A 461,373-nucleotide genomic window follows, 5' to 3' on the forward strand; every position below is an offset into this window, starting at 1 on the left:
CTCGAAAGCTATTTAGGTAGCGCCTCATGTATCACTGTAGGGGGTAGAGCACTGTTTCGGCTAGGGGGTCATCCCGACTTACCAAACCGATGCAAACTCCGAATACCTACAAGTGCCGAGCATGGGAGACACACGGCGGGTGCTAACGTCCGTCGTGAAAAGGGAAACAACCCAGACCGTCAGCTAAGGTCCCAAAGTTATGGTTAAGTGGGAAACGATGTGGGAAGGCTTAGACAGCTAGGAGGTTGGCTTAGAAGCAGCCACCCTTTAAAGAAAGCGTAATAGCTCACTAGTCGAGTCGGCCTGCGCGGAAGATGTAACGGGGCTCAAACCATACACCGAAGCTACGGGTATCATCTTCGGATGATGCGGTAGAGGAGCGTTCTGTAAGCCTGTGAAGGTGAGTTGAGAAGCTTGCTGGAGGTATCAGAAGTGCGAATGCTGACATGAGTAACGACAATGGGTGTGAAAAACACCCACGCCGAAAGACCAAGGTTTCCTGCGCAACGTTAATCGACGCAGGGTTAGTCGGTCCCTAAGGCGAGGCTGAAAAGCGTAGTCGATGGAAAACAGGTTAATATTCCTGTACTTCTGGTTATTGCGATGGAGGGACGGAGAAGGCTAGGCCAGCTTGGCGTTGGTTGTCCAAGTTTAAGGTGGTAGGCTGGAATCTTAGGTAAATCCGGGATTCTAAGGCCGAGAGCTGATGACGAGTGTTCTTTTAGAACACGAAGTGGTTGATGCCATGCTTCCAAGAAAAGCTTCTAAGCTTCAGGTAACCAGGAACCGTACCCCAAACCGACACAGGTGGTTGGGTAGAGAATACCAAGGCGCTTGAGAGAACTCGGGTGAAGGAACTAGGCAAAATGGCACCGTAACTTCGGGAGAAGGTGCGCCGGTGAGGGTGAAGGACTTGCTCCGTAAGCCCACGCCGGTCGAAGATACCAGGCCGCTGCGACTGTTTATTAAAAACACAGCACTCTGCAAACACGAAAGTGGACGTATAGGGTGTGACGCCTGCCCGGTGCCGGAAGGTTAATTGATGGGGTTAGCTAACGCGAAGCTCTTGATCGAAGCCCCGGTAAACGGCGGCCGTAACTATAACGGTCCTAAGGTAGCGAAATTCCTTGTCGGGTAAGTTCCGACCTGCACGAATGGCGTAACGATGGCGGCGCTGTCTCCACCCGAGACTCAGTGAAATTGAAATCGCTGTGAAGATGCAGTGTATCCGCGGCTAGACGGAAAGACCCCGTGAACCTTTACTATAGCTTTGCACTGGACTTTGAATTTGCTTGTGTAGGATAGGTGGGAGGCTTTGAAGCGTGGACGCCAGTTCGCGTGGAGCCAACCTTGAAATACCACCCTGGCAACTTTGAGGTTCTAACTCAGGTCCGTTATCCGGATCGAGGACAGTGTATGGTGGGTAGTTTGACTGGGGCGGTCTCCTCCTAAAGAGTAACGGAGGAGTACGAAGGTGCGCTCAGACCGGTCGGAAATCGGTCGTAGAGTATAAAGGCAAAAGCGCGCTTGACTGCGAGACAGACACGTCGAGCAGGTACGAAAGTAGGTCTTAGTGATCCGGTGGTTCTGTATGGAAGGGCCATCGCTCAACGGATAAAAGGTACTCCGGGGATAACAGGCTGATACCGCCCAAGAGTTCATATCGACGGCGGTGTTTGGCACCTCGATGTCGGCTCATCACATCCTGGGGCTGAAGCCGGTCCCAAGGGTATGGCTGTTCGCCATTTAAAGTGGTACGCGAGCTGGGTTTAGAACGTCGTGAGACAGTTCGGTCCCTATCTGCCGTGGACGTTTGAGATTTGAGAGGGGCTGCTCCTAGTACGAGAGGACCGGAGTGGACGAACCTCTGGTGTTCCGGTTGTCACGCCAGTGGCATTGCCGGGTAGCTATGTTCGGAATAGATAACCGCTGAAAGCATCTAAGCGGGAAACTAGCCTCAAGATGAGATCTCACTGGGACCTTGAGTCCCCTGAAGGGCCGTCGAAGACTACGACGTTGATAGGTTGGGTGTGTAAGCGCTGTGAGGCGTTGAGCTAACCAATACTAATTGCCCGTGAGGCTTGACCATATAACACCCAAGCAATTTGCGTCGAAAGGCCAGATTGCGGTGTGTGAAGACGAAAGAACCGAAAGTTCGTGATACTCACAAAACACCAAGCTGTCACATACCCAATTTGCTGAAGCGAGGCCAACTGGCCACGACTCAGTACCCGAATTTCTTGACGACCATAGAGCGTTGGAACCACCTGATCCCATCCCGAACTCAGCAGTGAAACGATGCATCGCCGATGGTAGTGTGGGGTTTCCCCATGTGAGAGTAGGTCATCGTCAAGATTAAATTCGAAACCCCAATTGCGAAAGCAGTTGGGGTTTTGTCTTTAAAGTAGAAACATCAAGAATTCGCTGGCACGTCGCTACAGACGGACTGGCACACAGAATTTCTTGACGACAATAGAGCGTTGGAACCACCTGATCCCATCCCGAACTCAGCAGTGAAACGATGCATCGCCGATGGTAGTGTGGGGTTTCCCCATGTGAGAGTAGGTCATCGTCAAGATTCAATTCCAAAACCCCTGTCTGCTAACGCAGACAGGGGTTTTGTCGTTTCAGGGGTACTGAAAAGCCTGGATTTTGCTCAGGGCTCAGGGCTCAGGGCTGTTGAGGTAGCGGGTAATGACCTCTACCCCACGATTGAGGTGATGCTCGAGCAGCTTGACGGAGAGTTCGACGTCGCGGTCCTGGGCAGCCCGCAAAAGGGCCAGGTGGTCGTCCTGGGACAGTTTGCCCAGGCCCATGGCTTCCAGGTTGAAACGCAGGAAGCGTTCTTCCTCGTTCAGGCCGTCTTCGACCAGTCTCAACAGCCGACGGTTGGGCGCCCGGCTATAAAGCGCCATGTGAAACAGGCGATTGAGCCGGCCGATTTCGGTGTAGTCGTTTTGCGTTTCAAGTTCGTCGATGTAACGGGCGGCCTGTTCGAGATCTTCGTCCTCGAGCAATGGCACCGAGAGACGCAGGGCTTCGGATTCCAGCAGGATGCGCAGCGCGTAGGTTTCCACGGCGTCGCCCTGGACCAGAGGCGCGACGATGGCGCCCTTGTGGGCAATCACGGTGAGCAACGCCTGTGCTTCGAGTTGGCGCAGCGCTTCGCGTACAGGCATGCGGCTGACGCCGAACAGGTCGGCGAGATCTTGCTGGCGCAAGGCCGCACCGCAAGGTATGCGCCCGTCGAGTATGGCCGCGCGCAGGGTTTCTTCGATCACCGAGCGTGCCAGATGTGCGGGAATCGGCCCGTTGACCTTGATACTGCTGAGAGGGTTGGGCTTTTGTGTCACTAAACGCACCCTGAATGTTGAAAATTTTTTGGATCCAAATGACACTAGTGATTGCCTGACGCCTTGTCAAACAAGCGACGAGTGCCTTTTCTGCAGTTTAGCGCGCCGCCAATGATCTCACCGTGCCATTGTCTTTTTCCGGTCTAACCTTCACCATTTGAACGACTCCCTCCTGCCCATCCAGGATGCCTCGCATTGGCGGCATGTTTAACGATCCCCCGGATTTTACGCTGGCTGTGTAGCGCATTGCTGCTGGCTGGCGTGATGCTGGGCAGCTTGAGTGCAGATTGGGATTTTTCCCTGATCAGCCGGCGGGCGCAGGCATTGTACGGGCCTTTGGGAGAAGGTCAGCAACGCATTAATGATTGGCAATACTTGTTGGCCAGTCAGAAGCAGATCGGCGAGTCGGAACAGCTCAATGTGGTCAATCGCTTCTTCAACAAACAACTGCGATACGTTGAAGACATCGATCTGTGGCATGAAGTCGACTACTGGGAAACCCCGATCGAAGCACTCTGGAAGGGCGCCGGCGATTGTGAGGACTACGCTATTGCCAAGTACTTCAGCCTGCGTCACCTCGGTGTAGCCAGTGAAAAGCTGCGTATTACCTACGTCAAGGCACTGACTCAGAACCGCGCGCACATGGTGCTGACCTACTATTCGAGTCCGGAGGCCGAGCCCCTGGTGCTCGACAGTCTGATTGATGCAATCAAGCCGGCCAGCCAACGAAAGGATTTGCTGCCGGTCTACTCTTTCAATGCAGAAGGGTTGTGGTTGCCGGGTGCCAAGGGCAACAAAAAGGTCGGCGATACCAAGCGTCTGTCACGCTGGCAGGATGTGTTGAAGAAAATGCAGGCCGAAGGATTCCCGGTCGAGACGACTAACTAGGAGCACACGCTCAGATGTCTTTGTTCAAACAGCTGTTGATTGCTATCTGTCTGTTCCTGGTGGTCGCCTTCACCGGCAGTTTCATGGTCAGCCTGGAGAGCTCACGCACTCAGTACGTCAATCAGTTGCGCTCCCACGCCCAGGACGCGGCGACGGCGCTGGCGCTGTCCCTGACCCCGAACATCGACGACCCGGCGATGGTCGAGTTGCTGGTCAGCTCGATCTTCGACAGCGGTTACTACGCGAGCATTCGGGTGGTCGATCTGAAGACCGACCAGGCCCTGGTTGAGCGCACGGGCATTCCGGCGGTCAACAACGTGCCGGACTGGTTCGTCAAACTGATCGGCCTGGAGCCTGCCGGTGGTGACGCGATCGTCAGCCGCGGCTGGGAGCAGGCCGCCCGGGTAGAGGTGGTCAGCCATCCGATGTTCGCGCTGGCCAAGTTGTGGCAGAGCGCTTTGGGCAGCCTCGGCTGGTTGCTGCTGTGCGGCGCGGTCAGTGCGGTGCTCGGCGCGCTGTTGCTGCGTCAGCAATTGCGACCGCTGGATTACATGGTCCAACAATCCCACGCCATTGCCCGGCGAGAATTCCTCAGCCTGCCGGAGCTGCCGCGCACCCCCGAACTTCGTCGGGTCGTGCAGGCCATGAACCAGATGGTCGAAAAGCTCAAGGCGCTGTTTCAGGAGCAGGCCGAGCGCAGTGAAAAGCTGCGGGTCGAGTCTTATCAGGACTCGTTGACCGGGTTGGCCAACCGGCGTTATTTCGAGATGCAGCTCAATGCGCGGGTGAGCAACCCGGAGCAGGCCAGTTCCGGGTACTTGCTGCTATTGCGGGTCAAGGATCTGGCCGGTCTCAACCAGCGTCTCGGTGGCCAACGCACCGATGAAGTGCTCAAGGCCGTCGGTGAGCAATTGTCTCGCGAGTGCGCCAAATACCCGGAAACCCAGAATCTGGTCACCCGTATCCGTGGTGGCGAATTTGCCGTGCTGGCACCGGGGCTGGTGCGCGAAGAAGCGCTGCAACTGGCGCAAAACCTCGACAGCGCCCTGGCCAGCCTGCACGCTACCGGCGCCACTGATGTGCCTGCCGTGGCGTCTATCGGCCTGGCGCCTTTTGCTCACGGCGACTCGCCGCAAACCGTGCTCAGCCTTGGTGATCAGGCGCTGGCGCAGGCCGAAGGCCAGGGTGAGCAGAACTGGGCCTGTATCGACCACAGCCTCTCGGCCACTGTCGGTGATGATCACCACGCCTGGCATCGCATGCTCGACCAGGCGCTGACACAGCGGCGCTTCGAGCTGTATTTCCAGCCGGTAGTGGCCGCCCAGGACACGCAACTGGTCCTGCATTACAAAGTGTTGTCGCGATTGCTCGACGAACACGGCCAGACCATTCCCGCCGGACGCTTTCTGCCATGGCTGGAGCGCTTCGGCTGGACCGCGCGCCTGGACCGGCTGATGCTCGAGCGAGTGTTGGAGCAAATGAGCGAGCATGAGGAGTCGCTGGCGCTGAACCTGTCGTCGGCTACCTTGAGCGATCCGCAGGCGCAGAACAAAATCTTCGAGATACTGCGTGCGCACTCCAACCTCGGCCCGCGCCTGACCCTGGAAATCGGCGAAGAGCAACTGCCTGACCAGGCGGTGCTGGAGCAGTTGACCCGGCGTCTGCGTGAACTCGGCTTCTCCCTGAGCCTGCAACGGTTTGGCGGACGCTTCAGCATGATCGGCAACCTGGCACGCCTGGGGCTGGCGTACCTGAAGATCGATGGCAGTTACATTCGCTCGATCGATCTGGAGAGTGACAAGCGCCTGTTCATCGAGGCGATCCAGCGAGCGGCGCACAGCATTGATTTGCCGCTGATTGCCGAGCGGGTCGAGACTGAAGGCGAGTTGTCGGTGATTCGCGAGATGGGGCTATACGGTGTGCAGGGGCAGTTGTTCGGCGAGCCCAAGCCGTGGAGCTGATCTGATTGCTCCCACGCAACGCGCGGGAATGATCGCGGGGTGCGTCAGATCAAGCCGGTCTCTTCGTCATCGATCAATTGGCTCAGGCCACCCAGGGCTTCACGGGCCTGGTTACGGTCCATGAGTTTGGCCTGGGCCGCCGTCGGCAGGTCGGTGACGCGGATCACGCCTTTCTGGGTCAGCACCTGAATCAGGTCATCGAGTACCCGAATCATTTCAAAGTCGCTCTGCTTGAGCTGTTTGAGGCTGTTCTCTACCGCCGCGTTGGCAAACCAGGTCTGGATTTCATGATTGTCGGCCGGCAGCGTTTCCGTGGCCTCGGCATAGGCGGCGGGTTCTACACGTACCAACAGGCCCTGCGCATCGCGTTGCACGTAAAACATTGAGAATCCCTCAGAATTGAACCAGCGTCATGCTGTCAGCAGCATAGGTCAACTGCACGCCAGTATGTGGCGCAGCGACGAAATCGTCACCGGGCAGTCGGTGCAAACGTGACGGCCGCCCCATAAGGAGCGGCCGCTTTCACGCATCAGCTGTTGTTGTGATCGATCTTGATGGTCGGGTCGCTACCGGCAATCAGGTTGTGCAGGTTGGCGCTGGACCAGTTGTTGCCTTCGAGCTTGATCGTCACATCCGGTGTGGCGGCTGCGGCGTTGCCCGAGTTGAACTGGCCGGTCGTGCTGACCTGCAGCGACGACACGCCATCGACCGTGGTGATCTTCAGGAAGTTGTCGATGGTGCTGCCGGTTTCGCCCTGCAACAGATCGCGCAGGTCGATCCGGTCGCCTTCGCTGGCCTTGAAGTCCTTGATCACGTCGCTGCCGGTGTCGCCTGCTTTCCAGACGAAGGTGTCACCACCGGAACCGCCAGTCAGGATGTCATTGCCCTTGCCGCCCAGGAGAAGGTCATTGCCGTCGCCACCGTCCAGCAAGTCGTTGCCGGTCCCGCCAAGCAGGATGTCATTGCCGGCGCCGCCGTAGAGTTTGTCGTCGCCGCCCTGGCCAAAGATGATGTCATTGCCGGCATTGCCCAGCAGTGTATCGGCACCGTCTTGAGCGCCAGACACATCGAACACGGTGTAGTGCTCGGTGATGTACTGGTGCACGTTGCTTGATGTGACCTGGTTGGTTTCGACCCCGGTTTGCAGCCCGACAAAAGCCTGCAGTGAGGCGTAACCCTCGCCGGTGACGCTGTTGAAGCTCACCAGGTCGCCGAAGATGATGTCATTGCCATCACCGCTGTTGACGGTGTCTTTGCCCGGTAGCGTGGCCTCGCTGTGGCCGAGGATCGCGTTGGCCAGATCCGCAGGATTGATATTGGCCAGCGGTTTTCCGTCGGTGGTGTTGTAGGGGGCCAGATCGCTTTCCTTGACCTCGTTGTTCAGGCCGATGGCCTGCACCGTCGAGTTGGCAGCCGCCAGCAGGGCAAATGCCGCTGCGGCATTGTTGGCACTGGTTCTGTCGACGTAACCATCGCCATCGTTGGCCGACAGCTCATAAGTGCCGTCACCTTGCGCATGAAGTGTTACGCCATTGATCTTGGAAGAGGTCCAGTTGTTCTTGGTGTCCACAGTCCATTTGTAAACGGCGCCACTGGCATCGACCAACAAGCGGGAGACACCGTCGATCACTTTGGAGAACGCAAAGCCAGGCTTGTAGTCACCCACCTTCAATAGGCTGTCCAGACTCAGGTCCGTGCCGCTGCTTGACTTGTAGTCGACGACAACCGGGTTGGTCTGCTCACTGCTGGTGTAAGCGGTTGGTTCACCGTCGGTAATGAAGTAGGTGAGATTGATCGCGTTCGGGTTGCTCTTCGCCTCAGTGCTGTAGAACCAGTTGGCGGTGGTCTTGAACACGTCCTCGTAGTTGGTGTAGCCACCCGATTTCATGCCGTCCAGAACCGACTTCAAGTTCGCCAGGGCATCCTTGCTGGACAGGTCGATCGAAATCGATGATTTGACCGTCGTGTCGAAGTCGACGAGGAACACCTTCACAACGCCCGGGTTCGCGTCTTTCGAAGTCGCACTGGCGATCAGCGAAGTGAACACCGCCTCCAGAGACTTCTTCGCCGCCGCCATGGAGCTGTCGCCCATACTGCCCGAGCTGTCGACCATGAAGGCGATGTTGTAGTTCTGGCCTGGTGAGACCGTCAGCCCGCCGATATCCGACACGATGATGTCATTGCCACTGGTGCCGGTGACTGTGTCGTTGCCTGAGGTGGCAGTGAGCGGGTTGTAGACCGCCGGATTGATCGTGATCGGAATCTGCGTCGTATTGCTGGCCGAATCACCCTGGCTCTCGGTCGAGACCGCCGTGACGGTCAGCGTGTTGGTGCCGGTGGCGTACGGTGCCGGGGTGTAGCTCAACTTGCTGACATCCCACCCGCTGAGGTCGACGACGCCGTTACCGGCGGTGCCGGTAAAAGTGTGCGTGCCATCGGTCAGGGTCGCGCCCGCGGGAATGCCGGCGATCGAAGTAATGGTCTGGGTTTCAGAGCCATCAGTGTCCGCCGACGTTACCTTCAAGCCCAACGCAATGCTGCTGTTCTCGGCCACCTGAGTCGCGGTGGAGGTCACGATCGGTGTATCCGCGACCGCAGTCACACTGATGTCCAGCGTGGTGCTCGAGCCGGTGTTGGTGGTGTAGGTCACAGTCGGAACCTTGCCACTCCAATTGTCGGCCGGGGTAAAGCTGTATTCGCCGTTGGCGCCCAGAGTCAGCTTGCCCACGTTCGCGATGGTGGCAGTGCCCCCTGCGGTGTACTCGGTGCCCCCGATCGTGAACTTGGTCACGGTGAGGGCGTTATCCACGTCGCGGTCGTTGGTCAGTACGTTACCGGTGGCGACCTTGTCCTCGAGGGAGGTTTTGAGGTCGGCAGCCAGCACACTCGGGTCGTCGACCGGGGTGACGCTGATGTTCAGGGTCGAGGTGACGTTGGGTCCCAGACCGTCGGTGACGGTGTAGGTGACGGTCGGCACCGTGCCGTTGTAGTTGGCGGTCGGCGTGAAGGTGTAGGCGCCGTTCGCCGCGATCAGCAGGGTGCCGACGTTGGTGATGGTCGCCGTGCTGCCGGCGGTGTAGGTGGTCCCATTGACGGTGAAATTGACCACGCTGACCGGGCCGTCGACGCTGCTCGTGCCAGTGAGGACGCTGCCGCTGAGGGCGGTGTCTTCCAGGGTCGAGACCGTTTCGCTGACGTCGGTGAAGTTGTCGTTGACCGGTGTGACACTGATGTTCAGGGTCGAAGTGTCGTCCGTGCCGGAACCGTCGGTGACGGTGTAGGTGACAGTCGGCACCGTGCCGTTGTAGTTGGCGGCCGGGGTAAAGGTGTAGGCGCCGTTGGCTGCGATCACCAGGGTACCGACGTTGGCGATGGTCGCCGTGCTGCCGGCCGTGTAAGTGGTCGTACCGATGGTGAAATTGACCACGCTGACCGGACCGTCAACGCTGCTCGTGCCACTGAGGACGCTGCCGGTCAGGGCGGTGTCTTCCAGGGTGGAGAGCGTTTCATTGGCGTCGGTGAAGCTGTCGTCGACCGGCGTGACGCTGATGTTCAGGGTCGAGGTGTCGTCTGTACCGGAGCCGTCGGTGAGGGTGTAGGTGACGGTCGGCACCGTGCCGTTGTAGTTGGCGGCCGGGGTGAAGGTGTAGGCGCCGTTCGCTGCGATCAGCAGGGTGCCGACGTTGGCGATGGTCGCCGTGGTGCCAGCCGTGTAAGTGGTCGCACCGATGGTGAAGTTGACCACGCTGACCGGACCGTCGACGCTGCTCGTGCCGGAGAGGACGCTGCCGGTGAGGGCGGTGTCTTCCAGGGTCGACACTGTTTCGTTGGCGTCGCTGAAGCTGTCGTCGACCGGCGTTACGCTGATGTTCAGGGTCGAGGTGTCGTTGGGTCCCGAACCGTCGGTGACGGTGTAGGTAACAGTCGGCACCGTGCCGTTGTAGTTGGCGGCAGGCGTGAAGGTGTAAGCCCCGTTCGCCGCGATCACCAGGGTGCCGACGTTGGCGATGGTCGCCGTGCTGCCGGCCGTGTAAGTGGTCGCACCGATGGTGAAGTTGACCACGCTGACCGGGCCATCGACGCTGCTTGTGCCGGAGAGGACGCTACCGCTGAGGGCCGAATCTTCCGGGGTCGACACCGTTTCGTTGGCGTCGCTGAAGCTGTCGTCGACCGGGGTGACGCTGATGTTCAGGGTCGAGGTGTCGTTGGGACCCGAACCGTCGGTGACGGTGTAGGTGACCGTTGGCACTGTGCCGTTGTAGTTGGCGGCAGGCGTGAAGGTGTAGGCGCCGTTCGCCGCGATCAGCAGGGTACCGACGTTGGCGATGGTCGCGGTCTGGCCGGCGTTGAACGTGCCGGTCACACCTTCGATAGTGAAGTTGACCACGCTGACCGGGCCATCGACGCTGCTCGTGCCAGTGAGGACGCTGCCGGTCAGGGCGGTGTCTTCCAGGGTGGAGAGCGTTTCATTGGCGTCGGTGAAGCTGTCGTCGACCGGCGTGACGCTGATGTTCAGGGTCGAGGTGTCGTTAGGTCCCGAACCGTCGGTGACGGTATAGGTGACGGTCGGCACCGTGCCGTTGTAGTTGGCGGCAGGCGTGAAGGTGTAAGCCCCGTTGGCTGCGATCACCAGGGTGCCGACGTTGGCGATGGTCGCCGTGGTACCGGCCGTGTAAGTGGTCGCACCGATGGTGAAATTGACCACGCTGACCGGGCCATCGACGCTGCTCGTGTCGGTCAGGACGCTGCCGGTGAGGGCAGTATCTTCCAGGGTCGACACCGTTTCGTTGGCGTCGCTGAAGTTATCGTTGACCGGCGTAACGCTGATGTTCAGGGTCGAAGTGTCGTCCGTGCCGGAACCGTCGGTGACGGTGTAGGTGACGGTCGGCACCGTGCCGTTGTAGTTGGCGGCCGGGGTGAAGGTGTAGGCGCCGTTTGCTGCGATCACCAGGGTACCGACATTGGCGATGGTCGCCGTAGTGCCGGCGGTGTAAGAGGTCGCACCGACGGTGAAGTTGACCACGCTGACCGGGCCATCGACGCTGCTTGTGCCGGAGAGGACGCTACCGCTGAGGGCCGTATCTTCCAGGGTCGACACTGTTTCATTGGCGTCGGTGAAGCTGTCGTCGACCGGCGTGACGCTGATGTTCAGGGTCGAGGTGTCGTTGGGACCCGAACCGTCGGTGACGGTGTAGGTGACCGTTGGCACCGTGCCGTTGTAGTTGGCGGCAGGCGTGAAGGTGTAGGCCCCGTTCGCCGCGATCACCAGGGTGCCGACGTTGGCGATGGTCGCGGTCTGGCCGGCGTTGAACGTGCCGGTCACACCTTCGATAGTGAAGTTGACCACGCTGACTGGACCGTCAACGCTGCTCGTGCCAGTGAGGACGCTGCCGCTGAGGGGGTTGTCTTCCAGGGTCGATAGCGTTTCGCTGGCGTCGGCGAAGTTGTCGTTGACCGGCGTGACGCTGATGTTCAGGGTCGAGGTGTCGTCCGTGCCGGAACCGTCGGTGACGGTGTAGGTGACCGTTGGCACCGTGCCGTTGTAGTTGGCGGCAGGGGTGAAGGTGTAGGCCCCGTTCGCCGCGATCACCAGGGTACCGACGTTGGCGATGGTCGCCGTGGTACCGGCGGTGTAAGTGGTCCCGCTGACGGTGAAGTTGACCACGCTGACCGGGCCATCGACGCTGCTCGTGCCGGTGAGGACGCTGCCGCTGAGGGCAGTATCCTCCAGGGTCGATACCGTTTCGTTGGCGTCGCTGAAGTTATCGTTGACCGGCGTAACGCTGATATCCAGGGTCGAAGTGTCGTTGGTTCCCGAACCATCGGTGACGGTGTAGCTGACGGTCGGCACTGTGCCGTTGTAGTTGGCGGCCGGGGTGAAGGTGTAAGCGCCGTTGGCTGCGATCACCAGGGTGCCGACGTTGGCGATGGTCGCGGTCTGGCCGGCGTTGAAAGTGCCAGTCACACCTTCGATGGTGAAGTTGACCACCGTGACCGGACCGTCAACGCTGCTCGTGCCGCTGAGGACGCTGCCGGTGAGGGCGGTGTCTTCCAGGGTCGATACTGTTTCGCTGGCATCGGTGAAGCTGTCATCAACCGGGGTGACGCTGATGTTCAGGGTCGAGGTGTCGTTAGGTCCCGATCCGTCAGTGACGGTATAGGTGACAGTTGGCACCGTGCCGTTGTAATTGGCGGCCGGAGTGAAGGTGTAGGCGCCGTTCGCCGCGATCACCAGGGTACCGACGTTGGCGATGGTCGCCGTGGTGCCCGCGGTGTAAGTGGTCGCACCGATGGTGAAGTTGACCACGCTGACCGGACCGTCGACGCTGCTCGTGCCAGTGAGGACGCTGCCGCTGAGGGCCGTGTCTTCCAGGGTCGAGACCGTTTCGCTGATGTCGGTAAAGTTGTCGTTGACCGGCGTAACGCTGATGTTCAGGGTCGAGGTGTCGTTGGGTCCCGAACCGTCGGTGACGGTGTAGGTAACAGTCGGCACGGTGCCGTTGTAGTTGGCGGCCGGGGTGAAGGTGTAGGCCCCGTTCGCCGCGATCACCAGGGTGCCGACGTTGGTAATGGTTGCCGTGCTGCCGGCGGCGTAGGTGGTATCACCAATGGTGAAGTTGACCACGCTGACCGGGCCATCGACGCTGCTCGTGCCGGTAAGGACGCTGCCGCTCAAGGCGGTGTCTTCCAGGGTGGAGGGCGTTTCGTTGGCGTCGGTGAAGTTGTCGTTGACCGGCGTGACGCTGATGTTCAGCGAACTGCTCGAGCCGGTATTGGTGGTGTATGTCACCTGTGGAACATCGCCATTCCAGTCGGCAGCCGGCTTGAAGGTGTAGTCGCCGTTGCTGGCAATGATCAGCGTACCGACACCCGCGATGGTCGCGGTCTGGCCAGCGCTGAAAGTGCCGGACACTCCGTTCACGCTAAAGCTTGCGACGCTCAGGGCATTATCGACATCGTGGTCGTTGGTCAGCACGTTGCCGACCGCGTTGTGATCTTCTTCGACGGTGATCCTGTCCGCCTGCAGCACGCTGGCGTCATCGACGGGAGCAACGTGCACCACCAGTGGCAGCGAGGTGCTTGCGCTCGGGGCATCGCCGTCTTTGGCGGTGGCCGTCACGGTCAGGGGGATGTCGCCATTGAAGTTCGTCGGCGGTGTCAGCTTGAGCGTGGACAGGTTCCAACCGGTAATGTCCACCGACGTCGAGCCGTCGGCAGCATTGAAGGTGTGGGTGCCATCGGTGAGCCTGGCGCCCGCTGGCAAGCCGCTCAGTGTAAGAGTGAGCGATTCCGAACCGTCGACGTCATTGGTGTGGGCCTGGATGGTGGACAACAGGATCGCGTTGTCTTCAAGGCCCGAGTTGAGCACCTGAGTGACATTGATGTTGTCCAGCACGCCGCCCAGGCTGTTGCTGTCCCCGGCGCGGAACTCGAGTTTCTGGTTGCCATCGGCAGTGACCGGAATGTCGAAGCTGTAGTGCTGCATGCCCGGGGTCGAAGTGTTCAGGGTGCCAATGAGCTGGCTGCCCCAGTACACGTTGATCAGCGAATTATCTACGCCGGCGCGCGGTGCATAGTCGAGCGACACGTTGTACGTGGTGCCGGCCTTCGCATCGATAGTGGTGTAGAGGTTGCTCGCATCACCGGTATTACGCTCAAGTTCGATGACCTGGTTATTGCCGCCGGCACCGTAGACGCTGGCTTTGCCGATTTCGACCGCGCCCCCGCGGTTGTCGGTGTGCCAGACGCCGTTGCCGAGCCTGCTGACATCGAGGTCGAGGGTCGAACCGCTCACAGCGACTTCCTGCAAGTCGGTCGAGGCAACCATGCCGCCACCGGTCAGCGACAGGCTCGGGGTATCGGTGACTGGCGCAACGACGATGGTGCCGGTCGCCGAAGTAGCGGAAGGCATGCCGCCGTTGTCGGTCGAGTTGTAGGTGAAGTTGGTGGTGCCACTCCAGTCGCCGGTGGGTTTGAAGTAAACCGTCGCGCCATTGGCTGTCGCGGAGATCACGCTGCTGCTGGTGAGCTCGATGGTCCCGGCGGCGTCTGCGTAAAACTTGCCGTTGGCCGGCAGGCTGGTCAGGGTGAAGTGGTTGACGCTGCCGTCAATGTCACTGCCGCCAAGCTGCACGGCGATCACATGATCTTCATCACCACTGGCCGAGGTGGAGTTAACGGTTGGAGCGTCGTTGACCGGGTTGACCGTGATGTTCAGCGTGCTGGTGGAGTTGGTGTTGGTGGTGTAGCTGACCTGTGGAACCGCGCCGTTCCAGTTCGCGGCAGGGGTGAAACTGTAATCGCCGTTGGTGGCAATCGTCACAGTGCCGACGCCTGCAATAGTCGCGGCTTGACCCGCGGTAAAGGCGCCGGGGACGCCCTGAATAGTGAATGTCGCGACACTCAGAGCGTTGTCGACATCGATGTCATTGCCAAGCACGTTGCCCGTTGCAACGTGGTCTTCATCGACGGTCTTGGTATCTGCGATCAGGACACTCGGGTCATCGACCGGGGTGACGTTGATGTTCAAGGTCGAGGTGACGTTGCTGCCGGAACCGTCGGTGACGGTGTAGCTGACGGTCGGCACCGTGCCGTTGTAATTGGCGGCCGGGGTGAAGGTGTAAGCGCCGTTTGATGCGATCACCAGGGTGCCGACGTTGGTGATGGTTGCGGTGCTGCCGGCGGCGTAGGCGGTGTCACCGATGGTGAAGTTGACCACGCTGACCGGGCCATCGACGCTGCTCGTGCCGGTGAGGACGCTGCCGGTCACCGGTGCGTCTTCAGCAGTGGTCACGCGTTCGCTTAGGTCGGTGAAGCTGTCGTCCACCGGGGTGACGCTGATGTTCAGGGTCGAGGTGACGTTGCTGCCGGAACCGTCGGTGACGGTGTAGCTGACGGTCGGCACGGTGCCGTTGTAGTTGGCATCCGGGGTGAAGGTGTAAGCGCCGGTGGCGCCGATCACCAGGGTGCCGACGTTGGTGATGGTTGCGGTCTGGCCGGCGTTGAACGTGCCAGTCACACCGTCGATGGTGAAGCTGAGCACACTGACCGGGCCGTCGACGCTCGAAGTGCCGGTGAGGACGCTGCCGCTCACCGGTGCGTCTTCAGCAGTGGTCACGCGTTCGCTTAGGTCGGTGAAGCTGTCATCGACCGGCGTGACGCTGATGTTCAGGGTCGAGGTAACGTTGCTGCCGGAACCGTCGGTGACGGTGTAGCTCACGGTCGGCACCGTGCCGTTGTAGTTGGCATCCGGGGTGAAGGTGTAAGCGCCGGTGGCGCCGATCACCAGGGTGCCGACGTTGGTAATGGTCGCGGTCTGGCCGGCGTTGAAAGTGCCAGTCACACCGTCGATGGTGAAGCTGAGCACGCTAACCGGGCCGTCGACGCTCGAAGTGCCGGTGAGGACGCTGCCGGTGACGGCGGTGTCTTCCAGAGTCGAAACCGTTTCGCTGAGGTCGGTGAAGCTGTCGTCGACCGGGGTGACGTTGATGTTCAAGGTCGAGGTGACGTTGCTACCGGAGCCGTCCGTGACGGTGTAGCTCACCGTCGGTACGCTGCCGTTGTAATTCTCGGCTGGCGTGAAGTTGTAGGCGCCGTTGGCGCCGATGACCAGGGTACCGACGTTGGTAATGGTCGCGGTCTGGCCGGCGTTGAAAGTGCCAGTCACACCGTCGATGGTGAAGCTGAGCACGCTAACCGGGCCGTCGACGCTCGAAGTGCCGGTGAGGACGCTGCCGGTGACGGCGGTGTCTTCCAGAGTCGAAACCGTTTCGCTGAGGTCGGTGAAGCTGTCGTCGACCGGGGTGACGTTGATGTTCAAGGTCGAGGTGACGTTGCTACCGGAGCCGTCCGTGACGGTGTAGCTCACCGTCGGTACGCTGCCGTTGTAATTCTCGGCTGGCGTGAAGTTGTAGGCGCCGTTGGCGCCGATGACCAGGGTACCGACGTTGGTGATGGTTGCGGTCTGGCCGGCATTGAAGGTGCCAGTCACACCTTCGATGGTGAAGCTGAGCACGCTGACCGGGCCGTCGACGCTCGAAGTGCCGGTGAGGACGCTGCCGGTTACGGCGGTGTCTTCCAGAGTCGAAACCGTTTCGCTGAGGTCGGTGAAGCTGTCGTCGACCGGGGTGACGTTGATGTTCAAGGTCGAGGTGACGTTGCTACCGGAGCCGTCCGTGACGGTGTAGCTGACGGTCGGAACGCTGCCGTTGTAATTCTCTGCTGGCGTGAAGGTGTAGGCGCCGTTCGCCCCGATCACCAGGGTACCGACGTTGGTAATGGTCGCGGCTTGGCCAGCATTGAAAGTGCCAGTCACACCGTCGATGGTGAAGCTGAGCACGCTGACCGGGCCGTCGACGCTGCTTGTGCCGGTGAGGACGCTGCCGCTCACCGGTGCGTCTTCAGCAGTGGTCACGCGTTCGCTTAGGTCGGTGAAGCTGTCGTCGACCGGGGTGACACTGATGTTTAGGGTCGAGGTGACGTTGCTGCCCGAACCGTCGGTGACGGTGTAGCTCACGGTCGGCACGCTGCCGTTGTAATTCTCTGCTGGCGTGAAGGTGTAGGCGCCGTTCGCCCCGATCACCAGGGTACCGACGTTGGTAATGGTCGCGGCTTGGCCAGCATTGAAAGTGCCAGTCACACCGTCGATGGTGAAGCTGAGCACGCTGACCGGGCCGTCGACGCTGCTTGTGCCGGTGAGGACGCTGCCGCTCACCGGTGCGTCTTCAGCAGTGGTCACGCGTTCGCTTAGGTCGGTGAAGCTGTCGTCGACCGGGGTGACACTGATGTTTAGGGTCGAGGTGACGTTGCTGCCCGAACCGTCGGTGACGGTGTAGCTCACGGTCGGCACGCTGCCGTTGTAATTCTCGGCTGGCGTGAAGGTGTAGGCCCCGTTCGCCCCGATCACCAGGGTGCCGACATTGGTAATGGTTGCGGTCTGGCCCGCTGTGAAAGTGCCAGTCACACCGTCGATGGTGAAATTGACCACGCTGACTGGACCATCGACGCTCGAAGTATCGGTGAGGACGCTGCCGGTTACGGCTGTGTCTTCAGCAGTGGTCACGCTTTCGCTGACATCGACAAAGCTGTCATCAACCGGCGTAACGTCGATGTTCAAGGTCGAAGTGACATTGCTGCCGGAGCCGTCAGTGACGGTGTAGCTGACGGTTGGCACTGTGCCGTTGTAGTTGGCATCCGGGGTGAAGGTGTAAGCACCGGTGGCGCCAATGACCAGGGTACCGACGTTGGTAATGGTCGCGGCTTGGCCAGCATTGAAAGTGCCAGTCACACCGTCGATGGTGAAGCTGAGCACGCTGACCGGGCCGTCGACGCTGCTTGTGCCGGTGAGGACGCTGCCGCTCACCGGTGCGTCTTCAGCAGTGGTCACGCGTTCGCTTAGGTCGGTGAAGCTGTCGTCGACCGGGGTGACACTGATGTTTAGGGTCGAGGTGACGTTGCTGCCCGAACCGTCGGTGACGGTGTAGCTCACGGTCGGCACGCTGCCGTTGTAATTCTCGGCTGGCGTGAAGGTGTAGGCCCCGTTCGCCCCGATCACCAGGGTGCCGACATTGGTAATGGTTGCGGTCTGGCCCGCTGTGAAAGTGCCAGTCACACCGTCGATGGTGAAATTGACCACGCTGACTGGACCATCGACGCTCGAAGTATCGGTGAGGACGCTGCCGGTTACGGCTGTGTCTTCAGCAGTGGTCACGCTTTCGCTGACATCGACAAAGCTGTCATCAACCGGCGTAACGTCGATGTTCAAGGTCGAAGTGACATTGCTGCCGGAGCCGTCAGTGACGGTGTAGCTGACGGTTGGCACTGTGCCGTTGTAGTTGGCATCCGGGGTGAAGGTGTAAGCACCGGTGGCGCCAATGACCAGGGTACCGACGTTGGTGATGGTTGCGGTCTGGCCGGCATTGAAAGTGCCAGTCACACCTTCGATGGTGAAGCTGAGCACGCTGACCGGGCCGTCGACGCTCGAAGTGCCGGTGAGGACGCTGCCAGTGACGGCCGTGTCTTCCAGAGTCGAAACCGTTTCGCTGAGGTCGGTGAAGCTATCGTCGACCGGGGTGACGTTGATGTTCAAGGTCGAAGTGACATTGCTGCCCGATCCGTCGGTCACGGTGTAGCTGACCGTCGGCACCGTGCCGTTGTAGTTGGCGTCTGGCGTGAAGGTGTAAGCGCCGTTCGCCCCGATCACCAGGGTACCGACGTTGGTAATGGTCGCGGCTTGGCCAGCATTGAAAGTGCCAGTCACACCTTCGATGCTGAAGCTGAGCACGCTAACCGGGCCATCGACGCTGCTTGTGCCGGTGAGGACGCTGCCGGTGACGGCGGTGTCTTCAGCGGTGGTCACACTTTCGCTGAGGTCGGTGAAGCTGTCGTCGACCGGCGTGACACTGATGTTCAGGGTCGAGGTGACGTTGCTGCCCGAGCCGTCAGTGACGGTGTAGCTGACGGTTGGCACTGTGCCGTTGTAGTTGGCATCCGGGGTGAAGGTGTAAGCACCGGTGGCGCCAATGACCAGAGTGCCGACGTTGGTGATGGTTGCGGTCTGGCCGGCATTGAAAGTGCCAGTCACGCCGTCGACGGTAAAATTAACCACGCTAACCGGGCCGTCGACGCTCGAAGTGCCGGTGAGGACGCTGCCAGTGACGGCCGTGTCTTCCAGAGTCGAAACCGTTTCGCTGAGGTCGGTGAAGCTATCGTCGACCGGGGTGACGTTGATGTTCAAGGTCGAAGTGACATTGCTGCCCGATCCGTCGGTCACGGTGTAGCTGACCGTCGGCACCGTGCCGTTGTAGTTGGCGTCTGGCGTGAAGGTGTAAGCGCCGTTCGCCCCGATCACCAGGGTACCGACGTTGGTAATGGTCGCGGCTTGGCCAGCATTGAAAGTGCCAGTCACACCTTCGATGCTGAAGCTGAGCACGCTAACCGGGCCATCGACGCTGCTTGTGCCGGTGAGGACGCTGCCGGTGACGGCGGTGTCTTCAGCGGTGGTCACACTTTCGCTGAGGTCGGTGAAGCTGTCGTCGACCGGCGTGACACTGATGTTCAGGGTCGAGGTGACGTTGCTGCCCGAGCCGTCAGTGACGGTGTAGCTGACGGTTGGCACTGTGCCGTTGTAGTTGGCATCCGGGGTGAAGGTGTAAGCGCCGGTGGCGCCAATGACCAGAGTGCCGACGTTGGCGATGGTCGCGGTTTGGCCGGCGTTGAACGTACCAGTCACACCTTCGATGCTGAAGCTGAGCACGCTGACCGGGCCATCGACGCTGCTCGTGCCGGTGAGGACGCTGCCGCTCACCGGTGCGTCTTCAGCAGTGGTCACGTTTTCGCTGAGGTCGGTGAAGCTGTCATCGACCGGCGTGACGCTGATGTTCAGGGTCGAGGTGACGTTGCTGCCGGAACCGTCGGTGACGGTGTAGCTGACGGTCGGAACGCTGCCGTTGTAATTCTCTGCTGGCGTGAAGGTGTAGGCGCCGTTGGCGCCGATCACCAAGGTGCCGATGTTGGTGATGGTCGCGGTCTGGCCGGCATTGAAAGTGCCAGTCACACCGTCGATGGTGAAATTGAGCACGCTGACCGGACCGTCGACGCTGCTTGTGCCGGTGAGGACGCTGCCGCTCACCGGTGCGTCTTCAGCGGTGGTCACGTTTTCGCTGAGGTCGGTGAAGCTGTCATCGACCGGCGTGACGCTGATGTTCAGGGTCGAGGTAACGTTGCTGCCGGAACCGTCGGTGACGGTGTAGCTGACGGTTGGCACCGTGCCGTTGTAATTGGCGTCCGGCGTGAAGGTGTAAGCGCCGCTGGCGCCAATGACCAAGGTACCGACATTGGCGATGGTCGCGGTGCTGCCAGCAGCGTAGGTGGTGTCACCGATGGTGAAATTAACCACGCTGACCGGGCCATCGACGCTGCTCGTGCCGGTGAGCACGCTGCCACTCACCGGCGCGTCTTCAGCGGTAGACACGCTTTCGCTGAGGTCGGTGAAGCTGTCATCGACCGGGGTGACACTGATGTTCAAGGTCGAGGTGACATTATTGCCCGAGCCGTCGGTCACGGTGTAGCTGACCGTTGGTACCGAGCCGTTGTAATTGGCGTCCGGCGTGAAGGTGTATGCGCCGTTGGCGCCGATCACCAGGGTGCCGACGTTGGCGATGGTTGCCGTGCTGCCGGCGGCGTAGGTGGTGTCACCGATGGTGAAGTTGACCACGCTGACCGGGCCATCGACGCTCGAAGTGCCGGTGAGGACGCTGCCACTCATCGGGGCATCTTCGGCGGTGGTCACGTTTTCGCTCAAGTCGGTGAAGCTGTCATCGACTGGCGTGACACTGATATTCAGGGTCGAGGTGACGTTGCTGCCGGAGCCGTCGGTGACGGTGTAGCTGACGGTTGGTACCGTGCCGTTGTAATTGGCGTCCGGAGTAAAGGTGTAAGCCCCATTAGCTCCGATCACCAGGGTGCCGACATTGGCAATGGTCGTCGTGCTGCCAGCCGCGTAGGTGGTATCACCGATGGTGAAGTTGATCACGCTGACCGGGCCATCGACGCTCGAAGTGCCGGTAAGGACGCTGCCGCTCACCGGTGCGTCTTCAGCGGTGGTCACGTTTTCGCTGAGGTCGGTGAAGTTGTCATCGACCGGCGTGACGCTGATGTTCAAGGTCGAGGTGACATTACTGCCCGAGCCGTCGGTCACGGTGTAGCTGACCGTTGGTACCGAGCCGTTGTAATTGGCGTCCGGCGTGAAGGTGTATGCGCCGTTGGCGCCGATCACCAGGGTGCCGACGTTGGCGATGGTCGCCGTGCTGCCAGCCGCGTAGGTGGTGTCACCGATGGTGAAATTCACCACGTTGACCGGGCCGTCGACGCTGCTCGTGCCGGTGAGCACGCTGCCGCTAACAGGGGCGTCTTCAGCGGTAGACACGCTTTCGCTGAGGTCGGTGAAGCTGTCGTCGACCGGCGTGACACTGATATTCAGGGTCGAGGTGACGTTGCTGCCGGAACCGTCAGTGACGGTGTAGCTGACGGTCGGCACGCTGCCGTTGTAGTTGGCGTCCGGGGTGAAGGTGTAAGCGCCGTTGGCGCCGATAACCAGGGTGCCAACGTTGGCGATGGTCGCGGTCTGACCGGCGTTGAACGTTCCAGTCACACCTTCGATGCTGAAATTAACCACGCTGACCGGGCCATCGACGCTCGAAGTGCCAGTAAGGACGCTGCCACTCACCGGGGCATCTTCGGCGGTGGTCACGTTTTCGCTGGCATCGACAAAGCTGTCGTCGACCGGCGTGACACTGATATTCAGGGTCGAGGTGACGTTGCTGCCGGAACCGTCGGTGACGGTGTAGCTCACGGTCGGCACCGAGCCGTTGTAATTGGCGTCCGGCGTAAAGGTGTAAGCCCCGTTAGCGCCGATCACCAGGGTGCCGACGTTTGCAATGGTCGCGGTGCTGCCAGCCGCGTAGGTGGTTTCACCGATTGTGAAATTCACCACGCTGACAGGGCCATCGACGCTGCTCGTGCCAGTAAGGACGCTGCCACTCACCGGGGCATCTTCGGCGGTGGTCACGTTTTCGCTTGCATCGACAAAGCTGTCGTCGACCGGCGTGACACTGATGTTCAAGGTCGAGGTGACGTTGCTGCCGGAGCCGTCGGTGACGGTGTAGCTCACGGTCGGCAACGCGCCGTTGTAATTGGCGTCCGGCGTGAAGGTGTAAGCCCCGCTAGCCCCGATCACCAGGGTACCGACATTGGCAATGGTCGCCGTGCTGCCGGCGGCGTAGGTGGTGTCACCGATGGTGAAATTCACCACGCTGACTGGGCCGTCGACGCTGCTCGTACCAGTAAGGACGCTGCCGCTCACCGGGGCGTCTTCAGCGGTGGTCACGCGTTCGCTGGCATCGACAAAGCTGTCATCGACCGGCGTAACGTCGATATTCAAGGTCGAAGTGACATTGCTGCCGGAACCGTCGGTGACGGTGTAGCTCACGGTCGGTACCGTGCCGTTGTAGTTGGCGTCCGGGGTGAAGGTGTAAGCGCCATTCGCCCCAATTACCAGGGTGCCGACGTTGGTGATGGTCGCGGTGCTGCCGGCGGCGTAGGTAGTGTCACCGATGGTGAAGTTAACCACGCTGACGGGACCATCGACGCTCGAAGTGCCGGTGAGGACGCTACCGCTAACAGGGGCGTCTTCAGCGGTGGTCACGCGTTCGCTGGCATCGACAAAGCTGTCATCGACCGGCGTAACGCTGATGTTCAGGGTCGAGATGACGTTGCTGCCGGAACCGTCGGTGACGGTGTAGCTGACCGTCGGCACCGTGCCGTTGTAGTTGGCATCCGGGGTGAAGGTGTAAGCGCCGTTGGCGCCAATGACCAAGGTGCCGACATTGGCGATGGTAGCCGTATTACCGGCCGCGTAGGTGGTATCACCGATGGTGAAGTTGACCACGCTGACCGGACCATCGACGCTCGAAGTACCAGTAAGGACGCTGCCACTCACCGGTGCGTCTTCAGTGGTGGTCACGTTTTCGCTCAGGTCGGTGAAGCTGTCGTCGACCGGGGTGACGCTGATGTTCAGGGTCGAGGTGACATTGCTGCCGGAGCCATCGGTGACGGTGTAGCTGACCGTCGGCACCGTGCCGTTGTAGTTGGCATCCGGGGTGAAGGTGTAAGCGCCGTTGGCGCCAATGACCAAGGTGCCGACATTGGCGATGGTAGCCGTATTACCGGCCGCGTAGGTGGTATCACCGATGGTGAAGTTGACCACGCTGACCGGACCATCGACGCTCGAAGTACCAGTAAGGACGCTGCCACTCACCGGTGCGTCTTCAGTGGTGGTCACGTTTTCGCTCAGGTCGGTGAAGCTGTCGTCGACCGGGGTGACGCTGATGTTCAGGGTCGAGGTGACATTGCTGCCGGAGCCATCGGTGACGGTGTAGCTGACGGTTGGCACCGTGCCGTTGTAGTTGGCGTCCGGAGTAAAGGTGTAAGCACCGTTGGTGCCGATCACCAGGGTACCGACATTGGCAATGGTCGCCGTGCTTCCGGCGGCGTAGGTGGTGTCACCGATGGTGAAATTAACCACGCTGACGGGACCGTCGACGCTCGAAGTACCGGTGAGCACGCTGCCGCTCACCGGTGCGTCTTCAGCAGTGGTCACGCGTTCGCTGGCATCGACAAAGCTGTCATCGACCGGCGTGACACTGATGTTCAAGGTCGAAGTGACATTGCTGCCGGAACCGTCGGTGACGGTGTAGCTCACGGTCGGCACCGAGCCGTTGTAATTGGCGTCCGGCGTAAAGGTGTAAGCGCCGTTGGCGCCGATCACCAGGGTACCGACATTGGCAATGGTCGCCGTGCTTCCGGCGGCGTAGGTGGTGTCACCGATGGTGAAATTAACCACGCTGACCGGGCCATCGACGCTCGAAGTGCCAGTAAGGACGCTGCCACTCACCGGGGCATCTTCGGCGGTGGTCACGTTTTCGCTTGCATCGACAAAGCTGTCGTCGACCGGCGTAACACTGATGTTCAAGGTCGAAGTGACATTGCTGCCGGAACCATCGGTGACGGTGTAGCTCACGGTCGGCACTGCACCGTTGTAGTTGGCATCCGGAGTAAAGGTGTAAGCGCCATTCGCCCCAATGACCAAGGTACCGACATTGGCGATGGTCGCCGTGTTGCCGGCCGCGTAGGTGGTGTCACCGATGGTGAAATTAACCACGCTGACCGGGCCATCGACGCTGCTCGTGCCGGTGAGCACGCTGCCACTCACCGGCGCGTCTTCAGCGGTAGACACGCTTTCGCTGAGGTCGGTGAAGCTGTCATCGACCGGGGTGACACTGATGTTCAAGAACGAGGTGACGTTGCTGCCGGAACCGTCGGTGACGGTGTAGCTGACGGTCGGAACGCTGCCGTTGTAATTCTCGGCTGGCGTGAAGGTGTAAGCGCCGTTGGCGCCGATCACCAAGGTGCCGACGTTGGCGATGGTCGCCGTGCTGCCAGCGGCGTAGGTGGTGTCACCGATGGTGAAATTCACCACGCTGACCGGGCCATCGACGCTGCTCGTGCCGGTGAGGACGCTGCCGCTCACCGGTGCGTCTTCAGCAGTGGTCACGTTTTCGCTCAAGTCGGTGAAGCTGTCATCGACTGGCGTGACACTGATGTTCAAGGTCGAGCTGACGTTGCTGCCGGAGCCGTCGGTGACGGTGTAGCTGACGGTTGGTACCGTGCCGTTGTAATTGGCGTCCGGAGTAAAGGTGTAAGCCCCATTAGCTCCGATCACCAGGGTGCCGACATTGGCAATGGTCGCCGTGCTGCCAGCCGCGTAGGTGGTGTCACCGATGGTGAAGTTGACCACGCTGACCGGGCCATCGACGCTCGAAGTGCCAGTAAGGACGCTGCCACTCACCGGGGCATCTTCAGCGGTCGTCACGCTTTCGCTGAGGTCGGTGAAGCTGTCGTCGACCGGCGTGACACTGATATTCAGGGTCGAGGTGACATTGCTGTCGGAGCCGTCGGTGACGGTGTAGCTGACGGTTGGTACCGTTCCGTTGTAATTGGCGTCCGGAGTAAAGGTGTAGGCGCCGTTGGCGCCGATCACCAGGGTGCCGACATTGGCGATGGTCGCCGTGCTGCCAGCCGCGTAGGTGGTGTCACCGATGGTGAAATTCACCACGCTGACCGGGCCGTCGACGCTGCTCGTGCCGGTGAGGACGCTGCCGCTCACCGGTGCGTCTTCAGCGGTGGTCACGCTTTCGCTCAAGTCGGTGAAGCTGTCATCAACCGGCGTAACGCTTATGTTCAAGGTCGAAGTGACATTGCTGCCGGAACCATCGGTGACGGTGTAGCTCACGGTCGGCACTGCACCGTTGTAATTGGCATCCGGAGTAAAGGTGTAAGCGCCATTAGCCCCGATCACCAGGGTACCAACATTGGCAATGGTCGCCGTGCTACCTGCCGCATAGGTGGTGTCACCGATGGTGAAACCAACCACGCTGACCGGCCCATCGACGCTCGAAGTACCAGTAAGAACGCTGCCGCTCACCGGTGCGTCTTCAGCAGTGGTCACGCTTTCGCTGGCATCGACAAAGCTGTCATCGACCGGCGTAACGTCGATGTTCAGCGTCGAGGTGGAGCCGTCAGTCACGGTGTAGTTCACCGTTGGCACCGTGCCGTTGTAGTTCTCGGCCGGGGTAAAGGTGTAGGCGCCATTGGCCCCGATCACCAGGGTGCCAACGTTGGCGATGGTCGCCGTCTGGCCAGCATTGAAAGTGCCAGTGACGCCGTCGATGGAGAAGGTGACCACGCTCAGGGCGTTGTCGATGTCGCTGTCGTTGCTCAGCACGTTGCCGGTTGCGGTGGTGTCTTCGGCAATGGTCTGGCTGTCGGCAGTCAAGATGCTCGGGTCATCGACCGCTGTCACGGTGAGATCCAGCGTGCTGCTCGAGCCGGTGTTGGTGGTGTACGTGACTTGCGGTACGGCACCGTTGTAGTTGGCGTCCGGCGTAAAGGTGTAGTTGCCGTTGGCGCCGATGGTCAATGTGCCGACGCCGACGATGGTCGCTGTCTGGCCCGCGGTGAAGCTGCCGGTCACGCCGGCGATGGTGAAGCCGGTGACGCTGAGCGGCGTGCTGGCATCGCTATCGTTGTTCAGTACATTGCCCGTCGCGACGCTGTCTTCGGCCAGCGTGCCAGTATCCGCAGTCAGTACGCTCGCAACGGTGCCGGTCGTGAGGGTCGTGATGGTCTGGTTGCCGATATCGAGGGTCGTGGGGGTGACAGTGGCAGCAGGGCCGTCGGTCGGGAAGCCAATGGTCGGGTCGACGCGGCCAGCGGTGGCGTCGAGCATCACGAAGCTGTGACCGCCCCCGGCGGCACCGCCAGCAGAACCCGCTGCCGTCGGGCCTGCAGCGGTGGCTTCGAGGTCTTTGGTCGGGTCGGCACCGGCGGCAATGGCTTGCTGCAGCTCTTCAACGGACGGCGCGGCTTGCGCGGTGGCGGCTGCCAGGTCAGCGCTGGAGTCCGGGGTGTCGGCACTCCATTGGGTGTCACGGCCCAGATCGAGGGTGCGGCCATCGGCCAGTTCCAGGGACACGGCGCCGGAAAGGCCGGTGTCGATCTGATCCCCGGCGGACAATTTGTCGCCTTCAACGAGAACGCGGCGGATGCCCTCTGGGGACACCACGAAAACTTGACCGACAATGCTTTTGACGATGGCAACAACACTGCTCATTGAAGACTCTCCGGGGTGTCACGTTCAGTTGACTTCCATAGACCTGATGGCGCTTTGCGCCGACCAGTCTGGACGTTCATTGCAAAATAGATGCACAAGTTTGACGCTTTGATTCGTCAATATTTTGGCTATATTTTTTCGCTATTAACTTTATGCCAAACTATTGACCTTCTTGGAGCCATCCTAAACAATCGTCCCAGTAATGTCACATTGATATTTGAGCTGTGACCTGTCCTCGGTATGTGATCCAGTTCCGCTTTTTGAACTTTCCGACATACGGTCATTTCGCTTGCCATCTTCCGACACGGCGCGTTGTTCAGCCGTGATTCAAGACAAGAAGTCCCGGGAAATTCCTACAATGCGTTCGCCTTTGTTCATGGCTCTACCTTTCGCCCTCGCCGCGTCTTTCGTCCAGGCGCAATCCTTACCAGAAGCCATGCAACAAGCGCTGGATGTCCATCCGGAGGTCCAGGCCGGCGTCAACAGCCGGTTGGCTGCCGATTATCAGTTGAAGGCTGCGAAGGGTGGGTACTTGCCACGGGTCGACCTGCTGGGCGGTTATGGTCGTGAAGGTACCGATAGCGTGACAACGCGGGACGGCAGCAACAACCACTACGAAACCCTGAACCGCAGCGAATCAAGCCTGCGACTGACCCAGATGGTCTTTGACGGTTTTGCGACGTCCAGCGAAGTCGGGCGTCAACAAGCCACCGTCAACTCCCGCGCCTATTCGCTGCTGAGCACTTCCGAGCGCACCGGGCTGACCGTGGCCCAGGTCTATCTCGACGTGCTGACCCGCCGCGAATTCGTGCGTCTGGCCGAGGACAACCTCAAGAGCCACCAACGCATTTACGACCAGATCCAGCTGCGCACCCAGCGTGGCGTCGGCAGCGGCGCCGACCTCGATCAGGCCGAGGCGCGCATGGCCCAGGCCCGCAACAACCTGATCACCGAGCAGACCAACCTGGCTGACGCCGAGACCAACTACCTGTCCGCCGTTGGCCAGATGCCCGATCAACTGGAGCGCCCGGCCAGTTTCCTGGCGCTGATGCCGGCCAATCTGAATGAAGCCCGCGCGCAGATGCTGGAAAACAGCCCGATCCTGCGTTCGGCCGAATCCGACATCGCCGCTGCCGAGAAGCAGTACGACACCGCCAAGTCGACGTTCTACCCACGTTTCGATGCTGAGTTGGGTCGCACCGCCGACAACGACATCGATGGCCAGAACGGCCACAACAATGAATGGCAAGCCATGCTGCGCATGCGCTTCAACCTGTATGCCGGTGGCAGCAACAAGGCCGACCTGGAATCCAAGTCCTACCTGTCGAACCAGGCGCTGGACATCCGCAACAACGCCCTGCGTCAATTGAACGAAGAGCTGGGCCTGGCCTGGAACGCCTTGAACAACGCCAACGCGCAGGTGCCGATCGCCCAGCAATACGTCGATCACAGCACCGCCGTACGTACCGCTTACCAGCGTCAGTTCAGCCTCGGCGAGCGCACCCTGCTCGATTTGCTCGACAGTGAGAACGAACTGTTCAGCTCTTCTCGCCGCCTGGCGGAGATCAAGAACATTCAGTTATTTACTCAGTACCGAATCAAGGCGACCATGGGCGAGTTGCTCAAGAGCCAGGGAGTGGTCGCACCATTGGCATCCGTTGTGCAGAACGACGTGAAGCCCAAGGTCCAATTGCCCGGTATGAATTGAGCAGGACCTTTCAATTGTTAGCCAAGAGTGCCGAGCGTGGAATCAGAAGTCAGTCGGGTTCAACTCATCCATGATCCGCGCGCGTTGCATGACGATCCGTTGCTGGATGGCCTGCTCGCTCTTTGCATGCTGCACCAGAAGCCTGCCAGCGCGGCCATGCTCACCACCGGCCTGCCGCTGCCCGAGCAGCGCCTGAGTGTCGACTTGCTGCCGCGCGCGGCAGCTCGCGCGGGGTTGCAGGGTCGGGTGCTGCAACGCAAGCTGCAGGACATTCCGGCGATTGCCATGCCGGCATTGTTGCTGCTCAAGGACGGTCGCAGTGCCGTCCTGCTTGGCTGGCAAGGCGAAGACCAGGTACGGGTGCTGCTCAGCGAAAGCGATGGCGGTGAGTCCCTGGTCAGCCGTGAACTGCTGGCCGACGACTACACCGGCAAGGTCTTTTTCGCCCAGCCCCAGCACAAGTTCGACGTCAATCACGGCACGCTGATCCCGCGTGCGCGCTCCTGGTTCCGCGACACCCTCAAGCGTTCGCGCTGGCTGTACGCCGACGCCATCGCCGCCAGTTTCCTGATCAACATCATTGCCATGGCTGCGCCATTGTTCGTGATGAACGTCTACGACCGCGTCGTGCCGAACCAGGCGGAAGCGACGTTGTGGGTGCTGGCGCTCGGCATCTCTGGTGCCTATCTCTTCGACCTGATCCTGAAAAGCCTGCGCAGCCTGTGCCTGGATCTGGCCGGCAAGAAAACCGACCTGATCATCTCGGCCACGCTGTTCGAGCGTATCGTCGGCATGGCCATGAAGTATCGGCCGGCGCGGGTCGGCAGCTTTGCCCAGAACATCCATGAGTTCCAGAGCCTGCGCGATTTCCTCGCCTCGCTGACGCTCACCAGCCTGATCGACCTGCCGTTCACCCTCCTGATTTTCCTCGTCATCGCGATCCTCGGCGGGCATCTGGTGTGGATACCGGTGCTGGCATTCCCGCTGGCCCTGGCCATCGGCTATGCCTTGCAGAAACCCCTGGTGGCGACCATGGAACGGACCATGGCGCTGGGCGCCGAGCGTCAGTCGAGCCTGATCGAAACGCTGGCCGGGCTGGACGCAGTGAAGGTCAACAACGCCGAAAGCGAACGCCAGTATCAGTGGGAACAGACCATCGGCACCCTCAGCCGCCTTGAGTTGCGGGTGAAAATGCTGTCCGGCCTGGCGATGAACATCACCCTGCTGATTCAGCAACTGGCCGGGGTGATCATGATCGTCTTCGGCGTCTACCAGATCATCGACGGTCACCTGAGCATGGGCGGCCTGATTGCCTGCTACATGCTCAGTGGCCGTGCGCTCAGCCCGCTGGCGTCACTGTCCGGGCTGCTGACCCGCTATCAGCAGGCACGGGTGACCATGACCTCCGTCGATCAAATGATGGAGCTGCCCCAGGAGCGCAATTTCGAAGAGCGCCCGCTCAGCCGCAAGGTGCTGCAGGGCGGTATCGAGTGCCGTCAGCTCAACTTCACCTACCCGCAACAGCAGAACCCGGCGCTGAAGAACATCAGCCTGTCGATTCGTCCCGGCGAGAAAGTCGGGATCATTGGCCGAAGCGGCTCGGGCAAGAGCTCACTGGCGAAATTGCTGGTGGGGCTGTATCAGCCGGATGACGGCGCGCTGTTGGTCGATGGTGTGGACATCCGTCAGATCGACGTCAGCGAGTTGCGCTACAACATCGGCTATGTGCCCCAGGACATTCAGTTGCTCGCCGGCACCTTGCGCGACAACCTGGTTTCCGGCGCGCGCTATGTAGAGGACGAGCTGGTGCTGCAAGCGGCAGAGCTGGCCGGCGTCCACGAATATGCGCGCCTGCATCCGCAGGGTTATGAACTGCAAGTCGGCGAACGCGGGCAGAACCTCTCCGGCGGTCAACGGCAAAACGTCGCCCTGGCCCGGGCATTGTTGCTCAACCCGCCGATCCTGTTGCTCGACGAACCGACCAGTGCCATGGATAACACCGGCGAAGAGCGCCTCAAGCAGCGCCTGGCAGCGGTGATCGAAAACAAGACCATGGTGCTGGTAACGCACCGGGCATCGCTATTGTCGCTGGTGGACCGATTGATCGTGATCGACCGCGGGCAGATTCTCGCCGACGGCCCGAAAGCCGCGGTGATGGAAGCGTTGAAGAAGGGGCAGATCAGTGTTGCTTAAGTCGGGTAAGGGTTCGATCCTTCGCTACTTCAAAGGCTCTGCTTCGCTTCAGGGGCAGCCGCTGCCAGAGGTCAACAAGGCGCTGATCGAGGATGCGCCGCGGGTGGTGCGGCTGACGATCTGGGCGATCATCGCGTTCTTCGTATTCCTGATGCTCTGGGCCAACTTCGCGGTCATCGACGAAGTGACCAAGGGCGACGGCAAGGCGATTCCATCGTCGAAGATCCAGAAAATCCAGAACCTTGAAGGCGGTATCGTTACCGAGCTGTTCGTCAAGGAAGGCCAGATCGTCGAAGCCGGCGCGCCGCTGCTGCGGCTGGACGACACGCGATTTGCTTCGAACGTCGGTGAAACCGAGGCCGATCGGTTATCGATGGTGTTGCGCGTCGAGCGCCTGAGCGCCGAGGTCGACGATCGCCCGCTGAATTTCCCCGAGGATGTGCTCAAGGACGTGCCGGGCCAGGCCAAGAGCGAAGAGTCGCTCTATATCAGCCGCCGCCAGCAGTTGCACGACGAGATTGGCGGCTTGCAGGAGCAGTTGATCCAGCGTCAGCAGGAACTGCGTGAGTTCATCTCCAAGCAGGCGCAGTACCGTCAGCAATTGGGCTTCCAGCGTCAGGAAATCAGCATGTCCGAGCCGTTGGTGGCTCAGGGCGCGGTATCGCCGGTGGAGGTTTTGCGCCTCAGGCGTGCCGAAGCGGAGACCCGTGGCCAACTCGATGCCACCACTTTGGCTATTCCGCGAGCGGAATCGGCGATCAAGGAAGTACAACGCAAGATCGACGAAACCCGCGGCAAGTTCCGCAGCGAAGCACTGACTCAGCTCAATGAGGCACGCACCGATCTGAACAAGGCCCAGGCCACCGGCAAGGCTCTGGAAGACCGGGTCAGCCGCACGCTGGTCACTTCGCCGGTGCGCGGTATCGTCAACAAATTGCTGGTCAATACCATCGGCGGGGTTATTCAGCCAGGCAGCGACCTGGTGGAAATCGTGCCACTGGACGACACCTTGCTGGTCGAAGCGAAGATCCGTCCCCAGGACATCGCGTTCCTGCACCCGGGGCAGGAAGCGACGGTGAAATTTACCGCCTATGACTACACCATCTACGGCGGAATGAAGGCCAAGCTGGAGCAGATCGGCGCCGACACCATTACCGACGAAGACAAGAAGACCACCTACTACATCATCAGGTTGCGCACCGACCGCAGCCACCTGGGCACCGATGAAAAGCCGTTGCTGATCATTCCGGGGATGGTGGCTTCCGTGGATATCATCACCGGCAAGAAGACCATACTCAGCTATCTGCTCAAGCCGATCATCCGGGCACGGGCCGAGGCGTTGCACGAGCGCTAGATCTTTTGTGGATTCACTGACGCCATCGCGGGCAAGCCCGCTCCCACAGGTTTTTGTGTCGAACACATGATCGTGCTTCAACAAAGAACCCTGTGGGAGCGGGCTTGCCCGCGATGGCGTCAGTCAAAACACCACAACCCCGTCAGAAAGTGACAAATAACGTCACACCACAATTCACCCAAGCCCAAAGCAATTGCCATATCGTTATTCATTAACGGTATTTAAATTTCAATTCTTATACCTATAAAGTTAGTTCCCTGCGTACCTGCCGACCAATCGGCGCGCCGCACGACACGAACCAACACGGGATCTCCGTGAGTTTCTGATCGACGCGCGCGCCCTTGAGCGTGCCGTGCGTGGGAGTGATTTATGTCTGCAGTTTCAGCTTCGCCAAGCATCGCGCCACAGTTTTTTGAGATCCGTCCGTTCAGCGGAGCGGTCGGCGCCGAAATCATCGGCCTCGACCTGTCTCGCCCGATCAATGACCAGGATTTCGCCCGCATTCACCGTGCGCACCTGGATCACCACGTGGTGGTGTTCCGCGACCAACGCATCACCCCCGAACAGCACATCGAGTTCAGCCGTCGTTTTGGCGTGTTGCAGATCCACGTGCTCAAGCAGTTCCTGCTGACAAATCACCCGGAAATCCTCATCGTTTCCAACATCGTCGAGAACGGCCAGAACATCGGCCTGGGCGATGCCGGCAAGTTCTGGCATTCCGATCTTTCCTATAAAGAACTGCCGAGCCTGGGCTCGATGCTGCATGCCCAGGAGCTGCCATCGGAGGGCGGCGACACGCTGTTCGCCGACATGCACAAAGCCTGGGACAGCCTGCCCGAGGCGCTGCGCACAGCGGTGGAAGGCCGCTCGGCGGCGCATTCCTACACGGCGCGTTACAGCGAAACCAAATTCGAAGGCAACTGGCGCCCAACCCTCACCCCCGAGCAATTGGCCCAGGTTGCGGAAGTGGTGCACCCGGTCGTGCGCACCCACCCGGAAAACGGCCGCAAGGCCCTGTTCGTCAGCGAAGGGTTCACCACCCGTATCGTTGGCCTGCCGGAAGACGAGAGCCAGCAACTGCTGACCGAGCTCTATGCCCACAGCGTGCTGCCGAAAAACATCTACCGCCATCAATGGCAGCCCCATGACCTGGTGTTCTGGGACAACCGTTCGCTGATCCATCTTGCTGCCGGCTGCCCCAGCCATCTGCGCCGCAAGCTGTATCGCACCACCATTCAGGGCGACGCGCCTTTCTGATTTGTCGGAGATCTGATCATGTCCAAACGTCTTCCATTCGCACCGCTGGCCGCCGCCATCGGCCTGGGTTTCAGCCTGATCGCCGGCAGCCTGGTGGCGCCGACCGTGGCCCACGCCGAAGGTGAAATCCGCATCGCCGAACAGTTCGGCATCGTTTACCTGCTATTGAACGTGGTGCGCGATCAGAACCTGATCGAGAAGTACGGCAAGCAGGAAGGTATCGACATCAAGGTCGACTGGACCCAGCTCTCTGGCGGGGCAGCGGTCAACGATGCGCTGCTGTCCGGCTCGATCGACATTGCCGGTGCCGGCGTCGGCCCGTTGCTGACCATCTGGGACCGTACCCACGGCAAGCAGAACGTCAAGGCCGTGGCTTCCCTCGGCAACTTCCCGTACTACCTGGTGAGCAATAACCCCAAGGTCAAGACCATCGCCGACTTCACCGAAAAGGACCGTATCGCGGTGCCGGCCGTGGGGGTTTCGGTGCAGTCACGCTTCCTGCAGTACGCAGCCGCCAAACAGTGGGGTGACAAGGACTTCAATCGCCTCGACAAGTACACCATCGCTGTTCCGCACCCCGACGCGACAGCCGCGCTGTTGGCCGGTGGCACCGAGCTGAGCGGACACTTTTCCAACCCGCCGTTCCAGGATCAGGAACTGGCCAATCCCAACGTGCACGTGGTGCTGAACACCTACGACCTGCTCGGCCCGAACTCGCCGACCGTGCTGTTCGCTACCGAGAAATTCCGCAATGAAAACCCGAAAACCTACAAAGCCTTTATCGAAGCCCTGACCGAAGCGGCGCAATTTGCGCAGAACGACAAGGGCGCGGCAGCCGACACTTACATCCGTGTCACCAAGGCCAAGATCGACCGCGCCGCGCTGCTGAAAATCATCGACAACCCGCAGTTCGAATTCAGTGTCACGCCGAAAAACACTTACCCGTTGGCCGAGTTCCTCTACCGCGTCGGCGCGATCAAAAACAAACCGGATTCATGGAAGGACTACTTCTTCCAGGACGCCAAGCCGCTGCAAGGGAGCTGACCGAAATGAATGCCCCTTTGCAAGGCCACACGGTCAGCAAACCGATCGCGGCAGCCCAGGCGCTGCTGTCGGTCGATAACGTCAGCCTCGAATACCGCACGCCGCAGCGTGTGGTGCGGGCGACCCATCAAGTCAGTTTCGAGATCGACCCGGCGGACCGTTTTGTCCTGCTCGGGCCGTCCGGGTGCGGCAAGTCGACGTTGCTCAAGGCCGTCGCTGGATTCATCCAGCCTGTGGAAGGCGAGATCCGCCTGCAAGGCCAGCGCGTCGATGCGCCGGGGCCGGACCGGATCGTGGTGTTCCAGGAGTTCGATCAACTGCCGCCGTGGAAAACCGTCAAACAGAACGTGATGTTTCCGCTGCTGGCCTCGAAAACCCTCAAGCGCAAAGAGGCCGAAGAGCGAGCGCTGCATTACCTGGAAAAAGTCGGTCTGGCGGCGTTTGCCGATGCTTATCCGCACACCCTGTCAGGCGGGATGAAGGCGCGGGTTGCGATTGCCCGGGCGTTGGCGATGCAGCCGAAAATCCTTTTGATGGACGAACCCTTCGCCGCCCTCGATGCGCTGACCCGACGCAAGATGCAGGAGGAATTGCTGTTGCTCTGGGAGGAGGTTCGCTTCACGCTGCTGTTCGTCACGCACTCCATCGAAGAGGCGCTGGTGGTGGGCAATCGCATCCTGTTGCTGTCACCGCATCCGGGGCGGGTGCGGGCGGAAGTGCACAGCCATCAATACGATTTGCACAGCCTCGGTGGCGTGGCGTTTCAGGCGTCGGCGCGGCGCATTCACCGGTTGTTGTTCGATGAAGGTGATGTGGCGAACGCCTCGCATGAGCTGGATTTCGCCGACATCCGCATCGCTTATTGAGCCAGTTGAGAGGAGGGCCCGATGAGCCATTTATCATCCCCGCGTGAAGAGTTCGAAACGGTTTTGCAGCCACTGACCAGCGTGCCGCTGGAGCGTGAGTTACCCCTCGGTCAACGCTTGTGGCAGCAAGGTTGGCTGCGCAAAAGCCTGATCCTGATTTTGCTCGCGGTGCTGTGGGAGGCCGTTGCCCGGTATCAGAATAACGACCTGCTGCTGCCGAGTTTTCTTCAGACCACTCACGCCCTGTACGACGGCCTGCTCAGCGGCGAATTGCTCGGCAAGGTGTGGATTTCCCTGGTTGTGCTACTCAAGGGTTACCTGATCGGCATCGTCCTGGCGTTTGCGCTGACCACGCTGGCAGTGTCGACGCAGTTCGGGCGCGATCTGCTCAGCACCCTGACCTCGATGTTCAACCCGTTGCCGGCGATTGCCCTGCTGCCGTTGGCGTTGCTGTGGTTCGGCCTGGGCCAGAACAGCCTGATTTTCGTACTGGTGCATTCGGTGCTCTGGGCCTTGGCGCTGAACACTTACGCGGGGTTTCTCGGGGTCTCGGAAACCCTGCGCATGGCCGGGCGCAATTATGGCCTCAAGGGCATGCGTTTCGTGCTGTTCATCCTGATCCCGGCGGCATTGCCGTCGATCCTCGCCGGCCTGAAGATCGGCTGGGCGTTTGCCTGGCGCACGTTGATTGCTGCCGAGCTGGTGTTCGGAGCCACCAGCGGGAAGGGCGGGCTGGGCTGGTACATCTTTCAGAATCGCAATGAGCTGTACACGGACAAGGTGTTCGCCGGGTTGGCGGTGGTGATTCTGATCGGGTTGCTGGTGGAGAACCTGGTGTTTGATTCGTTGGAGCGGGTGACGGTGAAACGCTGGGGGATGGTGCGGTAGCATTGCGCTTGAATCAATCCTGATCAGCCATGAGTGCTTACCATGCAACTCCCGGACATGAACCTGTTGGTCGCCCTCGACGCCTTGCTCGATGAGGGCAGTGTGGTGGGCGCCGCGCGGCGGATGAACCTGAGCCCGGCGGCCATGAGCCGGACGTTGACGCGCATCCGTGAGGCCATTGGTGATCCGATCCTGGTGCGCGCCGGTCGTGGCCTGGTGCCGACGCCCAGGGCGCTGGCGTTGCGCGAGCAAGTGCGCAGTGTGGTGGAGCAGGCCGGGCTGCTGTTTCGTTCGGCCGATGCGGTGGAACTGAGTTCGCTGCGGCGGCGCTTCAGCATTCGGGCCAATGACTTTTTTGTCGGCGTCTACGGCGGCAAGCTCTTCGACACCCTTGACCGACAGGCGCCGCACTGCGAATTGCGCTTTGTCCCCGAAGGCGATGGCGATGATGAGGCGCTGCGCGAAGGACGGATCGACCTGAGCATCAGCAATACCCGGCCGTTGACCCCGGAAGTGAAGATTCAGAACCTGTTTTCCACCCACTTCGTTGGTCTGGTGCGTGAAGATCACCCGCTGCTGGACGAAGAGATCACGGCTGAGCGCTATGCCGGTTATTCCCATATCAGCATGTCCCGGCGTGGCATTGCCCGAGGACCGATCGATACCGCGCTCAATGCCCTGGGGCTGGAGCGGCGGGTGGCGGTGATTGCGCCAAGCTTTCATGCGGCGATGTTTGCCTTGCCCGATTCCGACCTGATTCTGCCGGTGCCCAAGGAAGCCTTGCTGAGTGTGCGGCGGCTGGGCTTGAAACTGCGCTCGTTCGATCTGCCGATTCCTCTGCCGACCCTGATGCTGACCCAGGCCTGGCATCCGCGCTTCGACAAGGACCCGGCCCACCGCTGGCTGCGTGAAACGCTGAAGTCCTGCTGCGATGAGACGTGGCTGGCCGCTCAACCTGAAGGTCACCGCTAACCCTCCCTTGTGGGAGCGAGCTTGCTCGCGATAGCGGCAGGTCAGCCAACTGATATGTTGAGGCTGCCGGCCTCATCGCGAGCAGGCTCGCTCCCACAGGGGGCTGGGGTTTGTATCGTTGCGTCTGGCGCATTTATAACCTGCCAATAAGTTGATTTTCGTCAGGTATCCCGCTTCTTAGAATGCTTCGGTCCTTCCACGCCGGAGCTTGCAGTACATGACTTCCCTTACGGCCACCGCACCTGTTGCGGCAGCCGCTCCGCCCGTCTTCGGCCCACGGATCATCATCGGCCTGACAGGCGTGCTGCTGGCGGTGCTGGTGTCGGGCCTGAACGAGATGGTGACCAAAGTCGCCCTGGCCGACATTCGCGGTGCGTTGGCCATCGGCTACGACGAAGGCACCTGGCTGGTCGCCTGTTACACGGCGACTTCGGTGGCGGCCATGGCTTTTGCGCCGTGGTGTGCGGTGACGTTCTCTTTGCGGCGTTTCACCCTGTGCGCCATCAGCCTGTTCACCCTGCTGGGTGTGTTGTGCCCCTTCGCCCCGAACTACGAAAGCCTGCTGTTGCTGCGCACCTTGCAAGGCCTCGCGGGCGGTGCATTGCCACCCATGCTGATGACCGTGGCCCTGCGGTTTCTGCCCGCCAACGTGAAGTTGTATGGCCTGGCCGGTTATGCCCTGACGGCGACGTTCGGCCCGGGCCTGGGTACACCGCTGGCCGGGTTGTGGACCGAGTATGTCGGCTGGCAATGGACCTTCTGGCAAATCGTCGCGCCATGCCTGATCGCCATGGCTGCGGTGGCGTACGGCTTGCCCCGGGACCCGCTGCGCCTGGAACGCTTCAAGTCCTTCAACTGGCGCGGGGTGCTGTTGGGTTTTCCAGCTATTTGCATGCTGGTAATCGGCATTTTGCAGGGCAATCGCCTGGACTGGTTCGAGTCCAGCCTGATCTGCGGATTGCTCGGAGGCGGGCTGGTGCTGCTGGTGCTGTTTTTGGCCGGCGAGTGGTCGCAGCCAATACCGTTTTTCAAGATGCAGATGCTCGGCATCCGTAACCTGTCTTTCGCCCTGATGACCCTCGCGGGGGTGCTGGTGGTGTTGCAGGCGGTGATCATCATTCCGTCCAGCTACCTGGCGCAGGTTCAGGGTTATCGCCCGGTGCAGACCGCGCCGATCATGCTGCTGGCGGCGTTGCCGCAATTGGTTGCGCTGCCGTTGGTGGCGGCGCTGTGCAATTTTCGCTGGGTCGATTGCCGCTGGGTCCTGGGCATCGGCCTGGGCATGCTGGCGCTGTCGTGCGTCGGCGGTTCGCAACTGACGTCCGCGTGGATTCGTGACGATTTCTATGTGCTGCAATGGCTGCAGATTTTCGGGCAACCCATGGCGGTGTTGCCGCTGCTGATGCTGTCCACCGGCAGCATCAACCCGATGGAAGGGCCGTTTGCATCGGCGTGGTTCAACACCGTCAAAGGCCTGTCGGCGGTCATCGCCACCGGGGTGATCGAGGCGTTGACCACGGCACGTCTGCATTTTCACTCGACCATGCTGGTCGATCGCCTCGGCAACTCGCCGCTGGCCGAGCGCGACAGCGCAGGCCTCGCCCATCGTCTGCATGAGCAGGCGCTGGTGCTCACTTCCTCGGATCTCTACCTGTGCATGGCCGGTATCGCCGTGACCTTGATCCTGCTGATTTTCTGGCTGCCGACGCGGATCTTTCCGCCGCGCGCGCCGACCTGACTGCTCCACTGAAACAGAAGGTTTTTATGAACACTCAAGCGAAGCAAAAAATCGCGGTGGCCGTGGCCGTCGCATTGGCAGTCGGTGTGTTGCTGTACCTGGCGGTGCCCGGTCTGTTCGGCAAGCGCACCCAGCAGAGCACCAACGACGCGTATGTCTCGGCGGACTTCACCCTGGTCGTGCCGCGGGTCGCCGGGTTTATCCAGCAAGTGCTGGTCGAGGACAACCAGCAGGTCAAGGCCGGGCAGTTGCTGGCGCTGATCGATGACCGGGATCTGCGTGCAGCGGCCCAGGCCGCCGATGCCGAGACGCTGGTGGCCAGGGCGCAACTGCAAAACGCCCGCGCGACCCTGGAGCGCCAGGCGTCGGTGATTGCCCAGGCGCAATCCTCGGTGGTCTCGGCCAAGGCGGAAACGGCCTTTGCCGAGCACGAGTTGAACCGCTACAACCACCTCGCTGGCGTGGGTGCCGGTACGGTGCAAAATGCGCAGCAGGCGCAAACGCGCATCGACCAGGCCTCTGCGCGGTTGGCCAACGCCACGGCGGTGCTGGCGGCGGAGCGCAAGCAGGTGGAGATCCTCACGGCTCAGCGCGATGCGGCCGAAGGGGGGCTGAAGCGGGCGCAGGCGAAGCTGGAAATGGCCAGCTACGAGCTGTCCTATACGCGGATCGTCGCACCCCAGGACGGCATGGTCGGCGAACGCGCGGTGCGAGTCGGCGCCTACGTCACCCCGGGCAGCAAGATCCTCGCGGTGGTGCCGCTGGCACAGGCGTATGTGATGGCCAACTTTCAGGAAACCCAGCTGACGGATGTGCAGCCGGGGCAGGCTGTGCAGGTGCGTGTCGACAGTCTGGGCGGTGCGGCACTCAGCGGTCGTGTCGAAAGCATCGCACCGGCAACGGGGGTGACGTTCGCCGCGATCAAACCGGACAACGCCACCGGCAACTTCACCAAGGTGGTGCAGCGGATACCGGTGAAAATCGTGCTCGAGCCGGGGCAGTCGCTGGCCGAGCGCTTGCGGGTGGGGATGTCGGTGGAGGCGAGCATTGATACCGGCAGTCATGCAGCGTCTGTGCGTGAGGTGACTCAGCGATGAAAACCTGTGTTGATGGTGCGGACGCCATCGCGAGCAAGCTCGCTCCCACAAGGGTTATGCGGGATGTACAAGATCTTCCCATCACAGAAAGTCCATTGTGGGAGCGAGCCTGCTCGCGATGGGGCCAGCTGTCGCAACTCACCTTGAGTGCCTTGCTCGCAATGAGCCTCAGCGCCTGCACCGTCGGCCCCGATTTCCAAAAGCCCGAAGCTACCGAAATCGCCGAATGGTCAAAACCCTCAAAGGCAGCCGCCAGCCAGGCCATCGCCGAAACACTGGACGAGCGTTGGTGGGAAGTGTTCCACGACCCGAAACTCTCGGCCCTGAGCCAGCGCGCCGTGACCGACAACCTCGACCTGAAACTGGCCGGCAGCCGCTTGCAGCAAAGTCGTGCAGTGCGCCAGGTCGTCACCGCCGACCGCTACCCCAACACGGCTGCCAGCGGCAGTTACGGGCGCAATCGCAACAGTGGTGAAGGGCTGAGCGACCCGTCGGGTCACAATGGCCAATCGGCCTTCAACCTGTGGAATGCCGGCTTCTCCGCTGCCTGGGAGCTGGATTTCTGGGGGCGCGTGCGACGGGAGACCGAAGCCGCCGACGCGACGCTCGAAGTCGCCGAAAACGACCGGCGCAGCGTGCTGCTATCGGTGCTGGCCGAAACCGCCCAGGACTACATTCAACTGCGCGGTGTGCAGAACACCCGTCTCGTCACCGAACAGAACCTCGACGTCGCCCGCCATAGCCTGAAGCTTTCGCAACTGCGCCTGGCCGACGGCGTCGCGACGGATCTGGATGTCGCCGAAGCCGCCGCACAAGTGGCGGCCATCGAATCGCGCCTGCCCGCGCTGGAGCAGCGCCAGTGGCAACTGATCAACGCCTTGAGCCTGTTGATGGGCGAACCGCCGCAGGCATTGGCGACGGAGTTATCCACAGATGCACCGGTGCCGCAAACGCCACGCCAGGTCGCCATCGGCTTGCCCTCGCAACTGGCTGAACGGCGGCCGGACATCCGTCAGGCCGAAGCACGGCTGCATGCCGCCACGGCCAGCATTGGCGTGGCCAAGGGCGATTTCTACCCACGCATCACCCTGTCGGGGAGCATCGGTTCCCAGGCCATGCAATTGAGCGATTTCGGCTCGTGGGGTTCGCGCGCTTTCGGGATCGGTCCGCAATTCACTTTGCCGTTGTTCGACGGCGGCCGCTTGCGCGGCGTGCTCGATTTGCGCGAAGCACAACAACAGGAAGCGGCTATCGCCTATCAGCAAACCGTACTGCGCGCCTGGCATGAAATCGATGACCAACTGGCGGCCTATAATGCCAGCCAACTGCGCCGCGACAGCCTGGCCGAAGCCGTGCGCCAGAACCGCATCGCGCTGCACACCGCACAACAGCAGTACGTCGAGGGCGTGGTGGATTTCGTCACCGTACTCACCGTGCAAGGCGCGTTGCTGGCCACGCAGGAACAGTGGGTCGAGAGTTCGACCGGCGTGTCGCTGGCGGCCGTCGGGTTGTACAAGGCGTTGGGTGGAGGTTGGGAGTCGGTATACCCCTTGGCCGAGACAGCGCAACGTTAATACGCAGGCAATGATGGCCATCTGCTTGACGCTAATCGCCGCTGCCGTAGACTCCCTTGATCCGAAAGGGAGTACGGTCATGCGGCGTTTCTGTGTGTTGGGGTTGGGTTTTTTCTTCGCCGCGAGCGTTGTCCAGGCGCAAACGCCCGGGGCAGACGACCCGCTGGCGCAAATGGATGCAGGCGCCAGTGCTGCGACCAGCGCCGAGGCCCGTGGTGTATTGCGCGCCCGGGACCAGGCCGTGCTGGCCAGTGAAGTGCCCGGGCGGATTGTCGAATTGCCGTTCAGCGAGGGCGAGTCGTTCAAGAAGGGCGATACCCTGGCGCGTTTCGATTGCTCGGCCTATCAGGCGCAGCTCAATGCCGCTCAAGCGGCCAGCCGTGGCGCGGGTGAAGAACTGGCGCACAACCGGCAACTGGCCGCGCTGAATTCGGTCGGGCGTTTCGAAGTGGCACGTGCCGAGGCCAAAGTCAGCGAAACCCAGGCGCAGTCCCAGGTGTACCAAGTACAGGTCAAGCGTTGCAGCGTGGTTGCGCCGTTCGATGGCCAGGTCGTCGAGCGCAAGGTGCAGCGCTATGAAAGCGTCCCTGCCGGCGCGCCATTGCTGGATGTGGTCGATAATCGCACCCTGGAAATCCATCTGCTGGTGCCCTCGCGCTGGATGGCCCGCCTCAAGCCCGGCCAGACCTTCAGTTTTGTTCCCGATGAAACCGGCAAGCCGCTGAACGCGACGGTCAAGCGCCTGGGCGCGCGAATCGATGAAGGCAGCCAGACCCTGCTGCTGGTGGCCAGCGTGCCCGACGCCAGCGGGTTGCTGGCAGGCATGAGCGGCACGGCGCATTTCGCGGAGTCCAAGTGAACGCGCCGGTGAGCGGCGGCACCGAGCAGGTGTTCGCCCGCTTTCTTGATCTTGAGCGCCAGACCCGCGCCGCCCAGACACCCGCGCAATTGGCCTACAGCCTGGTCAATGATGGCCAGGCGCTGTTCGGTTTTCGCCACGCGGCACTGTTGATCGCCGGGAAAGTGCAGGCCGTAACCGGTGTCAGCGCGGTGGAGCCGAATGCACCGTTTGTAGCCTTCGTCGAGCAGGCAGTGGCGCAACTGTTCAAGCGCGCACAGTTGCAGCAGGCACGGGTCATTGCCGCCGATACCCTTGACGAATCGTTGCAGGCGCAATGGCAAAGCCTGTCGGCAGCGCAGGTGTTCTGGCTGCCGCTGATCGATCGCCAGGGCGAGGTGTTTGGCGGGTTATGGCTGGCCCGTGACCTTCCATGGAACCCTGCCGAACAAGTGCTGCTGGCGCAGCTTGGTGATACCTACAGCCACGCCTGGCAGGCGTTGCAACCGCGCAAGCCCTGGCGCCTGCGCTGGACGCGCAAACGCCAGGCGCTGCTGGTGGCAGTGCTATTGCTCGGCTTGTTGATCCCGGTGCGCCAGTCCGTATTGGCCCCGGCCGAAGTGGTGCCGCTGGGCGGTCGGGTGGTGGCGGCGCCGTTGGACGGTGTGATTGCCGAGTTTCTGGTCAAGCCCAACCAGACAGTGAAGGCCGGCGAATTGCTGCTGCGCTTCGAAAGCACCACGCTCAAGGCTCAGGCCGATGTCGCCGAACGCGCCCTCGGGGTTGCCGAGGCGGAGCTCAAGGCCAACTCCCAGCGTTCGTTTGCCGATGCCGAATCCAGCTCGAAACTGGATTTGCTGGCCGCCCGGGTTGAACAGAAACGTGCCGAGCGAGACTACGCCCGTGAACTGCTCAAGCGCAGCGAAGTGCGCGCCGAGCGCGATGGCATCGCGGTGTTCGCCGATGCCGAGCGCTGGACCGGCAAGCCCGTGCAGACGGGCGAGCGGCTGATGGAAATCGCCGATCCGGCTCAGGCGCAATTGCGTATCGAACTGGCCGTGGGGGACGCGATTTCCCCGGAGCCCGGCGCCGAGGTCGCATTGTTCCTCGACAGTGACCCGCTGCAACGGCATTTGGCCCGACTCGAACGTTCGGCTTATGAAGCGCAGCCCACGGCGGGCGGGCAATTGGCCTATCGCCTGGATGCGAATTTCGACGCGACGCCACCGCGCATCGGTTTGCGCGGCACGGCAAAAATCTTCGGTGACCGCGCGCCACTGGCCCTGTATCTGTTGCGTCGACCGTTGGCCGGTTTGCGTCAGAGCGTAGGCCTGTAAATGAGCCTGCCCGGCCTGCGTGCCGACCTGCAATTGTCCCCGGCAGCGCCGGCGCTGGACGGTGCACCCTGCTGGACGCTGGCCGATCCGGTGCGGGGGCGCTACTTCAAGCTCGGTACCACGGCGATGCGGTTGTTGCGTCACTGGTCGCTGGGTGAGCCTGAACAAGTCCTGCAAGCGGCCAATCGTGAACCGGGACTGGCGCTGGACGGAGGGGATCTGGAGCAGTTGCTGGCGTTCTTGCGCAGTCACGACCTGATTACCGCCCTCGATCCCCAGCAGCGTGCCAGTTACGACTTTAAAGCGGCTGCCCGGCGCCAGGGCCTGTGGCAAGTGTTGCTGCATCAGTACCTGTTTTTTCGTATTCCGCTGTGGCGTCCGGAGCGTTTTCTCAACCGTGCCTGGCCGTGGCTTGAGCGCTTTGGCCCGCGAGCGCTGCGCTACGGGTTGCCCGCTGTGCTGGGGTTGGGGGTGTTTCTGGTGTCGCGGGACTGGCAGCGGTTTATCGCCACGTTTCCGCACTTGTTCAGCCTGGGCGGCGCACTGGCGTTTGGCGTGGCGCTGTTCTTCGCCAAACTTTGCCACGAGTTCGGTCACGCGTTCATGGCCAAGCGCGCCGGGTGCCAGGTACAGAGCATGGGTGTGGCATTCATGGTGCTGCTGCCGATGTTCTATACCGATGTCAGCGATGCCTGGCGGGTCAATGACCGCAAGGCCAGGTTGCTGATTGGCGCGGGCGGCGTGCTGGCCGAGCTGCTGTTGGCGTGCATGGCCTTGCTGGCGTGGTCGTTGTTGCCCGACGGGCCGGCCCGTACTGCGGCGTTCATGCTCGCCAGTGCGACGTGGATCACCACATTGGTGGTCAATCTCAACCCGTTCATGCGTTTTGACGGTTATTTTCTGCTCAGCGATTTCTGGCAGGTCGATAACCTGCAAGGTCGGGCGTTTGCCTTGTGTCGCTGGCGCTTGCGCGAGTTTTTGTTCGGCTACGGTGCCGCGGCACCCGAGCCTTGGTCGCCGATAATGCAACGGCGTTTGCTGATCTGGGGGTATGGCTCGTGGTTATGGCGCGCGGTATTGTTTTTCGGGATCGCTCTGGCGGTCTATCACCTGTTCTTCAAGGTGTTGGGGATCTTCCTGATGCTGGTGGAGCTGGTCTGGTTCATCTTTCTGCCCATCATGAGTGAATGGCGCCAGTGGTGGAGCCGCCGCGAGCAGGCACATGGCCCGCGGGTGCTGCTCAGCAGCCTGGCGTTGCTCGGGTTGTTGCTGGTGCTGATCGTGCCGTGGCGCAGTGCCGTCGAGGTGCCGGCCATGCTCGAAGCGGGCCGGGTCAGCACCTTGCATGCGCCGGTGGCGGCACGGATCAAGGCGGTGAATGTGCATGACGGGCAGTCGGTGGCGCAGGGTGATGTGCTGATCGAACTGGAGTCCCCGGATCTCGATTCGCGCCAGGCCATCGCGCGCCGGGAAATCGAGATTCAGCAGCTGCAGATGCGCCGTCAGGCCAGCCGCAGCGAAACGGCTTCCGATGCCGGCATCGTCGAGCAGCGCCTGGCCGAAGCGGTCGCCGAATACCGGGGGCTGGCGGCCCAGCGCGAGCGACTGCTGTTGCGCGCGCCCCATGCCGGCACTGTGCGCGATCTGCTGCCGCAATGGGCGGTGGGGCGCTGGCTGTCGACTCGGGAACCGCTGGCCCGGGTGGTCGAGCAGGGCGTGCGCTTGCGCGGCTACCTGGCCGAGGCAGAACTCTGGCGCGTGGCACCTGGCGCTACAGGGCGGTTTATCGCCGATGACCCTATGCACCCGGCGATTGCGGTGCAACTGAGTGAAATCGACACCAACGGTGCAGCGTTTGTCGATCAAGAGGCGCTGACTTCCGATCACCACGGACCGATTGCCGTGCGTCGCGATCAGCAGCAACGGGCCGAGCCGGTACAGGCACAGTACGGCGCGCGGTTGACCACCCTTGATCAGGCCTCGACGCCGGCGCAGCCATTACGCGGCGTGGCGGTGTTGCAAGGTCGTGGTGAGTCGGTGCTGGGCGTTGCCTGGCGACGGATGGCGGCGCTGGGTGTCAGGGAAAGCGGTTTTTAAAACGGCGAGCCCTTGTCATGGACCCAGGGAATCCGGGCTTAAACGTTTCATCCGTTTAATGGCGGTTAAAAAGCCGATTTTCGCGGGTGTTGACTCCGAATTGATATCAAAACACCACTAGGCGCAGACTTTCCCTTCGGTTACGCTTTGTCCTACAAAAGGGACTTGCGGCGAAGGGTGAAGGGATTGCATCAGTTTCATTTTATCTCCGGCTTGCCGCGCTCAGGCTCCACCCTGCTTTCTGCCATTCTTTTGCAGAATCCGCGTTTCCATGCCGGAATGACCAGCCCCGTCGGTTCCCTGTTCTCCGGTGTCCTGGAGCAGTGCAGCGCCGGCAGCGAGTTCGGCGCGGTGATCGGCACCGACATGCGCCGCCGCCTGTTGCGTGGCCTGTTTGATTCCTTCTATGCCGATAAAGCCGACAAGCCGGTGGTGTTCGACACCAATCGTCTCTGGAGCGCCCGGCTGCCGGCCATCAACGATCTGTTTCCCAAGGCCAAGGTGATTGCCTGTGTGCGCAACGTCGCCTGGATCATGGACAGCATCGAGCGTCTTTACCGCGCCAATCCCTATGAAAACACCAAGCTCTTCGGCGATGCCGTCGAGCGCAACACCGTCTACAGCCGTTGCGAAACCCTCGCGCAGCGCAATCGCCTGGTGGGTTTTGCCTGGGCGGCGCTCAAGGAAGCCTACTATGGTGAACATGCCGATTCCTTGCTGATCATCGACTATGACTTGCTGACCCAGGCGCCGGAGCGGGTGTTGCGGCTGGTCTACGACTTCATCGGCGAACCCTGGTTCGAGCACGACTTCGAGCACCTGGCGTACGACGCCCCGGAATTCGATCAGGCACTCGGGGTCACCGGCCTGCACAAGGTCAGGCCCAAGGTTGCCGTAGAGGCCCGGCGCACCATTCTGCCGCCGGATCTGTTCAAGCAATATTCAGACTTGTCCTTTTGGCTCGATGGCTCTGCCAGCGCCGCCAATGTCATTCGTATGAAGTCCGACGCCGCGAACATCTGATCGCGGCGTTTTTCATTGATGCGTTACGTATTTTCGTTCGAATTCGGGTGAGCAGCATGTGGTGGAGCATTTTTGGCGGGGCAAAGGCAAAGTCACGGGTAACTGAAGCCCAGCGGACGCCGGCGGCGCCCATGATCATGTCGCTTGAACCGCGCATGCTGTTCGACGGTGCCGTCGCCGCCACGGTGGCCGATACCGCCGCCCAGGCCGACAGCCATTCCACCGCCGATGCCGCCAAGGCGCCGACTGCCGATCAGCCGACGGCCAGCAAGGACACCCATGGCCAGGCCGATGCCACGCCTGCCGCCAGCCCCGTGGCCGTGCCCGGGCAAAGCGTGGTGTTCGTCGACTCGCGGGTCAAAGATGCCGACAGCCTGCTGCAAGGCGTCGCCCCCGGGACCCAGGTGGTGAAACTGGACGCGGGCAAGGACGGGCTGCAACAGATTGCCGATTACCTCGACCAGCACCAGGGCGTCAGCTCGGTGCAGATCATCGCCCACGGCAACGCCGGCGACCTGTGGCTGGGCGACAGCTATCTGTCGGCCGACAACGTCGCCGCCCGCAGCGCGGTGCTGGCGGAAATCGGCAAGGACATGAACGCCGGCGGCGACATCCTGATCTACGGCTGCTACACCGCCGAAGGCGAGCGCGGCCTGAGTTTTGTCGACTCGCTGGCGCAAATGACCGGCCGCGATGTAGCCGCTTCGATCAACCGTACCGGCGTGGGCGGCGACTGGGATCTGGAAATCTCCACCGGCAACATCGAAAGCGCCAGCGTGCTGTCGGCGCAAGCCATGAGCGATTACCAGTGGGGCCTGGCCAGTTGGTCGGCCACCAACAACCTCGATTCTGGCGGAGGTTCGTTGCGCGCGCAGCTGGCTTCGGCGCAGAACGGCGACCTCGTCACCTTCGACGCCGCTCTGGCCGGCACGACCATTGGTTTGAACACTGAGTTGTTGATCAACAAGAACGTCACCGTCGATGGCGACCTGAACAACGACGGCGTGGCCGACATCACCCTCAGCGGCCAATACAAGACCCGTGTGATCGAGGTTGCGTCGGGCAGCACCGTGCAGCTCGACGGCTTGGTCATCACCAAGGGCCTGGCCGCCGGCAACGGCGGCAACGGAGGTTTCGAGGGCGAAAGCGCCTTGGGTGGCGGCATCTTGAACGCCGGCAACCTGACCCTGAAAAACGTCAGTGTGACCGCCAACGCTGCGTCTGGCGGTGGTGGCGGTGGCGGCGTGACGCCGACTTATGCAGGTGGCGGCGGTGGCGGTGGCGGTGGCGTCGGCGGTGCGGGAGGCGGCTCTGGCGGCAGCGCGCATTCGAACTACGCGGTACCCACCTATGCCGGTGGCGCAGGCGGTTCAGGCGTGGGCGGGGCGGGCGGTAGTTATAACGGCGTCACCCTCAATGGCCGGGGTGGCAACCTTGACGGCAGTGGCGGTGCCGGCAGCGTTGCTACACCTATTTCGGGTTACAGCACCGGTGGTGCAGGCGGTTCGGCGAGCAATGGCACGATTGCTGTCGGGGGCGGCGGCGGCGGCTCCGGTTTTGACAAGGTCGGCGGTATTGGCGGTTCGGCCGCCGGCGGTATCTACAACACCGGCACCCTGACGGTCATCGGCACTTCGCAGATCTCCGGCAATATTGCCGCCGGCGGTGGCGGTGGCGGTGGTGGCGGGGACGGCAGCGTTGGCGGCAGTGCGGATAATGGCGGTGCTGCGGGTCAGGGCATCGGCGGCATCTGGAACAAAGGCACGCTGGTGATGACGGCGGCGAATTTCGCAGCCTTGAGCGGCAACGTCGGTGCCAGCGGTACAGCCGGCAACGCGGCGGGTGGTGGCATCACGGGCAGCTCGCCGACAGCCGTCACCAACCTGCGCAACGACAGCATTCTCATCAACAATTACGTCGAACCACCCACCGCCACCATCGTGGTCGCCGACACTGCACTGACCATCGGTGAGACCTCGCTGGTGACCATTACCTTCAGTGCCGCGGTGACCGGCTTCAGCAATGCCGACCTGGCCATTGCCAATGGCAGTTTAAGTGCAGTGACCAGCAGTGACGGAGTCACCTGGACTGCGACGTTCACGCCAAGTGCATCCATCAGCGACACCACCAACATCATCACCCTGGACAATACCGGCGTACAGACTGTCACGGGCAGCGTAGCGGGCGTCGGCACCACCGACTCCAATAACTATGCGGTCGACACCGTACGCCCGACGGCCATCATCGTGTTTGCCGATACGGCCCTCAAAGTCGGCGAGACCTCGCTGGTGACCATCACCTTCAGCGAAGCGGTCACGGGTCTCACCAACGCGGACCTGACCATAGCCAACGGCACGCTGACAACCGTCAGCAGCAGCGATGGCGGCATCACCTGGACGGGGACCTTCACTCCGACCGGCAGCATCACCGACGCGACCAATCTGATCACCCTGGACAACACCGGGGTCAATGACCTGGCGGGCAACGCCGGCAGTGGCACCACCGATTCCGGCAACTACGCCATCGATACCGTGCGACCGACGGCGACTATTGTGGTCGCCGACACGGCCCTGAACGTCGGCGAAACCTCGCTGGTGACGATCACGTTCAATGAAGCGGTGACGGGGCTCACGATCGCTGACCTGACCTCGGCTAACGGCACGTTGAGCGGCTTGAACAGCAGCGACGGCGGGATCACCTGGACGGCAACGTTTACGCCGACGGCGTCGGTTTCCGACACCACCAATGTCTTGACCCTGGCCAATAGCGGCGTGGCAGATCTGGCGGGCAATGCCGGCACTGGTACGACCAATTCGAACAACTATGTGATCGATACGCTGCGTCCGACCGCCACTATCGTGGTGGCGGACACGGCATTGAGAATCGGCGAAACCTCGCTGGTGACGATCACCTTCAGTGAGGCGGTCAGCGGCTTCACCAACGCCGACCTGACCATTACCAACGGCACGTTGACCTCGGTGAGCAGCAGCGACGGCGGCATCACCTGGACGGCAACCTTTACGCCAACCGCCAGCATCACTGATACGACCAACCTGATCACCCTGGACAACACCGACGTGGCTGATCTGGCGGGCAACGCCGGCAGCGGCACCACCGACTCCAACAACTACGCTATTGACACCGTGCGGCCAACGGCAACTATCGTGATGACGGACACCTTGCTGGGAATCGGCGGAACCTCGCTGGTGACGATCACCTTCAGTGAGGCGGTCAGCGGTTTCACCAACGCCGACCTGACCATTACCAACGGCACGCTGACAGCCGTCAGCAGCAACGATGGCGGCATCACCTGGACGGCAACCTTCACGCCTTTCGCGAGTATCAACGATACGACCAACCTGATCACCCTGGACAACACCGGGGTCAGCGATCTGGCGGGCAACGCCGGCAGCGGCACCACCGACTCGAACAACTATGCCGTCGACACTGTTCGTCCGACCGCCACGATCGTGCTGGCCGATACGACATTGAGCGCCGGCGAAACCTCGCTGGTGACCATCACCTTCAGCGAGGCGGTGAACGGTTTCAGCAACGCTGACCTGTCCGTTCCCAACGGCACGTTGAGCGCGGTGAGCAGCAGCGACGGCGGCATCACCTGGACGGCGACCTTCACGCCGAACGTCGCGGTCAACGACACGAGCAACCTGATCGTCCTGGACAACACTGGCATCGCCGATCTTGCGGGCAACGCCGGCACCGGCACGACCAATTCCGCCAACTACACCATCGACACCGTATTGCCGACCGCCACCATCGTGGTGGCCGACACTGCCCTGAGCGTCGGCGAAAACTCGCTGGTGACCATCACCTTCAGTGAAGCGGTGAGCGGTTTCAGCAATGCCGACCTGACCATCGCCAACGGTACGCTCACTGCGGTGAGCAGCAGCGATGGCGGCATCACCTGGACGGCGACCTTTACACCCACCGCAACCATCACCGACGCCACCAACCTGATCACCCTGGACAACAGTGGTGTGCAGAATGCTTCCGGCAATGCGGGCAGCGGTACCACCGACTCGAACAATTACGCCATCGACACCCAGCGTCCGACCGCGACCATCGTGGTCACCGACCCGGCACTGGCCGTGGGCCAGACAACCACGATCACCATCACCTTCAGCGAAGCAGTGACCGGGTTCACCCTGGCCGACATGACAGTGGCCAACGGCACGCTCAGTGGGCTGGCCACGTCGGACAACATCACCTATACCGCGACATTTACTCCGACGGCCGGCATCACCGACACAAGCAACCTGATCACCCTGGCCAATACCGGTGTGACCGATGTGGCGGGCAACAGCGGCAGCGGCACCACGGATTCGAATAACTACGTCATCGACAGCCAGCGCCCGACCGCGACCATTGTCATGGCCGATCCGACCCTGAGTGCCGGTGAAACCTCGCTGGTGACCATCACCTTCAGCGAGGCGGTGAGCGGTTTCAGCAACGCTGAGCTGTCCGTTCCCAACGGCACCTTGACCTCGGTGAACAGCAGCGACGGGGGCATTACCTGGACCGCCACGTTCACCCCGAACGCGAGCACCAATGACACGACCAACCTGATCACCCTGAACAACGCCGGGATCGCCGACCTCGCGGGCAACGCCGGCACCGGCACGACCAACTCCGCCAATTTCACCATCGACACCGTGCTGCCGACCGCCACCATCGTGGTTGCCGACACTGCCCTGAACGTCGGCGAAACCTCGCTGGTGACCATCACCTTCAGCGAAGCGGTAAGTGGTTTCAGCAATGCCGACCTGACCATCGCCAACGGCACCCTGAGCGCAGTGAGCAGCAGCGATGGCGGCGTCACCTGGACGGCGACTTTCACACCTGGCGTCGACATCACCGACGCCACCAACCTGATCAGCCTGGACAACAGCGGCGTAGTGAACAGCTCCGGCAACGCGGGCAGCGGCACCACTGATTCGAACAACTACGCCATCGACACCGCGCGCCCGAGCGCGACCATCGTCGTGGCCGACAACTCGCTGGCCATCGGTGAAACCTCGCTGGTGACGATCACATTCGATGAAGCGGTGACGGGGCTCACGACAGCAGACCTGACCGTGGCCAACGGCACTTTGAGCGGTTTGAGCAGCAGCGACGGCGGTATCACCTGGACAGCGACCTTCACACCGAGTGCCAGCATCACTGACACGACGAATGTGGTGACCCTGGACAACACCGGGGTTACTGACCACGCGGGCAACGCCGGCAGCGGTACCACCGATTCGAACAACTACTCGATCGACACCCAGCGCCCGACCGCGACCATTGTGCTGTCCGACCCGACACTGAGTGCCGGTGAAACAACCCAGGTGACTATCACCTTCAGTGAAACCGTGAGCGGTCTCACCAACGCTGACCTGTCCGTCCCCAACGGCACCTTGAGTGCGGTCAGCAGCAGCGATGGCGGCATCACCTGGACGGCGACTTTCACGCCGAACGTCGCGGTCAACGACACGAGCAACCTGATCATCCTGGACAACACCGGGATCGCCGACTTCGCGGGCAACGCCGGCACTGGCACGACCAATTCGGCCAATTTCACCATCGACACCGTGTTGCCGACCGCCACCATCGTGGTGGCCGACACTGCCCTGAACGTCGGTGAAAGCTCGCTGGTGACCATTACCTTCAGCGAAGCGGTGAGCGGTTTCAGCAACGCTGACCTGAGCATCGCCACCGGAACCCTGAGCGCAGTGAGTTCCAGCGATGGCGGCATCACCTGGACGGCTACCTTTACACCTACCGCCGACATCGCCGACGCCAGCAACCTGATCACCCTGGACAACAGTGGTGTGCAGAACGCCTCCGGCAACGCGGGCAGCGGCACCACCGACTCCAACAACTACGCCATCGACACCCAGCGCCCGACCGCGACTATTGTGGTCGCCGACACGGCCCTGAACGTCGGCGAAACCTCGCTGGTGACGATCACGTTCAATGAAGCGGTGACGGGGCTCACGACCGCCGACCTGACCGTGGCCAACGGCACATTGAGCGGTTTGAGCAGCAGCGACGGCGGCGTCACCTGGACGGCGACCTTCACTCCGTCCACTGGCATCTCCGATACCACCAACGTGGTGACTTTGGACAACACCGGCATTGCCGATCTGTCGGGCAACGCCGGCAGCGGCGTCACGGACTCGAACAATTACGCGATCGACACTCAGCTTCCGACCGCGACGATCGTGCTGGCCGACCCGACGCTGAGTGCCGGTGAAACCTCGCTGGTGACCATCACCTTCTCCGAGGCAGTCAGCGGTTTCAGCAACGCTGACCTGTCCGTCCCCAACGGCACCTTGAGTGCGGTCAGCAGCAGCGACGGCGGCATCACCTGGACGGCGACCTTCACGCCGAACGTCGCGGTCAACGACACGAGCAACCTGATCACCCTCGACAACACTGGCATCGCCGACCTCGCGGGCAACGCCGGCACCGGCACGACCAACTCCGCCAATTTCACCATCGACACCGTGCTGCCGACCGCCACCATCGTGGTTGCCGACAATGCCCTGAACGTCGGCGAAACCTCGCTGGTGACCATCACCTTCAGCGAAGCGGTAAGCGGTTTCAGCAACGCCGACCTGACCATCGCCAACGGCACCCTGAGTGCGGTGAGCAGCAGCGATGGCGGCATCACCTGGACGGCGACTTTCACGCCGACCACCGACATCACCGACGCCAGCAACCTGATCACCCTGGACAACAGCGGCGTGCAGAATGCCTCTGGCAACGCAGGCAGCGGCACCACCGATTCCAACAACTACGCTATCGACACCGCGCGCCCGAGCGCCGCCATCGTGGTTGCCGACAATGCCTTGAATGTCGGCGAAACCACGCTAGTGACGATTACGTTCAGTGAAGCGGTGACTGGCCTCACGACCGCCGACCTGGCCGTAACCAACGGCACTTTGAGCGCCTTGAGCAGCAGCGACGGCGGCATCACCTGGACAGCGACCTTCACGCCGACCTCCAGCATCACCGATACCAGCAGCGTCATCACTCTGGACAACAGCGGGATCGCTGACCTGGCGGGCAACGCCGGCAGCGGTACCACCGACTCGAACAACTATGCCGTCGATACCTTGCGTCCGACTGCGACCATTGTCCTGGCCGCCCCGACCCTGAGCGCCGGTGAAACGACCCTGGTGACCATCACCTTCAGCGAGCCGGTGAGCGGTTTCAGCAACGCTGACCTGTCCGTTCCCAACGGCACCCTGAGTGCGGTGAGTAGCAGTGACGGCGGCATTACCTGGACGGCGATCTTCACACCGAACAGCTCGGTCAACGACACGAGCAACCTGATCACCATGGACAACACCGGGATCGCCGACCTCGCGGGCAACGCCGGCACCGGCACGACCAATTCCGCCAACTTCACCATCGACACCGTGCTGCCGACGGCCACCATCGTGGTCGCCGACAATGCCCTGAAAGTTGGTGAAACTTCGTTGGTGACCATCACCTTCTCCGAAGCCGTGACCGGCTTCACCAACGCCGACCTGACCATCGACAATGGCACCCTGAGTGCGCTGAGCAGCAGCGACGGCGGCATCACCTGGACTGCCACCCTGACACCGCTGGTGGCGATCACCGACACCAGCAACCTCATCCGCCTCGATAACAGCGGTGTTCAGGATGCGGCGGGCAATGCCGGGAGCGGCACTACCGATTCGAACAATTACGCGATCGACAGCCAGCGCCCGACCGCCACCATCGTCATGGCCGACACCGACCTGCGGCCCGGCGAAACGACCCTGGTGACCATCACCTTCAGCGAAGCGGTCAGTGGTCTGGACAGTGCTGACCTGAGCGTCGCCAACGGCACCTTGAGCGGGTTGAGCAGCAGCGACGGGGGCCTTACCTGGACCGCGACTTTCACCCCGACGGCCGCGATCACCGACACCTCCAATCTGATCAGCCTGAACAACGCCGGTGTCACCGACGCGGCAGGCAACGCCGGAAGCGGAGTGACCGACTCGGCGAATTACCTGGTGCAAACCAGTGTGCCGAGCGCCAGCATCGTGATCGCCGACACCGCGCTCAAGGCCGGCGAAACAACCCTGGTGACCATCACCTTCAGTGAGGCGGTCAACGGTTTCAGCAATGCCGACCTGACCATCGCCAACGGTACGTTGAGCAACGTCAGCAGCAGCGACGGCGGCATCACCTGGACGGCGGTCTTTACGCCAGGCTCGAACGTTACCGACGCCAGCAACCTGATCACCCTCGACAACAGCGGCGTGGCCAATTTGTCGGGCAACACGGGGGCAGGCACCACCGACTCGAACAATTTTGCCATCGACACCGCGCTGCCGACCGCGACCATCGTGGTTGCCGACACGCAGCTCGGTATCGGCCAAACCACCACCGTGACCATCACCTTCAGCGAGGCGGTGAGCGGTCTCGATGTGTCGGACATCAGCGTTGCCAATGGCGCGCTGTCGAACCTGAGCAGCCGCGATGGCGGCGTGACCTGGACCGCGACATTCACACCGACTGCCAATGTCAGCGACGCAACCAACCTGATCGTGCTCGACACCGGGCGCGTGCAGGACGTTGCCGGCAACTTTGGCGCAAGCATCGCCGTCTCCGACAACTACGCGCTCGATGCGACCCGGCCTACGGTGACCATCGTGGTAACCAACCCGAACCTCGGTATCGGCCAGACCACCACGGTGACCTTCACCTTCAGTGAGGCGGTCAGCCACTTCGACCAGTCCGACCTGAGCGTGACCAACGGCGAGCTGAGCAATCTCGGCAGCAGCGATGGCGGCAAGACCTGGACGGCGACCTTCACGCCGACGGCCAATGTCACCGACCCAAGCAACTTCATCGCGCTGGACACCCGCAACGTCACCGATCTGGTGGGCAACACTGGCAACACGGTGGCGGTGTCGAACAATTACACCCTCGACAGCGAGCTGCCGAGCGCCACTGTCGTGGTCGCCAATCCGAACCTGGGCGTGGGCCAGACCTCGCAGGTGACCATCACCTTCAGCGAAGCGGTCAGCGGCTTTGACTTGTCCGACATCAGCATTGCCAACGGCACCTTGTCCGACCTGCGCAGCAGCGACGGCGGCAAGACCTGGACGGCGACGCTGACACCGACGGCCAATATCAACTTCGCCCGCAACGCCATCAGCATCAACCGCGCCGGTATCAGCGACATGGCCGGCAACAGTGGCAGCGGCGTGAGCCAGTCCGACAACTTTGTGATCAACACGGTACCGACCTCATCGGTTGTCGTCGTAACGGTAGACCCCGAGTTCCAAAGCAGTACCCCGGTGACGTTGCCCGATGTACCCAACGTGCCGCTGCAACCGTTCGTTTTCACGCCACCGGTGGGCAATCTCGCTTCACCGTTGACCTTCCAGCCGTTGTTCGAACAGCGGGTGATCGGCAATGGCATCCGGCCGTTGGGCGATATTTTCATGAACCACGGCGCATTGACCCCGAGCTTCATCGCCCAGGTGTTCAGCAGCGATGACAGCGGTGGCGATGGTTCGGGGCATGGTTTCCTCGGTTTCGGTGGCGGCGACGGCGGAGTGTTCAGCACCAGCACGCTGTCGAGCCTGTTCAATCAGGACAACAGTGCCGAGCGCGATTCGTTGAACGCCTTCGGCAGTCAGTCGATCAAGTCCGGCGATGTTTCCCAGGGCCTGCGCGGGGTGTTTGGCGCGCCGACCCTGGGTCAGCAATTGCAACAGCTCAAAGACAACGAGCAGCAGCAGGTCGACAGCCTGGCCGCCGCTTTGAAACTGGCCGGCATCAGCGAAATGCAGGCCTGATGAAAACCTTCACTTTTGATGCGGTACCCAGGGGCAATGCAAGGATGAAAACAAGTCATAAGTTGTTCGGCGCCAGCCTGCTGGCACTGGCGATCAGCGGATGCGCAGTCACCAGTGAGCCGATCGAGCGCAGCGTCAGTGAGCAGCGGGCCAAAAGTGACCTGCAGAGCATGTACCAGGGGCAGGAGCCTCTTGGCGGCCCGTTGACCCTGCACCAGGCCATGGCCCGTGCGGTGAAGTACAACCTTGAAGGCCGGTTGAAAATCATGGAGGAGGCCCTGGCCAAGCGTCAGCTCGACCTCGCCAGTTTCGACATGCTGCCGCGCATGGCGCTGGACGCCGGGTACGTGGGCCGCAACAACGTCAACGCCTCCAGCAGCCAGAGTGTGCGCACCGGCACGCAGTCCCTGGAACCTTCGACCTCCCAGGACCGCGACCGTGATGTAGCGGACCTGACCATGGTCTGGAACGTGCTCGATTTCGGTGTCAGTTACATCAGCGCCAAGCAGCAGGGCGACCAGCGCCTGATCGTGCAGGAGCGTCGCCGCAAGGTGATCAACACCATCGTCCAGGACGTGCGTTCGGCGTACTGGCGGGCGATGGCTGCCGAGCGCCTGCTCAAGCAGATCGATAGCTTGATGGCGCGTGTTGAAACCGCGCGCAACGACAGCCAGAGCATGAGCCAGCAACGCATTGGCGACCCGGTCCAGGCCCTCGGTTATCAGCGTTCGCTGATTGAAGCGACACGCCAGCTGGAAGAGCAGCGTCGTGCGTTGTCGCTGGCCAAGACCGAACTGGCGACCCTGATCAACCTGCCGATGGGCACCGAGCTGACCCTGGCGACCGATAGCGGTTATGAGATTCCCGAGCTCAAGGTCGATCTGGCCAGCCTCGAACAGGAAGCCCTGACCAGCCGCCCGGAACTGCGCGAACAGGATTATCAGACCCGCATCAGCGCGGCCGAGACGCGCAAGGCCATGTTGCGCCTGCTGCCAGGCCTGGAGTTCTCCGCTGGCGGACACTACGACAGCAACTCGTTCCTGGTCGAGCAAGGCTGGGCCGACTACGGCGTCAAAGTCACCTGGAACCTGTTCAACGTGATCTCGGCTCCTGCGGCCATCAACGTGGCCAAGGCCGGTGAAGAAGTCGCCACTGCGCGCCGTCAGGCCATGTCGATTGCCGTGCTGGCGCAGCTGTATGTGGCCAACGCCAACTACCGCGAGGCCTTGCGCCAGTTCAAGACCAATCAGCAATTGTCGGACATCGACGGGCAAATCGTCGGTCAGTTGCGCAACCGCCACCAGGCGGACGGCATTGGTGAGCTGGATCTGATCCAGGGTGAACTCAATACCTTGCAGGCCGACCTGCGTCGTGACCTGTCCTACGCCGACCTGCGCAATGCCTATGGCCAAATCTTCGCCAGCGCCGGCCTCGACCCGCTGCCGGATCAGGTGCAGTCGACGCAGGTCCAGTCCATCGCCACGGCCCTGGCCAACCGCGAAGCGGCCTGGGCGGCAGGTGATATTACGGAGCCGGTGACGCATGCCCCCGTGCGTTGACGTGAAGGCCCCGAGCGCCAGCGTCAGCCGGACCCAGCGCGAGCGGCGCAACGGCCATCGCGGCGCGGCGATCCTGCTGACCGGCCTGCCGGCGGCGGGCAAGTCGACCCTCGCGCAAGCGCTGCACGCCGAGTTGTTTGCCCGCGGCCTGCAGAGCGTGGTGCTCGATGGTGACGGGCTGCGGGTGGGGCTCAATCGGGACCTGGGCTTTGGCGACAGCGATCGTCAGGAGAACATCCGCCGCGCCAGTGAGCTGGCGTCGTTGCTGGTGGAGAACGGACAAATCGTGATCCTGGCGATGATTGCGCCGTTGGTGGAACTGCGCGATGTGTTCGCCCGGCGGCTCGGTGACGACTATCGGGAAGTCTGGTGCAACGCGCCCCTGGCGGTATGCGAGCAGCGTGATCCGAAAGGTCACTATGCCCGCGCCCGACGCGGTGAGTTGGCCGGGTTTACCGGGGTGTCTGCGCCGTATCAGGCGCCGGTCGATGCGGCGCTGGTCCTCGATACCGGGATGCAAACGGTCGAGGCCTGCCTTGATCGACTGTTGACCTGGCTGGCTGAATCCGAAGTCCTGCCCGGGACCTGAGCCGGACGGCGTTCAAGGTTTCGAGGACAAGTCCGCCATGCCCTTGAGCAACTCGATCGGCAGCGGAAAGACGATGGTCGAGCTCTTGTCGCCGGCAATCGAACTCAGGGTCTGCATGTAGCGCAACTGCATGGCCCCCGGTTGGCGGCCAAGCATTTCGGCGGCCTGCATGAGTTTTTCCGAGGCCTGCAACTCGCCTTCGGCGTGGATCACCTTGGCTCGCCGTTCCCGTTCGGCTTCGGCCTGCTTGGCGATGGCGCGGATCATCGATTCGTTGAGGTCCACGTGCTTGATCTCGACGTTGGCGACCTTGATGCCCCAGGCGTCGGTCTGGGCGTCGAGCACTTGCTGGATGTCCAGGTTCAAGCGTTCGCGCTCGGCCAGCAGTTCGTCCAGTTCATGTTTACCCAGCACCGCCCGCAGCGTGGTTTGCGCCAACTGGCTGGTGGCGGCGAGGAAGTCCTCGACCTGGATGATTGCCTTCTGCGGATCAAGTACGCGGAAATACAGCACCGCGTTGACCTTGACCGATACGTTATCGCGGGTGATCACGTCTTGCGGCGGCACGTCCAGCACCACGGTGCGCAAATCGACCCGGACCATCTGCTGGACCACCGGAATCAGCAGGATCAGGCCGGGGCCCTTTACCTGCCAGAAGCGCCCGAGCTGGAACACCACGCCGCGCTCGTATTCGCGCAGGATGCGGAACGTCGACCCCGCCAGTGCGATGAGCAACAGCAGCAGCGCGACAAGACCCAATTGCAAACCCATGACTATTCTCCGCCCGGCACCGCGTCAGCCGCGGCCACTTGCAGCAGCAAGCCCTTGCGCCCCACCACCCGCACCCGTTGCCCGGGTTGCAGTGGCGTCGCACTGAGCACTTGCCATTGTTCTCCTTGCAGATGCACCCAGCCGCCACAGGCGTTGCCGGCCTGCAAGGACGTCACCGCCGTCACGCTGCCGAGCAGCCCGGCATCACCACTGACGATTTGGCGCGGTCGCGTTTTCAGGGCGTGAATCACCAGGTAGATCAGCAGCAGCGCGCTGACCAGTCCCAGGCCGATCATCAGCGGCACGGGCACATCGGTATTGGTCAGGATCACCGCGCCGATCACGAACATCACGATGCCGCCCAAACCGATCACGCCGTAATTGGGCAGGGCGGCTTCGGCGATCAGAAACGCGATGCCGAAGGTGATCAGCCAGATGCCGACGGGTTTGGGCATCAGCACCACGACCGTGTCGGCGGCGCAGGCCGATCCGCTCAACGCCATCAGCAACGCAACTGCCCAGCAACGCGTGTTCACTTGACCCTCCGGGAGAGTCTTGAGGTGGCTCTGTAGACAGTTTAGTTGAGCCGCGGGTTGTATGAATTTTGCTCAATTGTCGACGACGCCCGATGGGCGGATTTCCCGCCGGAACCCGTCGGCGGGCCTAGACTTTCACTACGCAAGCAAAGCGTTAACCATCGTCCGCCAGCGGTCATGACGGACACCGAGGTGCATCATGCGTATGGCAAGAACCGTGCAGCGAAGCCTGGAAAAGGCTCAATGCAACTACGACATCGTCAGCCACCCACACTCGGCCAGCAGCCTTGAAACGGCGCGGGTCGCAGGTATTCCTGCCGAGCGGGTGGCCAAATCGGTGATCCTCGACGATCACCATGGGCATTACCTGATGGCCGTGCTGCCCGCCAGCCGCCACCTTGACCTGAGCAAGGTCCGCAGCAGCGGGGAGTGGCAGGTTTCCCGCGAAAGCAACCTGGCGCACCTGTTCGACGATTGCGAACGCGGCGCCGTACCGGCGCTGGGTGAGTCCTATGGGCTGGAAGTGGTCATCGACCCGCTGCTGACCCGGCAAAAAGACATCTATCTGGAGGCCGGCAACCACGTGAACCTGGTGCGCATGGACATGCCCGAGTTCCTCAAAATGGTGCCGCATGCGGAGGTGCGGGAGTTGAGTCATTGAGATTTGTTTCGTCAATGCTGCCGTCATCGTCGGAACGCCGCCCGGAGCAAGCCCGCTCCCACAGGTTAATCGCAGTCCCTGTGGGAGCGGGCTTGCCCGCGATGACCGCGCAGCGGTCCCTAAAACGGTTCACAGGAGCCAGACATGGAAAACCCAACCCACAACCTTCCATCCCTGTTCAAGCAACTCGGCCTGCCGGACGACGCCGAAAGCATCGATAAATTCATCGCCACCCATTCACCACTCAAGCCGGAACTGCACCTTGCGGATGCATTTTTCTGGAACCCGAGTCAGGCCGAGCTACTGCGTGAGGAGATACTCGATGACGCGGATTGGGCCGAGGTGGTGGATCAGCTGGATGTGATGTTGAGGAAGGGGCGGGGGGTGTAAAAACTGATAGGCGGTGATCTGCAACGGTTGCTCTGATCAAAACAATTGACCAGAATTAAGATCTTATTTGAGGTCTTAATTATGCAAAGTGTTTTGGCTGATATGGCTGTCAGCGTGTCTGAACTAAAGAAAAATCCCTCTGCCGTTTTGAATGGCGCCCATGGAGGGCCCGTCGCAGTGCTCAATCACAATCGCGTCATGGGCTACATGGTTCCTGCCGATGTGTTCGAAGCCATGATGGAGCGCCTTGATGATCTGGAATTGGCGGAAATCGTGCGTTCTCGTCGTCATGAAACGCCGATCCCGGTAACCCTGGATGACATATAAGCTCGAGTTTCTGCCGTCCGCACGCAAAGAATGGGACAAGTTGGGGCATACGGTACGGGTGCAATTCAAAAAGAAGTTGGCCGAACGGCTCGAGCTGCCTCGAATCCCGTCTGACTCACTCCATGGCATGCCCGACTGCTACAAAATCAAACTGAAATCATCTGGATACCGACTCGTCTACGAGGTGATAGATGAGCGTGTCGTCGTTTCTGTCGTTGCAGTAGGCAAGCGCGAGCGCAGCGAAGTGTATGAGCGCGCCAAGAAACGTTGATCGCTCTCGACAGGTCCCGATTACGTAATTGTTTCAAAACTTGACGGAAAATCTCCTCCAATGCAATATTGATAGTTAGCAAACTAACAGTGTGTGTTTTCCCTCGTGCCGAACAACCTCGACCTTCTCCAGATGAACATCAGCAGTGCCATGGTGGTGGCCGCCAGGCATTGGCGCAAAATCTGCCAGACCACGCTGGCCAACTATGGAATCTCCGAAGCCTGCGCCGTTCCGCTGTTGATGATCGGGCGGCTGGGCGAGGGTGTGCGTCAGGTGACGGTGGCCCAGGCGGCAGGGATGGAGAGCCCGTCGCTGGTCCGCTTGCTCGATCAGTTGTGCCATGGCGGCTACGTTTGCCGCACCGAAGATGCACAGGATCGCCGCGCCAAATGCCTGAGCCTGACCGAAACCGGTCGTGAGCTGGTGCAGGCGGTCGAAGTGGAACTGGTGCGCTTGCGCCACGAAGTACTTGAAGGCATTGACCAGAGTGATCTGGAAGCTACGCTGCGGGTACTGAGAGCTTTTGAAGCGGCCACGCCGCCATCGGTGGCCAACTCTTGAACGGATTTTTCTCTGGCATGCCCCCGGCACGGGACTGGTTCTACGGCGTGCGCACTTTCGCCGCATCGATGATCGCGCTGTACATCGCCCTGCTCATGCAAATGCCGCGTCCTTACTGGGCGATGGCCACGGTGTATATCGTTTCCAACCCGTTTCTCGGGCCGACCACTTCCAAGGCGCTGTACCGGGCGGTCGGCACCTTTATCGGCGCCGCCGCCGCCGTGCTGTTCGTGCCGATGTTCGTGCAGAGCCCCTACGTGCTGGTGGTGGTGATTGCGCTGTGGACCGGCACGCTGCTGTTTCTGTCCCTGCATTTGCGCACGGCCAACAACTACGCCTTGATGCTCGCTGGCTACACCTTGCCGTTGATTGCCCTGCCGGTGGTGAACAACCCGCTCGGGGTGTGGGACGTGGCCGAAGCGCGGACCGAAGAAATCTTCCTGGGCATCGCCGTGGCGGCGGTGGTTGGCGCGATGTTCTGGCCCCGGCGCCTGGCCCCGGTGTTCAATGATTCGGTGAGCAAATGGTTTGCCGATGCCTCGACCTACAGCCAGCGCTTCCTCAGCCGCAACGTGCAGCCCGAAGAAGTCAGCGGGTTGCGCGCAGCGATGGTCGCCACGTTCAACTCCCTGGAGTTGATGATCGGCCAGTTGCCCCACGAAGGCTCACGCCCGCAGACGGTGCGCAACACCAAGGAATTGCGTGGGCGGATGATTCACCTGCTGCCGGTCATCGATGCCCTCGACGATGCGCTTTACGCATTGGAGCGGCGCACCCCCGAGCTTGTGGACAAGTTTGCGCCGTTGCTGGTCGCCACCACCGAATGGCTCGAGCACAAGGATGCCGATCTCGAGCGCTGGCAAGCCCTGAAGGATCAACTCGAGGCCCTGCAGCCCGCGCCCGACGCGCTTGACGACCGCAAGCAATTGCTGTTCTCCAACGCCATTTACCGTCTCGGCGAGTGGATCGATTTGTGGCAGGACTGCCGCAGCCTGCAATACGCCATCCAGTGCGAAAGCCAGGACAGCTGGCGTGCCGTGTATCGGCACTGGCGTCTGGGACGGCTGACACCCTTTCTGGATCGCGGCCTGATGTTCTATTCCGCCGCATCGACCGTCACGGCAATCATTGTCGCCTCGGTATTGTGGATTTTGCTCGGCTGGACCGATGGCGGCAGCGCAGTGATCCTGGCGGCGGTGGCGTGCAGCTTCTTCGCCTCGATGGACGACCCGGCGCCGCAGATCTACCGGTTCTTTTTCTGGACTGCGATGTCGGTGGTGTTCGCCAGCCTTTATCTGTTTCTGGTGCTGCCCAACCTGCATGACTTTCCGATGCTGGTGCTGGCGTTTGCCGTGCCGTTCATCGTCGTCGGCACCCTCACGGTCAAGCCGCAGTTTTACCTGGGCATGCTGCTGACGCTGGTCAACACCTCGTCCTTCATCAGCATTCAGGGTGCCTACGACGCGGACTTCCTCAGTTTCGCCAACTCCAACCTCGCCGGGCCCATGGGGCTGCTGTTCGCGTTCATCTGGACCCTGATTGCCCGGCCGTTCGGTGCTGAACTGGCAGCCAAGCGCCTGACCCGTTTCAGCTGGCGTGACATTGTCAGCCTCGCCGAGCCGGCCACGTTGTCCGAGCATCGGCTTCTGGGCATACGGATGCTCGATCGGCTGATGCAGCATCTGCCGCGCCTGGCCATGACCGGCCAGGACTCCGGCGTGGCGCTGCGCGAAGTGCGTGTGGCGCTGAACCTGTTGGACCTGCTCGCGTATACGCCGCGCATCCTCGGATTGCCGCAAGTGCTGCTGCGCCAGGTGGTGGCCGAGGTGGGCGAGTATTTCAAGGCTTGCCTCAAGGCCGGCGAACGCTTGCCGGCACCGAGCCCGCTGCTGATGACCCTAGACCGCACCCGTCGCGCCCTCAGCGGTGCCGGCGATGATGAAACCCGTCGGCATTTGCTGCACGCCCTGAGCGGCCTGCGCCTGGCGCTGTTGCCCGGTGTCGAATTCGTCGGTTCGGCCGAGCTCGAAGAACCGCTTCCCCATGGCATTGACGGAGCGCCTTTATGATCGGTGATCTGGATGTCAGCGGGGTGTTCCTGCCCACGCTGCTGGTGCTGATGGGCATTACGTATGTGTTGTACCTGTTGGTGCACGGGGTGCTGACGCGCCTGCACTTTTACCGTCTGGTCTGGCACCGGGCATTGTTCAACGTGGCTCTCTACGCCCTGCTGCTTGGCGTCGTGGATTCACTCAGTCGATACCTGATGACATGAAAAAACCGTTTCTAACCCTCGGTCGCGTGGTGCTGACCCTGCTGATCGTGACCTTCGCCGTTGTCGTGGTCTGGCGCATGGTGATGTATTACATGTTCGCGCCCTGGACCCGCGACGGGCACATCCGTGCCGACATCGTGCAGATCGCCCCGGATGTCTCCGGGCTGATCCAGCAAGTGGAAGTGCGCGACAACCAGTTGGTCAAGCGCGGCCAGGTGCTGTTCAGCATCGATCCGGACCGTTTCAAGCTGGCACTGCGCCAGGCGAAAGCGGCCGTTGCCGACCGTGAAGAAACCCTGGCCCAGGCCCAGCGCGAGGCCAAGCGTAACAAGGGTCTTGGCAACCTGGTGCCGGGTGAGCAACTGGAAGAAAGCCAGTCGAAAGTGGCCCGCGCCCAAGTGGCGTTGATGGAAGCCCAAGTGGCGGTGGACAGCGCACAGCTCAACCTCGACCGCTCGGTGATCCGCAGCCCGGTGGACGGCTACGTCAACGACCGTGCGCCACGGGCGCAAGAGTTCGTCAGCGCCGGGCGTCCGGTGTTGTCGGTGGTCGACAGCAATTCCTTCCACATCGACGGCTATTTCGAAGAAACCAAGCTGAACGGCATCCATATCGGCCAGAGCGTCGACATCCGCGTGATCGGCGACAATGCGCGCCTGCGCGGGCATGTGGAAAGCATCGTCGCCGGTATCGAAGACCGCGACCGCACCAGCGGCAACAACCTGCTGCCCAACGTCAACCCGGCCTTCAGCTGGGTGCGGCTGGCCCAGCGGATTCCGGTACGGATTGCCTTCGACGACGTACCGGCGGATTTCCGCATGATCGCCGGGCGTACCGCCACCGTTTCGATCATCGACGACAAAAAACGGGAGCCGGTGCAATGAGCAAGGCCTCGGGTTTGGCGGTCGCCGGATTAGGCTTACTGCTGTCGGCGTGTCAGATGGTCGGGCCGGACTATCATTTGCCCGAAGAGGCGGCTGTGCATCGTGCGGACTTGCAGGGTGATCTGGCGGTAGACGGTAAAACGGTGGTTTCCGCACCGGTGCCGGCCGACTGGTGGCGCCTGTACAAGGATCCGCGACTCGACCAGTTGGTGCAGCAGGCCATGGCCTCCAACACCGATTTGCGAGTGGCAGCGGCCAGCCTGTCGCGGTCTCGCGCCCAGATCGACGAGGCCGAAGCGGCGGGCGGCTGGAGCGGCGGCGTGCAGATGGGCGCCCAGCGTTTGCAGGAGTCCGGCCAGGCCTTCCTGCTGCCGGAAAAAGTGCCGGTGGCCAACATCGGCGATATCGGCATCAGCGCGTCGTACCAGTTCGATCTGTTCGGCACCTTGCAGCGCGGCATCGAAGCGGCCAAGGCCAATGCCGATGCCACGCAGGCCGCCGCCGATACCGCGCGCATCACCGTGGTGGCCGACGTGGTCCGGGCCTACACCCAGGTGTGCGCGGCCAATGAAGAGCGGGAAATTGCCCAGCACTCCCTCGACCTGCAAGCCCAGAGCACCACGCTGATCCAGCGCCTGCGCGATGCCGGGCGTGGCGACGAAACCCAGGTCACCCGCTCGCAGACCCAATTCAAATCCCTGCGCGCCGACATGCCGCGTTATGAAGCGGCACGTCAGGCCGGGCTGTACCGCTTGTCGATGTTGCTGGCCAAGCCGGTGGACCAATTGCCGGCCGGCACCGCTACCTGCGACGAGTTGCCGAAAATCGCGCAATTGGTTCCGGTGGGCGATGGCGCCGCGTTGCTCAAGCGTCGTCCCGATGTACGGCAGGCCGAGCGGCGCCTGGCGGCGGCGACGGCCGGTATCGGCGTCGCCACGGGCGAGCTGTACCCGAACATCAGCATCGGCGCGACCATCGGTACCGTCGGTATCCTCGACGATCTCGGCGACCCGTCCACCAATCGCTGGGGCTTCGGCCCGTCGCTGACCTGGAAAGTGCCGACCAACGGCGCCCGGGCGCGCATCCGCGAAGCCGAAGCGGTGACCCAGGCGACGCTGGCGCATTTCGACGGGGTGGTGCTCAACGCCATTCGTGAAACCCAGACCGGCCTCGCCCAATACACCGCGCTGCTGCAACGTCGCGATGCCCTGGCGGACGCCGAGCAATCGGCCAGACTGGCGGCCGACCAGACGCACCGCTTCTTCCAGGCCGGCCGCGCCTCGTTCCTGGCCGACCTGCAAGCCACCCGCACCTACATCGATGTCACCGCGCAACTGGCGGCCGCGAACACCCAGGTTGCCGCCAGCCAGATTGATTTGTTCCTCGCGCTCGGCGGCGGTTGGGAAAGCGGACGAACGCAAGCGTCGAACCCCGGCAAACCCTGAGGCCGTTGCTATGCTTTGAAGTGTTGGAAGGGCGCCCCGTGCAAAGCGCCCTTTCTTCGCACAAGGCTCGCGCAGGTCAGGGGGAAACCAATAATGAAAAACCCTTATGCTCTCGGCTTCTGGTGCGCCATCGCGGCATTGGTGCTGCTATCGGCCACCTATTTCTACGGCATCATGCTGGCCCACCAGATCGACAAGGCTCTGGTGTTCCTCGACAGTGCCGTCGCGCTGATTGCGGTGATGTCCGTTGCGGTGGTGGCCTGGGCCTCGGTCCAGAATCAACGCATCAAGAAAAGACAACTCGAACAAGGCAAGACCCTGGTCCTGATCTGGGACACCAAGGTGGCGCTGCGTCGTGTCGAAACGGTGTTCGACCGTTATTTCTGGGGCAGTTACTGGCAACCGGGGCGCACGTTTCAGGAAGTCATGGGCGAATTGACCGGCACGCCGCTGGAAAAAAGCCTCGAAAACCTGAAAAAACAGTGCCTGGCGCTGGACCGGCAGGTGGCGGACGACGGTCGACACTGGCTCAGCAATGCCCGGGAACTGGCCGATGTCGCCACGGCCATGGCCCGTGAACGTTATCAACTGGACGTCTGCGACCCGCGCGCGGAGGTGACGGGCGGGGCGGTGATCAACCGCGACTTCGAAGTGCTGGTTTACACCTGGACTGCGCGGCTCAAAAGCTTTGACCATCAACTGGATGAGATCGAAGTCCAGTATTCCTGATTTTGTGGTGGCTGTTCTGCCGCCATCGCTGGCAAGCCAGCTCCCACAGGTATGGCGTGATCCCTGTGGGAGATTCTATGGTTGAGGGGAAGCCCTCAACTGGCTTTTGGTTGGTATTCGCTCTGCCCCTTCAGTAGGGCGAATACGATCCGAGCAAGCTTGCGAGCCAGTATCACCAGTGCCTGAGTGGTGCTGAAGCCTCGAGCTCTTTGCTCTTCGTAAAAGCCTTTCCAGGCTGACGTTCGGCTGGCCGACATCGCCGCGTTGTGCAAAAGCCGGCGGGCTTCCGGGTCACCTCGCTTAGTCAAACTCCGGCGACCGTCTTTTTGTCCTGACTTCGACACTCGTAAATCCATCCCCAGAAAGGCGATAAACGCATCCGCGCTTCTGAACTCGCCCCGCTGAAACGTCGTGAGCAAACGGGCTCCGGTCAGAAATCCAATGCCTTCAACTTTCAGGCAACGCTTCAACTGACCGAGCAAACCAGCTTCTTTGAGACGATCGTTAATCGTCTTTTCGACCAGCGTTTCAAGCTTTTGCATGGACTTCACTTGCTCGGCGAAAGCAGATTTCAGCAGCGGCTCATTCGCCCAGCTTTGCACCAGCCCGACCCGCGCCTGAACCAAGGCTGCGCGACGACGAAAAAGGCTCAAGAGCTGGCGGTACAGCGGTGATGGCGGGGTCCAAGGGTGAAGATCATCACCTTCGTTCTTCAGATAGCGAGCGAGCAGTCTGGCATCCAGCGCATCGGTTTTGGCGCGGATATTCACCCCTTTGCGGTAATGGCTGAGTTCATAGCCACCCACCATATAAATCACGCAGCCGGCCTCATAGGCCAGATCGGCAAACTCCAGGTGATAGATATTGGTCGACTCAATGGCTACAGCAACAGTCCCCGACAGGACCTTCAACCAATGCTTGATGGCTGTTTTGTTGTTGGGGATCTCTTCGAGCAGGTCAAGTTCGGCGTGATAGATCACCAGTTCGTTCTTGGCGACATCCACGCCTACGATCGGCTTTTTGACAGAAACCGGCATTGCCATTGGATTTCCTCCGGGATATGGTTTTGAGCACTTGAAGGGCTCACCCAGAGGCGCAGGCTTGTTCCTATCGTCGGTCTAGCCAGATGCATTCTTTATCGGCGCTTGGGTGAAAGGAGGAGGGGCGAAATCTCCCACGGATCTGTACTGCGTCAACAGTCAGAATCGGGCTTTGTCCCTCCTCCTCCCTTCAAGTCCTACCATACAAGCGGGCTTGGTCCGGGCGGCGTTCCGACGATGGCGGTCTAATGTGCACCAATTTTATAACCTGCCCATGACACTCTTTCACCTTTAAACATTGGGCCGTTCGTCGCGCCCGGTGCTAATCTGCATACCAATTTCAGCGCAGTCGAGCTGCAACCCGCCATGGGTTCAGGGAAGACGACCTCACTTTCAACAACGGACATTGAACGGGTCATACATGAATAAATCAGCAGGCGTGCTACTGGGAATTGTTGTCGCAATCGGTGCCATCAGCGCAGGCGGAGCCTGGTTCACCGGCACCAAAATCGAAGGTGTGCTCAACACCTCGATTGCCGATGGCAACAAGGAATTGCAGGCGGCCATGGTCGGTTCCAACGGCACCGCGTCGCTGGAGTTGGTGTCGCTGGAGCGTCATATATTCAGCAGCACCGCGCACTACCGCCTCAAGGGCGAAGGTGAAATGTTCGGCGAAACGCCGGTCGAGCTACTGTTTGTCGATCACATCGAACACGGCCCGTTGCCGTTCTCGCGGTTGATGTCGCTGAAGTTGCTGCCGGTCATGGCGACCAGTCACTACGAACTGGAAAAGACCCCGCTGACCGAGAAGTGGTTTGCCGCCGCGAAGGACAAATCCCCGCTGACCGGCGTGGTCAATATCGGCTACGACAACGCCACCAATGGCACCCTCGAACTGCAGCCGCTGGAAATGGCGCTGGATGACAAGTCGAGCCTGAAATTCTCCGGCCTGAGCATGGACGTCGACGCCAGCGCCAAGGCGCAGAAGGTCAAGGCCAACGGCTACATGGACAGCCTGAAAGTGACCACCGTGTCCGAAGACCAGGCGCCGGTGCAGGTTGAGTTGAACGGCCTGACCCTGGCCAGCAACCTGACCAAAAGCACCTACGGTTTCTACACCGGCGAGAACGTCCTTGAGTTGGCCAGCGGAAAATCGACCTTTGGTATCAAGCAGTCGGTGCTGGACTTCAAGAAATTCGAGATGAAAAACCTGACCGAAGAAAAGGGCAGCAACGCCTCCGGGCGTGCCGATTACAAGGTCGGTGAAGTGTCCCTGAACGGCAAGACCATCGGCTCCGGTGCGCTGGCCCTGAGCCTGAAGAACCTCGACATTCCGGCCACCCTGTCGTTGATGCAGGTTTACCAGAGCAAACTGCAGCCGTATGAGCGTGCAGCGGCCGAAGCCACCGCGGCTGGCCTGCCTGCGCCGGAGCTGAAACTGACCGAAGCCGAAGAGGCTCTGCTCAAGTCCAGCCTGGAAAAACTGCTGGCGGCCGGTCCGCAGGTGGCCCTGGAAAACCTGTCGTTCAACACAGCCAATGGTGAGAGCCGCGCCAACATGGTGCTCGACCTGACCAAGCCACAAGCCATCGATCTGCCGACCGATCAATTGGTCAGACAGCTGATCGCGCTGCTGGACTTCAAGCTGCAGGTGTCCAAAGCCATGCTGGTCGATGTGCTCACCGTGCAATCGCAAATCGACGGTCAGACCGACGCCAAGCTGATTGCCGACCAGGCCACCGCCACCGCCGACATGTTCAGCAGCATGGCGGTCGGCAGCCAACTGGCAAAACTGGACGGCAACAACATCGTCACCAACTTGCATTACGCCAACAACCAGGTGGACTTCAACGGCCAGAAAATGACCGTCGAAGAGTTTGCCGGTTTCGTGATGAGCAAGTTCTCGGGTGCTGAAGCCACCGAATAACGGCGGCCCTTTAACCGATAACGCCCGGCCTCTGCATCGCGCAGGCGCCGGGCGTTTTGCTGTCCGGAATTCTTTATCGCAAGGTTCAGCCAATTCCCCCTGCCAAGGCGTGAACGCTCCGGCTATAGTTTGCACGCCGACGACGGCCCAACACGCACAAGGTGCTCCGGTATGCCCCGATTGACCTCAATGAACCCTTGGCTCGCGGCCCTGGCAGTCGCCCTTTGCGTGCAATTCCCGGCGCAGGCCCAGGAACGCTTCACCCTGAACATTCCCGGTGTCTCCGACGACCGCTTGTTCACGTCGGCCGCCGCCAGCGATGCCGCTGGCTGCGGCGGACACAACATTTCCCCTGCGTTGAACTGGAACACCGGCCCGGCGGCCACCCAAAGCTACGCCATCGTCATGCACGACCCGGACGGCCAGAAAGGCCAGGGCCTCGATCAGTGGGTGCATTACGGCATCAAGGCCGCCACCCACCAGATCCCGGCCGGCGCCGGGAGCAAACCCGGCCTTGAGGGTGTCGGCGGAACCAACAGCAAAAACACCACAGGCTACATCGGCCCTTGCCCACCCGTTGGCGACAGCGCGCACCATTACATCATCCAGATCTACGCCCTGGACCTGGCCCCTGACGCCTTGCCCGCCGGCCTGACCCGTGCGCAGTTGCTGGAAAAAATCAAAGGTCATGTGCTGAAAAACAGCAGCGTGGTACGGCGCTATCACCGCTGAAGAATTTTTCATCAGTTAACGCAGCCATTTGTCATCCCGGCCCGAAAGCGCGCAATATCGGGACATAGCCGATGCGTTGGAGGATGCCGTGGCAAAAAAAATCGACCGCATCGCCCAAATGCTCAACTGCCCGCAAAAGGGCGAGGAACTGCGGCGAGCGATTACCGAGAGTCGCAAGGATTTTCTGCTGAACCAGCCGGAAGAGGCGACTGTTGAAGACGACGACCTTGAAGAGGCGTTTTTCGAGGACGACGAGGATGATGAATACGACGAGTTCGACTGGACGACAGAATGAAAAAACCGCTTCGGCGGTTTTTTTGTGCGTGGATCTCTTTAATTCCCGATACGGTGAATACAATTATACTAATTTATTCTTGATGATTGTTTTTTGTTGCTATTTTGGAATAAAAAATGAATAGATTCCTGAAATATAAAGATTTTATGTAGTTTTATCGGAAAATATAACGAGTTGAAATTCCTTTTCTAGGGAAATAATCTATACCCAGTGGCATTTACTGTGCTGTGTTTACGGCTTTATTCAGTACCTTGCGAATAAGGTCTCGATGATTAATTCCCCGAAGTAGGAAATAACGTGAAAAAAATCCCTATCGGCGTCATTGGTGCTGGCCTCATCGGCAAGACACACATCGAACGCGCCATGGCGGCGGATAACGTGGAACTGGTGGGCATTGCCGATCCTTCGCCGGCGGCGCAGGCGTTGGCGGCTTCGTTGGGGGTGCCGTGGTTCGAGCACTACAGCGCGATGTTGCAGGTGGCCAAGCCGCGCGGTGTCGTGGTGGCGACACCCAACGTGACCCACGCCGATGTTGCCGTCGACTGCCTCACGCAAAAAGTCGCGGTGCTGGTGGAAAAACCGATTGCCGATACCTTGGAAAACGCTCGGCGAATCTGTGCTGCCGCTGCTGCCAATGGCGTACCGGCGCTTGTCGGTCACCAGCGGCGTTATAACCCGATCATGCGCCAGGCCAAGTCCATCGTTGATGCCGGCCTGCTGGGTCGGCCGGTCAGCGTGACTGCGCTCTGTACCTGGCTCAAGCCTGAGGAGTATTTCGAAACCTCCTGGCGGCGGCAGGTTGGTGGCGGGCCGGTGCTTATCAACCTGATCCACGATATCGACCTGTTGCGCTTTCTCTTCGGTGAGATCGAGAGTCTGCAAGCGATCACCTCCAACCGTATTCGTCACTTTGAAGTGGAAGACACTGCGGCGGTGATGCTGCGATTCCGCAACGGCGCGCTGGGCACCGTGTCGGTCTCGGATACCACGGCGGCACCCTGGAACTGGGACTTGTCGGCCGGTGAGGCAGAGCGCTTTGCGCGTCAGGACGACGTCAACTCGCATTTCTTTTCCGGCACGGAGGGCTCGCTTACGCTGCCGCGCCTGGAGCTCTGGCGCTATCGCGACAATCCCGGTTGGCACGACGCAATCACGGTTGAGCGCTCGGTGCCGCATATCGGCTGCCCCTACGCCGAGCAGATGCGCCACTTCTGTGCGGTGATCGAAGGGCTTGAGCAGCCTGTGTGCTCTGCCGAAGACGGCCTGCGCACACTCGAAGCAACGCTGGCGGTCCATGCGGCATCTCGCTCCGGCGGCTCGGTGCAGCTGGGGGGGGACTCGTCATGGGCCGCCTGATCGGCCTGGCGCCGCTCTCGCACCTGGAGCTGTCGCCCGTGGCAATGATTGAGTGCGCGGCGTTGACCGGTTTCGACTGCGTCGGTTTACGGCTGATTCCAGCGACTCCCGACGAGCCGCGCCACAACAGCGTCGGCAATACGCCGCTGATTCGCGAGGTTGCCCGGCGTTTGCGTGATACCGGGGTGAAAGTGTCGGACATCGAGCTGTTTCGGTTGCAGTCGACCACGCAGCTCGATGGTTTTCGCGGTGCGCTGGAGACCGGCGCTCTGCTGGGCGCGCGCAATGCCGTGGTGTCGGGCCAGGTGGAAGACTTCTCACAGATGACGGATTTGTTCGCCGGTTTTTGCGAGCTGGCGGGTGAGTTCGGCATCAGTGCCAATCTGGAGCCGACACCTTGGGTGGCGATCGACAATCTCGGCGCGGCGGTGCGGCTGATCGAAGCGGCGGGCTGTGCGAATGCCGGCATTCTGGTCGACCCGATCCACTTCGACCGTGCGGGCGATCGCGTCGACGCATTGGCCGGACTCCCTGCGCAGTACTTCCGATTGATGCAGCTTTGCGATGCTCCGGCGGAACGCCCCGACAAGCTCGACACTTTGCTATATCAGGCCCGCAACGAACGCCTGATGCCGGGTGACGGCGGCCTGGATCTGTGTGGTTTGTTGAGGGCGATGCCCTCCCATATCCCGCTTAGCCTGGAAGTGCCGATGCGTCGCCTTGCAAGTGAATTGCCGGCGGTGGAGCGGGCGCGACGCATGCTGGAGAAAACCCGGGTGCTGCTTGCCAGCCTGGAGACTGACGCCTTCGCCGAGCTCGCCGAAACGTCGACCTTCTATCACTGAGCCGAAAGAGAAGTCAGGCGCGGGATCATTATTGAGGAGGGTTTCATCGACTGACCTGACGATCAACACAGTCGTTTGCCGGATCGCGGCTGGCTGGACTCAACAACAAAAACAATAAGGCATCCAGGGTACGGGCAATCCCCGTATCCCCATGGGCGGCCGTAAAGCGGTATCGGAGGTAGCATGAACACCCAGGCAACAGAGCATAAAAAAACGCCGGGCAAAGCTGCAATTGCGGGCTGGATCGGTAGTGCAATGGAGTATTACGACTTTTTCATCTACGGCACGGCGGCGGCGCTGGTCTTCGGCAAGGTTTTCTTTCCGGCTTCCGCACCGGCCACCGGCATATTGCTGGCGTTGGCCACCTTTGGCGTCGGTTACATTGCGCGACCTGTCGGTGCGTTGTTTCTCGGGCACCTTGGCGACAAGTTCGGACGCAAGCGGGTGCTGGTATTGACCCTGCTGCTGATGGGCGTTTCGACATTTCTGGTTGGCTGTCTGCCGAGCTACGACAGTATCGGCATTGCCGCGCCGATCATGCTGGTGATACTGCGCTTGTGTCAGGGGTTTTCCGCTTCCGGCGAGCAGGCTGGCGCGAACTCGATGACGCTTGAGCATGCGCCTTCGAAGCAGCGCGCCTTCTTCTCCAGCTTCACCTTGAGCGGTACCCAGGCGGGGCTGATTCTGGCGACGCTGGTATTTCTGCCGATCTCCAGCCTGCCCGAGGAGCAACTGTTGTCGTGGGGCTGGCGAATTCCGTTCTGGCTGAGTGTGGTGGTGTTGATTGTCGGTTACCTGATTCGACGCAATATCGAAGAGACACCGGTGTTCCAGGAAGAGCGTGAGCGCAATCAGACCGCACGGATGCCGCTGGCGACGCTGTTTGCCGACTACAAGAGCGATGTCGTGCGTGTCGCATTGGCGGCGATGGTGTCCACGGTCAGTACGGTGTTCGGCATTTTCTCGCTGTCGTATGCGGTGAACATCGTCGGTGTCGAGCGCAGCACCATGCTCTGGCTGACCATCACGACCAACGTCGTGGCACTGTTCGCCATTCCGCTGTGGGCGAAGCTGTCCGATCGCATTGGACGCCGACCGGTGTATCTGTTCGGTGTGCTGGCCAGCGGCGCAATGATGTTTCCGTACCTGTGGTCGCTCGAGCAGCACAACCTGCCGCTTGCCTTTGTGCTGGGGATATTGATGTCGGGCATCTTTTTCAGTGCGGCAAACGGCATCTGGCCGGCGTTCTTTGGCGAAATGTTCAGCACCCGGGTGCGCTTGTCGGGCATGGCCATCGGCACCCAGGTTGGCTTTGCGCTGTCGGGGTTCGCGCCGATCATCGCTGCCGCTTTCATGACCAATAGCACCCGGCCCTGGCTGCCTGCGGCCTGTCTGACTCTGCTGGCCTGCGCCATTGCGGCATATGCGACCTGGACGGCGCGGGAAACCTACAACGTCGAAATGGAGGATCTGGGCAGGGACGTCCCCACTGAAACGCCCCAGGTACAGCCTGGCGGCGTGTATCGGGCGAGCACTGACTGAGTAATGTGGTGGAGGTTGGGGAACTGGCCTCCACCGCAGTCGCTGACTTCGGGTATTCTGCGAAACCTCAGTCATCAGGATCCCGGCCACTTTCCAGCTCATGACCGACTCAATCAACGAAGCAACCCAAGGCAAGCGCACGCGCAACGCCAGGCGTACGCAGCAAACGATCCTTGTGGCCGCCCGTTCGGTGTTCGCCGAGCAAGGGCTCGAAGGTGCCCGCCTCGAAGACATCGCCGAGCGTGCCGGTGTCGACAAGCGTCTCATCTATTACTACTACGCCAGCAAGGAAGAGCTTTTTCTTTGCGTGCTGGAAGAGGGCTACCTGGAGCTTCGTCAGGCCGAGCGCGAGCTGGATCTTGAAGGCCAGCAGCCGATGGATGCCATTCGCCGGATCATCGAGTTCTCGTGGCGCTTCTACAACGAACACCCCGATTTCATGGCGCTGGTGAATAACGAAAACCTGCACCGTGCCCGCTACCTGGCGACGTCTGCCCGTTTGCCGGAGTTTCGCTCATCGCTGGTGGATAGCCTGGGTCGGATTCTGGAGCAGGGCCGAGTCGACGGCGTGTTTCGTGGTGGGGTCGATCCGGTACAGCTGTATTTCACCCTGGTGGGCCTGACCTACTTTTACCTGGCAAACCAGCACACCTTGTCGACCATTCATGGTCGTGACCTGGTGACGCCCAAGGCGCTCAATGAGCGACTGTCCCATGTGACAGAGGTGATTTTGGGGTATCTGGTGCGGTGAGATGCATCGGTTTCACAGCCAACAAAAAAGCCCCGGGCCTGCAAGGCCTGGGGCTTTCTTGTTTCTGCGTATGGTGCACCAGGCGGGATTCGAACCCACGACCCCTGCCTTCGGAGGGCAGTACTCTATCCAGCTGAGCTACTGGTGCAGCGGGCGCCATGATACGCATATGCATTGCGGGCGTCCATGCTGCTGAATCGCCTGCGTTTTTTTAAAGCTGTAATGCTCGTTCGCTACGTTGATCAGAAAAAATAGGCAAAAGCGTCGTTTTCGTTCTTTTTTTCGAACAGGCTATTGTCCTTTACCCCCTTTGATCCTAGGATTCGTTTGAGATTTCAAACGCTCTTGTCTGGGTGCTGAGCCGCACGATTTGAATCAGTGCGCTTTTTATGTGCTTCAGCCCGGTGAATGATTTCCCTGACGGCAGCCTATCGAGGCGCCTTTCTACAATCATAATTCGCTCCGCATCTTTATGCGGTGCTGTTAAGGAAAGCCGACATGCAGCTTAAAGACACCCAGTTGTTCCGCCAGCAAGCCTTCATCGATGGCGCGTGGGTTGATGCGGACAATGGTCAGACGATCAAGGTCAACAACCCGGCAACGGGCGAAATTCTGGGCACCGTGCCGAAAATGGGCGCTGCCGAAACCCGCCGTGCAATCGAAGCCGCTGACAAAGCGCTGCCGGCCTGGCGTGCACTGACCGCCAAAGAGCGTGCGAACAAGCTGCGTCGCTGGTACGAGCTGATCATCGAGAACCAGGACGACCTGGCTCGCCTGATGACCCTGGAACAAGGCAAGCCATTGGCCGAAGCCAAGGGCGAAATCGTTTACGCCGCTTCCTTCATCGAATGGTTCGCCGAAGAAGCCAAGCGCATCTACGGTGACGTGATTCCGGGCCACCAGCCAGACAAGCGCCTGATCGTGATCAAGCAGCCGATCGGCGTGACCGCTGCAATCACCCCGTGGAACTTCCCGGCTGCCATGATCACCCGTAAAGCCGGCCCGGCCCTGGCCGCCGGTTGCACCATGGTGCTCAAGCCTGCTTCGCAAACTCCGTTTTCCGCCTTCGCCCTGGCTGAACTGGCCCAGCGTGCCGGCATCCCGGCTGGCGTGTTCAGCGTGGTTTCCGGCAGCGCCGGCGACATCGGCAGCGAGCTGACCAGCAACCCGATCGTGCGCAAGCTGTCCTTCACCGGTTCGACCGAAATCGGTCGTCAACTGATGTCGGAATGCGCCAAGGACATCAAGAAAGTGTCCCTGGAACTGGGCGGCAACGCGCCGTTCATCGTGTTCGACGACGCCGACCTGGATAAGGCCGTCGAAGGCGCGATCATTTCCAAATACCGCAACAACGGCCAGACCTGCGTCTGCGCCAACCGCCTGTACATTCAGGATTCGGTCTACGACGCGTTCGCCGAGAAGCTGAAAGTGGCTGTGGCCAAGCTCAAGATCGGCAACGGTCTGGAAGACGGCACCACCACTGGCCCGCTGATCGACGAAAAAGCCGTGGCCAAGGTTCAGGAGCACATCGCTGACGCCATTTCCAAAGGCGCCACCGTGTTGTCCGGCGGCAAGCCGATGGAAGGCAACTTCTTCGAGCCGACCATCCTGACCAATGTGCCGAACAACGCTGCCGTGGCCAAGGAAGAAACCTTCGGCCCACTGGCTCCACTGTTCCGCTTCAAAGACGAAGCCGACGTGATCGCGATGTCCAACGACACCGAGTTCGGTCTGGCCTCGTACTTCTATGCCCGCGACCTGGGTCGTGTGTTCCGTGTGGCTGAAGCTCTGGAATACGGCATGGTCGGCGTCAACACCGGGTTGATCTCCAACGAAGTCGCGCCGTTCGGTGGCATCAAGGCCTCGGGCCTGGGCCGTGAAGGCTCCAAGTACGGCATCGAAGATTACCTGGAAATCAAATACCTCTGCCTGGGCATCTAAGCCCGGCACGGCATTGCTTCAAGCGCAAAGGGCACGAGAGCGCTGTCCCTTTGCGCCGCTTCAAACCGGAATATTCTCGGTGACCGGGAACGCTGTGGCAGTCGATCATCGCATGCTGCCGCCGTTGATCCCCGTCGCTTTATCCTTGAACCACGCCGACCGATGAGCGGCGAATGAGGAATGTAATGAGCAAGACTAACGCTGATTTGATGGCCCGCCGTACCAACGCAGTTCCACGTGGTGTTGGCCAGATTCACCCGATCTTCGCCGAGTCCGCGAAGAACGCTACCGTGACCGACGTTGAAGGTCGCGAGTTCATCGACTTCGCCGGCGGTATTGCCGTGCTGAACACCGGCCACGTGCACCCGAAAATCATCGCCGCCGTGACCGAGCAGCTGAACAAGCTGACCCACACTTGCTTCCAGGTTCTGGCCTACGAACCGTACGTAGAAGTGTGCGAAAAAATCAACGCCAAGGTGCCAGGTGATTTCGCCAAGAAAACCCTGCTGGTCACCACCGGTTCCGAAGCCGTGGAAAACGCCGTGAAAATCGCCCGTGCCGCCACTGGCCGTGCCGGTGTAATCGCGTTCACCGGCGCTTACCACGGTCGCACCATGATGACCCTGGGCCTGACCGGTAAAGTCGTGCCTTACTCGGCCGGCATGGGCCTGATGCCAGGCGGCGTGTTCCGCGCGCTGTACCCGAACGAGCTGCACGGTGTGAGCATCGACGATTCGATCGCCTCCATCGAACGCATCTTCAAGAACGATGCCGAGCCGCGTGACATCGCTGCAATCATCATCGAGCCGGTTCAGGGCGAAGGTGGTTTCTACGTCGCGCCTCCAGCGTTCATGAAACGTCTGCGTGCCCTGTGCGACCAGCACGGCATCCTGCTGATCGCTGACGAAGTACAGACTGGCGCTGGCCGTACCGGCACCTTCTTCGCCATGGAACAGATGGGCGTTGCTGCCGACCTGACCACCTTCGCCAAATCCATCGCTGGCGGCTTCCCGCTGGCCGGTGTGTGCGGCAAGGCCGAATACATGGACGCCATCGCTCCAGGCGGCCTGGGCGGCACCTACGCCGGTAGCCCGATCGCTTGCGCCGCGGCCCTGGCCGTGATGGAAGTGTTCGAAGAAGAGAACCTGCTGGACCGCTGCAAGGCAGTCGGCGAGCGTCTGGTAACCGGCCTGAAGGCCATCCAGGCCAAGTACCCGGTGATCGGCGAAGTCCGTGCCCTGGGCGCGATGATCGCGGTCGAGCTGTTCGAAAACGGCGACAGCCACAAGCCGAACGCTGCAGCCGTGGCATCCGTTGTCGCCAAGGCTCGCGACAAGGGCCTGATCCTGCTGTCCTGCGGCACCTACGGCAACGTTCTGCGCGTCCTGGTACCGCTGACCTCGCCGGACGAGCAACTGGACAAAGGTCTGGCGATCATCGAAGAGTGCTTCTCCGAGCTGTGATCCCCGGTGTGACCTGATCCACAAAAAACCCGCTTCGGCGGGTTTTTTCATGCCTCTTGAAACGTATCCCGCGCATTAGCGCTGTATCGAATGGCCAGCATTGGCTAAGGTTCTTGCATTGCCAGGGAGAGCTGTATGACAACCGTCATTTTACCCGCGGTTCCGAGAGTGCTGATCGCCGAGGCCGACCCCTGGTCCCGGGATCTGCTCAAGGAAGTGTTGTTGAACGTACGCTGCGATGCGCGACTGGATTTGTGCGCCGATGGTCAGCAGGCGCTGGAGCTGCTGGCTGCCAACCCCTATGACCTGGTCATCGCCGACTGGGAGTTGCCGGGCGTCGATGGCCTGAATGTGCTGCGCAGCATCCGCCAGCGCAAACGTAATCCACCCCTGCCGTTCATTCTAATGAGCAGCCGCAACGACAGTGCCAGCGTGCGCGAGGCTTTACCCCTGGCGCCGGCCGCGTATCTGACCAAGCCCCTGAACATGGAAAGCCTGACCCATCGGTTGCAGGGGTTGCTGCTGCACGCCGGCGAAGAAGTCGCGTGCGAAGTGCCGTCGCTGGCGCCGGGCATGACGTTGACGGTGTATCTGGAGCGTCGACGGGAATTGGCCGAGGGCGCGCCGCTGATGACCGACGTGCAAGTGGCGGTCAAACGCAGCCTCAACCCCAATGGCCTCGACCTGACGGTGCTGGAAGACGAAATTCGCACCGATCCGCAGGTGACGGCCGTGCTGATCGCGGCTGCCAACAGTGCGGCCCAGCACCGCGGCGTCGCTGTGCAAACCCTGTCCCAGGCGCTGCATTGCCTGGGCACCGGGCAGAGCATGAACCTGATTCTCGGGCTGGCGCTCAAGCGCAGTGCCCGGCTCAGCGATCCGCAATTGGCCGACTATGCCGAGCGCTACTGGAACCTGTCACTGCACACCGCCGAATATGCGCGAACCCTGGCGCGCTTGCTCGATCTGGATCAGGAGCGTTGTTATTGCGCTGGCATGTTGCATCGTCTTGGCGATCTGGCGTTGCTGCGCTGTTTGCAGGAATGGCAACAGGCCGGCGGCGAGCTGGACGAGTTGGAGGAAGTGGGTGAAGCGCTGGTTGAATATGGCGCCGCCTACGGTTCGGCCCTGCGCACGCGCTGGCGTCTGCCACTGGAGCTGCGGGAGCTGATTGCGGCGGCCTACCAGCTCGGTGGCGGGGTTTATTCCCGCGAAGCGCTGGTGATGAACATGGCGGCGCAGATGGCGCGCCTGACCGAGCATGAGGGCATCGAGGAGCTGGCGAAGAGCCGGACGGCGCGGTTGCTCAAGATCGGCTTGCCGGAGTTGATGCGCCTGCGCAAAAAATAGGTTTTCACGCGATTCCCTGTGGGAGCGGGCTTGCCCGCGATGGGGTCGTCCCATCCAGCATCTTAGTCGCCTGATGCTCCGCAATCGCTGGCAAGCCAGCTCCTACAGGGGGGCTTGATCAGGCAGTAACAATCCGGTTCTTGCCCTCGCGCTTGGCCTGATACATCGCGGCATCCGCCCGGGAAAACAGGTCCTCCACGTTTTTGTCCGCGGCGCTCAGGCTGGTCAGGCCCTGGCTGACGGTGATGCCGTACGTCTGGCCTTCATGATTGAAGCGCATTTGCTGGATCTGCCGTTGCAGGCGTTCAGCCACTTGCAGGGCCATCTGTGGCGTGCACCCGGGGAACACCGCAGCAAATTCCTCACCGCCAATGCGCCCGAACAGGTCGCGACGGCGCAACGCGGCGCGTCCGCTTTCGGCAATGCGTTGCAACACGTTGTCGCCTTCCTGGTGGCCGTAGGTGTCATTGATCGTTTTGAAGTCATCAATATCCAGCATCAGAAACGACAGCGGCTCGCCCTGTTGCCGTGCGTGTGCGAACGCGCGGTGAGCGCATTCGAAGAAATGATGGCGGTTGCTGCTCTGGGTCAGCGCGTCGGTGGTGGCCAGGCGATGCAGTTCGGTTTCCATCTGCTTCTTGTCAGTGATGTCTTCGGCGAGGCCGACGATGATCACCGGCTGACCGGGCTCGGCCTGACGGTTGATGAAGCATTTGTCGCTGAGCCAGCGCACCTGGCCGTCGGCGGCGATGATTCGATACTCGCGGTCTTCGACGGCGCCTTTGTCCAGCACCTCGGCCAGGCTGCGTTCGGCGTAGTCGAGGTCGTCAGGGTAAATGCTGTCGCGCCATTGATTGCAGTCGGCCAGTAGCCGATCGGCCGAGCGGCCAAAGATCCGTTCATAGGCCGGGCTGACGTAAAGCACCCGACGGGTTTCCCAATCGAATGCCCACAGCACGGCGTTGATGCTGGCCAGCAAGGTGCAGAACAGCTGTTCGCGTTCGCTCAAGCGTGCGACTTCGCCCTGGGCGTGCATCAGCGCCATCAGGGTCTGCGCGGCCTCGGGCCAATCGGACGGAGATGAGTCTTGCAGGTTTTTCTGGGCCATCGACACAAATCTCAAAGGGCATGCCGCGTGATCGATCACGGTGACACCGGGCCCGCCGGGGATGGCGAAGTGTCTTTGAGATAAGGCTTTTCAGATGAAGTTCCCGCCTTTTGTGGCGAGGGAGCTTGCTCCCGCCGGGCGGTACGGTCACTTCGGGATAACGCGGGCCGGTAGGAGTCCGGCTTGCCGGCGATGGCGTCTTTCAGGGCGCTATCGCCAGCAAGCCGGCTCCTACAGGTCAGGCGGCGGTTGGACGCAGGGAGTAGGTTTTCAACTGATCGGCGAAGTCGCGCAGGGATTGAATCCCGCTGGCTTCGGCTTCGTGTACCCAGTCCTTGATGGCCGCCAGCATGTCGTGGCCATTTGAGCTGGTCTTGACCCAGATCTGCTGCAGGGCCAGGCGTTTCTCGTAAATTACCTTCAGCGCCTGACTGTGCTCGAGCATGTTCTGGATGCGCACGTGGTGTTTGTCATCCAGCAGGCTTGTCTCCCGCGAGAGCAGGCGTTTGGCCCGGTGGAACTGGTGACGGACCGAGTGATCGACCTTTTCCAGCTCTTGCTTGACCAGCGGGCCGATCACCAGCTTGCGGTACTGGGCCATGATCTGGAAGCGGTTGTTGAGGATCGCCATGGCGGTATCCATGTCCAGGCTGCCCTTGCCTTCGACGCGATGGGCGATCGGCGCAACCCGCTGAACCTTGGCCAGGCGCAGGAAACTGAAGACTTTAATCCATGCCCAGCCCAGGTCGAATTCCCACTTCTTCACCGACAGTTTTGCCGAGTTAGGGTAGGTGTGATGGTTGTTATGCAGTTCTTCGCCGCCAATCAGGATGCCCCACGGCACCAGGTTGGTCGCCGCATCGCGGCATTCGAAGTTGCGGTAGCCGACGGCGTGGCCCAGGCCATTGACCACACCGGCGGCCCACACCGGGATCCACATCATCTGGATGGCCCAGATGGTGATGCCGATGGTGCCGAACAGCAGCAGGTCGATAACGCCCATGATCGCGATGCCAAGCAGCGGGAAACGGCTGTAGAGGTTGCGCTCGATCCAGTCTTCGGGGCAGTTCTTGCCGTAGATGCGCAAGGTCTCGGGGTTCTCCGCTTCGGCGCGGTACAGCTCGGCGCCTTTGCGCAGCACCGTGGACAAGCCCTTGACGACCGGGCTGTGCGGATCATCGACGGTTTCGCATTTGGCGTGATGCTTGCGGTGAATGGCGGTCCACTCGCGGGTGTTCTGCGCCGTGGTCAGCCACAGCCAGAAACGGAAGAAATGCTTGAGGCCCCCATTCAGCTCCAGGGAGCGATGGGCCGAGTAACGATGCAGATAGACCGTGACGGCGATGATCGTGACGTGGGTCATCAGCAGGGTGACTGCCACCAGTGACCAGGCGGACAAGCCAAGAAAACCTTCGTACCACATAGGCTGTAGGGCCCTCGATAAAGAAAAAAACAGCCGTTGCATTATCACTAAGCCAACACAGAAAACCAGTCACCCTTTCAGATAAGAGTGGCTGGATGTGTCTTTAAACTATAATTCCAACCTTTTTGTAAGGACATGGATCGTCGGATGTCTCCCACCTATCGCGATGCCTTGCGTGCAGCGCTGCTCTATCTGTTGCTTTCTGTGGTTTGGCTGCAGATCAGTGGCTATTTATTGAACAGTTTCTTCGATAGCTCCGCCGAGCGACTGCGATGGCAACTGATCAACGGTTATGTCTGGGTGTTGTTCAGCGCCGGGTTGATCTTCATTGCCCGCGCGCGGCTGCTGCGCTGCCTGGGGATCGGCGCCACATTGCGTGAGCGCAACATCAACCGCGAGCGTCTGCGTCAGGCAACGGCGGTGTTCGATTGCACCCGCGAAGGCGTGCTGGTCACCAATCGCGAAGGCGTGATCGTCCATGTGAACCGGGCCTTTATGGAAATCACCGGTTACGGTTCTGAGGATGTACTGGGGCAGCGGCCCAACATGTTCAAGTCGGGGCGCCATCCAGCGCAATTCTATCAAGCGATGTTCGCCGCGCTCGCAAGCGCCGGGGAATGGAGCGGGGAAATCTGGAACCGGCGCAAAAGCGGTGAAATTTACCCGCAATGGCAGACGATCCGCCTGATCCGCGATGACTACGGTCAGCCGAGCCAGTACGTGGCGGTGTTTTCCGATATCAGTGCCATCAAAAACTCCGAACACGAGTTGATGCACCTGGCGCACCACGATCCGCTGACCGACCTGCCGAACCGCCTGCTGTTCACCGACCGCGCCGAGCAGGCCCTGGCTTCGGCGCAGGTGCACAAGCGCGGCTGCGCGCTGCTGATGATCGATCTCGATCACTTCAAGATGATCAACGACAGCCTCGGGCACACCATCGGCGATCAGTTGCTCAAGGCGGTGGCCGAGCGCCTGGGCGCCATGTTCGGCCCGGGCTTCACCCTGGCGCGGTTGGGCGGGGATGAGTTCGCCATACTCGCCGAAAGCTGTCCGCAACTGGTTCAGGCCGCTGCCTTGGCCCAGCGGATCATCGATGGCCTTAAGGAGCCGTTCCTCATTGGCGGGCACCAGCTGTTCATCAACACCAGCATCGGCATCAGCCTGTTTCCCGGCGATGCCTTGAGCGTCGAGCAATTGCTGCGCAATGCCGATTCGGCGCTGTTCAAGGCCAAGAGCACGGGGCGCAATGACTATGCCCTGTACACCGAAGAGCTGACGGCCCACGCCCAGCAACGGGTCGAGATCGCCTTTGAACTACGTCGCGCCCTGGACCAGCAAGAGCTGCGGGTTTATTACCAGCCGGTTCACGACCTCAAGACCAGTCGCCTGATTGGCGTCGAGGCGCTGGTACGTTGGCAGCATCCGCAGCGGGGCCTGGTGTCGCCGGCGGAATTCATCCCGGTTGCCGAACGCACCGGTCTGATTGCCGAAATCGATGCCTGGGTCATGGCGCAGGCGTGCCGGCAGATGTGTCAGTGGCAGCAGGATGGCGTGGTGCTGTCGTTCGTTGCGGTCAACATCTCCTCGCGCCTGTTCGCCCGTCGTGAGCTGTACCGGCAGGTGGCGCAGGTGTTGCGTGACACCGGGTTGGAGCCGGCCTGCCTGGAGCTGGAAGTGACCGAAAGCGCGGTGATGGATGATCCAGAAGTCGCGCTGGAGCAGATGCATCGCCTGCGCGAGCTGGGCGTGCGCCTGGCCATCGACGACTTCGGCACGGGTTACTCATCGCTGCTGCGGCTCAAGCGTCTGCCGGTGCAAAAACTGAAAATCGACCAGGGCTTCGTCGCCGGATTGCCCTGGGATGAGGATGATGCGGCGATCTCGCGGGTGATCATCGCGCTGGCCCAAAGCATGGGCATGCAGGTGCATGCCGAGGGGATCGAGCAGGCCGAGCAGGCGGCTTTTCTACTTGAGCACGATTGCGATCTGGGTCAGGGCTACTGGTTCGGGCGGCCGGTGCCGGCGGAGCAGCTCGACTGGGCCCGGGCTCAATCCCTGTAGGAGCCGGCTTGCCGGCGATGGGGCCATCAAACCTTGCATCGCATTCAAGGCCGCTATCGCCGGCAAGCCGGCTCCTTGGTTTTTTATGGGGCTTAAAGCGGGCGATTCGCCTCAAGCCCTTGTCCTTTCAAGTAATCTCTTCTGGTTATATAAACATTCTTAAATAGTCTTTTTAAGAATATCAACATCTCTCTAGTATTGCTCCCAAGCCGCAAGCAGTGCCGACACTGCGAGGCAACCTCTCAGTTGAAGGAGCAGCAACATGAGCGCATCCCTGCGTAGCGTCGACGGTCAAGACGAAGCCACCATCCTGCGTGAAATCCAGAGTGCCCTGCGCGACCTGCGCTTCGGTGCCGTGGAAATCACCGTGCACAACGCCCAGGTGGTGCAGATCGAACGCAAAGAAAAATTCCGTTTGCAGCAGCCGGGCAACAAGCCGGGCTGAGGCGAAACAGGCATCGCGGTTCCCGTTATCCATAAGAAAAAGCCAACACACCAAGAATTCCAGGAGCTTTCATCATGTCGTCGATTCGCCACTTCGCCTTGGCCGCCCTGGCCAGCGCCCTTTTTGCCGGTTCCGCAGTTGCCAAGGACTACGAACTGCTCAACGTGTCGTACGACCCGACCCGCGAGCTGTATCAGGACTACAACGCTGAATTCATCAAGTTCTGGCAGAAGGATCATGCCGGCGACACCGTGAAAGTCCAGCAATCCCACGGCGGCTCGGGCAAGCAAGGCCGGGCGGTGATCGATGGCCTGCGTGCCGACGTCGTGACCCTGGCCCTGGCTGGTGATATCGACGAAATCGCCAAGCTCGGCAAGACCCTGCCGGCGGACTGGCAGAAGCGCCTGCCGGAAGCGAGTACTCCCTACACCTCGACCATCGTGTTCCTGGTGCGCAAGGGCAACCCTAAAGGCATCAAGGACTGGGGCGACCTGGTCAAGAATGACGTCTCGGTGATCACGCCGAACCCGAAAACCTCCGGCGGTGCCCGCTGGAACTTCCTCGCCGCCTGGGCCTATGGTCTGAAAGCCAATGGCGGTGACGAAGCCAAGGCCAAGGAATATGTGCAAACCCTGTTCAAGCACGTGCCAGTGCTGGACACCGGCGCTCGCGGCTCGACCATTACCTTCGTCAACAACGGTCAGGGCGACGTATTGCTGGCCTGGGAAAACGAAGCTTTCCTGGCGCTGAAAGAAGAAGGCGGCGCCGACAAGTTCGAGATCGTTGTGCCTTCGCTGTCGATCCTCGCCGAGCCACCGGTGGCGGTGGTCGACAAGAACGCCGAGAAAAAGGGCAACGAGCAGATCGCCGAAGCCTACCTCGAGCACCTGTACAGCCCGGCTGGCCAGGAGATCGCAGCGAAGAACTTCTATCGCCCGCGTGACAAGGACGTGGCCGCCAAGTACGCCCAGCAGTTCCCGAAACTGGAGCTGGTGAGCATCGACAAGGACTTCGGCGGCTGGAAAACCGCACAGCCGAAATTCTTCAATGATGGTGGCGTGTTCGACCAGATCTACCAGGCACAGTAATCTTAAATAGCCATCAACGAGCCCCGGGTTTACCTTCGGGGCTTTGTGCGTTCTCAACCAAGGACTTTTATGTCGCGTCGTATCTCCCCCGTCATACCCGGCTTCGGGCTGACGCTGGGCTACACCTTGGTGTACCTCAGCCTGATTGTGCTCATACCACTGGCGGCGATGTTCGTGCATGCCGCTCAACTTACCTGGGATCAGTTCTGGGCAATCATCTCGGCGCCACGGGTGCTGGCGGCGTTGAAGCTCAGCTTCGGCACCGCCCTGTGTGCCGCGATCATCAACGGCATCATCGGCACGCTGCTGGCCTGGGTATTGGTGCGCTATACCTTCCCTGGACGAAAAGTGATCGATGCAATGATCGACTTGCCGTTCGCATTGCCCACGGCGGTGGCCGGTATTGCCCTGACCGCGCTGTACACCCCTACCGGCCTGGTCGGTCAATTTGCAGCGGATCTGGGTTTCAAGATTGCCTACACCCCTCTGGGCATCACCCTTGCCCTCACTTTTGTGACACTTCCATTCGTAGTACGTACCGTACAGCCAGTATTGGCAGACATACCGCGTGAGGTCGAAGAAGCGGCCGCGTGCCTGGGTGCGAAACCCTTGCAGGTTTTCCGCCATATCCTGCTGCCCGCGCTGTTGCCGGCATGGCTGACCGGCTTTGCGCTGGCCTTTGCCCGCGGGGTCGGCGAGTACGGTTCGGTGATTTTCATCGCCGGCAACATGCCGATGAAAACCGAGATTCTGCCGCTGCTGATCATGGTCAAGCTCGACCAATACGATTACACCGGCGCCACGTCCATTGGTGTACTGATGCTGGTGGTTTCCTTCGTCCTGTTGCTGCTGATCAACTTGTTGCAGCGGCGCATCGAAACCCCATAAGGAGGCGCACCCATGTCCCAATCGTCTATTGCTGCCGCTTCCTCCAACGCTGCCCGTCGAGGCAGTGCGACGTCGCGGCGAGTCCTGATCGGCCTTGGCTGGCTGATTTTTGCCCTGTTCCTGTTGCTGCCGTTGTTCATCGTGGTGTCCCAGGGCCTGAAACTCGGTCTCGGGGCGTTTTTCACCGCGATCTTTGAGCCGGACGCGCTGTCGGCACTGAAGCTCACGGTCATCGCCGTACTGATTTCGGTGCCGCTGAACCTGGTGTTCGGCGTCAGCGCCGCCTGGTGCGTGAGCAAGTACTCGTTCCGCGGCAAGAGCATGCTGGTGACGCTGATCGACCTGCCGTTCTCGGTGTCGCCGGTGATCGCCGGTCTGGTCTATGTGCTGATGTTCGGCGCCCAGGGCCTGTTCGGGCCGTGGTTGCAGGACCACGACATCCAGATCGTCTTCGCCCTGCCGGGCATCGTGCTGGCGACGATCTTCGTCACCGTGCCGTTCGTGGCCCGTGAGCTGATCCCGCTGATGCAGGAGCAAGGCACCCAGGAAGAGGAGGCCGCGCGCCTGCTCGGGGCCAATGGCTGGCAGATGTTCTGGCACGTCACCGTCCCCAACATCAAATGGGGCCTGATCTATGGCGTGGTGTTGTGTACTGCGCGGGCCATGGGTGAATTCGGTGCGGTGTCGGTGGTTTCCGGGCACATTCGCGGGGTGACCAACACTCTGCCGCTGCACGTCGAGATCCTCTACAACGAATACAACCACGTGGCCGCGTTCGCCGTGGCGAGCCTGTTGCTGATCCTGGCGCTCTTCATCCTGCTGCTCAAGCAGTGGAGCGAAAACCGTATTAACCGCCTGCGCGCCAGCGCCGCGGAGGAATAATTCATGTCGATCGAAGTGCGTAACGTCAGCAAGAATTTCAACGCGTTCAAGGCGCTGGACAACATCAGCCTGGACATCCACAGCGGCGAACTCGTGGCACTGCTCGGCCCGTCCGGCTGCGGCAAGACCACGCTGCTGCGGATCATCGCCGGTCTGGAAACGCCCGACAAAGGCAACATCGTGTTCCACGGAGAAGACGTTTCCGGCCACGACGTACGGGACCGCAACGTCGGTTTCGTGTTCCAGCACTACGCTTTGTTCCGCCACATGACGGTGTTCGACAACGTCGCGTTCGGCCTGCGCATGAAACCGAAAAACCAGCGCCCGAGCGAAAGCCAGATCGCCACCAAAGTCCATGAACTGCTGAACATGGTGCAACTGGACTGGCTGTCGGACCGCTACCCGGAACAACTCTCCGGTGGTCAGCGTCAACGCATTGCGTTGGCCCGCGCGCTGGCGGTGGAACCGAAAGTGTTGCTGCTCGACGAACCCTTCGGCGCCCTCGACGCCAAGGTCCGTAAAGAACTGCGCCGGTGGCTGGCGCGTCTGCACGAAGACATCAACCTGACCTCGGTGTTCGTGACCCACGACCAGGAAGAAGCGATGGAAGTCGCCGACCGCATCGTGGTGATGAACAAGGGTGTGATCGAGCAGATCGGCTCACCGGGCGACGTCTACGAAAACCCGGCCAGCGATTTCGTCTATCACTTCCTCGGTGATTCGAACCGTCTGCACCTGGGCGAAGACAAGCACGTGCTGTTCCGCCCGCACGAGGTGTCGCTGTCGCGTCATGAACTGGAAGACCATCACGCGGCTGAAGTGCGCGATATTCGTCCGCTTGGCGCGACCACACGGGTGACGTTGAAGGTCGAAGGGCAGAGCGATCTGATCGAGGCTGAAGTGGTCAAGGATCACGACAGCCTGGTTGGTTTGGCGAAGGGTGAGACGCTGTTCTTCAAGCCGAAGGTCTGGCAGAAGGTTGCCAACATCTAAAGCAACAGCTTCGCGAGCAGGCTCGCTCCCACAGGGTTCCATGTACACCATAGATCCACTGTGGGAGCGAGCTTGCTCGCGATTGCTCTCTAAACAGCAGCACGTTTCGGATTGACCCGCACCCCACCCGCCCGTGCCTCAATCTGCTCTTTGAGGTCATGGCGCATCCCCAGCATGAACGCCAGCTCGGCCACCACGAACAACGGCCCGACAATCAGCCCGGTCACGTCGTCGACAAACGCCGGCTTGCGCCCTTCGTAGTGATGGCCGACAAACTGGATCGCCCAACCGATCACAAACATCGCCACGCCGCTGCTCAGCCAGACCAGCGTGCTTTGCTGCGCCAGCGCATGACCGGCCCAGACACTCAGCCCGAGCAACACGGTCATCAACACGCCCAAGCGCAACTCCAGGCGCAGGTAAAACCACGCCGATGCCAGCGAAACGAGCACCGCCGGTGACAGCCACACGCCGCCCAGCGACCATTGCGGCCGGGACAGCAACACCGCGACGGCCACCACGATCAGCGGAATGCCGATAAAGTGCGATGCGATGTTGCGCGGGTCACGGTGGTAGGCGGCGTATTGACTGAGGTGGTCGACGAGGCTTTTCATTGTTGTTCTCCTGTGGGGTAGTTGATCATGCCCCGGGGCCACTTAACGCTCTGTCAGCCAGGCGACAATCTCTAGGAGTTTTCATGGATATGCAGGTCTGGCGTCCACGCCTGATGAGCGGTCAGTGGTTCAGCCATTTGCCTGTTTCCCTACAGGATAGCCTGCTGTCGGTGGCCAGGCTGCGGCGCTTGACCCCGGGCCAGCGGCTGTTCAAACGCGGCGATCCGCCCTGTGGCCTGTACGCGGTACTGGAAGGCGCGGTGCGCGTCGGTGCCGTGAGCGAGCAGGGCAAGGAAGCGTTGCTGAGCCTGGTGGAGCCGCCGCACTGGTTCGGCGAAATCTGCCTGTTCGACGGTCAGCCGCGCACCCACGATGCCTACGGCGTGGGCCAGTGCACACTGCTGCACATTCCCCAGAACACCTTGCTGGCGCTGCTCGACGAGCATCCGCAGCACTGGCGGCAACTGGCGTTGCTGATGAGCCAGAAACTGCGCATGACCTTCATCAACCTCGAACAGTTGAGCCTGTTACCGGCCCCGGCACGGCTGGCGCACCGCTTGTTGATGATCGCCGAAGGCTACGGCGAACTTGAAGAACCACGCCGCATCCTGCAACTGCCCCAGGAGCAGCTTGCGGCAATGCTGTCGCTGTCGCGCCAGACCACCAACCAGATCCTTAAGGATTTGCAGGGGCAGGGGATCATCGGGCTGAGTTACGGCGAAATTGAAATCCTCGATGCCGAGCGGTTGCGGGAACTGGCCCTGGTTTGATGCTAGATAGGGGCGTCAGCAAATGAAGCTGGACTTCTATCAACTTCTGCATTAAATACAATGCATACTCGTCAAATCGACGATATATGCACTGTATACGATGCATGGTGATCAATGGAAAACCTTGGCGAACTGATCCGAACCTTGCGCAAGGAGAGAAAACTCTCTCAGCAAGACGTGGCACAGAAGTACGGAATGAGCCGGGCAACGATCTCCGGCATCGAAAACAACACCATTTCCGAAATTGGTCTGCGCAAGGTCGAGGCGATACTCAACGGCTTCGGTTATGAGCTGACCGCCGTGCCGCGACAGTCGAAGCGGCCGACGCTGGACGCCCTGAAAAAGGTGGATTTCCATGGATGAGCCGCAGGGTCGACTGGCGATCAGCGTTTCCAACAGTGCAATCGGAACCCTTGGCCGTGGCCAGTCTCCCATCGATACCGTGTTTGCCTACGCCGAAAACGCGTCCGAACAAGACGCTGTCTCATTGACCATGCCGGTGCGTTTGGAGAGTTACGCGTGGGAACCCGGTGTTCCACCGATTTTTGAAATGAATCTGCCTGAGGGCGCTCTGCGCGATGAATTGACTCGTCGCTTCAGCAAGGCCGTTCGAGGGTTTGATGATTTTTCGATGCTTGCCATCGTCGGTCCGCACCAGCTCGGAAGAGTCGGTATTACAAAGGCCCAGGGTCCAGTCGACCAGCCGCCTGAAACCAGCTTGGCGGACCTTCTTGTACATGATGGCGCGCAAGGTCTGTTCGAGGATCTCTTGCAGACCTATGGTCAGTATTCCGGCGTTTCCGGTGTACAGCCGAAGGTACTGGTGCGTGACAGCGCGTCAACCATCGATCGGCTCTCCCATCGGGGGGCGACGCACCTGGTCAAAACCTTTCGTCCAGAGCAATACCCGGAGCTCGCTGCCAATGAATACTTCTGCATGCGGGCGGCGTTGCATTCGGGTCTTGAGGTGCCGAAGCTTGAACTCAGTGAGCACGGCAAGTTTTTGATCGTTGAACGCTTCGACCTGAATGAAAAAGGTTACCTGGGGTTCGAGGACTTCTGCGTGCTCAATGCCTGGCCATCAAAAGCCAAATACGATGGTTCGTACGAAGGTGCGGCCAAGCAGATCAAGGCCTTTGTTTCTCCGCCTTTGCTCAATCAGGCACTGGAGTCGTTTTTCAAAATCGTCGCGCTGTCATCGGGGTTGAAAAATGGCGACGCGCACCTCAAGAATTTTGGCGTTCTGTACGAAGATTGTGGTGTCGATGCGCCAATCAGCCTGGCACCTGCCTACGACATCATCACCACGTCGGTCTACATCAAGACCGATAGCATGGCGTTGTTACTGGGCGGATCGAAGGCGTGGCCCAAGTACAAAATGCTGATGCGGTTTGGCCGTTCCGCCTGCAATTTGACTGAAGGCCGCTGCAACGAGTTGCTGCAACAAGTCATCCATGGGATGGCAGTGGCGATGGGCGAGATGGGTCAATACATAAAGGCAAACAGTGCCTTTGCCGAAATTGGCGGGGCAATGCTGGAGCAATGGCGCGAGGGCATGGCGCGCAGCCTGGTCAAAGGCTAGATCAGCGCAACCCATCCCGAAACTGCCCCGGCGTCATCCCCGTCCAGCGCTTGAACGCACGGCTGAAGCTGCTGGTGTCGGCAAAGCCGAGCAGATAACTGATTTCGCTCAGCGACACCTGCGGGTCACGCAGGTGCAGCAACGCGAGGTTTTCGCGGCTTTCGTTGAGCAGCGTGTCGAACCGGCAGCCTTCATCGGCCAGGTGCCGTTGCAGGCTGCGCAGGCTCAGGTGCAGGGCCTTGGCGATGTGTTCGGCGCTGGGTTCGCCTTCGGGCAGTTGTTCCTCGATGGCGTCGCGGACCTTGCGCTCCCAGGTCAACGGCTTGAGTTGCGCCAGGGTGCGCTTGAGCACCGTCTCATTGTGCTCGGCCAGTTCCGGGTTGGCGTCATCCAGGTGACTGTCGAAGTCGACGAGGGAAAATTCCAGTCGGTCTTCGTCGGCGCCGAAGTGCACGGGCGAGCGAAAGACTTTATGCCATTGGTGCGCGTCGGCCGGCTCCGGGCGGCGCAGGTAGGTCGCCAGCGGCGCGTAGTCGCGGCCCAGGCGATTGCGGCAGGTGCGCACGTAAATCGCCATGAACGCATCGATGGCTTCGAACGCCGGAGCCGGGTTGCCGGCAGGGATATTCAGTCGGAAACGGTAGCGGTCTTCAGCGCGGGTCAGTTCCAGTTCCAGGGCATCGCTGACGACCTGGTGATAGCGCACGATACGTTCGAACACCTCCCGCAAACTGCCGCTGGCCACCAGCGCATAACCCAGCGCATGGAAGGTGGTCGGGCTGACGAAGCGCGACACCCGCAAACCGATCGCCGGGTCGCCGCTGGCCAGTACCGCCAATTGCCACAGCTGCGTGGTGCGCGACAGCGGATAGCGCGCGTTCGGGTCGTCCATCAGGTTGGGGTCGAGCCCGGCTTGCTGGCACAGGGCAGTGCTGTCGATACCGAGGGCATCGAGTTGCTTGCGCAGGGCGCGGGTCCAGCTGGCGAGGGAGGTCGGTTCAGTCATGCTGATTGGCGCTTCCGGTCATCAGGTTGGCGTTCTCGGCTACCGCGTTGCGAGGCTCCGCAAGGCAGGATGCAACCATCAATAACCAGAGGATGGAAGCATGAGCGGTACTTCTGCAAGCCCCCAGCGACTGAATGCAGCACAACGATCTGCGCATATCCGTGAAGTGGTACTGGCCAAAGGCGTCGAGTTGCGCGCGCAATACCCGATTCTCATGCATCAGGACGCCCTCGGCGCGGGCATTCTGGCCTTCGCCCTGGCGGGCATGGTCGGTTCGGCGGCGCTCTACATCACCGGGCACATGGCCTGGTGGGCGTGCCTGCTGCTCAATGCATTTTTCGCTTCGCTGACCCATGAGCTGGAACACGACCTGATCCACAGCATGTACTTCCGCAAGCAGAAGGTGCCGCACAACCTGATGATGGGCCTGGTGTGGCTGGCGCGGCCAAGCACCATCAACCCATGGATTCGCCGCCATCTGCACCTCAATCACCATAAGGTGTCGGGTTCTGAAACCGATATGGAAGAACGCGCCATCACCAACGGCGAGCCATGGGGCATCGCGCGATTCTTGATGATTGGCGACAACATGATGTCGTCGTTCATCCGCATGCTGCGAGCCAAGACCTGGGCGCAAAAGATCAGCATCGTCCAGCGCACCCTGAAGGTGTATGCGCCGCTGGCGCTGGTGCATTGGGGCGCGTGGTACGTGTTTCTCGGTTTCCACGCAGCGAACGGTGTTGCATATCTGATGGGCGCACCGATCGAGTGGTCGGCGACGACGTTGTCGGTGATGCAGGTGATCGACATCGCGGCAGTCGTGATCATCGGCCCGAACGTGTTGCGCACGTTCTGCCTGCACTTCATCAGCTCGAACATGCACTACTACGGTGACGTGGAACCGGGCAACGTGATGCAGCAGACCCAGGTGCTCAACGCGTGGTGGCTGTGGCCGTTGCAGGCGTTCTGCTTCAATTTCGGCAGTAGCCACGGGATTCATCACTTTGTGGTGAAGGAACCGTTCTACATCCGCCAGTTGACCGTGCCGGTGGGGCACAAGGTGATGCGGGAGATGGGTGTGCGGTTCAATGATTTCGGCACGTTTGCGCGGGCGAATCGGTTTGAGCGCAAGGACGAAGTGGTTGGGGAGAAGGTGCGTACGGCGCAGGCTTAGTAGTGTTTGAAAGGGCCCTTTCGCGGGCAAGCCCGCTCCCACAGGTTTCTGTGGCGAATGCGAAGTTTGCGTTCAGCACAAATCCCTGTGGGAGCGGGCTTGCCCGCGAAGGGGCCGGATCAGGCAACATCAATCCGGCTGAAACGGCGACTCACTCAAGATCACCCCGGTCTCATCCACATACTTTTGCCAATGCTCGATCAAGGCATTCAGCTTCTGCGGTTGGCTCAACGCCAGGTCGTGAATCTCCCCCGGATCACTGCCCAGGTCATACAGCTGCCAGGTCGCCGGCCCTACCGGCCCGGGGATGTACACCGCCTTCCATTGACCTTGTCGAATCGCCCGCCGCCCGAACAACTCCCAACCGGTGACGGTGTGCTCGTCATGCACCTGCGCGGTCTCGCCCGACAGAAACCCCAGCCACGATTTGCCGCGAACTTCTGCCACGGGTTTGCCGTGCCATTGCTTGCCCGGATGGCGCACGCCGGCGAGGTCGAGAATGGTCGGCGTGATGTCCATCACTGTGCCGAAACCGTGGCTGATCTGCCCCTTGAGCGGCAGCTGCGGGTAATGCACCAGTGCCGGAACGCGAATGCCGCCTTCGGTGGTGAAGGCCTTGAACAACCGCGACGGCGCGGTCGCCACTTGCGCCCAGTTCGGCCCGTACCAGACGTAGGAATTGGCGCGGCCGATGTTGTCCAGGCTGTTGTCGTAATGCTGGTTGAGATAGGTCAGCAGCTGCGGGCCGAATTTCGGGAAGGCTTCGAGCAGCGCCCCTTCGGCGCCGTTGTCGGACATGAACAGGATGAAGGTGTTGTCCAGTTGCCCTTGCTGGCGCAGGTAGTCGACGACACGGCCGATGTTCCAGTCCATGCGCTCGACCATCGCCGCATACACCTCCATGGCCCGTGCGGAAATCTGCCGCTGTTCGTCGCTCAGGGCATCCCATTGTGCGCTCAGCTGGATCAGTGGATGGGGCTCGACATCGGCTTCGATCAAGCCGAGTTGCTTGAGCTTTTCCAGGCGCTCAAGTCGCAGCACCTCCGGGCCTGCGTCATAGCGGCCACGGTATTTTTCGACCACATCGGCGGGCGCCTGCAACGGCCAGTGCGGTGCGGAAAACGGCAGGTAGGCAAAGAACGGCCGGGTCTGGTCACGCTCCTTGAGGTATTGCAGCAGCTTGTCGCCAAAGGCATCGGAGGAATAGAAATCCTTGGGCAGTTCATCGATGAATTGGTCGTCTTCGATGTACAGCGCCGGGGTGGACTTGAGCAGCCTTGGCGTCGTTTCATCGTAGGTCGGCTCGAAGCCGTAATGGTTGGCCGCGCCCGGCAGCAGCGAAAACGAACGCTCGAAACCCCGGGCGTGGGGCGCCAGTTCTGCGGTCAGGCCCAGGTGCCATTTGCCGCTCATCAAGGTCTGATAACCGGCCTCGCGCAGCAGCTCGGGCAGGGCGACCACGCGGTCGTTCAAGTGCCCTTCGTAACCCGGTTTGCCGATCAGGTCCGGTGTCAGCGCTTCGGCCATGGTGCCGATGCCGGCGATGTGGTGGTCGGTACCGGTGAGCAGCATCGAACGAGTCGGCGAGCAGGTCGGCGCGGTGTGAAAGTCGGTCAGGCGCAGGCCATTGTTGGCCAAGGCATCGAGGTTCGGCGTATTGATTTCGCCACCGAAGGCGCCGAGGTCGGAAAAGCCCAGATCGTCGGCCAGGATCACAAGAAAGTTGGGACGTTGTGGCATCAATGATTTCCTTTTTCAGTAGGCAATGAAGGACAGCGGCAGATCGCGGACCTGCACCGGCACGGGGGGCTGGTAGTGATCGTCGCTGGTGAGTTCGTGAAGCAGTTCTTCGCGCAGCTGGTGGAAGTCGAAACTGCTGCGCTGGCGAGGATGCGGCAGGGCAATGTCGACCACCTGCTTGATCCGTCCCGGACGCGGTTCCATCACGACCACGCGGTCGGCGAGGAAGATCGCCTCCTCGACATCGTGGGTGACCAGGATGGTGGTGATTTTTGCCCGCGCGCGGATCGCCAGGAGTTCGTCCTGCATCTGCTGGCGGGTCAGCGCATCGAGGGCGCCGAAGGGTTCGTCCAGCAGCAGAATCCGTGGGCTGGCCACCAGGCCGCGAGCAATGGCCACGCGCTGCGCCATGCCGCCGGAGAGTTGGTGTGGATAGGCGCGGGCGAAATCACCGAGGCCCACCAGTTCGATGAAGTCATGGATGCGCTTGTGCCTTTGCGCAGCGCTCAACGGCTCGTTGACCAGGCCCAGGCCGATGTTGTCGGCCACGCTCAGCCACGGGAACAAGCGATGCTCCTGAAAGACGATGCCGCGCTCGTCGCCGATGCCGGTGACGGCTTTGCCGTCCACGCTGATCTGCCCGCGAAATTGTCTATCGAGGCCTACCAGCAGTCGCAGCAAGGTGGATTTGCCGCAACCGCTGGAGCCGACGATGGCGACGAACTCGCCCTCGGCGATGTCCAGGTTGAATTCGCGAATGGCTTCCAGTTCGAAGCCGTCGACGTCGAAGGTTTTGCCCACGTGATTGAAGCTGACAATCGGTGCGTTCATGCGTGTCTCCAGCGGGTGGCGCGGATTTCCAGGCGTTGGCCAATGAGGTTGAGCAGGGCGCCGGTCAGGCCTACCAGCAACATGCCGGCCATGATCAGGTCCATGCGCAGCAGCTGCTGGGCGCCGATCATCTGGCTGCCGATGCCGCCGTTGGACGGCATGAAGTATTCGGCGCCGATGGTGCCGAGCCAGGCGTAGATCAGGCTCAGGCGAAGTCCTGCAAAAATTCCCGGCGCAGCGCCCGGCAACACCAGTCGAGCGAGACGCTGGCGCACATTCAGGCGCAACACTTGTGCGGCCTCGTTCAATTGCGGCGACAGATTGGCAACGCTGCGTTGGGTGGCGATGAACAGCGGGAAAAAGGCGGCGAGGGCAACGAATACCCACTTGGCCAGTTCACCCAGGCCGAACCACGCAGTGAGCAGCGGCACCCAGGCAAAAATGGCGATCTGGCGGACGGCGGCGAGGGTTGGGCCGAGCACGCGTTCACTGGTGCGCGACAAACCCAGCAGCAGCCCCAGGGCAAACCCAAGCCCGCCACCGAGCAGCAATCCGCCAAGGGTACGGCCCAGACTCAGGGCCATGCCGCCGAGCAGTGTGCCGTCGAGCAGACCATCCCGAGTTGTCTGCAGGACGGCCAGCGGGCTGACCAGAATGTTCGGGTCAATCCACTGTAGGTCCGAGGCCAGTTGCCACAACGCCAGCAGCGCCAACGGCAGCAGCCACGGTTGCACGCGCTGCCAACCTTGATAACGCGCCCCGCGACGGATTTCGGCGGTGGCCGGGTGCGGCCAGTGCACCAGTTTCCTGTCCAGCAGACCGATGCCGCGATCCATCGCCACGCCGATCAAGCCGATCACCACGATGCACACGAACACGATGTCGAGCATGAACAGCTGCCGCGCCCAGACCATCAGGTAACCAATGCCTTCACTCGACGCGAGCAGCTCCACAGCCAGCAGCGAGGTCCAGCCGGCGGCCAGCGCGAGGCGCACCCCGGCCATGAATGCCGGCAGTGCGGCAGGCAGCACCAGACGGCGGATCAACAGGTGCGTGGGCAGGCGCAACACGGCGGCGGCTTCACGCAGCCTGGGTTGCGCATCGCGCACACCGACCAGCGTGTGCAGGGTCACCGGCACCACGATGGCTTTGATCAGCACCACCAGTTTCAGCACTTCGCCGATGCCGAAAAACACCATGAACAAGGGGATCCAGGCCAGGGTCGGGACTTGCGCCAACCCGGTAAAGGTCGGAAACACCAGGCGCTCCAGGCGCCGACTGAAGCCCAGCGCAGCACCCAGGACAGCACCTGCGCTGACCCCGGCCAGCAGCCCCCAGAACAAGCGCTGCAGGCTGATCCACAAATGGCTCCACAACTCGCCCTGGGACAATTCAATGGCGCTGTTCCAGACCAGGGATGGCGCCGGCAGGATCTGCTCGCTCATCCAGTGATTACGGCTGGCCAGCCACCAGAGGGTGAAAAGGGCAGTGGGCAACAACCAGGGCAACAAACGTTGACTCAGGCTTGGCCAACGTTGCCTGTTTTTAAGTGACGGCGCGGCCAGCGGCAGGCTGAGAAGGGAAACACGGGCCATGAACGACCTCCGTTGTCGGGTTGCAATAAAGACCTGCTTTTTTGTGGGAGCGAGCTCGCTCCCACAGGGTTCAAGGTGTATGCAAAATTGATCTATAAAAACTGAAATCAATACTATTGAGAGATAAGCGAGACCATTTAAGGCCTCCATCTACCGCTGCATCCAATGCATTCGAAGAATATTTTCGATGCCGTTGCTGCATACCCGGCCAAGAGGCCCGCCAGTGTTGATATAGATCCTAATGATCTAAAAATGTGAATTTATAGTATTTAAGTGTTGGTTCTACTTCGGCCTACTTTCGGTTCATCAACGCCCGTTGCCCCAAGGAGCCGCACCCATGAACCTTCCCTTCAAACGTGTTTTCAGCCTGTTCGCCGCACCGGCCCTGGCGGGGCTGCTGGCCTTCGCGGCCAACGCCGGCGAGCTCAAGGAAATCCGCATCGCCGTGCCGGACCTGAGTGCCGGTACCCAGCACAGCGGGGGAGGTGTGGTGGATGTGTTGCGCGATCAACAGATCTTCGAAAAGGCCTTTGCCGATCAAGGCATCAATATCCAATGGAGCTTCTTCAAGGGTGCAGGCCCGGTGATCAACGAGGCGTTTGCCAACGGTCAGGTGGACCTGGCTTACCTCGGCGACCTGGCCGCCATCATCGGCAAGTCCAATGGCCTGGATACGCGCTTGCTCAGCGCCTCGGCGCGTGGGGTGAAGCATTACCTCGGCGTGGTGCCGGGCTCGGGGATCAAGACCCTGCAAGACCTCAAGGGCAAACGCGTGGCGATCTTCCGTGGCACCGCCAGCCAGTTGTCCTTCGATGCAGCGCTGGCCAGCCAGGGGTTGAGCGAGAAGGACGTGAAAGTCATCAACCTGGACTTTAACGCGGCGGTCGCGGCGCTGGCGGCGAAGCAGATCGATGCCTCGTGGGGCGGTTCCGGGCTCACCGCACTACAAGCCAAGGGGCTGGCCGAGTTGCCGCTGACCACCAAGGACCTGGGCGGCGCCGGCAGTGTGCAGGCGGTGCTGGTGGGGACCGGGAAGTTCGTCGACGAGCACCCCGAGGCGGTCGCCACGTTGCTCAAGGCTCAACAGCAAGCGGTGACGTGGCTGACCCAGGACAGCAACAAGGACGCCTACATTCAGCTGGTGTCGGGGCTGGCGAGTTATCCGCCGGTGATCCTCAAGCAGGATCTGCAGGATCAGAAACTGAGCGAGGTGTTCCCCTCGACGCTTGACCCGGTGTTCCTGGGTAAATTGCAGGATGCCGTAGACCTGGCTTCGCAGCAGAAGCTGATTCGCAAGTCGTTCAAGGTCAGTGATTGGGTGGCGCCGGAGTTGGCTGCGGCGAAGCTTTGAGTTTTCAGTAAGCTCACTGGCCCCATCGCGAGCAAGCTCGCTCCCACACCGACCGTGTAAACACCGGAGATCTCCTGTGGGAGCGAGCTTGCTCGCGATGAGGCCCTAAACCGCGACGGCAATCTGCTGCCTGTCCACCGCCACCAACGTCTCGATCATCGCCCGCGCCGCGGGTGACAAGCGGAACCCGGTGCGGCTGACGATCCCGCAGCGTGCATTCATGCTCTCGATGTTCTGCGGCAAATTACGCCAGTGCAGCAGCACCAGCGATCCCTGGGCGACGTCCTCGATGAACGCCTCCTCCGTGCCCACGCCGATCGCGTTGGATTGCAGCACCACTTTCACCAGCGCCGGGAAATGTTCGGTCTGGATGGTCGGCGAAAAATCCACCCGTCCACTCAGGTTCGCCAGCAGTTTGCGAATGCCCGGCGGGATCATCGTGGTTGCCAGCGGGTAATCGAACATGTCGTTGGTCGACAGACTCTCCTTGACCAGCAGCGGATGTCCGGGACGGCAGAAAAACACGCCACGCTTGGGCGTCAGGGCCTGGGTCTGGAAGTTCGGATCGGACTCGAAATGGCGGATGTCGGCGATGAAGAATTCGATCTCTTCACGGCTCAGGGCGCGGCTGAGTTTTTCCCAGTTATCCACCTCGAAGCAGGTGCGCACTTTCGGGTGCGCGTTGATGAATTGCGCCACCGCATCCGGCACCAGTTTCACCGCCGGTGCCGGGCCGCAGCCGAAGCGCAGTTCGCCGGCATCGAGCTTGGTCATCTGCGTCACTTCGCTGCTGAGCAGCGCCGCACCCTGCACCAGGCTGCGGGCATGTTGCAGCACCACCAGGCCTTCGGGTGTGGGGCGCAAATCCTTGTTGCCACGGTCCACCAGGACGCAGCCGAATTCGTGTTCCAGCCCCTGAATACTGCGGCTGAAAGCCGGCTGGGTAATGCCCATGGCCTCGGCCGCGCGCACGAAACTGCGGTGTTCGTCGAGGGCGATGAAGTAACGCAACTGGCGAAGATCCATATGCTTTTCCGGCATCCTAAAAATAGCTCGAAGGCATTTGCGACGAGGGTTGACTGAGGTTTTAAATGCAACCTCTTATTCCGTCAACGAAGCATGTAGATATCTATTAGATCAAAAAAGAATATAGATAGAGCAGTGTTTCGAGGCCGGTCAACCGCAAGCAGTCTGATGAGGGTCTACCCATGAGCAACGCCGCTTTCGCAGTACAACCCGCTGTTCACGCGCTTGAAATCCACCCGGTGGCCGGTCGCATCGGTGCCGAAATTCGTGGCGTAGAGCTTTCCGGCGAGCTGGATGCCGCCACCGTCGAAGCCATCCAACAGGCGCTGCTGCAATACAAGGTGATCTTCTTCCGCGAGCAGACCCAGCTCGACGATCAGCGCCAGGAAGCGTTCGCTCACCTGCTCGGCGAACCGGTGGCGCACCCGACCGTGCCAGTGCGCGAAGGCACGCGTTTTCTGCTGGAACTGGACGGTGCCGAAGGTCAGCGCGCGAGCTCCTGGCACACCGACGTGACCTTCGTCGAGGCCTACCCGAAAGCCTCGATCCTGCGCTCGGTGGTGGCCCCGGCTTTCGGCGGCGACACCCTGTGGGCCAACACCGCCACCGCCTACAGCGGCTTGTCTGAGGAGCTGCGCGAGCTGGCCGACAAACTGGTCGCGGTGCACAGCAACGAATACGACTACGCCGGCACCAGGCCTGACGTCTCGGCGGAAAAGCTGGAGCGCTATCGCAAGATCTTCACCTCGACCGTCTACGAGACCGAACACCCGGTGGTCCGCGTGCACCCGATCAGCGGTGAGAAGAGCTTGCTGCTGGGGCATTTCGTCAAGCGCATCAAGGGCTATTCCCAGGCTGATTCGGCGCACCTGTTCGGGTTGTTGCAGAGCCATGTGATCCGCCAGGAAAACATCGTGCGCTGGCGCTGGAAGGCTGGCGATGTGGCGATCTGGGACAACCGCTCCACCCAGCATTACGCGGTGGATGACTACGGCACCCAGGACCGGATCGTGCGCCGTGTGACGCTCAAGGGCGAGGTGGCGGTGGGTGTGAACGGGCAGGTCAGCCAGACCGTGAAAGGGCCGGATATCGGCGGCGTCTGACCTGACGCCATCGCGGGCAAGCCCGCTCCCACAGGGGATCTGTAGGAGCGGGCTTGCCCGCGATGGCGGCCTATCAAGCAATAAAGAATCACTTTCTGATCGGGAACCCCGCCTTATGAGTCCGTTGCACCTCGCCCCAACCTCTTCACCCCAACGGCTCAAACGCCTTCCTCTCGCTCTGTTGCTGGCCGGCAGCGCCAGTTGGACTCAGGGTTATGCGGCCGACAGTGCCACCCCTGAAACCACCCCGGCAAAAACCGCCACGGCCGACAATACGCAACTGCAAACCGTGACCGTAACCACTCGCCGCCGCGAGGAAAGTTCGCAGGACGTACCGACCCCCATGAGCGTGGTCAGCGGCCAGACCCTGGAAACCCAGCGGGTCTATCGCATTCAGGATTTGCAGCAACTGGTGCCCAGCGTCAACGTCGCCTACATGCATGCGCGCCAGTCCAGCGTGTCGATTCGAGGCCTGGGCAACAACCCGGCCAGCGATGGTCTGGAAGGCAGTGTCGGGCTGTACATCGACAACGTTTACCTCGGGCGGCCGGGCATGGCGGTGTTCGACCTGATGGACATCGAGCAGCTCGAAGTGCTGCGCGGTCCGCAAGGCACGTTGTTCGGTAAAAACACCACCGCCGGTGTGATCAACATCAGCACCCGTGCGCCAACGTTCACTCCGGAGCGCAGCATTGAATCTTCGGTGGGCGAGGACGGTTATTTCCAGACCAAGGGCACGATTTCCGGTCCGTTGAATGACGAACTGGCCGGACGCTTTTCTGCCTACCGCACCCGCAGCGACGGCGATATCAAGAACGAATTCGACGGCCATGACTTGAACGGCGGCTCTCGCGATGGCTTCCGTGGCCAGTTGCTGTTCAAGCCCAACGAGTCATTCAACCTGCGCTGGATCGGCGACTACAACGAGGAAGACTCCAGCGCCGGCACCCGTGTGCTGTACAACACCGGGCCGACCATCAATGGCACCAACCTTTACCAGGCTCGGGCCAATGCCGCGGGCGCGACCCTGGTTGACGGCACCCACCGCAAGGTCAACCTGAACAACGATCAGCACGTCACCGTGCATCAGGGCGGCACATCGGTGGAGGCCAACTGGACGCTGCCGAGCGACTTCACCCTGACCTCCATCAGCTCCTATCGCTGGTGGAATTTCACCCCGCGCAATGATGACGGCCTGAACGCAACCGCCTTCTACAACGCCGGCGTTTCGGTGGAGGACAAACAGTATTCCCAGGAGTTTCGCCTGGCGTCGCCTACCGGCGGATTCTTCGATTACGTTCTGGGCGCCTACTACTTCGGTTCCAACCTGGACAACAAGTCCTTCACCTTTTACGGCCCGCAGGCGGACATCTGGAGCGGCACGCCGACCGGTGCGCTGAACAACATCGACAGTGTCGGCAACGGTCATATCGAAACCAACAGTTTCGCGCTGTTCGCCCAAGGCACCTGGCACCTGACCGAGCGCCTGGACTTCACCGCCGGCCTGCGCGGCACCTATGAAGAGAAAAACGCCTGGGTCACCCGTGACGCACCCGCCGGTGGTACCGCGGTCACCGGCGCGGCGGCCGCGTCACGACGCGCTCGCGCGGGGGCCTACGATTCCGGCGATCTGAACCAGTACAGCTCGAGTCCATCGGGGCTGTTGAACCTCAGCTATCGCCTCACCGACGACCTGCTCACCTACGCCACGTTGTCCCATGGCGAAAAATCCGGTGGGGTCAACCTGGCCGTCGGCACCGCGCCGGTGGCGGGAGCCGACTCGCTGCTGATCGGCACCGAGCGCGCCAACAACGCCGAACTCGGCTTCAAGAGCACCCTGTGGGACCGTCGCCTGCAATTGAACGCCAACCTGTTCTGGACCCAGGTCAACGGCTATCAGACCAACGCCTACGACGACGCCAACCGCGTGCAGTACCTGACCAACGCCGGCTCCGTGCGCTCGCGCGGCGTGGAATTCGAAAGCACCCTGATCCCGTTGCGCGGCCTGACGTTGAACATCAACGGCTCGTACAACGACGTCAGCTACCTCTCGTACAAGGATGCACCGTGCCCGCCGGAAGTCAGCCTGGCGCCTGGTGCTCCGGCGTCCTGCGACCTCAGCGGCCATCAGGTGGTCGGCGCCTCGAAATGGATCGGCAACGCCAACGGCGAATACAAGTGGAACCTGAGCAACGGCTTCGAAGAGTACGTCACCGCCAGCTATGCGTTCCGTTCCAAAGCGGTGGGCACCGTGGAAGATTCCGACTTCGGCCAGATCCCCAGCTATGCCGTGGTCAACCTGTCCACCGGCCTGCGCGGCGACTTCAACCAGGGGCAGTGGGACGTTTCTCTGTGGCTGAAAAACGCCTTCGACAAGACCTACTACACGACGCTGTGGACGGCCGCCAACGGCGGTTATGAAGGCCTGCTCGGCACGCCACGGACGTTGGGCGTGACCGGTCGATACGACTTCTGACGGCGAAAACGCATGCCTCGAATGAATACTTTCCATGCAGCAAAGGCATCGTCTTTTTCCTTTGAGCCAGAGCCCTTGATCGGCGGGCTCTGGCGCTGGATTGATGATAATTGTTATTCGTTTCGGGTCTAAACATAAGTTTAAACATTACTTTCGGAACTAAGCGTTCCAGCCAATGATTGCTCCACCGGGACGTCGTCGGGGGATGTTCAGCACGACGTTCCGGTCATCCGCAAAGAGACCGCAGGGAGTTAAACAATGGGCAATGTCCAGATCGCCGCCGGTGCACATGAGGTGCTGTGGCGCCAGGCACCCGGTGGCGAATTGGTCGACCTCGGCCGACCGCACCGCGTGCCCTTGGGGCAGTTGCGTTTGCAGCGAGCGCCCAAGGGCGTCCTGCGCCGACGGGAAGCGATTGTGCTGGGTGTGCTGGCGTTGCTGGTGCATGGCGCGGTGATCTATTGGGTCAATCAGCAACCGACCCCGGTGCTGCCGATCGTGCCGCCGGAAGTCCCACCGATGACCATCGAGTTTTCGCGTCCGGCGCCACCGGTGATTGAGCCGCCGCCACCGCAACCGGTGCAGCCGGTGGTTGAGCCACCACCGCCCCTGGAAGACGAGCTGGCCGTGAAGCCACCTCCTCCAAAGCCGATTCCCAAGCCCAAGCCGGTGGCCAAACCCGTACCGAAGCCGGCGCCAAAGGCTGTTGAGCAACCCCCCGCGCCAGCGAAACCGGCTGCGCCCGTCGCGGCCCCGGCACCACCTGCACCACCTGCACCCGCGCCGGTGACACCGGCTTCTGCCACTGCCGGCTACCTGAAAAACCCGGCGCCGGAGTATCCGTCGCTGGCCCAGCGTCGCGGCTGGGAAGGCACGGTTTTGTTGCGTGTGCATGTGCTGGCCAGCGGCAAGCCCGGCGAGATCCAGATCCAGAAAAGCAGTGGTCGCGATGCGCTGGACGACGCGGCGCTGAACGCGGTGAAACGTTGGAGTTTCGTGCCGGCAAAGCAAGGTGACGTCGCCCAGGACGGCTGGGTCAGCGTGCCCATCGATTTCAAGATTCATTAAACAGAAACCAATTTCGCGCGAAACGTTTACACGAGGAATACACCATGACGTTACTGGCATCTCCACTTGAATCCATCGAAAGCGCGGTGATCTGGCTGCTGGTGGTTTTTTCCGTCGCGACCTGGGGGCTGGCATTGCTCAAGGGCGTGCAGTTCGGCCGCCTCAAGGCACAGGATCGAAAATTTCACCAACAATTCTGGGCCGCTTCGAGTCTCGATTCGGCGGCCGAACTGAGCGAAACCCGGCCCGGTGCGGCCGCCCGGGTTGCACAGGCCGGTTATGCGGCCATCCAGGTGGGCGAGGCGCCACAGGCGTCGGACTTGAGCCAGGCGATCAATCATCAGGATCGTCTGGAGCGTGCCTTGCGTCAGCAGATCGTGCGTGAGCGCCGGTCGCTGGAAACCGGGTTGGCTGTGCTCGCGAGCATTGGCAGCACCTCGCCGTTCATTGGTTTGTTCGGCACGGTGTGGGGAATCATGGAAGCGTTGAAAGGCATCAGCGCGGCGGGCTCGGCAAGCCTTGAAACGGTCGCCGGACCGATTGGTGCGGCACTGGTCGCCACCGGCGTGGGGATCGCCGTCGCGGTGCCGGCGGTGCTGGTTTACAACTATTTTTTGCGTCGTTTGAAACTGACGGCGGCGGACCTGGATGACTTCGCCCACGACTTCTACAGCCTGGCGCAGAAGAGCTCGTTCCGTGTGCTGGTCCACCCGACAGCGCACAAGGCGGCAGCCCAGGGCAATGCGCAGAAAGTGAAGGAGGCGTCCTGATATGGCCTTCTCCACGCAAGACACCGATGAGGTGCTCAGCGAGATCAACGTGACGCCGCTGGTGGATGTGATGCTGGTACTGCTGGTGGTGTTCATCGTCACCGCACCGCTGCTGACCAACGCCATTCCGATCAATCTGCCCAAGACCGAAGCAGTGGCGCCGGTGGAGCAGAAAGACCCGTTGGTGGTGAGCATCGACGGGGCCGGCAAACTGTTTATCAACAAGGACGAAATACAACCGGACTTGCTGGAGTTCAACCTCAAGTCGGCAAAGGCCAGGGACCCCGAGGTGCGCGTGCAGTTGCAGGCGGACGATGGTGTGAATTACGGCGAGGTGGCGCGGGCCATGGCATCGATTGAACGGGCAGGGATCACCAAGCTGTCAGTGATCACTGCGCGATAACGGATTTTCGTTTTCCGGGGCCGTCTCCTTGGCAGGGTGCGGCCCTTTTTTTATTCCGCGATTTTCGCGAAGACACTGTCCCCTGTAGGAGCTGGCTTGCCAGCGATAGCGGCGGGACAGGCAACATCTTTATCGATTGGGAGGACGCCATCGCTGGCAAGCCAGCGCCTACAGGTCGGGATTTGATATTCGATGTAGGTCTTAATAAATAGCTTCTTATTCCTTAACGAATATAAATCCACTCCCTATACTCGACCAGGAACAGACACGCAGCAGGAGAGCTCCCCCATGCGCAACGAATCAATTCGCTACCTGATTGTGCCGGGCTGGCAAGGATCGCCGGAAGATCATTGGCAAAGCCACTGGCAGAACAGCCTGCCGAACAGTGCGCGGGTGGAGCAGGCCGACTGGCTGACGCCGCGCCGTGAAGACTGGGTCGCGGCGCTGGCCGAGGCGATTGCCGCGGACAGCACGCCGGTCATCCTGATCGCCCACAGCCTGGGTTGCATCACTGTCGCGCACTGGGCGGCTACAGCGCCTGTGCAGTTCTTGCGTCAGGTGCGCGGTGCCCTGCTGGTCGCACCGGCGGACGTCGAGCGCCCGGCCTGCGCGCCGGCCTTGCGCAACTTTGCGCCGATTCCGACGGACCTGCTGCCATTTCCGAGCCAGGTCGTCAGCTCCGACAACGACAGCGCCGTCAGTGCACCGCGAGCGCTTGAGCTGGCGCGCAACTGGGGTGCCGAGGCGGGGATTCTGGCGGGGGCGGGGCATATCAACGTGAAGTCCGGTCATCAGCGCTGGGAGCAGGGTTTTGCTTATCTCTATCGCTTGCAGAACCGCATGGAACACCACGCCCTGCGCCGCGCTTGAACCTTTTGAATTTCATTTTTTCGTAAAGCGCCCCCGTCTCCCGGCGGTTTTGGGCGGGAGTCTGCCATGAGCTTTGAAACCTTCGGTCAGCCGCTGCTGACCTTTCCCGATGCCGAAAAAAGTCCTCTGAGCATTCGCGCCAAGGCGCTGGTGTTTGTCGATCCGCGTTCACGACAATTGCGTGAAGACCTTGAGCAATTGGCCACGCGTTCAGTGTCAGTGCTGATCCGTGGTGAAACCGGCACCGGCAAGGAATTGCTGGCGCGCCACATACACCGCGCCAGTGATCGCGGCGGGTTGTTCGTGTCGGTCAACTGCGGCGCCATCAGCCCGACTTATGCCGACGCCGAGTTGTTTGGCTATGCGGCGGGCAGCTACAGCAGTTCGGCGAGCAGTCGTGCCGGCTGGTTCGGCTCGGCCAACGGCGGCACGCTGTATCTGGACGAGATCGGTGATTTGCCGTTGCCGATCCAGATCAAATTGCTCGCCGCCCTGGAGAACCACGAAGTCACTCGCGTCGGTGCCCATCAGCCAAGCCCGGTGGATGTGCGGCTGGTGGCGGCCACCAGCATCGATCTGGCGCAGGCGGTCGCCGCGGGAAAATTCCATGAGCGGCTTTATCACTACCTCAGCGAAGGCCCGCTGGAACTGCCGGCGCTGCGCGAGCGCACGGGTGACATCCTGTCGCTGGCCGAATACTTCCTCGGCATCTACAGCCAGCGCCTCGACCTGCCGGTGCCGCTGATCAGCGAAGCGGCACAGCTTGCGCTGGAGCATCACAGTTGGCCGGGCAATACCAGGGAACTGGAGAACGTCATTCACTTTGCATTGCTGGTCAGTACGGGTGACGAAATCTTGCCGGAGCATTTGAATCTGCCGGTTGTCCGGCCATCCGCTGTGCTTGTACAAGGATGGATAGATCAACTTGTACAACAAGGAAATGTCGCTGAACTCCGGGCACTGAAAGAATACTTCACAGGCATCAATATATAAGCACGTGTATTGGCTTTATAAAAAACCAGGCAATTGATGTTTGCCTGGTTTTTTTATGGGCGCTGATTCTTGTTGTTATATTTTGTACTATTTGCAGTGTGGCTGTAACAATTTTGTGTTTTGTGGGCTGATAGGTTTTGACATATCTTTTGATTTCTCCCTGGATACATTGATATCCGTCATTGTTAAATATCATATGAAAAAGGATTTTTCTGTGAAGTTTGTTGGAAATAGTGCTGTGATAGCTCCAGGTGTCGGCGATGAGTTGAAATATATCAGTCCCCTTGTCGAAGGTTATATACCTGCTGACCCGGGGATGGCACCCCTGCCTTCCCAAGAAACCGACTTTCCTGAGTGGGTAGACATCAAACGATTTCAAATCTACTCGACTTCGGGCGGAAATATAATTTACGCCAATGGGTATCAGCAGTTGAAATTGGTGGTAGTTGTGCAAGTTGTCGGCGATGGGCAAAAGGTAGTTGGAATCTCCGAAAGCGAACTCGACAGCATTCAACTGCTGGATGCCTATTCCGGAAAAGCCCTGCCGATAGACACCATTCGAGACGGCGAGGAACCGATGTGGAAGTGCATGCTGGAGCGACGCTTGCCGTACGCACCGTTTCCTCACACGGGTGAACTGCATGGCCCCGTTGTGCGAGGCAAAGCCATCTTTCGCAAGGAATTCTACGTCAGCAGCAACTCTCCCGACCCCATCAAGCTGATTGCGGCCATTACCCGTTCGGACGGTGAGGTGTTCTATTCGGAAGAAAGCTCGGAATTCGGTGATATAAGCCTGAGGACGGTGCCACCGGCGATCTATCGAAAAGAACAGTTCAGGGTCAAACACCTGTCCGCCAACTGGAAACCGACAGAGAACGTTGCCAAGGTCGATCGATATGTCCTGGACCTGTTAGTGGACCAGCACCATATAAAATTCGTCGATTGCTCGATTGCCGGCGTGTTGCAGGCACGCAGTGAGCATCCCGACTATCTCGGGTATTACGCCGTTGGCTATTTTAATGGTCTCAAGGCGAATGACGGCGCGGAGGTGTTGTGGGAAACAGCCGATCAAATTGCGGTCTACCATGATGAGCAAGGCAAAATAACTTTTTTGATGCACTTTGCCAAAAAGGGCGGAGCGTCCACAGTTCGATACGATCAATTGTCAGTGAAGATGTTTGTTCGGGATATGTATGGGAACAGGCATGAAGTCGACGTCGCAATGAACACCCAAAACCCTTCGATGATCGAAGTTGTTTAATTTTACTGTATCTGCAGCGTCAAGGAATGATGATGAGTACAGCAGTGCCACAAGTGGAATCCAATGCATTCAATTTCTCTGAATTTATCCAGTCTGGAGTTGATGTCCGTACCGGTTCTTATAGTACCAGCATTAATCTCGCGGGATGGGTGGCCAACAATATCAACGGTCCGCTGATACCCTTCAGTATTTCATTCGATAGCTTCCGCACAACGGATTTCGGTTGGGGGCGCGGTTGGTCATTGGGCTTGAGCTCCTACAATCGAAAGACCCGTAAGCTGACCCTTGCAAGCGGAGTTTCTTATCTTGTCTACATCAGCAGAGGGCAGTTGGTCGTCCGGGATAAAAAGCTCCAGGACACTCGTGTCACGCTCGACGGCGACAACCTGGTTGTCAGCCATAAAAACGGTCTGATCGAGAGGTTGACCAGGCCGGACGAAACCTATGACGAATGGTTGCCCGAACATGTGTACTCCAACGAAGGGCGCTCGATCAGTCTGAAATACAGGTTGGTACGGGGCCGTCGCGTCCTGCACGAAATTCATGATCAGCAACACCGTGTCGTGGCCCTGAGTCATGGAACCAATGATCAACCCCCCAGCATTACCGTATGGCCTGATCATCCGCCAAGACGCTTGAAATTTGTTTTGGCGGTTCGCAATGGCTGGCTTCGGCAGATAACCCTTGATCACGGTTCTGCCGAGCACCTTGCATGGTCATTCGATTACCAGCTACACGATGGTTTTCTGGTCATGACGGATGTCCGCGCGCCGGCGGGCAGTGTCGAGCGTATCGAGTACGCTCCTCAGCAGCATCGCTTGCCGCTCGGGGCACCGATCAATGCCTTGCCGGCGGTGCGGCGCAGTGTTCTGGTGCCGGGTACGGGGTTGCCGACGATCACCCGTGTCTATGAATACTCCGACAAAAATTTCCTCGGCTATCAATCGGGACTTCGTTGGGCGCAGGACGGGGACCATCTGCATGGGCACAAAGGACCTTACACCTACTCCTCCACCGAACGCCTGGTCAGGGGGGAGGGTGTTAATGCGGTTGAACTGAGTCGCATCGAAAAAACCTACAACCGCTTTCACCTGATGATCTCGGAAAAGTCCATTTCCAACGGCAAGGTGCAGCAAAAAACGGTTGATTATCACGATGTCGACGGTCTGGACTTTTCCGGTCAGCCCGCCTATTTCCAACTGCAGAAAACAGCTGTCGTCAGTTATGTCGATACTTTCGCGAACGCCACGCGCCGAACCGAAACCACCCATACGACCTATGATGAATTCGGCAATCTGCTAACGCAGATCAATCCGAGCGGAGCCCGGGAGGACTACGTCTATTATCCGGCCGAAGGTGCCGAAGGTTGCCCCCGCAATCCACTGGGCTTCATCACGGCATTGAAGGAGCGATCGGTCACGCCTTCACCTGATTTTGCCCCGGCGCCGACGGTCATTGTCCGTTTTTCCTACATTGACTTGCCCTCCATGCGCGAAGGCGGTCATCGGTTCTTGTTGCCTCAAAGCGAAAGGCTGTTTGAAGGCGGGAGCAATACGCTATGCGTGGATACTCGATTCGAATACATCGATGATGCCAGCGATACGTTTTACGGTCGCCTCAAGAGTCGCTCGCAAGCCGGGCACAACGGCAATCGCCGTCTCGAATTCCAATATTCAATTGAAGGAGATTGGGTAAAAACCCTTCAACAATTGTACGTGGGTGGCGCAAGGCATGAGCGCAAAGTCTGGCATGACCGATTTATCGGGCAGGAGGTCAAGCTTCGGGATGGTGGCGGCAATGAGTTGTTGAAGGAGTACGACAATCTCAACCGTGTCGTTCGCGAGACGGCGGCATTCGATGGGACGGATATCGCGTCACGCATCACTGAATTCTACGGCGATAGCCAGTCGGAGGACGGCGCGACCATCGGCATCACCAACATACGGGGAGTGCTGAGCAAGATATGGCTCGACGGGGTCGGGCGCACGACCAAGGTCAAGGTTCAGGATTTCGACTCAGCCGACAGGCCATTACGCCTGACCTATGAGGCCCACTACGACAATTTTGGTCGACTGGTGAGCGAAGCCAGCCAGGACTGGTCCGATGGCAAGGCCACCGAATCAACCACGACCTACAGCCACGACGGCTGGGGGCGTGTATGCAGAACGGTAGGTCCTGACGGTGTCGCGGTGAATGATGTGTTTGACCCGGTTTCATTGACTCGAACTCGCTGGCTCGACGGCGCCGGCAAAACCCGTTCCGTATTGAACGTGTTCGGTAAGCCGGATCGGGAAGAACGCATCGACTCCCAAGGTGTGGTCACTGTTATCGCGACTTTTACCTACGACGGACTTGGGCGTTGCCTGACGCAAACCAACGAGGCGGGATTTGAAACGAGCTTCCGTTATGACCTTTACGGGCGTCTGGTCGAGACGACTCTACCGGATGGTACTTCGATAAAAAAAAGTATGACCCCCTGAGCACGGGGGATCATCCGATTGAAATCAGTGCCGATGACTACGTGTTGGGCACCCGGACTTATGACGGTTTGTTGCGTGTCACCGGTACGACCGTCGGCGGCAGGACCGAAACCAGGACCTATGAGGGGGGTGGCGCTCAAGCTTTGCAGCAAGTGACGGCGGCGGGCGATGTTTTCAGGTTCGCCCTTGATCCCATGCTCAACGGGGCAGTGACCGCGCGGATGGGCGGTCACGCTGAATCAGCCAGGTATCGATTTGATCCATTGACCGGGCAGCTCGTCGAAACTTCCAGCCCTGCCATTCAGCGCCGGTTTGAGTACTCCGGGTCGGGCAAGGAAAAGTCCCGGGAGTGGATCTCCAGCGAAGGCCGCTTCGGCACTGCCACTACCCATTCATTGAATGGGCTGCCCATCAGCTTTACCGATGTCAACGATGTAGAAACCACTTACCTCCATGACGCTGCGGCGCGGCCCGTGGAAATACGGCAGGGACCGGTTCTGGCCAAGTACGCCTACGGGCCCCAGGGCCAGTTGCTGACATTGAGTGTCGAGGACACCGCCTCGAAACGTTCGCTGACGACCACCTTGGTTCACGATGAATTCGGTCGTGAGGTCCGGCGTATTTCGCAGTTCGGCGACGGATCTCGCCTGGAAATCCTTCAAGTATTTGGGGCCGATGACAAACTTCAGCAGCGATCGCTGGTGTCCGGTGCGCAGTCACGTACAGAAGCCTTCGCCTACGACAGCCGAGGGCGCCTGTTGCGCTATGACTGTGAAGGCACGCAGGCACCGATCGATGCCTGGGGGAAACGCATTGATTTTCAGGCGTTCACCTACGACCACCTCGACAACCTGTTGACGGTGCGTACGGGGTTCGATGGGGAGGAGAACCTGTGCAGGTTTTCCTACGATCGTCCTGACAAAACCCAGTTGAGCTCAATGACTCACAGTCACGCGCAGTATCAGCCCGGGCAGGTGAGTTTCGAATACGATGCCAACGGTAATCTGCTCAACGATAACCAGGGGCGCATGTTCAGGTATGACGCACTGAGTCGGCTCGAAAGTGTGGCCAGCGCTGGCGGTCGTACGCACTATCAGTTCGACGGTGAGGATCAATTGCATGCGGTGGCTGCAGAATCCGCAGAGTTGATCAGGCTTTTCCATAGCGAACATGCGCTGTGCAGCGAAGTCTCGGGTAACCATCGCCGCAGTCTGCTGGCCGGCGATGGCAAGTTCTTGGCCGAACAGCAAGGTGACGACGTCGTCTTGTTTGTCACGGATGGTCAGGGCACGGCCGTTGCGCGCCTTGGACCTCAAGACGAACCTGTTTTGTCCTACGTACCTTATGGTGATCGCCCGGCAACGAGCGGACTTGGCGCCCTGCTGGGGTTTCAGGGCGAGCGACTGGACCCTTCAACCGGGTGCTATCTGCTCGGCAGGGGGTATCGGGCCTACAACCCCCGATTGATGCGATTTCACAGCCCCGACAGTTGGAGCCCCTTTGAGGGTGGTGGCATCAATGCCTATGCCTATTGTCTGGGCGATCCGGTCAATCTCAAGGATCCCACCGGTCATATCTCGACCCTGGGGTGGGTGAAAATCGGAGTGACCGCCGCCCTGGCCGCCGCCGCGATTGCCCTGACAGTCGTGACCGTGGGCGCAACCGCACCACTCGTGCCGATCTCGGCCAACGCCTTGGCCTTTTTAACCCTGGAGGTCATTTCCGCGACGGTTTCAATTGCCTCGGCGATTGTCGATGAGCTGGCTCCGGATACCGTTGGCGCCCAGATATTGACCTACTCGTCGATAGCGCTGGGAGTGGTGTCGTTCGGGGCCAGCGCGGTTGCAAAAATCGGCAGTAAAGGCATTGGCTTTGCGTTGACGAAAAGTGTGGGCTCCCTGGCAGACGTGGTGGCTGCACAGCGAGGGGCAGCGCGGGTGGCGGTGGGGCGGCGTTTATACGGCGCTGTTTCCACGGCAAATGAGGCATTGAGAAGCACGGTGAAACTACAGAGCCGGCTAACCAACGTGTTGACGGCGAAAAAAGTAACCAGTGGGGTGGGCATCGCTGCCAAATCAGCATTCCTGGTCGCGAATTCGGATCAGTACGCGGCCAAAGCCGACGCATTGCTTCAAGACTACTGGCCATCACTGGCGGAGGATTTCAGCGCCCAGAAGTTTCGAAGCGATGCACTGGACACTCTGGAGTCATTCACCCATGAGATTGGCGAGCAGATCATCAAGCTGCGCGGTATTTGAACAGGGATGACCAGAGATCTCTATGCTTTCAAAATGGAATATCAACTTGAATAAAAGTTATTGTTCGGGAATAAAAAATCCCGGTATCGTCCGCTTCACGCCAGCGATAGCACTTCACTGGCACTCTCGTTTTCAAGCCGTCGCCACAAGCGACTGTGATTTTCGATAAGGACACTGCATGAAAAAGGTTCTGTTGTTCACCGCGCTGGCGGCTGCCCTCACTGCGGGCCTGGCCCAGGCGGGCGAAAAACTGGTGGTTGCGGCAACCCCGGTTCCACACGCCGAGATTCTTGAGCTGATCAAGCCAACCCTCGCCAAGGAAGGTGTGGACCTGGAAATCAAAGTCTTCACCGACTACGTTCAGCCGAACGTGCAGGTCGACCAGAAGCGCCTGGACGCCAACTACTTCCAGACCCTGCCGTACCTGAAAAGCTTCAACGAGGGCAAAGGCACCAACCTGGTCACCGTGATCGGCGTACACGTTGAGCCTTTCGGCGGCTACTCGAAGAAAGTCAAAACCCTGGCTGAGCTCAAGGATGGCGCGACCATTGCCATCCCGAACGAAGGCAGCAACAGCGGCCGTGCCCTGATCCTGCTGCAGAAGGCTGGCCTGATCGAGTTGAAAGACCCGAAAAACGCCCTGGCCACGCCGAAAGACATCGCCAAGAACCCGCACAACTTCAAGTTCAAGGAGCTTGAATCGGCCATGCTGCCGCGCGTGCTGGATCAGGTCGACCTGGACATGATCAACACCAACTACGCGCTGGAAGCGGGTCTGAACCCGGCTAAAGACGCACTGGTGATCGAAGGTGCCGATTCGCCGTACGTGAACTTCCTGGTAGCCCGTCCGGACAACAAGGACAGCGTGGCCATCCAGAAACTGGCCAAGGCCCTGACCAGCCCGGAAGTGAAAGCCTTCATCGAGAAGAAGTACAGCGGCGCGGTACTGCCGGCGTTCTGATTCGCGAAGCAAACCCCTTCAAGGTTTCAAACGCCGACGGCTATCAATAGCGTCGGCGTTTTTTTATGTGTGTTGGTTTACCAGTGGCGAGGACGCTTTTGTGGCGAGGGGGCTTGCCCCCGTTCGAATGCGCAGCATTCGCCCAAGGTGCGTCATTAAGATTTTTGGAGGTTACATGGGGCCGCTTCGCAGCCCAACGGGGGCAAGCCCCCTCGCCACAAGATCAAAAGCACTCAGGCCGGCCTGGCCTCCAGGGCCCTGCGCAACGCCATCAAGAGTTTCAGAATGTCCTGCGGATCCAGCCGTTGCGGCGTTTGCTTGTCTGCCATGTTCTCGTCCTTGTGAGGTTCTGGCCGTGAGTCTGGCCAAAAGTGGTTCGTCCTTGGAGTTGTGTTTCGAAAAAAAGATCCTTCCTGCGGCGCAAGGGAAAATAGACGTCATCCAGCGTCCCGGCAAATCACGCGCCGTTCAATCCGGCCAATGCCATGCGGGTTCATCGAGCATGCGCTGGCCGACAATTGCAGTCTGGCCGAGATTTTTCTCCAGCACGATGCAGTTGCAGTCGGGGTCCTGCTGCAACGCCGAAATCAAGCGTCGGGCATGGGACACCACCCACACCTGGCACTGCTCCGAGGCGCGAATGATCAGGCGCGCCAGTGCGGGCAGCAGGTCCGGATGCAGGCTGGTTTCCGGCTCGTTCAGCACCATCAGCGTTGGCGGCCGAGGTGTCAGCAGCGCCGCGACCAGCAGCAGATAACGCAAGGTTCCGTCCGACAATTCGGCGGCCGACAGCGGTCGCAACAAACCTTCCTGAAAGAACTCGATGGTAAAGCGGCCTCCCGGCAGCGGTTCGATATTCAGTCGCGCGCCGGGGAAGGCGTCGCTGATGGCGGCCTGCAACGCCTCTTGATCGCCAATTTCGATGATCGTCTGCAAGGCCGCCGCCAGATCGCGTCCGTCGTGATGCAGCACCGGCGTGCGGGTGCCCAGTTGCGGTTGACGGGCCGGAGCCTCGGCGTCGCTGCGAAAGTGATCATAAAAACGCCAGCGGCGGATGAACTCGCGCAACTCCAGCACTTCCGGAGAGCTGCGCAGGCTGCCGACCTGGTCGAACAGGCTGTCGAACATCGGCGTGTGCTGCGCCAGTACATCCCACTTGCGGTTGGCGCGGGCACGGATCATCGGACCGTCACGGTCGACCAGCAGACTGGCGGGGCGATAGAACGCACCGGCCCACAGGCATTCCCGCTTGATCTGCGGGTCGAGGCTGAAATAAGACGGTGTCGGCGTGCTGCGTCCGGGCAGCATGAAATGACCATTGGAATCGGGCAGGCCGAGGCTGATCGAGTAACCGAAATCGTCTCCCGCAAACCCCAGGCGCAGGCGTTTGACGCCCTGGTGCACGCTGGGCTCGATGGCGACTTCGCCGTTGCGCATGCGTCGGCTGATGTTTTCCGGCCCGGCCCAAAAGGTCGAATCCAGGCCACCTTCACGGGCCAGGGCATTGATCACGCCACCGTGGGCGGTTTCCGCCAGCAGGCGCAGCGCGCGGTAAAGGTTGGATTTGCCGCTGCCGTTGGGCCCGGTAATCAGATTCAGCCGGCCCAGCGGGACCACCAGTTTGTTGATCGAGCGGTAATTGGCCACCGCGAGGGTTTTGAGCATGTGAGTTCCTGAGGCGGGATCGACCGTGGCTCATTGTCAGGCATGCACAGGTGTCTATTGCAACTGTTTCAAGGGTAAAAAGGTGTGAACTTTTTCTTCATAAGACGCTCGTGCAAGGTTCCAATCCTGTTCTAAGCTCTCTGTCGTGTTGTACATGAAAAAGGCCAAGGAGTTTGCATGGTGGTTCCCGGATTGAAAGTAGTAATGGCCTTGAGTGTCGTCACCCTGCTGACGGCTTGCGACGAGAAAAAGCCCGTACAGGAATACCTGCCGCGGGTGTTCGTGCAGGTCGTCAAACCAGCGGATTACGCGGCCTCGGTCACCCTCACAGGTGATATCCAGGCGCGGGTACAGACGGAGCTGTCCTTTCGCGTCGGTGGCAAGATCATCCAGCGCTCGGTTGACGTTGGCGATCGTGTGACCGCCAAACAAGTGCTCGCCCGGCTCGATCCCAAGGATCTGCAGACCAGCGTCGACTCGGCCCAGGCACAAGTGGTCGCCGAACAGGCGCGGGTCAAGCAGAGCGCGGCGGCATTCGTGCGTCAGCAAAAACTCCTGCCTAAGGGCTACACCAGCCAGAGTGAATACGACTCGGCCCAGGCCGCCTTGCACAGTAGTCAGAGTGCCTTGAGCGCCGCCCAGGCGCAGTTGGCCAACGCCAAGGATCAGTTGAGCTATACGGCATTGATTGCTGACGCCCCAGGGATCATTACCGAGCGTCAGGCAGAGGTTGGCCAGGTGGTGCAAGCGACCATGCCGGTCTTCAGCCTGGCTCGTGACGGCGACCGCGACGCGGTGTTCAACGTCTATGAATCGCTGCTGGCGGAGAAGCCCAAGGATCAGACCATTGTCCTGAGCCTGCTCGACAACCCGGCGATCAAAACCACCGGCACCGTGCGTGAAGTCACCCCGTCGGTGTCGGCGCAATCAGGCACCGTGCAGGTCAAGGTCGGCCTCAACAGCCTGCCCGAAGGCATGCAATTGGGCTCGGTGGTGAGCGCCACGGCCAGGGGATCGGGCAAGTCGGTCATCGAACTGCCGTGGTCGGCGCTGACCAAAAACATCAGTGAGCCTGCGGTCTGGATTGTCGACGACAAGGGCAAGGCCCAGTTGCATACGGTGACGGTCAGCCGCTACCTGACCGGCAAGATCATCGTCAGCGGCGGCTTGAAGGACGGCGACAAAGTCATCATCGCCGGCGGACAACTCTTGCACCCGGACATGGAAGTCGAAATTGCCGAAAACACTTACAAGGATCTGACGTGGGGAGCCAAGCCATGAAGCCTTTATGGGCGTTGTCCATCGGGCTGGTGCTGAGCGCCTGTTCCAAAAGCGAACCGCCGCCGGAGCCGGTACGGCCGGTGCTGTCGATCAAGGTCCAGGCCTTGAACGAAGAGGACCTGGGCCGCTTCGCCGGCAGTATCCAGGCACGCTATGAAACCGATACCGGGTTCCGTGTGGGCGGGCGAATCGCCAGTCGTAACGTCGATGTCGGCACCGAGGTCGAGAAGGGCACGTTGCTCGCCACCCTCGATCCTTCCGACCAGCAGAACCAATTGCGTTCAGCTCAGGGCGACCTGGCGAAAATCCAGGCGCAACTGATCAACGCCAAGGCGACTGCCCAGCGTCAGCAAGCCTTGTTTGACCGCGGCGTCGGCGCGCAAGCGCAACTCGACGAGGCCAACACCAACCTGAAAACCACCCAGGCCTCCCTCGATCAGGCCCGGGCAGCCGTCAACCAGAGCAAGGACCAACTGGGCTACACCGAATTGCGTGCCGACCATAAAGCCGTGGTCACCAATTGGAGCGCCGAGGCCGGGCAAGTGGTCTCCGCGGGTCAGCAAGTGGTGACCCTGGCGCAACCGGACATCAAGGAAGCGGTGATCGACCTGCCCGATACCCTGGTCGACCAACTGCCCAGCGATGTGGTGTTTTCGGTCGCGGCGCAACTTGATCCGAACATCAACACCACCGCCATCATCCGTGAAATCGAGCCTCAGGCTCAAAGCGCCACACGCACCCGTCGCGCGCGCCTGACCCTGGCCGAAACGCCCGACGGTTTTCGCCTCGGTACGGCCATCAGCGTGACCCTGAGCTCGGCGATCAAGCCGCGCATCGAGTTGCCGGTCACCGCGTTGCAGGAGGTCGATGGCAAGCCACGCATCTGGGTGATCGATGCACAGAGTAAAACCGTCTCTCCCCGTGACATCACCGTGATCAGCCGTACCGCAAGCACCGTGGTGCTGGCCGGCGGCGTGAAGAACGGCGAGCGGGTGGTCAGTGCCGGTGTCAACAGCCTCAAGCCGGGGCAAAAAGTGAAAATCGACGAGGACAGTCAATGAAAGGGCCTTTCAACCTCTCGGAATGGGCCCTCAAGCATCAGTCGTTCATCTGGTATCTGATGTTCGTCGCGTTGCTGATGGGTGTGTTCTCGTATTTCAACCTGGGGCGCGAAGAAGACCCTTCGTTCACCATCAAGACCATGGTGATCCAGAGCAAATGGCCGGGCGCGACCCAGGAGGAAACGCTCAAGCAGATCACTGACCGGATCGAGAAAAAGCTCGAAGAGCTCGATTCCCTCGACTACGTGAAAAGCTACACGCGCCCCGGCGAGTCGACGGTGTACGTGTACCTGCGCGACACCACCAGTGCCAAGGACATCCCGGAAATCTGGTACCAGGTGCGCAAGAAGATCAACGACATCAAGTACCAGTTCCCGCAGGGCATACAGGGGCCGTCGTTCAACGACGAGTTCGGTGACGTCTTCGGGTCGATCTACGCCTTCACCGCCGACGGCCTGACCATGCGTCAGCTGCGCGACTACGTGGAACAGGCGCGCATGGAAATTCGCGGCGTGCCGGGGCTGGGCAAGATCGAGATGGTCGGCCAGCAGGACGAAGTGCTGTACCTGAACTTCTCCACACGCAAACTCGCCGCGCTGGGCATCGATGAGCGTCAGGTGGTGCAGAGCCTGCAAACCCAGAACGCCGTGACCCCGGCGGGTGTCATCGAGGCCGGGCCGGAGCGGATTTCGGTGCGCACCTCAGGGAAGTTCGCTTCGGAGAAAGACCTCGCCGAGGTCAACCTCAAGCTCAACGACCGCTACTATCGTCTGGCCGACATCGCTGAAATCCGTCGCGGCTATGTCGATCCGGCCTCGCCGGAATTCCGCATCAACGGCAAACCGGCCATCGGCCTGGCGATTGCCATGCAAACGGGTGGCAACGTCCAGGCGTTCGGCAAGGCCTTGCACACCCGTATTGACCAGTTGACCGCCGACCTGCCGATCGGTGTCGGCATCTACAACGTTTCCGACCAGGCCGTGGTGGTGGAAGAGGCCGTCGGCGGCTTTACCAGCGCGCTGTTCGAGGCGGTGGTGATCGTGCTGCTGGTCAGTTTCGTCAGCCTTGGCGTGCGCGCCGGGCTGGTGGTGGCATGCTCGATCCCGCTGGTGCTGGCGATGGTGTTTGTATTCATGGAATACAGCGGCATCACCATGCAGCGGATTTCCCTCGGTGCACTGATCATCGCCCTCGGCCTGCTGGTGGACGATGCGATGATCACCGTGGAAATGATGGTCACGCGCCTGGAAATGGGCGAGACCAAGGAGCAGGCGGCAACCTTCGCCTACACCTCCACGGCATTCCCGATGCTCACCGGTACACTGGTGACCGTGGCGGGCTTCGTGCCGATCGGCTTGAACGCCAGCTCCGCCGGTGAGTACACCTACACGCTGTTTGCGGTGATTGCCTGTGCGATGCTGGTGTCATGGGTGGTGGCGGTTCTGTTTGCGCCGGTGATCGGCGTGCACATTCTCAGCACCAAGGTAAAACCCCACCAGGACGAACCCGGGCGCATCGGCAAGGCGTTCAACGGTGGGCTGTTGTGGTGCATGCGCAATCGCTGGTGGGCCATTGGCATCACTGTCCTGTGCTTTGTGCTGGCGTTGTTTTGCATGCGTTACGTGCAGAACCAGTTCTTCCCGTCATCGGATCGCCCGGAAATCCTGGTGGACCTGAACCTGCCGCAAAACTCCTCGATCGACGAAACCCGAAGGGCGGTCGATCGCCTCGAAGCCACGCTCAAGGATGATCCGGACATCGTGCGCTGGAGTACCTACATCGGTCAGGGCGCCATCCGTTTTTACCTGCCTCTGGACCAGCAACTGCAGAACCCGTTCTACGCACAATTGGTGATCGTCAGCAAAGGCCATACCCGCGAGGCCATGATGCAGAAGCTGCGCGATCGCTTGCGCAACGACTTCGTCGGCATCGGCGGTTATGTCCAGGCGCTGGAAATGGGCCCGCCGGTAGGGCGGCCGATCCAGTACCGGGTCAGCGGCAAGGACATCGATCAGGTGCGTCGACATGCCATCGACCTGGCCACGGAGCTGGACAAGAACCCGCACATCGGCGAGATCATCTACGACTGGAACGAGCCGGGCAAAGTGCTGCGCATCGACATCGCGCAGGACAAGGCGCGGCAGTTGGGGCTGTCTTCCGAGGACGTGGCCAACCTGATGAACGGCATCGTCAGCGGCCAGTCAGTGACCCAGGTCGATGACGACATTTACCTGATCAACGTGGTCGGTCGCGCGGTGGACTCCGAACGCGGTACGCCGGAAACCCTGCAGAACCTGCAAATCGTCACGCCGAGCGGCACGTCGATTCCGCTGCTGGCGTTCGCCACCGTGCGTTACGAACTGGAGCAGCCGTTGGTATGGCGCAGGGATCGCCTGCCGACCATCACCATCAAGGCGGCGATACGTGACGAGATCCAGCCGACCGACCTGGTGAAAATCCTCAAGCCGTCCATCGACGCTTTTGCAGCCAAACTGCCGGCGGGTTACAAGGTCGCCACCGGTGGTACGGTGGAGGAAAGCGGCAAGGCCCAAGGGCCGATTGCCAAGGTCGTGCCGCTGATGCTGTTCATGATGGCGACCTTCCTGATGATCCAGCTGCACAGCGTGCAGAAGCTGTTCCTGGTGGCCAGCGTCGCGCCGTTGGGGCTGATCGGCGTGGTGCTCGCGCTAGTGCCTACCGGTACGCCGATGGGCTTCGTGGCGATCCTCGGGATTCTGGCGCTGATCGGTATCATCATTCGTAACTCCGTGATCCTGGTGACCCAGATCGAGGAATACGAACAGAAGGGCTACACGCCGTGGGATGCGGTGGTGCAAGCCACCGAGCACCGACGTCGGCCGATCCTGCTGACCGCGGCGGCGGCGAGCATGGGGATGATCCCGATTGCCCGTGAGGTGTTCTGGGGGCCGATGGCCTACGCGATGATCGGCGGGATCGTCATCGCCACCTTGCTGACGCTGCTGTTTTTGCCGGCGCTGTATGTGGCCTGGTACAAGATTCGCGAGCCGAAGAAAGAGGTGCAGTAAGGCGAGCGCTGCGCGCTCATCGCGGGCAAGTCGGATCGCCGCACCGCCGCTCCCACAGGGATTGCGCTGAACCCTGTGGGAGCGAGCTTGCTCGCGATGGCGTCCGAATTGACTACACAGCCTTGCGCCAAACACTCGCCAACCAGGGCTGCTGCTCCCGCGGCAGCCCTGCCGGTCGGTAGTAATGCTCCAGCTCCACAAACCCCGCCTCGATCAACAATTGCTGCCAGGCCGCCAGGTCGTGGTACGACCCATAACGCGGCCCGTTCCAGCCTTCCTGATTCTCGCCACGGGGATTGGAACTGAACAACACCCCACCCGGCTTCAGCGTTCCCCACAATTGCTTCAACACCCGCGGCAATTCCTGACGCGGAACATGAAACAGCACCGCGTTGGCAAAAATCCCGTCGAAGCGCTCGGCTGGCAGATCAAGCTTCAGGAAGTCCTGCTGCCACACCTCGCAACCGCTATCGTCCCGCGCCATCTGCGCAAGTTTTTCCGAACCGTCGAGGCCGACTGCCTTGTGCCCCATGCGGGTGAAGGTTTGCAGATCGCGTCCCGGCCCGCAGCCGAAGTCGAGAATGTCGAAAGGCGCTTCGCCCTGAATATGCCGCAGCAGGGCATCGATGTTCTGGCTGACATCGTGATCGCGTGTGCCTTCACGGAAACTGTCGGCCACGGCGTTGTAGTGGCCCAGGGTCGTGGCGGTGATCTGTTCGAGGTCGTCGGGTGTTTGCTTCATGATCGGCTGCGCAGGCAATTTGGATTCACCGAATATACGCCATGAGGCCTGGGGCTGCTGCGCAGCCCATCGCGAGCAGGCTCGCTCCCACAGGATTGCGCGGTGCTTCAAGCGCCGCGATACCTGTGGGAGCGGGCTTGCCCGCGATGGCTATCTGGAAAACACAAAAAATGTCAGCCCTTTTTCATCCCCAGACATTCAATGGAGTGATCCACCATCGCCTTGGCAATCTCCAGCAAGTGCCAGATCGAATACACCATCGCCCTGTCGGCACCCTTCAGTTGATCACCACACTGATACGCCGTGACCGAAGCACAACGCAGCAGGTCGGCGACATAGAGTTGGGTGTCTTCGAAGCTCACGTCTTTGCTGACGTTGTAGAAGCGCATTTCATCGGGGGGGGTGGGTTGCTTGCCGGTGAGGTGGAAATCGATGGCTCGGTAGAGTGCTGATCGATCCCTGAGAGGGTTTTCAGTGCCGGTTTCGGTGGTGGGATTTTCGGGAGGTGGATCGGGAACGGATTTCTTCATTGGTAAAACTCCTGACTATTAGTTGGAGCCAACCGATTTCGCGACTAAACGAATAGGGGGTGGCGGCTGCACACAGGTTAGTCGACCGGCCGCCAGGCAAAACCGGCGCACCACGAGGGTGCCCTGCGCACAGCCACCATAAAATTCAGGCAATAAATAACACCTGAAAAAAGGTGACGCTGTGCGCCTGACGCGGATCCGGGCGACTAAACCCGATCACTGATTAGCAGTGACGGACCGAGACTAGCCACGGAATTCGGCAGGCGCAAGCGAGCGAAATGATCTAGGAAATGTCCTGCAAAAGAAAGGGAACAGGCCTGCAAAACTGCTGATTTTCCTGTACGAAAACTTCCCTTTTGATCAGGACTCTTGCCTGCTTTCAAAGACATCTACCTGTAACTTCTTACAGTTTCGGCCCGGTCAAAAAAAGGCCAGTCTGTCCTCAGTCATAGGGAAGGACCGACAGCGTAATGAACCCCCACGCCGCGACACCCACGCTGTCGGTCATCGACCCGCGCGCTCTGGCAATCCGCAGCGTCGGTTATTGCCGCCACCCCGATAGCCCGGTGATTGATCCACGCATCACCCGGCAACGCTTCGATACGGCGGGGCGCTTGGTCGAGTCCTGGGACCCACGTTTGTGGGGCATGGCGCCGCAACCGAACCTGGCCACGCGCTACGGCTTGAGTGGGCAACCATTGCTGACGGACAGCGTCGATGCCGGTTGGCAGTTGAGTTTGCTGGATCAGGCGGGTTTGCCCGGTTCGTTCTGGGATGCACGTGGCAGTCAGCGCCACACCGAACATGACGATCAACAGCGGCCGGTCACAATCTTGGAGCAGGCTGCTGGAGAGTCGCCACGCGTGGTGGAGCGGCTGACCTATGCTGGCGCCGATCCAGCGTTCGCCAAGCACAACCAATGTGGGCAGTTGACCCGTCATGACCATCCGGCAGGCACGCAGTGTGTCGTTGACTATGGGCTCGCGGGTGCAGTGCTGGTTGAAGCGCAACGCTTTCTCGCCGACCTCGAAACACCGGATTGGCCGCTGGATTTCGATGAACGCGATTCATGGTTGGAAGCCCAATCGTTCATCACCCGCCACACCTTCAATCCCGACGAAGAGCTTCAGCGACAAACCGATGCAATGGGCAACGTTCGCACCTTTAGCTACGACGTAGCGGGCAAGTTGAATGTGGTCTGGCTGCAAATGGCTGACCCTGAAAAGCCGCCGCAACGCCCGGTCAGCGACATCCGCTACAACGCCCAGGATCAGGTCGAGCGCGAAACTGCGGGCAATGGTGTAGTGACCCATGCCGAGTACGCTGCCGATGACGGTCGGCTGATCCGGCTGGTGGCGGCGCTCGGCAACCAAAAACCCTTGCAGGACCTGAACTAAGTCTATGACGCGATGGGCAACATCGTCGAGTTGCACGACCTGTCCCAACCCGTGACCCATTTCAACAATCAGCGCATCGACCCGATCAACAACTACCGCTACGACAGCCTCTATCAACTGGTAGAGGCTCAGGGCTGGGAAGTCAGCCAGCCGAGTCATGGGCCCGCGCTACCCGAACTGTTGCCCACACCGCTGGACCCCAATCAACGGCGCAATTACACCCAACGTTTCGAGTACGACCGGGGTGGCAATCTCATCACCCGCCAGCACAGCGGTGCACCTGGCTTCTCGATGTTCACCTCGACACGCAGCAACCGCAGCCTCGGGCAACGTGACGACGGTTCGCTGCCGGGCGAGCCCGATATCGCCTCGGGTTTCGATGCCGCTGGCAATCAACAGGAACTGCAGCGCGGCCAAGCCATGCTTTGGGACGTACGCAACCAATTGCACCACGTGACCTTGGTTAACCGCGAAACCGACCCCGACGACTACGAATGCTACCGCTACGACCGCCCCGGCCATCGCTTGCGCAAAGTGGGTTTTGTCCAAAGCAGTGGCCGCACCCTGCGCACTGAGATCCGCTACCTCCCGGGTCTGGAAGTCCACCACCAGGCCGATGGCGAAGAACATCACGTGATCAGCGTCGAAGCCGGGCGCAACAACGTGCGGGCGCGGCACTGGCCCCAAGGTGAGCATGGCGATCAATGGCGTTACAGCCTCAGCGATCACCTTGGCTCCAGCACCCTGGAACTTGACCATGAGGCGGGCGTGCTGACTCATGAGCACTATTACCCCTTTGGCGGCACGGCGTGCTGGGCGGGCAAAAGTGCATTGGTGGCCAAATACAAGACCATCCGTTATTCGGGCAAGGAACGGGATACGACGGGGCTTTATTACTACGGTTATCGGTATTACGCACCGTGGTTACGACGTTGGGTAAGTGCTGATCCAAGTGGGAGTATGGATGGTCTTAATTTATATATGTTTTGCGGAAATAACGCGATCAACTATCGAGATGCTCTCGGTCTGGTCAAGTACAAAGGTAAAAATGATGTATTGGAAAAGACAAGAGCAAGCTGGGGTAGTGAAATTGTTGCGCGGGGGCTAAGTGAGATAAAGCAAGTAAATGCGGAAAAGGGGGAGCGTTTAGAGGCGGCGTTAAGGAATGTTCCAATTGCAACAGGTGAGGCGATCAGAGTACTGCAAGAAGGTGATGTGGATACCGTATATCGCGATTTTACATCGAGAATCTTCGGCACGTTCGCTAAACCTGAAGATTTGAGGAGCGCTTTGCTGAAAATACTCATTCCGTTAAAGAAAACTGCCGATAAATACGCGGGCGACAGAGCTGAACAGCTAGTTTGGTCAACGAAGAGTGAAATTCTCCCGAGTGTGGCATCCACACATCCCGAAGATAAAAAGAAGCGGATATTTTTAAGTGGTGACGCTCTTGATAAGTCACCGGTTGAGTTAATGACAATCATTATTCATGAGTCATCACATCGTCTTAAAAAACCTACCTGGGATTTTATGTATTATGCGGCTGATAGGGTTTTAAAACCCGATGATGTAAACAGATCTGCTTCGATAGTTGATGTGATTTCAAGCGGTCTGCAAAATTCGAGTATAGGAGAGTACTCAATGAAATATATCATCGCGGAAAGGCGAGAAAAATACTTTGGTAAAGCGGATGCAGTCGGTATTGAGAAGCAATTGAATGATAACCCTGAGCTTTTAAATCGCGTTCTTTTATCTAATGCAGACTCTATCGCCATTCTGGTGAAGTCTTTGGCATATCCATTGGTTAAGTAATTCAAGGTGCTATGAGCTGCATTTATCTGTTGATTATTCCTACGGTCTGCGTAGGAATAATCTTCCCTGGGTCAACGCTTATTCAACCCCCGAGCCAACCGATCCCCACCCAACTGAATCACCGCCACCAACGCCACCAGCAACACAATCACCGTCAACATGATCTGGCTGTCAAACCGCTGATACCCATACCGATACGCGATGTCTCCCAAGCCGCCTGCGCCAATCGCCCCGGCCATGGCCGACGAGTTGATCATCGTCACGAGGGTAATGGTGAACCCGCCGACAATCCCCGGCAGCGCTTCCGGCAACAACACATGCCAAACGATGTGCCAACGCCGGCAACCCATGGCTTGTGCCGCTTCGATCAAGCCGTGGTCGACCTCGCGCAAGCTGACCTCGGCAATGCGCGCGAAGAACGGCGTGGCGGCGATGGTCAGTGGCACCACGGCCGCCCATACGCCGTAGGTGGTGCCGACGATGAGCCGGGTGAACGGAATCAGCGCCACCATCAAAATCAGAAACGGCACCGAGCGAAACAGGTTCACGAAAGCACCCAAAACGCGGTTCAGCCCTGGGGCTTCGAAGATGCCACCCTTGGCGCTGGTGACCAGGATTACTGCCAGCGGGATGCCCGCCAACAGTGCGATCAACGACGACACACCGACCATCAAAAACGTGTCGATGAAACCTTGCAGCAAGCGATCAAACCACATAGCCCAGTACCTCCACCTGTTGCGCCCAATGGGCGGCGCGTTGACACAACTCCTCGGCATCGAGGGACGAGCCGGTCACCGCCAGCAGCAGTTGCCCGAGGGCGTGGCCCTGAATCCGTTCCACGCCGCCTTGCAGCAATCGCACTCGCCCACCCAGGGCGCTGAACAGTGCGGCCAGGTCCGGTTCGTCGCGTTGGCTACCGGTGAACTGCAAGCGCAGGACTACGGCTGCGTCGGAGGACTTTGGCTGCGGCTGCAAACGGCTTTGCAGCTCTTTCGGCAATGCGTGCTGCAACGGCGCCAGCAATGTCTTGCTGACCTCGTGCTGCGGGTTGCCGAACACTTCCCACACCGGGCCTTGCTCGACGATGCGTCCGTGTTCCAGGACAACCACCCGATCACAGATCTCGCGAATCACCGCCATCTCGTGGGTGATCAATACGATGGTCAATCCCAGGCGTTGATTGATCTCGCGCAGCAGGCCGAGAATCGATTGCGTGGTCTCCGGGTCGAGCGCCGAAGTGGCTTCGTCGCACAGCAGTATTTGCGGGTCATGCACCAGCGCCCGGGCAATGCCCACGCGCTGTTTCTGCCCGCCGGACAATTGCGCCGGGTAGGCCTTGTGCTTGGCTTGCAGGCCGACCAGTTCCAGCAATTCGCGAACTTTTTGCTCGCGTTTTTCCTTGGGCACGCCAGCGACTTTCAAAGGCAGTTCGACGTTCTGCCAAACGGTCTTGGCCGACATCAGGTTGAAGTGCTGGAAGATCATGCCGATGCGTCGACGCAGCGCCACCAGGCGGTCTTCGTCGAACTCGCCGATGTCCACCTGATCGATCAGCACCCGACCGCTGCTCGGTTGTTCCAGGCGGTTGATGGTGCGGATCAGCGACGACTTGCCGGCGCCGCTGCGGCCGATGATGCCGAACACTTCGCCGCGCTGGATCGCCAGGTCGATGCCGTGCAACGCGGCCACCGGGCCTTGCTGGCCGTTGTAGGTTTTGCCCAGATTGATGAAGCGCACATGGGCACGATTGAGCTCGGGATGCAGTTCGGTTTGTTCAGCACGTTGAGGCTCTGGAATCTCCAGTCGCCGTTGGATCGCGGCGGTCATGCTCAGCTTTCCCAACCGGCTTGGTAGAGCTTGCCGTGGGCTTTATCCAGCGCGGCGCGCACAGCGGGTGAGTGCTGGTAGATGTCGACGAACTTGATCAGGCGCGGGTCGGTTTTGCTTTTCGGCTGGATCACGAACTGGATCACGTACTCCTTGTGGTCGAGGCCGTCGAACAGCAGCGCGGAGCCGGCATCGAAGGTTTTCGCCAAGCGAATGTAGGCGGGGTAGCCCTGCACCAGGTCGGCGTCGTCATAGGCGCGCACCAACTGCACCGCTTCGACCTGGAGGATCTTGATTTTCTTCGGGTTGGCGATGATGTCTTCTTCGGTGGCCTTGTAGCCGACGCCGGGCTTGAGGGTGATCAGACCGGCCTTGGCCAGCAGTTGCAGGCCGCGTCCGCTGTTGATCGGGTCGTTGGCGATGGCCACGCTGGCGCCTTGCGGCAGTTCGTCGAAGCTTTTGTATTTCTTCGAATAGAGGCCGACGTTGTTGATGATGCCCGGCGCGAACGGCACCAGGTCGAAACCGGACGCAGCCTTGGCGTTTTCCAGGAACGGAATGTGCTGGAAGTAGTTCACGTCGATGTCGCCGGCGGCGAGGCTGACGTTCGGCGCGATCCAGTCGGTGAACTCTACGAGCTCGACTTTCAGGCCCTGTTTGCCGGCTTCTTCGACGGCCGCTTCCAGGGGAATGGCGAAGGCGGCGGTGGTGCCGATTTTCAGGGGGGCGTCGGCGGCGAAGGTTGCCGAGCTGAACAGGCCGAGGGCCAGGGCCAGTGCTTTGACTGGGTTAGAGAGGTAGTGCTTTTTCATGATGAGTAGTCCAGTCAGTGCATAAGGTTTGTGTCGTTTGGTCAGGCCTCTTCGCGAGCAGGCTCGCTCCCACAGTGGATCTCGGGTGTTCACACAATCCCTGTGGGAGCGAGCCTGCTCGCGAAGCTTTTAGCGGCGAAACGCGGAACCGGTATGTTGCTCAGGCAAAAATGCCTCCCGCTGAAACAGCTTTTCGCGCAAGGTGCCGCTGTCGTACGCCGTCTTGTACGACCCGCGCCGTTGCAACTCGGGAATCACCAGTTCGATGAAATCCTCATAGCTTTCCGGCGTGACGATGCGGGTCAGGTTGAAGCCATCCAGCCCGGTTTCGGCGATCCAGGATTCCAGCTCATCGGCCACCTGTTCAGGCGAGCCGACCACGGTGATGTAGCGACCGCCGAGGGCGTGTTGCTCCAGCAGTTTGCGTCGGGTCCAGTCGTTGTTTTGCAGGTGTTTGGTGGCGGACTGGATCGCGTTGCTCTTCACGTACTGGATCGGTTCGTCAATTTCATACTGAGAAAAATCGATCCCGGTGGACGCCGAAAAGTGCGCCACACCGGCTTCGGCACTGGCGTAGCTCAGGTATTCGGCGCGCTTGGCCCAGGCCAGCTCTTCGGTGGCTCCAACGATCACGTTCAGGCCCATGAACACCTTGATGTCCTCGGGGTTGCGCCCGGCTTCGATGGCGCTGGCGCGCACCTTGTCCACCTGCACCTTGGTCGAGGCCTTGGTCTGGCCGCTGATGAACACGCACTCGGCATGTCGCCCGGCGAACAGCAAACCGCGATCCGAGCTGCCGGCCTGGAACAGCACCGGCGTGCGCTGCGGCGAGGGTTCACTGAGGTGATAACCCTCGACCTGATAGAACTCGCCCTTGTGCTCGACCTTGTGCACTTTCTCGGGTTGCGCGTAGATCCGCTGTTGCGGGTCGTTCAGCACCGCGCCGTTTTCCCAACTGCCTTCCAGGAGTTTGTAGAGCACCTCCAGGTACTCGTCGGCCTGGTCGTAGCGGCGGTCATGCTCGACCTGTTCGCTCAGGCCCATGGCCTTGGCGGCGCTGTCGAGGTAGCCGGTGACGATGTTCCAGCCAACGCGGCCACGGCTCAGGTGATCGAGCGTCGACAGGCGTCGGGCGAACAGATACGGCGCTTCGTAGGTGAGGTTGGCGGTCAGGCCGAAACCGAGGTTTTTAGTGACCGCCGCCATGGCCGAGACCAGCAACAGCGGATCGTTGACCGGTAGCTGGATTGACTCTTTGAGCGGCACGTCCACCGAGTTCTGGTAGACGTCATAGACCCCGACGATGTCGGCGATGAACAGGCCGTCGAACAACCCGCGCTCCAGCAGCTGCGCCAGTTCGGTCCAGTATTCGATGGTGTTGTAGCGGGTTGACGTGTCACGCGGGTGCGTCCACAAACCGTGGTTGATGTGCCCGATGCAGTTCATGTTGAACGCGTTGAGCAGGATTTTCTTTTTCGCGGCGGTCATCAGATGGTCCCCCGCAGCGGCGGGTTTTCATCGTTGAGGTAGTAATTGCCCACGGCGTGGTACTTCCAGCGCACCGGGTCGTGCAAGGTGTGCACCCGGGCGTTGCGCCAGTGGCGGTCGAGGCCGTGTTCGATCAAGGTCGCCTGGCTGCCGGCCAGTTCGAACAGCGTACTGCCGGCGGCCAGGGAGATTTCGGTGCTCAGGGCGCGGGCTTCGGCAACGGCAATCGACGCGGCCGCGACGGTCTCGGCATTCGTCTCGGCCTGGGCCTTGTCGAGGTATTCACCGGCACGCTCGAGCAGTGCCTCGGCGGCGTGCAGGCGAATGCTCAGGTGGCCGAAACTCTTGAGGGTCAGTGGGTCGTCCGTGGCCTTTTCGTGGGTGGCGTCGATCCATGGCCGGGTTTTGCTGCGCACGAAGTGCCGCGCATCTTCATAGGCGGCGCGGGCGATGCCGGTGTCGATGGCGGCATGAAGAATCTGCGCCAGCGGGCCGACCGGGGTCGGGCGCTCGAAAGCACTTTGAAAGGGGATGACATCTTCGGCGGCAACAAAGACATCTTCGAACACCACCGAACCGCTGCCGGTGGTGCGCTGGCCGAAACCGCTCCAGTCGTCGATCACGCTCAGGCCCTTGCTGTCGCGCGGCACGAACGCCAGTTGCTGCACGCCATTTTCATCCACCACCGAGGTGGGAATGCGCTGGGCATAGATCGCGCCCGTGGCGTAGAACTTGCGACCGTTGATGCGATAGCCGCTGCCGTCGCGAGTCAGGCGGGTGACGCGATCATGTGCGGTTTTGGTGCCGAGTTCGGCCAGCGCATTGCCGAAGCGCTGACCGGCCAGGACTTCGGCATAAAGACGCTGTTTCTGCTCGTGGCTGCCGTTCACGCGCAGCACTTCGAGGGCATAGAAATGGTTCTGCGGGATTTGCCCCAGCGAGCCGTCGGCCTGGGCAATCAATGCGATGACTTTGGCCAGGGTGACGTTGGAAACACCGGCGCCGCCGTATTCTTTCGGCACGCTGATGCCCCACAGGCCCGAGCGGGAAAACACTTCCAGTTCCGGGTGCGGCAAACGGCGCTCGCGGTCGCGCAGGGCGCTGTCGCGTTTGAAGTCATCGGCCAGATCGCTGGCAATGATCAGGGCTTGCTCATCGCTGGTAATGACCGCGACGGGGTGAGAAATGCTCATATGCTTCTCCAGATGTCTGGTCGTCAGATCCAGGAATGTCTTGCCGGCAGCGTGCCGTTGAGGCGATAGGCGCCCACCGCGTGATACTTCCAGCGCACCGGGTCGTGCAGGGTGTGCACCCGGGCGTTGCGCCAGTGGCGGTCGAGGTTGAATTCGGCGAGGGTCGCGCGGCTGCCGGCCAGTTCGAACAGTTTTTCGCTGGCCAGCAACGAAATCTCGGTGGTCAGCACTTTGGCTTCGGCCACGGCAATCGAGGCACGGGCGGCAGACTCGGCGGTGAGCGGCGCAGCGCTGACCAGATCGAGCACCTGTCCGGCCTTGCGCAACAGCGCTTCGGCGGCGTGCAATTCGATTTTCAGCTTGCCGATATCGGCGATCACATACAGGTCATCGCTGGCCCGTTCGACATTGGCGTCGATCCACGGGCGGGCGCGGGTTTTCACGAAATCGATGGCGTCGTCGATGGCGCCTCGGGCGATACCGGCGTCGATGGCCGCTTGAATCAGTTGCGAGACGGCCCCCTGGATGTTCGGCGTGTCGTTGATCTTCCAGTTATCCACAACCAGTTCGGGTTCGACCTGCACGTTGTTGAGCAAGATCGTGCCGCTGGCGGTGGTGCGCTGACCAAAGCCGGACCAGTCATCGACGATGCGCAATCCCGGCGTGCCGCGACGGATGAATGCCAGCACTTGTTTGCCGTCGTCGTTCAATGCCTTGACCGCGACCCAATGGGCGAACAGGGCGCCGGTTGAATAGAATTTCTGACCGTTGAGGACGCCGTCAGCGGTGATGCGCGCCTTCAGTTCCAGGGTGTTCTTGCTGCCGCGCTCCGGCCCGGCGTTGCCGATTCGCCAGCCATCGATGACGCTTTTGAACAGTAGTCTTTTCTGCGCGTCGGTGGCGCTGCCGAGTATCAGGTTGAGAATGCCGAACTGGTTTTGCGGGATCTGCCCCAGCGCCGGGTCGGCGGCGGAAATGATCGCGAACACTTCGGCCAGGGTGACGAACGAAACCTGCGGACCACCGTACACCCGGGGGATGGAAATGCTGCCCAGGCCGCTGCGGGTGAACTGTTCGATTTCAGACCATGGCAGCTTGCGCTGCCGATCACGTTTGGCTGCTTGCAGGCGCGCGACTTGCGCCAGTTCTTGGGCCGCCTTGATGGCTTGGGCATCGTTGCGCAGGATTTGTGCGGGCAACAACAGCGGGGCGATGTCCAGGTCACTCTGGACGATTGCATCTGCCAGACTGGACATCAGTGCCACTCCCTGGCTGCACGCAATGCCCTGGCGATCTGCACTGGGGTGATTGTGTTCCGGACCATACCTACCTCACATCTCATGGAAGCGCCGCTTGTGGCAGCGCATGAAAACAAGAATGTCCGGTGGTCCGGTCTATATACCCTAAACGTGTATAAATAATTTATGAACTAACTTTTAGGAATATGCATAGAAGGGTGTTCTCGGGGGAGATCGCAAACCCTGTGGTGAGGGGGCAAGCCCCCTCACCACAGAAGCGGTGTTCATTGCTTGCGGGATTCAGCCGCATTGAGACATTGCTTCGGGGGGGCTTTCAGATAAGGATTGGCGCACCCGATCTTCAGTGTCCGAGCCGGTGCCCAGCGGGAGTTGTTGCCCACCCTGTCGAGAATGCAGTACGTCACTTCCAGCCGCAGATCTTCGCCGGCTTCGAGGATGATGGCCGGCGGTATCCAGACCTGGATCGGCTGGCCGACATCGGTGGGCTTGAGCCGTGGCAGGTCCATGCGCACATCGCCCCAGCGCAGGGTGATTTCATCATCGACGGCCATGTTCACGTACGGCTCGATGGTCAAGGGAACACCGCGTTTGATCTGGTTCGGATTCACCCCATGACGGCGAATCGCGTCGGGTATACCCACCGGTGCCAGGCACTGGTTTTCATCGCCACATAAAGCGGAGGGCTGGCCGCCTGGACAGTCGAGTTTGATCTTCACGTTTGCGCTGGCCGATATCGCCGGGCCCCGGCCAACCTGCATCACGCGGTAGTGAAAGCGTGAAGTACCGTTGGCGATAAAACTCTCGGGCACTCGTAGCTGCACCGGTTGGCCGACATCGCTGGCCGTCAGCACGCGGGAGGCCACGTAGCAGTCGTCCCAGAACAGTTCGATCAGGTCACCGGCGTCCATGGTGGGGTAGGGCGCCACATCGATCAGCAGGTGCGCCGCGCACGTGACGTTGATACCGGTCTTGTTGGATTGCGCCAGGGTCGGGGCTGCAAGCCCGGATTTGTTCGGGGTGCTTTTCATGGAGTCTCCTTGAAGTCTTGCAACGAAGTCCGTTTCTGGAATATCAAAAACTAAAAGACGAATAGAAAAACCATTCATTATCTTGAGTTGAAATAATGATCAGGGCGTGATGAGTATCGCTGGCTGGAGACTAGATAAGAGTCAGGGGGATCAAGTGTCAATAAGAATTGTTAGTTATAGGTGGTGTGTCGTGTTATTCAGAAAATTCCTACAATCTGAAGTAATTAAACCATGCCCATGCGTCGAAGTTATCCGCTGAAAGCACGTGAATACGGGCGGATTTCTGCAAAGTCATCAGCCCCGTCCGCGAAGGACGATCTGACTTGGTCAGCACTGTTTAATGGTTGTGATGTGTATGTATGTACCGCGCACGCATACAGGATATGCAGGTCGAATAGATAAAATTAGTTTGGTATTAATCATGGCTATTTCGAGGGGTATCACTTCCATCCATGGAAGATTACCGTTGTTGCGCGGGGGTGTTAGTTGTGAGCGTTATTCAGGAACTTGCTCAGGAACTGTTTGGTTCGCTCTTCTTTCGGGTTGGCAAACAACGCCTTCGCTTCGCCTTGCTCGACGATCACACCCTTGTCGAAAAACACCACACGGTTGGCCACGTCCCGGGCAAAACCCATTTCGTGGGTGACGATCACCATGGTGCGATTCTCTTCGGCCAGGCCGCGGATGGTCGCCAATACCTCGCCCACCAACTCCGGGTCGAGGGCCGAGGTCGGCTCGTCGAACAGGATCACTTCCGGCTCCATCGCCAGCGCCCGGGCAATCGCCACGCGCTGTTGCTGACCACCGGAGAGGCGACGCGGATAAGCGTCCTCCTTGCCTGCCAGACCGACCTTGGCCAAGAGCTTTTTACCCAGGGCAACGGCGTCGGCGAGCGGGATCTTCTTGACGATGATCGGGCCTTCGATAACGTTTTCCAGGGCGGTGCGGTGAGGGAACAGGTTGAAGTTCTGGAACACGAAACCCACGTGCTGGCGCAAGCGCCGCACCAGGCTCTGCTGCTGGTTCAGGGGACGGCTGGTATCGATCTCGATATCACCGACCTTGATCCGGCCGCTGGTGGGCTCTTCCAGAAAATTCAGGCAGCGCAGGAAGGTGGTCTTGCCCGAGCCGCTAGGGCCGATGATCGCCACCACCTCGCCTTCCTTGACCTCTAGATCGATGCCGTTGAGCACGACTTGACCCTTGAACTGCTTTGTCAGTTTTTCCACGACAATCATTGGGTCAGGACTCCTGGTCGTGCCGATTGACCCGCGCTTCCAGCTGGTTCTGCAGGTGCGAAAGCACCGTGGCCAGGACCCAGTAGATCAGAGCGGCGGCAAGATACATGGTGAAGATTTCGAAGGTGCGGGCGGTGATCAACTGTGCCTGGCGGAACAGCTCCGGCACCTGGATGGTGGCGGCCAGCGCGGTGTCCTTGACCAGCGAAATGAAGCTGTTGCCCAGCGGCGGCAATGCGGTGCGCATCGCCTGCGGCAGGATGGCCCGGCGCAGGGTCTGCGCACGGGTCATGCCGATACTGGCAGCGGCTTCCCACTGGCCGCGCTCGATGGAGCTGATCGCGGCACGCAGGATTTCGCAGGCATAGGCGGCCATGTTCAGCGAGAAGCCGATCAGGGCCGCCGGTAGCGGATCAAGTTCCAGGCCCAGTTGCGGCAAGCCGTAATAGATCACGAACAGCTGTACCAGCAAGGGCGTGCCGCGAAAGAACGACACGTAGATGCGGGCGATCCAGCTCACCAGTTTGAAGCGCGACAGGCGCATCAACGCCAGGCCGAACCCCATCACCAGGCCGAAGAACATCCCGCCCAGACTGAGGATGACCGTGTAGTACGCGCCCTTGAGCAGAAAGGGCGCGGAGTCCAGCGCGAGTTGAAAAGCTTCTTCCATTATTGAGTGACGTCAGCGTTGAAGTATTTTTCCGAAAGCTTTTTCAGGGTGCCATCGGCGCGCAGCTTGTCGATTGCCTTGTTCACTGCGGCCAGCAGTTCAGGCTCGCCTTTGCGCAGGGCAATACCGGCTTCCTGACGGGAGAACGCGTCACCGGCAGCGGTGGTGTCCTTGGCTTTCTTGGCATATTCCAGTGCGGCCAGACGGTCGATCAGGATGGCATCGATACGGCCGACACGCAGGTCCTGGAACTTGGTCGGATCATCTTCGTAGGTGCGGATGTCTGCGGTCGGCACATTCTCTTTCACCCACTGTTCGTAGTTGGTGCCCAGGCCCACGCCGACTTTCTTGCCGCCCAGATCGGCAGCGGACTTGATGTTCAGCTCGGCGGCTTTTTTGGTCAGCACCAGCGCCTGAATCCCGGAAACGGTGTAGGGCTCGGAGAAGTCATACTTCTTCTTGCGCTCTTCGGAGATGGTCACCTGGTTGATCACTGCGTCCAGACGCTTGGATTCCAGGGCAGCCAGGATGCCGTCCCACTTGGTGGGTTGCAGCTTGACCTTCACGCCCAGCTCTTTGGCCAGGGCTTCGGAGAACTCGACTTCGAAGCCACTCAGCTTGCCGTCGGCATCGACGAAGCTGAACGGTGGGTAGGTGCCTTCCAGGCCGACGTTGATTACGCCTTTGTCCTTGATTTGTTGCAGCTGCTCACCGGCAACCGCCTGTCCGATCAGGCCGGCGCTCAATGCCAGGCCCAGAGAACCCACCAGCAGATTGCGGCGTAGTGCGGAAAAATTCATGACAAGCCCCTGTGTTTTCTTATGGAAGACGCTTTAGGAAAGTTGGCAAATTCGGGATTTGGACGACTGCGATATCCTGCCCTAATGCAGCTTATGCGTCTCGCTGCAAATTCGCCTGCGGCGTGACTATAAGATGGAGCCGTTAGATAGGAAAATAATAAATATTCTTTTTGTTATATCTTAAGGGTATATCTAGCCAGGTCGATTGCTTTCGCTGGCAAGCCAGCTCCTACATTGTTCGCGTTGTACCCGTACGAGCGTTACAGAAAATCCTTATAGGCAAACAACGCCGGCGCCCCGCCGGTGTGCAGGAAGATAATCGGGCCCTCATCGAAACGCTGACGCCCGATCCCGTCCAGCAACCCCGCCATGGCCTTGCCAGTGTAGACCGGGTCCAGCAGCAAGCCTTCCTGCCCCGCCAGCAGCTTCACCGCCGCCAGTGTGCCGGCATTCGGTTCGCCATAACGCGGGCCGAAATACTCATCCCACAACTCGACCTTGAAAGCCTCCGGCAGATTCACGCCCAGCAGTTCGGCGGTGCGCTCGGCCAGGCCTTGAACCTTTGGCCGCTGATCTTCATCGCTGCGCGAGACCGTCACGCCGATCACTGGCAGATCCGGCAGTGCTTCGCTCAAGGCCAGGGCCAGACCGCTGTGGGTACCGGCGCTGCCCGAGGCCAAAACCACGGCGGCGAAGGTCAGGCCGGTGTCCTTGATCTGCTCGGCCAGTTCCAGTCCGGCGCGCACATAGCCCAGGGCGCCCAGCGCATTGGAGCCACCGATCGGCACCAGGTACGGCTTCTTGCCGTTGCTGCGCAGTCGGTTGGCCAGGGCTTGCAGTTGCTCGTCGGCGTTGTCGAGGTTTTCCACCAGTTCGACCTTGCAATCGAACAGGTCGAGCAGCAGCCGGTTGCCGTTGCCGGTGTAATTGCTGTCATCGGTGCCGAGGGGGTTTTCCAGAAGGGCTACGCAGCCCAGCCCCAGTTTGGCGGCAATGGCGGCGGTCTGGCGCACGTGGTTCGATTGCAGTGCGCCGGCGGTGATCAAGGTGTCGGCACCCTGGGCCAGCGCATCGGCGGCCAGGTATTCGAGTTTGCGCAGCTTGTTGCCGCCCATCGCCAGCGGCGTCAGGTCATCGCGCTTGACGTAAACATCGCGTCCCAGCCAGGTCGAAAGGCGTTCGAGTTTTTCCAGGGCGGTGGGCTGACCGAGCAGGTCAAGGCGGTTAAAGCGGGCAAGCTGTTGTTTGATCATGGGTCCGTACTGGCCGTGGAAGATCTCAGGACTATAGGCACGCCCCAAAGCCTGGGCAACCGCCAATCGCTTATAGCCATTTGTACTGAGTACAGCACTATTGGTTCTTAATTTGCCTCGCAACCCTTGCCGTAAAGTAATCGCCGTCAGTGCGGCCAGACAGTCCGGTCGCCCGTGAGGAGTTTTTTACCGTGAGTGAGCGTTCCAGCCATTGGCAATTGCAGACCATCGTCAGCCAGCTGCGCACTGCGCGTGAGCAGTGGCGAGCGCAAAATGGCCGGGCCAGTACCGAACAGGGCGGTCGCGAGCTGCCCTCCCGGGCGGCCATGGCAGAGATTCTCGAAGCCTTGTGCGGTGCGCTGTTCCCGATGCGACTGGGGCCGGTTGACCTGCGCGAGGAGAGCGAAGACTTCTACGTCGGCCATACCCTGGATGTGGCGCTGAACGCGCTGTTGGCCCAGGCGCGGCTCGAATTGCGCTACGCCGCGCGCCACAGTGCTCAGGCCGATACCGAAATCGAAGCCAGGACCATCCAGATCATTCAGGACTTCGCCCTTGCTCTGCCGGGGCTGCGCAGCCTGTTGGACACCGACGTGCTGGCGGCCTATCACGGTGACCCGGCGGCGCGCAGTGTCGATGAAGTGCTGTTGTGCTATCCGGGGATTCTGGCGGTCATTCACCACCGTCTTGCCCACCATTTGTACCGCGCCGGGCTGCCGTTGCTGGCGCGGATCAGTGCGGAAATCGCCCACTCGGCTACTGGCATCGACATCCACCCCGGTGCGCAGATCGGCCGCAGTTTCTTCATCGACCACGGCACAGGCGTGGTGATTGGCGAGACGGCGATCATTGGCGAGCGCGTGCGGATTTATCAGGCCGTTACCCTGGGCGCCAAGCGCTTCCCGGCGGACGAAGACGGTCAGTTGCAGAAAGGCCAGCCGCGGCACCCGATTGTCGAGGATGACGTGGTGATCTATGCCGGGGCGACGATTCTCGGGCGGATCACCATCGGCCAGGGTTCGACCATAGGCGGCAATGTCTGGCTGACCCGTAGCGTGCCGGCGGGCAGCAACCTGACCCAGGCGAACCTGCAGCATGATGATGGGGCGCAGAAGTAAGCTCCTGAATCTTCATTGACTGTCCCGACCTCTTCGTCGGAACGCCGCCCGGAGCAGGCTCGCTCCCACATTGAAATGCGTTCCTCTGTGGGAGCGAGCCTGCTCGCGAAGCTTTTAAATCCTGCTTATTTCCTCCCTTGAGCTAGCGTAAGAACACCACCGCCGAGCCCTGCGATTAGTCCTTAGCCCCCTATCCATGTTTAACTTGAACGTTCATTCAAGTTAAACCGGTGGTTCGCTGCCCGCTCACAACAGGAGGCTTGCCTTTGCTGAGTCCGATTTCTACAGCCACGATTTTCCCCTTCGAGGTGCACCGTACATGAGTGCATCGTCCATTCCTCCAAGCGGTCTGATCCGCATGAATCCGCCGGTGTTCTGGTTCTCGGCGAGTTTCATTCTGTTGTTTGGCATCGTTGTCATCGCCATGCCCGAGCAGGCCGGTGCCTGGTTGCTGGCGGCGCAAAACTGGGCGGCCAACACGGTCGGCTGGTATTACCTGCTGGCGATGACCCTGTATCTGGTCTTCGTGGTGGTCACCGCGTTATCGGGCTACGGCAAGATCAAACTCGGTGCCGACCACGACGAGCCCGAATTCAGCTACCTGTCCTGGGCCGGCATGTTGTTCGCCGCCGGGATCAGCATCACCCTGTTTTTCTTCTGCGTGTCCGAGCCGCTGACCCATATGTTGCAACCGCCCCAGGGCGAGGCCGGTACGGCGGATGCGGCGCGCCAGGCGATGCAGATTCTGTTTCTGCACTGGGGCCTGCATGGCTGGGGTGTGTTCGCCTTTGTCGGGATGGCGCTGGCCTACTTTGCCTACCGGCATAACCTGCCGCTGGCCCTGCGCTCGGCGCTGTACCCGCTGATTGGCAAGCGCATCAACGGCCCCATCGGCTACGCGGTGGATGGCTTCGGCATCATCGCCACGGTGTTCGGCCTCGGTGCCGACATGGGCTTTGGCGTGTTGCACCTCAACTCGGGCCTGGACTACCTGTTCGGCATCGCCCACACCCAATGGATTCAGGTCGGCCTGATCACGCTGATGATGGGTGCGGCGATCATCGTTGCCGTATCCGGCGTCGACAAGGGCGTGCGGGTGATGTCCGACATCAACATGCTGCTGGCCTGTGCGCTGCTGCTGTTCGTGTTGTTCGCCGGCCCCACGCAGCATTTGCTCAATACCCTGATCCAGAACGTCGGCGATTATCTCGGCGCCTTGTCGATGAAGAGTTTCGACCTTTACGCCTACGACAAACCCAGCGACTGGCTGGGCGGCTGGACGGTGTTCTATTGGGCCTGGTGGATTGCCTGGTCGCCGTTCGTGGGCCTGTTCATCGCGCGGATTTCCCGTGGCCGGACCATCCGCGAATTCGTCTTCGGCGTGCTGCTGATTCCGCTCGGCTTCACCCTGGCGTGGATGTCGATCTTCGGCAACAGCGCCATCGACCAGGTGCTCAACCACGGCATGAGCGCGCTCGGCATGTCGGCCATCGACAACCCGTCGATGACCCTCTACCTGCTGCTGGAAACCTACCCGTGGAGCAAAACCGTCATCGCGGTCACGGTGTTCATCAGCTTCGTGTTCTTCGTCACCTCGGCCGACTCCGGCACCGTGGTGCTCTCGACGCTGTCCGCCAAGGGCGGTAGTCCCGATGAAGACGGGCCGAAATGGCTGCGGGTGTTCTGGGGCGCAATGACTGCGCTGGTGACCAGCGCCTTGCTGTTCTCGGGCAGCATCGATGCATTGAAGTCGGCGGTGGTCCTGACGTCGTTGCCGTTCTCGTTGATCCTGCTGTTGATGATGTGGGGGCTGCACAAGGCGTTTTATCTGGAGTCGCAGAAGCAGATCGCGCAGATGCATTCCCTGGCGCCGGTGTCCGGTTCCCGGCGCGGCGGCTGGCGGCAACGCTTGAGCCAGGCGGTGCATTTTCCGTCGCGCGATGAGGTCTATCGCTTCCTCGACACAACGGTGCGCCCGGCGATTGAAGAAGTCTCTGCCGTGTTCATCGAAAAGGGTTTGCACGTAGCGACACACCCGGACCCGGCCAATGACAGCGTCAGCCTGGAAATCGGCCATGGCGATCAGCATCCGTTCGTTTATCAGGTGCAGATGCGCGGTTACTTCACGCCGTCCTTTGCTCGTGGCGGCATGGGTTCCAAGCAACTCAACAATCGCCGTTATTACCGGGCCGAAGTGCATTTGAGCGAGGGCAGTCAGGACTACGATCTGATGGGCTACACCAAGGAGCAGATCATCAACGACATCCTCGACCAGTACGAACGGCACATGCAGTTCCTGCATCTGGTGCGTTGATCGCGGGGCAGGGCGCCGGGGCTTTCAGCTCTCGGCGCTGAGCACCATGAACAACACCAGCGCCGCCACCGGAATGCTGAACACCATCGTGCCGATCCCCAGTTCCGTACTCAGCGACTGACCGGCGGACACTATGCCGATGGCGCCGTTGATCACCGTCAGCGCCAGCCACAGGATCACAAAACTGAAGGTGAGCGTCTGGCGGCTGAAGCCGAGTTTCTCGCCGATGAACAGCATCATCGCGAGCAGGACCAGGCCGAAAGTGATGATGATCGTGGTGTGCATGGTTTGCTCCATCCTTGCGACAGGTATCGCCTGTTCGTTGCTTTGGCGACTGTGTTCCTGTCGACCCTGATCGCGCAAGCCTGTCGCTGCCTTGTTCAATGCTGCGGGCAGATCGGGTTTTTTGTGAAACGTTTCAGCTATTAGTCGAATCCCGGCTTTTCTGGTGTCCGCGCGGGCGTATGCTGGGCGACTGGCAAAGCAGTCGATACCAGATTCAAGACCGACAAGAGAGGATTCGATGACTTATACCGCTGCCGAAAACCGCTACGACTCCATCCCTTACCGCCGCGTGGGCCGCAGCGGTCTGGTGCTGCCCGCGCTGTCGTTGGGCCTGTGGCACAACTTTGGCGACAGCACGCCGATCGATACCCAGCGCGCGTTGTTGCGTACAGCGTTCGACCTGGGCATCAACCATTTCGACCTGGCCAACAACTACGGCCCGCCGTATGGCAGCGCCGAGATCAACTTCGGCCGTCTGCTGCGCGAAGACTTCAAGCAGTACCGCGACGAACTGATCATTTCCAGCAAGGCCGGTTGGGACATGTGGCCTGGCCCTTACGGTCAGGGCGGCGGTTCGCGCAAGTACGTGCTGGCCAGTCTCGACCAGAGCCTGCAACGCCTGGGCGTGGATTACGTCGACATCTTCTATTCCCACCGTTTTGATCCGGACACGCCTCTGGAAGAAACCGCCAGCGCACTGGCCACAGCGGTGCAACAGGGCAAGGCGTTGTACATCGGCATCTCGTCCTATTCCGGGGTGAAAACCCGGGAAATGGCGGCGTTGCTCAAGGAGTGGAAGGTGCCGTTGCTGATCCACCAGCCGGCGTACAACCTGCTCAACCGCTGGGTGGAAAAAGACCTGCTGGACACCACGGATGAACTCGGCACGGGCGTGATCGCCTTCACGCCGCTGGCGCAGGGATTGCTGACTGACAAGTACCTCAACGGCGTACCGGCGGATGCGCGGGTCAATCGTCCGGGCGGTGGTTCGTTGCAGGCAGCGCATTTGTCCGACGCCAACATCGCGCAGGTTCGTGCGCTCAACGAAATCGCCAAACGTCGTGGCCAGAGCCTGGCGCAACTGGCGCTGGCCTGGACGCTGCGCGATCCTCGGGTCACTTCGGCATTGATCGGCGCGAGCCGGCCCGAGCAGATCATCGAGAACGTCGGGGCGTTGAAGAACCTGAGCTTCAGTGCGGATGAGCTGGCGGAGATTGACCGGTTTGCCCAAGAGGGCGGGATCAATCTTTGGGAGAAGCCTTCGACGGCTGAGTAACCTGCAGATCGCATCGCCGGCAAGCCGGCTCCTACAGAATGTATGGGTCTTTGTAGGAACTGGCTTGCCAGCGATTGACTGCGCAGCAGTCATCTATCTGAAAAACGGCACATCCCCCAACACCGTCGCCCGCTGCATCACCCGCCGCGCCGGCCGGTAATCATCCACCGCGTAATGCTGGGTCACGCGGTTATCCCAGAACGCAATGTCGTCCTGCTGCCAGCGCCAGCGAATGGTGAATTCCGGCCGCGTGGAGTGGGCGAACAAAAACTTCAGAATCGCCTCGCTTTCGGTTTCCGACAGTTCGTTGATCTTCGAGGTGAAACCTTCGTTGACGAACAACGAGCGCCGTCCGCTTACCGGGTGCGTGCGGATCACCGGGTGCGACAGCGGCGGATTCTTGCGTCGTGCTTCTTCCCATTGGGTCAGCGCCTCGGGCGTGTTGCCATAGCGCTCCAGCGGGAACGAACGGGTGAAGTCGTGGGTGGCGGTCAGGCCTTCGAGCAAGGTTTTCATCGACGCCGACAGGGCTTCATACGCCGCAATCCCGCTGGCCCACAACGTATCGCCGCCAAACTCCGGCAGCAGCTTGGCGCTGAGCACTGCGCCCATGGCCGGGGTCGGCAGGAAGGTCACGTCGGTGTGCCAGATCGCGTTATCGCGCACGTCGGTGACGGCGGTGTCGAGGATCAGCACTTGCGGTTGCTCCGGCACATTCGGGTAGATCGGGTGAATGTGCAGGTCGCCGAAATTCGCCGCGAAGCGTGCCTGTTGCTGCGGCGTGATCGGTTGGTTGCGGAAGAACAGGACCTGATGCTTGAGCAGGGCCTGCTCGATGGCATCGCGCTGCTCCGGGTTCAGCGGTTGGCTGATATCGATGCCGCTGATTTGCGCGCCGAGGGCAGAGCTTAGGGGGACGATGGTCAGTTGGCTCATGGTGGTTCTCTTGAATCCGGGTGCCGTGTTTTTTGTGGGAGTCATCAGTGGGCCTGGCCATGCCACGGCACCAGTTTGCGTTGCAGGGCACGCAGGCCCAACTCCATCGCGAAGGCGATCAGCGCGATCACCAGAATCCCCAGCACCACCACATCGGTGACCAGGAACTGCGCGGCCGACTGCACCATGAAACCCAGGCCGCTGGTGGCGGCGATCAATTCAGCGGCGACCAACGTCGACCAACCGACACCGAGGCCAATGCGCACACCGGTCAGGATGTCCGGCAAGGCACTCGGCAAAATCACGTGGCGGATCAACTGCACACGCGTTGCGCCCAGCGACTGTGCGGCACGCAATTTGGCCGGGTCGACCGTGCGCACACCGGTGGCGGTGGCGATGGCAATCGGGGCGAAGATCGCCAGGTAGATCAGCAGCACTTTCGACAATTCACCGATGCCGCACCAGATCACGATCAGCGGCAGGTAGGCCAGCGGTGGAATCGGCCGGTAAAACTCGATCAGCGGATCGAGCACGCCACGGGCGATACGGTTGGCGCCGATGGCGATGCCCACCGGCACGGCGGTGAGAATCGCAAAACCGAGGCCCAGGCCGATGCGGCTCAGACTCGCGCCGAGGTGCTGCCACAAGGTTGAGTCCATATAACCCGAGGTCGCCAGCAGCCAGCCTTTTTGCAGCACGGCCGAAGGTGGTGGCAGGAACAGCGGCTCGATCAAACCGGTCGCCGTCACGGCCCACCAAATGGCAACGAGAGCGACCAACGTCAGCACACTGATCCAGCGCGTGCTCAAGCTGCGTCGTGGCGCAGTCACGGGGGTGCCTGGCTTTATCGCCGCGACGGGAATTTCATAACTGCTCATGCGCGCTCCTGCCGCTGGGCGGCGCTGCGTTGGGAGAACACTTTGGCGAGTACGTGTTCGCGGGTTTCGATGAAGCGCGGGTCGGATTTGATCGAGCGGGCCGACTCACCGGCGGCATAACGCTGACCGAAATCGAGGCTCAGGCGCTCGACGATTTGCCCCGGGTTGGGCGCCAACAGAATCAGGTCGGTGGCGAGGAACACGGCTTCTTCGATGTCGTGGGTAATCAGGAACACCGGTTTGGCGGTGCGTTGCCAGACTTGCAGCAACAGCTCCTGCATCTGCTCGCGGGTGAAGGCGTCGAGGGCGCCGAAAGGTTCGTCCATCAGCAACACGCGCGGGTCGGCGGCGAGGGCGCGGGCCAGGCCGACTCGCTGCTTCTGGCCGCCGGAAAGCTGCCAGATGCGGCGCTGTTCAAAACCGGAAAGATCGACCAGGGCGAGCATTTCCCGGGCGCGGGCCTCGCGTTTGTTCCGGGCGATGCCGGCCAGCTCCAGGCCGAAGCCGACGTTGGCCAGCACGTCTTGCCACGGCAACAGCGCGTCGTCCTGGAACACCACGCCGCGCTCGGCACTCGGGCCTTTGACGGGCACGCCGTCGAGGGTGATGCGCCCGGCGCTGGCTTCGACGAAACCGGCAATCAGGTTCAACAGCGAAGTCTTGCCACTGCCGGACGGGCCGAGGGCAACCAGCAATTGCCGGGGCCCAAGGCTCAGGGAGATATCCGCCAACACCGGTTCCGGGTTGCCGGGGTACTGTGCGCTGATGCGCTCCAGCTGTAGCAAAGCCATCGCGTTGACTCCCGATCAGTTGGTGATGAATTTGGCGCTGACGTACGGCGCGTAGTCCGGCAGCACGGCCTCGACCTTGCCTTGTTCCTTGAGGAACGCCGCTGTGTCGGTGATGGCCTTGGTGGTCGGCGCGCCGAGGGTGATGACCTGATCAGCCGCCAACGGGTAGACGTTGCCTTGCAGCAGCAGCGGAATGTCGCTGGCCTTGGCGCCGGACAGTTTTACCAGCTTGTCGACGTTGCCTTGATTGGCGAGCCAGGCTTGCGGGTCTTTGCGGTAGTCGGCGTAGGCATCCAGGGTCACTTTGGCGAACGCGGTGACGATCTCCGGGTGCTTCTCGGCGAAATCCTTGCGCACGATCCAGGCGTCGAAGGTCGGGGCACCGAACTTGGCCAGTTCGCCGGAGGTGATCAGTACCTTGCCGTTTTCCTTGGCCACACCAAGAGCCGGGTCCCAGACGTAGGTGGCGTCGATGTCACCGCGTTTCCAGGCGGCAATGATCGCTGGCGGTGCCAGGTTGAGGACGGTGACTTTCGATGGGTCGATGTTCCAGTGCTTCAGCGCGGCGAGCAGGCTGTAGTGGCCGGTGGAAACGAACGGCACGGCGATCTTCTTGCCGATCAGGTCTTGCGGGGTCTTGATCCCGGAACCGTCACGGGCGACCAGGGCTTCGGCGGCGCCGATCTGGGTGGCGATGAGGAAGGTTTCCACCGGGACTTTGCGAGTGATTGCAGCGGTCAGTGGGCTGGAACCGAGGTAGCCGATCTGCACGTCGCCGGAGGCGATGGCAGCGATGATGTCGGCACCGTTGTCGAATTTGCGCCAGCTGATATCGGCCTTGGTGGCTTTTTCGTAAGCGCCGTCGGCCTGGGCGACTTTCGCCGGGTCAACGGTGGTCTGGTAGGCGACGGTGACGTCGGCCGCCTGGGCGAGCAAACTGGCTGCTGCCAAAGTAGCGGCCGCCAGCAAGCGTAGAGGGAAAGTCAGTTTCATCAGAAAGCTCCTTGTCAGGCGACCGAGTGTCGGCGTGATAAGGAGACTAAATGATCTAAGAATTCGAAAATAAATAACTTTTTCGAATTAGCTTATGAGAGGAAAACTTGCGGGCGACCGCTACGCGGTCATCGTCGGAACGCCGCCCGGAGCAAGCTCGCTCCCACAGGGTTCAATGGTGTTTGCACGATTGCAGCCACACCGATAATCCACTGTGGGAGCGAGCTTGCTCGCGATAAGGTCCGCAGGACCTTCAGTTGCTGATCGCCAGAATGCTCGCCTGGTACGCCCCGACAAACACATCGAAATCACCGACTTCGTTCTGTTCCAGCTCAGTCTGCTGAGCCAGCGATGAACGCGCCCGCTCTTCAAACTTCGCCTGTTCCTCAGCCGCCAACGGCTCGCTGCGGAAGAACTCGGCGTGGGCCTGGCTCTGGCGCAGGGAGAACTGGGCGAAGCTTTCCTTGTGCTCGGCCATCGCTGCCAGCACCTGGGCCGAGGGCGTCAGGGAAGGATCCCGAACCTTGGCCATCTGGGCGTCCAGCGCTTTGCTGTGGGCGTCGCCGCCATGGCTCTGGTCGAGCATCGCGGCCAGAGGGGCAATATTTTCCAGCAGCTCAGCGGCCCATTCCTTCAGGTCAACCGGCTGGCCATCGCGTTGCAGTTGCAGGCCTGGGCGACGACCTTCCTTGACCACGCTGAGGAAGTTCGAGGTTGCGTTGTTGCAGCTGGTGTTGGTCAGCAGCGGGCTGTCGTTGAGCGCGCAGTACAGCAGGAACGCATCGAGGAAGCGCGACTCGGTGAGGTCGATGCCCATCGGCAGGAACGGGTTGATGTCCAGGCAGCGCACTTCAACGTACTGGATGCCCCGGGCCACCAGCGCCTGGATAGGACGCTCGCCAGTGTAGGTCACGCGTTTCGGGCGGATGTTGGAGTAGTACTCGTTTTCGATCTGCAGGATGTTGGTGTTGAGCTGTACCCACTCGCCATCCTGGTGGGTGCCGACTTCGACGTACGGTGCGTACGGCGTGGCTACCGCTTTGCGCAGGCTGTCGGTGTAGCTGGCCAGGTCGTTGTAGCACGGCGTCAGGCCGGCCTGGGCGTTGCTCTGGTAACCCAGGTCGCTCATGCGCAGGCTGGTCGCGTACGGCAAGTACAGGGTGTGCGGATCCAGTTGCTCCAACTGATGCGAACGACCGCGCAGGAAGCCGGCGTCCAGTGCCGGCGAGGCACCGAACAGGTACATCAGCAGCCAGCTGTAGCGGCGGAAGTTACGGATCAGCGCGATGTAGGCCGACGACTGGTAATCGCGGTCGGTGCCGACAAAGCCTTCGGCCTGCCTGAGCAACGGCCAGAGTTTTTCCGGCAGCGAAAAGTTGTAGTGGATACCGGCAATGCATTGCATGGTCTTGCCGTAACGCAGGGCCAGGCCTTTGCGGTAGACGTACTTGAGCTGCCCGATATTGGACGTGCCGTAATAGGCGATCGGGATGTCTTCCTCGGCCGGCAACGGGCACGGCATCGATGGGCTCCACAGGTACTCGTTGCCGAGCTTGCTGTAGGCAAAACGGTGAATGCTGTCCAGGCTCGCCAGCGTGTCCGCCGGGTCGGGCAGGGCCGGAGTGATGAACTCCAGCAGCGACTCGGAGTAGTCGGTGGTGATTTGTTCATTGGTCAGCGCGGAACCCAATTCTTCCGGGTGCGGCGTTTGCGCCAGGCGACCTTCGCCGGTCACGCGCAGGCATTCACGTTCGATGCCGTGAAGGCACTGTTCGAGCAGAGAGAGGTTAGCGCGCTCGCCGAGCAGGGCCAGGCGGCGGTTGAGAAGTTCGCTCAAGTTGGATTCCTTCACGCGTCAGTCGCCCCAATATGGGGGTGGGCAAGACGGTCTACAAGGGTGAAGTTAAAACTGGCGTTTTCGCCTGGTTTTGTAGGAGCGAGCTTGCTCGCGATGGAGGTTAACGATAACGCGGGGTGCCTGAATGAAAACGGCGCCCTGACGTTCATCGCGAGCAAGCTCGCTCCTACAGGTCTTAGCGCCGAAATTAACTCAAATCGATGACATCTAGCTATAGGACAGCGAACGTGCCTTGTGCTTTTGCGACCAGTTTGTCGCCCTGCATCACATCGGCCTCGACCACCAGTGTGCGCCGGCCCGGGTGGATCACCCGCGCCGTGCACATCACCTCGCCGTCAGAGACGGCGCGGATGTAGTTGATCTTGCACTCGATGGTCGCGCTCTGCTGGCCAAAGCCGTGAGTGCTGGAACAGGCCAGCCCCATGGCAATGTCCACCAGGCTGAACAAGGCCCCGCCGTGCAGCTTGCCACCGCGATTGCGCAGCTGGGGTTCCAGCGCCAGGGCGACTTGCGCCACCCCGGTTTCCAGACTGTGCAAACGGCAGCCCAGCAGCTTGAAAAACGCGCTTTCGGTCAGCCCGGCGGGGATGTCCATCAGCGTTTCTTCAACTGCTTGGCGTTGGCGAACAGCGAAGCCATGGCGTTGTTGCTCGGGGCTGCTGCCGTGGTTTCCTTGCGCGGTGCGGTGTTCTGGGACTGGCGTGGCGCCGACCCCGGACGCGCGCCGCGAGCGCCGTCGATTTTCTCGCCCGGGGTGTCGCTCATGCGCATCGACAGGCCAACACGTTTGCGCGGGATGTCGATTTCCATGACCTTCACTTTCACCACGTCACCGGCCTTCACCGCTTCGCGAGGATCCTTGATGAACTTCTCAGAAAGTGCAGAGATGTGCACCAAACCGTCCTGATGCACGCCGATATCGACGAAGGCACCGAAGTTGGTCACGTTGGTCACCACGCCTTCGAGGATCATGCCCAGTTGCAGGTCCTTGAGGTCTTCGACGCCTTCCTGGAACTCGGCGGTCTTGAACTCGGGACGCGGGTCGCGGCCGGGTTTTTCCAGTTCCTGGAGAATGTCGGTCACGGTCGGCAGACCGAAGGTTTCATCGGTGTACTTCTTCGGATCGAGGCGCTTGAGGAACGTGGCGTCGCCAATCAGCGAGCGGATGTCACGGTCGGTTTCAGCGGCGATGCGCTGAACCAGCGGATAGGCTTCCGGGTGAACCGCCGACGAGTCCAGCGGGTTTTCACCGTTCATGACGCGCAGGAATCCAGCGGCCTGTTCGAAGGTTTTCTCGCCCAGGCGCGCGACTTTCTTCAGCGCAGCGCGGGTCTTGAACGCGCCGTTCTCGTCGCGGTGGCTGACGATGTTCTGCGCCAGGGTCGCGTTGAGGCCGGAGATCCGTGCCAGCAGCGCCACGGAAGCGGTGTTCACGTCGACGCCGACGGCGTTCACGCAGTCTTCGACTACCGCATCCAGGCCTCGGGCCAGTTTCAGCTGCGACACGTCGTGCTGGTACTGGCCGACGCCGATGGATTTCGGATCGATCTTCACCAGTTCGGCCAGCGGGTCTTGCAGGCGACGGGCAATCGACACGGCGCCACGGATCGACACGTCGAGGTCCGGGAATTCCTTGGAAGCCAGCTCCGATGCCGAGTAAACCGATGCCCCGGCCTCGGAAACCATGACCTTGGTCATTTTCATGGCCGGGTATTTTTTGATCAGTTCAGCGGCCAGCTTGTCGGTTTCGCGGCTGGCGGTACCGTTACCGATGGCGATCAGGTCCACCGAGTGCTTGGCGCACAGGGCGGCGAGCACGGCGAGGGTCTGGTCCCACTTGTTGTGCGGCACGTGCGGGTAAACCGTGGCGTGATCCAGCAGTTTGCCCGTGGAGTCGACCACGGCGACCTTGCAACCGGTACGCAGGCCCGGGTCGAGGCCCAGGGTGGCGCGCGGGCCGGCCGGGGCCGACAGCAGCAGGTCGTGCAGGTTGTGGGCGAAGACGTTGATCGCTTCGGTTTCCGCGCCATCGCGCAGCTCGCCCAGCAGATCGGTTTCCAGGTGGGTATAGAGCTTGACCTTCCAGGTCCAGCGCACCACTTCGCCCAGCCATTTGTCGGCGGCACGGTTTTGGTTCTGGATGCCGAATTGCTGGCCGATCATGCCTTCGCACGGATGCATGGTGCCTGGCAGCTCATCGCCGACTTTCAGCGCGGAGCTGAGAATGCCTTCGTTGCGACCACGGAAAATCGCCAGCGCGCGGTGCGATGGCATGCTTTTCAGCGGTTCGTCGTGTTCGAAATAGTCGCGGAACTTGGCGCCTTCCTCTTCCTTGCCGGCGATCACGCGGGCACTGAGGGTGGCTTCCTGCTTGAGGTAGCTGCGCAGCTTGTCCAAGAGGCCTGCGTCTTCGGCGAAGCGCTCCATCAGGATGTACTTGGCGCCTTCGAGCGCAGCCTTTACATCGGCCACGCCTTTTTCCGCGTCGATGAAACGTGCGGCTTCGGTTTCCGGGCTCAGGGACGGGTCGTTGAACAGGCCGTCGGCCAGATCGCCCAGGCCGGCTTCCAGGGCGATCTGGCCCTTGGTGCGGCGCTTCTGCTTGTACGGCAGGTACAAGTCTTCGAGGCGGGTCTTGGTGTCGGCGAGCTTGATGTCGCGTTCAAGCTGCGGGGTCAGCTTGCCTTGCTCCTGGATGCTGGCAAGGATGCTGATGCGCCGTTCGTCGAGTTCTCGCAGGTAGCGCAGGCGCTCTTCCAGATGACGCAATTGCGTATCGTCGAGGCTGCCGGTCACTTCTTTCCGGTAACGGGCGATGAAGGGAACGGTTGAGCCTTCATCGAGTAGCGCGACGGCCGCTTCGACCTGTTGTGGGCGTACACCGAGTTCCTCGGCGATGCGGCTGTTGATGCTGTCCATAAAACCACCTGACAAATTGTGAAAGCAGGCTCGCAGGCGCAGAGATAGGGCCTCGGCGAGTCTGGTTGAGCGGCCTGGGCTGCGCCGCTACCTGGATCAAAAGGTATCCCGTTGACCCGTGAAATCGAACAATTACTGCCGGCGCCATGAAAAAAAATGGCGCCCGTCTGTAGTACCTGTCTGATGTTGCCTGACACAAAAGGCCGCGCATTATAACCAGCGTTCCGGCATTCGGGGGTATCGCGGGATGCGGCTTGAGTGGCCGGTTTTCTGGCGGTAAAGGAAAAATCTGCTAACAATGCACACGGTGCGTATAACGGCAGCTAGGCCATAATGCGCGCCGAGATCAAAGGAGCATCTAATGAGCAGCACTGCAAACATTGCTGAAGGCGAAAAAATTCTTATCGTTGACGACGATCCCGGGCTGAGCAGCCTGCTGGAGCGTTTTTTCGTCAGCAAGGGCTACCGCGCCCGCGCCGTACCGAACACCGAGCAAATGGATCGCCTGCTGGCGCGCGAAGTGTTCAACCTGGTCGTCCTCGACCTGATGCTGCCCGGTGAAGACGGCTTGACCGCCTGCCGCCGTCTGCGCGGTGCGAACAACCAGATTCCGATCATCATGCTGACCGCCAAGGGCGACGAGCTGAGCCGCATCAAGGGCCTGGAACTGGGCGCCGACGATTACCTGGCCAAGCCGTTCAACCCCGATGAGCTGATGGCCCGCGTCAAGGCGGTATTACGTCGCCAGTCGGCTCCGGTGCCTGGCGCCCCGGGCAGCGAAGACGAAAGCGTGACCTTCGGTGACTACGAATTGTCCCTGGCCACCCGCGAGCTCAAGCGCGGCGAAGAAGTGCACATGCTCACCACCGGTGAATTCGCTGTACTCAAGGCCCTGGTGATGAACGCGCGTCAACCGCTGACCCGCGACAAGTTGATGAACCTGGCCCGAGGCCGCGAGTGGGATGCCCTGGAGCGTTCCATCGATGTGCAGATCTCCCGTCTGCGCCGGATGATCGAACCCGATCCGTCCAAACCGCGCTACATCCAGACTGTCTGGGGCGTGGGCTACGTGTTTGTGCCGGATGGTACCGCCACCAAGTGATTGGCGATTTGTAGGAGCGGGTCATGCGGACAACGGATCAATTGATCCTGTCCGCAGACTCGCGATCCGCAATATGCGAGCATCGCTCGCTCCTGCAAGTGTTTAACGGTTACCCATGAAAACCCCCGTTTGGTTCCCCCAGAGCTTTTTCTCTCGCACCCTTTGGCTGGTGCTTATCGTTGTTCTCTTCTCCAAGGCGCTGACCCTGGTTTATCTGCTGATGAACGAAGACGTGCTGGTGGACCGCCAATACAGCCACGGTGTCGCCCTGACGCTGCGTGCCTATTGGGCTGCCGATGAAGAAAACCGTGAAAAGATCGCAGGTTCCGTGCCCCTGATACGAGTGGTCGGGGCCGGGGTGCCGGAAGGCGAGCAACACTGGCCCTACAGTGAGATCTATCAGCGGCAGATGCAGGCTGAGCTGGGGGCTGACACCGAAGTGCGATTGCGCATGCATGCACCGCCGGCGTTATGGGTTCGAGCGCCAAGCCTGGGTGAGGGCTGGCTCAAGGTTCCGCTGTATCCGCACCCACTGCGCGGTCAGAAAATCTGGAACGTGCTGGGCTGGTTCCTCGCTATCGGGTTGTTGTCCACGGCGGCGGCATGGATCTTCGTCAGCCAGCTCAACCAGCCTTTGAAACGCTTGGTGTACGCGGCGCGGCAACTGGGGCAGGGTCGCAGTGTGCGCCTGCCGATCAGCGACACACCGAGTGAAATGACAGAGGTTTATCGCGCTTTCAACCAGATGGCCGAAGACGTCGAGCAGGCCGGTCGCGAGCGCGAGCTGATGCTGGCCGGGGTGTCCCACGACTTGCGCACACCGTTGACCCGCTTGCGCCTGTCCCTGGAATTGATGGGCGATCGCACCGATCTGACCGACGACATGGTGCGTGACATCGAAGACATGGATGCGATTCTCGACCAGTTCCTGGCGTTCATTCGTGACGGGCGTGACGAGTCCGTGGAGGAGGTTGACCTGAGCGACCTGGTCCGCGAAGTCGCTGCACCCTACAACCAGAATGAAGAGAAAGTGCGGCTGCGCCTGGAGCCGATCCAGCCGTTTCCATTGCGTCGCGTGTCGATGAAACGGCTGCTGAACAACCTGATCGGCAATGCGTTGCATCATGCCGGCAGCGGTGTGGAAGTGGCGGCGTACGTCTCCGGGGACACGGCCGCACCGTACGTGGTCCTGAGCGTCATGGACCGTGGCGCCGGGATCGATCCGTCGGAGCTGGAGGCCATCTTCAACCCGTTCACCCGTGGTGATCGTGCCCGCGGCGGGAAGGGTACCGGTCTGGGCCTGGCGATCGTGAAACGGATTGCTTCGATGCACGGCGGAAATGTTGAACTGCGCAACCGTTCGGGCGGTGGCCTGGAAGCTCGAGTGCGGTTGCCGCTGGGGTTGATGTTGCCGAGGGATGCCGTTTAAGCCTGATTTTTTTCAGTGAGGCTGATGGCCCCATCGCGGGCAAGCCCGCTCCCACAGTGATTGTGGCTAGCCGAAATATCGCTACCAACCCAAAGTCCTGTGGGAGCGGGCTTGCCCGCGAAGGCGGCATCCCTGCCGCCACAAGGCTTGAGGTTTAACCCTTGCCTTTGGTCCGAGTCATATTCGGCCCACCATTCTTCTCCAGATGCTCAATGATGATCCCCGCCACATTCTTCCCGGTGGTGGTCTCAATCCCCTCAAGCCCCGGCGACGAGTTCACTTCCATCACCAGAGGCCCATGATTGGATCGCAGGATGTCGACACCAGCGACCGCCAACCCCATGACCTTCGCCGCGCGCAATGCGGTCATGCGCTCCTCGGGTGTGATCTTGATCAGGCTCGCGCTGCCACCGCGATGCAGGTTGGAGCGAAATTCGCCGGGTTTGGCCTGGCGCTTCATCGCTGCAATCACCTTGTCACCGACGACGAAGCAGCGAATGTCCGCACCACCGGCTTCCTTGATGTACTCCTGAACCATGATGTTCTGCTTGAGGCCCATGAACGCCTCGATCACCGATTCCGCGGCCGTGGCGGTTTCGCACAGCACCACGCCGATGCCCTGGGTGCCTTCCAGCACCTTGATCACCAGCGGTGCGCCGTTGACCATTTCGATCAGGTCGGGAATGTCGTCGGGGGAGTGGGCAAAACCGGTAACCGGCAAACCGATCCCGCGCCGCGAGAGCAATTGCAGCGAGCGCAGCTTGTCCCGCGAGCGGGCAATGGCCACCGATTCGTTGAGCGGGAACACCCCCATCATTTCGAACTGGCGCAGCACTGCACAGCCATAAAAGGTCACGGACGCACCGATCCGTGGAATCACCGCATCGAAACCCTCCAGCGGTTTGCCGCGGTAATGGATCTGTGGTTTGTGGCTGGCAATGTTCATGTAGGCGCGCAGGGTATCGACCACCACCATTTCATGGCCGCGTTCGGTACCGGCTTCAACCAGGCGGCGGGTGGAATACAGACGCGGGTTCCGCGACAGCACAGCGATCTTCATGCAACACCTGTGGAGGAGGTAGATACCGGGAACACCGGCTTGTCTTGTACATACTTGATGCCCGGATTGACCACCAACTGGCCGTGGATCAGGGCTTTGGAGCCGAGCAGCAGGCGATAACGCATGGACTTGCGGCAGGCGAGCGTGAACTCGACCCTCCAGACCCGATCACCAAGGGCCAGGGTGGTGCTGATCACGTATCGCACCTGCGCGTGACCGTTTGAGCTTTTAATGGTTTTCATCGTCACCAACGGTGCTTCGCAGCGCCGGTGGCGTAGTTGGACGACGGAACCCAGGTGGGCGGTAAAGCGCACCCACTGCTCACCATCGCGCTCGAACAGCTCGATTTCGGTGGCGTGGAGGCTTGAGGTGCTGGCACCGGTGTCGATTTTTGCCCGAAGGCCCGCGACTCCCAAATCCGGGAGCGCCACCCACTCGCGCAGACCGACAACGGTCAAATGGTCAAATGTCTTCAAAAGTGCTCAACCGGTAGAAACCGCTCGGGCCGCACGCGGCCGGATTCGCGGTATTCACGCAGAATAATGATTAAAAGGCGACAGATATCTACGGCCCGGATTTCCAGTCCCTCGGTGAGGTTCTGGAATAGGTGCATTGTAATCCGCTCCGGTGAAATTCTTGGTACGAGAGAAACGGTAGTACAGTTCACCAATATTTCAGAATGAGGAAATTCCATGGCACAAAAAAACGAAGAGGACGACAAAGTCCGCCTCGATAAATGGTTGTGGGCTGCACGATTCTACAAAACCCGCGCCCTGGCCAAGGCGGCCATTGAAAGCGGCAAGGTGCATTGCCGGGGCGAACGCTGCAAGCCGGGTAAAGAGCCTCGGGTCGGCGATGAGTTTGTGATACGCGCCGGTTTCGATGAGCGCACAGTGGTGGTCCAGGCGTTGTCGATCGTTCGCCGTGGCGCCCCGGAGGCGCAGACCTTGTATGCCGAGACACAAGCCAGCATCGCCAAGCGCGAAGAGGCGGCGGCGCAAAGAAAGGCGGGCGCCCTGGGCGTGAGCACCGACGGCAAGCCGAGCAAGAAGCAGCGGCGGGATCTGTTCAAGTTTCGTGGTGACAGCCACGGCGATTGAAGGGATCGATGGTCTGCGCACTTGCAATTGGCGGCCTGCGCATCCATATCGGGTGAATCGCCAGCGTCGCTTTGAGTTGAACAAACCGCCGCTCGTCGAAAATCGCACACAGTCTCTGACCTGTAGGCCATAACCAGATTGCCAGCAGTGCAGAGCGGGAAACGACCCGGAATCCGTCGGCGCTTGTTCCACCTTGCTTGGATCAGGCCCGGATTGTTCATAAAATGCCTTTCATGGCTGAACATTGCGCCCCCGAGGGCTGGCGCAAGGAAAATTTCCTGTTTCCTGTCACCTTTTTCACCACTTCAGATACCCAGACCTATGACCGATCAAGCGGATAACGACTTCACCCAACGCTTCATCTTCGATGACAGCGACACCCGTGGCGAGCTGGTCTCGTTGGAGCTCAGCTACGCCGAAGTCCTGGCCAAGCACGCCTACCCGCAGCCGGTCGCGCAACTGCTCGGCGAGCTGATGGCGGCCGCATCGTTGCTGGTCGGCACGATGAAGTTCGATGGCTTGCTGATACTGCAGGCACGTTCCGAAGGCCCGATCCCGCTGCTGATGATCGAGTGCTCCAGCGAGCGCGACATCCGTGGTCTGGCCCGTTACGACGCGGATCGCATCGCTGCCGATGCAACCCTGGCCGACCTGATGCCGGACGGCGTGCTGGCATTGACCATCGACCCGAAACAGGGCCAGCGCTACCAGGGCATCGTCGACCTCGACGGCGCCACCCTGTCCGAGTGCTTCACCAACTACTTCGTCATGTCCCAGCAAGTCGGCACACGCTTCTGGCTGTACGCCGATGGCCGTCGCGCCCGTGGCCTGCTGCTGCAACAACTGCCTGCCGACCGTTTGAAAGACGAAGACGAGCGCGCCGCCAGCTGGCAGCACATCACCACGCTGGGCGGTACGCTGACCGCCGATGAGCTGTTGGGCCTGGACAACGAAACCGTGCTGCATCGTCTGTACCACGACGAGCAGGTGCGGTTGTTCGATGTGCAGAAGTTGCGCTTCCGCTGCAGCTGCTCGCGCGAACGTTCGGCCAATGCGCTGGTCAGTCTGGGTGTGGAGGACGCGCAACAATTGGTGGTAGAACACGGTGGCAACATCGAGATCGATTGCCAGTTTTGCAACCAGCGCTATCTGTTCGACGCGGCCGATGTCACTCAATTGTTCGCGGGTGCGGGCATCGAGACGCCGTCAGATACCCGTCACTAAAACGGTTCAGCGCAGGTAAATTCACTGCCTTGCGCCGGATTAACGCCGTTACGACAGGAGGGGCCTACTCTTTTTGGGCTTTTCTGGCATAATCCGGCCCACTTTTTTCGCGGTAGTAGTGCACGACTTTCTACTACAAAAACGTTTGGAGCACTCGGCCACTGGCCGACGGGGAACCTCATGACGCAAGCCAATAACGCCGTGTACACCGATCTGAGTGTTGATGATCTGGTTAAAGAAGCCCTCAACCGCGGTGAAGGCGAGCTTGCCGATACCGGCGCACTGGTTGTTCGTACCGGTCACCGTACCGGCCGTTCGCCAGTCGATCGTTTCATCGTTGATGAGCCGAGCACCACGGGCGCCATCGCCTGGGGCCCGATCAACCGCAAGTTCCCGGCCGACAAGTTCGACGCCCTGTGGGACCGTGTTGAAGCTTTCAACAACGCGCAAGAGCATTTCGTTTCCCACGTGCATGTAGGTGCTGCTTCCGAGCACTACCTGGCCGTGAAGATGACCACCCAGACTGCCTGGCAGAACCTGTTCGGCCGTTGCCTGTTCATCAACCCGGCCCAGTACAACCCGGCGGGTCGTGACGAGTGGCAGGTCCTCAACGTGGCCAACTTCGAGTGCGTGCCAGAGCGTGACGGCACCAACTCCGACGGCTGCGTGATCATCAACTTCGCACAGAAGAAAGTGCTGATCGCCGGCATGCGTTACGCCGGTGAAATGAAGAAAGCCATGTTCTCCGTGCAGAACTTCCTGCTGCCGGCTGCCGACGTATTGCCAATGCACTGCGCCGCCAACATCGGCGAAGAGGGCGACGTGACCCTGTTCTTCGGTCTGTCCGGTACCGGCAAGACCACCCTGTCGGCCGACGAAAGCCGTTACCTGATCGGTGACGACGAACACGGCTGGGGCGAAGGCGTTGTCTTCAACATCGAAGGCGGTTGCTACGCCAAGTGCATCGACCTGTCCGAGAAGAACGAGCCGGTTATCTGGAAAGCCATCAAGCACGGCGCGGTCCTGGAAAACGTCGTCATCGATGACGCCAAGCACGCCGACTACACCGATGTCAGCCTGACCCAGAACAGCCGTGCCGCCTACCCGCTGGAGCACGTTGCCAAGCGTTCCGAGAAGAACCTCGGTGGCGAGCCGAACGCTGTGATCTTCCTGACCTGCGACCTGACTGGCGTGCTGCCGCCAGTGTCGATCCTCAACGAAGAGCAAGCGGCCTACCACTTCCTGTCCGGCTACACCGCTCTGGTTGGCTCGACTGAAATGGGTTCGGGCAGCGGCATCAAGTCGACCTTCTCCACCTGCTTCGGCGCACCGTTCTTCCCGCGTCCGGCCGGCGAATACGCTGAACTGCTGATCAAGCGCATCCGCGGCTTCGGCTCCAAGGTCTACCTGGTCAACACCGGCTGGACCGGCGGTGGCTACGGCGTCGGCAAGCGCTTCAACATCCCGACCACCCGTGCGGTGATCGCAGCGATCCAGAGCGGCGCGCTGATCGGTACCGAAACCGAGCACCTGGACACCATCAACCTCGACGTGCCATTGGCCGTACCGGGCGTTGAGACTGGCCTGCTGAACCCACGCAACACCTGGGCCGACGTAGCCGCCTACGACGAAGCCGCCAAAGCACTGGCCGGCCTGTTCGTCGAGAACTTCAAGAAGTTCGAAGTGAGCGACGCGATCAAGGCTGCGGGTCCAAAGCTGTAAGTGTTGGATTGAGCTAACGAAGAAGCCGCCCCTCGGGGCGGCTTTTTTGTGCGCGAGATTCAGTTTTTCGCGGGCAGGTCAGAATGCGTCGGGCTGTTATAGGCCCTCGAGCTCATCCGTGTCCCAGCGTTGGGCCTTGATGGCCCGGTAGAGCATGCCAATGGTCAAGGACACCTTCTCGCCGCGACCCTTGGCCTTGCGCTTTAGATTCACGTCAAAGCCGTCGGGCTGGAAATAGCGATAGCTGTCGAAATCCACGAAGTCGATGGCGAAGTGGTCTTCCAGGGTTTCGATCAAATGCCGGGCGTCTGCACCGTTGCAGCCCAAGTCGAAGTTGATCGAGGTGGTCAGGCTTATGGTTTTGCGTTCGGGGAAGCCGAGTTCTTCATGCAGCAGTTGCATGAGTTGCTGCATCAAGTGGTCGTCGGGGAGGTTGGGGGCGAGGTTCATTGCTTAGGTTCCGCCAATCGAAATGCAGGCGCCATATTATCCTGTTCACGTTTCGATAGGCCCAGAGCCCCTGCTAGCGTTGACCATTGGCTGACGACTTCTTTGAAGCTCTCGATGATGTTTTCTGCATCCATACGACTGACCCGAAAATACTCCGCCACTTCCCGGGCCAGTTCCAGATCCAGGGCGTTGTCGGTATCTGTGATGTTTAGTTTCAAGCCGTCGGCGTGGGCCACCGGGTTCATGTCATAGGCGGCAGACAATCGCCATCCCCGACCCGGATCAAGGATAAAACCATGGTTACGCAGGTGATCGTCGCTGTTGGAGACCAGGATGTTGAACACAATTCGTGACCACAACTCCCGTAGGTCTGCGTTGGTTTGCGAACCGTGTTCCATGAGCACTTCGGCCAGCTCAAGGTAGCTTGCGCCGACTGAGGCATCGTCACCGTCAACTCGATCAGTCATGGTCATGGCCGAGGCAAAGTGCAGGCGACCACCCCGATCTGTGCGGTCGAAGCGCTTGACCATGAAGCAGTGATGATCACTGGCGTAGCGTCGGGCGATGCCGGTCGCGACTCGAAGGCCACAATGATTGGCCAGGGCATTCACCACCAGCTCCCAAGCGCCAATGTCATAGTCGTCGCGGGTGCTGGGGAACTTGGCAATCCACAAGTGCCCCTGCTCGTCTGCAACGCTGGCCTTGGGGCGTGCGCCACCCAGTGAGCCTCCAGGTGCGATCAGCATTCTCAGCCACTCGCGGCCATCGAGTGAGGTGTTGTCCGGATCGTTTTCCAGCGCTCGGCTCGCTTGCTCCAAAGCCCGCAGCTCAATGAACGGGGGGCGGCCACGCCATCACGATCATCGAGAAAATTGCCTTGGTCATTGAGCTTGTAGCGGATCGCACCGACCCGATAGAGGTCATGTACGCCTAACAGGAAGTCCGACTCGTGAAGCTTGCTGCCTTTGGCAGCCAGGCCGTCGCGGATATCGCGTTCCAGTCGTCGCTTCATCAGTAATTGGCCCCACCGATCCGGGCTTGAATCAGCGAACACGCCAAACCGGCTTTGATGCTGCCCCGGGAACTGACGACCTTCATAGAGCCCGATTCGAGGGTCCAGGGGTGTGAAGTTCAACTCGGGATCCGCCAGCGCAGCAGTGTCGTACTCAAACTCGAAGACTTCTGTGGAGCGGGCCTTTCGGGCATGCAGAAAACCGAGACGTCTGGGCCCATTCAAGGACTCCCAATCGGCATACACCGCAATGTGCGTCATTTTTCACCTGTCGCGGGCTTGGTTTTTTTCTTGGTCAACAGATTGGAAAGTGACTGGGTGTTGAAGGGGAAGTCAGCGGATAGATCTTCTGTCTGGGTGGCACTTTCAATCACTCCGGCGTCTTTTTCAGGTGTCGGAGGGGCTTTTTTTACTGTGCTTATTCTGCGTACTCGTCGGTTTGAGTCTTGAGCGGAGGTTGCCTTGGATTTGAGTTGTGCGTCTTGCAGTTGACGGCCCACCTCATCGGTTGCCGCGAGTTTGTTCAAGTCTTTTTCCAGCCCCAGAACCTGCATGACAGACAGGTAGGCGCCGATGGTCACCCCTGAGCCACCTGATTCCAGGGAACGCAAGGTTGTCAGGGACATGCCCGACCTCTCGGCAACTTGTTTGGCAGTGAGTTTGCGGCGTAGGCGAGCGAGTTTCAGTCGCTCGCCGAACTCGGAAAGTAGTCTGGAAGCGGCGGGCAAGAGTGGAGCTGTCTTCTTGGCCATGTGCCAATATTCCTTCATTAGGGCGCTATAACTGCCAGAATAATAGCACTTAAAGGAAAGGGTGAGCTGCGATTGGGGCATTGAAAAAGACACCATTCTCGTGACGCTGATTTTCTTAAGGAATGCCTTCTAACTACCATTATTCCATCTGTTTTATATTGAAACAGCCAGAATAATTCCACTTTAGCGCTCTGATGAATGGCGTTAAGCGGGACTTTCAGCATGCGTTGTGCTGGGCAACCTTGAGCAGGTCGCACCGCGTTACGTTCATCGCTGGCAAGCCAGCTCCTACAGGGGGTTGTGGTGATGGTTCAGGTGGTGAGTTTCGGCAAACGCTGTCGGGCAATGTCGAGCATGTCGTTGCCATCCTGGGTCAGCAGGTACAGGGCACTGACGATCTTGGGGATGTCGCTCGCATCGGCCTGTTTGAAACACGTGCAATAAAGGGTTTCGAGCAGGTCGCTGGCGGCGCGGATGCGTTGTCGGGCGGCATCGAGGATCTCGTAGGGGTCGGCCTCGGTGTCGATGACCAGCACCGGGGTTTCGCTGTAGCGGGTCTTGAGTGGGTGGTAGCGGGCTGTCAGTGAGTCAGGGTTTTTCATTGAGTGGATCCTGTGCGAAATCGGCAAATGTTCCCGGCAGGCCGAGACACTGTTTTCAGCCGCGCTGGAAACTATAGGAGGGTATGGCGTTGCGGAACAAGACGGCTGAGATCGACAGGCTTTGTAAGGGTTTTGTCATATTTTGAGGAAAGGGACTACACGCTGCTGCTGGTTTTTTAACGTGACTTGGCTGGAGGTAAAAATGCCTACAACGCTTTCAGCCGCTTCGCAGTCAGTCTCGGGAGAGGGGCTCTCGGACAGCGTCGGGCATTTCGAGTTTTGCGGTGGGTGAGTTGCCCGATTCCTCAAGCCCTTCCAGCCATCCGCTGTATCATCCCGTATCGTTTTGCCCCCGACCTTTTCTCGACTCGCTGCGATCGCTGGCTAGGCTTCTGACACCGCGGCAGTCAACGGAGTGACAGCTTATGCACAACACCCTGGAACAGGTTTTCGGTTATCCACAGTTTCGACCCGGTCAGGAGGCGGCCGTCAGTGCCGTGCTGGCCGGGCGTTCGGCGGCGGCGATTTTCCCCACCGGTTCCGGCAAATCCCTTTGCTACCAATTGCCGGCGCTGTTGCTGCCGCACCTCACGCTGGTGGTCTCGCCGCTGCTGGCGTTGATGCAGGATCAACTGGCGTTCCTGCAACGCCACGGCATCTCGGCGGGCAGCATCGATTCGGCGCAGAGCCGCGATGACGCCAGCGATGTCATGGCGCGTGCCAGGTCCGGCGAGTTGAAGATTCTGATGATCTCGGTGGAGCGCCTGAAGAACGAGCGTTTTCGCCATTTCCTGCAACAAGTTCCGATCTCGTTGCTGGTGGTGGACGAGGCGCACTGCATCTCCGAATGGGGGCATAACTTTCGCCCGGACTACCTCAAGCTTCCCGACTATCAGCGCCAGTTCAACATCCCTCAGGTTCTACTGTTGACCGCAACGGCGACGCCCAAGGTCATCGCCGACATGCAGGCAAAATTCGCCATCGCCGCCGACGATGTGGTGACCACCGGTTTCTATCGCCCGAACCTGAATCTGCTGGTGGAGCCGGTGCGCGCAGCGGATAAACGCAGGCGTCTCGTCGAGTGGATGAGCCAGCGTCCGGGCCAGCCGGGGATCGTCTATGTCACGTTGCAGAAAACCGCCGAGCAGATCGCCGAACACCTGAACCGCAACGGCATTCAGGCCGAGGCCTATCACGCCGGCTTGCCCCATGAACAACGGGAAGCGATCCAGCGTCGCTTCATGAGCGGACAGTCCAACTGCATCGCCGCCACCATTGCCTTTGGCATGGGCATCGACAAAAGCGACATCCGCAACGTGGTGCATTTCGACCTGCCCAAATCCATCGAGAACTACAGTCAGGAAATCGGCCGCGCCGGGCGTGACGGGCAACCGTCGGATTGCCTGGTGCTGGCCAACCGCGACAGCCTCAACGTGCTGGAGAACTTCGTCTACGGCGACACGCCGGAGCTGGATGGCATCCGTTGCGTGCTTGACGAGATGCAGGCCACAGCGCCCGAAGGGCAGTGGGAGTTCCTGCTGGGGCCGTTGGCCGACCAGAGCAACATTCGCCAGTTGCCGCTGAAGACCTTGCTGGTGCAGCTCGAATTGCGCGGATTGATCGCACCGCGCTACGCGTACTACGCCGAGTACCGTTTCAAGTACCTGGAGGAGCCCGAGGTGTTATTGGCGCGTTTCGAAGGCGAGCGCAGGGATTTTGTCGCAGCGATCATCCAGACCTCCAGTCGCGCCCGGACTTGGGCCACGGTGAATTTCGAGGCGTTGTACGCGCAGCATCAGGCCGAGCGCAATCGGGTGGTCAAGGCGCTCGATTACTTCCAGGAGAAGGGGTGGGTGGAGCTCGAAAGCAAGCAGATGACCGAGGTCTACAGCGTGCTGCAAAACGGGTTCGACAACATCGCGTTGAGCGAGGAACTGCACGGCTATTTCACTCGGCATGAGCGCACCGAGGTTGCGCGGATTCACGCGATGCTGGATCTGTTCGCCACCGACCGTTGCCTTGGCTATCGCTTGGCCGAGTATTTCGGCGACCAGAATGCTCCGCAGCAGTGTGGCCATTGTTCGGTGTGCCATGGCCAGGTGGCGCGGCTACCGGCACCGCCGGAGCTGCCGGCGCTTGTGGATAAGAATTTCGCGGCGCTGTGTGGCGGTTTTATCCACAGGCACGAGCAGCACACGGGCAGCTTGCCCTCGGCTGAGCGCGTGACACGGTTTCTGTGCGGGATCAGCGTGCCGTTGTTTACCAAGCTCAAGGCGCGCTCTATTTCCGGGTTTGCGGCGCTGGAGGATTATCCGTATGCCGAGGTGCGGGAGTGGGCGCACAGGCATCTGGCAGGGTTACATCCATCCGCTGAATGTTGCTCATCACAGGAATAAATTTCAAAAAAGCCCGGTGGCTGACTATGGTGGTGGCTGTCTTCGGATCGCCAACAAGAGAACAAAACATGAGCCAGACACCGTCGAATATTCAGCGCGCCGCCGTCATCGGCGCGGGCACCATGGGCCGTGGCATTGTCATGTGCCTGGCCAACGCCGGAGTGGCCGTGCAGTGGGTCGACAACAATCCGCAAATGCTCGAGCAAGCCCTGGCAAGCGTGGCGGACACCTATGCCCACAGTGTGCGTCAGGGCCGCATTGATCAGGGTGAAGCCGATGCTCGAGTCGCGCGCGTAACCGCGGCCGATGGTTATGTGGCCATCCGCGATGTCGACCTGGTCATTGAAGCGGTGTACGAGAACCTTGAGCTCAAGCAGAAGATTTTCCGCGAGCTCGATGGCCTGCTCAAACCTGAAGCGATACTGGCGAGCAACACTTCGGCACTGGACATCGACGCTATCGCGGCGGTCACGCGTCGGCCGCAGCAAGTGCTGGGCCTGCATTTCTTCAGCCCGGCGCACATCATGAAGCTGCTGGAAATCGTCCGTGGCGCGCAGACTGCACCGGCAGTCCTCGACGCGGCGCTGGCGCTCGGCCAGCGCATGGGCAAAGTCAGTGTGGTGGCGGGCAATTGCGATGGTTTCATCGGCAATCGCATGCTCAATACCTACGTGCTTGAAGCGCGGAAAATGCTGCTGGAGGGTGCTTATCCCTACCAGGTGGACGCAGCGCTGCAAGGCTTCGGTTTCGCCATGGGGCCGTTCCGCATGTTCGACGTGGTGGGCGTCGACCTGCAGTGGCGCGCACGGCAACTTTCCGGGGTCGGGCAGGACGCGCCGGAGGTTCAGGTGGATAACCGGTTGTGCGAGATGGAGCGTTTTGGCCAGAAGAGTGGCAACGGTTTTTACCATTATGAACCGGGCAGTCGTCAGGCCGAGCACGATCCGCAGGTCGACGCACTGGTGCTGCAAGTCAGTGAGGAGCTGGGGTTCCAGCGCCGCGAGATCGGCCCGCAGGAGATTCTCGAACGCTGCTTGCTGGCGCTGGTAAACGAAGGCGCGAAGATCCTGCAGGAAGGTGTTGCCGGATCGGCTCACGATATCGATCTGGTCTATCTCAACGGTTACGGTTTCCCGGCCGACAAGGGCGGGCCGATGGCCTGGGCGGACCAGCAAGGGCTGGCGGATATCCATCGACGCTTGATGGACCTTGAGACGTGTCAGGGCGATCACTGGCAACCGGCGCGGTTGATCGGGGAACTGGCGGCGGCGGGCAAGGGCTTCGCTGACAAGTGATCGATGAAGGCAACGCGGTTTTCGCCTTAGACTGGCGAACCCACTCAGGAAGCAACGCTAATGCCGCAACGCACCGACTACCCGCACTTCCAGCCCATCACCACCCGCTGGCACGACAACGACGCCTACGGTCACGTCAACAACGTGACCTATTACAGCTTCTTCGATACGGCGGTGAACACTTACCTGATCGAAGTCGGCGGCCTGGATATCCACGACGGTGAGGTGGTGGGGTTCGTGGTGAGTTCGGCCTGTGATTACTTTGCTTCCATTGCTTTCCCGGACCGCATCGAGATCGGTCTGCGGGTGGGCAAGTTGGGCAACAGTTCGGTGCAGTACGAACTGGCCGTGTTCAAGCAAGGGGAGGATGAAGCCTGTGCGGCAGGGCGCTTCGTGCACGTGTTTGTCGATCGGGCGTCGAATCAGCCCGTGGCGATTCCGCCAGGGTTGCGCGGGGCGCTGGAGCGTCTGGTGGCTCAGTAAGGCAAAAAAAATCGCAGCCCTTGGGCTGCGATTTTTGTTGTACCTGCCAGCGAGGCGCTCGAGGCCTTAGTCGCGGTAGTACTTGTGGTGCTTCTTGCGATGGCCATAGGCATGACCACGGCCCGGATGGCCGTCACGGTAGTAACGGCGATCACCATGGCCGCGATACGAACGACGATCGTCGTCATCATTATCGTACTCTTTGCCCATGTAGTTACCCAGCGCGCCACCGGCGCCGCCGCCTGCTGCAGCGCCGATCAGGCTGCCGGTGGTGCCGCCCACGCTGCGGCCAACCACGTTACCGCCCGCTGCGCCCAACGCACCACCAATGGCCGCTTCGCCACGGCTGTGCTTGTTTGCGCCGACGGCACTACCACCCGCGCCGCCCAGGGCCGCGCCGATGGTGGAACCTGTACTGCCGCCTAACGACTGACCGACGACCGAGCCCAGAACCCCGCCCAATGCGCCGCCTACACCGGCTTCGGTGGTGCCGCCGGCAGAGGCAATGCCACTGACCAGGCCAAGGGACAACAAGAGAATCGAGGAGAACTTCATGGAGGAACCTCAAGGGGATGACGGCGCGATCCTGAGGCTCTGGAATGGGCGTGACAATCGAAATCCGACGAATAACACGACTTGTATACAATATTGCAAGTTACTGTTTTTTGGGCGGAACTTAACGTTTTTTTGCCGGTCTTTTACTTATTCGCAAAGGCCGTTTTCGTGAGGAAACGGCCTTTTTTGTGGGCGAAAGGAAAGTGCAGGGTCCGGAGTTTTTGGTGATTGGTCTGGCCCCATCGCGAGCAAGCTCGCTCCCACAGGGATTTCAGTCGAACGCAGATTATGTGAACAACAGAAAAAGACTGTGGGAGCGAGCTTGCTCGCGATGGGGCCAGTTCAGACAACACATTAAGCAGACCTGGCCATGATCAGCCCGGTCTCACTCGCCGCTTCCAGCCGGATCGCCACGAATTTCGACGTCGGCGTATGGCTGCCATCCCCGACGCTTTCCAGCGGCACCAGCGGATTCACTTCCGGATAGTACGCAGCCGCCTGCCCGGCCGGGATATCGAACGCCAGCAGCGTGAAGCCTTTCACCCGACGTTCGACGCCATCGTCCCAGAGCGAAACGATGTCGGCCTTCTGCCCCGGTTTGAAGCCAAGGCGAATGATGTCGGCCTCGTTGACGAACAACACGTCGCGCTGACCTTTCACGCCGCGATAACGGTCGTTGAGGCCATAGATCGTGGTGTTGTACTGATCGTGGGAACGCATTGATTGCATGATCAGGTCCGGCAGCACACCGGTGGCGCGGGTGCGTTCGTGCACCAGGTCTTTGGGCAGTGCGTTGGGACGGAAGTTGGCCCGGCCCGAGGCGGTGCTCCACTTGCGCGAACCGGCGCTGTTGCCCAGGTAAAAACCACCCGGGTTCTTGATCTTCTCGTTGAAGTCCTTGAAGCCCGGAATGGTCTCGGCGATCAGGTCGCGGATGCGGCGGTAATCGGCCACCAGCCAGTTCCAGTCCACGGGATGGCTGCCCAAAGTCGCGGCGGCGATACCAGCCAGGATCGCCGGTTCCGAACGCATCTGGTTCGACAACGCCTGCAACTGACCGTTGGAGGCGTGGACCATGCTGAACGAATCTTCGACGGTCACCGCTTGCGGGCCTTCGGTCTGGATATCGATGTCGGTGCGGCCCAGGCACGGCAGGATCAGCGCGTCCTTGCCGTGGGTCAAATGGCTGCGGTTGAGCTTGGTGCTGATCTGCACGGTCAGGTCGCAGTTTTGCAGGGCCTGGAAGGTGCGCGGGCTGTCCGGCGTGGCTTGGGCGAAGTTGCCGCCCAGACCGATGAAGACTTTCGCCCGGCCTTCGGCCATGGCATGAATCGCCTCGACCACATTGTGCCCGTTGTGGCGTGGCACCTTGAACTGGAAGCGGCGCTCCAGGGAATCGAGGAAGGCTGCCGGCGGACGTTCGTTGATGCCCATGGTCCGGTCGCCCTGCACGTTACTGTGGCCCCGCACCGGGCACAGGCCGGCACCCGGGCGGCCGACGTTGCCGCGCAGCAGCATCAGGTTGGCGATTTCCTGGATGGTCGCCACCGAATGGCGATGCTGGGTGATGCCCATGGCCCAGCACATGATGACGTTCTTGCCCTTGGCGTACATGCGCGCCGCTTGCTCGATCTCGACCAGGGTCAGGCCGGACTGCTCGACGATCTGCTCCCATGGCGTTTCGTCGATGACCGCCAGGTACTCCAGCACATTGGCGCTGTGTTCATTGAGGAAGTCATGGTCGAACACCGCTGGCGCACCGGTTTTCTGTGCGTCGCGCTCCCATAGCAAAAGGAACTTCGCCATCCCGCGCATGATCGCCATGTCACCGCCCAGGGCCGGGCGGAAGAATGCGGTGTTGGTCGGCTCGGAGCCGTTCATCAGCATTTCGATCGCGTGCTGCGGGTGCTGGAAGCGTTCCAGGCCGCGTTCCTTGAGCGGGTTGATGCACACCACTTGCGCGCCGCGCTTCACTGCTTCACGCAGCGGTTCAAGCATGCGCGGGTGGTTGGTGCCGGGGTTCTGGCCCCAGACGAAAATTGCATCGGCGTGTTCGAAGTCGTCGAAGGTCACGGTGCCTTTGCCGACACCGACACTTTGCGACAGCGCCACACCGCTGGCTTCGTGGCACATGTTCGAGCAGTCGGGGAAGTTGTTGGTGCCGTAGGCGCGCACGAACAGCTGGTACAAATATGCCGCTTCGTTGCTGGCCCGGCCCGAGGTGTAGAACTCGGCCTGGTCCGGGCTCGACAAGCCGTTCAGGTGTTTGGCGATCAGCGCGAAGGCGTCGTCCCAGCTGATCGGTTTATAGCGGTCGGTTTGTGCGTCGTAGCTCATCGGCTCGGTCAGGCGACCCTGGTATTCGAGCCAGTAGTCGCTTTGCTCCAGCAGCGAAGTGACGCTGTGCTTGGCGAAGAACTTTGCATCGACACGGCGTTTGGTCGCTTCCCAGTTCACCGCCTTGGCGCCGTTCTCGCAGAACATCACCATGCCCTTTTCCGGAGAATCGCCCCAGGCGCAACCCGGGCAGTCGAAGCCACCGTTCTGGTTGGTCTTGAGCATGATGCGCAGGTTTTTCAGGGCGTTGTCGCTGGTCAACCAGGCCTGGGCCACACTGATCAGTGCGCCCCACCCACCGGCAGGACCTTTATAGGGCTTGTAGCGAGGGACAGGGGTCTGGTCGGCTTGACGGTGTTGACTCACGCTTGTTTCTCCAACGTTGGGCTGTAGACCCGCGGCGCATTCTTCTGTGGCAGATGGATGAGGTTGAGGTTGTGGCGGCGCGCCCATTGCACGGCAAGGCCGGTGGGCGACGACAGGCTGACCAGCGTCTGGATGCCGGCGCGCAGGACTTTCTGGATCAATTCGAGACTGCAGCGGCTGGTGACGATCGCCAGCCCGCCGGCGGTCGGGATGTTCTGGCGGACAAGGCCGCCGATCAGCTTGTCGAGGGCGTTGTGCCGGCCGATGTCTTCGCGGCCCATCAGCAACTCGCCCTGATCGTTCATGAACACCGCAGCGTGTACCGCACCGCAATGCTGGCCCAAAGGCTGGAAGGCGCCGATGCGCTGGCGCAGGCCGTCGAGCCATTCAAGGGGTGGCAGCGGGGCGCCGGGCAATACCTGAAGGTCCGGCAGGGCCTGCTCGACCGCCTCCACGCCGCACAGCCCGCAACCGCTGGTGCCGGCCAGTTGCCGACGCTGCTGCTTGAGGTTCCAGAAGGCGCGGTTGGCGATGGTCACTTGCGCGTATTGCGCCGAGCCCGAGCCGGTCAGTTGCAGGTCGTAGATGTCCGAGGCGTCCTGGATGATTCCGCTGCCCAGGCTGAAGCCGACAATGAAGTCTTCCAGATCCGTCGGCGTTACCAGCATCACCGCCTGGCTGATGCCGTTGTAGGCAATCGCCAACGCGACTTCCTCGGCCAGCGCGGTGCTGTCCGACTCCGAGTATTCAAGATTGCTGTAACTGTACGTCTGGCTGGCGGCGGGCGCGGGCGTTTCGAGGGCAGGCGCCGCGCAGGAAGGGCGCTTGGTGTTCATGGCATCACCCACGGTTTGATCAGCTTTAAGACTAGGCGCGGCAACTTGTCGCGTCTAATCGCTATTACTGATCTACCGATAGATGCCGTCGATCAAGCGCCGGTCGGTGATTGTTGGTAAATCGCGAAACAGGCCTCCGCCAAGGCCGAGCGTGGCGCGCTGCGACGCATGATCAGCCCCAGGCGGCCGAGGGTCTTGGCGCTTTCGATCGGTTGCAGGCGCAAGTGTTCGGTCAGGCCTTCGAGGCCGCCGTCCAACGGCATCACGGCGCAACACAGGCCGCCGTGCACGGCTTGCAGCAGTTGATGGACGGCATCGGTCTGCAGCAGCGGTTGCGGGGTGAGGCCGCGGCTGTGGAAGTTATGGTCGATGGACTGGCGAAAGTGCATGCCGCTGGTGAGCATGCCCAGTGGCAGTTCGATCAATGATTCCCAGCTCAGTGGCGCCTCGCCAAAGGTGAAGTAGCGTTGATCGTAGAGCAGGCCCATGCGGGTTTCGCTGAAGGCCAGGGAATCGAAGTGTTCGGCGTCGAGGCGCTCCAGATAGGAAACACCGAGGTCCAGGCGATTGCTCGCCAGTTGTTCGAGGATCTGTTCGGAACTGAGCGCTGACAATTCAAAGCGCAGGTTCGGGTGTTCGGCGTGCAGGCGTTGCAGCAGTGGCAGCGGATCGAAGCTCGACAGCGGCACCATGCCCAGGCGCAACGTACCGACCAGATTGCCGCGACAGGCGGCGGCCTCGGCGTACAAGCCGTCATAGGCCGCCAACACCGTGCGCGCCCACGCCAGCACTCGCTCGCCAGGCGCGGTAAAACCTTCGAAGCGCTGGCCGCGATTGACCAGCGGCAGGTCGAGTTCTTCTTCCAGGCTGCGCAGGCGCATGGACAGGGTCGGCTGGGTGATATGGCAGCGTGCGGCGGCCTGGCCGAAATGCCGGGTTTCGTCCAGAGCGATGAGGAATTTCAGCTGCTTGATGTCCATCTTCGCTCCGGCGTTTGGGAAGGTGCGGATTCTATCGCAAGCGGGGTCATTGGTCGGGTTGGATTCGCAAGTGACGGCTGTGGTCTAGGCTTTTGCGTCTGGAACCCCCAAACCCAAGGAGAGTGCACCATGAGTCTTTTGAGCTTTGTGAAAGAAGCAGGCGAAAAGCTGCTGGATTTGCTGACGCCAGGCAACGCCAATGCCAGTGAGCAATTGAAAGAACACATCAGCAAGGTCGGCCTGGGTAATCCGAACGTGCAGGCGACAGTCGATGGCGACAAGGTCACGGTGACTGGCGAAGTGGCGAGCCAGGAAGAGAAGGAAAAGATCCTGTTGGCGGTGGGCAATATTGCCGGGGTTGGCAGTGTGGATGATCAGATCACTGTGACCGGGCCGGTGGTTGTGGCTGCGAAATTTGTTGTGGTCGAGAAGGGTGACACCCTAAGCGCCATTTCCTTGCGCGTGTATGGCGATGCCAACAAATATCAAAAAATCTTCGAAGCCAACAAGCCGATGCTCAAGGACGTGAACAAGATCTATCCGGGGCAGTCGTTGCGGATTCCTGAGTAAGTCGTCAAACCGCGTGATGGCCATCGCGGGCAAGCCACGCTCCCACAGGAATCGTATCGATCGCATTCATCGTGAACGACTCGGATCCTGTGGGAGCGGGCTTGCCCGCGATGCGGGCAACTCGGTCTAGAGCCCGGCAATCAAATCCCGATAATCCCCAACCGCCGCAAACTCCGCCGTGTCTTTCGGCCCCTTGCGGCTGTCCGGCTCGCGCACGGCCAGCAAATGCGCCACGCCAAAGTCCCGTGCGCTGCGCAGGATCGGCAAGGTGTCGTCGATGAACAGGCTGCGCGCCGGATCGAACCCGATGTCGGCTTGCAGCGCATCCCAGAACTGCTGGTTTTCCTTGGGGAAACCGTAGTCATGGGAGCTGATCAAGCGCTCGAAGTACGGCGCCAGTTCGATTTTTTCCAGCTTCAACGACAGCGCATCCCGATGGGCGTTTGTGATCAGCACCACGCGCTTGCCGGCCCGTTTGATCGCGGCGAGAAAAGTGTCGGCGTCCGGGCGCAGGGCGATCAGATGCGCGGTTTCCAGTTTCAGGTCGCGCACCGACAGCTTCAGTTCGGCGCTCCAGAAGTCCAGGCAGTACCACTGCAACTGGCCGGCATTGCGCTCGAACAAAGGCTGCAGCTCCATCTCGGCCATGGCCCGGCTGACCCCGTGCAGTTCGGCGTAACGCTGGGGCAGGTGCTCCATCCAGAAGTGGTTGTCGAAATGCAGGTCCAGCAACGTGCCGTCCATGTCCAGCAGAACGGTATCGATGTCGGACCAGGGTAGTGAAGGCATGGCAACGTCTCGGGCAGTAGAAAGATTTCTGGCGTAAACAAACGGGAAAGCCGCGTTATAGTAGCGCGTTCACGCCAAGGAGCTTTGCATGCGCCAGAAACCCACCATACTCGCCCGCGAAATTGTCGCCACCAGTCGATTGTTCTGCGTTGAAGAGCTGAAGTTGCGCTTTTCCAACGGCGTGGAGCGCACCTATGAGCGGCTGGTCGGCAAGGGTGCCGGGTACGGCGCGGTGATGATCGTGGCGATGCTCGATGCCGAGCATGCGGTGCTGGTCGAGGAGTATTGCGGCGGCACGGATGAATATGAAATGTCGCTGCCCAAGGGCTTGATCGAGCCGGGCGAAGACGTGCTGGCGGCGGCCGAGCGTGAACTCAAGGAAGAGGCTGGTTTCGGCGCGCGGCAACTGGAGCACTTGACCGAGTTGTCGTTGTCCCCCGGTTACATGAGCCAGAAGATTCAAGTGGTGCTGGCTACCGACCTCTACGAAGCGCGTCTGGAAGGCGACGAACCCGAGCCTATGCGGGTGGACAAGGTCAATCTGCGGGAGCTTTCGGCGCTGGCGCAAAACCCGCAATTCACCGAAGGCCGTGCCTTGGCGGCGCTGTATCTGGCCCGCGACCTGTTGACTCAGCGCGGAGCGTTCCAGTCATGAATTTCCCGCATCCGTTGATGGCACCGGTAATCGAGCTGGCCTTGCAGGCTGGCGAGGCGATCCTGCCGTTCTGGCGCACAGGCACCGCCGTTACGGCGAAGGCTGATGATTCTCCGGTGACCGCTGCCGACCTGGCCGCGCACCACCTGATCCTGGCCGGGCTGACGGCGCTCGATCCGAGCATCCCGGTGCTGTCCGAAGAGGACGCCAACATTGCGCAAAGCGTACGTGCCGGATGGCAGCGCTGGTGGCTGGTCGATCCATTGGACGGCACCAAGGAGTTCATCAGCGGCAGCGAAGAATTCACCGTCAACATCGCCCTGATCGAAAACGGTCGAGTGGTGTTCGGCGTGGTGTCGATGCCGACCAACGGACGTTTCTATGTTGGCGGTGCCGGCCTCGGTGCCTGGCGTGGCGATAAAGGTGGCACGCCGGTGGCGATCAAGGTGCGTGATGCGCTGGCGCCAGGCGAGTCGTTCACCGTGGTGGCCAGCCGTCGCCATTCGAGCCCGGAGCAGGAGCGTTTGCTGGCGGGGCTGAGTGCGAGCCTTGGCGAGCTGCAACTGGCCAATATCGGCAGTTCGCTGAAGTTTTGCCTGCTGGCCGAAGGGGCGGCGGATTGTTATCCGCGCCTGGCACCGACTTCGCAGTGGGATACGGCGGCGGCGCAAGGTGTGCTGGAAGGCGCGGGTGGTGAGGTGCTGGAGTTGAGTGGTGAGCCGTTCAGTTATCCGGCGCGGGAGTCGCTGTTGAATGCGTTCTTCCTGGCGCTGCCGGCGAAGGCGGCCTGGCGCGAGAAGCTGCTGGCACTCGCTTCCCTGTAGGAGCTGGCGTGTCGGGTCGCCGCATCGCAGCGAAGCGGTGTGTCAGGCACACCGCGTTGCATCATTCGCCAGCAAGCCGGCTCCTACAGAGGCAGAGGCAGAGGCAGAGGCAGAGGCAGTGGCGTTTAGCGGTGCAGCACGTACTGCCCGACAAACCGCACCGCATCCTCCTCACGACCCTCATTGACGACCCGCGTATGCAGCGTCAGCCGCGCTCGGCTGTAGCGCTGGAAGGTGGTCAGGAATTTCTTCCAGATCACCGGATCCGGCGCCTGGCAAATGGCGTTGGCATCGCCCGTCACCGGCAGCGGGTAGCTGATCTGCCCTTCCTGAATCACGATGTGCCCGTCGGTAATGCCTTCTTCCTTGAGGCGCAGATGCAGCCAGCCCCAACCGGCCAGGACCGCGCCGCAATACAGGCTGCCGCCGAACATGGTGCTCTTGTGGTTGACGTTGGCTTCCAGCGGCAAGTGCAGGCGCAGTTGCTGGTCATGCCAGTCGAGCACTTTGAGGCCCATGTCCCGGGTGAGGGGAATGTCGTGATGGAGGACTGATTCCAGTTGTCGACTGTCGCGGCTCATTCAGGGACCTCTTGCTTGAAGTGGATGATTGGACGTTAGTTCAGTCGAGGTCGTCAGGGTGGGCCGGGGCGCCACTGTCCGAGAAACTCAAACCGTGTTTGCGCAGTTTGTCGTGCAGAGTCTTGCGCGGAATGCCGAGGGCTTCGGCGACGCTGCGCACGGAGCTGTGCGAGCGCGCCAGTTCGGCGGCGATCAGGGTTTTTTCGAAGTTCTCCACTTGCTCGCTCAAACCGCCGCTGACGACTTCGACCCTGTTGCAGGCGCTGCCATCCGGAGTGCCGTTGTCGAGGGCCAGTTCCAGCCCGAGGGCAAACCGCTCGGCGGCATTCTGCAGCTCGCGCACGTTGCCCGGCCAGGTGTGGCGCAGCAGCAAGGCACGTTGCCCCGGTTGCAGTTCATGGGGCGGCAAGCCGTGGCGGGCACTGGCTTCATCGGCAAAATGCTGGAACAGCATCAGTGCATCTTCGCCGCGTTCGCGCAGCGGTGGAATCCGCAGCGGCGCAACGTTCAGGCGGTAATACAGGTCGGCGCGGAAACGCCCTTGATCCGCGGCCTGACGCAGGTCTTCCTTGGTGGCGGCGATGATGCGGATGTCCAGTGGGATCAGCTGATTGCCGCCCAGGCGTTCGACCACCCGCTCTTGCAGCAAACGCAGTAGCTTGACCTGCACATCCAGGCTCATGCTTTCGATTTCATCGAGGAACAAGGTGCCGCCATTGGCGAATTCGAACTTGCCGATGCGGCGTTTCTGCGCGCCGGTGAAGGCGCCGGGTTCGTGGCCGAACAGCTCGCTTTCGACCACTGACTCGGCCAGGGCACCGGCGTTGATCGCCACGAACGGACCGTTGCGGCGGCTTGATAGATCGTGCAGCGCCCGGGCCACGACTTCTTTGCCGGCGCCGGTTTCGCCGAGGATCAGCACATCGGCTTTGGTCGCGGCCAGGGCGCCGATCTGCTCGCGCAGGCGCAGCATCGAAGGTGAGTGGCCCACCAGGCGGGCGCTCAGTTCATTGCGGTCGCTCAAGGCCAAGCGCAGGCTGCGGTTGTCCAGCACCAGCCGGCGCAGGGCCAACGCCCGGCGCACGCTGTCGAGCAGGGCGTCGCTGGCAAACGGCTTTTCCAGAAAGTCATAGGCCCCGGCGCGCATGGCCTGCACCGCCAGCGGCACATCGCCGTGGCCGGTGATCAACAGCACCGGCAGCTCCGGGTCCTGGGCGTGCAGTTCGCTCAGCAGTTCCAGGCCGTCCATGCCGGGCATGCGGATGTCGCTGACCACCACTCCCGGCCAGTCGCGCTCCAGTTGCGCGGCCAGGCCCTTGGCTTCGGCCAGCGGCAGGATCTTCAGGCCGGCCAGATCCAGCGTCTGGCTCAGGGCCTGGCGCAAGTGGGGATCGTCGTCGATCAACACGACCTGAACGCGGTTGTCGATGGTCATGCACTTCGGTCCTCGGACGGTTGCAGGCTCACGCCCGGTGCGCCTGCGCGCAGCTTCAGGGTAATCAGGGCGCCGCCCTCCTTGTGATTGGCGAACGACAGTTCACCGCCGAAGGCGCGCATCAGGGTTTCGCAAATCGCCAGCCCCAGGCCAAGGCCCTGGGTGCGGGTCTTGGTGGTGTAGAACGGCTCGCTGGCACGTCCGAGGGCTTCCATGCAAAAGCCGGGGCCATTGTCGCGAATGTACAGGTTGACGCCTTCGGCCGTGGATTGGGCACTTAGCCAGAGTTTACGTGGCGGGCCTTTTTCCGTCAGGGCATCCAGGGCGTTGGCCAGCAGATTGCCGAGTACCTGGCGCAGGCGGGTTTCCCCGGCCTCGACCCACAGGGTGGCGGCGGGCAAGTCGCGGATCAGTTCGACTTCCATGCTGCGTCGGCGCTTGGCCAGCAAGGCCAGGGCATCGTCCAGCGCCGGTTGCAGGGCGACGCTTTCCGGGGCATGCCGGTCGCGCCGGGCAAAGGCGCGCAGGTGGGCGATGATCGAAGCCATGCGCCCGGTCAGTTCGCTGATCAGCTTGAGATTGCCGCGGGCATCGTCGGTGCGCTGGTGATCGAGCAATACTTCGGCGTTTTCCGCGTAGCTGCGAATTGCTGCCAGCGGTTGATTGAGTTCGTGGCTGATGCTCGCCGACATGGTGCCCAGTGCCGACAATTTGCCGGCCTGCACCAGATCATCCTGGGCGCGGACCAGCTCCTGCTGGGCCTGTTCGCGCTCCAGCACTTCCTGTTTCAGGCGCCGGTTCAGGCCTTCGAGATCGCTGGTGCGCTCGGCGACCCGGCCTTCCAGCTCGCGGCGAGCCTTGCCTTCGAAGTCGATGCGTTCGAGGTAGTGGCGACGGCGCTGCATCATCAGGCCAAGCAACAGCATCAGTACCAGCAGGGTTGCACCGCCGATGGCCACCACCGTGCGCACCGGGCGGTCGATCAAGGTTCGCGGGGCGAGGATGCTGACATTCCAGCCGGTTTCGGCGATTGGCTGGGTCTGGGTCAGCCAGGCATTGGGATTGAGCTTCAGCGGTTTTGGGTCGCGGGTCGGATAGGGCTGGATCGCAGTGATGGCCTTGCTTTCGTCCTCGCTCAACGGGCGGGTCGAGCGGAATCGCCACTCCGGTCGCGAGGTGAGGATGACCACGCCATTGTGGTCGGTCAGCAGCAGTTGTTCCGGGGTTTTGCCCCAGAGGCTTTCGGTGTGGTCAAGGTCGACCTTGACCACCAGCACGCCAACGATTTTTTCGCCGTCGCGCACCCCGGCGGCGAAAAAGTAACCGCGCTTGGCGGAGGTCGTGCCCAGGCCGAAAAAGCGCCCGAGCCGCCCGGCCATGGCTTCGCTGAAATACGGCCGAAAGGAAAAATTGCGCCCGACGAAACTGTCGTGCTTGTCCCAGTTGGAGGCGGCCAGGGTCTTGCCGGTGGCATCCATCAGGTACATGACTTCAGCGCCGGTCTGGGTCGCGATGTTTTTCAGCAGGCGGTTGGCATTGCCCTGGGTGACGCTATCGTCCGGCGCCCCGACTACGGCACGCAGGGCCGGCAGGTCGCCAAGGATCTGTGGCAACACTTCATAGCGATGCAGGGTGCCCAGCAGGTTGGCGACATAGAGGTCGAGGGTCTGGCGATTCTGGCTGGCCAGCTCGCTGCGGTAATAGCGCTCGGCCAGATGCTCAAGCGGCCACAGCAACGGCGCCAGGCACAGTGCCAGCAGGGCCAGGCTGCGCCAACGGGGTCTGGGAGGAAGGGTCGGTTTCATGAGCAGCATGCGCCTGTGGGTACAGGCGCATTATGCCTAGGCTTGTCGGCCTTGGGTCAGCGGCATCTTGTTGGGCTAGCGTCAGGCAAAGACGTCGGCGTCCTTGAAAAATACCCCGGCCTGATCTTTCGCCGACAGCTGCGGCGTGCCTTGCAGTTGCCAGTCGATGGCCAGGTGCGGGTCGTCCCAGCGAATGCTGCGCTCGGCCGCCGGCGTGTAGTAGTCGGTGGTTTTGTACAGGAACTCGGCAAACTCGCTCAAGACCACGAACCCGTGGGCAAAACCTTCCGGGACCCAGAGCTGGCGATGATTGTCGGAGGACAGTCGCACGGCGACCCATTTACCGAAGTGCGGCGAGCTGCGACGGATATCCACGGCGACGTCCAGCACTTCACCTGCCGTGACGCGCACCAGTTTGCCCTGGGTATTTTCCAGTTGGTAATGCAGGCCGCGCAGCACGCCCTTCTGCGAACGGGAGTGGTTGTCTTGAACGAATTCAGTTTCCAGTCCGGTGGCTTCCTTGAAGGCCCGGGCATTGAAACTCTCGTAGAAGAAACCACGTTCGTCACCAAAGACCTTGGGTTCGAGGATCAGAACACCGGGCAGGTCGGTGGTCACAACATTCATGGTGGCTCTCCAGCAGTGTGCGTTTAATGGCCGCCATTCTTGCGCAAAGTGCTGATCGAGGCGAGTACCAGAACAAAGCCCGCTTTCACCAAATGGCGCCATGCCGGCCCCGGGGGGTTGCGTATCGCCCGAAGCAGTGGCGATATAGGCGCCTAATAAAATTTCAGGGGTCGTTGTATGCCGCTCGCCACGTTGATTCATCGCGCCAGTTTGCCCAGCCCGCAGGTGTCTGCGCAGCAGGCGCTGGAACTGCTGGAAGAACATTACGGGTTCAGTGGCAAGTTGCAGGCCCTTGGCAGCCAGCAGGACCTGAACTACCGAGTCGACAGCGACCGCGGGCGTTTCGTCCTGAAAATCTGCCGTGGCGACTACGCAGTGGTCGAGCTCCAGGCACAGCATGCCGGGCTCAAGCATCTGGGCGAGCACCCGGATGTGCATGTGCCGCGTGTCATCGCGGCGAAAAACGGCGCAGACCTGCTGTCTCTGGAGGTTGCTGGCCAGGCAGTCCACGTTCGCCTGCTCGACTACATCGAAGGCCAGCCGTTGACCAGCCTCGAGTATTTCAACCCGACGGTGGTGGCCGGCTTCGGTCGTCTGTGCGGTGAAATGGACCTGGCCCTGGCGGACTTCGACCATCCGGGCCTGGTGCGCACCCTGCAATGGGACGCCCGCCATGCTCACGCCCTGATCGCGCACTCGCTGCCGGTGATCAAGGATGAAGCCCGGCGCAAACTGATCGTCGAAGCGTCCGCGCAAGCCGAGCGGCATTTGCAGCCACTGGAAGCCAGATTGCCGGTGCAGGCCATTCACATGGACATCACCGACGACAACGTGGTGTGGCAGCGTGATGCGCAACGCCATTGGCAGCTGCAAGGCGTGATCGATTTCGGCGACCTGGTGCGCACCTGGCGCATTACCGATCTGTCGGTGACCTGCGCCGCGCTGCTGCATCATGGCGAGGGCGATCCGTTCTGCATTTTGCCGGCAATCCAGGCCTATCACGCGGTCAACCCGTTGCAACACGAAGAACTGCTGGCGCTGTGGCCGCTGATCGTGGCCCGTGCGGCGGTGTTGGTGCTCAGCGGCGAACAGCAGGTCAGCATCGATCCGGGCAATGCCTACAGCCGCGATAACCTGGTCCATGAATGGGAAATCTTCCGTGTGGCCACGTCGGTACCGTTGGCATTGATGGAAGCGGCGATCCTCACGGCCGTCGGCCAGAGTCTTGCGGCCATCGGCAGCGAGGGCTTTGCGCCGCTGTTGCCGAGCCTGGTGGGGCGTGAGTTCGCCCTTATCGACCTGGGTGTGCTCAGCCCGCATTTCGAGGCCGGGAACTGGGAGCAGGAGGGCGTCGATCAGCGCCTGTTGGATGAAGCAGCCGCGGCACATGGCCTGGCGGCCAGTCGTTACGGACAGTACCGGCTGTCCCACACCCGCCCTGACAGCGACGTTGAGCCTGACACTTGCCCGTTGCATGTCGAGTTGCGTGTGCCGCTGGGCACGGCGGTCGAAGCGCCGTTTGCCGGGGTGGTGCATCACCCGTCGGCGGGCGTGCTGCAACTGGACGGCCCGCAATTGAGTGTGCGGCTTTGGGGCGTCACACCGTCGCTGCACAGCGGCGCGGCACTGGTCAAAGGCCAGGTGCTGGGCTCGGTCAGCGGACCTTTGCTCGTACAGTTGTGCCGTGGCGCGTCGATCGATGCGCCGTTGTTCTGCACGCCATCACGCGCCGCCGCCTGGCAGGCACTGTGCCCGTCACCGGCGGCTCTGCTGGGGCTGGCGTGTGACGCCGAGCCGGAACTCGATGGCGCGACCTTGCTGGCCCGGCGCGACGCCAGTTTCGCCCGCACGCAAAAACATTATTACGTCGACCCGCCGCGCATCGAGCGTGGCTGGCGCAACCATTTGATCGACATGCAGGGGCGTTCCTACCTCGACATGCTCAACAACGTTGCGGTATTGGGGCACGGCCATCCACGCATGGCGGCGGTCGCCAGTCGCCAATGGTCGTTGCTCAACACCAACTCGCGCTTCAACTACGCGGCCGTGGCCGAGTTCTCCGAACGTTTGCTGAAACTGTCACCGGACGGCATGGACCGCGTGTTCCTGGTCAACAGCGGCAGCGAGGCCAACGACCTGGCGATTCGCCTGGCGTGGGCCTACAGCGGCGGGTGCGACATGCTCAGTGTGCTGGAGGCTTATCACGGCTGGACGGTGGGCGCGGATTCGGTGTCGACCTCGATCGCCGACAACCCCAAGGCCTTGAGCAGCCGCCCGGACTGGGTACACCCGGTGACCGCGCCAAACACCTATCGCGGTGAGTTCCGTGGCCCCGACAGCGCGCCGGATTATGTGCGCAGCGTCGAACACAACCTGGCGAAAATCGCCGAGCAGAAACGCCAACTGGCCGGTTTTATCTGCGAGCCGGTGTATGGCAATGCCGGCGGCATTTCGCTGCCACCGGGCTATTTGCAACAAGTCTATGGCATGGTCCGGGACCGGGGCGGCGTGTGCATCGCCGATGAAGTACAGGTCGGTTACGGGCGCATGGGCGATTTTTTCTGGGGCTTCGAAGAGCAGGGCGTGGTGCCGGACATCATCACCATGGCCAAGGGCATGGGCAACGGCCAGCCACTGGGCGCGGTCATCACTCGCCGGGAAATCGCCGAGGCGCTGGAAGCCGAGGGTTACTTCTTCTCGTCCGCCGGTGGCAGCCCGGTCAGTTGCCAGGTCGGCATGGCCGTGCTGGATGTGATGGAAGAAGAAAAACTCTGGGAGAACGCCCAGGTTGTTGGCGGGCACTTCAAGAAGCGGCTCGAAGCCTTGATCGATATTCATCCGTTAGTGGGCGCGGTGCACGGTTCCGGTTTCTACCTGGGCGTCGAACTGATCCGCAACCGCGAAACCCTGGAGCCGGCCACCGAAGAAACCACCGCACTGTGCGATCGCTTGCGTGAGCTGGGGATCTTCATGCAGCCGACCGGCGATTACCTGAACATCCTCAAGATCAAGCCACCGATGGTCACTTCACGGCAGAGCGTGGACTTCTTCGTGGACATGCTGTCGAAGGTGCTCGCGCAAGGGCTGTAAACACTGACCTCTGTGGGAGCGAGCTTGCTCGCGATGAGGCCATGTCAGTCACAGTTTTTTCGACTGAATGACCGCTATCGCGAGCAAGCTCGCTCCCACATGGAGGGTGGTGTTAGTTCGATTGATATCGGCTTTTCATCGATTGTTTTTGTATTGCTGGATGTATGGTGCTTTAAAAGCCGATATTTATCGGATATAAAGTGGCACAGTCCACGGCGTGTACCACTGCGCTTCCAATTTTTTCAGGTATCAAAGCCATTCCGGAGTCCTGAGCCATGACCACGTTGAACAGCACCCCTCGCGCCGACGGCTTCTACATGCCAGCCGAATGGGCACCCCAAACCCAAACCTGGATGATCTGGCCCGAGCGCCCGGACAACTGGCGCCTGGGTGGCAAGCCGGCGCAAGCCGCGCACGTTGCAGTGGCCAAGGCCATCGCCCGTTTCGAACCGGTGACCGTGGCGGTTTCCGCCGGCCAGTACGAAAACGCCCGTGCCCGCCTGGACGTGCCGAATATCCGCGTAGTGGAAATGTCCAGCGACGACGCCTGGGTCCGCGACACCGGCCCGACTTTCGTCATCAACAACAATGGCGAAGTCCGTGGCGTGAACTGGGACTTCAATTCGTGGGGCGGTTTTGATGGCGGCCTGTATTCGCCGTGGAACCGTGACTCGCAGGTCGGCGGCAAGATCCTCGAGATCGAGCGCAGCCCGCGCTACCGCACCGAAGGTTTCGTGCTGGAAGGCGGCTCGATTCACGTCGATGGCGAAGGCACCCTGATCACCACCGAAGAATGCCTGCTCAACCGCAATCGCAACCCGCACATGAATCGCGCGGAAATCGAAGCGGTGCTGAGTGCGAACCTGGCTGTGGATAAAATCATCTGGTTGCCGGACGGCTTGTTCAACGACGAAACCGACGGCCATGTGGATAACTTCTGCTGCTACGTGCGCCCGGGTGAAGTGCTGCTGGCCTGGACCGATGATCCACAGGACCCGAACTACCCGCGCTGCCAGGCGGCGATGAAAGTGCTGCAAAGCAGCACCGACGCCAAGGGCCGCCCGTTCACGGTGCACAAGATGCCGATTCCGGGTCCGTTGTTTGCGACCGAGCAAGAGTGCGCCGGTGTCGATCCGGTCGATGGTACTCAGGAACGCAACCCGACGGTTCGTCTGGCCGGTTCCTACGTGAACTTCCTGATCGTCAACGGCGGCATCATCGCGCCGTGCTTCGACGACCCGCAGGATGGCCCGGCCAGGGAGATCCTGCAGAGCCTGTTCCCACAGCATGAAGTGGTGATGGTGCCTGGTCGCGAACTGTTACTGGGGGGCGGCAATATTCACTGCCTTACCCAGCAGCAACCGGCGCCGCACAAAGAGTGAGTGAGGTTGTAACAGCTTGAGTTGATTGCGAAATTCCTCAAGCTGTAGATCCGCCTCCGACATTGCACAGAGCCCGCAGCCCTTCAGGGTTGCGGGCTTTTTTGTATCCACTTGGCCACACTTCAGAAACCTTGGCACAGCTCTTGTATCTCTGCTGGTGTAACTCGGGGGAGGGGAGGACTTCGATGTTCTGTCATAAACCTTGGATAAGTTAGCCGCTCACAAACCGGGAGAGAGCGCTGAAATGAACGCCGAAGTGAATGTGGTGAGCGACAAGGCGTTGCATCCCCTGGCCGTAAACAGCGAATCGCTCCAGATTCTGGCGCACTGGTTCAAGTCCAATGGAACGCGTCAGATCAGCGAAACTGATCCGCGCCGGACGATGATCGAGCGTTACCCTGCTGGCTTGTTCAGCGAGGCGGAACTGGATGCGTTGTGGGATGTGATGGAAGGATAAGAAGAACAACAACGGATTGATAAAAAAGCGCTGCCGGGATGGCAGCGCTTTTTTTTGTCCAACGGTTTTGCCGCCAGCTCCTACAAGTGTTGTGGTGTTTAGAAGCTGTAAGTGCCCGTCACCACCAGGCTACGCGGCGCCCCCGGCTGGATCTGGAACGCACTGGTCGCCGAGGAGTAATACGTCTTGTCGCTGATGTTGTTCAGCGCTGCGCGCAAATCCCAATCCTTCTGGCGGAAACCGGCCAACGCATCCCAGCGACCATAGCCCGGCAATACGGTAGTGTTGAGGTTGTCGGCATAACGGTCGCCAACCAGGGTCAGACCGGTTTCGGCGTACCAGCCCATTTCCGGTTTCCAGGTCAGGAACAGGCTGCCGTTGTGCTTGGCCACGTTGTTGATGCGCTTGCCTTCCAGGCCGTTGTTGTCTTTCTCGATCGTTGCGTCCTGCAGACCCACGCCACCGCGTACGTACCAGTTGCCGGTAATTTTGCCGGCGGCGGTCAACTCGATCCCGCGTGAACGTTGCAGGCCAGTGAGCAGGGTGATGGTCGGGTTGTTCGGATCGCTGGTGCGGCGGTTGTAGAGTTCCAGCTCATAGATGGCCAGCGTGGTGCTCAGGCGATCGTCGAGCCAGTCACTTTTCACGCCGATTTCCTTCTGCTTGGTCCGCTCGGGGCTCAGGTCGTTACTGTTGCCGGCCGCGCCCGGGGTGATGCCGATCAAGCCACCGCCGACCGGCGAGAAGGTCTTGCTCCAGGAGGCGTAGAAGGAGTGATTTTGCAGCGGCGTCCAGACCACGCCAACGCGGGGGCTGGTACTGTGGCTGTCACTGTCTTCGGAAATATTGCGCACCTTGTTGGTCGACTCGATATCGAACGTGTCGTAACGCAGGCCGGCGAGCAATTGCCATTGATCGTTCAGGCGCAGTTGATCCTGCACATACACCGCACGGCTCTCGACCTCGGTGTGGGTGTTGCTCGACACCACCATGCGCCCGGTATGGCGCAAATTGCGGTCGGGGTTGTTCAGGTCCAGCGCCGGCACCGCTGAACTGCCCGGCCCGGAAGTGGCGGCGGTGTACAGCAGCGGGTCGCGGCGCTGGCTGCCGATTTCGATGCCGGTGAGCAGGCGGTGCTCGAGGCCGAAGGTATCGAAGCCACCTTCGAGTTCGACGTTGTTATAGACGTTGCGGGTGTTCAGGTCCTGCTGCCAGTGCTGGCGTGTGACCTTGTTGGTGGCCGGGACGTAGCCGGTCAGGTAGGTATTGTCGAAATCGCTGTTTAGCTTGAACACACCCAAGGTCTGGCGCAGTTGCCAGTTGTCGCTCAGTTCATAAGTGAGTTTCGAGCGCAGGGATTGCGCCTTGTCATCGATGAAGTCGTTTTCGCTGCCATAAGTGGTATCGCGTCCTACGTCGGCCGGGCGACCGTTGACCCCTGGAACGCCACGATCAGGCGTGCGGTTGTAGCGGCTGTATTCGTACTGCACCAGCCAGTTCAGGTCGGGCGTCAGCTGCCAGCTCATCGAAGGCGCGAACAGCTGGCGATTGCCGCTCACGCCATCGCGGAAGCTGTTCTCGTCCATGTTGCCCATGTTCAGGCGCAGGCTGATGTTCTCGGACGGGTCGGTGCTGAGGTCGGCATACAGGCTGCGCAAGTCCTCGCTGCCACCCTGGGCCTCGATGGTCGAGCGGCGACCGAACTCTGGCAGTTTGCTCACCCGGTTGACGATGCCGCCCTGGCTGCCACGGCCATACAGCACGGCGGCGGGGCCTTTCAGAACGTCGATGCGTTCAATGTTGTGCAAGTCGCGCACGTACTGGCTGTCGTCGCGAATGCCATCGAGATAGAAGTCGTTGCTGGCGTCGAAACCACGGATGCGCAGGCTGTCGAAGCGAGTGTCGGCGCCGCTGCTGACGTTGGGGATGCCGCTGAGCGCGGTGCCTAGATCGTTGGTGCCGTAATCCACTACGTTCGAGGTTTTGATCGAGTCGATGGCTTGTGGCACGTAGCGCACCGGTGTAGCAGTCCGGGTCGCCGTGCTGGTTTGGGTCACGCGCGGGTCGTCGGCTTCAGCTTCGGCGCTGATCGAGGTGGCAGGCAGGGTGGTCGGTGCAGCGTAGGAAAAACCGGCAGACAACAAGGCAGAGAGCCCAAGGCTGTAGGGCGCAAGGCGAAAAGGGGCAGGCATTGAAGAGCGCATCCGTAGGATTTTTAGGTTGAAGCATCTGGAGGGTGCGAATAGTAATGCTTGTCATTTACCGCCGTTAGTCGTTATTGAGAATTTATCTCATTTGATTGTTTCGAATTATGTCTGAATCCATACAAAGTGTTTGCGCAGCCATTCGACCGATTCAAGCAACAGACTGAAAGCCGATCCGGCGTTTTTCCGGGACCGTTGTGGCACTAACCTGTCGACATCGAATTTTCCTGAGTTTCTGTCGGAGCTTTCCCATGATCCTGCATTACATCTACGACCCGTTGTGCGGTTGGTGCTACGGCGCCAAACCGCTGGTGCAAGCCGCCCAGGCTGTGCTGCCGGTGCTTGCCCACGGTGGCGGCATGATGACGGGGGCCAATCGGCAAAAGGTTTCGCCACAACTGCGCAGTTACGTCATGCCTCACGACCGGCGCATTGCCGAATACAGCGGGCAGCCGTTCGGCGAAGCCTATTTCGAAGGTTTGTTGCGTGATCACACTGCCGTATTCGACTCGACTCCACCCATCGCCGCGGTGCTGGCTGCCGAGCAAATGGCCGGTCGCGGGCTGGAGTTGCTGGGGCGTCTGCAAAGTGCTCACTACGTGGAAGGGCGCCGCATCGCCGACGAGTCGGTCTTGTTTGAACTGGCCCACGGCATGGGGCTGGATCCTCAAGACTTCGAAAGAGCCTTCAGGATGGTCGACACCGAAAGCCATATCCGGGACAGCCGGGCGTTACTGGCCAAGGTTGGCGGGCAGGGTTTTCCGACCCTGGTGCTTGAGCACGATGAGCAATTCACCCTGATCGATATCGGGCCATGGCTGGGTAAACCCCAGGCGTTTGCGCAATGGCTGGGTCAGTCGTCGCCGGAGCAGCACTCATCCGGTCCCGTAGCAGCCTGTGGCCTGGATGGCTGCGTCGATTGAATAATCCTGCCGCGTAAAGCAACTTCCTAGACGTTTTTTGCCTGTTTGTAGACGATTCATGAAATTGACACATTGTTGAGCTCGCAGCTACGATTCGGCCCAACGCCTGTGGCCGACCGCCACGACTCGAAAACAATAAAAAGGCCCGCCGCGAGAAATCGTGGGCGGGCCTTTTTGTTTTCGCCTTGAAAAAAGAGCGCGATAGCGCCGTTTCAGCCGTTCGACACAGCGCGTATCAACCGTACTAAGGAAAAAAACAAAATGTTGAACAAGCGAATCAGCCTGATCGCTCTGGGGATTTTGAGCGCTTCACAGGCCATGGCTAACGACCAGGCCGAATCCAAGGGTTTTGTTCAAGACAGCAGCCTCAAAGTGCTGCTGCGCAATGCCTACATGAACCGTGATTACAAAGACGGTAACCCGGACAAATCCGAGTGGGGCCAGGCGGCCATCGGCACGTTCTCGTCCGGCTTCACCCAAGGCACCGTCGGTGTGGGTGTGGACGCTTTCGGCCTGTACGCCCTGAACCTGGAACGCAGCGAAGACCGTAGCGGCGCGCAAGGCATCGACTTCTTCAAGAAGGGCGCCAGCGGCGAGCCGGCGGACGACCTGTCCAAGGGCGGCGCAGCGATCAAGTTCCGCCTGTCCAGCACCACCCTGACTTACGGTGACCAGATGCCGGCCTTGCCGGTGCTGAACTACGACAACTCGCGCCTGCTGCCGGAAAGCTACACCGGTACCTTGATCACCTCCGGGGAGATCAAAGGCCTGCAACTGGACGCCGGTCGCTTCACCGCCGAATCGCGTAAAAGCGCTGAAGGCCGCGACAGCGGTGGCCTGAAGTCGATCAACGTGTTGGGCGGTAGCTACCAGTTCACCGAGCAATTCAAGGCCGCGCTCTACGCTTCCGACGTCGAAGACGTGCTGAAGAAACAATACGTGAACGCCAACTACGTGTTTCCGATCGACAAGGATCAGTCCCTGACCCTGGACTTCAACGGCTACCGCACCAAGCTGGACGATTCCTACGTCCGCGACAACGGTATCACCGGCGACGACAACAAGATCTGGAGCCTGGCGGCCACCTTCATCACCGGCCCGCACTCGTTCACCCTCGCGCACCAGCGCAGCACCGGCGACAGCAACCTGGGCTACGCCTACGGCGGCTACCAGAAAGACCAGGGTCGCGTCGGCGACGGTGGCAACACCATCTACCTGGCGAACTCTTACTGGTCGGACTTCAATGCCGAAGACGAACGCAGCTGGCAGCTTGGCTACGGCCTGGACTTCAGCACCTTCGGTGTACCGGGCCTGAGCTACAACTTCGCCTACGTGCGCGGTGACAACATCACCACCTCCACCAGCGAAGGCGGCACCGAGCGCGAGATCTTCAATCAGATCAAATACGTCGTCCAAAGCGGCCCGGCCAAAGACCTCAGCGTGAAACTGCGCAGCTCGGTCCTGCGCGTGTCGCAGAAGTCGAGCGAGTACAACGTCAGCGGCAACGAAGTGCGTGTGTTTGTGGATTACCCGATCAATATTTTTTGATGATGGGTTGTGGTGTCGAGGCCTGATGCAAGGCTGAGAGTGAAGAAGCCCCGACTGGTTCGGGGCTTTTTTGTGCTGTTGATGTGCTCATGTCGTCAAAACTCGATTTTGGTAACACGTCTGGCGAACGTGTCGTCCGCGGCGACATGTTCGGAAGACGTGTCGCAAAAAGTGAAAAATTGCGACACGTCTTAGCACTTCAAATCGATTGCTCGCATATACGGCAATGCCGTATAGTTAGGTTCATGTTCATGTTCATGTTCATGTTCATGTTCATGTTCACGATTATCGAAACCGAAATTTTCAAGCGTTATGCTGAATCCATCTGGGACGATGGCGAACGTCATGAATTCATTACCTGGCTGGCAGCTAATCCGTTGGCCGGCGACGTGGTTCCTGGCAGCGGTGGTCTTCGCAAGGTCCGTTGGTCCCGTAGCGGGATGGGCAAACGAGGCGGTACCCGTATCATTTACTACAACACGCTTTCTGAAGGCTCAATCTGGTTGTTAATCGCCTACACCAAGGCGAAGTTCGACAATTTACCCGCAGCCTTCCTCAAGCAACTGAAGGAGGAAATCAGCAATGGTCAATGAACTGGAGCAATTCCAGCAGGACTTGCTGGATTCTGTGCGTCAAATGAAAGCGGGCAAAGCCGCTCGTGTGACAGAGGTGCCGTTGTCTGCAGCAGCTGAAGCGCGGGCCAAAGTCGGTGTATCTCAAAGCGCATTCGCCAAGCTGATTGGAGTCAGTTTGCGAACGTTGCAGGATTGGGAGCAGGGGCGGCGGCAACCGACGGGAGCGGCGCAGACGCTGTTGCGTGTGGCGAGTCAGCATCCTGAGGCATTGCGTGACCTTCAAGCGATTTAGCTAAGAAGGCATATTCCCTTCTAAACACATCGCCGAAATTGAGAAGCTCGGCAGGTCTCTCGATGGGCGCCAGCCCATTTGTATGCCTACTCCTTTATTCATTACACCACGTAACGAATGAAGTTCCCGCCCCCACCTTTTTCACCCTGACATAACCCCCTACATTCATCTCCAACGCCTCTCCCATCATCCCGACGGGAAGGTCACTGGAGTTTCCCTCATGCCTTTCGTAACCGTACGCATCACCCGCGATGGTGTTACCACTGAGCAGAAAGCTCAGGTGATTGCCGAAATCACTGAAACACTGGAACGCGTCCTCAACAAACGCCCTGACCTGACCCACATCGTGATCGAGGAAGTCGACACCGATAACTGGGGTTACGCCGGTATCACCACCACTCAGTACCGCAAGCAACTGGCCGAGGCGGAGGGCAAGTCATGACGGCGTCGGTCACCATCGATTTCATCTCCGATGTGGTGTGCCCCTGGTGCGCGCTGGGAGCGACGGCGCTGGAGCAGGCAATCGAGAACGTGGCCGGGGAAGTCTCGGTCGAGCTGACCTACAAGCCGTTCGAGCTGAACCCGAACATGCCGGTCGAAGGTGAGCAAGCGGTCGAGCACTTGATGCGCAAGTACGGCAGAACCGCCGACGAAGTCGCTGCTGGCAAGGCCATGCAGATCGCTCGCGGCGAGGCCATCGGTTTCAAATTCGATCTGGAGAAGCGCACACATTTCTACAACACCTTCGATGCGCACCGCTTGTTGCTGTGGGCGTTGCAGGAAGGGCGGCAGGTCGAGCTGAAGAAGGTGTTGCTACAGGCCTACTTCAGCGCGGGCCAGAACCCGAGCGATCAGCAAACCCTGGTGCGGCTGGCGACTGAAGCGGGGCTGGATGGGGCAAGTGCACAAGAGGTGCTGGCGTCCGGTGCGTTCGCCGACGAAGTGCGGGAGCTTGAAACGTATTACCAGCAGCGCGGCATCAATTCGGTCCCGGCGATGGTGCTCAACGGTCACCACCTGGTGTCCGGTTCGCAATCGGTCGAGTACTACGAACAGATGTTGCGACAAATGGCCAAGGCACCGGCCGAAGCCTGATTACCGATTTTCTACCCCCATTCTTGATTGTCAGAGGTCTTCATCATGAGCATTTCGAAAAAGGTCATCGTCATCACCGGTGCGTCCCAGGGTCTCGGCGACGGTATGGTCAAAGCCTTTCGTGAACTCGGTTACCGGATCGTCGCCACTTCGCGCTCGATCAAACCGTCCAGCGATCCGGACATTCTCACCGTGGCCGGTGACATCGGCGAGCCGGAAACCGCCCAGCGTGTCATCCGTGAAGCGATGTCCCGTTTCGGTCGCATCGATACCCTGGTCAACAACGCCGGGATCTTCATCGCCAAGCCCTTCACCGCGTACACCGCAGAAGACTACGCCAATGTGTTGTCGGTGAACGTCAATGGCTTCTTCTACATCACCCAACTCGCCATCGCCGAGATGGAAAAACAGGGCAGCGGCCACGTCGTCAACATCACCACCAGCCTGGTGGACCACGCCATCGACGGCGTGCCATCGGTGCTTGCATCGCTGACCAAAGGCGGCCTCAACGCGGCAACCAGATCCCTGGCCATCGAATACGCCAAGCGCGGGATCCGGGTGAACGCGGTCAGCCCAGGCATCATCAAGACCCCGATGCATGGCGAGGAAACTCACGCAGCACTGGGCAGCCTGCACCCGGTCGGGCACATGGGCGAGGTCGATGACATTGCGCAAGCGGTCGTGTATCTGGACGGCGCCAAGTTCGTTACCGGCGAAATCCTGCATGTGGATGGTGGGCAGAGCGCGGGGCATTAAAAGCGCTTTTACAGACCCCGGAAACAACTAAGCCCCTGCAGTTTTGCAGGGGCTTAGTTTTGTAGGGTGCCGGCAGGAAAAGCACGAAGAATCAATTCGCCATTCACTACGAGGAGCGCTTCACCAGACCGTACATCTAGATTATGATCGCGCTGCCGCCTGACCGTAATCCCTTATACTACGGGCCTTTCCCCCGATCGCTACCCGATTCTACCTCGTTTGGCAGCAAATGCCGCGTTGGGCCTCCCGCACTGGCACCCATTATCCCAAGCGTATTGCGAATACTGGAACAGATGATCTTTATAAAAAATAATAAGCTTTTCTCCTGCTTATACTTGCTGGCAATCGTCATAACCATCGGCGTGGTCTACTCCCTGGGCTTCCGGGAAGCGGCAAGCCAGATTGCGACCCAGCCCGAGCGCCTGAGAAACTTCACGTTCCCCATCTGGGAGCAACACGCTTTTTCGCAGCACGGCTTCCTCGTCTTCTATTCGATGGAGGACTACGCAAAAAAGATCGCGTATTCCAACCACTCCACGGCTTATCTGTTCTACATGTACGCCCTCTATAAAGTGGAAATGTATGTGTCGGCATTACCGATGAGAGTGACAGGGGCTTTCCTGAACATCATTTCGCTGGCAGGCGTTACGTTCTTTTTTCTGTCCCGTCTGGTGGAAAAGCGCCTGGCATTCGGTCAGGGACTGCTGATTCTGTTATCGGTCGTATTCATGGTGTCGATGCCGGGATTCTGGATTTCTTCGGCCCGATTCAACGTCGACAATACGTTCCCATTGATATTTGCGTCCCAGGCGCTGGCTGCGTTCTTTATCTGGAAAAATCAGGAACGGTCCACGGCGGTCATGACAGTGATCGTGTTGTTTGCCGTGTTTACTCCGATCTCGGCAGCGTTGCTGGGCCTCGCCTTGCTGGTTTGGGCATGCCGCAGCGACGGTCTCGACAGACGGATGTGTCGTCTGGCATTGGTGGCCCTCGTTGCGGCCGTTGCCTTCTATCTGCCGTCCCCGCTGATATCGAAGGCGCTGGGTTTCACCTCGTCCAACAGCAGCTGGCTGTTTCGCGCTGGCCTGGATGGCGACACCACGTATTTCACCAACGTCCTGAAGTCGGTACTTGTTCCGCAGTTCCCGCGGCCATTTGGGACCATTGCCGTGCCGATCCTGTTCCTGGTAGCCCAGTTGGCCTGTTTGCGCATGATCAAACGGCGTGAACCTGCCGGCGTTGCGGCACCGGCGGGGAGCTCCCCGTTGGCCGGCATTGGCATGTTCTACTTCCTGCTTTTTTCGCAATACGTGATGACCGGCCTGCTGTGGCCGCAGGCCGTTGCCATTCATCCGTACCTGTATGACTACCTGCTGATGGCACCGGTTTTCGTCGCGATCGTTCTGAATTTTGCATTCAAACCTTCACCGGCTGCATTGCGTTTCTGGGCGCTGGCGCTGTTGTTCTGCATTTCCTTCCATCTCCAGCAGGTCGCGCAGGCAAAATGCCAGGGGTGTTACTTCCCGGGCGCCTGGGACGCGAGCGTCAAGCAGCCATGAAGACCGTCGCGATTCTCCAGTCGAACTACATACCCTGGAAGGGCTATTTCGACATGATCGCTGCGGTCGATGAGTTCATCCTCTACGACGACATGCAGTTCACCAAGAACGACTGGCGCAATCGCAACCAGATCAAGACGCCGCAAGGCGTCCAGTGGCTCAGCGTGCCTGTCGGGCAAGGCATCAGTCGCCGCATTCGCGATGTCGAGTTGGCCCCTGCCTGGCAGGTCAAACACTGGAAAACGCTGCAGAGCAACTATCGGCGAGCGCCTTTCTTCGATGAGGTCGCCCAGTGGCTCGAGCCGCTCTATCTGGCGGAGACCCACACGGGGCTGTCGTCGATGAACCGCAAGTTCATGGAAGCGATTTGCCGATACATCGGTATTGGAACCCGCATTACCAATTGCTGGGACTATAAGTCTGCCAGCGATAAAACCCGGACTGCCCGCCTGGTGGACCTTTGTCAGCAGGCCGGTGCGACGCACTACCTGTCGGGGCCGGCGGCAAAGGACTACATCGAGGCGCCGCTGTTCGACGACGCCGGCATTGCGCTGCAATGGTTCGATTACGCCGGCTTCCCCGAGTATCCGCAACTCTGGGGGGAATTCACCCATGGCGTCACCGTCCTGGATCTGCTGTTCAATTGCGGCAAGGACTCGCGCCGTTACATGAGGCATGTCAAAGCATGAAGCTTTCCATCGTCGCCACGCTGTACCGCTCGGCCAAGTTCATCGAGGAGTTCCATCTGCGTGCAAGCCAGGCGGCACAACAACTGGTTGGAGACGATTACGAGATCGTACTGGTCAACGACGGCTCGCCCGATTCAAGCCTGGAACTGGCCGTCCAGTTGAGCGAAGCCGATCACCACGTGGTGGTCGTCGATCTCTCGCGCAACTTCGGCCACCACAAGGCCATGATGACGGGCCTGCGACATGCCCGCGGTGAACGTGTCTTCCTGCTCGATAGCGACCTGGAGGAAGATCCGGCATGGTTGCTCTCGTTCAGCGAGCAGATGGAGCGCGAAAAGGCCGATGTGGTCTACGGTGTCCAGCAGCAGCGAAAAGGCAAGCACTTCGAGCGCTGGACCGGGCAGGTGTTCTACAAGCTCTTCCGTTTCCTCAGCGGGCTGGATATGCCCGACAATATCGTCGTCGCCAGGCTGATGTCGCGCCGCTATGTGGACGCGCTGATTCAGCACGACGAACGCGAGTTGTTCATGGCGGGCCTGTGGGTCATCACTGGCTTCGATCAGCGTGCGCAGGTCATCGACAAGCGCAGTCGTGACGAGACGACCTACACGCTGGGCAAGAAAGTGGCGCAACTGGTCAATTCGATCACTGCCTTCAGCAGTGCACCGCTGGTGGGCATCTTCGGCGTGGGCTGCGCGATCTTCCTGCTGTCGGCCGCCTACACGACTTTTCTCGTCGTCAACTGGCTGCTCCTGGCGAGCCCACCCAGCGGCTATACGTCGTTGATGGCTTCGATCTGGCTGCTCGGCGGCCTGATCATCGCATTCGTCGGCGTGGTCGGGATTTATCTCGCCAAGATCTATTCCGAAGTCAAGCAGAGACCCTACACTATCGTCCGGCACGTCTACCGTCAGGCTGAGGCGCGGAGCATCGAATGAAAAAACTGATTATTTTTGGTCTCACCGACGCCGCGGAGCTCGCACTCTATTATTTTTCCAACGACTCCGCCTATCAGGTCGAGGCGTTTGCCGTCGATCCCGACTACATGCCGGCCGACAAGAGCTTCAAGGGATTTCCGGTGGTGGCATTCGATGAAGTCACCCGGACCTACCCGCCAGACCGGTATGTCTTTTTCGTCGCGCTCGGCTATTCCAAACTCAACCAGATCCGCAAGGAAAAATATCTGGCAGTCAAGGCGCTGGGCTACGAAATGGTCAGCTACATCAGTTCGCGAGCCACGGTGCTGACAGAGGACATCGGCGAGAATTGCTTCATCCTCGAAGACAATACCGTTCAGCCCTTCGTGAGCATCGGCAACAACGTGACCCTGTGGAGCGGCAATCATGTCGGACATCATTCGCGTATCGAGGACCACTGTTTCCTGGCCTCGCACATCGTCGTATCCGGCCGTGTGACGATCGGGGAAAGCTGTTTTCTCGGCGTCAACGCGACCCTTCGCGATCACGTCACCATCGGCGAAAAATGCATCATCGGCGCTGGCGCCCTGATTCTTGGAGATGTCGCTGCCGAAGGCGTGTACGTTGGACAAGCCACCGAACGGTCGCGCGTGCCGAGTACCCGCGTCAGGAACATCTGAAGAACCTCATAATTGGCGTGAAGACATCCCATGTGGAAAAAACTAGGAAAGATATTCTGCGCAGAAGGGCAGAGCGATTGGTTGTATTCACACGCGATGATTCCCATTGCCGAGCAGGTGAACGGCGATCTGTATCGCATCTATTTCTCATCGCGTGACAAGACTAATCGCGGACACGGCGGCTTCCTCGAGATCGACATGCGGGACCCGACCAAGGTCTTGCGCGTCCATCCGGATCCGGTCCTCGAACCGGGCGACCTCGGATGTTTCGACGACAGTGGCGCCTTGCCCAACTCGATCGTCAACGTCGGTGGCCGCAAGCTGCTGTACTACACCGGGATCAACCTGGGTGTGACGGTGAAGATCCGCAATTCCATCGGCCTGGCCGAATGGAACGAGGCCACCCAGCGCTTCGAGAGGCTGTTCCGCGGCCCCGTCATCGACCGCACCCGCGATCTTCCTCACTTCGTCGCCACTCCCGAAGTGCAGTTCGAAGCCGGACGCTTCAGGGCCTGGTTCACCTCCTGTGTGCGATGGGAGCAAGGCCCTGCGGAAGCGAAGCACTTCTATCATCTCGAGTATGCCGAGTCCGCCGACGGCATCGAGTGGGAGCGCAACGGCACGGTTGCCATCGAGTTCCGTGACGAACACGAGTACGCCCTGGGTGTGCCGCGCGTGATCAAGGATGCGGACATGTACCGGATGTGGTTCTGCTCCAGGGCCACGAAGGACTGCCCCACCTACCGGATCCGCTACGCGACCTCGTTGGATGGCGTGCAATGGACGCGACACGATGAGCAGGTGGGAATCGACGTATCGGAATCGGGTTGGGATTCGGAAATGATCTGTTACCCGTTCGTCTTCGATCATGACGGTCGACGCTACATGCTTTATAACGGCAACGGCTATGGCAAGACGGGTTTCGGGATCGCCGTCTGGGGAGACGAGTGATTCCAATGCAGCGCTGGCTGCCCGTGATCAGGCCCATGCTCCGTTACGCAGTCGTCGGCGTCGCCTGCAATGCCATCGGTTATGCGGCCTACCTGGCATTGACGTGGCTGGGCATCCCATTCAAGCTGGCCATGAGCTTCCTGTACGTGATTGGCATCTGCATCAGCTTCCTGGGCAACCGCAACTGGGCGTTCGAGCATCGCGGCAACGTCGTGGGGACGGCATGGCGCTTTGGTCTGGCGCACGCAGCCGGCTACCTGCTCAACCTGGCCTTGCTGACGGTGTTCGTCGACAAGCTGGGATATCCTCACCAGTGGGTCCAGGCCGCTGCCATTTTCGTTGTAGGAGGTTTCTTGTTCGTCGTCTTCAAGCTATTCGTCTTTCGTCATGACCAACCGAATGGGAACCAGGCGTGAAGATTTGTTCTGAATGCGAGACGCCGTACGCCTCGGAGCAATGGACATGCGTCCAGTGTGGACATCAGGTGGCTCGAAAGAACGGTTTTGCCGCGTTTGCGCCAGAGCTCGAGGACAAGGAGGAGGGCTTCAAGGCCGACTTCTACGATACCTACGCGCATCTTGAAAGCGGCCATTTCTGGTTCCGGGCGCGTGGCAGGTTGATTACATGGGCGCTGACGAAATATGCGCCGCGCATGCGTTCATTTCTGGAAATCGGGTGCGGTACCGGCTTTATTCTGAGTCAGGTCGCCGCGGCGTTTCCGAAGGCCAGGTTGCTTGGCAGCGAGATGTTCTCGACCGGGCTGAAGTTTGCCTCCTCGCGCTTGCCCGGTGCGGAGTTCGTGCAGATGGATGCGCGCGAAATCCCTTACATCGACGAGTTCGAAGTGATTGGCGCGTTCGATGTTCTCGAGCACATCGAGGCCGATACCGTGGTGCTCCAGCAGATGCACCGTGCCCTGAAGCCCGGGGGAATCCTGCTGTTGACCGTGCCCCAGCATCAGTGGCTGTGGAGCCAGGTGGATGAATATTCCTGCCATGTGCGGCGCTACGATGCCGCCGACCTGCATCGCAAGATGGAAGAGGCGGGGTTTTCCGTCGTGCGCAGCACATCGTTCGTCTCGTTACTGCTGCCGGCGATGATGATTTCACGCGGCGCCAAGAAGCAACAGCGGGGCGATACGAGCGAGACCGCCGAATTAGCGGTACCCAAGGCGCTCAATGTGCTGTTTGGTTTCGTGATGTGGCTGGAGAGTTTGCTCATCAAGGTGGGCGTGAGCTTTCCGGTCGGTGCTTCCAGGCTGGTTGTCGTCCAGAAAAAGAGTGGATGATGCCCCCGCTTTGCATAACGACGTGAGTCTGGTTCGACCCGATTAAAATTTGCGTGCGAAGGCTCAAATGATGGAAGACAAAACGATCCAGTTCAATCGCCCCTACATGACGGGGAAAGAGCTTTATTACATCGCTGAAGCCAAGTTCGGCAATATTCTCGCCGGCGATGGCCCGTTCACCAAGCGGTGCCATGACTGGATGACCGAACGTACCGGTTCGAGCAAGGTCTTGCTGACCCACTCGTGCACGGCAGCGCTGGAAATGTCCGCGTTGTTGTTGGACATCGAGGCGGGCGACGAGATCATCATGCCCTCGTACACGTTCGTTTCCACGGCCAATGCCTTCGTTTTGCGCGGCGGCGTTCCCGTGTTCGTCGATATCCGGCCAGATACCTTGAACCTGGATGAGACGTTGATCGAGGCGGCCATCACTCCGCGCACCAAGGCAATCGTACCGGTTCATTATGCGGGCGTGAGTTGCGAGATGGACACGATCATGGAGATCGCCCGGCGCCACAACCTGAAGGTGGTCGAGGATGCGGCACAGGGAGTCATGGCCGCTTACAAGGGGCGGGCTCTGGGCAGTATCGGGGACTTCGGCGCCTTCAGCTTCCATGAGACCAAGAACGTCATTTCGGGCGAGGGCGGCGCATTGCTCGTCAATGATCCTGCGTATGTGTTGCGCGCAGAAATCATCCGCGAAAAAGGCACTGACCGTAGCCGCTTCTTCCGCGGCGAGGTCGACAAATACACTTGGCAGGAAGTCGGCTCGTCATTCCTTCCAGGGGACGTGACTGCCGCGTTTCTCTGGGCGCAGTTGGAAGAGGCCGAACACATCACGCAGGCGCGGCTTGTCATCTGGCAGCGCTATCACGAATTGCTGGCGCCGCTGGAAGCCAGCGGGGCACTGCGCCGCCCTATCGTACCGGCCGACTGCCAGCACAACGCGCACATGTACTACGTGCTGCTGCCCGCAGACGTGCCGCGACAGCCGGTGCTCGATGGCCTCAAGCGAGAGGGAATCAATTCGGTCTTCCATTACGTGCCCCTGCACTCCTCGCCGGCTGGCCAGCGTTACGGCCGTGTCCATGGCTCCATGGACAACACGGTGAGCCTCTCGGAACGCTTGCTGCGACTGCCGCTGTGGGTAGGTATGTCGGACGAGCAGCAGGAACGTGTGGTGGAAGTCTTGCGGGACGAACTGTGTCGCTGATTCGACAAGCACGCTTGCCGGAGTTCGGCACGATCCCGAATCCGGGTTTTATCGCAATGGCTTAAGGCTCGGTGCGTTCTTTGTAGTCCGGGAAGGCCAGGCACTGCGCCAGTGTGCGTGCTTGTCGCGTGGGAAACCGCCGTTCAAACATCGGTGGATGAAGCCACATCGACCAGGTAAGCAGGCTGCTGAACGGGCCGCCCCCCAATCAGTCCCCCTGTGTTGCTCTATGGGGAGTCCTTTCGGCGAAAAACAAGCGCGGGAGCCCACCCAAAAGTGCAGCGAGGTGCCAGTCAAAAAGGCTGCCGCCAACTCCAATCAATTGAAAAGCATTGAGCAAATCGGGTATGAAACCCCAGAAACAAAAAAGGCCCACCTTTCGGTGAGCCTAAATTGTTGTTCTATATGGTGCGGCACCAGGAATCGAACCCGGGAACTACTGATTACAAGCGGCTTGTCCCGGCGTTTTTCCATGATTCACAAGGTAATGAAAAACAGATAACTCCTTTGTATTCAAGGCATTTTCCTTATTTCGTTGTTTCGTCTCGTTGCACGTTGTAGTCTTCAGTTATCCGAGAAGCTGTGACCAAAGCTGTGACCAAGACTGAGGCGCGACCAATGGCAAGCAACGCATCGAAGACTGTGAATGACCAGAAAGTGCGGGGCATGACTCCCGGATGCTCACCTCTGGTCGAAAGCCTGCCAGGACGTGGTACCGGGGCACTGGTGTTCAAGCGTGCGAACGAGGGCTCGCCCGTTTGCTACTACCGCTATCACCTGGCTGGCAAGCAAGTGTTGATCAAACTAGGCGTGTATCGACGCACCGCTCGGGAAGTCGGCTTTACCTTGCCGGAATTGCGCGATCAAGCGGCCGCAATGGCGCAGATAGCGAAAGCGCATGGCGACGTGAAGGCGTACCTGGCAAATCAGGAGGCGGACGCCGAAGCGGCACGTTTCGAAAATGAGCGCGCTGTCGAGGCTGCACGCCTAAAAGCGGAGGAGGAAGCTCGAGAGCGCCAGCACCTAGCCGAAATCGAAGCGTCACGCGGCACTTTTGGAGAGCTGTTTCTCGACTACATCGAATCGCGCCGGGAGAGGGCGACTGCCGGCGTCGTGAAGGAACTGGAGCGGTTGTATCAGACCAATATGCTGGCCCCTCACCCCAGCATCATGGCGATGAAGGCACGCGACATTCGCCCCGACCACATTCTCACCATTCTTAATCCGATCTGGGATCGCGATGCAAAGGTACAGGCCGACCGGATGCGTTCGTTCCTGTCAGCGGCATTCAGTCATGGCCTGCGGGCCGAGAACGCAGTCGGCAGGTCGAGCGCCAAGAGCTACAACCTAGAGAGCAATCCGGCCGTCGTGGTTGCAGTCGAGAAAGTATCGGTCCCCGCTACCCGGGCGCTTTCGGATGATGAACTGAAGAAGTTCTGGGGAACAGTCGAAACCACCGAAGGCATCGGGCCGGTCATGGCGCTGCTGTTTAAGTTCGTCATTGCCACGGGTGGGCAGCGCATTCTTAACATCTGCCAGACCACTTGGAATGACTACGATCTGGAAGCCGGTACGGTACGCATGATCCATCGCAAGGGTCGCGGAGGTCAAACGATGAGCAGGCCGCATTTAGTCCCGTTGACTGAGCGAGCGGTCGCCATTCTGGAGCGTGTGAAGGACATCAACGGCTGTCACCCCTGGCCGTGGACCACCACCGGAAAGCAGCACATCGTCGTCAGCAGCCCGCGCCATGCCATTGCCGACTGGCTGAAGTCAGAGCACGCGGTTATTGACGGGAAGCAGACCTCCAGCTTCTCGCCTCGCGACTTGCGCCGTACCTGCGCCCAGCTGATGCAGAGACATGGAATCAGCGATCAACTGTCCGACCTGCTGCAAGCGCACGGCCAGACTGGTGTGGCGAATCTGCACTACCGAAATAACCCCGAGGCGGCATTACCGGAAAAGCGGCGTGCCATCGAGCTGTTCGAGCGTGCACTTGCGAAGGTGTTGAGGGAGCGGCAGACCGCTAATGTGGTGCCGCTGTCCAGAAAAAGGAAGTAGAAGGAAAAAAAAACAAAAATAATTTTTAGTGCATTTGGTGCGATATGGCGAGGTATGGTCAGGTATGGTGCGTAGGCGCGTTATTAGCAATGAGTATTATTCGCTAATACGTACTTGAACGGTCCGTACGCCTCGCTACTATGCGGCTACTGGCTAGACGTACAACACCCAGATGAAACGCCCCGCACGCTGTGGCGGGGGTTGCTGGTAACGTAGTTGCTGCTGGAATGCAGACAAAGAAAAGCCCTCGACACTGCGAATGCCGAGGGCTGATCTGGGGGGACTTAACAACGTCCTTCTGCATACCGGCAAGGCCAGTACACACCCCAAGGTAGAAGCTTTTAGACTGGCTTCACTATCTACAGGCAATGCTTGTAGATGCTGGGAGTTTAAGTCACCTGAATTTGGCGTCAATGCGAATTCGTACCGTCCGACCGACGTAGATCCTACGACCCGTCAGGCGGCACCAGTGACTTTCTACCCAGCACTGAGGGGAATCCCATTCGGTTCGAAATGGATGCCCAAAATGAGTCAACACAACACTAGCGCTACTCCTAGCACTACAGCTCCTAATCTGCCGATTCCCGGCACCTACGGCACCTCTGCACAACTCTGCACTCTCTACCAAGTCAGCCGCACGACCTGGTGGCGCTGGTCGCAAATGCCTGGTTTTCCGCGTGCCGTTCGCTTCGGTCGCTCTGTTCGCTGGCCGGTCGAGGCCGTCGAAGCCTTCCTGACGCCGCAGGAGGCTTAACCCATGCGTACCCACCAACCCGCGAACCAACGCGGGCCGGCAGCGTTCGGCCTGAAGAAAGGCGCCGCCGACCTGAACCGCAATGAGCACACCCTCGGAATCCTGCTGTCGCTGTCCACGTATGACGCGCATGAGGTGTTGCAGTGATGCCCGCCGAAAAGCTGTTGTCGCGTCTCGACAAAGTTCGCCAAGTGAAACCGGGCAAGTGGACGGCTCGTTGCCCGGCACATGATGACAAGACCCCCAGCATGCAAATCACAGAGGTCGAAAATGGCAAGCTGTTGGTGAAGTGCTGGGCCGGCTGTTCGGTGGCCGAGATTATTTCCTCCGTCAGGTTGGAGTTGCGCGACCTGTTCCCTGATAGCGGTAGCAAGCCACGCCGGCCAGGCCCGACCCGTGCCGCCGTCGAGCGTGAGCGCATGGTCTACCACATCGGCAAATCCCTCATTGACCAAGGCACGGAACTGACTGAAGAGGATCACCGTCGCTTCGAACTCGCGCGTGATCGCTTGGCTAGCATGGAGTTGAAAGCATGAGTGCGAAAACAAAAGATCCCTACGGAGACCAGTGGGCGGAGCTAACACAGTGCCAGCAGCAGACCAGCACCCCCGACTTCCGTTTTGTAGCGGCCTGCAATATGCCAATCAAACCTGTTGCCTGGTTGGTTGACAACTATATCGAGGAAGACGCACTGACGGTGATGTACGGCCCGCCCGGCAAGGGGAAATCGTTCGTAGCCCTGGACTTGTCATGCTGTATTGCCAGCGGCATCCCGTTCCACGGCCATGACGTGAAACCGGGAGTTGTGATTTACGTCGCCGGCGAAGGTCATAACGGCATTGCCCGCCGACTGCACGCCTGGGCACAGCACAACCAAACTGCCGTGCCGGAACTGCTGTTTGTATCAGAAGCCCCCACGGATCTATCCAGCGCTACAAATGCTGCAAAAGTGGCAGAAGCAGTTAAGCAGATTGCAGAAGCTACTGGCGAAGCCCCGGTGCTGATTGTGATCGACACCATGGCCCGTAACTTCGGAGGTGACGAAAACAGCGCAACGGATGTGGGGAAGTTCATCCGCAATGTTGACGCACTGCGTCGGCCCTGGAAGGCCACCGTCTTGATCGTCCACCACAGCGGCAAGGATGGCGAGCGAGGCGCACGCGGATCGTCGGCGTTGAAAGGTGCCGCGGACGCCGAATACGAAGTGAGCCGCAGCGGCGAAGACAAGTTGGTCCGGCTGATCCCGCGCAAGATGAAGGATGCTGAAGAACCGTCATCGCTTGCCTTCGAAATGGTCGGTGTACCAGTACGCGACGACAGCGGCAGCCTGGTCGGCGGTGCCGCGCTGCGTTTGACTGGGTACACCGCACCAGCAGCACCAGTGTTGGCAAATATGGGTAAACACCAAAAGGCTGCGCTGGAAGCGCTAGAGCAGATGCACGCGGAGATTGCCGAACGCCTGAATAGCCAGGGCCGGGAAGATCACCCGGTATACATCCCAATTGACGCATGGAAAGCGAAGTGTGAAGAAGCCGAGATTTATCGCAAACGTTTTTCCGACGTCAAGACCACCCTGACTGATCGTCAGCAAATCCGAATCGACGGTACACATGTATTTCTTGTCCGTCCGGTCCTACCCCTCTTAGGGGAACCGGACCGGACGGACAGTCATAAGATCGTTAATACCGGACAAACCGGACAAACCGGACGGGAGCCGGACGAAAATCGGACGCAGAACGGACAGCATGCCCAGTCACCTGCAGTCGACTTTGAGGATATTTGACCGTGGCCGCCCTGGACTACCTGCACCGGGCCGGCCTCACTGCCGAGCTCAACGGAAATAAACTACGGCTGCGCCCCGCTGACCGCATCACAGATGCCGACCGAGTCTATGTGCGCAACCACCGTGTCGAGCTCATGGCCGAACTGAATGCGGCCAATGATCCGACGTGTTGCTGGCTGCACATGCTGGTATTGGCCGACGGGCAGGTGGTGCAAGCATGCGGCGATATCGACACTGCTATCGCAAAACAGAAGGCTCATCAGCAGCACGGCGATGCCGTGTTGGCGGTAGTGGCAGCGCCAAGCTTCAAACGTCCACTCTCCGAAGCGGAGATCGTCAAGGCCCTAACCGGCACGCTCGCCGCGCCAGTGCCCACACCTGCTCCGTCGAGCCTCTGGCTACCTCGTGTCGCGCGCCTGCTCGGCACCTGTCCTGCCGTACTGCTGGAAGAGGGGCATTTGGAGCAGCACGACCTTGTCGAGCTGGCCGGGACAGACGCGGGTCTGTTGGCCGACATGATCCGAGCCAGCCCGGCCTGGATCAACCGGCCACAACGAGTCGAGCAACCGGCCGAGGTGCACGCCAAGGAGGAACTAGAGCCGCAGCACACCGTCCACACCGCCGTTACGGCGTCACAGGCATGGCGAGAGGCCGATGCGGCATACACCAACCACCTGATGAGCTGCCGTGCGTGCCATGCGGCAACCGGCCGTTACTGCGCGGCTGGGGCTGATCTGCGCCAGCGTTATAACAACACCCCGATGGAGACGTGCGAATGAACGACGCCCCGACAGTGAAATTATACCCCCCCAGCGCATCGGCGCAGCGCATTGGGATGCTTGCGCCAGTGCGCCAAACATGACCGGCGCAGCGCCGAACGCCATCGGCGCAACGGCGCAAAGTAAAGTCCACCCCGAGTGCCGCCCAATCTTCGAATTACGGCCGTGGGAGTATGTAATTAGTTGAGACCGAGGAGTAAGCGATGAGCAAGAACCGCCTGTTCAAGAATCAGCCGAAAATCCGCCTGATCGTGTCCGTTGAAACTGAAACCGTGGCCGCGATTGATCGTCTGATCCGTTATCCCAGCGCCAACCGTTCAGAGTTCGTGCGTCTGGCTATCGAAGAGAAGCTGGAGCGTGACGTGGTTCTGTTCCAGAACCGTGTTTCATCAGTTCCCTAAGCGTTCTGAAACAGTTGGATTTTCGTCGTCCCTAAAGCGTGCGAATTTTGATGATTTTCAGACCAGTACGCGCACGCGAGCGCGCGCGCGTATATAAAGCAGGGCACTCATAAAATTCGTGGCTTTATGGACGTTGGATGGCGGTTTCTTGTCGATTTCCGCCGATTGAGATAGTCAGCAATCGGCCATTTGTTGCCCTTCGCCATGGGCAACTTGCGGCCGATTCGGTTGAAAAAGTCGATTCTTCCAGACTGCCCGCATCCTGACCGCTGAAAACGCCTTGTTTGCGCGCTGCTACGCGAAATCTGAACGCGGTATCCACTGATCAAAGTAAAGATTCCAATCTCAAGCGCGTACGTTTCTGTCGTGGAAACCATGGCCGACTTCTTCAACAGAATCGGCCAAAAGCTGCTGGTCGAATGACCGGCAGGGGTCGCCTCTTAGCTGACTAAGCGGTAATGGAGATAAATAGTGAATAAGAAAAAGGGGGTTTAGAGCTTTAGGCCCGTGGATTTTTCAACGCCACGCGGCCGGATGGAGTGCTTTGAAAAGTGCGTAATAGAAACCTCTAGGCCGGATCGAAGCACCGATTCAACCCCGCGGCCGGAACGGCCGTCGGCCCACAGGCCGTGGATGATGAGCCATAACCTCAACAATGTCTGCAGGGCTAAGCATGGGAAGGCAAAGCCTCGCGTTGTTGGCGAAGTTGGTCCAATGCCAGCGGTCCTTGAAGTGTTCGATCAGCTCGAGCGACCAGGGCAGCCCCTCATTCCGAGAGAGCGAATTCCAATCCCATTCGTCCAAGAAACGTTCGATCAGCTCGACTGACCAGGGCAGCGCCTCGTTCTCAGAGTGCGAGTGCAAATCCCACCGGACCTCGCACTCGAAGCGTTCGATTAGCTCAATGGACCAAGGCAGAGACCGGTTACGGTAGAGTCCAGTTTTGCCCCGTCCAAGATCCTCCCCTATCCAATCCCAGTCGTCCTTGAAGCGTTCGATTAGCTCAACCGACCAGGGCAACGCCTCGTTAGCAGAAAGTGTTTCCCAATCCCAGCGGTCATCGAAACGTTCGATTAGCTCAACCGACCAAGGCAGCGCCTCGTTAGCAGAGAGCGAGCCCCAATGCCAGCTTTCCTCGAAGTGTTCGATCAGGCCAACCGACCAGGGCAGCGCCTCGTTCCGAGAGAGCGAGCTCCAATCCCAGTCGTCCAAGAAACGTTCGATTAGCTCAACCGACCAGGGCAGCGCCTCATTAGCAGAGTGCGAGTCCCAATCCCAGCGGTCCTTGAAACGTTCGATTAGCTCGATGGACCAAGGCAGAGACCAGTTACGGCAGAGCCCAGTTGCGCCCTCTTCAAGATTCCCCCCTATCCAATCCCAGTCGTCCTCGAAACGTTCCATTAGCTCAACCGACCAAGGCAGCGCCTCGTTAGCAGAGAGTGCTTTCCAATCCCAGTCGTCCTCGAAACGTTCGATTAGCTCAACCGACCAAGGCAGCGCCTCGTTAGCAGAGAGTGCTTTCCAATCCCAGTCGTCCTCGAAACGTTCGATTAGCTCAACCGACCAAGGCAGCGCCTCGTTAGCAGAGAGTGCTTTCCAATCCCAGTCGTCCTCGAAACGTTCGATTAGCTCAACCGACCAGGGCAGCGCCTCGTTAGCAGCGAGTGCTTCCCCATCCCAGCGGCCCTCGAACCGTTCGATTAGCTCGACCGACCAGGACAAGAGTTTGTTTCCGGCGAGCTCTTCCCAAAAGCGATCCCAGTGATCCTTGAAGCGTTCGATCAGGTCGCCATCCAGCGGCTGTGCTTGCGCCACAAAATCTGCAGCATCATGGGGGGCAATCTGCTTGAGCATGGCGACAAGGCGTTTTTTCTCTAAATCCCGGTTCAGTTCGGCGGCAATGGCCAGTTGGCGACCGGCGTTCTGCAACTGTGCAGGGAAGTTCGCCGAATAGGTAGTCAGCACGTTGCGACCGATTTTCCTTTCGTTCATAAAATTCAGAACGCCTCAGTATCTTCGGTCAGCGTGGCCGCTACGAGCCGGGCCAGTTCAATTTCCAGCGCCTCTTTCTGTTGCTCAAAGAAGCGCTGCCAGTCGGCCTCGGACGAACCGGCCGCAGCAATCAGCCTGGCAGCCTCGCTTTCTCGCAAGGCTTTGAGTTCAGCAACCAGTTTAGAGATGGCGTGCTCCATTTCTGCAATCGCCGCCTTCAGTGCTTCGGCCTCGTTCAAGGTCGACGAGCGTGTTCCCGGCAAACCGCCGGCAAGGAGCACTTCCAGGATTTCCCGCACTCTGGCCAGATCACTGGCCTGGTAGGCAGCCTGCAACTCGACGAATACATTGTGCGCAGCCTGTTTTTTTTCTTCGGGGACTTTGTCCGGATGGCAAAGGCTGCAAGCCTTGCGGTAGAGGGACTTCAACTCCCGCTCGTCGTCCTCGTCCAGTTGGGGCAGTGGATCGGCGAGCTGAATTGCTTCATGCTGGCGGGAATATTCCTGGTAAGTCTCCTCGGCTTCATCAGCACTTGCTTCGGCTTTATCGCGTTCATTCTCAGTCTTCGGGGCTCCAGCAATCAGTCGCGCCAGTTTGGCACGTGCTTTGAGCACGAGTTGAATCAGATCGCCCAGTGCGTCGTCGTGGCGTCTGTTGAATGTGATCAGGCTACGCTCCAATTCGGCCTTCTCATCGGTGAGGGATTCAAGGCGCAGCTCTAGGGTTTCGAGCAGGAAACGCAGTTGGGGATTGTCTGTGCTGCCAGCTAAGACCAAGGCAGTTGCCCTGCGCAGATGGGCTTCGATTTCTTCGAGAGCCCCTCTGTACTCCCCTTGGTCAAGGGCCGTGATGATCCGGGTTATCTGGAGGGCTTCGGCGACGGGGCGCAACTTGCTCAGATGGGTGGCAACATCACTTTGCTCACCAAGCAGAACCAGGTTGCGTATCATCTCCAGTCGTCGCCGCGCCGCATCGGCGTCGGCGACAACAGGGGCGCTGAATCCGGCGCGGGCAAGGAGGCTGTTGAAGATGTCGAGATAATCGCTCGCGAATTTTGCAGAGTCGGTGACGACAGTGATGTTCTCGTCGTTCGTGCGGGCCTTGTGGCTCCAGTTGTACGAGCCGGTGATGACGGTAGTGCCATCGATGACGCAGAATTTGTGGTGCATGGTCGGTTCATCGCGACTGCCGGGCGGAAGCAAGATGACCTTGCCACCGATATTGCGAAGCTTCCCGAATGTCAATCCGCCAGGCCCCTGATTAATCTCGTCGCCGATCAAGACGACGGAAACCTTAACCCCCGCTCGTGCCTTCTTACAAAGTACCTCGAATATGTCCTTGTCCGTGAACCAGGCAACCGCCGCCACGATATCGGATTCGGATTTTTCCAAATAATCGATAATGACCTTGTGGATGTTATAGAAGTGCGCCTTAAGTTCCATATTGAGATTTCACGAATGCATTGCCATTTGAGTCAAGTGAATCGGACAGGGTTTCGCCTTCGGACGCTCACAGAATAGCTAAAAGCTGAGATTGAAGGATCGACGCGTCGTAAGACTGCCAGCCAGTTGCTCTACACGCACCTTGTTGATCTCCTCTGGACTTGAAGGTCAAGTTCATTGCGCCGGCAGGGTGATCCGCAGATTCGCGGAGCTTGCCGCGCAGATCTTGAGGAGGAGTTTATAGGTGGGGTGGCTGCCAACCTTTCATTTAGCGACAGCGCTTTATCAATTCATGACAATCCATGACCTTTGATCTGGGTTTTCCCATAACGTTGACCGTCGCTCCACGTCCAGTGGTGGCGAACGCTGCTCGCCATTTCGCCCTTCGGAGACAGAATTATTGGGGAGGCGTTCTTGGCACGCTGAATGAAAGGGTCGTTCACTGCCGGTCATGTTTGCTAAGGGGCGGATCAAATCCGGCGCAGATGGCTGGTTAGGTCGAATGCAAATGGGTGGTCAAGTCAGTGTAATTGCCCAGGCGTCAGCGGTTCTGGAGAAGTGGTTCGAGCCAGCGGCGAGTTCAGCTAGTCTTCCCGCACCAGTTACTCAAGGACGATACCCATGTCAGATAACTCTGAAGCCAACATAGCCACAGCAGACGCACTCACACTGCTCCTGCACAACCAGCACGCCATATGTGCGGCCATTGAGGAGGTGACCAAGTGGCTTTCTGAGAATGGAGTTGGGGGCGTTACCGCCAACGCAATTGCGGCCATGGAAATGCTGGACCGGAGTGCTCAAGACATCTCAGACGCCATCATGCGACTACGGCAGTTATAGGTATGCCTTAGCTGCTACGCGCACATTCAAATTTATTTGTCCTTTCCGCTTGATAAGTGACACTCATAGTGCAACAGTATTAGTAGAACACCCTAACTGATACGGAAGGCACATCATGTTCATCCGCGCATATCTCCGAGCATCCACTGAAGAACAAGACGCCAGCCGCGCCCAAGCCTCGCTTGACCAGTTCGCCAGCGAACATAACAAGGTCATCGCGAGCGTGTATTTGGAGAATGCTAGCGGCGCCTCCGCAGACCGGCCCGAGTTGCTGCGTCTGCTCAAAGATGCGCGCAAGGGTGACGTGCTGCTGGTGGAGTCGATAGACCGCCTTTCCCGCTTGCCGGTGGAGGACTGGCAGAAGCTCAAGGCCACGATTGATTCCAAGGGCCTGCGCATCGTCGCGCTCGATCTGCCGACCAGTCACCAGGGAATGCAGGACACGAAGGGCGACGAGTTCACCGGGCGGATGCTGGGCGCTATCAACTCGATGCTAGTGGAAATGATGGCCGCCATTGCGCGCAAGGATTACGAGCAACGCCGCGAGCGTCAGGCCCAGGGTATCGAAAAGGCGAAAGCTGCCGGTAAGTATCAGGGCCGGCCGATTGATGAAGATCTGCACAAGCGCGTTACGGAACTGCTCGGTGCAGGCCTTGGCATCCGCGCAACAGCCAGGCACGCCAACTGCTCAACCACCACAGTCCTCAGGATCAGGGACTTGGCCAGCGCCTGAAAGCGAATCCACAGTCGATTTCTGCCTGTTGCCACTGTCAGCTTCTCGCCCCTCGTAACAGGCAGAAATCGGCCAAAAGCAGCCCTTTATTTAGTGCATTGGTATTGCTGTGCGGTATGCGTTTGAAAATCAACCTGTAGGCAGCCACACGTAATCGATACCGCCCCCCAATCCCCTGTCAGATGGTAAGTGGGCCCATCTTTCATGAACGTGTCGACGTTACCCAAATCAGCCTTGCCATCTGCATCCGTGGAGACCAGAGCACTCCTTGCATGCCAATGAACATGCTGTGTTTGACAGAAATGAATGCGTGCATTCCGATAGCAGTACTGCTCATCAGCCGTCGGTTTCTCATACAGCGGATGTGATTCGAGGAGCACCAAATCCAGTGTGAATGACAAAGTTGATACGCCCTCCTCAATCGCGAGCACGTAGCTATCTTCCAGGTAAACATTGGCTAAGCAGATTTCGTCGTAATATTGCATAAGTCACGAGGGGTACGGGTTTAGGAGACGATAGTAACAGCACTGGTTTTACCAGCACCTACCGGTCAATAGTGATCTGTCGCGAACGTCTGCAAAGGGTCGATTTATGCCTTTGCTGACAGGCAGTTGTGGGTCTGATAGCCACCACCAGCCGTTGTGACTGATCCACCCTTGTCTTCCCTCAACGTGGAGGACAAGCCATGAACACTGTTGCTAGATACCGCCATCAGCCTTGGAACAAGGGAAAGCTTGTCGGTCAGAAAGCCCCGCTCCGAGTCAGAGATATCTGGGCTATCCGAGTAAGACTTCAGCTTGCTGAGAAGACGCGTGATTTGGCGCTCTTCAACTTGGCCATCGATAGCAAGCTGCGTGCCTGTGACTTAACCAAATTGCGGGTCCGAGACATTGCCCATGGGGAGCATGTGTCGTCACGGGCCATCGTGATGCAGCAGAAAACTCAACACCCAGTGCAATTTGAAATCACTGAACAGACCCGAACGGTTCTGGAAGCGTGGATGCGCCAGGCGCGTCTTCGCAGTGAGGATTTCTTGTTCCCGAGCCGGTTGCACGCTTCAGAGCATTTATCCACCAGGCAATACGCTCGAATAGTCAAAGCGTGGGTGACAACCATTGGCCTTGACCCAACCATGTATGGTACTCACACGCTACGGAGAACCAAGGCTTCGTTGATTTATCGCAGGACGAAGAACCTTAGAGCGGTCCAACTCCTGCTTGGTCATACGAAGCTTGAAAGCACTGTCAGGTACTTGGGAATCGAAGTCGATGATGCCTTGGAAATAGCGGAGCAGACGGAGGTGTGACCATTCACTGCGACGGTCGTGCCAGACCGTCGCTATCCGTCCCTTTACCAGTCAATTGTGTCTAAAAAGTCGGGGAGCCATTCAAATCAGAGGGCAGTCCTGGACCTCACTGAGTGATCTAAGACTGACGTATCCTCATAATGGAATCTGTGATGGCTTGAGCATTTGTGTCCAGCGTTTCCATTGCCGATATCGCATTAGCGGCGACACTGCCGACCCCATTTCCTGACAGCCACTTGGTTATTTCTTCTATCGCTGCACTTAGGGCGTGCTGGTTGTGGAGGAGCAATGTCAGAGCGTCCGCTGTGGCGATTTTGCAATTTGAGTTATCGGGCATGACGGTCGTCCTTGAGTAATGATGCCGGAAGCCTAGCTCATCTCATCTCGCCGTTGCCTTTCCCAGATCTACCCAGCTATTTGGACTCGATCTGACGATCCTTTGGACCGAATTTGACCTGTACGTCCCTAGTATGACCGGCAGAGGTCGACCCATTGCAGACGTTCGCGACAGACCGCTACTGGCCGATTCTGTTGAAAAAGTCCGTTTTCTGAAACGGCCAGAAGATTGACCGGTGAAAGCCCCTTTCCTGCACGCTCCTACGTGAAATCTGAGTCCGCTAACCTCAGGCGAAAGTGGGGGTTTCAATCTCAGATGCATGCTTTTCTGCTGCGGAAACCATGGCCGACTTTTTCAACAGAATCGGCCGATTTCTGCCTGTCGCGACCGACTGAAACGCTCGTCCTACGGTCAAGAAAGCCTCGATTTATAGAAGTGTTGCCGGTGACCGAAAACTGACCCAGGTGTTCAACTGCTTCTCCTCACTTTCCGAGCAGGAGAACACAGGGTGATCATGAGATTTGGGGGAAAATCCGGCGGATGTACTTCCGCGACAAGCTCTCACTGCATCAGATAGCCAAACGTACCGGGCTGTCGCGAAACACCATTCGAAATGGGGCAGAGCGCCCGAAACAACTCCACCCCGCGCGAAGCTAGTCCTGCACGAAATCCTTCGCACGCCGATAGAGCGTTGGGGTGTTTTTTTAATCATAGGTGGGTACCTAATTGCGGTGCGGCACGAGAGCAGCCGAGGCCTGAAGAAAAGATCGGTAAGGTCACCCCGAGGATGCCTGCAAGGGGCGAACGGTTAGCTATCGGTGCGATAAGCGCAACGAGATTCACAAAAGCTGTCGTTGAAGCTCAGCACAACCAGTCTTTATGGTCAGCTGTTAAACGAAACCCCGTCCCGAATTCGGCCTTCTATTTCGTCAGGAGCTTGAGCCATGGAATCCTTCATCTATGTTGATGGCGTCGGCCTCGACCCGGCGGCCTCGCATAAACTGATCGTCGGATGCGTGGTGCCGAGGCCCGTTGCCTGGGTCACCACAATCAATGCCGAAGGCATCGTGAACGCCGCTCCGTTCAGTTCCTATAACTATGTCGCAACCAGCCCCACGCTATTGGCAATCAACATAGAGAACCGCAACGGCGAGCCCAAGGACACCGCGAAAAATATCCTCGAGTCGCGCGAATTTGTGATCAACGTCGCGACTGAGGCAACCATGGACCTTATGCATCGCTGCGCCGAAGACTACGGGCCCGAGGTCAGTGAAGTGCGAGAGCTGGGCATCGAACTGCTGCCCAGTCGCTGCATCCGGCCACCGCGCATCGCTTGTACACCAGTGCAAATGGAGTGCCGGCTGGATCAGGCCCTGCTCCTGGGCGAGGGCATGAGCACACTGTTCATTGGTCAGGTGGTGGCCTATCACCTGGCGGCGGATATCTACGACGGCAGCCGGGTGGACAGCGTGAAAATGCGCCCATTGGCCCGTATGGGAGGGCCGTACTACGCCGCGCTTGGCGAGATTTTTCACCGGCCTGTGGGTGGCCCGCCGCCTGTTGCCGATTGAGACGGACACCGCTCGCCAAGCTTGACGACGCTGTTGCATCCAGGGCAACGACTGTCTCCACCTCTGTCATTGATGGCCGGTGCACCGTGTCGCTACCGTCACAGGCTAACGACACAGAGCGCAGGAGGTTTTGATGAACGGATGGGTGATCAAAGAAACGCTGGGCGGCCCTGGGCCGACGGTGGCCATCAAGGACACCATCGATGTTGCCGGCTGGCCCACTCGCGCGGGGAGCCGTGCGTTCGAGCATTGCGTACCGGCAACCGATCATGCCGAAGTGGTGCAAGCGCTGTTGACCGGCGGCTGGCAGGTTGTCGGCAAAACGGTGCTGCACGAGCTCGCATTCGGCGTCACAGGTATCAATGAATGGGCGGGGACAGCGCTCAATCCAATGGCTCCTGACCGGATTGTCGGCGGTTCGTCCAGCGGCTCGGCGGCCGTGGTCGCGCAAGGCGCGGCGGACCTCGCCCTGGGCACAGACACGGGAGGCTCGGTAAGAATGCCGGCCGCCTGCTGTGGAATTTTCGGTCTCAAGCCGACATTTGCCCGGTTGAGCCGCCAAGGCGTGCAGCCCGTGTCAACGAGCCTGGACTGTGTCGGTCCAATGGCCAGAGACATCGGCGTTATTGTCGCGGCCATGGCTGCAATGGATGGCACCTTCAAACCGCAGTCACCCCGAGCCGATTATCGCGTCGGTGTGGTGCAGGTGGATTGTGAACCACAGGTACAGGCAGCGCTCGACAAGGCGTTGGCGCGCAGCGGATGGCGATCGCAACTGGTTTCTCTGGATGGACTGGCGACTGCCTTCGAAGCAGCCCTGACCGTTATCAACATCGAAACCTGGGCGGCTTTTGGTCAGTACACCGGAAAAGGCTTGCTGGGCGCCGATGTTGAGGCTCGGCTGGCTCGAGCGGCGGATACCACGAAAGAACAACAGGCCCGGGCCGAGCAAGTGCGTAGCGCTTTCACTTCGCAGGTCGACGCGCTGCTCGAGTCATTCGACGCCCTTGTTCTGCCGAGCCTGCCGCGCCTGCCACCATTGCTGGAGGATGTGATCGGCGGCGCCCCTGTCCTGGATCTCACCCGATTTTTGCGCCCCTTCAATCTCACCGGCCATCCGGCCTTGACCATGCCGGTGCCCTGCGGCGAGGGGCCCCTCATGGCCGGCCTGCAACTGATCGGCCGCAAACACGACGATGAACTACTCTGCGCCATGGCTTCGGGATTGAGCGCTCGCCTTTGAGCAGCTGTTGTCTTGGTCCATCACTGCTTTGCTCCGTATTTGCCCGGCTGACCCCCGGGCTTTTTTTCGCCCGCTCAATTGTCGGCGCAGCACCGCACCTGTTGCGTTTTGCGCAACAAGTTCGCCTGTGGCTGCGATTGTTGCAGATGCCCACAACCCTTAATTTTCAATCACACGCAATAGCCAATAACAACAGGAATATTCCCGTGAGCAACCTGATCGACGTTGTGAATCTGGACGCAAGTCCTGCGGATCTGGTCCAGCCTGACCGAGTACACACCTCGCTGTATACCGATCCCAAGCTCTTCGATGCCGAGCTCGAAAAAATCTTCTACAGCACCTGGGTATGGGTGGCGCACGCAAGCGAAATCCCGGAAGCCGGCAGCTACAAAAGCACCTTCATCGGTAAACAACCGGTGATCGTCGCCCGTGACCGCAAAAAACAGGTGCACGTTCTGCTCAACCGTTGCCGTCATCGTGGCGCCACGGTCTGCGAGCACAAGAAAGGCAAAACCAACAGCTTCGTTTGCCCGTATCACGGCTGGAGTTATGCACTGGATGGTTCCCTTCGCGGCGTGCCCCATCCCGAGAGCTATGGCGACTGCTTGGACAAGAGCGAGTTGCCATTGGTCAGCCTGCGGGTCGAAGAGTATGCCGGCATGCTGTTCGCCACGTTCAAGGATGACATCGAACCGTTGACGGACTTTCTCGGCCCGGCGAAAAAATGGATAGATCTGTTCATGAAGCAGGGTGCTGGCTACCCGATCAAGGTTCCGGGCGAGCATCGCTTCCGGTTTCCCGGCAACTGGAAAATCCAGTTGGAAAACACCACCGACGCGTACCACTTCCCGCTGGTGCACAAGTCGTTTCTGTCCTCGGTCGATGAAGAGACGCTCAAGCTGTTCGATTTCGTAGAAGGCCCGGGCTATGTCGAAGATCTCGGTAACGGCCACAGCGTGATGGTGATGATTCCGGATCTGGTGGATCTGGAAGCCGATCTGGACCGCCCCGTACCCGAGCGCTTCGAAGGTCTGGCAGCCGAGCTGCGCGACGAAGGCATCGACGAACAGCAAGTGCGCCGTATCGTGCGGGCTGTCGGTGGATCCGGCTTCAACCTCAACCTGTTCCCGAATGTCGCCTGCTCGATGGCGTTCTTCCGGGTACTGCAACCGATTTCCGTGACCGAAACCGAAATCCATCACTCAGTGATCACCATGGACGGTGGGCCTGCGACAGCCAATCGCTACCGCCTGCGCTTGCACGAACATTTCCAGGGGCCCATGGGGTTCGGCACGCCTGACGATTCCGAAGCGTGGGAGCGGGTGCAGAAGGGCGCCACTGCCGGAGAGGATCTCTGGATCATGCTCAACCGTGGTCTGCCTGGGGAAAAGCCGAGCGAGGACGGTCTGGTCAGTGACGTGAGCGCCGAGACCGGGATGCGAGCGGCCTACCAGCAATGGAAAAAAATGATGTCGGCTTAACCGGCGGAGAATCCTGATGAACCTGCACACACTACAAGAAGTCACCGCTTTCATCTGGCAGGAAGGCGACATGCTCGACCACGGCGAGTTCGCCGCCTGGCTCAATCTCTGGGTCGAAAAAGGCACCTACATCATCCCGATCGACCCGCGTGAGGAGGACTTCGAGAACAGCCTCAACTACGCCTACGACGATCATCACATGCGCACGTTAAGGGTTCAGCGGCTGACCAGCGGCGAGTCGATTTCCACCAGCCCGCAGCCACGTACTGTACGTTCGCTATCGACGTTCCGCATCCTGGCGCAGGACGCAGAGCGAGTGACGGTGCGTTGCGCACAAAACCTGCGCGAATTTCGCAAGGACTCGCTCAAACACTACAGCGCCGACATCGTTTACACCTTGGTTCGAGACGGCGACAGCTTCAGGATCGAGCGCAAGCTGATCCGCCTGATCAACAGCGACGATACCCTTGCCGGTATCGGCTACATCCTCTGATCGAATGGAGGTTTCCATGAACGAGCAATCTTTGAAAGTGCGGGTGCTCAAGCGCGAGATGCAAGGTCGGGACGTTTTGGTGCTTGATCTGCAGGCCAGCGATAGCGCGCCACTGCCGGCGTTCGAGGCCGGGTCTCACGTCGACCTGCACCTGGACGGTGGTTTGATCCGCCAATACTCGCTATGCGGCAACCCCAGCCAGACGTCGATCTACCGGATTGGCGTGCTCAAGGATCCAGCTTCCCGTGGCGGCTCGATTGCTGTTCACGAGCAGCTGGAGGAGGGGCGCGAACTGTGCATCAGCCCCCCGCGCAATCTGTTTGCACTCTGCGCCGATGCCGAATATTCGATTCTGATCGGTGGGGGTATCGGCATCACACCGATGATTGCCATGGCCTACGACCTGCACGCGCGAGGCGCCCCGTTCGAGCTGCATTATTGCGGCCGCCTGGAGGCCCACAGTGCGTTTGTCGAAGAGTTGTCCAAAGCGCCGTTCGCCGATCGAGTGCACAAGCATTTCGGTGAGGGTCGTCTTCGCGATCGCTGGGATGCGGGCGCAGCGCTGAGTCAAGGCAAACCCGGTACGCATGTCTACACCTGCGGCCCGACCGGATTCATGGAGTGGATCATCGATAGCGCCCTTGACCAGGGATTCGCCCAGGAAAACATCCATCGCGAATATTTCCAGACCGAAGTCGATACCAGCGGTGCCGGGTTTGAAGTGGTCGCCGCACGCACCGGCAAGACGCTGAACGTAGCGGCGGGCCAGAGCATCGTGGCGGCGTTGGCGGAGGTCGGAATCGAGATCGAAATGTCCTGCGAACAAGGCATTTGTGGAACTTGCGTTTGCGATGTGCTGGAAGGTGAACCTGATCACCGTGACGTTTATCTGACCGAGGAGGAGAAATCCGCGAACGACCAAATGCTGCTGTGCTGCTCCCGTGCCCGCTCGAAACGACTGGTACTGGACGTCTGAACCAAACGCTTTATCCGTTGCTTGCTCCTGAACAAAAACAATAAACGATCACATGACAACGTCGGCGTCAGGCCAACCCCTGCCTGTTTTGCTGCCGCCGACCTTTGCACGCTCTGCTGATCACTGTGCCACGCACTTATTCTGGATGCATTTATGTTTCAGTCACGATCTTCCCTGCACGTCATGAAATATGCCAGCCTGTTGGGCCTGGCCTTTCCTTGGGCCGTGTACGCCGATGTGATCGACGACAGTCACTTGTCGCTGACAGCGCGCAATCTTTACCTCAATCGCAACTTCACCAACAAGGACCCCGCGTTTCCGAAGATCGGCAACTGGTCCCAGGGCTTCGATCTGCAATTCAAGTCCGGCTATACCGACACCCCACTTGCCGCGGGACTGGACGTGGACGGCCAATACGCGGTGCGCCTGGATGCCCACGGCAATGATGGATCCTTGCCCTACAACCCGGTCACGGAAAAGACGGCCAACGACTACAGCCGTGCTGGTGCTACCTTGAAAATGCGCTACTCGAAGACTGAGCTGAAGGTGGGCGATTACAAACCGTTCCTGCCGGTGGCCTCCAACGATCCGAGCCGCCAACTGGACACGATCTATCAGGGCGCCGTCTTGGAGTCCGAGGAAGTGGAGAACCTGACGCTCACCGGCGGCCGCTTCTGGTCGGCGGTGACCCGCCAGTCCTCCGATCATGAGCAGTTCTATCGCAATGGAACGCCCGACTCGGATGACAGCATGGGACTGGATTTCGGCGGTGCGACCTATGCGCTACGCCCCAACCTTGAGGCCACGTATTTCTACGGCGTGATGCACGACATTTACCGCCAGCATTACGCGGGCGTCAAACACACGGGAGACCTGGGTGCCGGCTACAAGCTCAAGACTGAACTGGGCTACTTCAATAACAGCGAAGATGGCGACGCGCGAGGAGGAGAGGTCGACAATCGCTCCTACAGCGCGTCGATGATCGTGTCCCACAGCGGGCATCAGTTTGGTGTGGCCTATGAGCGCATGTTGGGCGAAACCGGCTACCCCAATATCAATGGCTATATTCCGCAACCGTTCCTGCCCAACTTTGCGGGGCTGGGTTTCTGGAACGCGGGTGAGCGCTCTTGGTCGGTCCGCTATGGCTACGACTTTGCGGCGGCAGGGTTACCCGGCCTTACGTTGCTCACGCGCTACATCAAGGGCACGGATATCGATCGAGGTCAGGGGTTGGCGGATGGGCGCGAATCCGAGCGTGATATCTGGGCGACCTATGTGGTGCAGTCCGGGCCGCTGCAAGGGTTGTCCTTCGACTTCAAGAACATTCATGTCCAGCAGCAGTACGGTAATGACTACGATGAGTTCCGCCTGGCTACGTCGTATACGTGGCGATTCTGGTGAGTGAACCTGCGCAGTGGAAGGCTCTCGGGACTTTCACTGCGCGGGCAGCGCTCGCCTCATCAGGTGCGCAACAATTGATTGAGCGCATGGGACAGGTGACGCATCAGGTCAAAGTCGATGGCCGAGAGTTTGCGACCGCGACGGCGCACGATTTGCAGTTCGGTGGACGCCATTTCCGGGCAATCCACCGCGACCGCGACCAACTGCCCGGCTTTGAGCTGGGCGGTGACCAGTACTTCGGCCAGCAACGTGATCGCTCTGTTGGCCTGGACCAGGTCCAGCATCACCTGCAGAGAGTTGGCGGTGATGGCCGATGTGATGGTGAACGACTTGCCTCGACAGGCCTGATCAATCAATTCCCTGACGCGATAACCCTGTCCCGGCAGGACCAGATCGGCCGTGGACAATTGCTCCAGGCTGATACTGGCCTGGCGCGCGAAAGGGTGGTCAGGGTGGACAATCGCCCTGAGCGGTTGCGCGATACCGAACTGGCGGCACAACGGTGCATTGGCGTGGGGTGAAAACAACACGCCGATGTGGGCGCGGTCATCGGTCACGATCCGCTGCACTTCCAAAGTATGGGCAGTGACGATTTCAGTGTGCTGGCCAGGATGCTGTTTGAAGAACTCATCGAGCATACCAATCAGCGGTGCGCTGAAGATGCCTTCGCCAATGGCGATGATCGTCTTGCCCATTTGCTCGTTGCGCAGTTCGTTTAGATGGTTAAGGAACGCTTCATGCTCGCTGGCGCGATTGCGGTAATAGTTGACCGCTGCCTGTCCCGCCGTAGTCAGACGGATCCGGTGGGTGCCACACTCAACCAATTCGATGCCCAGGGTCGACTCCAGCTGGTTGATCTGGCGACTGACCGAGGAGGGAGCGATGCCAAGATGGTCGGCCGCGGCACGCATCGAACCGAGTTGGTGGCTGAGAAAAAGGTATCTGATCTGGTTGTCGTTGAGTGCCTGGACGGCATTGATAGAGGCTTCCATAGTGACACCTCGGACGATTGACATGGTGGAGAAATGCCTGGTGAGTGCTTTGCCTGGGTTTGTGCCCGACCCGGTATGCCTCGGTTTGGGGCCCGCCACGGGAGCGCTTCCCATGGCGGTTGGAGTGTCAAGGGTAGGGCGTCGTCGGAGCGATACCGGCAAACAACGCGCCGGCGCTGTCGTAGGTCGCTTCGCCGAGGAACGCATGCTGTGTCACTACCATGGCGTCACGCAGAATCCATTGCAGGCGATTTTCGTCGAATATGGCTGCGGTACCCGCAAGACGATACGCCATCAGCACGACCTCGGCGCAGGTATGGGCAGCATGGGTGGCACTCAGACGCAGCAGATTGGCCTGTTCGGGCGTCACGGTATTGCCGGCCAAGATCGATTCCCAAACGCTGTCCGGCGCTTCATAGAAAAATGCGCGGGCGCTGCGCAGCATGGCTTCGGCCTTGCCAAGCTCGCTGCGGTAATAGGCCCGGTCCCCAAGCCGGGGAGCTCCGGTCATGGTCTTGGTGCTGCCCGACATTGCAGTGACCAGATCGAGGGCCGCGCGAGCCAGACCCAGGTTCACGGCAGCATGGACCTGGGCTTGGTAAGACACCGACGGATAACGGTAAAGCGGCTCGTCGATGGTGGCGGCGGCGCCGCGCACGAAGGTCCAGGCATGGTCGACGGTCTTCTCGTGCAGTTTGAGATCATGGCTTCCGGTACCCTGCATCCCGACAACATTCCAGTTATCGACGATCTGTACCTCGGCTGCCGGAAAAACCGCAGTCAACGGTTTTCCGGCGGTCGCGCCGCCGCCGTTCGCCGGCGTGCCACCAATTCCGACGCCAATCCAGTCGGCACCTTTGCAACCACTGGCGAAGCGCCAGTGACCGCTGACTTCCCAACCGCCCTCTATTTCGCGAGCCGGTTGCAGCGGGTAGAGGCCACCGGCGTATACCTGGTCCGGTCCGTTGGCATAAATCAGCGCTTGGGTTTGCGGGGGCAGGGACGCCAGGTAGATATTGGCCGAGCCAAACGCGGTCACCCAGCCGGCCGAACCGTCAGCCTCGGATACTCGCTCGACGATGCGCAGGAATTCGCTTGGCGGCAGCGCATCGCCACCGAAACATTTTGGGGTGCTCGCGCGGAAGATTCCCACTGCTTTCATTTTTTCGATCATGTCCCGAGGGACGTGGGACCGCTGATTGAACTCATTACGGCGCTCGGCAATCTCCGCGATCACGCCGTCCAGGTTTGGCGCTATTACCATCTGCTGGGAATAATCGTGTGATGTTCGTAGATCGAAACTGACTTCACTATTCATCTTGTTCTCCGGTCGGTTTATTACAATCGCCACCAGAATGGGCGACTGCGATGCCGTGAATCAAATTCGAAAGCCGAATAGCCGCAATAAACTGGAGGAATAATCCTTTCATCGAACATTTACGGCAGACTTTGAATCTTCGATATCTAGTTATTCTCATAACTAATTTTCCGAATAATTAAAGCGAATTTGACCCTTCTGAACGTACGCCGCAGGATTGAACCACCACGTCAAATACGTCGAGTGAGCGATTATGAACAACAAGCAATCCACACAAGAATTTCGCCAGGCTCTTTCGTTGTTGTCAGCGGCGGTCAATGTTGTCAGTACCGACGGTCCGTTCGGTCGCCTGGGATTGACCGCCAGTGCAGTCTGTTCGGTGACGGACTCGCCACCCACCGTGTTGGTATGCATCAACCGCAACAGCTCTATTCACGAAGCCGTACTCGGCAACGGAGCGCTGTGCGTGAATATTCTGCCTGGGCATCAGGAAGGGGTCGCGCGGCAGTTCGCCGGCATGACCGACGTACCCCCCGCCGAGCGCTTCGCTAGCGAGGACTGGCGTAACGGTGCGACAGGCCTGCCTGTCCTGGAGGATGCCTTGGCCAGTCTTGAAGGAACCATAGTGGACGTCAAGGATGTGGGGTCGCATTCGGTGTTATTCGTCGAGATCCAGCATATTCACCTGCGTGAGGAAGGTGACAGCCTCACCTACTTTGGACGTAATTTTCATCGCTTGGGCCGGGCTGTCCCCGTAGACCAACTTTCCTCCGCATCTTGAACAGGTGGGAATGCCAATGTCCTTGTGCCTTTTTCTGAGCGTCACTACCAACCACGGTGTCGCAGGCGTTGATCCGGTGCAGCTTGAAAGGCTGCTGAGTGAAGTGAGCGGTGTGGTCAGACGGGCCATTCATGTGCCCACGCCTCTGATAGGGGGTGACCCTTTCCTGTCGGCCGACGAGGCCCCGCAATGCGTGATCCAACTTTATTTTACAAAACTCGATGCCCTTGAGTCCGCCATGTGTGCAGACGGGCCTCTGGCATCGGTAATCAATGCTGCCGCTTCGGCTGGCTGCCGCTGGACGCAGCAGGCAATGCTGGTTCGTAAATTTGTCGTACCACATGCTTCGCCGGTCGATCCCGGCAGTCTGGCACGTGCGACTTACCTGGTGGCGTATGAAGGCAAAGCGGAGGATGACGAGGTATGGCTGGCGCATTACCTTCGCCAACATCCTCCGCTGATGGTGAAACTACCTGGTATTCGCGAGGTGGAGGTCTACACCCGGATCGACTATTGCAGCGACTTACTCGCCGAGCGCGTCAGGACACTGCAACGTAACAAAGTCGTGTTCGACTCTATCGCTGCCCTGAGTGATGCTCTGGCTTCACCGTTAAGGGAGGAACTGCGCAAGGATTTTCTAAGCTTGCCTCCATTCACCGGAGCCAGTCCTCACTATCCAATGCAGACTCTTGAGCAATATTTGCCAGGGTAGAAGTGCCTGGCTTTATCCAATATGCCGGGCTATCGCGGCGTAGTGGCCGAGGTGAACAAGGCGATCAGCAGTTCCCTCAGCCATGCAATGCCGGCATCCGAAGAAAAGCGACTGTGGCAATACAGCCCGACCGAAATCGTTGGCAACTCTATGGGCAAACGCAACATGCGATAACCCAGGTTGCGGTTGATATGCGTAGCAATAGCCCGTGGCAGGATCAGCGCCAGATCTGTGGTGGCGACGACTTCCGGTGCAATGGTGAAGTTGGGTACCTTCAACGCTATGTCGCGCTGGATATCAGCACGTCCGAACGCTGTATCAGCGGTCAGTCCGTGGCCTGTGATATTGCTCGACACGTGTACGTAGCGTAGTGCGCGCAGATCTTCGACGCTCAATGTGTCCTTCGGCAGGGGGTGATCCTTGCGTAACAGGCAAATGAACTCATCCTCAAGCAAGCTCTCGTAAATACAATCTTCGCTCGGTTCAACCAGATAGCCCAAGGCAATGTCAATATCGCCCTTGCGCAACGCCATGCCCAACTGCTCGATGGGCATTTGGTATACATCGAGTCGTATGCCTGGCGCCGTGCGAGCCAGCACTTCCATCAGTGTGGGTAAAACGTAGAGCTGTGACATGTCCGACATGGAAATGCGGAAGGTACGGGCGACCGTTTCAGGCTCGAAATGCGAGTACATCATGAATGCACCGTGAATGATCACGAGCGCATGCTCAATCGGCGCATGTAACCGAATGGCAGCATCCGTTGGCTCCATGGACGTCGCGGTACGTACGAACAACGGATCGTCGAAAACGTCGCGTAGCCTGCGAAGTGCGTGACTTACCGCAGGCTGGCTCAGATGAAGGCGGTCGGCGGCGACCGTCAGACTTCGATGCTCCCAGATGGCCATGAACGTCTTGAGCAGGTTTAGATCGATTGTGGCCATGTTGATGTGCTTCATGGGAAAGCTCCTCGGGTACAGTGCCGGGGCATAAGTGTCGCTAAGTGCGACGAATAACCAAACATTCCATTATGCATGTCACGAATATAGGCCTATGTCCCTATTTCGGTCCAGCCTTGAAGAGTGGTTTAAGGCATCAATCCCTGGCGGCGAAATATCCGACGAGATGCGATGATTATTTACTGATAATCCGTCGAGCACTTCATTCCAACCACTATTCGCTTTGTGCATTACGTGAATAACTCATCGTCATTTGACCATGCTCTGCAAGACTTTTACCTTGCAAAGGAAGCTCGAAAACAGCCTTGCGTTGCGTTACTCAAGTTTAATTTCAAGAGTGATAAAAATAATGAGAAGAACTATGACTGAGCACGAAAGTACCAAGTCCGGGCAAGGAGCTAATAGTATTGCTCGCTCTGTATTCACGTCAGTAGTTGGGCAAATATTAGAATGGTATGACTTCTTTTTATATGGGACGGCCGCCGCCCTGGTTTTCGGCGAATTGTTTTTTCCGATCAACGAAGATCCTCTGACAGGCACCATCGCCGCTTATGGCGGGCTGGCGTTGGGATTCATCGCGCGGCCCGTTGGCGGAGTATTGTGCGGACACCTTGGCGATCGTTACGGGCGCAAGATGGTGATGACTCTGACCCTTGGGGCCATGGGGGTCGCGACCTTTCTGATGGGATTATTGCCTACCTATCAAAGCGTCGGAATCGCTGCGCCGATCATGCTGGTCCTATTGCGCCTGATTCAAGGCCTTGCCGCAGGCGGCGAATGGAGCGCCAGTATTCTAATAATCAGCGAAAACACTCCCCAGAGTCGACGTGGCCGATTTTCGGCCTGGGCCCCTTGTGGAGCGGTGATCGGTTTTGTCCTGTCCACCGGTGCTTTCATGCTGGCTCAGGAAGTATCGGACGAAGCCTTCATGACTTGGGGTTGGCGTATGCCATTTCTTTTCAGCATCGTGCTGATCGGCGTCGGTCTGTACCTTCGCAGTCACATGCAGGAGAGCCATGATTTCGCTCAGGTATCCATGGAGGGCAAGGCGGCACAGGCACCGATCATGGAAGTGTTGCGTTTTCATCCCCGCCAAGTGCTGATGGTGTTCGGGCTGCGCCTGGGAGAGGGATGTGCATCCTGGATGTTCTTCGCGTTCTCCATCGCCTACGGAAAATTCCTGGGCCTATCGAATACTTTCGTACTGGGCGCACTGACCTTCTCCATGGTGCTGATGATTCCCTGCGCCTTGCTGGCCGGTTACGCGTGCGACAAGATAGGTCGCAAGCCGGTGTACCTCACAGGTGCGTTGGCCATGCTGTTTTTCTCCTATCCGTTTTTCCTCATGTTCGATTCAGGCGTACCGTGGATCACCGTGACCGCACTGGTACTGGCCAATGGCGTGGTGCTGGGAATTCTCGAAGGCGCTCAGCCTTCCTACATCAGCGAGCTGTTGCCGGCACGTCTGCGCTTCTCTGGTCTTGGCATCGGTCGCGAAGTTGCATCGGTACTGGGCGGCGGTCTGGCGCCGATCATTGCCACGACACTGTTGGCGCACTACCGTTCGCCGGAGCCGATTGCGCTTTACCTTGCCAGCATGGCTCTAGTCACTGTAATCACCGCGCTCATCACGCCGGAAACCTACCCACGGTCCCAGCGCTTGCGTGATCGTGAACTGGAGGCGCAAGGCGAAAAGGAGTCAGCGATGACCAAGCCAAACGCTGAAACTCGCCCGGTCATCGGGTGACAATCATCTGTACCGCGGCCTGCGAGGCCGCGATCAGACTATTGAACAAAGAGGGCAGGGCAGTGATGGAAGTTGAGGATCGGCTTGAACGACTGGAATACAGACTCTGGCAACTTGAAAGCGAGCACGCGATCCGCGTCTGCATGAACCGCTATATGCAGCTGTGCGACGATCTGGGTGTTAACTCGCCGCTGGACGAGCTGGCCGGACTGTTCACCGAAAATGCAGTGTGGGAAGGTAAGGGCCCCAGGTATGAAAAAGCATTTGGCGGCTACCGTGGCCGCGAAGCGATCAAGGCGATGTTCGCCACTTACATGGTTGACCCCGCGCATTTTGTGCTCAACGTGCACTTCCTCACTTCTGAGCTGATTCAGGTCCGTGAAGACCAGGCTGACGCCAACTGGATCATGCTACAAACCTCAACTTTTGCCAGTGGAGCCTCTCACCTCAACAGCGCTCGGTTATTAGTGAGATTTGCCAGCGAAGGCGGCATGTGGCGTATTGCACACTTTCAAACCGAAAATCTGTTCAGCCGCCCCGTGACTGCCTGGGCAAGCAGCGCCGAGCTGCCGGTCCCGATGAAAGGGTAATCAAGAAGCCCAGCTTTATTTGTCGTCCGAGGGTCGGAGTTCCCGAAACGGGAACAAGCAAATGCCGGCCATCATTGCGTACATTTCTCGCGACCTTCAACACCTCGTACCAATCGAAACCCTTCACTGGTCGGCGGTGCTACTGGGCACCCCGGGCGCGCCGTGGCGAGGTGTTCAGGCCGCCACTCCCGTGCCTGCTCATGCGACGGGACCAATGGCCGGCGATTATGGATTTCCAGCATCCTGCAGTCGCTGGCGGTTGTGACGACCACAAAGCCATCGCCCTCCATCGAAATGGCTGGTAGGTCGTACTGAGCAAGGCCGCCATAGAACTTCGGCGTATGTTCCTTGAGGATTAAGTAGTACGGCTGTTTTTGCTTCGGATCCGTGGGATCTTCTACCCACTCGAACCAGCCGTTGACAGGGACAAGTGCTCGGCCCGGCGGCCAAAAATCCTTAAAGAACCGGTTGGTCGCCTTCGTCTCGAATCAGCCCAGGCCGGCGGGCACCACAGGTGTTGATGCAATTCGAGTCACCACGCTTAGTGATCAAAGCCAGTTACATGTCCGCTTCTGGCCGTTCTCTGCCGGTCATCACAACAGCTGGTCAAGTCGAGTGCAAACGGTAGGTCGAAACGAATGCAATTGACTGGTCAGTGGCAAACTCTCGATGCCATCGCCGCCCATGGCGCCGTCGTCGAGGCAATGATAAACAAGCTTCGGGCGCTGGCTTCCTTGAGCGAAGCCCCAACCTAGTAGCTAGGCTTCACAAGAACTCACTCAAAGATGCAGTGGCAAACCATGATGTTCCAACAAGACCTCTTCGAGTCCGAGGCTGCCCGTTCACTGCTAGATCAGCTGCTAGTGGACTCGCGTCTCTATCACGGTAGCTCCGACTACAAGAAGCTCCTGGACTTCATCGTGAAGCTCAGGAACTTCGCGCCATTCAACGCAATGCTGCTGCAGATCCAGAAGCCGGGACTGAGCTACGCCGCATCGGCATACGACTGGCGAGAACGCTTCAATCGTCGTCCGAGACGGGATGCCCGTCCCTTGCTCATACTGTGGCCTTTCGGGCCTGTGGCTCTGGTTTATGACGTACTGGACACCGAAGGTGACCCACTTCCTGCAGACGTCAACTTCTTCCAGGCGAGCGGTGATATCACCGAGGAACGCATGATGCGTTTCCTTACCCTGATGGAGCGCAAGGGCATCAAGCACCATTACTTCGATGCTGGTGACTGCAGTGCCGGGTCCATCGAGCAGATACGAAAGCCGCCTGCCCCAACGGACAAGAACGACAAAACAACTAAGGTGCCCAGCGAGTACCTGATGCGGATTAACCGCAACCACACCCCCAATGTGCAGTTCAGCACCTTGGCGCATGAACTCGGTCATCTTTTCCTTGGGCATCTAGGTGCTGACCAGCGGCTCAATATTCCCCAGCGTCCGCGGCTGACCCACGCTCAAGCGGAACTGGAAGCCGAGTCATTTGCCTATCTGGCATGCAGCCGCAATGGAATTACATGCAGATCGCAAAGCTACCTGGCCGACTATGTTGACAAACACACGTGCGTCGATGATGTGGACATCTACCAGATCGTCAGGGCAGTCGGTCAGATGGAAACCCTTCTGGGCTTAACCGCCCATACGCGCTACGAGATGCCCAAGGCTTAGGCGCGAATCTACTGGCCCTCATCCATCAAATTCCTCCGGGCCCTGACCTGCTCAAGCAGCTCATGGGCCGAAGTGCCGCGAACGCCAGGCATGTGTGCTTGCCGCCCCGTGGCCGATCGCTGCCCGTCGCGTAGGGCAGTACTCGACAGTGCAGCGAGGTGCCGGTCAAAAAGAGAGCCACCAGCTCCAACCAACTGAGAAGCTTTGACCAAAGCTGTGACCAAATCGGGTATGAAAACACAGAAACAAAAAAGGCCCACCTTTCGGTGAGCCTAAGTTGTTGATCTATATGGTGCCGGCACCAGGAATCGAACCCGGGACCTACTGATTACAAGTCAGTTGCTCTACCATCTGAGCTATACCGGCGTGTCAGGGCGACGATTATAGCGATTGGATAGGTTCTGTAAACCCCTGAATTCTGACTATTTTTGCGTGAGCTTCAGGTCAGGCGCGCAGCAGGGTTTTCTTGAGTTTCTGGATGGCTTGCCAGGTGCGGCTGTTTTGCATTGCGCGCAGCTGTGCTTCGGCCTGTTCGGCGCGTTGCAGGGCGGCGGCGAGTTGGTGTTCGGCGTCGCTGACAGGGTGGCTGAAGTTGTGGCCTTTGCAGAACTGGAACTCGTCCAGGTTGCACGGCGGGATGTCGAAGGCGGGTTTGAGGTTCAGGTGTTCTTCGGCGAGGTAGTAGGTGTTGATGCCGTCGAACAGGATCGAGTGGTAGCCGGCGTCGGTGACGAGGGTTTCCCAGGCCTGGTCGCGGGCCCAGGGGGTTTCGATGAGGATTACCCATGGCCGCCATTGGCTGAAGTCCATGCCGCGCAGGACGGTTTCTTCGTGGCCTTCGACGTCGATTTTCAGGAAGTGGATGGCGCGGTCCCGGGCGTGTTCCTCGCAGATCGAGCTCAGGGTGCGGGACTTGATCGTCTGGCTGCGCACGTCCATGCCGGCGTCCTTATGCATTTTCGCCATGGCCGGGTCGAGGGTCGAGAGGCCGGTGTCGGCGATGCCGTAGAAGGTCAGCTCGTCAGCGTTTTCCCCGGCCGCGCATTGCAGGTTGGTGTCCTTGGGGCGTTGCTGGCACAGGGCTTCGTAGTAGCTGGGCACCGGTTCGACGTTGATGCCGGTCCAGCCGTTGTCGTAGAACGCCTTGGTGACCGAGTCATGCGTGGGGTGGTTCGCCCCGACGTCGATGTAGAAGCCGTTCTCGACGGTTTTGAGGGCGCGCCACAGGCGTATGTCTTCGAAATTCTGTGCGTAGGAAATGAACGTCACTGGCGCATCCTGTCGGAAGAATGTTCTTGTTCGTGGCCGCGCTGCTGGCGCCCTGGCGTTTGTGTATATCAAGAGAAGTGCGGCGGTGCAATTTCCCCCGTCAGCGGTCCCGGATTAGGCATTTATGTCGTTTTGATTAAATGCTTATGCACAATGCAACTGGCCGCGCACCTGGTTTAGGCCGAAATTGTGGATCTGTTCTCATTTGTTCGCAAATGGCTGTTTTTTCGATTTTTTATGCAGGTGTACAAAAAATGAACAGTGTGGATTTAGCCCTGAAACTGGCATGAATATTGGATCCACGATATTTCCATCAACAGAGTTATCCACAGGCCAGTCGTGTTTAAGCGAGTTCGGCCAGGAGCAGGAAATTACGCGGTGTGAGCGGCGTTTCGCAGAAAGTGCCGACGCGGACGCTGTAGCCCTGTTCGGTGAGGAAAAGTGCCCGATCAAGGACCAGCCAAAGCTCCAGCGGACGTCGGAAAAGTCCGCGTAACAGCTCAAGGTTGCGCACCTCGGCCAGTCGCTGCCAACCGGCGGCCTCCAGGGCTGGCCAATCTTGCGCGCCGATTGTGGATAACTCTTTGAGTGCGGCCAGGTGATGGCAGTACTCGGCGAAAGGTTTGTCCAGCCAGGCGCTGGGCAGGGATGGGGTTGGCAGGTACTCGTCCAGGCCGCGCAGTTGCCGTTGCAGCAAGTCGAAGCCCAGGCGCCGGGCCATGGAGGTGTCGCGCTGGCGGCGCACACGGGCGCCGGCGGTGACCGTTTCACTCATCGGCAGCGCAAGGTCGTCGAGGGATAGCTGCAAGCCGGAGCCTTTGGCGGCGGAGGAAATCGGTGAGTATTGGCCAAGACTGATCCGGTTGTAGCAGCACGGCGCAATGGCAAGTTGTTTGCAGCCTGTGGCGCTGGCAAGTTGAATCAGCCGCACATGCAAATCACCGCAGGCGTGGAGCGCAACAGGCGTGTGATGCGCACTCAGTAAAGAGGCTACGTCTGCCGCGAGCACATCCTGTTCGATATGCAGCGCATGCAGGTGATGACGCTGGCTGAGTGCCTGGCCGCTGGTGACCAGCGCCGGGTCGTATTCCAGGCAAGTCAGTTGTTGGCCCGGTTGCAGCAGGCGGCGCCCCAGATGGCCCTTGCCCGAGCACCAGTCCATCCAATGCCGGGGTGTCTCGGAAAACTGCAGTCGACTGGCGAACGCTTCGATCTGCTGCCATTTACGCCCCGGCACATCGACGTTCAATCGATGGCTGGCCGCTTCGAGTGTATGTGCAGGCAATTCATCCACGGCACTCAAGGCCACGGACATAGTGGCCAAGGCTGCAAAAGGCTGCGGTGCGTTCAGAAGGGCAGGCTGGTTGTGAGCGTTTTCCGCATCGTCCAGCGTTCGCCCACGTAGCCATGCGGCCAGCTCCGGGCAGGACGCTTCCCAGGGAAGCTGTAGGTGAGTGAACGGCCGAGGTTTCCACAACGCCTGATGCTCTGTCAGAAAAGCATCCAGCGCGGTGAAACGGGCGAGCAGGGCCTCGCCCGTCAGCACGCAGGGTTCAACGCCCCTGGCAGGCATCGACGCGCAACCAGCGCTCCAGCAGCTTGAAGCCGCGCACCAGCACGTAAGCCATCACCAGGTAGAACATGCCCGCGGCGAAGAAGATCTCCACCGGCAGGTAGGTCCGGGCAATGATGGTGCGGGCCATGCCGGTCAGTTCCAGCAAGGTCACGGTGCTGGCCAGGGCACTGGCCTTGAGCATCAGGATCACTTCGTTGCTGTAGGCCGGCAGGCCGATGCGCGCGGCGCGCGGCAGCATGATGAAAAACAGCGCCTTGGGTTTGGACATGCCCAGCGCCCGTGCCGCTTCAATCTCGCCCGGTGGAATCGCCTGAATGGCGCCGCGCAGGATCTCCGCGATGTAGGCCGCTGTGTGCAGGGTCATGGTCGCCGTGGCGCACCAGAACGGATCGCGCAGGTACGGCCACATCGAGCTGTTACGGATCGCGTCGAACTGTGCCAGGCCGTAGTAGACCAGGAACAGTTGAACCAGCAACGGCGTGCCACGGAAAAAGAAGATGTAGCCGTAGGGAAATGCCCGAACCCACCACAGGCGCGACGAACGGGCGATGCCCAGCGGAATGGCCAGCAGCAAACCGGCGATCACGGCGATGGCCACCAGCTCCAGGGTCAGGGTCGCGCCCTGGGCCAGTTTCGGCAGCCACTTGATGATGACTTCCCAGTTCATTGGGTGCTCCTCGCGAAGCCGCGGGCGGCGCGTTTTTCCAGGAAGTACATGCCGGTCATCGCCAGTACCGTCAGGCCCAGGTACATGAATGCGGCGACCATATAGAAGGTGAACGGCTGTTTGGAGACGGTCACGCCGATTTGCGCGTGTCGCATGATTTCTTCCAGGCCGATCACCGACACCAGCGCGGTGTCTTTCATCAGGATCATGAACAGGTTGCCAAGGCCCGGCAGGGCGATGCGCCACATCTGCGGCATGATCAATTTGGTGAAGATGCGCCATTTCGACATGCCCAGGGCCACGCCGGCTTCACGATGGCCTTTGGGAATGGCGAGGATCGCACCGCGAAACACTTCCGTGGCGTAGGCGCCGAAGCACAGGCCCAGCGCAATCACGCCGGCGGCGAAGGCATTGAGCTCGAGGTCGGGGTTGCCGAAAAACTCGCCCAGAGCACGCATCAGGTTGACCGTACCGAAGTAGATCAACAGCACCCAGAGCAATTCAGGGATGCCACGAACCAGGGTCGAATAGGTGCCGCCAAGCCATTGCAGCGGCTTGTACGGGGAAGTCTTGGCCAAGGCGCCGAGCAGACCGAGCACCAGCCCCAGGCACAGGGCCGAGAGTGCCAGTTTCACAGTCATCAGCGCGCCGGCGGCGAGCGCCGGGCCGAATCCGTAGAGGTCGATAATCATGGATTTCTTTTCAAATCGCGGCAGGCAAGGCCGGGGACCGGCGCCATCAGAGGAGGGCGCCGGTCCGGCAGGTCAGAATCAATAGATGCTGAACGGGAAGTACTTGTCGTTGATCTTCTTGTAGGTGCCATCAGCGACGATTTCTTTCAGCGCGGTGTTCAACTTCGCGCGGATCGGATCGTTTTTACGTACGGCGATACCGATCTTGTCGCTTTCTTCCACTGGATCGCCCTTGAACTCGTATTCACGGCCAGCGTCGCTTTTGAGCCATTCGTAGTTGACGTACTTGTCGGCCAGGATGCCGTCCAGACGGCCGGAAGTCAGGTCGAGGTAGGCGTTTTCCTGGGTGTCGTAGAGTTTGAGTTCAACGCCCGGCATGTTGTCTTCCATGAAGGTGCCCGCCAGGGTCGAACGCTGGGCACCGATCACTTTGCCTTTGAGGGAGTCTTTGTCGGTTTTGAAGTCGACGTCTTTCTTGGCGATGAACTGCAGCTTGTTGGAGTAGTACGGGTCGGTGAAGTCCACCGCTTGCTTGCGCTCGTCGGTGATCGACATCGAGGAGATCAGGAAGTCGAACTTCTTGGCGTTCAGGGCCGGGATGATGCCGTCCCAGTCGGAGGTCACGACGGTGCACTCGACTTTCATCTTGGCGCACAGGGCGTCGCCGATCTCTTTGTCGAAGCCGACGACGTTGCCACTGGCATCTTTATTGTTGAACGGCGGGTAAGCCGCTTCGATGCCCATCTTCAGGGTTTCGGCCATGGCACCGGCGCTGAACGCCAGGGTGACGGCGGCAGCCAGGAAGACCTTTTTGTAGTTCTGCATGTGGGTAGCTCCGTTAGCGGTTGCTGGACATGAATTGTTTGCAGCGCGCCGAAAGCGGGTTTTCAAACACCTGCTGTGGCGATCCTTGCTCTTCTACCAGGCCCTGGTGAAGGAACACCACTTCGCTGGAGACCTGGCGGGCGAAGCCCATTTCATGGGTCACGAGCAGCATGGTGCGGCCTTCTTCGGCCAGTGCGCGGATGACATTAAGTACTTCCTGGACCATTTCCGGGTCAAGCGCCGAGGTGGGCTCGTCGAACAGGATGACCTTGGGTTGCATGGCCAGGGTGCGGGCGATGGCCGCCCGCTGTTGCTGACCGCCGGACAATTGCGCCGGGTAGGCATGGCGCTTGTCGGCGATGCCGACCTTGGCCAGCAGGGCTTCGGCGACTTCGATGGCTTCGGCCTTGCTTTGGCCGAGTACGCGGCGCGGGGCTTCGATGATGTTGTCGAGCACCGTCATGTGCGGCCACAGGTTAAAGTTTTGAAACACAAAACCGATTTCGCTGCGCAGGCGATTGATCTGCTTGCCGTCGGCGGCAACCAGCTCACCGTTTTTCGCAGCCTTGAGCTTGAGCTCTTCGCCGGCGACCAGGATCTGCCCCTGATGCGGGTTTTCCAGCAGGTTGATGCAGCGCAGGAACGTGGACTTGCCGGAGCCGGAGGAACCCAGGATCGAGATCACGTCGCCGTCGCGGGCGGTCAGCGAGATGCCTTTGAGCACCTCCAGCGAACCGTAGCGTTTGTGCAAGTTGCGGATTTCAAGCGCGGGCGTGGCCTCAGCCATGTGCGTTCCTCATATATGTTGCGCTCCTGCTGTTGGTGGCCTTCCTGGCGAGGCGGCCAACCTAGCATAGCGTTTCAATGGCAGCCAACAGCGCTACGGACGGTAAACGGCTGGTGTGTGGCAGGTTGTCGCATCGGCGCAGCAGACTGTCGCCCCATCAACAACCGAACAGCCGTTTGAACCTTGCCTGTCAACAAAAAGCGCGGTGGCTGCCGCAAAAAAAGGCGCGATGTTGCCAGCTTTGACAGGGTGTTGGAAGCGCTATCCGGCCAAATGCACCGCTTGTGCACTTTTAATGTGCGCGGAGCCATTTTCAGGTGTGTTTCCGGTGCGCGGATTTGCCCCGCAATGTGGGTCGCAGGGTAACGTTCTGGCAAAGTGCTATTAGATTCAATGGGTTGCGATGACCGTCCGGTCTGGTTGGAATCACCGGGCTAGAAGGATTTGAAATATTTTGGCGCAATTATTGCGTGCAGAATCCAGAACGCCCTGTTGGCTTCTTTTTACGAGAAGGTCCGCCGAACGGGATGCACGCATTCGCTTCTCCTTACAAAGGTAGTTTCAATGAGCAATACCCAAAGCTCTAGTGGCCTCGAACAGGGGCTCAAACCGCGCCACGTGACCATGCTGTCGATTGCCGGGGTTATCGGCGCCGGCTTGTTCGTTGGCTCGGGTCACGCCATCGCCGCTGCAGGTCCGGCTGTTCTGTTGGCTTACGCCGCCGCCGGGATGTTGGTGGTGTTGGTGATGCGCATGCTCGGCGAAATGGCCGTTGCCTCGCCGGACACCGGTTCGTTTTCGACTTACGCCGACCGCGCGATCGGTCACTGGGCCGGTTTCACCATCGGCTGGCTGTACTGGTGGTTCTGGGTGCTCGTCATCCCGTTGGAAGCCAACGCCGCCGCGACCATCCTGCACGCCTGGTTCCCGGGCGTGGACATCTGGGCCTTCGCCCTGGTGATCACGATGCTGCTGACCGTGACCAACCTGTTCAGCGTGAAGAACTACGGTGAGTTCGAGTTCTGGTTCGCCCTGATCAAGGTCCTGGCGATCATCGGTTTCATTGTGCTCGGCGTCATGGCGATCTTCGGCTTCCTGCCAGGCAGCCAGGTCAGCGGCGTTTCACACCTGTTCGATATCCAGGGCTTCCTGCCAAACGGCATGGGCGCGGTGTTGGGTGCGATCCTGACCACCATGTTCTCCTTCATGGGCACCGAGATCGTGACCATCGCGGCCGCGGAATCGAAAGACCCGGGCAAGCAAATCTCCAAGGCCACCAACTCGGTAATCTGGCGGATCGGCTTGTTCTACCTCGTATCGATCTTCATCGTCGTGGCCCTGGTGCCTTGGAACGACCCGGTACTGGCAAGCCTGGGTTCCTACCAGACTGTGCTTGAGCGCATGGGCATCCCGAACGCCAAGATGATCGTCGACATCGTGGTACTGGTTGCTGTGACCAGCTGCCTGAACTCGGCGCTCTACACGTCGTCGCGTATGTTGTTCTCCCTGGGCAAGCGCGGCGATGCGCCGGCCATGTCCACCCGCACCAACAAAAGCGGTACGCCGTACTGGGCGGTGATGCTGTCCACCGGCGCTGCGTTCCTGGCAACATTCGCCAACTACGTGGCCCCGGCTGCGGTGTTCGAATTCCTGCTGGCCAGCTCCGGCGCCATCGCACTGCTGGTGTACCTGGTGATTGCGATATCGCAACTGCGCATGCGCAAGCAGCGTATTGCGCGCGGCGAGAAAATCGCCTTCAGCATGTGGCTGTTCCCGGGCCTGACCTACGCGGTGATCGTCTTCATCGTTGTGGCCCTGACCATCATGCTGTTCCAGGATGCCCATCGCGTGGAAATTCTCGCAACCGGCCTGCTCAGTGCCCTGGTGGTAGCGGCCGGCTTGCTGGTGGCTCGCCGTCGTCGCAACGAGAGTGGGGTTGCGGCAGTCGCCCGCTGAGTCTTCTGGCTTAAAGCTAACGTTGTTGAAGAAACAAAAAAACGGCCTCTGGTAACAGCGGCCGTTCTTTGTTTTTTTGATCGTCAGAACGCCTCGCGTTCCTGATCGGCGGGTTGCTCGCGGCCACTCATGTAATCTACACCGGCCTGGTCAGTGTCGTACCAACTGTCCCATATGTCACCGGTTACGGCGACGTTGAGAGCTGTACCGGCATCCAGGCCGGATTGTTTAAAATTGTGTGACATGGCGACCGACTCAGGTAGCAAGACCGTTACCTTTCCATTACTCATTCAGCGGATTTCGGTGATTCCATCATGATTTCAATGGCCTGCCGATAGCTGTCCAGAGCGGTACCGAAATCCTTGATGACTTCGGGGTCTTCCAGCCAGCGTTGTGCGGCTTCACGATCAATGCCATCAGCCCACATGCGGTAGTCGATGAGCATGTCGGCAGCCAAATGTGTGGCAGCCATGGACTCGTCCTCGGCATTCTCCAGGTCGAGCAGATCTGGCTCCTCGCTGATTATTGTGCTGAGAGATACCAACATGCTCACCAGCATGTTGACGCGACCTCTTTCTTCTTCCTCTTGCATATTGCTGAACATGGTCAGGATATTTTCAGCAATCCCGTCTTCTCCTTCGGGCAGTTCATCTGCATCGAAGAGTCCGTCTACTTCGGTCGGATCGTTGATGCCAGCCAAAGGCGGTCGTCCGCTGATTCGGATCTGCCTGGCTTTGGCTTTTGCACGCTTGGCGCGTTTCTGTTGCTTGTTCAGGGAGGCCATGGGAACTCAGTCGGGTTTCTGTTGGGTTTGCGCGGCAATGGCGTCGGACGCCGCCACATAGTCGGCCTGGAAGGCCGGGGATTCGATCCACGCCAGGGCGCCGGCCTCGTCGGTTTCGGCAGACCATTGGCGATATTCGATCAAGGCGGCAAGGATGAAGTCCATCGCGCCTTCCTCGCCTTCCTGCTCGTACACCAGCTCCAGCAGCGGGTCTTCGAGGAAGGCGGTGCACATGGCTTGCTGGCTGATCTTTTCGGCGTCGATCATTTTCTTGAACAGTTCGGTCAGGTCCACCGATTCGAAGTCGATGCGATCGTCGTTCGGGTCCAGCTCGACCGGCGCGGCAGCCCGCTGGGTGCGGTTCTGCTTGGCCTTGGCCTTGGCGCGGGAGGCGCGTTTTTGCTGCTTGTTGGCGGAGGCCATGGGCGTTGTTCCGTGTACGTTGAAAGGGCAAAAGGTCTAGTTGCGTGGTACTTGCCGCCCGGGAGTATCGGGGGCCAGTTCGCCGTTTTGCAGCCAGGCCAATGCAATGGGCCATAGTGTGGCTTGGTATGGGCTGCGAAAAAAGGCGAAATGTCCGACTTCTTCTTCGCCGATGTCTTCGGGATGGATCCGCAGGTGAGTGCGATGGCTGCCGGTGAAGTAGCCGAGCAGGCGTTCGATGGCCGGGACCGTTCCGTAGGGGTCGTCGCTGATGCTGATGGCCAGGGTTTGCGCGGTGACTCCGGCAAAGGGTAATTGCCCGGAGGGGATCGCACGGGCGCTGGAGCGTTTTTCGTAGCGGGCAGTGGAGAGGCTCCAGTCGCGGACCACACCGGCGGGCGTATCTTCCAGCCACCCGAGACGTTTTCCGGGAAAGTAGCCGCAGATCATCGTTATCAGTGGCATCAGCACATGCCATTTGCCGAACATGCGCCAGCGATGAGCCGGCGCATAGTCGCGCCAGTAGGCGAATTGTGCGCCAACCGTTAGCAGGCGCCGGATCAGGTGCCCGGAGGCCCCCAGTCCCGCTACGCAGCCGCCAAAGCTGTGGCCGATCACATCGATGGGCTGCCCGGGAAACTCGCGCTGTGCGCGCTTGAGCATTGCCTCGAAATCCAGCGCTCCCCAATCGGTCCAGGAGGCTTGAAGCCCCTTGAGCGATGCCGGCCGCGACTCGCCGATGCCGCGGTAGTCAAAAGTGATGACGTCGAAGCCATGGTCGAACAGATAGTCGGCGAAGCGCGAGTAATGGCGACAACGGACCGAGGTGGCGGCGTTGATGATCACGACCGGACGAGCGGCGTCCCGGGAAGGATGTCGCCAGGTGAAGCCGCCGAGCACAAAGCTATCCGCAGCGCTTTCCCTGAACGGCTCGCCGGACGCGACGCGTTGCAATGGCAGCTCGATTTGAGTGGGGGCGAGTGAGGGCGTTTCCTGCAAACTCATCGGCGTCGAACCTTTGCGGGTAGCTGCCAAAGATAGTCTTGATGGCGTCGATGAACAATCCATTGGCCTCAACGCAGTGGTGGGTCGAGCAATCGTTCTTCAAGTGCCGCCCGTTCGCGATCCAGTTCGTTGCGCAGCTCCTCTTCACTGGGCAGGACAAGCTTGTACTTGCTGGCGAACAGTTGTTCGTTTCCTTCCAGCACCGAGTAACGCACCACGGATTCATCCTTTTGCGCGCAGAGAATGATGCCGACGGTCGGGCCGTCTTCCACGCCGCGTTTGAGGTCGTCGTACATGCGCACGTACATGTCCATCTGCCCGACATCCTGATGGGTCAGTTCACCGCGCTTGATATCGAAGATGACGAAGCACTTGAGCAAGTAGTTGTAGAACACCAGGTCGATGTAGAAATCCTTGCTGTCGGTACTGATGCGTTGCTGGCGAGCAATGAACGCGAAGCCCTTGCCCAGCTCCAGCAGGAAACCCTGCAGTTGTTCGATCAGTGCCTGTTCGATTTCGCTTTCCTGAAGCTTGCCGGCATTGGGTAAACCAAGAAACTCCAGCACCACCGGATCACGGATGAAATCCCGGGGGCGGGCTTTCATGTCCTGAATGTTGGTGGCGGCTTCCTGCTTGACGCTGCTGCGATCGCGGCTTGCCAGCAGGCGTTCGTAATACAGGGTGTTGATCTGGCGTTCCAGGGCGCGGCTAGACCAGTTTTGGCTGGCGGATTCGTTCATGTACCAGAGACGAGCGCTGTCGTTATCGACCCGAAGCAGGCGACGGTAGTGGGTCCAGCTCAATTCGGAACGCACTGCGTTCCAAATTGGGAAAGTTTGATAAAAATCCCGCATGTAACGCAGATTGCGTTCGTCAAAGCCTTTGCCGAAGTCGGCACCCAGTCCTTTCGCCAAAGTGGCCAGTAAGCGCTTGCCATATCTCGCCCGCCGAGCCCCTTCCTGCATGACAAGCGAGCACCCTTCGACGCTGCCGGGAGTTACTGAGAGTCAGGCGGGAATTACCGGGTTTTCCGGCAGGACGGATCTCGATTCGGGCGAGGGCTGAGGAACAAATGGCGTAGTACGTTTCGTACTCAGGCCAAATCAATCTAAAACCCCTGCGCCCAGTTGGAAATCCAAAGAATGTAACGATTGGGTTCTGCAGAACCCGGGAGTCGTCATCATGAAATATCTCCATTCACTCCTGTTGCCTCTCACCGCTGTCGGCGTGTTGATGTTTCCATCGATGTCCCCAGCCGCCAGCCTTGATCCAATCGACAACGCTGGCGTGCAGGTGCAACGCCAGGAGCAAAACGGCATCGCCTACCTGTCCGGTGGTATCGGCGAGGATGAGTCCAGGGCCATCCAGCAGACCACCGGCTATAACCTGCACATGACGTTCTCTGTCGGGACGGAAAATGAATACATTCCTGATGTGAACGTCGTTATTCAGAAAGCCCCCGGGCAAACCGTGCTGACGATCAATGACGCCGGTCCACTGGTTTACGTGAAACTGCCTGCCGGTAAATACACGGTCATTGCGACGCGCAACGGCGAAACACGGCAGGACGTTGCCGATGTTGGCAGTGGTGCAGCGCGCAACCTGGTTTTCCACTGGAATGATGCGAGTTGACGAGAAGCGTTTTGGACCGCAACCAAACCCTGAATCCTGCCATTCAGGGTTTTTCGTTTTTATCTCCGGTGGCGCGCGACGCCAGCAGATGGATGTCGACGTCGGTCATTTCAAGGGGGCCGAGGGCGGCAGCAACGACTACGCGGTCAGCCTGTACAACCTGGGCATCATTTACGATTTCAAGAACGGTCACCAGGTGTGGATCAACTACGGCGAAGGTTTCGATCTGCCCGACGCGGCCAAGTTTTATGGCAAGCCGGGCCTCAGCGAGGCGACAAAACCAGCGCCCGCGTGCAGGGCAACCACGCGTTTACCCTCGAAGACGACGCCGACCACAAGATCAGCGGCTATACCACCTTCGACCTGCTAGGCAGCCGCGGCACCGAATTCGGCACTTTCAGCGGCGGTATCCAAAACCTGCTGGACAAGCAATACAGCACGGTTTGGGGGCACCGCCTGAAACGACAAAACCCGCGAACTCTTTTCAAGAATCGCGGGTTTTTTTTGCCTGTAACAACGACTCTCATGTCGGCAAGCCGCAGTTTTTCAAAGAATGCCTGCGTCATGCAATGTGCCAGGTTTTTCGGTTTGCCAAAGCACAAGGGTGAGTCGCTGAACAATCACCTGGGGAGATGAATCAGCGGATGCTGCGGATATTGCCTTTGTTGCCTTTTACCGTGACGGATACTTTCTTGAAGATGAAGTAGTTTTCTTCGCTCACTTCATAACGTGGCGCGACGATCAGGTCGGCACCGCTGGCTTTTACCGCTTTGTAGGCTGCAGCGGATTTAACTGCGCTGACAGGGTCCAGGCCCAGGCTGCTCAGGCCGGCACCGCTTTGACCGCCATAGCTGACGCCATCGGCAAATTGCGAGTCGCCACCAAACTTGAGGAAGCCAAACAGGACGTTGACCGAAGACTGGCCGGAAATGGCGTCGCCTACAGCGATGTCCGCCTTGAGGTCGGCCTTGACGGTGCTGTCGATTGGCGACGATGGCTGGCTGTTGTTATAGCTGACGCAGCCGCTGGCTGTCGCAATGATTGTCGACAGAGTGAGGAACTTCAAAAGGTTGTTCAAGCGTTGTTTCCTTACGATGAGACGTGAATGCATGGCAGGCAGATTTGCTGCGGCAGTAGTTTCACCCTGTAAGCGTATGCGCTCTATGAGAGCCATCCTGAAGTGCTGTAAGAACAGCGGGCACAACTTGAGAGGGGAAGCGCCTGAAGGATGTAGGAATTTTCGGTGGTGGTGGATTTGTTAAATCGCACCCAATACCGAAAACCCTGAATCCTGCGAGGATCATAGCGAGGCTACCAAGTGCGTGAATGCAACGCGCAAGGGGTTGTTTTCCACACTCAGAAGCTTGATAGCCAACGCACAGCACACCACGATCAACATGGGTTTGATTAGCCTTGGACCGACCCGCACAGCGGCGCGCGCGCCCAGTTGCGCGCCGATAAAGGCCGCGAGGGCCATCGCAATGGCGACCGGCCAGATGATCACCCCTTTGGTAATGAACACCGACAAAGAGCCCAGGTTACAGGAGGCATTGGCGAGCTTGGTAAAGCTCATGGCTCGCATCATGCTCAAGCCGCAGAGAAGAACGAACCCAACGATAAAGAAGGAGCCCACACCGGGGCCAAATACACCGTCGTAAAAACCCAGGATAGGTGCCACGGTAAACGAGAACAGCAGAATACCAATTCTCTTGCGTCGATCTTCATTGGCCAGCTTTGGAGATAGCGCAAAATAGACGGCTACCAGAATCAGCATGATAGGCACGCAAGCTTCCAGGTAGCGCTTATCAATAGAGCTGACCAGCAAGGCACCACTGGCGCCGCCAATAAATCCGCAGATAACCAGGAAACGGCCTTCGCGCCACTCGATCATTCCTTTGCGAGCAAAGGTCACCGTTGCCGAAACAGTTGCCGAAGCGGCCTGGAACTTGTTCGTTGCAATTGCACTGATCGGATCTAAACCTGCCAGAAACAGTGCAGGCAAGGTGATCAAACCGCCCCCACCGGCGATCGCATCAAAAAAGCCGGCGCAAAAAGCGACGAGCGCCAACATGCCAATTACATCCAAGGACATTGCATTCTCTCTTTATGGTTATTGCCCAGTAATCATATGACTGGTCGTTCAAAAGCCTGATCGCATAAAGAATCAGCCCCGTAGCACTAACGGGTCCTGTGAAACAACGATGGGGGTAGAAAACTTTGAAAGTCCGAAAATACGAACCAGGACCCGTCTGTTGTCTTTGATGACATCGCGGCAGCTCCTCTTCCAAATTTTGCTCAACTCCATGATCAGCGTATGTCATCCGTTTCGGTTAAAGCATGCGGAGCGTTCTGATAGGCCTGAGAGACTGCAAAGAAAGGCCGATCACAAATGCATAAAAAACCCTGAATCCTGCGATTCAGGGTTTTCGGTATTGGGTGCCGGTGTCATGCCGGTACGATCACCCTCTATCAGGCAATCAGGTCGGCAGTTTGCAGGTTGCTCACCCCCAGCAACTGAATTTCAAACTCCGCGGCGGTATCGGCGTCGGTGCTGCCGTAGAGAATGCCGCCGGCGAACCGTAGCTGTCCGGTGGCGTTGCTGCTGAACGCGCTGGAACCGATGAAGCTGAACGCATCGTTGGTCGCTGTCGCCAGGTTGGCGTCCAGGGTCGACAGGTCGATCTTGTCGCCTTCGCTGCTCTTGAAGTCGCCAATGACATCGCGCAGGGCGGCGCCCAGGCCCATTTCACTCAAGGCGTTGAAGTCGAACTTGTCGGCCCCGGCGCCACCGTAAAGCTTGTCCAGGCCTGTGCCCCCGATCAGCAGGTCGTTGCCGGCGCCACCGTTGAGCGTGTCGTTGCCAGCACCGCCGGTGAGGGTGTTGGCGAGCGCATTACCGGTCAGGTTGTCGTGATAGGCGCTGCCCGTGAGGTTTTCGAAGTTCAGCAGGGTGTCTGTACCGGAGCTACCGGTGGCTTGCGCGGTGGTCAGGCCCAGGTTGACCGTCACCGCTGCCGTGGCAAAGGCATAGGACGCGGTATCGATGCCGGCGCCGCCATTGAGGATGTTGTTGCCGGCCCCGGCGTCGATGATGTTGTTGAGGCTGTTGCCGGTGCCATTGGCATTGCCGGTTGCCAGCAGGCGCAGGTTCTCGACGTTGTCACCCAGGGTGTAGGCGCCGAGGAAGCTGTAGACGCTATCGGTGCCGCCGGTGCTGGCCATGGCGTTGGTTTCGCTGACGATATCGCCGGCGTTGTCGACGTAGTAGCGGTCCGAGCCATCGCCGCCGATCAGGCGGTCGGCACCGGCAACGCCATTGAGAATGTCGTTGCCGGCACCGCCCGTGAGGGTGTTGGCAAGCGCATTACCGGTCAGGTTGTCGTGATAGGCGCTGCCCGTGAGGTTTTCGAAGTTCAGCAGGGTGTCTGTGCCGGAACCACCGGTGGCTTGCGCGGTGGTCAGGCTCAGGCTGGCCGTTACCGCCGCCGTGGCATAGGCATAGGACGCGGTATCTATACCGGCGCCGCCATTGAGGATGTTGTTGCCGGCCCCGGCGTCGATGATGTTGTTGAGGCTGTTGCCGGTGCCATTGGCATTGCCGGTCGCCAGCAGGCGCAGGTTCTCGACGTTGTCACTCAGGGTGTAGGCGCCGAGGAAGCTGTAGACGCTATCGGTGCCGCCGGTGCTGGCCGAGACGTTGGTCTCGCTGACGATATCGCCGGCGTTGTCGACGTAGTAGCGGTCCGAGCCATCGCCGCCGATCATGCGGTCGGCACCGGCGCCGCCATCGAGCGAGTCATTGCCTGCACCGCCGTTCAGATGGTCGTTGGCGCGGCCACCTGTAAGCGCGTCGTTGCCCGCGCCGCCATCGATGATCACGCTGCCGGCGCCGGTCCACGTCAGGGTGTTGGCCAAGGCATCGCCTGTCAGGCTGGAAACCTTGTTGCCGTTCGCGTCAAAGCGCTGGGTATAAACGTAAACTTGCCCGCTCGCCTTCGACGACTCCCAGGCAACCAAGTAGCCGCCATCGGCCAATGCAGTCACCTGGGAGAACAATTGATTGTCGGTGGTCGTGGTGTTGATGCGGGTTTCGGTGCCCACCTTGACGCCGCTGGCATTGAAGCGTTGGCAGAAGATGCCATTGACATCACCGGTGCCCTGGCCTGCCCAGGTCACCAGATAACCGCCATCCGTCATGGCGGTGACATTAGGTTCTTCCTGATTGCCTGCGATGGTGGTGTTGACCCGGGTTTCCGCGCCCACTTTTACGCCAAGCGCAGTGAAAAGCTGAGAGTAGATGTCGGCAGGGGCATCGGTCTCATCGTCGCCATCACCATCGTCGGGAGCCGATTGCCAGGTGACGACGTAGTTACCGTTACTCAGGACCTTCACGACAGGGTCTGTCTGATCGTCGGCAACCCTGGTACTGATGCGGACTTCTGCGCCCGACTTGCTGCCGTCGGCCTTGAATCGCTGGCCGAAGATGCCGTATGCATCGTCTTTTCCGTTGCCTTCCCAAACCACCATGATGCCGCCATCGGCAAGGCTGGTGACAGTAGAGTCATCCTGCTCGGACAGCGTGGTGGTAGCGACGCGAGTCTCCACGCCGACCTTCGCCCCGCTGGCGTCATAGCGCTGCAGGTAACTGCCCCAACCGCTGCCGTCCTGGCCGAAAGAAGCCCAGGACACTACAAAACCGCCGTCTTTGAGCGAAGTGATCTGCGCGCTGTCCTGCTCACCCATTCTGGTTGTATTGACGATGAACTCGCCTCCAACCTTGACGCCATTGGCGTTATAGATCTGGGCGGCGATGTCCGACATATCGTCGTAGGTATCCGATTGCCAGGCGACCACGTAACCACCGTTGGCCAATGCGGTAATGGAGGGATCTTCCTGTGCGCTGTTGATGACTTTGTTGACCAGGGCTGGCCCGCCCATCTTCTCGCCGCTGGCGCTATAGCGCTGGGTGTAGATGTAGTCGGTAAAGCTTGTTCCCTGATCGCTCCACGCCACGATGTAACCACCGTCCTTCAGAGCCGTGAGGGAGGGCTCGGAGTTTTTGCCAGTCGTGGTGTTGACGCGGATTTCGCCCAGGGTCGCCATTGCAAATTCCTTTTACGCAAAGAGAAAACGAAAGTGACCGGCAGTTTACAGGGCAAAACGATGGCGTCAAATTGCCATCATCGGGTTAAGCGAATCGGTGGTCGGGTGGAAAGTGGCCGGGTCCGGAAGGGGGCCGGTGGCCATTAAATCGCAGGCAATAAAAAACCCCAAGGAATCATCTTCGCTTGGGGTTTTTCGGTATTTTGGTGCCCAGAGACGGAATCGAACCGCCGACACGGGGATTTTCAATCCCCTGCTCTACCGACTGAGCTATCTGGGCAACGGGGCGCATTAAACGGGTTTTTCAGGGGGTCGTCAAGCAAGTTTTCAAAAAAATTTTAATTATTACCGTCGCTTACGTTCCGACCCCCGATTTATCGGGGTTATTCCGATGGCGGTACGTAGCCTTCGGCCTTGGCGTAATCCTCGCCGGAGAAGTACTTGTCCATTTCGCCCTGAAGATATTTTCGATCTTCGGCGTTCATCATGTTCAGGCGTTTTTCGTTGATCAGCAGGGTCTGGTGTTTTTGCCAGTCGGCCCAGGCCTTGGCCGAGACGTGGTCAAAAATGTCCTGGCCTTTGGCGCCCGGGAAGGGAGCGCGCTCCAGGCCTGGCAATTCTTCTTTGTACTTGCGGCACATGATGGTGCGGGTCATGACGACTCTCCTGCGTTCAATACGGCGGCCGCGCGTTCGAGCAAGGTTTTGACCGGGGCGGCAAGGCCCAGGCGCGGCGGGGTGGCGAGGTTATACCAGAGCCAGTCGGCCTCGGCCACGTGATGGCCGCTCTCCTGGACCTGAACCAGCCAGGGTTCGATGGACAACTGAAAATGGCTGAAGGTGTGCACCAGGCTCGGCAGGGCCTGTGGCGTGCCCAGTTCCAGCGAGTGCTGCGCTGCCAGATGTTCCAGGTCGTCGAGGCCGTCGAGTTCCGGCAGGCTCCACAAACCGCCCCAGAGGCCCGTGGAGGGGCGACGGTAAAGCAGGATGGCGCCTTCGGCGTTGGCGAACATCGGCATCAGCGTGCGCTTCTGCGGGATGGCCTTGCGCGGTTTGGGAATCGGGTAGCGGGTTTCCAGGCCGAGCATGTGCGCCTCGCAGCCCTTTTCCAGCGGGCACAGCAGGCAACTCGGTTTGCTGCGGGTACAGAGCGTGGCACCGAGGTCCATCATCGCCTGGGTGTAGGCGTTGACACGGGTCTGCGGCGTAAAGCGCTCAGCATTCGCCCAGAGCTGTTTGGCGACCTTCGGCTCGCCCGGGTAGCCCTCTTGCGCGGTAAAGCGCGCCAGGACGCGTTTGACGTTGCCGTCGAGGATCGGCGCGCGCAGGCCCATGCTGATGCTGGCGATCGCGCCAGCGGTGGACAGGCCGATCCCCGGCAGATCGGTAAGTTTTTCCACATCCCGGGGAAATTCGCCGCCGTACTGCTCGACGACGATTTTCGCGGTTTTCTGCAAATTGCGCGCGCGGGTGTAGTAGCCCAGGCCGGTCCACAGGTGCAGCACTTCGTCTTCCGGTGCCGCCGCCAGGGCCTCGACCGTCGGCAACGAGGCCATGAAACGGTCGAAGTAGTTCAGCACGGTGCTGACCTGGGTCTGTTGCAACATGATTTCCGAGACCCACACCCGATACGGGTTGATGCCCTGCTGCCAGGGCAAATCGTGACGGCCGTGGCGGTCGAACCAGTCCAGCACCGCCGTTGAAAACTGCTCGGCTCTCATCGCTTGAACAGCCCCTTGAGCGCGTCCTTGAGTTGCGGGTTGACCTTGTCGCCCAGTTTCTCGTCGATTTTTTCGCTGATCCTTTCGCCAGCCAGTTTGGCCGCGACCTGGCTCATGCGTTCGTTATCCAGGCGGCAGGCCTTGGCGCCCAGCTCCAGCGGGCCACGGCAACGCAATGGCCACTCGATGCCGACAAACTTGTCGCCGACCTGGCAGGCCGGGTCCGGCATGGCGCTGGTATCGCCTTCGACGAGGATGCCGACGCGGTAGTCCATGCCCAGCACCCGCAGATCGACATCGCCGTCACCGTTGACGGTCATGCCCGGGATGCGCACTTTCAGGTCCGGGTTGCTGGCTACGCCGTTACGCAAGGTCAGGTTGCCCTTGAGCTCCTGGAACGGTGTGTCCTTGCCGCGCGGCTCGCCGCTGAGGGTTTTGCGATTGAGCGTGGCGATGCCTTTGCACAGCTGTTGCTCGAGGTTGGCGTTGAGCAGCACGCCATTGTTGATGACGAAACTGGCGGTGCCGTTGAGGGTTTCGATCAACGCTTTCTGGCTGTTGCCGTTGCCGGTCAGGTTGCTGTTGAGCGTGACCAGGCCTTTGACCGGCGGGTTCTTGCCCTGGCTTTCGAGGATTTTTTCTGCCGGTACCCGGCTGATCTTTGTCTGCAGGTTCAGCGCCGGTACGGCCTGACGCACATCGAGCGTGCCGGTGCTTTCGAAGTTGCCTTCGTACAGGTCGCCGCGCAGGTTGGCCAGCGTCAGCAAGCCGCCCTGGCCGGTGGCCTTGAGCGCAGCGTTATGGATCGGCAGTTTTAGCAGGGTCAATTGGCCGAAGGTCAGGTCGGCGTCGACATCGAGCTTGCTCAAGCGCTCCACTGGCAACAGGCGCTCGTTGCTCCAGGCGTCCTTGGTCGGTGCCGGTGGCAGTGGCGTGCTGCCCGCTCCGGCCATGGCATCGGCTTCGGTGCTGGCGACTTCGGCCTGGCGCACTTGTGTCGCGCTATTGGCCTCGGCGGATTTCGGCGGCAGGTAACGGTCGACGTTGAAGGTGTCGGCCTTGAGCACGGCACGCATCGATTGTTTGGCGAAGTCTTCGACGGCGATGCGGCCGCTGAAGGTGCTGTCGTCGAGTTTCAGGTTGAGGTTGTCGAGCGCCAGGCTGGTGGGTGTCGCTGCGATTCGGCTGACCAGCTCGACTTTGCTCAGGCTGCCTTCGGCCATGGCCGGGAGTTTCTGGCCGATGCTGTCGACGAATTTCGCCAGGTCGAACTGGGCGATCGAGATGCCGCCACTGACCTGTGGGGTCTTGTCGAGGTCGTTGACCTTCAGTTCACCCAGTGCCCGCAGCTGGTTGGCGGAGATCTTGATGCCAGTCCACTCGGCAACGTTGGCGGCCTTGTCCAGCACCAGTTGGCCCTGGGCGGAGAACGTCATGGACTTGCCTTGCAGCGGGTCGCCGGTCACTTCACCGGACAACTTCATGTCTTCGAACTGATAGCGCTGCAGGGCACGTGCGATGCGCAGCTCGCCATTGAGCTCGGTGCGCACTCGCAATGCGGGCTGGTTGGATGACAGGAAAGCCGTGAGCTTGAGCGGGATGTTGACGGAGTCGTGGACCGCACCGGTGCTCAACTGGATGCTTTCGGCGCTGAAACTCTTGCCGGTGCGCTCGTCGGTGTATTCAACCCGTGCGTTGTTCACGGTCAGGCTGTCGATGTCCAGGCGGATCGGCTGCGGCGGTTTTTCCGCTGCGGCGGCGGTTTCGGGCGCTGGTTCGCTGGCGGCTGGCGGGGTGCCGGTCGCGTCGGTGCCGGCCGTAGCTGGCAGCTTGCCGATGTCTTCCCAGTTGCCGTGACCGTCCTTGTCGCGGGTCAGGCGCAGGTTCAGGCCTTCGACGCGCACGTCGCTCATCTGCACTTCACGGCGCAGCAGTGGCAATACGCGCACGGACAAGCCGAGCATCTGCAGGTCAGCGTACGGTTCGGTCGGTTTGACCATGGTCGCGACACTGGCGTCATGCAGTTCCAGGCCCAGCCACGGGAACAGGCTCCAGCCGATATCGCCATTGAGCGTCAGCTCGATGTGGGCTTTGTCGCGGGCAATCTGGCGAATCTCGTCTTTGTAGTCGTTGGGATCGAAGAGGTGGGTCAGGGCAAAGCCCAGCGCCACAATGATCAGCAACAGCCCGAGAAGTACCAGACCCAGGATTTTGCCGAACGCTTTCATGGGCGAGTCCTTGTAATTAATCGAATTCAAAATTTAGCCGGGGAGTATAGCGCCCCGGAGCGGACGACCGGTCAGCGATCACACCGGCAGTACATCCAGCGGCAATTTCAGTTTGGCGGCCAGTGCCTGCGCCTCGAGATGCCCGGCAGGCGCCAGCAGGCGCAGGGTCATGCCTGATTGCGCGGCCATTTTTTGCGCTTCGGTGATTAGCCGTTCGGCAACACCACGGCGACGGGTAATTTTTCGCACACATATTTGTGACAAATGCCAGGCGTCTTGGTGCCTTTGCAGGCGGGCTGCGCCCAGCAGGCGATCATTGAAGCGTCCGGCGATCAGTGTGCCGTCGCGCAAACAGTCTTCGATCAGCTGCGCTTCCCCGGAAAAAGGCGCGAACAGCCAATCCGGAGCGTCGTGGTAGATCTTCTGCAGATCCTGCCGATCCTGGGGCGTGGCTTGGTTCAGCAGCTCGACAATGATCGGCATGGTGATTCCTGTGGGGGTCGGTGAGAGATCGGATAACGTACAAAACGTGATGTCAGTTTGGTTTTTCTGTCACCTGCAAATGGTAACCTTCGCCCGTTCGTCCGTCCTTCTGCGACTTGTTGTCGCACTACAGGGTGCTCCACCGAAAAAAACGGTCATGCGTGCGTGCAAAAGGCCGGGAGTGAACCGTGGCTGGCGAACCATACTAATAATTGGGGGATACACAATGACTACGAGCACCACGGCGGACGGCTTCGGCGCCGACCAGCCCGCGTTCCTGTCCAAGGAGCGGATCATCGCCAGGCCCGGTTTCAACCGCTGGCTGGTACCACCGGCCGCGCTGGCCATCCACTTGTGCATCGGCATGGCCTACGGCTTTTCGGTGTTCTGGTTGCCGTTGTCCAAGGCGCTGGGCATCACCGCTCCGGTGGCCTGCGCGCCCGACATGAGCTTTATCGCTCAGGTCTTTTCGTCGCAGTGTGACTGGCCGATCTCGATGCTCGGCTGGATCTACACCCTGTTCTTCATCTTCCTGGGCTGCTCGGCGGCCATCTGGGGTGGCTGGCTGGAACATGCCGGACCGCGCAAGGCCGGTGTTGTATCGGCGCTGTGCTGGTGCGGCGGTCTGCTGATTTCGGCGCTGGGGGTGTATACCCACCAGATCTGGCTGATGTGGATCGGCTCCGGGGTCATTGGCGGTATCGGCCTGGGCCTGGGCTACATTTCGCCGGTGTCGACCCTGATCAAATGGTTCCCGGACAAGCGCGGCATGGCCACCGGCATGGCGATCATGGGCTTCGGCGGTGGTGCGATGGTCGGTGCGCCGTTGGCGACTGCCCTGATGAGCCACTTCGGTTCGCCAGAAGGCGTTGGCGTATGGCAAAGCTTCGTGGCCATGGCCGCGATCTACTTCGTGTTCATGATCGGTGGTGCACTGTCCTATCGCGTGCCGCCAACCGGCTGGAAGCCTGAAGGCTGGACTGCTCCGGCGAAAAAAGCCTCGAACGCGATGATCACCAACCGTCACGTACACGTGAATGTGGCGTGGAAAACCCCGCAATTCCGCCTCGTTTGGCTGGTGCTGTGCCTGAACGTGTCCGCCGGCATCGGCATCCTCGGCATGGCTTCGCCGCTGTTGCAGGAAGTGTTCGGCGGCAAATTGCTGGGCAATGACCTTGCGTTCGGTCAACTGGATGCAGGTCAATTGGCTTCGATCGCCGCGATCGCCGCCGGTTTCACCGGTCTGCTGAGCCTGTTCAACATCGGCGGGCGTTTCTTCTGGGCTTCGTTCTCGGACTACCTGGGCCGCAAAAACACCTACTTCGTGTTTTTCGCCCTGGGCTTTGCCCTGTACGGACTGATTCCGAACCTGGGTCATCTGGGCAGCATCGCGCTGTTCGTGGCGGCGTTCTGCATCATCCTGTCGATGTATGGCGGTGGTTTCGCGACTGTTCCGGCGTATCTGGCGGACCTGTTCGGCACGCAAATGGTCGGTGCGATCCACGGTCGCCTGCTGACGGCGTGGGCGGCTGCCGGCGTGCTCGGTCCAGTGCTGGTCAACTACCTGCGTGAGTATCAGCTGAGCATCGGCGTCGAGCGTGCGGCGGCGTACGACATCACCCTGTACATCCTCGCCGGCCTGCTGGTGCTGGGGTTCCTGTGCAACCTGCTGGTGCGTCCGGTGGCCGACAAGTACTTCATGACCGACGCCGAACTGGCCGCCGAACAGGCGCTGGGGCACGACAAAGGCGCTGATGCCAGCACGTCGCTGGAGTGGAAAGCAGCGCCGGGCACCAAGCCTCTGGCGATTGCTGCCTGGCTGGCTGTGGGCATTCCGCTGGCGTGGGGTGTCTGGGTAACCCTGCAGAAAACGGCAGTCTTGTTCCACTAAAGCCAACCCCTGTAGGAGCCGGCTTGCTGGCGATCGCTGCGACGCGGTGTGTCAGATACACCGCGTCGCCTTGATCGCCAGCAAGCCGGCTCCTACATGTCATGACAGGTATAACGACGGGGTTGCTGAATTCACTCCGTCAGCGATATCACCTCCCGTGTTTCTGTTTGGCGCCCGCACGCCTATAATGGCTGCCTTTTTCGCCCAATGATTTTGCGGAGCTGGTGATGGCCGAACGTATGGCGTCTGTCGAGCGCGACACTCTGGAAACCCAGATCAAAGCCTCGATCAACCTTGATGGCACCGGAAAGGCCCGATTCGATATCGGTGTTCCTTTTCTTGAGCACATGCTGGACCAGATCGCCCGTCACGGGCTGATCGACCTGGATATTGTCAGCAAGGGCGACCTGCATATCGACGACCACCACACCGTGGAAGACGTTGGTATCACCCTCGGCCAGGCGTTTGCCAAAGCCATCGGCGACAAGAAAGGCATCCGTCGCTACGGCCACGCCTACGTGCCGCTCGATGAAGCGCTGTCGCGCGTGGTGATCGACTTCTCCGGCCGTCCAGGCCTGCAGATGCACGTGCCGTACACCCGCGCCACCGTCGGCGGCTTCGATGTTGACCTGTTCCAGGAATTCTTCCAGGGCTTCGTCAACCATGCATTGGTCAGCCTGCACATCGACAACCTGCGTGGCACCAACACCCACCACCAGATCGAAACCGTGTTCAAGGCTTTCGGCCGCGCCCTGCGCATGGCCGTCGAGCTCGATGACCGCATGGCCGGGCAAATGCCATCGACCAAGGGCGTCCTGTAATGCAGACAGTCGCGGTTATCGATTACGGCATGGGCAACCTGCACTCGGTGGCCAAGGCCCTCGAGCACGTGGGTGCCGGCAAGGTCTTGATCACCAGCGATGCCAACGTGATTCGCGAAGCCGACCGGGTGGTTTTCCCCGGCGTCGGCGCGATCCGCGATTGCATGGCGGAGATCCGTCGCCTCGGCTTCGATTCGCTGGTCCGTGAAGTCAGCCAGGACCGCCCGTTCCTCGGCATTTGCGTCGGCATGCAAGCCTTGCTCGATACCAGCGAAGAGAACGATGGCGTCGACTGCATCGGCCTGTTCCCGGGCGCGGTGAAGTTCTTCGGCAAGGATCTGGTCGAAGACGGCGAACACCTGAAAGTCCCGCACATGGGCTGGAACCAGGTGAAGCAGAAGGTCAGTCACCCGCTGTGGCACGACATTCCGGACATGGCGCGTTTCTACTTCGTGCACAGCTACTACATCGCTGCGGCCAATGCGCGCCAAGTGGTCGGTGGCGGTCATTACGGTGTCGATTTCGCCGCGGCGCTGGCCGAAGGCTCGCGTTTCGCCGTGCAGTTCCACCCGGAGAAAAGCCATACCCATGGCCTGCAACTTCTGCAGAACTTCGCTGCGTGGGACGGTCGCTGGTAAATGGCAATCAAGAAAAAGCCGCCGATCCTGACCCTCACTCCCGAGCAGGAGAGCGAGGCCAATCGCAAGATCAAGCGTTTCATGGAAGACCGCTTCGAACTCGACCTCGGCTCGTTCGAGGCGGCGGAGATTCTTGAGCTGTTTACCCGTGAAATTGCTCCGCACTATTACAACAGGGCGATTTTCGATGTGCAGGCGCACCTCAAAGAGAGGTTCGAAAGCATCGAAAGCGACCTGTGGGCGCTCGAGAAAAACTGATTTTCGAGCCAAGCTGAACATTCAAATTTGAAGGTTTGCCAGATGCTGATTATTCCCGCTATCGATCTTAAAGACGGTGCCTGTGTTCGTCTGCGCCAGGGCCGCATGGAAGATTCCACAGTGTTCTCCGATGACCCGGTGAGCATGGCTGCCAAGTGGGTGGAGGGCGGTTGCCGCCGTCTGCATCTGGTCGACCTGAACGGCGCCTTCGAAGGCCAGCCGGTCAACGGCGAAGTGGTCACCGCCATCGCCAAACGCTACCCGAACCTGCCGATCCAGATCGGCGGCGGTATCCGCTCGCTGGAAACCATCGAGCACTACGTGAAGGCGGGCGTGAGCTACGTGATCATCGGCACCAAGGCCGTGAAAGATCCGGCTTTCGTCGCCGAAGCCTGCCGCGCGTTCCCGGGCAAGATCATCGTGGGTCTGGATGCCAAGGACGGTTTTGTCGCCACCGACGGCTGGGCTGAAATCAGCACCATCCAGGTGATCGACCTGGCCAAGCAATTCGAAGCCGACGGCGTCTCTTCGATCGTTTATACCGACATCGCCAAAGACGGCATGATGCAGGGCTGCAACGTGCCGTTCACCGCTGCGCTGGCGGCGGCAACAAAAATCCCGGTGATCGCTTCCGGTGGCATCCACAACCTGGGCGACATCAAGACCCTGCTCGACGCCAAAGCGCCAGGCATCATCGGCGCCATTACCGGCCGTGCGATCTACGAAGGCACCCTCGATGTCGCCGAAGCGCAAGCTTTCTGCGATTCGTACAAAGGCTGAGGAAACGACCATGGCCCTGGCCAAACGCATCATCCCTTGCCTGGACGTGGACAACGGCCGGGTGGTCAAGGGTGTGAAGTTCGAAAACATCCGCGACGCCGGTGACCCGGTGGAAATTGCCCGTCGCTACGACGAGCAGGGCGCCGACGAGATTACCTTTCTCGACATCACCGCCAGCGTCGACGGCCGCGACACCACGCTGCACACCGTCGAGCGCATGGCCAGCCAGGTGTTCATCCCGCTGACGGTGGGTGGCGGTGTACGCACCGTGCAGGACATCCGCAACCTGCTCAATGCCGGCGCGGACAAGGTCTCGATCAACACCGCCGCGGTGTTCAACCCGGAGTTCGTTGGCGAAGCCGCGCAGCATTTCGGTTCGCAATGCATCGTGGTCGCGATCGATGCGAAGAAGGTTTCCGGACCTGGCGAAACCCCGCGCTGGGAAATCTTCACCCATGGCGGTCGCAAGCCAACCGGCCTCGACGCGGTTGAGTGGGCGAAGAAAATGGAAGGCTTGGGTGCCGGCGAAATCCTGCTCACCAGCATGGACCAGGACGGCATGAAAAACGGCTTCGACCTGGGCGTCACCCGCGCCATCAGCGACGCGCTGGGCATCCCGGTGATCGCCTCCGGCGGTGTCGGCAACCTGCAGCACCTGGCGGACGGCATTATCGAAGGCCACGCCAGTGCGGTGCTGGCGGCGAGTATTTTCCACTTCGGCGAATACACGGTGCAGGAAGCCAAGGCCTATATGGCTCATCGCGGAATCGTGATGCGCTAAACAAACCAATGCAGGCCAGTGGACATCATGGCGTGCCCAAGGCACTCTTGGGTACGCCATGGATTTCGGTAGCCAGACATGCTTAAACGCTTTCTTCTCGTCCTTGCCAGCGCCTCTCTGTTGTTGATCAACGGAGCACACGCAAAAGACAGTCCTGATACCGACGTGGTGTTGCTGACTGAAAACTTCCCGCCGTACAACATGGCGAAGAACGGCAAGAACTTCGCTCAGGACGAGAACATCAATGGCATCGCCACCGATATCGTCCGCGAAATCTTCAAACGCGCCGACATTACCTACAGCCTGACGCTGCGTTTCCCTTGGGAGCGGATCTACAAACTCACCCTGGAAAAACCCGGTTACGGCGTATTTGTCATGGCGCGGTTGCCGGATCGCGAGAAGCTCTTCAAATGGGTCGGCCCGATTGGCCCGGACGACTGGATCATGCTGGCCAAGGCTGACAGCAAGATCACCCTCGAAACCTTGGATGACGCGCGCAAGTACAAGATCGGCGCCTACAAGGGCGATGCCATTGCCGAGACGCTGGCCAAGCAAGGTCTCAGCCCGATCGTAGTGCTGCGTGATCAGGACAACGCCCGCAAACTGGTCAGCGGCCAGATCGACCTGTGGGCCACCGGCGATCCGGCCGGGCGCTATCTGGCGCGCCAGGAAGGGGTCAACGGGTTGAAAACCGTATTGCGCTTCAACAGTGCCGAGCTGTACCTGGCCCTGAACAGGAACGTGCCGGACGAGACGGTGGCCAAGCTCCAGGCGGCGCTGGACCAGATGCGCAAGGAAGGGCGCGTGGACGAGATCATGGCGCAGTATCTCTAACGGCACACCCCTTGTAGGAGCTGGCTTGCCAGCGATGGCGGCCGCAAGCGCAACGCAATGTTCCAGACCGCTTCGCCGGCAAGCCGGCTCCTACAGTGATCGGGGCGGCAGCGAATCAGCGGTATACGCCATCCTTCCCATGCGCCGCCGTCGCCCGATTGCCGCGCACGCTGATCATCTGTCGGATATCAATCCACTCGATCCCCTGAGCCTTGAGCCTGGGCAGTTCGCGCTCCAGCACCGCCAGCGTCTGTGGATACGGATGGCCGATCATCACCGCCGAACCCTGCTTGTGGGCGAGGCTGATCGCCGTCTGCAATTGGGTGAGGATCGCTGCTTCAGTGCGTTCATCGTCAAGAAACACATCCCGCGAAACGCTCGCCAGGCCGATCTTCTGCGCTTCGGCTGCGGCCACGGTCTGGGCGCTGGTGCGGCTGTCGACGAAAAATTTGTGCCGACGCTGCAGGTCGGCCATCAACCAGGCCATGGCCGGCCGCTGTGCGGTCATGCGGCTGCCCATGTGATTGTTGATGCCGCTGGTGTACGGGACCCTCTTGAGCGCGGCGCTCAGGCGCGTTTCCAGCTCTTCGATGGGCAACTCGGGATGCCAGGCGAACGGTCCGGTGGCCGGGTCCATGGGCATGTGCAGGATGACGATCTTGCCGGCGCGATGGGCTTCGCGGGCGAATTCGGTGGCGTGGGGTGTGTCGGGCATGATTGCCGTGGTCACCGGGCCGGGCAGGGCCAGCACGCGGCGATCCCGGGGCAGGTTCTGCCCGAGGTCATCGATGATCAGGCTCAGGTAGGCTTTCTGCGGTGCAGTCGAGGCGGGCGCTGCGTGAGCAACACCCGCCAGACAGCAAAGCAGACCGAGAACGTACCGCAGGCGCATCCTCAACGGCCGGACGTGATGCTCAGCCCTTTGAGCAGGCTCAGGGCCTGGGCCAACTGGTAATCATCGTCCTGTGGCATCGGCTTGGCTTTGCCGCTGGAACCGGTCGGTTTGTCGGCGCCGCCGTTGCCGTTGCCCAGGTGACCCTGCAAGTCGGCTTCCTTGAAGTAGTCGTTGTCTTGCTCGCTGGTGATCTTGGCCTTGCGCACTTCGATGTCCGGGACGATGCCCTGGGCCTGGATGGAGCGGCCGTTCGGCGTGTAATACAGCGCCGTGGTGATCTTCAAGGCGCGATCATTGTTCAGCGGCAGTACGGTTTGCACCGAGCCCTTGCCGAAGCTGGTGGTGCCCATCAGCACGGCGCGTTTCTGGTCCTGCAGGGCGCCGGCGACAATTTCCGAAGCCGAGGCGCTGCCGCCGTTGATCAGCACGACCATTGGCACGGCTTCGCTTTCGTCCTTGCCGGTGGCAGAGAAGCGCAGCTCGGAGTTGGCGATGCGGCCCTTGGTGTAGACGATCAGCCCCTTGGTGATGAAGTGGTCGACCACTTCCACCGCCGCCTGCAGCACCCCGCCCGGGTTGTTGCGCAGGTCGAGGATGATGCCCTTGAGCTTCTTGCCGTTGTCCTTGCGCAGCTTGGCCAGGGCCTTGGAAACCTCTTCACCGGTCTTGACCTGGAACTGGGTGATGCGAATGTAGCCGTAGCCCGACTCCAGCAACTGGCTCTTCACGCTCTTCACCTGGATGACGGCGCGGGCCAGGGTCACGTCGAACGGCGTGCCGCCATCGCGTACCAGGGTCAGAGTGATTTTTTCGCCGATCTTGCCGCGCATCTTGTCCACGGCTTCGGTCATGCTCTGGCCGCGGGTGGGCTGGCCATTGATCTTGACGATGAAGTCGCCGGCCTGAATGCCGGCCTTGGAAGCTGGAGTGTCGTCGATGGGCGACACCACTTTGATGAAGCCGTCTTCAGCGCCGACTTCGATGCCCAGGCCGCCGAACTCGCCGCTGGTGCTTTCCTGCAGCTCGGCGAAATCTTCAGGGCCGAGGTAGGCCGAATGCGGGTCGAGGTTGCTGAGCATGCCCTTGATGGCGTTCTCCAGCAGGGTCTTGTCGTCCACCGGTTCGACATAAGCGGCCTTGATCCGGTCCATCACCTCGGCAAAGGTGCGCAACTCGTCCAGCGGCAGTGGCGCCTTGGTGGTCGCGGCAGTGCCCGCCGGCGCAACCGCCGGGGCTGGTTGAGCGGCAAACGCCAGAGGCGCGCCGATCACCAGGGCGATCGCCAGGGCCAGAGAGGTAAGGCGGGACAAATGCAGCATGTCGAACGAACTCCTGAATTAGGCGACGCGCTTATCCTTGCGCGTGACACCATTGCGCAGGGTCACTCGGGTGACCCTGCTGACGAATTGCGAAATACAGTGCTGGTGTGTCCTGCCCGCCACTGTTACCGACAGTGGAAATAGGCTCACCGGCTTTTACAACGTCACCCGCAGACTTGAGCAGCGTCTGGTTGTGACCGTACAGACTCAAATAACCGTTGCCGTGGTCGAGGATCACCAGCAGCCCGGCGCCGCGCAACCAGTCGGCGAACACCACGCGACCACCGTGTACGGCATGCACCGCACTGCCGGCAGACGCGCCGATCATCACGCCATCCCACTTGGTCCGGGCATCATCGCCACGGTTTTCACCGAAACGCGCAAGCAGTCGACCATCGACAGGCCAGGGAAGTTTGCCGCGGGTTGATGCAAACGCGCCGCCAAAGGTCTCGCCGGAGCTGGAAACCAGTGCGCCGGGAGTCGATCTGACCGGTTTGCGTGGGGCGTCGTCGCCGGCTTCTGCCTGCGCCTGGGCCTCACGTAAACGCTTTTTTTCGGCTTCCTGCTGGGCGATCAGCGCTTTTTGCCGCGCTTCTTCTGCCTCACGGGCCTGGCGGGCCAGAGTTTCTTCAATGGTTTTAAGGACTTTAGACAGGTCTGCCTGATCCTGCTCGCGCGCCGCCAGTTTCTGATCGCGAGCCTTTACGTCGTCATTGAGCTTGGCCAGGACTTGCTGGCGCTCCTGGCGAACTTTCTCGAGTTCACCGCGCTGGGTGTCGAGGCTGCTTTGCTGCACCAGCAATTGCGCCTGCTGCATGGCGATGTCTTTTTCGACATTGGTCAGCTGGCGCAGGGTTTCGTTGAAGTTCTTCAACTGCTCCAGGCGGGCCTGGCTCAGGTAATCGTAATAGGTGAGGGTGCGGGCGAATTTTTCCGGATTCTGCTGGTTGAGCAGCAGCTTGAGGTATTCCTGACGCCCGTTCTGGTAGGCCGCCCGGGCCTGCATGGCGATCAGTCGTTGCTGTTCAGTGCGCGCGCTCTGGAGTTTTTTTCTCCGCATCGAGTCGCTGCAGCTCGGCTTCGCTTTTCTTCAGCTCTTTTTGCAGGGCATCGACCTGCTTCTCGAGCTTGCCCATTTCGGTCTCGGTGCCCTTGAGGTCTTTCTGTACGCCGGACTTCTCTTCCTGCAGCTTGCCCAGCAGTTTCTTCAGCTCGGCAATGTCCTGACGCGTGGCGTCCAACTGTTGTTGGGTTTCTGCGCGCTCGTCAGCAAAGGCCGGTTGGAGCAGGCATGTCAGGGCTAGGGCTATCAGGACGCGAAGCATAGGGGCGGGCGGCACCAGGGAAAGGGACGGCCTAGTATGCCCGCCATGGCCGGCAAAAAAAATGCCCATTTCTGACTGTGTGATAACTGGAGCAAGTAGCAGCATGAATTCCATTTCGAAAACCCCATAAACCACTGTGGGAGCTGGCTTGCCAGCGATTGCGTCGGCACATTCAACATAGCTGTTGGCTGCCATACTGCTATCGCTGGCAAGCCAGCTCCCACAGGGTTTTGCGGTTTTTGGACGACCCGGTTACACCAGAATCGAAGTCCCAGTCATTTCCGCCGGTTGTTCAAGGCCCAACAGCTTCAGCATGGTCGGCGCCACGTCTGCCAGTACGCCGCCTTCGCGAACTTTCAGATCGCGTTTGCCGACATAGATGAAAGGCACCGGCTCGGTGGTGTGTGCGGTGTGCGCCTGGCCGGTGGATTCATCGGCCATTTGCTCGACGTTACCGTGGTCGGCGGTGATCAACGCTTCGCCACCGACCTTTTCCAGGGCGTCGACGATGCGGCCCACGCACAGGTCCAGGCATTCAACAGCCTTGACCGCGGCCTCGAACACGCCGCTGTGGCCAACCATGTCACCGTTGGCGTAGTTGACCACGATCACGTCGTAACGCTGGTTTTCGATGGCGTCGACGATGCGGTCGGTGACTTCCGGTGCGCTCATTTCCGGCTGCAAGTCATAGGTGGCGACTTTTGGCGACGGAATCAGGATGCGCTCTTCGCCCGGGAACGGTTCTTCACGACCGCCCGAGAAGAAGAAGGTCACGTGGGCGTACTTTTCGGTTTCAGCGATGCGCAGCTGGGTCTTGCCGTTTTTCGCCAGGTAGTCGCCCAGCACGTTTTCCAGGCTGCCGGCGGCGAAGGCCGATGGCGCAGGGATGCTGGCGGCGTATTGGGTCAGCATGACGAAACCGGCCAGTTTCGGCTGGCGGGCACGCTCGAATTCACTGAAGCCGTCTTCGACGAACACGCGGGTCAGCTCGCGGGCGCGGTCGGCGCGGAAGTTCATGAACACCACGGCATCGCCGTCTTCGACTTTTACCGGCTCCCCGATGGAGGTGGCTTTGACGAATTCGTCGCTCTCGCCCCGCTCGTAAGCGGCTTGCAGGCCTTCCTGGGCGGTGGCGGCGTTGAACTCGCCCTGGCCGTCGACGATCAGGTTGTAGGCCTGGGATACGCGGTCCCAACGGTTGTCGCGGTCCATGGCGTAGTAACGGCCGATGATGCTGGCAATCCGGCCTTTGCCCAGTGCCTGGAAGGTCGCGTCGAGCAGTTCGATCGACGATTGCGCGCTTTTCGGCGGAGTGTCGCGGCCGTCGAGGAAGGCGTGCAGGTAGATGTTCCGGGCGCCGCGCTTGAAGGCCAGTTCGGCCATGGCGACCAGGTGATCCTGATGGCTGTGCACGCCGCCATCGGACAGCAGGCCCATGAAGTGCACGGCTTTACCGGCGGCGACGGCTTTGTCCACGGCGGCGCAGATGGTCGGGTTCTCGAAGAACTCGCCGTCGCGGATCGATTTGGTGACGCGAGTGAAGTCCTGATACACCACGCGGCCGGCGCCCAGGTTCATGTGGCCGACTTCGGAGTTGCCCATCTGGCCATCCGGAAGGCCGACGTCCATGCCGCTGCCCGAGATCAGTCCGTTCGGCACGGTGGCCCACAGGCGGTCCAGTACGGGCTTCTTCGCGGCGAAGATGGCGTTGGATTCAGGGCTCTCACTGTGACCGAAGCCGTCGAGAATGATCAGGACCAAAGGTTTAGGCGTGGTAGTCATGGATTCGACTCGTGGCTGAGATAAAAGGGGCAATGGAAAAGGGAGTGGCAGTTTAAAGCGAAGTTCCGGCCACGTCACCGCCGGACGGGGTTTGGCCCACCATAGTGGCTGTGTATACTGGCCGACATTTTAACGCCCTGGAACCTCCTTCGATGGTTGCTCACCTGATTGAATTCGCCACTAACCACTACATTCTCGTCGGTATCTTCGTCGTACTGCTGGCGTTGCTGATTGCCTATCAAATGCAGGGCGGCGGCCGCAGCCTGAGCACCGGCGAACTGACCGGCCTGGTCAACAAGGACGCGGGCGTCGTGGTCGACATTCGTTCGAACAAGGATTTCGCCGCCGGTCATATCGTCGGTGCGGTGAACATTCCCCAGGACAAGCTGGCCGCCCGCGTTGGCGAGCTGGAAAAGCACAAGGCCAAGACCATCATCCTGGTCGACGCCATGGGCCAGACCGCCGGCACCCACGCCCGCGAATTGATGAAATCCGGCTTCACCGCCGCCAAGCTGTCCGGCGGTATCTCCAGCTGGAAAGCCGACAATCTGCCGCTGGTGAAGTGATATGAGCAATGTCGTCGTCTATTCCAGCGATTACTGCGGTTATTGTTCCCGGGCCAAACATCTGCTCGTGAGCAAAGGCGTGGCCTTCGAGGAGATCAAGGTCGATGGCAAGCCGCAGGTGCGCGCTGCGATGGCCCAGAAGGCCGGGCGTACGTCCGTGCCGCAAATCTGGATCGGCAGCACCCATGTGGGCGGTTGTGATGATTTGTTCGCCCTGGAGCGCGCCGGCAAGCTCGACGCGCTGCTCAAGGCCTGACGGCAATACCCCAAACAAGCAAACCTAAAAGAACCCTGGATCAAGAAGGATCTGCGATGACTGACCAACAGAACACTGCTGCGAACGAAGAAGAAACTGCACCGCAATTCTCCTTGCAGCGCATTTATGTGCGTGACCTGTCATTCGAAGCTCCGAAAAGCCCGGCGATCTTCCGCCAGCAGTGGGAGCCGAGCGTCGCGCTGGATCTGAACACCCGTCAAAAGGCTCTGGAGTCCGACTTCCACGAAGTCGTGCTGACCTTGTCGGTTACTGTGAAAAACGGTGACGAAGTGGCGTTCATCGCCGAAGTGCAACAGGCCGGGATCTTCCTGATCAAGAACCTGGACGACGCTTCGATGAGCCACACCCTGGGCGCGTTCTGCCCGAACATCCTGTTCCCGTACGCTCGCGAAACCCTGGACAGCCTGGTGACCCGCGGTTCGTTCCCGGCACTGATGCTGGCTCCGGTGAACTTCGATGCGCTGTACGCGCAAGAGCTGCAACGCATGCAGGCGGCCGGCGAGACTCCGACCGTTCAATAAGCTGCGCTGCTAAAAAATCGCGGGCAAGCCCGCTCCCACAGGTTTTGCACAATCCTGTGGGAGCGGGCTTGCCCGCGATTGTTTCTGTCAGGCGAAAAAGATCTTTGGGTTACGTGAAACCGTTCTGACGCCAGGCTTCGTAAACCGCGACGGCCACGGTATTCGACAGATTCAGGCTGCGGCAGCCTTCGCGCATTGGCAGACGCAGGCGTTGCTCGGGGGGCAGGGCGTCCAGCACGTCCGCTGGCAAGCCACGACTTTCCGGACCAAAGAGAAACGCATCACCCGGGGCAAAGCTGGCATCGTGGAACGGCCGCGAGCCCTTGGTGGTAAAGGCGAACAGCCGTGGATGGCCGAGGCTTTCCAGGCAGCTGGCAAGGTCCGCGTGGCGTTGCAGGGTGGCATACTCGTGGTAGTCGAGGCCGGCCCGGCGCAGGCGCTTGTCGTCCATCTCGAAGCCCAGCGGTTCGATCAAATGCAGGTGGCAGCCACTGTTGGCGCACAGCCTGATAACGTTGCCGGTATTCGGCGGAATTTCTGGTTGGAAAAGGATGACGTGAAACATGCACGGCTCCGAAGGTAAAGATGACGCGCATTCTACGCCGCCAGAAGGCGTGCGTTCGAAACTATTCCTGCGGGTGATGGCTTCGCTGGCGATTGTCGGGGTGATGGTCGGAATGATGATCGGTCGCCTGACCACGCCAGACCCCAGTCAGCTGCAGCAGGTTGAAGTGACGAACTACGGGCTGGTGGTGTGGTTCAACAACGAACCCAAGACCCATGGCGAGATGGTTGATGGCAGTGTCGCGCTGCTGTTTGGCGCCGAGGGCAAGGCGCAGAAAGGTCAGCTCAAGCTCGGCGGCAAGGACGTGAACTGGCGGGTGCGTTTGAGCGATGGGGGGTTGTTGCTGACGCTGGTGGCGGCCCGGCCCCTGCAAGGCGAGTGGACCGGTAGCGAGGTCGATGACCGCTGGCGGCTGGAGATCCATCTCCGGGAGCAATAAAAGAGGGAATCCCCGGCCTGCCTGTACCAAGGTCCCCAAAACGGGAGGCTCGTCGCAAGTGCGGTGTGAGCCTGGTGTAAAGAAGGAACCCCTGACCTGCCTGTATCAAGGGCCCCAAAACGGCTGGGCTCGTCGCGGGTGCGGTGTGAGCCCGATGTAAAGAGGGGAATCCCCGGCCTGCCTGTACCAAGGTCCCCGAAACCGGGTGGGTGAACTGATTCACTTGAAAGGGTTATTGCAGGGGGCGTGCCAGGTTTTAACATTGCGAAACAAAAAACGCTGAAAGCCCCGAAATCCGGGGCTTTCGTGTTTTTTCGACAGGGGTTCGATAGCGAATGCAGGCGGGGTTTCGGATCGGTTGTCGTGCGCGATTGCGGTTCACGGTGCATTCAGTCGGTGCACGCCGGCCCTGAAAAGCATCGCGGGCAAGCCCGCTCCCACAGTGGATTTTCAGTGTTCATACGATCGAATGAACACCCTTTAACCCTGTGGGAGCGGGCTTGCCCGCGATTGGATGTAACTGACAGCGAATAACTTAGGGCTGATCAGCCCTCATCCCCCTCATCATCATCCCCGCCATCCACCTTCATCCCCAATTCCTTGATCTTGCGGGTCAGGGTATTACGCCCCCAGCCCAGCAAAACCGCGGCATCGCGGCGGCGACCGGCGGTGTGCTTGAGGGCGGTCTCGATCATGATCCGCTCGAAGGCCGGCACGGCGCTGTCGAGCAGGCTCGACTGGCCACGTGCCAAGGCCTGGTCGGCCCATTGGCGCAGGGCCTGTTCCCAGTTGGTGACCGGTGCCGAATCCTGCGGCAGGCTCAGCAGCTCCGGTGGCAAGTCGCCGATGTGCACTTCGCGACCCGAAGCCATCACCGTGATCCAGCGGCAGGTGTTCTCCAGCTGACGCACGTTGCCCGGCCACGGCAGGTTCTTCAGGTACTCCTCGGTTTCACTTTTCAGCAGTTTTGGCTCGACAGCCAGCTCCTGGGCTGCGCGGGCGAGGAAGTGTTTGGCCAGGGTCGGGATGTCTTCGCGACGATCCGACAGCCGCGGGATATGGATGCGGATCACGTTCAGGCGATGGAACAAGTCTTCACGGAATTTCCCGGCGTGTACCAGGGTTTCCAGATTCTGGTGAGTCGCAGCGATGATGCGCACATCGACCTTCACCGGCACATGACCGCCGACGCGGTAAAACTCGCCATCCGCCAGTACGCGAAGCAAGCGGGTCTGGGTGTCGGCCGGCATGTCGCCGATTTCATCGAGGAACAGTGTGCCGCCGTCCGCCTGCTCGAAGCGCCCGCGACGCAGGTTGGCTGCACCGGTAAATGCGCCTTTTTCATGGCCGAACAGTTCGGATTCCATCAAGTCCTTGGGGATCGCCGCCATGTTCAGCGCGATGAACGGCGAGGCCGCCCGCGGGCTGTGGCGGTGCAGGGCGTGGGCCACCAGTTCCTTGCCGGTACCGGACTCACCGTTGATCAGCACGGTGATGTTGGAATGGCTCAGGCGGCCGATGGCGCGAAACACCTCCTGCATCGCCGGCGCTTCACCGATGATTTCCGGGGTGCGGGTCAAGGCAACCGGGACTTCCAGGCCTTGCTGTTCCTGAGCGTGCTGGTTCGCGCGCTTGACCAGGGAAACAGCTTCATCCACATCGAACGGCTTGGGCAGGTATTCAAACGCGCCGCCCTGATAGGACGCGACAGCGCTGTCCAGATCGGAGTGAGCGGTCATGATGATCACCGGCAGCCTTGGGTGCTGCTCGCGAATCCGCGCCAGAAGGTCCAGGCCGCTGGCGCCGGGCATGCGGATGTCGGAGATGATCACGTCCGGCTGCTGGCGCGCCAGGCGGCTCATCACGCCATCGGCGCTGTCGAAGCTTTGCGTGGTCATGCCTTCCTGTTGCAAGGCTTTTTCCAGGACCCAACGGATAGAACGGTCGTCATCGACGATCCACACGGTTTCACTACGGCTCATGTCGATGTGGCTCCTTGTTCCAGTGGCAGAAAGATCGAGAAAGTGGTGTGGCCGGGGTGGCTGTCACATTCGATCAGGCCCTGGTGCTGGCTGATGATGTTCTGGGTAATGGCCAGGCCCAGCCCGGTACCGTCCGGACGGCCGCTGACCATGGGAAAGAAGATGGTTTCCTGAAGTTCCGCAGGGATGCCCGGGCCGTTGTCGATGATCTCTATCTTGGTCACCAGGCGATGGCGCACGTGGCCGATGGTGAACTGGCGCATGGTCCGCGTGCGCAGGCTGATGCGGCCCAGGCGCAGTTCGTTCTGGCTGCTGATGGCCTGCATCGCATTGCGCACAATGTTCAGGACCGCCTGGATCATCTGTTCGCGGTCGATCAGCACGTCGGGAATGCTTGGGTCGTAGTCGCGCACCAAAGTGATGCAGCCCTGGCTTTCGGCTTCCACCAATTGGCAAACACGCTCCAGCACTTCGTGGACATTGCACAGGGCCAGTGACGGCAACTTGTTGGAGCCGAGCATGCGGTCCACCAGATTACGCAGGCGGTCGGCTTCTTCGATGATGACGTTGGTGTAGTCGCGCAGGCTTTCTTCCGGCAGTTCCCGGGCCAGCAGTTGTGCTGCGCCGCGAATGCCGCCCAGGGGGTTCTTGATTTCATGGGCCAGGCCGCGCACCAGCATCTTGCTGGTCTCCTGCTTGGAAAGCTGTGCTTCTTCCTTGGTGATCCGCAGCAAGCGGTCGCGAGGATGGACTTCAAGCAGCAGCATCGTATGGCCATCGCTGAGAATCGGCGTTACCGCATAGTCGACGGTCAGGGTCTGGCCGGTGAGGGCGGTGAGCATGGCTTCGCGCTTGGTGAACGGGTGCGCCTGTTCGACGGCCTGACGCAACGAATTCAGCGCTTCGGTCGATTCGGTAAACAGTTCACTGATGAACTGCCCATGGCTGCGCTGGCCGCTGATGGCCAGCAGCATCTCCGCCGCCGGGTTCATGTACTCGAGGCGCAGTTCGGCGTCGAGCAGGATGGTGGCGGTGGTGAGGTTGTCGAGTAGCAAACGGTGGAGTGCGTCGCTAATGGTCATCGGGACCTCTTTTGGGGCGGAGCATGCGCAAGAAACAAGCGTTGATGCGGGGAAAATGCAAAAACCAAACCAAGGCTCCGAAAAGAAGCGTCGAAGGCCTGAAACAGGCGTTTGACGCTCGTTTGCGTGGCGCTTTGCCAGCTTTTGCGGGTAGTTTCGAACCAAAATGGGTTGCAATGTGAGTAAGGTGCAAGCAATTGCACCAATATAGTGCTCAAACCTGAATGAGGTTAAAAAAGTCTCGGGCATGCCGGCAGGCACTCGGCCGTCAGGTCTTCAGCGCGTGTGCACTCGTTGCACGGTGAGGGTGGCGGTAGGGCTCTGCTGGACAACGTTTGCGCCATCGATCACTTGCACGGCGAGGCGATGTTCGCCGCGATCGATGTTTACCAGCTGCAGGGTCGGCACGTTGCCGGGCTCGCCGTAGGGCTGACCATCCAGCAGCAGGCGCAACAGGTGAGGGGCTTGCAGGCGCGGCTTGATCAGTACGGTTACGGTGAACGTGCCGTTGTTGGCGCGCAGGGCTCCATTGACAGGCAGGCCGGCCAGCTCCAGCACTTCATAGGCGTTGAGGGGCTGTTCATGACGAACGGCCTCGGCAGCAGGTGCGGGTTCGCCCGAAGGCTGGCGCTCGATGCTGTTGAGGGGCGGCAAGTGGACCGGTTGGGCGCTGACACCGTCAGGCGGTTGATTGCTGTACGCGGTGGCGCCATTGGCGTCCGTGTACTTGTAGATCTGCGCTACGGCGGGCAGAGCAATCAGCAGCAGGATGAAGAGAAAACCACGACCCATGGAATCGACCGCAAGCGAAAACGTTGGCTTGCAGCATAGGCCAGGCTTGGTGGTTATCCCAAGTCGCTAAATATCCGGGCAATAAAAAAGGCCTCCCGAAGGAGGCCTCTTTTTTGTCACGCCGCGTAATGCGGCGCTACCGGATCAGCAGCTGTAGTACAGCTCGTATTCCAGTGGGTGTACGAAGGTACGTACCTTGATTTCTTCTTCGCTTTTCAGGGCGATGTAAGCGTCGATGAAGTCATCGGAGAACACGCCGCCTTTGGTCAGGAACGCACGACCTTTGTCCAGCTCTTCCAGGGCTTCTTTCAGGCTGCCGCAAACTTGTGGGATCTCTTTCGCCTCTTCAGGCGGCAGGTCGTACAGGTTTTTGTCAGCAGCGTCGCCAGGGTGGATCTTGTTCTGGATGCCGTCCAGGCCAGCCATCAACAGTGCGGCGAAGCACAGGTACGGGTTGGCAGCCGGATCCGGGAAGCGTGCTTCGATACGGCGGGCTTTCGGGCTCGACACGTAAGGAATGCGGATCGAAGCGGAACGGTTGCGAGCCGAGTAGGCCAGCATTACCGGAGCTTCGAAGCCTGGAACCAGACGCTTGTAGGAGTTGGTCGCCGGGTTGGTGAAGCCGTTCAGGGCCTTACCGTGCTTGATGATACCGCCGATGAAGTACAGGGCGGTGTCGGACAGGCCGGCATAACCTTCGCCAGCGAAGGTGTTCTTGCCATCTTTCCAGATGGACATGTGCACGTGCATGCCCGAGCCGTTGTCGCCGTACAGAGGCTTAGGCATGAAGGTAGCGGTGCGACCGTAAGCGTCGGCAACGTTGTGCACGACGTACTTCAGGGTCTGGGTTTCGTCGGCTTTCTTCACCAGGGTGTTGAACTTGACGCCGATTTCGTTCTGGCCGGCAGTCGCCACTTCGTGGTGGTGAACTTCGACGGTCAGGCCCATTTCTTCCAGTGCGTTGCACATGGAGGTACGGATTTCGTGGTCGTGGTCGAACGGTGGAACCGGGAAGTAGCCGCCTTTGACGCCTGGACGGTGGCCCTTGTTACCGCCTTCGATGTCCTGGTCGGACATCCACGAACCTTGTTCGGAGTAGATCTTGAACATGGAACCGGAAATGTCGGACTTGAACTTCACCTGGTCAAAGATGAAGAACTCTGGCTCTGGGCCGGCGTATACGGTGTCACCGATAGCGGTGGCTTTCAGGTGCTCTTCGGCGCGCTTGGCGATCGCACGTGGGTCGCGGTCGTAGCCTTGCATGCTCGAAGGTTCGATGATGTCGCAGACCAGGATCAGGGTCGGCTCTTCGGTGAACGGGTCCAGAACGGCGGTGGAGTCGTCCGGCATCAGGATCATGTCGGAGGCTTCGATGCCTTTCCAGCCAGCGATGGAGGAACCGTCGAACATTTTGCCGACTTCGAAGAAGTCGTCATCCAGCGCATCGCGAGCCGGCATGGTCACGTGGTGCTGAGTGCCTTTGGTGTCCGTGAAGCGCAGATCAATCCATTTGACGTCATGATCTTTGATGAGTTGAACCGACTTCGACATAGTGTCCTCCGGGTGGCTTCGGGCTAGTAGTGGATGCCCTTAAATGTGGGTGATGCCGGCGCGAATACTCTGCCAAGGCAACCTGCCTCACAAGGGAGCAAATTGCATGCCAGTGCCCCAGCATGGGTTTTTTGCCCCAAAAACACACTTGTGAGGGCGTTTTGCGCTTTAAAGGAGAAAATCTCGCCCTGTAATGTGGCGTTAAATCCAATAAGTGACCTGTTTTGGTGCACGCAAAACCTTCTGCACATAAACTGGTTAAACCTTGAGCAATTTCCGCTATAATCCGCGCCCCCCTTTTTCGGCAGGCCTCGCGCGCGCTGTTTCCATGAAATTAATCGTAAAAGTCTTCCCCGAGATCACCATCAAGAGCCGCCCGGTACGGATGCGTTTCATCCGCCAATTGGCCAAGAACATCCGTGCCGTGCTCCGCGATCTGGATCCGGCTGTGGTGGTGAACGGCGTGTGGGACAACCTCGAGCTGGAAACCCGCGTCAGCGATCCCAAGGCCTTGAAGGAGATGGGCGAGCGCCTGAGCTGCATGCCGGGTGTCGCGCATTTCCTGCAGATCGACGAATACCCGCTGGGCGATTTCGACGACATCGTTGCAAAGTGCAAACAGCACTACGGTGATGCACTGGCCGGCAAGATCTTCTCGGTGCGTTGCAAACGCGCCGGCAAGCACCCGTTCAGCTCCATCGATATCGAAAAATATGTCGGCAGCCAGTTGCGCCGTCAGTGCGGTGCCGCCGGGATCGACCTGAAAAAGCCGGAAATCGAAGTCCGGATCGAAGTTCGCGACCAACGGTTGTTCGTGATCCACAGCCAGCACAACGGCATCGGCGGATATCCGCTGGGCGCACTGGAGCAAACGCTGGTGCTGATGTCCGGTGGTTTCGACTCCACCGTGGCGGCCTACCAGATCATGCGCCGCGGCCTGATGGCGCATTTCTGCTTCTTTAACCTCGGCGGACGTGCCCACGAACTGGGCGTCATGGAAGTCGCGCATTTCATCTGGAAGAAGTACGGCAGCTCCCAACGCGTGCTATTTGTCAGTGTGCCGTTCGAGGAAGTGCTGGGAGAAATTCTCGGCAAAGTCGATAACAGTCATATGGGCGTAGTATTGAAGCGTATGATGTTGCGCGCTTCGTCTCAAATTGCCGATCGACTGCACATCGACGCACTGGTCACCGGTGAGGCGATCTCCCAGGTGTCGAGCCAGACGCTGCCGAACCTGTCGGTGATCGACTGCGTGACCGATAAACTGGTCCTGCGCCCACTGATCGTCGCGCACAAGCAGGACATCATCGACACGGCCAACGAGATCGGCACCGCCGATTTCGCCCGGCACATGCCGGAATACTGCGGCGTCATCTCGGTCAATCCGAAGACCGCGGCCAAGCGCCATCGTGTCGAGCACGAAGAGAAAGAATTCGATATGGCGGTACTCGAGCGTGCGCTCGAAAACGCCAAACTGGTACCGATCGATCGCGTGATCGACGAATTGGGCCAGGACTTGCAGATTGAAGAAGTCAGCGAAGCGCTGGCCGGTCAGATCGTCATCGACATCCGTCATCCGGATGCCGCTGAAGACGACCCGCTGGAGCTGGCTGGCATCGAGGTACAAACGATGCCGTTTTATGCAGTGAACGCTCGTTTCAAGGAACTGGACCCTACTCGCCAGTACCTGCTGTATTGCGACAAAGGCGTGATGAGTCGCCTGCATGCCCACCATTTGCTCAGTGAGGGGCATGCCAATGTGCGCGTTTATCGACCGAGCTAAGTGCCCGGGGCTGTTTGCCTGTGGCCTGCGTCACCGGCCCCCCGATGCCGCCGTCAAGCTGTAACGGCTTTCACGGACGCTACTGTTAATCGCTGCCAAGACTTGTCAGCACACCGAATCCTCTGATCGAGATACACAAGTGATCGAAAATCTACGCAACATCGCCATCATTGCTCACGTTGACCATGGTAAGACCACCCTGGTAGACAAACTCCTGCGTCAATCCGGCACCCTGGAGCGCAACGAGCTCAACGACGAGCGCGTGATGGACTCCAACGACCAGGAAAAAGAGCGCGGTATTACCATTCTGGCGAAAAACACCGCCATCAACTGGAACGGCTACCACATCAACATCGTGGACACCCCGGGCCACGCCGACTTCGGCGGCGAAGTTGAACGCGTAATGTCGATGGTCGACTCCGTTCTGCTGCTGGTTGACGCTCAAGACGGCCCTATGCCGCAAACCCGTTTCGTGACCAAGAAGGCTTTCGAAGCCGGCCTGCGTCCGATCGTGTGCATCAACAAGGTTGACCGTCCAGGCGCGCGTCCGGACTGGGTTCTGGACCAGATCTTCGACCTGTTCGACAACCTGGGTGCCACCGAAGAACAGCTGGACTTCAAGGTCGTCTACGCCTCGGCCCTGAACGGTATTGCCGGTCTGGACCACAACGAAATGGCTGAAGACATGACCCCGCTGTACCAGTCGATCGTCGACAACGTACCGGCGCCGGCTGTTGACCGTGACGGTCCGTTCCAGATGCAAATCTCCGCACTGGACTACAACAGCTTCCTGGGTGTTATCGGTGTTGGCCGTATTGCTCGTGGTCGCATCAAGCCGAACTCCCCGGTTGTCGCTATCGGCGCCGACGGCAAGAAGCGCAACGGTCGTATCCTGAAGCTGATGGGTCACCACGGTCTGCACCGTGTAGACGTTGAAGAAGCTGCTGCAGGCGACATCGTGTGCATCAGCGGTATGGACTCGCTGTTCATCTCCGACACCCTGTGCCACCCGGACACCGTTGAAGCGATGAAGCCGTTGACCGTCGACGAGCCAACCGTTTCCATGACCTTCCAGGTAAACGACTCGCCATTCTGCGGTAAAGAAGGCAAGTTCGTGACTTCCCGTAACATCAAGGAACGTCTGGACAAAGAGCTGCTGTACAACGTTGCACTGCGCGTTGAAGAAGGCGACTCGGCTGACAAGTTCAAGGTTTCCGGCCGTGGTGAGCTGCACCTCTCGGTACTGATCGAAACCATGCGTCGCGAAGGCTTCGAAATGGCTGTAGGCCGTCCGGAAGTGATCATCCGTCTGGTTGACGGCGTGAAGCACGAACCGTTCGAAAACGTCACCATCGACCTGCCGGAAGAATCCCAGGGCAAGGTGATGGAAGAGATGGGCCTGCGTAAGGGCGACCTGACCAACATGGTGCCGGATGGCAAGGGCCGTGTACGTCTGGAATACAACATCCCTGCTCGTGGTCTGATCGGTTTCCGTAACCAGTTCCTGACCCTGACCAACGGCGCTGGCATCCTGACCTCGATCTTCGACCGTTACGACGTGATGAAGTCGGGCGACATGTCCGGCCGTCAGAACGGCGTTCTGGTTTCGGTTGAAACCGGTAAGGCACTGACCTACTCCCTGGAAACCCTGCAGGCGCGTGGCAAGCTGTTCGTAGAGCACGGTCAGGAAATCTACAACGGTCAGATCGTTGGTCTGAACAGCCGTGACAACGACCTGGGCGTCAACCCTACCAAGGGCAAGAAGCTCGACAACATGCGTGCTTCGGGTAAAGACGAAACCATCGCTCTGGTTCCACCTGTTCGCTTCACCCTGGAACAGGCTCTGGAATTCATCCAGGACGACGAGCTGTGTGAAGTCACTCCTAAGTCCATCCGTCTTCGCAAGAAGATCCTGGACGAAAGCGAGCGTACCCGCGCTGCCAAGAAAGCCAAGGCATAAGATTTAGCCCGGCTTAACGAAAACGCCCCCGGTCGAAAGGCCGGGGGCGTTTTTGTTTGTCTGGGGTTTGTGTGGTGTTTGTGCCGGCCTCATCGCCAGCAAGCCGGCTCCTACAAGGTTATGAGGCGTACATAAAATCTGTGTACGACAAAAATCACTGTAGGAGCTGGCTTGCTAGCGATGGCGGCTTATCAGTCCCCAAATAAATCCGGAAAAGTCAGAACCGCTCAATCGCCCGCGAACTCCGGTCGCGCTCCACTTCCTTCGGCTTGTACGCGCAATACCCTGGCCGCGGGCCGATTTTCGGGTGGTTGCGGCAAGTATCCGGGCGCTTTTCATAAATAGTGCACAGACGGCTCTTACGATCCAGGTAGTAGCAATCGTTGTTGCTCATGCGCTGGAGGGTGAAGATTCCTGACTTCTGATTGAAGCGCTCGACCAGACCTTCCTTTTGCAGGCGTTTGGCGATGTTTTTCGGCGGGTCGCCCAGCTCGAATTCATCGACCACGCCGATGCGCACAAGATCCTTGATCTTGACTTCGACGGGCAGGGTGCAGCAGCTGGACATGCACGAGCCGCACATCGGGGCAGAGTACTTGGCCCAGGTATCGAGGCGGTCGATCTCTGCGGCAGCGATCAGGTTCGGCTTCATCATCGTTTGTTACCAGCGTGTGCATCAGGGCGCGCGATCATACCGGGACTGGTGGATTTTTGAACAACCTTTCGCCAGATTTTTTCACTGCCGGCCAATAAACCGCTAATCCGGCACGGCCCCTGCATTGAATCAGGCACACGACAATGTATTGCCGAGCCGATTCGCACTTACAGGAAAAACTGCCGAACCAGAGCCTCTACCGCCTGTCAGACCGTCTAGGCTCAGACAACTCCAAGCTCGCTCGAGGTCCTATCGATGACTCAAGAACCACTTGTTCGCGAAGCAGAGGTGGCCGCATTCCGCGACGCCGTCTTGACCAAACTCACCTACGCGGTGGGTAAAGACCCGGATCACGCCTTTGACCACGACTGGTTCGAAGCCATTGCCCTGGCGGCGCGGGACCACATGGTCGAGCACTGGATGGACCACACGCGGCAGATCTATCGCAAAGGTCAGAAACGCGTCTATTACCTTTCCCTGGAATTTCTCATCGGCCGGCTGCTGTTCGACAGCCTGAGCAACCTCGGCCTGCTCGACGTTGCCCGCGAAGCCCTGACCGAGCTTGGTGTCGACCTGGAGCGCATCCGCTTGCTGGAGCCCGATGCGGCCCTGGGCAACGGTGGCCTGGGGCGACTGGCGGCGTGTTTCCTGGAAAGCATGTCGACCCTGGGCATCGCCGGTCATGGCTACGGCATCCGTTATGAGCACGGGTTGTTCCGCCAGGCGATTGTCGATGGCTGGCAGCAGGAACAGACCGAACACTGGCTGGATTTCGGCAACCCGTGGGAGTTCGAACGGCCGGAAGTCGTCTACACCATCGGTTTCGGCGGCAGCGTCCAGACGCTGACCGACGACGCCGGCAAAACCCGGCAAATCTGGTCCCCGGCGGAAACGGTGCGGGCGATTGCCTATGACACGCCGGTGGTCGGCTGGCGCGGGGCGAGCGTCAACACACTGCGTCTGTGGCGCGCCCGGGCCATGGAAGATCTGCACCTGGAACGCTTCAACGCCGGCGACCACCTGGGCGCCGTGGCAGAAGTGGCCCGGGCCGAAAGCATCTCCCGAGTGCTTTACCCGGCGGACAGCACCGAAGCCGGGCAGGAACTGCGCCTGCGCCAGGAGTACTTCTTCGTCGCCGCCTCCTTGCAGGACCTGCTGCGCCGCCATCGCAACATGCACACTTCGGTGCTGACCCTGGGCGATCACGCCTCGATCCAGCTCAACGACACCCACCCCTCGATTGCCGTGGCTGAACTGATGCGGCAACTGGTCGACGTCTATGACGTGGCATGGGATGCGGCGTGGCAGGTCACCGTCGATACGCTCTCGTACACCAACCACACGTTGCTGCCCGAAGCGCTGGAAACCTGGCCGGTCGGCTTGATGGAACGCATGCTGCCACGGCACATGCAGATCATTTACCTGATCAACGCCCAGCACATCGACTCCCTGCGGGCCAAGGGCATTCACGACTTCGACGTGCTGCGCGCGGTGTCGCTGATCGAGGAAGACAACGGTCGCCGGGTGCGCATGGGCAACCTGGCGTTTCTCGGTTCCCACAGCATCAACGGTGTATCCGGATTGCACACGCAACTGATGCGCCAAACGGTGTTCTCCGAACTGCACAAGCTCTACCCGGACCGGATCAACAATAAAACCAACGGCATCACCTTTCGCCGCTGGTTGTACCAGGCCAACCCCGAGCTGACCTCGATGCTGGTCGATACCCTCGGGCCCGAAGTGCTGGATAACCCGGAAGAATTGTTGCTTGGCCTCGAACCGTTCGCCGAAAAAAGTGCATTCCGCAAGGCATTCGCCGAGCAACGCCTGCACAGCAAGAAAGCCCTGGCTTATCTGATTCATGAGCGGCTGGGCGTGGCGGTCAACCCGGCGGCGATGTTCGACGTGCAGGTCAAGCGCATCCACGAATACAAACGCCAGTTGCTCAACCTGATGCACACCGTGGCGCTGTACCAGGCGATCCGCGCGGAACCGGAAATCGACTGGGTGCCACGAGTGAAGATCTTCGCCGGCAAGGCAGCCGCGAGTTATCACCAGGCCAAACTGATCATCAAGCTGACCAACGATATCGCCCGAGTGGTCAACAACGACCCGACCGTGCGCGGCTTGCTCAAAGTGGTGTTCCTGCCCAACTACAACGTCAGCCTGGCGGAGAGCATCATTCCGGCGGCGGATTTGTCCGAGCAGATCTCCACCGCTGGTTTCGAAGCGTCCGGCACCAGCAACATGAAATTCGGCCTGAACGGCGCGCTGACCATCGGCACCTTGGACGGGGCCAACGTGGAAATGAGCGAACGCATCGGCGTCGAGCACATGTTCATCTTTGGACTCAGCGCGCAGCAGGTGGAAGCGCGTAAACAGAACCATGAGTTCCATGCGGCACCGGACATCGCCGCGTCCCACCGTCTGAACGATGTGCTGCAAGCGATTCGTGGCGGGGTGTTTTCGCCGGATGATCCGTCCCGTTACACCGGGCTGATCGATTCGCTGGTGGATTACGACCGCTTCCTGGTCTGCGCCGATTTCGACTCGTACTGGAACGCGCAGATGCGCGTCGAAGCCCATTGGCACGACTCGAAGGAATGGTGGCGTTCAGCGGTGTTGAACACGGCGCGGATGGGTTGGTTCTCGTCTGACCGGACCATTCGCGAGTACGCCACGGAGATCTGGAAGGCACTGGAGTAGTTTTACGCGTCGGTCGATATACTAAGCGCCACCGCCGCCCCCACATGGGGGGTTGTGGTGCACTGGATTCCGGGTGTCTGGCCACTAGACTGAGGCTTTACACCCGGACTTGCCTCATGATGAGGCCGCTTAGGGATATCAACCATGCAATGGATTTTCATGCTGATCGGGCTGGTGCTCGGCTGGATACTCGACGAGTCATTCAGTGATGCACTGCTGGGCGCATTACTCGGATTGGGTATCGGCCAGGCGATTCGCATAACGCGCATGGACGCTAAAGCGGTGGAGCAGCAACGCCTGCTGCAAGCGGTCGAGCAACGGCTGGCGACGCTCGAAGCGTCAGGCGTCAAGGCGCCGCAAGCCACCGAACCGCTGGTGTCGCCTGAAACCCTCCTTGATCAAGCACCTGCCGCAACCCAAGAGTTGGTCTGGGAACTGCCGCCGGAACTTGAACCGATTGCCGCAGCAGCCAACGAAACCAACAGTCCGCAGCCCGCCGATGCCTGGAGGCCAGAGCCGACCGTTCGCCAAGCGCAACCGCGTGGCCCGAACCTCGTCGACCGCGCCATCGGTCGCGCCCGCGCCTGGTTGTTCGGCGGCAATACCGTGTTGCGGGTCGGTGTGGTGCTGCTGTTCCTCGGCCTGGCCTTTTTGCTGCGCTACGCCACCGAAGGCGTGGTGGTGCCGCTTGAGTTGCGCTACGCCGGCGTGGCGGCCGCAGCCTTGGGGTTGCTCGGGCTGGGTTGGTGGTTGCGAGTTCGCAACAGCAACTACGCGTTGATTCTGCAGGGCGCCGGGATTGCCGTGTTGTACCTGACGGTGTTTGCCGCGATGCGCCTGCATCCGCTGCTCGATCCCTCGGCGGGGTTCGGCCTGCTGGTGGCGGTGACGGTCTGTTCGGCGATTCTCGCCATTACCCAGGACTCCCTGGGACTGGCCGCCGCTGCCGCACTGGGCGGATTCGCCGCGCCGCTGCTGGCCTCCACCGGCGCCGGCAGCCACGTCGCGCTGTTCAGCTATTTCACCTTGCTCAACGCCGGCATTCTGGCCATCGCCTGGTTCAAGGCCTGGCGGTTGTTGAATGTCATCGGCTTCACCGGCACCTTCGGCATCGGTTTCGCCTGGGGCCTGCGTTCCTACTCGCCGGAGCAGTTGTGGAGTACCGAGCCGTTTCTGATTTTGTTTTTCCTGGTGTACCTGGCCATTGGTCTGCTGTATGCCCGGCGCAAGCTGATGCAGATGAGCGATGCACCGGTACAGGGCAGTCGCGAAGCGCTGCTGCAGTGGTCGGCGCGCAAGGGTGACTACGTCGACGGCACGCTGCTGTTCGGCCCGCCGCTGGTGGGGTTCGGCTTGCAGTTCGCATTGGTGCAACATCTGGAATTCGCGGCGGCGTTCAGTGCCTTGGCGCTGGGCATGATCTACATGGGGCTCGCCCGTTGGCTGATGGCCGGGCGCACTGTGTTACTGGGGGAAACCTGCCTGGCCCTGGGCGTGATCTTCGCCAGCCTGGCGATTCCCCTGGGGCTTGATGCGCGCTGGACGACGGCGGCGTGGGCGGTGGAGGGGGCGGGAATCTTCTGGCTCGGTCTGCGCCAGCAAAGGCCTGTGGGTCGGGCCTTTGCGTTGCTGCTGCAATTGGGGGCGTCGCTGACGTTTCTCAGCGAGTTGCACAGCAGCGAGAGCAGCCTGCTCGGCGGTGTCCCCTTGGGTGCGCTCCTGTTGGGCATCGCGTTGCTGTTCAGCTTCTACCAGTTGCGTAAAGCCTTGCCGGATCAGATCAGGCCATGGGAGCTCAAAGGCCTGCCTGTCCTGGCATGCCTCGGGCTGGCATTTCTCTATTTGCTGGCGCCGTTGTTTTTCTTCAGCCACGGTACGGTGATCAGTTGGGCCTTGGCGGGGATGCTGACGCTGTTTGCCGGCTTGCATCTGCGATCACGCACGTTCGTGTTCACCGCACTCGCTGTACAACTGTTGGCTGGCGCGCTGTTCCTGGCGGCCGGGCCGCAGTTCAGTGACGCTCTGCAAACCATGACTCATGGCGGGTTCTGGGCGCCGCTGCTGCTGGGGCTGGCTGCGATGGTCGGCGCCTGGCGTTTGCAGCTCGGCCATTCGCTCGGCACGTTCAAAGGGCTGAGTCTGTTGCGGTTGTCCCAGGCGTTGCTGGTGTGGGGTGCAGGCTGGTGGGCGCTGGCCTGGGTCATCGAAGTGTTGAATTTTGCGCCGTTGCCGCTGCAGGCGACTTTGTTGTTGGGCATCGCTGCCGTGAGTGTGGCGCTGTGGACGGTATTGGCGCTGCGCCTGAGATGGCCGTCACTGGGCGTGCTCTGCACGGTGTTGATGCCGGCGGCTGCGCTGGTACTGCTGGCGGCCTGGCACCCGCGTTATCACCCGGCGGCCGATTTTGGCTGGCTGGCGTGGGCCGCTGTGTTCGTCGTGCATTTCGTCTCTCTGCGACGTTTGGCGTCCATGCTGCCGGCGCGCGTGACGAGCGTCGCCCATGTGCTCGGCTGCTGGCTGTTGATGGGGGTTCTGGCCCTGGAACTGCGTTACGCCTTGCTGCTGTTGTCCGAGCAATACAATGCCTGGCGCTGGTTGGGCTGGGCGATCCTGCCAAGCCTGTATCTGCTGCTGATGGCGGCACCCCGCGCGTGGCCATGGCCGGTGTCGGCGTATTCGCGTGAATACCGTGTGTACGCCGCCGCGCCGCTGGCGTTGCTGATGCTCGGCTGGTTCTGGCTGGCGAATGTCGCCAGCGACGGCAACGCCGAGCCACTGCCCTACGTGCCTTTGATCAACCCGCTGGAGCTGGGCCTGTTGTTCGCGTTGTTCGGCGTCTATGTCTGGTCGCGCAACAGCATGACGCAACTGGCGGTCCGCGAGGATTACGCCGCCATCGCTACGCAGGGGATCGCAGGCGCCTCGCTGTTCGTGTTCTTTACCGCACTGGTGATGCGCACGGCGCACCATTGGAGCGGGGTGCCGTTCGAGCTGGATCCGTTGCTGGAGTCGATGCGCGTGCAGGCCGGCCTGTCCATTGTCTGGACCTTGATGGCCCTGAGCCTGATGATCGGCGGCCATTTGCGTCGTCGCCGCGAGGTCTGGCTGATCGGTGCGGCCCTGATCGGCGTGGTCGTGGCCAAGTTGTTTTTTGTCGAATTGAGTAATCGCGGCGGGCTGGCGCGAATCGTGTCGTTTATTGGAGTTGGCGTGTTGCTGCTGGTGGTGGGCTATTTCGCCCCGCTGCCGCCCAAGCGTGCCGAAGCGGTGCCGGATGCCGGCAAACCGGTCGCGCCATCCGAAGGAGTGTCGTCTTGAGTCAGAAGCTGAACCCGGGTTGGCTGGGGGCTGTTGCCATGGCTGTGGTGTTGTCGGTGACTGCCCAGGAAAAACCGGCGGACTTCACCACCCAGGTGCCATTGTCGGTGACGGGCGAAGGCCCCTGGTATCGCCTTGAACTGCCCCTGAGTGTGCAACTGAATGCACGCCAGGCCGACCTGAGCGATGTGCGTGTGTTCAATGCCGTGGGCGATGTTCAGGCGTATGCCCTGGCCCGGGAGTCGGCGCAGAGCAATGAAACGCCCACCATGACCGAGGTGAAATGGTTTCCGTTGTACAACTCGGTGGACGCCACTGAAACCGCGCCGAGCGTACGGGTGCAGTCGAGCGCCAACGGCACCTTGGTCGAGGTACAGCCGTCCAGTCAGTTGGAGGCGGGCGAGGAGGAGTTGCGCGGCTGGTTGCTCGACGCTTCCGCGATCAAGGCGCCGTTGCAGCGATTGATGCTCGACTGGACCAGCGAGCGTGACGGCTTCCAGCGCTTCACCCTTGAAGCCAGCGACGATTTGCAGCATTGGCAGTCGTGGGGTGAAGGGCAGGTGGCGCGCCTGACCTTTGCCGACGAGCGGGTCGAGCAACATGAAATCAGCCTGCCGGGCCAATCGGCGCGCTACTTGCGGTTGTTGTGGATTACACCGCATTCGGCACCGACACTGACTTCGGCGCAGCTGCAAAGCACCACTACCCGCAGCCTGCCGCTGCCGTTGGTCTGGTCGCAGGCGTTGACCGGCAGCAGCGAGAAGGCGGGGGAATACACCTGGCAGTTGCCAATGGGACTGAATGTCGAGCGGGTGCAGGTCGAGTTGAACCAGCCCAACAGCCTGGCACCGGTGAACCTGGCCGGGCGGCGCGACAGCAGCCTGCCCTGGCAGCCATTGGCCAGTGGCTTGCTCTATCGCCTGACCCAGAACGGTCAGGACGTGGTGCAGAACCAATTGCAGCTAGCGGGGCAAATCGTCCGGCAGTTGAAGCTGACCGTAGACGAACGCGGTGGTGGCCTGGGTGATCAGGCGCCGACCCTGAAGTTTGCCGTGCGCGCCACGCAACTGGTGTTCCTGGCGCGTGGGCCTGGGCCTTACACGCTGGTCGTGGGGAATGCGACGGCTAAGGCCGCGAACTTGCCGCTGTCGACGCTGATTCCCGATTACAGCCCGGCGAAGCTCGCGACTTTGGGCCGGGCCAGGGTGGATGTCGGGGCGGTGGCCACGATGCCGTCTACAAGCGCCGCCTCTGCGCCGATCGAGACCCACTGGAAGAAGTTCGGCTTGTGGGCGGTGTTGTTGCTCAGTGTCGTGTTCCTGGCGGCGATGGCGTTCAGTTTGCTGCGCAAGCCATCAGCCAAATCCTGATAGTGGGTGCTGCGCACCCAATCGCGAGCAGGCTCGCTCCCACAGGTATTACGCTGTCCCTGTGGGGGCGAGCTTGCTCGCGATTGGGTCGGAACTGACACTAAATTATCGAAATTGCCATTTATCGGCGCCTCACATCCAGCCCATTTCCATCTACGCTCAACCCCGCACATGAACTCTCTTCGGTCGATCACGTCTGATAGGAGGAAATGCGCCCCGACTCGCGTTAAACTGCGCGGGTTTTTAGCCCCCCATTCCCCCGGAGCCTTCCATGTCCCGCGTTACCTTGAGTCGCTATTTGATTGAGCAGACCCGCAGCAACAACACTCCTGCCGATCTGCGCTTCCTGATCGAAGTGGTGGCGCGTGCCTGCAAGGAGATCAACCACGCCGTGTCCAAAGGCGCCCTCGGTGGCGTTCTGGGCAGCATGGGCACTGAAAACGTCCAGGGCGAAGTGCAGAAGAAGCTCGACGTGATCTCCAACGAGATCCTGCTCGAAGCCAACGAATGGGGCGGTCACCTGGCCGGCATGGCGTCCGAAGAAATGGACAACGCCTACCAGATCCCGGGCAAATACCCGAAAGGCGCGTACCTGCTGGTATTCGACCCGCTGGACGGTTCGTCGAACATCGACATCAACGCCCCGGTCGGCACCATCTTCTCGGTACTGCGTTGCCCGAACGAATACCTGAGCCAGAACGAGCCTTTGAACGAAAAGGCCTTCCTGCAGCCAGGCACCCAGCAAGTGGCCGCCGGCTACGCGATCTATGGTCCACAGACCATGCTGATCCTGACCCTGGGCGACGGCGTGAAAGGCTTCACCCTGGACCGTGAAATGGGCAGCTTCGTCCTGACCCACGAAAACATCACCATTCCTGAAGCCACCCAGGAATTTGCCATCAACGCCTCCAACCAGCGTCACTGGGAAGCCCCGGTACAGCGCTACGTCGGCGAATTGCTGGCAGGCGATGAAGGCCCGCTGAAAAAGAACTACAACATGCGCTGGGTCGCCGCGATGGTCGCCGACGTGCACCGCATCCTGACCCGTGGCGGTCTGTTCATGTACCCGCGCGACAGCCGCGAGCCTTCCAAGCCGGGCAAACTGCGCCTGATGTACGAAGCCAACCCGATGTCGTTCCTGGTGGAACAAGCGGGCGGCGCGTCCACCGACGGTCACCAGCGCATCCTCGACATCCAGCCGGAAGGCCTGCACCAGCGCGTAGCGGTGTTCCTCGGTTCGAAAGAAGAAGTGGCCCGCGTCACGGCTTACCACAAGGAATAAACCATGACCGCGCCCTGGCAGCCGTTGCTTGACTGGTGGTTCGGTACAGCCGAAACCTCCGAGGCAATCGCGGCTGACAAGGGCAAGTTATGGTTCGGCAAGCGCGACAGCCAGGACCTCGAAGCGCGCGAGCGTTTCGGGGACTGGGTCGAGCAGGCACTGGCCGGCGGATTGACCGAGTGGGCGCAACGTCCCGAAGGTTGGCTGGCATTGGTGCTGCTGCTCGATCAACTTCCGCGAATGATCTTTCGCGAATCTCCCAAAGCCTTTTCCGGCGACCTCCGGGCGCAGAAGCTGGTAGCGCAAGGCATTGCTGCGGATTTCGATCGGCAATTGCAACCGATCCAGCGGGTGTTCATCTACCTGGTGTTCGAGCACAGCGAGAACCTTGCGGTGCAGAACGAATGCATCTCGCGTTACATCGAGCTGGTGGCGCAGCAGCCAGCCAGCGATCGGGCGTTGTTCAGTGATTACCTGGACTATGCCGAGCGGCATCAGAAGGTGATTGCGCAGTTTGGACGGTTTCCGCATCGCAATGCGGTGTTGGGAAGGGAGTCGACGGCTGAGGAACTCGAGTTTCTGTCGAAGCCGGGCTCTCGGTTCTGAATTTTTGTTGTTGCTGATGCCGCCATCGCTGGCAAGCCAGCTCCTACAGTAGATCTCCAGTGCAATAAAGATCCCTGTGGGAGCTGGCTTGCCAGCGATGCTTTTAAATCCTGAAACTACCCACCAGCTGCTTCAACCGCGCCGCCTGCTGCTCAAGATCGGCACACGCACGCAAGGTGGCCTGCAGGTTCTCCACGCCTTCCTGGTTCAGCGTGTTGATCTCGGTGATGTCGACGTTGATCGACTCGACCACGGCGGTCTGTTCCTCAGTGGCGGTGGCGACCGACTGGTTCATGCCGTCGATCTCGCCGATACGCTGGGTCACGCTGCCCAGGCGTTCGCCGGCCTGGTTGGCGATGCCGACGCTGCTTTCGCTCTGGCGCTGACTGTCGGTCATGATGCCCACCGCTGCGCGGGCGCCGACTTGCAGTTCTTCGATCATCGTCTGCACTTGCTGCGCCGAGTCCTGGGTGCGGTGGGCCAGATTGCGCACCTCATCGGCCACCACGGCAAAACCACGACCGGCTTCACCGGCCCGTGCCGCTTCGATGGCGGCGTTCAGTGCCAGCAGGTTGGTCTGCTGGGAGATGCTGGTGATCACTTCCAGAATCTGCCCGATGTTGACCGTGTTGCTGTTGAGGGTTTCGATGTTGCCGCACGAATCGCTGATCTTGGCCGACAGTTGCTGCATCGCCGCGATGGTTTTATCCACCACCTGCTGGCCGTCTTCGGCCAGGCTGCGGGCATCGCTGGAGTGCTGCGAGGCGAGGGCGGCGTTCTGGGCGATTTCCTGGGCGGCGGCGCCGAGCTGGTTGATCGCCGCGGCCACGCTGCTGGTGCGCGAGGCTTGCTGGTCGGAGTTGTACATCGACGAGTTCGAGGCGGCGACTACACGCAACGCCACTTCGTTGACCTGGCCGGTGGCCGAGGACACCTCGATGATCGAGGTGTGAATGCGTTCGACGAAGCGGTTGAACGACAGCCCCAGCGCGCCGAATTCGTCGTGGCCGTGGATGGTCAGGCGTTTGGTCAGGTCACCTTCGCCTTCGGCGATGTCGTGCATGGCGCGGCCCATGGTCAGCAGCGGCTGCATCAGCAGGCTGATCAGCATGCCCAGCAAGACGATGATGATCACCACGGCAATCACCATGGCGATGATCGCCGAGGTGCGGAATTCGCTGAGCATCGAGAACGCCGTGTCCTGGTCGAGCACCAGCGCCACGTACCAGTTTGCCGAGGGCACGCCGTTGACGTGGGTGAAGGAGATGAACTGGCGCTTGCCGTCGATCTCGACTTCCTGCATGCCCGGGCTGACTTTCGGCGTATCGCCCGGATAGGCCTCGGCCAGGCTCTTGAGCACCAGCTTGCTGTCCGGGTGAATCAGGATCTTGCCGTCGGCGCCGACGATGAACGCATGGCCGTGGCCGCCGAAGTTCAGCGAGTTGATGATCGCGCTGACGCTGGACAGATCGATGTCGGCGCCGGCGACGCCGATCATCTGGCCCTGGTGCTGCACCGGGGTGGCCACGGTGATCACCAGTTTGCCCGAGGACGCAGCGATGTAGGGTTCGGTGACGATGGTCTGTTGTGCGCCATTGGCCGCCTTGTACCAGCCACGGGCGCGCGGGTCGTAGTCCGCCGCGCGGTTGCCCGCCGGGACCGAGAACATCACGCCGTCGGCGCCACCGAAGTAGCTCAGCTGGAAGTTGCCGGTGTAGGCGGGCAGGTCGATGATCCGTTTCAGGCCGGCGGGCGCATTGCCATCGGCGGTGATCTGCTGGGCCATCGACTGCAGCAATTGCATGCGGCTTTCCAGCCAGGTCTGGATGTTGCTGGTGGTCAGGCTGCCGAGTTCCTGCATCGAGGCTTCTGTGCTGTTGCGCAGGGTTTCGCGCTGGCGATAGTCGTTGAACAGGATGAAACAAGCGAATGCGACGGCCACCACGAGGGCGGCAGCCAACAAGATCTTGTGGCTGAACTTCATGTTTCGGGTCATGGATGAGCTACCGCAGAGGGTCGGGTCTACAAAAGGAGGAGCAAATGCCACCGACGTGGTTTTGCGTTGCATTTATGTCGACCGGGCGGCGTCAAAGATTAGGCGGATTTTCTCAAAGGTGACGAAATGCTCGGTAAGAACGGAAATTGGCTGATTTTTGGCAAAAGGTAGACGAGTGGCCCGACAAATAGCCTGCCGGGCAGGGAACCTGACAGGGGTTTTCTCTTCTAAGCTTCAGCTTGGCAGCCATGCCAATCCCCTACGCCCCCGGAGTTCCACCATGTCGCTGCGTTCCATCGCCCTGCTTTCGTTCTGCGTATTGCTCGCTGCCTGCAGCAAGGTCAATCAGGAAAACTACTCGAAGCTCTCGGCCGGCATGGCCAAGGCCGACGTGGAAACCCTGTTGGGCAAACCCGCCGATTGTTCAGGCGCGCTCGGCATGTCCAGCTGCACCTGGGGCGACAAGAACAGCTTTATCAGCGTGCAGTATGCCGGTGACAAAGTGCTGATGTTTTCCGGCCAAGGCCTGAAGTAAACCGGGGCGTGTTGCCCACGGGAGAAAAAAATAATGAAGCGGTTGTTTATCATCCTTTTTGCCGGCCTGGTGTTGGCCGGCTGTGCCACGTCTGGCCAGGACCCGTTGGCACCCAAGACTGCCAATAATGTCAATCTGAAGCGCTACCAGGGCACCTGGTACGAGCTGGCCCGTCTGCCGATGTACTTCCAGCGCGACTGTGCGCAGTCCGAAGCCCATTACACGCTCAAGCCCGACGGCACCGTCGCGGTATTGAACCGCTGCTTGACGGCGCAGTGGCAATGGGAAGAGGTCAAGGGCACGGCGTATCCAGAGGTACCCGGCAAGAACGACAAGCTGCGGGTCGAGTTCGACACCTGGTTCTCCAGGCTGATTCCTGGGGTGGCGAAGGGCGATTACTGGGTGCTGTATGTCAGCGATGACTACAAGACCGCCATTGTCGGTGATCCAAGCCGCAAGTATTTGTGGCTGCTGTCGCGCACGCCGACCGTCAATGGTGTGGTGCGTGAAGAGCTGCTGAGCAGGGCGCGTCAGCAGGGTTATGACACCACGCGGCTGATCTGGCGGGCGTCGGAACAGCAGATGGCGAAGACCTCGAACTGATCACGCATACCCCTGTAGGAGCGAGCCTGCTCGCGATGGAGTATCAGACACAACGGTGTCGACTGACACACCATCGCGAGCAGGCTCGCTCCTACAAGGGTTTTGTATCAGCCCAGGAGTTCGCGCAGGACCTGGGTAAACGCGCGATTGCTTTCCTCTTCGCCCGCATGTCGTCCATCACGCACAACCCACTGGCCGTTCACCAGCACGTCCCGCACCTGACGATCGCCACCGGCAAACAGCCAGCGATTGAGAATCCCGTCACCATTGGCTGTCGCCAGATACGGATCGTTGCCGTCGAGCACCAGCCAGTCGGCGCGCTTGCCGACTTCCAGCACGCCAATCGGCTGGCCCAGGGCTTGAGCGCCGCCGTCCAGCGCCGCATCGAACAGCGTACGGCCGACCATTGGCTGATCCGCGCCATACAGCCGATTGCGCCGCTGGTCGCGCAAACGCTGGCCGTATTCCAACCAACGCAATTCTTCCACCACGCTTAGCGACACATGGCTGTCGGAGCCGATGCCCATGCGGCCGCCCTGGGCGAGGAAATCCACCGCCGGGAAAATCCCGTCGCCCAGGTTGGCTTCGGTGGTCAGGCACAGGCCGGCGATGGCGCGGCTCCTGGCCATCGAGGTGACTTCTTCCGGGTTGGCGTGGGTGGCGTGGACCAGGCACCAGCGCTGATCGACGTCGACGTTTTCATACAGCCATTGCAGCGGCCGACGACCGCTCCAGGTCAGGCAGTCGTCGACTTCTTTTTGCTGTTCGGCGATGTGGATGTGCACCGGGCATTGCTTGTCGCTGGCCGCCAGCACTTCGCTGATCTGCTGCGGCGTGACCGCGCGCAACGAGTGGAAACACAAGCCGAGCGACTGCGCTCTTTGTTGCGCAAGGATCGGCTGCAAGCGCGATTGCAGCTTGAGGTAGTTTTCAGTGCTGTTGATAAAGCGCCGCTGACCGTCGTTTGGCGCCTGGCCACCGAAACCGGAGTGACTGTAGAGCACCGGCAGCAGCGTCAGGCCGATACCGGCGGAACTGGCGGCCTGGCTGATACGCAGTGCCAGTTCGGCCGGGTCGGCATAAGGTTGACCGTCAACGTCATGGTGCACGTAGTGAAATTCCGCCACCGAGGTGTAACCGGACTTGAGCATTTCGATGTACAGCTGACGGGCGATGACGCCGAGTTGCTCCGGGCTGATTTTTCCGACGAGGCGATACATCAAATCGCGCCAGGTCCAGAAACTGTCGTTCGGATTGCCCGCCACTTCCGCCAGCCCGGCCATGGCCCGCTGGAAGGCGTGGGAGTGCAGGTTCGGCATGCCAGGCAGCAGCGGACCGCTTAACCGCTCGGCGCCATCTGCATGGGAATCGGCCTGGATATGGGTCAATACGCCGTCGGCGCTGACCTCAAGACGTACATTGTTGGCCCATCCACTAGGCAGCAGCGCGCGTTCGGCAAAGAAGGCGGACATGGTTCAGCACCCCATCGTGTGTTATTTGTATATACATATACAGACGTTTGCCTGCCCGGTAAACTCCGGCAAGCTAGCGACATTCACTAAACGACCAAGGATTAACCGTGCCGACTCCGCCTCCAGTCTCTCCGTTGGCCGCGAACATGGGCGACAGTCCGGCGCCCTTGTACGCCCGCGTCAAACAGATGATCACCCAGCAAATCGACAGCGGAAACTGGCCGCCACACTACCGCGTTCCGTCGGAAAGCGAGCTGGTCAGCCAGTTGGGTTTCAGCCGCATGACCATCAACCGCGCCCTGCGCGAGATGACTGCCGACGGTCTGTTGGTGCGCATGCAAGGCGTCGGTACGTTCGTCGCCGAGCCGAAAAGCCAGTCCGCCCTGTTCGAAGTGCACAACATCGCCGACGAGATCGCGTCGCGCGGGCACCGCCATACCTGTCAGGTGATCACCCTTGAAGAAGAGGCCGCCGGCTCCGAGCGCGCCCTGGCCCTGGACATGCGTGAAGGGCAGAAGGTGTTCCACTCGCTGATCGTGCATTTCGAAAACGATATTCCGGTGCAAATCGAAGACCGTTTCGTCAATGCGCTGGTGGCGCCGGACTACCTCAAGCAGGACTTCACCCTGCAAACGCCTTACGCCTATCTGAACCAAGTCGCACCGCTGACCGAAGGCGAACACGTGGTCGAGGCGATTCTGGCTGAGCCGTCCGAATGCAAATTGCTACAGATTGAAAAAGGCGAGCCGTGTCTGCTGATCCGTCGCCGTACCTGGTCCGGTCGTCAGCCGGTGACCGCCGCTCGCTTGATCCACCCCGGTTCCCGTCATCGTCTGGAAGGACGCTTTCACAAATGAGCAGTCTGAAAGTTCTACGTGCCAAAGATTACCCGCGCATGCCGTGGAAAAACGGCGGCGGCAGCACCGAAGAAATCACCCGTGATGCCGGCACCGGCCTGGATGGCTTTGGCTGGCGCCTGTCGATTGCCGACATTGGCGAGTCGGGCGGGTTTTCCACGTTCGCTGGCTACGAGCGGGTGATCACCGTATTGCAAGGCGACGGTATGACCCTGTCGGTCGACGGTCAGAACACGCGGCCACTGTTACCGCTGGACCCGTATGCCTTCAGCGGCGAGAGCAAGGTCGCCTGCGCATTGCTCGGCGGTCCGATTCGCGATTTCAACCTCATTTATGCGCCGCAGCGTTACGCTGCGCGGTTGCAGTGGTTGTCGGGCGAGCAGCGGTTCTTCAGCTCGGCGGGTACGGTGTTGGTGTTCAGCATCAGCGATGCGCTGGAGTTGAAGGTCGGTAACAGTGCCCAGCAATTGGGTCGTCATGACTGCCTGCAACTGGACGGTAACACCGACCTGCTGGAAATCTCCGTCAACGGGCCATGCTGTGTGATTGAACTGACTGCACACTGATCCAGAATATTTCCCTGTAGGAGCGAGCCTGCTCGCGAAAAACCAGAGGGCGCCGCTGGGCATCTGGATTTACGCGTCATCGTTCACGACCATCGCGAGCAAGCTTGCTCCTACAGAAAAATCGTTTCCCTCTGCGCACCACTTTGTTACCGAACGCCCCAGCGTGGCGCAAAACCACGCTCAAGTAACAAAAGCCTCTCCCCCCCAAAATCCCCCTCAAAAAATTTCATCTACGCCAGAACCCTTGTTCCAGGCGCTCTCCAGCCATTTCAGAATTTTTCTTGAATGCTCATCCAACAAGTTGGCCGCTTGATTGCATATGCTTGTATGTACAAGTAAAGACGTATGTGTATGAGTCACGAGGACTCAACCATCGTCCACTGATTCGCCGGTGTGCACTGATGCCCATTGGCTTGCTCGCCCACTGCCTGGGTTGGTTTTGGATTGATTGCTGAGGAGTTCTTTTCGTGACTAAATTTCGTGACGTTGAAATCCGCGCTGCACGCGGTAACAAGCTGACCGCCAAGAGCTGGCTGACTGAAGCGCCGCTGCGCATGCTGATGAACAACCTCGACCCTGAAGTCGCCGAGAACCCAAAGGAACTGGTGGTTTACGGTGGTATCGGTCGCGCTGCGCGTAACTGGGAATGCTACGACAAGATCGTCGAAAGCCTGACCAACCTGAACGACGACGAGACCCTGCTGGTGCAATCCGGCAAGCCGGTCGGCGTGTTCAAGACCCACAGCAATGCCCCGCGCGTACTGATCGCCAACTCCAACCTGGTTCCACACTGGGCGAGCTGGGAGCACTTCAACGAACTCGACGCCAAAGGCCTGGCCATGTACGGCCAGATGACCGCCGGCAGCTGGATCTACATCGGCAGCCAGGGCATCGTCCAGGGCACCTACGAAACCTTCGTCGAAGCCGGTCGCCAACACTATAACGATGACCTCAAAGGCAAGTGGGTACTGACCGCTGGCCTGGGCGGCATGGGTGGCGCTCAGCCTCTGGCTGCAACCCTGGCCGGTGCTTGCTCGCTGAACATCGAATGCCAGCAGGTCAGCATCGATTTCCGTCTGAAAAGCCGCTATGTCGACGAGCAGGCTACCGACCTCGACGACGCGCTGGCTCGCATCGCCAAATACACTGCTGAAGGCAAGGCGATCTCCATCGCGCTGCTGGGCAACGCGGCAGAAATCCTGCCGGAACTGGTCAAGCGCGGCGTGCGCCCGGACATGGTCACCGACCAGACCAGCGCCCACGACCCGCTCAACGGCTACCTGCCAGCCGGCTGGACCTGGGATCAGTACCGCGAACGCGCCAAGACCGAACCAGCCGCTGTGATCAAAGCCGCCAAGCAATCGATGGCCGTGCACGTCAAAGCGATGTTGGACTTCCAGAAAATGGGCGTACCGACCTTCGACTACGGCAACAACATCCGTCAGATGGCGCAGGAAGAAGGCGTGGAAAACGCATTCGACTTCCCTGGTTTCGTACCGGCCTACATCCGTCCACTGTTCTGCCGCGGTATCGGCCCGTTCCGTTGGGCTGCACTGTCGGGCAACGCTGAAGACATCTACAAGACCGACGCCAAGGTCAAAGAACTGATCCCGGACGACGCCCACCTGCACAACTGGCTGGACATGGCTCGCGAGCGCATCAGCTTCCAGGGTCTGCCGGCACGTATCTGCTGGGTTGGCCTGGGCCTGCGCGCCAAGCTGGGCCTGGCGTTCAACGAAATGGTGCGCAGCGGCGAGCTGTCGGCGCCAATCGTGATCGGTCGCGACCACCTGGACTCCGGTTCGGTAGCCAGCCCTAACCGCGAAACCGAATCGATGCAGGACGGTTCCGACGCCGTGTCCGACTGGCCACTGCTCAACGCTCTGCTCAACACTGCGAGCGGCGCGACCTGGGTTTCCCTGCACCACGGCGGCGGCGTCGGCATGGGCTTCTCCCAGCACTCGGGCATGGTGATCGTCTGCGACGGTACTGACGAAGCGGCCGAGCGTATCGCTCGCGTGCTGCACAACGACCCGGCGACCGGTGTCATGCGTCACGCCGATGCCGGTTACCAGATCGCCATCGACTGCGCCAAGGAACAAGGGCTGAACCTGCCGATGATTACCGGCAAATAACGCAGAACCCTGTAGGAGCCGGCTTGCTGCGGGCGGCGTTCCGACGATGGCGGTTCGCCTGACACACCATGGTGTCTGAATCGCCAGCAAGCCGGCTCCTACAAAGAGTTTGCCCAACCCAGAATAACAATCCATAGAGGTTGAACCATGGCTGTTAACAGCGATCGTGCAAGCAACAAGCCGTTGATCGAGAAGCGTTCGATCGACTACATCCCGGAAGCGGAAAGACACGGTCGTCTGTTAAGCCAGTTCACCCTGTGGATGGGTGCCAACCTGCAAATCACCGCGATTGTCACCGGTGCCTTGGCGGTGGTGCTTGGCGGTGATGTGTTCTGGTCGTTGATCGGTCTGTTGATCGGTCAATTGCTGGGTGGCGGCGTAATGGCGCTGCATGCGGCGCAAGGTCCCAAGCTTGGCCTGCCGCAGATGATTTCCAGCCGGGTACAGTTCGGCGTATACGGCGCGGCCATCCCGATCGTGCTGGTCTGCTTGATGTACCTGGGCTTCACCGCAACGGGAACCGTGTTGTCCGGCCAGGCGCTGGGCCAGTTGTTTGGCGTCAGCGACACCATCGGCATCCTCATTTTCGCCAGTGTCATTGTGCTGGTCACGGTGCTCGGCTATCGGGTGATCCATTGGATCGGCCGCATTGCCAGTGTCATTGGCGTGATTGCCTTTGTTTATCTGTTCAGCCGTCTGATGAACCAGGTTGACGTTGGCGCACTGCTGCAAATCCGCCACTTCAGCTGGAGCAGTTTCTTGCTTGCGGTGTCGCTCGCGGCGTCCTGGCAGATCGCTTTCGGCCCTTATGTGGCTGACTATTCTCGCTACCTGCCGAGCAAGACGTCCGCGGTGAAAACCTTTTTTGCCGCAGGTGCAGGTTCGGTCATTGGTGCGCAGGTGGCGATGGTCCTCGGTGTGTTCGCGGCCGCTTCGGCCAACGGGCAATACGCCGGCCACGAAGTGGCCTACATCGTGGGTCTGGGTGGTACCGGTGCCACTGCTGCGCTGCTGTACTTCAGCATCGCGTTCGGCAAGGTCACCATCTCCACGCTGAACTCCTACGGCAGCTTCATGTGCATTGCGACCATCATCAGCGGTTTCCGTGGTGACCTGAAGGTAACGCGCTTGCAGCGTCTGGTCTTCGTGCTGGTCATCGTCGGTGCTGCGACCCTGATGGCGTTGCTCGGCCAGCACTCGTTCCTCGGTGCGTTCAAGTCTTTCATCCTGTTCCTGCTGGCGTTCTTTACTCCCTGGAGCGCGATCAACCTGGTGGACTACTACTGCATCACTCGCGAACGCTATGACGTACCGGCCCTGGCCGATCCGAATGGCCGCTACGGTCGTTGGAACCTGCTCGGTATCAGCGTCTATGTGTTCGGTGTGCTGGTACAACTGCCGTTCATCTCCACCAAGTTCTATACCGGTCCGCTGGTGGCTGCCCTGGGTGATGTGGATATTTCCTGGGTCATCGGTCTGGTGCTTCCCGCCGCCCTGTATTACGTATGCGCAAAAAAATGGCACGGCTCAGTGCCTGATCGTTTGATCCTGCCGGTCGAACAGGACGCGGTCACCGAACAAAAGCTGAATGTGGGTCGCGCTGCGGCGCAGGCCTGATTGGACGTGGACAGGGCTGGATGCCTCTTGACTGCCGTAAGCCAATTCATGATTAGGAGCGTCACAACAATGAAATCGAACAAGACCCTGCTGACCACATTGCTTTCCATGGGCCTGCTGGCCAGCGCCGGCGCCACTCAGGCGGCGGGTTGGTGCGAATCGGGCAAACCGGTGAAGTTCGCCGGTTTGAACTGGGAAAGCGCCATGCTCCTGACCGACGTGATGCAAGTCGTGCTGGAGAAAGGCTACGACTGCAAGACCGACAGCCTGCCAGGCAACTCCATCACCATGGAAAACGCCCTGGGCAGCAACGATATTCAAGTGTTTGCCGAAGAGTGGGTCGGCCGCAGCGAAGTCTGGAACAAGGCCGAGAAGGCCGGCAAGGTCGTCGGTGTCGGCGCGCCGGTTGTTGGCGCGATCGAAGGCTGGTACGTGCCGCGCTACGTGATCGAAGGCGACGCCAAGCGCAAGCTGGAACCTAAAGCGCCGGACCTGAAGAACATTGCTGACCTGGGCAAGTACTCGGCGATCTTCAAGGACGCCGAAGAGCCCTCCAAAGGCCGTTTCTACAACTGCCCCGCCGGCTGGACCTGTGAGCTGGACAACAGCGAAATGCTCAAGAGCTACGGTCTGGAAAGCACCTACACCAACTTCCGCCCAGGCACCGGCCCGGCGCTGGATGCCGCCGTGCTGTCGAGCTACAAGCGTGGCGAGCCGATCCTGTTCTACTACTGGTCGCCAACCCCGCTGATGGGCCAGGTTGACGTAGTGAAACTCGAAGAGAAGCCAGGCGTGAACAAGACCGTGACCATCAAGGTCGGCCTGTCCAAGACGTTTCACGACGAAGCGCCGGAACTGGTGGCCGTGCTGGAAAAGGTCAACGTGCCAATCGACCTGCTGAACCAGAACCTGGGACGCATGACCAAAGAGCGGATCGAATCACCAAAACTGGCCAAGATCTTCCTTAAGGAACATCCTGAAGTCTGGCACGCATGGGTGAGCGAAGACGCAGCCAAGAAAATCGACGCGGCCTTGTAGGTTGGGCTTCTCCGGCTGTCGGCAACGACAGCAGGATGCTTGATCGCAACCCCTTGATTGAGAGTCTCTTATGTTTCCCGAAAGCTTTACCTTTTCCATCGCCGACTGGGTCAACGGTTGGGTCGATTCGCTGGTCACCAACTACGGCGACGTGTTCCGCAGCATTTCCGACACCCTGCTGTGGGCCATCGTCAATCTTGAAAGCGTGCTGCGCGCAGCGCCCTGGTGGCTGATGCTGGCAATCGTGGCGGGCGTGGCCTGGCACGCGACCCGCAAGGTCGTGACCACGGCCGTCATCGTCGGTTTGCTGTTCCTGGTGGGTGCGGTCGGCCTCTGGGACAAGCTGATGCAGACCCTGGCGCTGATGATGGTCGCGACGATCATTTCGGTGTTGATCGGCATACCGCTGGGCATTCTCTCGGCACGCAGCAATCGCCTGCGTTCAGTGCTGATGCCGTTGCTGGACATCATGCAGACCATGCCGAGCTTCGTGTACCTGATCCCGGTGCTGATGCTGTTTGGCCTGGGCAAGGTCCCGGCGATTTTCGCCACCGTGATCTATGCCGCGCCGCCGTTGATCCGCCTGACCGACCTGGGCATTCGCCAGGTCGACGGCGAAGTGATGGAAGCGATCAACGCCTTCGGTGCCAATCGCTGGCAGCAACTGTTCGGCGTGCAACTGCCGCTGGCCCTGCCGAGCATCATGGCAGGCATCAACCAGACCACCATGATGGCCCTGTCGATGGTGGTAATCGCTTCGATGATCGGTGCCCGTGGCCTGGGTGAAGACGTGCTGGTGGGCATTCAGACCCTCAACGTCGGACGCGGCCTTGAAGCCGGTCTGGCGATCGTGATTCTGGCTGTGGTGATCGACCGCATTACACAGGCGTACGGTCGCGCACGGCATGAGGTGAGCAAATGAACAACGCAACCGTGAGCAAGATCGAAGTCAAGAACGTCTTCAAGATTTTCGGCAACCGTGCCAAGGAAGCGCTGGCCATGGTCGGCCAGGGCAAGACCAAGGATCAGGTGCTGGCCGAAACCGGCTGCGTGGTCGGCGTGAACGACCTGTCGCTGAGCATCGGCAGCGGCGAGATCTTCGTGATCATGGGCCTGTCGGGTTCCGGCAAGTCGACCCTGGTGCGCCACTTCAACCGCCTGATCGACCCGACCAGCGGCGCGATCCTGGTGGACGGCGTGGACATCCTGCAATACGACATGGAAGCCCTGCGCGAATTTCGCCGGCGCAAGATCAGCATGGTGTTCCAGAGCTTCGGCCTGTTGCCGCACAAGAGCGTGCTCGACAACGTCGCCTACGGCCTGAAGATCCGTGGTGAAAGCAAAGCCATGTGCACCGAGCGTGCGCTGCACTGGATCAACACCGTGGGCCTCAAGGGCTACGAAAACAAATACCCGCACCAGCTTTCCGGCGGCATGCGCCAGCGTGTGGGCCTGGCCCGCGCCCTGGCGGCGGACACCGACATCATCCTGATGGACGAAGCGTTCAGCGCCCTCGACCCGCTGATCCGCGCGGAGATGCAGGACCAGTTGCTGGAACTGCAAAAGACCCTGCACAAGACCATCGTCTTCATCACCCACGACCTCGACGAGGCCGTGCGCATCGGCAACCGCATCGCGATCCTCAAGGACGGCCGCCTGATCCAGGTCGGCACGCCGCGAGAGATCCTGCATTCGCCGGCGGATGAGTATGTCGACCGCTTTGTGCAGCGTCGGGCGGCGGTGGTTTAAGAAGTTTGCGGTGGCTGTGCCGGCCCCATCGCTGGCAAGCCAGCTCCCACAGGAGTGGGTTGTGTTGCACATATTGTGTGCCCCCCCCAGAACACTGTGGGAGCTGGCTTGCCAGCGATGGCGGCGGTGAAGCTGCATCAATATTTGGATGAGGTTGAAGATGTCCCAGGCTGAAAAAATCGTTATCACCGAGGCGCAGGTCAGTTGGCAGGATGTGGTCGCCGTTGCTCGTCATGGCGCACAGCTCGAGCTGTCGGCGCCGATCTGGGCGCGCATCGAAAACGCGCAGGCGATCGTCCAGCGCATCGTCACCAGCGGCGAACGTGCCTACGGCATCAACACCGGCCTGGGCGCGCTGTGCAACGTCTCGCTGCAGGACGAACAACTCAGCCAGTTGTCGCGCAACACCTTGCTCAGCCACGCCTGTGGCGTCGGCGCCCCACTGACCAACGAGCAGACCCGCTCGATCATGTGCGCCGCCGTCGTCAACTACAGCCACGGCAAATCCGGCCTGCACCGCCAGGTCGTCGAAGCGCTGCTGGCGCTGCTCAACCGGGGCATCACCCCGCAGGTGCCGTCCCAGGGTTCCGTGGGCTACCTGACCCACATGGCCCACATCGGCATCGCGCTGCTGGGCGTGGGCAATGTCAGCTATCGCGGTCAGATCATCTGCGCGCAGCAAGCGCTGGCCGAAGAAGGCCTGCAACCAGTCAAGCTCGGTGCCAAGGACGGTTTGTGCCTGGTCAACGGCACGCCGTGCATGAGTGGCCTCAGCTGCCTGGCGATTGCCGATGCCACGCGCCTGCTGGAATGGGCGGACGTGATCGGCGCGATGAGCTTCGAAGCCCAGCGCGGGCAGATCGACGCGTTCGATGCCGAGATCATCGCGCTCAAGCCGCACCCGGGCATGCAACAGGTCGGGATCAACCTGCGAGCCTTGCTCGACGGCAGCGAAGTGATCGCCCAGAGCAAAGGCATTCGCACCCAGGATGCCCTGAGCATCCGCTCGATCCCACAGGTGCACGGCGCCGCTCGCGACCAACTGGTACACGCGATCAAGCAGATCGAAACCGAACTCAACGGCGCCACCGACAACCCGCTGGTGCTGGGCACCGCGGACAACTATCGCGTGGTGTCCCAGGCCAACCCTCATGGTCAGTCCGTGGCAATGGCGGCGGATTTGCTGGCGATCGCCATGGCGGAAATCGGCTCCATCGCCGAGCGTCGCCTGGATCGCTTGATCAACCCGCACGTCAGCGGCCTGCCGGCGTTCCTGGTGGCCAACCCGGGGGTGAACTCCGGGATGATGATCGTGCAATACGTGGCCGCTTCGCTGTGTGCGGAAAACCGTCAACTGGCGCAACCGGCGGTGCTCGACAACTACGTCACTTCCGGCCTTCAGGAAGATCACCTGAGCCTGGGCACCAACGCTGCGCTGAAGCTGCATCGTGCCTTGGAAAACTGCACGCAGATCCTCGCCATCGAGTATTTGCTCGCGGCCCAGGCATTTGAATTCCTGAAAGAACAACGCTTCGGCGCGGGCACCGATACCGCTTGGCGTCTGCTGCGTGAACGAGTTCCTGCCTACGACCAGGACCGTTGGCTGGCACCCGACATCGCCGCTGCTGCCAGTGTTCTGAAAGACCCTGTCTTGCTGCAGAAAGCCTTACCGAATTTGCACTGATTTCCCTACAAAACCAGCGTGCCAAGGCGCCACCCTCCTCATAAAGGGGGAAGCGACGGACAACGGACATCTCCGGAGCGTCTGGTTAGTTAATAGCTAACTCTCAAAAGGAGCACAAAATGACTGCGCTAAACCTGATTCCCGGCCAACTGACCCTCGCCCAACTGCGCGACGTCTATCAGCAGCCGGTGAAGCTGACCCTCGACCACAGCGCCTCGGCCCAGATCGAAGCCAGCGTGGCCTGCGTGGAACAGATCCTCGCCGAGAACCGCACCGCCTACGGCATCAACACCGGTTTCGGCCTGCTGGCCTCGACCCGCATCGCCAGCGAAGACCTGGAAAACCTGCAGCGCTCGCTGGTGTTGTCCCACGCCGCCGGCGTCGGCCAGCCGATCAGCGACGAGCTGGTGCGTTTGATCATGGTGCTCAAGGTCAACAGCCTCAGCCGTGGTTTCTCCGGCATCCGCCGCGTGGTAATCGACGCGCTGATCGCCCTGATCAACGCTGAGGTGTACCCGCACATTCCACTGAAAGGCTCGGTCGGTGCTTCCGGTGACCTGGCGCCTTTGGCGCACATGTCGCTGGTGCTGCTGGGCGAGGGCAAGGCGCGCTACAAAGGCGAGTGGATGGAAGCCACCGAAGCGCTGAAAGTTGCCGGTCTGACCCCGCTGACCCTGGCCGCGAAAGAAGGCCTGGCGCTGCTCAATGGCACCCAGGTATCCACCGCGTTTGCCCTGCGTGGCCTGTTCGAAGGTGAAGACCTGTTCGCCGGTGCCCTGGCCCTCGGCGGCCTGACCGTTGAAGCCGTGCTGGGCTCGCGCTCGCCGTTCGACGCACGCATCCACGCCGCCCGAGGCCAGAAAGGCCAGATCGACGCAGCCGCCGCTTATCGCGATCTGCTGGGTGAGCGCAGCGAAGTGTCCGATTCCCACGAAAACTGCGAGAAGGTCCAGGACCCGTACTCCCTGCGCTGCCAGCCACAAGTGATGGGCGCCTGCCTGACCCAGTTCCGCCAAGCGGCCGAAGTGCTGGCGATCGAAGCCAACGCCGTCTCGGACAACCCGTTGGTGTTCGCCGCTGAAGGCGATGTGATCTCCGGCGGCAACTTCCACGCCGAGCCGGTGGCCATGGCCGCTGACAACATGGCCCTGGCCATCGCCGAAATCGGCTCGCTGAGCGAGCGCCGTATCTCGCTGATGATGGACAAGCACATGTCGCAACTGCCGCCGTTCCTGGTGGCCAACGGTGGCGTGAACTCCGGCTTCATGATCGCCCAGGTGACCGCGGCGGCACTGGCCAGCGAGAACAAGGCCTTGTCCCATCCGCATTCGGTGGACAGCCTGCCGACTTCCGCCAACCAGGAAGATCACGTGTCGATGGCGCCGGCAGCGGGCAAGCGTCTGTGGGAAATGGCCGAGAACACCCGTGGGATTCTCGCCGTGGAATGGCTGGCGGCGGCTCAGGGCCTGGACCTGCGCAACGGCCTGAAGACCTCGCCGAAACTGGAAAAGGCCCGTGCCATCCTGCGTAAGGAAGTGCCGTTCTACGAGAAGGACCGCTTCTTCGCGCCGGACATCAATGCGGCGACTGAGCTGTTGGCTTCGCGTTGCCTGAACGAGCTGGTGGCGGCGAAGTTGCTGCCTAGCCTGTAAGGGCCCCTCGCTGGCAAGCCAGCTCCTACAGGAGCCGGCTTGCCGGCGATTCGATTTTGCGTCGAATAACAATAATTAGGGACGAGAAATGCAACAGTCTGAAAAGGGTTTGAAACGCGGGCTCTCTGCCCGACATATTCGCTTCATGGCGCTGGGGTCGGCAATCGGCACCGGGCTGTTTTACGGTTCTGCCTCGGCCATTCAAATGGCCGGGCCTGCGGTCCTGCTTGCGTACCTGATCGGTGGCGCGGCGGTGTTCATGGTCATGCGCGCCCTCGGTGAGATGGCGGTGCACAATCCGGTGGCCGGTTCCTTTGGCCAGTACGCCAGCACCTATCTGGGACCGATGGCGGGCTTCATCCTCGGTTGGACCTACGCATTCGAAATGGTCATCGTCGGCATGGCCGATGTCACCGCATTCGGTATCTACATGGGCTTCTGGTTCCCGGAGGTTTCCCGCTGGATCTGGGTGCTGGGTGTCGTTTCCATCGTCGGCGGCCTGAACCTGTGCAACGTCAAAGTCTTCGGTGAAATGGAGTTCTGGCTGTCGCTGCTCAAGGTCGCGGCCATCGTCGCGATGATCCTGGGCGGTTTCGGCATCATGTGGTTCGGCATCAGCTCGGCCCCAGGCCAGGCGACCGACATCAGTAACCTCTGGACCCAGGGCGGCTTCATGCCCAATGGCATGGGCGGTCTGATCGCGTCATTCGCGGTGGTGATGTTTGCGTTTGGCGGTATCGAAATCATCGGTGTAACGGCAGGTGAAGCCAAGGACCCGCAGCACGTGCTGCCCCGGGCGATCAATGCCGTACCGTTGCGGATCCTGCTGTTCTACGTGCTGACGATGCTGGTGCTGATGTCGATCTTTCCATGGCAGCAGATCGGCAGCCAGGGCAGCCCGTTCGTGCAGATTTTCGACAAGCTGGGGATCAGCTCGGCGGCCACGATCCTAAATATCGTGGTGATCACGGCGGCGATTTCGGCGATCAACAGCGACATCTTCGGCGCTGGCCGCATGATGTTCGGTCTGGCCCAGCAAGGCCATGCACCCAAGGGCTTCGCCCGCCTGTCGCGCAATGGCGTGCCATGGATGACGGTCGTGGTGATGAGTGCCGCGCTGTTGCTGGGCGTGTTGCTGAACTATTTGATCCCGGAAAACGTGTTCCTGCTGATCGCGTCCATCGCGACCTTTGCCACGGTATGGGTCTGGCTGATGATTCTGGTGACCCAAGTGGCCATGCGCCGCTCCATGAGCGCCGAGCAGGTGGCACAACTGAAATTCCCGGTACCGCTCTGGCCCTATGCGCCGGCGGCGGCGATTGCCTTCATGCTGTTCATTTTCGGCGTGCTGGGCTACTTCCCGGACACCCAGGCAGCGCTGATTGTCGGCGTGGTCTGGATCGTGTTGCTGGTGCTGGCTTACCTGACGTGGGTGAAACCGGCGGCGGGCCAGGCAGCCCTGGTGACGCAGGACCCTACTTTTTCTCATCGATAACCTAACGGAGGCCACGGATGAAAACTCTCTGGCAACACTGCCACGTCGCAACCATGGCGCAAGGCGTCTACTCGATCATCGAGGACGCGGCCATCGTGACGTCAGGTGCGCTCATTGAGTGGGTCGGCCCGCGCGCTGACCTGCCGGCGGGCGAGTACCCGCTGGTCAACGATTTGCAAGGAGCCTGGGTCACGCCGGGCCTGATCGACTGCCACACCCATACGGTGTTCGGCGGTAACCGCAGCGGCGAATTCGAAAAGCGCCTGCAAGGCGTCAGCTACGCGGAAATCGCCGCCAGCGGTGGCGGCATCGCCAGCACCGTGCGCGCCACGCGCGCGGCCAGCGAAGATGAGCTGTTCGCCAGTGCCGCCAAGCGCCTGAAAAGTCTGATGCGTGATGGTGTGACCACGGTCGAAATGAAATCCGGCTACGGTCTGGACCTGGCCAACGAACGCAAGACCCTGCGGGTCATCCGACGCCTTGGTGCCGAGCTTCCGGTCAGCGTGCGCAGCACTTGCCTGGCGGCCCACGCCTTGCCGCCGGAATACACCGACCGCGCCGATGACTACATCGATCACATCTGCGCCGACATGCTCCCGGCCCTGGCCGCCGAAGGTCTGGTCGATGCGGTGGACGCGTTCTGCGAGTACCTGGCGTTCTCCCCGGCGCAGGTCGAGCGGGTGTTCATCACCGCCCAGGAACTGGGTTTGCCAGTGAAGCTGCACGCCGAGCAGTTGTCGTCGCTGCATGGCTCGAGCCTGGCGGCGCGTTATCACGCGTTGTCCGCCGATCACCTGGAGTTCATGACCGAGGACGACGCCATCGCCATGGCCAAGTCCGGCACGGTCGCGGTGCTGTTGCCCGGCGCCTTTTACTTCCTGCGCGAAACCCAATTGCCGCCGATGGACGCCTTGCGCAAGCACGGTGTGAAAATCGCCATTTCCACCGACCTCAACCCCGGCACCTCGCCCGGACTGTCGTTGCGCCTGATGCTGAACATGGCCTGCACGTGCTTCCGCATGACCCCGGAAGAAGCCTTGGCTGGCGCCACGATTCACGCCGCTACCGCGCTGGACATGGCCGATACGCACGGCTCGCTGGAGGCCGGCAAGGTCGCGGACTTCGTCGCCTGGCAAATCGATCGTCCGGCCGACCTGTCGTACTGGTTGGGCGGTGACCTGGAAAAACGCGTCGTGCGCCACGGCGTCGAGACAAATCTGTAGGAGAGCAGTTGTGGATAAGGTTCTGAACTTCAAACAAGGCCGCGTACCGCTGCTGATCAGCATGCCGCATGCCGGTGTGCGCCTGACCCCGGCGGTCGAAGCCGGATTGATCCCTGACGCGAAAAGCCTGCCGGACACCGACTGGCACATCCCGCAGCTGTACGATTTCGCCGCCGAACTGGGCGCCAGCACCCTGGCCGCCGAGTATTCGCGGTTCGTCATCGACCTGAACCGGCCGTCCGACGACAAGCCTTTGTACGTGGGCGCGACCACTGGCCTGTATCCGGCGACATTGTTTGACGGAATTCCGTTGTTCCGAGAGGGCTTGGAGCCTTCGAAAGAAGAGCGCGCCACGTATCTTGAAAAGGTCTGGACGCCTTATCACAGCACTCTGCAAAACGAGCTGGCGCGCCTGAAAGCCGAGTTCGGCTACGCCCTGCTGTTCGATGCGCACTCGATCCGCTCGATCATTCCGCACCTGTTCGACGGCAAGCTGCCCGAATTCAACCTCGGCACTTTCAATGGCGCCAGTTGCGACCCTCAACTTGCGACCCAACTGGAAGCGATCTGCACGCGTCACGACAATTACACCCACGTGTTGAACGGACGCTTCAAGGGCGGCCACATCACCCGCCATTACGGCAACCCGGCCGAGAACATCCACGCCGTGCAACTGGAATTGGGCCAGTGCACTTATATGGAAGAGTTTGAGCCGTTCCGTTATCGCCCGGACCTGGCGGAGCCGACGCGGGTGGTGTTGAAGGAGTTGCTGCAAGGGTTGCTCGCCTGGGGGCAGGAACGCTACAAGCACTGAAGCCTGTAGGAGCGAGCCTGCTCGCGATGGACGTTAACGATGACGTGGGCTATCTGGATGAAAGCGGCGTCCTCACGTTCTTCGCGAGCAGGCTCGCTCCTACATGTACATGCTCATTGACGTAATTCGGGTTTATGATGCCCCACGGCAGAATAATAGAAGTCCCCCCAGGGATGACCTCGACCCCTTACGGAGCGCGCAATGCAGACTTTGTACCCGCAGATCAAACCTTACGCCCGGCACGATCTGGCCGTCGATGCGACCCACACCCTGTACGTCGACGAAAGCGGTTCACCGGAAGGTTTGCCGGTGGTGTTCATCCACGGCGGCCCCGGTGCCGGATGTGATGCCCAGAGTCGATGCTTCTTCGATCCCAATCTGTATCGCATTGTCACTTTCGATCAGCGCGGCTGCGGTCGTTCCACGCCACACGCCAGCCTGGAAAACAACACCACCTGGGATCTGGTCGCCGACCTCGAGCGAATCCGCCAGCACCTGGGCATCGACAAATGGGTGCTGTTTGGCGGCTCCTGGGGTTCGACCCTGGCGCTGGCTTATGCGCAAACCCATCCTGAGCGTGTACACGGCCTTATCCTGCGCGGGATCTTTCTGTGCCGTCCGCAGGAGATCGAATGGTTCTATCAGGCCGGCGCGAGCCGTCTGTTCCCCGATTACTGGCAGGACTACATTGCGCCGATCCCGCTGGATGAGCGCGGCGATTTGCTGACCGCGTTCCACAAACGCCTGGTCGGCAACGACCAGATTGCCCAGATGCATGCGGCCAAGGCCTGGTCCACCTGGGAGGGCCGTACCGCGACCCTGCGTCCGAACCCGCTGGTGGTCGACCGCTTCTCCGAGCCACAGCGTGCATTGTCGATTGCCCGCATCGAATGCCACTACTTCAGCAACAACGCCTTCCTGGAGCCGAACCAGTTGATCCGCGACATGGGCAAGATCGCCCATTTGCCCGGCGTGATCATCCATGGCCGTTATGACGTGATCTGTCCGCTGGACAATGCCTGGGAATTGCATCAAGCCTGGCCGAACAGCGAACTGCAGGTCATCCGCGACGCCGGACATGCCGCTTCCGAGCCGGGCATCACCGACGCGCTGGTCCGCGCCGCTGATCAGATGGCGCGACGTCTGCTCGATCTGGCGCCTGACGAAGCATGAAGGGGCTGCTGCAACGGGTGCGTGGCGCGCGAGTCGAGGTGGCGGGCGAGGTCGTGGGTGCCGTCGATCAGGGATTGCTCGTCCTGGTGGCGGTGGAGCCCGACGACACGCGGGCCAGCGCCGACAAACTTCTCAATAAGCTGCTTAACTATCGTGTGTTCAGTGACGCCGAGGGCAAGATGAATCTGTCCCTGGCGGATGTGGGCGGCGGGCTGCTGCTGGTCTCTCAGTTCACCCTGGCTGCCGATACCAGAAGCGGGCTGCGTCCCGGTTTCTCGACGGCGGCCCCTCCGGCGTTGGGAGAGGAGTTGTTCGACTATCTATTAAGCAAAGCGAAACAGGTGCATGGCACTGTGGCATCAGGTAGATTCGGCGCGGATATGCAGGTGCACCTGGTCAATGATGGCCCGGTAACCTTCCTGTTACAGACCTGAAAGCGCTTGAAACAAGTTTTTAGGCTCATTTCGACTGAAAACAGGGCTTTATCTCGATAAATACTTTGTTACCCCTGATGCGTTGTAACGCGGCCTGCTAGATAATCGCGCGCTACGGGGATCAGCGTTCGTTGGTCCATTTTGACTTAGGTAGAGACTTGTCTGGATCCGATTGGGGAATCATTTCGCCCCAGCGGAGTCGGAACAATGCTCGCCAACTTGGCAAGAGTGGTTTGCAAGGGCGGTTTTTTCATACCGTACACCGTGCAGACCCTTTAACTGGCCGTTGGTTTTTTGATCTGTTTTCGGCGAGGGTTGCTCGTGATTGTTAGTCCCTGTAACGCACCAAAATTGTCTGCCAAACGGTTACGCAGCGCCCTGGTAGCGGGCTCTGCACTGCTCTGCCTGCTCAGCGCCGGCCAGCTTTGGGCATTCAGTCTGGACGATGTATCGGTCAAGGCAAAAGAGCTGGCCGCGCAGAAGTACGAAGCGCCGCGCAGTAACCTGCCGAACGAGTTCCGCGACATGAAATTCGCGGACTATCAGAAAATTCGTTTTCTGACGGAAAAAGCCGAGTGGGCTGATCAGAAGACGCCGTTCAAGCTGTCCTTCTATCACCAGGGCATGCATTTCGATACGCCGGTGAAAATCAACGAAATCACGGCGAACACCGTCGAAGAGATCAAATACGACCCGAGTCGTTTCGACTTCGGCGACATGCAGTTCGATCCCAAGGCCACTGAACAACTGGGTTATGCCGGTTTCCGTGTGCTGTACCCGATCAACAAGGCCGACAAGCAAGACGAAATCATGACCATGCTCGGCGCGAGCTACTTCCGCGTCGTCGGCAAGGGTCACGTCTATGGTTTGTCCGCTCGCGGCATGGCGCTGGATACCGCATTGCCGTCCGGCGAAGAATTCCCGCGTTTCCGCGAGTTCTGGATTCAGCAGCCCAAGCCAGGCGACAAGCACCTGGTGATCTTCGCCCTGCTCGATTCTCCTCGTGCCACCGGCGCCTATCGCCTGACCCTGCGTCCGGGCAGCGACACCATCGTCGACGTCAAGGCGCAGATGTACCTGCGTGACAAGGTCGGCAAGCTGGGTATCGCCCCGTTGACCAGCATGTACCTGTTCGGCGCCAACCAGCCGTCGAAAGTACTCAACTACCGTCGCGAGCTGCACGACTCCAGCGGCCTGGCGATCCATGCCGGCAACGGCGAGTGGATCTGGCGTCCGCTGAACAACCCGAAACACCTGGCCGTGAGCAACTTCTCGGTAGAGAACCCGCGCGGCTTCGGTCTGCTGCAGCGTGGTCGCGACTTCAGCCACTATGAAGACCTCGACGACCGCTACGACAAGCGCCCAAGCGCCTGGATCGAGCCGAAGGGTGATTGGGGCAAGGGTACGGTCGACCTGGTCGAAATTCCGACCGCCGACGAAACCAACGACAACATCGTTGCTTTCTGGAACCCTGAAAAATTGCCGGAACCCGGCCAGCCGCTCGATGTCGCTTATCGTATGCACTGGACCATGGATGAAGCCTCGATTCACGCGCCGGACAGCGCCTGGGTCAAGCAGACCCTGCGTTCGACCGGTGACGTCAAGCAGTCCAACCTGATTCGTCAGCCGGATGGCAGCGTTGCCTACCTGGTGGACTTCGAAGGCCCGTCCCTGGCGGCATTGCCGGCCGATGCGGAAGTTCGCAGCCAGGTCAGCGTCGGCGACAACGCCGAGCTGGTGGAAAACAGCGTGCGCTACAACCCTGAAACCAAGGGCTGGCGCCTGACCCTGCGGATGAAGATCAAGGATCCGGGCAAGTCCACCGAGATGCGTGCCGCGCTGGTGCAGAACATCGTGCCTGCGGACCTGGCCAAGACGTCGATTCCGTCGTCGAACTCGTCGGTTGCCAAGGCCGACAAGGTCGCCGCCAAGCAACAAGAGAAAGCGGACAAGGAAGCCAAGCAAGCGGAAGCCAAGCAGGCCGAAGCCAAGCCTGTTGCAGATGCCAAGGACAAGGCCAATACAGACGCCAAGCAGCCTGTCGCTGCCGACGCGGCCCCAGCCACACCGGAATCGGCCCCGACTGAAGAAGTCCTGACCGAGACCTGGAGCTATCAGTTGCCTGCCGATGAGTAACTCTCAAGTACGGCCAGAAACTCTTTCGGAGTATCTGGCGCATCTGCCGATGACCGACCAGCAGCGCGCGGAACTCGCGGGCTGCCAGTCTTTCAGCGAATTGCACGAACGCCTGTCGTCTTCGACGTTCGACGCCCCGACCGAAGCCGCCCAGGCTTCGGTCGGCAAACGCCTGACCCTGAGCACGGCCGAAGAGCTGCAGGACGCGGAAATGCTGGTGCTCGACGCCAACGGCCGGGTCTGCCTCAAGGCGACCCCGCCGATCCGGCGGACCAAGGTCGTGCCGGAGCCGTGGCGCACCAACATTCTGGTGCGTGGCTGGCGCCGGATGACCGGTCGTACCAACCCGCCGAAGCCGCCGAAGGACGAACGTGTCCTGCCGGCTGCGCGCTGGCGTACCGTTGGTTCGATCCGTCGCTACATTCTGCTGTTGCTGATGCTCGGCCAGACCATCGTCGCCGGCTGGTACATGAAAGGCATCATGCCGTACCAGGGCTGGTCGTTCGTCGACCTCAACGAAGTGCTGCACCAACCGCTGCTGCAAACCGCCACGCAAGTGCTGCCGTATGCCTTGCAGACCAGCATCCTGATCCTGTTCGGGATTCTGTTCTGCTGGGTCTCGGCCGGTTTCTGGACCGCTCTGATGGGCTTCCTCGAGTTGCTCACCGGTCACGATAAATACCGTATCTCCGGGAAAAGTGCCGGCAACGAGCCGATTCCGAAGGATGCACGCACCGCCCTGGTGATGCCGATCTGCAACGAAGACGTGCCCCGGGTATTCGCCGGCCTGCGCGCGACCTTCGAGTCGGTGGCGGCCACGGGTGACCTGGATCGTTTCGACTTCTTCGTCCTCAGCGACAGTAACGACGCCGATATCTGTGTTGCCGAGCAGCAGGCCTGGCTGGACGTCTGCCGCGAAGCCGGCGGCTTCGGCAAGATCTTCTATCGCCGCCGCCGTCGTCGCGTAAAACGTAAAAGCGGCAACCTCGACGACTTCTGCCGTCGCTGGGGCGGCGACTACAAGTACATGGTCGTACTCGACGCTGACTCCGTGATGAGCGGCGAGTGCCTGACCAGTCTGGTGCGCCTGATGGAAGCCACGCCGGACGCCGGGATCATCCAGACCGCGCCACGTGCGTCGGGCATGGACACCCTGTATGCGCGCATGCAGCAGTTCGCCACTCGCGTGTATGGCCCGCTGTTCACCGCCGGCCTGCACTTCTGGCAACTGGGCGAGTCGCACTACTGGGGCCACAACGCGATCATCCGCATGAAGCCGTTCATCGACCACTGCGCCCTGGCGCCGTTGCCGGGTACAGGCGCGTTCTCCGGCTCGATCCTGTCCCACGACTTCGTTGAAGCCGCGTTGATGCGCCGTGCCGGCTGGGGCGTGTGGATTGCCTACGACTTGCCGGGCAGCTATGAAGAACTGCCGCCGAACCTGCTGGACGAACTCAAGCGTGACCGTCGCTGGTGCCACGGTAACCTGATGAACTTCCGCCTGTTCCTGGTCAAGGGCATGCACCCGGTACACCGCGCGGTGTTCCTGACCGGCGTGATGTCCTACCTGTCGGCACCGTTGTGGTTCTTCTTCCTGGTGTTGTCGACAGCGCTGTTGGCGGTCAACACGCTGATGGAGCCGCAGTACTTCCTCGAACCGCGCCAGCTCTATCCGCTGTGGCCACAATGGCACCCGGACAAGGCGATTGCGTTGTTCTCGACCACCATCGTGCTGCTGTTCCTGCCGAAGCTGTTGAGCATCATCCTGATCTGGGCCAAGGGCGCGAAAGAGTTCGGCGGCAAGTTCAAGGTGACCCTGTCGATGCTGCTGGAGATGCTGTTCTCCATGCTGCTGGCGCCGGTGCGGATGATCTTCCACACCCGTTTCGTCCTCGCCGCGTTCCTCGGCTGGGCCGCGACCTGGAACTCGCCGCAACGTGACGACGACTCCACGCCGTGGAGCGAAGCGATCAAGCGCCATGGTCCGCAAACCCTGCTGGGCTTTTTCTGGGCCATGCTGGTGATCTGGCTGAACCCGAGCTTCCTGTGGTGGCTGGTGCCGATCGTCGGTTCGCTGATGCTGTCGATCCCGGTGTCGGTGATCTCCAGTCGTGTCGGCCTGGGCCTGAAGTCCCGTGACGAGAGCCTGTTCCTGATCCCTGAGGAATACAATCCGCCGCAGGCATTGCTGGCCACTGACCAGTACACCCACGAAAACCGCTGGCACGCGCTGAACGACGGCTTCGTCCGTTCGGTGGTCGACCCACAGCAGAACGCCCTGGCGTGCTCGTTGGCGACCTCCCGGCACAATCAGGCCGAGCCGATCGAATGGCTGCGGATCGAGCGGGTGCGGCACGCGATGAAGGTCGGACCTGAAGGCCTGACCAACAACGAGAAAGTGCAACTGCTGAGTGATCCGGTTGCCTTGGCTCGCCTGCACGAGCAGGTCTGGAGCGAAGGTCACGCCGAGTGGCTGGGCGCATGGCGCAAGTCGGTCAATGCCGACCCCCATGCCCCGCTGTTACCGCTCAAGCCGATGAGCGTACAGCCTCAGATGGCGTAATGAAAAAACCCGCGAAAGCGGGTTTTTTTATGGCTTCAAGATTGTTCTTGAGCTTGCATCAGACTCTGTAACAGCAGCGTCTGGTCGGACGCCATCGTCGGAACGCCGCCCGGGGCAAGCCCGCTCCCACAAGGTTCGGTGGTGTTACACAAACCGCATGAACACCGGAAATTTTGTGGGAGCGGGCTTGCCCGCGAAGGCATCGCCTCAGTTTCAAGTGCACCGAGGCATGTGAATCACCTTAAACCCTGAACTTGCCCACCAGCATCTGCAGATGCGTCCCCAGCCGCGCCAGCTCGACGCTGGAGGCGGCGGTCTCTTCACTGGCTGCCGAGGTCTGGTCCGACACATCGCGCACGTTCAGCACGCTGCGGTTGATCTCTTCGGCCACGGCGCTTTGCTGTTCGGCGGCAGCGGCGATCTGCTGGTTCATCGCCTGAATCGCCGAGACGGTGCGGGTGATGCTTTCCAGCGAGCCGCCGGCGCGTCGGGTCAGTTCGACACTGCTGTCGGTCAGGATGCGACTGTTGTCCATGATGGCCGAGACTTGCTGGGTGCCGTTTTGCAGGCCGACGATCAGCTCTTCGATCTCTTCCGTGGACTTCTGGGTGCGCTGGGCCAGGCTGCGAACTTCGTCGGCCACCACGGCAAAACCACGCCCGGCTTCACCGGCGCGGGCGGCTTCAATCGCCGCGTTGAGCGCCAGCAGATTGGTTTGCTGGGCCACGGACTTGATCACGTCGAGCACGCTGCCGATCTTGTCGCTTTCGCGCTTGAGCTCGCCCATGGCTTCGGTGGAGTGGCCGACTTCCGCGGCCAGGCGTTCGATCTGGGCGATGGCTTCGCCGACCACCTTGTCGCCCTCACGGGCCTGCTGGTCGGCGGCGACGGCGGCTTCCGAGGCCTCTTCGGCGTTGCGCGCAACTTCCTGCACGGTGGCGGCCATTTCGTTCATGGCGGTCGCGACCTGATCGGTCTCGACCCTCTGGCTATTGACCCCGGCGCTGGTCTGCTCGGTCACGGCGGACAGCTCTTCGGCAGCACTGGCGATCTGCGTGACACCATCGCTGATGCCGCCGATCAGTTCACGCAAGCCTTGGGTCATGCTCTGCATGGCACGCTGCAACTGGCCAAGCTCGTCGCGGCGCTTCGAGGTCAGGTTGTGGGTCAGGTCGCCACTGGCGACGCGTTCAGCGACGGCCAGGGTCTGGTTCAACGGAATGATGATCTGCCGGGTGATCGCCCAGGCGGCCAGCAGGCCGAAAGCGATGGCCAGCAGCGTGGCGAGGGTCAGCATGTTCCTGGCGTTGGCGGCAACGGCGTCACGCACCAGGGTTTGCGAGGCGGTGAGTTTCTGGCTCATGTCCAGCAGGATGTCGCCTTGGGCAGCCATGCGCACCAGGGCCTTGGCGCTGGCCACCTGGGAGTCGCGGAACTGGCTGACGGCGAGGCGATAGGCTTTCAGCGAGTCGGTCGCCTGCTGCAGGTTGGCGATGTGTTCTTCAGGCAGTTTGGCCGGCAGGCTTTCGAGGTTCTTCAGGGCATTGTCGATCGCGTCGAGGGCCGGTTGTTCGGCTTCGCTCTTGCCGCTGTAGGTGTAGCCGCGAACCTGGAAGCGCGCCTGCTGGATCAGTTTGCTCAGATCGATCACGCTGTTGAACGCCGTCACGCTCTCGCCTTGCAGCATGGATTTTTCCACTTCGGCAACGCGGGCCACGGCATTGTCGGCGGTGGCGCCGAGTTTGCTGCGCGCGTCTTCGCGGTGGGCGCCGGCCTGGGTCATGTCGCCGAATGCACGACGGTACTCGGCGACAGCGGCCAGTTGTTGATCGACCATGGCCGTATCCGCCGGTTGCTCGATCAGCCCGCGAGCGGTCTGCAGACCGCTTTCGAGCTTGCCCAGCAGGTCATTGACGGCGCCGGGACCTTGTTCGCCGCGACGCATCTCGTAATCCAGGCGTGCAATGCGCAGGTCCTTGGTCAGGTCGTTTAGGCTGGCGATGAACCCCAGCTTGTCGCCACGGCTAGTCACGCCGTTCAGGCCGCTCCAGCCAGTGAAGGTGATCAGCAGGGTCAGCAGCAGCACCAGACCGAAGCCGATCCCCAGTTTGCGCTTGACGCTGACGTTTCCCAGATTCTCGGCTAGCCATTGATACATGCTGAAACTCCCCGTCCCACAATTTGGTTTTATGGGGGGTGTATCGGCAGAGCTGTGTGGATCTATAGGTGCACAGGATTTTTCAGATGTGTGGTGATCTGTGGCGAGGAGTTTAGAAAAGTCGTGCCAGCAGCGCAGTCACGGCGGTTTCGACGCGCAGGATGCGCTCGCCCAGTTGCACCGGTTGCAGGCCGGACTTGCCCAGCAGGTCGATCTCGTAGGGAATCCAGCCGCCCTCGGGGCCGATGGCCAGGGTCACGGGTTCACTCAAGGCGCGAGGGCAGGGCGGGTAGTTGCCCGGGTGCCCCACCAGGCCGAGGGTGCCCTCGGTGATCGCCGGCAAACGGTCTTCGACGAACGGCTTGAAGCGTTTCTCGATGACCACTTCCGGCAGTACGCTGTCCCGCGCCTGTTCGAGGCCGAGGATCAACTGCTCGCGAATCGCTTCCGGCTCCAGAAACGGCGTTTGCCAGAAGCTCTTCTCGACGCGATAGCTGTTGACCAGCACGATCCGTGGCACTCCCATGGCGGCCACGGTCTGAAACACCCTGCGCAGCATCTTGGGGCGTGGCAGGGCCAATACCAGGGTCAATGGCAGCTTGGCCGGTGGTGGCTGGTCGAGGGTGACGCGCAATTCCGCTTCGTCGGCGTCCAGGCGCAGCACTTCGGCCGAGCCCATCAACCCGCCGATCCGCCCGACGCGCATGCTGTCGCCGACTTCGCAGCGGTGGACTTCCTGCATGTGGGTCAAGCGGCGATCACGCAGGACCACCCGGTCGGCCGCAATGAAATCGGCCTCTTCAAGGAGCAGCAGGTTCACGCTTGGGTCGCTGGCGGCTGGTCGTTGTGATCGTCAGCCGGTTGGTCGTCCGGATGCTCGCCACGTTTGCTGATCAGGCTGCCAAACAGGATGCCGATCTCGAACAACAGCCACATCGGCACTGCCAGCAGGGTCTGCGAGAAGATGTCCGGCGGGGTCAGGATCATGCCGACCACGAAGCAGCCGATGATCACGTACGGGCGGATCTTCTTCAGGTATTTGACGTCGACCACGCCGATCCACACCAGCAGCACCACGGCCACCGGGATTTCGAACGCCACGCCAAAGGCGAAGAACAGCGTCATGACGAAATCGAGGTAGCTGGTGATGTCGGTCATCATTTCCACACCGGCCGGGGTGGCGGCGGCGAAGAACTTGAAAATCAGCGGGAACACCAGGAAGTAGGCGAAGGCCATGCCGGCGTAGAACAGAAAGATGCTGGAAACCAGCAAGGGCACGGCGATGCGTTTTTCATGCTTGTACAGGCCCGGGGCGATGAAACCCCAGATCTGATGCAGGATCACCGGGATGGCCAGGAACAGCGAGACCATCATCGTCAGCTTCAGTGGCGTCAGGAACGGTGACGACACATCGGTGGCAATCATCGTCGCGCCGGCGGGCAGGTACGCACGCAACGGAGTCGAGACGAAGGTGTAGATCTGCTGGGTGAAGGCGAACAGCCCGGCAAAGATGATGAAGATCGCCGCTACGCAGCGCAGCAGTCGGGTACGCAGCTCGGTGAGGTGCGAAACCAGCGGCATGTGCTGGTCGTTTTCAGGAAGATCGCTCATGGGGCTCGCGGCGGCAGTGTTGGGTCATGAGGGGCCGGCGCAACGGGCGCAGCCGCAGGTGCAACAGGTTCAACCGGAGTGGCTGCAACAACAGGCGCAGGTTCGACCGGCACGACAACGGGAGCAGGTGTCGGCTCGGCGGCAGCGGCAGGCGCATGAATCGTCTGCGCGCCCACATGCTCCACCGGCGTTGGCTCCTGCTGGACTGGCGTGAAGATTTTCCGCGCCTCCTGCTCAAGCGACAGGATGTGCTCGTTGTGCAGTTGCCGACGAATCTCGTCGGCACCGATTTCACGTTCAACTTCCTGTTTGATTGCGTTGAAGCTGCGCTTCAGGCGCCCGACCCACAGGCCGGCGGTGCGCGCAGCGCCCGGCAGGCGCTCGGGGCCCAGCACCAGCAGGGCGACGAGGCCGACGAGCAGCAGTTCAGAGAAGCTGATACCAAACATTAGTCAGTGCTCACACGTCTTTGCGAATCGGCTCTTCGACTTTCTGGGCCTGCACGTCGATGGTGTGCGGCTGGTTCACGGAAGCCTGTGGCTGCACCGGTGGTACCGGTTGGGCCGGGGTCGCATTCGGGTCGGCCGGTTTTTCGTCGTCGTTCATGGCTTTCTTGAAGCCCTTGATCGATTCGCCGACGTCGGTGCCGAGGTTTTTCAGTTTCTTGGTGCCGAACACCAGTACCACGACGACCAGGATGACGATCCAGTGTTTCCAGTCAAAAATGCCCATGCTGCTGCTCCTCTCTAATAGTTATTCAGGCGGACGGGCGCGAGGCTTTCTCGGCGTGTCCGGAGAGACCGAAACGACGGTCCAGTTCATCGAGTACAGCCTGTGGATGCTGCCCCAACTGGGCGAGCATGACCATGCTGTGGAACCACAGATCGGCGGTTTCGTAGATCACATCGCTGCAGTCGCCGCTGATGGCGGCGTCCTTGGCGGCAATGATGGTTTCGACCGACTCTTCGCCGACTTTTTCCAGAATCTTGTTCAGGCCCTTGTGGTACAGGCTGGCGACATACGAGCTGTCGGCGGCGGCGCCTTTGCGCTCTTCCAGCACCTGGGCCAGGCGGGTGAGAGTGTCACTCATGTTTATGTCCTGCGGAATAGATGGCGTGCGGATCTTTGAGGATCGGGTCGACGGTTGTCCAGTCGCCGTTCTCGTAAACGCGGTAGAAGCAGCTCTGGCGGCCGGTATGGCAGGCGATGTCGCCGATCTGCTCGACCATCAGGATGATGACGTCGGCGTCACAGTCCAGGCGCATCTCGTGCAGGGTCTGCACATGCCCGGACTCTTCGCCCTTGCGCCACAGCTTGCCACGCGAGCGCGACCAGTAGATTGCGCGGTTCTCGGCAGCGGTCAGTTGCAGTGCTTCGCGGTTCATCCAGGCCATCATCAGGACGCGCCCGGTCTTGTGATCCTGGGCAATCGCCGGCACCAGGCCATCTGCGTCCCACTTGATCTCGTCCAGCCAGTTTTTCATCTTTGACTCCGACAGCGGGCTCGACACTTCAATAGCCGAGCTCAGGCGTTGAAACAGTGTGCCAGTGCGCAACACAACTGGCTATCGGCGAACGACCAGATACAAACCGACGGCCATCATGATGCCGGCCGGCCAATACGCCAACTGGTTCAGCGGACCGCCAGCGGCGAGGATCGCGCCACCGGCCAGATGCGCCGTGCCGAGCAGGCGCAGGAACCACTCGTCGCGGCGTCGATGCCAAGGTGGCGGCGGGTCGTAGGCATGGGGCTGGGACATGCGTTCGAGCAGGTCGCGGGCCATGTTGGCCAGGTGCGGGAGCTGTTCGAACTGGCTCTGCACGTTGCCGAGCAGGGCTTTGGGGCTGACCCGCTCGCGCATCCAGCGCTCGAGGAACGGTTGCGCGGTGTTCCACAGGTCGAGGTCCGGGTACAGCTGACGGCCCAGGCCTTCGATGTTCAACAGGGTTTTTTGCAGCAGGACCAACTGCGGCTGCACTTCCATGTTGAAGCGCCGCGCGGTCTGGAACAGGCGCATCAGCACCTGGCCGAAGGAAATATCTTTTAACGGTTTTTCGAAGATCGGCTCGCACACGGTACGGATCGCCGCTTCGAATTCGTTGAGTTTGGTTTCCGCCGGCACCCAGCCCGAATCGATGTGCAACTGCGCCACGCGCCGGTAATCGCGCTTGAAGAAGGCGAACAGGTTGCGCGCCAGGTAATCCTGGTCTTCCGGGGTCAGGCTGCCGACGATGCCGCAGTCGATCGCAATGTACTGCGGGCTCCACGGATTCACGGTGCTGACGAAGATGTTGCCCGGGTGCATATCGGCATGGAAAAAGCTGTCGCGGAACACCTGGGTGAAGAAGATCTCCACGCCACGCTCGGCGAGCATTTTCATGTCGGTGCGCTGGTCGGCCAGGGTCGCGAGATCCGTGACCTGGATGCCGTAGATACGCTCCATCACCAGCACTTTCGGCCGGCACCAGTCCCAATAGACTTGCGGCACGTACAGCAGCGGCGAGCCTTCGAAGTTGCGCTTCAACTGGCTGGCATTGGCCGCCTCGCGCAGCAGGTCGAGCTCGTCGTAGATGGTTTTTTCGTAGTCGCTGACCACGTCCACCGGGTGCAGCAGGCGCGCATCGGCCGAGAGTTTTTCGGCGGCACCGGCGAGGATGAACAACCACGCCAGGTCCTGGGCAATCACCGGCTTGAGGCCCGGGCGGATCACCTTGACCACCACTTCTTCGCCGGTTTTCAGTTGCGCGGCATGCACCTGTGCCACCGACGCCGATGCCAGCGGTTCAACGTCGAAACGGCTGAACACTTCGCTGATTTTCTTGCCGAGCTGTTCTTCGATCAGGTTGACCGACACTTGCGAATCGAACGGCGGGACGCGGTCCTGCAGCTTCATCAGCTCATCGGCGATGTCTTCAGGCAACAGGTCGCGGCGGGTGGACAGGATCTGCCCGAACTTGATGAAGATCGGTCCAAGGTCCTGCAGCGCCAGGCGCAAGCGCGCGCCACGGCTCAGGTCCAGGGTCTTGCGCGGGAACCAGCGCCACGGCAGCACATAACGCAGCGCCCGCAAGAACCAGGGCAGCGGCAGGGCGAACAGCAGGTCATCGAGGCGGTAGCGGATCACGACGCGCTGGATGCGCAACAAACGGCGGACGGCAAGCAGCTTCATGCGTTATCGCTTGGGTCGAGGGATCGGGAAAGGCGCTCGAAACGCGCCTCGAGACGTTCCAGATCAAGCTTGATCTGGTCCAGTTCACTGAATCGGGCTTCGGCTTCGCGCTGGCCGACGAGGGTGCGCGATTCTTCGGCCAGGTATTCGCCCAGGTTCTGGCCCAGGCTGGCAAATCCTTGCTGATACCAACGGGCGCGGCTGCGCAGGTGACCGCCGACCAGTTGCGTGGCCACCGGCCCAAGCACGCGTGCGAGTTCGTACTCCCAGTCCAGTTCGAGGTCCTGGAGGATCGCCGCCAGTTCCAGCAGCACGCCGCTGTCACCGTCGAGTTCGACTTCAGGAGCATGCAGGACCGAGGTCTTGTCCTTGCTCATGGCCAGCTTCAGCAGGCTCGAGGCCGGTGCACGCAAGGTGCAGTCGGCGCCGGTTTCCCACTGGGAGGCGAGCATCAGGCCTTCGTCGCTGGGCAGGATGAACAGTTGCAGCGCCGGGCTGCGGCAATCGACGGCAATCACCTTGCCGGTCAGATGCGCGAGCCGCGGCAGCGCCGTGCTGTCGAGACGCAGCACCCGGTTCAGGCCGAGTTCAACGCTGGCGAGCAGGCCGGCGAGCAGCATCAGGGCTTGATGCCGCGGTGCAGGGCAACGATGCCTGCGGTCATGTTGTGATAGGTCACGCGGTCGAAACCGGCCTCGACCATCATCGACTTCAGGGTTTCCTGGTTCGGGTGCATGCGGATCGATTCGGCCAGGTAGCGATAGCTTTCCGAGTCGTTGGTGATCAGCTTGCCCATCAGCGGCATGAAGGCGAACGAGTAGGCGTCGTAGGCCTTGGACATCAGCGCGTTGGTCGGCTTGGAGAATTCCAGCACCAGCAGACGGCCGCCCGGCTTGAGCACGCGCAGCATGGAGCGCAGGGCATCTTCCTTGTGGGTCACGTTGCGCAGGCCGAAGGCGATGGTCACGCAGTCGAAATGGTTGTCCGGGAAAGGCAGTTTTTCCGCATCGGCCTGGACGAATTCGACGTTGCCGGCGACACCGAGGTCCAGCAGGCGGTCACGACCGACCTTGAGCATGGATTCGTTGATGTCGGCCAACACCACCTGGCCGGTCGGGCCTACCAGGTGCGAGAACTTGCGGGTCAGGTCGCCGGTGCCGCCGGCGATATCCAGCACGCGGTTACCGGTGCGCACACCCGACAGTTCGATCGCGAAGCGCTTCCACAGACGGTGCATGCCGCCCGACAGAAGGTCGTTCATCAGGTCGTACTTGGCGGCTACCGAGTGGAAAACCTCAGCGACTTTTTCCGCTTTCTGGCTTTCCGGAACGTTTTTGAAGCCGAAGTGAGTGGTGGGTTCGGCATCGCTGCCTTTGCGCTGATCAGTCATATCGCTGTCACCAAAAGAGAATGCGCGACATTCTAATCCCCAAGGCATGCTTTGTCTTGGCAAGGCTGAAGGTAAGATGGGCAACCATCGGGACGTTTTGACGCAGCAGAGGTCAAGATGCCTGGGGAAAGCATCCATAAAGCAGGAGTCATTCGATGGCCCGTATTAGTGTTGAACGTGCCCATGGCCTGGGTAAGGAAGCAGCTCGCGAGAAGGCCGACAAGCTGGCGCAGAAACTGTCCGATCAATATGGCCTGGAGCCGCAGTGGTCCGGCGACACCCTGAACCTCAAGCGCTCGGGTGTGAAGGGCGCGGTGCATGTCAGTGAAGATTCGATCAAGGTCGACGTGGAGCTGGGCCTGATGATGTCGGCCATGAGCGGCATGATCAAGGCGGAAATCGAGAAGGCGCTGGATAAAGCGCTGGTCTGATCAGGTGCTTCCCATGAAATGAGGTCCCTGTGGGAGCGGGCTTGCCCGCGATGAGGTCGGCACATCCAGCATCTTTATTGGATGACCCACCGTCATCGCGGGCAAGCCCCGCTCCCACAGGTTTCGTGTTTGCCCTGCTTGCTGTTTATGTCATTTGTTAGGGTGCCGTTTCTAATTTTTCTCCCTACTTTATGCCAGAGCCCGACACTTGTCCGGGCAGTTCCTCAAACCTTCTGCGCGTGAGGTGCACCATGGCCAAAGTTATTTTGAAGAAAAAAACCGACGCAGCGACCAGCACGCTGGGCGACGTCAAATCCTATGCCCGCAAGATCTGGCTGGCAGGCCTGGGTGCCTACGCCAAGGTCGGCCAAGAGGGCGCCGACTACTTTCAAGAGTTGGTAAAAGCTGGTCAAACTGTTGAAAAGAAAGGCAAAAAAGTAGTCGCTGAGAAACTTGAAGCGGCCAATGCCGAGATCGATGACGTCAAGAGTGAAGTCAGTACTTTCAAAGGCAAGGTTGAAGTTCAACTCGACAAGGTCGAGAAGGCGTTCGACACGCGTGTCGCAAGTGCCTTGAATCGTATCGGCATTCCGTCTAAACATGACGTTGAGACACTCTCTGCTAAGCTCGATGAGCTGACGGCATTGCTCGAACGTGTCGCGCGTAAATCTTAAGGAGAACGGGATGGCTGTTAAAAAGAACACCGAAAAAGAAGGCAGCTCGTGGATCGGGAAAGTTGAAGATTACTCCCGAAAAATCTGGCTGGCTGGTTTGGGCGTGTACTCGAAGATCGACACTGACGGCAGCAAACTCTTCGATGCATTGGTTAAGGACGGCGAGAAAGCCGAGAAGCTCACCAAGAGTGCCGTGGGCAAAAAAGTCGACGCCGCCAAGGACTCCGCTTCTTCGGCCAAGTCGCGCATCAGCGGCGTGAAAGATCGCGCACTGGGCAAGTGGGATGAGCTCGAAGGCGCTTTCGACAAGCGTCTGAACAGTGCCATTTCGCGTCTGGGCGTACCGAGCCGCAATGAAGTCAAGGCACTGCACAGCAAGGTCGAAACCCTGACCAAGCAAATCGAAAAACTGACCGGTGCCAAGGTTGCGCCTGTTGCGGCGAAAACCGCTGCAGCCAAGCCTGCTGCCAAGCCAGCCGCCAAAACCGCAGCCAAGCCACTGGTAAAAGCGGCGGCCAAACCGGCGGCCAAACCAGCCGCCAAAACTGCCGCGGCAAAACCTGCAGCAGCCAAGCCAGCCGCCAAACCGGTCGCCGCCAAAGCTGCCGCCAAGCCAGCAGCCAAACCGGCAGCGAAGCCAGCCGCCAAGCCAGCCGCAAAAACTGCAGCCGCCAAGCCTGCAGCCAAGCCAGCGGCCAAGCCTGCTGCTGCAAAGAAACCAGCGGTGAAAAAACCGGCTGCGCCAAAAGCCGCCGCCAAGCCGGCAGTGGCAGCTGCCAAACCGGCAACTCCGGCAGCAGCTCCGGTCAGTGCGTCGAACTCCGCTACTGCACCGACCCCTGCGGTCACCCCGACTGTCGCGCCAGTTCCATCGACGCCAACCAGTCAGTCCTGATTTTTCGGGACTCAAGAAAACGCCCGGCCTGCCAAGGTCGGGCGTTTTTTGTTGGTGAATGACAATCCCCTGTGGGAGCGGTGGCCAGAGTTATTCGTGGTCGTCCAGGTACTCCATCGCCATCTGTTCGGTCGCCACCTTCATCGCCGGCAGCAAGTGTGGCGCCACCAGCATCATGATTTGGTAAACCACCAGCCGCACCTCACCTTCGCGATCAAGAATCCGCTGATAATCCAGTGAAAACAGCAGGGTCATGGTGATCTGTTCCACCAGTTGCCCTAACGCCTGAGTGTCACTGACCAACTGCCCTTGAGCCTTCAAGCGCGCCAGCAACGACGCCAGTGTGCGCTTGAGTGCATTGAGCAGATTGCGAATGCCCTTGGCCAGTTTCGGCAGGCGTCCGGCGAGGTTCGACAGGTCCTGGAACAGAAACCGGTAGTGGGACAGGCGTTCGACGATCAGGTGCAGGAACAGCCAGTAATCCTCGGGGCCCAGTTCGGCGTCGGACGGTGGGTCGAGCAGCGGTTGCAGCTCGGATTGAAAGCGCTCGAACAGCCCGAGAATCAACGGTTCCTTGCCGTGGAAGTGGTAGTAGAGGTTGCCCGGGCTGATGCCCATTTCGTTGGCAACTTCCATGGTGGAGACATTCGGTTCGCCCTTTTGATTGAACAAGTGCAGGGCACATTCGAGGATCCGGTCGCGGGTTTTCATCCAGTCTTCTTAATGATCGGGTCTTGCCACGGCCGACAGCGGCCGTGGCTCGTTGAACGTCAGCGCACGCGCACGTAAGTACCGGGTGCTGCCTCCATCGGTGGATAGTTCTGGTTGCCGAGCGCCATGTGGGTTTCCTTCTGCGCGCCGGAGCGTTCCTGAATCCAGCTCAGCCATTGGGTCCACCAACTGCCGTCGACATGTTTGGCGTCGTAGTACCAGGCACGGGGGTCGCTGCTCAGTTTGCCGTTCTCGATGTAGTTGGCTTTCGGGTTGCTCGGCGGGTTGAGGATGCTTTGCACATGCCCGCTGTTGGACAGCACGAAGCGCCGCTCGCCACCGAGCAACAGCGTCGAGCGATACACCGCGTCCCACGGCGTGATGTGATCGTTGATGCCGGCGACGCTGAAGCTGTCGACGGTGACCTTTTGCAAATCGATCGGCGTGCCGCACACTTCCAGGCCGCCGGGGTGGGTCAGCGGGTTGTGCTTGAAGAAGTCCAGCAGGTCGCCGTGCAGGGCGGCCGGCAGGCGCGTGTTGTCGTTGTTCCAGTAGAGGATATCGAACGCCGGTGGCTCCTTGCCCAACAGGTAGTTGTTGACGAAGTAGCTCCAGATCAGATCGTTGGGGCGCATCCAGGCGAAGACCTTGGCCATGTCGCGGCCGTCCAGTACACCTTTCTGATAGGAGCGGCGCTTGGCCGCCTCCAGCGTCTGCTCGTCGGCGAACAGCGTGGCGGGGCTGTCCATCTGGCTGTCGAGCAGGCTCACCAGATAAGTCGCGCTGGACACCCTGCGCAGCTGCCGCTTGGCCTGCAAGTGGCCTTGCAGCGCGGCAATGGTCAGCCCGCCGGCACAGGCGCCCATCAGGTTGACTTCGCGAGCGCCGGTGATCGCCCGGCAGACGTTCATGGCCTCCTCCACGGCTTCCACGTAGGTCGAGAGCCCCCATTCGCGGTGACGCACATCCGGGTTGCGCCAGCTGATCATGAAGGTTTGCAGGCCGTTTTTCAGGGCGTACTGGACGAAGCTGTTGTGCGGGCTCAGGTCGAAAATGTAGTACTTGTTGATTTGTGGCGGCACCACCAGCAGGGGTTTGGAATACTGCTTTTCGCTCATCGGCTTGTACTGGATCAACTCCAGCAGCTCATTGCGAAACACCACGGCACCGGTGGTGGTCGCGACCGTCCTGCCGACCTCGAACGCCTGCTTGGTGACTTGTCGGGGCAGGCCGTCGTTATGCAGCAGATCGTCCACCAGATGGCTGATGCCGCGCACCACGCTGTTGCCGCCGGAATTGAACAGTTCCTTGACCGCCAGCGGGTTGAGCAAGGTGTTGGACGGCGATACGGCGTCGTTGAGCAGGGTGAAGGCGAAGTGGGCGCGGGCGCGGTCGTCCGGGCTCATGTTGCTCTCGTCGATCCAGCTCTTGACCTGTTTCTGCCAGCTCAGATAGGCCTGCAGGCTGCGCCGGTAAAACGGGTTGAGGCTCCACGCCGGATCGGCGAAACGGGCGTCCTGCGGGTTGGTCGGGTGCAGGGTTTCACCCAGCAACACACGGCCAAGCTGACCACCGAGTTTGAGGGCGTGTCGGGCGCTGTGCACCGGATTGCGCAAGCCATGGGCGGCCACACTGCGCAGGGTCGACAGCAGATCCCGACCACGCAGGCCGGTAATCGCACTCTGTGCATTGATGAAGGCGGCGGGAGTCGGTAGGGAATCCCTCGCTGGTTTCTCGCGCATGATTGAACACTCCTTCGTCTTCAGGCCAAAAACAAACACACTGAACCAGAACACCATAGACGCTGTAGCGGGTTGCTGCGCGGCGTGGCGTCCTGCCGACCGCGAATGCAGCGTTTAGCCGCCCAATGGCGCCGGACGCGGATGCATCACCGCGCGCTGGCGTTCCTCTTCGAGGAATTTCATGATGATCGGCGCCACCGCTTCGGCCCGGGTAATCAGGAACAGATGGCCGTCATCGATGATGTGCAGCTGGGCGTTGGGAATCCGCCAGGCCAGCAAGCGCATGTTGATCAACGGGATCAACGGGTCATCGTCGCCGGCCAGCACCAGCGTCGGCTGGCGGATCTTGTGCAGCCAGTGAATGCTCGTCCAGCCGAGGCCGGCGAACAGTTGCCAGTAGTAACCGAGCTTGCCCGCCGAACGCACCTTGGCGGCGTGGCTCGCGGCCAGCGTCGGGTCACGGCGGAAAGAGCCGCCGTAGATCATCGGCGCAATGCGGATCACATGGGACGGCTGGATATAGCGTCGCGGGCTGGCCATCATCCATAAAACCTTCGGCTTGCCCGGCACCATCACCGCACCCGCCGCCGTGGCGGCCAGCACCAGCTTCTTGCAGCGTTCCGGATAGTCATAAGCGAACTGCTGGGCCAGGGCGCCACCCCAGGACACGCCGATGACGTTGACCTGCCCGTAGTCGAGATAGTCGAGCATCCGCGCCGTGAGCTTGGCCAACCCAGGAAAGCGATACGGCCGGTTCGGCGTCGATGAACCGCCGACGCCGGGTACGTCGAAGGCGATGACCTCCAGGTCCGGGTCCAGTGCCGCGACGAACGGGAATACCAGCTCCAGGTTGGCGCCGATGCCGTTGAAAATCAGCAGGGGCGTCAAGTGAGGCTTGCCGGGGCGTACTGCCGTGCGGAGCGTCTGGCCATCCAGATCGACGGTACGGAATATGAAGGGTTGCGGCATGCTTCTGGCCCTGTGGGTGGATCTTGGTTCCTGACACGTATTCTGTAGGAGCCGGCTTGCTGGCGATGCGGTCATCTCGGTTTGCCAGTCTCACCGTGGTGATGCGTTCGCCAGCAAGCCGGCTCCTACAGGTCTGCGGGTCTAGCGCTCGTGCACGTATGTGCCTGGTGCAGCTTCACCCGCCGGGTAAGCCTTGTTGCCCAGTTTCAGCGGAGCTTTTTTCAGGTTGCCCGAACGCTGTGCCTGCCAGGCCTGCCAATGCAGCCACCACGAATCGGCGTGCTTGGTCGACTCTTCCTGCCAGTCATCGGCGTTGACGGGCATTTCAGTGCTGGTCATGTAGCGCGATTTCGGATTGCCCGGCGGGTTCAGGATGCTCTGGATATGCCCGCTGCTGGACAGCACGAACTCGACATTGCCGCCGAACAGTTGCGCCGATTTGTAGCAGGAGCGCCACGGAGTGATGTGGTCGCTGGTCCCGGCCAGGGAAAAGATATCGGCGGTGACCTGCTTCAGGTCGATCGGCGTGCCGCACACTTCCAGTGCATTCGGACGAATCAATGGGTTGCTTTTGAACATTTCGATCAGGTCGCCGTGGAACGCGGCCGGTAACCGGGTGGTGTCGTTGTTCCAGAACAGGATGTCGAATACCGGTGGCTCGTTACCCAGCAGGTAATTGTTCACCCAGTAGTTCCAGATCAGGTCGTTGGGGCGCATCCAGGCAAAGACTTTCGCCATGTCGCGGCCTTCCAGCACGCCGGCCTGATAGGAGTGGCGCTTGGCGCTTTCGAGGGTTTGTTCATCTACGAACAGCGCCACATCGCTGTCCAGGGTGGTGTCGAGCACGCTCACCAGCAGGGTGAGGGCATTGACCTTGTTCTCGCCAATCGCTGCGTAATGGCCCAGCAGCGCGGTACAGGTGATGCCGCCGGAGCAGGCGCCGAGCATGTTCACGTCCTTGCTGCCGGTGATCGCGGTGACCACGTCGACCGCTTCCTTGAGCGCCTCGATGTAAGTCGACAGGCCCCACTCGCGCTGCTCCTTGGTCGGATTGCGCCAGCTGACGATGAAGGTCTGCACGTTGCTGCGCAGGCAGAACCGCGCCAGGCTTTTTTCCGGGCTGAGGTCGAAAACGTAGAATTTGTTGATTTGCGGCGGTACCACCAGCAGCGGGCGTTCGTGCACCTGTTCGGTGATGGGCTTGTACTGGATCAGCTCCAGCACGTCGTTGCGAAACACCACTGCGCCTTCGGTCACGGCCAGGGTCTTGCCGACCTCGAACGCGCCCATGTTGACCTGGCTCGGCATGCCGCCGTTGTGTACCAGGTCCTTGGCCAGATGCGAAAGGCCGTCGAGCAGGCTTTTACCGCCGGTTTCGAAGAAGCGTTTGACCGCCGCCGGGTTGGCCGCCGTGTTGGTCGGGGCGAAGGCTTCGGTCATGAGGTTGATCACGAAGTGGCCGCGACTGACGTCCTTGGCCGGCAGGCTGCTGTCGTCGATCCAGTCGTGGAGTTCCTTGCGCCACGCCAGGTAGGTTTGCAGATAACGTTTGTAGAGCGGGTTCTGGCTCCAGGCCGGATCGGCGAAGCGACGGTCATCGCTGTTCGGCAGCAGCTCGGATTTGCCCAGCAGTACGTTCTTGAGTTCAAGGCCGAAATGAGCGACATGCTTTGCGCTGTGAATCGGTTGTTTGATGGCCTGCCTGAGCACCATGCGAGCAGAAGCCAGTAGATCTTTTCCACGCAATCCAACGACAGGATTAAGCCCCAAGGTGTTTTCGGAGGCTTGCTGCTTCAAGTCATCGTTATTCTTGTTACTCATCTACGACGCTCCAATGTCCTGAGACGAGTACCCGGGTCCTGCTGTGCAGTCACACAATCAATTCCAGGTACTGCTGCTCGGGTGACCGTTAATACTGCATCGCTGCTTTTTGTTCGCAGAGAGCACTGCAGGGAACTTGCCAGTTCCATTGGTTACCCGAGTTTAATTTTTTTCGCAAGCAGGCCAATCGACGGCCCTGGAGCGGAGCATTCAAACAGATGAAATTAGAAAATGCCCTCTAAAGAGCGAGAGGCTTGGATTAGAGCATCAGCTTAACGACGGATTCGTTCGGATCGCGGGTTTTTCCGGCGGCTTTCAGTTCGGCCAGATAATCTTCCCAGAGTGCGTCATAACGTCGCCCCAGCTCGTACAGATATTCCCAGGTGAACAGACCGCTGTCGTGACCGTCGTCGAAGGTCAGTTTGAGTGCGTACTGACCGGCCGGTTCTACCTTGCTCAGGCCTACGTTGATCTTGCCGAATTGCAGGATGGGTTTGCCGTGGCCCTGGACCTCGGCGGAAGGAGAGTGCACGCGCAGGAACTCGGCGGGCAGAGTGTATTCCTCGCCGGAAGCGTATTTCAGCGACAGGGTTTTCGAGGCTTTGTGCAGTTTGATATCGGTGGGGATCATGGCCGGATGTCCGTTGATATGCGTGGTCTGCCCCCTGTAGGAGTCGGCTTGCCGACGATGGCGATCTCGGGTCCGCCATCGCCGGCAAGCCGGCTCCTACAAGGAGTCACATGACCTACAGGATATAACGGGACAGGTCTTCGTTCTGCGCCAATTCGCCCAGGTGGCTGTTGACGTAGTCGGCGTCGATCTTGATCACCTTGCCGTCATGGGCGCTGGCCAGGTCGCCGGCGCTGAACGACACCTCTTCGAGCAGGCGCTCGAGCAGGGTGTGCAGGCGACGGGCACCGATGTTTTCGGTTTTCTCGTTGACCTGCCAGGCGATCTCCGCGATGCGCTTGATGCCGCTCGGCTGGAACTCGATGCCCAGGCCTTCGGTTTTCAGCAGCGCGCAATATTGCTCGGTGAGCGAAGCGTGAGGCTCGCTGAGGATGCGCTCGAAATCTTCAGGGCTCAGGGCCTTGAGCTCGACACGAATCGGCAGGCGACCTTGCAGCTCCGGCACCAGGTCGCTCGGCTTGCTCAGGTGGAACGCACCGGACGCGATGAACAGGATGTGGTCGGTCTTGACCATGCCCAGCTTGGTGTTGACGGTGCAGCCTTCGATCAGCGGCAGCAGGTCGCGCTGTACGCCTTCGCGGGATACATCGACGCCACCGGAGTTGCCACGCTTGGCGACCTTGTCGATTTCGTCGATGAACACGATGCCGTGCTGCTCGACCGCTTCCAGGGCCTTGGCCTTCAACTCTTCATCGTTGACCAGGCGACCGGCTTCTTCGTCACGCACAAGTTTCAGCGCTTCCTTGACCTTGAGCTTGCGGGCTTTCTTCTTGCCCTTGCCCATGTTGGCAAACAGGCTCTGCAACTGGTTGGTCATTTCTTCCATGCCCGGTGGCGCGGAGATGTCGACGCCGGCCATTTCGGCGACTTCGATTTCGATCTCCTTGTCATCCAGCTGGCCTTCGCGCAGGCGCTTGCGGAACAGCTGACGGGTGTTGGAATCGGCAGTCGGGGCGTCATCGCTGCTGAAGCCCATGCGTGCCGGTGGCAGCAGGGCGTCGAGGATGCGCTCTTCGGCAGCGTCCTCGGCACGGTGGCGAACCTTGATGATTTCCTGCTCGCGCAACAGCTTGATTGCGGCATCGGCGAGGTCACGAATGATCGATTCGACGTCGCGGCCGACATAACCGACTTCGGTGAACTTGGTCGCTTCGACCTTGATGAATGGCGCATTGGCCAGTTTTGCCAGGCGACGGGCGATCTCGGTTTTACCGACACCGGTCGGGCCGATCATCAGGATGTTCTTCGGCGTTACTTCAACGCGCAGCTCTTCAGGCAGTTGCATGCGGCGCCAGCGGTTGCGCAGGGCAATGGCGACGGCGCGCTTGGCATCGTCCTGGCCGATAATGTGGCGGTTGAGTTCGTGGACGATTTCGCGGGGAGTCATGGACATAATATTCAGTGGACCTCAAGCAAGAATGAGCCGTGGTGCGGTGGGCTGCACGGGCTTACTCGGCGCAGTCCTGCTCCTCGATGGTCTGGGTGTGGTTGGTGAATACACAGATGTCGCCGGCGATGCCGAGGGCGGTTTCGACGATTTCCCGGGCCGACAGATCGGTCTTTTTCAGCAGTGCGCTGGCAGCGGCCTGAGCGTAGGCGCCGCCGGAACCCATGGCGATCAGGCCGTCTTCGGGTTCAACCACATCGCCGTTGCCGGTGATGATCAGGGAGGCGTCTTTGTTGGCGACGGCGAGCATGGCTTCGAGGCGGCTCAGGGAGCGGTCGGTGCGCCATTCTTTGGCGAGCTCGACAGCGGCGCGTACCAGGTGACCCTGATGCTTCTCCAGTTGGCCTTCGAAACGTTCGAAGAGGGTAAAGGCGTCGGCGGTGGCGCCGGCAAACCCGGCGATGACCTGGCCGTGGTACAGGCGGCGAACTTTTTTCGCGTTGCCTTTCATCACGGTATTACCAAGGGAAACCTGGCCGTCGCCGCCCATGACGACTTTGCCGTGGCGGCGAACTGAAACGATGGTGGTCAAGGGAAGAGTCTCCACGCAGCGGGGCGAAAATGCCTTATGCCCATTCATATGGGGGTGCTGGAGGGGATTTCAACTGTAGGAAGGGAGAGGGGACGAGTGGTGTTTCGCGGGAAAGGTTGTGTTGCCTGGTCTGGCGCCATCGCCAGCAAGCCGGCTCCTACAGGTAATTGTGTAAATCCTGTAGGAGCCGGCTTGCTGGCGATGAACGATGACGCGGTGTTTCTGAAGGACTCAGCGGCTCTGGCGTTGTTGTAACAACAGATTGCTGAAGCCCGCTCCGGCCAATTGTTTCTGGGCCGTGGTCAGTTGCTCGCGGTTGCTGAACGGACCGACCAACACCCGATACCAGGTTTCGTCCTTTACCGTGCCGGACTCAACCGCCACAGCCTGGCCCAGCAAGATGATCTGCGCGCGAACCTTGTCCGCGTCAGCTTCTTTGCGGAACGAGCCCGCCTGCAGGAAGAACCTGGTCACCGGTGCCGCCTTGACCGGCGGCGCTGGTGGCGGCGTAATCCCGGCCAAGGCGGCCTGGGCACGAGCCGTGTCGATCTTCGCCGCTTCGGCCGGGGTCACCGGTGTGGTCGGAATAGCCGGCACTTGCGGTGTCGGCAGGGTTTTTTCCGGCACTGCATCCGGCGGCACGATGACTTCCGATTCCGGCAGCAAGGTGTAGAAGTCGTATTTCGGCTTCACCGGTTGCGTCGGGCTCGGCGGGGTCTTGTTGGCTTCGGCGATTTTTGTCGCTTTCTGCTGTTGCTCGACCTTTTCACGCTTGACCGTGTCGCTGCCCTTGCCCGGTTCCAGTTTCATCAGGAACACGATGAACGCGCCGACCGTCAGGCCGATGGCCATCCACAGCCAGCCCGGGATCGGTTGCTTTGCAGGAGCTTGGTAACGGCTGGCGCCACGCTTGGGTGCAGGTTTTTCTTGGCAGCCAACTTACATACGCTCCAGAGTTTCCAGGCCCAAGAGTTCCAGGCCTTGCTTGAGAGTGCGTCCGGTCAGCGCGGCGAGGCGCAGACGGCTCTGCATTTGTGCCGGGGTGTCGGCGGCGAGGATCGGGCAGTTCTCGTAGAAGCTGGAGAACAGGCCGGCGACGTCGTACAGGTAAGTGCAGAGGATGTGCGGGGTGCCTTTTTCGGACACGTTGTTCAGGATCTCGCCGAACTGCGCGAGCTTCGCCGCCAGTTCGTGTTCGTGCGCCGCTTCGAGGACGATCTGGCCGTCGACTTCGCTGAAGTCCTTGCCGAGCTTGCGGAATACACCGGCCACGCGGGTGTAGGCGTACAGCAGGTACGGCGCGGTGTTGCCTTCGAAGTTGAGCATCAGGTCGAAGTTGAAGCTGTAGTCGCTGGTGCGGTGTTTGGACAGGTCGGCGTATTTAACCGCGCCGATGCCCACCACCTTGGCGATGTTGCGCAACTCGGCCTCGGCCAACTCCGGGTTCTTGTCCTTGACCAGGGTGTAGGCGCGTTCCTGGGCTTCGGTCAGCAGGTCGATCAGCTTCACGGTGCCGCCATCACGGGTCTTGAACGGACGGCCATCGGCGCCGTTCATGGTGCCGAAGCCCATGTGTTCCATTTCCATCGGATGGGTCACGAAACCGGCCTTGCGCGCCACGGCGAACACTTGCTGGAAGTGCAGGGCCTGGCGCTGGTCGACGAAATACAGCGCTCGATCGGCCTTGAGCTTGCCGCTGCGGTAGCGCACGGCCGCCAGGTCGGTGGTGGCGTACAGATAGCCGCCGTCAGCCTTGACGATGATCACCGGCAGTGGATCGCCGTCGGCGTTCTTGAACTCGTCGAGGAACACGCACTGCGCGCCGTTGCTCTCGACCAGCATGCCTGCGGCCTTCAAATCGTTGACCACGTTGATCAGGTCGTCGTTGTAGGCACTTTCGCCCATCACGTCGGCCATGGTCAGTTTGACGTTGAGCAGTTCATAGATCTTCTGGCAGTGCGACAGCGAGATGTCCTTGAACTTGGTCCACAGCGCCAGGCAGTCCGGATCGCCAGCCTGCAACTTGACCACCAGGCCACGGGCGCGGTCGGCGAACTCTTCGGATTCGTCGAAGCGCTGCTTGGCGGCACGGTAGAAGTTCTCCAGGTCCGACAGTTCGTCGCTGGTGATCGGGTTTTCCTGCAGGTAAGCCATCAGCATGCCGAACTGGGTGCCCCAGTCGCCGACGTGGTTCTGACGGATCACGGTGTCGCCGAGGAACTCCAGTACACGGGCCACGCCGTCGCCGATGATGGTCGAACGCAGGTGGCCGACGTGCATCTCCTTGGCCAGGTTCGGCGCCGACAGGTCGACCACGGTGCGCTGCACCGGGCCGGCCTTGCGCACGCCGATGTGGTCATCGGCCAGGGCGGCGTCCAGGCGAGCGGCCAGGGCGTCGGTGTTCTGGAAGAAGTTCAGGAAGCCCGGGCCGGCGATTTCGGTCTTGGCGACGTTTTCGTCAGCCGGTAGCGCGGCGATGATTTTTTCCGCCAGATCGCGGGGCTTCATGCCGGCCGGCTTGGCCAGCATCATGGCGATGTTGCTGGCGAAATCGCCGTTCTTCCTGTCGCGCGAGTTTTCCACCTGGATCGCCGGCGACAGGCCTTCAGGCAACACACCTTCGTTGACGAGTTGGGTGATGGCTTGTTGGATCAGCTGGCGAATGGTGTCTTTCATGGTCTTCTCTTTCGACCGCAGGCGCGGCGGCGCATCATGCGCTGGTGGAAAAACTGGGCATTATCCGTTGCGAAGACGGGCTTGCCAACCTTAGCAGGCAGGTTGTGGATGTGTGGTGACAATTGGGACCGCTATCGCTGGCAAGCCAGCTCCCACAAAGATCCGATGTGAACACTGTGGGAGCTGGCTTGCCAGCGATGGCGGTCTATCTATCAATACAAATCGACGGGATCAACATCCAGGGACCAGCGCACCGCCCGCCCGCTCGGCATCTGCTCCAGCACCAACAGCCAACTGGCCAGCAACCGATGCAGCGGTGCCCGCGCCGTAGCCTGCAGCAACAGTTGCGCCCGATAACGACCGGCACGGCGCTCCATTGGTGCCGGGACCGGTCCCAGTAGCTCGATCCCGGTCAGATTCTGCTCGGTCAGCAAACGCTCCGCCTCGCTGCACGCCTCATCCAGGAAACCTTCGGCCTGACCCGGTTTATGCGCCTCGGCCCGCAGCAGCGCCAGGTGCGCAAACGGCGGCAAGCCGGCCGCACGGCGCTCGCTCAAGGCCTGTTCGGCAAAGGCGAAGTAACCTTGCTCGGTCAATTGCACCAGCAGCGGATGGTCGGCCAGGTGCGTCTGGATAATCACTTTGCCCGGCTCTTCGGCGCGGCCTGCACGGCCGGCGACCTGGACGATCAGTTGCGCCATGCGCTCGCTGGCGCGGAAGTCACCGGAAAACAGGCCGCCATCGGCGTCGAGGATCGACACCAGCGTCACCCGTGGAAAGTGGTGACCTTTGGCAAGCATCTGCGTGCCGATCAAAATGCACGGCTGGCCTTTTTGAATGGTCGCGAACAACTGGTTCATCGCGTCCTTGCGCGATGTGCTGTCACGGTCGACCCGCAGCACCGGATAGTCCGGGAACAGAATCGACAGGCGCTCCTCGGCCCGTTCGGTGCCTGCGCCGACGGGGCGCAGATCGACCTTGTTGCATTTCGGGCACTGGCGCGGAACGCGTTCGACGTAGCCGCAATGGTGGCAGCGCAACTCACCGTAACGCTGATGCACGGTCATGCGCGCGTCGCAGCGCTGGCACTCGGACATCCAGCCGCAATCGTGACACAGCAGGGTCGGGGCGAAGCCGCGCCGGTTGAGGAACACCAGCACCTGCTGGCCGGCAGCCAGGGTCTGGCCGATGGCTTGTTGCATAGGCCCGGAAATACCGCTGTCCAGCGGCCGGCTTTTGACATCCAGGCGCAGGAAGCGCGGCTGCTTGGCACCGCCGGCACGCTCGTTCAGGCGCAGCAGCCCGTAGCGGCCGGTGTAGGCGTTGTGCAGGCTTTCCAGCGAGGGAGTGGCTGAACCGAGGAGAATCGGGATGTTTTCCTGGCGAGCCCGCACCAATGCCAGATCGCGGGCGTGATAGCGCAAGCCTTCCTGCTGCTTATAAGAGCCGTCGTGCTCTTCGTCGATGATGATCAGGCCGGGGTTCTTCATCGGCGTGAACAGGGCCGAACGGGTGCCGATAATGATGTCGGCCTCACCGTCCCGGGCGGCCAGCCAGGCCTCGAGGCGTTCGCGGTCATTGACCGCCGAATGGATCAGCGCGATGCGGGCATTGAAACGCTGCTCGAAGCGCGCCAGGGTCTGCGGGCCGAGGTTGATCTCCGGGATCAGCACCAGCGCTTGCTTGCCGGCCTCGAGGGTTTCGCGGATCAACTGCAGATAGACTTCGGTCTTGCCGCTGCCGGTAACGCCGGCCAGCAGGAACGCGTGATAACTGTCGAAGCCGGCGCGAATCGCCTCATAGGCGGCGCGCTGCTCCGGGTTCAGCGGCAGCTCCGGTTGCGCCAGCCAGTGTTCGTGGCGTGCACCGGGAGCGTGGCGGCGGATCTCGACCTGCACCAGATCCTTGGCCAGCAGCAGATCCAGGCTGTCCTTGCTCAGCATCAGTTTGCTCAGCAATTGATGGGCGACGCCGTGGGGATGCTGGGCCAGCGTGGCCAGGGCTTCGCGCTGGCGCGGCGCACGGGCGATGCGCGGATCATCGAGGCTGGCGCCCGGCGCGGCGGACCAGAAGCGTTCCTGGCGCGCTTCGGCCAGCTCGCCCTGGCGCAGCAACACCGGCAGCGCCCAGCTCAAGGTGTCGCCGAGGCTGTGCTGGTAGTACTGCGACGTCCACAGGCACAGCTTGAACAGCGCCGGCGGCAGCGGTGGGGTAGCGTCGAGCAGGGCCAGGGCTGGCTTGAGTTTCTCGACTGGCACTTCGCTGGTGTCGGTGACTTCCACCAGGATCCCGATCATCTCGCGTCGGCCGAACGGCACACGCAGGCGCATGCCGGGGTGCAACTGGGCGCGCAGGACGCCGGCCGGAGCACGGTAGTCGAACAGGCGGCGCAGCGGCGAAGGCAGGGCGAGGCGCAGAATGGCGTCGGGCACGCGGGGGGTCTCGATCAAAGGAAGATAAAAGCGGGGTCGTATGTTCCCCGGTGGGAGCGAGCTTGCTCGCGATAGCGCCATGTCAGGCAACATATATGCAGAATGACACACCCTCATCGCGAGCAAGCTCGCTCCCACAGGGGATGTGTACTGGGGCGGGAGCCTAGCAGACGACCGGTTTGAGCGACAGCTTGCGTGATCGGGATTGTCTGGTAGAATCCGCGGCCTAATTACGTGCGGTATTCAACAATAGTGTTGGGTGGCGGCACGCTAGCCCGAGGAAAACACCATGAAAGCTGATATCCATCCAGAATACCCAGCCATTGCTGTTACTTGCAGCTGCGGCAACAAGTTCGAAACCCGTTCGACCTTCGGCAAAGCCCTGGCGATCGACGTTTGCAACGAATGCCACCCGTTCTACACCGGTAAGCAGAAGACTCTGGATACCGGCGGCCGTGTACAGCGTTTCGCAGACCGTTTCGGTCAATTCGGCAAGAAAGCTCCTGCTCCTGCTGCTGCAGAGTAAGGCAGAAAAGCCTGATGGGCTTTTCCTTGCTGTTGAAAAAGGCGTCCCTCGCGGGCGCCTTTTTTATGTCCGCGATTTGGCTATCCGGCGCCCAGGCGTTTTGCCCGGCACCCAGCGGCCTGGCGCCCGTCGCGGTGCAGCGGGTGGTGGACGGCGACACCTTGCGCCTGAACGATGGCCGCAATGTACGCATGATCGGCTTGAACACGCCTGAGTTGGGCAAGAAGGGCCGTTCCGACGAGCCGTTCGCCGTGGCTGCGCGCAAACGCCTCGAAGCCCTGGTGGCGGCGAGCGACGGTCAGGTTGGCTTGCTGCCGGGCAAGGAAAGCAAGGACCGTTACGGCCGCACCCTGGCCCATGTCTACGGTGCCAATGGCGCCAATCTCGAAGCTCAGATGCTCGCCGAGGGCCTGGGTTTTCTGGTGGCCGTGGCACCGAACGTCGATCTGGTCGACTGTCAGCAAGCCGCCGAACACAGTGCGCGGCAGGCTGGCCTGGGATTGTGGCGCCAGTCACCTGTACTGAAAGCGGAGCAGATCAGCACTTCCGGTTTTGCCGTGCTCAGCGGTCGGGTGAGCAGGGTGCAGCGTAATCGCGGTGGGGTTTGGATCGAATTGCAGGACTCGGTTGTATTGCGCGTTGCGCCCAATCTGCTGGGGCGTTTCGATGTGAATTCACTGGAAAGCCTCAAGGGCAAGCAGGTCGAGGCGCGCGGCTGGGTGTTGGATCGCTCGCGCAAGGGCGGACTGAAGAATGGCCAGGCGCGCTGGATGTTGCCCTTGACCGATCCGGCGATGCTTCAAGCTGCACAGCGATAAAAAATTGTAGACATTTTTTCTGGCGATTGTGAACAGTCTAGCCCTTGTGTGCCGTGGCTCTTGGCCCAAAGTCGTAGGGGCGGGCGCTTGACAGGGGTGACCAGTCAGTCTTGTGGGGACTTTGCGAGGCGCGTATCCTCGCTGACCAGTCTGTCCAACAGTAAAAGCGGAATGCCAAAATGTCTGATCTGAAAACTGCCGCTCTCGAATATCACGCCCATCCTCGTCCAGGGAAGCTGAGTGTCGAGCTCACCAAGGCCACCGCTACCGCCCGCGATCTGTCGCTGGCCTACAGCCCCGGCGTAGCCGAACCAGTACGCGAAATCGCCCGCGATCCTGAACTGGCCTACAAATACACCGGCAAAGGCAACCTGGTTGCAGTCATTTCCGATGGCACCGCGATTCTCGGCCTGGGTAACCTCGGCCCATTGGCTTCCAAGCCAGTGATGGAAGGTAAAGGCGTACTGTTCAAGCGCTTCGCCGGCATCGACGTTTTCGACATCGAAGTCGACTCCGAAAGCCCGCAAGCCTTCATCGACACCGTCAAGCGCATCTCCATCACCTTCGGTGGCATCAACCTGGAAGACATCAAGGCACCTGAGTGCTTTGAAATCGAACGCGCCCTGATCGAGCAGTGCGATATCCCGGTATTCCACGATGACCAGCACGGCACCGCTATCGTGACCGCCGCCGGCATGATCAACGCCCTGGAAATCGCTGGCAAAACCCTCGCTGACGCCAAGATCGTCTGCCTGGGTGCCGGCGCTGCCGCCATCTCCTGCATGAAGTTGCTGGTGAGCATGGGTGCCAACATCGAAAACATCTACATGGTCGACCGTACCGGCGTGATCCACTCCGGCCGTGACGACCTGAACCAGTACAAGGCTGTGTTCGCCCACGCGACCGAAAAGCGCAGCCTGGCTGATGCCCTGCAAGGCGCTGACGTGTTCGTAGGCCTGTCCGGCCCGAACCTGCTGAGCCCTGAAGGCCTGCTGTCCATGGCGGCCAACCCGATCGTGTTCGCGTGCTCGAACCCTGATCCGGAAATCTCCCCGGAGCTGGCCCACGCCACCCGTAGCGACGTGATCATGGCCACCGGTCGTTCCGACTACCCGAACCAGGTCAACAACGTACTGGGCTTCCCGTTCATCTTCCGTGGTGCCCTGGACGTTCGCGCCAAGCGCATCAACGAAGAAATGAAAGTGGCTGCGGCCAACGCCCTGCGTGAACTGGCCAAGCTGCCGGTACCTCAGGAAGTGTGCGACGCCTATGGCGGCATCAAGCTGGAATTCGGTCGTGAGTACATCATTCCGAAGCCAATGGATGCCCGTCTGATCACCCTGATCTCCGATGCCGTTGCCAAAGCCGCCATCGAGACCGGTGTGGCGACCCTGCCGTATCCGAAGAACTACCCGCTCAAAAGCGTGGATGACGTGTTCAACGGCTAAGCCGTTGTAGCGCTTCAACAGAAAGCCCCGGCTTGCGAGAGTCGGGGCTTTTTTGTGCCTGAGGGTTTTGTACCGCCTGTCAGGGCCTCTTCGCGGGCAAGCCCGCTCCCACAGGAGTCAGCGGCGTACATAAATTCGATGTACACCATCGCCCACTGTGGGAGCGGGCTTGCCCGCGAAGAGGGCGGACCAGACAACATCAAAACCGGCAGGCAAAAAAAGCCCCGCGCTTCTTCCGAAGGCGGAGCTTTTCACCATTGTTACTATCAGAACAAATCGATCGGCGCCGCTTCATCCGCCGGCAGCGGGCTGCCTGGCGCATTGCCGTTGCCCAGCTCGTTGACCGACGGAGGCGTATCTTCGGCCTTGAACAGCTCGAAGTAGGCTCCTGGCGTGCCCGGGCTGGCCGCGCGGCCGCTGATCGGGTCGACCCGCAGGCTGAGGATGCCTTCCGGCTCTGCCTGCGTATGCGGCGGCTTGCCTTTGAGCGCGGCGCCCATGTAGTTCATCCAGATCGGCAGCGCGACGGTGCCGCCGAATTCCTTGCGGCCCAGGCTTTCCGGTTGGTCGAAACCGGTCCATACGGTGGTCACGTAGTCGGCGTTGTAGCCGGAGAACCAGGCGTCCTTGGATTCGTTGGTCGTACCGGTCTTGCCGGCAATGTCGGGGCGGCCCAGCGCCAGCGCGCGGCGGCCGGTGCCGAGCTTGATCACGTCCTCAAGCATGCTGTTGAGGATGTAGGTGGTGCGCCCGTCAACGATGCGTTCGGCCACGGCGGATGTCTGCGGCGTTGGCGTAGCACCTGCGGCCTCGTCAGGCGTTGCATTGACCGTGAACGCCTGAGCGGCTGGCACGGCAATGCCATCGCTGGCAGCGCCGCCCTGAGGCACGCTCGGCGGGTTGGCGACGAACAGCGTGTCGCCGTTGCGGCTTTCGATCTTGTCGATGATGTACGGGGTGATCTTGTAGCCGCCGTTGGCGAAGGTGCTCCAGCCGGTGGCGATCTCCATTGGCGTCAGGGTCGCGGTGCCCAGCGCCAGGGACAGGTTGGGCGGCAGGTCCTGCTTGTTGAAGCCGAAGCGAGTGATGTAGTCGATGGTCTTGCCGACGCCCATCGCTTGCAGCAAGCGGATCGACACGAGGTTGCGCGACTTGTACAGCGCTTCACGCAGGCGAATCGGGCCGAGGAAGGTGTTGGTGTCGTTCTTCGGGCGCCAGACCTTGTCCAGGTACTCGTCGACGAACACGATCGGTGCATCGTTCACCAGGCTGGAGGCGGTGTAGCCGTTATCCAGTGCGGCGGCATAGACGAACGGCTTGAAGCTCGAACCCGGCTGGCGCTTGGCCTGCATGGCGCGGTTGTAGTTGCTCTGTTCGAAGGCGAAACCGCCGACCAGCGAGCGAATGGCGCCGTTCTGCGGGTCCAGGGACACCAGCGCGCCCTGGGCCTGCGGGATCTGGCTGAACTTCAGCGAATTGTCCGGCTGACGCTGCACGCGTATCAGATCGCCGACTTGGGCCACGTCCGAGGGCTGTTTCGGGTTGGCACCCATACTGTTGGTATTGAGGAACGGCCGGGCCCATTTCATGGTGTCCCAGTTCACGTGCTCCTGGCCGGTGCGGGTCAGCACTTGCAGGCCGCTCTTGTCGACCTGGGTGACGATGGCCGGTTCCAGGCTGCTGATGGTGCGTTGTTTGGTCAGTTCGGCCGCCCAGGCCTCGCGAGTCTTGCCCGGCAGCCGCGACTCGGGGCCGCGATAGCCGTGGCGCTGATCGTAGGTCATCAGGCCTTCGTGGACCGCGGTGTTGGCCAGTTCCTGGAGGTCGCTCGGCACCGTGGTGGTGACGCGGAAGCCCTCGGTATAGGCGTCGCTGCCATAACGCCCGACCATTTCGGCGCGGGCCATTTCGGCGATGTACGGAGCGTTCACTTCCGGCGTCGGCACGTGATAGCTGGCGTTCAGCGGCTCGTTGACTGCAGTGGTGTAGTCGGCCTCGCTGATTTTCCCGAGCTTGTACATGCGCCCCAGGATCCAGTCGCGACGCTCCTTGCTGCGCGCCGGGTTGGCCAGCGGGTTGAAGCGCGACGGCGCCTTGGGCAGGCCGGCGATCATCGCCATCTGCGCCAGGCTGACATCGCGGATCGACTTGCCGTAATAGACCTGCGCCGCCGCCTCGATGCCGTACGCACGGTTACCCAGGTAGATCTTGTTGACGTACAGCTCGAGGATCTCGTCCTTGGTCAGCTGTCGTTCGATCTGCAGGGCCAGCAGGATCTCGGTGGTCTTGCGCGAAAAGCTGCGTTCGCTGGACAGGAAGAAGTTCTTCGCCACCTGCATGGTGATCGTGCTGCCGCCGGACTGAATGTGTCCGCTTTTTACCAGTTGGGTCGCAGCGCGCATCAGGCTGCTCGGGTCAACGCCGTAATGGTTGGCGAAGTTGTCGTCTTCAGCACTTAGTAACGCATTGATGAAGTTGGGGGGAATGTCGGCGAAACGGATCGGTGTGCGGCGCATTTCGCCGAATTCTGCGATCAACTTGTTATCGCTGCTGTAGACCCGCAAAGGGATCTGCAACTGGATGCTTCTCAGCGCCTCCACGGACGGCAGCCCGGGACTAAGGTAGAGGTACGCCCCGCTCAGACCCAGGAGGAGTCCGCAGAAAACCGCGACGATGGACCAACCGAAAAACTTCAGCAGACGAATCAAGGCTTTTGGATATCCAGGGCAAAAAATGAATTGGGCAACAGGGTTCAAGCTAAATGAGAACGACCCGCGCTTGAACAAATGCGGAAAAAAACGCTGGGCATTATAAGCATTTTTCTGATCGGGAGCGTGGTTGGCGCTGCTGTCAAGACGGGTGGATTGAACGCAATGGACATTGCAGAGTCCGTAACTCACGGAAAGTCATAGGGAATTGGTAGTGCCAGGACTCTTCAACAAAAAATCCAGTACGCTCCTTGGAATCGATATCAGCTCTACCTCGGTAAAGCTTGTGGAATTGAGCCGCCAGGGCGAGCGCTATCGGGTCGAGGCTTATGCCGTGGAGCCGTTGCCGGTCGGTGCGGTGATCGAAAAGAACATCGCCGAACTGGAAGGCGTGGGGCTGGCCCTCGCCCGCGCGCTGGCCAGGGCCAGAACCGGCCTCAAGAACGTGGCCGTGGCCGTGGCAGGCTCGGCGGTGATCACCAAGACCATCGAGATGGAGGCTGGACTTTCCGAGGATGAGATGGAAAGCCAGCTGAAGATCGAGGCTGACCAGTACATTCCATATCCTCTGGATGAAGTCGCGATCGACTTTGAAGTCCAGGGCTCCTCGGCGCGTAATCCGGAGCGCGTCAATGTGCTGCTCGCCGCTTGCCGCAAGGAAAACGTCGAAGTTCGCGAGGCCGCCCTGAGCCTCGCGGGGCTGACCGCTCGCGTGGTCGATGTCGAAGCCTACGCGCTGGAGCGCTCGTTCGGGTTGCTGGCCAATCAGCTCGCGGCCTCCGGCAAGCCTTTGACGGTCGCGGTGGTGGACATCGGCGCCACCATGACCACCCTGAGCGTGCTGCACGACGGGCGGCTTATCTACACCCGCGAACAGCTGTTCGGGGGGCGCCAGCTGACTGAAGAAATCCAGCGTCGCTATGGCCTGACGCTGGAGCAGGCGGGGCTGGCGCAACGCAAGGGCGGTTTGCCGGATGACTATGCCGGTGAGGTCTTGCAGCCCTTTCAACAGGCACTGGTGCAGCAGGTGTCCCGCTCGCTGCAGTTTTTCCTTGCTGGCGGCCAGTACAGCGCCGTCGACCATATCCTGCTGGCCGGCGGTACCGCATCGGTGCCGGGGCTGGAGCGTTTGATCGAGCAGCAATTGGTTGTGCCGACCCGGGTCGCGAACCCTTTTTCCGATATGACGCTGGGTAGCAAGGTCAACGGTGCTGCCCTGGCGAGTGATGCTCCGGCGTTGATGATCGCCTGTGGTCTTGCCCTCAGGAGCTTTGACTGATGGCCCGGATCAATCTTCTTCCCTGGCGCGAGGAGCGGCGTGAAGTCCGTCGCAAGCGTTTCCTGCTGATCCTGGTGGCCACAATGGTGGGTGCGACGGGCGCGGTGCTGGTTGCCAACCAGGCCATCGGCGGCGCCATCGACCGGCAAGTTGCCCGTAACGATTACATCAACAGGCAAATCGCCATGGTCGATGAGCGGATCACACAGATCAATGATCTCAAGGATCGCCGTCAGCAACTGGTCGAGCGCATGCACATCATCCAGGACCTGCAAGGCAACCGCCAAATCAGCGGGCGAATATTTGACCAGTTGGTGCGGGCCCTGCCCGAGGGCGTGTATTTCACCGAAGTGAAAATGACTGCAAAGACGCTGTCCATCACCGGCGCTGCGCAATCCAACAACCGTGTTTCAGACTTGATGCGCAACCTCGAGGCGTCAGACTGGTTCGATACACCGAGCCTGACCGAAGTCAGGGCCACAGCTGCCGGTCAGGTGGCGCAGGCCAACGTCTTCCAGTTGACCGTTCGCCAGACTCAACCCGCCGCACCGGAGGGTGGCGAATGAGCCTGTCCGAATGGTTCGAAGGGCTGCGCAAGATCGACATCAATGACCTGGACACCGGCAACATGGGTTCCTGGCCGCCGGCGATCAAGTGTCTGCTGGCCGGTTTGCTCATGCTTCTGGTGCTGGCCATGGGCTACAGCTTTTCCACTCGCGACCTTGAGAGCCAACTCGATCTCAAGCGTGAGGAAGAGTCGATGCTCAAGGAACAGTTCGCCGACAAAGCCCGCATGGCGGCGAACCTGGATCTCTACACCCGGCAGTTGAAGGAGATGCAGAGCGCTTTCGGCGTACTGTTGCGGCAACTGCCCGGCGACACCGAGGTGCCCGGCTTGCTGGAAGACATCACGCGCACCGGTCTGGGCAGTGGCCTGGAGTTCGAAGAGATCAAGCTGCTGCCGGAGGTCGCCCAGCCGTTCTACATCGAGTTGCCGATCCAGATCACGGTCACCGGGGGGTACCACGAACTGGCCACCTTCATCAGTGGTGTGGCCGGGTTGCCGCGAATCGTCACCTTGCACGATTTCGACCTTGCCCCCGTCAGCCCCGAGGGGGCTCCGAAACTGCGCTTGAGTATTCTCGCCAAGACCTACCGTTACAACGACAAGGGGCAGCCTCAATGAGCCCGGCACGTTGTTTTTCGCTGGTGCTGTTGCTGTCTGCCTTGTCCGGTTGTGGCGCAGGCGATGACTACGACGATCTGGACGCCTACATGAACGAAGTGCGCCTGCAAGGGCCGGGCAGGATTGAACCATCGCCGGTATTTCGGTCTTACCCGGCATTCACCTATGACGCGGCGAATCTGCGCAGCCCGTTTTCAGCGCAAATCAGTTCCGATCCGGCGGCCCGGCGACGCGGATCTCGCAACGTCAAACCCGACCCCGGGCGGGTCAGGCAGTACCTCGAAGGTTTCAATATCGAACAGTTTGAAATGGTCGGCACCCTATCCAATGCAGCGGGCTCCTATGCCCTGCTGCGCGGGGCGGGCGGGGTGCACCGGTTGAAAGTCGGCGATTACCTGGGGCGTAACGACGGCAGGATCGTCGCGATCAGCGGCTCGCAGGTCGATGTGGTTGAAATTGTCCCTGATGGCCAGGGCGCTTGGCTGGAGCGTCCCCGGACCATCCCTTTGAAAGAGCACTCATAGTGGAACTCGAACAATGAACAGGATTTTTTCCGCCTTCGGCCTTTCGCTATGGATAGCGATGTTGTCGTCGATGGCACAAGCGGCCAATCTCAAGGCGCTGGATGTCACTGCGCTGCCGGGAGACCGTGTCGAGTTGAAGTTGTCGTTCGATGAACCGCCCCCGGTGCCCCAGGGTTACACAACGCAGTCGCCGGCCCGGATTGCCCTGGATTTGCCGGGTGTCGCCAGTCAGCTGGCCAGCAAGACTCACGATCTCGGCGGTGGAAATGCCCGCAGCGCAACGGTGGTGGAGGCCGGGGACCGTACGCGATTGATCATCAACCTCGCTCAGCCGGTGCCGTACGACTCGCGAATTGAAGGCAACGATTTGCTGGTGGTTGTCGGGCAGGGTGTCAAACCGTCCACATCCAGCCCGGCTGCCATGGCAGCGCCGCTTTCGGCAAGAGCCGCGACGCCGGCAGGCAAGGCCATTCGCGGTGTGGATTTCCAGCGCGGCACACAGGGTGAGGGCAACGTGGTGATCGACTTGTCGGACCCCTCGATGGCGCCCGACATACAACAGCGCGACGGCAAGATCATCGTGGGGTTTGCCAGGACCCGATTGCCTGAGCCATTGCGCGTGCGGCTGGACGTGAAGGATTTCGCCACGCCAGTGCAGTTCGTCAATGCCAGTGCGAGTGGCGATAGAGCCATCATCAGCATCGAGCCCGGTGGCAGGTTCGATTACTCGACCTATCAGACCGACAGCAAGCTTACGATCAGTGTTCGCCCGGCGGCGGTCGACGACCTGCAAAAGCGCAATGCCGGGCAACAGGCCTACAGCGGCGAGAAACTTTCGCTGAACTTCCAGAACATCGATGTGCGTTCGGTGCTGCAACTGATCGCCGATTTCACCAACCTCAACCTGGTGGCCAGCGACACGGTGCAGGGTGGCATCACGTTGCGCCTGCAGAACGTGCCTTGGGATCAGGCGCTGGATCTGGTGCTCAAAACCAAGGGATTGGACAAGCGCAAGGTCGGCAATGTCCTGCTTGTCGCGCCGGCCGATGAAATTGCTGCCCGTGAGCGTCAGGAACTGGAATCACAAAAGCAGATTGCCGACCTGGCGCCATTGCGTCGGGAGCTGTTGCAGGTGAACTACGCCAAGGCGGCGGACATCGCCAAACTCTTCCAGTCGGTGACCAGTGCCGAAGCGAAGCCCGACGAACGGGGATCCATCACTGTCGACGAGCGCACCAACAACATCATTGCCTACCAGACCCAGGACCGGCTCGACGAGCTGCGCAGAATTGTCACGCAGCTGGATATCCCCGTGCGTCAGGTCATGATCGAGGCGCGCATTGTCGAAGCCAACGTCGACTATGACAAAAGCCTCGGGGTGCGCTGGGGCGGTTCGACACAGAACAGGGGTAACTGGAACGCTTCCGGCGTCAGCAACGGGGTCAATGGCTCGTCGACCATTGGCACGCCAGGCAGTACCGGCACCAATTCACCGTTCGTCGACATGGGCGCGGTCAATAACACCTCGGGCATCGGCATCGCGTTCATCACCGATAACGTCTTGCTGGACCTGGAGCTGACGGCCATGGAGAAAACCGGCAACGGGGAGATCGTCTCGCAGCCCAAGGTGGTCACGTCCGACAAGGAAACCGCGAAAATCCTCAAGGGCACCGAGATTCCCTACCAGGAGGCCAGCTCCAGCGGCGCGACTTCGGTGTCGTTCAAGGAGGCTTCGCTGTCGCTGGAGGTGACGCCGCAGATCACGCCCGACAACCGGATCATCATGGAGGTCAAGGTGACCAAGGACGAACCGGACTACCTCAACAAGGTCCAGGATGTACCGCCCATCAAGAAAAACGAAGTCAACGCCAAGGTCCTGGTCAACGATGGCGAGACCATCGTCATTGGCGGCGTTTTCTCAAATACTCAGAGCAAGGTCGTAGATAAGGTGCCATTTCTTGGCGATGTGCCGTATCTTGGCCGCCTTTTCCGGCGTGATGTGGTTTCGGAGAAAAAATCCGAGCTGTTGGTATTCCTCACTCCGCGTATCATGAATAACCAGGCGATTGCTGTGAGTCATTGATTCTGTGCGAAATTTGATTCTTGTTGGACCGATGGGTGCTGGAAAAAGCACCATCGGCCGGTTGCTGGCCAAAGAGCTGCGCCTGCCATTCAAAGATTCCGATAAGGAAATTGAATTGCGCACGGGCGCCAATATCCCTTGGATCTTCGATAAAGAAGGCGAACCGGGCTTTCGTGATCGCGAGCAGGCAATGATTGCCGAGCTGTGCGATTACGACGGTGTGGTGCTGGCGACAGGTGGGGGCGCGGTCATGCGCGAAGCCAATCGTCGGGCACTGCATGCCGGTGGGCGGGTGGTTTATCTGCATGCGTCGGTCGAGCAGCAGGTCGGCCGCACGGCCCGTGACCGCAATCGGCCGTTGTTGCGTACTGCCGATCCGGCCAAGACCCTGCGGGATCTGTTGGCGATCCGCGATCCGCTCTATCGGGAAATCGCCGACCTGGTGGTCGAAACCGATGAGCGGCCACCACGAATGGTCGTGCTCGACATTCTGGAGCGCCTGCAGCAGTTGCCGCCCCGTTAAAGCGCCGCGCGAAATGCGCTATCCTCGGCGTCGCGCCATGACCGCTCAAGGTTGTGGCGGATGGCTACCGAACGGCGTCACACCAGCAGAGGCCGTGGACATTCGTTAATTCAAGGCAGGACGCCTGATTCATCTTCACTGTGGGGACACATGCAGACACTCAAGGTCGATCTAGGCGAGCGCAGCTACCCGATTCATATTGGCGAAGGTTTGTTGGATCAGCCTGAGCTGCTGGCCCCGCACATTCGCGGACGGCAAGTAGCGATTATCTCCAACGAGACTGTTGCGCCGCTCTATCTCGAGCGTCTGACCCGCAGCCTGGCGCAGTTTTCGGTGATTTCCGTGGTGCTGCCCGACGGCGAAGCCTTCAAGACCTGGGAAACCCTGCAGCTGATTTTCGACGGCCTGCTGACCGCGCGACATGACCGCCGCACCACAGTGATCGCCCTCGGTGGTGGTGTGATCGGCGACATGGCCGGCTTTGCCGCCGCCTGCTACCAGCGCGGCGTCGATTTCATCCAGGTTCCGACCACACTGCTGTCGCAGGTCGACTCCTCGGTGGGCGGCAAGACCGGGATCAACCATCCGCTGGGCAAGAACATGGTCGGCGCTTTCTATCAGCCGAACGTGGTGCTGATCGATACCGCCAGCCTCAATACCCTGCCGGCGCGCGAGCTGTCCGCCGGTCTGGCCGAAGTCATCAAGTACGGGCTGATCTGTGATGAGCCGTTCCTGACCTGGCTCGAAGACAACGTCGACCGCCTGCGCAACCTCGACCAGCAAGCCCTGACCTATGCCATCGAGCGCTCCTGCGCGGCCAAGGCCGCAGTGGTCGGTGCCGATGAGAAAGAGACGGGCGTTCGTGCCACCTTGAACCTGGGCCACACGTTTGGCCACGCCATCGAAACCCACATGGGCTATGGTGTGTGGCTTCATGGTGAAGCCGTGGCTGCTGGCACGGTAATGGCGCTGGAAATGTCCGCGCGACTCGGCTGGATCAGCGAACAGGAGCGCGATCGCGGCATTCGCCTGTTCCAGCGGGCGGGGCTGCCGGTCATTCCGCCGCAAGAGATGACAGAAGCCGATTTCCTCGAACACATGTCCATTGATAAAAAAGTGATCGACGGTCGTTTGCGCCTGGTGCTGCTGCGCCGCATGGGCGAAGCGGTGGTGACCGACGATTATCCGAAAGAGGTTCTACAGGCCACGCTGGGGGCAGACTACCGCGCCCTGGCTCAGCTTAAAGGTTAATAAGAACGCGATGACTAGTTTGCATGCCGACGAGGCTTTCCTCGGCCATTACCAGTTGAGTCATGACCCTTTTGCTCCACGGGTGCCTGGCTTCAAATTTTTCCCGGCCCAGCGCAAGCCCGTGCTGGGGCAACTGCATCACCTGGCCCGCTACAGTCAGCTGCTGCTGGTCGTCACGGGTCCGGAGGGCAGTGGCAAGACCCTGTTGCGCCAGGCCCTGGTCGCCAGCACCAACAAGCAGTCGGTACAGAGTGTGGTGGTGTCCGCCCGTGGCGCCGGCGATGGGGCCGGGGTGTTGCGCCAGGTGGCCCAGGCCCTGAATGTCGCCCAGGCTGATGCCAGCGCCATTCTGGCCCAGGTGGTGCAGCTTGCGCTCACCGGGCAGGAAGTCTATCTGCTGGTCGATGACGCCGAGCAACTCGATGAATCCGCCCTTGAGGTCCTGATGGTCCTGGCGGCCGGCGCGCCCGAGGGGCGCCCGCATGTATTCCTGTTCGGTGAAACCTCGCTGATTGCTCAGCTTGAGGCTTTGCATCTCGAGGAAGAGCGTTTCCATGTCATCGAATTGCAGCCTTACACCGAGGAAGAAACCCGCGAATATCTGGAGCAGCGGCTTGAAGGCGCTGGCCGTGGCATCGAACTTTTCACCGCGGATCAGATCTCTGATATTCACGAAAGCTCCGAAGGTTGGCCTGGCAGCATCAATCAGGTCGCCCGCGATGCAATGATCGAAGCCATGATCGCCAGCCGCTCAGCGGTCAAGCGTCCAAAAATGGGGTTCAATATGCCGAAGAAACACGTATTGGCGATTTCCGCCGTGGTCGTGGTCGCGGTAGCCGCCGCCTGGCTGATGCCGGGTCGCAACAAGGCACCGACCACGGGTGCGCCGGCCGAACAGGCGCAACTGCCGCTGGGCCAGGGGCAGCCAACAGCGAATGGCGGTGCTCCGGCCGTCGAATTCGCTGGCAACACACAGCCGATGCCATTGCCGTTGGTCGGCAACTCGCAACCGGTCATGCGTGGCCCGTTGGCTGAGGCCGCAGGTGGCATCACCGAAGGCGACGATGGCGTGCCGGTTGAAGGTTCCAGCGCTACGCCACCGACCGTGACGACTACAGCACCGCCTGTGGGCGTTCCAGCCGGTCCTGCGCCGACGCCAGCCGCCAAGCCGGCCCCTGCGCCGACTCAGGTTGCCACCGCCAAGCCAGCGCCTGCTCCAGTGGCCAAGCCTGCTCCAGTGCCAGCCAAGCCAGCCGTAGCCGCGGCAACCAAGCCTGCCGAGAAACCGGCTCCGGCGGCCAAGGCTGCTGGCGGTACCTGGTACGCCGGCCAGGCGCCGGGTAACTACGTGGTGCAGATCCTTGGCACCAGCTCCGAAGCGAGCGCGCAAAGCTTCGTCAAGGAGCAGGGCGGCGAGTACCGCTATTTCAAGAAAGTCCTCAACGGCAAGCCGCTCTACGTGATCACCTACGGCAACTTCGCCAATCGTGATGCAGCCGTTTCCGCCATCAAGGCCTTGCCAGCGAAGGTTCAGGCTGGTAAACCTTGGCCTCGCACTGTCGCCAGCGTCCAACAGGAACTGGCAACAACTCGCTGAAGATTCGGCGGCCTTACCCAGGCCGCCTCTCCAAGCACCTCAAAATTTCTACGAGTGCGCGCAACCTTTCAGGCTGCGTGCCTTGTGGTGTCTGCGTTACAGTAGTCTTTGAGTCGTTGCGGTCAAAATTAAAAAAGTTTTGACTAGCACAGCAGATCGCTTTAAACCTTTCACAAATGCGACATGAATTTGCGACATTTCGTCGTCAAATTTGTGAGCCTCTGTGTCGCTGTGTACAATGACCACCCTTTTGCCCCCGCTAAGCCGGCGTACGTTCGGCGCGGAATGCAAGTGGTTGAATTGAAAAGAAATTTGCCTCGAAAAGAGGCAGCCTGGTGAGAAAGTGTCTATGAAAGCAGGTCTGTACCAACCAGATGAATTCAAGGATAACTGCGGTTTCGGCCTGATAGCCCATATGCAGGGCGAGCCCAGTCATACCCTTTTGCAAACGGCCATCGAGGCCCTGACCTGCATGACCCACCGCGGTGGGATTAATGCCGACGGCAAGACCGGTGACGGTTGCGGTCTGCTGATTCAAAAGCCGGACGCGTTCCTGCGAGCCATCGCCCAGGAAACCTTCGGCGTCGAACTGCCCAAGCAATATGCCGTGGGCATGGTCTTCTTCAACCAGGACCCGGTCAAAGCCGAAGCCGCTCGCGAGAACATGAACCGCGAGATCCTCGCCGCCGGCCTGCAGCTGGTCGGCTGGCGCAAGGTGCCGATCGACACCAGCGTCCTCGGCCGCCTGGCCCTTGAGCGCCTGCCGCAGATCGAGCAGGTGTACATCGGCGGTGAAGGCCTGAGCGATCAGGACATGGCCGTCAAGCTGTTCACCTCGCGTCGTCGCTCGTCCGTGGCCAACGCCGCCGACACCGACCACTACGTGTGCAGCTTTTCGCACAAGACCATCATTTACAAAGGCCTGATGATGCCGGCGGACTTGACCGCCTTCTATCCGGACCTGAGCGATGAGCGCCTGCAAACCTCGATTTGCGTGTTCCACCAGCGCTTCTCCACCAATACCCTGCCGAAATGGCCGCTGGCTCAACCGTTCCGCTTCCTGGCGCACAACGGCGAGATCAACACCATCACCGGCAACCGCAACTGGGCCGTGGCCCGTCGCACCAAGTTCACCAACGATCTGATGGACCTGGAAGAACTCGGCCCGCTGGTCAACCGCGTCGGTTCCGACTCCTCGAGCATGGACAACATGCTCGAGCTGATGGTCACCGGCGGCATCGACCTGTTCCGTGGCGTGCGGATGATCATTCCGCCTGCGTGGCAGAACGTCGAGACCATGGACCCGGATCTGCGTGCGTTCTACGAATACAACTCGATGCACATGGAGCCGTGGGACGGCCCGGCCGGCGTGGTAATGACCGACGGTCGTTACGCGGTGTGCCTGCTCGACCGTAACGGTCTGCGTCCGGCGCGTTGGGTCACCACCACCAACGGTTTCATCACCCTGGCTTCGGAAATCGGTGTCTGGAACTACCAGCCTGAAGACGTGATCGCCAAGGGCCGCGTTGGCCCTGGCCAGATCTTTGCCGTGGACACCGAAACCGGTCAGATCCTCGACACCGACGCCATCGACAACCGCCTGAAGTCCCGTCATCCGTACAAGCAATGGCTGCGCAAGAACGCCCTGCGCATCCAGGCGACCATGGAAGACAACGACCACGGTTCGGCTTTCTACGACGTCGACCAGCTCAAGCAATACATGAAGATGTACCAGGTCACGTTCGAAGAGCGCGACCAGGTGCTGCGTCCGCTCGGCGAACAGGGCTACGAAGCCGTGGGCTCGATGGGCGACGATACGCCGATGGCCGTGCTGTCCCAGCGCGTGCGCACGCCGTACGACTACTTCCGCCAGCAGTTCGCGCAGGTCACCAACCCGCCGATCGACCCGCTGCGTGAAGCCATCGTCATGTCGCTGGAAATCTGCCTCGGTGCCGAGCGCAACATTTTCCAGGAGTCGCCGGAACACGCTTCGCGCGTGATCCTCAGCTCGCCGGTCATTTCCCCGGCCAAGTGGCGCTCGCTGATGAACCTCGATCGCCCGGGCTTCGAACGCGCGATCATCGACCTCAACTACGACGAAAGCGTCGGCCTCGAAGCGGCAATCCGCAACGTCGCCGATCAGGCTGAAGAAGCCGTGCGCGCCGGTCGTACCCAGGTCGTGCTGAGTGACCGTCACATTGCTCCGGGCAAGCTGCCGATCCACGCTTCCCTGGCTACCGGCGCGGTGCACCATCGCCTGACCGAAAAAGGCCTGCGTTGCGATTCCAACATCCTGGTGGAAACCGCGACCGCTCGCGATCCGCATCACTTCGCCGTGTTGATCGGTTTCGGCGCCTCTGCCGTTTATCCGTTCCTGGCCTACGAAGTGCTGGGCGACCTGATCCGTACAGGTGAAGTCTTGGGCGACCTCTACGAGGTGTTCAAGAACTACCGTAAAGGCATCACCAAGGGCCTGCTCAAGATCCTCTCGAAGATGGGCATCTCGACCATTACCTCCTATCGCGGAGCACAACTGTTCGAAGCGATCGGCCTGTCCGAGGAAGTCTGCAACCTGAGCTTCCGTGGCGTGCCAAGCCGCATCAAGGGTGCGCGTTTCGTCGACATCGAAGCCGAGCAGAAAGCCCTCGCTACCGAAGCCTGGAGCCCACGCAAGCCGATCCAGCAAGGCGGCCTGCTGAAGTTCGTCCACGGTGGCGAATATCACGCGTACAACCCGGACGTGGTCAACACCCTGCAAGCCGCTGTGCAGCAGGGCGACTACAGCAAGTTCAAGGAATACACGTCGCTGGTGGACAACCGCCCGGTGTCGATGATCCGCGACCTGCTGAAAGTCAAAACCCTCGACACTCCATTGGATATCAGCGAAATCGAGCCGCTGGAATCGGTGCTCAAGCGCTTCGACTCTGCGGGTATCTCGCTGGGCGCCCTGTCGCCGGAAGCTCACGAAGCCCTGGCCGAAGCCATGAACCGCCTCGGTGCGCGTTCCAACTCCGGTGAAGGCGGCGAAGACCCGGCGCGCTACGGCACCATCAAGAGCTCGAAAATCAAGCAAGTGGCGACCGGCCGTTTCGGTGTGACCCCGGAATACCTGGTCAACGCCGAAGTGCTGCAGATCAAGGTCGCCCAAGGCGCCAAGCCCGGCGAAGGTGGTCAACTGCCAGGCGGCAAGGTCAACGGTCTGATCGCCAAGCTGCGTTACGCAGTGCCGGGCGTGACCCTGATTTCGCCGCCGCCGCACCATGACATCTACTCGATCGAAGACTTGTCGCAGCTGATTTTCGACCTGAAACAAGTCAACCCGAAGGCACTGGTCTCGGTGAAGCTGGTTGCAGAAGCGGGCGTCGGCACCATTGCCGCCGGTGTGGCCAAGGCCTACGCGGACCTGATCACCATCTCCGGCTACGACGGCGGTACCGGTGCATCGCCGCTGACCTCGATCAAATACGCGGGCGCTCCGTGGGAACTCGGCCTGGCCGAAACCCACCAGACCCTGCGTGGCAACGACCTGCGCGGCAAAGTCCGGGTGCAGACCGACGGCGGCCTGAAAACCGGCCTCGACGTGATCAAGGCGGCTATTCTCGGCGCTGAAAGCTTCGGCTTCGGCACCGCGCCAATGATCGCCCTGGGCTGCAAATACCTGCGCATCTGCCACCTGAACAACTGCGCTACCGGCGTTGCGACCCAGAACGAGAAGCTGCGCAAGGATCACTACATCGGCACCGTCGACATGGTGGTGAACTTCTTCACCTACGTCGCCGAAGAGACCCGCGAGTGGCTGGCCAAGCTGGGCGTGCGCTCCCTCGAAGAGCTGATCGGCCGTACCGATCTGCTGGAAATCCTCGAAGGCCAGACCGCCAAGCAGCATCACCTGGACCTGACCCCGTTGCTGGGCAGCGACCATGTGCCGGCGGACAAGCCGCAATTCTGTGGCGTTGAACGCAACCCGCCGTTCGACAAGGGCCTGCTGGCCGAGAAGATGGTCGACATGGCCACCTCGGCGATCAACGACCTGAGCGGTGCCGAGTTCGACCTGGAAATCTGCAACTGCGACCGTTCCATCGGTGCACGGATCTCCGGCGAAATCGCGCGCAAGCACGGCAACCAGGGCATGGCCCACGCGCCGATTACGTTCCGCTTCAAAGGCACGGCCGGGCAGAGCTTCGGCGTGTGGAACGCCGGCGGCCTGAACATGTACCTGGAAGGCGACGCCAACGACTACGTCGGCAAGGGCATGACCGGCGGCAAGCTGGTCATCGTTCCGCCGAAGGGCAGTGTCTACCGTACCCAGGACAGTGCCATCATCGGCAACACCTGCCTCTACGGCGCCACCGGCGGCAAGCTGTTCGCCGCGGGTACCGCTGGCGAGCGTTTCGCCGTGCGTAACTCCGGTGCCCACACCGTCGTGGAAGGCACTGGCGATCACTGCTGCGAGTACATGACCGGTGGTTTCGTCTGCGTATTGGGCAAGACCGGTTACAACTTCGGCTCTGGCATGACCGGCGGTTTCGCCTACGTGCTCGACCAGGACAACAGCTTCGTTGACCGGGTCAACCACGAACTGGTGGAAATCCAGCGGATCAGCGGCGAGGCGATGGAAGCCTACCGCAGCCACCTGCAACGCGTGCTGAACGAGTACGTCGAGGAAACCGACAGCGAGTGGGGTCGTGAACTCGCCGAGAACCTCGATGATTACGTGCGTCGTTTCTGGCTGGTCAAGCCCAAGGCTGCCAACCTGAAATCGTTGCTTTCCAGCACCCGTGCCAACCCGCAGTGATATGCGCCTGAAGAGTTTGATGAGGTTTTAAAATGGCTGAACGTCTGAATAATGACTTCCAGTTCATCGAGGTCGGGCGCAAGGATCCGAAGAAGAAACTGTTGCGTCAACGCAAGAAAGAGTTCGTGGAAATCTACGAACCCTTCAAACCCCAGCAGTCGGCCGACCAGGCCCACCGCTGCCTGGGTTGCGGTAACCCGTATTGCGAATGGAAGTGCCCGGTGCACAACTTCATTCCCAACTGGCTGAAGCTGGTGGCCGAGGGCAACATCCTCCAGGCCGCCGAACTGTCGCACCAGACCAACACCCTGCCGGAAGTCTGCGGCCGGGTGTGCCCGCAGGACCGTCTGTGCGAGGGTGCCTGCACCCTCAACGACGGCTTCGGCGCGGTGACCATCGGTTCGGTGGAGAAGTACATCACCGACACCGCGTTCGCCATGGGCTGGCGTCCGGACATGTCCAAGGTCAAGCCGACCGGCAAGCGTGTCGCGATCATCGGTGCCGGGCCTGCGGGCCTGGGCTGTGCCGACGTGCTGGTGCGTGGCGGCGTGACCCCGGTGGTGTTCGACAAGAACCCGGAAATCGGTGGCCTGCTGACCTTCGGCATCCCGGAGTTCAAGCTGGAAAAAACCGTGCTGAGCAATCGTCGCGAAGTCTTCACCGGCATGGGCATCGAGTTCCGCCTCAACACCGAGGTGGGCACGGACGTGACCATGGAGCAATTGCTCGAAGAGTACGATGCGGTGTTCATGGGCATGGGCACCTACACCTACATGAAGGGCGGCTTTGCCGGGGAAGACCTGCCGGGCGTGTACGACGCGCTGGACTTCCTGATCGCCAACGTCAACCGCAACCTGGGCTTTGAAAAGTCGCCGGAAGATTTCGTCGACATGAAAGGCAAGAAGGTCGTGGTTCTCGGCGGCGGCGACACGGCGATGGACTGCAACCGTACGTCGATCCGTCAGGGCGCCAAGTCGGTGACCTGCGCCTATCGTCGTGACGAAGCGAACATGCCGGGCTCGCGCAAAGAGGTGAAGAACGCCAAGGAAGAAGGCGTGAAATTCCTCTACAACCGCCAGCCGATCGCCATCGTTGGTGAAGACAAGGTCGAAGGCGTGAAGGTGGTCGAGACCCGTCTCGGCGAGCCGGACGCCCGTGGCCGTCGCAGTCCCGAGCCGATCCCGGGCTCCGAAGAGATCATCCCGGCCGACGCCGTGGTCATCGCGTTCGGTTTCCGTCCGAGCCCGGCGCCGTGGTTCGAGCAGTTCGAGATCCAGACCGACAGCCAGGGCCGCGTTGTTGCGCCTGAGCAAGGTCAGTACAAGCACCAGACCAGCAACCCGAAAATCTTCGCCGGTGGCGACATGGTGCGTGGTTCCGACCTGGTGGTGACGGCGATCTTCGAAGGCCGCAATGCCGCCGAAGGGATCCTGGATTACCTGGGCGTCTAAACCCGTCCGGCTGACTGCAATGCAATACCTGTGGGAGCTGGCTTGCCAGCGATAGCATCACTTCGGTTTACCTGACAAACCGAGGTGCCTGCATCGCTGGCAAGCCAGCTCCCACAGTGTTTTGTGGTGCTGCAAACACTGCATTCCACCGCGACAAATTGACCCGATAGACAAAAGGCTGACCTGCATCCGTGCCTTTTGCGTCCGGCTCTGAGAAAATGTCCGCACTTTTTTTCCGGATGCCGACATGACTGCCCTGAAGAACGACCGTTTCCTGCGCGCCCTGCTCAAGCAACCCGTAGACGTCACCCCCGTGTGGATGATGCGTCAGGCCGGTCGCTACCTGCCTGAATACCGCGCCAGCCGTGCCAAGGCCGGCGATTTCATGAGCCTGTGCATGAACCCGGCGTTCGCTTGCGAAGTCACGATGCAACCGCTCGACCGCTATCCACAACTGGACGCGGCGATCCTCTTTTCCGACATCCTGACCATCCCCGATGCCATGGGTCAGGGCCTGTACTTCGAAACCGGCGAAGGTCCGCGCTTCAGGAAAGTCGTCAGCACCCTGGCCGACATCGAAGCCCTGCCGATTCCCGATCCGCAGAAAGACCTGGGTTACGTGATGGACGCGGTCAGCACCATCCGCCGTGAACTGAACGGCCGTGTACCGCTGATCGGCTTTGCCGGCAGCCCGTGGACCCTGGCGACCTACATGGTCGAAGGCGGCTCGTCGAAGGACTACCGCAAGACCAAGACCATGCTCTACGACAACCCGCAAGCCTTGCACCTGCTGCTGGACAAGCTCGCGCAGACCGTCACCAGCTACCTCAACGGCCAGATCCTGGCCGGTGCGCAAGCGGTGCAGATCTTCGACAGCTGGGGCGGCAGCCTCTCGGCGGCGGCGTACCAGGAGTTCTCCCTGGCCTACATGAAAAAAATCGTCAGCGGCCTGATCCGTGAGCACGAAGGTCGCAAGGTTCCGGTCATCCTGTTCACCAAGAACGGCGGCCTGTGGCTGGAAAGCATCGCCGACGCTGGCGCGGACGCTCTGGGCCTGGACTGGACCTGCGACATCGGCAGCGCCCGCAGCCGTGTTGGCGACAAAGTCGCGCTGCAAGGCAACATGGACCCGACCGTGCTCTACGCAAAGCCGGAAGCCATCCGCACCGAAGTCGGCCGCATCCTCGCCAGCTACGGCAAGGGCAGCGGCCACGTGTTCAACCTCGGCCATGGCATCACGCCGGAAGTCGACCCGGAACACGCCGGTGCGTTCCTGCGCGCCGTGCATGAGTTGTCGGCGCAATATCACGAATAACGGTCAACGCCGTTTTCCAGAAGCCTGTCCCGCCTCGTGCCGGGCAGGCTTTTTTTTGGCTGCAGAAAACTGCCTGGATAAAGCGTTTCCTTCTGTAAGAGTGTTTTCCATTCTTGTCGGAAAATCGGAAGAGAAGACTATTCCCGCCTGACTCGATGATTACTCCTACATAGAACTCTTGGTCATCCCCGTAAGGTTCCAGACCCCTGTTCGGCAAAGGCTGAACACAACGAAGCAAACATCGCCGCCCGCAAGGCGCCTTGTTTTCGATAAGCAGTCTGGAACACATCATGAAAATGACATTTGATAAAAGAAGTGCGTTAACGGCCTGCACTTCATCGATGATCCTGTTATCGGCAATGCTGGCCTCTCAAACCGTTTCCGCCCATGGCTATCTGGAAGTCCCGCCTTCGCGCGCACTGGCTTGTCAGAAAGGCCTGAACACCAACTGCGGCGGCGCCCAGTACGAGCCGCAGAGTGTCGGTGAAACCTTCAAGGGCTTTCCGGCCGGCGTCGGCGGTGCTCCCATGCAGGGCCCGGTCGATGGCAAGATCGCCAGCGGCGGTCACTCGCTGTTCTCTGCCATGGATGCACAGTCCGCCAGCCGCTGGCAGTTGACGGAAATCAAGGATCGCAACATCGATTTCCAATGGCGTTACACCGCTGCCCACCCTGCTACCAAACACGAGTATTTCATCACCCGCGATGGCTGGAACCCGAACGAGTCGCTCAAGCGCGCCACCTTCGAAAGCACGCCGTTCTGCACCATCGATGGCGGCAACCAGCTGCCGGTGTCGGGCGCCAAGCACAATTGCACGCTTCCATCTGACAAGTCCGGCCACCAGGTCATCCTGGCCATCTGGACCGTCGGTGACACCGACGCTGCGTTTTACAATGTCGCAGACGTGAACATCCTTGCCGAACCGGACCTGCCAGGCGGCTGGTCCCCAGTGGGCAGCATTGCACCATCGACCACGTTACTGGAGGGCGACAAGGTCAAGGCACGTGCGTTTACCGCCAAGGGTGAGAGCCCGGACTACAGCGTTGAAATCAGCATCGATAACGCTGAAGAGGGCACACCGCAGAACTGGGCGTTCAAGCTGGCCGAAAAAATCAACCAGACCCACACCCTGGTTCGCGCCGGTATCCGTGACGAGAGCGGCAATGTCGTCCCGGTCAAAGGCACCAACCGTCTCTACGTGCAAAGAGAAAGCGGCGTAGTGCGCTACGAAGTGCAGTTGGGCATGAAGGAGGATGCCGCTGCACACATGTCGGTGACCTCTCAGCAAGCCGAATACGTTCTGGAAAAAGGTCGGGTCAAAGTCGAGTTCAGCATGACGGCGAACCGCTCGATGGACGTCGAAGCGACGTTGTTCGATCAGAACAACAAACCGGTCGGCGCCACGTCGGCACAAGTGGCCAGTGGCTCCACCTCGTTGTCGCTGGATGTGCGCAGCAATCCTGGCGCGCACACACTGACTCTGGTCGGCACCACCCTGGATGGCCGCACCACCCGTCAGGACACCAAGACCACCCAACTGACCGGTGAAGGCGCAGGCGTCGAGCACGACTTCGTGTTCCCTGAAGGTCTCGGCGAGTACAGCGCCGGCACCAAGGTGCTGCAACCGAAGACCGACGAAGTCTTCGAGTGCAAGCCTTTCCCTGAGTCGGGTTACTGCAAGCAGTACACCCCTACCGCCAACGGTTTCGAACCGGGTGTCGGTGCTCATTCGCACATGGCGTGGGAAAAGTTGTAAGTCCTCGCAGCTGGCTTCAGGTGACATCAAAGTCGCCTGAAGCCCGGCGGTTGATTACCGAGTTGAAAAATGAAGGTTTCTAATCTCTCCCGACAACGCTTTCGGGCATGCCTGAGCAGCGTTTGCTGGCTCACCTTGCCAGTGGCCGTTGCGGTGTTTCTGGTGTGGCAGGAAAGGCAGTTTCGCGAGCGTCTGGCGACACCGCCGGACGACATCGCCCCCTTGCAGATGGTGCCTGCACGCGAGCCGCTGGAGGCAGCATCGATTGCCATCGTGTTCGGCCTGACGACGCAGGCCACGCCGCGGCCCAGTGCCGAGCCGCTGACCTTGCAAGCAAGCTTTGTCAGCACCGGATCATCCAAGGCACTGCTGGCCAATGCTCAAGGCTCACGACTCTATCAAGTGGGTGAGCAATTGCCTGGCGGCAGCGTCCTGCGTCGTATCGAGCCCCGTCAGGTCGCGCTGTGGAACAAGGGGCGAGAAGAGCTGCTGACGCTCGCACCCTCTGAAGCACGTTTTCTGAAGGCACTCGAATCATCCGTCGACTCTCGACCCGTTACCACGACCACGCGTTTTTTACGCCCGTTCCCCGGGCAACCAGAGTGATCAATCTCATGAACAGCTTCGCCGGTGCGCAGTGTTTGCGCGCCATGCTTCTGCTTGCCGTCTTGGCGGCCGCAGCCTTTCCGGGCACGTTGCAAGGCGCCGAAGAAAAATGGCAACTGGCGATGAACAACGCGGAGCTGCGCGACATCGTCGAAGAGATCTCCAACATTCTCGGGACCACGGTAGTGCTGGACCCAAAAGTCTCCGGGCGTGTCACGGTCATGTCCCGGCAGGCCCTCGATCGTGAAGGGGTACGCCGGCTGTTCTATTCGGTGCTCGACGCCCACAACTTCACGGTGATCGATGAAGGCGACCGGATTCTCATCGCTCCGGTCGCCGAGGCCAGGACACGGGCCGGCCAGGGCACGGTAAAAACCACCACGGCGTCGCAGTTCGTGACCGAAGTCATAGGCCTGAATACCAGCAGCGCCTCCGATATTGCCGGGCTGGTGCGACCGTTGGTGTCTGCCAATGGTTATGTCGGCCCTTCGGTGTCGGCCAACGCGTTGGTGCTGACCGATACGGCTGCCAATGTGAAGCGTATTGCCCGGGTGATCCGCGAGCTGGACTCCGGTCAGAACAACCTGCACGCGGTGGTTCAGCTCAAGCATGCCCAGGCCGGCGATGTCGCGCCGGTGATCGAGGCCTCCATGGGCAAGCGCAGTGCCGAGTCGGCAATACAGGTGCTGGCTGACGCCAGGACCAATCGCCTGATTTTCATTGGCCCGCCTGCCGTTCGCCAGCGCCTGATCGAACTGGCCCGTGGCCTCGATACGCCGGCCACCACGACCCTCGACAATGCGCGGGTGATTCGCCTGCGGCACAGCGATGCCAAGCAACTGGCCGAGATTCTGGAGTCGATGGGACAGGGCAGAAAACCGGCGCCCGCCGTCGGCGGCACACGGGACATGTCCGGCACTGCAGCCTTCATGATCAAGGCCGACGAAAGCCAGAACGCGCTGGTGGTGATTGCCGAGCCGGCACAGCTGCGGACCATTGAAAGCATCGTGCGCCAACTGGACCAGCCGCGGGCCCAGGTGTTGATCCATGCCGCCATCGTCGAAATTTCCGGTGATATCGCCGAAGCCGTCGGTGTGCAGTGGAACCTCCGCACGGGCGATGCAAAGGGCTTCATCAATTTTCCCGGCACCGACATTCCGATTGTCGGCGGGCTGAAGTTCGACGAGAAACGATCGGCGCCGGAAGGGGTGATCCTGCAACTGGGCAGCGACCGTTTCGGTGCGCTGATTTCGGCCCTGGCCAGCAATACCCACAGCAACCTGTTGTCCACGCCGAGCCTGTTGACCCTGGACAATCAGGAAGCGGAAATCATCGTCGGCCAGAACGTGCCGTTCAAGACCGGTTCCTACGCCACCAACAGCAATGGAGCGGACAATCCCTTCACCACCGTCGAGCGCAAGGACGTCGGCATCAGCCTGAAGATCAAGCCTTACATCAACGAAGGCTCGACCTTGCGCCTGGAGGTCGAGCAGGAAGTGTCGGACATCGCGCCTTCGGTGTCGGGCATCGACTCCTCGGACCTGATCACCAATAAGCGAGCGCTCAAAAGCACCATCCTCGCCGACGATGGCGAAATCATCGTGATCGGCGGCCTGATCCGCGACAGCGTGCGCACCCAGAAAAGCGGCGTGCCGCTGCTGCGCGACATTCCTTATCTGGGCGCGTTGTTCCGCTGGACCCGCGACACCCAGACCAAAAGCAACCTGATGGTGTTCCTGCGCCCGACCATCGTGCGCAGCAAGGAGGACCTGTCCCAGGTCAGCCAGCAGCGTTACAACGCACTGCGTGACTTGAGCAAATCAGGGGCGGGGGAAAACAACTCGCTGTTGCTGCCATCCGAGGCGCGCGGGTTGTTCGAGCCGGCCACGGATGCACCGGTGTTCGACTTGCGCGGCAAGGCGCAGTAAGGCCATGAGTGAACGCTGCGAGCAATTGCCCTTCGGCTTCGCCCGGCGCTTTGGTGTGTTGCTGGAGCGTGACGGCGACGACCTGCGGCTTGCCCTGCGCAGCGATGCACCGCTCAGTGCATTGTCAGAAGCGCGCCGGGTGTGCGGGCCGACCCTGCCGTTTGTCATCGTCGACGCCGCTGAGTACGCCTCACGCCTGGCGGCAGCCTATCGCGAGGGACAGAGCGCAGTGGAGCAGGTAGCCCAGGGGCTGGACGAAGAGCTGGACTTGCTCAGCCTGGTCGATCAGGTGCCGCAAACCGCCGACTTGTTGGAGCAGCAGGGCGATGCGCCGATCATTCGCCTGATCAACGCGCTGCTCGGCGAAGCGGTGCGCGAGCACGCCTCGGACGTGCATCTGGAAACCTTCGAACAGTACCTGTCGGTGCGCATGCGGGTCGATGGCCAGCTGCGTGAAATGCTCAGGCCCAAACGCGAACTGGCGACGCTGCTGGTGTCGCGGATCAAGGTCATGGCGCGCCTGGACATCGCGGAAAAACGCGTGCCTCAGGACGGGCGAATGGCCTTGCGTCTGGCCGGGCATGAAGTCGATGTGCGGGTCTCGACGCTGCCTTCGGCTCACGGTGAGCGGGTGGTGCTGCGCCTGCTCGACAAACAGGCCGGGCGCCTGGACCTGCAGCGGTTGGGCATGCCGGACGATACCCTCGCGACCCTGCGTCAGTTGTTGGGCAAACCCCACGGCATCCTGCTGGTCACCGGGCCGACCGGCTCCGGCAAGACCACCAGCCTGTACGCCGCGTTGAGCAGCCTGAATGACCAGACCCGCAACATTCTCACGGTCGAAGACCCGATCGAGTATCACCTGCCCGGCGTCGGCCAGATGCCGGTCAACCCGAAAGTCGACATGACCTTTGCCCGCGGCCTGCGGGCGATTTTGCGTCAGGACCCGGACGTGGTGATGGTCGGCGAAATCCGCGACCGCGAAACCGCCGAGATCGCTGTGCAAGCGTCCTTGACCGGGCATCTGGTGCTGTCGACCTTGCACACCAACAGTGCGGTGGGCGCCGTCACGCGACTGGTCGACATGGGCGTCGATGCCTACCTGTTGGCCTCCTCGCTGGTGGGCATTCTGGCTCAGCGCCTGCTGCGCACCTTGTGTCCCCATTGCAAGGTTGCGTACCTCGCCGATGCGGCGGCCTGCCAGCGCCTGGGACTCGACACGGCCACGCCGCACACCCTGTTCAAAGCCGCGGGCTGCGCACAGTGTCAGCACGGCTACCGAGGGCGCATCGGCATTTACGAACTGATCAGCGTGACGCCCGCCGTCTCGGCGCTGATCCACCAGGGTGCCAGTGAGCATGCCCTCATCGATGAAACGCGCAAGTACTCGCGCAGCTTGTTCCAGGACGGGCGCCAGCGGGTGCTGGAAGGCTTGACCAGCCTCGACGAGCTGCTGCGTGTGACCCAGGAGAGCTGACGGATGCCAACGTTCGACTACCGCGCCCTGGATGCCCTGGGCCGACCCTGCAAGGGACGCCTGGAGGCCGATGGCCCTCGTCATGCGCGACAGCTGTTGCGTGAGCGCGGCGTGTGGCCGCGTGTGTTGATCGAGGTTCGGGCCGGCAGCGGCGCCGGCAAACAGTCTAGCGGTGGACGCCTGAGTGCGGCTGATCTGGCGTTGTTGACGTTGCAACTGTCAACGCTGGTTCAGGCCGGGCTACCACTGGAAGAAGCACTCGAAGCGGTGGCGAAACAGAGCGCAAAACGCAAGGTCGCAGGCCTGCTCTCGGCGGTCAGGAGCCGGGTGATGGAAGGCCATGCCCTGGCCTCGGCATTGGGGAAATTCCCCAAGGCCTTCCCCGAACTGTTTCGCGCCACCGTGGCCGCCGGCGAACGCTCCGGGCATTTGGGCCATGTGCTGGAGCAGTTGGCGGCCTACACACAAGCCCGCCAGGCCTCGCGGCAAAAGATCCAGATGGCCCTGGTGTACCCGTTGATCCTGATGTTGGCCAGCGTGGCGATCGTCGGTTTTCTGCTCGGCTACGTGGTGCCGGATGTGGTGAAGATCTTCGTCGACAGCGGCCAGCCATTGCCCTGGCTGACCCAGGCACTGATCGGCGTGAGCAATGGCCTGCGCAACCATTTCCTGTTGTTGCTGGGCGTGCTGGCAACGCTGTCCGGCCTGTGGCGCTGGAGCTGGCAGCAACCGCAGTGGCGCCTGCGCTGGCATCGATGGGTGCTGAATGCGCCCGTCATCGGTGAAGTGCTGCGCGCCATGGAAGCCGCGCGGTTTGCCAGCACCCTGGCGATCCTCGGCAAAAGTGCCGTGCCTTTGGTGGATGCACTGGAAATTTCCGCTGCGGTCATTGGCAACCTGACCATCCGCGCACGGATGGTCGAGGTCGCCTGTTCCGTACGCGAGGGTGGAACGCTGACCCGCGGTCTGGAACTGAGCGGTGACATCCCGCCGATGATGCTGCACATGATCGCCAGCGGCGAACGTGCGGGCGAACTCGACCGCATGCTGGCCCGGGCCGCCGAACAACAGGAAAGCAGCCTCGCCGCGCGCATTGCGCTGGTGGTGAGCCTGTTCGAGCCGGCCATGCTGGTGCTGATGGGCGGCGTCGTGCTGCTGATCGTCATGGCCATCCTGCTCCCGATTCTCAGCCTCAACCAATTGGTGAATTGACCCATGCAACCTGTCCGTAAAAACCTTCCCCGCGCGCAACGCGGTTTTACCCTGATCGAAATCATGGTGGTGGTGGTCATCATCGGCGTGCTTGGGGCCATTGTGGTGCCGCAGTTCATGAGCCGCCCCGACCAGGCCAAGGTCACCGCCGCCAGGATCGATATCCAGGCCATCGCCACCGCCCTGGAAATGTATCGCCTCGACAACGCCCATTACCCTTCGACCCAGCAGGGCCTTGAAGCGCTGGTCAAACGTCCCTCCGGATTGCCCGCGGCGCGTGGCTGGAACCCTCAGGGTTACCTCAAGAGCATGCCGGTCGACCCTTGGAACACACCATATCAATACCTCAACCCGGGTGTGCGATCGGCCAATGGTACTTACGACCTGTATTCCCTGGGTGCCGATGGCGTGGCAGGCGGTGAAGGGTTTGCAGCCGAAATCGGCAATTGGGGTAATTGAATCGTGGGCTGCCGTTGCCGGGGATTTACCCTGCTGGAATTGATGATCGTGATTGTCATGGTCGGTGTTTTGCTGGGCATGGTGAGCTATGCCGGTGGGGGCAGTCCGGCGCGCCAGGTCAGGCAGGAAGCCGAGGCGATGGTGCAGGTGATTCATCAATTGCGTGAGCGAGCGGTGTTCGAGGGCCAGGAGTATGGCTTGCGGTTGAGTACCGATGGTCACCGGGTGATGCGCCTGGGTGTTCGCGGCTGGGAGCCGGTGGGAGCGCTGACTGACTGGCCCCTGAGCGTGCGATTACGTTTGCAACTGGAGGGCTATTGGGTAGAGCTGGACGCTGACGGAGGACCGCCGCAGCTGCTGATGTTCAGCAACGATGAAACCAGTGTATTCACCCTGATCCTTGAGTCCGGCAACCGCAACTGGCTGAGCCTGTCCGGAGACGGCCTCAGTGAAGTGGCGATCGATGACTAGCTCGCGATCGCGATCCGCCATGGGCGGTTTCACGCTATTGGAAATCATGGTGGCCCTGGCGGTCTTTGCGACACTGGCGGCCGCCGTGCTCTCGGCCAGTCAATACGTGGTGAAGCAGCGCGGCGCCGTTGAGGCGCGCCTGTTCGCGGCCTGGCTGGCGGACAACCGCTTGAACGAGTTGCGCCTGCAAGCCGGGTTGGTGGTCGGGCAGCAACAACAGCTCGTATCGATGGACCAGCGTGACTGGGTGCTGCATCAACACATCAGCGCCACCGCTGACCCTCGCTTGCTCCAAGTCGACATACAGGTCAGCCCTTCGGACAGTACGCACCCCTTGTATCGTGGCAGTGGCTGGATACCTGTCGCCCATGAGTAAGCAGCGCGGATTCACCCTGCTGGAACTGGTCATCGCCCTGGCGATCTTCGCCGTGCTCGGGCTGGCCAGTTGGGGTTTGTTCGATAGCGTGGTGCGGGTGCAACAGGGCGTGACGGCCCACGAGCGAGAACTCAGGAGCCTGCAACGAGCGGTGGCGGTGATCGAGCGCGACCTGCTGCATGTCACTGCGCAGCCGATGGTGCTCGCACCGCCGCTTCTGCAGTTCCAGCGCAGTCACTGGCGCAACCCTCTGGATCAACCGCGCAGTGAGCGCCAGACGTTGACCTACCGACTCGACGGCGATGTGCTGTGGCGCGAAAGCCAGGGCGAAGGCTCAGAACTCGTGCAGCGGCAAAAACTGCTGGCAGGTGTGCGCGCGTTGAGCTGGCGCTTGTTCGACAGCCAGTTTGGCTGGGTCGCTCATTGGGCGACCGGGCAGGACGCGAAGCCGCCCTTGGCGCTGGAGGTGCAAGTCTCGGTCGGGCGCTTCGAATCGATTCGTCGGGTGTTGTCGATGCCGGGTGCACTGCCATGAACGGGCACGAACGCGGCATTGCCTTGATCAGTGTATTGCTGGTCCTGAGCCTGGCGCTGTTGATCACCGGTGGCTTGTTGCGCAGCCATCACCTGTCGCTGCAAAGCAGCGGGCAACAGTTGCAGCAGATACACCTGCGGCAACTCGCATCGGGCGGGGAAACCTGGGCGTTGATGCTGTTGCGCGATGCGTTGCAGGACGCGAAAAAACCCGTCGAACGGGTTCAGGGCTGGACGGACATGGCGCCTGACTTCGAGGTCGAAGATGCGCAGATCCTTATCGATATCGATGACCTCGCCGGACGCTTCAATCTCAATGCTTTGTTACGCCAGGGGCAGGTGGACCAGGTCACCCTCAACCGATGGGCGCGCCTGCTCGAGCTGCTTGATCTGCCTCCCGTGCAACTCAGCCAGGTCGGGCCGTTGCGCGAACTCAGCCAGCTGCGTTTGCTGCCCGGCATCGACGCTCGCCTGCTGCAGCGGCTGGAGCCTTGGGTGGCGCTGTTGCCCACCGACGTCGCCTTGAACATCAACAGCGCACCAGCGCTGGTGCTGAGAACGCTCGGCGAGGTGGATGCCGCGACCGCCGATGCGCTGGCGCTTCAGGCCGCAACAACGCCTTGGGCGAGCGTCCAGGCGTTTACCCAGGACCCGTTACTCTCCGGGCAGGGCTTGAGCAGTCACGGACTTGGCACCCATAGCCGCTGGTACCGGATCCGCGTGCAGGTGAACCGGGGCGGTCGCGAACTGCACCTGGCCACGGATGTCGGGCACGATCCGAAGACTCAACAGCTGACGGTGCTGCAACGACGTTTTTTTCCCATGAGTAGCCACGAGAGACCGCGATGAACACTTGGCTTTACCTGACCGCCGAGGGCCAGGATGCGCCATCCGCACTCTGGCCTTGCGTGCTGTGGTCGCAAACCGGCCAACGCCAGCCGATGCCGCTGAATCAGACGGCTTCGGCATTGCAGGGAAAGTCGGTCGATGTACTGCTGCCCATGGAAATGTGCAGTTGGCTACGCAGCGAACCATGGCCGGGGCGGCGTAAACCCGAGGCCCAGGCCGTTGCTTTCGCCGTGGAAGATCAACTGAGTGAAGCGCTGGAAGTTGTGCATCTGGGGGTTGGCGCGCGTGATCGCGACGGCTGCTACCCGGTCATGGTCATCGGCCGGGATCGCTTGGCCAGCGTGCTTGATCTGCTGCGCGAGGCGGGCATTGAGGTGCGTGGGGTGTTCGTCGATGCCGATGTGCTGGGTGGTGATCAGCCATACGCTGCATGGTGGTTCGGTCGTTGGTTGTTGGGCGGCGAACTGTCGGCGCGCCTGGCGTTGTCGCAAGAGCACCTGGCGCTGCTCGCCCCGTTACTGCCCGCGCACCTGCAAAGGCTGGACGACCATGAGGACCCCGCTGCCCTCGACCAATGCCTGACCCACCGTCCTGCCCGGGCCATCAACCTGCTGCAAGGTGCATTCGCACCGCGCGGCAAGCGTCTGCCCTGGCGTGCCGGCGGGTGGGTGATGTTGATGCTGGCGCTGATGACCTGGGGGGCCAGCGAGACGCGAATTCGCTTCCTCGACAGTGAAGCCCGACGCCTCGCCACCCAGAATGAGCAGCGATTCAAGGCGCTATACCCGGAGCAAAGCCGCATCGTCGATATGGCAGGGCAACTCAAGGCCCTGCAAAACCAGCCTGCCGAATCGCAAAAGACCCGCATTGCGGGGTTGGTCCAGTTGATTGAACAGGTGATCGGCGCCAGCCCGGTCGAGGTCCAGCGCATTGAGTTTCGGGCAGGTGAGGGCTGGAAAATCCAGCTGACCGCCAGCGGCTTTGCCGAGCTGGAGCAATTGCGTGAGCGCGGACGACAACAAGGCATGCCCATCCGGCTCGACAGCGCGAGCAAAGCCGCTGACCGGGTGACCGCTACCTTCACCGTGGAGGCCGAAGCATGATCCAGATATGGCGACGCATTTCCGTGCGCGAACAGCGGCTGTTGCAGGTGTCGGGGGCTTTTTTGTTGGCGGTCGTGGCGTTCAGCCTGATCTGGCAACCGACCCGGCAGCGCCTGGAAACGGTCGAGCGACAGTATCAACTGCAGGCGGGGTTGGCCGCGCAACTGCAGCGGGCGTTACCGCGCAGCCATGTCCCCGTCGACGCCGATCAACCGCTGTCGCTGCGCATCAGCGAAAGCGCCGCTACAGCGGGGCTGGAAATCCGCCAGATGGAGAGCGACAGCGATCTGCTGCGCGTGACCCTCAGTGGCAACGCGCAGCCGTTGCTGCAGTGGCTTGACGCGATGGAGCGCGGTGGCGTCGCGCTGCAAAGCCTGACCCTGGAAAAACGTGACGAGGCCCTGGAGGCGCGGTGGGTGCTCAGGTAGCCGAGGTGTGCTGAGGCAGCAACGGCAACTTCGCCAGTTTCAACGCCGTCAGCAGCGCCACTACCAGCAACGCGCCGATGAACAAGCCTATGCCGTTCCAGCCGCCCAGGTGCCAGAACACGCCGCCCGCTGTGCCGGCGATGCTCCCTCCGGCGTAGTAGGCGAACAGGTACAGCGACGACGCCTGTCCCTTGGCCTTGGTGGCGCGGCGACCGATCCAGCTGCTGGCCACCGAATGGGCACCAAAGAAGCCGAAGGTAAAGATCAGCATGCCGATGATCACCAGCGGCAATGGCGTGAACATCGTCAAGGCGAGACCACCGATCATCAGTGCAATTGTGCTCCAGAGCATTTTGCGCCGACCGAGTTTGTCGGCCATGGCGCCGATTTTCGCCGAACTGTAGATGCCCGACAGGTACACCACCGACAGCAGCCCGACGAACGCCTGTTCCATGTGGTACGGCTCGGCCAGCAGGCGATAACCGATGTAGTTGAACAGCGTGACGAACGCGCCCATCAGCACAAAGGCTTCGAGGAACAGCAGCGGCAGGCCGGCGTCGCGAAAGTGCATGGTGAAACCGTCGAGCAGGCTGCGCGGGTGCAGCGAGCGGGCGCGGAAGTTGCGTGACTCAGGGAGGATTTTCCAGAACACCGCCGCGGCAATCAGGGCCAGGCCACCGATCACCAGCATTGCCGTGTGCCAGCTGACGAAGTCGATCAATACCCCGGTGATCAAGCGTCCGCTCATCCCGCCAATCGCGTTGCCACCGATGTACAGACCCATGGCCAGGCCGATGTGTTGTGGGTGGATCTCTTCGCTCAGGTAAGTCATCGCAACCGCCGCCAGACCGCTCAACGACAATCCGATCAGCGCACGCATCAGCAGCACACCGTGCCAGCTCGGCATCATCGCACTGGCCATGGTGCACAGCGCAGCGGCGAACAGTGCTGCCACCATCACCGGTTTACGTCCGATACGGTCGGAAATCGGGCCGGTGATCAGTAGGCCGATGGCAAGCATGCCGGTGGCGATAGACAGGATCAGGCTGCTCTGCGCCGCGTTGATGGAATACTCGTGGGACAGCAGCGGCATCATCGGCTGCACGCAGTAGAGCAGGGCGAAAGTCGCGAAGCCGCCGCAGAACAACGCCAGCACCGTGCGTATGAACGCCGGGGTGCCTTTTTCGATGTAGATTTCCGCCAGCTCAGCGGCGATAGCGTCCGGCGCTGCGGGAGGAACTTCATGGGCGAGTGGGGCGACAGCAGTTTTCACGGGGGGACCTCGGAGGACGCAGCCGGTCAGGCAATGAAAAAATCATATAGCTGGCTAATGATTCAATCCAATATATTGTTCGACCTGTTTGATAGCTTTTACGACCTAATGGGGTTTCCATGGAATTGCGACATCTGCGCTACTTCATCGCCGTCGCCGAAGAACTGCACTTCGGCCGCGCCGCACAGGTGCTGGGCATCTCCCAACCGCCGCTGAGCCAGCAAATCCAGGCGCTGGAACAGGAAGTCGGCGCCCGCCTGTTCGAGCGTACCAATCGTCGGGTCGAGCTGAGCGAAGCCGGTCGGCTGTTCCTCGAAGAGGCGCGGCTGGTGCTGGCGCAGGTCGATAAAGCGGCGGATGTCGCGCGACGGGCGCAACTGGGTGAGTTGGGCGAGCTGAAAATCGGCTTCACCTCGTCGGCACCGTTCAACTCGACCATTCCCCAGGCGATTTTCTCTTTCCGCCAGCGCTTCCCGGCGGTGCACCTGAACCTGCGGGAAATGAGCAGTACCCAGGTGGCCGATGCGCTGGTGGACGAGTCGATCGAGGTCGGCATCATGCGCCCGCTCGGATTGCCGGACTGCCTCAGCGTGGTCGAGTTGATGCGCGAACCGCTGGTCGCGGTGCTCAGCTCCAAGCACCCGTTGGTCGAGGGCAGTGAGGAAGGCTTGTTCCTGTCAGCACTGGCCCTTGAGCCCTTTGTGTTTTTTCCGCGCAGCTACGGCAGCGGCCTGTATGCGCAACTGCTCAGCCTGGCCCGGGACTCCGGCTTCAGCCCACACTTCGCCCAGGAGGCCGGCGAGGCGATGACCATCATCGGGCTGGTAGCGGCGGGGCTCGGCGTTTCGGTGCTGCCGGCGTCTTATCAGCGGATGCGAATTGATGGTGTGGTCTATCGGCCGTTGCTGGATCCGGCAGCGGTGTCGGCGGTGTGGCTGGTGCAGCGCAAGGATCAGAAGTCGGCGATGGCCAAGGCGTTTGTTGAACTGCTGACGAGGAAGGTTGAGCCATTGAAGCCGTGACGGGTGCGCCGTCAATCGCGGGCAAGCCCGCTCCCACAAGGATCTGCGGTGTGAACACAATATTGGCTATCTTGCAAAACCCTGTGGGAGCGGGCTTGCCCGCGAAAGCGCTCGTCAAAACACCAACCAACTCCGGGGATACCTACGGCACCCGCACCAAATCCCCCCGCAACGCCACCCGCGCCACAAATACCCCGGCCCGGCACTCATAGGTGTTCAGGTCCTTGCGCACATGCTGATCGTAGTAACTGACGATATTGGTCACCGCATTCGCTCCCACCCGCTTTGCCTCTTCCTGCAACTCAATCAACGTCGATTGCACTGCCCACTCACAGGCATCGAAATCACTCTTGTTGGAGACGTTGGTGGGCCAGTCGCTGACAACGTTCGTGCGCAACATCTGAAGATTCGTGCTCGGGCCGATACCAGCCAGATAGAACTTCACGCTGCCATCCAGCCGCCCGGCACGCAGGGCGTTGGACAGGACGGTTTCGAAGGGCATGTACATCAGGTTGGTGGCCTGGCTGACACTGGGCAGCAGGCAAAACAGAACAGCGGCAATCACGGCTTTCACTTGCATGGTCAGGTCCTTGACGTGAAAGAGCTTGGATGTGGGAGATACCGTTTAAGCGAAGGAGTGCATTGGCGAGTGTAGTCGGCGAAAGGGTGTGCTGCGTGACGGCCAATTCCCCTGTGGCGAGGGAGCAAGCGCCCTCGCGAAAGCGTTTGCAAAAACACTATAAAAACAGCTGTCTGGCACGAGGATGTATCGTCCCCTTCGGAAGGCATAACTACCTGCTGTAGGACAATTCCGAAATCCTTCGCAAAGGCTACAGCGCCTTGCGACGTTGCCTTCAACTACTCCAGAATCCGCCGGCTTGTGCGCTTTGAGGGCTATCGCTAACTTGATTCGTGTCACTGATTGTCAGTGATCGGGTTTAGTAGCCCGTAGCAAATCGAAGCGCACATGCGCTCCTGATAGGCAGGTATGCCCATACCTGCCCTTGACGGTAGCTGTGCGCAGGGCGCCTTCGGGCGCGCCGGTTTTCGCTTTGCCCGGTCTACTAACCTGCGTACAGCTGCCACCCTTTTGATTCGTAGCGACACGGTGTCGGCTCCACTTTTCCGGGCACTGAATCATGACCAAAAAAGCAAAACAATCGCCGGACGCTCCACGCGAACCCAGCAATATCTTCTTGATCGCCCCGGATATCGATAACCACACACTGCTGGAATACGCCTGTGTGTCGCTGGCATCAGCCAATGTCATGGCGAGCGATTTGGCGAGGAGTCTGAACGGGTCGCAGAGCAACACCCTGCTGGGGATTCAGCAGTCGATCATGCTGGGGGAGCTGGCGGTGAATCGGGTGTTGGATAACCTCGATCCACCCTGAATCTCCCTGGGAGCGTTGGGACACTTCGCGTAACGGATCCGGTTTCGCGATTTACCCGATTATTGAGCAGAATCGATTTCTTTAGTTGAGTGCCATGGATGCCACTTCTATATCAACCCAAGGAAGGCAGCGTACTGATTTGTGATTTCAGGGGGTATGAAGTTCCCGAGATGATCAAGATCAGACCTGTTGTAGTGATTCGCAAACACAGAACCAACAATTTGTTGGTGACGGTTGTGCCACTTAGTACAACCGCTCCAGATCATATGCTTGAACATCATCTGGAGCTGCCGAATCATCTGCAGGGAGCAAGTCCGACGTGTTGGGCTAAATGCGATATGGTTGCCACTGTCAGTCTTTCCAGGCTCGACCGGATCAAGAGCCGAGATCGTCGAGGGAAGCGCACTTACGTCATTTTACAACTTGAAACAGACGAGTTTTTTTCGATCAAAGTCGCGGTGCGCAAGGCCTTGGGCCTGTAATCGCAGCAAGTTTGATTAAGGCAGGCCAGTTGCCAGCTGTTGTTCGCAGGATGATTTCGGACAATACTGACGGCGTTCCCGTAAGGGGCTTGTGAGACTCTGAGGATTCTGGGCAACCAGCAATCACAGAGCCAGGCAGGTGAAGGGCGATGACAAGCCGACCTGTCTGTGAAGGGGCGCCGAAAGGCGCCCTTTGTCGTTTCTGGCCTTACGACCAGCGCTTAAAAATCAGCGAAGTATTCACCCCGCCAAATGCAAAATTATTGTTCATCACATACCGATTGCTCATCTGCCGAAACTCGCCGCGCAGGTAGTCGAGTTTGCCGCAGTGCGGGTCGACTTCGTCGAGGTTGAAGGTGTGGGCGTAGAGGTCGCTGTTCATCATTTCGATGCTGAACCAGGACTCCAGCGCACCGCAGGCGCCGAGGGTGTGGCCGAGGAAGCTTTTTTGCGAGCTGATCGGCATGTGTTCGCCGAACAGGCTGCTGGTGGCCAGGGTTTCGGCGATGTCGCCCTGTTCGGTGGCGGTGCCGTGGCCGTTGACGTAGCCGATGTCCGACGGTTTCAGCCCGGCGTCTTCCAGGGCCAGTTCCATGGCCCGGCGCATGGTGACTTGTTCGGGACGGGTGGTGTGCTGGCCGTCGGCGTTGCTGCCGAAACCGACGATTTCGGCATGGATGTGGGCGCCACGGGCCAGGGCGTGTTCCAGTTCTTCGAGCACCAGCATGCCGCCGCCTTCGCCGATCACCAGGCCATCGCGTGCGCTGTCGTAAGGGCGCGGGCTGCGTTGTGGGGTGTCGTTTTTCAGGCTGGTGGCGTAGAGCGCGTCGAAGACCATGGCTTCGGTCGGGCACAGTTCTTCGGCGCCGCCGGCGAGCATCAGCGGCAGGCGGCCGAACTTGATGGCTTCGTAGGCATAGCCGATGCCCTGGCTGCCGCTGGTGCAGGCGCTGGAGGTCGGGATCAGGCGGCCGGTGAGGCCGAAGAAGATGCTGATATTGGCTGCGGTGGTGTGCGGCATCATGCGCACGTAGGAGTTGGCGTTCAGGCCTTCGGCCACCGAGTTGAGCAGCATGTTTCCGAACGCCTTGATCTCGTCGGTGCTGCCGGTGGAGGAGCCGCAGGCGACGCCCATGCGCCCGTCCTTGATCGACTCGTCGCCCAACAGGCCGGCGTCGGCCAGTGCCATTTCCGCTGCGCCCACAGCAAGCCGCGAAACCCGACCCATGCTGCGCAGTTGCTTGCGGGTCCAGTGGCTCGGCACCTTGAAGTCATCGATGGGGCCAGCCAGGCGTGTGTTGAGCTCGGTAAAGCGGTCCCACTCGTCCATCCGGCGGATGCCGCTGCGGTTGGCCGCGAAGTTGCCGGCGATGGTCTCCCAATCGCTGCCCAGCGAGGTGATGCCGGCCATGCCGGTGACGACGACGCGCTTCATCAGCACAGGCCTCCGTTGACGGCCAGAACCTGCCGGGTGATGTACGAGGCTTCCGCCGACATCAGGAAATTCACTGCGCCGGCCACCTCTTCAGGGGTGCCCATGCGTTGTGCGGGGATCATTTTCATCAGTTCTTCCACCGGCACGTTTTCGTCGAGCATGGCTGTGTCGATCAGGCCGGGTGCAACACAGTTAACGGTGATTTTGCGCTTGCCGAGCTCGATCGCCAATGCCTTGGCCGCGCCGATCAAACCGGCCTTGGAGGCGCTGTAGTTGACCTGGCCACGGTTGCCGATCAGCCCCGACACCGAAGTGATGCAAACAATCCGCCCGGCGGCGCGGCGCCTGATCATCGGCATCATCACCGGGTGCAGCACGTTGTAGAAACCGTCGAGGTTGGTGCGCATCACCACATCCCAATCGTCTTCGCTCAGGGCCGGGAAAGCACCGTCGCGGGTCAGCCCGGCATTGAGCACCACGCCGTAATAGGCGCCGTGGGTTTCCACGTCGGCTTCGAGAATTTCCTTGCAGCGGGCGCGGTCGGACACGTCGAACTGCAGGATGCGCGCACGACGGCCCAAGGCCTCGACTTCGGCCTTGACGGCTCCGGCGTCCGCCAGGCCGCTGCGGCAATGCAACACGATGTCGTGCCCGGCCTGGGCCAGGCGCAAGGCGATGGCGCGGCCGATGCCACGGCTGGAACCGGTGACCAGTACGGATTCAGTCATCACTGGACTCCTTCGGGTTCATGCAGATATTGAGCGGCCTGGGGTGGACGGTACACGTTCAGCCGAGCGCTGACGTGAATGCCGGGGGCGTTGATGTGGCATTCGAACACGCCCATGCCGTTGTCGTCTTCCAGGGAGCGAATGCCGTGGATGGTCAGCTCGGTGCCGGCCGGGAAGCTTTCAACGTTGCATTCGTACTTTCGGCTGCCGAGCAGGAAGCCCAGTTCCACCGCATCGCCGCGCTGACGCGCATGGCAGCCGGCGAAGGCGGCCACGCTCTGGGCCATCAGCTCGATGCCGACCCAGGCCGGCAGGCTGCCGTCGGGGAGATTGAACAGGCCATCGGGCTTGACGGTCAGGCGGGTGTGAATCTGCTCTTCATCGAACGCCAGGATCTGATCGATAAGGATCATGTCGCCGGCGTGGGGCAGCAGTTCGGCGAGCGGCCAGTCAATCATGGGGCGTCTCCGATAATCAGGCTGACGTTGTTGCCACCGAAGGCAAAGGAATTGCTCATCAGGAAGCGCGGTGCAATGGACGTCAGGCGCGTGGCCGGGGTCACCCATTGCAGCGGCGGCAGTTCGGGATCGGGCTGTCCGTCCCAGACGTGCGGCGGCAGGGCATGCTCTCGATTGTCCGGGCTCAGGCTCAACCAGCAGAACGCCGCTTCCAGCGCGCCGGCTGCACCGAGGGTGTGGCCGGTCATGGGTTTGCTCGACGAACAGGGCACGCCGGCCGGGAACAGCGTCGCCACGGCCTGGCTTTCCATGGCGTCGTTGTGCTGGGTGGCGGTGCCGTGCAGGTTCAGATAGGCGATCTGCTCCGGCTCCAGGTTGGCGCGGCCCAAGGCTTTGCGCATGGCCTGCAGGGCGCCACGGCCGCTCGGCTCCGGGGCGGAAATATGATGCGCATCGGAGCTGGCGCCACTGCCGAGCAAGGCAATCGGCTGGCTGTCGCCGGCATCTCTGGTCATCAGGAACAGCACCGCGGCTTCGCCAATGTTGATGCCGTTGCGGTTCACCGAAAACGGATTGCAGCGTTGTTCCGAGACCGCCTCCAGCGCCGAAAAACCGTTGAGGGTCAGCTTGCACAAGGTGTCGACACCGCCGCACAGCACCGCGTCGCAGATGCCCAGGTCCAACAGGCGCTGGGCGCTCATCAAGGCCCGGGCGCTGGAGGTGCAAGCCGTGGAAATGACGTAGGCCGGCCCGCTCAATTGCAGCCACTCGGCGAGGAAATTTGCCGGTGCACCGAGTTCCTGTTGCTGATAATCGTACTCAGGCGGGAACTGCTTTTCGCGCAGGTAATGCGCCAGGCCCTGGCTGGCTTCGTCGATGCCCGAGGTGCTGGTGCCCAGCACGACACCGATGCGATCGCGGCCGTAGGCCTGGATCGCGCTGTCGATGTCCGGGCGGATTTGCAGCGTGGCTGCCAGCAACAACTGATTGTTGCGACTGTGATGGCGCGACATCTCGGCCGCAAGGGTCGGCAGTTGGCCCTGGACCGCGCCGACCGGCAGCGAGCGTTGCGCCACCCACCCGGCCTGTTCGCGCATGCCGCCACAGTCGCCGGCAAACAGGTTGCGGGCAACCTCCTGCTTGTCGCGGCCCAACGCGCAGACCAATCCGAGGGCATTGAGGTAAGCCGTCATGGCGTTTCACCGCTCAGGGGCGTGACTTGGTAGGTCGGACCTTTTGCAATCTTCAATTCAAAGTTCTGCGGTTGTGCATAGCGAATGTCCCAGCGCTCGGGCAGGGATCGTTGATTGCCGTGCTGCCAGGCACCGGGATAGTTGGCCGCCAGTTCATCTTGCGGCGTCAGGGCAAACAGCAGCGCCGCGAACAGTTCGCGGGCTTGCGGATTGGGCGGCAGAAAGCCATCGGACTCCCAGGTTTTATCGATCAGTTTCTGGCGGGCCTTGGGAATGCCCAGCAGGTCCATCATCGACCAGCGAATAGCCGTCTCTTCACGCTGCACCACCAGCACCCAGTCCAGACGGTCGTCGGGCTGCAAGAGCTGGATGTGCAGTTGCAGCGGCAGCGGCAGATCAGGGGATTTCTCGGGCAACGGCGCCCGGCCGGCGCAGGCGCTCAGCAGCAGGGTTGCAGTGAGCAGGAGAAATCGCAGAGCACCGTCGCTCCTACAGGTATGGTGCTTCGAGCGACTGGGAATAAACATCACACAGTTCCTTCAAAAGGTTTGCGCGCCACCACATTGACCAGGGTTTCTTCCCGCTGGCCAAAGGGTTTTGGCTTGCACACACCCAAGCGTTCGAGCAGGCCGAAATCCTTGGCGCGACTCCACCACAGGTACGGATAAGACACGTTTTTCGCGGTAAATTCGAAACCCTGCCGGCGAATCATTTGCAGGTACTGCGCAGCGCTTTTCTGCACGTGCATGGGGTGACGGAACAACCAGCGGATCACCCAGGTATCAATGTAAGCCTCGGTGGATTCGGCGAACAGCAGATAACCGCCGGGCTTGAGCACGCGGTAGAACTCGGCCAGTGTCTGTTCCTGCTCCACCAGGTGATGGAAGGTCTGGTGACAGAACAGCAGGTCGATGCTGGCGTCCGGCAGCTTGATACTGGCGCAGTCGCTACCGATCAGCTCCACTTCCATGCCTTGGCGGGCCGCCTCTTCAGCGCTCACGGCCAGGCTCTGCGGGTCGGCATCGATGCCGATCAGGCGACCGGGCGCAAAGGCCTGGCGCAGCAGCGCGAATGACTTGCCCTGGCCGCAACCGGCATCCAGCAGCACCGGGCTGACAGGCAGCGCTTCGCTGAACAGGCTAGCCAAATCGTCGATTGCCAGCCGCAGCACATAGTGTTGCCAGATCCGGCTGCGCAGGAACCACAAGCCGAAACGGGTTTCTTCGACGTAGTGGTCGCTCAAGTCGTTCATGACGCATCCCTTGCGCAGAATTCCGATATTACTTTCAACCGACGCCGGGCTTCGCTGACGAACGGGTTGCTTGGGTCCCAGGCGTATCCGGCAAGGATGGAGCTGATCATTCCACGGATCTCCTTCGAGCTGCCCTCATGGAAGATCACGTCCTGGAAGGTCCCGGCGTACCAGCCTTCGACGTAGCAACGGAAGGTGTCGACGCCGCGCTTGAGCGGTTCGGCGAACTCGGTTTGCCAGTCGACGGCTTCGCCCTGCAACTGACGGTGCAGCACACCGGCGGCCATGCTCGCCGAGCGCATGGCAATGGTCACGCCCGAGGAGAACACCGGGTCGAGGAATTCCGCGGCATTGCCCAGCAGCGCGAAGCCCGGACCGTGCAGGGTTTTCACGTTGGCCGAGTAACCGCCGATGGTCCGGGCCTCGGTGTCCCACTGCGCATTTTGCAACACCCTGGCCAGGCTGGGCGTCTCGGCGATGAAGCCGCGCAGGCACTCGTCCAGATTGTCGCTGCGGCCGGCGAAACGCTCCTCGGCGGCGACCACGCCGACCGAGCAGCGCCCGTTGCTGAACGGGATGGTCCAGAACCACACGTCGCGCTGAGTCGGATGAGTGGTCACGAGGATCTTGCTGCGATCGAAACCCGGGTAGTCGATACGGTCTTCGACGTGAGTGAACACGGCCTGACGCACCGGGAAGTTCGACGGTGCCTCGAGGTCGAGCAAGCGTGGCAGTACGCGGCCGTAGCCACTGGCATCAAGGAGGAAACCGGCCTCGATGCGGTACTCGCTACCGTCTTCGCGGCGCACGCCGAGCTGCGGTTTTCCAGGTTCGATGTCGACACTGACGATGGTTTCGCCATAGCGGATCTCCACGCCTTGCAGCGTGGCCTGATCGGCCAGCAGCTTATCGAAATCGGCGCGCTGGACTTGAAAGGTCGTCGATTTGCCGTGGCTGAACGTTTCACCGAAATCGAAGGCGCTGTAGCGCTCGCCCCAGGCAAACGCGGCACCGGTTTTCAGCTGGAAGCCGGCTGCGTTGACGGCGTCGAGCATGCCCGCTTCTTCGACGAAATCCAGGCAGTGGGCCAACAGGCTTTCACCAATGGAAAAGCGTGGAAAGTGCTGGCGCTCGATCACCAGTACGTCGTGCCCCTTGCGCTTGAGCAACGCGGCGGCGATGGCACCGGAAGGACCGGCGCCGATGACCACGACCTGGCGAGATTCCATTTCAACGGTTGGCATGTGGGCTCCTTGCCTGGGCAGCGGTTTTCACGGGGATTCGGTGCATGCCGGCCAGGGCCGGCAGCAGTGTTGCAATCAGGCCCATCAGCATCAGCGCAAAGTACAGCGGCGGGCTGATCAGTTGCTGTTGCAGCAGCAGGTTGAGAAAAACGATCTCGCTCAAGCCGCGGATGTTCAGCAGCACGCTTTCCCGCCAGCGGCTGGCGCCAGTGAACGAGGCACCGGCCCAGCCGAGGCCGAGCCAGTTGCCCAGCAGTTTGCTCAGCATCGGCAACAGCAGCAGGGCCGCCAATTGCACCCAGCCGAGGCTGTCGATCGCGCTGTGTACGTTGATCTGCACGATGCCGAACGTGAGGATCAGCGGGATGGCGATGTACGTCTGCAAGCGGCTCATCCAGATGGCCGGCAACGGCAGCACCAGTGGAGCTTTCAACGCGGCCATGATCAACACATAACCGATGCCGAAAATCAGCGCATTGAGCTTGTAGTGCTCGGCGACCACCAGCAGGGCGAAAAAGCCCAGGCTGTACAGCCACGTCTGGCGCAGACCGAGCAGGCGCAGCAGCACCGGCAGGCAGGCGCCGGCCAACGGCAGCAACAGGCTGCTCAGGTGCAGGCTGCCCTGGGCGATGCCGAACAGGGTCCAGCAGGCGAGGTCGATGAGGATCGCGGTTTGCACCAGGCGCCGGGTGGCGGCGGGTGGGTAATCGATGTGCCGCAGGTACAGGTACAACACCGGAATTGCGGTGATGGCAAACAACAGGCCGACGGCCAGCGAGCTGATCCACGGTTGCGCCGGCAACAAGCAGACGGCCGTAGCGAGGCCGCAGGCAAACGGAATGCAGAAGCTGGGCAGGGCGATTTTCAGGCTCTGGCGATCCAGTTGCAGGTCGATCACATCGCTGAGGATGTAGCCCAGCAACAGGGCAAAGCTCAGGCTGTAGAGGTTCTTCAGCCAGCCCGGCGACACCAGCAACGCACCGCTCAATTGCCATTGCGGCTCGATCCAGAAATACATCAACAGCGGCAAGCCGAGGGTCGCCAGCAACAGCTGGCTGACAATGGGAATCAGGCCGAAATGCCGGCCGGCGCGGGTTGCCACGGCGAACAACGCCAGCGCCATCGCCCAGAACAGAACGACCATCATGCTGCCCGCTCCACGGCCGCAGGCTCGTGCACCTGGCGACCGGCCCACGGCGCGAGCAGGAAGCTGAAGATCAGGCCCAGGCTCACCGACAGCCCGAAGTTGCTCACCGCCGGGGTGCTCGACACCGCCAGCAGGCCGAACGACAGCCAGGTGGTCAATGCCGCCAGTAGGGTGCCGAGCAGGCTCACGGCCGCGCCGCCGACCTGTTCGCGCATCAGGATCGCGTAATCGACGCTGATCGCCGTCACCAGCAGCAGGCCGAACAGGCTGAACAGGGTCAATGGCTGCCCCAGCCAGCCGAGGCTGGCCAGGCTGCACAATGCCGCCAGCAGCGGCAGGAACACGATTCGCAACGCGCCGCCGAGGCCGAACGGCAGGATCAGCACCAGCACGATCAACACGCAAGAGGCGAGTTTCAGTTCGGCGGCACTGATTTGGGTGGCCGCGAAGACGTTGTTCAACTCGCCCAGTCGATCGACCAGTGTCACGCCAGGCAAATCCTCACCCTGGAGCCGCAGCAGGGACGGGTTGTTGATGCCTTGCAGGCTGACCATCGCCGCCACGCCGTCATCGGCCGGCCCCAGCCACAGAGGCCGATAGGGCTCTGCCAAGGGGCCGCCGAGCGCTGCGTCGATGTCAACGGTCGGCAGTGCCTGCAGCTTCGTCAGCTCGGCTTGCAGCGCCTCGGCCGGTACGCCGATGTCGAGCAACGGTTGCCAGAAAGATGGCAGTTTGTTCAACGCTGCGCGCACCTGCTGCTGTTCGCTCGGCGAGCTGACCAACTGATTGAGTGACAGATAACCCTGGAGCTTTTCCAGGCCGATCAATTGATCCAGTCGCTCGCTCAGGGCTGTCTGGCGTTCGAGTAGTTGCTGCTGGTTGGCAGCGCGTATCAGGAAGAACTGGCTGGTGGGTTGATAGCCGGTGATGCGGGCAATGGCCTGGGCTTCGTCGGTCAATTGTTGTGGCGCGCTGATCCACTGGCGGATGTCGTTTTTGCTATCGAGCTGTAACAGGCCACCTACGCAAAAGGCGATCAGCAGTGCCAGCAGCACCGGCGTTTTCACCTGTTTGATCAGCGCGTCACGACAGCCCAGTAAAAACTCGGACACCTGCAATGGCCATTGCGCCGGGCGCAGGTCTACACCCTTGAGCAAGGCCGGCAGCAGGCACACGGCGGACAGATAGGCACCGAGCAAACCGGCGGCAGAGAACGCGGCAATCTGCGTCAGCGCCGGGAAGGGTGTCCAGGCCAGGGCCAGATAACCGATGGCGCTGGTGATCAGGCTCAGGGTCAGGCCGGGCAGGGTCAGGCGCAGGGCCGGCCAGCTGTGCCAGGGTTTCAGGCTCCAGCTCTTGGACAGGTAGTGCAGGGGGTAGTCGACCGCGACACCGATCAGGCTCGAGCCCAGCACCAGCGTCATCACGTGCATATGGCCGAACAACGCCACGCAGGCCACCGCTCCGAAGAGCATCCCGACCAGTACCGGCACGAACGCCAGCAAGACACGCCAGCGCCGGAAGGCCAACAGCAGCAGCAACAGAATGCCAACGGTGGCACCACCACCGACCCAAGTCATTTCCCGGGTGGCCTGCTGCTGCCCGTTGGCTGCGTACAGCAAGCCGCTGGCAGCGAGCAGTTGCACCTCGTGCCGGGCAGTCTCTTCGCGGCTGTGCTTGAGCAGGTCGGCCACTTGCAGCGGCAGGTTCATGTCGAAGGCGTTGCCGGTGGTGCGCGCGCGCAGCAGCACCCAGCTCTTGCCGTCGGCGTCGGCGATCAGGGCGCCGCTGCCGATGTCCAGTTGCACCGAACCGCGTTGCGGCTGACTGTTCTGGATACGCCCGGTCAGGCCCAGCCAGTCGTCCTGGCTCGGCACCAGGCTGTAACCGTTGAACGGGTCGAACAAGGCCTGCACCCGTTGTTGGATGAAGGTGTCGGGGTGTTCGATCAGCAGTTTCCGGTCTGCCGCCTGGAGCATCGCCAGGCGACCTTGCAGCAATTGCGTGCGCAGCGCCGGCAAGTCGGCTTGGAGGGTCCACTGGACCTTTTCGAACAGCCCGCTGGCTTGCCATTGCTCGCCGAGTGTCTGGGCCATGGCGACGGCCTGCTGGCGATCGGTGTGGCCGACCAGCACCAGCATTTCGCGATTCAGCGGCTCTTGCATGCGTTGTTCGGCGCGCAGTTCCAGGGCATCGGGGGCCGTGCCGGGCACCAGTTCCATCAGGTTGGCCGACAGTGGTGCACCATCACGCCATTGCCAGCCCGCGAGCGCCAGTACTGCCAGCAGCAGGAGCAGAAACAGGCGCGGCATCCACCGTTCACTCGGCAAAGTCATGTTGCTCCGCGTCGCTCAACGGTTGGCTGTCGGTGCTGTCCTGCATGCGCAGCAAGGTACTGTCACCCTGGGTTTCGAGCAGTTCGATGCTCTGCACCAGTCCAGCGCCGGTAATGTTGATCTGGTTGAACACCTGCTTGAGCAACATCGAGCGCGGCACCAGCGTGAGCTTCCAGTTCTGTGCGTCGCCGCTCAGGGACAACTCGAAATCCCGTTGCAGGCCACTGCTGTCGCCTTGCAGCACGGCGAGGAACAAGCGGTTCTGCTCGGCACCGGCACTTTTGCCCGGCAGCATTTGCCAGACACTGCCGTCACGCCGGGCAATGCCTTTGGCGGTGATGCGGTAGTCCTGTTGCAACGGCGACTTCAGCAGCCACAACAGGCCGTGGTTTTTCGCCAGCACGAACGTGCCCTTGCTGGTCAGCGGCTGGGGCAGGGCGCGCAGGTGTTTTTCCTGGGTGAAGTTGCCGTGGACCACCTCGGGCTTGGCAAGTTGATCGCTGAGCTGTTGCAGATCGAAGGCGCTGGCCAGCCCTGGAATACCCAGCAGCACGCAAAACACTGTAGGAGCGAGCTTGCTCGCGAAAAACCTGAGGGCGCTGCGGGGTGTCAGGTGCCCAGTGTCATCGTTAACGACCATCGCGGGCAAGCCCGCTCCTACAGGGGAACGGGACATCATGGCAGGGCCCTCTCGACAGCGTCGGTGAAGACCTTCGGCGAGGCCAGTTGCATCTCGCGGCTGGTGAGGTCGACGGCGACCTGTACCGTCATGGCCCGGGTCAGGCGTTCACCGGTTTGCAGATCGCTGATCAGGTAGTTGATCTTCAAGCGGTTCTCCCACTCCACCAGGTTGGCGCGCACGTTGAGTTTTTGACCGAACACCGCGCCGCGCACGTAGCGCAATTGCAGGTCGATCACCGGCCACGCGTAGCCTGACTCGTTCATCGCCGTGTAGTTGTGGCCGATCCTGTCCAGCAGCGCACAGCGGGCGACTTCCAGGTATTTGACGTAATGGCCGTGCCAGACCACGTGCATGCTGTCGACGTCAAAGAAGGGGACGACGATTTCCGTGTCGGTATGCAGGAATCCCTTGCTACGCATGCAGCCTCCAGTGTTGTTCGGCGATGCGTTGCAGGCACAGGCGCAACTCGCCTTCCAGAGCGCGGTCTTCGATGACCGGCGGGAAGTCCCTGGCCAAGGCTTCGTGCATGTCGGCCAGTGCGGGTGGCAATGCTCGTGCATCTTCCGCCTGACCGCGCAGCCAGACACCCTGATTGGCCGCCAGCAAGGTGGCGGCCGCCACTTGTTCGGTGAGCTCCAGTACGCGAATCGCATCTCGCGCGGCGATGGTGCCCATGCTGACTTTGTCCTGGTTGTGGCATTCGGTAGAGCGTGAAAAAACGCTGGCCGGCATGGTGTTCTTCAGCGCTTCGGCGGTCCAGGCGCTGGTGCCGATCTGCACGGCCTTGAAGCCGTGATTGAGCATGGCGCGCTCAGCCGTGGCGCCGGACAGATTGCTCGGCAAGCCATGGTTATAGCGCTCATCCACCAGCAGCGCGAGTTGCCGGTCGAGCAGGTCGGCGACATTGGCCACGAGGTTTTTCAGGCTGTCCATGGCGAACGCGATGTGGCCGCCGTAGAAGTGCCCGCCGTGCAGCACGCGCTCGGCCTCGGCGTCGATGATCGGGTTGTCGTTGGCGCTGTTGAGCTCGATCTCGATGAACGAGCGCAGCCAGTTCAGGCTGTCGGCCAGCACGCCCAGCACATGGGGCGCGCAGCGCAGGGAATAGCGGTCTTGCAGGCGATGCAAGGGCGCGGTCGGGGCGTCGATGGCCAGGTCCTTGCGCAACCACGCGGCGACCTGCATCTGCCCCGGGTGTGGCTTGGCGGCGAACAGGCGCTCGTCGAAGTGCTCCGGGTTGCCTTGCAGGGCGACCACGTTCAGCGCGGTGATGCGCGTGGCCAGTTGCAGCAGGTAATCGGCGCGGGCATAGGCCAGGCAGGCCAGGCCGGTCATCACGGCGGTGCCGTTCATCAGTGCCAGGGCTTCTTTCGGACGCAACACCAGCGGCTGCCAACCGAGTTCGCGGTGTACATCGGCAGCCTGCCGGCGCTCGCCGCGGAACATCACTTCGCGCTCGCCGGACAGCGTGGCGGCCACGTACGAAAGCGGCGTCAGGTCCCCGCTGGCACCCACCGAACCCTCCTCCGGGATCAGCGGCAGGATGTCGTGCTCGAGGAACGCTTGCAGGCGCTCCAGCAGCTCAACGCGCACCCCGGAAACGCCGTGGCACAGCGACTGCAAACGCGCCGCGAGCACCGCGCGGGTGGCCTGGGGGTCGAGCAGTTTGCCCAGGCCACAGCCGTGGAAGGTGTACAGATGACGGGGCAGCGCCTCGACGTGATGCAGCGGCACAGCCACTACGCAGGAATCGCCGTAACCGGTGGTCACGCCGTAGATCACGCCTTCCTTGTCCAGCAGCGAGTCGAGAAAACGCGCGCCCTTGGCGATGCGCTCGCGGTAGGCGGGATCGCTTTGCAACTGCGTCGGCACCTTGCGGTTGGCCAGTGCCAGCACGTCTTCAATGCGCAAAGGGCGTTCGCCGAAGGTTACCGGCTCAAGCGTTGGCGTCGTCATCGGTCTTCCAGAAAGGGTAAAAGTTGAACCATTGTCGGGGTGCTTCGAGGCAATAGTGACCCAAGCGTTCGGCGTAGCGGGAGGCCCACTGATGAATGACCTGTTCGCGGTCGCTGCGCTTCCAGGTGATGGCGTCAGCGAAGGGCTCAATGGTCAGTCGATAGTCGCCGTCGGGCTTTTTCAGGCACAGCAGCAGGTTGACCGGGCATTTCAGCAGGCCGGCCAGCAGCCACGGGCCCTGGGGGAACCTGGCCGGATGACCGAGGAAGTCCACGGTCGCGCAGCGTCCGCCATGCAGCGGCACGCGGTCACCGGCAATCGCCAGCCACTCGCCGCGCTCCAGGCGCTCGCTCAGTTGCAGCATGATCCCGGGGTCGAGTTCGCTGACCTGGACCAGGCGCAGGTTGGTCGCCCCGGCTTCGCCCAGCAAGCGGTTGAACTGTTCGGCGTGCTTGGTGTGCACCAGCACGTTCATCGTGACCTTCTCACCGATTTCCGCGAGTGCGCGGCAGACTTCCAGATTGCCCAGGTGAGCGCCCACCAGCATCTGCCCGCGGGCACCGCGCAACTGGTCGCGCAGCAGCGCCGGGTCGATGATTTCGATTTGTTCGATGCTCAGCTTGCCGTTCCACACGTCGAGTTTGTCGAGCATGGAATCGGCGAAAGCCATGAACTGGCTGAACACCCGCCAATGGCTGGGGCGCAGTTCGCTGCGACCGCTCCAGTCGGCCAGGCGTTGCTGGTATTGCCAGGCACTGTGTCGGGCGCTGCGGCCGAACAGGAAAAAGTACAGGACGATACCGTACAGCAACGGGCTCAGTACGCGACGACCGAGCACTTTGGCGCCGAACGCAGTGAGCTTCATCAGCCAGAAACTGCCCCGTTCTTCACGGTCGGCCCAGTGCTGCTTGTCGGTGCGGCTCATGCCCGCCACCGTCGCCAGAGGATCATGGGCGAGCGCAGCAACATGCCGAAGAACAGCCGCGTGTGCATGCTGGAAATCAGCACGTTGTCGTGGAACATCCGAAAATGCGAAACGCCGTCCAGCGGGTAATGGACCTTGGTTTGCAGCCACAACATCGGCTGATTACGCCAGGCCAGGCGCACCAGGATGTCCGAATCGAAGTCCATGCGCTTGCCGATTTTCGCGGACTCGATCAACGCCAGAACCGGTGACAAGGGGTAAATCCGGAAACCGCACATGGAGTCGCGAATCTGCAACGACAGGGTGTTGATCCAGACCATGACGTGGGTCAGGTAGCGCGCATACAAACGGCCTTTCGGCACGCTGGCGTCGTATTGCGGATAACCGCAGATCACCGCCCCGGGGTGGCGGCGTGAGTGTTCGATGAAGCGTTTGACGTCCTGCAGATCGTGCTGGCCATCGGCGTCCACCTGCAAGGCATGACTGAAGCCCAGGCGCGAAGCTTCGCGCAAGCCGGTCATGACCGCGCCACCCTTGCCCTGGTTTTCGGCCAGGCGGATCAGGTACACCATGTCACGTTGGGCCAGGCGATCGAGCACCCGGGCGCAGCGCGGGCTGCTGGCATCGTCGACCAGGATGCATGGCAGGTTGCTGCCGATCAGCGCGTCGACCACCGTGGTGATGGCGTCTTCGTGGTTATACACCGGGACGATGGCGCAGGGGTTATGCATGCGCCGCCTCCAGCAAGATCCGCCCGCTGGAGCAGGTGGCGGTTTCGTTGCGATAGGCGAAATACAATTTGCCGCGCACCGCATCGAAGCGCAGGTGCAGCTGGATCTCATCGCCCGGGCGCACCAGTTGCTGGAACTTCAAGACTTCCATGCCGGCGAATTTTTCCGGCAGGTTCATCAGTTGCCGGCCCAGGCCCAGCGCCCAGTCCACCTGCACCACGCCAGGCAACACCGGCGCCTTGGGAAAGTGCCCGCTGAAATAGGCCAGGTCCGGTGGCACGGCCAGTTGCAGGCTCCACTCGCCATCGCTTTCGACTTGCTCCAGTACTTCAGGCGCTTTCGGACGCGGCGCCAGCAACAGGGCGTCGACCTCGGCCTGGGGCAGTTTGCCCTGGGCGTTCAGCGGCAGGTGTCGCAGCAGGCGCCAGCGTCTTGGCAGGGCCAGGGCTTCGCAGTGTTGGCTCAGGTGTTGGCGCAATTGCTCGGTGAGGCTGCGGCGGCCCAGATTGCGCAGCGCATGCAATCCGGTTTCGCTCAGCACCAGCAACGCCCCCAGGGAAGCGCGGTTTTCCTTGACCACGCCGAGACGTGCTTCGCTGACCCATTCATGGGCCGTCAGCGCCTGTTCCAGCATCGGCAGCGAGATACGTTTTTCTTCCAGCTTGACGATGCGGTCCAGCCGCCCGAGCAATTCGAAGCGACCATCGACGGCGATGCGCGCTGAGTCGGCAGTCTGTTCGACATGACCGTCAGGCAAATAGGACGAAGCGATCAGCAGCGCACCATCGCTGTCTTGGGTCAGCGTGACATCGGCAAAGGGCTGCCAGAGTCCGGCGCCCTGACGCCAGGCGATGCCACCGGTTTCCGAGCTGCCGAAAATTTCCGTTGGCCATTGCCCCAGACGCTCATGCAGGCTCTGTGCGGCCTCGACCGGCAATGCGCCGCCGGAGGAAAACACCTGGCGTACGGCGCTCAAGGCAGGCCAGTCGAGGTTGTCGCCCATGCGCTTGAGCAGTGCCGGGCTGGCCACCCAGGCGAAGGCCGGGTGTTCGCGGCTGGCGCGTTGCAGATCCTCCGGGAAGGCCAGTTGCCGACGTACGAACGGGCGCCCTGCGCACAGCGGCCACAGCACGCGAAACAGCAGGCCGTAGATGTGCTGGGTGGCGACGCTGCCAATGATGCATGCCGGGCCCAGATCAGTGCCCCATAGCTGTTCCAGCGCTTCGACTTCATTGGCCAGTTGCCGCAGGTTTTTTTCGATACGCTTGGGCTCGCCGCTGGAGCCGGATGTGCACAGGCTCAAACGACACTGATCCAGGTCCAGCGCCGCGGCATTGAGCGGCGGCTGTTGGAAACCGCCAAGGTGTGTGTCGCCGGGCTGATCAGTCAGCCACAGGTCGACGTCATTCGACCAGCGTTGACGAGTCTGCGGCTGCAAGTCCGAAGGCAGCAGCACGCTGACCCCGGCACGCCAGGCGCCAAGCAAGGCGACCGCCAGTTCGGCGGCATCTTCCAGGTGCACGGCCATCTGCCGTACCCCCAGGGCTTTCAGGCCGGCAGCCAGCCTTAGCGCCTGTTCGCACAGCCGGGCGTGATCCAGCGCCGGAGCGGTGGTTACGGCGCGGTCCGGCTGAGCCTTGAGCAGCAGGTGCTCAAGTTTTATCCAATTCATGGGTGGCCTCGTACCCTTAGTCGTATCAGCCATTCAATGGCAAACATCAGGCCTATCAATCCGTAGGAAATCAGGCCGGTGTACAGCGTCCACCAGCTCAGCGGCGCCCAGACGGTCAGGGCAGCGGCACACAAACCGTTGCAGAGAAAAAACACACTCCAGGCGATGGTCACCTGACGGGTATAACGAATGCCCTCGGCCGGCAATTGCGGTTCGCGCACCCGGGCCAGGCGTTCAACGATCGGGGGGCCGAACAACAGGCTCGATCCGAACAGCACCAGCATGAAGCCGCTGATCAACACCGGATACCAGCGCAACAGCGCCGGGCTGTCGAACAGTGCCAGCAACAGGCAGAACACCATGGCCGCCACCGCCATCCACAGGCTGCCGGGGCGTCGTTGGCCAGTCAGCGCCCGGGCCAGCCACAGTCCGCCCAGCAGCAGGCCGAACTGCCATGGGGCGAAATGCTCCATGCCGAAATACACCGCAAAGGGATACAGAAGGCCCGCCAGCAGCAGGCCGAGGCCAATCAGTCGACTCATGCGGCCGGTTGAACCAGACGGTAGACCGCCTCGACCACGTCACTGACGGTACGTACCGATTTGAATTCTTCGGCGGCGATTTTCTTGCCGGTCTGGCGTTTGATGTGGTCAATCAGGTCGACGGCATCGATGCTGTCGATTTCCAGGTCCTGATACAGGTTGGATTCCAGGCTCACACGCTCGGGGTCCAGTTCGAAGAGTTCGACCAGGGCATCGCGCAGGGTGTTGAAAATGTCGTCACGAGTTTGCATGGTCCGGTCTCAAGCTGCCTGTTTTGCGGTGACGAAGGCCGCAAGGCTCGCCACGTTACTGAAGTGATTACGGGTGTCCTTGGCATCGGCGTCGATTTTGATGCCGTACTTTTTCTGGATCGCCAGGCCCAGCTCCAGGGCGTCCACCGAGTCCAGGCCCAGGCCTTCACCGAACAGCGTCTGTTCGTTGTCGATGTCCTCGGCGCTGATGTCTTCCAGGCCCAGGGCGTCGATGATAAGCATTTTGATATCACGGTGCAGATCGCTCATCTTCGGCGAGCTCCTTGATGAAGTAAGAATGTAGATAATCGTTGAGCTTGCGCGAGGCCTGCGGAGGCGGCCCCTGCGTGGCGAAAGTCTGTGGGTCTATATCGGCACCGACCCGGATACTGAAGTGCACGCGCCGCTTGGGGATGCGATACCAGGGTTCGGCCTTGGTCAATGTGGTCGGGCTGACCTTGATCATGACCGGGGTGAGGATTTTCGCACCACGCAGGGCGATTGCCGCACCGCCCCGATGAAAGGCCGGTGGCTGGCCGGGCCGGGTGCGCGTGCCTTCCGGGAAAATGATCAGGGTCTGGCCGTCTTTCAGTGCGTCGGCCGCCGCGTCGAGCATGTCCATGCTGCCGTCGTTGCTGATGTATTCGGTGCAGCGCAGGGGGCCGCGGGTGAAGGGGTTTTCCCAGAGGCTTTGCTTGACCACGCAGTTGGCGTGACGCACCAGGCCGATCAGAAACACCACATCGATCAGCGATGGGTGGTTGGCAATGATCATTTGCCCGGGCCGACCGAGTTTTTCCGCGCCTTCAATGGTGTAGGTCAGCACCCCGGTGCGCGCCATGAATCGCACAAAAATCCAGAAACAGCGGCTGACCGTTTGCCGGGCCCGCAGCCGATGGGTCCGGGCGTCGCCGGGCAGGCAGTTGAGCAAAGGGAAAATCACCAGGCGCAGGCACAGCCCGCCCAGCCCGAACAGGGCAAAGCTCGCGGCGGTGGCCAGCAAGCGCCAGTAATAGGCGTCGCGGTTTCTCTCGGTCACGGGTTGCGTTGCCAGGTCCATACACGATTTTTCCAGGCATGTTGGCAGGTGGTTTGCTGGCCGAGCAACGTAGGCAACAGATTCAGCGCGTGTGGCCAGCGGGGTTTGGACAACGCATCCGGGACGCTGTTCAGGGACAACCGCCAGTCGGTGCCTGGCGTGATCAGCAGGCCGACGGCATAAGGGAACGGCACGTCGTCGATCCAGGTCGAGTAAGCCTCGGGCGGCTGTTCTTCGGTGACCACCAGCAGTACCGCGCGAGCGCCTTCGGCGAGCAGCGCGGCAGCTTCCAGCATGCCGTGTTCAAGGCCATCGCCTGCGGCCGCCAGGGCCGTCATTTCGCTGGTTTCACCGCGCATGATCGACCACAGGCCGATAATCGCGTTATGCACAGACAAGCTGAATTGGGTCGGCGACAGCGGCTGGTCGGCGGCCAGGTCGCTGAGAATGTCCACAGTCCGGGGCGTTTCTCCATGACGGGAGACGAAGACCAGCGGCAGATCCTGCCGACCTTCGGCCAGTGGCCAGCCGACACTGAATGCCATGCGTGCCAGTCGGCTGAGCCGCCGGCGCTGCATGGCCGGCAGAAAGGAAACGTCGGGAGCGGCATCGTTGTCCGGCAGCACGACCGGTTTTCGGCTCCAGGCCTGCCAATCGCTCACGCTATCAAGCCCCGGGGCCCAGGCGCGCCATTGGGCGATGTTGAAGTTGATCACAGACATTCATCCCGCCCTCACGGGCTTGCTTGACGCGGGGAGCGGCCGAGAGCCGAGACTCACCCTGCGCGGCGTTTGGCGCCGAGTGGCGCGCATTATCCCGGTGCCGGGAACGTGTAGCAAATGCTGGTTACATTTTGCTCAGCAAGATCAAACGGCAGGTTGGGAAAAGTTGAGCGATTGGTAATTATTCACAAAATTATTGGCCCGTTTGTCGGTTCCGACATCAAGCAAACGGGGCGTTCAGGGCTTTTCAAGCAAGAGAAGTCAACTGACTGTGTAGTCCCGGTGTCGACAAGGTAGCGAACCAACGCCGTGGACCACTACACTCGGTCATTCTTTGATACACGGAGGTTTTGACATGCGGCGCGTGGTGTTCAATCAGAAAGGTGGCGTTGGCAAATCCAGCATTGCCTGCAATCTGGCGGCGGTCAGTGCCAACGAGGGGTTTCGCACCCTGTTGGTGGATCTCGATGCCCAGGCCAACTCCACTCAGTACCTGACGGGGCTCACGGGCAGCGACATCCCGATGGGCATCGCCGATTTCTTCAAGCAGACGCTGTCTTCCGGGCCGTTCTCCAAGAAAAATCAGGTCGACATCTACGAAACCCCGTTCGATAACCTCCATGTCATCACCGCCACCGCCGAACTGGCGGACTTGCAGCCAAAGCTTGAAGCCAAGCACAAGATCAACAAGCTGCGTAAGTTGCTTGAAGAGTTGAGCGAAGACTACGACCGGATCTACCTGGATACTCCGCCAGCACTGAACTTTTATGCAGTTTCAGCGTTGATTGCCGCCGATCGGGTACTGATCCCCTTCGATTGCGACAGTTTTTCGCGCCAGGCACTGTATGGCCTGATGGCGGAAATTGAAGAATTGAAGGAAGACCACAACGAAGGCCTGGAAGTCGAAGGCATCGTCGTCAACCAGTTCCAGGCCCGCGCCAGCCTACCCCAGCAAATTCTCGACGAACTGATCGCCGAAGGCTTGCCCGTGTTGCCGGTGTACCTGGCCAGCTCGGTACGCATGCGCGAATCCCACCAGGCCAATACGCCGCTGATCCACCTCGATCCACGGCACAAGCTGACCCAGCAATTCGTTGAGCTGCACAACCTGCTGGAAAACGCCTGACTCTAGCTGTCAACACAGAACCACTGTGGGAGCGAGCCTGCTCGCGAAGGCGGGGTGCCAGTCGGCAATGATGTCAGTTGACACTCCGCTATCGCGAGCAGGCTCGCTCCCACATGGGATTCGGTGGTGCTTCAGATTCCTTGGCTACGCAACCAGCTCATCAGTTGCGGTAACGGGAACGCCCCGCTCTGCCGGGCGACCTCCCGGCCGTTCTTGAACAGGATCAGGCTCGGAATCGAGCGAATCCCCAACTGCGCCGACAATTGCTGGTTTGCTTCGCTGTCCAGCTTGGCCAACCGGCACTTGCCCGCCAGTTGCCCGGCCGCCTGCTCGAACACCGGTGCAAACGACTTGCACGGCCCACACCAGTCCGCCCACACATCCACCAGCAGCGGCAGATCGCCCTTGATCTGGCTGGCGTAGTCGCCTTGCTTCAATTCAAACGGCTTGTTCAGCAGGACTTCGGCCTTGCAGCGCCCGCATTTTGGATGGTCGTTGAGGCGCTCGGCGGGAATGCGGTTGAGGCCGTTACAGTGGGGGCAGGGGATGAGGAGTGGGTCGGTCATGAGTGATATCCAATGGGAAGCTGATATCACCTAGTTGGAGACGTTTGCTCATGTTTTCAATCGCGCAGTGTCCAGCGTTAAAACTAGGCTGAGTCGTACCGAGCCAGACCGCTGGTCTACTTCGGATTATCGCAGCTTGCGATATTTTTTATCTGTGATTAACTCACCATAGCAAAATGCGATAAGGATGTTGCATGCATGTTCTCACTGAAAAAAGAGTACGTGAAGCCAAGGCCAAATGGCCAATGGCAGCCAATGCGCTGGATCATTGGTATCAATTAGCCAAAGGAAGCAAGCCGTCGGATTTTGCGGCGATGAGAGCCACATTCCCTGCTGTCGACAAGGTAGGTGAGCTTCATGTTTTCGATATCGGTGGCAACAAGCTGCGGTTGATAGCTTTTGTCAGATATCGATCGCAAAAGCTTTATATCAAGCATGTGCTGGATCATCGCGAATATGACCGCGGCAAGTGGAAGGAGGAAAAAGCATGAGTGTACTGATCAAAAAAGCTGCCGAGCATTGGGAGTTTGTCTCACCGCTTCTTCGAAAGCCGAAAAATGAAGATGACTATGACCTGCTGGCACATGCGCTGGACGAGTTGCTCGAGATGACTGGCGATGATGAGTCCCACCCGCTGATGAGCCTGGTGGATATCATTGGTGACTGGATTGAGGAGTGGGACCATAAGCATCACCCGATGCCAAAGCCTGGCGGGGTCGAGATTCTTGGCTACTTGATGCGTGAACACGGCCTCAGCCAGAGCGACCTGCCTGGCGTCGGTCCTCAGTCGGTCGTGTCCGAAATCCTGAGTGGCAAGCGCCAGCTCAACCTGCGCCAAGTCCGCTGGTTGGCCGAGCGCTTTAGCGTGTCGGTTGAAGTCTTTATCTGACCCACCTCACGACGAACAACTGATCTCCAGATGCTTGCCCCATTCCGGTGGTCGCTCTGCGTAGCTTTCCATCCCCGCTTGTTCCTCGAACGGATTGCTCAGCACTGCGTGCAGTCGGCGGACCTCCGAGTAGTCGCCGCTCTCTGCCGCATCGATGGCCTTTTGTGCCAGGTAGTTACGCAGGATGTACAGCGGATTGACCGCGTGCATGCGCTGGTGGCGCTGCTCCTGATCAAGCGTGCCTTCACGGGCCACCCTGGCGATGTAGAGTTGGCCCCAGGCGTCAAAGCCCTTGAGGTCGACGAAGTCATCGCGCAAGCGGGTGATGGCCTGTTCCGGCGCGTCTTCACCCAGGCGACGGAAAAACAGGCTGTAGTCGACGCCGCTGTTTTGCATCAGCTGCAGCAGGTTCTCCAGCAGTTTCTGGTCATCGTCTTCGGCAGTGGTCAGGCCGAGGCGGCGGCGCATCAGGTCCAGGTAATGGGCCTGGAACAGCGGCAGGTACAGGCCGAGGGTTTCGCGCAGGGCTTCGACGCTGATGAACGGCGTCAGGGCCTGGGCCAGGGCGCTGAGGTTCCACTGGCCGATCGGTACCTGGTTGCTGAAGGAGTAGCGGCCCTGGTCGTCGGAGTGGTTGCAGATGAAGTTGGCGTCGAAGTCGTCGAGGAAGGCGAACGGGCCGAAGTCGAAAGTGATGCCCAGGATCGACATGTTGTCGGTGTTCATCACGCCGTGGCAGAAACCATAGGCCTGCCATTTGGCGATCAGTTCGGCATTGCGCTCGACGATTTCGCGGAACATCGCCAGGTACGGTTCAGGCTGCTCGAGGCACTCAGGGAAGTGCATGGCCAGCACGTGGTCGCCCAGTGTTTTCTGCTGCTCGGGGCGTTTGGTGTAGTAGAAATATTCGAAGTGGCCGAAGCGTACATGGCTCGGCGCCAGACGCAGGACCATGGCCGCGCGCTCCTGCTTTTCGCGCCACACCGGCGTGTCGGAGCCGATGACGCACAGGGCGCGGGTGGTCGGGATGTTTAGCGCGTGCAGTGCTTCGGAGGCGAGGAATTCGCGGATCGACGAACGCAGCACCGCCCGGCCATCACCCATGCGTGAAAACGGTGTCTGGCCGGCGCCCTTGAGGTGCAGGTCCCAGTGTTCGCCTGCCTCGTTGTACACCTCGCCGAGCAACAGGCCGCGACCGTCGCCCAGTTGCGGGTTGTAGGAGCCGAACTGATGCCCGGAATAGACCATCGCCCGTGGAATCGCGTCGGCCCAGAGCTTGTGGCCGCTGAACAGTTCGGCGAACTCCGGGGTTTCGGCCACGGCAGGGTCGAGGTCCAGCAGGGCCATGGCGGCGGGGCTGGCCACGACCAGGCGCGGATTATCGATGGGCTCGGGCAGCACATGGGCGGAAAACGCGTCGCCCAGACGGTCGAAGCGATTATTGAAAGTGAGTTCGTCGAGGGCTTTCAAGGGCCGGCTCCAGCAGAATGTCCGAGCATTCTGCTGGGGAAAGGCCGGTTAGTCGAGTTTGGCGGCGGGCGGTTCTTGCGCCGGCTTGCCGTCGACGATCGGCACGATGGTTTTCGTTTCCGGTTCGATCGGCACCATCTTGTACTCCTGGCCGTGCAGGTTCTTGAGGTAAACCTCCATCTGCCGGAACGAGATATTGATGTGCTGCTTCTTGAACTCGCGGTTGATGAAGCGGTTGACCTCGTCGAGCACCGGGTTACGGTCGCCGAGGTCGCGCACGTGCATGCGCAACTCGTGGTCGAGGGTGCTTTCGCCGAAGTTCAGGAAGTACACATGCGGCTCCGGATCTTTCAGGACGCGCGGGTTATCGCGTGCCGCCTTGAGCAACAGTTCTTTGACCAGATCCAGGTCCGAGCCGTAGTCGACGCCGAGCTTGAGGGTCACCCGGGTGATGGTGTCGGTCAGCGACCAGTTGATCAGTTGCCCGGTAATGAACGTCTTGTTCGGGACGATGATGTCCTTGCGGTCGAAGTCGGTGATGGTCGTGGCACGGATGCGAATCTTGCTCACGGTGCCCGACAGGTTGCCGATGGTGATGGTGTCACCGATCCGCACCGGACGTTCGAACAGGATCATGATGCCGGAGATGAAGTTGGCGAAAATCTCTTGCATGCCGAAGCCGAGGCCGACCGACAAGGCCGCCACCAGCCATTGCAGCTTGTCCCAGCTTACGCCGAGGGTCGACAGGGTCGAGACGAAACCGACGCCGGCGATCACGTACGAGAGCAACGTGGTGGTCGCGTAGGCGCTGCCCTGGGCCAGGTTGAGCTTGGACAGCACAAACACTTCGAGCAGACCCGGCAGGTTGCGCGCCAGGGCAAAGGTGATGCCGATGATGATCAGCGCGCCGAGCATGTCGCCGATGCTGATCGGCACCATGCTCATGTTGGCGCCGGTACCGCTGGTGTATTCGTAGAGGGTGACGTTGTCCAGGTACGAGAACACCGTGATCAGGTCGGCCCAGACCCAATACAGTGCCGCGATGAAACCGCCGAGCAGGGCCAGGCGGATCAGGCGCAAGGACTGTTCGTTGACCTTCTCGATGTCCAGCGTCGGTTCTTCGATCACCGCCTCGCCATCGCCGGCCTCTTTGGCGGCCAGGCGTTTGGCCAGGGCGCGCTGGTAGGCCAGGCGCCGGGCCGCCACGCTGAGACCGCGTACGAAGGTGGCTTCGATCACCAGCCAGAACATCAGCAGGTACAGGGTGTTGATCAAGCGGTCGCTGAGCTTCAGCGCGGTGTAGTAGTAGCCGAAGCACACCGCCACGAACAGCGCGACGGGCAGGGCGGTGAACAGGATGCCCACGAGCTTGCGGAACAGCGAGGCGTTCTCGTGGGTCGGGCTGCTGATCAGCAAGCGGCTGAGCAGCAGGGTCATCAAGGCGTAGCAGGTGAGCACCACCGGCATGCCGATCACGTCATCGGCCAGCGCCGCCGGTTGCAGTTCGGCAACGGCGACCACGGTCACCAATGCCATCACCACGATGCCGAGGCGGCGGATCCATCTGCGCAGGAATTCCACCTGGGGCTTTTCCCAGCGGAAATGCAGTTCCGCCACGCCACCCGGCGCGAGGATCCGGTAGGCGGTGTAGAACACCAGCCAGGCCCCGGCCATTTGCAGCAGCGCCGCGCCCATGTTGGCGTTCTGCCCGCGGGCGTCGATTTGCAGGGCCAGCCCGCACAATGCCAGGCCCAGGGAAACCGGCATCGCCAGCAGAATGTTGACCAGGATCGCTTGCGGCGTGTGCCACTGGCTATCGCGTTTGAAGTGACCGATGTCCTGGTGAACCTTGTTCAGTCGCGCGTACAGATGCTTGCGGCGCCACAGCAGTGCGCCGATCAGCAGCGCGAGCGGCAGGAACAGCAGCGGACGCTGGGTCAGGCCGTCGTTCAGTTCACTCAGGCTGGAAAGTACCGGCAGTGAATCGATTTGACGCTCCAGGCGATCCGGCACGCTGCGAAACCATTCGAGGTCCAGCGGCTTGTTGCTCGGAATCCAGAACATCTGCTCATCGAGCGTCGCCCGCAGGCTTTGCGCCGTGCTCAGCAGTTGCTTCTGGTTCAGTTGCAGGGTGATGGATTCATTGAGCACCGCGCTCAGTTCGCGGTTGAGGCGCTCCAGCAGGTCGGCACGGGTGGTGGCCAGTTCCATCAGGCTTTTGCGCAACTGCGGCGTGACTTGCTCGGGCGGCTGGGTCGACAGCAGGTTTTCGACGTAGGTGACCGGATTGCTGAGCAATTCCCGTTGCTGGCTGACTTCGAACTGATACAGGCGAATGTCGGCGATCTGGTCGGCCAGGTTGCGGTCTACCTTGAGGCGCGGCAGGGCCTGCTTCTGTTTGTAGAGAATCTTCGAGAGCAGAAGGCTGCCTTTGAGCACGTTGATTTGCTCGTCCAGCGCTGAATCACTCTGGGTCAGGCTGTCCAGCTGTTGCTTGGTCTGCAGGTTCTGCTGGGTGACTTCGTTGAGGCGGTCGGTGCTCTTGAGCAGGTAGTCCGAGAGCTTCAGGTTGGCCGCGCTCTCGGTGGCCAGCAGGCTGCTGCCGCCGGCCTTCTGCGCTTCGATGGATTGCTGGGTGACCGTTTCCTGGGACAACGCCAGACGCTTCTGGTTGATCAGGGTTTGCAGTTCCTGGATTTCCCGGTCCAGGCGGTCGGAGCGCTCCGACAGCAGGTCATGCTGGCTGTTGCCGAGATCCTGCAATTGGGTATTGCCGGCCAGTTCCTGGCGGCGCAGCGGAATCAGTGCGTTCAGCGCTGCAAGCTCGGCATTGAGCAGGTCACGCTGCTCCGCGCTCAAGGTCTTGCCGGCGTCCTTGCCGTTCTTGAGGATGTTGTTGATCTGCTGAATGCGCGTCTGGCTGCTGGAGATCTCCGCCTGGGCGCGCTCGGGGCGGGTCTGGGCGGTGATGATCAGGCTGTTGGCATCGGCCAGGGCTTTTTGCAGATCGCTTTGCTGGGTGGAGCGTTCGGTCAGCACTTGTTCAAGCTGCTGGATCGGTTCCTTGGCGAAGCGCTGCGCCACCGGCACCACGGCACTGGCCTTGAGGCGAGTCAATTCCCGCTGGTTCTCGAGCGTCATCTTGGGCGCAGAGCTCAGCGTTTGCTTGAGGTCGGCCAGCTTCTGCTCGTAGTCACGCTTGTTGTCGAGCTGGGTCAGCGTGTTTTGCAGAACACTCTGCAGGGCCTTCTGATCGGCTTCCGGCAGTTTGCGGTCGGCGATCTTGTCCAGGCTCGCCTGCACGGCTTCGCTGGAGGGCGGTTCGGCCGCTTGCGATAAACCAACGGTGCCGACAGAGAGACTCAAGCCCAACAGGGCGATGGCGAAAATGGAGCGCAGGTTAGGCATAAAGACCGGTCAAGCAAATGATAGTGGAAGCAGTTTAGAGGAAGAGTCCGGGACCCGGGCGACTTCCTTCGGGGAATCTGACGCCCACTTTGCCGATCTTGTTCCCGTCCATGACTGCAACCGTCCAGATGGTGTTGTTCCATTCCACCTGGTCACCCACCACCGGTGCGCCACCGACTTTCTGGGCAATGAAGCGGCCCAGGGACATGTCCGGATCGATGCCTTCGACCTTCAGGCCATAGAGGGCCGCAACCGCGGCCAGCTGGGCGTCTCCTTCGAGTACGAAGTCGCCGAAAAAGCGCAGGTCGAGGCCTCGTTGCGGCGCCTGGCTGAAGAGTTTTCCGAGGGCCGGCAGGTTGTGTTCATGGCCGATAACACACAGCAAATCATCGACTTCCAGCACCGTACTACCCGACGGATGGAGCAATTGTTGACCACGAAACAGGGCGGCGATACGGGTGCCTTCGGGCATTTTCAGCTCGCGCAGAGGCGAACCGATGCACCATTTTTCCGCGCCGAGGCGATAAACGAACAGCTCCCACTCGCTGGTGACGTGTACTTCCAGGGCCGAGCGCGAGATGGGCGCAGGCTCCGGGGGGACCGTGACCTTCAGCAGCTTGGCGACCCATGGCAGGCTCGTACCCTGGACCAGCAGCGACACCAGCACGATAAAGAACGCGAGATTGAAGTACAGCTGGGCGTTGGGCAGGCCGGCCATCAGCGGGAACACCGCCAGAATGATCGGGACCGCGCCGCGCAGGCCGACCCAGGAAATGAACGCTTTCTCGCGCCCATGGAACGCCTTGAACGGCAGCAGGCCAACCACTACCGACAGTGGCCGGGCAAACAGAATCATCCACAGCGCCAGTGCCAGTGCCGGCAAGGCAATGGGCAGCAGGTCGTGAGGCGTCACCAGCAGGCCCAGCACCAGGAACATGCCGATCTGCGCCAGCCAGGCCATGCCGTCGAGCATGTGCAGGATGCCGTGGCGGCTGCGCACCGGACGGTTGCCGATCACCAGGCCGCAGAGGTACACGGCCAGGAAGCCGCTGCCGTGCAGGGCGTTGGTCAGGGCGAACACCACCAGGCCTCCGGCGATGACCAGGATCGGATACAAACCGGTGGCCAGGTTGATGCGGTTGACCAGTTGCAGCATCAGCCAGCCGCCGCCCAGGCCAATGACGCCACCGATGCCGAATTCGCGCAGCAGGTGGGTCAGCAAGCTCCAGTGCAGGCCGGTCTGGCCGCTGGCGAGCATGTCGATCAGGGTGACGGTGAGGAACACCGCCATCGGGTCGTTGCTGCCGGATTCGATTTCAAGGCTGGCGGTGACCCGCTCGTTCAGGCCTTTGCCGCCCAATAGCGAGAACACCGCCGCGGCGTCGGTGGAGCCGACGATGGCGCCGATCAGCAGGCCCTGGATCAGGTTCAGGTCGAACAACCACGCGGCCGCCATGCCGGTCAGCCCGGTGGTAATCAATACCCCGACCGTGGCCAGCGAGAGGGCGGGCCATAACGCCACGCGGAAACTCGAGACCCGGGTGCGCAAGCCGCCGTCGAGCAGGATCACCGCCAATGCGAGGTTGCCGACCAGGTAAGCCGTGGGGTAATTGTCGAAAATAATGCCGCCGCCATCGACGCCGGCCGCCATGCCGACGGCCAGGATGATCACCAGGATCGGGATGCCGAGGCGCGACGAAAGTGAGCTCACCAGAATGCTTGCACCTACCAGCAACGCGCCGATCAAGAACAGGCTGTTGATGGTCGTCGCATTCAAAGGCAGTACTCCAGAAAGCTGAAAGGCGGGCGCAAACTGACCATGCAGTCTGCGTGCCAGCGATTCTAACCTGTTGAAATGTGATGCTGTCAAAAAGCTTTTGTCACGTGCGCAGGGAAAGGGGCCGGACAAACGCCATGGCGACGAAGTGCAGGAACCAGATCGGGCAATCACAGTCTCTACAGTTCGCGAGAAAGGTCGCCCGTCAGCAAAATCAAGGCTTTGCGCCTGTATAACCCTGGCATACGCGGTGACTTTTCTTTATCGTACGCGCCCTTTGAAAAAGCCCGGAAAATCAAAATGTTGGAAGCATCCCTCAGTCAATTGGAACAACTGGTCAGTGACCTGGTGCAACAGAACCAGAGCCTGACCGCGGAACTGGCCCAGGCCAAGGATGAAAACGAAAGCCTGCAACTGAGCCTGATGGAACACGAAGAGAAGCAAGGCGCCACGGCGGCTCGCATCCAGGCCCTGGTTGAGCGCGTCAGCGCAGGCCCTGTCAGCGCATGAGTTACAACGCCGCAGGGGTAAAAGTCGTCTCGATCCTGGGGGAGGACTATTCGATCAAGGCACCGGCCGGGGAAGAGCAGACCCTGCTGGACGCCGCGATGATGTTGAAGGCAGCCCTGGCCGAAACCAAGAGGAAGTACCCGACGCTGATCGGTGACCGCCTGTTGGTGCTGGCGGCGATGAATCTGTGCTCCCAGCAGATCGAAATGCAAAAGCAGCACAAGCTCGAACTCGACCGTTACCAAGAGCAAGTCAGCGCCACGGTTGAAGTGATCTCCAAGACGATCAATCAGGCCTGATCGGCTTTGCGCACAACCAAAGAATAGATTGTCGGTTGGTTTGTATACAATCGGCACGGCTGTTGCAGTGTTTCAGCCTCTTATTCTTTGGGGGTGCTCCATGCAGTTCTGGCGACGCAGTATCCAATGGCAATTGATCCTGAGCATGGGCACCGCTCTGCTCGTCAGTATCCTGATCGTGGTTGGCATTTATACCCTGGTGGTCAATCGTCTCGCCCAGAGCTATCTGGTCGAGCAAGCCTTGCCGTCGAGCATCGAAGCGATGCGCAACGACATCGAGCGGATCCTTGTCCAGCCCCTCACCGCCGCCAAGGACATCGCCAGCAACAGCATGGTGCGCGACTGGCTGGCGCAGGGTGAGGACGGTGCGCAGGCCGGCACCTTCACGACCTATCTCGAAGGCGTGCGCGCCGAGCACAAAGCCTTTACCGCGATTATTGCCGGCACGGCGTCCAATCATTACTTCAACGAAAAAGGCCTGGACCGGACCCTCAGTCGATCCAATCCGAAAGACGTCTGGTTCTACTCGTTTCTCGACAGCAACCAGCCGCGCACCCTCAATATCGATAACGACACGGCCACCGGAGAATTGGCGCTTTTCATCGACTTCAAAGTCGAGCAGGCCGGCAAGGTCGTGGGTGTTGCCGGGCTTGGCCTGAGCATGAAAGAGCTGTCGGAGCTAATTCACAACTTCAGCTTCGGGGAGCGCGGCAAGGTCTATCTCGTGCGTTCCGACGGTTTGATCCAGGTCCATCCCGAAGCGCAATTCAGCGGCAAGCGCACCTTGACCGAGCAGATCGGCGCTACGGCGGCGCAAGCGGTGATGAGTCAAAAAGCCGCCACCACTAACGGCTTCCAGCGCGATGGCGAAGACTTCCTTGCATTGAGCTTGCCGCTGCGCGATCTCGGCTGGACCCTGGTGGCCGAAGTGCCGCAATCGCAGATCTACGCCGAAGCCCGCCGCGCCATGTGGATGAGCAGCGGCATCGGCCTGGCAGTAGCGCTGGTGTGCCTGTTGCTGGTGGTGCTGCTGGCCCGTGGCCTGGTACGACCGATTCGTCAGGTAACAGCGGCATTGGTAGCAATCGGTAGCGGCGGTGGAGATTTGACCCATCGGCTGGATTCCAGCCGGGCCGATGAGTTGGGTGATCTGGCCCGTGGCTTCAATCGATTCCTCGACAGCCAGCGCGACATGATCGGCGAAGTGCTGACCACCAGTGAACGCTTGCGCACGGCTGTCGGCCAAGTGGCGCGGGTGGTGGACAACACCGCCGAGCGTTCTGGTCGCCAGCAGGAAATGACCGACATGGTCGCCACCGCTGTTCACGAAATGGGCCTGACCGTGCAGGACATCGCGCAGAACGCCGGCAATGCGGCGTTCGCGTCACAAACCGCCCGTGATGAGGCAATGCAGGCACGGGAAGTGGTGGGTGGATCGATCCGTCACATTGAAAACATGTCCCGGGAAATCGGCGTCGCGGCAACGGCGGTGGGTGAACTGGCCCATCAAGTGGCGTCCATCGATCAGGTGCTGGCAGTGATTCGCGGGATCTCCGAGCAGACCAACCTGCTGGCGCTCAATGCCGCCATCGAAGCAGCGCGGGCCGGGGATATGGGGCGCGGGTTTGCCGTGGTGGCCGATGAGGTTCGCACTTTAGCCCGACGTACTCAGGCTTCCACCGATGAAATCCAGCAGATGATCGGCAGCCTCAAGCAAGGCGCGGAAAACGCGGTGTCGTCGATGCATTCCGGGCAAGCCGCGACGGGCACGGGTGTCGAGTCGAGCCAGCGTACCGGCACCTCGTTGACCGCCATTACCGGGCAGGTGGAGCGCATCAGCGACATGAACCATCAGGTGGCGACGGCGACGGAAGAGCAATCGGCGGTGACCGAGGAAATCAATCGCAATGTGCAGGGCATTTCCGATCTGGCCCGGGAGACGGCGGGGGAGGTCAGGGCCTGCCGGGATGACTGTCAGACGTTGCAGCGGTTGGCGGATGATCTGGCGCGGCAGGTGGGTGGGTTCAAGTTGAGCTGATGTGTTGATTGTGCTGACGCCATCGCGGGCAAGCCCGCTCCCACAGGAATTTCTGTTGTTCACAAGTTATGTGTCCAATACAAAAACCTGTGGGAGCGGGCTTGCTCCGGGCGGCGATCCGACGATTGGATCTCAGCAGCTAAACAGGATCAGGATCAGAACCACTCATCCTGCATCGTCAGGCAAACATCATCCCGAGCTTCCAATAATGTCAGCTCATGGTGACACCCAGGCACTTCCCACGTCAGGAAGTACCGCGCCGCCTGCAACTTGCCCTTATAGAAGCTCACATCCGCCGCATTGCCCTTGGCCAACCCTTCCTCGGCGCGGATCGCCTGTTCCAGCCAGCGCCAGCCGATCACCGTGTGGCCGAACACTTTCAGGTACAGCGCCGAGTTCGCCAGGCTGCTGTTGACCTTGCCTTGGGCCAGGTCGGTCAGCAGGCCGATGGTCACGGTCTGCAGGCGCGCCACCAGTTTTTCCAGCGGCTCGCGCAGTGGCGTCAGCGACTCGAATGCCTGGGCACGTTCGGCGGTGTCGGCGATCAGGCGGATCAATTGCTTGAGCCCAGCGCCACCGTTCTGCGCCAGTTTGCGCCCCAGCAGGTCCAGCGACTGAATGCCGTGGGTGCCTTCGTGGATCGGGTTCAGGCGGTTGTCGCGGTAGTACTGCTCCACCGGGTATTCGCGGGTGTAGCCGTGGCCGCCGAGGATCTGGATCGCCAGTTCGTTGGCCTTCAGGCAGAACTCCGATGGCCAGGATTTGACGATCGGCGTCAGCAAATCCAGCAGCTCGTGCGCCTGTTTGCGCTCGGCTTCGGTCGCCAGCGTCGTGGTGTCATCGAATAGCCGCGCCGCGTACAGGCCGAGGTCGAACGAGCCTTCGACGTAGGCCTTCTGCGTCAGCAGCATGCGTTTGACGTCGGCGTGGTTGATGATCGCCACCGGGGCGGTGGTCGGGTCCTTGCTGTCCGGCACGCGGCCCTGCGGACGCTCGCGAGCGTACTCCAGCGAGTACAGGTAGCCGGCATAGCCGAGCATCACCGCGCCCATGCCGACGCCGATCCGCGCTTCGTTCATCATCTGGAACATGTAGCTCAAGCCCTGGTGCGGCTTGCCCACCAGATAGCCGACGCACTCACCGTTATCGCCGAAATTCAGCGCGGTGGACGTGGTGCCGCGCCAGCCCATCTTGTGGAACAGCCCCGCCAGCAACACGTCGTTGCGCTGGCCCAGGCTGCCGTCATCGTTGACCAGGAACTTGGGCACGATGAACAGCGAAATGCCCTTCACCCCGGCCGGCGCGTCCGGCAGCTTGGCCAGCACCATGTGCACGATGTTTTCCGACAGCGAGTGATCGCCACCGGAAATGAAGATCTTGTTGCCCTTGAGGCGATAGCTACCGTCGGATGCCGGCTCGGCGCGGGTACGAATATCCGACAGGGAGGAGCCCGCGTGCGGTTCGGTCAGGGCCATGGTGCCGAAGAAGCGGCCGTCGATCATCGGTTGCAGGAAGCGCTGCTTCTGCTCGTCGGTGCCGAAGCTTTCGATCAGGTTGGCCGCGCCCATGGTCAGGAACGGATAAGAGGTCGAAGCGGCGTTGGCCGACTGGAAGTGCGAAAAGCAGGCTTGGGAAAGCAGGGTAGGAAGCTGCATGCCACCAGCGTCGAAACTGCGCGCGGCGTTGAGGAAGCCGGCTTCGAGGAAGGCATCCACCGCCGGTTTCACTTCCGGAATCAGAATCGCCTGACCGTTCTCGTAGCGCGGCTCGTTCTCGTCGCCCTTGCGGTTGTGCGGGGCGAAGAATTTCTCGGCGATGCTGCGAGCGGTACCGATGGCGGCATCGAAGGTTTCGCGGTTGTGCTCGGCGAAACGCTCACGCTGGGTCAGGCCCTCGGCATCGAGGACTTCATACAGCTCGAAAGCCAGATTGCGGGAACTGAGCAACGTCTCGGACATGGCGGCCTACCTTTTGTTGGAATGGGCCGAGTCTAGGCTTGCTGATAAAGACTGAACAGGATGATTGATAAGCGTGATGTTGGAGCCGAGCGCCGACTTAGCAAACACCCCAAAACACTGTGGGAGCTGGCTTGCCAGCGATGGCGGCAGATCAGTCAACATTGAGGGTGACTGACACATCGCTATCGCTGGCAAGCCAGCTCCCACAGGTTTTTTTGCTGACCAGGACACCTATGCGGTGTCCGGTTTATCGGGTTTAGCCGATGGTCATCAGGCTCGCATTACCACCCGCCGCAGCGGTGTTAACGCTCAACGCCCGCTCGATCACCAAACGCTCCAACGCAATGTTGGATTCGCCTTGCGACAGACCCTGCACGCCAACGATGGCGCCGGCACGCTTGGCAACCTGCTGGCACACCGCGCGCAACTGGTCGGAATGGCCGTGATGCAGAACCGCATCAAACACCACTTCGTCCTTGTTCCAGTCGGCAACCAACTTGATGCGCGCCTGAATATCCTTCGGCAGACGTGCGAACAGCGCCTTGGTCAGCTCGCCTTCAGGCCAGACCGCCGAACCGCCAACCGCCAGTACCGCAGCCAGCTGGGTCAGCAGATCGCCTTCGACTTCGGCCAGGCACAGTACGTGCTCGCGCGGCAGGATCGCATAGCTGTTGCGCTCGCCAGTCGGGCCGGCCAGTACGCGGGTGATACCGCTTTGCGATTGCGCGGCGAACTGCACGCACAATGTGCTCAGGTCGGCGAACTTGTTGCTGTCGGCCCAGGCTTTCAGGGCGGTCAGCGGCTTGCTCATGGCTTCGCGCAGACGAACGTCCGGTGCCACGGCAGCATCACCGCGAGCGAAGGATTGTTCGATGGCATCGGTAGGACGAGTCGACAGCAGGCGGTACAGGTACAGCGGGCCGCCGGCTTTTGGACCGGTGCCCGACAGACCTTCGCCGCCGAACGGCTGCACGCCGACCACGGCACCGACGATGTTGCGGTTTACATAGACGTTACCGGCATTGACGTTGTCGATCACCTTGGCGATGGTCTCGTCGATGCGGGTGTGCACGCCCAGGGTCAGGCCATAGCCGGAAGCGTTGATCTGGCCGATCAGTTGATCGATGTCCTTGCGCTTGTAGCGAACCACGTGCAGGACCGGGCCGAAGATTTCACGCTGCAGCTCGTCGAAGCTTTCCAGTTCGATCAGCGTCGGCATCACGAAGGTACCGCGTTTGACTTCTTCGGCGTCGGCGATGGCCACCTGGTACACGCTGCGACCTTTGTCGCGCATGGCCTGGATGTGTTTCTCGATGCCAGCCTTGGCTTCGGCGTCGATCACCGGGCCGATGTCCACGGACAAACGCTCAGGGTTGCCCAGACGGCTTTCAGCCATCGCGCCCTTGAGCATTTCGATGACGCGGTCGGCGGAATCTTCCTGCAGACACAGGACGCGCAGGGCCGAGCAACGCTGGCCGGCGCTGTCGAAGGCCGATGAAACCACGTCGATCACCACCTGTTCGGTCAGTGCCGAAGAGTCGACGATCATCGCGTTCTGGCCACCGGTTTCGGCGATCAGCGGGATCGGACGACCCTGGCTGTCCAGGCGGCCGGCGATGTTGCGTTGCAGCAAGCGCGCGACTTCGGTGGAACCGGTGAACATCACGCCTTTGACGCGATCGTCGCCCACCAGGCCGGCACCGACGGTTTCGCCACGGCCCGGCAGCAGTTGCAGCACGCCTTCCGGAATCCCGGCTTCGAGCAGCAGGCGCACGGCTTGGGCGGCAACCAGCGGAGTCTGTTCCGCAGGCTTGGCCAATACCGGGTTACCGGCAGCCAGTGCGGCAGCCACCTGGCCACTGAAGATTGCCAGCGGGAAGTTCCACGGGCTGATGCACACCACTGGACCCAGCGGACGGTGGGCGTCGTTGGTGAAATCGTTGCGTGCCTGCACTGCGTAATAACGCAGGAAGTCCACGGCTTCACGCACTTCGGCGATGGCATTGGCGAAGGTCTTGCCGGCTTCGCGAGCCAGCAGGCCCATCAGCGGCTGGATCTCGGCTTCCATCAAGTCAGCAGCACGTTCCAGGATCGCGGCGCGCTCGGCGGGCGGGGTGGCCTGCCAGATCGGTGCAGCGTTCAAGGCGCACTGGATCGCGTTGTCGACGTCTTCGACGGTGGCTTCCTGTACATGGCCGACCACGTCACGCAGGTCGGACGGGTTCAGCACCGGTGCCGGCGCTTCGTTGCTGGAGGCGCAACCGAGCATCGGCGCCGCTTTCCAGTGGTTGTGTGCGGTAGCGAGCAGTGCGCAGGACAGCGAAGCCAGGCGATGTTCGTTGGCCATGTCGATGCCGCTGGAGTTGGCGCGTTCCGAACCGTACAGGTCACGCGGCAGCGGAATGCGCGGGTGCGGCAGGCCGAAACCACCTTCCACGGTCGCCATCTGCTCGATCTGAGCAACTGGATCGGCCACCAATTCCTGGATCGAAATCGACTGGTCGGCGATGCGGTTGACGAACGAGGTGTTCGCGCCGTTTTCCAGCAGGCGACGAACCAGATACGCCAGCAGGGTTTCGTGGGTGCCGACCGGAGCGTACACGCGGCACGGACGGTTCAGCTTGCCTTCGGAAACTTTGCCTACAACCTGTTCGTACAGCGGCTCGCCCATGCCGTGCAGGCACTGGAACTCGTACTGACCCGGGTAATAGTTCTGACCGGCGATGTGATAAATGGCCGACAGGGTGTGGGCGTTGTGCGTGGCGAACTGCGGGTAGATGACTTCCGGTACCGACAGCAGCTTGCGGGCGCAAGCGATGTAGGAAACGTCGGTGTACACCTTGCGGGTGTAGACCGGGTAGCCTTCCAGACCTTCGACCTGGGCGCGCTTGATCTCGCTGTCCCAGTACGCGCCTTTCACCAGGCGGATCATCAGGCGATGACGGCTGCGGCGAGCCAGGTCGATCACGTAGTCGATCACGTACGGGCAACGCTTCTGGTAAGCCTGGATGACGAAGCCGATGCCGTTCCAGCCGGTCAGTTGCGGCTCGAAGCACAGGCGCTCGAGCAGATCCAGCGACAGCTCGAGGCGGTCGGCTTCTTCGGCGTCGATGTTCAGGCCGATGTCGTATTGCTTGGCCAGCAGGGTCAGCGACAGCAGGCGCGGGTACAGTTCGTCCATCACGCGCTCGTACTGGGCGCGGCTGTAGCGCGGGTGCAGGGCCGACAGCTTGATCGAAATGCCCGGGCCTTCATAAATCCCGCGACCGTGGGAGGCTTTGCCGATCGAGTGGATGGCTTGTTCGTACGAGGCCAGGTACTTCTGCGCGTCGTGCTCGGTGAGTGCGGCTTCACCCAGCATGTCGTAGGAATAACGGAAACCCTTGGCTTCGAACTTGCTCGCATTGGCCAGGGCTTCGGCGATGGTTTCGCCGGTGACGAACTGCTCGCCCATCAGGCGCATGGCCATGTCGACGCCCTTGCGGATCATCGGCTCGCCGCTCTTGCCGATGATGCGGCTCAGGGAGGAAGTCAGGCCGGCTTCGTTGTGCGTGGACACCAGCTTGCCGGTCAGCAGCAGGCCCCAGGTGGCGGCGTTGACGAACAGCGACGGGCTGTTGCCCAGGTGCGGATGCCAGTTGCCGGTGCTGATCTTGTCGCGGATCAGCGCGTCGCGGGTGCCTTTGTCCGGGATGCGCAGCAGCGCTTCGGCCAGGCACATCAGCGCCACGCCTTCCTGGGACGACAGGGAGAACTCCTGCAGCAGGCCCTGGACGATGCCGGCACGGCCGCCAGCGCTCTTCTGGTTGCGCAGTTTTTCCGCGATGGAGGCAGCGAGCTTGTTGGTGGCTTCCGCCATCGGTGCCGGCAGGCGCGCCTGCTCGATCAGCATCGGCACGACTTCCGGCTCAGGGCGACGGTAGGCGGCGGTGATCGATGCACGCAGCACCGATTGCGGCAGGATGCTTTCGGCGAATTCGAGGAAGCACTGGTGGGCGTGATCCAGAGGCGCATCGACGTTGTCGTCGGAATCCTTGGTCAAACCGCTCAGCTCGGTCAGGGTTGCACCACCCTCGAGTTTTTCCAGGTAATTGAAGATTGCCTGCTTGATCAGCCAGTGCGGCGTGCGATCAATCGAGGTCGCGGCAGCCTTGAGGCGTTCGCGGGTCGGGTCGTCAAGTTTGACCCCAAGGGTGGTGGTAGCCATGTTTTTATCCTCATGTTTGCCACGACTGCGTGGCATCAGCTGGCGGCAAGATTAGCCGTGCGACTGTTGAGGTGCAACCGGGTGCAACCCTTTTTTTGTCGGAATATTACGCAGTTCGTCAGGAAATAAATTCTGGTACGGCGGTGCTGCATTTGCTTGGTGCTTTTTAGGTTGGTCAGCGCTCTTTCTTGCTCCGAAAAGGAGCAAAAAACCGGCTTTGAAATTTATTTCCGACTGGGTGCAACTTATTCTCGAGAAACTGGTTGCACCTTATTTGCTTTGTTGAATAGCATTCGCGCCCAAGGTGCAACCCGGGAAACCCAGGTGCTCCGGCTGATGGCTTTCCTGGGGAAACATCAGTCATAAATGCGTGGCCCCCCGAATCGTCTGTCAAACGTATGCGTTTGCGAGCGGTTCACCAGCCGCCGCTACATAAAAACAAAGCCAGGGCGTAACTTAATGAGCGTAAGCAATCCAACCCTGATCACGTTCGTGATCTACATCGCAGCAATGGTGCTGATCGGCCTGATGGCCTATCGCTCCACCAACAACCTTTCCGACTACATCCTGGGCGGCCGCAGCCTGGGCAGCGTCGTGACTGCACTGTCCGCCGGTGCTTCCGACATGAGCGGCTGGTTGTTGATGGGCTTGCCCGGCGCCATCTACATGTCCGGCTTGTCCGAGAGCTGGATCGCCATCGGCCTGATCGTCGGCGCCTACCTGAACTGGCTGTTCGTCGCCGGCCGTCTGCGTGTGCAGACCGAGCACAACGGTGATGCGCTGACCCTGCCGGACTACTTCGCCAGCCGTTTCGAAGACAAGAGCGGCCTGCTGCGGATCATCTCCGCGGTCGTGATCCTGGTGTTCTTCACCATCTACTGCGCTTCCGGCATCGTGGCCGGTGCCCGTCTGTTCGAAAGCACCTTCGGCATGTCCTACGAGACTGCGCTGTGGGCCGGTGCTGCGGCGACGATTGCCTACACCTTCATCGGTGGTTTCCTGGCAGTGAGCTGGACCGATACCGTACAAGCCACCCTGATGATCTTCGCGCTGATCCTGACGCCGATCATCGTGCTGCTGGCTACCGGCGGTGTAGACACCACGTTCCTGGCGATCGAAGCACAGGATCCAAGCAACTTCGACATGCTCAAGGGCACCACTTTCATCGGCATCATCTCGCTGATGGGCTGGGGTCTGGGCTACTTCGGCCAGCCGCACATCCTGGCGCGCTTCATGGCTGCCGATTCGGTTAAATCGATCGCCAAGGCCCGTCGCATTTCCATGACCTGGATGATCCTGTGCCTGGGCGGCACCGTGGCCGTCGGCTTCTTCGGTATCGCCTACTTCTCGGCGCACCCGGACATGGCTGGCGCAGTCACCGAGAACCACGAGCGTGTGTTCATCGAGCTGGCCAAGATCCTGTTCAACCCATGGATCGCGGGTATCCTGCTGTCGGCCATTCTGGCCGCGGTGATGAGCACCCTGAGCTGCCAGTTGCTGGTGTGCTCGAGCGCCCTGACCGAAGACTTCTACAAGACCTTCCTGCGTAAATCCGCTTCCCAGGTCGAGCTGGTCTGGGTCGGTCGCGCCATGGTGCTGCTGGTTGCCCTGATCGCCATCGCTCTGGCATCCAACCCGGAAAACCGCGTACTGGGCCTGGTGAGCTACGCCTGGGCCGGTTTCGGTGCCGCATTCGGTCCGGTCGTACTGATCTCCGTGATCTGGAAAGACATGACCCGCAACGGCGCACTGGCCGGCATCCTGGTCGGCGCGATCACCGTGATCGTCTGGAAACACTTCGAACTGCTGGGCCTGTACGAAATCATCCCAGGCTTCATCTTCGCCAGCCTGGCGATCTACTTCGTCAGCAAAATGGGCACGCCGACTGCCGGCATGTTCCAGCGTTTTGCGGCGGCAGAGAATGATTACCGCTTGAACAAGTAATCGTTTGAGGTCATCCCATCGCGGATGAAAGAACGGCTCGCAGCCTCAGGTTGCGGGCCGTTTTTTTTGCACCCTTGATATAAGGAGCGGGCATTGGACTTCCAGTGTCCGTGGTCCTTTTCAGTCCTAATCGTGAGAAATTTCCTGATTTTCCCGGCCGTATTGAGTTTCCTCCCTGTCCACGTACTTTGCGTTAGCCCGCTCTTCCCGAGTCGGCGTTATCCATCGTTAGACGTAGCGCGCTTCCCACGACTGAGGCGCCAGTAGAGAGGGAGATCAGTAAATGGCAAAGGGATACTTCATTCGTGAGGGCGACAAGACCACCTGCGGCGGCAAAGTTCTGGAGGGCGATACTCACATCATGATGTTTGGCTTCGCCCATGCGCGCGACGGTGACCGGGTTTCCTGCGGCAAAGACAATAAAATCTACGTGATTGCTGGCGGTGTTTCCTACATCAAAAGCAATGGCAGGATGGTGGCGGGGTCGCTGGATAGCTTCAGTAGTTGTTCTTGCAGAGCCGGGCTTATCCCGTCGCAGGACACGGCGGGCTACCAGTCCGAGCGCAGTGCTGCACCACACACCACGCGAACCGCTACTGCGCAAGCCGAGCCTGTCGCTGCGAGGGCTCCGGTAGCGTCACGATCATCCAGCTTTGCGCCGATGCCAACACTTCCCGTGCCGGTGCGTGACAACAGCGCAGAGTTAGTAGAGCCGGGCTTCTACATCGTTCCGAAGAGCACCACCCGCGAACAGCTTGAGGCCTCGCTTTTCACTCTTCGCGACCCGGCAGTGATGGGCAAATTCGAATTGCTCAATCCCAACCTGCGCGACGTCAAAGCCGGCTCGCTGATCGTGCTGAGCGATCCCAATAACTACCAGTGCACCCGTGAAGAAGCGCTGCTTATGGATGTGGCAGCCAGGACCAATCAGGTGCTTGAAACGCTTAGCCCGGAAGAAGCGGATTTCATGGTGCAACACCGGGATGCCATTCAGACGATCTTGGCCTTCGGATCTGGCGCCATTGGCGTCGGCGCGAGTATTTTCAAAAATAATCTGGATAACGTCGGCAATGCCTTGAGGGAGATTGAAGTCTTGCAACAGACGACGCTCCAAAGAGATGGGCATCTGCGCTCGCCGGCCTTTTTTGTAGAGCGACAGCGTTTGCTTGCACAACTCAACAGCCATATGACGACGCTGACCCGCAAGGGAATTGGGTTTCCCGACCACATCAATTTGAAAAATATGCTGGGCATCTCCAGTCAAAGCCTGGTTTATCACTGGAGCAATGCCAGTCCTTCCGGGCAAATACCCGGTCATGCCACGCATCTAGAAGGTGTGGCGAAGGCTTCTAAATACGTTAAATACGGCGGTTGGCTAGGTACTGCTGTCGGTGGAGGGGTATCTGTCTCGAACGTTCAGGAGGTATGTGCTGCAGGGCGTGCCGAAGCATGCGAGCGAATCAGGTTTACTGAGGCGGGAAGCTTTTCTGGCGGGATCATGGGAGGTGCCGCCGCGGGCGCTGTTTTGTCGGTAAAGGCCACCGGTAGGCTCTGCATTGCACTCGGGGTAACTAATGGCGGCTTGGGGACCGGGGTGTGCACCGCTGTGACGGTAACAACAGGGGCCTTGGTGGGCGGAGTAGTAGGTAGCGGCGTTGGCGAGTGGATTGGTGACGTTATCTACGAGGCAACGAGATGAGCAAAACGGAGACGATATTCGGTTTTATTGGAGGCGGAATCCTCCTGCTGATTTTCGTCTGGATCGTAGTAGCACTTCATATGGCTTACACCAAGATAGATATACTTTTCGAGCACCTAAAAAACAGCCCAGCAATTACGGCTCTCGCTTTCTGGCGACGCGGCGGGCCATGGTGGCGGTTGAGGATGATCAGCAGCATTGCCCATTACGTCTCAGCACCACGTGAAGGTATCGAAAACGGCAGTATCAGTGCTGAGGACATAGAGAGTCTTCCAAAGCCAATAAAGTGCAAGCTGGTTATTTTGTGGCGGAGCGTAATATTACTCTCAGGTGCACTATTTTTAGTGTGGTGCATTGGAAAAATTATTGGCACGATTTAATAAAGCACGCACTGGGGCTGCTGCGAATTTTCCGGGCAAGGTCCTAGGACGTTTCCTTCAAAACGTAGCGGTTTTCATGAAGTGGTGCGATGCGAGTTCCATCGATAGTCTTTAGCGGCCACTGACAATTCAGTGGTGGGGTGTAGGAACCCGTTAAGACCATGAGACACGCTTGGCATCGACACCTGATTTGCGGCCACTAACGTGCGACCGTAAGATCTGTTGCGGCGGCTGTGCGCGGGCACGCTTCGGCGTGGTCGAGTTCTCTGGTCTCGATATTCCTACCCCGCGTATGGCTGCCACCCAAGCCCGTAGGAAGGCCGATGGTAGTCCCACTTCTACCAGAGGTTAAAAAATGAAAACAATTTATCCCGACCCACCCTACGAAAAACCAACTCCCTATCCCGACAACCGCTTCATGGCATTGACCAGCAACTGCACCGACATGCCCACCCTGTTCGTCGATACCCAGGCGCCACTCGACATCCTCGCCGACACTGCCAACTACAGAATCCGCGCAGTCACCCAAGTGCTTGAGAATCTGTCCATGCGCGGTTCGATCGAGTGCGAGTCCTTCATCCTCAGCGATTTCGCCTTGCTCTGCGCCATTTCGTTGCGCGATGGCTGTGATGTGCTGGAAGTGGTTGGGCGGCGGTTGCGGGCGTAGCCTTCGCAGTAGCGGCAAGTACGCCTGATATCTGTAGGAGCCGGCTTGCTGGCGATAGCGGTGTGTCAGACGTTATCCATGTTGATTGATACACCGCCATCGCCAGCAAGCCGGCTCCTACAGGTTTGCGCCCTTGCAAGTCATTTGTCAGGGCCGCTTGGCCGCCAATCCCTGACTTGCCGGCCGGTAAAAGGTAAACTTCCCGGCCTGCGCAGGAGCAATCATGAATTATCGTCACGCCTTCCATGCCGGCAATCACGCCGATGTGTTCAAACACCTGACCTTGACCCGCCTCATCGCCCTGATGTCGCGCAAGGAGCAGCCGTTTGCCTATCTCGACACCCACGCTGGCATCGGTCTGTATGACCTTCAGGGTGATCAGGCCAGCCGTACCGGCGAGTACCTGGAAGGCATTGCGCGTTTGTGGGATCAGCCGGATCTGCCGATCCTGACCGCTGATTACATGCAGGTGCTGCATGAGATGAACCCGGATGGCCAGTTGCGCTATTACCCGGGGTCGCCGGAGCTGGCGAGGCGCCTGACTCGTCCGCAGGACCGTGTGTTGCTCAACGAGAAGCATCCGGAAGATGGCGTGCTGCTCAAGGACAACATGGCCGGTGATCGCCGGGTCAAGGTGCACCTGGGCGAAGGCTGGCATGTGCCCCGGGCCTTGCTGCCCGTGCCGGAGAAGCGTGCGGTGATGCTGATCGATCCGCCGTTCGAGAAGCTCGACGAGATGCAGCGCTGTGCCGCGTCGCTGAAAGAGGCGATTGGCCGGATGCGCCAGACCGTGGCGGCTATCTGGTACCCGGTGAAGGATCAGCGCGCGCTGCGTCGTTTCTACCAGGACCTGGCCGGTACCGGTGCGCCGAAGTTGTTGCGCGTGGAGTTGCTGGTGCATCCGCTGGATACGCCGAACAGCCTGAACGGTTCCGGGCTGGCGATTGCCAATCCGCCGTGGGGGCTGGAGGAAGAGTTGCGTGAACTGCTGCCGTGGTTGTCCGAGAAGCTTGGCCAGACCCAGGGTGGCTGGCGGATGGATTGGTTGATTGCCGAGTAATGCTCGGCCCGTAGGAGCCGGCTTGCTGGCGATAGCAGTCCAGAGTTCACCGCTGGACAGTCTGCCGCCATCGCCAGCAAGCCGGCTCCTAAAAGTGCTTTGTGTCAGATCGGGCAGGTCACGCCCGTACCGCCAATCCCGCAATAACCTTCAGGGTTCTTCGCCAGATACTGCTGGTGATACGCCTCGGCGAAATAAACCGTTGGGGCTTCTTCGATTTCGGTGGTGATGACGCCTTTGCCGGCCTTGGTCAGTTCGACCTGGAACACTTCTTTGCTGTGTTCGGCGGCGGCCAGTTGCGTCGGGTTGGTCGCATAGATCACCGAGCGATACTGGGTGCCGATGTCGTTGCCCTGGCGCATGCCCTGGGTCGGGTTGTGCAGTTCCCAGAACATCTTCAGCAATTCTTCGTAACTGACTTTTGCCGGCTCGTAGACCACCAGCACCACTTCGGTGTGGCCGGTCAGGCCTGAGCAGACTTCTTCATACGTAGGGTTTGGCGTGAAGCCGCCGGCGTAACCCACCACGGTGCTGACCACGCCTTCACGCTGCCAGAAGCGACGTTCTGCGCCCCAGAAGCAGCCGAGGCCGAAGATTGCAAAGTCGACATCGGAGGCGAACGGGCCCAGTAGCGGGGCGTCGTGGACGAAATGTCTTTCCGGCAGGTTCATCGGGGTTTCGCGGCCAGGCAGAGCTTGTTCTTTAGTAGGGAGCACGTTTTTGTTCACCAGGATTTCCGAGCGCAGAACCATGATCAGTCCTCTCAGTCAGGATAATTAGACAGACAAACAGTTTGCCCGAGAGTTGGGTCGCTGTCAGGCGATTGGGCCACGCGGGTAGCGTTTGAGCTTTTCGATCAGCTCGTTGCCCGGGATCGGACGGTCGAACAGGTAGCCCTGGCCGACGTCGCAGCGGTGACGGCGCAGGAACGACAACTGCTCGGCGGTTTCGACGCCTTCAGCCACGACCTTGAGCTTCAGGTTGTGGGCCATGGCGATCACCGCGGAGGTGATTTCCATGTCGTCCTGGTTGTCCGGGATTTCGTGGATGAAGCTTCGATCTATCTTGATGATGTCGATGGGGAATTTTTTCAAGTAGCTGAGCGACGAGTAACCGGTGCCGAAGTCGTCCATGGCCAGGGTCAGGCCCAGGCGCTTGAGCTGGTCGAGCTGCAGGTGGGTGTCTTCGGTGGCTTCCAGCAGCAGGCCCTCAGTCAGCTCAAGCTCCAGCAAATGAGCCGGCAGGGCTTCTTCCTTGAGGATGTTGGCGATGGAGGCCACCAGGTCCGGATCGGAGAACTGCTTGGGCGACAGGTTGATCGCCACTTGCAGGTTACCCAGGCCGGCGGCGGTCAGCGCTTTGCTCATGCGGCAGGCCTGGCGGGCGATCCATTTGCCGATCGGAATGATCAGGCCGGTTTCTTCGGCGACGCTGATGAACTGGTCAGGGCGGATCATGCCCTTTTCCGGATGGTCCCAGCGCAGCAACGCTTCCATGCCCAGCAGGCGACCGCTGCGCAGGCACAGCTTGGGCTGGTAGAACACATCAAGTTCGTTCTGGGTCAGGGCGCGGCGCAGGTTGTTTTCGACGAACAGCTTGTAGCTGGCCTCGGCGTTCAGCGCTTCGGTGAACACTTGCACCTGGTGTTTGCCGTTGGCCTTGGCCTTGTGCAGCGCCAGGCCGGCGTTGCGCATCAGGGTTTGCGGGTCGCGCCCGTGCAGCGGCGCGCAGGCCAGGCCCACGGAGCCGGTGACGCTGATCAACTGGTTGTCGACGAACATCGGTTTGTCGAGGGTCGCCAGCAGTTGGTTGGCCACTTGCTGGCCCACCGTGAGGTCGCTGTTGTCCAGCAATACGGCGAATTCGTTACTGGCGAATCGCGCCAGGCTGCCGCTCGGGATCAAGCTGTTGCGTAGGCGCCGGGCCAGGCTGATCAGCAGTTTGTCGCCGGTCTGGTGGCCGAGGCTGTCGTTGATCCGCTTGAAGTTGTCGATGTCCACCAGCAACAGGCTGATCGGCGCGTCGCTGTCCCGGGCGAAGCGTTCATCGAGGTTGCGGATGAAGGCCGGGCGGTTGCCGAGATTGGTCAGGTTGTCCGTGTAGGCCAGGCGCTCGATGCGCTGCTGGGCCAGCTTGGTCTGGGTGATGTCTTCGTAGATGCCGATGTAGTGGGTCAGTTCGCGGTTGTCGCCGTAAACCTTGGAGATCGACAACTGGCCCCAGTAGGGTTCGAGGTTTTTCCGGCGGCTCTTGAATTCGCCCTGCCAGCTGTTGCTCTTGGCCAGCGCCGAGGGCGCGTCGAACAGCAGTTCGCTGAGGTTCTCCAGGGCCGGTAGTTCCGACAGGCGCTGACCGTGCACTTCTTCGGTTGAATACTGGGTGATCGCGGTGAAGCTCGGGTTGACGTACTCCACCACGCCATCGCAGTTGACCAGCAAAAAGGCGTTGGCACTCTGTTCGACGGCACGCTGAAACAGGTGCAGGGCGCTGGTGGCGGTTCGGCGGTTGTGGTTGCTGATGACCTGGGCAAACTGGTCGGCGAGTTCGCCGGCGAAGGCGATTTCATCAGATTGCCAGGCGCGGGTCGCGCCGGTCTGCTCCAGGCACAGAACGCCAACGACCTGGCCATCGACACGGATACTGGCGTCGAGCATTGCGTTGACGTCGCGCGGGCGCAGGCTCTCGGCCATCTCCCGGGTGCGCGGGTCGCGCATGGCGTTATGGGCGTCGATGGCGCGGCCGGTGTGCAAGGCGTCGAGGTAATCGGGGAAAACGCTGACGTCGATCGGCTGCGGCAGCAGGTATTCCTGATTCGCACGGTGATAGGCCGAGATCGGCACCAGCATCGAGCCTTCGAGGCTCCACAGGCTGGCGCAGTCGATTTGGTAAATGTCGCAGGCGCTGCGGGTGATCAGCTCGGCAGCTTCGCGCAAGGAGTTGTTGCTGCTGTAGCGTTGACGGGTCAGCAGCAGGATCAGGTCCTGCTGGGCACGTACCCGGTCCAGATGCAGCAGTTGCTCCTGCTGGGCGCGCTGATTGAGCTCCAGGGCGATTTGCAGGCGCGAGTTCTGGGTTTCCAGATCCAGGGCCGGTTGCAGCGGGTCATCCTCGAACAGGCCGTCAATGACCAGCAGGTAGCCGCGCAACAGGTGGCGATTGTGTTGTTTGTAGGCTTCGCCCAGCTCCAGCAGATTCAGGGAGCCCGAGGCCGTGTGCAGGGTGTAGCGGATCAGGTAATGCGTGCTTTGGGTCAGCTGTTGCTGGATCGCATCGTGAAGTTGATAGCGCGCTTCCGGTTCCATCAGGCTGGCGTAGGGCGAACCCACCAGCGCACACAGCTCCACGGCCGGCAGGCCGAACTGGCGTTCGCAATTGGGATCGAGAAACAGCAGCGCCCAGCTGGGTTCATTAAGCCGTTCGAAACGCAGCATGCCGAGCCGCGAGGGCACAGGCAACTGCGTCACTACCTCGGCCACCATACGGCTGGCGGCATCGGGTTGGCTTTTCATGGAGGGAAACTCGCTTCGAATATGCTGAACGCGCTGGGCTCACGCCCTCTTTACTGTTGCCTGCGGCAAGGTTGCATCATTGCGACACCGACTGACAAGAGAGATGAAGGCCAAGTGCTATAAGAATATGTCGGCAGGTGCGAAGATTTCTGCAGTTTCCAGTAAAAAGTATTGCTATTGATCAGATCGCAGCCTTCGGAGTCGTCTCGAAGGCCGTGATTTTTGCCGTCAACGCAATTCAATGCCTGTCGATTGCAATAGCTTGCCATCGCGATCGTGGTAATTGACCCGGATGCGTTTTGCGTCGATGACCAGATGCGCGAAGTTATCCTGACTGATGACTTTACCGGTCAATTCCTGCCGATATTCGCCTGCGGCGGTGCGTGCCAGCGGACGGTCGAGGATAAAGCCGGATTGACTGGCATAGGGCAGCAGCCTGGAGTTGCACAAGGGCGACGAAACGATGGTGTGCACTTCGAAGTCCGGGTCTTCGCTGTGGGTCAGTCGGCTGGTCATGGAGGCGTGGACGTCACCGGCAACGAATATGACATTCTTCAGCCGGTGCGTACGAATGGTCTCCAGCAACCGCAGCCGTTGCTCGGGAAATCCGGCCCAGGCGTCATCCCCGTTTTGCCTGGCATCGGGGAAGAACATCACGCTGGTGACCACCAGTTTGACCCGCGCCGGGCTGTTGATCAGCCATTGGCACAGGGCATATTCCTGTTCGACATCCAGCAGGCGCCGATCATCGGCCGATAGATTGCGCCGGGTGCGACTATCGGTGACAAACCATTCGATATCGCCATCGGTGAACTGATACCAATAGTGCTTCGCCAGTCGGCTGATCCGGCCGTCGTCAAGTAATTCAAATACCGGGCTGTGGCTGGCTTGATATATCTCATAAGCACTTATGGCGTTGTTATATAAAATATCATCGCCTGATCTTTTCTTGTCTGGCCAGTTGTCTTCAATTTCGTGATCGTCGAGGATCATGTAAGTCGATACATTGGCCATTAATCTGGAAATATGTGGCTGAGAGAACGCCGCACGGTATTTCGCGAGTATTTGCTGATATTCACGATCAGGCGCGAAAAAATTCAAATCGTCGACATAGATCTGATCGCCAGCCATCAACATCGCGCTGACCGGAGGGTCGGCTTGTTCTGCCAATTGCGCAATCGAGGCGAATATCCGGTCGCCCCACTCTGGCGCCGACGCAACGCCGGCGGTCATTCTCAGGTAGCGGCATGAACCGACGAAATAGCCACGTGGCGTGGTGGACGTGGCGGAGCGCGTACGCAGGCGATAGAGTTCCTGCGGCCATCGCAGCGGCAGTTCCTGCAGTGAATCTGCGGTGTGCCCGGCACTCTCGGTACTGAACCAGCCGGCCTGGTATTCATATTCGGTATCGGGCGCGAGGTTATCGAGAACAAGGACATCGGACATGTCCTGCAGACTTGTCAGTCTTGTAAAGATGGTTTCGATCCATTGTTCATGCCCGGATTGCCGATAACGGATGCCGGCAAATACGGGTGCACTCTCTTGCGCTGCGCCGCGCACAAATATACGCGCATGATTGGTTGTAGTGTGGCCACTAATTGGCCCAACAGTTGGTTTTAACATGTTTGAGTCCATTCGCTGCCAGTTAATGGGTAGTTGGTTGTTTCGGATGTAATGGAGGGTATTCAGCCAAGACTAGTTATTTGGCCTGAATAAATATCTGGCAGAAATGGATTCGAGTTGTGGGCGATATCAGCCACAAATGTAGGAAGGCGTATGAAACAGGAACTTCATGCAATCCCGGGAAACACCGACAACGCAATACCTGTAGGAGCCGGCTTGCCGGCGATGGACTCAAGTGCGCCGCGTTTATCCGGTTTACACGCGTTATCGTTAACGACCATCGCCAGCAAGCCGGCTCCTACAAGGGACCATGCCCACGCTGAAAATGAAGTGACCTCCAAGCCAGTGAAATAACCAAAAAAAAGCCCCGCCAAATTGGCGGGGTTGAGGTACGAGCGTGGCGCTCGGAAACGTGGAACGCAACTGGCCCTCCGGTGAAGGAGGGCCGGTCGGTGTTACAGGAGCATGGTGCGGATGTCGCCCAACAGGTCGCTCAGACGCTTGGTGAAGCGTGCGGCAGCGGCGCCGTTGATCACACGGTGATCGTAGGACAGCGACAGTGGCAGCATCAGTTTCGGCTGGAAGGCTTTACCGTCCCAGACTGGCTGGATGGTTGCCTTGGAAACACCGAGGATCGCCACTTCCGGCGCGTTGACGATCGGCGTGAAGCCGGTGCCGCCAATGTGGCCGAGGCTGGAAATGGTGAAGCAGGCGCCTTGCATCTCGTCCGACGAGAGCTTCTTGGTCCGGGCTTTTTCAGCCAGGGAAGCGGCCTCGGCGGCCAGTTGCAGCAGGCTTTTCTGGTCGACGTTCTTGATGACCGGTACCAGCAGGCCATCCGGGGTGTCGACGGCGAAGCCGATGTTCACGTATTTCTTGCGGATGATCGCTTTGCCGCTTGGCGCCAGCGAGCTGTTGAAGTCCGGCAGTTCCTTGAGCAGGTGCGCACAGGTCTTGAGCAGCAGCGGCAGGACGGTCAGCTTGACGCCGGCCTTCTCGGCAACGGCTTTCTGGGCAACGCGGAACGCTTCGAGCTCGGTGATATCCGCCGAATCGAATTGCGTCACGTGCGGCACGTTCAGCCAGCTGCGGTGCAGGTTGGCGGCGCCGACCTGCATCAGGCGGGTCATCGGCACTTCTTCGATTTCACCGAAGCGGCTGAAGTCCACGACCGGAATCGGCGGGATGCCCGCGCCACCGGTTGCGCCAGCAGCAGCGGCCGGTGCTTCCTTGGCCTTTTGCATCATGGCCTTGACGTAAACCTGCACGTCTTCCTTCAGGATGCGACCGTGTGGACCGCTGGCGCCAACGGCGTTCAGCTCGACGCCGAACTCGCGGGCCAGTTGACGCACGGCAGGGCCGGCGTGAACTTTTGCACCAGGCTTGGCTGGAGCAGCGGCCGGGGCAGCAGCAGGTGCAGCGGCGGCAGGAGCAGCAGCTGGAGCCGCTGCACTCGGAGCAGCAGCGGCAGGTGCCGGTGCAGCGGCCGGAGCGGCGCCTTTGACTTTCAGCTTGAGGATCAGGTCGCCGGTGCCGACTTCGTCATCGAGCTTGATGGAAACGCTTTCCACCACGCCAGCGGCAGGCGATGGAATTTCCATGCTGGCCTTGTCGGACTCCAGGGTGATCAGCGACTGGTCGGCCACAACGGTGTCGCCGGCCTTGACCAGGACTTCGATGATCTTGGCCTTGCCCGACGAACCGATGTCCGGAACGTGGATGTCCTGAACGCTGTCGGCAACCGGTGCAGCCGGAGCTGCTGTAGGAGCAGGCGCAGCGGCGGCAGCTGGAGCGGCAGCCTGGGCCGGAGCAGCTGCCGGTGCCGCAGCACCTGCCACTTCCAGGTCCAGGATCAGGTCGCCAGTGCCGACTTCGTCGTTGAGCTTGACGCTGATGGCCTTGACCACGCCAGCGGCAGGCGACGGGATTTCCATGCTGGCCTTGTCGGATTCCAGGGTGATCAGCGACTGGTCGGCCACAACGGTGTCGCCGACCTTGACCTGGATCTCGATGATCTGGGCCTTGCCCGACGAACCGATGTCCGGCACGTGCACTTGCTGAACGCTGGCGGCAGCCGGCGCAGCAGCAGGTGCCGCGGCGGCAGGGGCTGCAGCCGGCTTGGCTTCAGCCTTGGCCGCTGGTGCAGCGGCAGCCGCAGGAGCAGCAGCGGCACCTTCGACTTCCAGCTCGAGCAGTTCGTCGCCTTCTTTCAGGCGATCGCCCAGCTTCACTTTCAGGCTCTTGATGATACCGGCCTTCGGCGCAGGCACTTCCATGCTCGCCTTGTCCGACTCAAGTGTCAGGATGCTCTGGTCGGCTTCGATACGGTCGCCGACCTTCACAAACAGTTCAATTACTTCACCTTCACCGCTGCCGATGTCAGGTACGCGAATGAGTTCGCTCACAGAATCTCTCCTCAGCAGTCCAGTGGGTTGCGTTTTTCCGGGTTGATACCGAACTTGGCGATGGCTTCAGCCACCACTTTAGGTTCGATGTCACCACGGTCAGCCAGTGCTTCCAGGGCTGCCAACACCACGAAATGACGGTCGACTTCGAAGAAATGACGCAGTTTCTTGCGGCTGTCGCTGCGGCCGAAACCGTCGGTGCCCAGGACTTTGAATTCCTTGGACGGTACCCACTGACGGATCTGCTCGGCGAACAGTTTCATGTAGTCGGTCGATGCGATGACCGGACCTTTACGGCCGTTCAGGCACTCTTCCACAAAGCTCAGCTTAGGCTTCTGGCCCGGGTGCAGACGGTTGGTGCGCTCAACGGCCAGGCCGTCGCGACGCAGTTCGTTGAAGCTGGTAACGCTCCACACGTCGGCGCCGACGTTGAACTCTTCACGCAGGATCTTCGCTGCTTCACGGACTTCACGCAGGATGGTGCCGGAGCCCATCAGCTGAACGTGGTGCGCCGCTTCGCGGTTGTCTTCTTCGAGCAGGTACATGCCTTTCTTGATGCCTTCTTCGGCACCGGCCGGCATGGCTGGCTGCTGGTACGACTCGTTCATCACGGTGATGTAGTAGAAGACGTCCTGTTGCTCTTCGGTCATCTTCTTCATGCCGTCCTGAATGATCACCGCCAGCTCGTAGCCGTAGGTTGGATCGTAGGTGCGGCAGTTCGGGATGGTCGAGGCCAGCAGATGGCTGTGACCGTCTTCGTGTTGCAGGCCTTCACCGTTCAGGGTGGTACGGCCGGCGGTGCCGCCGATCAGGAAGCCACGGGTACGGCTGTCGCCAGCGGCCCAGGCCAGGTCACCGATACGCTGGAAGCCGAACATCGAGTAGAAGATGTAGAACGGCAGCATCGGCTGGTTGTGGCTGGAGTACGAAGTACCGGCAGCGATGAAGGAGCTCATGGCGCCCGCTTCGTTGATGCCTTCTTCGAGGATCTGGCCCTTCTGGTCTTCCTTGTAGAACATCACTTGGTCTTTATCGACTGGCTCGTAGAGCTGGCCGACGGAGGAGTAGATGCCCAACTGACGGAACATGCCTTCCATACCGAAGGTACGGGCTTCGTCCGGGATGATCGGCACGATGCGCGGACCGATTTCCTTGTCCTTGACCAGTTGCGCGAGGATGCGCACGAAGGCCATGGTGGTGGAGATTTCACGGTCGCCCGAGCCGTCCAGGATTGCCTTGAGGGTATCCAGTGGCGGAGTCGGAACGCTGAAGCTTTGCGCGCGGCGCTGTGGCACGAAACCGCCCAGTGCGGTACGGCGCTCGCTCAGGTAACGGGCTTCGGCGCTGCCTTCTTCCGGTTTGAAGAACGGCAGGTTTTCCAGTTCATCGTCCTTGACCGGGATGTCGAAACGATCGCGGAACAACTTCAGGCTTTCGACATCGACCTTCTTGGTGTTGTGCGCGGTGTTCTTCGCTTCGCCGGCACCGGTGCCATAACCCTTGATGGTCTTGGCCAGGATGACGGTTGGTTGTTCTTTGTGGTTGACCGCTTCGTGGTACGCCGCGTAGACCTTGTACGGGTCGTGGCCGCCACGGTTGAGCTTCCAGATCTCGTCGTCGGACAGGTCTTCGACCATCGCCTTGAGTTCCGGCGTGTTGAAGAAGTGTTCACGTACGAACGCGCCGTCTTTGGCTTTGTAATTCTGGTACTCGCCGTCGATGACTTCGTCCATGCGACGTTGCAGGATGCCGTCGACGTCCTTGGCCAGTAGTGGGTCCCAGAAACGGCCCCAGATGACTTTGGTCACGTTCCACTGAGCACCGCGGAACACACCTTCGAGTTCCTGGATGATCTTGCCGTTGCCGCGAACCGGGCCGTCGAGGCGCTGCAGGTTGCAGTTGATGACGAAGATCAGGTTGTCCAGCTTCTCGCGGCCGGCCAGGGAGATCGCGCCCAGGGATTCCGGCTCGTCGCACTCGCCGTCGCCCAGGAAGCACCAGACTTTCTGTTTGCCCGGCTGGATGAAGCCACGGTGTTCCAGGTACTTCATGAAGCGTGCCTGGTAGATCGCCTGGATCGGGCCCAGACCCATGGATACGGTCGGGAACTGCCAGAAGTCAGGCATCAGCCAAGGGTGCGGGTAGGACGACAGGCCCTGACCGTCGACTTCCTGGCGGAAGTTGTTCATCTGGTCTTCGGTGATGCGGCCTTCCATGAATGCGCGGGCGTAAACGCCTGGCGAGGTGTGGCCCTGGAAGTAGATCAGGTCGCCGCCGTGTTCATCGGTCGGGGCCTGGAAGAAGTAGTTGAAGCCGATGTCATACAGGGTCGCACTGGAAGCGAAGCTGGAGATGTGACCGCCGAGGTCAGAATCTTTCAGGTTCGTACGCATTACCATGGCCATCGCGTTCCAGCGTACCAACGAGCGAATGCGGCGTTCCATGAACAGGTCGCCAGGCATGCGTGCTTCGTGGGTAACGGGGATCGTGTTGCGGTAAGGCGTGGTGATGGCGTAAGGCAACTGCGAACCGCTGCGGGTCGCGAGTTCACCCATACGGGTCATCAGATAGTGAGCACGGTCTTCGCCTTCTTTGTCGAGAACCGATTCCAGGGCGTCCAGCCATTCCTGGGTTTCGACGGGATCGAGGTCTTGCATGGCTTGCTCCAGGGCGGAAAGGCTACCAGAATCGGTTGCCTGAGTTAGCGACTGGCCTTGTGGGCAGACGTTATGAATTCTTGGATTGCCGACAGGTTGTTCCGGCGGCGTGTAGTTTTACTACAAATCTTCCGGCATTTCAGCCCGTCTAATGTATATACGAGTAGTAAAACTACAGATGAGCGGCTTGTGGCCCACGGCTGCGTTGTGAGAATAATCGTTAAGGTTGGTCTTTTTCCAACTACAAAAGGTAAAAGCTTGATGCTGGCTGCCAAAATAAAAGAAATTTCAGCTATTTCTAACTTTTGTTCGACAGTCCCTCAGGTAGTGGGTTTTCGAAAACCACTACATGCAGTCCGTTGTACGCCGATCAAGGATAGACCATGAGCCTCCCTTCGCTTGCTGAACTGCCCGCCATTCTCCTGCCGTTTGTCTCCCGCGCCGAGCAGTCGTTCCGGGCTGCCGTCGCCGCTTTGGACGATGACCACGGGCTGTCTGCCTGGACGCCGGAACGCTGGGCGCAATTCGCCCGCGTGACAGCTGCCAGCGATTTCGTGATTGAACAGTGTGTCCGTGACCCTTTGATGATGCTGCAGCTGGTGCAGTCCGGTGAGCTGGACCGCCGCTACGCTCCCGGAGAGTTGTGCGCGCAGATCGCGGCCGCCGTGAGCGTGGCCGAGACCGACGATCTGCTTGGTCGCGCCTTGCGTCGCCAGCGTGCGCGCCATCAGGTGCGGATCATCTGGCGCGACCTGACCCGCCTGGCCGACCTGGTGCAGACCTGCCGCGACCTTTCGGACATGGCCGATGCCAGCATCGATCAGGCCTATCAATGGTTGTATGTGCGTCATTGCCAGCAGTTCGGCGTACCGACCGGGCGACGCAGTGGCGAGCCGCAGCAAATGGTCATTCTCGGCATGGGCAAGCTCGGTGCCGTGGAGCTGAACCTGTCGTCGGACATCGACCTGATTTTCGCCTATCCCGAGGGCGGCGAAACCGTCGGCGTGAAACGTGCGCTGGATAACCAGGAGTTCTTCATTCGCCTGGGCCAGCGGCTGATCAAGGCCCTGGACCCGATGACCGTCGACGGCTTTGTATTCCGCGTCGACATGCGCTTGCGTCCGTATGGTTCGTCGGGCGCGCTGGTCCTGAGTTTCAATGCGCTGGAGCAGTATTATCAGGACCAGGGGCGCGACTGGGAGCGCTACGCGATGATCAAGTCGCGGGTGGTGGCCGGCGATCAAGTGGCCGGCGCGCAACTGCAGGACATGCTGCGGCCGTTCGTTTACCGGCGTTACCTGGACTTCTCCGCCATTGAAGCGCTGCGCACAATGAAGCAGCTGATCCAGCAGGAAGTGCGGCGCAAGGGCATGGCCGACAACATCAAGCTGGGTTCCGGCGGTATTCGCGAAGTCGAGTTCATTGCCCAGGCGTTCCAGTTGATTCACGGCGGCCGCGATCTGAGCTTGCAGCAACGTCCGCTATTAAAGGTGCTGAGCACACTGGAAGGGCAGGGCTACCTGCCGCCGGCGGTGATCAGCGAGCTGCGTGAAGGCTACGAATTCCTGCGATACACCGAACACGCGATCCAGGCGATTGCCGACCGCCAGACGCAAATGTTGCCCGATGGCGAGCAGGATCAGGCGCGCATTGCCTTTATGCTGGGTTTCGCCAACTGGACGGCCTTCCACGAACAACTGATGTACTGGCGCGGCCGCGTGGCCTGGCACTTCGGGCAGGTGATCGCCGATCCCGACGAAGAGCAGGGCGCCGAAAGCGAAGTGGTGGTCGGCGGTGAGTGGTTGCCGTTGTGGGAAGAGGCCCAGGACGATGAGGCCGCTTGCCGCCAGCTGGAAGAAGGTGGTTTCAAGGATGCTCCCAAGGCCTTGAATGCGTTGGCCGGCTTGCGCAGCAGCCCGCAATTGCGGGCGATGCAGCGTCTGGGGCGCGAACGTCTCGATGCCTTTATCCCGCGTTTGCTCGCGCAGGCCGTGGAACATGCCAATCCGGACCTGGTGCTGGAACGCGTGCTGCCGCTGGTCGAAGCCGTGGCCCGTCGTTCTGCGTACCTGGTGCTGTTGACCGAGAACCCCGGCGCCTTGCGGCGTTTGCTGACGCTGTGCGCGGCGAGCCCATGGATCGCCGAGCAAATCACCCGTTTCCCGCTGCTGCTCGATGAATTGCTCAACGAAGGCCGGCTGTTCAAGCCGCCATTGGCGCCGGAACTGGCTGCCGAACTGCGCGAGCGCCTGACGCGGATTCCCGAGGACGACCTCGAACAGCAAATGGAAGCCCTGCGCCACTTCAAGCTGGCGCACCGCTTGCGGGTGGCCGCCTCGGAAATCGCCGGCAGCCTGCCGCTGATGAAAGTCAGCGATTATCTGACCTGGCTCGCCGAAGCGATTCTCGAGCAAGTGCTGGCCCTGGCCTGGCGCCAGACCGTGGCCAAGTACGGCACGCCGCTGCGCACCGACGGCAGCTTGTGCGATCCCGGCTTCATCATTGTCGGTTATGGGAAAGTCGGCGGCCTGGAACTCGGGCATGGTTCGGACCTGGACCTGGTGTTCATCCACGACGGCGATCCGCAGGCCGAGACCGATGGGCCAAAACCCATCGACGGCGCGCAATTTTTCACCCGTCTGGGGCAACGGATCATTCACTTGCTGACAGCGCAGACCAACTCCGGCCAGCTGTACGAAGTGGACATGCGTCTGCGGCCGTCCGGTGCGTCGGGGTTGTTGGTGAGTTCCCTGGGGGCGTTTGCCCGCTATCAGGAGAACGAAGCCTGGACCTGGGAGCACCAGGCGCTGGTGCGGGCGCGGGTGCTGGTGGGCAGTCAGGATGTCGGCCAGGCCTTCGAGAAAGTCCGCGCCGCGATACTGGGCAAGACGCGTGATCTGCCGACCCTGCGCCAGGAGGTCAGCGAGATGCGCGCCAAGATGCGCGATAACCTCGGCAGCAAGAGCACGGCGGCCGGCACCGGGGCAAATGCCTTCGAAGCCACGGCGCCGTTCGATATCAAGCAGGACGCCGGAGGTATCGTCGATATTGAATTTATGGTGCAATACGCGGCCCTGGCGTGGTCGGAAACACACCCGCCATTGCTGCGCTGGACGGACAACATCCGCATTCTGGAAGAGCTGGAGCATGAAGGGCTGATGCCCGTCGAAGATGCCGGCCTGTTGCGTGAAGCGTATAAAGCGTACCGTTCCGCCGCCCACCGGCAGGCTCTGCAGAAGAACCCGGGGGTGATACCGGCTGACCAGTTCGCGGAAGAACGGCGGCAGGTCATGCGGATCTGGCGCGAGCTGGGGCTAGGCTGAAACGGGATATTCGATACGCCAATATTCCCTGTAGGAGCGAGCTCGCTCGCGATGGTCGTTAACGATGACGCGGCGAGCCTGATGCCCCGCGGCGCTCTCAGGCTCATCGCGAGCAGGCTCGCTCCTACAGTAGATTTGCGTTGTTCTGTAGAATTTTCGAGGCGGGGAGGCGTAGGCCTCCCCGGTTCGTTTATGGAAACCACATGAAAATTCTGATCGTTGGGCCCAGTTGGGTCGGTGACATGGTGATGGCGCAGACACTGTTCCAGTGTTTGAAACAACGCCACCCGCAATGCGAAATCGACGTGCTGGCCCCCGAGTGGAGCCGGCCGATTCTTGAGCGCATGCCCGAAGTACGCCAGGCCTTGAGCTTTCCGCTCGGTCACGGCGTGCTGGAGCTGGCGACGCGTCGGCGCATCGGCAAATCCCTGGCCGGTCAGTACGACCAGGCGATCCTGCTGCCCAACTCCCTGAAGTCGGCGCTGGTTCCGTTCTTTGCCGGCATCGCGAAACGCACCGGCTGGCGTGGCGAATTCCGCTATGGCCTGCTCAATGACGTGCGCACGCTGGATAAAGATCGCTATCCGCTGATGATCGAACGCTTCATGGCCCTGGCCTACGAGCCGGGCGTCGAGTTGCCGAAACCCTATCCGCGTCCGACGCTGCAGATCGACCCGGTTACCCGCGAGGCGGCCCTGGCCAAATTCGGCCTGACCCTCGACCGCCCGGTGTTGGCCCTGTGCCCCGGCGCCGAGTTCGGCGAGTCCAAGCGCTGGCCGTCCGAGCATTACGCCAAGGTCGCTGAAGCGAAGATCCGCGAAGGCTGGCAAGTCTGGCTGTTCGGTTCGAAAAACGATCACGCCGTGGGCGAAGACATCCGCGCGCGGCTGATTCCCGGCCTGCGCGAAGAGTCGGTCAACCTCAGCGGCGGCACCTCGCTGGCCGAAGCCATCGACCTGCTGTCCTGTGCCGACTCCGTGGTGTCCAACGACTCCGGCCTGATGCACGTCGCCGCCGCGCTCAACCGCCCGCTGGTGGCGGTCTACGGGTCGACGTCGCCGGGCTTCACGCCGCCATTGGCCGAGCATGTGGAAATCGTGCGCCTGGGCATCGAGTGCAGCCCGTGCTTCGATCGCACCTGCCGTTTCGGCCATTACAACTGCCTGCGCCAGCTCATGCCGCAGGCTGTGAACGAAGCCTTGCAGCGGTTGCAAGGCACTGTGGTCGAGGTCAAATAGCTTGCGGGTTCTGTTGATCAAGACTTCTTCGCTGGGCGACGTCATTCACGCGTTGCCGGCGTTGACCGACGCGGCGCGGGCGATCCCCGGCATCAAATTCGACTGGGTGGTGGAAGAAGGCTTTGCCGAAATCCCGACCTGGCATCCGGCGGTGGGCAAGGTGATTCCGGTGGCGATCCGTCGCTGGCGCAAAAACATCTGGCAGACCATCAAGAGCGGCGAGTGGAAGCGCTTCAAGCAAAGCGTGCGCGCCACGAAATATGACTTGGTGATCGACGCCCAGGGCTTGCTGAAAAGCGCCTGGCTGACCCGTTACGTCAAGGCGCCGGTGGCCGGCCTCGATAAAAACTCGGCACGCGAGCCCATCGCTGCGCGCTTTTACGATCGACGCCTGGCCGTTGCCCGTGGCCAGCATGCGGTGGAGCGAGTGCGTCAGTTGTTCGCCATCGCCTTGGGCTACGACTTGCCCAAGGGCCTGGGCGACTATGGCTTGAGCGTCGAGCGCCTGGTGGAGTTGCCGCGCAAGAACCCGTACGTGGTGTTTCTGCACGGCACCACCTGGGACACCAAGCACTGGCCCGAAGCCTACTGGCGCGAGCTGACCGAACGGGTCGGCTACCTTGGCGTCGGCGTGAAGCTGCCGTGGGGCAACGCCCAGGAAAAAGCCCGGGCCGAGCGCATCGCCGCCGGTTTCAAACACGCCGAAGTGCTGCCCAAATTGAACCTGGCGGGTGTCGGCAAGGTGCTGGCCGGCGCTCAGGCCTGCGTGGCGGTGGACACCGGCCTGGGCCATCTGGCCGCCGCGCTGGATGTGCCGACGCTGTCGCTGTTCGGCCCGACCAATCCGGGCCTGACCGGCGCCTATGGCAAAGTGCAGATTCACCTGGCCAGCGACTTCCCCTGCGCGCCGTGCCTGCAAAAGAAGTGCACCTATCAACCGACGGCCGAAGATGCCCGTCAATTCGACCTGAAACGCGAGTGGCCGTTGTGCTTCACGCGTCTGAACCCCGAGCGTGTCGCCAGCCGACTGAGCACGTTGTTAATGGCTGAGGAGCTGCGCTGATGCAATTGGCATTTGTCCTGTACAAATATTTTCCGTTTGGCGGCTTGCAGCGCGATTTCATGCGCATTGCCCTGGAGTGCCAGAAGCGCGGCCATCAGATTCGCGTCTACACGCTGATCTGGGAAGGCGACGTGCCCCCGGGTTTCGAAGTGCTGGTGGCGCCGGTCAAGGCGTTCTTCAACCATCGGCGCAACGAAAAGCTCAGCGAATGGATGGAGGCGGACCTGGCCAAGCGCCCGGTCGATCGCCTGATCGGCTTCAACAAGATGCCGGGCCTGGACGTCTACTACGCCGCCGACGGTTGCTTCGAAGACAAGGCGCAGAACCTGCGCAATTCGCTGTACCGCCGCTGGGGCCGTTATCGCCACTTCGCCGAGTACGAACGCGCGGTGTTCGCCAAGGACGCCAAGACCGAAGTGTTGATGATTTCCGAGGTCCAGCAGCCGCTGTTCATCAAGCATTACGACACGCCGCTGGAGCGTTTCCACCTGCTGCCACCGGGTATCGCCCAGGACCGTCGCCGGCCGGCCGATGCCGATGAAATCCGCGCCGGGTTCCGCGCCGAATTCAATCTCAAGGACGACGAGCTGTTGCTGGTGCAGATCGGCTCCGGGTTCAAGACCAAGGGTGTGGACCGCAGCCTCAAGGCGCTGGCGGCATTGCCCGCCGAGCTGAGGAAACGCACCCGGCTGTTTGTAATTGGCCAGGATGACCCCAAGTTATTCCAGATGCAGAGCGCGACTTTGGGGCTGGGCGACAACGTCACCTTCCTCAAGGGGCGCAGCGATATCCCGCGTTTCCTGCTGGGCGCCGATCTGTTGATCCACCCGGCGTACAACGAAAACACCGGCACCGTGCTGCTCGAAGCGCTGGTGGCCGGTTTGCCGGTGCTGGTGAGCGCGGTGTGCGGTTACGCCCATTACATCGCCGAGGCCGATGCCGGCCTGGTGCTGGACGAACCGTTCGATCAGGCACAGCTCACGCAGTACCTGACCGGTATGTTGAACGACGCTCAAGCAAGGGCGGCCTGGAGCCGCAATGGTCTGGCCTTCGCCGAGACGGCCGACCTCTACAGCATGCCGCAGCACGCGGCCGATGTGATTCTGGCGGAGCACGCTTAAATGAAGTTGATGCTGGCTGAACCGTTCAAGAGCCTCTGGGCCGGACGCGACCCGTTCGCCGAAGTCGAGGGACTCGAGGGCGAGGTGTACCGCGAGCTGGAAGCACGCCGGACATTGCGCACGGAAGTCGACGGCAACGGGTTTTTCGTGAAAATCCACCGTGGCATCGGCTGGGGCGAAATCTTCAAGAACCTGCTCACCGCCAAATTGCCGGTACTCGGCGCGGGCCAGGAGTGGAAGGCGATCCAGCGCCTGCAGGAAGTCGGCGTGCCGACCATGACCGCCGTCGCGTACGGCGAAAAGGGCAGCAACCCGGCCGACCAGCACTCGTTTATCGTCACCGAAGAGCTGGCGCCGACGGTCAGCCTCGAAGATTTCAGCATCAACTGGATCAAGCAGCCGCCCGAGCCAAGACTCAAGCGCGCGCTGATCGCCGAAGTCGCACGCATGACCGGCATGATGCACCGCGCCGGGGTCAACCACCGCGACTGCTACATCTGCCATTTCCTGCTGCACACCGACAAGCCGGTGACCTTTGATGACTTCAAGCTCTCGGTGATCGATCTGCACCGCGCCCAGACCCGCCCGGCGATCACCTCGCGCTGGCGCAACAAGGATCTGGCCGCGCTGTACTTTTCCGCCCTGGATATAGGCCTGACCCGCCGCGATAAATTGCGCTTTCTCAAGGGCTATTTCCAGCGGCCGTTGCGGCAGATCCTGAGCGAAGAGGCCGGGCTGCTGAGCTGGCTCGAAGGCAAGGCCAACAAGCTCTATGACCGCAAGCAGCGATACGGGGATGCGCTCTGATGTCGGGCTGGAAACTGGAGCCGGCCTACAGCGACCTGACCGATGACTTCGGCAGCCTTGAGGCCGTGTTCGCGCTGCAAGGCGAGCGGTTGACCAAGGACCCGCTGTCCGAGGTCATTCGTGTGCAGCGCAATGGCGTCAACTATTACGTCAAGCGCTACGTCGGCGCTGGCAAAGGCCTGCGCCGCTATCTCGGCAAGCCACGGGTGAAAATGGAGTGGCAGAACCTCAAGCGTTTTGCCAAGTGGGGCATCCCCACCGCCGAAGTGGTGGCCTGGGGGCTGGAGCGACGTGGCGCGGCCTACGCCCGCGGCGCGATGATTACCCGGGAGCTGCCACGCACCGAAGACTTGTCGGCACTGGCCGAACGGCACGATCCGAAACTGTCGGATCGCGCCTGGGTCGACGCCGTCAGCCGTCAACTGGCGCAGTACACCCGGACCATGCACGACCATCGCTTCACCCATAATGATCTGAAGTGGCGCAACCTGCTGATCGATGATGAGGCCCGACTGTTTCTGATCGATTGCCCCAACGGCGATTTCTGGCGCGGTTTTTGGCTCAAGTACCGCATCACCAAGGATCTGGCGTGCCTGGACAAGGTCGCCAAGTATCAACTGTCGGCTACCCAGCGCCTGCGCTTTTACCTGCAATACCGCGACCGGACCCGGCTCAACGCCGCGGACAAGAAGCGTATCCGGCACGTGGTGAGATTTTTCGAGGGACGCGAATGACTGATTTCCTGGCCGCTGAAGACCGTGCGCTGCTTGAGCGCCATGGCCTCGGCACGTTCGAGGCACTCTGGGCCAAACAGCTCGATGCGGTGGACGAACCCAACACCGCTCGCGGCGGCTGGAGCAGTGTGTTCCGGCTGGACCTGGAAGGTCATGGTTACTATCTCAAGCGCCAGAGCAACTACCTGACCCGCACGCTGCGCGCGCCGTTCGGCGAGCCGAGTTTTGCCCGCGAGTTTCGCAACATCTCCCGTTACCGGAAGATGGGCATTCCGGCGCTGGAGGCGGCGTTCTACGGGGAGCGCAAGGTCGATGGCGAGGTCCGCGCGATCCTGCTGACCCGCGCCCTGGATGGCTGGGACGACCTCGACTCGCTGTTGCAGCGCTGGAATGAATTGAGCCCCGAGCAGCACTCGGAAATCCTCAAGGCCAGTGGTGAACTGGCCCGGCAGCTGCACGCTGCGCGGCAGGTGCATGGGTGCTTCTATCCCAAGCACATTTTCATGCGCGCCTCCGGTACCGGCTATCAGGCGCAATTGATCGACCTGGAAAAGACCCGGCCGCTGCTGTACGGGCAGCGCGACCGAATCAAGGACCTGGAACCGCTGACACGCCGCGCGCCCGAGTGGGGCGAGTCGCAACTGCGGCAATTGCTGGCCGCCTATCTGGATCAACCGCAAGACAGCACGCTGATCGACAGCTGGCTGCAGCGGTTGACCGCGCGACGCAGTCAGAAGGGGCCGCGCTGATGCGATTGTCCGAACTGAAGTCCGCTGGCCGCACCCCAAGCTTGCCACTGAGCGTTTCGCTGGCCGACGCCGCCGGCCCTGCCGATCTGCAGCTGCTGAGCCTGTTGCGGGTGTTGCCGGGCCAGCGTTATGTCGGTGCCGGCGTCTGGCGTGGCCGGCCGGTGTTGGCCAAGTTGCTGGTCGGCAGCAAGGCTGCACGGCACTTCCAGCGTGAACTGGATGGCGTGCGCCGGCTCTCCGATCAGGGGCTGACCACGCCGCAGCTGTTGGCCGACGGCCTGAAGGAAGGCGAGGGTGGCTGGCTGCTGTTCGAATTCCTGGAAGGCGCCGAAAGCCTGGGTGATACCTGGAACCAGGTCGAGCAGCAACCCGTATTGTCCGATGGACAAGGGGCCGTGCTGGCCGAGGCGTTGGGCGCGATTGGCCAGATGCACCGCAAGGGCCTGTGGCAGGAAGATCTGCACCTGGACAACCTGCTGCGTCAGCGTGGTCGCCTGTACCTGATCGACGGCGCCGGGATTTGCTCCGAAACGCCGGGCCAGCCGCTGTCGCGGCAGAAGGTCCTGGAAAACCTCGGGGTGTTCTTCGCCCAGTTGCCGAAATCGATCGAGCCCTTCATTGAAGAGTTGCTGGTGTATTACCTGCTCAGCAACGGCGAACACGCCCTGCCCATGGAAGCGTTGCAGAAGCAGATCGACAAGGTCCGCAGCTGGCGCCTCAAGGACTATCTGATCAAGGTCGGCCGCGAGTGCACGCTGTTCAGCGTCCAGCGCGGGGCCTTCGGCTTGCGGGCGATTCGTCGCGAGGAAGAGGCCGCCATGCTGCCGGTGCTGGAGCAGGCCGATGCCCTGCTCGAGCGGGGGCATCTGTACAAGACCGGCGGCGCGGCGAGCGTCGGCAAGGTCGAGGCGGATGGCCGCACGCTGGTGATCAAGCGCTACAACATCAAGGGGTTCGCCCACTGGCTCAAGCGTTTCTGGCGCCCGAGCCGGGCCTGGCATTCCTGGCGCGAAGGCAATCGCCTGGCGTTCCTGGGGATTGCCACGCCCAAGCCGCTGGCGTTGCTGGAAACGCGTTTTCTGTGGCTGCGCAGCCGTGCCTATTTGATCACCGAGTATCTGCCGGGACCGGACATCATCGAGCGTTTTGCGCCCTATGTTGAAAGCGGTGATGCGCCGGAGGCCGAACTGGCGGCGCTGGATCATCTGTTTGCCGAACTGATTCGTGAGCGCATCAGCCATGGCGACTTCAAGGGGCATAACCTGTTCTGGCAGCGGGATCGCTGGGCGCTGATCGACCTTGATTCGATGTGTCAGCACGGCTCGCTTGGCAGTTTTGCGCCGGCGTATGCGAGGGATCGCGCGCGGTTCATGCGCAACTGGCCGGAGAGTAGTGCTCTTTATCAGGTCATTGATCAGCGATTGCCCAAAGATATCTCTAGCGCTGGCTGATCCAGGACCTTCGGTCCTATCGCGGGCAAGCCCGCTCCCACAGGGATTGGCGGTGAGCACAAAACCTGTGGGAGCGGGCTTGCCCCGGGCGGCGTTCCGACGATGAGGGCGACAGGTTCTTGTGATCGGTCCTACGCATTCTTGGGAAGCCATGAACTGTGGCCGAAATCACCCCGATGCTAGTTTGCCTGACGTTCTCGGAGGGCAAGCTGTGTCGATCAAAATGGCAGTTTCATCGGGTGTTTTATCAGTGTCGTTAATGGGTTGCGGGACCGCCGCTACGGTCCTGCAGGATGAAGCCGAAGCTGCTCAAGGCTTACGCAGTCAAAAGACCTATTGCCAATCCATTCCCCGGGTCTACAGCGGCCTCGCCTATGACTTCTGCGTATTGAACGCACCGCCCGATCCCACGGGCATCCTCGTACCGCTCATTCTGATCGACCTGGCCCTGTCCGGCGCACTGGACACCGCCGCCTTGCCCTACACGATTTACCGGCAAAGCGTGGACGGCAATATCCTTGTCTACTGGCGGCCTTCGCGCGGTTAAAAGCAATCACAAGGTCACCACCGTGGTTGCTTGCCGCTTGTAGCTAGAGGCTAGCCGCTGCTTTTACGCTATAATCCCGCCCTTTAGCTGTCTCTCGCCCCTTGCGAGGGCACATTAATTTTTGAGGCGCTTGCGCCTGTATGCAGACTAAAGAGGCTAGACCCCTGTGGCATTGACGATTCTTGGCCTGTCCGGCGCCCTTAGCCATGATCCTTCCGCAGCCCTGTACATCGACGGCAAGCTGGTCGCGGCGGCTGAAGAGGAACGCTTCGTACGCGATAAACATGCAAAGAACCGCATGCCCTACGAATCGGCGAAATTCTGCCTGGAACAGGCCGGTATCAAGCCGTCCGACGTTGACGTGGTCGCGATTCCATTCGCCCCGATCAGCCTGTTCGGCAAGGCCCGCTGGCAGTACGCCAAGCGTTACTGGTACGCCCCGGACCGCGCCCTCGACGCGATCCTGATGGGCAACCGTCGCTACAAGCGCTATCGCAACAAGATCGTCTGGTGCCTGGAGCAACTGGGTTTCGATCCGAAGAAGATCAAGATCGAGCCGGTCGAACACCACCTGGCCCACGCCTCCAGCGCTTATCACTGCTCCGGTTTCAAAGAGAAAACCGCAATCCTTGGCATCGACGGCAAGGGCGAGTACGCCACGACCTTCTTCGGTTACGGCGAAAACGGCAAGATCCACAAGATCAAGGAATTCTTCGATCCTGACTCCCTCGGCGGCCTGTATGGCGCGATCACCGAGTTTCTCGGTTTCGATATGCTCGACGGTGAGTTCAAGGTCATGGGCATGGCGCCGTACGGCGACGCCAGCAAATACGATTTCTCGCGCCTGGCTTCGTTCGAGAACGGCGAGCTGGTAATCAACACCGACTACGCCAACGTCATCGGCCTGCGTCGCTACAAAGAGAAGGGCAAGGGTTACTACTTCTCGCCGAAGCTGATCGAGTGGCTGGGTCCGAAGCGCGAAGGCGACATCGCCGACGAGCCTTACATCCACTACGCCGCGAGCATTCAAGCGCTGTTCGAAAAAATTTCGCTGCAGATGATCGACCACTACCTGGGCGACGTGCTCAAGGAAACCGGCAAACTGGCCTACGCCGGTGGCTGTGCGTTGAACGTCAAGCTGAACCAGAAAATCATCGCCCGCGACGACGTCAAGGAGCTGTTCGTACAGCCGGCGTCCGGTGATGCCGGCACCGCCGTCGGCGCTGCTGCCTATGTGTCCCACGCCCGTGGCGTACCGGTCGAGAAGATGGAACACGTCTACCTCGGCCCGTCGTACAGCAACGAAGACGTGATCGCGGCCTGCGCCCGTCACGAGAACAAGCCGACCTGGCGCAAGCTCGACAACATGCCGGAGCAGATCGCCAAGATCATGGTCGATGGCAACCCGGTGGCCTGGTTCCAGGGGCGCATGGAGTTCGGTCCGCGCGCACTGGGCGGCCGTTCGATCATCGGTTGCCCGAGCATTCCTGGCGTGGCGGATCGCATCAACCACCAGATCAAGTTCCGCGAGCGCTGGAGGCCTTTCTGCCCGTCGATGCTCGACACCGTCGCGCCGCAGATGATCAAGATCGATCACCCGGCGCCGTTCATGACCTTCACCTTCGAAGTGGCGGAAGAGTGGAAGACCCGTGTGCCGGAAGTCGTCCACGAAGACGGTACTTCCCGCGCCCAGGTGCTCAAGCGCGAATACAACCCGCGCTACTACGACATGATGAAGGCGCTGGAAGTGCTCACCGGCAACGGCGTGTCGCTCAACACCTCGCTCAACCGTCGTGGCGAGCCGATGATCTGCTCGCCGACCGATGCGCTGAACATGTTCTTCGGATCGGATCTACAGTATCTGATCATGGAAGACATCCTGGTGGTCAAAGAGGGCGCGAACGCCTATGACACGTTCGGCTGAACGCCATGTGCTGCAGTTCTGCCACGGCTATGACGGGCCGTTCCTGGACTGCGCACGGCAGTACGCCAGCCTGTTCGCGGGGACCGGTTATCGCGTGACCACGGTGTTTCTCACCGGGGTTGCCGATGCCGAGGTCGCCGCGGGCTGCGCTTCCGACGAAGTGCTGTTCATGGAGTACAGCTCCAAGGCCATTCGTGGCCTGAAGCTGGGCGCCATCGGCGATCTGCGCAAGATCGCCGCTTCACGCAATTTCAGTTTCTGTATTGCCCACCGCTTCAAGCCGATCTACATCGCCTTGCTCGGCACTTCGCTGCCGGTCATTGGCGTGCACCACGGCTTTGAAGACTACAAACGGGGCAGCCGCAAATTCTTTGCGCACATATTCCGCAAGCGTTTGAGCCTGCTCGGTGTGTCCGACGCAGTCCGCGACGACATGCGCGATTGCCTGCCGAAGTGGCCGGCTTCGCGCATTCAGACCTTGTACAACCGCATCGACGTGGACGCCTTGCAAGCCACCCAGGTGTCGGCACGCCAGGCCCGGGAAACCCTCGGGCTGGCGGCGGATGCCTGGATCGTCGGCAACGTCGGACGGCTGCATCCGGACAAGGATCAGGCCACGCTGCTCGAAGGTTTCGCCAAGGCGTTGCCCGGCTTGCCGGCCAACAGCCAACTGGTGATTCTCGGAAAGGGGCGCCTGGAGGAAGACCTCAAGGCTCAAGCCCGCGAACTGGGTATCGGTGACCGGGTGCTGTTCCTCGGCCAGGTAGCGGATGCGCGCAACTACTTCCGGGCCTTCGATGTGTTTGCCCTGAGTTCCGATCACGAACCGTTCGGCATGGTGCTGCTGGAGGCCATGGCTGCCGGCGTACCCTTGCTCGCCACAGCGTGCGGCGGTGCGAAGGAAGTGGTCGAAGGCGTGGGCATCCTGTTCCCGCTGGGCGATGCCGAGCATCTGGCCCAGGGGCTGCAACACCTGGCCGGCATGGATGATCAGCAACGCCGGCAGTGTGCCGAGTTGATGCTCGAGCGCTTGCGCGAACGCTTTTCCGATCGCGCAGTGCGCGACGCTTTCTGGCACTTGCCGCACGTTACCGAACTGGCACAGAGGGGCTGATGCTCAACCGATTTCAAGGCTGGCGCGAGCGTGGCTGGGCGGTAGTCGACGCCTCGACTTACGCCGAAACCTGGCAGCGCTATGGCGGCAGCGTCGCGACCCATCCGATGGTGGTCGAGCGGCTGGCACAACTGGCCGACATTCCGGTGCGTTACCTGGCTTGGATGCAGGGTGATGAGGTCAAGGCGGCAATCCCGACCTGGGGACGCGACCTGGCCTTGTCCAAGGACGTGCTCAAGCGTCGCGGCAAAAAAGGCCTGTTCGACCTGGGCAACGCCGAAATCATCCTGCCCGCCGCTGCCGACGCCCAGGCGCCTTTGCGCCATCGCGCGCGGTATCTGTCGGCGTTGAACGAAGGCCGATTCACTGGCATCAAGCTGCAAGCCGAACAGCTGGCCATGGCCCGCACACCCGAAGAGCTGTCGAAAAAGTTTCGCTATAACCAGCGCCGCGAATTGCGCTTGCTGGAAGAGGCCGGTGGCGTGGTGCGACCGGTGTCCGAATTTTCCAGTGCAGAGCTGTCGGCGATTTATTGCGACCTGTTCCAGCGCCGCTGGGGTTTCCCGGCGACGGGTGCCGAACGCATGGCCGAGGTCATCGAGTTGCTGCGCGAGTTGCTGATCGGCTCGGTGATTTTCCTCAACGATGCGCCGATTGCGATTCAACTGGTGTACCGCGTCGAAACCCCGCAGTGGATCAGCGTCGAGTACATCAACGGCGGGGTCGATCCCGAGACTCGCGAGTTCAGCCCCGGCAGCGTGCTGAGTTTTCTCAATACGCAAAGCGCCTGGGAGCATGCCCGGGCGCAGGACAAACCGTTGCGCTTCTCCTTCGGTCGCGCCGACCGTGAGTACAAGGATCGCTGGTGCAACCCCGTACCGGTCTTCACCGTATGAGCCAAGCCATGAGCCGCAAACAGCAACTGCTCAAGCGCCACCGGCGCAATAAACGTATCGGCCTGCTGATTGCGCTGGTGCTGTTGATCGTCATCGGTCTGTTGGTGGCCTGGTGGTTGCCGCTGGTGCTGGCGGTCCTCGGCTGGATTGCCCACGAGGCCTGGTTTGCCGACCATCTTTTCTACTCACCGAAAGACGACTACCAATACAGCTTTCCCCCGTACACGCCCCAACCCAAGGTGCACCTGAGCGGCGAACATTTGCGCCTGGACGAGGGCGTGATGCTGGTCGACGACGCGACGTTGGTACTGGCCCTGCGGGTAAAAAGCACCTGGCTGGGACGCTTTATCGATCCGGTGGTCGAGTTGCTGGGTGGCGAAAACCCTGACCGACAATCGTTCGAGCGGGGCGTGAACGGCCTGCGTTACCTCAATCTCAGTGGTCAGGCTCAGGCACTGTCCCGCGGTGACCTGCGCTTGCGCGGGCGTTTCTGTCGCGTACTCGGCGAGCCCGTGCTGTGGGCCTTCGAGCATCCGGACTACCGGCGCCAGCGGGTGATGGTCATCGCGCCCCACGCCGACGACGCCGAACTGGCGGCCTACGGTCTGTACAGCCAGGCTGACGAAACCTGGATCGTCACGCTGACCGCCGGTGAAATCGAGGCCGAACACTACCGGCAGATGGGCCTGAACAAGGCCGACGCAGCTCGCTTGAAAGGCCGTCTGCGCACCTGGGACAGCATCGCCGTGCCACGCTGGGCCGGCGTGCCCGAAGCCCATTGTGTGCAGTTGGGTTATTTCTGCCTGCAACTGGCGAGCATGCAGGCCGCGCCCGGTGTGCCGGCGGGATCGCGGGAAGCGGACATGAGCGATACCCGGCTGTTCCGCCGGTTGAATCCTTTCGCGCTGCCGGGCGATGCCGATGGCGCGCCGACCTGGAACAATCTGCTGGCGGATCTGCGTGAGCTGTTGCTGCGGGCCCGGCCCGAAGTCATCGTCCTGCCGCATCCGACCCTGGATCCGCATCCCGATCATATCTGCGCACAGGCAGCAGTCCTCGAAGCCTTGCAAGGCCTGGACTGGCAACCGAGCACACTGTTGGGTTACGCCAATCACCTGCACGACAACGACCGCTGGCCGATGGGTGATACCGGTGATGGCATCGCCTTGCCGCCTGCCTTCGATTCGGCCCGGCCGATGCAGCCTTACTGCCTGCCGATGCCGCTGGAGCAACAGCGCGACAAAGCCATGGCGTTGGGCATGATGCACGACCTGCAACCGCCAATGCCGTTCAAGCGTCGCTTGCGTCGGCTGATCCAGCGGATGTTGGCCGGCCGGTTGCCGCCCACCTATGGCGAGAACGAATTCTTTCGCAAGGCAGTCCGGCGCCACGAGCTTTTGTGGTCCATCAAGCACACACCAGGCAATGTTTCTCAGCGGGGAGAGTTATGAGTCAGCGGTCAAAGGTCCTGCAGCTGCAGCCTGACTACAACGTCAAAGCCCATGATTTTGCCGACCTCGCGGAGCAAATCGTCAAGGCCCTGCCCAGTGATCGCTATGAAGTGACCGCCGCGTTTTTACGCGGCAAGCCCGGGCCGGGCGAAGCGGTGAGCCGGGCCGACCGTTCGGTGTACTTCGAGTTTTCCGACAAGTCCCTCAAGGGCATGCGCCTGCGGGCGATGTGGCAGCTGTACAAGTTCTGCCGCCGGGAAAAATTCGACGTGGTGATCTGCAACCGCTTCAAGCCGGTGAACATGATGCTGGCGCTCAACCGCTGGTTGAAAGTGCCGCTGTGCATCGGCATTTCCCACGGCTTTGGCGAGTACGACCGTTTTTACCGGCGCCGCCAGACCCAGCGCCTGATCGATCGTCACTGGCGCTTTGTCGGCGTGTCGCCTGCGGTGAAACAGTATCTGCTGGACTGTGACTGCGGCTTCACCGACCAGAATACCTACGCCATCACCAATGCCATCGACATCGAGCAGGCCGAAGGCCTGCAACACAGTCGTGAAAAGGCCCGCGAAATGCTCGGCATCGATCAGTCGGTGCGGCTGATCGGCGCGTTGGGGCGGCTGGTGCCGGTCAAGGGCCATATCTATTTGCTGCAGGCCTTCGCCGCACTCAAGGACAAATACCCCAATACCCAGCTGGCGATCATCGGTGCCGGCCGCGAAGAGTCGCGCCTGGCGGCGGAAATCGACCGCCTCGGCCTCAGCGGTCGCGCCCATTTGCTGGGGTTCAAGGAAATTGCCCTGCAGTACATTCGCGCTTTCGACATCTGGACCATGCCCTCCCTGGCCGAAGGCCTCGGGCTGGCGCTGCTTGAAGGCATGAGTGGGCATTTGCCGGTGATCGCCTCGAACGTGCCGGCGATGTTGCCGCTGATCGAGGGCGCCGGTGGCCTGGCGATTACGCCCAAGGATGTGCCGACGTTGCAGGCTGCGCTGGACACTTACCTGGGGCTGTCGGACGACGAGCTCAAGGCCAAGGGCGAGCAGGCCTTCCGTTATCTGCAACAACACCATGACATCGAGGAATTCCGTCGCGAATACCTCAATCTGATCGACTCCGGCCTGGAACAGGCCCGCAAGGAACAGCCATGAACGACGCGCAACCCATCGTCACGGTCATCATCGCGTCGTACAACCACGCCCCCTACATTGAGCAAAGCATTCTCAGCGTCCTCAACCAGACCTATCGGAACATTGAGTTGCTGGTGATCGACGATGGCTCGAAGGATGACAGCGTCGAGCGGATCAAGGCGTTGCAGGCCATCCATGGTTTCGACTTCCGGGTCCAGGAAAACCAGGGGCTGACCAACACCCTCAACGGTGCGATTGCCCGGGCAAAGGGCAGCCTGATCGTGCCGTTCGGTTCGGATGACATCATGTTGCCGGAGCGCATCGCCATCCAGGTCGCGCACATGGACGGCAAGCCCGAGGTCGGCATCTGCGCCGGCAACATCGAGCTGATCGATGCCGACGGCAATCTCTACCCGGAAAAGCGCCAGCGCCGGGATGTGCCGTTCCGTCGGCTGGACTTCGATGACATGTTCCTCGAGCGCAAGCCCTATCCTCCGGCGCCGACCCTGATGATCCGTCGCGAAGCGCTGGAGAAAGTAGGCGGTTTCGACCCGACCATTCGCCTGGAAGACTTGCTGATCGAGTTGAAGGTGACCCATGCCGGTTATTTCATCGACGGTCTGAATGTGTTGATGGCGCGCTATCGCAAGCACGCCACCAACTCCTACAAGAACCACCGCTTCATGATCGACAGCATCCTGCGCACGTACGCGCTCTTCAGCGATCACCCGCTGTATGACGAGGTGCGCTACAAGTTTCTCAACTCCATGTTCCTCAAGACCGCCAACCGTGACCGCAAGCTGGCGCGCGAGCTGCTGGCGCAGATTCCTTTCAAGGCCTGGAACAAGAAAACCTGGCGCGGGTTGGGCCGGATGTACTTCTCGCGGCTGGAAAAAGACTGAGCCTCAGGCTCGACTCGGGAGGGATTGCTCAACGTTGTTGAGCTGTCTTCTCCAGGTCTTCCCTGGCCCTTCTGTTCTGGCGTAACCAGTGCAGGGTTTTCTTGCCGGCATTGATACCGGGCTTTTCGATGTACCGGTAAGTCAGGCTGCTGATGATGATCAGCAGACAACTGCACACGGCCATCAACGGCAGGAAGACCCAGGCTTGCCGGGCGTCGAGATGCAGCAACGGTGGCAATCGCTGCACCAGGACCCAGAGCACGAAACCGTGCAGCAAATACGTGCTGTAGCTGATTTCCCCCAGCCAGCGGATGCTGCGTGGCCGCAAGGCGCCGAACAAGGTATTGCCGGATGCCACGATCCCGAAAAACAGTGACAGCAGCAGTAACGCCCCCAGGTTGAATGCCCGGCTGAACAGCGTAAAGGTGATGGCCAGCGCGAGCAGGGCGATGATGCCCGCCAGCGGCGTCAGGCTCCAGGCGACCCATGTCGGGCGGCGAATCCAGTACGCCGCAGCGATGCCGCCGAGGAAGCTGGCCAGGAAGTGCTTCTTCAGCGAGTGTTCCCAGCCGATCAGCTCATACAGGGCGTAGATGCCGATCAGGCACAGCACCGTCTGCAGCCAGCCACCGCGATAAATGAACACCATCGCCGCCAGTGGCAGGGCCAGGTAGAAAAACACTTCGTAGCCCAGCGTCCAGGTGACGTTGGAGATCAGCATGCCGGTCTGGTGGTACTGGTTGACGTCTGGCCGGTCGAAGGTCAGCCAGGCCAGGGTCTGGCCAACGAGCTGGATGCCGGAGTCCTTGAGTTCCCAGTCCTGCAGATAGAACACGCAGACAAACACGGTCAACATCAGCGGCAGGTAGAGCGGATACAGGCGAAACAACCGCGATAGCGCAAACGCCAGCCAGTCGTGTCGTCGCCCGTGGGTGAGCAGCCGGTCCCAGAACAGAAACCCGGTGATCATGAAAAAGAGGGCAACGCTGCCCTGGCCGAGCTGCGAGTAGAAATTGCTCGGCGGGAAATTGATCACGCCCGTTCGCAGAAAGATCCAGGTAATGATCGAGTGGTGCACAAACACACCGAAGGCCAGATACCCGCGCAGGCCGTCGATACCGGCAAAGCGGCTTTCATTGCCATGCTCCAGCTGTCGGGTGAGACCTGGTACCGTGCGCAGCAGTAGCGCAGCGGTCGCGATGGCGAGCAGGTAGGCCGTCATCGCGATAAGCGGGTTGGTTTCTGTCATCAGTGAGCTCGGGCCGGCGGATTCCCGGCCAGCACTTGCCTGTGCAAATTATCCACGTCGGCTTTCGAAGCCGCCGCGGCGTATCCCTGCAGTAGCGCTTCGAAGTGATCCTCGAACAGCCAGTGCCGATCTTCTGCGTAGCGCTGCATATGGCGCAGATTACGCCGACGCAGGGAAGGGCTCAATGATGAAGGGTAAATTCGCAGGTCGGCCAGGTCGATCAGCCCGAACTCGCCGTCCTCCAGCACCAGCACATTGCCCAGGTGCAGGGAGCGGAAATAGACCCCTTGCTGATGCAATTGAGCCATGAACTTGCCGAAACGCTCCACCAGGGCCTGGCGCACCGCTGGGGCGGTGATGCCTTGCAGGATCTGGCGCAGTGTATTGCCCGTCAACGGCGAGTAGTGCACAGCGGTGCTGCCGTCTTCGAAGCGGTAAAGGTCGAGGATCTGCGGGGTCGGGATGCCCATGTTGCGCAGTTGCACGCTGTTGACGGCAAAACGATCGGAATAGGGTGTGAAACTGCCCGAGGTGTACCAGCGGCGGCGACGGAACAGCTTGAGAAAGCTGCCGTCGATCAGACGCAGGACTTTGGGGCCCAGACCGTCTTCTTCGATGATGCGGGCATCAGCCGTCAGCTGTTGCAGGGCGTTTGGCGCCATGGTCTTGATCGGCTTGTCGAGCAGGCGCCTGGCCCGTTGATTGATGCTCAATGCGGCAATCAGCGCCAGAGGGATCCACAGCAGGAACCAGTGCTCCTTGGGTCGCGAGATGATCCCGCCACCTTCGGTCAGGCCCGCACCGACGCCGAAGGCCAGCCAGGCCGAGGCAATGATGAACAGCGGTTGCACGCGATGGCGCAGGCTGCTGATAAAGCTGTACGCGAGGAAGAACAGCCATGGCAGCAGGCCGATAATGCCGACGTAGTAGAGCACGCCCAAGGCAAAGCTATGGGGTTCCTGGAGGGTGTAGCCGACGCCGGGGTCCAGGCTCAGTTCGGCGTTGTAGCCGTGTCCGATCCATGGGTGCTCAGCGATCCTGCCCAGGGTCAATTGCCAGAGTTCGATGCGGAAAGAGCTGCCTCTTGCAATGATTTTGTCGGCAAATAGCAGGAATGTCGCCGTTCCGGCGATAAGCGTGGCGCCAATCAGCAAGGCCGAGCGGCGATTCCAGCAGATCAAGCCCAGCCATAGTGCAGCGATTGTCAGCGCTACCAGGGGAGTCCTGGAACCGGTGGCCAGCACCGCTGCGAACATGATCGCCATCGCTGGCAAGCTCAACCAAAGTATCTGCGGACGCTTGCAGGTCATGCTCAGGCTCAGCCAGTAGGTGCAGAAAAAGCCGAACATGTGGGAGCTGAGCAGGGGGTTGTCGAAGGCGCCTACACCGATCATGCGCATTTCCGGCTGGTAGATTTGCCCGAACCTGTACAGGTTATAGACAGAGGCAACCAGTGCCACCATCGCGGCGCAGAACAGCAGGGGCTGAATGATTTCGCTGCGATAGCGCACCAACAGGTAGCAGCCTACGAACAGCAACAGGGTATGCAATGACGGCTTGAACTGGCCGGCCGGGACGTCGTTTACCGGGCCCCAGCCCAGGCTGAGCAAGGCCCACGCCAAAAACAGCAGGACTGCAATGACGATCGGTTCGTGCAGCAGTTCCTTGGCGAGCCGCGGACGCAGGCACAGTGCAATCAGTGCCGGAATGCTGAACAGGCCATAGTAAAGCTTGTGATGCACACTGCGCCCGGGCAGGAAAAACAGTGCGCAGAGCAGCAATAAATAACCGAGCGGAAGGATCCACAGACAAATGAAATCGAAGATTCTATTGGACGTGCTGTTCAAAGCGTTTAATTGCATGCTGAGTAACTTATTCCTGAATTGAGCGACCATACCAAGGCAGGGACATCTGGTGGCTATTTGACGCGCCACAATACACAGACTGTATGCGATTGCCAGAACCCAGAGGAAGCTGTGCTAAAGTCAGCGTCCTTTTTCATCGACATTCGCGTGATATGACCGACTCCAGTCTCTGCGCAAGCCCATCGAGCTTGAAAATCTATTTCCGTCTGCTCGGCTACGTACGGCCGTACATCAGCCTGTTCCTGATCAGCATCGTCGGTTTTCTGATTTTCGCTTCGACGCAGCCAATGCTGGGCTACATCCTCAAGTATTTCGTCGACGGTCTGTCCAATCCTGAAGCAGTGCTGTTTCCGAGCGTGCCCTACCTGCGTGACCTGCAACTGCTGCAGGCGGTGCCGTTGTTGATCATCCTGATCGCCGCGTGGCAGGGGTTGGGGTCGTACCTGGGCAACTACTTCCTGGCCAAGGTTTCCCTGGGCCTGGTCCATGACTTGCGCGTCCAGCTGTTCAACAACCTGCTGGTGTTGCCAAACCGCTATTTCGACAAGCATAACTCGGGGCACCTGATTTCACGTATCACCTTCAACGTGACCATGGTCACGGGGGCGGCAACAGATGCGATCAAGGTCGTAATTCGTGAAGGCATGACAGTGATCTTCCTGTTTGCCTCGCTGCTGTTCATGAACTGGCGCCTGACGCTGGTGATGGTCGCCATCCTGCCGCTGATCGCCATCATGGTGCGTACGGCCAGCAAGAAATTCCGCAAGCAGAGCAAGAAAATCCAGCTGGCCATGGGCGACGTGACGCATGTGGCGTCCGAAACGATCCAGGGCTATCGCGTGGTGCGCAGCTTCGGCGGTGAAAAGTACGAAGAGAAACGCTTCTTCGACGCCAGCCAGGGCAATACCGACAAGCAATTGCGCATGACCCGTACCGGCGCCATCTACACACCGCTGCTGCAATTGGTGATCTACACCGCCATGGCCGTGCTGATGTTCCTCGTGCTGTTCCTGCGGGGCGATGCGTCCGCCGGCGACATGGTGGCCTACATCACCCTGGCCGGCCTGCTGCCCAAGCCGATTCGCCAGCTGTCCGAAGTCAGCTCGACCATCCAGAAGGGTGTGGCCGGCGCTGAAAGCATCTTCGAGCAACTGGATGTCGAGCCTGAAGTCGATACCGGCACCGTCGAGCGTGACGTCGTCAGCGGCCGCCTGGACGTGCGCAACCTCAGCTTCACCTACCCGGACACCGAACGTCAGGTGCTCGATGACATCAGTTTCTCGGTTGAACCCGGGCAAATGGTGGCGCTGGTGGGGCGTTCCGGCAGTGGCAAGTCAACCCTGGCCAACCTGATTCCGCGTTTCTACCACCACGACAAGGGCGAAATCCTCATCGATGGCGTCGAGGTGGAACAGTACAAACTGTTGAACCTGCGCAAGCACATCGCCCAGGTAACCCAGCACGTGACCCTGTTCAGCGACACCGTGGCCAACAACATCGCCTATGGCGACCTGGCCGGGGCGCCGCGTGAAGACATCGAAAAAGCCGCCAAAGACGCCTATGCGATGGACTTCATCGCTCAGTTGCCCGAAGGCCTGGACACCCAGGTCGGGGAAAACGGCGTGCTGCTGTCCGGTGGCCAGCGTCAGCGCCTGGCGATTGCCCGAGCGCTGTTGAAAAATGCCCCGGTGCTGATTCTCGATGAGGCGACTTCGGCACTCGACACCGAATCCGAGCGGCATATTCAGGCGGCGCTGGATCAGGTCATGAAAGGCCGTACCACGCTGGTGATCGCTCACCGCCTGTCGACCATCGAGAAGGCCGACCTGATCCTGGTCATGGACCAGGGGAAAATCGTCGAGCGCGGTACCCACGCTCAACTGCTGGCGCAGAACGGCTACTACTCGCGCCTCAACGCGATGGGCCTCGACGCCCCGGCCGAAGACATCGCCTGACCCCGAAGGGGCGAGCCTGGCTCGCCCTTTTGCTCACCCGGCGTGCAACGCGTCCGGTGATTTGTATCCAGTCCTTTACGCTTCTTGACCAAACCGGAATAAATCTCGGCAACGTGCTTGTTAAGGTTCCTGAACGAACTTTGACTTGAATCGAGAGGGCCATCCCTTTCGCGCGGGTGTCTGCATGTTGCAACGTTATCTCTGGAAGCTGTTACCCAAGCCGCAACGGGCGTTTCTGCTGGGGCGCCTGTCGGTCGTGGACCGGCAAGTGGTGAACAAGTCGATGTCGGCCAGTGTCAGCTTCCCCAAGCCCTTCGAGCAGCGTTCCTGCCTGTTTATCCACGTTCCCAAGTGTGCCGGCAGCAGTGTCTGTGCGGCCATGTTTGACGACTGGAGCCCGGGCCATTTGCCGTTGTACTGGTACGAGCAGCAATTTCCCGCGCAGTTTGCCGCCAGTTTCAAGTTCGCCTTCGTGCGCGATCCCCTGGAAAGGGCCTATTCAGCTTACGCATTCCTGCGGGGCAACGCCTTGGGGGCGCGCGATCACGCGGCGCAGAGACTGGTCAGCCATTACCGTGACTTTGACGACTTCGTCGGCCGCTGGCTGCACCCGGAGACGATCCGGCGGCAACTGCACTTCGCCGCGCAAACGGATTTCCTGACGGACTCCATGGGCCGTCTGGCGCTGGACTTCATTGGCTACCAGGAACACCTGTCGCGGGATTTCAGGCTGGTTTGCGAACAATTGGATTACCCGGTGGACCTGCCCCACGTGAACAGGTCGCAGCAGCGGCGCCCGATGCCCGTGCGCGAGTTCTGCTCGGTGCGCACCCGCAGGTTGGTGCGACGGGTCTATCAGCGTGATTACGAGATGCTTGGATATGAATGAAGCCGTGTCGTTGTCCCGCCACTCGATCAGGCCCTACCGGTTGTTGCTGTCGAGCGAGGAGCGTGCCGCCCTCAAGTCGCAGACTCCGCGCTGTCTGTGGCTGACGGGGTTGTCAGGGGCCGGCAAGTCGACCCTGGCCAATGCCCTGGAGCTGCAGCTCAATCGACAGGGGCTGCACACCTTTGTGCTCGACGGCGACAACCTGCGCGCCGGCCTGTGCCGTGACCTGGGGATGGGGGTGCAATGTCGGCGGGAAAATATCCGGCGCACCGCCGAAGTGGCGCGCCTGATGGTCGACGCCGGTTTGATCGTGATCGTCGCGGCCATCTCGCCGTTCCGCGCCGATCGTGAAGCGGCACGTCGATTGTTTGCCGACGCAGACTTCATCGAAGTGTTTGTGAGCACGCCGTTTGCGGTGTGCGCGCAACGTGACCCCAAGGGATTGTATCGGGCGGCCCGGGAAGGCCGGATCAAGGACTTCACCGGCATCGACAGTCCCTATGAGGCGCCGCTGCAAGCGGAGTGCGAAATCGATACGCATGCCCTGGAAATGGCTGAGGCCTGCCGTCGCCTGACAGCTTTATTGCTCAAAAAATGAGCAATAAAGCCCGGATAATTATCCGGTTGCAGCCACCGCACAAGCCGACGCCAACCCTGTGTTAATATCGCGCCCCTGTTCATTCTGTATGTGGGTTGCACCATGAAGTTGTCCATGCCGCGATTCGATCAAGCCCCCGTCTTGGTGGTTGGCGATGTCATGCTCGACCGTTACTGGCATGGTGGTACCTCACGGATTTCTCCTGAGGCGCCGGTGCCGGTGGTCAAGGTCGATCATATCGAGGACCGTCCGGGCGGCGCTGCCAACGTTGCCTTGAACATTGCCGCCCTGGGGGCTCCGGCCTCGCTGGTCGGTGTAACCGGCGACGATGAAGCCGCCAACAGCCTGGTCAACAGCCTCAAGGGCGCTGGCGTGCGGGCGATTTTCCAGCGCATTGCGCACCAGCCGACCATCGTCAAGCTGCGGGTCATGAGCCGTCACCAGCAACTGCTGCGCATCGACTTCGAAGAACCCTTCGCCACCGACGCGCTGGCGCTGGCCGCGCAGGTCGACGAGTTGCTCGAAGGCATCAAAGTGCTGGTGCTGTCCGACTACGGCAAAGGCGCGCTGAAAAACCATCAGGTGCTGATCCAGGCCGCCCGCGCCCGTGGCATTCCGGTGCTGGCCGACCCCAAGGGCAAGGATTTCTCGATCTACCGAGGCGCGAGCCTGATCACACCGAACCTCAACGAATTCGAAACCATCGTCGGCGGTTGCGCCGATGAGCACGAGCTGGTCAGCAAGGGCGCGCAGCTGATGCACGACCTGGACCTCGGTGCCTTGCTGGTGACCCGTGGCGAGCACGGCATGACCTTGCTGCGTCCGGACCATCCGGCGCTGCACTTGCCGGCCCGTGCCCGTGAAGTGTTCGACGTGACCGGTGCCGGCGATACGGTGATTTCCACCCTGGCGGCGGCGATTGCCGCGGGTGAAGAGCTGCCCCACGCGGTGGCCCTGGCCAACCTGGCGGCCGGCATTGTGGTCGGCAAGCTCGGTACGGCGGCCATCAGCGCGCCGGAACTGCGCCGTGCGATTCAACGCGCGGAGGGTTCCGAGCGCGGTGTGCTGGGTCTTGAGCAACTGTTGCTGGCGGTCGATGATGCCCGCGCGCACAACGAACGGATCGTCTTCACCAATGGTTGTTTCGACATCCTGCACGCCGGCCATGTGACCTATCTGGAACAGGCGCGGGCCCAGGGCGATCGCCTGATCGTCGCGATCAACGACGATGCTTCGGTCAGCCGCCTGAAAGGGCCGGGTCGCCCGATCAACAGCGTCGACCGGCGCATGGCCGTACTGGCCGGCCTGGGCGCGGTGGACTGGGTCATCAGCTTCGCCGAAGGCACCCCGGAAAACCTGTTGAGCGCAATCAAGCCGGACGTGCTGGTCAAGGGTGGTGACTACGGGATCGACCAGGTGGTCGGCGCGGACATCGTGAAGGCCTACGGCGGTACCGTGAAAGTGCTGGGGCTGGTGGAAAACAGCTCGACCACGGCGATTGTCGAGAAGATCCGCAAGTCCGAATAACACAGCTTTTGTAGGAGCGAGCTTGCTCGCGATGGAGGCATGGTGCACGCGTTGAATCAGTAGATACGCGTCATCGTTGACGACCATCGCTAGCAAGCCAGCTCCTACAAGGTTTGCTTTCAGGAGCTGACTTTTTTTCGCGGCACGATTTTCTTCAGCAACAGCTTCGCCTTCCCGCGCAACCGCGCCAATCCCGAATCCTTCCCCGGCGGGGTCAAGCCCTGCTGCCTCACCCAGTCCTTCCAGCGAATTCGTTCGTCGCGTACCAGCCAGCCTTCCTGCCGGGCAAAACTCTCGGCCAGGTACAGGCCGCGCGTGCTGGCCGGGTGCAGTTGATCCTTTTTCAGGGTGTAGAGCTCGGCCATCGGGTGGCCGTCCTGCAAGGGCATCAAATACAGATCGGGTCGTTTGCGGTCCAGCCGGGCGACGAGTTGGTCACCTTCCAGTCGTTCATCGACATGGAACAGGCTCAGGGATTTGGCTTCCTTGGGAACGTCCAGGCGCAAGTCGTAAATCAGTTGCAGTGACGCCGTCGGCAAATGCACGTAAGCCCGTGGGCGCTCCATCAGCATCAGGTTGGCGCAACGTACCGGCCGTGCCGAGCCGGACAGCGGCGACAAGCGAAACGGCAGGGCTTCACGGTAATGCAGGGCCGCCGAGTAGGGCGCCGGCAGCCAGGTGTCATTGAACCTCCCGCCGAGCCAGCCTTCAGGTGTTTCCAGCAGGCATTCTTCGGCAATCTCCTGGATCGCCGTGTGCAGGGGCAGGTTCAGTTCGTGGGCCGGCACGTACCCGGAAATCAGCTTGAGCACCACGTCGCCACGGTCCTGCCGGCGCTGGCGCACCAGCACCCAATAATCGCGGTTCTGCCAATGCAGGGTCAGGCGTACCGACACTCCGAGATTGGCCAGCTCCAGGGCAAACCGTTCGCTGTCGCCGACCGTCACCGGGCGACGACGTTGCAGGGTCTGGGAGAAATTCAGCGGCCTGCCCACGCTCTGGTAACTCAGGCCTTCGGGGGTCGCTTCGACGAATAACGGCAGGGTCTTGAAGTTGCTCGGGTTCTTTCTGATGAGCGTACGCGACATGTCGGCTCCTGCTTAAGGCCGCGTGGGCGGCGTCAGTGGCTACGTAGGACCTGGGCAACGGTCGCGACATTGTGGGCGAGGTGCAGCGGATTGATGGTGCCGACAATAGCACTGGCAACACCCGGATGTTCAAACAACAACTCGAAACTGGCGCGCACCGGATCCACGCCCGGACTCAGGCAGACATGACCGCTGGCGAGGGCTTTCTTGACCAGAATGGCTTTGCCGTGTGCAGCAGCATAGTCAATGACAGGCTTTTCGTTTTGTTCGTTCAGATTGTAGGTGACCATCGCACAGTCGCCTTGCTCCAGTGCCTTCAATCCGCCCTCGACGGTTTTGCCGGAAAGCCCGAAACCGCGAATCTTGCCTTCGGCCTTGAGCGCGGCGAGGGTGTCGTAGACTTCGCAGTCATCGAGGATCGCCAGGTCGTTGCCGTCGGAGTGCACCAGCACCAGATCGATGAAGTCCGTTTCCAGGCGTTGCAGGCTGCGCTCCACCGACATTCGCGTGTGTGCCGCGCTGAAATCGTGACGGGACTGGCCGTCGGCAAACTCTTCGCCGACCTTGCTGACAATCACCCAATCTTGACGCTGACCACGCAGCAACGGGCCGAGGCGTTCTTCGCTGCGACCATAGGCCGGGGCGGTATCGATCAGGTTGATGCCCAGGTCGCGGGCGAGCTTGAGCAGCATGCGCGCTTCGTCGTCATCGGGAATCCGGAAGCCGCTGGGGTACTTCACCCCTTGGTCGCGGCCCAGTTTCACCGTGCCCAGGCCCAGGGGGGAAACCAGCAGGCCGGTGCTGCCCAGCGGGCGATGCAATTGGTGCAGGGTCGGTTGGCTCATGGCAGCAGTTGCTCCCAGGCAGGTACGCCCATTGGCGGCTTCGGCAGTTGCGGCAGGGCTGTCGGGTGGCTTGGCTGGATACCGTCGCGGGTCAGGTTGGCGATCACGCGGTCGGCGAAGTCCGGCGCCAGGGCGAGTTTGGTCGGCCAGCCCACCAGCAGACGGCCTTCTTCTGCGAGAAACGCATTGTCGGGGCGGGTCAGGCCCGATTGCAGGGGTTCGGCGCGATCCACGCGCAAGGTGGCCCACTGCACCGTGCTCAGATCGATCCATGGCAGCAACTGGCCGATCTCCTTTTGCGCAGTGGCGATTTGTTGCGCAGGCTCACGGGTCACGCCCTCGCTTTCGGCGATGTCGCCACCCATGTACCAGACCCAATTGCCGTCGGCGGCCGGGTGGGTGGTGACGGTGATGCGCGGTTTGGTTCCGCCGCCCAGGCAGTGGGCGTACAGCGGTTTGAGGCTTGGCCCCTTGGCGATGATCATGTGCAGCGGTCGACGCTGCATCGCCGGTTCGCTCAGGCCCAATGCTTCGAGCAGTTGCGCGGTGCCCGCGCCGGCGCTGAGGACGATGCGCTGGGCGCGGATCTCGCGCTCATCGACGATCAGGCCGACCAGCAAGCCACCTTCCAGCAACGGTTCGATCTTCTGCCCGGCGAGCAAGCCGTCACCTGCGAGGTCGGCCAGGCGCTGGATCAGGCTCGGCACATCGACCACCAGTTCCGCCAGGCGATAGACCTTGCCCTTGAAACGCTTGTCTTGCAGCGCGGGCGGCAACTGGTCGCCCTTGACCTGGTCGACGCGACCGCGCACGGCCTTGCTGGCGAAGAAACTGGTGAGGTTGCCGGCGAGGGTGCCGGGAGACCACAGGTAATGGGCTTCGGACAGCAGGCGCACGCCGGACAGGTCCAGCTCGCCATCCCCGGCCAGGGCTTCACGCCAGCGCCGCGGCATGTCGGCGATGGCTTCCGAGGCGCCGGTCAGGGCGCCGTGCAGCGCGTACTTGGCGCCGCCGTGGATGATGCCCTGGGATTTCACGGTCTGCCCGCCGCCGAGGCTGGCGCTTTCCACCAGCACGGTCGAAAAACCCTGGCGGCGCAGGCGCGCGTTCAGCCAGAGGCCGGCGACACCAGCGCCGACAATCAGCACGTCGGTGGAAATAACGGATGGCATTCGGCGACCTCTGTGTTCAAGACGAGGGCGCAGTATACAAGGCATCTTCAGGATCTGTTGCAGGATGCAGGTGACCCTGTAGGAGCCGGCTTGCTGGCGATCCGGCCAGCGCGGTGTGCCAGATGCACTGCTATCGCCAGCAAGCCGGCTCCTACAGAGTGTCAGTGGCCGGCGGTTTTGGAGAACAGCTGGATGACCACCACGCCCAGCACAATCAACGCCATCCCCAGCATCGCCGGCACGTCCAGCTTCTGCCCGTAGATGAACAGCGCCGCAACGCTGACCATCACAATCCCCATGCCGGCCCACACGGCGTACGCCACGCCCACCGGAACGCTGCGCACCACCAGGGTCAGCATCCAGAAGGCAATGCCGTAACCGACGATGACCAGCACCAGCGGCAACGGGGTGCTGAAGCCCTTGACCGCTTTCATCGAAACAGTGGCAATCACTTCGGCGCAGATGGCAATGGCCAAGTAGTAGTAAGCGGTCATGGGTCAATCCTCGTGTGAAGTGTTGCTCTCTGAGGTCGGCATTCTAGTGATTCGCCAGATGCGGTAAAGTCATTACCTATCTGTTTGGAAGATGGGTTGAGCCATGAGCATGCAATGGAATCTGGAGCAGCTGCGGTTGTTTGTCAGCGTAGCCGAGCAGCGCTCGTTTTCTGCCGTGGCGCGGGATCAGCGCAAGGCGCAGTCGGCGGTCAGCAGTTCGATCGCGTTGCTGGAAGAAGACCTCGGCGTCAGCCTGTTCGACCGCAGCAGCGGCCGCCAGCCGAAACTCACCGAAGCCGGCAGCGCTTTGCTGGACGAAGCGCGGGAAGTGCTGCGCCAGTGCGAACGACTCAACGGCCGGGCACTGGCGATGATGCGCGGGCAGGAGGCACGACTGCGCGTGGCGCAAGACGAAGCGATGCCTTATCAGCCGATCATCGAAAGCTTCGAGGCCCTGGCGGAAAAATTCCCCAGCCTTGAAGTGCAGTTGACCAGCGCTGCCCAGGGCGACGTCGCGCGCAAGCTGGTGGAGCGGCGCGCTGATCTGGGCTTGCTGTTCTTTCACGATCAGATTCCCGAGGCGCTTGAGCGACGGGTGCTGGGCAGCGTGGAAATGGTGACGGTGTGCGGCAAGGATCATCCGTTGGCGGGCAGAGGCGCGGTGGACGGCCAACAACTGGCGCTGCATCGACAGTTGCTGATGTCCACGGAGTCGAGCATTTATCCCGGCAGTGACCCCGCCAGCCCGCAAGTCTGGCGCGCCGACAGTTTCTATGTGATGGCCGAATGGCTGGTGCGTGGCCTCGGCTGGGCCTGGCTTCCACGGCACGTGGTGCAGTACCCGACTTATCAGAATCAGATGGTCGAACTGGTCAGCGAATGGACCCCGCCGGCCCTGGTGGTGGAGTTGGTATGGCGCCGGGACGAACCGCTCGGCCCGGCGGCGCGCTGGCTTGCCGAACGTTTTGCCGTGCACTTGCAGACGATTGGCGAAAAAGCCGATAAACTCCGCCGCCATGAATAGAACTCTCTACACCGCGCTGTTTTATCTGGGGCTGCCATTGGTAGCGATTCGGCTTTGGCTGCGCGCGCGCAAGGCGCCGGCGTATGCCAAACGCATCGGCGAGCGCTTTTCCTACGGGATGCCGGCGATGAAACCGGGCGGCATCTGGGTGCACGCCGTGTCGGTGGGCGAAAGCATTGCGGCCGCACCGATGATCCGCGCCTTGCTGGCGCGTTATCCGGATCTGCCGATCACCGTGACCTGCATGACGCCGACCGGTTCGGAGCGGATCCTGGCGCTGTTCGCCAATGAGCCGCGCATCCAGCACTGTTATTTGCCTTACGATTTGCCTTGCGCGGCGCGGCGCTTCCTTGATCGGGTCCAGCCGAAACTGGCGGTGATCATGGAAACCGAACTGTGGCCCAACCATATCCATCAATGCGCCAGGCGCGGGATTCCCGTGGCACTGGCCAATGCGCGGCTGTCCGAGCGGTCGGCCAGGGGCTACGGCCGGTTCCGCAAGCTGACCCAGCCGATGCTGGCCGAGATGAGCCTGTTCGCGGTGCAGACCGAAGCCGAAGCCCAACGTTTCCGGAATCTCGGCGCTCGGACGGAAACCGTCGAAGTCACCGGTTCAATCAAGTTCGACCTGACCATCGACCCGCAACTGCTTGAGCGCGCCAGCCAGTTGCGTGGGCAATGGCAAGCGCAGGATCGACCGGTGTGGATCGCGGCCAGTACCCATGACGGCGAAGACGAGGTGGTGCTGGCGGCCCATCGGCAGTTGCTGGCCAGTCATCCCGATGCCTTGCTGATTCTGGTGCCGCGTCATCCGGAGCGCTTCAATTCGGTGTACGGGCTGTGCCAGCAACAAGGGTTTGCCACGGTCCGACGTTCAAGCGGCGATGCGGTCAGTGCCAATACGTCGGTGCTGCTGGGCGACACCATGGGCGAGTTGCTGTTTCTCTACGCCCTGGCGGACAGCGCATTCGTCGGCGGCAGCCTGGTACCGAACGGCGGGCACAACCTGCTGGAGCCGGCGGCCCTGGCTAAACCGGTGCTGAGCGGGCCGCACCTGTTCAACTTCCTCGAAATCGCCGCGCAGTTGCGCAGTGCCGGGGCGTTGCAGGAAGTGGAGGATGCCGAAGGGCTGGCGGTGGCGGTGCAGCGCTTGTTCGAGCTGCCGCGTGATGCGCAGCGCATGGCAGAGGCGGGATTGAAAGTAATGCGCACCAATCAGGGCGCATTGCAGCGCTTGCTGGATGGGTTGGGGCGGTTGATCGAGCGTTAGACCGGGTTGTATTCATTCGCGAGCAGGCTCGCTCCCACACTTGAATCACTGTGGGAGCGAGCCTGCTCGCGAAGCTTTGGCTTTTACTGATCAGGCCGCGCTTTCAACTGTTCCTCTGCCGCCTTGGCCAGATCCGGTGGCAGGAAGTCCTTGTCCGGGTTGTAGTTCGGATTGAGCCAGCGTGCCAGGTTTTGCAGATCCCCCGGGTTCAACGTGCCGGCCTGTTGCTTCAAGCGCAGGTTGTCGAGGATGTAGTCGTAGCGGGTGTTGTTGTAGTCGCGCACCGAGCTGTAGAGCTGACGCTGCGCATCGAGCACGTCGACGATGTTTCGCGTACCCACCTGATAGCCGATTTCAGTCGCTTCCACCGCGCTCTGGTTGGAGATGATCGATTGCTTGCGCGCCTGTACCTGCTCGACATCGGTGTTCACTGCGCGGTGCAGGTCGCGGGTGTTTTCCACGATGCTGCGGCGCAGGGATTCGCGTTGCTGCTCGGTCTGGTCCAGTTGCGCATACGATTGGCGCACCTGGGAATTGATCAGGCCACCGCTGTAGATCGGGATGTTCAGTTGCAGGCCCACGGTCGTTTGCTCGACGTTGCCGCCATAGGGTTGGCCCAAGGGAACCGGATTGCTGAAGCCCAGCGCGTCGTTGTCGCCTTTCTCGTACTGGGCGATCGCGTCAACCGTTGGCAAGTGCCCGGATTTGCGCTGCTTGACGGTTTGTTCGGCGGCGCTGACGGCATAGTTGCTGGCCAACAGGTTGAGGTTCTGCCGGCCCGCCGTTTCGACCCAGGCCTTGGCGTCGTTCGGTACTGGCGGCAGGATCGGCAGGTTATGGCTGATGCCCCAGATCGAGTTGTACTGGCGGTTGGTCAGGGTGATCAATGCTTCAAAGGCGTCGTCCACCTGGCGCTGCGCAACGATGCGGTTGGCGCGTGCGGTGTCGTAGCTGGCTTGCGAGTTCAGTACGTCAGTCTTGTCCGAAAGGCCGACATCGAAGCGCTCGTTGGATTGATCGAGCTGGCGCTTGAACGCCGCTTCTTCGGCCTTGGTCGAGGCCAGGTTGTCCTGGCTGCGCAGCACGTTGAAATAGCTGTCAGCGGTTTGCAGGATCAGGTTCTGCTCGGTCGCCGAGAGTTGCAGGGCGGCCTGTTCGTTGACTTCCTTGGCGGCCTGGAACTGGAACCAGCGATCAGCGCGGAACAGCGGCTGCGCCAGAGTGGCCTGGTAGGAATGAGCATCGCGGTTGGACGTGGCGGACGGCTGGTCGAGGGCCGTACGCACCTCGGAAACATTGGCGCCGCCCGAGAGGTTCGGCAGCAGCCCGGCGCGGGCCTGGGGTACGATTTCCTTCTGCGCGCCGTACTGGGCGATGGCGGCCGCCAGGTCTGAGTTGTTGTTGACGGCTTCCTGATAAACGCTAACGAGGTCCGTCTTGTTCGACAAGGGCGCTTCTGCTGCCCAGGCCATTCCGTTGGACGCACAAGACACGGCAAGGGCCAGTGAAAGTTTGCGCAGCATAGACGATCCCTAGAATTGATATTACACAGGTAATTTGAGCGCCAAGGCTAAGGCGTTGCTTTTACAGCGTCAATGCGCGGCTCAGCGTAGCGAGTGTAGTTGCGCATCGGGGCGGCAACAATCCTGATACTGCGTGTAATAACGCCATTCATCATGGTATTTGCAGTGGGGTTGGCGTTCTTTGCCAGTTGTGTCTAGACTGGCCGGGTTCTTGTCGGGGTGCCTTGCTATGAGGCTGAGATCGAATAATTTCGGATCCCGTTGAACCTGATCAGGTTAGCGCCTGCGTAGGGAACAAGATTTCTCGTCACCCGGCGAGTCCTCTTGTGCTTCGTCCGGGAAATTGTTCGACAATCGAACGCTCCCCGTGTGACGACGCACAGCACCAGTCCTGGTGCGTCCGTGCCTCTCAGGTTCTGCTCCGACAATCCACTGCCTGGATGCTGTCTGGAGAGCCCGTGATGACCATAAAAGCAAAAAACGCGATCAATCTGAGTGAATCGGCCAAGGTCGATGAACAGTCGGTTCAGCCGTTTACCCGTTCGCAAAAAATCTACGTTCAGGGCTCTCGCCCGGACATCCGCGTGCCGATGCGCGAAATCACCCTGGACGTGACGCCTACCGACTTCGGCGGCGAAATCAACGCGCCGGTGACCGTCTACGACACCTCGGGTCCTTACACCGATCCCAACGTGGTGATCGACGTGCGCAAAGGCCTGGGTGATGTGCGTTCGGCGTGGATCGACGACCGTGGCGACACCGAGCGCCTGAGCGGTCTGAGCTCGAACTTCGGTCAGGAACGCCTCGCCGATGCGGAGCTGACCAAGCTGCGTTTTGCCCACGTGAATAACCCGCGCCGTGCCAAGGCCGGGGCCAACGTCAGCCAGATGCACTATGCGCGCAAGGGCATCATCACCGCCGAGATGGAATACGTCGCCATCCGCGAAAACATGAAGCTGCAAGAGGCCCGCGCCGCCGGCCTGTTGAAGCAGCAGCACGCCGGCCACAGTTTCGGCGCGAGCATCCCGAAAGAAATCACCCCTGAGTTCGTCCGCGAAGAAATCGCCCGGGGCCGTGCGATCATTCCGGCCAACATCAACCACACCGAACTGGAACCGATGATCATCGGCCGTAACTTCCTGGTGAAGATCAACGGCAACATCGGCAACAGCGCTTTGGGTTCGTCCATCGAAGAAGAAGTGGCGAAACTGACCTGGGGCATTCGCTGGGGTTCGGACACGGTCATGGACCTGTCCACCGGCAAGCACATTCACGAAACCCGCGAGTGGATCATCCGCAACTCGCCGGTGCCGATCGGTACGGTGCCGATCTACCAGGCGCTGGAGAAGGTCAACGGCGTGGCCGAAGACCTGACCTGGGAGCTGTTCCGCGACACGCTGATCGAACAGGCCGAGCAGGGCGTCGACTATTTCACCATCCACGCCGGCGTGCTGTTGCGCTACGTGCCGATGACCGCCAAGCGCGTGACCGGCATCGTCTCCCGTGGCGGTTCGATCATGGCCAAGTGGTGCCTGGCGCACCACAAGGAAAACTTCCTCTACACCCATTTCGACGAAATCTGCGAAATCATGAAGGCCTACGACGTCAGCTTCTCGCTGGGCGATGGCCTGCGTCCTGGCTCGATTGCCGACGCCAACGACGAAGCACAGTTCGGCGAGCTGGAAACCCTCGGCGAGCTGACCAAGATCGCCTGGAAACACGACGTGCAGTGCATGATCGAAGGCCCGGGCCACGTGCCGATGCAGTTGATCAAGGAGAACATGGACAAGCAGCTGGAGTGCTGCGACGAGGCGCCGTTCTACACCCTCGGCCCGCTGACCACCGACATCGCGCCGGGCTACGACCACATCACCTCCGGCATCGGTGCGGCGATGATCGGCTGGTTCGGCTGCGCCATGCTCTGCTACGTGACGCCGAAGGAACACCTGGGCCTGCCGAACAAGGATGACGTGAAGACCGGGATCATCACCTACAAGATCGCCGCTCACGCCGCCGATCTGGCGAAGGGGCATCCGGGCGCGCAGATCCGCGACAATGCCTTGAGCAAGGCGCGTTTCGAGTTCCGTTGGGAAGACCAGTTCAACCTGGGCCTTGATCCGGACACCGCTCGTTCGTATCACGATGAGACCCTGCCGAAGGATTCGGCCAAGGTCGCGCACTTCTGTTCGATGTGCGGGCCGAAATTCTGCTCGATGAAAATCACCCAGGAGGTCCGCGAGTACGCGGCCAACCAACGGATCGACGCGGTGGACGTGGACGTTGCCAAAGGCATGGCTGAACAGTCCGAGCGCTTCAAGCAGGAAGGCAGTCAGCTTTACCAGAAAGTTTGATCTGACCTGAAAGGACCCCATCGCGGGCAAGCCCGCTCCCACAGGGAATGTGTGTACGACAGAAACCATGTGGGAGCGGGCTTGCCCGCGATAGCGATCTAAAAAACAACAAATGTCCCTCTGAGATAACACCCTTGAGCATTCAACCCAGCACTTATTCACCTGATATCGCGGTGCCGACCGACAAACGTGTGTTCGGCGGCCGTGATCTGTTTTCCCTGTGGTTCTCCCTCGGCATCGGCCTGATGGTGCTGCAGACCGGCGCATTGCTCGCGCCGGGCCTGGGCCTGTCCGGTTCGTTGCTGGCGATTTTTCTCGGCACCCTGGTCGGCGTTCTGCTGCTGGCGGCGGTCGGAGTCATCGGCAGTGACACCGGCCTGTCGTCGATGGCCGCGCTCAAGCTCAGCCTCGGCACCAAGGGCGCGAGCCTGCCGGCGGTGCTGAACCTGTTGCAACTGATCGGCTGGGGTTCGTTCGAAATCATCGTCATGCGCGATGCGGCCAGCCTGTTGGGCGCCAAGGCCTTCAGTGAAGGCAGCCTGATCTCCAACCCCGTGCTCTGGACGCTGTTCTTCGGCGCACTGGCGACCTTGTTGGCCGTTAGCGGTCCATTGACCTTCGTGCGGCAGATCCTGCGCAAATGGGGTATCTGGCTGCTGCTGGCCGCGTGCATCTGGCTGACCTGGAACCTGTTCGCCAAGGCCGACCTGGCTGCGCTTTGGGCCCAGGCCGGTGACGGTTCGATGCCGTTCGCCGTGGGTTTCGACATCGCGATTGCCATGCCGCTCTCGTGGTTGCCGCTGATCGCCGACTACTCGCGTTTCGGCAAGCGGGCGAAAAACGTCTTCGGCGGCACCGCCATCGGCTTCTTCATCGGTAACTTCTGGCTGATGAGCCTGGGCGTGGCCTACACCCTGGCGTTCGCGCCGAGCGGTGAAGTCAATGCCTTGCTGCTGGCGCTGGCCGGCGCGGGCCTGGGGATTCCGCTGCTGCTGATTCTTCTGGATGAGTCGGAAAACGCCTTTGCCGATATTCACTCGGCGGCGGTGTCCAGCGGGATTCTGTTGCGCGCCAAGGTCGAGCACCTGGCCCTGGCCATCGGCGTCATCTGCACGCTGATTGCCCTGCTGGCGCCATTGGCCCAGTACCAGAACTTCCTGCTGCTGATCGGTTCGGTGTTTGCGCCGTTGTTCGGCGTGGTGCTGGTGGACCACTTCATCCTGCGCAAGCGTAGCGGCCAGGTGGCCTCGGCGGCACTGCGCTGGCCGGCTCTGCTCGCCTGGCTGGGCGGGGTCAGCACCTATCACTTGTTGGCCAACCTGTATCCGGATGTCGGTGCAACCCTGCCAGCACTGGTAGTGGCAGGGTTGCTCCAGCTAGTGCTGGGCCGGGCCTTCAGTTACGGCCGGGAAACAGCTCGGGCTTGATGATGCCGTTCAGGCGAGGGTAGGGGATCTTCAGTTCGACATGGCCCAGCGCGTAAGGCGCGATGGTGCTGGTTTCGTACTTGAGGACCACCCCGCCGTAGGTCAGCGCCACGTTCTGGGTTTTCTGGAACGGCCAGCTCTTCACGAACTCCGCTTCCTGATCGAGCTTGGTGCTGATCAGCCAGCTGTTGTGTGCCACCTGCGCGGCTTTCCAGAACGCGTCTTCCTGCCCCGGCACCAACATGTCCGACAGTGTCAGCACTTTGTGCTGCTGGCGTGAATAGTTGATGAAACCTCGACCCGGGGTGCCATGGGCGCCGCCGGTGTCCAGGTAGCTGGACAATTCGATGATCACCAAGCCGTCATGCTGCTCGCGTACCTTCGCCTGCAGATAGCTGCTGTTGCGTGGACCTGCGGTGCGCAAAAATTCTTCGCGATAGGCCGCCAGGGTCGGGGCGACCGGCGCGTCGGGTGAGGTGCGGGTCATTTGCAGCAGACGTTTTTCGATGATGCCGTCCAGTGCAGGCTCGTCCGCAAAGTGCAGGGTGTCGATGTTGACCAGCGGGCAATCCGGGTTGCTGCAGCCGGGCTGTAGCTGCTCGGAAGCGTCGCGGGTGGTTTCCAGCGGCGTCCGGTAGTTAGGCTGGAACAGGCTCGCGCAAGCGCCCAGGGTCAGGGCGATGGCGGCCACGGAGGCGATTTTGAAAAGCGACATGGGCGTCCTTTCTGAAACAGGGGAAGGCAAAAAGTTACCGGCTTCGACTCTCAACAAAGCAATCAGTTCGCCACTAAGCTGATTAGAGAGGGTTTCGCCCTCACCGTCCATCCCGCTGACAGGAAAGGGGCTGCATCAAACGTCACGGGCGCGTTAGGATGGCGCGAAGTCGAGGCTCCGGAAAAAGGAACCTCGTATAGGTTTGTAGCAAGAGGATTGTCATGACGGATTTTGCCAACGCCATTCCGACCGCCGTAGATATCGTTCGGCGCGAAAAGTGCTTCGAGGGCTTCTACAAGCTCGATCGTGTGCACTTGCGCCACGAATTGTTCGCTGGCGGCATGAGCCGCGAGATCAATCGTGAAGTGTTCGTTCGTCATGATGCGGTGTGCATGCTGCCTTACGATCCGCAGCGTGACGAAGTGGTGCTGATCGAGCAGTTTCGCGTCGGCGCCCTGGGCAAGACCGACAATCCGTGGCTGATCGAACTGGTTGCCGGTCTGATCGACAAGGATGAACAACCGGAAGAAGTTGCTCACCGCGAAGCGCAGGAGGAAGCTGGGCTGGTCATCGGTGCGCTGTGGCCGATGACCAAATATTTTCCATCGCCGGGCGGCAGCAACGAATTCGTGCATTTGTACCTGGGGCGTTGCGACACGACGGGCGTCGGCGGCCTGCATGGGCTGGAGGAAGAAGCAGAAGATATTCGCGTCACGGTCTGGGCTTTCGAAGATGCCCTGCAAGCCGTGCGTGATGGGCGGATTGCCAACGCGGCGAGCATCATTGCCTTGCAATGGCTGGCTTTGAACCGCGTTGAAGTGAGGGGGTTATGGTCGTAAACAAGCTGCGCGATCGCTATCGGGTGGACCTGGTGGGGCTGCAAGCGTCCTGCGAGGCGAACTACGCACGCCTGATGCGACTGCTGCCGGACATGCGCAGCGAGCCGGCCGCCAGGCGCATCGCCGTGACCCATGGCGACCAGATGCTCGGCGTGCTGGCCCTGGAAGTGTTGCTGACCTGTCCCTACACCACGACCCTGCAAGTGCGTCAGGAGCACAGCCTGCCGTGGCTGCCGGTGCCGCAACTGGAAGTGCAGGTCTATCACGACGCGCGCATGGCCGAAGTGGTCAGCGCCGAACATGCGCGACGCTTTCGCGGCATCTATCCTTACCCGAACGCCTCGATGCACCAGCCGGACGAAAAGGCCCAGCTGAACATGTTTCTGGGCGAATGGCTGAGTCATTGCCTGGCGCTGGGGCATGAGTACGAAGTAGTTCGTTAGTTGTGAACCCTGTCAGGTTCTCGGATTTCCCCTTTCGATCGTCCCCCAGCATAATTGCGGCACTTACCCATCCCCGTGATCACGCCCTGGGAGAACGCCTTGCCGAGCGTATCCACATTGACCACCGCCGATCCGGCGTTGCTGGTGCAAATCTCCGACAGTCATCTGTATGCCGAAGCGGACGGTGCGTTGCTGGGCATGAACACCCGCGACAGCCTGCAAAAGGTCATCGAGCTGGTGCGCGCGCAACAGCCGCGGATTGACTTGATCCTGGCCACGGGTGACCTGTCCCAGGACGGGACGCTGGAGTCCTACCAGCAGTTTCGCGACATGACACGCCAGCTGGACGCACCGGCGCGCTGGATTCCGGGCAATCACGATGAGCCGCAGATCATGGCCGAGGCCGCGGTGCAGAGCGCTTTGCTCGAACCGGTGGTGGATATCGGCAACTGGCGGGTCACGTTGCTCGACTCGGCGGTGCCAGGCTCGGTGCCGGGTTACTTGCAGGACGAGCAGCTGCAGTTGCTCGCCCGCTCGTTGAGCGAGGCGCCGGAGCGCCATCATCTGGTGTGCTTGCACCATCACCCGGTGTCGATTGGTTGCGCGTGGATGGAGCCTATCGGCCTGCGTAATCCCGAGGCGTTTTTTGAAGTGCTGGATCGTTTTCCACAGGTACGAGCCGTGCTGTGGGGGCATGTGCACCAGGAAATCGATCAATTGCGCAACGGCGTGCGTTTGCTCGCCTCGCCCTCGACCTGCATCCAGTTCGAACCGGGCAGCGAGGATTTCAAGGTCGGCGAACAGGCGCCCGGGTATCGCTGGTTGCGGTTGCTGCCCGACGGGCGGCTGGAAACCGGGGTGGAGCGGGTCACGGGGTTTGATTTCACCGTGGATTACGGTTCCAACGGTTATTAGTGTCATTCCGGGATACCGTGGCGCGGCCATCGCGAGCAAGCTCGCTCCCACATTGGTTTTGCGTCATTCACAAGATCCCTGTGGGAGCGGGCTTGCCCGCGATGGCGTCCGCTCAGGCACCCTGAATTCCGCGGATACCCCCGATTCCCCCGAGTCCCTGTAAACTCCGCCTTTTTAGCCAGCGCACAGGGAGCTCAAATGTCCGGTTCGATCCTTTATATCCACGGCTTCAACAGCTCGCCGTTGTCGAAGAAGGCCTGCCAGTTGGTCGCGGTGATGGGGCGTCTGGGCCTGAGTGAACAGTTGCGCGTGCCGGCGTTGCACCATCACCCGCGCCAGGCGATAACCCAGCTGGAACAGGCGATTGCCGAACTGGGACGGCCACTGCTGGTCGGCAGCTCGCTCGGCGGCTACTATGCCACTCACCTGGCCGAGCGCCATGGTTTGAAAGCCTTGTTGATCAACCCTGCCGTCGGCCCGCACCGGATGTTCGACGGTTATCTGGGGACGCAGAAAAACCTGTATACAGATGAAGCCTGGGAATTGACCCACGACCACGTGACGGCCCTGGCCGAGCTCGAAGTGCCGGCGCCCCAGGATCCACAGCGTTATCAGGTATGGTTGCAAACCGCTGACGAAACGCTGGACTATCGCCTCGCCCAACAGTATTACCGGGCATGCGCCTTGCGTATCCAGGCCGGCGGCGACCACAGTTTCCAGGGTTTTGCCGCGCAACTGCCGGCCATGCTGAGTTTTGCCGGCATTGGCGCCGATTTGTATCAGGCAATCGATTTCACATCGCTTTGATGCAGTGTCTGTTTTCATCGCTTTCCATATTCACTGAGCACTTTTTTCACTGAAGGACGACGAGACCCCATGGCCACTCCCAGCGCTAGCTCCTATAACGCAGACGCCATCGAAGTCCTCTCGGGCCTCGACCCGGTGCGCAAGCGCCCCGGCATGTACACCGACACCAGTCGGCCGAACCACCTCGCCCAGGAAGTCATCGACAACAGTGTCGACGAAGCCCTGGCCGGGCATGCCAGCTCGGTGCAGGTCATCCTGCATGCCGATCACTCGCTGGAAGTCAGCGATGACGGCCGTGGCATGCCGGTGGATATTCACCCTGAAGAAGGCGTTTCGGGCGTCGAGCTGATCCTCACCAAGCTTCACGCGGGCGGCA

Annotated in this window: 375 protein-coding genes, 3 tRNA genes, 3 rRNA genes, 9 pseudogenes and 1 riboswitch (2 of these 391 only partly in view); of the genes and pseudogenes, 234 read left to right on the forward strand and 156 right to left on the reverse strand. The window is 60.6% G+C overall.

Annotated features, from left to right (window positions below):
* The 3 genes from AB4O16_RS16925 to rrf (AB4O16_RS16935) form a co-directional block, all read left to right on the forward strand.
* Positions 1 to 2,089: ribosomal RNA gene (locus tag AB4O16_RS16925) — 23S ribosomal RNA — on the forward strand (it extends 805 nt beyond the left edge of the window).
* Between the two features lie 150 nt (positions 2,090 to 2,239).
* Positions 2,240 to 2,355: ribosomal RNA gene (gene rrf, locus AB4O16_RS16930) — 5S ribosomal RNA — on the forward strand.
* Between the two features lie 107 nt (positions 2,356 to 2,462).
* Positions 2,463 to 2,578, forward strand: a 5S ribosomal RNA gene (gene rrf, locus AB4O16_RS16935).
* Between the two features lie 85 nt (positions 2,579 to 2,663).
* Here rrf (AB4O16_RS16935) and AB4O16_RS16940 read toward each other — a convergent pair.
* Positions 2,664 to 3,353 (reverse strand): GntR family transcriptional regulator, encoded by a 690-nt coding sequence (locus tag AB4O16_RS16940; protein WP_160390826.1) that lies wholly within the window; start codon positions 3,351 to 3,353, stop codon positions 2,664 to 2,666.
* A gap of 195 nt (positions 3,354 to 3,548) precedes the next feature.
* Between AB4O16_RS16940 and lapG the strand changes: the two genes are divergently transcribed.
* On the forward strand, positions 3,549 to 4,241 hold the full coding sequence (lapG, locus tag AB4O16_RS16945) for a cysteine protease LapG (RefSeq protein ID WP_160390827.1): 693 nt from the start codon (positions 3,549 to 3,551) through the stop codon (positions 4,239 to 4,241).
* Between the two features lie 14 nt (positions 4,242 to 4,255).
* The gene (gene lapD / locus AB4O16_RS16950) at positions 4,256 to 6,202 is read left to right on the forward strand and encodes a cyclic di-GMP receptor LapD (protein ID WP_160390828.1); all 1,947 of its coding nucleotides are present in this window, start codon (positions 4,256 to 4,258) and stop codon (positions 6,200 to 6,202) included.
* 44 nt (positions 6,203 to 6,246) lie between these two features.
* On the opposite strand, the gene AB4O16_RS16955 is transcribed toward lapD, so the two are convergent.
* Positions 6,247 to 6,585, reverse strand: coding sequence for a tryptophan synthase subunit beta (locus tag AB4O16_RS16955; RefSeq protein WP_160390829.1), 339 nt, complete (start codon positions 6,583 to 6,585; stop codon positions 6,247 to 6,249).
* Between the two features lie 146 nt (positions 6,586 to 6,731).
* Positions 6,732 to 26,432: a retention module-containing protein gene (locus AB4O16_RS16960; RefSeq protein ID WP_460155355.1), complete on the reverse strand. Its 19,701-nt coding sequence runs from the start codon at positions 26,430 to 26,432 to the stop codon at positions 6,732 to 6,734.
* Positions 26,433 to 26,790: 358 nt separating this feature from the next.
* On the opposite strand from AB4O16_RS16960, the gene AB4O16_RS16965 reads away from it, so the two are divergent.
* The 18 genes from AB4O16_RS16965 (at position 26,791) to cysC (AB4O16_RS17050) (ending at position 58,390) form a co-directional block, all read left to right on the forward strand.
* On the forward strand, positions 26,791 to 28,140 hold the full coding sequence (locus AB4O16_RS16965; RefSeq protein ID WP_460155356.1) for a TolC family outer membrane protein: 1,350 nt from the start codon (positions 26,791 to 26,793) through the stop codon (positions 28,138 to 28,140).
* 36 nt (positions 28,141 to 28,176) lie between these two features.
* The gene (locus tag AB4O16_RS16970) at positions 28,177 to 30,333 is read left to right on the forward strand and encodes a type I secretion system permease/ATPase (protein WP_160390193.1); all 2,157 of its coding nucleotides are present in this window, start codon (positions 28,177 to 28,179) and stop codon (positions 30,331 to 30,333) included.
* On the forward strand, positions 30,323 to 31,687 hold the full coding sequence (locus AB4O16_RS16975) for an HlyD family type I secretion periplasmic adaptor subunit (protein WP_150716065.1): 1,365 nt from the start codon (positions 30,323 to 30,325) through the stop codon (positions 31,685 to 31,687). Before AB4O16_RS16970 ends, AB4O16_RS16975 begins: the two co-directional genes overlap by 11 nt.
* A gap of 369 nt (positions 31,688 to 32,056) precedes the next feature.
* Entirely contained in the window at positions 32,057 to 32,944 is an 888-nt protein-coding gene (locus AB4O16_RS16980) for a TauD/TfdA dioxygenase family protein (protein ID WP_160390194.1), read from the forward strand.
* 18 nt (positions 32,945 to 32,962) lie between these two features.
* Positions 32,963 to 33,988 (forward strand): ABC transporter substrate-binding protein, encoded by a 1,026-nt coding sequence (locus tag AB4O16_RS16985; RefSeq protein ID WP_150716067.1) that lies wholly within the window; start codon positions 32,963 to 32,965, stop codon positions 33,986 to 33,988.
* 5 nt (positions 33,989 to 33,993) lie between these two features.
* Positions 33,994 to 34,854, forward strand: a complete 861-nt coding sequence (locus tag AB4O16_RS16990) for an ABC transporter ATP-binding protein (RefSeq protein ID WP_160390195.1) — start codon at positions 33,994 to 33,996, stop codon at positions 34,852 to 34,854.
* Between the two features lie 21 nt (positions 34,855 to 34,875).
* Positions 34,876 to 35,742: an ABC transporter permease gene (locus AB4O16_RS16995; RefSeq protein WP_160390196.1), complete on the forward strand. Its 867-nt coding sequence runs from the start codon at positions 34,876 to 34,878 to the stop codon at positions 35,740 to 35,742.
* Positions 35,743 to 35,784: 42 nt separating this feature from the next.
* Positions 35,785 to 36,714 (forward strand): LysR family transcriptional regulator, encoded by a 930-nt coding sequence (locus tag AB4O16_RS17000; RefSeq protein WP_460155357.1) that lies wholly within the window; start codon positions 35,785 to 35,787, stop codon positions 36,712 to 36,714.
* A 217-nt stretch (positions 36,715 to 36,931) separates the two neighbouring features.
* A complete protein-coding gene (locus tag AB4O16_RS17005; RefSeq protein WP_460155358.1) occupies positions 36,932 to 38,452 on the forward strand; it encodes an MFS transporter in 1,521 nt (506 codons plus the stop codon).
* A gap of 26 nt (positions 38,453 to 38,478) precedes the next feature.
* Positions 38,479 to 39,549: an HlyD family secretion protein gene (locus tag AB4O16_RS17010; RefSeq protein ID WP_460155359.1), complete on the forward strand. Its 1,071-nt coding sequence runs from the start codon at positions 38,479 to 38,481 to the stop codon at positions 39,547 to 39,549.
* On the forward strand, positions 39,546 to 41,123 hold the full coding sequence (locus tag AB4O16_RS17015; protein WP_460155360.1) for an efflux transporter outer membrane subunit: 1,578 nt from the start codon (positions 39,546 to 39,548) through the stop codon (positions 41,121 to 41,123). Before AB4O16_RS17010 ends, AB4O16_RS17015 begins: the two co-directional genes overlap by 4 nt.
* Before the next feature lie 79 nt (positions 41,124 to 41,202).
* Positions 41,203 to 41,982 (forward strand): efflux RND transporter periplasmic adaptor subunit, encoded by a 780-nt coding sequence (locus AB4O16_RS17020; protein WP_460155361.1) that lies wholly within the window; start codon positions 41,203 to 41,205, stop codon positions 41,980 to 41,982.
* Entirely contained in the window at positions 41,979 to 43,298 is a 1,320-nt protein-coding gene (locus AB4O16_RS17025; protein ID WP_460155362.1) for an efflux RND transporter periplasmic adaptor subunit, read from the forward strand. The genes AB4O16_RS17020 and AB4O16_RS17025 overlap by 4 nt, the downstream gene beginning before the upstream one ends.
* Complete coding sequence (locus AB4O16_RS17030) at positions 43,299 to 45,395, forward strand: efflux RND transporter periplasmic adaptor subunit (RefSeq protein ID WP_460155363.1); 2,097 nt, start codon at positions 43,299 to 43,301, stop codon at positions 45,393 to 45,395. It abuts the gene before it with no gap.
* A gap of 177 nt (positions 45,396 to 45,572) precedes the next feature.
* Entirely contained in the window at positions 45,573 to 46,418 is an 846-nt protein-coding gene (locus AB4O16_RS17035) for a sulfotransferase family protein (protein ID WP_460155364.1), read from the forward strand.
* Between the two features lie 155 nt (positions 46,419 to 46,573).
* The gene (locus AB4O16_RS17040; RefSeq protein ID WP_460158067.1) at positions 46,574 to 56,242 is read left to right on the forward strand and encodes an Ig-like domain-containing protein; all 9,669 of its coding nucleotides are present in this window, start codon (positions 46,574 to 46,576) and stop codon (positions 56,240 to 56,242) included.
* Positions 56,243 to 56,286: 44 nt separating this feature from the next.
* Entirely contained in the window at positions 56,287 to 57,801 is a 1,515-nt protein-coding gene (locus AB4O16_RS17045; protein WP_160390819.1) for a TolC family protein, read from the forward strand.
* Positions 57,785 to 58,390, forward strand: a complete 606-nt coding sequence (gene cysC / locus AB4O16_RS17050; protein ID WP_460155365.1) for an adenylyl-sulfate kinase — start codon at positions 57,785 to 57,787, stop codon at positions 58,388 to 58,390. Before AB4O16_RS17045 ends, cysC (AB4O16_RS17050) begins: the two co-directional genes overlap by 17 nt.
* Before the next feature lie 12 nt (positions 58,391 to 58,402).
* On the opposite strand, the gene AB4O16_RS17055 is transcribed toward cysC (AB4O16_RS17050), so the two are convergent.
* Together AB4O16_RS17055 and AB4O16_RS17060 are read right to left on the reverse strand one after the other, a co-directional pair.
* Positions 58,403 to 59,161, reverse strand: a complete 759-nt coding sequence (locus tag AB4O16_RS17055; protein ID WP_103396787.1) for a slipin family protein — start codon at positions 59,159 to 59,161, stop codon at positions 58,403 to 58,405.
* A gap of 2 nt (positions 59,162 to 59,163) precedes the next feature.
* Entirely contained in the window at positions 59,164 to 59,697 is a 534-nt protein-coding gene (locus AB4O16_RS17060; protein WP_460155366.1) for an NfeD family protein, read from the reverse strand.
* 199 nt (positions 59,698 to 59,896) lie between these two features.
* Between AB4O16_RS17060 and AB4O16_RS17065 the strand changes: the two genes are divergently transcribed.
* The 10 genes from AB4O16_RS17065 to AB4O16_RS17110 all read left to right on the forward strand — a co-directional run bounded on the left by AB4O16_RS17065 (position 59,897) and on the right by AB4O16_RS17110 (position 67,240).
* A complete protein-coding gene (locus tag AB4O16_RS17065; protein WP_108219767.1) occupies positions 59,897 to 60,358 on the forward strand; it encodes an aminoacyl-tRNA deacylase in 462 nt (153 codons plus the stop codon).
* Positions 60,359 to 60,502: 144 nt separating this feature from the next.
* Positions 60,503 to 60,748: a DUF2789 domain-containing protein gene (locus tag AB4O16_RS17070; RefSeq protein ID WP_160390816.1), complete on the forward strand. Its 246-nt coding sequence runs from the start codon at positions 60,503 to 60,505 to the stop codon at positions 60,746 to 60,748.
* A gap of 81 nt (positions 60,749 to 60,829) precedes the next feature.
* Positions 60,830 to 61,075: a type II toxin-antitoxin system prevent-host-death family antitoxin gene (locus AB4O16_RS17075; protein ID WP_110659015.1), complete on the forward strand. Its 246-nt coding sequence runs from the start codon at positions 60,830 to 60,832 to the stop codon at positions 61,073 to 61,075.
* Positions 61,065 to 61,346 carry a type II toxin-antitoxin system RelE family toxin gene (locus AB4O16_RS17080; protein WP_223593278.1) on the forward strand — a complete coding sequence of 94 codons (282 nt, stop codon included), beginning with the start codon at positions 61,065 to 61,067 and terminating at the stop codon, positions 61,344 to 61,346. The genes AB4O16_RS17075 and AB4O16_RS17080 overlap by 11 nt, the downstream gene beginning before the upstream one ends.
* A gap of 132 nt (positions 61,347 to 61,478) precedes the next feature.
* The gene (locus AB4O16_RS17085; protein ID WP_046040691.1) at positions 61,479 to 61,907 is read left to right on the forward strand and encodes a MarR family winged helix-turn-helix transcriptional regulator; all 429 of its coding nucleotides are present in this window, start codon (positions 61,479 to 61,481) and stop codon (positions 61,905 to 61,907) included.
* Complete coding sequence (locus AB4O16_RS17090; protein WP_460155367.1) at positions 61,904 to 63,976, forward strand: FUSC family protein; 2,073 nt, start codon at positions 61,904 to 61,906, stop codon at positions 63,974 to 63,976. The genes AB4O16_RS17085 and AB4O16_RS17090 overlap by 4 nt, the downstream gene beginning before the upstream one ends.
* Positions 63,973 to 64,182, forward strand: coding sequence for a DUF1656 domain-containing protein (locus tag AB4O16_RS17095; protein ID WP_160390813.1), 210 nt, complete (start codon positions 63,973 to 63,975; stop codon positions 64,180 to 64,182). The genes AB4O16_RS17090 and AB4O16_RS17095 overlap by 4 nt, the downstream gene beginning before the upstream one ends.
* Positions 64,179 to 65,066, forward strand: a complete 888-nt coding sequence (locus AB4O16_RS17100) for an efflux RND transporter periplasmic adaptor subunit (RefSeq protein WP_460155368.1) — start codon at positions 64,179 to 64,181, stop codon at positions 65,064 to 65,066. The genes AB4O16_RS17095 and AB4O16_RS17100 overlap by 4 nt, the downstream gene beginning before the upstream one ends.
* A complete protein-coding gene (locus AB4O16_RS17105) occupies positions 65,063 to 66,511 on the forward strand; it encodes an efflux transporter outer membrane subunit (RefSeq protein WP_460155369.1) in 1,449 nt (482 codons plus the stop codon). The genes AB4O16_RS17100 and AB4O16_RS17105 overlap by 4 nt, the downstream gene beginning before the upstream one ends.
* Positions 66,512 to 66,604: 93 nt before the next feature.
* On the forward strand, positions 66,605 to 67,240 hold the full coding sequence (locus tag AB4O16_RS17110) for an NADH:ubiquinone oxidoreductase subunit N (RefSeq protein ID WP_160390810.1): 636 nt from the start codon (positions 66,605 to 66,607) through the stop codon (positions 67,238 to 67,240).
* A gap of 95 nt (positions 67,241 to 67,335) precedes the next feature.
* On the opposite strand, the gene AB4O16_RS17115 is transcribed toward AB4O16_RS17110, so the two are convergent.
* Positions 67,336 to 68,283, reverse strand: a complete 948-nt coding sequence (locus AB4O16_RS17115; protein ID WP_460155370.1) for an IS110 family RNA-guided transposase — start codon at positions 68,281 to 68,283, stop codon at positions 67,336 to 67,338.
* A 418-nt stretch (positions 68,284 to 68,701) separates the two neighbouring features.
* Between AB4O16_RS17115 and AB4O16_RS17120 the strand changes: the two genes are divergently transcribed.
* The 7 genes from AB4O16_RS17120 (at position 68,702) to AB4O16_RS17150 (ending at position 75,728) form a co-directional block, all read left to right on the forward strand.
* Positions 68,702 to 70,207: a YdgA family protein gene (locus tag AB4O16_RS17120; RefSeq protein ID WP_460155371.1), complete on the forward strand. Its 1,506-nt coding sequence runs from the start codon at positions 68,702 to 68,704 to the stop codon at positions 70,205 to 70,207.
* Between the two features lie 171 nt (positions 70,208 to 70,378).
* The gene (locus tag AB4O16_RS17125) at positions 70,379 to 70,939 is read left to right on the forward strand and encodes a YbhB/YbcL family Raf kinase inhibitor-like protein (protein ID WP_160390808.1); all 561 of its coding nucleotides are present in this window, start codon (positions 70,379 to 70,381) and stop codon (positions 70,937 to 70,939) included.
* A gap of 88 nt (positions 70,940 to 71,027) precedes the next feature.
* Complete coding sequence (locus tag AB4O16_RS17130; RefSeq protein ID WP_460155372.1) at positions 71,028 to 71,234, forward strand: hypothetical protein; 207 nt, start codon at positions 71,028 to 71,030, stop codon at positions 71,232 to 71,234.
* A gap of 297 nt (positions 71,235 to 71,531) precedes the next feature.
* On the forward strand, positions 71,532 to 72,590 hold the full coding sequence (locus AB4O16_RS17135; protein WP_460155373.1) for a Gfo/Idh/MocA family protein: 1,059 nt from the start codon (positions 71,532 to 71,534) through the stop codon (positions 72,588 to 72,590).
* Complete coding sequence (locus AB4O16_RS17140) at positions 72,578 to 73,435, forward strand: sugar phosphate isomerase/epimerase family protein (protein WP_460155374.1); 858 nt, start codon at positions 72,578 to 72,580, stop codon at positions 73,433 to 73,435. Before AB4O16_RS17135 ends, AB4O16_RS17140 begins: the two co-directional genes overlap by 13 nt.
* Before the next feature lie 183 nt (positions 73,436 to 73,618).
* Positions 73,619 to 74,977 (forward strand): MFS transporter, encoded by a 1,359-nt coding sequence (locus tag AB4O16_RS17145; RefSeq protein ID WP_460155375.1) that lies wholly within the window; start codon positions 73,619 to 73,621, stop codon positions 74,975 to 74,977.
* Between the two features lie 100 nt (positions 74,978 to 75,077).
* Positions 75,078 to 75,728, forward strand: a complete 651-nt coding sequence (locus tag AB4O16_RS17150) for a TetR/AcrR family transcriptional regulator (RefSeq protein ID WP_460155376.1) — start codon at positions 75,078 to 75,080, stop codon at positions 75,726 to 75,728.
* 71 nt (positions 75,729 to 75,799) lie between these two features.
* On the opposite strand, the gene AB4O16_RS17155 is transcribed toward AB4O16_RS17150, so the two are convergent.
* A tRNA-Arg gene (locus AB4O16_RS17155) sits at positions 75,800 to 75,876 on the reverse strand.
* A 350-nt stretch (positions 75,877 to 76,226) separates the two neighbouring features.
* Between AB4O16_RS17155 and gabD the strand changes: the two genes are divergently transcribed.
* The 3 genes from gabD to AB4O16_RS17170 all read left to right on the forward strand — a co-directional run bounded on the left by gabD (position 76,227) and on the right by AB4O16_RS17170 (position 80,482).
* A complete protein-coding gene (gene gabD / locus AB4O16_RS17160) occupies positions 76,227 to 77,669 on the forward strand; it encodes an NADP-dependent succinate-semialdehyde dehydrogenase (RefSeq protein WP_110660876.1) in 1,443 nt (480 codons plus the stop codon).
* Positions 77,670 to 77,854: 185 nt separating this feature from the next.
* The gene (gene gabT / locus AB4O16_RS17165; RefSeq protein ID WP_150716098.1) at positions 77,855 to 79,132 is read left to right on the forward strand and encodes a 4-aminobutyrate--2-oxoglutarate transaminase; all 1,278 of its coding nucleotides are present in this window, start codon (positions 77,855 to 77,857) and stop codon (positions 79,130 to 79,132) included.
* A gap of 135 nt (positions 79,133 to 79,267) precedes the next feature.
* Positions 79,268 to 80,482, forward strand: coding sequence for a response regulator (locus tag AB4O16_RS17170; RefSeq protein WP_160390802.1), 1,215 nt, complete (start codon positions 79,268 to 79,270; stop codon positions 80,480 to 80,482).
* A gap of 118 nt (positions 80,483 to 80,600) precedes the next feature.
* Here the strand turns inward: AB4O16_RS17170 and AB4O16_RS17175 are convergent, their stop codons facing one another.
* Positions 80,601 to 81,590 (reverse strand): GGDEF domain-containing protein, encoded by a 990-nt coding sequence (locus AB4O16_RS17175; RefSeq protein WP_160390801.1) that lies wholly within the window; start codon positions 81,588 to 81,590, stop codon positions 80,601 to 80,603.
* 238 nt (positions 81,591 to 81,828) lie between these two features.
* A complete protein-coding gene (desA, locus tag AB4O16_RS17180; RefSeq protein WP_460155377.1) occupies positions 81,829 to 83,013 on the reverse strand; it encodes a delta-9 fatty acid desaturase DesA in 1,185 nt (394 codons plus the stop codon).
* Between the two features lie 147 nt (positions 83,014 to 83,160).
* On the opposite strand from desA, the gene dibA reads away from it, so the two are divergent.
* From dibA to AB4O16_RS17210, 6 genes are all read left to right on the forward strand, one after another.
* The gene (gene dibA, locus AB4O16_RS17185) at positions 83,161 to 85,077 is read left to right on the forward strand and encodes a phosphodiesterase DibA (protein ID WP_460155378.1); all 1,917 of its coding nucleotides are present in this window, start codon (positions 83,161 to 83,163) and stop codon (positions 85,075 to 85,077) included.
* 262 nt (positions 85,078 to 85,339) lie between these two features.
* Positions 85,340 to 85,522 carry a sulfur starvation response protein OscA gene (gene oscA, locus AB4O16_RS17190; RefSeq protein ID WP_007975618.1) on the forward strand — a complete coding sequence of 61 codons (183 nt, stop codon included), beginning with the start codon at positions 85,340 to 85,342 and terminating at the stop codon, positions 85,520 to 85,522.
* Positions 85,523 to 85,596: 74 nt separating this feature from the next.
* Complete coding sequence (locus tag AB4O16_RS17195; RefSeq protein WP_460155379.1) at positions 85,597 to 86,610, forward strand: sulfate ABC transporter substrate-binding protein; 1,014 nt, start codon at positions 85,597 to 85,599, stop codon at positions 86,608 to 86,610.
* 69 nt (positions 86,611 to 86,679) lie between these two features.
* Positions 86,680 to 87,498, forward strand: a complete 819-nt coding sequence (cysT, locus tag AB4O16_RS17200; RefSeq protein WP_007972956.1) for a sulfate ABC transporter permease subunit CysT — start codon at positions 86,680 to 86,682, stop codon at positions 87,496 to 87,498.
* A gap of 12 nt (positions 87,499 to 87,510) precedes the next feature.
* Positions 87,511 to 88,380 carry a sulfate ABC transporter permease subunit CysW gene (cysW, locus tag AB4O16_RS17205; protein ID WP_008068643.1) on the forward strand — a complete coding sequence of 290 codons (870 nt, stop codon included), beginning with the start codon at positions 87,511 to 87,513 and terminating at the stop codon, positions 88,378 to 88,380.
* A gap of 3 nt (positions 88,381 to 88,383) precedes the next feature.
* Complete coding sequence (locus AB4O16_RS17210; protein ID WP_160390798.1) at positions 88,384 to 89,373, forward strand: sulfate/molybdate ABC transporter ATP-binding protein; 990 nt, start codon at positions 88,384 to 88,386, stop codon at positions 89,371 to 89,373.
* Positions 89,374 to 89,462: 89 nt separating this feature from the next.
* Here the strand turns inward: AB4O16_RS17210 and AB4O16_RS17215 are convergent, their stop codons facing one another.
* The gene (locus AB4O16_RS17215; protein WP_160390797.1) at positions 89,463 to 89,987 is read right to left on the reverse strand and encodes an Mpo1 family 2-hydroxy fatty acid dioxygenase; all 525 of its coding nucleotides are present in this window, start codon (positions 89,985 to 89,987) and stop codon (positions 89,463 to 89,465) included.
* Between the two features lie 83 nt (positions 89,988 to 90,070).
* Between AB4O16_RS17215 and AB4O16_RS17220 the strand changes: the two genes are divergently transcribed.
* From AB4O16_RS17220 to AB4O16_RS17230, 3 genes are all read left to right on the forward strand, one after another.
* Positions 90,071 to 90,757 (forward strand): Crp/Fnr family transcriptional regulator, encoded by a 687-nt coding sequence (locus AB4O16_RS17220; protein ID WP_460155380.1) that lies wholly within the window; start codon positions 90,071 to 90,073, stop codon positions 90,755 to 90,757.
* A 114-nt stretch (positions 90,758 to 90,871) separates the two neighbouring features.
* A complete protein-coding gene (locus AB4O16_RS17225) occupies positions 90,872 to 91,120 on the forward strand; it encodes a helix-turn-helix domain-containing protein (protein WP_160390795.1) in 249 nt (82 codons plus the stop codon).
* Positions 91,113 to 92,339 carry a type II toxin-antitoxin system HipA family toxin gene (locus tag AB4O16_RS17230; protein WP_460155381.1) on the forward strand — a complete coding sequence of 409 codons (1,227 nt, stop codon included), beginning with the start codon at positions 91,113 to 91,115 and terminating at the stop codon, positions 92,337 to 92,339. Before AB4O16_RS17225 ends, AB4O16_RS17230 begins: the two co-directional genes overlap by 8 nt.
* 1 nt (position 92,340) lies before the next feature.
* On the opposite strand, the gene AB4O16_RS17235 is transcribed toward AB4O16_RS17230, so the two are convergent.
* On the reverse strand, positions 92,341 to 93,345 hold the full coding sequence (locus tag AB4O16_RS17235; protein WP_160390793.1) for an AraC family transcriptional regulator: 1,005 nt from the start codon (positions 93,343 to 93,345) through the stop codon (positions 92,341 to 92,343).
* A gap of 100 nt (positions 93,346 to 93,445) precedes the next feature.
* On the opposite strand from AB4O16_RS17235, the gene AB4O16_RS17240 reads away from it, so the two are divergent.
* Positions 93,446 to 94,519 carry a fatty acid desaturase gene (locus AB4O16_RS17240; RefSeq protein ID WP_460155382.1) on the forward strand — a complete coding sequence of 358 codons (1,074 nt, stop codon included), beginning with the start codon at positions 93,446 to 93,448 and terminating at the stop codon, positions 94,517 to 94,519.
* Positions 94,520 to 94,648: 129 nt separating this feature from the next.
* Here AB4O16_RS17240 and AB4O16_RS17245 read toward each other — a convergent pair whose 3' ends face one another.
* From AB4O16_RS17245 to AB4O16_RS17255, 3 genes are read right to left on the reverse strand one after another with little or no spacing between them, the layout of a single operon-like run.
* Positions 94,649 to 96,259, reverse strand: a complete 1,611-nt coding sequence (locus AB4O16_RS17245) for an arylsulfatase (RefSeq protein WP_460155383.1) — start codon at positions 96,257 to 96,259, stop codon at positions 94,649 to 94,651.
* A 15-nt stretch (positions 96,260 to 96,274) separates the two neighbouring features.
* Positions 96,275 to 97,090, reverse strand: coding sequence for an ABC transporter ATP-binding protein (locus tag AB4O16_RS17250; RefSeq protein ID WP_160390790.1), 816 nt, complete (start codon positions 97,088 to 97,090; stop codon positions 96,275 to 96,277).
* Complete coding sequence (locus tag AB4O16_RS17255; protein ID WP_460155384.1) at positions 97,087 to 98,685, reverse strand: ABC transporter permease; 1,599 nt, start codon at positions 98,683 to 98,685, stop codon at positions 97,087 to 97,089. The genes AB4O16_RS17250 and AB4O16_RS17255 overlap by 4 nt, the downstream gene beginning before the upstream one ends.
* A 337-nt stretch (positions 98,686 to 99,022) precedes the next feature.
* On the opposite strand from AB4O16_RS17255, the gene AB4O16_RS17260 reads away from it, so the two are divergent.
* A complete protein-coding gene (locus AB4O16_RS17260; protein ID WP_160390788.1) occupies positions 99,023 to 100,036 on the forward strand; it encodes an ABC transporter substrate-binding protein in 1,014 nt (337 codons plus the stop codon).
* Positions 100,037 to 100,141: 105 nt separating this feature from the next.
* Here AB4O16_RS17260 and AB4O16_RS17265 read toward each other — a convergent pair whose 3' ends face one another.
* A complete protein-coding gene (locus AB4O16_RS17265) occupies positions 100,142 to 101,062 on the reverse strand; it encodes a LysR family transcriptional regulator (protein WP_160390787.1) in 921 nt (306 codons plus the stop codon).
* A 182-nt stretch (positions 101,063 to 101,244) separates the two neighbouring features.
* On the opposite strand from AB4O16_RS17265, the gene AB4O16_RS17270 reads away from it, so the two are divergent.
* From AB4O16_RS17270 to AB4O16_RS17320, 11 genes are all read left to right on the forward strand, one after another.
* Positions 101,245 to 102,165, forward strand: coding sequence for a TauD/TfdA dioxygenase family protein (locus AB4O16_RS17270; protein ID WP_160390786.1), 921 nt, complete (start codon positions 101,245 to 101,247; stop codon positions 102,163 to 102,165).
* 115 nt (positions 102,166 to 102,280) lie between these two features.
* On the forward strand, positions 102,281 to 104,641 hold the full coding sequence (locus tag AB4O16_RS17275; RefSeq protein ID WP_160390785.1) for a TonB-dependent receptor: 2,361 nt from the start codon (positions 102,281 to 102,283) through the stop codon (positions 104,639 to 104,641).
* A 258-nt stretch (positions 104,642 to 104,899) separates the two neighbouring features.
* Positions 104,900 to 105,709, forward strand: a complete 810-nt coding sequence (locus AB4O16_RS17280) for an energy transducer TonB (RefSeq protein WP_160390784.1) — start codon at positions 104,900 to 104,902, stop codon at positions 105,707 to 105,709.
* Positions 105,710 to 105,753: 44 nt separating this feature from the next.
* Positions 105,754 to 106,479, forward strand: coding sequence for a MotA/TolQ/ExbB proton channel family protein (locus tag AB4O16_RS17285; RefSeq protein ID WP_460155385.1), 726 nt, complete (start codon positions 105,754 to 105,756; stop codon positions 106,477 to 106,479).
* 1 nt (position 106,480) lies between these two features.
* The gene (locus AB4O16_RS17290; protein WP_057399168.1) at positions 106,481 to 106,882 is read left to right on the forward strand and encodes an ExbD/TolR family protein; all 402 of its coding nucleotides are present in this window, start codon (positions 106,481 to 106,483) and stop codon (positions 106,880 to 106,882) included.
* Between the two features lie 288 nt (positions 106,883 to 107,170).
* The gene (locus tag AB4O16_RS17295; RefSeq protein ID WP_007972928.1) at positions 107,171 to 107,752 is read left to right on the forward strand and encodes an alpha/beta hydrolase; all 582 of its coding nucleotides are present in this window, start codon (positions 107,171 to 107,173) and stop codon (positions 107,750 to 107,752) included.
* A 66-nt stretch (positions 107,753 to 107,818) separates the two neighbouring features.
* Positions 107,819 to 108,745, forward strand: a complete 927-nt coding sequence (locus AB4O16_RS17300) for a sigma 54-interacting transcriptional regulator (protein WP_460155386.1) — start codon at positions 107,819 to 107,821, stop codon at positions 108,743 to 108,745.
* Positions 108,746 to 108,800: 55 nt separating this feature from the next.
* On the forward strand, positions 108,801 to 110,006 hold the full coding sequence (locus AB4O16_RS17305) for a hypothetical protein (protein ID WP_460155387.1): 1,206 nt from the start codon (positions 108,801 to 108,803) through the stop codon (positions 110,004 to 110,006).
* A gap of 32 nt (positions 110,007 to 110,038) precedes the next feature.
* Positions 110,039 to 112,486: an RHS repeat domain-containing protein gene (locus AB4O16_RS17310; RefSeq protein WP_460155388.1), complete on the forward strand. Its 2,448-nt coding sequence runs from the start codon at positions 110,039 to 110,041 to the stop codon at positions 112,484 to 112,486.
* A gap of 68 nt (positions 112,487 to 112,554) precedes the next feature.
* Entirely contained in the window at positions 112,555 to 114,744 is a 2,190-nt protein-coding gene (locus AB4O16_RS17315; RefSeq protein WP_460155389.1) for an RHS repeat-associated core domain-containing protein, read from the forward strand.
* Between the two features lie 178 nt (positions 114,745 to 114,922).
* A complete protein-coding gene (locus AB4O16_RS17320; RefSeq protein ID WP_010464830.1) occupies positions 114,923 to 115,705 on the forward strand; it encodes a MetQ/NlpA family ABC transporter substrate-binding protein in 783 nt (260 codons plus the stop codon).
* Between the two features lie 468 nt (positions 115,706 to 116,173).
* On the opposite strand, the gene AB4O16_RS17325 is transcribed toward AB4O16_RS17320, so the two are convergent.
* Positions 116,174 to 117,370: an AAA family ATPase gene (locus AB4O16_RS17325; RefSeq protein WP_460155390.1), complete on the reverse strand. Its 1,197-nt coding sequence runs from the start codon at positions 117,368 to 117,370 to the stop codon at positions 116,174 to 116,176.
* 177 nt (positions 117,371 to 117,547) lie between these two features.
* On the opposite strand from AB4O16_RS17325, the gene AB4O16_RS17330 reads away from it, so the two are divergent.
* From AB4O16_RS17330 to AB4O16_RS17340, 3 genes are read left to right on the forward strand one after another with little or no spacing between them, the layout of a single operon-like run.
* A complete protein-coding gene (locus AB4O16_RS17330) occupies positions 117,548 to 118,651 on the forward strand; it encodes an efflux RND transporter periplasmic adaptor subunit (RefSeq protein ID WP_460155391.1) in 1,104 nt (367 codons plus the stop codon).
* Positions 118,648 to 119,712 carry an efflux RND transporter periplasmic adaptor subunit gene (locus tag AB4O16_RS17335; RefSeq protein ID WP_460155392.1) on the forward strand — a complete coding sequence of 355 codons (1,065 nt, stop codon included), beginning with the start codon at positions 118,648 to 118,650 and terminating at the stop codon, positions 119,710 to 119,712. The genes AB4O16_RS17330 and AB4O16_RS17335 overlap by 4 nt, the downstream gene beginning before the upstream one ends.
* Positions 119,709 to 122,759, forward strand: coding sequence for an efflux RND transporter permease subunit (locus tag AB4O16_RS17340; protein WP_160390777.1), 3,051 nt, complete (start codon positions 119,709 to 119,711; stop codon positions 122,757 to 122,759). The genes AB4O16_RS17335 and AB4O16_RS17340 overlap by 4 nt, the downstream gene beginning before the upstream one ends.
* 112 nt (positions 122,760 to 122,871) lie before the next feature.
* Here the strand turns inward: AB4O16_RS17340 and AB4O16_RS17345 are convergent, their stop codons facing one another.
* Positions 122,872 to 123,501, reverse strand: a complete 630-nt coding sequence (locus AB4O16_RS17345) for a class I SAM-dependent methyltransferase (RefSeq protein ID WP_460155393.1) — start codon at positions 123,499 to 123,501, stop codon at positions 122,872 to 122,874.
* 173 nt (positions 123,502 to 123,674) lie between these two features.
* The gene (locus AB4O16_RS17350; RefSeq protein WP_460155394.1) at positions 123,675 to 124,031 is read right to left on the reverse strand and encodes a DUF6124 family protein; all 357 of its coding nucleotides are present in this window, start codon (positions 124,029 to 124,031) and stop codon (positions 123,675 to 123,677) included.
* Between the two features lie 470 nt (positions 124,032 to 124,501).
* On the opposite strand from AB4O16_RS17350, the gene AB4O16_RS17355 reads away from it, so the two are divergent.
* Complete coding sequence (locus AB4O16_RS17355; protein ID WP_460155395.1) at positions 124,502 to 125,428, forward strand: hypothetical protein; 927 nt, start codon at positions 124,502 to 124,504, stop codon at positions 125,426 to 125,428.
* 12 nt (positions 125,429 to 125,440) lie between these two features.
* Complete coding sequence (locus tag AB4O16_RS17360; RefSeq protein WP_460155396.1) at positions 125,441 to 127,240, forward strand: RHS repeat domain-containing protein; 1,800 nt, start codon at positions 125,441 to 125,443, stop codon at positions 127,238 to 127,240.
* Between the two features lie 71 nt (positions 127,241 to 127,311).
* Here AB4O16_RS17360 and AB4O16_RS17365 read toward each other — a convergent pair whose 3' ends face one another.
* The 11 genes from AB4O16_RS17365 to AB4O16_RS17415 all read right to left on the reverse strand — a co-directional run bounded on the left by AB4O16_RS17365 (position 127,312) and on the right by AB4O16_RS17415 (position 138,808).
* Positions 127,312 to 127,956 (reverse strand): methionine ABC transporter permease, encoded by a 645-nt coding sequence (locus AB4O16_RS17365; protein WP_460155397.1) that lies wholly within the window; start codon positions 127,954 to 127,956, stop codon positions 127,312 to 127,314.
* Entirely contained in the window at positions 127,946 to 129,067 is a 1,122-nt protein-coding gene (locus AB4O16_RS17370) for a methionine ABC transporter ATP-binding protein (protein WP_160390772.1), read from the reverse strand. The genes AB4O16_RS17365 and AB4O16_RS17370 overlap by 11 nt, the downstream gene beginning before the upstream one ends.
* A gap of 2 nt (positions 129,068 to 129,069) precedes the next feature.
* Complete coding sequence (locus tag AB4O16_RS17375) at positions 129,070 to 129,879, reverse strand: MetQ/NlpA family ABC transporter substrate-binding protein (protein ID WP_460155398.1); 810 nt, start codon at positions 129,877 to 129,879, stop codon at positions 129,070 to 129,072.
* A gap of 129 nt (positions 129,880 to 130,008) precedes the next feature.
* A complete protein-coding gene (locus AB4O16_RS17380) occupies positions 130,009 to 131,367 on the reverse strand; it encodes an LLM class flavin-dependent oxidoreductase (RefSeq protein WP_160390770.1) in 1,359 nt (452 codons plus the stop codon).
* Complete coding sequence (locus AB4O16_RS17385) at positions 131,367 to 132,560, reverse strand: SfnB family sulfur acquisition oxidoreductase (RefSeq protein WP_460155399.1); 1,194 nt, start codon at positions 132,558 to 132,560, stop codon at positions 131,367 to 131,369. Before AB4O16_RS17385 ends, AB4O16_RS17380 begins: the two co-directional genes overlap by 1 nt.
* Positions 132,561 to 132,583: 23 nt before the next feature.
* Complete coding sequence (locus AB4O16_RS17390) at positions 132,584 to 133,816, reverse strand: SfnB family sulfur acquisition oxidoreductase (RefSeq protein WP_160390768.1); 1,233 nt, start codon at positions 133,814 to 133,816, stop codon at positions 132,584 to 132,586.
* 266 nt (positions 133,817 to 134,082) lie between these two features.
* Entirely contained in the window at positions 134,083 to 134,847 is a 765-nt protein-coding gene (locus AB4O16_RS17395; protein WP_160390767.1) for a hypothetical protein, read from the reverse strand.
* 482 nt (positions 134,848 to 135,329) lie between these two features.
* The gene (tcyN, locus tag AB4O16_RS17400) at positions 135,330 to 136,085 is read right to left on the reverse strand and encodes an L-cystine ABC transporter ATP-binding protein TcyN (protein ID WP_160390766.1); all 756 of its coding nucleotides are present in this window, start codon (positions 136,083 to 136,085) and stop codon (positions 135,330 to 135,332) included.
* Positions 136,086 to 136,089: 4 nt separating this feature from the next.
* The gene (gene tcyL, locus AB4O16_RS17405; protein ID WP_007983131.1) at positions 136,090 to 136,755 is read right to left on the reverse strand and encodes a cystine ABC transporter permease; all 666 of its coding nucleotides are present in this window, start codon (positions 136,753 to 136,755) and stop codon (positions 136,090 to 136,092) included.
* Entirely contained in the window at positions 136,755 to 137,555 is an 801-nt protein-coding gene (tcyJ, locus tag AB4O16_RS17410; protein ID WP_160390765.1) for a cystine ABC transporter substrate-binding protein, read from the reverse strand. Before tcyJ ends, tcyL begins: the two co-directional genes overlap by 1 nt.
* Positions 137,556 to 137,815: 260 nt before the next feature.
* On the reverse strand, positions 137,816 to 138,808 hold the full coding sequence (locus tag AB4O16_RS17415; RefSeq protein WP_460155400.1) for a D-cysteine desulfhydrase: 993 nt from the start codon (positions 138,806 to 138,808) through the stop codon (positions 137,816 to 137,818).
* Between the two features lie 191 nt (positions 138,809 to 138,999).
* Between AB4O16_RS17415 and epsC the strand changes: the two genes are divergently transcribed.
* Positions 139,000 to 139,926, forward strand: a complete 927-nt coding sequence (gene epsC, locus AB4O16_RS17420) for a serine O-acetyltransferase EpsC (protein WP_150716138.1) — start codon at positions 139,000 to 139,002, stop codon at positions 139,924 to 139,926.
* Between the two features lie 358 nt (positions 139,927 to 140,284).
* Positions 140,285 to 142,240 carry a choline transporter BetT gene (betT, locus tag AB4O16_RS17425; protein ID WP_460158068.1) on the forward strand — a complete coding sequence of 652 codons (1,956 nt, stop codon included), beginning with the start codon at positions 140,285 to 140,287 and terminating at the stop codon, positions 142,238 to 142,240.
* A gap of 24 nt (positions 142,241 to 142,264) precedes the next feature.
* Here betT and AB4O16_RS17430 read toward each other — a convergent pair whose 3' ends face one another.
* Positions 142,265 to 142,525, reverse strand: a complete 261-nt coding sequence (locus AB4O16_RS17430; protein WP_160390763.1) for a hypothetical protein — start codon at positions 142,523 to 142,525, stop codon at positions 142,265 to 142,267.
* A 238-nt stretch (positions 142,526 to 142,763) separates the two neighbouring features.
* Between AB4O16_RS17430 and mgrA the strand changes: the two genes are divergently transcribed.
* The gene (mgrA, locus tag AB4O16_RS17435) at positions 142,764 to 143,801 is read left to right on the forward strand and encodes an L-glyceraldehyde 3-phosphate reductase (RefSeq protein WP_160390762.1); all 1,038 of its coding nucleotides are present in this window, start codon (positions 142,764 to 142,766) and stop codon (positions 143,799 to 143,801) included.
* A 93-nt stretch (positions 143,802 to 143,894) separates the two neighbouring features.
* On the opposite strand, the gene tauD is transcribed toward mgrA, so the two are convergent.
* From tauD to AB4O16_RS17470, 7 genes are all read right to left on the reverse strand, one after another.
* Positions 143,895 to 144,737 (reverse strand): taurine dioxygenase, encoded by an 843-nt coding sequence (tauD, locus tag AB4O16_RS17440; RefSeq protein WP_460155401.1) that lies wholly within the window; start codon positions 144,735 to 144,737, stop codon positions 143,895 to 143,897.
* Positions 144,738 to 144,781: 44 nt separating this feature from the next.
* The gene (tauC, locus tag AB4O16_RS17445; protein WP_160390760.1) at positions 144,782 to 145,615 is read right to left on the reverse strand and encodes a taurine ABC transporter permease TauC; all 834 of its coding nucleotides are present in this window, start codon (positions 145,613 to 145,615) and stop codon (positions 144,782 to 144,784) included.
* On the reverse strand, positions 145,612 to 146,406 hold the full coding sequence (gene tauB / locus AB4O16_RS17450; protein WP_460155402.1) for a taurine ABC transporter ATP-binding subunit: 795 nt from the start codon (positions 146,404 to 146,406) through the stop codon (positions 145,612 to 145,614). The genes tauC and tauB overlap by 4 nt, the downstream gene beginning before the upstream one ends.
* Positions 146,407 to 146,421: 15 nt before the next feature.
* The gene (tauA, locus tag AB4O16_RS17455) at positions 146,422 to 147,399 is read right to left on the reverse strand and encodes a taurine ABC transporter substrate-binding protein (protein ID WP_160390759.1); all 978 of its coding nucleotides are present in this window, start codon (positions 147,397 to 147,399) and stop codon (positions 146,422 to 146,424) included.
* Between the two features lie 253 nt (positions 147,400 to 147,652).
* Positions 147,653 to 149,236: a glutamate--cysteine ligase gene (gene gshA, locus AB4O16_RS17460; RefSeq protein WP_460155403.1), complete on the reverse strand. Its 1,584-nt coding sequence runs from the start codon at positions 149,234 to 149,236 to the stop codon at positions 147,653 to 147,655.
* A gap of 232 nt (positions 149,237 to 149,468) precedes the next feature.
* Positions 149,469 to 149,852 carry a PaaI family thioesterase gene (locus AB4O16_RS17465; protein ID WP_460155404.1) on the reverse strand — a complete coding sequence of 128 codons (384 nt, stop codon included), beginning with the start codon at positions 149,850 to 149,852 and terminating at the stop codon, positions 149,469 to 149,471.
* Complete coding sequence (locus AB4O16_RS17470; protein ID WP_460155405.1) at positions 149,852 to 152,176, reverse strand: Tex family protein; 2,325 nt, start codon at positions 152,174 to 152,176, stop codon at positions 149,852 to 149,854. Before AB4O16_RS17470 ends, AB4O16_RS17465 begins: the two co-directional genes overlap by 1 nt.
* 361 nt (positions 152,177 to 152,537) lie before the next feature.
* On the opposite strand from AB4O16_RS17470, the gene ompR reads away from it, so the two are divergent.
* The gene (gene ompR, locus AB4O16_RS17475; RefSeq protein WP_047536233.1) at positions 152,538 to 153,278 is read left to right on the forward strand and encodes an osmolarity response regulator transcription factor OmpR; all 741 of its coding nucleotides are present in this window, start codon (positions 152,538 to 152,540) and stop codon (positions 153,276 to 153,278) included.
* A gap of 115 nt (positions 153,279 to 153,393) precedes the next feature.
* The gene (locus AB4O16_RS17480; RefSeq protein WP_160390755.1) at positions 153,394 to 154,707 is read left to right on the forward strand and encodes an ATP-binding protein; all 1,314 of its coding nucleotides are present in this window, start codon (positions 153,394 to 153,396) and stop codon (positions 154,705 to 154,707) included.
* Positions 154,708 to 154,861: 154 nt separating this feature from the next.
* On the opposite strand, the gene rimK is transcribed toward AB4O16_RS17480, so the two are convergent.
* Both rimK and rimB read right to left on the reverse strand, forming a co-directional pair.
* Complete coding sequence (gene rimK / locus AB4O16_RS17485; protein ID WP_007972871.1) at positions 154,862 to 155,767, reverse strand: 30S ribosomal protein S6--L-glutamate ligase; 906 nt, start codon at positions 155,765 to 155,767, stop codon at positions 154,862 to 154,864.
* Positions 155,764 to 156,243, reverse strand: a complete 480-nt coding sequence (gene rimB, locus AB4O16_RS17490) for a retropepsin-like aspartic endopeptidase RimB (protein ID WP_008003225.1) — start codon at positions 156,241 to 156,243, stop codon at positions 155,764 to 155,766. The genes rimK and rimB overlap by 4 nt, the downstream gene beginning before the upstream one ends.
* Positions 156,244 to 156,459: 216 nt before the next feature.
* Between rimB and AB4O16_RS17495 the strand changes: the two genes are divergently transcribed.
* From AB4O16_RS17495 to AB4O16_RS17505, 3 genes are all read left to right on the forward strand, one after another.
* A complete protein-coding gene (locus AB4O16_RS17495; protein ID WP_160390754.1) occupies positions 156,460 to 156,867 on the forward strand; it encodes an RNA-binding S4 domain-containing protein in 408 nt (135 codons plus the stop codon).
* Positions 156,868 to 157,188: 321 nt separating this feature from the next.
* A complete protein-coding gene (gene hslO, locus AB4O16_RS17500; RefSeq protein WP_160390753.1) occupies positions 157,189 to 158,091 on the forward strand; it encodes an Hsp33 family molecular chaperone HslO in 903 nt (300 codons plus the stop codon).
* 180 nt (positions 158,092 to 158,271) lie between these two features.
* Positions 158,272 to 159,813 carry a phosphoenolpyruvate carboxykinase gene (locus tag AB4O16_RS17505; RefSeq protein WP_160390752.1) on the forward strand — a complete coding sequence of 514 codons (1,542 nt, stop codon included), beginning with the start codon at positions 158,272 to 158,274 and terminating at the stop codon, positions 159,811 to 159,813.
* A gap of 96 nt (positions 159,814 to 159,909) precedes the next feature.
* Here AB4O16_RS17505 and AB4O16_RS17510 read toward each other — a convergent pair whose 3' ends face one another.
* From AB4O16_RS17510 to AB4O16_RS17525, 4 genes and pseudogenes are all read right to left on the reverse strand, one after another.
* Positions 159,910 to 160,263, reverse strand: coding sequence for a DUF1493 family protein (locus AB4O16_RS17510; protein ID WP_460155406.1), 354 nt, complete (start codon positions 160,261 to 160,263; stop codon positions 159,910 to 159,912).
* Positions 160,260 to 161,536: pseudogene (locus AB4O16_RS17515) on the reverse strand (type II toxin-antitoxin system HipA family toxin). The gene AB4O16_RS17510 and the pseudogene AB4O16_RS17515 overlap by 4 nt, the downstream one beginning before the upstream one ends.
* Positions 161,533 to 162,027, reverse strand: coding sequence for a helix-turn-helix domain-containing protein (locus AB4O16_RS17520; RefSeq protein WP_460155407.1), 495 nt, complete (start codon positions 162,025 to 162,027; stop codon positions 161,533 to 161,535). The pseudogene AB4O16_RS17515 and the gene AB4O16_RS17520 overlap by 4 nt, the downstream one beginning before the upstream one ends.
* Positions 162,028 to 162,338: 311 nt before the next feature.
* A complete protein-coding gene (locus AB4O16_RS17525; protein WP_160390748.1) occupies positions 162,339 to 162,629 on the reverse strand; it encodes a hypothetical protein in 291 nt (96 codons plus the stop codon).
* A 425-nt stretch (positions 162,630 to 163,054) separates the two neighbouring features.
* Between AB4O16_RS17525 and AB4O16_RS17530 the strand changes: the two genes are divergently transcribed.
* From AB4O16_RS17530 to AB4O16_RS17540, 3 genes are all read left to right on the forward strand, one after another.
* Complete coding sequence (locus tag AB4O16_RS17530) at positions 163,055 to 165,025, forward strand: RecQ family ATP-dependent DNA helicase (RefSeq protein WP_460155408.1); 1,971 nt, start codon at positions 163,055 to 163,057, stop codon at positions 165,023 to 165,025.
* A 68-nt stretch (positions 165,026 to 165,093) separates the two neighbouring features.
* Positions 165,094 to 166,320: a 3-hydroxyacyl-CoA dehydrogenase gene (locus AB4O16_RS17535; protein ID WP_460155409.1), complete on the forward strand. Its 1,227-nt coding sequence runs from the start codon at positions 165,094 to 165,096 to the stop codon at positions 166,318 to 166,320.
* A 60-nt stretch (positions 166,321 to 166,380) separates the two neighbouring features.
* Entirely contained in the window at positions 166,381 to 166,803 is a 423-nt protein-coding gene (locus AB4O16_RS17540) for an acyl-CoA thioesterase (protein WP_160390745.1), read from the forward strand.
* 66 nt (positions 166,804 to 166,869) lie between these two features.
* Here AB4O16_RS17540 and AB4O16_RS17545 read toward each other — a convergent pair whose 3' ends face one another.
* The 4 genes from AB4O16_RS17545 to AB4O16_RS17560 form a co-directional block, all read right to left on the reverse strand.
* Positions 166,870 to 167,358 (reverse strand): glycine zipper domain-containing protein, encoded by a 489-nt coding sequence (locus tag AB4O16_RS17545; protein WP_460155410.1) that lies wholly within the window; start codon positions 167,356 to 167,358, stop codon positions 166,870 to 166,872.
* Positions 167,359 to 167,712: 354 nt separating this feature from the next.
* A complete protein-coding gene (locus AB4O16_RS17550; RefSeq protein ID WP_460155411.1) occupies positions 167,713 to 170,061 on the reverse strand; it encodes an FdhF/YdeP family oxidoreductase in 2,349 nt (782 codons plus the stop codon).
* The gene (gene fdhD, locus AB4O16_RS17555; RefSeq protein WP_460155412.1) at positions 170,058 to 170,897 is read right to left on the reverse strand and encodes a formate dehydrogenase accessory sulfurtransferase FdhD; all 840 of its coding nucleotides are present in this window, start codon (positions 170,895 to 170,897) and stop codon (positions 170,058 to 170,060) included. Before fdhD ends, AB4O16_RS17550 begins: the two co-directional genes overlap by 4 nt.
* A 92-nt stretch (positions 170,898 to 170,989) precedes the next feature.
* Positions 170,990 to 171,877 (reverse strand): LysR family transcriptional regulator, encoded by an 888-nt coding sequence (locus AB4O16_RS17560; protein ID WP_160390741.1) that lies wholly within the window; start codon positions 171,875 to 171,877, stop codon positions 170,990 to 170,992.
* Positions 171,878 to 172,006: 129 nt separating this feature from the next.
* Here AB4O16_RS17560 and lysM point away from each other — a divergent pair, with 129 nt between their 5' ends.
* Positions 172,007 to 172,447, forward strand: coding sequence for a peptidoglycan-binding protein LysM (lysM, locus tag AB4O16_RS17565; RefSeq protein WP_034148493.1), 441 nt, complete (start codon positions 172,007 to 172,009; stop codon positions 172,445 to 172,447).
* A 126-nt stretch (positions 172,448 to 172,573) separates the two neighbouring features.
* Here the strand turns inward: lysM and yrfG are convergent, their stop codons facing one another.
* On the reverse strand, positions 172,574 to 173,236 hold the full coding sequence (yrfG, locus tag AB4O16_RS17570; RefSeq protein WP_160390739.1) for a GMP/IMP nucleotidase: 663 nt from the start codon (positions 173,234 to 173,236) through the stop codon (positions 172,574 to 172,576).
* A gap of 88 nt (positions 173,237 to 173,324) precedes the next feature.
* Here yrfG and nudE point away from each other — a divergent pair, with 88 nt between their 5' ends.
* Positions 173,325 to 173,891, forward strand: coding sequence for an ADP compounds hydrolase NudE (gene nudE, locus AB4O16_RS17575; protein WP_007972833.1), 567 nt, complete (start codon positions 173,325 to 173,327; stop codon positions 173,889 to 173,891).
* A complete protein-coding gene (cysQ, locus tag AB4O16_RS17580; protein ID WP_160390737.1) occupies positions 173,888 to 174,715 on the forward strand; it encodes a 3'(2'),5'-bisphosphate nucleotidase CysQ in 828 nt (275 codons plus the stop codon). Before nudE ends, cysQ begins: the two co-directional genes overlap by 4 nt.
* A gap of 125 nt (positions 174,716 to 174,840) precedes the next feature.
* On the opposite strand, the gene AB4O16_RS17585 is transcribed toward cysQ, so the two are convergent.
* The 4 genes from AB4O16_RS17585 to rfbC all read right to left on the reverse strand — a co-directional run bounded on the left by AB4O16_RS17585 (position 174,841) and on the right by rfbC (position 179,163).
* On the reverse strand, positions 174,841 to 175,296 hold the full coding sequence (locus AB4O16_RS17585; RefSeq protein WP_442097642.1) for a YiiD C-terminal domain-containing protein: 456 nt from the start codon (positions 175,294 to 175,296) through the stop codon (positions 174,841 to 174,843).
* Between the two features lie 40 nt (positions 175,297 to 175,336).
* Positions 175,337 to 176,731, reverse strand: a complete 1,395-nt coding sequence (locus tag AB4O16_RS17590; protein ID WP_460155413.1) for a sigma-54-dependent transcriptional regulator — start codon at positions 176,729 to 176,731, stop codon at positions 175,337 to 175,339.
* Positions 176,728 to 178,536 (reverse strand): sensor histidine kinase, encoded by a 1,809-nt coding sequence (locus AB4O16_RS17595; RefSeq protein ID WP_160390735.1) that lies wholly within the window; start codon positions 178,534 to 178,536, stop codon positions 176,728 to 176,730. Before AB4O16_RS17595 ends, AB4O16_RS17590 begins: the two co-directional genes overlap by 4 nt.
* An 81-nt stretch (positions 178,537 to 178,617) precedes the next feature.
* A complete protein-coding gene (rfbC, locus tag AB4O16_RS17600; RefSeq protein ID WP_460155414.1) occupies positions 178,618 to 179,163 on the reverse strand; it encodes a dTDP-4-dehydrorhamnose 3,5-epimerase in 546 nt (181 codons plus the stop codon).
* 177 nt (positions 179,164 to 179,340) lie between these two features.
* Here rfbC and AB4O16_RS17605 point away from each other — a divergent pair, with 177 nt between their 5' ends.
* From AB4O16_RS17605 to AB4O16_RS17615, 3 genes are all read left to right on the forward strand, one after another.
* Positions 179,341 to 182,253: an aminotransferase gene (locus tag AB4O16_RS17605; RefSeq protein ID WP_460155415.1), complete on the forward strand. Its 2,913-nt coding sequence runs from the start codon at positions 179,341 to 179,343 to the stop codon at positions 182,251 to 182,253.
* Positions 182,254 to 182,528: 275 nt separating this feature from the next.
* A complete protein-coding gene (gene aguA, locus AB4O16_RS17610) occupies positions 182,529 to 183,635 on the forward strand; it encodes an agmatine deiminase (RefSeq protein WP_160390732.1) in 1,107 nt (368 codons plus the stop codon).
* Between the two features lie 244 nt (positions 183,636 to 183,879).
* Positions 183,880 to 184,092, forward strand: coding sequence for a hypothetical protein (locus tag AB4O16_RS17615; RefSeq protein WP_085717852.1), 213 nt, complete (start codon positions 183,880 to 183,882; stop codon positions 184,090 to 184,092).
* Positions 184,093 to 184,190: 98 nt separating this feature from the next.
* Here the strand turns inward: AB4O16_RS17615 and AB4O16_RS17620 are convergent, their stop codons facing one another.
* Positions 184,191 to 186,284, reverse strand: a complete 2,094-nt coding sequence (locus AB4O16_RS17620; protein WP_460155416.1) for a TonB-dependent receptor — start codon at positions 186,282 to 186,284, stop codon at positions 184,191 to 184,193.
* A 263-nt stretch (positions 186,285 to 186,547) separates the two neighbouring features.
* Here AB4O16_RS17620 and AB4O16_RS17625 point away from each other — a divergent pair, with 263 nt between their 5' ends.
* The 21 genes from AB4O16_RS17625 (at position 186,548) to AB4O16_RS17725 (ending at position 204,560) form a co-directional block, all read left to right on the forward strand.
* Positions 186,548 to 187,219, forward strand: coding sequence for a DsbA family protein (locus tag AB4O16_RS17625; RefSeq protein WP_460155417.1), 672 nt, complete (start codon positions 186,548 to 186,550; stop codon positions 187,217 to 187,219).
* 261 nt (positions 187,220 to 187,480) lie between these two features.
* Entirely contained in the window at positions 187,481 to 188,767 is a 1,287-nt protein-coding gene (locus AB4O16_RS17630) for an OprD family porin (RefSeq protein WP_460155418.1), read from the forward strand.
* A 275-nt stretch (positions 188,768 to 189,042) separates the two neighbouring features.
* Positions 189,043 to 189,360, forward strand: a complete 318-nt coding sequence (locus tag AB4O16_RS17635; protein ID WP_460158069.1) for a transcriptional regulator — start codon at positions 189,043 to 189,045, stop codon at positions 189,358 to 189,360.
* A complete protein-coding gene (locus AB4O16_RS17640; protein ID WP_008003166.1) occupies positions 189,350 to 189,634 on the forward strand; it encodes a helix-turn-helix domain-containing protein in 285 nt (94 codons plus the stop codon). The genes AB4O16_RS17635 and AB4O16_RS17640 overlap by 11 nt, the downstream gene beginning before the upstream one ends.
* Before the next feature lie 220 nt (positions 189,635 to 189,854).
* A complete protein-coding gene (locus tag AB4O16_RS17645) occupies positions 189,855 to 190,076 on the forward strand; it encodes a tautomerase family protein (protein ID WP_007972813.1) in 222 nt (73 codons plus the stop codon).
* Entirely contained in the window at positions 190,073 to 190,729 is a 657-nt protein-coding gene (locus AB4O16_RS17650; protein WP_160390727.1) for a DsbA family oxidoreductase, read from the forward strand. Before AB4O16_RS17645 ends, AB4O16_RS17650 begins: the two co-directional genes overlap by 4 nt.
* Positions 190,730 to 190,774: 45 nt before the next feature.
* The gene (locus AB4O16_RS17655; protein ID WP_460155419.1) at positions 190,775 to 191,485 is read left to right on the forward strand and encodes an SDR family NAD(P)-dependent oxidoreductase; all 711 of its coding nucleotides are present in this window, start codon (positions 190,775 to 190,777) and stop codon (positions 191,483 to 191,485) included.
* A gap of 293 nt (positions 191,486 to 191,778) precedes the next feature.
* Positions 191,779 to 193,044 (forward strand): hypothetical protein, encoded by a 1,266-nt coding sequence (locus tag AB4O16_RS17660; RefSeq protein ID WP_460155420.1) that lies wholly within the window; start codon positions 191,779 to 191,781, stop codon positions 193,042 to 193,044.
* Positions 193,041 to 193,733 (forward strand): WbqC family protein, encoded by a 693-nt coding sequence (locus AB4O16_RS17665; protein ID WP_460155421.1) that lies wholly within the window; start codon positions 193,041 to 193,043, stop codon positions 193,731 to 193,733. The genes AB4O16_RS17660 and AB4O16_RS17665 overlap by 4 nt, the downstream gene beginning before the upstream one ends.
* A complete protein-coding gene (locus AB4O16_RS17670; RefSeq protein ID WP_460155422.1) occupies positions 193,730 to 194,671 on the forward strand; it encodes a glycosyltransferase family 2 protein in 942 nt (313 codons plus the stop codon). The genes AB4O16_RS17665 and AB4O16_RS17670 overlap by 4 nt, the downstream gene beginning before the upstream one ends.
* A complete protein-coding gene (locus AB4O16_RS17675) occupies positions 194,668 to 195,330 on the forward strand; it encodes an acetyltransferase (protein ID WP_460155423.1) in 663 nt (220 codons plus the stop codon). The genes AB4O16_RS17670 and AB4O16_RS17675 overlap by 4 nt, the downstream gene beginning before the upstream one ends.
* Before the next feature lie 30 nt (positions 195,331 to 195,360).
* Positions 195,361 to 196,281 (forward strand): glycoside hydrolase family protein, encoded by a 921-nt coding sequence (locus AB4O16_RS17680; protein ID WP_460155424.1) that lies wholly within the window; start codon positions 195,361 to 195,363, stop codon positions 196,279 to 196,281.
* 5 nt (positions 196,282 to 196,286) lie between these two features.
* The gene (locus AB4O16_RS17685; protein WP_460155425.1) at positions 196,287 to 196,697 is read left to right on the forward strand and encodes a GtrA family protein; all 411 of its coding nucleotides are present in this window, start codon (positions 196,287 to 196,289) and stop codon (positions 196,695 to 196,697) included.
* Between the two features lie 68 nt (positions 196,698 to 196,765).
* On the forward strand, positions 196,766 to 197,569 hold the full coding sequence (locus AB4O16_RS17690; protein WP_460155426.1) for a class I SAM-dependent methyltransferase: 804 nt from the start codon (positions 196,766 to 196,768) through the stop codon (positions 197,567 to 197,569).
* A 70-nt stretch (positions 197,570 to 197,639) separates the two neighbouring features.
* Positions 197,640 to 198,782 carry a dTDP-4-amino-4,6-dideoxygalactose transaminase gene (rffA, locus tag AB4O16_RS17695; RefSeq protein WP_460158070.1) on the forward strand — a complete coding sequence of 381 codons (1,143 nt, stop codon included), beginning with the start codon at positions 197,640 to 197,642 and terminating at the stop codon, positions 198,780 to 198,782.
* A 618-nt stretch (positions 198,783 to 199,400) separates the two neighbouring features.
* Positions 199,401 to 200,843: a tyrosine-type recombinase/integrase gene (locus tag AB4O16_RS17700; RefSeq protein ID WP_460155427.1), complete on the forward strand. Its 1,443-nt coding sequence runs from the start codon at positions 199,401 to 199,403 to the stop codon at positions 200,841 to 200,843.
* A 757-nt stretch (positions 200,844 to 201,600) separates the two neighbouring features.
* Entirely contained in the window at positions 201,601 to 201,744 is a 144-nt protein-coding gene (locus AB4O16_RS17705; RefSeq protein WP_460155428.1) for a hypothetical protein, read from the forward strand.
* Positions 201,744 to 202,133 carry a virulence-associated protein E gene (locus tag AB4O16_RS17710; protein ID WP_460155429.1) on the forward strand — a complete coding sequence of 130 codons (390 nt, stop codon included), beginning with the start codon at positions 201,744 to 201,746 and terminating at the stop codon, positions 202,131 to 202,133. The genes AB4O16_RS17705 and AB4O16_RS17710 overlap by 1 nt, the downstream gene beginning before the upstream one ends.
* Positions 202,130 to 203,380 carry an AAA family ATPase gene (locus tag AB4O16_RS17715; RefSeq protein ID WP_460155430.1) on the forward strand — a complete coding sequence of 417 codons (1,251 nt, stop codon included), beginning with the start codon at positions 202,130 to 202,132 and terminating at the stop codon, positions 203,378 to 203,380. Before AB4O16_RS17710 ends, AB4O16_RS17715 begins: the two co-directional genes overlap by 4 nt.
* Before the next feature lie 2 nt (positions 203,381 to 203,382).
* Positions 203,383 to 204,159, forward strand: coding sequence for a hypothetical protein (locus AB4O16_RS17720; protein ID WP_460155431.1), 777 nt, complete (start codon positions 203,383 to 203,385; stop codon positions 204,157 to 204,159).
* A 203-nt stretch (positions 204,160 to 204,362) separates the two neighbouring features.
* Positions 204,363 to 204,560, forward strand: a complete 198-nt coding sequence (locus AB4O16_RS17725) for a ribbon-helix-helix protein, CopG family (RefSeq protein ID WP_218424179.1) — start codon at positions 204,363 to 204,365, stop codon at positions 204,558 to 204,560.
* A 591-nt stretch (positions 204,561 to 205,151) separates the two neighbouring features.
* On the opposite strand, the gene AB4O16_RS17730 is transcribed toward AB4O16_RS17725, so the two are convergent.
* Entirely contained in the window at positions 205,152 to 206,552 is a 1,401-nt protein-coding gene (locus AB4O16_RS17730; RefSeq protein ID WP_460155432.1) for a hypothetical protein, read from the reverse strand.
* Between the two features lie 5 nt (positions 206,553 to 206,557).
* Positions 206,558 to 207,994, reverse strand: coding sequence for a phospholipase D-like domain-containing protein (locus AB4O16_RS17735; protein ID WP_460155433.1), 1,437 nt, complete (start codon positions 207,992 to 207,994; stop codon positions 206,558 to 206,560).
* 621 nt (positions 207,995 to 208,615) lie between these two features.
* On the opposite strand from AB4O16_RS17735, the gene AB4O16_RS17740 reads away from it, so the two are divergent.
* From AB4O16_RS17740 to AB4O16_RS17750, 3 genes are all read left to right on the forward strand, one after another.
* Positions 208,616 to 208,834 (forward strand): hypothetical protein, encoded by a 219-nt coding sequence (locus AB4O16_RS17740; protein ID WP_460155434.1) that lies wholly within the window; start codon positions 208,616 to 208,618, stop codon positions 208,832 to 208,834.
* Positions 208,835 to 208,949: 115 nt separating this feature from the next.
* The gene (locus AB4O16_RS17745) at positions 208,950 to 209,567 is read left to right on the forward strand and encodes a recombinase family protein (protein WP_218424194.1); all 618 of its coding nucleotides are present in this window, start codon (positions 208,950 to 208,952) and stop codon (positions 209,565 to 209,567) included.
* 685 nt (positions 209,568 to 210,252) lie between these two features.
* On the forward strand, positions 210,253 to 210,873 hold the full coding sequence (locus AB4O16_RS17750; protein ID WP_218424196.1) for a tyrosine-type recombinase/integrase: 621 nt from the start codon (positions 210,253 to 210,255) through the stop codon (positions 210,871 to 210,873).
* Positions 210,874 to 210,991: 118 nt separating this feature from the next.
* Here AB4O16_RS17750 and AB4O16_RS17755 read toward each other — a convergent pair whose 3' ends face one another.
* Entirely contained in the window at positions 210,992 to 211,210 is a 219-nt protein-coding gene (locus tag AB4O16_RS17755; RefSeq protein WP_256352596.1) for a hypothetical protein, read from the reverse strand.
* A gap of 944 nt (positions 211,211 to 212,154) precedes the next feature.
* Here AB4O16_RS17755 and AB4O16_RS17760 point away from each other — a divergent pair.
* From AB4O16_RS17760 to AB4O16_RS17785, 6 genes are all read left to right on the forward strand, one after another.
* Positions 212,155 to 212,781: a flavin reductase family protein gene (locus tag AB4O16_RS17760; RefSeq protein WP_460155435.1), complete on the forward strand. Its 627-nt coding sequence runs from the start codon at positions 212,155 to 212,157 to the stop codon at positions 212,779 to 212,781.
* 133 nt (positions 212,782 to 212,914) lie between these two features.
* A complete protein-coding gene (locus AB4O16_RS17765; RefSeq protein ID WP_460155436.1) occupies positions 212,915 to 214,024 on the forward strand; it encodes an amidase in 1,110 nt (369 codons plus the stop codon).
* 206 nt (positions 214,025 to 214,230) lie between these two features.
* Positions 214,231 to 215,505 carry an aromatic ring-hydroxylating oxygenase subunit alpha gene (locus tag AB4O16_RS17770; protein WP_460155437.1) on the forward strand — a complete coding sequence of 425 codons (1,275 nt, stop codon included), beginning with the start codon at positions 214,231 to 214,233 and terminating at the stop codon, positions 215,503 to 215,505.
* 16 nt (positions 215,506 to 215,521) lie between these two features.
* A complete protein-coding gene (locus AB4O16_RS17775) occupies positions 215,522 to 215,998 on the forward strand; it encodes an aromatic-ring-hydroxylating dioxygenase subunit beta (RefSeq protein WP_056855764.1) in 477 nt (158 codons plus the stop codon).
* A gap of 16 nt (positions 215,999 to 216,014) precedes the next feature.
* Entirely contained in the window at positions 216,015 to 216,974 is a 960-nt protein-coding gene (locus tag AB4O16_RS17780; RefSeq protein WP_460155438.1) for a PDR/VanB family oxidoreductase, read from the forward strand.
* A gap of 153 nt (positions 216,975 to 217,127) precedes the next feature.
* Positions 217,128 to 218,375 (forward strand): OprD family outer membrane porin, encoded by a 1,248-nt coding sequence (locus tag AB4O16_RS17785; protein WP_460155439.1) that lies wholly within the window; start codon positions 217,128 to 217,130, stop codon positions 218,373 to 218,375.
* 59 nt (positions 218,376 to 218,434) lie between these two features.
* Here the strand turns inward: AB4O16_RS17785 and AB4O16_RS17790 are convergent, their stop codons facing one another.
* On the reverse strand, positions 218,435 to 219,367 hold the full coding sequence (locus AB4O16_RS17790) for a LysR family transcriptional regulator (RefSeq protein ID WP_460155440.1): 933 nt from the start codon (positions 219,365 to 219,367) through the stop codon (positions 218,435 to 218,437).
* Between the two features lie 127 nt (positions 219,368 to 219,494).
* A complete protein-coding gene (locus AB4O16_RS17795; RefSeq protein ID WP_460155441.1) occupies positions 219,495 to 220,685 on the reverse strand; it encodes an acyl-CoA dehydrogenase family protein in 1,191 nt (396 codons plus the stop codon).
* Between the two features lie 253 nt (positions 220,686 to 220,938).
* Here AB4O16_RS17795 and AB4O16_RS17800 point away from each other — a divergent pair, with 253 nt between their 5' ends.
* Together AB4O16_RS17800 and AB4O16_RS17805 are read left to right on the forward strand one after the other, a co-directional pair.
* Positions 220,939 to 221,466: a flavin reductase gene (locus tag AB4O16_RS17800; RefSeq protein ID WP_460155442.1), complete on the forward strand. Its 528-nt coding sequence runs from the start codon at positions 220,939 to 220,941 to the stop codon at positions 221,464 to 221,466.
* A gap of 16 nt (positions 221,467 to 221,482) precedes the next feature.
* Positions 221,483 to 222,178 (forward strand): EthD family reductase, encoded by a 696-nt coding sequence (locus tag AB4O16_RS17805; RefSeq protein WP_460155443.1) that lies wholly within the window; start codon positions 221,483 to 221,485, stop codon positions 222,176 to 222,178.
* A 29-nt stretch (positions 222,179 to 222,207) separates the two neighbouring features.
* Here the strand turns inward: AB4O16_RS17805 and AB4O16_RS17810 are convergent, their stop codons facing one another.
* On the reverse strand, positions 222,208 to 223,137 hold the full coding sequence (locus tag AB4O16_RS17810; protein WP_460155444.1) for a LysR family transcriptional regulator: 930 nt from the start codon (positions 223,135 to 223,137) through the stop codon (positions 222,208 to 222,210).
* A gap of 361 nt (positions 223,138 to 223,498) precedes the next feature.
* On the opposite strand from AB4O16_RS17810, the gene AB4O16_RS17815 reads away from it, so the two are divergent.
* Both AB4O16_RS17815 and AB4O16_RS17820 read left to right on the forward strand, forming a co-directional pair.
* Positions 223,499 to 224,884 (forward strand): MFS transporter, encoded by a 1,386-nt coding sequence (locus AB4O16_RS17815; protein WP_056855757.1) that lies wholly within the window; start codon positions 223,499 to 223,501, stop codon positions 224,882 to 224,884.
* 65 nt (positions 224,885 to 224,949) lie between these two features.
* Positions 224,950 to 225,474: a nuclear transport factor 2 family protein gene (locus tag AB4O16_RS17820; protein WP_056855756.1), complete on the forward strand. Its 525-nt coding sequence runs from the start codon at positions 224,950 to 224,952 to the stop codon at positions 225,472 to 225,474.
* A 71-nt stretch (positions 225,475 to 225,545) separates the two neighbouring features.
* Here the strand turns inward: AB4O16_RS17820 and AB4O16_RS17825 are convergent.
* Positions 225,546 to 225,947 (reverse strand): annotated as a pseudogene (locus tag AB4O16_RS17825) (SOS response-associated peptidase family protein); the annotation flags it as partial.
* Between the two features lie 312 nt (positions 225,948 to 226,259).
* Between AB4O16_RS17825 and AB4O16_RS17830 the strand changes: the two are divergent.
* Positions 226,260 to 227,150: an ImmA/IrrE family metallo-endopeptidase gene (locus AB4O16_RS17830; RefSeq protein ID WP_253557762.1), complete on the forward strand. Its 891-nt coding sequence runs from the start codon at positions 226,260 to 226,262 to the stop codon at positions 227,148 to 227,150.
* A gap of 290 nt (positions 227,151 to 227,440) precedes the next feature.
* Here the strand turns inward: AB4O16_RS17830 and AB4O16_RS17835 are convergent.
* The 7 genes from AB4O16_RS17835 to AB4O16_RS17865 all read right to left on the reverse strand — a co-directional run bounded on the left by AB4O16_RS17835 (position 227,441) and on the right by AB4O16_RS17865 (position 232,966).
* Positions 227,441 to 227,516: transfer RNA gene (locus AB4O16_RS17835), tRNA-Thr, on the reverse strand.
* 78 nt (positions 227,517 to 227,594) lie between these two features.
* A complete protein-coding gene (locus AB4O16_RS17840; RefSeq protein ID WP_160390717.1) occupies positions 227,595 to 228,419 on the reverse strand; it encodes an FkbM family methyltransferase in 825 nt (274 codons plus the stop codon).
* A gap of 343 nt (positions 228,420 to 228,762) precedes the next feature.
* Positions 228,763 to 229,992: a methyltransferase gene (locus AB4O16_RS17845; protein WP_460155445.1), complete on the reverse strand. Its 1,230-nt coding sequence runs from the start codon at positions 229,990 to 229,992 to the stop codon at positions 228,763 to 228,765.
* Positions 229,973 to 230,662 carry an ABC transporter permease gene (locus tag AB4O16_RS17850; protein WP_015093059.1) on the reverse strand — a complete coding sequence of 230 codons (690 nt, stop codon included), beginning with the start codon at positions 230,660 to 230,662 and terminating at the stop codon, positions 229,973 to 229,975. Before AB4O16_RS17850 ends, AB4O16_RS17845 begins: the two co-directional genes overlap by 20 nt.
* On the reverse strand, positions 230,659 to 231,354 hold the full coding sequence (locus tag AB4O16_RS17855) for an ABC transporter permease (protein WP_150717418.1): 696 nt from the start codon (positions 231,352 to 231,354) through the stop codon (positions 230,659 to 230,661). Before AB4O16_RS17855 ends, AB4O16_RS17850 begins: the two co-directional genes overlap by 4 nt.
* Positions 231,355 to 231,432: 78 nt before the next feature.
* On the reverse strand, positions 231,433 to 232,179 hold the full coding sequence (locus AB4O16_RS17860; protein ID WP_160390715.1) for an ABC transporter substrate-binding protein: 747 nt from the start codon (positions 232,177 to 232,179) through the stop codon (positions 231,433 to 231,435).
* 13 nt (positions 232,180 to 232,192) lie between these two features.
* The gene (locus AB4O16_RS17865; protein ID WP_150717416.1) at positions 232,193 to 232,966 is read right to left on the reverse strand and encodes an ABC transporter ATP-binding protein; all 774 of its coding nucleotides are present in this window, start codon (positions 232,964 to 232,966) and stop codon (positions 232,193 to 232,195) included.
* A 564-nt stretch (positions 232,967 to 233,530) separates the two neighbouring features.
* Between AB4O16_RS17865 and gabP the strand changes: the two genes are divergently transcribed.
* Complete coding sequence (gene gabP, locus AB4O16_RS17870) at positions 233,531 to 234,922, forward strand: GABA permease (protein WP_460155446.1); 1,392 nt, start codon at positions 233,531 to 233,533, stop codon at positions 234,920 to 234,922.
* An 83-nt stretch (positions 234,923 to 235,005) separates the two neighbouring features.
* Here the strand turns inward: gabP and AB4O16_RS17875 are convergent, their stop codons facing one another.
* The 5 genes and pseudogenes from AB4O16_RS17875 to AB4O16_RS17895 all read right to left on the reverse strand — a co-directional run.
* Positions 235,006 to 235,167 (reverse strand): AbrB/MazE/SpoVT family DNA-binding domain-containing protein, encoded by a 162-nt coding sequence (locus tag AB4O16_RS17875; protein ID WP_460155447.1) that lies wholly within the window; start codon positions 235,165 to 235,167, stop codon positions 235,006 to 235,008.
* A gap of 41 nt (positions 235,168 to 235,208) precedes the next feature.
* Complete coding sequence (locus tag AB4O16_RS17880) at positions 235,209 to 235,706, reverse strand: hypothetical protein (protein WP_460155448.1); 498 nt, start codon at positions 235,704 to 235,706, stop codon at positions 235,209 to 235,211.
* Positions 235,707 to 235,712: 6 nt separating this feature from the next.
* A complete protein-coding gene (locus AB4O16_RS17885) occupies positions 235,713 to 236,129 on the reverse strand; it encodes a hypothetical protein (RefSeq protein WP_160390712.1) in 417 nt (138 codons plus the stop codon).
* 36 nt (positions 236,130 to 236,165) lie between these two features.
* Positions 236,166 to 237,134 (reverse strand): alpha/beta hydrolase family protein, encoded by a 969-nt coding sequence (locus tag AB4O16_RS17890; protein ID WP_160390711.1) that lies wholly within the window; start codon positions 237,132 to 237,134, stop codon positions 236,166 to 236,168.
* A gap of 68 nt (positions 237,135 to 237,202) precedes the next feature.
* Positions 237,203 to 238,096 (reverse strand): annotated as a pseudogene (locus tag AB4O16_RS17895) (PDDEXK nuclease domain-containing protein); the annotation flags it as partial.
* Positions 238,097 to 238,316: 220 nt separating this feature from the next.
* Here AB4O16_RS17895 and AB4O16_RS17900 point away from each other — a divergent pair.
* Positions 238,317 to 238,766 carry a carboxypeptidase regulatory-like domain-containing protein gene (locus AB4O16_RS17900; RefSeq protein ID WP_460155449.1) on the forward strand — a complete coding sequence of 150 codons (450 nt, stop codon included), beginning with the start codon at positions 238,317 to 238,319 and terminating at the stop codon, positions 238,764 to 238,766.
* Positions 238,767 to 238,827: 61 nt separating this feature from the next.
* A pseudogene (locus AB4O16_RS17905) lies at positions 238,828 to 239,222 on the forward strand (TonB-dependent receptor domain-containing protein); the annotation flags it as partial.
* A 181-nt stretch (positions 239,223 to 239,403) separates the two neighbouring features.
* Here AB4O16_RS17905 and AB4O16_RS17910 read toward each other — a convergent pair.
* From AB4O16_RS17910 to AB4O16_RS17945, 8 genes are all read right to left on the reverse strand, one after another.
* Entirely contained in the window at positions 239,404 to 239,844 is a 441-nt protein-coding gene (locus AB4O16_RS17910; protein WP_460155450.1) for a hypothetical protein, read from the reverse strand.
* Between the two features lie 222 nt (positions 239,845 to 240,066).
* A complete protein-coding gene (locus AB4O16_RS17915; protein ID WP_160390708.1) occupies positions 240,067 to 240,858 on the reverse strand; it encodes a TSUP family transporter in 792 nt (263 codons plus the stop codon).
* A 377-nt stretch (positions 240,859 to 241,235) separates the two neighbouring features.
* Positions 241,236 to 243,869 carry a hypothetical protein gene (locus tag AB4O16_RS17920; protein WP_460155451.1) on the reverse strand — a complete coding sequence of 878 codons (2,634 nt, stop codon included), beginning with the start codon at positions 243,867 to 243,869 and terminating at the stop codon, positions 241,236 to 241,238.
* Positions 243,870 to 244,073: 204 nt separating this feature from the next.
* Positions 244,074 to 244,149, reverse strand: a tRNA-Phe gene (locus tag AB4O16_RS17925).
* Positions 244,150 to 244,252: 103 nt separating this feature from the next.
* Positions 244,253 to 244,525 carry an oxidative damage protection protein gene (locus AB4O16_RS17930; RefSeq protein ID WP_007972770.1) on the reverse strand — a complete coding sequence of 91 codons (273 nt, stop codon included), beginning with the start codon at positions 244,523 to 244,525 and terminating at the stop codon, positions 244,253 to 244,255.
* Positions 244,522 to 245,589: an A/G-specific adenine glycosylase gene (gene mutY / locus AB4O16_RS17935; RefSeq protein WP_460155452.1), complete on the reverse strand. Its 1,068-nt coding sequence runs from the start codon at positions 245,587 to 245,589 to the stop codon at positions 244,522 to 244,524. The genes AB4O16_RS17930 and mutY overlap by 4 nt, the downstream gene beginning before the upstream one ends.
* Complete coding sequence (locus tag AB4O16_RS17940; RefSeq protein WP_460155453.1) at positions 245,586 to 247,817, reverse strand: AsmA family protein; 2,232 nt, start codon at positions 247,815 to 247,817, stop codon at positions 245,586 to 245,588. Before AB4O16_RS17940 ends, mutY begins: the two co-directional genes overlap by 4 nt.
* A gap of 78 nt (positions 247,818 to 247,895) precedes the next feature.
* Positions 247,896 to 248,300 carry an acetyl-CoA sensor PanZ family protein gene (locus AB4O16_RS17945; protein ID WP_160390684.1) on the reverse strand — a complete coding sequence of 135 codons (405 nt, stop codon included), beginning with the start codon at positions 248,298 to 248,300 and terminating at the stop codon, positions 247,896 to 247,898.
* A gap of 226 nt (positions 248,301 to 248,526) precedes the next feature.
* Between AB4O16_RS17945 and AB4O16_RS17950 the strand changes: the two genes are divergently transcribed.
* The 7 genes from AB4O16_RS17950 (at position 248,527) to AB4O16_RS17980 (ending at position 254,303) form a co-directional block, all read left to right on the forward strand.
* Complete coding sequence (locus tag AB4O16_RS17950) at positions 248,527 to 250,191, forward strand: OFA family MFS transporter (RefSeq protein WP_160390683.1); 1,665 nt, start codon at positions 248,527 to 248,529, stop codon at positions 250,189 to 250,191.
* 227 nt (positions 250,192 to 250,418) lie between these two features.
* Positions 250,419 to 251,012, forward strand: a complete 594-nt coding sequence (gene hisB / locus AB4O16_RS17955; protein WP_007897437.1) for an imidazoleglycerol-phosphate dehydratase HisB — start codon at positions 250,419 to 250,421, stop codon at positions 251,010 to 251,012.
* On the forward strand, positions 251,012 to 251,650 hold the full coding sequence (gene hisH / locus AB4O16_RS17960) for an imidazole glycerol phosphate synthase subunit HisH (protein ID WP_160390682.1): 639 nt from the start codon (positions 251,012 to 251,014) through the stop codon (positions 251,648 to 251,650). The genes hisB and hisH overlap by 1 nt, the downstream gene beginning before the upstream one ends.
* Complete coding sequence (locus tag AB4O16_RS17965; protein WP_093227621.1) at positions 251,651 to 251,908, forward strand: DUF2164 domain-containing protein; 258 nt, start codon at positions 251,651 to 251,653, stop codon at positions 251,906 to 251,908.
* A gap of 42 nt (positions 251,909 to 251,950) precedes the next feature.
* Positions 251,951 to 252,688: a 1-(5-phosphoribosyl)-5-[(5-phosphoribosylamino)methylideneamino]imidazole-4-carboxamide isomerase gene (hisA, locus tag AB4O16_RS17970; protein WP_027617356.1), complete on the forward strand. Its 738-nt coding sequence runs from the start codon at positions 251,951 to 251,953 to the stop codon at positions 252,686 to 252,688.
* 10 nt (positions 252,689 to 252,698) lie between these two features.
* On the forward strand, positions 252,699 to 253,469 hold the full coding sequence (hisF, locus tag AB4O16_RS17975; RefSeq protein WP_007972752.1) for an imidazole glycerol phosphate synthase subunit HisF: 771 nt from the start codon (positions 252,699 to 252,701) through the stop codon (positions 253,467 to 253,469).
* A gap of 78 nt (positions 253,470 to 253,547) precedes the next feature.
* Positions 253,548 to 254,303 carry a substrate-binding periplasmic protein gene (locus tag AB4O16_RS17980; protein ID WP_460155454.1) on the forward strand — a complete coding sequence of 252 codons (756 nt, stop codon included), beginning with the start codon at positions 253,548 to 253,550 and terminating at the stop codon, positions 254,301 to 254,303.
* Between the two features lie 115 nt (positions 254,304 to 254,418).
* On the opposite strand, the gene AB4O16_RS17985 is transcribed toward AB4O16_RS17980, so the two are convergent.
* The 4 genes and pseudogenes from AB4O16_RS17985 to gpmI form a co-directional block, all read right to left on the reverse strand.
* A complete protein-coding gene (locus AB4O16_RS17985; RefSeq protein ID WP_460155455.1) occupies positions 254,419 to 255,195 on the reverse strand; it encodes a divergent polysaccharide deacetylase family protein in 777 nt (258 codons plus the stop codon).
* Positions 255,196 to 255,197: 2 nt separating this feature from the next.
* Complete coding sequence (locus tag AB4O16_RS17990) at positions 255,198 to 256,517, reverse strand: S41 family peptidase (protein ID WP_460155456.1); 1,320 nt, start codon at positions 256,515 to 256,517, stop codon at positions 255,198 to 255,200.
* A gap of 31 nt (positions 256,518 to 256,548) precedes the next feature.
* A pseudogene (locus tag AB4O16_RS17995) lies at positions 256,549 to 257,842 on the reverse strand (murein hydrolase activator EnvC family protein).
* Between the two features lie 252 nt (positions 257,843 to 258,094).
* Positions 258,095 to 259,624, reverse strand: coding sequence for a 2,3-bisphosphoglycerate-independent phosphoglycerate mutase (gene gpmI / locus AB4O16_RS18000; RefSeq protein ID WP_160390677.1), 1,530 nt, complete (start codon positions 259,622 to 259,624; stop codon positions 258,095 to 258,097).
* Between the two features lie 152 nt (positions 259,625 to 259,776).
* Between gpmI and AB4O16_RS18005 the strand changes: the two genes are divergently transcribed.
* Genes AB4O16_RS18005 through secB form a run of 3 tightly spaced genes read left to right on the forward strand, consistent with a single transcriptional unit; the run spans position 259,777 to position 260,988 of the window.
* Positions 259,777 to 260,190: a rhodanese-like domain-containing protein gene (locus AB4O16_RS18005; protein WP_160390676.1), complete on the forward strand. Its 414-nt coding sequence runs from the start codon at positions 259,777 to 259,779 to the stop codon at positions 260,188 to 260,190.
* Position 260,191: 1 nt separating this feature from the next.
* Positions 260,192 to 260,446 carry a glutaredoxin 3 gene (gene grxC, locus AB4O16_RS18010; RefSeq protein ID WP_460155457.1) on the forward strand — a complete coding sequence of 85 codons (255 nt, stop codon included), beginning with the start codon at positions 260,192 to 260,194 and terminating at the stop codon, positions 260,444 to 260,446.
* Between the two features lie 56 nt (positions 260,447 to 260,502).
* Positions 260,503 to 260,988, forward strand: a complete 486-nt coding sequence (secB, locus tag AB4O16_RS18015) for a protein-export chaperone SecB (protein ID WP_015093084.1) — start codon at positions 260,503 to 260,505, stop codon at positions 260,986 to 260,988.
* A gap of 109 nt (positions 260,989 to 261,097) precedes the next feature.
* On the opposite strand, the gene AB4O16_RS18020 is transcribed toward secB, so the two are convergent.
* Complete coding sequence (locus tag AB4O16_RS18020) at positions 261,098 to 261,553, reverse strand: tRNA (cytidine(34)-2'-O)-methyltransferase (protein WP_160390674.1); 456 nt, start codon at positions 261,551 to 261,553, stop codon at positions 261,098 to 261,100.
* Here AB4O16_RS18020 and AB4O16_RS18025 point away from each other — a divergent pair.
* Complete coding sequence (locus tag AB4O16_RS18025) at positions 261,552 to 261,992, forward strand: hypothetical protein (protein ID WP_460155458.1); 441 nt, start codon at positions 261,552 to 261,554, stop codon at positions 261,990 to 261,992. The genes AB4O16_RS18020 and AB4O16_RS18025 overlap by 2 nt on opposite strands.
* Before the next feature lie 545 nt (positions 261,993 to 262,537).
* On the opposite strand, the gene ntrC is transcribed toward AB4O16_RS18025, so the two are convergent.
* Together ntrC and glnL are read right to left on the reverse strand one after the other, a co-directional pair.
* On the reverse strand, positions 262,538 to 263,974 hold the full coding sequence (gene ntrC, locus AB4O16_RS18030) for a nitrogen regulation protein NR(I) (protein ID WP_095167349.1): 1,437 nt from the start codon (positions 263,972 to 263,974) through the stop codon (positions 262,538 to 262,540).
* Positions 263,971 to 265,056, reverse strand: a complete 1,086-nt coding sequence (gene glnL, locus AB4O16_RS18035) for a nitrogen regulation protein NR(II) (protein ID WP_160390672.1) — start codon at positions 265,054 to 265,056, stop codon at positions 263,971 to 263,973. Before glnL ends, ntrC begins: the two co-directional genes overlap by 4 nt.
* Before the next feature lie 23 nt (positions 265,057 to 265,079).
* Between glnL and AB4O16_RS18040 the strand changes: the two genes are divergently transcribed.
* On the forward strand, positions 265,080 to 265,238 hold the full coding sequence (locus AB4O16_RS18040) for a hypothetical protein (RefSeq protein ID WP_460155459.1): 159 nt from the start codon (positions 265,080 to 265,082) through the stop codon (positions 265,236 to 265,238).
* A 94-nt stretch (positions 265,239 to 265,332) separates the two neighbouring features.
* On the opposite strand, the gene AB4O16_RS18045 is transcribed toward AB4O16_RS18040, so the two are convergent.
* A complete protein-coding gene (locus tag AB4O16_RS18045; RefSeq protein WP_460155460.1) occupies positions 265,333 to 265,848 on the reverse strand; it encodes a DUF4124 domain-containing protein in 516 nt (171 codons plus the stop codon).
* A 144-nt stretch (positions 265,849 to 265,992) separates the two neighbouring features.
* Positions 265,993 to 267,399, reverse strand: a complete 1,407-nt coding sequence (gene glnA / locus AB4O16_RS18050) for a type I glutamate--ammonia ligase (RefSeq protein WP_008002929.1) — start codon at positions 267,397 to 267,399, stop codon at positions 265,993 to 265,995.
* A 328-nt stretch (positions 267,400 to 267,727) separates the two neighbouring features.
* Here glnA and thiI point away from each other — a divergent pair, with 328 nt between their 5' ends.
* A complete protein-coding gene (gene thiI / locus AB4O16_RS18055) occupies positions 267,728 to 269,182 on the forward strand; it encodes a tRNA uracil 4-sulfurtransferase ThiI (RefSeq protein ID WP_160390670.1) in 1,455 nt (484 codons plus the stop codon).
* Between the two features lie 139 nt (positions 269,183 to 269,321).
* The gene (typA, locus tag AB4O16_RS18060; protein ID WP_046815270.1) at positions 269,322 to 271,142 is read left to right on the forward strand and encodes a translational GTPase TypA; all 1,821 of its coding nucleotides are present in this window, start codon (positions 269,322 to 269,324) and stop codon (positions 271,140 to 271,142) included.
* Between the two features lie 217 nt (positions 271,143 to 271,359).
* On the opposite strand, the gene AB4O16_RS18065 is transcribed toward typA, so the two are convergent.
* Entirely contained in the window at positions 271,360 to 271,797 is a 438-nt protein-coding gene (locus AB4O16_RS18065; protein WP_150717381.1) for a YkgJ family cysteine cluster protein, read from the reverse strand.
* Between the two features lie 255 nt (positions 271,798 to 272,052).
* Between AB4O16_RS18065 and AB4O16_RS18070 the strand changes: the two genes are divergently transcribed.
* From AB4O16_RS18070 to AB4O16_RS18090, 5 genes are all read left to right on the forward strand, one after another.
* Positions 272,053 to 274,503 (forward strand): glycogen/starch/alpha-glucan phosphorylase, encoded by a 2,451-nt coding sequence (locus tag AB4O16_RS18070; RefSeq protein WP_160390669.1) that lies wholly within the window; start codon positions 272,053 to 272,055, stop codon positions 274,501 to 274,503.
* A gap of 144 nt (positions 274,504 to 274,647) precedes the next feature.
* On the forward strand, positions 274,648 to 277,821 hold the full coding sequence (locus tag AB4O16_RS18075) for a DUF2339 domain-containing protein (RefSeq protein WP_460155461.1): 3,174 nt from the start codon (positions 274,648 to 274,650) through the stop codon (positions 277,819 to 277,821).
* Positions 277,818 to 279,191, forward strand: a complete 1,374-nt coding sequence (locus AB4O16_RS18080) for a DUF3999 domain-containing protein (protein WP_460155462.1) — start codon at positions 277,818 to 277,820, stop codon at positions 279,189 to 279,191. The genes AB4O16_RS18075 and AB4O16_RS18080 overlap by 4 nt, the downstream gene beginning before the upstream one ends.
* Before the next feature lie 271 nt (positions 279,192 to 279,462).
* Positions 279,463 to 280,473, forward strand: a complete 1,011-nt coding sequence (locus tag AB4O16_RS18085; RefSeq protein ID WP_015093094.1) for a class 1 fructose-bisphosphatase — start codon at positions 279,463 to 279,465, stop codon at positions 280,471 to 280,473.
* 3 nt (positions 280,474 to 280,476) lie between these two features.
* Positions 280,477 to 281,079, forward strand: coding sequence for a DUF924 family protein (locus AB4O16_RS18090; RefSeq protein ID WP_460155463.1), 603 nt, complete (start codon positions 280,477 to 280,479; stop codon positions 281,077 to 281,079).
* Between the two features lie 103 nt (positions 281,080 to 281,182).
* Here AB4O16_RS18090 and AB4O16_RS18095 read toward each other — a convergent pair whose 3' ends face one another.
* Complete coding sequence (locus AB4O16_RS18095; RefSeq protein WP_371317842.1) at positions 281,183 to 281,947, reverse strand: methyl-accepting chemotaxis protein; 765 nt, start codon at positions 281,945 to 281,947, stop codon at positions 281,183 to 281,185.
* Between the two features lie 93 nt (positions 281,948 to 282,040).
* Positions 282,041 to 283,147 (reverse strand): annotated as a pseudogene (locus AB4O16_RS18100) (HAMP domain-containing protein); the annotation flags it as partial.
* A 208-nt stretch (positions 283,148 to 283,355) separates the two neighbouring features.
* Between AB4O16_RS18100 and AB4O16_RS18105 the strand changes: the two are divergent.
* Positions 283,356 to 283,610 (forward strand): hypothetical protein, encoded by a 255-nt coding sequence (locus AB4O16_RS18105; protein WP_090328096.1) that lies wholly within the window; start codon positions 283,356 to 283,358, stop codon positions 283,608 to 283,610.
* A gap of 33 nt (positions 283,611 to 283,643) precedes the next feature.
* Positions 283,644 to 284,213 (forward strand): lipocalin family protein, encoded by a 570-nt coding sequence (locus AB4O16_RS18110; protein ID WP_160390664.1) that lies wholly within the window; start codon positions 283,644 to 283,646, stop codon positions 284,211 to 284,213.
* Positions 284,214 to 284,320: 107 nt separating this feature from the next.
* Here AB4O16_RS18110 and AB4O16_RS18115 read toward each other — a convergent pair whose 3' ends face one another.
* On the reverse strand, positions 284,321 to 285,685 hold the full coding sequence (locus tag AB4O16_RS18115) for a formimidoylglutamate deiminase (RefSeq protein ID WP_460155464.1): 1,365 nt from the start codon (positions 285,683 to 285,685) through the stop codon (positions 284,321 to 284,323).
* 146 nt (positions 285,686 to 285,831) lie between these two features.
* Here AB4O16_RS18115 and hutC point away from each other — a divergent pair, with 146 nt between their 5' ends.
* The 16 genes from hutC to mdoH all read left to right on the forward strand — a co-directional run bounded on the left by hutC (position 285,832) and on the right by mdoH (position 306,821).
* Complete coding sequence (gene hutC, locus AB4O16_RS18120) at positions 285,832 to 286,542, forward strand: histidine utilization repressor (RefSeq protein WP_193601812.1); 711 nt, start codon at positions 285,832 to 285,834, stop codon at positions 286,540 to 286,542.
* On the forward strand, positions 286,539 to 287,108 hold the full coding sequence (locus AB4O16_RS18125) for a HutD/Ves family protein (RefSeq protein ID WP_460155465.1): 570 nt from the start codon (positions 286,539 to 286,541) through the stop codon (positions 287,106 to 287,108). The genes hutC and AB4O16_RS18125 overlap by 4 nt, the downstream gene beginning before the upstream one ends.
* A gap of 467 nt (positions 287,109 to 287,575) precedes the next feature.
* On the forward strand, positions 287,576 to 289,243 hold the full coding sequence (gene hutU / locus AB4O16_RS18130) for a urocanate hydratase (RefSeq protein WP_160390661.1): 1,668 nt from the start codon (positions 287,576 to 287,578) through the stop codon (positions 289,241 to 289,243).
* A 147-nt stretch (positions 289,244 to 289,390) separates the two neighbouring features.
* Complete coding sequence (locus tag AB4O16_RS18135) at positions 289,391 to 290,860, forward strand: purine-cytosine permease family protein (protein ID WP_460155466.1); 1,470 nt, start codon at positions 289,391 to 289,393, stop codon at positions 290,858 to 290,860.
* A gap of 69 nt (positions 290,861 to 290,929) precedes the next feature.
* Positions 290,930 to 291,898: an ABC transporter substrate-binding protein gene (locus AB4O16_RS18140; RefSeq protein ID WP_160390659.1), complete on the forward strand. Its 969-nt coding sequence runs from the start codon at positions 290,930 to 290,932 to the stop codon at positions 291,896 to 291,898.
* A 70-nt stretch (positions 291,899 to 291,968) separates the two neighbouring features.
* Positions 291,969 to 292,820: an ABC transporter permease gene (locus tag AB4O16_RS18145; RefSeq protein WP_460155467.1), complete on the forward strand. Its 852-nt coding sequence runs from the start codon at positions 291,969 to 291,971 to the stop codon at positions 292,818 to 292,820.
* Positions 292,817 to 293,647 (forward strand): quaternary amine ABC transporter ATP-binding protein, encoded by an 831-nt coding sequence (locus AB4O16_RS18150; protein ID WP_160390657.1) that lies wholly within the window; start codon positions 292,817 to 292,819, stop codon positions 293,645 to 293,647. The genes AB4O16_RS18145 and AB4O16_RS18150 overlap by 4 nt, the downstream gene beginning before the upstream one ends.
* A 160-nt stretch (positions 293,648 to 293,807) precedes the next feature.
* The gene (locus AB4O16_RS18155) at positions 293,808 to 295,331 is read left to right on the forward strand and encodes an HAL/PAL/TAL family ammonia-lyase (protein ID WP_460155468.1); all 1,524 of its coding nucleotides are present in this window, start codon (positions 293,808 to 293,810) and stop codon (positions 295,329 to 295,331) included.
* Positions 295,332 to 295,450: 119 nt separating this feature from the next.
* Complete coding sequence (gene hutH, locus AB4O16_RS18160; RefSeq protein ID WP_460155469.1) at positions 295,451 to 296,983, forward strand: histidine ammonia-lyase; 1,533 nt, start codon at positions 295,451 to 295,453, stop codon at positions 296,981 to 296,983.
* Positions 296,984 to 297,071: 88 nt separating this feature from the next.
* The gene (locus AB4O16_RS18165; protein WP_460155470.1) at positions 297,072 to 298,478 is read left to right on the forward strand and encodes an amino acid permease; all 1,407 of its coding nucleotides are present in this window, start codon (positions 297,072 to 297,074) and stop codon (positions 298,476 to 298,478) included.
* Between the two features lie 17 nt (positions 298,479 to 298,495).
* Positions 298,496 to 299,701 carry an imidazolonepropionase gene (hutI, locus tag AB4O16_RS18170; RefSeq protein ID WP_460155471.1) on the forward strand — a complete coding sequence of 402 codons (1,206 nt, stop codon included), beginning with the start codon at positions 298,496 to 298,498 and terminating at the stop codon, positions 299,699 to 299,701.
* A gap of 10 nt (positions 299,702 to 299,711) precedes the next feature.
* Positions 299,712 to 300,515, forward strand: coding sequence for an N-formylglutamate deformylase (gene hutG / locus AB4O16_RS18175; RefSeq protein ID WP_460155472.1), 804 nt, complete (start codon positions 299,712 to 299,714; stop codon positions 300,513 to 300,515).
* 201 nt (positions 300,516 to 300,716) lie between these two features.
* Entirely contained in the window at positions 300,717 to 301,688 is a 972-nt protein-coding gene (gene pip / locus AB4O16_RS18180; RefSeq protein ID WP_103397252.1) for a prolyl aminopeptidase, read from the forward strand.
* A complete protein-coding gene (gene dtd / locus AB4O16_RS18185; RefSeq protein ID WP_015093112.1) occupies positions 301,685 to 302,122 on the forward strand; it encodes a D-aminoacyl-tRNA deacylase in 438 nt (145 codons plus the stop codon). Before pip ends, dtd begins: the two co-directional genes overlap by 4 nt.
* A 321-nt stretch (positions 302,123 to 302,443) precedes the next feature.
* Entirely contained in the window at positions 302,444 to 304,258 is a 1,815-nt protein-coding gene (locus AB4O16_RS18190) for a glucan biosynthesis protein G (protein ID WP_160390651.1), read from the forward strand.
* The gene (gene mdoH / locus AB4O16_RS18195; RefSeq protein WP_160390650.1) at positions 304,251 to 306,821 is read left to right on the forward strand and encodes a glucans biosynthesis glucosyltransferase MdoH; all 2,571 of its coding nucleotides are present in this window, start codon (positions 304,251 to 304,253) and stop codon (positions 306,819 to 306,821) included. Before AB4O16_RS18190 ends, mdoH begins: the two co-directional genes overlap by 8 nt.
* A gap of 241 nt (positions 306,822 to 307,062) precedes the next feature.
* On the opposite strand, the gene AB4O16_RS18200 is transcribed toward mdoH, so the two are convergent.
* From AB4O16_RS18200 to ubiE, 11 genes and pseudogenes are all read right to left on the reverse strand, one after another.
* Positions 307,063 to 307,935, reverse strand: a complete 873-nt coding sequence (locus AB4O16_RS18200) for a methyl-accepting chemotaxis protein (protein WP_460158071.1) — start codon at positions 307,933 to 307,935, stop codon at positions 307,063 to 307,065.
* Positions 307,918 to 308,979: pseudogene (locus AB4O16_RS18205) on the reverse strand (methyl-accepting chemotaxis protein); the annotation flags it as partial. The pseudogene AB4O16_RS18205 and the gene AB4O16_RS18200, both read right to left, overlap by 18 nt.
* Positions 308,980 to 309,091: 112 nt before the next feature.
* Positions 309,092 to 309,799, reverse strand: a complete 708-nt coding sequence (locus tag AB4O16_RS18210) for a 16S rRNA (uracil(1498)-N(3))-methyltransferase (protein WP_460155473.1) — start codon at positions 309,797 to 309,799, stop codon at positions 309,092 to 309,094.
* Positions 309,796 to 310,590 (reverse strand): twin-arginine translocase subunit TatC, encoded by a 795-nt coding sequence (gene tatC, locus AB4O16_RS18215; protein ID WP_103397258.1) that lies wholly within the window; start codon positions 310,588 to 310,590, stop codon positions 309,796 to 309,798. The genes AB4O16_RS18210 and tatC overlap by 4 nt, the downstream gene beginning before the upstream one ends.
* Positions 310,587 to 311,039: a Sec-independent protein translocase protein TatB gene (gene tatB / locus AB4O16_RS18220; protein WP_160390648.1), complete on the reverse strand. Its 453-nt coding sequence runs from the start codon at positions 311,037 to 311,039 to the stop codon at positions 310,587 to 310,589. Before tatB ends, tatC begins: the two co-directional genes overlap by 4 nt.
* Positions 311,040 to 311,049: 10 nt before the next feature.
* Positions 311,050 to 311,322, reverse strand: a complete 273-nt coding sequence (locus AB4O16_RS18225) for a twin-arginine translocase TatA/TatE family subunit (RefSeq protein ID WP_007989280.1) — start codon at positions 311,320 to 311,322, stop codon at positions 311,050 to 311,052.
* A gap of 25 nt (positions 311,323 to 311,347) precedes the next feature.
* Positions 311,348 to 311,680 (reverse strand): phosphoribosyl-ATP diphosphatase, encoded by a 333-nt coding sequence (locus tag AB4O16_RS18230; RefSeq protein WP_007899279.1) that lies wholly within the window; start codon positions 311,678 to 311,680, stop codon positions 311,348 to 311,350.
* Positions 311,673 to 312,074 (reverse strand): phosphoribosyl-AMP cyclohydrolase, encoded by a 402-nt coding sequence (gene hisI / locus AB4O16_RS18235; RefSeq protein WP_460155474.1) that lies wholly within the window; start codon positions 312,072 to 312,074, stop codon positions 311,673 to 311,675. The genes AB4O16_RS18230 and hisI overlap by 8 nt, the downstream gene beginning before the upstream one ends.
* An 81-nt stretch (positions 312,075 to 312,155) precedes the next feature.
* Positions 312,156 to 313,760 (reverse strand): ubiquinone biosynthesis regulatory protein kinase UbiB, encoded by a 1,605-nt coding sequence (gene ubiB / locus AB4O16_RS18240; protein ID WP_160390646.1) that lies wholly within the window; start codon positions 313,758 to 313,760, stop codon positions 312,156 to 312,158.
* Positions 313,757 to 314,380, reverse strand: a complete 624-nt coding sequence (locus AB4O16_RS18245; RefSeq protein ID WP_160390645.1) for a ubiquinone biosynthesis accessory factor UbiJ — start codon at positions 314,378 to 314,380, stop codon at positions 313,757 to 313,759. The genes ubiB and AB4O16_RS18245 overlap by 4 nt, the downstream gene beginning before the upstream one ends.
* Positions 314,380 to 315,150, reverse strand: a complete 771-nt coding sequence (gene ubiE, locus AB4O16_RS18250) for a bifunctional demethylmenaquinone methyltransferase/2-methoxy-6-polyprenyl-1,4-benzoquinol methylase UbiE (RefSeq protein WP_007989286.1) — start codon at positions 315,148 to 315,150, stop codon at positions 314,380 to 314,382. The genes AB4O16_RS18245 and ubiE overlap by 1 nt, the downstream gene beginning before the upstream one ends.
* Before the next feature lie 155 nt (positions 315,151 to 315,305).
* On the opposite strand from ubiE, the gene AB4O16_RS18255 reads away from it, so the two are divergent.
* From AB4O16_RS18255 to AB4O16_RS18265, 3 genes are all read left to right on the forward strand, one after another.
* The gene (locus AB4O16_RS18255; protein WP_015093124.1) at positions 315,306 to 315,581 is read left to right on the forward strand and encodes a polyhydroxyalkanoic acid system family protein; all 276 of its coding nucleotides are present in this window, start codon (positions 315,306 to 315,308) and stop codon (positions 315,579 to 315,581) included.
* 251 nt (positions 315,582 to 315,832) lie between these two features.
* A complete protein-coding gene (locus tag AB4O16_RS18260) occupies positions 315,833 to 316,255 on the forward strand; it encodes a phasin family protein (protein ID WP_460155475.1) in 423 nt (140 codons plus the stop codon).
* Positions 316,256 to 316,265: 10 nt separating this feature from the next.
* Entirely contained in the window at positions 316,266 to 317,150 is an 885-nt protein-coding gene (locus tag AB4O16_RS18265; protein WP_460155476.1) for a phasin family protein, read from the forward strand.
* Positions 317,151 to 317,240: 90 nt separating this feature from the next.
* Here AB4O16_RS18265 and AB4O16_RS18270 read toward each other — a convergent pair whose 3' ends face one another.
* The 10 genes and pseudogenes from AB4O16_RS18270 to AB4O16_RS18315 form a co-directional block, all read right to left on the reverse strand.
* Entirely contained in the window at positions 317,241 to 317,861 is a 621-nt protein-coding gene (locus AB4O16_RS18270; protein ID WP_160390642.1) for a TetR/AcrR family transcriptional regulator, read from the reverse strand.
* A 59-nt stretch (positions 317,862 to 317,920) separates the two neighbouring features.
* Positions 317,921 to 319,603, reverse strand: coding sequence for a class II poly(R)-hydroxyalkanoic acid synthase (gene phaC / locus AB4O16_RS18275; protein WP_460155477.1), 1,683 nt, complete (start codon positions 319,601 to 319,603; stop codon positions 317,921 to 317,923).
* A 114-nt stretch (positions 319,604 to 319,717) separates the two neighbouring features.
* Complete coding sequence (phaZ, locus tag AB4O16_RS18280) at positions 319,718 to 320,572, reverse strand: poly(3-hydroxyalkanoate) depolymerase (RefSeq protein ID WP_160390640.1); 855 nt, start codon at positions 320,570 to 320,572, stop codon at positions 319,718 to 319,720.
* Positions 320,573 to 320,713: 141 nt separating this feature from the next.
* A complete protein-coding gene (phaC, locus tag AB4O16_RS18285; RefSeq protein WP_160390639.1) occupies positions 320,714 to 322,393 on the reverse strand; it encodes a class II poly(R)-hydroxyalkanoic acid synthase in 1,680 nt (559 codons plus the stop codon).
* A gap of 259 nt (positions 322,394 to 322,652) precedes the next feature.
* Positions 322,653 to 323,024 (reverse strand): gamma-butyrobetaine hydroxylase family protein, encoded by a 372-nt coding sequence (locus tag AB4O16_RS18290; protein WP_160390638.1) that lies wholly within the window; start codon positions 323,022 to 323,024, stop codon positions 322,653 to 322,655.
* A gap of 115 nt (positions 323,025 to 323,139) precedes the next feature.
* Positions 323,140 to 324,477 carry an HslU--HslV peptidase ATPase subunit gene (gene hslU / locus AB4O16_RS18295; RefSeq protein WP_460155478.1) on the reverse strand — a complete coding sequence of 446 codons (1,338 nt, stop codon included), beginning with the start codon at positions 324,475 to 324,477 and terminating at the stop codon, positions 323,140 to 323,142.
* Between the two features lie 55 nt (positions 324,478 to 324,532).
* Positions 324,533 to 325,063, reverse strand: a complete 531-nt coding sequence (hslV, locus tag AB4O16_RS18300) for an ATP-dependent protease subunit HslV (RefSeq protein WP_007975582.1) — start codon at positions 325,061 to 325,063, stop codon at positions 324,533 to 324,535.
* A gap of 231 nt (positions 325,064 to 325,294) precedes the next feature.
* Positions 325,295 to 325,990, reverse strand: a pseudogene (locus AB4O16_RS18305) (SPOR domain-containing protein); the annotation flags it as partial.
* Positions 325,991 to 326,002: 12 nt separating this feature from the next.
* The gene (argS, locus tag AB4O16_RS18310; RefSeq protein ID WP_460155479.1) at positions 326,003 to 327,739 is read right to left on the reverse strand and encodes an arginine--tRNA ligase; all 1,737 of its coding nucleotides are present in this window, start codon (positions 327,737 to 327,739) and stop codon (positions 326,003 to 326,005) included.
* Positions 327,740 to 327,951: 212 nt separating this feature from the next.
* Positions 327,952 to 330,171: a primosomal protein N' gene (locus AB4O16_RS18315; RefSeq protein WP_460155480.1), complete on the reverse strand. Its 2,220-nt coding sequence runs from the start codon at positions 330,169 to 330,171 to the stop codon at positions 327,952 to 327,954.
* A gap of 289 nt (positions 330,172 to 330,460) precedes the next feature.
* Between AB4O16_RS18315 and rpmE the strand changes: the two genes are divergently transcribed.
* The 3 genes from rpmE to AB4O16_RS18330 all read left to right on the forward strand — a co-directional run bounded on the left by rpmE (position 330,461) and on the right by AB4O16_RS18330 (position 332,963).
* The gene (rpmE, locus tag AB4O16_RS18320; RefSeq protein ID WP_150714750.1) at positions 330,461 to 330,697 is read left to right on the forward strand and encodes a 50S ribosomal protein L31; all 237 of its coding nucleotides are present in this window, start codon (positions 330,461 to 330,463) and stop codon (positions 330,695 to 330,697) included.
* 14 nt (positions 330,698 to 330,711) lie between these two features.
* A complete protein-coding gene (locus AB4O16_RS18325) occupies positions 330,712 to 331,515 on the forward strand; it encodes a thermonuclease family protein (RefSeq protein ID WP_160390634.1) in 804 nt (267 codons plus the stop codon).
* A gap of 179 nt (positions 331,516 to 331,694) precedes the next feature.
* Positions 331,695 to 332,963, forward strand: coding sequence for a malic enzyme-like NAD(P)-binding protein (locus AB4O16_RS18330; RefSeq protein WP_160390633.1), 1,269 nt, complete (start codon positions 331,695 to 331,697; stop codon positions 332,961 to 332,963).
* A gap of 266 nt (positions 332,964 to 333,229) precedes the next feature.
* Here the strand turns inward: AB4O16_RS18330 and AB4O16_RS18335 are convergent, their stop codons facing one another.
* Positions 333,230 to 335,668, reverse strand: coding sequence for a penicillin-binding protein 1A (locus AB4O16_RS18335; RefSeq protein ID WP_371926045.1), 2,439 nt, complete (start codon positions 335,666 to 335,668; stop codon positions 333,230 to 333,232).
* 217 nt (positions 335,669 to 335,885) lie between these two features.
* Here AB4O16_RS18335 and AB4O16_RS18340 point away from each other — a divergent pair, with 217 nt between their 5' ends.
* The 23 genes from AB4O16_RS18340 to gspM all read left to right on the forward strand — a co-directional run bounded on the left by AB4O16_RS18340 (position 335,886) and on the right by gspM (position 362,875).
* A complete protein-coding gene (locus AB4O16_RS18340; protein ID WP_460155481.1) occupies positions 335,886 to 336,950 on the forward strand; it encodes a pilus assembly protein PilM in 1,065 nt (354 codons plus the stop codon).
* Complete coding sequence (locus AB4O16_RS18345; protein WP_460155482.1) at positions 336,950 to 337,516, forward strand: PilN domain-containing protein; 567 nt, start codon at positions 336,950 to 336,952, stop codon at positions 337,514 to 337,516. The genes AB4O16_RS18340 and AB4O16_RS18345 overlap by 1 nt, the downstream gene beginning before the upstream one ends.
* Positions 337,513 to 338,136, forward strand: a complete 624-nt coding sequence (locus tag AB4O16_RS18350; protein WP_460155483.1) for a type IV pilus inner membrane component PilO — start codon at positions 337,513 to 337,515, stop codon at positions 338,134 to 338,136. Before AB4O16_RS18345 ends, AB4O16_RS18350 begins: the two co-directional genes overlap by 4 nt.
* Positions 338,133 to 338,660 (forward strand): pilus assembly protein PilP, encoded by a 528-nt coding sequence (locus tag AB4O16_RS18355; protein ID WP_460155484.1) that lies wholly within the window; start codon positions 338,133 to 338,135, stop codon positions 338,658 to 338,660. Before AB4O16_RS18350 ends, AB4O16_RS18355 begins: the two co-directional genes overlap by 4 nt.
* 13 nt (positions 338,661 to 338,673) lie before the next feature.
* Positions 338,674 to 340,743, forward strand: a complete 2,070-nt coding sequence (gene pilQ / locus AB4O16_RS18360) for a type IV pilus secretin PilQ (protein ID WP_460155485.1) — start codon at positions 338,674 to 338,676, stop codon at positions 340,741 to 340,743.
* Between the two features lie 4 nt (positions 340,744 to 340,747).
* Positions 340,748 to 341,266: a shikimate kinase AroK gene (aroK, locus tag AB4O16_RS18365; RefSeq protein ID WP_015093141.1), complete on the forward strand. Its 519-nt coding sequence runs from the start codon at positions 340,748 to 340,750 to the stop codon at positions 341,264 to 341,266.
* A gap of 150 nt (positions 341,267 to 341,416) precedes the next feature.
* Entirely contained in the window at positions 341,417 to 342,517 is a 1,101-nt protein-coding gene (gene aroB / locus AB4O16_RS18370; protein ID WP_160390627.1) for a 3-dehydroquinate synthase, read from the forward strand.
* Between the two features lie 10 nt (positions 342,518 to 342,527).
* Positions 342,528 to 344,114: an AAA family ATPase gene (locus AB4O16_RS18375; RefSeq protein WP_460155486.1), complete on the forward strand. Its 1,587-nt coding sequence runs from the start codon at positions 342,528 to 342,530 to the stop codon at positions 344,112 to 344,114.
* A 349-nt stretch (positions 344,115 to 344,463) separates the two neighbouring features.
* Complete coding sequence (gene gltB, locus AB4O16_RS18380; RefSeq protein WP_160390625.1) at positions 344,464 to 348,909, forward strand: glutamate synthase large subunit; 4,446 nt, start codon at positions 344,464 to 344,466, stop codon at positions 348,907 to 348,909.
* Positions 348,910 to 348,941: 32 nt separating this feature from the next.
* A complete protein-coding gene (locus AB4O16_RS18385; protein ID WP_108216250.1) occupies positions 348,942 to 350,360 on the forward strand; it encodes an FAD-dependent oxidoreductase in 1,419 nt (472 codons plus the stop codon).
* 247 nt (positions 350,361 to 350,607) lie between these two features.
* Positions 350,608 to 351,675, forward strand: coding sequence for a uroporphyrinogen decarboxylase (gene hemE, locus AB4O16_RS18390; RefSeq protein ID WP_460155487.1), 1,068 nt, complete (start codon positions 350,608 to 350,610; stop codon positions 351,673 to 351,675).
* 290 nt (positions 351,676 to 351,965) lie between these two features.
* Positions 351,966 to 353,432 carry an N-acetylglucosamine-binding protein GbpA gene (gene gbpA, locus AB4O16_RS18395; protein WP_160390623.1) on the forward strand — a complete coding sequence of 489 codons (1,467 nt, stop codon included), beginning with the start codon at positions 351,966 to 351,968 and terminating at the stop codon, positions 353,430 to 353,432.
* 69 nt (positions 353,433 to 353,501) lie between these two features.
* A complete protein-coding gene (locus tag AB4O16_RS18400) occupies positions 353,502 to 354,038 on the forward strand; it encodes a type II secretion system protein N (RefSeq protein WP_160390622.1) in 537 nt (178 codons plus the stop codon).
* 8 nt (positions 354,039 to 354,046) lie between these two features.
* On the forward strand, positions 354,047 to 355,966 hold the full coding sequence (gspD, locus tag AB4O16_RS18405; protein ID WP_460155488.1) for a type II secretion system secretin GspD: 1,920 nt from the start codon (positions 354,047 to 354,049) through the stop codon (positions 355,964 to 355,966).
* 4 nt (positions 355,967 to 355,970) lie between these two features.
* Positions 355,971 to 357,443 carry a type II secretion system ATPase GspE gene (gene gspE / locus AB4O16_RS18410; RefSeq protein ID WP_460155489.1) on the forward strand — a complete coding sequence of 491 codons (1,473 nt, stop codon included), beginning with the start codon at positions 355,971 to 355,973 and terminating at the stop codon, positions 357,441 to 357,443.
* Positions 357,444 to 357,446: 3 nt separating this feature from the next.
* A complete protein-coding gene (gene gspF, locus AB4O16_RS18415; RefSeq protein WP_460155490.1) occupies positions 357,447 to 358,655 on the forward strand; it encodes a type II secretion system inner membrane protein GspF in 1,209 nt (402 codons plus the stop codon).
* A gap of 3 nt (positions 358,656 to 358,658) precedes the next feature.
* A complete protein-coding gene (gene gspG / locus AB4O16_RS18420; protein ID WP_160390618.1) occupies positions 358,659 to 359,114 on the forward strand; it encodes a type II secretion system major pseudopilin GspG in 456 nt (151 codons plus the stop codon).
* A 3-nt stretch (positions 359,115 to 359,117) separates the two neighbouring features.
* Complete coding sequence (gene gspH / locus AB4O16_RS18425; protein ID WP_460155491.1) at positions 359,118 to 359,585, forward strand: type II secretion system minor pseudopilin GspH; 468 nt, start codon at positions 359,118 to 359,120, stop codon at positions 359,583 to 359,585.
* Positions 359,578 to 359,961, forward strand: a complete 384-nt coding sequence (gspI, locus tag AB4O16_RS18430) for a type II secretion system minor pseudopilin GspI (RefSeq protein WP_160390616.1) — start codon at positions 359,578 to 359,580, stop codon at positions 359,959 to 359,961. The genes gspH and gspI overlap by 8 nt, the downstream gene beginning before the upstream one ends.
* The gene (locus AB4O16_RS18435) at positions 359,954 to 360,496 is read left to right on the forward strand and encodes a type II secretion system protein GspJ (RefSeq protein WP_460155492.1); all 543 of its coding nucleotides are present in this window, start codon (positions 359,954 to 359,956) and stop codon (positions 360,494 to 360,496) included. The genes gspI and AB4O16_RS18435 overlap by 8 nt, the downstream gene beginning before the upstream one ends.
* A complete protein-coding gene (locus tag AB4O16_RS18440) occupies positions 360,493 to 361,344 on the forward strand; it encodes a type II secretion system protein GspK (RefSeq protein WP_460155493.1) in 852 nt (283 codons plus the stop codon). Before AB4O16_RS18435 ends, AB4O16_RS18440 begins: the two co-directional genes overlap by 4 nt.
* Positions 361,341 to 362,447 (forward strand): type II secretion system protein GspL, encoded by a 1,107-nt coding sequence (gspL, locus tag AB4O16_RS18445; protein ID WP_460155494.1) that lies wholly within the window; start codon positions 361,341 to 361,343, stop codon positions 362,445 to 362,447. The genes AB4O16_RS18440 and gspL overlap by 4 nt, the downstream gene beginning before the upstream one ends.
* Entirely contained in the window at positions 362,444 to 362,875 is a 432-nt protein-coding gene (gspM, locus tag AB4O16_RS18450; RefSeq protein WP_460155495.1) for a type II secretion system protein GspM, read from the forward strand. The genes gspL and gspM overlap by 4 nt, the downstream gene beginning before the upstream one ends.
* Here gspM and AB4O16_RS18455 read toward each other — a convergent pair.
* Positions 362,868 to 364,148, reverse strand: coding sequence for an MFS transporter (locus AB4O16_RS18455; protein WP_460155496.1), 1,281 nt, complete (start codon positions 364,146 to 364,148; stop codon positions 362,868 to 362,870). The two genes, gspM and AB4O16_RS18455, sit on opposite strands and share 8 nt — an antisense overlap.
* 119 nt (positions 364,149 to 364,267) lie before the next feature.
* Here AB4O16_RS18455 and AB4O16_RS18460 point away from each other — a divergent pair, with 119 nt between their 5' ends.
* A complete protein-coding gene (locus AB4O16_RS18460) occupies positions 364,268 to 365,170 on the forward strand; it encodes a LysR family transcriptional regulator (protein WP_015093147.1) in 903 nt (300 codons plus the stop codon).
* 142 nt (positions 365,171 to 365,312) lie between these two features.
* Here AB4O16_RS18460 and AB4O16_RS18465 read toward each other — a convergent pair whose 3' ends face one another.
* On the reverse strand, positions 365,313 to 365,750 hold the full coding sequence (locus AB4O16_RS18465; protein WP_460155497.1) for an excinuclease: 438 nt from the start codon (positions 365,748 to 365,750) through the stop codon (positions 365,313 to 365,315).
* Positions 365,751 to 366,309: 559 nt separating this feature from the next.
* Between AB4O16_RS18465 and AB4O16_RS18470 the strand changes: the two genes are divergently transcribed.
* Both AB4O16_RS18470 and AB4O16_RS18475 read left to right on the forward strand, forming a co-directional pair.
* On the forward strand, positions 366,310 to 366,564 hold the full coding sequence (locus tag AB4O16_RS18470) for a DUF6124 family protein (protein ID WP_460155498.1): 255 nt from the start codon (positions 366,310 to 366,312) through the stop codon (positions 366,562 to 366,564).
* Between the two features lie 98 nt (positions 366,565 to 366,662).
* Positions 366,663 to 367,046: a type II toxin-antitoxin system PemK/MazF family toxin gene (locus AB4O16_RS18475; RefSeq protein ID WP_460155499.1), complete on the forward strand. Its 384-nt coding sequence runs from the start codon at positions 366,663 to 366,665 to the stop codon at positions 367,044 to 367,046.
* A 208-nt stretch (positions 367,047 to 367,254) separates the two neighbouring features.
* Here the strand turns inward: AB4O16_RS18475 and AB4O16_RS18480 are convergent, their stop codons facing one another.
* The 20 genes from AB4O16_RS18480 to AB4O16_RS18575 are packed head-to-tail and all read right to left on the reverse strand — an operon-like array spanning position 367,255 to position 385,359.
* Entirely contained in the window at positions 367,255 to 368,481 is a 1,227-nt protein-coding gene (locus AB4O16_RS18480; RefSeq protein ID WP_460155500.1) for a beta-ketoacyl-ACP synthase, read from the reverse strand.
* Positions 368,481 to 369,209: a 3-oxoacyl-ACP reductase FabG gene (fabG, locus tag AB4O16_RS18485; RefSeq protein ID WP_460155501.1), complete on the reverse strand. Its 729-nt coding sequence runs from the start codon at positions 369,207 to 369,209 to the stop codon at positions 368,481 to 368,483. The genes AB4O16_RS18480 and fabG overlap by 1 nt, the downstream gene beginning before the upstream one ends.
* Positions 369,209 to 369,667 carry a hotdog family protein gene (locus tag AB4O16_RS18490; RefSeq protein ID WP_160390603.1) on the reverse strand — a complete coding sequence of 153 codons (459 nt, stop codon included), beginning with the start codon at positions 369,665 to 369,667 and terminating at the stop codon, positions 369,209 to 369,211. The genes fabG and AB4O16_RS18490 overlap by 1 nt, the downstream gene beginning before the upstream one ends.
* Positions 369,664 to 370,860, reverse strand: a complete 1,197-nt coding sequence (locus AB4O16_RS18495; protein ID WP_460155502.1) for a beta-ketoacyl-[acyl-carrier-protein] synthase family protein — start codon at positions 370,858 to 370,860, stop codon at positions 369,664 to 369,666. Before AB4O16_RS18495 ends, AB4O16_RS18490 begins: the two co-directional genes overlap by 4 nt.
* Positions 370,857 to 371,387: a hypothetical protein gene (locus AB4O16_RS18500; RefSeq protein WP_460155503.1), complete on the reverse strand. Its 531-nt coding sequence runs from the start codon at positions 371,385 to 371,387 to the stop codon at positions 370,857 to 370,859. Before AB4O16_RS18500 ends, AB4O16_RS18495 begins: the two co-directional genes overlap by 4 nt.
* On the reverse strand, positions 371,387 to 372,112 hold the full coding sequence (locus tag AB4O16_RS18505) for a class I SAM-dependent methyltransferase (RefSeq protein ID WP_160390600.1): 726 nt from the start codon (positions 372,110 to 372,112) through the stop codon (positions 371,387 to 371,389). The genes AB4O16_RS18500 and AB4O16_RS18505 overlap by 1 nt, the downstream gene beginning before the upstream one ends.
* Positions 372,109 to 373,356 carry an NAD(P)/FAD-dependent oxidoreductase gene (locus tag AB4O16_RS18510; protein WP_460155504.1) on the reverse strand — a complete coding sequence of 416 codons (1,248 nt, stop codon included), beginning with the start codon at positions 373,354 to 373,356 and terminating at the stop codon, positions 372,109 to 372,111. The genes AB4O16_RS18505 and AB4O16_RS18510 overlap by 4 nt, the downstream gene beginning before the upstream one ends.
* Positions 373,343 to 374,503, reverse strand: a complete 1,161-nt coding sequence (locus AB4O16_RS18515) for a sodium:proton antiporter (protein ID WP_256678375.1) — start codon at positions 374,501 to 374,503, stop codon at positions 373,343 to 373,345. Before AB4O16_RS18515 ends, AB4O16_RS18510 begins: the two co-directional genes overlap by 14 nt.
* Complete coding sequence (locus tag AB4O16_RS18520; RefSeq protein ID WP_460155505.1) at positions 374,500 to 376,839, reverse strand: MMPL family transporter; 2,340 nt, start codon at positions 376,837 to 376,839, stop codon at positions 374,500 to 374,502. The genes AB4O16_RS18515 and AB4O16_RS18520 overlap by 4 nt, the downstream gene beginning before the upstream one ends.
* Positions 376,823 to 377,515 carry an outer membrane lipoprotein carrier protein LolA gene (locus AB4O16_RS18525; protein ID WP_460158072.1) on the reverse strand — a complete coding sequence of 231 codons (693 nt, stop codon included), beginning with the start codon at positions 377,513 to 377,515 and terminating at the stop codon, positions 376,823 to 376,825. Before AB4O16_RS18525 ends, AB4O16_RS18520 begins: the two co-directional genes overlap by 17 nt.
* A complete protein-coding gene (locus tag AB4O16_RS18530) occupies positions 377,515 to 377,940 on the reverse strand; it encodes an acyl-CoA thioesterase (RefSeq protein ID WP_160390596.1) in 426 nt (141 codons plus the stop codon). The genes AB4O16_RS18525 and AB4O16_RS18530 overlap by 1 nt, the downstream gene beginning before the upstream one ends.
* A complete protein-coding gene (locus AB4O16_RS18535) occupies positions 377,933 to 379,477 on the reverse strand; it encodes an HAL/PAL/TAL family ammonia-lyase (protein WP_160390595.1) in 1,545 nt (514 codons plus the stop codon). Before AB4O16_RS18535 ends, AB4O16_RS18530 begins: the two co-directional genes overlap by 8 nt.
* On the reverse strand, positions 379,458 to 380,402 hold the full coding sequence (locus AB4O16_RS18540) for an LpxL/LpxP family acyltransferase (protein ID WP_160390594.1): 945 nt from the start codon (positions 380,400 to 380,402) through the stop codon (positions 379,458 to 379,460). Before AB4O16_RS18540 ends, AB4O16_RS18535 begins: the two co-directional genes overlap by 20 nt.
* A complete protein-coding gene (locus AB4O16_RS18545; protein ID WP_460155506.1) occupies positions 380,399 to 381,133 on the reverse strand; it encodes a glycosyltransferase family 2 protein in 735 nt (244 codons plus the stop codon). Before AB4O16_RS18545 ends, AB4O16_RS18540 begins: the two co-directional genes overlap by 4 nt.
* Positions 381,126 to 382,805 carry an AMP-binding protein gene (locus tag AB4O16_RS18550; RefSeq protein WP_460155507.1) on the reverse strand — a complete coding sequence of 560 codons (1,680 nt, stop codon included), beginning with the start codon at positions 382,803 to 382,805 and terminating at the stop codon, positions 381,126 to 381,128. The genes AB4O16_RS18545 and AB4O16_RS18550 overlap by 8 nt, the downstream gene beginning before the upstream one ends.
* Positions 382,802 to 383,347 (reverse strand): COG4648 family protein, encoded by a 546-nt coding sequence (locus AB4O16_RS18555; RefSeq protein WP_160390591.1) that lies wholly within the window; start codon positions 383,345 to 383,347, stop codon positions 382,802 to 382,804. The genes AB4O16_RS18550 and AB4O16_RS18555 overlap by 4 nt, the downstream gene beginning before the upstream one ends.
* The gene (locus AB4O16_RS18560; RefSeq protein ID WP_007992314.1) at positions 383,344 to 383,598 is read right to left on the reverse strand and encodes an acyl carrier protein; all 255 of its coding nucleotides are present in this window, start codon (positions 383,596 to 383,598) and stop codon (positions 383,344 to 383,346) included. The genes AB4O16_RS18555 and AB4O16_RS18560 overlap by 4 nt, the downstream gene beginning before the upstream one ends.
* Positions 383,599 to 383,607: 9 nt before the next feature.
* The gene (locus tag AB4O16_RS18565) at positions 383,608 to 383,868 is read right to left on the reverse strand and encodes a phosphopantetheine-binding protein (protein ID WP_150714698.1); all 261 of its coding nucleotides are present in this window, start codon (positions 383,866 to 383,868) and stop codon (positions 383,608 to 383,610) included.
* Complete coding sequence (locus AB4O16_RS18570; RefSeq protein ID WP_460155508.1) at positions 383,849 to 384,658, reverse strand: lysophospholipid acyltransferase family protein; 810 nt, start codon at positions 384,656 to 384,658, stop codon at positions 383,849 to 383,851. Before AB4O16_RS18570 ends, AB4O16_RS18565 begins: the two co-directional genes overlap by 20 nt.
* Complete coding sequence (locus AB4O16_RS18575) at positions 384,634 to 385,359, reverse strand: beta-ketoacyl synthase chain length factor (protein ID WP_460155509.1); 726 nt, start codon at positions 385,357 to 385,359, stop codon at positions 384,634 to 384,636. Before AB4O16_RS18575 ends, AB4O16_RS18570 begins: the two co-directional genes overlap by 25 nt.
* A gap of 355 nt (positions 385,360 to 385,714) precedes the next feature.
* Here AB4O16_RS18575 and AB4O16_RS18580 point away from each other — a divergent pair, with 355 nt between their 5' ends.
* Positions 385,715 to 386,485, forward strand: a complete 771-nt coding sequence (locus AB4O16_RS18580; protein ID WP_160390588.1) for a ParA family protein — start codon at positions 385,715 to 385,717, stop codon at positions 386,483 to 386,485.
* Between the two features lie 131 nt (positions 386,486 to 386,616).
* On the opposite strand, the gene trxC is transcribed toward AB4O16_RS18580, so the two are convergent.
* Positions 386,617 to 387,051: a thioredoxin TrxC gene (gene trxC / locus AB4O16_RS18585; protein WP_030129872.1), complete on the reverse strand. Its 435-nt coding sequence runs from the start codon at positions 387,049 to 387,051 to the stop codon at positions 386,617 to 386,619.
* A 194-nt stretch (positions 387,052 to 387,245) separates the two neighbouring features.
* Between trxC and AB4O16_RS18590 the strand changes: the two genes are divergently transcribed.
* Together AB4O16_RS18590 and AB4O16_RS18595 are read left to right on the forward strand one after the other, a co-directional pair.
* Entirely contained in the window at positions 387,246 to 387,542 is a 297-nt protein-coding gene (locus AB4O16_RS18590) for a type II toxin-antitoxin system HigB family toxin (protein ID WP_460155510.1), read from the forward strand.
* Entirely contained in the window at positions 387,539 to 387,940 is a 402-nt protein-coding gene (locus AB4O16_RS18595; RefSeq protein WP_460155511.1) for a helix-turn-helix domain-containing protein, read from the forward strand. The genes AB4O16_RS18590 and AB4O16_RS18595 overlap by 4 nt, the downstream gene beginning before the upstream one ends.
* A 6-nt stretch (positions 387,941 to 387,946) precedes the next feature.
* On the opposite strand, the gene selO is transcribed toward AB4O16_RS18595, so the two are convergent.
* The 3 genes from selO to AB4O16_RS18610 are packed head-to-tail and all read right to left on the reverse strand — an operon-like array spanning position 387,947 to position 394,595.
* Positions 387,947 to 389,410 (reverse strand): protein adenylyltransferase SelO, encoded by a 1,464-nt coding sequence (gene selO / locus AB4O16_RS18600; RefSeq protein WP_460155512.1) that lies wholly within the window; start codon positions 389,408 to 389,410, stop codon positions 387,947 to 387,949.
* Between the two features lie 48 nt (positions 389,411 to 389,458).
* Positions 389,459 to 392,818 carry a mechanosensitive channel MscK gene (gene mscK, locus AB4O16_RS18605; RefSeq protein WP_460155513.1) on the reverse strand — a complete coding sequence of 1,120 codons (3,360 nt, stop codon included), beginning with the start codon at positions 392,816 to 392,818 and terminating at the stop codon, positions 389,459 to 389,461.
* 34 nt (positions 392,819 to 392,852) lie between these two features.
* Positions 392,853 to 394,595 carry a potassium/proton antiporter gene (locus AB4O16_RS18610; RefSeq protein WP_102698610.1) on the reverse strand — a complete coding sequence of 581 codons (1,743 nt, stop codon included), beginning with the start codon at positions 394,593 to 394,595 and terminating at the stop codon, positions 392,853 to 392,855.
* A gap of 300 nt (positions 394,596 to 394,895) precedes the next feature.
* Between AB4O16_RS18610 and AB4O16_RS18615 the strand changes: the two genes are divergently transcribed.
* From AB4O16_RS18615 to AB4O16_RS18630, 4 genes and pseudogenes are all read left to right on the forward strand, one after another.
* Complete coding sequence (locus AB4O16_RS18615; RefSeq protein WP_110662666.1) at positions 394,896 to 395,105, forward strand: hypothetical protein; 210 nt, start codon at positions 394,896 to 394,898, stop codon at positions 395,103 to 395,105.
* Positions 395,102 to 395,404, forward strand: a complete 303-nt coding sequence (locus tag AB4O16_RS18620; RefSeq protein ID WP_007981180.1) for a cell division protein ZapA — start codon at positions 395,102 to 395,104, stop codon at positions 395,402 to 395,404. The genes AB4O16_RS18615 and AB4O16_RS18620 overlap by 4 nt, the downstream gene beginning before the upstream one ends.
* Positions 395,405 to 395,549: 145 nt before the next feature.
* Positions 395,550 to 396,578 (forward strand): annotated as a pseudogene (locus tag AB4O16_RS18625) (HAMP domain-containing protein); the annotation flags it as partial.
* 132 nt (positions 396,579 to 396,710) lie between these two features.
* Positions 396,711 to 397,442 carry a methyl-accepting chemotaxis protein gene (locus AB4O16_RS18630; protein ID WP_460158073.1) on the forward strand — a complete coding sequence of 244 codons (732 nt, stop codon included), beginning with the start codon at positions 396,711 to 396,713 and terminating at the stop codon, positions 397,440 to 397,442.
* Positions 397,443 to 397,597: 155 nt separating this feature from the next.
* Here the strand turns inward: AB4O16_RS18630 and AB4O16_RS18635 are convergent, their stop codons facing one another.
* Together AB4O16_RS18635 and putA are read right to left on the reverse strand one after the other, a co-directional pair.
* Complete coding sequence (locus AB4O16_RS18635) at positions 397,598 to 399,400, reverse strand: acyl-CoA dehydrogenase (RefSeq protein WP_460155514.1); 1,803 nt, start codon at positions 399,398 to 399,400, stop codon at positions 397,598 to 397,600.
* Positions 399,401 to 399,656: 256 nt separating this feature from the next.
* Positions 399,657 to 403,607: a trifunctional transcriptional regulator/proline dehydrogenase/L-glutamate gamma-semialdehyde dehydrogenase gene (gene putA, locus AB4O16_RS18640; RefSeq protein WP_160390579.1), complete on the reverse strand. Its 3,951-nt coding sequence runs from the start codon at positions 403,605 to 403,607 to the stop codon at positions 399,657 to 399,659.
* Between the two features lie 459 nt (positions 403,608 to 404,066).
* On the opposite strand from putA, the gene putP reads away from it, so the two are divergent.
* The 5 genes from putP (at position 404,067) to AB4O16_RS18665 (ending at position 409,357) form a co-directional block, all read left to right on the forward strand.
* Positions 404,067 to 405,551, forward strand: coding sequence for a sodium/proline symporter PutP (gene putP / locus AB4O16_RS18645; protein ID WP_460155515.1), 1,485 nt, complete (start codon positions 404,067 to 404,069; stop codon positions 405,549 to 405,551).
* 283 nt (positions 405,552 to 405,834) lie between these two features.
* Complete coding sequence (locus tag AB4O16_RS18650) at positions 405,835 to 407,250, forward strand: PAAR domain-containing protein (protein ID WP_460155516.1); 1,416 nt, start codon at positions 405,835 to 405,837, stop codon at positions 407,248 to 407,250.
* On the forward strand, positions 407,247 to 407,630 hold the full coding sequence (locus AB4O16_RS18655) for a hypothetical protein (RefSeq protein WP_160390576.1): 384 nt from the start codon (positions 407,247 to 407,249) through the stop codon (positions 407,628 to 407,630). The genes AB4O16_RS18650 and AB4O16_RS18655 overlap by 4 nt, the downstream gene beginning before the upstream one ends.
* 355 nt (positions 407,631 to 407,985) lie before the next feature.
* Positions 407,986 to 408,297 (forward strand): hypothetical protein, encoded by a 312-nt coding sequence (locus tag AB4O16_RS18660; protein ID WP_160390575.1) that lies wholly within the window; start codon positions 407,986 to 407,988, stop codon positions 408,295 to 408,297.
* 223 nt (positions 408,298 to 408,520) lie between these two features.
* A complete protein-coding gene (locus AB4O16_RS18665) occupies positions 408,521 to 409,357 on the forward strand; it encodes a 23S rRNA (adenine(2030)-N(6))-methyltransferase RlmJ (RefSeq protein WP_108216288.1) in 837 nt (278 codons plus the stop codon).
* A 104-nt stretch (positions 409,358 to 409,461) separates the two neighbouring features.
* On the opposite strand, the gene msrA is transcribed toward AB4O16_RS18665, so the two are convergent.
* The 5 genes from msrA to aceE all read right to left on the reverse strand — a co-directional run bounded on the left by msrA (position 409,462) and on the right by aceE (position 419,551).
* Positions 409,462 to 410,109, reverse strand: a complete 648-nt coding sequence (msrA, locus tag AB4O16_RS18670) for a peptide-methionine (S)-S-oxide reductase MsrA (protein ID WP_160390574.1) — start codon at positions 410,107 to 410,109, stop codon at positions 409,462 to 409,464.
* 63 nt (positions 410,110 to 410,172) lie between these two features.
* On the reverse strand, positions 410,173 to 412,866 hold the full coding sequence (locus tag AB4O16_RS18675; protein WP_160390573.1) for a putative bifunctional diguanylate cyclase/phosphodiesterase: 2,694 nt from the start codon (positions 412,864 to 412,866) through the stop codon (positions 410,173 to 410,175).
* Positions 412,867 to 413,094: 228 nt separating this feature from the next.
* Positions 413,095 to 414,489: an alkaline phosphatase D family protein gene (locus AB4O16_RS18680; protein ID WP_460155517.1), complete on the reverse strand. Its 1,395-nt coding sequence runs from the start codon at positions 414,487 to 414,489 to the stop codon at positions 413,095 to 413,097.
* 455 nt (positions 414,490 to 414,944) lie between these two features.
* Positions 414,945 to 416,894: a dihydrolipoyllysine-residue acetyltransferase gene (aceF, locus tag AB4O16_RS18685; protein WP_160390571.1), complete on the reverse strand. Its 1,950-nt coding sequence runs from the start codon at positions 416,892 to 416,894 to the stop codon at positions 414,945 to 414,947.
* Between the two features lie 11 nt (positions 416,895 to 416,905).
* Positions 416,906 to 419,551: a pyruvate dehydrogenase (acetyl-transferring), homodimeric type gene (gene aceE / locus AB4O16_RS18690; protein ID WP_160390570.1), complete on the reverse strand. Its 2,646-nt coding sequence runs from the start codon at positions 419,549 to 419,551 to the stop codon at positions 416,906 to 416,908.
* Between the two features lie 383 nt (positions 419,552 to 419,934).
* Between aceE and glnE the strand changes: the two genes are divergently transcribed.
* The 15 genes from glnE (at position 419,935) to AB4O16_RS18765 (ending at position 438,001) form a co-directional block, all read left to right on the forward strand.
* Complete coding sequence (gene glnE, locus AB4O16_RS18695) at positions 419,935 to 422,874, forward strand: bifunctional [glutamate--ammonia ligase]-adenylyl-L-tyrosine phosphorylase/[glutamate--ammonia-ligase] adenylyltransferase (RefSeq protein WP_160390569.1); 2,940 nt, start codon at positions 419,935 to 419,937, stop codon at positions 422,872 to 422,874.
* Positions 422,875 to 423,077: 203 nt separating this feature from the next.
* On the forward strand, positions 423,078 to 424,112 hold the full coding sequence (waaF, locus tag AB4O16_RS18700; protein WP_253557579.1) for a lipopolysaccharide heptosyltransferase II: 1,035 nt from the start codon (positions 423,078 to 423,080) through the stop codon (positions 424,110 to 424,112).
* Position 424,113: 1 nt separating this feature from the next.
* Entirely contained in the window at positions 424,114 to 425,175 is a 1,062-nt protein-coding gene (gene waaC, locus AB4O16_RS18705; protein ID WP_160390567.1) for a lipopolysaccharide heptosyltransferase I, read from the forward strand.
* A complete protein-coding gene (locus AB4O16_RS18710; RefSeq protein WP_160390566.1) occupies positions 425,175 to 426,296 on the forward strand; it encodes a glycosyltransferase family 4 protein in 1,122 nt (373 codons plus the stop codon). Before waaC ends, AB4O16_RS18710 begins: the two co-directional genes overlap by 1 nt.
* On the forward strand, positions 426,297 to 427,103 hold the full coding sequence (gene rfaP / locus AB4O16_RS18715) for a lipopolysaccharide core heptose(I) kinase RfaP (protein WP_460155518.1): 807 nt from the start codon (positions 426,297 to 426,299) through the stop codon (positions 427,101 to 427,103).
* A complete protein-coding gene (locus AB4O16_RS18720; RefSeq protein WP_160390564.1) occupies positions 427,103 to 427,837 on the forward strand; it encodes a lipopolysaccharide kinase InaA family protein in 735 nt (244 codons plus the stop codon). Before rfaP ends, AB4O16_RS18720 begins: the two co-directional genes overlap by 1 nt.
* Positions 427,834 to 428,586 (forward strand): lipopolysaccharide kinase InaA family protein, encoded by a 753-nt coding sequence (locus AB4O16_RS18725; RefSeq protein ID WP_460155519.1) that lies wholly within the window; start codon positions 427,834 to 427,836, stop codon positions 428,584 to 428,586. The genes AB4O16_RS18720 and AB4O16_RS18725 overlap by 4 nt, the downstream gene beginning before the upstream one ends.
* Entirely contained in the window at positions 428,586 to 430,037 is a 1,452-nt protein-coding gene (locus AB4O16_RS18730) for a lipopolysaccharide kinase InaA family protein (RefSeq protein ID WP_460155520.1), read from the forward strand. Before AB4O16_RS18725 ends, AB4O16_RS18730 begins: the two co-directional genes overlap by 1 nt.
* A 211-nt stretch (positions 430,038 to 430,248) precedes the next feature.
* Entirely contained in the window at positions 430,249 to 430,584 is a 336-nt protein-coding gene (locus AB4O16_RS18735) for a YceK/YidQ family lipoprotein (RefSeq protein ID WP_460155521.1), read from the forward strand.
* Between the two features lie 166 nt (positions 430,585 to 430,750).
* Positions 430,751 to 432,508: a carbamoyltransferase family protein gene (locus AB4O16_RS18740; protein ID WP_160390560.1), complete on the forward strand. Its 1,758-nt coding sequence runs from the start codon at positions 430,751 to 430,753 to the stop codon at positions 432,506 to 432,508.
* Positions 432,492 to 433,622, forward strand: a complete 1,131-nt coding sequence (locus AB4O16_RS18745) for a glycosyltransferase (protein ID WP_460155522.1) — start codon at positions 432,492 to 432,494, stop codon at positions 433,620 to 433,622. Before AB4O16_RS18740 ends, AB4O16_RS18745 begins: the two co-directional genes overlap by 17 nt.
* Complete coding sequence (locus AB4O16_RS18750) at positions 433,622 to 434,518, forward strand: antimicrobial resistance protein Mig-14 (protein ID WP_460155523.1); 897 nt, start codon at positions 433,622 to 433,624, stop codon at positions 434,516 to 434,518. Before AB4O16_RS18745 ends, AB4O16_RS18750 begins: the two co-directional genes overlap by 1 nt.
* Positions 434,519 to 434,526: 8 nt before the next feature.
* Entirely contained in the window at positions 434,527 to 435,969 is a 1,443-nt protein-coding gene (locus AB4O16_RS18755; protein WP_160390557.1) for a PIG-L deacetylase family protein, read from the forward strand.
* Entirely contained in the window at positions 435,966 to 437,120 is a 1,155-nt protein-coding gene (locus AB4O16_RS18760) for a glycosyltransferase family 4 protein (protein WP_160390556.1), read from the forward strand. The genes AB4O16_RS18755 and AB4O16_RS18760 overlap by 4 nt, the downstream gene beginning before the upstream one ends.
* A complete protein-coding gene (locus AB4O16_RS18765; RefSeq protein ID WP_160390555.1) occupies positions 437,117 to 438,001 on the forward strand; it encodes a glycosyltransferase in 885 nt (294 codons plus the stop codon). The genes AB4O16_RS18760 and AB4O16_RS18765 overlap by 4 nt, the downstream gene beginning before the upstream one ends.
* A 28-nt stretch (positions 438,002 to 438,029) precedes the next feature.
* Here the strand turns inward: AB4O16_RS18765 and AB4O16_RS18770 are convergent, their stop codons facing one another.
* Together AB4O16_RS18770 and AB4O16_RS18775 are read right to left on the reverse strand one after the other, a co-directional pair.
* Positions 438,030 to 439,250 carry an acyltransferase family protein gene (locus AB4O16_RS18770; protein WP_460155524.1) on the reverse strand — a complete coding sequence of 407 codons (1,221 nt, stop codon included), beginning with the start codon at positions 439,248 to 439,250 and terminating at the stop codon, positions 438,030 to 438,032.
* On the reverse strand, positions 439,250 to 441,112 hold the full coding sequence (locus AB4O16_RS18775) for an O-antigen ligase family protein (protein WP_460155525.1): 1,863 nt from the start codon (positions 441,110 to 441,112) through the stop codon (positions 439,250 to 439,252). The genes AB4O16_RS18770 and AB4O16_RS18775 overlap by 1 nt, the downstream gene beginning before the upstream one ends.
* A 155-nt stretch (positions 441,113 to 441,267) precedes the next feature.
* Here AB4O16_RS18775 and msbA point away from each other — a divergent pair, with 155 nt between their 5' ends.
* From msbA to hldE, 4 genes are all read left to right on the forward strand, one after another.
* The gene (msbA, locus tag AB4O16_RS18780; protein ID WP_160390552.1) at positions 441,268 to 443,070 is read left to right on the forward strand and encodes a lipid A export permease/ATP-binding protein MsbA; all 1,803 of its coding nucleotides are present in this window, start codon (positions 441,268 to 441,270) and stop codon (positions 443,068 to 443,070) included.
* A 184-nt stretch (positions 443,071 to 443,254) separates the two neighbouring features.
* Positions 443,255 to 443,959 carry a sulfotransferase family 2 domain-containing protein gene (locus tag AB4O16_RS18785; protein WP_460155526.1) on the forward strand — a complete coding sequence of 235 codons (705 nt, stop codon included), beginning with the start codon at positions 443,255 to 443,257 and terminating at the stop codon, positions 443,957 to 443,959.
* Complete coding sequence (gene cysC, locus AB4O16_RS18790) at positions 443,952 to 444,557, forward strand: adenylyl-sulfate kinase (protein WP_460155527.1); 606 nt, start codon at positions 443,952 to 443,954, stop codon at positions 444,555 to 444,557. Before AB4O16_RS18785 ends, cysC (AB4O16_RS18790) begins: the two co-directional genes overlap by 8 nt.
* Positions 444,558 to 444,659: 102 nt before the next feature.
* Positions 444,660 to 446,084, forward strand: coding sequence for a bifunctional D-glycero-beta-D-manno-heptose-7-phosphate kinase/D-glycero-beta-D-manno-heptose 1-phosphate adenylyltransferase HldE (hldE, locus tag AB4O16_RS18795; protein ID WP_160390549.1), 1,425 nt, complete (start codon positions 444,660 to 444,662; stop codon positions 446,082 to 446,084).
* A 119-nt stretch (positions 446,085 to 446,203) separates the two neighbouring features.
* Here the strand turns inward: hldE and AB4O16_RS18800 are convergent, their stop codons facing one another.
* From AB4O16_RS18800 to AB4O16_RS18815, 4 genes are all read right to left on the reverse strand, one after another.
* The gene (locus AB4O16_RS18800) at positions 446,204 to 447,172 is read right to left on the reverse strand and encodes a metal ABC transporter ATPase (RefSeq protein ID WP_160390548.1); all 969 of its coding nucleotides are present in this window, start codon (positions 447,170 to 447,172) and stop codon (positions 446,204 to 446,206) included.
* A gap of 32 nt (positions 447,173 to 447,204) precedes the next feature.
* Positions 447,205 to 448,017, reverse strand: coding sequence for an aldo/keto reductase (locus tag AB4O16_RS18805; RefSeq protein WP_160390547.1), 813 nt, complete (start codon positions 448,015 to 448,017; stop codon positions 447,205 to 447,207).
* Positions 448,014 to 449,189, reverse strand: a complete 1,176-nt coding sequence (locus AB4O16_RS18810; protein ID WP_160390546.1) for an NAD(P)/FAD-dependent oxidoreductase — start codon at positions 449,187 to 449,189, stop codon at positions 448,014 to 448,016. The genes AB4O16_RS18805 and AB4O16_RS18810 overlap by 4 nt, the downstream gene beginning before the upstream one ends.
* A 161-nt stretch (positions 449,190 to 449,350) precedes the next feature.
* The gene (locus AB4O16_RS18815; protein WP_015093202.1) at positions 449,351 to 449,683 is read right to left on the reverse strand and encodes a DMT family transporter; all 333 of its coding nucleotides are present in this window, start codon (positions 449,681 to 449,683) and stop codon (positions 449,351 to 449,353) included.
* A gap of 103 nt (positions 449,684 to 449,786) precedes the next feature.
* Between AB4O16_RS18815 and AB4O16_RS18820 the strand changes: the two genes are divergently transcribed.
* Positions 449,787 to 450,707: a LysR family transcriptional regulator gene (locus AB4O16_RS18820; protein WP_460155528.1), complete on the forward strand. Its 921-nt coding sequence runs from the start codon at positions 449,787 to 449,789 to the stop codon at positions 450,705 to 450,707.
* Positions 450,700 to 451,977 (forward strand): lipid IV(A) 3-deoxy-D-manno-octulosonic acid transferase, encoded by a 1,278-nt coding sequence (gene waaA / locus AB4O16_RS18825; RefSeq protein ID WP_460155529.1) that lies wholly within the window; start codon positions 450,700 to 450,702, stop codon positions 451,975 to 451,977. The genes AB4O16_RS18820 and waaA overlap by 8 nt, the downstream gene beginning before the upstream one ends.
* Before the next feature lie 83 nt (positions 451,978 to 452,060).
* Here the strand turns inward: waaA and AB4O16_RS18830 are convergent, their stop codons facing one another.
* Positions 452,061 to 453,500: a TolC family outer membrane protein gene (locus tag AB4O16_RS18830; protein WP_460155530.1), complete on the reverse strand. Its 1,440-nt coding sequence runs from the start codon at positions 453,498 to 453,500 to the stop codon at positions 452,061 to 452,063.
* Positions 453,501 to 453,705: 205 nt separating this feature from the next.
* Positions 453,706 to 453,811: riboswitch (TPP riboswitch) on the forward strand.
* Between the two features lie 150 nt (positions 453,812 to 453,961).
* On the opposite strand from AB4O16_RS18830, the gene thiC reads away from it, so the two are divergent.
* Positions 453,962 to 455,851 (forward strand): phosphomethylpyrimidine synthase ThiC, encoded by a 1,890-nt coding sequence (thiC, locus tag AB4O16_RS18835; RefSeq protein ID WP_160390543.1) that lies wholly within the window; start codon positions 453,962 to 453,964, stop codon positions 455,849 to 455,851.
* Positions 455,852 to 455,985: 134 nt separating this feature from the next.
* The gene (gene cytX / locus AB4O16_RS18840) at positions 455,986 to 457,278 is read left to right on the forward strand and encodes a putative hydroxymethylpyrimidine transporter CytX (RefSeq protein WP_460155531.1); all 1,293 of its coding nucleotides are present in this window, start codon (positions 455,986 to 455,988) and stop codon (positions 457,276 to 457,278) included.
* On the opposite strand, the gene AB4O16_RS18845 is transcribed toward cytX, so the two are convergent.
* The gene (locus AB4O16_RS18845; protein WP_460155532.1) at positions 457,247 to 457,993 is read right to left on the reverse strand and encodes an RsiV family protein; all 747 of its coding nucleotides are present in this window, start codon (positions 457,991 to 457,993) and stop codon (positions 457,247 to 457,249) included. The genes cytX and AB4O16_RS18845 overlap by 32 nt on opposite strands.
* A gap of 221 nt (positions 457,994 to 458,214) precedes the next feature.
* Here AB4O16_RS18845 and AB4O16_RS18850 point away from each other — a divergent pair, with 221 nt between their 5' ends.
* From AB4O16_RS18850 to parE, 5 genes are all read left to right on the forward strand, one after another.
* A complete protein-coding gene (locus AB4O16_RS18850) occupies positions 458,215 to 458,832 on the forward strand; it encodes an NUDIX domain-containing protein (RefSeq protein ID WP_150714642.1) in 618 nt (205 codons plus the stop codon).
* Positions 458,823 to 459,275, forward strand: coding sequence for a DUF1249 domain-containing protein (locus AB4O16_RS18855; protein ID WP_007977461.1), 453 nt, complete (start codon positions 458,823 to 458,825; stop codon positions 459,273 to 459,275). Before AB4O16_RS18850 ends, AB4O16_RS18855 begins: the two co-directional genes overlap by 10 nt.
* 99 nt (positions 459,276 to 459,374) lie before the next feature.
* Positions 459,375 to 460,190: a 3',5'-cyclic-AMP phosphodiesterase gene (cpdA, locus tag AB4O16_RS18860; RefSeq protein WP_460155533.1), complete on the forward strand. Its 816-nt coding sequence runs from the start codon at positions 459,375 to 459,377 to the stop codon at positions 460,188 to 460,190.
* Between the two features lie 198 nt (positions 460,191 to 460,388).
* Positions 460,389 to 460,997 (forward strand): YqiA/YcfP family alpha/beta fold hydrolase, encoded by a 609-nt coding sequence (locus tag AB4O16_RS18865; RefSeq protein ID WP_460155534.1) that lies wholly within the window; start codon positions 460,389 to 460,391, stop codon positions 460,995 to 460,997.
* Between the two features lie 69 nt (positions 460,998 to 461,066).
* Positions 461,067 to 461,373, forward strand: the beginning of a protein-coding gene (parE, locus tag AB4O16_RS18870; RefSeq protein WP_150714639.1) for a DNA topoisomerase IV subunit B. It continues 1,598 nt past the right edge of the window; only the first 307 of its 1,905 coding nucleotides appear in the window; it begins with the start codon at positions 461,067 to 461,069; its stop codon lies beyond the right edge, outside the window.

It is taken from the genome of Pseudomonas sp. S2_H10, from assembly GCF_054668285.1.

What these genes read in the sequence shown, in the direction of transcription:
- AB4O16_RS17800 (WP_460155442.1), top strand. Translation starts at nt 220,939, where the DNA reads ATGAACAACAAGCAATCCACACAAGAATTTCGCCAGGCTCTTTCGTTG.
- AB4O16_RS17080 (WP_223593278.1), top strand. Translation starts at nt 61,065, where the DNA reads ATGACATATAAGCTCGAGTTTCTGCCGTCCGCACGCAAAGAATGGGAC.
- AB4O16_RS18490 (WP_160390603.1), bottom strand. Translation starts at nt 369,667, where the DNA reads ATGATTGACTGGCCGCTCGCCGAACTGCTGCCCCACGCCGGCGACATG.
- AB4O16_RS18200 (WP_460158071.1), bottom strand. Translation starts at nt 307,935, where the DNA reads ATGCAGAGCATGACCCAAGGCTTGCGTGAACTGATCGGCGGCATCAGC.
- AB4O16_RS17725 (WP_218424179.1), top strand. Translation starts at nt 204,363, where the DNA reads ATGAGCAAGAACCGCCTGTTCAAGAATCAGCCGAAAATCCGCCTGATC.
- cysC (WP_460155365.1), top strand. Translation starts at nt 57,785, where the DNA reads ATGCCCCCGTGCGTTGACGTGAAGGCCCCGAGCGCCAGCGTCAGCCGG.
- AB4O16_RS17645 (WP_007972813.1), top strand. Translation starts at nt 189,855, where the DNA reads ATGCCTTTCGTAACCGTACGCATCACCCGCGATGGTGTTACCACTGAG.
- AB4O16_RS17845 (WP_460155445.1), bottom strand. Translation starts at nt 229,992, where the DNA reads ATGCCTGCCAGGGGCGTTGAACCCTGCGTGCTGACGGGCGAGGCCCTG.
- tcyJ (WP_160390765.1), bottom strand. Translation starts at nt 137,555, where the DNA reads ATGAATTTTTCCGCACTACGCCGCAATCTGCTGGTGGGTTCTCTGGGC.
- oscA (WP_007975618.1), top strand. Translation starts at nt 85,340, where the DNA reads ATGAGCGCATCCCTGCGTAGCGTCGACGGTCAAGACGAAGCCACCATC.
- AB4O16_RS17525 (WP_160390748.1), bottom strand. Translation starts at nt 162,629, where the DNA reads ATGAAAAACCCTGACTCACTGACAGCCCGCTACCACCCACTCAAGACC.
- AB4O16_RS16990 (WP_160390195.1), top strand. Translation starts at nt 33,994, where the DNA reads ATGAATGCCCCTTTGCAAGGCCACACGGTCAGCAAACCGATCGCGGCA.
- AB4O16_RS18155 (WP_460155468.1), top strand. Translation starts at nt 293,808, where the DNA reads ATGTCCCAGGCTGAAAAAATCGTTATCACCGAGGCGCAGGTCAGTTGG.
- AB4O16_RS17745 (WP_218424194.1), top strand. Translation starts at nt 208,950, where the DNA reads ATGTTCATCCGCGCATATCTCCGAGCATCCACTGAAGAACAAGACGCC.
- AB4O16_RS18260 (WP_460155475.1), top strand. Translation starts at nt 315,833, where the DNA reads ATGGCCAAAGTTATTTTGAAGAAAAAAACCGACGCAGCGACCAGCACG.
- AB4O16_RS18830 (WP_460155530.1), bottom strand. Translation starts at nt 453,500, where the DNA reads ATGCTGCGCAAACTTTCACTGGCCCTTGCCGTGTCTTGTGCGTCCAAC.
- gspD (WP_460155488.1), top strand. Translation starts at nt 354,047, where the DNA reads ATGAACAGCTTCGCCGGTGCGCAGTGTTTGCGCGCCATGCTTCTGCTT.
- AB4O16_RS18065 (WP_150717381.1), bottom strand. Translation starts at nt 271,797, where the DNA reads ATGATGAAGCCGAACCTGATCGCTGCCGCAGAGATCGACCGCCTCGAT.
- AB4O16_RS18770 (WP_460155524.1), bottom strand. Translation starts at nt 439,250, where the DNA reads ATGACAGAAACCAACCCGCTTATCGCGATGACGGCCTACCTGCTCGCC.
- AB4O16_RS18665 (WP_108216288.1), top strand. Translation starts at nt 408,521, where the DNA reads ATGAATTATCGTCACGCCTTCCATGCCGGCAATCACGCCGATGTGTTC.
- AB4O16_RS17285 (WP_460155385.1), top strand. Translation starts at nt 105,754, where the DNA reads ATGACGTTACTGGCATCTCCACTTGAATCCATCGAAAGCGCGGTGATC.
- AB4O16_RS17430 (WP_160390763.1), bottom strand. Translation starts at nt 142,525, where the DNA reads ATGCACACCACGATCATCATCACTTTCGGCCTGGTCCTGCTCGCGATG.
- AB4O16_RS18535 (WP_160390595.1), bottom strand. Translation starts at nt 379,477, where the DNA reads ATGACGACGCCAACGCTTGAGCCGGTAACCTTCGGCGAACGCCCTTTG.
- fabG (WP_460155501.1), bottom strand. Translation starts at nt 369,209, where the DNA reads ATGACTGAATCCGTACTGGTCACCGGTTCCAGCCGTGGCATCGGCCGC.
- cysT (WP_007972956.1), top strand. Translation starts at nt 86,680, where the DNA reads ATGTCGCGTCGTATCTCCCCCGTCATACCCGGCTTCGGGCTGACGCTG.
- AB4O16_RS18575 (WP_460155509.1), bottom strand. Translation starts at nt 385,359, where the DNA reads ATGTCTGTGATCAACTTCAACATCGCCCAATGGCGCGCCTGGGCCCCG.
- AB4O16_RS17815 (WP_056855757.1), top strand. Translation starts at nt 223,499, where the DNA reads ATGACTGAGCACGAAAGTACCAAGTCCGGGCAAGGAGCTAATAGTATT.
- AB4O16_RS18270 (WP_160390642.1), bottom strand. Translation starts at nt 317,861, where the DNA reads ATGAAAACCCGCGACCGGATCCTCGAATGTGCCCTGCACTTGTTCAAT.
- AB4O16_RS18560 (WP_007992314.1), bottom strand. Translation starts at nt 383,598, where the DNA reads ATGCAAACTCGTGACGACATTTTCAACACCCTGCGCGATGCCCTGGTC.
- AB4O16_RS18070 (WP_160390669.1), top strand. Translation starts at nt 272,053, where the DNA reads ATGACTCAAGAACCACTTGTTCGCGAAGCAGAGGTGGCCGCATTCCGC.
- AB4O16_RS18470 (WP_460155498.1), top strand. Translation starts at nt 366,310, where the DNA reads ATGACCAAAAAAGCAAAACAATCGCCGGACGCTCCACGCGAACCCAGC.
- AB4O16_RS17530 (WP_460155408.1), top strand. Translation starts at nt 163,055, where the DNA reads ATGCACAACACCCTGGAACAGGTTTTCGGTTATCCACAGTTTCGACCC.
- AB4O16_RS17980 (WP_460155454.1), top strand. Translation starts at nt 253,548, where the DNA reads ATGCTTAAACGCTTTCTTCTCGTCCTTGCCAGCGCCTCTCTGTTGTTG.
- AB4O16_RS17030 (WP_460155363.1), top strand. Translation starts at nt 43,299, where the DNA reads ATGAGCCTGCCCGGCCTGCGTGCCGACCTGCAATTGTCCCCGGCAGCG.
- AB4O16_RS17255 (WP_460155384.1), bottom strand. Translation starts at nt 98,685, where the DNA reads ATGGCCCGTGTTTCCCTTCTCAGCCTGCCGCTGGCCGCGCCGTCACTT.
- AB4O16_RS18620 (WP_007981180.1), top strand. Translation starts at nt 395,102, where the DNA reads ATGAGTTACAACGCCGCAGGGGTAAAAGTCGTCTCGATCCTGGGGGAG.
- AB4O16_RS17065 (WP_108219767.1), top strand. Translation starts at nt 59,897, where the DNA reads ATGCGTATGGCAAGAACCGTGCAGCGAAGCCTGGAAAAGGCTCAATGC.
- AB4O16_RS17000 (WP_460155357.1), top strand. Translation starts at nt 35,785, where the DNA reads ATGCAACTCCCGGACATGAACCTGTTGGTCGCCCTCGACGCCTTGCTC.
- AB4O16_RS18225 (WP_007989280.1), bottom strand. Translation starts at nt 311,322, where the DNA reads ATGGGCATTTTTGACTGGAAACACTGGATCGTCATCCTGGTCGTCGTG.
- AB4O16_RS17320 (WP_010464830.1), top strand. Translation starts at nt 114,923, where the DNA reads ATGAAAAAGGTTCTGTTGTTCACCGCGCTGGCGGCTGCCCTCACTGCG.
- AB4O16_RS17220 (WP_460155380.1), top strand. Translation starts at nt 90,071, where the DNA reads ATGGATATGCAGGTCTGGCGTCCACGCCTGATGAGCGGTCAGTGGTTC.
- AB4O16_RS18845 (WP_460155532.1), bottom strand. Translation starts at nt 457,993, where the DNA reads ATGTCGCTTTTCAAAATCGCCTCCGTGGCCGCCATCGCCCTGACCCTG.
- AB4O16_RS17275 (WP_160390785.1), top strand. Translation starts at nt 102,281, where the DNA reads ATGAGTCCGTTGCACCTCGCCCCAACCTCTTCACCCCAACGGCTCAAA.
- gspG (WP_160390618.1), top strand. Translation starts at nt 358,659, where the DNA reads ATGCAACCTGTCCGTAAAAACCTTCCCCGCGCGCAACGCGGTTTTACC.
- AB4O16_RS18400 (WP_160390622.1), top strand. Translation starts at nt 353,502, where the DNA reads ATGAAGGTTTCTAATCTCTCCCGACAACGCTTTCGGGCATGCCTGAGC.
- mgrA (WP_160390762.1), top strand. Translation starts at nt 142,764, where the DNA reads ATGACTTATACCGCTGCCGAAAACCGCTACGACTCCATCCCTTACCGC.
- AB4O16_RS18230 (WP_007899279.1), bottom strand. Translation starts at nt 311,680, where the DNA reads ATGAGTGACACTCTCACCCGCCTGGCCCAGGTGCTGGAAGAGCGCAAA.
- AB4O16_RS17390 (WP_160390768.1), bottom strand. Translation starts at nt 133,816, where the DNA reads ATGTCCAGTCTGGCAGATGCAATCGTCCAGAGTGACCTGGACATCGCC.
- AB4O16_RS17295 (WP_007972928.1), top strand. Translation starts at nt 107,171, where the DNA reads ATGCGCAACGAATCAATTCGCTACCTGATTGTGCCGGGCTGGCAAGGA.
- AB4O16_RS18630 (WP_460158073.1), top strand. Translation starts at nt 396,711, where the DNA reads ATGGTCGCCACCGCTGTTCACGAAATGGGCCTGACCGTGCAGGACATC.
- AB4O16_RS18820 (WP_460155528.1), top strand. Translation starts at nt 449,787, where the DNA reads ATGAGCATGCAATGGAATCTGGAGCAGCTGCGGTTGTTTGTCAGCGTA.
- lapD (WP_160390828.1), top strand. Translation starts at nt 4,256, where the DNA reads ATGTCTTTGTTCAAACAGCTGTTGATTGCTATCTGTCTGTTCCTGGTG.
- AB4O16_RS17470 (WP_460155405.1), bottom strand. Translation starts at nt 152,176, where the DNA reads ATGGACAGCATCAACAGCCGCATCGCCGAGGAACTCGGTGTACGCCCA.
- waaF (WP_253557579.1), top strand. Translation starts at nt 423,078, where the DNA reads ATGAAAATTCTGATCGTTGGGCCCAGTTGGGTCGGTGACATGGTGATG.
- desA (WP_460155377.1), bottom strand. Translation starts at nt 83,013, where the DNA reads ATGTGGTACGAAGGTTTTCTTGGCTTGTCCGCCTGGTCACTGGTGGCA.
- trxC (WP_030129872.1), bottom strand. Translation starts at nt 387,051, where the DNA reads ATGACCGACCCACTCCTCATCCCCTGCCCCCACTGTAACGGCCTCAAC.
- AB4O16_RS17335 (WP_460155392.1), top strand. Translation starts at nt 118,648, where the DNA reads ATGAAGCCTTTATGGGCGTTGTCCATCGGGCTGGTGCTGAGCGCCTGT.
- AB4O16_RS17225 (WP_160390795.1), top strand. Translation starts at nt 90,872, where the DNA reads ATGGAAAACCTTGGCGAACTGATCCGAACCTTGCGCAAGGAGAGAAAA.
- AB4O16_RS17860 (WP_160390715.1), bottom strand. Translation starts at nt 232,179, where the DNA reads ATGCAGAACTACAAAAAGGTCTTCCTGGCTGCCGCCGTCACCCTGGCG.
- AB4O16_RS18730 (WP_460155520.1), top strand. Translation starts at nt 428,586, where the DNA reads ATGCGATTGTCCGAACTGAAGTCCGCTGGCCGCACCCCAAGCTTGCCA.
- AB4O16_RS18460 (WP_015093147.1), top strand. Translation starts at nt 364,268, where the DNA reads ATGGAATTGCGACATCTGCGCTACTTCATCGCCGTCGCCGAAGAACTG.
- AB4O16_RS18855 (WP_007977461.1), top strand. Translation starts at nt 458,823, where the DNA reads ATGGTCGTAAACAAGCTGCGCGATCGCTATCGGGTGGACCTGGTGGGG.
- AB4O16_RS17535 (WP_460155409.1), top strand. Translation starts at nt 165,094, where the DNA reads ATGAGCCAGACACCGTCGAATATTCAGCGCGCCGCCGTCATCGGCGCG.
- AB4O16_RS18595 (WP_460155511.1), top strand. Translation starts at nt 387,539, where the DNA reads ATGAGTGTACTGATCAAAAAAGCTGCCGAGCATTGGGAGTTTGTCTCA.
- gbpA (WP_160390623.1), top strand. Translation starts at nt 351,966, where the DNA reads ATGAAAATGACATTTGATAAAAGAAGTGCGTTAACGGCCTGCACTTCA.
- AB4O16_RS17230 (WP_460155381.1), top strand. Translation starts at nt 91,113, where the DNA reads ATGGATGAGCCGCAGGGTCGACTGGCGATCAGCGTTTCCAACAGTGCA.
- AB4O16_RS17355 (WP_460155395.1), top strand. Translation starts at nt 124,502, where the DNA reads ATGAACCCCCACGCCGCGACACCCACGCTGTCGGTCATCGACCCGCGC.
- AB4O16_RS17105 (WP_460155369.1), top strand. Translation starts at nt 65,063, where the DNA reads ATGAGCAAGGCCTCGGGTTTGGCGGTCGCCGGATTAGGCTTACTGCTG.
- argS (WP_460155479.1), bottom strand. Translation starts at nt 327,739, where the DNA reads ATGAAAGACACCATTCGCCAGCTGATCCAACAAGCCATCACCCAACTC.
- AB4O16_RS18785 (WP_460155526.1), top strand. Translation starts at nt 443,255, where the DNA reads ATGTTGCAACGTTATCTCTGGAAGCTGTTACCCAAGCCGCAACGGGCG.
- AB4O16_RS17685 (WP_460155425.1), top strand. Translation starts at nt 196,287, where the DNA reads ATGCAGCGCTGGCTGCCCGTGATCAGGCCCATGCTCCGTTACGCAGTC.
- AB4O16_RS17875 (WP_460155447.1), bottom strand. Translation starts at nt 235,167, where the DNA reads ATGTCACACAATTTTAAACAATCCGGCCTGGATGCCGGTACAGCTCTC.
- tauA (WP_160390759.1), bottom strand. Translation starts at nt 147,399, where the DNA reads ATGAAACTGACTTTCCCTCTACGCTTGCTGGCGGCCGCTACTTTGGCA.
- aceE (WP_160390570.1), bottom strand. Translation starts at nt 419,551, where the DNA reads ATGCAAGACCTCGATCCCGTCGAAACCCAGGAATGGCTGGACGCCCTG.
- tatC (WP_103397258.1), bottom strand. Translation starts at nt 310,590, where the DNA reads ATGAGCGATCTTCCTGAAAACGACCAGCACATGCCGCTGGTTTCGCAC.
- betT (WP_460158068.1), top strand. Translation starts at nt 140,285, where the DNA reads ATGAATCCGCCGGTGTTCTGGTTCTCGGCGAGTTTCATTCTGTTGTTT.
- mdoH (WP_160390650.1), top strand. Translation starts at nt 304,251, where the DNA reads ATGAGTAACTCTCAAGTACGGCCAGAAACTCTTTCGGAGTATCTGGCG.
- AB4O16_RS18530 (WP_160390596.1), bottom strand. Translation starts at nt 377,940, where the DNA reads ATGCGTAGCAAGGGATTCCTGCATACCGACACGGAAATCGTCGTCCCC.
- AB4O16_RS18075 (WP_460155461.1), top strand. Translation starts at nt 274,648, where the DNA reads ATGCAATGGATTTTCATGCTGATCGGGCTGGTGCTCGGCTGGATACTC.
- AB4O16_RS17120 (WP_460155371.1), top strand. Translation starts at nt 68,702, where the DNA reads ATGAATAAATCAGCAGGCGTGCTACTGGGAATTGTTGTCGCAATCGGT.
- AB4O16_RS18325 (WP_160390634.1), top strand. Translation starts at nt 330,712, where the DNA reads ATGGGCTTTTCCTTGCTGTTGAAAAAGGCGTCCCTCGCGGGCGCCTTT.
- hemE (WP_460155487.1), top strand. Translation starts at nt 350,608, where the DNA reads ATGACTGCCCTGAAGAACGACCGTTTCCTGCGCGCCCTGCTCAAGCAA.
- AB4O16_RS18775 (WP_460155525.1), bottom strand. Translation starts at nt 441,112, where the DNA reads ATGCAATTAAACGCTTTGAACAGCACGTCCAATAGAATCTTCGATTTC.
- AB4O16_RS17150 (WP_460155376.1), top strand. Translation starts at nt 75,078, where the DNA reads ATGACCGACTCAATCAACGAAGCAACCCAAGGCAAGCGCACGCGCAAC.
- AB4O16_RS18040 (WP_460155459.1), top strand. Translation starts at nt 265,080, where the DNA reads ATGCGCAAGAAACAAGCGTTGATGCGGGGAAAATGCAAAAACCAAACC.
- AB4O16_RS17015 (WP_460155360.1), top strand. Translation starts at nt 39,546, where the DNA reads ATGAAAACCTGTGTTGATGGTGCGGACGCCATCGCGAGCAAGCTCGCT.
- AB4O16_RS17885 (WP_160390712.1), bottom strand. Translation starts at nt 236,129, where the DNA reads ATGGCCTCCGCCAACAAGCAGCAAAAACGCGCCTCCCGCGCCAAGGCC.
- AB4O16_RS18505 (WP_160390600.1), bottom strand. Translation starts at nt 372,112, where the DNA reads ATGAACGACTTGAGCGACCACTACGTCGAAGAAACCCGTTTCGGCTTG.
- AB4O16_RS18815 (WP_015093202.1), bottom strand. Translation starts at nt 449,683, where the DNA reads ATGACCGCTTACTACTACTTGGCCATTGCCATCTGCGCCGAAGTGATT.
- AB4O16_RS18440 (WP_460155493.1), top strand. Translation starts at nt 360,493, where the DNA reads ATGAACGGGCACGAACGCGGCATTGCCTTGATCAGTGTATTGCTGGTC.
- ubiB (WP_160390646.1), bottom strand. Translation starts at nt 313,760, where the DNA reads ATGAAGCTGCTTGCCGTCCGCCGTTTGTTGCGCATCCAGCGCGTCGTG.
- dtd (WP_015093112.1), top strand. Translation starts at nt 301,685, where the DNA reads ATGAAGGGGCTGCTGCAACGGGTGCGTGGCGCGCGAGTCGAGGTGGCG.
- AB4O16_RS17855 (WP_150717418.1), bottom strand. Translation starts at nt 231,354, where the DNA reads ATGATTATCGACCTCTACGGATTCGGCCCGGCGCTCGCCGCCGGCGCG.
- AB4O16_RS17210 (WP_160390798.1), top strand. Translation starts at nt 88,384, where the DNA reads ATGTCGATCGAAGTGCGTAACGTCAGCAAGAATTTCAACGCGTTCAAG.
- AB4O16_RS18020 (WP_160390674.1), bottom strand. Translation starts at nt 261,553, where the DNA reads ATGTTTCACGTCATCCTTTTCCAACCAGAAATTCCGCCGAATACCGGC.
- AB4O16_RS17670 (WP_460155422.1), top strand. Translation starts at nt 193,730, where the DNA reads ATGAAGCTTTCCATCGTCGCCACGCTGTACCGCTCGGCCAAGTTCATC.
- gabT (WP_150716098.1), top strand. Translation starts at nt 77,855, where the DNA reads ATGAGCAAGACTAACGCTGATTTGATGGCCCGCCGTACCAACGCAGTT.
- AB4O16_RS17325 (WP_460155390.1), bottom strand. Translation starts at nt 117,370, where the DNA reads ATGCTCAAAACCCTCGCGGTGGCCAATTACCGCTCGATCAACAAACTG.
- AB4O16_RS17930 (WP_007972770.1), bottom strand. Translation starts at nt 244,525, where the DNA reads ATGACCCGCACCATCATGTGCCGCAAGTACAAAGAAGAATTGCCAGGC.
- AB4O16_RS18810 (WP_160390546.1), bottom strand. Translation starts at nt 449,189, where the DNA reads ATGCCATCCGTTATTTCCACCGACGTGCTGATTGTCGGCGCTGGTGTC.
- AB4O16_RS17125 (WP_160390808.1), top strand. Translation starts at nt 70,379, where the DNA reads ATGCCCCGATTGACCTCAATGAACCCTTGGCTCGCGGCCCTGGCAGTC.
- hutH (WP_460155469.1), top strand. Translation starts at nt 295,451, where the DNA reads ATGACTGCGCTAAACCTGATTCCCGGCCAACTGACCCTCGCCCAACTG.
- AB4O16_RS17270 (WP_160390786.1), top strand. Translation starts at nt 101,245, where the DNA reads ATGAGCAACGCCGCTTTCGCAGTACAACCCGCTGTTCACGCGCTTGAA.
- tauB (WP_460155402.1), bottom strand. Translation starts at nt 146,406, where the DNA reads ATGGCTTTGCTACAGCTGGAGCGCATCAGCGCACAGTACCCCGGCAAC.
- rfaP (WP_460155518.1), top strand. Translation starts at nt 426,297, where the DNA reads ATGAAGTTGATGCTGGCTGAACCGTTCAAGAGCCTCTGGGCCGGACGC.
- AB4O16_RS18265 (WP_460155476.1), top strand. Translation starts at nt 316,266, where the DNA reads ATGGCTGTTAAAAAGAACACCGAAAAAGAAGGCAGCTCGTGGATCGGG.
- AB4O16_RS17045 (WP_160390819.1), top strand. Translation starts at nt 56,287, where the DNA reads ATGAAAACAAGTCATAAGTTGTTCGGCGCCAGCCTGCTGGCACTGGCG.
- msrA (WP_160390574.1), bottom strand. Translation starts at nt 410,109, where the DNA reads ATGGTTCTGCGCTCGGAAATCCTGGTGAACAAAAACGTGCTCCCTACT.
- AB4O16_RS18750 (WP_460155523.1), top strand. Translation starts at nt 433,622, where the DNA reads ATGCTCAACCGATTTCAAGGCTGGCGCGAGCGTGGCTGGGCGGTAGTC.
- AB4O16_RS18350 (WP_460155483.1), top strand. Translation starts at nt 337,513, where the DNA reads ATGAGCCTGTCCGAATGGTTCGAAGGGCTGCGCAAGATCGACATCAAT.
- AB4O16_RS17780 (WP_460155438.1), top strand. Translation starts at nt 216,015, where the DNA reads ATGAACGAGCAATCTTTGAAAGTGCGGGTGCTCAAGCGCGAGATGCAA.
- fdhD (WP_460155412.1), bottom strand. Translation starts at nt 170,897, where the DNA reads ATGAACACCAAGCGCCCTTCCTGCGCGGCGCCTGCCCTCGAAACGCCC.
- AB4O16_RS17245 (WP_460155383.1), bottom strand. Translation starts at nt 96,259, where the DNA reads ATGCCACAACGTCCCAACTTTCTTGTGATCCTGGCCGACGATCTGGGC.
- AB4O16_RS17715 (WP_460155430.1), top strand. Translation starts at nt 202,130, where the DNA reads ATGAGTGCGAAAACAAAAGATCCCTACGGAGACCAGTGGGCGGAGCTA.
- AB4O16_RS17595 (WP_160390735.1), bottom strand. Translation starts at nt 178,536, where the DNA reads ATGAAACCGACCCTTCCTCCCAGACCCCGTTGGCGCAGCCTGGCCCTG.
- AB4O16_RS18555 (WP_160390591.1), bottom strand. Translation starts at nt 383,347, where the DNA reads ATGAGTCGACTGATTGGCCTCGGCCTGCTGCTGGCGGGCCTTCTGTAT.
- AB4O16_RS17740 (WP_460155434.1), top strand. Translation starts at nt 208,616, where the DNA reads ATGTCAGATAACTCTGAAGCCAACATAGCCACAGCAGACGCACTCACA.
- AB4O16_RS17920 (WP_460155451.1), bottom strand. Translation starts at nt 243,869, where the DNA reads ATGGCGACCCTGGGCGAAATCCGCGTCAACACCACGACTGGCAAAAAC.
- AB4O16_RS17250 (WP_160390790.1), bottom strand. Translation starts at nt 97,090, where the DNA reads ATGAACGCACCGATTGTCAGCTTCAATCACGTGGGCAAAACCTTCGAC.
- cysC (WP_460155527.1), top strand. Translation starts at nt 443,952, where the DNA reads ATGAATGAAGCCGTGTCGTTGTCCCGCCACTCGATCAGGCCCTACCGG.
- gspL (WP_460155494.1), top strand. Translation starts at nt 361,341, where the DNA reads ATGAACACTTGGCTTTACCTGACCGCCGAGGGCCAGGATGCGCCATCC.
- tauD (WP_460155401.1), bottom strand. Translation starts at nt 144,737, where the DNA reads ATGAGCCAACTGACCATCGTCCCCCTAAGCTCTGCCCTCGGCGCGCAA.
- AB4O16_RS18500 (WP_460155503.1), bottom strand. Translation starts at nt 371,387, where the DNA reads ATGTTTATTCCCAGTCGCTCGAAGCACCATACCTGTAGGAGCGACGGT.
- gpmI (WP_160390677.1), bottom strand. Translation starts at nt 259,624, where the DNA reads ATGACTACCACGCCTAAACCTTTGGTCCTGATCATTCTCGACGGCTTC.
- AB4O16_RS17505 (WP_160390752.1), top strand. Translation starts at nt 158,272, where the DNA reads ATGACGCAAGCCAATAACGCCGTGTACACCGATCTGAGTGTTGATGAT.
- AB4O16_RS17915 (WP_160390708.1), bottom strand. Translation starts at nt 240,858, where the DNA reads ATGTCCTTGGATGTAATTGGCATGTTGGCGCTCGTCGCTTTTTGCGCC.
- AB4O16_RS18245 (WP_160390645.1), bottom strand. Translation starts at nt 314,380, where the DNA reads ATGCTGCTCGCCGGCCTGCTCGCCAGCGTTGAACTCGGCCTGAACCGG.
- lysM (WP_034148493.1), top strand. Translation starts at nt 172,007, where the DNA reads ATGAGTCTTTTGAGCTTTGTGAAAGAAGCAGGCGAAAAGCTGCTGGAT.
- AB4O16_RS17330 (WP_460155391.1), top strand. Translation starts at nt 117,548, where the DNA reads ATGGTGGTTCCCGGATTGAAAGTAGTAATGGCCTTGAGTGTCGTCACC.
- AB4O16_RS17305 (WP_460155387.1), top strand. Translation starts at nt 108,801, where the DNA reads ATGGGCGCTGATTCTTGTTGTTATATTTTGTACTATTTGCAGTGTGGC.
- hisA (WP_027617356.1), top strand. Translation starts at nt 251,951, where the DNA reads ATGCTGATTATTCCCGCTATCGATCTTAAAGACGGTGCCTGTGTTCGT.
- AB4O16_RS17830 (WP_253557762.1), top strand. Translation starts at nt 226,260, where the DNA reads ATGCAGTGGCAAACCATGATGTTCCAACAAGACCTCTTCGAGTCCGAG.
- AB4O16_RS17075 (WP_110659015.1), top strand. Translation starts at nt 60,830, where the DNA reads ATGCAAAGTGTTTTGGCTGATATGGCTGTCAGCGTGTCTGAACTAAAG.
- AB4O16_RS17545 (WP_460155410.1), bottom strand. Translation starts at nt 167,358, where the DNA reads ATGAAGTTCTCCTCGATTCTCTTGTTGTCCCTTGGCCTGGTCAGTGGC.
- AB4O16_RS18140 (WP_160390659.1), top strand. Translation starts at nt 290,930, where the DNA reads ATGAAATCGAACAAGACCCTGCTGACCACATTGCTTTCCATGGGCCTG.
- AB4O16_RS17660 (WP_460155420.1), top strand. Translation starts at nt 191,779, where the DNA reads ATGATCTTTATAAAAAATAATAAGCTTTTCTCCTGCTTATACTTGCTG.
- AB4O16_RS17070 (WP_160390816.1), top strand. Translation starts at nt 60,503, where the DNA reads ATGGAAAACCCAACCCACAACCTTCCATCCCTGTTCAAGCAACTCGGC.
- AB4O16_RS17290 (WP_057399168.1), top strand. Translation starts at nt 106,481, where the DNA reads ATGGCCTTCTCCACGCAAGACACCGATGAGGTGCTCAGCGAGATCAAC.
- AB4O16_RS17665 (WP_460155421.1), top strand. Translation starts at nt 193,041, where the DNA reads ATGAAGACCGTCGCGATTCTCCAGTCGAACTACATACCCTGGAAGGGC.
- AB4O16_RS18090 (WP_460155463.1), top strand. Translation starts at nt 280,477, where the DNA reads ATGACCGCGCCCTGGCAGCCGTTGCTTGACTGGTGGTTCGGTACAGCC.
- AB4O16_RS17890 (WP_160390711.1), bottom strand. Translation starts at nt 237,134, where the DNA reads ATGAGTTTGCAGGAAACGCCCTCACTCGCCCCCACTCAAATCGAGCTG.
- AB4O16_RS18105 (WP_090328096.1), top strand. Translation starts at nt 283,356, where the DNA reads ATGTCGCTGCGTTCCATCGCCCTGCTTTCGTTCTGCGTATTGCTCGCT.
- AB4O16_RS17655 (WP_460155419.1), top strand. Translation starts at nt 190,775, where the DNA reads ATGAGCATTTCGAAAAAGGTCATCGTCATCACCGGTGCGTCCCAGGGT.
- AB4O16_RS17945 (WP_160390684.1), bottom strand. Translation starts at nt 248,300, where the DNA reads ATGCCGATCATTGTCGAGCTGCTGAACCAAGCCACGCCCCAGGATCGG.
- AB4O16_RS17760 (WP_460155435.1), top strand. Translation starts at nt 212,155, where the DNA reads ATGGAATCCTTCATCTATGTTGATGGCGTCGGCCTCGACCCGGCGGCC.
- gltB (WP_160390625.1), top strand. Translation starts at nt 344,464, where the DNA reads ATGAAAGCAGGTCTGTACCAACCAGATGAATTCAAGGATAACTGCGGT.
- AB4O16_RS17765 (WP_460155436.1), top strand. Translation starts at nt 212,915, where the DNA reads ATGAACGGATGGGTGATCAAAGAAACGCTGGGCGGCCCTGGGCCGACG.
- AB4O16_RS16980 (WP_160390194.1), top strand. Translation starts at nt 32,057, where the DNA reads ATGTCTGCAGTTTCAGCTTCGCCAAGCATCGCGCCACAGTTTTTTGAG.
- AB4O16_RS18345 (WP_460155482.1), top strand. Translation starts at nt 336,950, where the DNA reads ATGGCCCGGATCAATCTTCTTCCCTGGCGCGAGGAGCGGCGTGAAGTC.
- AB4O16_RS17640 (WP_008003166.1), top strand. Translation starts at nt 189,350, where the DNA reads ATGGTCAATGAACTGGAGCAATTCCAGCAGGACTTGCTGGATTCTGTG.
- AB4O16_RS17990 (WP_460155456.1), bottom strand. Translation starts at nt 256,517, where the DNA reads ATGCTGCATTTGTCCCGCCTTACCTCTCTGGCCCTGGCGATCGCCCTG.
- AB4O16_RS17345 (WP_460155393.1), bottom strand. Translation starts at nt 123,501, where the DNA reads ATGAAGCAAACACCCGACGACCTCGAACAGATCACCGCCACGACCCTG.
- AB4O16_RS18550 (WP_460155507.1), bottom strand. Translation starts at nt 382,805, where the DNA reads ATGAATTGGATAAAACTTGAGCACCTGCTGCTCAAGGCTCAGCCGGAC.
- AB4O16_RS17480 (WP_160390755.1), top strand. Translation starts at nt 153,394, where the DNA reads ATGAAAACCCCCGTTTGGTTCCCCCAGAGCTTTTTCTCTCGCACCCTT.
- AB4O16_RS18385 (WP_108216250.1), top strand. Translation starts at nt 348,942, where the DNA reads ATGGCTGAACGTCTGAATAATGACTTCCAGTTCATCGAGGTCGGGCGC.
- ntrC (WP_095167349.1), bottom strand. Translation starts at nt 263,974, where the DNA reads ATGAGCCGTAGTGAAACCGTGTGGATCGTCGATGACGACCGTTCTATC.
- thiC (WP_160390543.1), top strand. Translation starts at nt 453,962, where the DNA reads ATGACCATAAAAGCAAAAAACGCGATCAATCTGAGTGAATCGGCCAAG.
- AB4O16_RS18850 (WP_150714642.1), top strand. Translation starts at nt 458,215, where the DNA reads ATGACGGATTTTGCCAACGCCATTCCGACCGCCGTAGATATCGTTCGG.
- tauC (WP_160390760.1), bottom strand. Translation starts at nt 145,615, where the DNA reads ATGAGCAGTTATGAAATTCCCGTCGCGGCGATAAAGCCAGGCACCCCC.
- AB4O16_RS18330 (WP_160390633.1), top strand. Translation starts at nt 331,695, where the DNA reads ATGTCTGATCTGAAAACTGCCGCTCTCGAATATCACGCCCATCCTCGT.
- glnA (WP_008002929.1), bottom strand. Translation starts at nt 267,399, where the DNA reads ATGTCGAAGTCGGTTCAACTCATCAAAGATCATGACGTCAAATGGATT.
- gspM (WP_460155495.1), top strand. Translation starts at nt 362,444, where the DNA reads ATGATCCAGATATGGCGACGCATTTCCGTGCGCGAACAGCGGCTGTTG.
- AB4O16_RS17635 (WP_460158069.1), top strand. Translation starts at nt 189,043, where the DNA reads ATGTTCACGATTATCGAAACCGAAATTTTCAAGCGTTATGCTGAATCC.
- AB4O16_RS18465 (WP_460155497.1), bottom strand. Translation starts at nt 365,750, where the DNA reads ATGCAAGTGAAAGCCGTGATTGCCGCTGTTCTGTTTTGCCTGCTGCCC.
- AB4O16_RS18515 (WP_256678375.1), bottom strand. Translation starts at nt 374,503, where the DNA reads ATGATGGTCGTTCTGTTCTGGGCGATGGCGCTGGCGTTGTTCGCCGTG.
- AB4O16_RS17785 (WP_460155439.1), top strand. Translation starts at nt 217,128, where the DNA reads ATGTTTCAGTCACGATCTTCCCTGCACGTCATGAAATATGCCAGCCTG.
- AB4O16_RS17965 (WP_093227621.1), top strand. Translation starts at nt 251,651, where the DNA reads ATGGCAATCAAGAAAAAGCCGCCGATCCTGACCCTCACTCCCGAGCAG.
- AB4O16_RS18510 (WP_460155504.1), bottom strand. Translation starts at nt 373,356, where the DNA reads ATGCCAACCGTTGAAATGGAATCTCGCCAGGTCGTGGTCATCGGCGCC.
- AB4O16_RS17590 (WP_460155413.1), bottom strand. Translation starts at nt 176,731, where the DNA reads ATGACCATCGACAACCGCGTTCAGGTCGTGTTGATCGACGACGATCCC.
- AB4O16_RS17810 (WP_460155444.1), bottom strand. Translation starts at nt 223,137, where the DNA reads ATGAAGCACATCAACATGGCCACAATCGATCTAAACCTGCTCAAGACG.
- nudE (WP_007972833.1), top strand. Translation starts at nt 173,325, where the DNA reads ATGCGCCAGAAACCCACCATACTCGCCCGCGAAATTGTCGCCACCAGT.
- AB4O16_RS17540 (WP_160390745.1), top strand. Translation starts at nt 166,381, where the DNA reads ATGCCGCAACGCACCGACTACCCGCACTTCCAGCCCATCACCACCCGC.
- gspE (WP_460155489.1), top strand. Translation starts at nt 355,971, where the DNA reads ATGAGTGAACGCTGCGAGCAATTGCCCTTCGGCTTCGCCCGGCGCTTT.
- AB4O16_RS17750 (WP_218424196.1), top strand. Translation starts at nt 210,253, where the DNA reads ATGAACACTGTTGCTAGATACCGCCATCAGCCTTGGAACAAGGGAAAG.
- AB4O16_RS18800 (WP_160390548.1), bottom strand. Translation starts at nt 447,172, where the DNA reads ATGTCGCGTACGCTCATCAGAAAGAACCCGAGCAACTTCAAGACCCTG.
- aguA (WP_160390732.1), top strand. Translation starts at nt 182,529, where the DNA reads ATGACCACGTTGAACAGCACCCCTCGCGCCGACGGCTTCTACATGCCA.
- AB4O16_RS17850 (WP_015093059.1), bottom strand. Translation starts at nt 230,662, where the DNA reads ATGAACTGGGAAGTCATCATCAAGTGGCTGCCGAAACTGGCCCAGGGC.
- rffA (WP_460158070.1), top strand. Translation starts at nt 197,640, where the DNA reads ATGGAAGACAAAACGATCCAGTTCAATCGCCCCTACATGACGGGGAAA.
- AB4O16_RS18525 (WP_460158072.1), bottom strand. Translation starts at nt 377,515, where the DNA reads ATGTCCCGTTCCCCTGTAGGAGCGGGCTTGCCCGCGATGGTCGTTAAC.
- AB4O16_RS17940 (WP_460155453.1), bottom strand. Translation starts at nt 247,817, where the DNA reads ATGAAAGCGTTCGGCAAAATCCTGGGTCTGGTACTTCTCGGGCTGTTG.
- AB4O16_RS18115 (WP_460155464.1), bottom strand. Translation starts at nt 285,685, where the DNA reads ATGTCCGCCTTCTTTGCCGAACGCGCGCTGCTGCCTAGTGGATGGGCC.
- AB4O16_RS18580 (WP_160390588.1), top strand. Translation starts at nt 385,715, where the DNA reads ATGCGGCGCGTGGTGTTCAATCAGAAAGGTGGCGTTGGCAAATCCAGC.
- AB4O16_RS17310 (WP_460155388.1), top strand. Translation starts at nt 110,039, where the DNA reads ATGAGTACAGCAGTGCCACAAGTGGAATCCAATGCATTCAATTTCTCT.
- AB4O16_RS18590 (WP_460155510.1), top strand. Translation starts at nt 387,246, where the DNA reads ATGCATGTTCTCACTGAAAAAAGAGTACGTGAAGCCAAGGCCAAATGG.
- AB4O16_RS17415 (WP_460155400.1), bottom strand. Translation starts at nt 138,808, where the DNA reads ATGATCAAACAACAGCTTGCCCGCTTTAACCGCCTTGACCTGCTCGGT.
- AB4O16_RS18495 (WP_460155502.1), bottom strand. Translation starts at nt 370,860, where the DNA reads ATGACGGCTTACCTCAATGCCCTCGGATTGGTCTGCGCGTTGGGCCGC.
- AB4O16_RS17585 (WP_442097642.1), bottom strand. Translation starts at nt 175,296, where the DNA reads ATGAGCCGCGACAGTCGACAACTGGAATCAGTCCTCCATCACGACATT.
- AB4O16_RS16965 (WP_460155356.1), top strand. Translation starts at nt 26,791, where the DNA reads ATGCGTTCGCCTTTGTTCATGGCTCTACCTTTCGCCCTCGCCGCGTCT.
- AB4O16_RS17465 (WP_460155404.1), bottom strand. Translation starts at nt 149,852, where the DNA reads ATGGACATCCCCGCCGGGCTGACCGAAAGCGCGTTTTTCAAGCTGCTG.
- hisF (WP_007972752.1), top strand. Translation starts at nt 252,699, where the DNA reads ATGGCCCTGGCCAAACGCATCATCCCTTGCCTGGACGTGGACAACGGC.
- AB4O16_RS17985 (WP_460155455.1), bottom strand. Translation starts at nt 255,195, where the DNA reads ATGCGCCTGCGGTACGTTCTCGGTCTGCTTTGCTGTCTGGCGGGTGTT.
- AB4O16_RS17370 (WP_160390772.1), bottom strand. Translation starts at nt 129,067, where the DNA reads ATGACCGCCGCGATCCAACGGCGACTGGAGATTCCAGAGCCTCAACGT.
- AB4O16_RS18745 (WP_460155522.1), top strand. Translation starts at nt 432,492, where the DNA reads ATGACACGTTCGGCTGAACGCCATGTGCTGCAGTTCTGCCACGGCTAT.
- aroB (WP_160390627.1), top strand. Translation starts at nt 341,417, where the DNA reads ATGCAGACACTCAAGGTCGATCTAGGCGAGCGCAGCTACCCGATTCAT.
- AB4O16_RS17260 (WP_160390788.1), top strand. Translation starts at nt 99,023, where the DNA reads ATGAACCTTCCCTTCAAACGTGTTTTCAGCCTGTTCGCCGCACCGGCC.
- AB4O16_RS17510 (WP_460155406.1), bottom strand. Translation starts at nt 160,263, where the DNA reads ATGAACCTCGCCCCCAACCTCCCCGACGACCACTTGATGCAGCAACTC.
- AB4O16_RS17365 (WP_460155397.1), bottom strand. Translation starts at nt 127,956, where the DNA reads ATGTGGTTTGATCGCTTGCTGCAAGGTTTCATCGACACGTTTTTGATG.
- AB4O16_RS17085 (WP_046040691.1), top strand. Translation starts at nt 61,479, where the DNA reads ATGAACATCAGCAGTGCCATGGTGGTGGCCGCCAGGCATTGGCGCAAA.
- AB4O16_RS17095 (WP_160390813.1), top strand. Translation starts at nt 63,973, where the DNA reads ATGATCGGTGATCTGGATGTCAGCGGGGTGTTCCTGCCCACGCTGCTG.
- AB4O16_RS17705 (WP_460155428.1), top strand. Translation starts at nt 201,601, where the DNA reads ATGCGTACCCACCAACCCGCGAACCAACGCGGGCCGGCAGCGTTCGGC.
- AB4O16_RS17560 (WP_160390741.1), bottom strand. Translation starts at nt 171,877, where the DNA reads ATGGACATCAAGCAGCTGAAATTCCTCATCGCTCTGGACGAAACCCGG.
- AB4O16_RS18355 (WP_460155484.1), top strand. Translation starts at nt 338,133, where the DNA reads ATGAGCCCGGCACGTTGTTTTTCGCTGGTGCTGTTGCTGTCTGCCTTG.
- tcyL (WP_007983131.1), bottom strand. Translation starts at nt 136,755, where the DNA reads ATGGAAGAAGCTTTTCAACTCGCGCTGGACTCCGCGCCCTTTCTGCTC.
- AB4O16_RS17395 (WP_160390767.1), bottom strand. Translation starts at nt 134,847, where the DNA reads ATGAAAAGCACCCCGAACAAATCCGGGCTTGCAGCCCCGACCCTGGCG.
- AB4O16_RS17380 (WP_160390770.1), bottom strand. Translation starts at nt 131,367, where the DNA reads ATGACCGCCGCGAAAAAGAAAATCCTGCTCAACGCGTTCAACATGAAC.
- AB4O16_RS18125 (WP_460155465.1), top strand. Translation starts at nt 286,539, where the DNA reads ATGAGCAGTCTGAAAGTTCTACGTGCCAAAGATTACCCGCGCATGCCG.
- secB (WP_015093084.1), top strand. Translation starts at nt 260,503, where the DNA reads ATGACTGACCAACAGAACACTGCTGCGAACGAAGAAGAAACTGCACCG.
- mscK (WP_460155513.1), bottom strand. Translation starts at nt 392,818, where the DNA reads ATGCCTAACCTGCGCTCCATTTTCGCCATCGCCCTGTTGGGCTTGAGT.
- AB4O16_RS17650 (WP_160390727.1), top strand. Translation starts at nt 190,073, where the DNA reads ATGACGGCGTCGGTCACCATCGATTTCATCTCCGATGTGGTGTGCCCC.
- AB4O16_RS17950 (WP_160390683.1), top strand. Translation starts at nt 248,527, where the DNA reads ATGACTACGAGCACCACGGCGGACGGCTTCGGCGCCGACCAGCCCGCG.
- glnE (WP_160390569.1), top strand. Translation starts at nt 419,935, where the DNA reads ATGAGCCTCCCTTCGCTTGCTGAACTGCCCGCCATTCTCCTGCCGTTT.
- AB4O16_RS18865 (WP_460155534.1), top strand. Translation starts at nt 460,389, where the DNA reads ATGTCCGGTTCGATCCTTTATATCCACGGCTTCAACAGCTCGCCGTTG.
- mutY (WP_460155452.1), bottom strand. Translation starts at nt 245,589, where the DNA reads ATGAGAGCCGAGCAGTTTTCAACGGCGGTGCTGGACTGGTTCGACCGC.
- AB4O16_RS17865 (WP_150717416.1), bottom strand. Translation starts at nt 232,966, where the DNA reads ATGGCTGAGGCCACGCCCGCGCTTGAAATCCGCAACTTGCACAAACGC.
- AB4O16_RS17175 (WP_160390801.1), bottom strand. Translation starts at nt 81,590, where the DNA reads ATGGCCCAGAAAAACCTGCAAGACTCATCTCCGTCCGATTGGCCCGAG.
- AB4O16_RS17145 (WP_460155375.1), top strand. Translation starts at nt 73,619, where the DNA reads ATGAACACCCAGGCAACAGAGCATAAAAAAACGCCGGGCAAAGCTGCA.
- AB4O16_RS18680 (WP_460155517.1), bottom strand. Translation starts at nt 414,489, where the DNA reads ATGTTAAAACCAACTGTTGGGCCAATTAGTGGCCACACTACAACCAAT.
- AB4O16_RS17805 (WP_460155443.1), top strand. Translation starts at nt 221,483, where the DNA reads ATGTCCTTGTGCCTTTTTCTGAGCGTCACTACCAACCACGGTGTCGCA.
- AB4O16_RS17055 (WP_103396787.1), bottom strand. Translation starts at nt 59,161, where the DNA reads ATGGGTTTGCAATTGGGTCTTGTCGCGCTGCTGCTGTTGCTCATCGCA.
- yrfG (WP_160390739.1), bottom strand. Translation starts at nt 173,236, where the DNA reads ATGCCTTCACTACCCTGGTCCGACATCGATACCGTTCTGCTGGACATG.
- AB4O16_RS18725 (WP_460155519.1), top strand. Translation starts at nt 427,834, where the DNA reads ATGACTGATTTCCTGGCCGCTGAAGACCGTGCGCTGCTTGAGCGCCAT.
- grxC (WP_460155457.1), top strand. Translation starts at nt 260,192, where the DNA reads ATGAGCAATGTCGTCGTCTATTCCAGCGATTACTGCGGTTATTGTTCC.
- phaC (WP_160390639.1), bottom strand. Translation starts at nt 322,393, where the DNA reads ATGAGTAACAAGAATAACGATGACTTGAAGCAGCAAGCCTCCGAAAAC.
- cysQ (WP_160390737.1), top strand. Translation starts at nt 173,888, where the DNA reads ATGAATTTCCCGCATCCGTTGATGGCACCGGTAATCGAGCTGGCCTTG.
- hutI (WP_460155471.1), top strand. Translation starts at nt 298,496, where the DNA reads ATGAAAACTCTCTGGCAACACTGCCACGTCGCAACCATGGCGCAAGGC.
- glnL (WP_160390672.1), bottom strand. Translation starts at nt 265,056, where the DNA reads ATGACCATTAGCGACGCACTCCACCGTTTGCTACTCGACAACCTCACC.
- AB4O16_RS18255 (WP_015093124.1), top strand. Translation starts at nt 315,306, where the DNA reads ATGGCCCGTATTAGTGTTGAACGTGCCCATGGCCTGGGTAAGGAAGCA.
- AB4O16_RS17280 (WP_160390784.1), top strand. Translation starts at nt 104,900, where the DNA reads ATGGGCAATGTCCAGATCGCCGCCGGTGCACATGAGGTGCTGTGGCGC.
- AB4O16_RS18765 (WP_160390555.1), top strand. Translation starts at nt 437,117, where the DNA reads ATGAACGACGCGCAACCCATCGTCACGGTCATCATCGCGTCGTACAAC.
- AB4O16_RS17300 (WP_460155386.1), top strand. Translation starts at nt 107,819, where the DNA reads ATGAGCTTTGAAACCTTCGGTCAGCCGCTGCTGACCTTTCCCGATGCC.
- hldE (WP_160390549.1), top strand. Translation starts at nt 444,660, where the DNA reads ATGAAGTTGTCCATGCCGCGATTCGATCAAGCCCCCGTCTTGGTGGTT.
- AB4O16_RS18150 (WP_160390657.1), top strand. Translation starts at nt 292,817, where the DNA reads ATGAACAACGCAACCGTGAGCAAGATCGAAGTCAAGAACGTCTTCAAG.
- rimK (WP_007972871.1), bottom strand. Translation starts at nt 155,767, where the DNA reads ATGAAGATCGCTGTGCTGTCGCGGAACCCGCGTCTGTATTCCACCCGC.
- AB4O16_RS17775 (WP_056855764.1), top strand. Translation starts at nt 215,522, where the DNA reads ATGAACCTGCACACACTACAAGAAGTCACCGCTTTCATCTGGCAGGAA.
- AB4O16_RS18045 (WP_460155460.1), bottom strand. Translation starts at nt 265,848, where the DNA reads ATGGGTCGTGGTTTTCTCTTCATCCTGCTGCTGATTGCTCTGCCCGCC.
- AB4O16_RS16960 (WP_460155355.1), bottom strand. Translation starts at nt 26,432, where the DNA reads ATGAGCAGTGTTGTTGCCATCGTCAAAAGCATTGTCGGTCAAGTTTTC.
- AB4O16_RS18675 (WP_160390573.1), bottom strand. Translation starts at nt 412,866, where the DNA reads ATGAAAAGCCAACCCGATGCCGCCAGCCGTATGGTGGCCGAGGTAGTG.
- AB4O16_RS17520 (WP_460155407.1), bottom strand. Translation starts at nt 162,027, where the DNA reads ATGGCCAAGAAGACAGCTCCACTCTTGCCCGCCGCTTCCAGACTACTT.
- tcyN (WP_160390766.1), bottom strand. Translation starts at nt 136,085, where the DNA reads ATGATTGTCGTGGAAAAACTGACAAAGCAGTTCAAGGGTCAAGTCGTG.
- waaA (WP_460155529.1), top strand. Translation starts at nt 450,700, where the DNA reads ATGAATAGAACTCTCTACACCGCGCTGTTTTATCTGGGGCTGCCATTG.
- AB4O16_RS18005 (WP_160390676.1), top strand. Translation starts at nt 259,777, where the DNA reads ATGGTTGCTCACCTGATTGAATTCGCCACTAACCACTACATTCTCGTC.
- AB4O16_RS16995 (WP_160390196.1), top strand. Translation starts at nt 34,876, where the DNA reads ATGAGCCATTTATCATCCCCGCGTGAAGAGTTCGAAACGGTTTTGCAG.
- AB4O16_RS18615 (WP_110662666.1), top strand. Translation starts at nt 394,896, where the DNA reads ATGTTGGAAGCATCCCTCAGTCAATTGGAACAACTGGTCAGTGACCTG.
- hisH (WP_160390682.1), top strand. Translation starts at nt 251,012, where the DNA reads ATGCAGACAGTCGCGGTTATCGATTACGGCATGGGCAACCTGCACTCG.
- msbA (WP_160390552.1), top strand. Translation starts at nt 441,268, where the DNA reads ATGACCGACTCCAGTCTCTGCGCAAGCCCATCGAGCTTGAAAATCTAT.
- AB4O16_RS18805 (WP_160390547.1), bottom strand. Translation starts at nt 448,017, where the DNA reads ATGAGCCAACCGACCCTGCACCAATTGCATCGCCCGCTGGGCAGCACC.
- AB4O16_RS17630 (WP_460155418.1), top strand. Translation starts at nt 187,481, where the DNA reads ATGTTGAACAAGCGAATCAGCCTGATCGCTCTGGGGATTTTGAGCGCT.
- gspI (WP_160390616.1), top strand. Translation starts at nt 359,578, where the DNA reads ATGACTAGCTCGCGATCGCGATCCGCCATGGGCGGTTTCACGCTATTG.
- AB4O16_RS17680 (WP_460155424.1), top strand. Translation starts at nt 195,361, where the DNA reads ATGTGGAAAAAACTAGGAAAGATATTCTGCGCAGAAGGGCAGAGCGAT.
- AB4O16_RS17795 (WP_460155441.1), bottom strand. Translation starts at nt 220,685, where the DNA reads ATGAATAGTGAAGTCAGTTTCGATCTACGAACATCACACGATTATTCC.
- AB4O16_RS18655 (WP_160390576.1), top strand. Translation starts at nt 407,247, where the DNA reads ATGAGCAAAACGGAGACGATATTCGGTTTTATTGGAGGCGGAATCCTC.
- AB4O16_RS18435 (WP_460155492.1), top strand. Translation starts at nt 359,954, where the DNA reads ATGAGTAAGCAGCGCGGATTCACCCTGCTGGAACTGGTCATCGCCCTG.
- AB4O16_RS17010 (WP_460155359.1), top strand. Translation starts at nt 38,479, where the DNA reads ATGAACACTCAAGCGAAGCAAAAAATCGCGGTGGCCGTGGCCGTCGCA.
- AB4O16_RS17385 (WP_460155399.1), bottom strand. Translation starts at nt 132,560, where the DNA reads ATGAGCATTTCTCACCCCGTCGCGGTCATTACCAGCGATGAGCAAGCC.
- AB4O16_RS17755 (WP_256352596.1), bottom strand. Translation starts at nt 211,210, where the DNA reads ATGCCCGATAACTCAAATTGCAAAATCGCCACAGCGGACGCTCTGACA.
- AB4O16_RS17710 (WP_460155429.1), top strand. Translation starts at nt 201,744, where the DNA reads ATGCCCGCCGAAAAGCTGTTGTCGCGTCTCGACAAAGTTCGCCAAGTG.
- AB4O16_RS17005 (WP_460155358.1), top strand. Translation starts at nt 36,932, where the DNA reads ATGACTTCCCTTACGGCCACCGCACCTGTTGCGGCAGCCGCTCCGCCC.
- AB4O16_RS17140 (WP_460155374.1), top strand. Translation starts at nt 72,578, where the DNA reads ATGGGCCGCCTGATCGGCCTGGCGCCGCTCTCGCACCTGGAGCTGTCG.
- AB4O16_RS18480 (WP_460155500.1), bottom strand. Translation starts at nt 368,481, where the DNA reads ATGAAGCGCGTCGTCGTCACCGGCATGGCCGGCATCACCTCGCTGGGC.
- AB4O16_RS17700 (WP_460155427.1), top strand. Translation starts at nt 199,401, where the DNA reads ATGGCAAGCAACGCATCGAAGACTGTGAATGACCAGAAAGTGCGGGGC.
- AB4O16_RS17215 (WP_160390797.1), bottom strand. Translation starts at nt 89,987, where the DNA reads ATGAAAAGCCTCGTCGACCACCTCAGTCAATACGCCGCCTACCACCGT.
- gabP (WP_460155446.1), top strand. Translation starts at nt 233,531, where the DNA reads ATGAGCAATACCCAAAGCTCTAGTGGCCTCGAACAGGGGCTCAAACCG.
- AB4O16_RS17340 (WP_160390777.1), top strand. Translation starts at nt 119,709, where the DNA reads ATGAAAGGGCCTTTCAACCTCTCGGAATGGGCCCTCAAGCATCAGTCG.
- AB4O16_RS17495 (WP_160390754.1), top strand. Translation starts at nt 156,460, where the DNA reads ATGGCACAAAAAAACGAAGAGGACGACAAAGTCCGCCTCGATAAATGG.
- AB4O16_RS17360 (WP_460155396.1), top strand. Translation starts at nt 125,441, where the DNA reads ATGGGCAACATCGTCGAGTTGCACGACCTGTCCCAACCCGTGACCCAT.
- AB4O16_RS18755 (WP_160390557.1), top strand. Translation starts at nt 434,527, where the DNA reads ATGAGCCGCAAACAGCAACTGCTCAAGCGCCACCGGCGCAATAAACGT.
- AB4O16_RS17900 (WP_460155449.1), top strand. Translation starts at nt 238,317, where the DNA reads ATGAAATATCTCCATTCACTCCTGTTGCCTCTCACCGCTGTCGGCGTG.
- AB4O16_RS17880 (WP_460155448.1), bottom strand. Translation starts at nt 235,706, where the DNA reads ATGGCCTCCCTGAACAAGCAACAGAAACGCGCCAAGCGTGCAAAAGCC.
- AB4O16_RS17240 (WP_460155382.1), top strand. Translation starts at nt 93,446, where the DNA reads ATGAGCGGTACTTCTGCAAGCCCCCAGCGACTGAATGCAGCACAACGA.
- AB4O16_RS17820 (WP_056855756.1), top strand. Translation starts at nt 224,950, where the DNA reads ATGGAAGTTGAGGATCGGCTTGAACGACTGGAATACAGACTCTGGCAA.
- AB4O16_RS18650 (WP_460155516.1), top strand. Translation starts at nt 405,835, where the DNA reads ATGGCAAAGGGATACTTCATTCGTGAGGGCGACAAGACCACCTGCGGC.
- AB4O16_RS18635 (WP_460155514.1), bottom strand. Translation starts at nt 399,400, where the DNA reads ATGTCCGAGACGTTGCTCAGTTCCCGCAATCTGGCTTTCGAGCTGTAT.
- AB4O16_RS18475 (WP_460155499.1), top strand. Translation starts at nt 366,663, where the DNA reads ATGCCACTTCTATATCAACCCAAGGAAGGCAGCGTACTGATTTGTGAT.
- AB4O16_RS18290 (WP_160390638.1), bottom strand. Translation starts at nt 323,024, where the DNA reads ATGATCCCCACCGATATCAAACTGCACAAAGCCTCGAAAACCCTGTCG.
- putA (WP_160390579.1), bottom strand. Translation starts at nt 403,607, where the DNA reads ATGGCTACCACCACCCTTGGGGTCAAACTTGACGACCCGACCCGCGAA.
- AB4O16_RS18375 (WP_460155486.1), top strand. Translation starts at nt 342,528, where the DNA reads ATGACTAGTTTGCATGCCGACGAGGCTTTCCTCGGCCATTACCAGTTG.
- phaC (WP_460155477.1), bottom strand. Translation starts at nt 319,603, where the DNA reads ATGCGCGAGAAACCAGCGAGGGATTCCCTACCGACTCCCGCCGCCTTC.
- gabD (WP_110660876.1), top strand. Translation starts at nt 76,227, where the DNA reads ATGCAGCTTAAAGACACCCAGTTGTTCCGCCAGCAAGCCTTCATCGAT.
- gspF (WP_460155490.1), top strand. Translation starts at nt 357,447, where the DNA reads ATGCCAACGTTCGACTACCGCGCCCTGGATGCCCTGGGCCGACCCTGC.
- AB4O16_RS17675 (WP_460155423.1), top strand. Translation starts at nt 194,668, where the DNA reads ATGAAAAAACTGATTATTTTTGGTCTCACCGACGCCGCGGAGCTCGCA.
- AB4O16_RS18135 (WP_460155466.1), top strand. Translation starts at nt 289,391, where the DNA reads ATGGCTGTTAACAGCGATCGTGCAAGCAACAAGCCGTTGATCGAGAAG.
- hisB (WP_007897437.1), top strand. Translation starts at nt 250,419, where the DNA reads ATGGCCGAACGTATGGCGTCTGTCGAGCGCGACACTCTGGAAACCCAG.
- AB4O16_RS16985 (WP_150716067.1), top strand. Translation starts at nt 32,963, where the DNA reads ATGTCCAAACGTCTTCCATTCGCACCGCTGGCCGCCGCCATCGGCCTG.
- AB4O16_RS18110 (WP_160390664.1), top strand. Translation starts at nt 283,644, where the DNA reads ATGAAGCGGTTGTTTATCATCCTTTTTGCCGGCCTGGTGTTGGCCGGC.
- phaZ (WP_160390640.1), bottom strand. Translation starts at nt 320,572, where the DNA reads ATGCCGCAACCCTTCATATTCCGTACCGTCGATCTGGATGGCCAGACG.
- pilQ (WP_460155485.1), top strand. Translation starts at nt 338,674, where the DNA reads ATGAACAGGATTTTTTCCGCCTTCGGCCTTTCGCTATGGATAGCGATG.
- AB4O16_RS17235 (WP_160390793.1), bottom strand. Translation starts at nt 93,345, where the DNA reads ATGACTGAACCGACCTCCCTCGCCAGCTGGACCCGCGCCCTGCGCAAG.
- ompR (WP_047536233.1), top strand. Translation starts at nt 152,538, where the DNA reads ATGAGCAGCACTGCAAACATTGCTGAAGGCGAAAAAATTCTTATCGTT.
- dibA (WP_460155378.1), top strand. Translation starts at nt 83,161, where the DNA reads ATGTCTCCCACCTATCGCGATGCCTTGCGTGCAGCGCTGCTCTATCTG.
- hslO (WP_160390753.1), top strand. Translation starts at nt 157,189, where the DNA reads ATGACCGATCAAGCGGATAACGACTTCACCCAACGCTTCATCTTCGAT.
- putP (WP_460155515.1), top strand. Translation starts at nt 404,067, where the DNA reads ATGAGCGTAAGCAATCCAACCCTGATCACGTTCGTGATCTACATCGCA.
- AB4O16_RS17350 (WP_460155394.1), bottom strand. Translation starts at nt 124,031, where the DNA reads ATGAAGAAATCCGTTCCCGATCCACCTCCCGAAAATCCCACCACCGAA.
- cysW (WP_008068643.1), top strand. Translation starts at nt 87,511, where the DNA reads ATGTCCCAATCGTCTATTGCTGCCGCTTCCTCCAACGCTGCCCGTCGA.
- AB4O16_RS17620 (WP_460155416.1), bottom strand. Translation starts at nt 186,284, where the DNA reads ATGCCTGCCCCTTTTCGCCTTGCGCCCTACAGCCTTGGGCTCTCTGCC.
- thiI (WP_160390670.1), top strand. Translation starts at nt 267,728, where the DNA reads ATGAAATTAATCGTAAAAGTCTTCCCCGAGATCACCATCAAGAGCCGC.
- AB4O16_RS17195 (WP_460155379.1), top strand. Translation starts at nt 85,597, where the DNA reads ATGTCGTCGATTCGCCACTTCGCCTTGGCCGCCCTGGCCAGCGCCCTT.
- AB4O16_RS18710 (WP_160390566.1), top strand. Translation starts at nt 425,175, where the DNA reads ATGCAATTGGCATTTGTCCTGTACAAATATTTTCCGTTTGGCGGCTTG.
- AB4O16_RS18165 (WP_460155470.1), top strand. Translation starts at nt 297,072, where the DNA reads ATGCAACAGTCTGAAAAGGGTTTGAAACGCGGGCTCTCTGCCCGACAT.
- AB4O16_RS16955 (WP_160390829.1), bottom strand. Translation starts at nt 6,585, where the DNA reads ATGTTTTACGTGCAACGCGATGCGCAGGGCCTGTTGGTACGTGTAGAA.
- AB4O16_RS17170 (WP_160390802.1), top strand. Translation starts at nt 79,268, where the DNA reads ATGACAACCGTCATTTTACCCGCGGTTCCGAGAGTGCTGATCGCCGAG.
- pip (WP_103397252.1), top strand. Translation starts at nt 300,717, where the DNA reads ATGCAGACTTTGTACCCGCAGATCAAACCTTACGCCCGGCACGATCTG.
- AB4O16_RS17115 (WP_460155370.1), bottom strand. Translation starts at nt 68,283, where the DNA reads ATGGCAATGCCGGTTTCTGTCAAAAAGCCGATCGTAGGCGTGGATGTC.
- ubiE (WP_007989286.1), bottom strand. Translation starts at nt 315,150, where the DNA reads ATGACTGATCAGCGCAAAGGCAGCGATGCCGAACCCACCACTCACTTC.
- AB4O16_RS18540 (WP_160390594.1), bottom strand. Translation starts at nt 380,402, where the DNA reads ATGAGCCGCACCGACAAGCAGCACTGGGCCGACCGTGAAGAACGGGGC.
- AB4O16_RS18545 (WP_460155506.1), bottom strand. Translation starts at nt 381,133, where the DNA reads ATGCATAACCCCTGCGCCATCGTCCCGGTGTATAACCACGAAGACGCC.
- AB4O16_RS18095 (WP_371317842.1), bottom strand. Translation starts at nt 281,947, where the DNA reads ATGTACAACTCCGACCAGCAAGCCTCGCGCACCAGCAGCGTGGCCGCG.
- AB4O16_RS17040 (WP_460158067.1), top strand. Translation starts at nt 46,574, where the DNA reads ATGCTGTTCGACGGTGCCGTCGCCGCCACGGTGGCCGATACCGCCGCC.
- AB4O16_RS18720 (WP_160390564.1), top strand. Translation starts at nt 427,103, where the DNA reads ATGTCGGGCTGGAAACTGGAGCCGGCCTACAGCGACCTGACCGATGAC.
- AB4O16_RS18660 (WP_160390575.1), top strand. Translation starts at nt 407,986, where the DNA reads ATGAAAACAATTTATCCCGACCCACCCTACGAAAAACCAACTCCCTAT.
- hslU (WP_460155478.1), bottom strand. Translation starts at nt 324,477, where the DNA reads ATGTCCATGACTCCCCGCGAAATCGTCCACGAACTCAACCGCCACATT.
- AB4O16_RS18145 (WP_460155467.1), top strand. Translation starts at nt 291,969, where the DNA reads ATGTTTCCCGAAAGCTTTACCTTTTCCATCGCCGACTGGGTCAACGGT.
- AB4O16_RS18565 (WP_150714698.1), bottom strand. Translation starts at nt 383,868, where the DNA reads ATGAGCGATCTGCACCGTGATATCAAAATGCTTATCATCGACGCCCTG.
- hisI (WP_460155474.1), bottom strand. Translation starts at nt 312,074, where the DNA reads ATGAAAAACTGGCTGGACGAGATCAAGTGGGACGCAGATGGCCTGGTG.
- AB4O16_RS18025 (WP_460155458.1), top strand. Translation starts at nt 261,552, where the DNA reads ATGCACGGCTCCGAAGGTAAAGATGACGCGCATTCTACGCCGCCAGAA.
- AB4O16_RS17375 (WP_460155398.1), bottom strand. Translation starts at nt 129,879, where the DNA reads ATGAAAAAGCACTACCTCTCTAACCCAGTCAAAGCACTGGCCCTGGCC.
- AB4O16_RS17730 (WP_460155432.1), bottom strand. Translation starts at nt 206,552, where the DNA reads ATGAACGAAAGGAAAATCGGTCGCAACGTGCTGACTACCTATTCGGCG.
- AB4O16_RS18085 (WP_015093094.1), top strand. Translation starts at nt 279,463, where the DNA reads ATGTCCCGCGTTACCTTGAGTCGCTATTTGATTGAGCAGACCCGCAGC.
- AB4O16_RS17265 (WP_160390787.1), bottom strand. Translation starts at nt 101,062, where the DNA reads ATGGATCTTCGCCAGTTGCGTTACTTCATCGCCCTCGACGAACACCGC.
- AB4O16_RS17615 (WP_085717852.1), top strand. Translation starts at nt 183,880, where the DNA reads ATGAACGCCGAAGTGAATGTGGTGAGCGACAAGGCGTTGCATCCCCTG.
- AB4O16_RS17100 (WP_460155368.1), top strand. Translation starts at nt 64,179, where the DNA reads ATGAAAAAACCGTTTCTAACCCTCGGTCGCGTGGTGCTGACCCTGCTG.
- AB4O16_RS17110 (WP_160390810.1), top strand. Translation starts at nt 66,605, where the DNA reads ATGAAAAACCCTTATGCTCTCGGCTTCTGGTGCGCCATCGCGGCATTG.
- AB4O16_RS17605 (WP_460155415.1), top strand. Translation starts at nt 179,341, where the DNA reads ATGCCGCTCGCCACGTTGATTCATCGCGCCAGTTTGCCCAGCCCGCAG.
- AB4O16_RS17020 (WP_460155361.1), top strand. Translation starts at nt 41,203, where the DNA reads ATGCGGCGTTTCTGTGTGTTGGGGTTGGGTTTTTTCTTCGCCGCGAGC.
- AB4O16_RS17625 (WP_460155417.1), top strand. Translation starts at nt 186,548, where the DNA reads ATGATCCTGCATTACATCTACGACCCGTTGTGCGGTTGGTGCTACGGC.
- rfbC (WP_460155414.1), bottom strand. Translation starts at nt 179,163, where the DNA reads ATGAATGTTGTGACCACCGACCTGCCCGGTGTTCTGATCCTCGAACCC.
- rpmE (WP_150714750.1), top strand. Translation starts at nt 330,461, where the DNA reads ATGAAAGCTGATATCCATCCAGAATACCCAGCCATTGCTGTTACTTGC.
- tatB (WP_160390648.1), bottom strand. Translation starts at nt 311,039, where the DNA reads ATGTTTGGTATCAGCTTCTCTGAACTGCTGCTCGTCGGCCTCGTCGCC.
- AB4O16_RS17790 (WP_460155440.1), bottom strand. Translation starts at nt 219,367, where the DNA reads ATGGAAGCCTCTATCAATGCCGTCCAGGCACTCAACGACAACCAGATC.
- AB4O16_RS18520 (WP_460155505.1), bottom strand. Translation starts at nt 376,839, where the DNA reads ATGACTTTGCCGAGTGAACGGTGGATGCCGCGCCTGTTTCTGCTCCTG.
- AB4O16_RS18760 (WP_160390556.1), top strand. Translation starts at nt 435,966, where the DNA reads ATGAGTCAGCGGTCAAAGGTCCTGCAGCTGCAGCCTGACTACAACGTC.
- AB4O16_RS17735 (WP_460155433.1), bottom strand. Translation starts at nt 207,994, where the DNA reads ATGGAACTTAAGGCGCACTTCTATAACATCCACAAGGTCATTATCGAT.
- hutC (WP_193601812.1), top strand. Translation starts at nt 285,832, where the DNA reads ATGGGCGACAGTCCGGCGCCCTTGTACGCCCGCGTCAAACAGATGATC.
- AB4O16_RS18570 (WP_460155508.1), bottom strand. Translation starts at nt 384,658, where the DNA reads ATGGACCTGGCAACGCAACCCGTGACCGAGAGAAACCGCGACGCCTAT.